The 455,133-nt window shown below is 55.8% G+C and carries 440 protein-coding genes, 6 tRNA genes, 1 other RNA gene, 2 pseudogenes and 1 riboswitch (1 of these 450 only partly in view); of the genes and pseudogenes, 229 read left to right on the plus strand and 220 right to left on the minus strand.

The annotated features are described in order from the left end of the window. Positions 1-43: 43 nt before the first annotated feature. Positions 44-117: transfer RNA gene (locus tag ACR0JR_RS00005), tRNA-Cys, on the minus strand. A gap of 225 nt (positions 118-342) precedes the next feature. Here ACR0JR_RS00005 and ACR0JR_RS00010 point away from each other — a divergent pair. The 3 genes from ACR0JR_RS00010 to ACR0JR_RS00020 all read left to right on the plus strand — a co-directional run bounded on the left by ACR0JR_RS00010 (position 343) and on the right by ACR0JR_RS00020 (position 3,333). After that, positions 343-996 carry a protein-L-isoaspartate O-methyltransferase family protein gene (locus ACR0JR_RS00010; RefSeq protein ID WP_170779206.1) on the plus strand — a complete coding sequence of 218 codons (654 nt, stop codon included), beginning with the start codon at positions 343-345 and terminating at the stop codon, positions 994-996. 95 nt (positions 997-1,091) lie between these two features. Next, complete coding sequence (locus ACR0JR_RS00015; protein WP_010439027.1) at positions 1,092-2,510, plus strand: TolC family outer membrane protein; 1,419 nt, start codon at positions 1,092-1,094, stop codon at positions 2,508-2,510. 73 nt (positions 2,511-2,583) lie between these two features. Then, positions 2,584-3,333: a hypothetical protein gene (locus tag ACR0JR_RS00020; RefSeq protein WP_480454565.1), complete on the plus strand. Its 750-nt coding sequence runs from the start codon at positions 2,584-2,586 to the stop codon at positions 3,331-3,333. 3 nt (positions 3,334-3,336) lie between these two features. On the opposite strand, the gene ACR0JR_RS00025 is transcribed toward ACR0JR_RS00020, so the two are convergent. Then, positions 3,337-4,794, minus strand: a complete 1,458-nt coding sequence (locus ACR0JR_RS00025) for a cobyric acid synthase (RefSeq protein WP_480454566.1) — start codon at positions 4,792-4,794, stop codon at positions 3,337-3,339. 81 nt (positions 4,795-4,875) lie between these two features. On the opposite strand from ACR0JR_RS00025, the gene ACR0JR_RS00030 reads away from it, so the two are divergent. Beyond that, positions 4,876-5,424 (plus strand): cobalamin biosynthesis protein CobQ, encoded by a 549-nt coding sequence (locus tag ACR0JR_RS00030; RefSeq protein WP_480454567.1) that lies wholly within the window; start codon positions 4,876-4,878, stop codon positions 5,422-5,424. Positions 5,425-5,488: 64 nt separating this feature from the next. On the opposite strand, the gene ACR0JR_RS00035 is transcribed toward ACR0JR_RS00030, so the two are convergent. Continuing rightward, a complete protein-coding gene (locus ACR0JR_RS00035) occupies positions 5,489-5,809 on the minus strand; it encodes a DUF6280 family protein (RefSeq protein ID WP_008757056.1) in 321 nt (106 codons plus the stop codon). Between the two features lie 219 nt (positions 5,810-6,028). On the opposite strand from ACR0JR_RS00035, the gene efp reads away from it, so the two are divergent. Next, complete coding sequence (efp, locus tag ACR0JR_RS00040; protein WP_010439041.1) at positions 6,029-6,592, plus strand: elongation factor P; 564 nt, start codon at positions 6,029-6,031, stop codon at positions 6,590-6,592. A 34-nt stretch (positions 6,593-6,626) separates the two neighbouring features. Here efp and ACR0JR_RS00045 read toward each other — a convergent pair whose 3' ends face one another. Both ACR0JR_RS00045 and ygfZ read right to left on the minus strand, forming a co-directional pair. Further along, complete coding sequence (locus tag ACR0JR_RS00045) at positions 6,627-7,580, minus strand: ABC transporter transmembrane domain-containing protein (RefSeq protein WP_480454569.1); 954 nt, start codon at positions 7,578-7,580, stop codon at positions 6,627-6,629. A 90-nt stretch (positions 7,581-7,670) separates the two neighbouring features. Beyond that, entirely contained in the window at positions 7,671-8,408 is a 738-nt protein-coding gene (gene ygfZ, locus ACR0JR_RS00050) for a CAF17-like 4Fe-4S cluster assembly/insertion protein YgfZ (RefSeq protein WP_480454570.1), read from the minus strand. A 73-nt stretch (positions 8,409-8,481) separates the two neighbouring features. Here ygfZ and ACR0JR_RS00055 point away from each other — a divergent pair, with 73 nt between their 5' ends. Beyond that, a complete protein-coding gene (locus ACR0JR_RS00055) occupies positions 8,482-9,156 on the plus strand; it encodes a TIGR04283 family arsenosugar biosynthesis glycosyltransferase (RefSeq protein WP_480454571.1) in 675 nt (224 codons plus the stop codon). A 7-nt stretch (positions 9,157-9,163) separates the two neighbouring features. On the opposite strand, the pseudogene ACR0JR_RS00060 reads toward ACR0JR_RS00055, so the two are convergent. Next, positions 9,164-9,919 (minus strand): annotated as a pseudogene (locus ACR0JR_RS00060) (hypothetical protein); the annotation flags it as partial. An 81-nt stretch (positions 9,920-10,000) separates the two neighbouring features. After that, complete coding sequence (locus ACR0JR_RS00065; RefSeq protein WP_480454572.1) at positions 10,001-10,870, minus strand: MurR/RpiR family transcriptional regulator; 870 nt, start codon at positions 10,868-10,870, stop codon at positions 10,001-10,003. 123 nt (positions 10,871-10,993) lie between these two features. On the opposite strand from ACR0JR_RS00065, the gene ACR0JR_RS00070 reads away from it, so the two are divergent. From ACR0JR_RS00070 to ACR0JR_RS00085, 4 genes are read left to right on the plus strand one after another with little or no spacing between them, the layout of a single operon-like run. After that, entirely contained in the window at positions 10,994-11,788 is a 795-nt protein-coding gene (locus ACR0JR_RS00070; protein WP_480454573.1) for an N-formylglutamate amidohydrolase, read from the plus strand. Continuing rightward, a complete protein-coding gene (locus ACR0JR_RS00075; RefSeq protein WP_480454574.1) occupies positions 11,785-12,366 on the plus strand; it encodes a TRAP transporter small permease subunit in 582 nt (193 codons plus the stop codon). Before ACR0JR_RS00070 ends, ACR0JR_RS00075 begins: the two co-directional genes overlap by 4 nt. Next, complete coding sequence (locus ACR0JR_RS00080; protein ID WP_170779189.1) at positions 12,363-13,682, plus strand: TRAP transporter large permease subunit; 1,320 nt, start codon at positions 12,363-12,365, stop codon at positions 13,680-13,682. The genes ACR0JR_RS00075 and ACR0JR_RS00080 overlap by 4 nt, the downstream gene beginning before the upstream one ends. A gap of 51 nt (positions 13,683-13,733) precedes the next feature. Continuing rightward, positions 13,734-14,768, plus strand: a complete 1,035-nt coding sequence (locus ACR0JR_RS00085) for a TRAP transporter substrate-binding protein (protein ID WP_480454575.1) — start codon at positions 13,734-13,736, stop codon at positions 14,766-14,768. A gap of 122 nt (positions 14,769-14,890) precedes the next feature. Here the strand turns inward: ACR0JR_RS00085 and ACR0JR_RS00090 are convergent, their stop codons facing one another. Next, positions 14,891-15,070, minus strand: coding sequence for a hypothetical protein (locus ACR0JR_RS00090; protein WP_170779187.1), 180 nt, complete (start codon positions 15,068-15,070; stop codon positions 14,891-14,893). 33 nt (positions 15,071-15,103) lie between these two features. Between ACR0JR_RS00090 and ACR0JR_RS00095 the strand changes: the two genes are divergently transcribed. Further along, positions 15,104-15,874 carry an alpha/beta hydrolase gene (locus tag ACR0JR_RS00095; RefSeq protein ID WP_480454576.1) on the plus strand — a complete coding sequence of 257 codons (771 nt, stop codon included), beginning with the start codon at positions 15,104-15,106 and terminating at the stop codon, positions 15,872-15,874. 59 nt (positions 15,875-15,933) lie between these two features. Here ACR0JR_RS00095 and ACR0JR_RS00100 read toward each other — a convergent pair whose 3' ends face one another. The 3 genes from ACR0JR_RS00100 to parE all read right to left on the minus strand — a co-directional run bounded on the left by ACR0JR_RS00100 (position 15,934) and on the right by parE (position 19,224). Further along, entirely contained in the window at positions 15,934-16,215 is a 282-nt protein-coding gene (locus ACR0JR_RS00100) for a hypothetical protein (protein WP_170420982.1), read from the minus strand. Positions 16,216-16,475: 260 nt separating this feature from the next. Further along, entirely contained in the window at positions 16,476-17,273 is a 798-nt protein-coding gene (locus tag ACR0JR_RS00105; protein WP_480454577.1) for a hypothetical protein, read from the minus strand. Further along, a complete protein-coding gene (parE, locus tag ACR0JR_RS00110) occupies positions 17,266-19,224 on the minus strand; it encodes a DNA topoisomerase IV subunit B (protein ID WP_480454578.1) in 1,959 nt (652 codons plus the stop codon). The genes ACR0JR_RS00105 and parE overlap by 8 nt, the downstream gene beginning before the upstream one ends. Before the next feature lie 158 nt (positions 19,225-19,382). On the opposite strand from parE, the gene ACR0JR_RS00115 reads away from it, so the two are divergent. The 4 genes from ACR0JR_RS00115 to ACR0JR_RS00130 all read left to right on the plus strand — a co-directional run bounded on the left by ACR0JR_RS00115 (position 19,383) and on the right by ACR0JR_RS00130 (position 24,382). Then, positions 19,383-21,149, plus strand: coding sequence for an adenylate/guanylate cyclase domain-containing protein (locus ACR0JR_RS00115; RefSeq protein WP_480454579.1), 1,767 nt, complete (start codon positions 19,383-19,385; stop codon positions 21,147-21,149). Between the two features lie 30 nt (positions 21,150-21,179). Beyond that, on the plus strand, positions 21,180-21,788 hold the full coding sequence (locus tag ACR0JR_RS00120) for a carboxymuconolactone decarboxylase family protein (protein WP_480454580.1): 609 nt from the start codon (positions 21,180-21,182) through the stop codon (positions 21,786-21,788). Between the two features lie 179 nt (positions 21,789-21,967). Further along, complete coding sequence (ppk2, locus tag ACR0JR_RS00125) at positions 21,968-22,897, plus strand: polyphosphate kinase 2 (RefSeq protein WP_170770276.1); 930 nt, start codon at positions 21,968-21,970, stop codon at positions 22,895-22,897. 120 nt (positions 22,898-23,017) lie between these two features. Further along, a complete protein-coding gene (locus ACR0JR_RS00130) occupies positions 23,018-24,382 on the plus strand; it encodes an MATE family efflux transporter (RefSeq protein WP_480454581.1) in 1,365 nt (454 codons plus the stop codon). 4 nt (positions 24,383-24,386) lie between these two features. On the opposite strand, the gene ACR0JR_RS00135 is transcribed toward ACR0JR_RS00130, so the two are convergent. After that, the gene (locus tag ACR0JR_RS00135) at positions 24,387-24,788 is read right to left on the minus strand and encodes a hypothetical protein (RefSeq protein WP_170469092.1); all 402 of its coding nucleotides are present in this window, start codon (positions 24,786-24,788) and stop codon (positions 24,387-24,389) included. Positions 24,789-24,795: 7 nt separating this feature from the next. Next, a complete protein-coding gene (locus ACR0JR_RS00140) occupies positions 24,796-25,998 on the minus strand; it encodes a pyridoxal phosphate-dependent aminotransferase (RefSeq protein ID WP_480454582.1) in 1,203 nt (400 codons plus the stop codon). Between the two features lie 92 nt (positions 25,999-26,090). Between ACR0JR_RS00140 and ACR0JR_RS00145 the strand changes: the two genes are divergently transcribed. From ACR0JR_RS00145 to ACR0JR_RS00155, 3 genes are all read left to right on the plus strand, one after another. Continuing rightward, positions 26,091-26,483, plus strand: a complete 393-nt coding sequence (locus ACR0JR_RS00145; RefSeq protein WP_010439102.1) for a helix-turn-helix domain-containing protein — start codon at positions 26,091-26,093, stop codon at positions 26,481-26,483. Further along, positions 26,480-26,737 (plus strand): succinate dehydrogenase assembly factor 2, encoded by a 258-nt coding sequence (locus tag ACR0JR_RS00150; protein WP_480454583.1) that lies wholly within the window; start codon positions 26,480-26,482, stop codon positions 26,735-26,737. The genes ACR0JR_RS00145 and ACR0JR_RS00150 overlap by 4 nt, the downstream gene beginning before the upstream one ends. Before the next feature lie 77 nt (positions 26,738-26,814). Continuing rightward, positions 26,815-27,312, plus strand: a complete 498-nt coding sequence (locus ACR0JR_RS00155; protein ID WP_170538906.1) for a MarR family winged helix-turn-helix transcriptional regulator — start codon at positions 26,815-26,817, stop codon at positions 27,310-27,312. Between the two features lie 80 nt (positions 27,313-27,392). Here the strand turns inward: ACR0JR_RS00155 and ACR0JR_RS00160 are convergent, their stop codons facing one another. After that, the gene (locus ACR0JR_RS00160) at positions 27,393-28,088 is read right to left on the minus strand and encodes a DUF1194 domain-containing protein (protein WP_480455169.1); all 696 of its coding nucleotides are present in this window, start codon (positions 28,086-28,088) and stop codon (positions 27,393-27,395) included. Beyond that, the gene (locus ACR0JR_RS00165; protein ID WP_170469104.1) at positions 28,082-28,510 is read right to left on the minus strand and encodes a VOC family protein; all 429 of its coding nucleotides are present in this window, start codon (positions 28,508-28,510) and stop codon (positions 28,082-28,084) included. Before ACR0JR_RS00165 ends, ACR0JR_RS00160 begins: the two co-directional genes overlap by 7 nt. Positions 28,511-28,688: 178 nt before the next feature. On the opposite strand from ACR0JR_RS00165, the gene thyX reads away from it, so the two are divergent. Next, positions 28,689-29,600 carry an FAD-dependent thymidylate synthase gene (gene thyX, locus ACR0JR_RS00170; RefSeq protein ID WP_170538911.1) on the plus strand — a complete coding sequence of 304 codons (912 nt, stop codon included), beginning with the start codon at positions 28,689-28,691 and terminating at the stop codon, positions 29,598-29,600. A gap of 123 nt (positions 29,601-29,723) precedes the next feature. On the opposite strand, the gene ACR0JR_RS00175 is transcribed toward thyX, so the two are convergent. Next, positions 29,724-29,930: a cold-shock protein gene (locus ACR0JR_RS00175; protein WP_010439113.1), complete on the minus strand. Its 207-nt coding sequence runs from the start codon at positions 29,928-29,930 to the stop codon at positions 29,724-29,726. A gap of 214 nt (positions 29,931-30,144) precedes the next feature. On the opposite strand from ACR0JR_RS00175, the gene ACR0JR_RS00180 reads away from it, so the two are divergent. Together ACR0JR_RS00180 and ACR0JR_RS00185 are read left to right on the plus strand one after the other, a co-directional pair. After that, positions 30,145-30,462, plus strand: coding sequence for an ArsC/Spx/MgsR family protein (locus ACR0JR_RS00180; protein ID WP_170538913.1), 318 nt, complete (start codon positions 30,145-30,147; stop codon positions 30,460-30,462). 42 nt (positions 30,463-30,504) lie between these two features. Then, the gene (locus ACR0JR_RS00185) at positions 30,505-30,873 is read left to right on the plus strand and encodes a hypothetical protein (RefSeq protein WP_170469113.1); all 369 of its coding nucleotides are present in this window, start codon (positions 30,505-30,507) and stop codon (positions 30,871-30,873) included. 1 nt (position 30,874) lies between these two features. Here ACR0JR_RS00185 and ACR0JR_RS00190 read toward each other — a convergent pair whose 3' ends face one another. The 5 genes from ACR0JR_RS00190 to thrS form a co-directional block, all read right to left on the minus strand. Next, positions 30,875-31,393: a DoxX family membrane protein gene (locus ACR0JR_RS00190; protein ID WP_170469115.1), complete on the minus strand. Its 519-nt coding sequence runs from the start codon at positions 31,391-31,393 to the stop codon at positions 30,875-30,877. Continuing rightward, the gene (locus ACR0JR_RS00195; RefSeq protein ID WP_480454584.1) at positions 31,390-32,151 is read right to left on the minus strand and encodes an HvfC/BufC family peptide modification chaperone; all 762 of its coding nucleotides are present in this window, start codon (positions 32,149-32,151) and stop codon (positions 31,390-31,392) included. Before ACR0JR_RS00195 ends, ACR0JR_RS00190 begins: the two co-directional genes overlap by 4 nt. Beyond that, entirely contained in the window at positions 32,148-33,005 is an 858-nt protein-coding gene (gene bufB, locus ACR0JR_RS00200) for an MNIO family bufferin maturase (protein WP_480454585.1), read from the minus strand. The genes ACR0JR_RS00195 and bufB overlap by 4 nt, the downstream gene beginning before the upstream one ends. Before the next feature lie 71 nt (positions 33,006-33,076). Beyond that, complete coding sequence (locus ACR0JR_RS00205) at positions 33,077-33,379, minus strand: BufA1 family periplasmic bufferin-type metallophore (RefSeq protein ID WP_010439128.1); 303 nt, start codon at positions 33,377-33,379, stop codon at positions 33,077-33,079. A gap of 222 nt (positions 33,380-33,601) precedes the next feature. Then, on the minus strand, positions 33,602-35,560 hold the full coding sequence (gene thrS / locus ACR0JR_RS00210; RefSeq protein WP_480454586.1) for a threonine--tRNA ligase: 1,959 nt from the start codon (positions 35,558-35,560) through the stop codon (positions 33,602-33,604). Positions 35,561-35,777: 217 nt separating this feature from the next. Here thrS and ACR0JR_RS00215 point away from each other — a divergent pair, with 217 nt between their 5' ends. The 5 genes from ACR0JR_RS00215 to ACR0JR_RS00235 all read left to right on the plus strand — a co-directional run bounded on the left by ACR0JR_RS00215 (position 35,778) and on the right by ACR0JR_RS00235 (position 39,364). Further along, positions 35,778-36,527: an alpha/beta fold hydrolase gene (locus ACR0JR_RS00215; RefSeq protein ID WP_480454587.1), complete on the plus strand. Its 750-nt coding sequence runs from the start codon at positions 35,778-35,780 to the stop codon at positions 36,525-36,527. Next, entirely contained in the window at positions 36,527-37,519 is a 993-nt protein-coding gene (locus ACR0JR_RS00220) for an alpha/beta hydrolase (RefSeq protein WP_480454588.1), read from the plus strand. Before ACR0JR_RS00215 ends, ACR0JR_RS00220 begins: the two co-directional genes overlap by 1 nt. Further along, the gene (locus ACR0JR_RS00225; protein WP_170770302.1) at positions 37,519-37,944 is read left to right on the plus strand and encodes a VOC family protein; all 426 of its coding nucleotides are present in this window, start codon (positions 37,519-37,521) and stop codon (positions 37,942-37,944) included. The genes ACR0JR_RS00220 and ACR0JR_RS00225 overlap by 1 nt, the downstream gene beginning before the upstream one ends. Before the next feature lie 20 nt (positions 37,945-37,964). Further along, the gene (locus ACR0JR_RS00230; RefSeq protein WP_480454589.1) at positions 37,965-38,579 is read left to right on the plus strand and encodes a hypothetical protein; all 615 of its coding nucleotides are present in this window, start codon (positions 37,965-37,967) and stop codon (positions 38,577-38,579) included. Between the two features lie 74 nt (positions 38,580-38,653). Further along, on the plus strand, positions 38,654-39,364 hold the full coding sequence (locus ACR0JR_RS00235; protein ID WP_480454590.1) for an alpha/beta fold hydrolase: 711 nt from the start codon (positions 38,654-38,656) through the stop codon (positions 39,362-39,364). Here the strand turns inward: ACR0JR_RS00235 and ACR0JR_RS00240 are convergent. Beyond that, positions 39,361-39,945, minus strand: coding sequence for a DUF6151 family protein (locus ACR0JR_RS00240; RefSeq protein ID WP_480454591.1), 585 nt, complete (start codon positions 39,943-39,945; stop codon positions 39,361-39,363). The genes ACR0JR_RS00235 and ACR0JR_RS00240 overlap by 4 nt on opposite strands. Continuing rightward, the gene (gene phaZ, locus ACR0JR_RS00245; protein ID WP_480454592.1) at positions 39,942-41,213 is read right to left on the minus strand and encodes a polyhydroxyalkanoate depolymerase; all 1,272 of its coding nucleotides are present in this window, start codon (positions 41,211-41,213) and stop codon (positions 39,942-39,944) included. Before phaZ ends, ACR0JR_RS00240 begins: the two co-directional genes overlap by 4 nt. Positions 41,214-41,324: 111 nt before the next feature. On the opposite strand from phaZ, the gene ACR0JR_RS00250 reads away from it, so the two are divergent. The 4 genes from ACR0JR_RS00250 to ACR0JR_RS00265 all read left to right on the plus strand — a co-directional run bounded on the left by ACR0JR_RS00250 (position 41,325) and on the right by ACR0JR_RS00265 (position 45,167). Next, positions 41,325-43,127: a PHA/PHB synthase family protein gene (locus ACR0JR_RS00250; RefSeq protein WP_480454593.1), complete on the plus strand. Its 1,803-nt coding sequence runs from the start codon at positions 41,325-41,327 to the stop codon at positions 43,125-43,127. 132 nt (positions 43,128-43,259) lie between these two features. Beyond that, the gene (locus ACR0JR_RS00255) at positions 43,260-43,706 is read left to right on the plus strand and encodes a phasin family protein (protein ID WP_029621740.1); all 447 of its coding nucleotides are present in this window, start codon (positions 43,260-43,262) and stop codon (positions 43,704-43,706) included. A gap of 136 nt (positions 43,707-43,842) precedes the next feature. After that, the gene (gene phaR, locus ACR0JR_RS00260) at positions 43,843-44,397 is read left to right on the plus strand and encodes a polyhydroxyalkanoate synthesis repressor PhaR (RefSeq protein ID WP_170469152.1); all 555 of its coding nucleotides are present in this window, start codon (positions 43,843-43,845) and stop codon (positions 44,395-44,397) included. 8 nt (positions 44,398-44,405) lie between these two features. Further along, the gene (locus ACR0JR_RS00265; RefSeq protein WP_480454594.1) at positions 44,406-45,167 is read left to right on the plus strand and encodes a trypsin-like serine peptidase; all 762 of its coding nucleotides are present in this window, start codon (positions 44,406-44,408) and stop codon (positions 45,165-45,167) included. Positions 45,168-45,169: 2 nt separating this feature from the next. On the opposite strand, the gene ACR0JR_RS00270 is transcribed toward ACR0JR_RS00265, so the two are convergent. The 5 genes from ACR0JR_RS00270 to ACR0JR_RS00290 all read right to left on the minus strand — a co-directional run bounded on the left by ACR0JR_RS00270 (position 45,170) and on the right by ACR0JR_RS00290 (position 51,215). Beyond that, on the minus strand, positions 45,170-46,369 hold the full coding sequence (locus tag ACR0JR_RS00270) for a DegT/DnrJ/EryC1/StrS family aminotransferase (RefSeq protein ID WP_480454595.1): 1,200 nt from the start codon (positions 46,367-46,369) through the stop codon (positions 45,170-45,172). 112 nt (positions 46,370-46,481) lie between these two features. After that, complete coding sequence (locus tag ACR0JR_RS00275; RefSeq protein WP_480454596.1) at positions 46,482-47,786, minus strand: NAD(P)/FAD-dependent oxidoreductase; 1,305 nt, start codon at positions 47,784-47,786, stop codon at positions 46,482-46,484. Positions 47,787-47,798: 12 nt separating this feature from the next. Further along, positions 47,799-49,157: a glutamine synthetase family protein gene (locus ACR0JR_RS00280; RefSeq protein ID WP_480454597.1), complete on the minus strand. Its 1,359-nt coding sequence runs from the start codon at positions 49,155-49,157 to the stop codon at positions 47,799-47,801. After that, on the minus strand, positions 49,157-49,837 hold the full coding sequence (locus ACR0JR_RS00285; protein WP_170779133.1) for a type 1 glutamine amidotransferase: 681 nt from the start codon (positions 49,835-49,837) through the stop codon (positions 49,157-49,159). Before ACR0JR_RS00285 ends, ACR0JR_RS00280 begins: the two co-directional genes overlap by 1 nt. 58 nt (positions 49,838-49,895) lie before the next feature. Beyond that, the gene (locus ACR0JR_RS00290; protein WP_480454598.1) at positions 49,896-51,215 is read right to left on the minus strand and encodes a glutamine synthetase family protein; all 1,320 of its coding nucleotides are present in this window, start codon (positions 51,213-51,215) and stop codon (positions 49,896-49,898) included. Between the two features lie 193 nt (positions 51,216-51,408). On the opposite strand from ACR0JR_RS00290, the gene ACR0JR_RS00295 reads away from it, so the two are divergent. Further along, entirely contained in the window at positions 51,409-52,236 is an 828-nt protein-coding gene (locus tag ACR0JR_RS00295; RefSeq protein WP_480454599.1) for a M90 family metallopeptidase, read from the plus strand. Here ACR0JR_RS00295 and ACR0JR_RS00300 read toward each other — a convergent pair. From ACR0JR_RS00300 to secG, 11 genes are all read right to left on the minus strand, one after another. Next, positions 52,233-53,039, minus strand: a complete 807-nt coding sequence (locus ACR0JR_RS00300) for an ABC transporter permease (RefSeq protein WP_010439160.1) — start codon at positions 53,037-53,039, stop codon at positions 52,233-52,235. The two genes, ACR0JR_RS00295 and ACR0JR_RS00300, sit on opposite strands and share 4 nt — an antisense overlap. Further along, positions 53,036-53,923, minus strand: a complete 888-nt coding sequence (locus ACR0JR_RS00305; protein ID WP_480455170.1) for an ABC transporter permease — start codon at positions 53,921-53,923, stop codon at positions 53,036-53,038. Before ACR0JR_RS00305 ends, ACR0JR_RS00300 begins: the two co-directional genes overlap by 4 nt. A gap of 75 nt (positions 53,924-53,998) precedes the next feature. Continuing rightward, complete coding sequence (locus ACR0JR_RS00310) at positions 53,999-54,712, minus strand: transporter substrate-binding domain-containing protein (RefSeq protein WP_480454600.1); 714 nt, start codon at positions 54,710-54,712, stop codon at positions 53,999-54,001. A 31-nt stretch (positions 54,713-54,743) separates the two neighbouring features. Next, positions 54,744-55,520, minus strand: coding sequence for an ABC transporter ATP-binding protein (locus ACR0JR_RS00315; RefSeq protein WP_010439167.1), 777 nt, complete (start codon positions 55,518-55,520; stop codon positions 54,744-54,746). Between the two features lie 269 nt (positions 55,521-55,789). Continuing rightward, positions 55,790-56,965, minus strand: coding sequence for a S41 family peptidase (locus tag ACR0JR_RS00320; RefSeq protein ID WP_480454601.1), 1,176 nt, complete (start codon positions 56,963-56,965; stop codon positions 55,790-55,792). Between the two features lie 132 nt (positions 56,966-57,097). Further along, positions 57,098-57,535 carry a tellurite resistance TerB family protein gene (locus ACR0JR_RS00325; RefSeq protein ID WP_319547306.1) on the minus strand — a complete coding sequence of 146 codons (438 nt, stop codon included), beginning with the start codon at positions 57,533-57,535 and terminating at the stop codon, positions 57,098-57,100. A gap of 21 nt (positions 57,536-57,556) precedes the next feature. Next, complete coding sequence (locus ACR0JR_RS00330) at positions 57,557-58,006, minus strand: tellurite resistance TerB family protein (RefSeq protein ID WP_170469179.1); 450 nt, start codon at positions 58,004-58,006, stop codon at positions 57,557-57,559. Between the two features lie 41 nt (positions 58,007-58,047). Further along, positions 58,048-58,341: a DUF1330 domain-containing protein gene (locus ACR0JR_RS00335; protein ID WP_480454602.1), complete on the minus strand. Its 294-nt coding sequence runs from the start codon at positions 58,339-58,341 to the stop codon at positions 58,048-58,050. Positions 58,342-58,412: 71 nt separating this feature from the next. Beyond that, positions 58,413-59,189: an isocitrate lyase/PEP mutase family protein gene (locus ACR0JR_RS00340; protein WP_480454603.1), complete on the minus strand. Its 777-nt coding sequence runs from the start codon at positions 59,187-59,189 to the stop codon at positions 58,413-58,415. A 102-nt stretch (positions 59,190-59,291) separates the two neighbouring features. Continuing rightward, positions 59,292-60,935: a CTP synthase gene (locus ACR0JR_RS00345; RefSeq protein ID WP_480454604.1), complete on the minus strand. Its 1,644-nt coding sequence runs from the start codon at positions 60,933-60,935 to the stop codon at positions 59,292-59,294. A gap of 160 nt (positions 60,936-61,095) precedes the next feature. Next, positions 61,096-61,464, minus strand: a complete 369-nt coding sequence (gene secG / locus ACR0JR_RS00350) for a preprotein translocase subunit SecG (RefSeq protein WP_480454605.1) — start codon at positions 61,462-61,464, stop codon at positions 61,096-61,098. 151 nt (positions 61,465-61,615) lie between these two features. On the opposite strand from secG, the gene nthA reads away from it, so the two are divergent. From nthA to ACR0JR_RS00380, 6 genes are all read left to right on the plus strand, one after another. After that, on the plus strand, positions 61,616-62,230 hold the full coding sequence (nthA, locus tag ACR0JR_RS00355; RefSeq protein ID WP_319546885.1) for a nitrile hydratase subunit alpha: 615 nt from the start codon (positions 61,616-61,618) through the stop codon (positions 62,228-62,230). Then, positions 62,227-62,904: a nitrile hydratase subunit beta gene (gene nthB / locus ACR0JR_RS00360; protein ID WP_480454606.1), complete on the plus strand. Its 678-nt coding sequence runs from the start codon at positions 62,227-62,229 to the stop codon at positions 62,902-62,904. Before nthA ends, nthB begins: the two co-directional genes overlap by 4 nt. Next, positions 62,901-63,230, plus strand: coding sequence for a nitrile hydratase accessory protein (locus ACR0JR_RS00365; protein WP_480454607.1), 330 nt, complete (start codon positions 62,901-62,903; stop codon positions 63,228-63,230). The genes nthB and ACR0JR_RS00365 overlap by 4 nt, the downstream gene beginning before the upstream one ends. Positions 63,231-63,451: 221 nt before the next feature. Beyond that, on the plus strand, positions 63,452-64,744 hold the full coding sequence (locus ACR0JR_RS00370; RefSeq protein ID WP_010439192.1) for an adenylosuccinate synthase: 1,293 nt from the start codon (positions 63,452-63,454) through the stop codon (positions 64,742-64,744). After that, the gene (locus ACR0JR_RS00375) at positions 64,744-64,986 is read left to right on the plus strand and encodes a DUF2842 domain-containing protein (RefSeq protein ID WP_260025341.1); all 243 of its coding nucleotides are present in this window, start codon (positions 64,744-64,746) and stop codon (positions 64,984-64,986) included. Before ACR0JR_RS00370 ends, ACR0JR_RS00375 begins: the two co-directional genes overlap by 1 nt. Before the next feature lie 79 nt (positions 64,987-65,065). Beyond that, positions 65,066-65,542 (plus strand): hypothetical protein, encoded by a 477-nt coding sequence (locus ACR0JR_RS00380; RefSeq protein ID WP_480454608.1) that lies wholly within the window; start codon positions 65,066-65,068, stop codon positions 65,540-65,542. A gap of 317 nt (positions 65,543-65,859) precedes the next feature. Here the strand turns inward: ACR0JR_RS00380 and ACR0JR_RS00385 are convergent, their stop codons facing one another. Next, on the minus strand, positions 65,860-67,557 hold the full coding sequence (locus ACR0JR_RS00385) for a hypothetical protein (protein ID WP_480454609.1): 1,698 nt from the start codon (positions 67,555-67,557) through the stop codon (positions 65,860-65,862). A 120-nt stretch (positions 67,558-67,677) separates the two neighbouring features. Between ACR0JR_RS00385 and ACR0JR_RS00390 the strand changes: the two genes are divergently transcribed. After that, positions 67,678-68,385, plus strand: coding sequence for a thiamine diphosphokinase (locus tag ACR0JR_RS00390; RefSeq protein WP_480454610.1), 708 nt, complete (start codon positions 67,678-67,680; stop codon positions 68,383-68,385). On the opposite strand, the gene ACR0JR_RS00395 is transcribed toward ACR0JR_RS00390, so the two are convergent. Genes ACR0JR_RS00395 through ACR0JR_RS00410 form a run of 4 tightly spaced genes read right to left on the minus strand, consistent with a single transcriptional unit; the run spans position 68,330 to position 71,809 of the window. Beyond that, positions 68,330-69,244, minus strand: a complete 915-nt coding sequence (locus tag ACR0JR_RS00395) for a DMT family transporter (protein ID WP_319546890.1) — start codon at positions 69,242-69,244, stop codon at positions 68,330-68,332. The genes ACR0JR_RS00390 and ACR0JR_RS00395 overlap by 56 nt on opposite strands. A 45-nt stretch (positions 69,245-69,289) precedes the next feature. Beyond that, a complete protein-coding gene (locus ACR0JR_RS00400; protein WP_480454611.1) occupies positions 69,290-69,706 on the minus strand; it encodes a GFA family protein in 417 nt (138 codons plus the stop codon). Positions 69,707-69,732: 26 nt separating this feature from the next. Continuing rightward, positions 69,733-71,106, minus strand: a complete 1,374-nt coding sequence (locus tag ACR0JR_RS00405; protein WP_010439206.1) for an L-serine ammonia-lyase — start codon at positions 71,104-71,106, stop codon at positions 69,733-69,735. A 1-nt stretch (position 71,107) separates the two neighbouring features. Beyond that, positions 71,108-71,809: a glutathione S-transferase family protein gene (locus ACR0JR_RS00410; RefSeq protein WP_010439208.1), complete on the minus strand. Its 702-nt coding sequence runs from the start codon at positions 71,807-71,809 to the stop codon at positions 71,108-71,110. Between the two features lie 167 nt (positions 71,810-71,976). Here ACR0JR_RS00410 and rpiA point away from each other — a divergent pair, with 167 nt between their 5' ends. The 6 genes from rpiA (at position 71,977) to ACR0JR_RS00440 (ending at position 78,181) form a co-directional block, all read left to right on the plus strand. Then, positions 71,977-72,762 carry a ribose-5-phosphate isomerase RpiA gene (rpiA, locus tag ACR0JR_RS00415; protein WP_010439210.1) on the plus strand — a complete coding sequence of 262 codons (786 nt, stop codon included), beginning with the start codon at positions 71,977-71,979 and terminating at the stop codon, positions 72,760-72,762. A 130-nt stretch (positions 72,763-72,892) separates the two neighbouring features. Continuing rightward, on the plus strand, positions 72,893-74,251 hold the full coding sequence (gene gor / locus ACR0JR_RS00420) for a glutathione-disulfide reductase (protein WP_480454613.1): 1,359 nt from the start codon (positions 72,893-72,895) through the stop codon (positions 74,249-74,251). A 72-nt stretch (positions 74,252-74,323) separates the two neighbouring features. Continuing rightward, positions 74,324-75,466, plus strand: coding sequence for an FtsH protease activity modulator HflK (gene hflK / locus ACR0JR_RS00425; RefSeq protein WP_319546894.1), 1,143 nt, complete (start codon positions 74,324-74,326; stop codon positions 75,464-75,466). Further along, a complete protein-coding gene (gene hflC / locus ACR0JR_RS00430) occupies positions 75,466-76,362 on the plus strand; it encodes a protease modulator HflC (protein WP_010439217.1) in 897 nt (298 codons plus the stop codon). Before hflK ends, hflC begins: the two co-directional genes overlap by 1 nt. Continuing rightward, a complete protein-coding gene (locus ACR0JR_RS00435) occupies positions 76,362-76,556 on the plus strand; it encodes a DUF2065 domain-containing protein (protein WP_010439218.1) in 195 nt (64 codons plus the stop codon). Before hflC ends, ACR0JR_RS00435 begins: the two co-directional genes overlap by 1 nt. A gap of 176 nt (positions 76,557-76,732) precedes the next feature. Next, positions 76,733-78,181, plus strand: coding sequence for a Do family serine endopeptidase (locus tag ACR0JR_RS00440; RefSeq protein WP_480455171.1), 1,449 nt, complete (start codon positions 76,733-76,735; stop codon positions 78,179-78,181). 232 nt (positions 78,182-78,413) lie between these two features. On the opposite strand, the gene ACR0JR_RS00445 is transcribed toward ACR0JR_RS00440, so the two are convergent. From ACR0JR_RS00445 to ACR0JR_RS00465, 5 genes are all read right to left on the minus strand, one after another. After that, positions 78,414-79,082, minus strand: coding sequence for a Crp/Fnr family transcriptional regulator (locus tag ACR0JR_RS00445; protein WP_010439221.1), 669 nt, complete (start codon positions 79,080-79,082; stop codon positions 78,414-78,416). 111 nt (positions 79,083-79,193) lie between these two features. Continuing rightward, positions 79,194-79,796: an inner membrane-spanning protein YciB gene (locus ACR0JR_RS00450; protein WP_480454614.1), complete on the minus strand. Its 603-nt coding sequence runs from the start codon at positions 79,794-79,796 to the stop codon at positions 79,194-79,196. 16 nt (positions 79,797-79,812) lie between these two features. Next, positions 79,813-80,715 carry an EamA family transporter gene (locus ACR0JR_RS00455; RefSeq protein WP_480454615.1) on the minus strand — a complete coding sequence of 301 codons (903 nt, stop codon included), beginning with the start codon at positions 80,713-80,715 and terminating at the stop codon, positions 79,813-79,815. Positions 80,716-80,803: 88 nt separating this feature from the next. After that, a complete protein-coding gene (gene ftsY / locus ACR0JR_RS00460; RefSeq protein WP_480454616.1) occupies positions 80,804-81,943 on the minus strand; it encodes a signal recognition particle-docking protein FtsY in 1,140 nt (379 codons plus the stop codon). A gap of 58 nt (positions 81,944-82,001) precedes the next feature. Further along, positions 82,002-82,640, minus strand: a complete 639-nt coding sequence (locus ACR0JR_RS00465) for a lysoplasmalogenase (protein WP_480454617.1) — start codon at positions 82,638-82,640, stop codon at positions 82,002-82,004. Between the two features lie 141 nt (positions 82,641-82,781). On the opposite strand from ACR0JR_RS00465, the gene ACR0JR_RS00470 reads away from it, so the two are divergent. After that, entirely contained in the window at positions 82,782-83,177 is a 396-nt protein-coding gene (locus ACR0JR_RS00470; protein WP_029621749.1) for a hypothetical protein, read from the plus strand. 2 nt (positions 83,178-83,179) lie between these two features. Here ACR0JR_RS00470 and ACR0JR_RS00475 read toward each other — a convergent pair whose 3' ends face one another. Together ACR0JR_RS00475 and xseA are read right to left on the minus strand one after the other, a co-directional pair. Next, positions 83,180-83,827: a glutathione S-transferase family protein gene (locus tag ACR0JR_RS00475; protein ID WP_170469247.1), complete on the minus strand. Its 648-nt coding sequence runs from the start codon at positions 83,825-83,827 to the stop codon at positions 83,180-83,182. A 3-nt stretch (positions 83,828-83,830) separates the two neighbouring features. Further along, entirely contained in the window at positions 83,831-85,315 is a 1,485-nt protein-coding gene (gene xseA / locus ACR0JR_RS00480) for an exodeoxyribonuclease VII large subunit (protein WP_480454618.1), read from the minus strand. A 74-nt stretch (positions 85,316-85,389) separates the two neighbouring features. On the opposite strand from xseA, the gene purD reads away from it, so the two are divergent. Next, positions 85,390-86,652 carry a phosphoribosylamine--glycine ligase gene (gene purD, locus ACR0JR_RS00485; protein WP_480454619.1) on the plus strand — a complete coding sequence of 421 codons (1,263 nt, stop codon included), beginning with the start codon at positions 85,390-85,392 and terminating at the stop codon, positions 86,650-86,652. 105 nt (positions 86,653-86,757) lie between these two features. On the opposite strand, the gene ACR0JR_RS00490 is transcribed toward purD, so the two are convergent. The 4 genes from ACR0JR_RS00490 to ACR0JR_RS00505 form a co-directional block, all read right to left on the minus strand. After that, on the minus strand, positions 86,758-87,462 hold the full coding sequence (locus ACR0JR_RS00490) for an FG-GAP repeat domain-containing protein (protein ID WP_480454620.1): 705 nt from the start codon (positions 87,460-87,462) through the stop codon (positions 86,758-86,760). 17 nt (positions 87,463-87,479) lie between these two features. Further along, positions 87,480-87,803: a 2Fe-2S iron-sulfur cluster-binding protein gene (locus tag ACR0JR_RS00495; RefSeq protein WP_480454621.1), complete on the minus strand. Its 324-nt coding sequence runs from the start codon at positions 87,801-87,803 to the stop codon at positions 87,480-87,482. A 158-nt stretch (positions 87,804-87,961) separates the two neighbouring features. Further along, positions 87,962-88,666 (minus strand): creatininase family protein, encoded by a 705-nt coding sequence (locus ACR0JR_RS00500; protein ID WP_480454622.1) that lies wholly within the window; start codon positions 88,664-88,666, stop codon positions 87,962-87,964. A gap of 188 nt (positions 88,667-88,854) precedes the next feature. After that, positions 88,855-89,544, minus strand: a complete 690-nt coding sequence (locus ACR0JR_RS00505; protein ID WP_480454623.1) for a glutathione S-transferase N-terminal domain-containing protein — start codon at positions 89,542-89,544, stop codon at positions 88,855-88,857. A 129-nt stretch (positions 89,545-89,673) separates the two neighbouring features. Further along, a riboswitch (SAM riboswitch) is annotated at positions 89,674-89,751 on the plus strand. 62 nt (positions 89,752-89,813) lie between these two features. Between ACR0JR_RS00505 and metZ the strand changes: the two genes are divergently transcribed. The 5 genes from metZ (at position 89,814) to ACR0JR_RS00530 (ending at position 96,412) form a co-directional block, all read left to right on the plus strand. Beyond that, positions 89,814-91,004, plus strand: coding sequence for an O-succinylhomoserine sulfhydrylase (metZ, locus tag ACR0JR_RS00510; RefSeq protein WP_480454624.1), 1,191 nt, complete (start codon positions 89,814-89,816; stop codon positions 91,002-91,004). A 181-nt stretch (positions 91,005-91,185) separates the two neighbouring features. Beyond that, on the plus strand, positions 91,186-92,289 hold the full coding sequence (gene folE2, locus ACR0JR_RS00515) for a GTP cyclohydrolase FolE2 (protein ID WP_480454626.1): 1,104 nt from the start codon (positions 91,186-91,188) through the stop codon (positions 92,287-92,289). A 281-nt stretch (positions 92,290-92,570) separates the two neighbouring features. Next, a complete protein-coding gene (locus tag ACR0JR_RS00520; protein ID WP_480454627.1) occupies positions 92,571-93,338 on the plus strand; it encodes a hypothetical protein in 768 nt (255 codons plus the stop codon). A 51-nt stretch (positions 93,339-93,389) separates the two neighbouring features. Then, positions 93,390-94,838 (plus strand): TrkH family potassium uptake protein, encoded by a 1,449-nt coding sequence (locus tag ACR0JR_RS00525; protein WP_319546907.1) that lies wholly within the window; start codon positions 93,390-93,392, stop codon positions 94,836-94,838. Further along, entirely contained in the window at positions 94,838-96,412 is a 1,575-nt protein-coding gene (locus tag ACR0JR_RS00530; protein ID WP_480454628.1) for a thiamine pyrophosphate-binding protein, read from the plus strand. Before ACR0JR_RS00525 ends, ACR0JR_RS00530 begins: the two co-directional genes overlap by 1 nt. Before the next feature lie 56 nt (positions 96,413-96,468). On the opposite strand, the gene ACR0JR_RS00535 is transcribed toward ACR0JR_RS00530, so the two are convergent. Further along, positions 96,469-98,208, minus strand: a complete 1,740-nt coding sequence (locus ACR0JR_RS00535; RefSeq protein ID WP_480454629.1) for a serine protease — start codon at positions 98,206-98,208, stop codon at positions 96,469-96,471. Between the two features lie 207 nt (positions 98,209-98,415). On the opposite strand from ACR0JR_RS00535, the gene ACR0JR_RS00540 reads away from it, so the two are divergent. Further along, positions 98,416-99,345 (plus strand): glycine--tRNA ligase subunit alpha, encoded by a 930-nt coding sequence (locus ACR0JR_RS00540; RefSeq protein WP_480454630.1) that lies wholly within the window; start codon positions 98,416-98,418, stop codon positions 99,343-99,345. Positions 99,346-99,353: 8 nt separating this feature from the next. Here the strand turns inward: ACR0JR_RS00540 and ACR0JR_RS00545 are convergent, their stop codons facing one another. Then, positions 99,354-99,986, minus strand: a complete 633-nt coding sequence (locus tag ACR0JR_RS00545) for a MarC family protein (protein WP_170583726.1) — start codon at positions 99,984-99,986, stop codon at positions 99,354-99,356. Positions 99,987-100,064: 78 nt separating this feature from the next. Between ACR0JR_RS00545 and ACR0JR_RS00550 the strand changes: the two genes are divergently transcribed. From ACR0JR_RS00550 to glmM, 9 genes are all read left to right on the plus strand, one after another. Next, entirely contained in the window at positions 100,065-100,586 is a 522-nt protein-coding gene (locus ACR0JR_RS00550) for a DUF6446 family protein (protein WP_480454631.1), read from the plus strand. Further along, a complete protein-coding gene (gene gltS / locus ACR0JR_RS00555) occupies positions 100,562-101,800 on the plus strand; it encodes a sodium/glutamate symporter (protein ID WP_480454632.1) in 1,239 nt (412 codons plus the stop codon). Before ACR0JR_RS00550 ends, gltS begins: the two co-directional genes overlap by 25 nt. A 9-nt stretch (positions 101,801-101,809) precedes the next feature. Continuing rightward, positions 101,810-104,029, plus strand: a complete 2,220-nt coding sequence (gene glyS / locus ACR0JR_RS00560) for a glycine--tRNA ligase subunit beta (RefSeq protein ID WP_480454633.1) — start codon at positions 101,810-101,812, stop codon at positions 104,027-104,029. A gap of 12 nt (positions 104,030-104,041) precedes the next feature. After that, positions 104,042-106,627, plus strand: coding sequence for a putative PEP-binding protein (locus tag ACR0JR_RS00565; protein WP_480454634.1), 2,586 nt, complete (start codon positions 104,042-104,044; stop codon positions 106,625-106,627). Positions 106,628-106,813: 186 nt separating this feature from the next. After that, complete coding sequence (locus ACR0JR_RS00570) at positions 106,814-107,452, plus strand: cell wall hydrolase (protein WP_480454635.1); 639 nt, start codon at positions 106,814-106,816, stop codon at positions 107,450-107,452. Between the two features lie 73 nt (positions 107,453-107,525). After that, complete coding sequence (locus ACR0JR_RS00575) at positions 107,526-108,899, plus strand: multicopper oxidase family protein (RefSeq protein WP_480454636.1); 1,374 nt, start codon at positions 107,526-107,528, stop codon at positions 108,897-108,899. A 102-nt stretch (positions 108,900-109,001) separates the two neighbouring features. Then, a complete protein-coding gene (locus ACR0JR_RS00580; protein WP_480455172.1) occupies positions 109,002-109,922 on the plus strand; it encodes a dihydroneopterin aldolase in 921 nt (306 codons plus the stop codon). Then, positions 109,919-110,917: a dihydropteroate synthase gene (gene folP, locus ACR0JR_RS00585; protein ID WP_480454637.1), complete on the plus strand. Its 999-nt coding sequence runs from the start codon at positions 109,919-109,921 to the stop codon at positions 110,915-110,917. Before ACR0JR_RS00580 ends, folP begins: the two co-directional genes overlap by 4 nt. Positions 110,918-110,949: 32 nt before the next feature. After that, positions 110,950-112,293, plus strand: a complete 1,344-nt coding sequence (gene glmM / locus ACR0JR_RS00590; RefSeq protein ID WP_480454638.1) for a phosphoglucosamine mutase — start codon at positions 110,950-110,952, stop codon at positions 112,291-112,293. Here glmM and ACR0JR_RS00595 read toward each other — a convergent pair. After that, on the minus strand, positions 112,290-113,192 hold the full coding sequence (locus ACR0JR_RS00595) for a DMT family transporter (RefSeq protein WP_480454639.1): 903 nt from the start codon (positions 113,190-113,192) through the stop codon (positions 112,290-112,292). The genes glmM and ACR0JR_RS00595 overlap by 4 nt on opposite strands. Positions 113,193-113,270: 78 nt before the next feature. On the opposite strand from ACR0JR_RS00595, the gene ACR0JR_RS00600 reads away from it, so the two are divergent. Next, on the plus strand, positions 113,271-113,582 hold the full coding sequence (locus ACR0JR_RS00600; RefSeq protein WP_170469305.1) for a metalloregulator ArsR/SmtB family transcription factor: 312 nt from the start codon (positions 113,271-113,273) through the stop codon (positions 113,580-113,582). Next, complete coding sequence (locus ACR0JR_RS00605; RefSeq protein ID WP_480454640.1) at positions 113,579-114,034, plus strand: SRPBCC domain-containing protein; 456 nt, start codon at positions 113,579-113,581, stop codon at positions 114,032-114,034. Before ACR0JR_RS00600 ends, ACR0JR_RS00605 begins: the two co-directional genes overlap by 4 nt. Before the next feature lie 45 nt (positions 114,035-114,079). Here the strand turns inward: ACR0JR_RS00605 and ilvC are convergent, their stop codons facing one another. Beyond that, on the minus strand, positions 114,080-115,102 hold the full coding sequence (gene ilvC, locus ACR0JR_RS00610; protein ID WP_170779055.1) for a ketol-acid reductoisomerase: 1,023 nt from the start codon (positions 115,100-115,102) through the stop codon (positions 114,080-114,082). Positions 115,103-115,234: 132 nt separating this feature from the next. Here ilvC and ACR0JR_RS00615 point away from each other — a divergent pair, with 132 nt between their 5' ends. Both ACR0JR_RS00615 and ACR0JR_RS00620 read left to right on the plus strand, forming a co-directional pair. Then, complete coding sequence (locus ACR0JR_RS00615; protein ID WP_170539044.1) at positions 115,235-115,690, plus strand: Lrp/AsnC family transcriptional regulator; 456 nt, start codon at positions 115,235-115,237, stop codon at positions 115,688-115,690. Further along, positions 115,687-116,145, plus strand: coding sequence for an Lrp/AsnC family transcriptional regulator (locus tag ACR0JR_RS00620; protein WP_010439313.1), 459 nt, complete (start codon positions 115,687-115,689; stop codon positions 116,143-116,145). Before ACR0JR_RS00615 ends, ACR0JR_RS00620 begins: the two co-directional genes overlap by 4 nt. On the opposite strand, the gene ACR0JR_RS00625 is transcribed toward ACR0JR_RS00620, so the two are convergent. Next, positions 116,142-116,843 carry a GntR family transcriptional regulator gene (locus ACR0JR_RS00625; protein ID WP_170469317.1) on the minus strand — a complete coding sequence of 234 codons (702 nt, stop codon included), beginning with the start codon at positions 116,841-116,843 and terminating at the stop codon, positions 116,142-116,144. The genes ACR0JR_RS00620 and ACR0JR_RS00625 overlap by 4 nt on opposite strands. A gap of 231 nt (positions 116,844-117,074) precedes the next feature. Here ACR0JR_RS00625 and ACR0JR_RS00630 point away from each other — a divergent pair, with 231 nt between their 5' ends. Then, on the plus strand, positions 117,075-118,202 hold the full coding sequence (locus tag ACR0JR_RS00630; protein WP_319547309.1) for an aminotransferase class V-fold PLP-dependent enzyme: 1,128 nt from the start codon (positions 117,075-117,077) through the stop codon (positions 118,200-118,202). A 32-nt stretch (positions 118,203-118,234) separates the two neighbouring features. Here ACR0JR_RS00630 and ACR0JR_RS00635 read toward each other — a convergent pair whose 3' ends face one another. The 3 genes from ACR0JR_RS00635 to ACR0JR_RS00645 all read right to left on the minus strand — a co-directional run bounded on the left by ACR0JR_RS00635 (position 118,235) and on the right by ACR0JR_RS00645 (position 120,484). Next, positions 118,235-119,431, minus strand: a complete 1,197-nt coding sequence (locus tag ACR0JR_RS00635; RefSeq protein ID WP_170779051.1) for a UbiH/UbiF family hydroxylase — start codon at positions 119,429-119,431, stop codon at positions 118,235-118,237. 72 nt (positions 119,432-119,503) lie between these two features. Continuing rightward, on the minus strand, positions 119,504-119,752 hold the full coding sequence (locus ACR0JR_RS00640) for a hypothetical protein (RefSeq protein ID WP_010439320.1): 249 nt from the start codon (positions 119,750-119,752) through the stop codon (positions 119,504-119,506). An 87-nt stretch (positions 119,753-119,839) separates the two neighbouring features. Beyond that, the gene (locus ACR0JR_RS00645; RefSeq protein ID WP_010439322.1) at positions 119,840-120,484 is read right to left on the minus strand and encodes a pyrimidine 5'-nucleotidase; all 645 of its coding nucleotides are present in this window, start codon (positions 120,482-120,484) and stop codon (positions 119,840-119,842) included. Between the two features lie 100 nt (positions 120,485-120,584). On the opposite strand from ACR0JR_RS00645, the gene ACR0JR_RS00650 reads away from it, so the two are divergent. Beyond that, entirely contained in the window at positions 120,585-121,232 is a 648-nt protein-coding gene (locus ACR0JR_RS00650; protein ID WP_480454642.1) for a GntR family transcriptional regulator, read from the plus strand. On the opposite strand, the gene ACR0JR_RS00655 is transcribed toward ACR0JR_RS00650, so the two are convergent. After that, entirely contained in the window at positions 121,189-123,093 is a 1,905-nt protein-coding gene (locus ACR0JR_RS00655) for a glycosyltransferase family 2 protein (protein ID WP_480454643.1), read from the minus strand. The two genes, ACR0JR_RS00650 and ACR0JR_RS00655, sit on opposite strands and share 44 nt — an antisense overlap. Before the next feature lie 79 nt (positions 123,094-123,172). After that, positions 123,173-124,339: a glutamine-hydrolyzing carbamoyl-phosphate synthase small subunit gene (gene carA, locus ACR0JR_RS00660; protein WP_480454644.1), complete on the minus strand. Its 1,167-nt coding sequence runs from the start codon at positions 124,337-124,339 to the stop codon at positions 123,173-123,175. A gap of 183 nt (positions 124,340-124,522) precedes the next feature. Between carA and ACR0JR_RS00665 the strand changes: the two genes are divergently transcribed. Continuing rightward, positions 124,523-125,005, plus strand: coding sequence for a GatB/YqeY domain-containing protein (locus tag ACR0JR_RS00665; RefSeq protein ID WP_170539063.1), 483 nt, complete (start codon positions 124,523-124,525; stop codon positions 125,003-125,005). Here ACR0JR_RS00665 and ACR0JR_RS00670 read toward each other — a convergent pair whose 3' ends face one another. The 3 genes from ACR0JR_RS00670 to ctaD form a co-directional block, all read right to left on the minus strand. Further along, complete coding sequence (locus ACR0JR_RS00670; RefSeq protein WP_480454645.1) at positions 125,006-125,491, minus strand: DUF2244 domain-containing protein; 486 nt, start codon at positions 125,489-125,491, stop codon at positions 125,006-125,008. Between the two features lie 45 nt (positions 125,492-125,536). Further along, positions 125,537-126,136 (minus strand): DsbA family protein, encoded by a 600-nt coding sequence (locus tag ACR0JR_RS00675; protein ID WP_480454646.1) that lies wholly within the window; start codon positions 126,134-126,136, stop codon positions 125,537-125,539. Between the two features lie 147 nt (positions 126,137-126,283). Beyond that, positions 126,284-127,942, minus strand: coding sequence for a cytochrome c oxidase subunit I (gene ctaD / locus ACR0JR_RS00680; RefSeq protein ID WP_010439338.1), 1,659 nt, complete (start codon positions 127,940-127,942; stop codon positions 126,284-126,286). 279 nt (positions 127,943-128,221) lie between these two features. On the opposite strand from ctaD, the gene ACR0JR_RS00685 reads away from it, so the two are divergent. Beyond that, entirely contained in the window at positions 128,222-128,641 is a 420-nt protein-coding gene (locus tag ACR0JR_RS00685) for an HIT family protein (protein WP_480454647.1), read from the plus strand. 395 nt (positions 128,642-129,036) lie between these two features. Here ACR0JR_RS00685 and lipB read toward each other — a convergent pair whose 3' ends face one another. Together lipB and ACR0JR_RS00695 are read right to left on the minus strand one after the other, a co-directional pair. Next, positions 129,037-129,693, minus strand: coding sequence for a lipoyl(octanoyl) transferase LipB (lipB, locus tag ACR0JR_RS00690; protein ID WP_480454648.1), 657 nt, complete (start codon positions 129,691-129,693; stop codon positions 129,037-129,039). Between the two features lie 39 nt (positions 129,694-129,732). Beyond that, positions 129,733-130,392 (minus strand): DsbA family oxidoreductase, encoded by a 660-nt coding sequence (locus ACR0JR_RS00695; protein WP_480454649.1) that lies wholly within the window; start codon positions 130,390-130,392, stop codon positions 129,733-129,735. A 130-nt stretch (positions 130,393-130,522) separates the two neighbouring features. On the opposite strand from ACR0JR_RS00695, the gene ACR0JR_RS00700 reads away from it, so the two are divergent. Together ACR0JR_RS00700 and ACR0JR_RS00705 are read left to right on the plus strand one after the other, a co-directional pair. Next, positions 130,523-130,609 (plus strand) — tRNA-Leu (locus tag ACR0JR_RS00700). Between the two features lie 617 nt (positions 130,610-131,226). Then, positions 131,227-136,371, plus strand: coding sequence for a RecQ family ATP-dependent DNA helicase (locus tag ACR0JR_RS00705; RefSeq protein ID WP_480454650.1), 5,145 nt, complete (start codon positions 131,227-131,229; stop codon positions 136,369-136,371). A gap of 327 nt (positions 136,372-136,698) precedes the next feature. On the opposite strand, the gene ACR0JR_RS00710 is transcribed toward ACR0JR_RS00705, so the two are convergent. Continuing rightward, positions 136,699-138,216: a S8/S53 family peptidase gene (locus ACR0JR_RS00710; RefSeq protein ID WP_480454651.1), complete on the minus strand. Its 1,518-nt coding sequence runs from the start codon at positions 138,214-138,216 to the stop codon at positions 136,699-136,701. A 131-nt stretch (positions 138,217-138,347) separates the two neighbouring features. Between ACR0JR_RS00710 and ACR0JR_RS00715 the strand changes: the two genes are divergently transcribed. From ACR0JR_RS00715 to ACR0JR_RS00725, 3 genes and pseudogenes are all read left to right on the plus strand, one after another. Further along, the gene (locus tag ACR0JR_RS00715) at positions 138,348-140,147 is read left to right on the plus strand and encodes an adenylate/guanylate cyclase domain-containing protein (protein ID WP_480454652.1); all 1,800 of its coding nucleotides are present in this window, start codon (positions 138,348-138,350) and stop codon (positions 140,145-140,147) included. 16 nt (positions 140,148-140,163) lie between these two features. Further along, complete coding sequence (locus ACR0JR_RS00720) at positions 140,164-141,300, plus strand: phosphatase PAP2 family protein (protein ID WP_480454653.1); 1,137 nt, start codon at positions 140,164-140,166, stop codon at positions 141,298-141,300. 265 nt (positions 141,301-141,565) lie between these two features. Continuing rightward, positions 141,566-141,730 (plus strand): annotated as a pseudogene (locus ACR0JR_RS00725) (IS5/IS1182 family transposase); the annotation flags it as partial. A 445-nt stretch (positions 141,731-142,175) separates the two neighbouring features. Here ACR0JR_RS00725 and ACR0JR_RS00730 read toward each other — a convergent pair. From ACR0JR_RS00730 to ACR0JR_RS00745, 4 genes are all read right to left on the minus strand, one after another. Then, entirely contained in the window at positions 142,176-142,409 is a 234-nt protein-coding gene (locus ACR0JR_RS00730) for a hypothetical protein (RefSeq protein ID WP_480454654.1), read from the minus strand. Positions 142,410-142,413: 4 nt separating this feature from the next. After that, positions 142,414-142,788, minus strand: a complete 375-nt coding sequence (locus ACR0JR_RS00735; protein WP_480454655.1) for a hypothetical protein — start codon at positions 142,786-142,788, stop codon at positions 142,414-142,416. Between the two features lie 88 nt (positions 142,789-142,876). Then, the gene (locus ACR0JR_RS00740) at positions 142,877-143,083 is read right to left on the minus strand and encodes a hypothetical protein (RefSeq protein ID WP_480454656.1); all 207 of its coding nucleotides are present in this window, start codon (positions 143,081-143,083) and stop codon (positions 142,877-142,879) included. 811 nt (positions 143,084-143,894) lie between these two features. Then, a complete protein-coding gene (locus ACR0JR_RS00745; RefSeq protein WP_480454657.1) occupies positions 143,895-145,328 on the minus strand; it encodes a sensor histidine kinase in 1,434 nt (477 codons plus the stop codon). 385 nt (positions 145,329-145,713) lie between these two features. Between ACR0JR_RS00745 and ACR0JR_RS00750 the strand changes: the two genes are divergently transcribed. Further along, positions 145,714-146,964 (plus strand): cytochrome P450, encoded by a 1,251-nt coding sequence (locus tag ACR0JR_RS00750; RefSeq protein WP_480454659.1) that lies wholly within the window; start codon positions 145,714-145,716, stop codon positions 146,962-146,964. 63 nt (positions 146,965-147,027) lie between these two features. On the opposite strand, the gene ACR0JR_RS00755 is transcribed toward ACR0JR_RS00750, so the two are convergent. Both ACR0JR_RS00755 and ACR0JR_RS00760 read right to left on the minus strand, forming a co-directional pair. Continuing rightward, positions 147,028-148,164, minus strand: a complete 1,137-nt coding sequence (locus ACR0JR_RS00755) for a response regulator (RefSeq protein WP_480454660.1) — start codon at positions 148,162-148,164, stop codon at positions 147,028-147,030. A gap of 404 nt (positions 148,165-148,568) precedes the next feature. Further along, complete coding sequence (locus ACR0JR_RS00760; RefSeq protein ID WP_170469386.1) at positions 148,569-149,171, minus strand: acyl-homoserine-lactone synthase; 603 nt, start codon at positions 149,169-149,171, stop codon at positions 148,569-148,571. Positions 149,172-149,874: 703 nt separating this feature from the next. On the opposite strand from ACR0JR_RS00760, the gene ACR0JR_RS00765 reads away from it, so the two are divergent. After that, on the plus strand, positions 149,875-150,816 hold the full coding sequence (locus ACR0JR_RS00765; RefSeq protein WP_480454661.1) for a response regulator: 942 nt from the start codon (positions 149,875-149,877) through the stop codon (positions 150,814-150,816). A 761-nt stretch (positions 150,817-151,577) separates the two neighbouring features. On the opposite strand, the gene ACR0JR_RS00770 is transcribed toward ACR0JR_RS00765, so the two are convergent. The 6 genes from ACR0JR_RS00770 to ACR0JR_RS00795 all read right to left on the minus strand — a co-directional run bounded on the left by ACR0JR_RS00770 (position 151,578) and on the right by ACR0JR_RS00795 (position 157,603). Continuing rightward, positions 151,578-152,573 carry an ABC transporter ATP-binding protein gene (locus ACR0JR_RS00770; protein ID WP_170539088.1) on the minus strand — a complete coding sequence of 332 codons (996 nt, stop codon included), beginning with the start codon at positions 152,571-152,573 and terminating at the stop codon, positions 151,578-151,580. Further along, positions 152,570-153,604 (minus strand): Gfo/Idh/MocA family protein, encoded by a 1,035-nt coding sequence (locus ACR0JR_RS00775; RefSeq protein WP_480454662.1) that lies wholly within the window; start codon positions 153,602-153,604, stop codon positions 152,570-152,572. The genes ACR0JR_RS00770 and ACR0JR_RS00775 overlap by 4 nt, the downstream gene beginning before the upstream one ends. Beyond that, positions 153,601-154,440, minus strand: coding sequence for a carbohydrate ABC transporter permease (locus ACR0JR_RS00780; RefSeq protein WP_170393445.1), 840 nt, complete (start codon positions 154,438-154,440; stop codon positions 153,601-153,603). The genes ACR0JR_RS00775 and ACR0JR_RS00780 overlap by 4 nt, the downstream gene beginning before the upstream one ends. Before the next feature lie 10 nt (positions 154,441-154,450). Beyond that, positions 154,451-155,365, minus strand: a complete 915-nt coding sequence (locus tag ACR0JR_RS00785) for a carbohydrate ABC transporter permease (RefSeq protein ID WP_039534942.1) — start codon at positions 155,363-155,365, stop codon at positions 154,451-154,453. Between the two features lie 67 nt (positions 155,366-155,432). Then, positions 155,433-156,683 carry an ABC transporter substrate-binding protein gene (locus ACR0JR_RS00790; RefSeq protein WP_480454663.1) on the minus strand — a complete coding sequence of 417 codons (1,251 nt, stop codon included), beginning with the start codon at positions 156,681-156,683 and terminating at the stop codon, positions 155,433-155,435. After that, a complete protein-coding gene (locus ACR0JR_RS00795; RefSeq protein WP_480454664.1) occupies positions 156,680-157,603 on the minus strand; it encodes an N-acetylmuramic acid 6-phosphate etherase in 924 nt (307 codons plus the stop codon). Before ACR0JR_RS00795 ends, ACR0JR_RS00790 begins: the two co-directional genes overlap by 4 nt. A gap of 158 nt (positions 157,604-157,761) precedes the next feature. Between ACR0JR_RS00795 and ACR0JR_RS00800 the strand changes: the two genes are divergently transcribed. From ACR0JR_RS00800 to ACR0JR_RS00820, 5 genes are all read left to right on the plus strand, one after another. Beyond that, the gene (locus tag ACR0JR_RS00800; RefSeq protein ID WP_170779025.1) at positions 157,762-158,649 is read left to right on the plus strand and encodes a BadF/BadG/BcrA/BcrD ATPase family protein; all 888 of its coding nucleotides are present in this window, start codon (positions 157,762-157,764) and stop codon (positions 158,647-158,649) included. Beyond that, a complete protein-coding gene (locus ACR0JR_RS00805; protein ID WP_170469405.1) occupies positions 158,636-159,391 on the plus strand; it encodes a GntR family transcriptional regulator in 756 nt (251 codons plus the stop codon). The genes ACR0JR_RS00800 and ACR0JR_RS00805 overlap by 14 nt, the downstream gene beginning before the upstream one ends. A 12-nt stretch (positions 159,392-159,403) precedes the next feature. After that, on the plus strand, positions 159,404-160,432 hold the full coding sequence (locus ACR0JR_RS00810) for an SIS domain-containing protein (RefSeq protein ID WP_480454665.1): 1,029 nt from the start codon (positions 159,404-159,406) through the stop codon (positions 160,430-160,432). Beyond that, complete coding sequence (gene nagA / locus ACR0JR_RS00815; RefSeq protein ID WP_480454666.1) at positions 160,429-161,565, plus strand: N-acetylglucosamine-6-phosphate deacetylase; 1,137 nt, start codon at positions 160,429-160,431, stop codon at positions 161,563-161,565. Before ACR0JR_RS00810 ends, nagA begins: the two co-directional genes overlap by 4 nt. A 155-nt stretch (positions 161,566-161,720) precedes the next feature. After that, the gene (locus tag ACR0JR_RS00820) at positions 161,721-163,715 is read left to right on the plus strand and encodes a hypothetical protein (protein ID WP_480454667.1); all 1,995 of its coding nucleotides are present in this window, start codon (positions 161,721-161,723) and stop codon (positions 163,713-163,715) included. 8 nt (positions 163,716-163,723) lie between these two features. On the opposite strand, the gene ACR0JR_RS00825 is transcribed toward ACR0JR_RS00820, so the two are convergent. After that, entirely contained in the window at positions 163,724-164,026 is a 303-nt protein-coding gene (locus ACR0JR_RS00825) for a DUF6476 family protein (RefSeq protein WP_480454669.1), read from the minus strand. On the opposite strand from ACR0JR_RS00825, the gene ACR0JR_RS00830 reads away from it, so the two are divergent. From ACR0JR_RS00830 to ACR0JR_RS00850, 5 genes are all read left to right on the plus strand, one after another. After that, positions 164,025-165,059: an RluA family pseudouridine synthase gene (locus ACR0JR_RS00830; RefSeq protein WP_480454670.1), complete on the plus strand. Its 1,035-nt coding sequence runs from the start codon at positions 164,025-164,027 to the stop codon at positions 165,057-165,059. The two genes, ACR0JR_RS00825 and ACR0JR_RS00830, sit on opposite strands and share 2 nt — an antisense overlap. Positions 165,060-165,206: 147 nt before the next feature. Next, positions 165,207-166,103 (plus strand): RNA polymerase sigma factor RpoH, encoded by an 897-nt coding sequence (gene rpoH / locus ACR0JR_RS00835; RefSeq protein ID WP_010439375.1) that lies wholly within the window; start codon positions 165,207-165,209, stop codon positions 166,101-166,103. 130 nt (positions 166,104-166,233) lie between these two features. Beyond that, the gene (locus tag ACR0JR_RS00840) at positions 166,234-167,208 is read left to right on the plus strand and encodes a Gfo/Idh/MocA family protein (RefSeq protein ID WP_480454671.1); all 975 of its coding nucleotides are present in this window, start codon (positions 166,234-166,236) and stop codon (positions 167,206-167,208) included. 56 nt (positions 167,209-167,264) lie between these two features. Further along, entirely contained in the window at positions 167,265-167,534 is a 270-nt protein-coding gene (locus ACR0JR_RS00845) for a DksA/TraR family C4-type zinc finger protein (RefSeq protein WP_480454672.1), read from the plus strand. A 15-nt stretch (positions 167,535-167,549) separates the two neighbouring features. Continuing rightward, positions 167,550-168,443 (plus strand): DMT family transporter, encoded by an 894-nt coding sequence (locus ACR0JR_RS00850; protein WP_170539112.1) that lies wholly within the window; start codon positions 167,550-167,552, stop codon positions 168,441-168,443. A gap of 28 nt (positions 168,444-168,471) precedes the next feature. Here the strand turns inward: ACR0JR_RS00850 and ACR0JR_RS00855 are convergent, their stop codons facing one another. The 3 genes from ACR0JR_RS00855 to ACR0JR_RS00865 all read right to left on the minus strand — a co-directional run bounded on the left by ACR0JR_RS00855 (position 168,472) and on the right by ACR0JR_RS00865 (position 171,633). Further along, complete coding sequence (locus ACR0JR_RS00855) at positions 168,472-170,292, minus strand: M3 family oligoendopeptidase (protein WP_480454673.1); 1,821 nt, start codon at positions 170,290-170,292, stop codon at positions 168,472-168,474. Positions 170,293-170,371: 79 nt separating this feature from the next. Beyond that, positions 170,372-171,343: an alpha/beta fold hydrolase gene (locus tag ACR0JR_RS00860; RefSeq protein ID WP_480454674.1), complete on the minus strand. Its 972-nt coding sequence runs from the start codon at positions 171,341-171,343 to the stop codon at positions 170,372-170,374. Continuing rightward, on the minus strand, positions 171,343-171,633 hold the full coding sequence (locus ACR0JR_RS00865; protein WP_010439389.1) for an SCP2 sterol-binding domain-containing protein: 291 nt from the start codon (positions 171,631-171,633) through the stop codon (positions 171,343-171,345). The genes ACR0JR_RS00860 and ACR0JR_RS00865 overlap by 1 nt, the downstream gene beginning before the upstream one ends. A gap of 30 nt (positions 171,634-171,663) precedes the next feature. Between ACR0JR_RS00865 and ACR0JR_RS00870 the strand changes: the two genes are divergently transcribed. The 6 genes from ACR0JR_RS00870 to ACR0JR_RS00895 all read left to right on the plus strand — a co-directional run bounded on the left by ACR0JR_RS00870 (position 171,664) and on the right by ACR0JR_RS00895 (position 177,559). Beyond that, a complete protein-coding gene (locus tag ACR0JR_RS00870; protein ID WP_480454675.1) occupies positions 171,664-172,272 on the plus strand; it encodes a tetratricopeptide repeat protein in 609 nt (202 codons plus the stop codon). 23 nt (positions 172,273-172,295) lie between these two features. Next, entirely contained in the window at positions 172,296-175,103 is a 2,808-nt protein-coding gene (locus ACR0JR_RS00875) for a helicase-related protein (RefSeq protein WP_480454676.1), read from the plus strand. 6 nt (positions 175,104-175,109) lie between these two features. Then, a complete protein-coding gene (locus tag ACR0JR_RS00880) occupies positions 175,110-175,475 on the plus strand; it encodes an RNA-binding S4 domain-containing protein (protein ID WP_480454677.1) in 366 nt (121 codons plus the stop codon). Positions 175,476-175,540: 65 nt separating this feature from the next. After that, positions 175,541-175,879, plus strand: a complete 339-nt coding sequence (gene fdxA / locus ACR0JR_RS00885) for a ferredoxin FdxA (protein WP_010439399.1) — start codon at positions 175,541-175,543, stop codon at positions 175,877-175,879. 284 nt (positions 175,880-176,163) lie between these two features. Beyond that, on the plus strand, positions 176,164-176,673 hold the full coding sequence (locus ACR0JR_RS00890) for a CarD family transcriptional regulator (protein WP_010439402.1): 510 nt from the start codon (positions 176,164-176,166) through the stop codon (positions 176,671-176,673). A gap of 124 nt (positions 176,674-176,797) precedes the next feature. Further along, entirely contained in the window at positions 176,798-177,559 is a 762-nt protein-coding gene (locus ACR0JR_RS00895) for an ion channel (protein ID WP_170469450.1), read from the plus strand. On the opposite strand, the gene cobS is transcribed toward ACR0JR_RS00895, so the two are convergent. Next, entirely contained in the window at positions 177,556-178,320 is a 765-nt protein-coding gene (cobS, locus tag ACR0JR_RS00900; RefSeq protein WP_480454678.1) for an adenosylcobinamide-GDP ribazoletransferase, read from the minus strand. The two genes, ACR0JR_RS00895 and cobS, sit on opposite strands and share 4 nt — an antisense overlap. A 79-nt stretch (positions 178,321-178,399) precedes the next feature. Here cobS and cobT point away from each other — a divergent pair, with 79 nt between their 5' ends. Beyond that, the gene (cobT, locus tag ACR0JR_RS00905; protein ID WP_480454679.1) at positions 178,400-179,410 is read left to right on the plus strand and encodes a nicotinate-nucleotide--dimethylbenzimidazole phosphoribosyltransferase; all 1,011 of its coding nucleotides are present in this window, start codon (positions 178,400-178,402) and stop codon (positions 179,408-179,410) included. Here the strand turns inward: cobT and ACR0JR_RS00910 are convergent. Together ACR0JR_RS00910 and ACR0JR_RS00915 are read right to left on the minus strand one after the other, a co-directional pair. Beyond that, positions 179,407-181,290, minus strand: coding sequence for a monovalent cation:proton antiporter-2 (CPA2) family protein (locus tag ACR0JR_RS00910; protein ID WP_480454680.1), 1,884 nt, complete (start codon positions 181,288-181,290; stop codon positions 179,407-179,409). The two genes, cobT and ACR0JR_RS00910, sit on opposite strands and share 4 nt — an antisense overlap. Before the next feature lie 20 nt (positions 181,291-181,310). Next, on the minus strand, positions 181,311-181,766 hold the full coding sequence (locus ACR0JR_RS00915; RefSeq protein WP_010439413.1) for an Lrp/AsnC family transcriptional regulator: 456 nt from the start codon (positions 181,764-181,766) through the stop codon (positions 181,311-181,313). Between the two features lie 147 nt (positions 181,767-181,913). On the opposite strand from ACR0JR_RS00915, the gene hppD reads away from it, so the two are divergent. Continuing rightward, a complete protein-coding gene (gene hppD, locus ACR0JR_RS00920; protein ID WP_480454681.1) occupies positions 181,914-183,011 on the plus strand; it encodes a 4-hydroxyphenylpyruvate dioxygenase in 1,098 nt (365 codons plus the stop codon). A gap of 56 nt (positions 183,012-183,067) precedes the next feature. On the opposite strand, the gene ACR0JR_RS00925 is transcribed toward hppD, so the two are convergent. Next, the gene (locus ACR0JR_RS00925; protein WP_480454683.1) at positions 183,068-184,993 is read right to left on the minus strand and encodes a hypothetical protein; all 1,926 of its coding nucleotides are present in this window, start codon (positions 184,991-184,993) and stop codon (positions 183,068-183,070) included. 164 nt (positions 184,994-185,157) lie between these two features. Here ACR0JR_RS00925 and ACR0JR_RS00930 point away from each other — a divergent pair, with 164 nt between their 5' ends. Beyond that, positions 185,158-185,853, plus strand: coding sequence for an SIMPL domain-containing protein (locus ACR0JR_RS00930; protein ID WP_480454684.1), 696 nt, complete (start codon positions 185,158-185,160; stop codon positions 185,851-185,853). 1 nt (position 185,854) lies between these two features. Here the strand turns inward: ACR0JR_RS00930 and ACR0JR_RS00935 are convergent, their stop codons facing one another. From ACR0JR_RS00935 to ACR0JR_RS00945, 3 genes are all read right to left on the minus strand, one after another. Then, entirely contained in the window at positions 185,855-186,565 is a 711-nt protein-coding gene (locus ACR0JR_RS00935) for a GNAT family N-acetyltransferase (protein ID WP_170539136.1), read from the minus strand. A 4-nt stretch (positions 186,566-186,569) separates the two neighbouring features. Next, the gene (locus tag ACR0JR_RS00940; protein ID WP_010439425.1) at positions 186,570-187,862 is read right to left on the minus strand and encodes an O-acetylhomoserine aminocarboxypropyltransferase/cysteine synthase family protein; all 1,293 of its coding nucleotides are present in this window, start codon (positions 187,860-187,862) and stop codon (positions 186,570-186,572) included. A gap of 72 nt (positions 187,863-187,934) precedes the next feature. Continuing rightward, a complete protein-coding gene (locus ACR0JR_RS00945) occupies positions 187,935-188,930 on the minus strand; it encodes a hypothetical protein (RefSeq protein ID WP_480454685.1) in 996 nt (331 codons plus the stop codon). A gap of 152 nt (positions 188,931-189,082) precedes the next feature. Between ACR0JR_RS00945 and ACR0JR_RS00950 the strand changes: the two genes are divergently transcribed. From ACR0JR_RS00950 to ACR0JR_RS00965, 4 genes are all read left to right on the plus strand, one after another. Then, positions 189,083-189,715 (plus strand): cupin domain-containing protein, encoded by a 633-nt coding sequence (locus tag ACR0JR_RS00950; RefSeq protein WP_170770482.1) that lies wholly within the window; start codon positions 189,083-189,085, stop codon positions 189,713-189,715. A gap of 159 nt (positions 189,716-189,874) precedes the next feature. Next, positions 189,875-191,209, plus strand: coding sequence for an NAD(P)-dependent oxidoreductase (locus ACR0JR_RS00955; RefSeq protein ID WP_480454686.1), 1,335 nt, complete (start codon positions 189,875-189,877; stop codon positions 191,207-191,209). Between the two features lie 45 nt (positions 191,210-191,254). Beyond that, positions 191,255-192,559: an NAD-dependent dihydropyrimidine dehydrogenase subunit PreA gene (gene preA, locus ACR0JR_RS00960; protein WP_480454687.1), complete on the plus strand. Its 1,305-nt coding sequence runs from the start codon at positions 191,255-191,257 to the stop codon at positions 192,557-192,559. Between the two features lie 73 nt (positions 192,560-192,632). Continuing rightward, entirely contained in the window at positions 192,633-193,112 is a 480-nt protein-coding gene (locus ACR0JR_RS00965; protein ID WP_480454688.1) for a hypothetical protein, read from the plus strand. A 3-nt stretch (positions 193,113-193,115) separates the two neighbouring features. Here ACR0JR_RS00965 and ACR0JR_RS00970 read toward each other — a convergent pair whose 3' ends face one another. Next, complete coding sequence (locus ACR0JR_RS00970) at positions 193,116-193,724, minus strand: TetR family transcriptional regulator C-terminal domain-containing protein (protein ID WP_480454689.1); 609 nt, start codon at positions 193,722-193,724, stop codon at positions 193,116-193,118. A gap of 169 nt (positions 193,725-193,893) precedes the next feature. Between ACR0JR_RS00970 and ACR0JR_RS00975 the strand changes: the two genes are divergently transcribed. From ACR0JR_RS00975 to ACR0JR_RS01020, 10 genes are all read left to right on the plus strand, one after another. After that, on the plus strand, positions 193,894-195,144 hold the full coding sequence (locus tag ACR0JR_RS00975; RefSeq protein WP_480454690.1) for a Zn-dependent hydrolase: 1,251 nt from the start codon (positions 193,894-193,896) through the stop codon (positions 195,142-195,144). Between the two features lie 92 nt (positions 195,145-195,236). Further along, complete coding sequence (hydA, locus tag ACR0JR_RS00980) at positions 195,237-196,691, plus strand: dihydropyrimidinase (RefSeq protein ID WP_010439443.1); 1,455 nt, start codon at positions 195,237-195,239, stop codon at positions 196,689-196,691. 55 nt (positions 196,692-196,746) lie between these two features. After that, a complete protein-coding gene (locus tag ACR0JR_RS00985) occupies positions 196,747-197,544 on the plus strand; it encodes an ABC transporter ATP-binding protein (protein ID WP_480454691.1) in 798 nt (265 codons plus the stop codon). Beyond that, positions 197,544-197,975, plus strand: a complete 432-nt coding sequence (locus ACR0JR_RS00990) for a GNAT family N-acetyltransferase (protein WP_480454692.1) — start codon at positions 197,544-197,546, stop codon at positions 197,973-197,975. Before ACR0JR_RS00985 ends, ACR0JR_RS00990 begins: the two co-directional genes overlap by 1 nt. Continuing rightward, positions 197,972-198,889 carry an ABC transporter permease gene (locus ACR0JR_RS00995; protein ID WP_170469504.1) on the plus strand — a complete coding sequence of 306 codons (918 nt, stop codon included), beginning with the start codon at positions 197,972-197,974 and terminating at the stop codon, positions 198,887-198,889. Before ACR0JR_RS00990 ends, ACR0JR_RS00995 begins: the two co-directional genes overlap by 4 nt. Continuing rightward, positions 198,886-199,731 (plus strand): ABC transporter permease, encoded by an 846-nt coding sequence (locus tag ACR0JR_RS01000; RefSeq protein WP_480454693.1) that lies wholly within the window; start codon positions 198,886-198,888, stop codon positions 199,729-199,731. The genes ACR0JR_RS00995 and ACR0JR_RS01000 overlap by 4 nt, the downstream gene beginning before the upstream one ends. 60 nt (positions 199,732-199,791) lie before the next feature. Further along, positions 199,792-200,781, plus strand: a complete 990-nt coding sequence (locus tag ACR0JR_RS01005) for an ABC transporter substrate-binding protein (protein WP_010439453.1) — start codon at positions 199,792-199,794, stop codon at positions 200,779-200,781. Between the two features lie 155 nt (positions 200,782-200,936). Then, positions 200,937-201,650 carry an ABC transporter permease gene (locus tag ACR0JR_RS01010; protein ID WP_480454694.1) on the plus strand — a complete coding sequence of 238 codons (714 nt, stop codon included), beginning with the start codon at positions 200,937-200,939 and terminating at the stop codon, positions 201,648-201,650. Then, entirely contained in the window at positions 201,643-202,377 is a 735-nt protein-coding gene (locus ACR0JR_RS01015; protein ID WP_480454695.1) for an ATP-binding cassette domain-containing protein, read from the plus strand. Before ACR0JR_RS01010 ends, ACR0JR_RS01015 begins: the two co-directional genes overlap by 8 nt. Positions 202,378-202,399: 22 nt before the next feature. Further along, on the plus strand, positions 202,400-203,215 hold the full coding sequence (locus ACR0JR_RS01020) for an ABC transporter substrate-binding protein (protein WP_480454696.1): 816 nt from the start codon (positions 202,400-202,402) through the stop codon (positions 203,213-203,215). Positions 203,216-203,254: 39 nt separating this feature from the next. Here ACR0JR_RS01020 and ACR0JR_RS01025 read toward each other — a convergent pair whose 3' ends face one another. The 10 genes from ACR0JR_RS01025 to ACR0JR_RS01070 all read right to left on the minus strand — a co-directional run bounded on the left by ACR0JR_RS01025 (position 203,255) and on the right by ACR0JR_RS01070 (position 212,410). Further along, on the minus strand, positions 203,255-204,127 hold the full coding sequence (locus ACR0JR_RS01025; RefSeq protein ID WP_480454697.1) for a substrate-binding domain-containing protein: 873 nt from the start codon (positions 204,125-204,127) through the stop codon (positions 203,255-203,257). Next, positions 204,128-204,253: a hypothetical protein gene (locus ACR0JR_RS01030; RefSeq protein ID WP_480454698.1), complete on the minus strand. Its 126-nt coding sequence runs from the start codon at positions 204,251-204,253 to the stop codon at positions 204,128-204,130. A 13-nt stretch (positions 204,254-204,266) separates the two neighbouring features. Beyond that, positions 204,267-205,529: a c-type cytochrome gene (locus tag ACR0JR_RS01035; protein ID WP_480454699.1), complete on the minus strand. Its 1,263-nt coding sequence runs from the start codon at positions 205,527-205,529 to the stop codon at positions 204,267-204,269. Then, a complete protein-coding gene (locus tag ACR0JR_RS01040; RefSeq protein ID WP_480454700.1) occupies positions 205,530-206,738 on the minus strand; it encodes a formate dehydrogenase subunit gamma in 1,209 nt (402 codons plus the stop codon). A gap of 73 nt (positions 206,739-206,811) precedes the next feature. Further along, positions 206,812-207,405, minus strand: coding sequence for a formate dehydrogenase FDH3 subunit beta (gene fdh3B / locus ACR0JR_RS01045; protein WP_010439472.1), 594 nt, complete (start codon positions 207,403-207,405; stop codon positions 206,812-206,814). 11 nt (positions 207,406-207,416) lie between these two features. After that, positions 207,417-210,311: a formate dehydrogenase subunit alpha gene (locus ACR0JR_RS01050; RefSeq protein ID WP_480454701.1), complete on the minus strand. Its 2,895-nt coding sequence runs from the start codon at positions 210,309-210,311 to the stop codon at positions 207,417-207,419. A 105-nt stretch (positions 210,312-210,416) separates the two neighbouring features. Continuing rightward, complete coding sequence (locus ACR0JR_RS01055; protein WP_170469532.1) at positions 210,417-210,605, minus strand: ubiquinol-cytochrome c reductase iron-sulfur subunit N-terminal domain-containing protein; 189 nt, start codon at positions 210,603-210,605, stop codon at positions 210,417-210,419. A gap of 56 nt (positions 210,606-210,661) precedes the next feature. Continuing rightward, positions 210,662-211,273: a TorD/DmsD family molecular chaperone gene (locus tag ACR0JR_RS01060; protein WP_170469535.1), complete on the minus strand. Its 612-nt coding sequence runs from the start codon at positions 211,271-211,273 to the stop codon at positions 210,662-210,664. A gap of 4 nt (positions 211,274-211,277) precedes the next feature. Continuing rightward, on the minus strand, positions 211,278-211,859 hold the full coding sequence (locus tag ACR0JR_RS01065) for a DUF3306 domain-containing protein (RefSeq protein WP_480454703.1): 582 nt from the start codon (positions 211,857-211,859) through the stop codon (positions 211,278-211,280). Then, positions 211,856-212,410, minus strand: coding sequence for a DUF3305 domain-containing protein (locus ACR0JR_RS01070; protein ID WP_480454705.1), 555 nt, complete (start codon positions 212,408-212,410; stop codon positions 211,856-211,858). Before ACR0JR_RS01070 ends, ACR0JR_RS01065 begins: the two co-directional genes overlap by 4 nt. Before the next feature lie 258 nt (positions 212,411-212,668). On the opposite strand from ACR0JR_RS01070, the gene ACR0JR_RS01075 reads away from it, so the two are divergent. Then, positions 212,669-214,624, plus strand: coding sequence for a 4Fe-4S binding protein (locus ACR0JR_RS01075; protein ID WP_480454706.1), 1,956 nt, complete (start codon positions 212,669-212,671; stop codon positions 214,622-214,624). On the opposite strand, the gene ACR0JR_RS01080 is transcribed toward ACR0JR_RS01075, so the two are convergent. After that, positions 214,618-215,346 carry a hypothetical protein gene (locus ACR0JR_RS01080; RefSeq protein WP_480454707.1) on the minus strand — a complete coding sequence of 243 codons (729 nt, stop codon included), beginning with the start codon at positions 215,344-215,346 and terminating at the stop codon, positions 214,618-214,620. The two genes, ACR0JR_RS01075 and ACR0JR_RS01080, sit on opposite strands and share 7 nt — an antisense overlap. A 132-nt stretch (positions 215,347-215,478) precedes the next feature. Here ACR0JR_RS01080 and ACR0JR_RS01085 point away from each other — a divergent pair, with 132 nt between their 5' ends. The 3 genes from ACR0JR_RS01085 to ACR0JR_RS01095 are packed head-to-tail and all read left to right on the plus strand — an operon-like array spanning position 215,479 to position 217,711. Next, positions 215,479-216,540, plus strand: coding sequence for an Mrp/NBP35 family ATP-binding protein (locus tag ACR0JR_RS01085; protein ID WP_480454708.1), 1,062 nt, complete (start codon positions 215,479-215,481; stop codon positions 216,538-216,540). Further along, on the plus strand, positions 216,537-217,232 hold the full coding sequence (locus ACR0JR_RS01090) for a DUF4444 domain-containing protein (protein WP_170469554.1): 696 nt from the start codon (positions 216,537-216,539) through the stop codon (positions 217,230-217,232). The genes ACR0JR_RS01085 and ACR0JR_RS01090 overlap by 4 nt, the downstream gene beginning before the upstream one ends. Next, a complete protein-coding gene (locus ACR0JR_RS01095) occupies positions 217,232-217,711 on the plus strand; it encodes a DUF6505 family protein (RefSeq protein WP_480454709.1) in 480 nt (159 codons plus the stop codon). The genes ACR0JR_RS01090 and ACR0JR_RS01095 overlap by 1 nt, the downstream gene beginning before the upstream one ends. Here the strand turns inward: ACR0JR_RS01095 and ACR0JR_RS01100 are convergent. The 8 genes from ACR0JR_RS01100 to acs all read right to left on the minus strand — a co-directional run bounded on the left by ACR0JR_RS01100 (position 217,708) and on the right by acs (position 227,100). Further along, complete coding sequence (locus ACR0JR_RS01100; protein ID WP_170469560.1) at positions 217,708-218,208, minus strand: flavin reductase family protein; 501 nt, start codon at positions 218,206-218,208, stop codon at positions 217,708-217,710. The two genes, ACR0JR_RS01095 and ACR0JR_RS01100, sit on opposite strands and share 4 nt — an antisense overlap. Positions 218,209-218,295: 87 nt before the next feature. After that, positions 218,296-219,708 (minus strand): 3'-5' exonuclease, encoded by a 1,413-nt coding sequence (locus ACR0JR_RS01105; protein ID WP_480454710.1) that lies wholly within the window; start codon positions 219,706-219,708, stop codon positions 218,296-218,298. A gap of 2 nt (positions 219,709-219,710) precedes the next feature. Further along, positions 219,711-220,229: a hypothetical protein gene (locus ACR0JR_RS01110; protein ID WP_170469566.1), complete on the minus strand. Its 519-nt coding sequence runs from the start codon at positions 220,227-220,229 to the stop codon at positions 219,711-219,713. A gap of 27 nt (positions 220,230-220,256) precedes the next feature. Next, positions 220,257-222,080 (minus strand): DUF294 nucleotidyltransferase-like domain-containing protein, encoded by a 1,824-nt coding sequence (locus tag ACR0JR_RS01115; protein WP_480454711.1) that lies wholly within the window; start codon positions 222,078-222,080, stop codon positions 220,257-220,259. Between the two features lie 107 nt (positions 222,081-222,187). Beyond that, entirely contained in the window at positions 222,188-223,972 is a 1,785-nt protein-coding gene (locus ACR0JR_RS01120; RefSeq protein WP_010439509.1) for a sodium:solute symporter family protein, read from the minus strand. A gap of 5 nt (positions 223,973-223,977) precedes the next feature. Beyond that, the gene (locus ACR0JR_RS01125; RefSeq protein ID WP_010439512.1) at positions 223,978-224,262 is read right to left on the minus strand and encodes a DUF4212 domain-containing protein; all 285 of its coding nucleotides are present in this window, start codon (positions 224,260-224,262) and stop codon (positions 223,978-223,980) included. A gap of 182 nt (positions 224,263-224,444) precedes the next feature. Then, the gene (locus tag ACR0JR_RS01130) at positions 224,445-225,128 is read right to left on the minus strand and encodes an adenylate kinase (protein WP_480454713.1); all 684 of its coding nucleotides are present in this window, start codon (positions 225,126-225,128) and stop codon (positions 224,445-224,447) included. A gap of 7 nt (positions 225,129-225,135) precedes the next feature. Then, positions 225,136-227,100: an acetate--CoA ligase gene (gene acs / locus ACR0JR_RS01135; RefSeq protein ID WP_170539201.1), complete on the minus strand. Its 1,965-nt coding sequence runs from the start codon at positions 227,098-227,100 to the stop codon at positions 225,136-225,138. Between the two features lie 408 nt (positions 227,101-227,508). Here acs and ACR0JR_RS01140 point away from each other — a divergent pair, with 408 nt between their 5' ends. From ACR0JR_RS01140 to ACR0JR_RS01150, 3 genes are read left to right on the plus strand one after another with little or no spacing between them, the layout of a single operon-like run. Next, complete coding sequence (locus tag ACR0JR_RS01140) at positions 227,509-228,525, plus strand: C4-dicarboxylate TRAP transporter substrate-binding protein (protein ID WP_480454714.1); 1,017 nt, start codon at positions 227,509-227,511, stop codon at positions 228,523-228,525. A gap of 60 nt (positions 228,526-228,585) precedes the next feature. Next, on the plus strand, positions 228,586-229,215 hold the full coding sequence (locus ACR0JR_RS01145) for a TRAP transporter small permease subunit (protein WP_170469577.1): 630 nt from the start codon (positions 228,586-228,588) through the stop codon (positions 229,213-229,215). Between the two features lie 3 nt (positions 229,216-229,218). Then, positions 229,219-230,622: a TRAP transporter large permease gene (locus ACR0JR_RS01150; RefSeq protein WP_480454715.1), complete on the plus strand. Its 1,404-nt coding sequence runs from the start codon at positions 229,219-229,221 to the stop codon at positions 230,620-230,622. 50 nt (positions 230,623-230,672) lie between these two features. Here ACR0JR_RS01150 and ACR0JR_RS01155 read toward each other — a convergent pair whose 3' ends face one another. From ACR0JR_RS01155 to rocF, 3 genes are read right to left on the minus strand one after another with little or no spacing between them, the layout of a single operon-like run. Further along, positions 230,673-231,716, minus strand: coding sequence for an ornithine cyclodeaminase (locus tag ACR0JR_RS01155; protein WP_480454716.1), 1,044 nt, complete (start codon positions 231,714-231,716; stop codon positions 230,673-230,675). Positions 231,717-231,722: 6 nt separating this feature from the next. Beyond that, complete coding sequence (ctlX, locus tag ACR0JR_RS01160; RefSeq protein WP_480454718.1) at positions 231,723-232,643, minus strand: citrulline utilization hydrolase CtlX; 921 nt, start codon at positions 232,641-232,643, stop codon at positions 231,723-231,725. Next, the gene (rocF, locus tag ACR0JR_RS01165; protein WP_480454719.1) at positions 232,643-233,563 is read right to left on the minus strand and encodes an arginase; all 921 of its coding nucleotides are present in this window, start codon (positions 233,561-233,563) and stop codon (positions 232,643-232,645) included. Before rocF ends, ctlX begins: the two co-directional genes overlap by 1 nt. A gap of 86 nt (positions 233,564-233,649) precedes the next feature. On the opposite strand from rocF, the gene ACR0JR_RS01170 reads away from it, so the two are divergent. Together ACR0JR_RS01170 and mprF are read left to right on the plus strand one after the other, a co-directional pair. Continuing rightward, positions 233,650-234,078 carry an Lrp/AsnC family transcriptional regulator gene (locus ACR0JR_RS01170; RefSeq protein WP_170778927.1) on the plus strand — a complete coding sequence of 143 codons (429 nt, stop codon included), beginning with the start codon at positions 233,650-233,652 and terminating at the stop codon, positions 234,076-234,078. Positions 234,079-234,169: 91 nt separating this feature from the next. Further along, positions 234,170-236,776, plus strand: a complete 2,607-nt coding sequence (gene mprF / locus ACR0JR_RS01175) for a bifunctional lysylphosphatidylglycerol flippase/synthetase MprF (RefSeq protein WP_480454720.1) — start codon at positions 234,170-234,172, stop codon at positions 236,774-236,776. 3 nt (positions 236,777-236,779) lie between these two features. On the opposite strand, the gene ACR0JR_RS01180 is transcribed toward mprF, so the two are convergent. The 6 genes from ACR0JR_RS01180 to ACR0JR_RS01205 all read right to left on the minus strand — a co-directional run bounded on the left by ACR0JR_RS01180 (position 236,780) and on the right by ACR0JR_RS01205 (position 241,505). Continuing rightward, positions 236,780-238,330: an efflux transporter outer membrane subunit gene (locus ACR0JR_RS01180; RefSeq protein ID WP_480454721.1), complete on the minus strand. Its 1,551-nt coding sequence runs from the start codon at positions 238,328-238,330 to the stop codon at positions 236,780-236,782. 11 nt (positions 238,331-238,341) lie between these two features. Continuing rightward, positions 238,342-239,487: an HlyD family secretion protein gene (locus tag ACR0JR_RS01185; RefSeq protein WP_480454722.1), complete on the minus strand. Its 1,146-nt coding sequence runs from the start codon at positions 239,485-239,487 to the stop codon at positions 238,342-238,344. Positions 239,488-239,508: 21 nt separating this feature from the next. Beyond that, complete coding sequence (locus ACR0JR_RS01190) at positions 239,509-239,871, minus strand: DUF3302 domain-containing protein (protein ID WP_170421206.1); 363 nt, start codon at positions 239,869-239,871, stop codon at positions 239,509-239,511. Between the two features lie 34 nt (positions 239,872-239,905). Continuing rightward, on the minus strand, positions 239,906-240,475 hold the full coding sequence (locus ACR0JR_RS01195) for a disulfide bond formation protein B (protein ID WP_480454724.1): 570 nt from the start codon (positions 240,473-240,475) through the stop codon (positions 239,906-239,908). Between the two features lie 11 nt (positions 240,476-240,486). Continuing rightward, positions 240,487-240,642, minus strand: a complete 156-nt coding sequence (locus tag ACR0JR_RS01200; protein ID WP_010439542.1) for a DUF5993 family protein — start codon at positions 240,640-240,642, stop codon at positions 240,487-240,489. 101 nt (positions 240,643-240,743) lie between these two features. Continuing rightward, a complete protein-coding gene (locus ACR0JR_RS01205; RefSeq protein WP_170778919.1) occupies positions 240,744-241,505 on the minus strand; it encodes a DeoR/GlpR family DNA-binding transcription regulator in 762 nt (253 codons plus the stop codon). Between the two features lie 192 nt (positions 241,506-241,697). Here ACR0JR_RS01205 and glpD point away from each other — a divergent pair, with 192 nt between their 5' ends. Continuing rightward, positions 241,698-243,266, plus strand: a complete 1,569-nt coding sequence (gene glpD / locus ACR0JR_RS01210; RefSeq protein WP_170778917.1) for a glycerol-3-phosphate dehydrogenase — start codon at positions 241,698-241,700, stop codon at positions 243,264-243,266. Between the two features lie 73 nt (positions 243,267-243,339). Here the strand turns inward: glpD and ACR0JR_RS01215 are convergent, their stop codons facing one another. From ACR0JR_RS01215 to ACR0JR_RS01260, 10 genes are all read right to left on the minus strand, one after another. Then, positions 243,340-246,477, minus strand: coding sequence for an efflux RND transporter permease subunit (locus ACR0JR_RS01215; protein WP_170778915.1), 3,138 nt, complete (start codon positions 246,475-246,477; stop codon positions 243,340-243,342). A gap of 3 nt (positions 246,478-246,480) precedes the next feature. Further along, positions 246,481-247,659, minus strand: coding sequence for an efflux RND transporter periplasmic adaptor subunit (locus tag ACR0JR_RS01220; RefSeq protein WP_170778913.1), 1,179 nt, complete (start codon positions 247,657-247,659; stop codon positions 246,481-246,483). Positions 247,660-247,952: 293 nt separating this feature from the next. Beyond that, positions 247,953-249,671, minus strand: a complete 1,719-nt coding sequence (gene metG / locus ACR0JR_RS01225) for a methionine--tRNA ligase (RefSeq protein ID WP_480454725.1) — start codon at positions 249,669-249,671, stop codon at positions 247,953-247,955. 102 nt (positions 249,672-249,773) lie between these two features. After that, positions 249,774-250,997, minus strand: coding sequence for an MFS transporter (locus tag ACR0JR_RS01230; RefSeq protein WP_480454726.1), 1,224 nt, complete (start codon positions 250,995-250,997; stop codon positions 249,774-249,776). An 80-nt stretch (positions 250,998-251,077) separates the two neighbouring features. Continuing rightward, entirely contained in the window at positions 251,078-251,674 is a 597-nt protein-coding gene (locus ACR0JR_RS01235) for a YceI family protein (protein WP_480454727.1), read from the minus strand. Then, complete coding sequence (locus ACR0JR_RS01240) at positions 251,671-252,885, minus strand: MFS transporter (RefSeq protein WP_480454728.1); 1,215 nt, start codon at positions 252,883-252,885, stop codon at positions 251,671-251,673. Before ACR0JR_RS01240 ends, ACR0JR_RS01235 begins: the two co-directional genes overlap by 4 nt. Positions 252,886-252,928: 43 nt before the next feature. Further along, positions 252,929-253,555, minus strand: a complete 627-nt coding sequence (locus ACR0JR_RS01245; protein WP_480454729.1) for an ImuA family protein — start codon at positions 253,553-253,555, stop codon at positions 252,929-252,931. A 49-nt stretch (positions 253,556-253,604) separates the two neighbouring features. Next, positions 253,605-254,186, minus strand: coding sequence for a retropepsin-like aspartic protease family protein (locus ACR0JR_RS01250; protein ID WP_480454730.1), 582 nt, complete (start codon positions 254,184-254,186; stop codon positions 253,605-253,607). 41 nt (positions 254,187-254,227) lie between these two features. Then, positions 254,228-254,848, minus strand: a complete 621-nt coding sequence (locus tag ACR0JR_RS01255; protein WP_170539242.1) for a MarC family protein — start codon at positions 254,846-254,848, stop codon at positions 254,228-254,230. Next, positions 254,845-256,698, minus strand: coding sequence for an ABC-F family ATP-binding cassette domain-containing protein (locus ACR0JR_RS01260; protein WP_480454731.1), 1,854 nt, complete (start codon positions 256,696-256,698; stop codon positions 254,845-254,847). Before ACR0JR_RS01260 ends, ACR0JR_RS01255 begins: the two co-directional genes overlap by 4 nt. A gap of 105 nt (positions 256,699-256,803) precedes the next feature. Here ACR0JR_RS01260 and ACR0JR_RS01265 point away from each other — a divergent pair, with 105 nt between their 5' ends. Both ACR0JR_RS01265 and ndk read left to right on the plus strand, forming a co-directional pair. Further along, complete coding sequence (locus tag ACR0JR_RS01265) at positions 256,804-258,006, plus strand: multidrug effflux MFS transporter (RefSeq protein WP_480454732.1); 1,203 nt, start codon at positions 256,804-256,806, stop codon at positions 258,004-258,006. Positions 258,007-258,110: 104 nt separating this feature from the next. Further along, positions 258,111-258,533 (plus strand): nucleoside-diphosphate kinase, encoded by a 423-nt coding sequence (gene ndk, locus ACR0JR_RS01270; RefSeq protein ID WP_010439579.1) that lies wholly within the window; start codon positions 258,111-258,113, stop codon positions 258,531-258,533. 62 nt (positions 258,534-258,595) lie between these two features. On the opposite strand, the gene ACR0JR_RS01275 is transcribed toward ndk, so the two are convergent. Next, entirely contained in the window at positions 258,596-258,943 is a 348-nt protein-coding gene (locus tag ACR0JR_RS01275) for a TfoX/Sxy family protein (protein ID WP_170469648.1), read from the minus strand. Between the two features lie 91 nt (positions 258,944-259,034). On the opposite strand from ACR0JR_RS01275, the gene ACR0JR_RS01280 reads away from it, so the two are divergent. Beyond that, on the plus strand, positions 259,035-260,258 hold the full coding sequence (locus ACR0JR_RS01280) for a cytochrome P450 (RefSeq protein WP_480454734.1): 1,224 nt from the start codon (positions 259,035-259,037) through the stop codon (positions 260,256-260,258). A 36-nt stretch (positions 260,259-260,294) separates the two neighbouring features. On the opposite strand, the gene ACR0JR_RS01285 is transcribed toward ACR0JR_RS01280, so the two are convergent. The 9 genes from ACR0JR_RS01285 to ACR0JR_RS01325 form a co-directional block, all read right to left on the minus strand. Further along, positions 260,295-261,665, minus strand: a complete 1,371-nt coding sequence (locus ACR0JR_RS01285; RefSeq protein ID WP_480454736.1) for a sensor histidine kinase — start codon at positions 261,663-261,665, stop codon at positions 260,295-260,297. Further along, entirely contained in the window at positions 261,658-262,338 is a 681-nt protein-coding gene (locus tag ACR0JR_RS01290) for a response regulator transcription factor (protein ID WP_010439589.1), read from the minus strand. Before ACR0JR_RS01290 ends, ACR0JR_RS01285 begins: the two co-directional genes overlap by 8 nt. A gap of 164 nt (positions 262,339-262,502) precedes the next feature. Beyond that, positions 262,503-263,939, minus strand: a complete 1,437-nt coding sequence (locus tag ACR0JR_RS01295) for a Do family serine endopeptidase (RefSeq protein ID WP_480454739.1) — start codon at positions 263,937-263,939, stop codon at positions 262,503-262,505. A 747-nt stretch (positions 263,940-264,686) separates the two neighbouring features. Then, positions 264,687-265,301, minus strand: a complete 615-nt coding sequence (locus ACR0JR_RS01300; protein WP_480454740.1) for a nucleotidyltransferase family protein — start codon at positions 265,299-265,301, stop codon at positions 264,687-264,689. Positions 265,302-265,332: 31 nt separating this feature from the next. Further along, entirely contained in the window at positions 265,333-267,750 is a 2,418-nt protein-coding gene (locus tag ACR0JR_RS01305) for a GcvT family protein (protein WP_480454741.1), read from the minus strand. A gap of 105 nt (positions 267,751-267,855) precedes the next feature. Then, complete coding sequence (locus ACR0JR_RS01310; protein WP_170778892.1) at positions 267,856-269,163, minus strand: HlyC/CorC family transporter; 1,308 nt, start codon at positions 269,161-269,163, stop codon at positions 267,856-267,858. Between the two features lie 63 nt (positions 269,164-269,226). Further along, positions 269,227-270,183 (minus strand): tyrosine recombinase, encoded by a 957-nt coding sequence (locus ACR0JR_RS01315; protein WP_480454742.1) that lies wholly within the window; start codon positions 270,181-270,183, stop codon positions 269,227-269,229. A gap of 2 nt (positions 270,184-270,185) precedes the next feature. Then, the gene (locus ACR0JR_RS01320; RefSeq protein ID WP_480454743.1) at positions 270,186-271,712 is read right to left on the minus strand and encodes a hypothetical protein; all 1,527 of its coding nucleotides are present in this window, start codon (positions 271,710-271,712) and stop codon (positions 270,186-270,188) included. Then, positions 271,702-271,851, minus strand: a complete 150-nt coding sequence (locus ACR0JR_RS01325; RefSeq protein WP_010439599.1) for a hypothetical protein — start codon at positions 271,849-271,851, stop codon at positions 271,702-271,704. The genes ACR0JR_RS01320 and ACR0JR_RS01325 overlap by 11 nt, the downstream gene beginning before the upstream one ends. Before the next feature lie 79 nt (positions 271,852-271,930). On the opposite strand from ACR0JR_RS01325, the gene ACR0JR_RS01330 reads away from it, so the two are divergent. Next, positions 271,931-272,518 (plus strand): shikimate kinase, encoded by a 588-nt coding sequence (locus ACR0JR_RS01330; RefSeq protein ID WP_010439601.1) that lies wholly within the window; start codon positions 271,931-271,933, stop codon positions 272,516-272,518. Further along, on the plus strand, positions 272,518-273,627 hold the full coding sequence (gene aroB / locus ACR0JR_RS01335; protein ID WP_480454744.1) for a 3-dehydroquinate synthase: 1,110 nt from the start codon (positions 272,518-272,520) through the stop codon (positions 273,625-273,627). The genes ACR0JR_RS01330 and aroB overlap by 1 nt, the downstream gene beginning before the upstream one ends. 7 nt (positions 273,628-273,634) lie before the next feature. On the opposite strand, the gene ACR0JR_RS01340 is transcribed toward aroB, so the two are convergent. Next, on the minus strand, positions 273,635-274,705 hold the full coding sequence (locus ACR0JR_RS01340; protein WP_480454745.1) for a site-2 protease family protein: 1,071 nt from the start codon (positions 274,703-274,705) through the stop codon (positions 273,635-273,637). Positions 274,706-274,723: 18 nt separating this feature from the next. Continuing rightward, the gene (ssb, locus tag ACR0JR_RS01345; RefSeq protein WP_480454746.1) at positions 274,724-275,209 is read right to left on the minus strand and encodes a single-stranded DNA-binding protein; all 486 of its coding nucleotides are present in this window, start codon (positions 275,207-275,209) and stop codon (positions 274,724-274,726) included. A 207-nt stretch (positions 275,210-275,416) separates the two neighbouring features. Here ssb and ACR0JR_RS01350 point away from each other — a divergent pair, with 207 nt between their 5' ends. From ACR0JR_RS01350 to ACR0JR_RS01360, 3 genes are all read left to right on the plus strand, one after another. Beyond that, entirely contained in the window at positions 275,417-275,995 is a 579-nt protein-coding gene (locus ACR0JR_RS01350; RefSeq protein WP_010439608.1) for a lytic transglycosylase domain-containing protein, read from the plus strand. 131 nt (positions 275,996-276,126) lie between these two features. Further along, positions 276,127-277,053, plus strand: coding sequence for a LuxR C-terminal-related transcriptional regulator (locus ACR0JR_RS01355; protein ID WP_480455173.1), 927 nt, complete (start codon positions 276,127-276,129; stop codon positions 277,051-277,053). A 128-nt stretch (positions 277,054-277,181) separates the two neighbouring features. After that, entirely contained in the window at positions 277,182-278,168 is a 987-nt protein-coding gene (locus ACR0JR_RS01360) for an MBL fold metallo-hydrolase (RefSeq protein WP_480454747.1), read from the plus strand. Between the two features lie 116 nt (positions 278,169-278,284). Here ACR0JR_RS01360 and ACR0JR_RS01365 read toward each other — a convergent pair whose 3' ends face one another. From ACR0JR_RS01365 to miaA, 5 genes are all read right to left on the minus strand, one after another. Continuing rightward, positions 278,285-280,372: a dipeptide ABC transporter ATP-binding protein gene (locus ACR0JR_RS01365; RefSeq protein ID WP_010439616.1), complete on the minus strand. Its 2,088-nt coding sequence runs from the start codon at positions 280,370-280,372 to the stop codon at positions 278,285-278,287. Between the two features lie 93 nt (positions 280,373-280,465). Next, positions 280,466-281,929, minus strand: coding sequence for an ABC transporter permease (locus ACR0JR_RS01370; protein WP_170539278.1), 1,464 nt, complete (start codon positions 281,927-281,929; stop codon positions 280,466-280,468). 13 nt (positions 281,930-281,942) lie between these two features. Further along, positions 281,943-282,989 carry an ABC transporter permease gene (locus ACR0JR_RS01375; RefSeq protein ID WP_010439620.1) on the minus strand — a complete coding sequence of 349 codons (1,047 nt, stop codon included), beginning with the start codon at positions 282,987-282,989 and terminating at the stop codon, positions 281,943-281,945. 119 nt (positions 282,990-283,108) lie between these two features. Next, positions 283,109-284,779, minus strand: coding sequence for an ABC transporter substrate-binding protein (locus ACR0JR_RS01380; protein WP_170703268.1), 1,671 nt, complete (start codon positions 284,777-284,779; stop codon positions 283,109-283,111). A gap of 366 nt (positions 284,780-285,145) precedes the next feature. Beyond that, positions 285,146-286,045: a tRNA (adenosine(37)-N6)-dimethylallyltransferase MiaA gene (gene miaA / locus ACR0JR_RS01385; RefSeq protein WP_480454750.1), complete on the minus strand. Its 900-nt coding sequence runs from the start codon at positions 286,043-286,045 to the stop codon at positions 285,146-285,148. Positions 286,046-286,142: 97 nt separating this feature from the next. Here miaA and pyrH point away from each other — a divergent pair, with 97 nt between their 5' ends. The 10 genes from pyrH to ACR0JR_RS01435 all read left to right on the plus strand — a co-directional run bounded on the left by pyrH (position 286,143) and on the right by ACR0JR_RS01435 (position 297,371). Then, the gene (gene pyrH / locus ACR0JR_RS01390) at positions 286,143-286,895 is read left to right on the plus strand and encodes a UMP kinase (protein ID WP_010439624.1); all 753 of its coding nucleotides are present in this window, start codon (positions 286,143-286,145) and stop codon (positions 286,893-286,895) included. Between the two features lie 277 nt (positions 286,896-287,172). Continuing rightward, complete coding sequence (locus ACR0JR_RS01395; protein WP_480454752.1) at positions 287,173-288,399, plus strand: aminotransferase class V-fold PLP-dependent enzyme; 1,227 nt, start codon at positions 287,173-287,175, stop codon at positions 288,397-288,399. 47 nt (positions 288,400-288,446) lie between these two features. After that, on the plus strand, positions 288,447-289,880 hold the full coding sequence (locus ACR0JR_RS01400; protein ID WP_480454754.1) for a cryptochrome/photolyase family protein: 1,434 nt from the start codon (positions 288,447-288,449) through the stop codon (positions 289,878-289,880). 61 nt (positions 289,881-289,941) lie between these two features. Then, positions 289,942-291,150 carry a class I SAM-dependent methyltransferase gene (locus tag ACR0JR_RS01405; protein ID WP_480454756.1) on the plus strand — a complete coding sequence of 403 codons (1,209 nt, stop codon included), beginning with the start codon at positions 289,942-289,944 and terminating at the stop codon, positions 291,148-291,150. A 15-nt stretch (positions 291,151-291,165) separates the two neighbouring features. Continuing rightward, positions 291,166-291,606, plus strand: a complete 441-nt coding sequence (locus tag ACR0JR_RS01410) for a TrgA family protein (protein ID WP_170539292.1) — start codon at positions 291,166-291,168, stop codon at positions 291,604-291,606. Positions 291,607-291,635: 29 nt separating this feature from the next. Then, entirely contained in the window at positions 291,636-292,751 is a 1,116-nt protein-coding gene (locus ACR0JR_RS01415; protein WP_480454758.1) for an NUDIX domain-containing protein, read from the plus strand. A gap of 69 nt (positions 292,752-292,820) precedes the next feature. Then, positions 292,821-293,855: a cysteine synthase A gene (locus ACR0JR_RS01420; protein WP_010439636.1), complete on the plus strand. Its 1,035-nt coding sequence runs from the start codon at positions 292,821-292,823 to the stop codon at positions 293,853-293,855. Continuing rightward, positions 293,855-296,302: a DUF3772 domain-containing protein gene (locus ACR0JR_RS01425; protein ID WP_480454760.1), complete on the plus strand. Its 2,448-nt coding sequence runs from the start codon at positions 293,855-293,857 to the stop codon at positions 296,300-296,302. Before ACR0JR_RS01420 ends, ACR0JR_RS01425 begins: the two co-directional genes overlap by 1 nt. A gap of 87 nt (positions 296,303-296,389) precedes the next feature. After that, positions 296,390-297,217 (plus strand): GMP synthase, encoded by an 828-nt coding sequence (locus ACR0JR_RS01430; protein WP_480454761.1) that lies wholly within the window; start codon positions 296,390-296,392, stop codon positions 297,215-297,217. Between the two features lie 64 nt (positions 297,218-297,281). Beyond that, positions 297,282-297,371, plus strand: a tRNA-Ser gene (locus ACR0JR_RS01435). Positions 297,372-297,421: 50 nt separating this feature from the next. On the opposite strand, the gene ACR0JR_RS01440 is transcribed toward ACR0JR_RS01435, so the two are convergent. Beyond that, a complete protein-coding gene (locus tag ACR0JR_RS01440) occupies positions 297,422-298,300 on the minus strand; it encodes a LysR family transcriptional regulator (protein WP_480454762.1) in 879 nt (292 codons plus the stop codon). Between the two features lie 97 nt (positions 298,301-298,397). Here ACR0JR_RS01440 and ACR0JR_RS01445 point away from each other — a divergent pair, with 97 nt between their 5' ends. After that, positions 298,398-299,705, plus strand: coding sequence for an aminotransferase class I/II-fold pyridoxal phosphate-dependent enzyme (locus ACR0JR_RS01445; protein ID WP_480454763.1), 1,308 nt, complete (start codon positions 298,398-298,400; stop codon positions 299,703-299,705). A gap of 85 nt (positions 299,706-299,790) precedes the next feature. On the opposite strand, the gene ACR0JR_RS01450 is transcribed toward ACR0JR_RS01445, so the two are convergent. From ACR0JR_RS01450 to ACR0JR_RS01470, 5 genes are all read right to left on the minus strand, one after another. Continuing rightward, on the minus strand, positions 299,791-300,477 hold the full coding sequence (locus ACR0JR_RS01450; protein ID WP_480434897.1) for an outer membrane protein: 687 nt from the start codon (positions 300,475-300,477) through the stop codon (positions 299,791-299,793). A gap of 143 nt (positions 300,478-300,620) precedes the next feature. Then, positions 300,621-301,865: a DUF3179 domain-containing (seleno)protein gene (locus ACR0JR_RS01455; protein WP_170703264.1), complete on the minus strand. Its 1,245-nt coding sequence runs from the start codon at positions 301,863-301,865 to the stop codon at positions 300,621-300,623. Positions 301,866-301,910: 45 nt separating this feature from the next. Further along, positions 301,911-303,596 carry a sulfatase-like hydrolase/transferase gene (locus ACR0JR_RS01460; RefSeq protein WP_480454764.1) on the minus strand — a complete coding sequence of 562 codons (1,686 nt, stop codon included), beginning with the start codon at positions 303,594-303,596 and terminating at the stop codon, positions 301,911-301,913. A gap of 81 nt (positions 303,597-303,677) precedes the next feature. Further along, complete coding sequence (locus ACR0JR_RS01465) at positions 303,678-305,318, minus strand: sulfatase-like hydrolase/transferase (RefSeq protein ID WP_480454766.1); 1,641 nt, start codon at positions 305,316-305,318, stop codon at positions 303,678-303,680. 1 nt (position 305,319) lies between these two features. After that, positions 305,320-305,667 (minus strand): hypothetical protein, encoded by a 348-nt coding sequence (locus ACR0JR_RS01470; RefSeq protein WP_480454767.1) that lies wholly within the window; start codon positions 305,665-305,667, stop codon positions 305,320-305,322. Positions 305,668-305,724: 57 nt separating this feature from the next. On the opposite strand from ACR0JR_RS01470, the gene ACR0JR_RS01475 reads away from it, so the two are divergent. Next, positions 305,725-307,050: a tetratricopeptide repeat protein gene (locus tag ACR0JR_RS01475; protein ID WP_170779304.1), complete on the plus strand. Its 1,326-nt coding sequence runs from the start codon at positions 305,725-305,727 to the stop codon at positions 307,048-307,050. Between the two features lie 24 nt (positions 307,051-307,074). Here the strand turns inward: ACR0JR_RS01475 and ACR0JR_RS01480 are convergent, their stop codons facing one another. From ACR0JR_RS01480 to guaA, 8 genes are all read right to left on the minus strand, one after another. After that, positions 307,075-307,689, minus strand: a complete 615-nt coding sequence (locus ACR0JR_RS01480) for a TetR/AcrR family transcriptional regulator (RefSeq protein WP_010439657.1) — start codon at positions 307,687-307,689, stop codon at positions 307,075-307,077. An 83-nt stretch (positions 307,690-307,772) separates the two neighbouring features. Beyond that, positions 307,773-308,642 carry a polyphosphate kinase 2 gene (gene ppk2 / locus ACR0JR_RS01485; protein WP_480454768.1) on the minus strand — a complete coding sequence of 290 codons (870 nt, stop codon included), beginning with the start codon at positions 308,640-308,642 and terminating at the stop codon, positions 307,773-307,775. A 49-nt stretch (positions 308,643-308,691) separates the two neighbouring features. After that, positions 308,692-309,645, minus strand: a complete 954-nt coding sequence (locus ACR0JR_RS01490; protein WP_010439663.1) for an alpha/beta fold hydrolase — start codon at positions 309,643-309,645, stop codon at positions 308,692-308,694. Further along, positions 309,635-310,552 carry a homoserine O-acetyltransferase MetA gene (gene metA, locus ACR0JR_RS01495; RefSeq protein WP_480454769.1) on the minus strand — a complete coding sequence of 306 codons (918 nt, stop codon included), beginning with the start codon at positions 310,550-310,552 and terminating at the stop codon, positions 309,635-309,637. The genes ACR0JR_RS01490 and metA overlap by 11 nt, the downstream gene beginning before the upstream one ends. A gap of 38 nt (positions 310,553-310,590) precedes the next feature. Then, on the minus strand, positions 310,591-311,463 hold the full coding sequence (locus tag ACR0JR_RS01500) for an ATPase (protein WP_480455174.1): 873 nt from the start codon (positions 311,461-311,463) through the stop codon (positions 310,591-310,593). Positions 311,464-311,613: 150 nt separating this feature from the next. Beyond that, on the minus strand, positions 311,614-312,840 hold the full coding sequence (locus ACR0JR_RS01505) for an outer membrane protein transport protein (protein WP_170539326.1): 1,227 nt from the start codon (positions 312,838-312,840) through the stop codon (positions 311,614-311,616). Positions 312,841-312,957: 117 nt separating this feature from the next. Continuing rightward, entirely contained in the window at positions 312,958-313,863 is a 906-nt protein-coding gene (locus ACR0JR_RS01510) for a DMT family transporter (RefSeq protein WP_480454770.1), read from the minus strand. Between the two features lie 109 nt (positions 313,864-313,972). After that, positions 313,973-315,532, minus strand: a complete 1,560-nt coding sequence (guaA, locus tag ACR0JR_RS01515) for a glutamine-hydrolyzing GMP synthase (protein WP_480454771.1) — start codon at positions 315,530-315,532, stop codon at positions 313,973-313,975. A gap of 70 nt (positions 315,533-315,602) precedes the next feature. On the opposite strand from guaA, the gene ACR0JR_RS01520 reads away from it, so the two are divergent. Both ACR0JR_RS01520 and ACR0JR_RS01525 read left to right on the plus strand, forming a co-directional pair. Continuing rightward, positions 315,603-316,043: a GNAT family N-acetyltransferase gene (locus ACR0JR_RS01520; RefSeq protein ID WP_480454772.1), complete on the plus strand. Its 441-nt coding sequence runs from the start codon at positions 315,603-315,605 to the stop codon at positions 316,041-316,043. A 135-nt stretch (positions 316,044-316,178) separates the two neighbouring features. After that, positions 316,179-317,723, plus strand: a complete 1,545-nt coding sequence (locus ACR0JR_RS01525) for a trimethylamine methyltransferase family protein (protein WP_480454773.1) — start codon at positions 316,179-316,181, stop codon at positions 317,721-317,723. Here the strand turns inward: ACR0JR_RS01525 and ACR0JR_RS01530 are convergent, their stop codons facing one another. Next, on the minus strand, positions 317,724-318,011 hold the full coding sequence (locus ACR0JR_RS01530) for a DUF6477 family protein (RefSeq protein WP_480454774.1): 288 nt from the start codon (positions 318,009-318,011) through the stop codon (positions 317,724-317,726). A 252-nt stretch (positions 318,012-318,263) separates the two neighbouring features. Here ACR0JR_RS01530 and ACR0JR_RS01535 point away from each other — a divergent pair, with 252 nt between their 5' ends. Next, entirely contained in the window at positions 318,264-319,361 is a 1,098-nt protein-coding gene (locus ACR0JR_RS01535) for a DUF6456 domain-containing protein (RefSeq protein ID WP_480454775.1), read from the plus strand. Between the two features lie 52 nt (positions 319,362-319,413). Continuing rightward, entirely contained in the window at positions 319,414-320,337 is a 924-nt protein-coding gene (locus ACR0JR_RS01540) for a hydrogen peroxide-inducible genes activator (protein ID WP_480454776.1), read from the plus strand. A 51-nt stretch (positions 320,338-320,388) separates the two neighbouring features. Here the strand turns inward: ACR0JR_RS01540 and ACR0JR_RS01545 are convergent, their stop codons facing one another. After that, positions 320,389-320,937 carry a redoxin family protein gene (locus ACR0JR_RS01545; RefSeq protein ID WP_480454777.1) on the minus strand — a complete coding sequence of 183 codons (549 nt, stop codon included), beginning with the start codon at positions 320,935-320,937 and terminating at the stop codon, positions 320,389-320,391. A gap of 264 nt (positions 320,938-321,201) precedes the next feature. Between ACR0JR_RS01545 and lipA the strand changes: the two genes are divergently transcribed. Together lipA and ACR0JR_RS01555 are read left to right on the plus strand one after the other, a co-directional pair. Next, complete coding sequence (gene lipA / locus ACR0JR_RS01550; RefSeq protein WP_170778830.1) at positions 321,202-322,152, plus strand: lipoyl synthase; 951 nt, start codon at positions 321,202-321,204, stop codon at positions 322,150-322,152. Further along, a complete protein-coding gene (locus ACR0JR_RS01555) occupies positions 322,149-323,294 on the plus strand; it encodes an amidohydrolase (protein WP_480454778.1) in 1,146 nt (381 codons plus the stop codon). The genes lipA and ACR0JR_RS01555 overlap by 4 nt, the downstream gene beginning before the upstream one ends. Here the strand turns inward: ACR0JR_RS01555 and ACR0JR_RS01560 are convergent. Both ACR0JR_RS01560 and hpt read right to left on the minus strand, forming a co-directional pair. Continuing rightward, a complete protein-coding gene (locus ACR0JR_RS01560) occupies positions 323,284-323,457 on the minus strand; it encodes a hypothetical protein (protein ID WP_480454779.1) in 174 nt (57 codons plus the stop codon). The two genes, ACR0JR_RS01555 and ACR0JR_RS01560, sit on opposite strands and share 11 nt — an antisense overlap. Continuing rightward, positions 323,457-324,005 carry a hypoxanthine phosphoribosyltransferase gene (gene hpt, locus ACR0JR_RS01565; protein WP_010439696.1) on the minus strand — a complete coding sequence of 183 codons (549 nt, stop codon included), beginning with the start codon at positions 324,003-324,005 and terminating at the stop codon, positions 323,457-323,459. Before hpt ends, ACR0JR_RS01560 begins: the two co-directional genes overlap by 1 nt. Positions 324,006-324,077: 72 nt before the next feature. On the opposite strand from hpt, the gene ACR0JR_RS01570 reads away from it, so the two are divergent. Next, positions 324,078-324,521: a type II toxin-antitoxin system RatA family toxin gene (locus ACR0JR_RS01570; RefSeq protein ID WP_170539340.1), complete on the plus strand. Its 444-nt coding sequence runs from the start codon at positions 324,078-324,080 to the stop codon at positions 324,519-324,521. A 38-nt stretch (positions 324,522-324,559) separates the two neighbouring features. Then, positions 324,560-325,855, plus strand: a complete 1,296-nt coding sequence (locus tag ACR0JR_RS01575; RefSeq protein WP_480454780.1) for an MmgE/PrpD family protein — start codon at positions 324,560-324,562, stop codon at positions 325,853-325,855. On the opposite strand, the gene pyrC is transcribed toward ACR0JR_RS01575, so the two are convergent. After that, positions 325,852-326,889 (minus strand): dihydroorotase, encoded by a 1,038-nt coding sequence (gene pyrC, locus ACR0JR_RS01580; RefSeq protein WP_480454781.1) that lies wholly within the window; start codon positions 326,887-326,889, stop codon positions 325,852-325,854. The genes ACR0JR_RS01575 and pyrC overlap by 4 nt on opposite strands. A 146-nt stretch (positions 326,890-327,035) precedes the next feature. Here pyrC and ACR0JR_RS01585 point away from each other — a divergent pair, with 146 nt between their 5' ends. Continuing rightward, positions 327,036-327,944 (plus strand): AAA family ATPase, encoded by a 909-nt coding sequence (locus ACR0JR_RS01585; RefSeq protein ID WP_480454782.1) that lies wholly within the window; start codon positions 327,036-327,038, stop codon positions 327,942-327,944. Between the two features lie 34 nt (positions 327,945-327,978). Then, complete coding sequence (locus tag ACR0JR_RS01590; RefSeq protein ID WP_480454783.1) at positions 327,979-329,235, plus strand: vWA domain-containing protein; 1,257 nt, start codon at positions 327,979-327,981, stop codon at positions 329,233-329,235. A gap of 3 nt (positions 329,236-329,238) precedes the next feature. On the opposite strand, the gene ACR0JR_RS01595 is transcribed toward ACR0JR_RS01590, so the two are convergent. Further along, positions 329,239-329,739, minus strand: a complete 501-nt coding sequence (locus tag ACR0JR_RS01595) for a hypothetical protein (protein WP_010439711.1) — start codon at positions 329,737-329,739, stop codon at positions 329,239-329,241. A gap of 206 nt (positions 329,740-329,945) precedes the next feature. Between ACR0JR_RS01595 and ACR0JR_RS01600 the strand changes: the two genes are divergently transcribed. The 5 genes from ACR0JR_RS01600 (at position 329,946) to ACR0JR_RS01620 (ending at position 335,851) form a co-directional block, all read left to right on the plus strand. Further along, complete coding sequence (locus tag ACR0JR_RS01600) at positions 329,946-330,914, plus strand: XdhC family protein (protein ID WP_480454784.1); 969 nt, start codon at positions 329,946-329,948, stop codon at positions 330,912-330,914. After that, positions 330,911-331,912 carry a molybdopterin-binding protein gene (locus ACR0JR_RS01605; RefSeq protein WP_480454785.1) on the plus strand — a complete coding sequence of 334 codons (1,002 nt, stop codon included), beginning with the start codon at positions 330,911-330,913 and terminating at the stop codon, positions 331,910-331,912. The genes ACR0JR_RS01600 and ACR0JR_RS01605 overlap by 4 nt, the downstream gene beginning before the upstream one ends. A 154-nt stretch (positions 331,913-332,066) precedes the next feature. After that, positions 332,067-332,552, plus strand: a complete 486-nt coding sequence (locus tag ACR0JR_RS01610; RefSeq protein ID WP_010439719.1) for a (2Fe-2S)-binding protein — start codon at positions 332,067-332,069, stop codon at positions 332,550-332,552. 51 nt (positions 332,553-332,603) lie between these two features. Then, complete coding sequence (locus tag ACR0JR_RS01615) at positions 332,604-334,964, plus strand: xanthine dehydrogenase family protein molybdopterin-binding subunit (protein ID WP_480454786.1); 2,361 nt, start codon at positions 332,604-332,606, stop codon at positions 334,962-334,964. A gap of 95 nt (positions 334,965-335,059) precedes the next feature. Beyond that, positions 335,060-335,851, plus strand: a complete 792-nt coding sequence (locus tag ACR0JR_RS01620; protein WP_260025900.1) for an FAD binding domain-containing protein — start codon at positions 335,060-335,062, stop codon at positions 335,849-335,851. Between the two features lie 45 nt (positions 335,852-335,896). On the opposite strand, the gene ACR0JR_RS01625 is transcribed toward ACR0JR_RS01620, so the two are convergent. After that, positions 335,897-336,796 (minus strand): MurR/RpiR family transcriptional regulator, encoded by a 900-nt coding sequence (locus ACR0JR_RS01625; RefSeq protein WP_480454787.1) that lies wholly within the window; start codon positions 336,794-336,796, stop codon positions 335,897-335,899. An 87-nt stretch (positions 336,797-336,883) separates the two neighbouring features. Between ACR0JR_RS01625 and ACR0JR_RS01630 the strand changes: the two genes are divergently transcribed. Continuing rightward, a complete protein-coding gene (locus tag ACR0JR_RS01630) occupies positions 336,884-337,666 on the plus strand; it encodes a beta-keto acid cleavage family enzyme (RefSeq protein WP_480454788.1) in 783 nt (260 codons plus the stop codon). Next, on the plus strand, positions 337,663-338,979 hold the full coding sequence (locus tag ACR0JR_RS01635; RefSeq protein WP_480454790.1) for an aspartate aminotransferase family protein: 1,317 nt from the start codon (positions 337,663-337,665) through the stop codon (positions 338,977-338,979). The genes ACR0JR_RS01630 and ACR0JR_RS01635 overlap by 4 nt, the downstream gene beginning before the upstream one ends. A 132-nt stretch (positions 338,980-339,111) precedes the next feature. On the opposite strand, the gene infC is transcribed toward ACR0JR_RS01635, so the two are convergent. The 7 genes from infC to ACR0JR_RS01670 all read right to left on the minus strand — a co-directional run bounded on the left by infC (position 339,112) and on the right by ACR0JR_RS01670 (position 344,159). Continuing rightward, positions 339,112-339,702, minus strand: coding sequence for a translation initiation factor IF-3 (infC, locus tag ACR0JR_RS01640; protein ID WP_311201789.1), 591 nt, complete (start codon positions 339,700-339,702; stop codon positions 339,112-339,114). Positions 339,703-339,818: 116 nt separating this feature from the next. Next, positions 339,819-340,652, minus strand: a complete 834-nt coding sequence (locus ACR0JR_RS01645) for a ferredoxin--NADP reductase (RefSeq protein ID WP_260025904.1) — start codon at positions 340,650-340,652, stop codon at positions 339,819-339,821. Positions 340,653-340,759: 107 nt separating this feature from the next. Beyond that, complete coding sequence (locus tag ACR0JR_RS01650) at positions 340,760-341,167, minus strand: DUF934 domain-containing protein (RefSeq protein ID WP_480454791.1); 408 nt, start codon at positions 341,165-341,167, stop codon at positions 340,760-340,762. Next, a complete protein-coding gene (locus ACR0JR_RS01655) occupies positions 341,164-341,925 on the minus strand; it encodes a phosphoadenylyl-sulfate reductase (RefSeq protein ID WP_170469812.1) in 762 nt (253 codons plus the stop codon). Before ACR0JR_RS01655 ends, ACR0JR_RS01650 begins: the two co-directional genes overlap by 4 nt. Further along, complete coding sequence (locus ACR0JR_RS01660; protein ID WP_480454792.1) at positions 341,915-343,579, minus strand: nitrite/sulfite reductase; 1,665 nt, start codon at positions 343,577-343,579, stop codon at positions 341,915-341,917. Before ACR0JR_RS01660 ends, ACR0JR_RS01655 begins: the two co-directional genes overlap by 11 nt. A gap of 65 nt (positions 343,580-343,644) precedes the next feature. After that, complete coding sequence (locus tag ACR0JR_RS01665; RefSeq protein ID WP_170469818.1) at positions 343,645-343,959, minus strand: DUF2849 domain-containing protein; 315 nt, start codon at positions 343,957-343,959, stop codon at positions 343,645-343,647. Then, a complete protein-coding gene (locus tag ACR0JR_RS01670) occupies positions 343,959-344,159 on the minus strand; it encodes a hypothetical protein (protein ID WP_480454793.1) in 201 nt (66 codons plus the stop codon). Before ACR0JR_RS01670 ends, ACR0JR_RS01665 begins: the two co-directional genes overlap by 1 nt. A gap of 45 nt (positions 344,160-344,204) precedes the next feature. On the opposite strand from ACR0JR_RS01670, the gene ACR0JR_RS01675 reads away from it, so the two are divergent. After that, complete coding sequence (locus tag ACR0JR_RS01675; RefSeq protein ID WP_319547065.1) at positions 344,205-344,678, plus strand: Lrp/AsnC family transcriptional regulator; 474 nt, start codon at positions 344,205-344,207, stop codon at positions 344,676-344,678. A 126-nt stretch (positions 344,679-344,804) separates the two neighbouring features. On the opposite strand, the gene ACR0JR_RS01680 is transcribed toward ACR0JR_RS01675, so the two are convergent. Continuing rightward, positions 344,805-345,986: a cytochrome P450 gene (locus tag ACR0JR_RS01680; protein WP_480454794.1), complete on the minus strand. Its 1,182-nt coding sequence runs from the start codon at positions 345,984-345,986 to the stop codon at positions 344,805-344,807. 46 nt (positions 345,987-346,032) lie between these two features. Between ACR0JR_RS01680 and ACR0JR_RS01685 the strand changes: the two genes are divergently transcribed. The 6 genes from ACR0JR_RS01685 (at position 346,033) to ACR0JR_RS01710 (ending at position 353,001) form a co-directional block, all read left to right on the plus strand. Then, positions 346,033-347,766: a sensor histidine kinase gene (locus ACR0JR_RS01685; protein WP_480454795.1), complete on the plus strand. Its 1,734-nt coding sequence runs from the start codon at positions 346,033-346,035 to the stop codon at positions 347,764-347,766. Next, complete coding sequence (locus ACR0JR_RS01690; protein ID WP_480454796.1) at positions 347,763-348,992, plus strand: sigma-54-dependent transcriptional regulator; 1,230 nt, start codon at positions 347,763-347,765, stop codon at positions 348,990-348,992. Before ACR0JR_RS01685 ends, ACR0JR_RS01690 begins: the two co-directional genes overlap by 4 nt. A gap of 368 nt (positions 348,993-349,360) precedes the next feature. Then, positions 349,361-350,362 carry a DctP family TRAP transporter solute-binding subunit gene (locus ACR0JR_RS01695; RefSeq protein WP_010439772.1) on the plus strand — a complete coding sequence of 334 codons (1,002 nt, stop codon included), beginning with the start codon at positions 349,361-349,363 and terminating at the stop codon, positions 350,360-350,362. A 116-nt stretch (positions 350,363-350,478) separates the two neighbouring features. Beyond that, positions 350,479-351,156 (plus strand): TRAP transporter small permease, encoded by a 678-nt coding sequence (locus ACR0JR_RS01700; protein WP_480454797.1) that lies wholly within the window; start codon positions 350,479-350,481, stop codon positions 351,154-351,156. Next, a complete protein-coding gene (locus ACR0JR_RS01705) occupies positions 351,156-352,532 on the plus strand; it encodes a TRAP transporter large permease (RefSeq protein WP_170469835.1) in 1,377 nt (458 codons plus the stop codon). The genes ACR0JR_RS01700 and ACR0JR_RS01705 overlap by 1 nt, the downstream gene beginning before the upstream one ends. Positions 352,533-352,689: 157 nt before the next feature. Then, positions 352,690-353,001, plus strand: coding sequence for a DMT family transporter (locus tag ACR0JR_RS01710; protein WP_480454799.1), 312 nt, complete (start codon positions 352,690-352,692; stop codon positions 352,999-353,001). Between the two features lie 6 nt (positions 353,002-353,007). On the opposite strand, the gene tpiA is transcribed toward ACR0JR_RS01710, so the two are convergent. Beyond that, the gene (tpiA, locus tag ACR0JR_RS01715) at positions 353,008-353,757 is read right to left on the minus strand and encodes a triose-phosphate isomerase (protein WP_010439784.1); all 750 of its coding nucleotides are present in this window, start codon (positions 353,755-353,757) and stop codon (positions 353,008-353,010) included. Positions 353,758-353,878: 121 nt separating this feature from the next. On the opposite strand from tpiA, the gene ACR0JR_RS01720 reads away from it, so the two are divergent. After that, on the plus strand, positions 353,879-354,793 hold the full coding sequence (locus tag ACR0JR_RS01720) for an isopenicillin N synthase family dioxygenase (protein WP_480454800.1): 915 nt from the start codon (positions 353,879-353,881) through the stop codon (positions 354,791-354,793). Here the strand turns inward: ACR0JR_RS01720 and ACR0JR_RS01725 are convergent. After that, positions 354,790-355,155: a HesB/IscA family protein gene (locus ACR0JR_RS01725; RefSeq protein WP_480454801.1), complete on the minus strand. Its 366-nt coding sequence runs from the start codon at positions 355,153-355,155 to the stop codon at positions 354,790-354,792. The two genes, ACR0JR_RS01720 and ACR0JR_RS01725, sit on opposite strands and share 4 nt — an antisense overlap. A gap of 176 nt (positions 355,156-355,331) precedes the next feature. Here ACR0JR_RS01725 and ACR0JR_RS01730 point away from each other — a divergent pair, with 176 nt between their 5' ends. Further along, positions 355,332-355,664, plus strand: a complete 333-nt coding sequence (locus ACR0JR_RS01730) for a hypothetical protein (RefSeq protein WP_480454802.1) — start codon at positions 355,332-355,334, stop codon at positions 355,662-355,664. Between the two features lie 219 nt (positions 355,665-355,883). Here ACR0JR_RS01730 and ACR0JR_RS01735 read toward each other — a convergent pair whose 3' ends face one another. The 3 genes from ACR0JR_RS01735 to ACR0JR_RS01745 all read right to left on the minus strand — a co-directional run bounded on the left by ACR0JR_RS01735 (position 355,884) and on the right by ACR0JR_RS01745 (position 357,511). Then, positions 355,884-356,246, minus strand: a complete 363-nt coding sequence (locus ACR0JR_RS01735; protein ID WP_010439793.1) for an SUF system Fe-S cluster assembly protein — start codon at positions 356,244-356,246, stop codon at positions 355,884-355,886. 96 nt (positions 356,247-356,342) lie between these two features. Further along, a complete protein-coding gene (locus ACR0JR_RS01740) occupies positions 356,343-356,621 on the minus strand; it encodes an NfeD family protein (protein WP_170469854.1) in 279 nt (92 codons plus the stop codon). Beyond that, positions 356,621-357,511, minus strand: coding sequence for an SPFH domain-containing protein (locus ACR0JR_RS01745; protein WP_010439798.1), 891 nt, complete (start codon positions 357,509-357,511; stop codon positions 356,621-356,623). Before ACR0JR_RS01745 ends, ACR0JR_RS01740 begins: the two co-directional genes overlap by 1 nt. A gap of 175 nt (positions 357,512-357,686) precedes the next feature. Here ACR0JR_RS01745 and ACR0JR_RS01750 point away from each other — a divergent pair, with 175 nt between their 5' ends. From ACR0JR_RS01750 to lon, 4 genes are all read left to right on the plus strand, one after another. Next, entirely contained in the window at positions 357,687-358,598 is a 912-nt protein-coding gene (locus tag ACR0JR_RS01750; protein ID WP_480454803.1) for a nucleoside hydrolase, read from the plus strand. 63 nt (positions 358,599-358,661) lie between these two features. Further along, the gene (gene tgt / locus ACR0JR_RS01755) at positions 358,662-359,792 is read left to right on the plus strand and encodes a tRNA guanosine(34) transglycosylase Tgt (RefSeq protein WP_480454804.1); all 1,131 of its coding nucleotides are present in this window, start codon (positions 358,662-358,664) and stop codon (positions 359,790-359,792) included. A gap of 92 nt (positions 359,793-359,884) precedes the next feature. Beyond that, entirely contained in the window at positions 359,885-360,295 is a 411-nt protein-coding gene (locus ACR0JR_RS01760; RefSeq protein ID WP_480454805.1) for a DUF6636 domain-containing protein, read from the plus strand. Between the two features lie 234 nt (positions 360,296-360,529). Beyond that, positions 360,530-362,938 carry an endopeptidase La gene (gene lon / locus ACR0JR_RS01765; RefSeq protein WP_010439805.1) on the plus strand — a complete coding sequence of 803 codons (2,409 nt, stop codon included), beginning with the start codon at positions 360,530-360,532 and terminating at the stop codon, positions 362,936-362,938. Positions 362,939-362,985: 47 nt separating this feature from the next. Here lon and ACR0JR_RS01770 read toward each other — a convergent pair whose 3' ends face one another. Further along, positions 362,986-364,572, minus strand: a complete 1,587-nt coding sequence (locus ACR0JR_RS01770; protein WP_480454806.1) for an APC family permease — start codon at positions 364,570-364,572, stop codon at positions 362,986-362,988. A 249-nt stretch (positions 364,573-364,821) separates the two neighbouring features. Here ACR0JR_RS01770 and ACR0JR_RS01775 point away from each other — a divergent pair, with 249 nt between their 5' ends. Next, a complete protein-coding gene (locus tag ACR0JR_RS01775) occupies positions 364,822-365,049 on the plus strand; it encodes a hypothetical protein (RefSeq protein ID WP_480454808.1) in 228 nt (75 codons plus the stop codon). Positions 365,050-365,122: 73 nt separating this feature from the next. On the opposite strand, the gene ACR0JR_RS01780 is transcribed toward ACR0JR_RS01775, so the two are convergent. Further along, a tRNA-Val gene (locus tag ACR0JR_RS01780) sits at positions 365,123-365,197 on the minus strand. Between the two features lie 213 nt (positions 365,198-365,410). Between ACR0JR_RS01780 and ACR0JR_RS01785 the strand changes: the two genes are divergently transcribed. The 4 genes from ACR0JR_RS01785 to uvrA all read left to right on the plus strand — a co-directional run bounded on the left by ACR0JR_RS01785 (position 365,411) and on the right by uvrA (position 369,254). After that, a tRNA-Asp gene (locus ACR0JR_RS01785) sits at positions 365,411-365,487 on the plus strand. Positions 365,488-365,539: 52 nt separating this feature from the next. After that, positions 365,540-365,616 (plus strand) — tRNA-Asp (locus tag ACR0JR_RS01790). A gap of 106 nt (positions 365,617-365,722) precedes the next feature. Next, positions 365,723-366,295 carry a class I SAM-dependent methyltransferase gene (locus ACR0JR_RS01795; protein ID WP_480454809.1) on the plus strand — a complete coding sequence of 191 codons (573 nt, stop codon included), beginning with the start codon at positions 365,723-365,725 and terminating at the stop codon, positions 366,293-366,295. Positions 366,296-366,395: 100 nt separating this feature from the next. Further along, positions 366,396-369,254: an excinuclease ABC subunit UvrA gene (gene uvrA / locus ACR0JR_RS01800; RefSeq protein WP_480454810.1), complete on the plus strand. Its 2,859-nt coding sequence runs from the start codon at positions 366,396-366,398 to the stop codon at positions 369,252-369,254. A 6-nt stretch (positions 369,255-369,260) separates the two neighbouring features. Here uvrA and ACR0JR_RS01805 read toward each other — a convergent pair whose 3' ends face one another. The 4 genes from ACR0JR_RS01805 to ACR0JR_RS01820 all read right to left on the minus strand — a co-directional run bounded on the left by ACR0JR_RS01805 (position 369,261) and on the right by ACR0JR_RS01820 (position 372,828). After that, positions 369,261-369,653 (minus strand): hypothetical protein, encoded by a 393-nt coding sequence (locus ACR0JR_RS01805; protein ID WP_480454811.1) that lies wholly within the window; start codon positions 369,651-369,653, stop codon positions 369,261-369,263. A 108-nt stretch (positions 369,654-369,761) separates the two neighbouring features. Then, a complete protein-coding gene (gene mmsB / locus ACR0JR_RS01810) occupies positions 369,762-370,634 on the minus strand; it encodes a 3-hydroxyisobutyrate dehydrogenase (protein ID WP_480454812.1) in 873 nt (290 codons plus the stop codon). 3 nt (positions 370,635-370,637) lie between these two features. Then, positions 370,638-371,678 carry an enoyl-CoA hydratase/isomerase family protein gene (locus ACR0JR_RS01815; RefSeq protein WP_480454813.1) on the minus strand — a complete coding sequence of 347 codons (1,041 nt, stop codon included), beginning with the start codon at positions 371,676-371,678 and terminating at the stop codon, positions 370,638-370,640. Positions 371,679-371,685: 7 nt separating this feature from the next. Beyond that, a complete protein-coding gene (locus tag ACR0JR_RS01820) occupies positions 371,686-372,828 on the minus strand; it encodes an acyl-CoA dehydrogenase family protein (protein WP_480454814.1) in 1,143 nt (380 codons plus the stop codon). Positions 372,829-372,988: 160 nt separating this feature from the next. Between ACR0JR_RS01820 and ACR0JR_RS01825 the strand changes: the two genes are divergently transcribed. Further along, positions 372,989-373,849: a hypothetical protein gene (locus tag ACR0JR_RS01825; protein WP_480454815.1), complete on the plus strand. Its 861-nt coding sequence runs from the start codon at positions 372,989-372,991 to the stop codon at positions 373,847-373,849. A 2-nt stretch (positions 373,850-373,851) separates the two neighbouring features. Here ACR0JR_RS01825 and ACR0JR_RS01830 read toward each other — a convergent pair whose 3' ends face one another. Continuing rightward, the gene (locus ACR0JR_RS01830) at positions 373,852-374,967 is read right to left on the minus strand and encodes a carboxylate-amine ligase (RefSeq protein ID WP_170778763.1); all 1,116 of its coding nucleotides are present in this window, start codon (positions 374,965-374,967) and stop codon (positions 373,852-373,854) included. A gap of 134 nt (positions 374,968-375,101) precedes the next feature. Here ACR0JR_RS01830 and ACR0JR_RS01835 point away from each other — a divergent pair, with 134 nt between their 5' ends. Further along, positions 375,102-375,953 (plus strand): class I SAM-dependent methyltransferase, encoded by an 852-nt coding sequence (locus tag ACR0JR_RS01835; RefSeq protein ID WP_480454816.1) that lies wholly within the window; start codon positions 375,102-375,104, stop codon positions 375,951-375,953. Between the two features lie 71 nt (positions 375,954-376,024). Further along, on the plus strand, positions 376,025-376,501 hold the full coding sequence (locus tag ACR0JR_RS01840) for a fasciclin domain-containing protein (RefSeq protein ID WP_010439833.1): 477 nt from the start codon (positions 376,025-376,027) through the stop codon (positions 376,499-376,501). A 77-nt stretch (positions 376,502-376,578) separates the two neighbouring features. Here the strand turns inward: ACR0JR_RS01840 and ACR0JR_RS01845 are convergent, their stop codons facing one another. Then, positions 376,579-377,178 carry a L,D-transpeptidase gene (locus ACR0JR_RS01845; RefSeq protein WP_170778759.1) on the minus strand — a complete coding sequence of 200 codons (600 nt, stop codon included), beginning with the start codon at positions 377,176-377,178 and terminating at the stop codon, positions 376,579-376,581. Positions 377,179-377,366: 188 nt separating this feature from the next. Next, positions 377,367-378,866 (minus strand): CoA-acylating methylmalonate-semialdehyde dehydrogenase, encoded by a 1,500-nt coding sequence (locus tag ACR0JR_RS01850; protein ID WP_039535334.1) that lies wholly within the window; start codon positions 378,864-378,866, stop codon positions 377,367-377,369. 104 nt (positions 378,867-378,970) lie between these two features. Between ACR0JR_RS01850 and ACR0JR_RS01855 the strand changes: the two genes are divergently transcribed. The 3 genes from ACR0JR_RS01855 to coaD all read left to right on the plus strand — a co-directional run bounded on the left by ACR0JR_RS01855 (position 378,971) and on the right by coaD (position 380,945). Further along, positions 378,971-379,873 (plus strand): LysR family transcriptional regulator, encoded by a 903-nt coding sequence (locus tag ACR0JR_RS01855; protein ID WP_480454817.1) that lies wholly within the window; start codon positions 378,971-378,973, stop codon positions 379,871-379,873. A gap of 60 nt (positions 379,874-379,933) precedes the next feature. Continuing rightward, complete coding sequence (locus ACR0JR_RS01860) at positions 379,934-380,371, plus strand: CBS domain-containing protein (RefSeq protein WP_010439840.1); 438 nt, start codon at positions 379,934-379,936, stop codon at positions 380,369-380,371. A gap of 82 nt (positions 380,372-380,453) precedes the next feature. Continuing rightward, positions 380,454-380,945, plus strand: a complete 492-nt coding sequence (gene coaD / locus ACR0JR_RS01865) for a pantetheine-phosphate adenylyltransferase (RefSeq protein ID WP_170778753.1) — start codon at positions 380,454-380,456, stop codon at positions 380,943-380,945. Here the strand turns inward: coaD and gap (ACR0JR_RS01870) are convergent. From gap (ACR0JR_RS01870) to gap (ACR0JR_RS01880), 3 genes are all read right to left on the minus strand, one after another. After that, positions 380,937-381,941 (minus strand): type I glyceraldehyde-3-phosphate dehydrogenase, encoded by a 1,005-nt coding sequence (gap, locus tag ACR0JR_RS01870; RefSeq protein WP_480454818.1) that lies wholly within the window; start codon positions 381,939-381,941, stop codon positions 380,937-380,939. The genes coaD and gap (ACR0JR_RS01870) overlap by 9 nt on opposite strands. 81 nt (positions 381,942-382,022) lie before the next feature. Further along, entirely contained in the window at positions 382,023-382,166 is a 144-nt protein-coding gene (locus ACR0JR_RS01875) for a hypothetical protein (protein WP_010439846.1), read from the minus strand. 73 nt (positions 382,167-382,239) lie between these two features. Continuing rightward, positions 382,240-383,241: a type I glyceraldehyde-3-phosphate dehydrogenase gene (gene gap, locus ACR0JR_RS01880; protein WP_170770706.1), complete on the minus strand. Its 1,002-nt coding sequence runs from the start codon at positions 383,239-383,241 to the stop codon at positions 382,240-382,242. 180 nt (positions 383,242-383,421) lie between these two features. Here gap (ACR0JR_RS01880) and ACR0JR_RS01885 point away from each other — a divergent pair, with 180 nt between their 5' ends. Beyond that, positions 383,422-384,393, plus strand: a complete 972-nt coding sequence (locus tag ACR0JR_RS01885) for a DUF808 domain-containing protein (RefSeq protein ID WP_170770707.1) — start codon at positions 383,422-383,424, stop codon at positions 384,391-384,393. Positions 384,394-384,512: 119 nt separating this feature from the next. Further along, positions 384,513-384,821 (plus strand): hypothetical protein, encoded by a 309-nt coding sequence (locus ACR0JR_RS01890; RefSeq protein WP_480454819.1) that lies wholly within the window; start codon positions 384,513-384,515, stop codon positions 384,819-384,821. Between the two features lie 54 nt (positions 384,822-384,875). Here the strand turns inward: ACR0JR_RS01890 and tkt are convergent, their stop codons facing one another. Continuing rightward, complete coding sequence (gene tkt / locus ACR0JR_RS01895; protein WP_480454820.1) at positions 384,876-386,900, minus strand: transketolase; 2,025 nt, start codon at positions 386,898-386,900, stop codon at positions 384,876-384,878. Between the two features lie 235 nt (positions 386,901-387,135). On the opposite strand from tkt, the gene ACR0JR_RS01900 reads away from it, so the two are divergent. The 3 genes from ACR0JR_RS01900 to ACR0JR_RS01910 are packed head-to-tail and all read left to right on the plus strand — an operon-like array spanning position 387,136 to position 388,711. Beyond that, positions 387,136-387,969, plus strand: a complete 834-nt coding sequence (locus ACR0JR_RS01900; protein ID WP_480454821.1) for a hypothetical protein — start codon at positions 387,136-387,138, stop codon at positions 387,967-387,969. Then, positions 387,969-388,361: a cell division protein ZapA gene (locus tag ACR0JR_RS01905; protein WP_170469928.1), complete on the plus strand. Its 393-nt coding sequence runs from the start codon at positions 387,969-387,971 to the stop codon at positions 388,359-388,361. Before ACR0JR_RS01900 ends, ACR0JR_RS01905 begins: the two co-directional genes overlap by 1 nt. Further along, entirely contained in the window at positions 388,361-388,711 is a 351-nt protein-coding gene (locus ACR0JR_RS01910; protein WP_010439860.1) for an MliC family protein, read from the plus strand. Before ACR0JR_RS01905 ends, ACR0JR_RS01910 begins: the two co-directional genes overlap by 1 nt. A gap of 1 nt (position 388,712) precedes the next feature. Here ACR0JR_RS01910 and grxD read toward each other — a convergent pair whose 3' ends face one another. From grxD to ACR0JR_RS01935, 5 genes are all read right to left on the minus strand, one after another. Further along, complete coding sequence (gene grxD / locus ACR0JR_RS01915; RefSeq protein ID WP_170539459.1) at positions 388,713-389,075, minus strand: Grx4 family monothiol glutaredoxin; 363 nt, start codon at positions 389,073-389,075, stop codon at positions 388,713-388,715. A 249-nt stretch (positions 389,076-389,324) separates the two neighbouring features. Then, positions 389,325-389,561: a BolA/IbaG family iron-sulfur metabolism protein gene (locus tag ACR0JR_RS01920; protein WP_039530494.1), complete on the minus strand. Its 237-nt coding sequence runs from the start codon at positions 389,559-389,561 to the stop codon at positions 389,325-389,327. Between the two features lie 142 nt (positions 389,562-389,703). Continuing rightward, positions 389,704-391,863, minus strand: a complete 2,160-nt coding sequence (gene purL / locus ACR0JR_RS01925; protein WP_480454822.1) for a phosphoribosylformylglycinamidine synthase subunit PurL — start codon at positions 391,861-391,863, stop codon at positions 389,704-389,706. A gap of 190 nt (positions 391,864-392,053) precedes the next feature. Further along, positions 392,054-394,291 (minus strand): mechanosensitive ion channel family protein, encoded by a 2,238-nt coding sequence (locus ACR0JR_RS01930; protein ID WP_480454824.1) that lies wholly within the window; start codon positions 394,289-394,291, stop codon positions 392,054-392,056. 268 nt (positions 394,292-394,559) lie between these two features. Beyond that, positions 394,560-395,468, minus strand: a complete 909-nt coding sequence (locus ACR0JR_RS01935; protein ID WP_170469946.1) for a LysR family transcriptional regulator — start codon at positions 395,466-395,468, stop codon at positions 394,560-394,562. Positions 395,469-395,637: 169 nt separating this feature from the next. On the opposite strand from ACR0JR_RS01935, the gene ACR0JR_RS01940 reads away from it, so the two are divergent. From ACR0JR_RS01940 to ACR0JR_RS01985, 10 genes are all read left to right on the plus strand, one after another. Then, positions 395,638-399,057 carry an indolepyruvate ferredoxin oxidoreductase family protein gene (locus tag ACR0JR_RS01940; protein ID WP_480454825.1) on the plus strand — a complete coding sequence of 1,140 codons (3,420 nt, stop codon included), beginning with the start codon at positions 395,638-395,640 and terminating at the stop codon, positions 399,055-399,057. A gap of 78 nt (positions 399,058-399,135) precedes the next feature. Beyond that, the gene (locus ACR0JR_RS01945; RefSeq protein ID WP_480454826.1) at positions 399,136-400,014 is read left to right on the plus strand and encodes a lysophospholipid acyltransferase family protein; all 879 of its coding nucleotides are present in this window, start codon (positions 399,136-399,138) and stop codon (positions 400,012-400,014) included. Positions 400,015-400,022: 8 nt separating this feature from the next. After that, a complete protein-coding gene (locus ACR0JR_RS01950; protein WP_480454827.1) occupies positions 400,023-400,832 on the plus strand; it encodes a glutamate racemase in 810 nt (269 codons plus the stop codon). A gap of 94 nt (positions 400,833-400,926) precedes the next feature. Further along, positions 400,927-401,955, plus strand: a complete 1,029-nt coding sequence (gene argC / locus ACR0JR_RS01955; protein WP_480454828.1) for an N-acetyl-gamma-glutamyl-phosphate reductase — start codon at positions 400,927-400,929, stop codon at positions 401,953-401,955. Between the two features lie 7 nt (positions 401,956-401,962). After that, entirely contained in the window at positions 401,963-402,409 is a 447-nt protein-coding gene (gene ccmE, locus ACR0JR_RS01960; protein ID WP_010439882.1) for a cytochrome c maturation protein CcmE, read from the plus strand. A gap of 123 nt (positions 402,410-402,532) precedes the next feature. Next, a complete protein-coding gene (locus ACR0JR_RS01965; RefSeq protein WP_480454829.1) occupies positions 402,533-403,144 on the plus strand; it encodes a holin-associated N-acetylmuramidase in 612 nt (203 codons plus the stop codon). Continuing rightward, positions 403,135-403,713 carry a holin family protein gene (locus tag ACR0JR_RS01970; RefSeq protein ID WP_480454830.1) on the plus strand — a complete coding sequence of 193 codons (579 nt, stop codon included), beginning with the start codon at positions 403,135-403,137 and terminating at the stop codon, positions 403,711-403,713. Before ACR0JR_RS01965 ends, ACR0JR_RS01970 begins: the two co-directional genes overlap by 10 nt. 74 nt (positions 403,714-403,787) lie before the next feature. Further along, entirely contained in the window at positions 403,788-405,752 is a 1,965-nt protein-coding gene (locus tag ACR0JR_RS01975) for a heme lyase CcmF/NrfE family subunit (RefSeq protein ID WP_480455175.1), read from the plus strand. Further along, positions 405,749-406,204: a cytochrome c-type biogenesis protein gene (locus tag ACR0JR_RS01980; protein ID WP_010439901.1), complete on the plus strand. Its 456-nt coding sequence runs from the start codon at positions 405,749-405,751 to the stop codon at positions 406,202-406,204. The genes ACR0JR_RS01975 and ACR0JR_RS01980 overlap by 4 nt, the downstream gene beginning before the upstream one ends. 73 nt (positions 406,205-406,277) lie before the next feature. Beyond that, entirely contained in the window at positions 406,278-407,054 is a 777-nt protein-coding gene (locus tag ACR0JR_RS01985; protein WP_170469967.1) for an enoyl-CoA hydratase-related protein, read from the plus strand. An 8-nt stretch (positions 407,055-407,062) separates the two neighbouring features. Here the strand turns inward: ACR0JR_RS01985 and bmt are convergent, their stop codons facing one another. Beyond that, a complete protein-coding gene (gene bmt, locus ACR0JR_RS01990) occupies positions 407,063-408,076 on the minus strand; it encodes a betaine--homocysteine S-methyltransferase (protein WP_480454831.1) in 1,014 nt (337 codons plus the stop codon). Between the two features lie 122 nt (positions 408,077-408,198). Further along, on the minus strand, positions 408,199-408,519 hold the full coding sequence (locus ACR0JR_RS01995; protein ID WP_010439909.1) for a DUF1476 domain-containing protein: 321 nt from the start codon (positions 408,517-408,519) through the stop codon (positions 408,199-408,201). 187 nt (positions 408,520-408,706) lie between these two features. Between ACR0JR_RS01995 and purC the strand changes: the two genes are divergently transcribed. The 6 genes from purC (at position 408,707) to ACR0JR_RS02025 (ending at position 416,952) form a co-directional block, all read left to right on the plus strand. After that, the gene (gene purC, locus ACR0JR_RS02000) at positions 408,707-409,462 is read left to right on the plus strand and encodes a phosphoribosylaminoimidazolesuccinocarboxamide synthase (RefSeq protein WP_010439911.1); all 756 of its coding nucleotides are present in this window, start codon (positions 408,707-408,709) and stop codon (positions 409,460-409,462) included. 101 nt (positions 409,463-409,563) lie between these two features. Beyond that, positions 409,564-409,794, plus strand: a complete 231-nt coding sequence (purS, locus tag ACR0JR_RS02005) for a phosphoribosylformylglycinamidine synthase subunit PurS (RefSeq protein ID WP_010439914.1) — start codon at positions 409,564-409,566, stop codon at positions 409,792-409,794. A gap of 26 nt (positions 409,795-409,820) precedes the next feature. Beyond that, the gene (purQ, locus tag ACR0JR_RS02010; protein ID WP_010439918.1) at positions 409,821-410,489 is read left to right on the plus strand and encodes a phosphoribosylformylglycinamidine synthase subunit PurQ; all 669 of its coding nucleotides are present in this window, start codon (positions 409,821-409,823) and stop codon (positions 410,487-410,489) included. Between the two features lie 36 nt (positions 410,490-410,525). Then, complete coding sequence (locus tag ACR0JR_RS02015) at positions 410,526-412,304, plus strand: sensor histidine kinase (protein ID WP_411353645.1); 1,779 nt, start codon at positions 410,526-410,528, stop codon at positions 412,302-412,304. Between the two features lie 11 nt (positions 412,305-412,315). Then, complete coding sequence (locus ACR0JR_RS02020) at positions 412,316-413,650, plus strand: sigma-54-dependent transcriptional regulator (RefSeq protein WP_010439922.1); 1,335 nt, start codon at positions 412,316-412,318, stop codon at positions 413,648-413,650. A 509-nt stretch (positions 413,651-414,159) separates the two neighbouring features. Further along, positions 414,160-416,952, plus strand: a complete 2,793-nt coding sequence (locus tag ACR0JR_RS02025) for an Rne/Rng family ribonuclease (RefSeq protein WP_480454832.1) — start codon at positions 414,160-414,162, stop codon at positions 416,950-416,952. Between the two features lie 55 nt (positions 416,953-417,007). Here ACR0JR_RS02025 and ACR0JR_RS02030 read toward each other — a convergent pair whose 3' ends face one another. Beyond that, on the minus strand, positions 417,008-417,241 hold the full coding sequence (locus ACR0JR_RS02030) for a sulfurtransferase TusA family protein (RefSeq protein ID WP_319547106.1): 234 nt from the start codon (positions 417,239-417,241) through the stop codon (positions 417,008-417,010). A gap of 105 nt (positions 417,242-417,346) precedes the next feature. On the opposite strand from ACR0JR_RS02030, the gene ACR0JR_RS02035 reads away from it, so the two are divergent. The 4 genes from ACR0JR_RS02035 (at position 417,347) to ACR0JR_RS02050 (ending at position 421,698) form a co-directional block, all read left to right on the plus strand. After that, positions 417,347-418,099, plus strand: coding sequence for a cytochrome c biogenesis CcdA family protein (locus ACR0JR_RS02035; RefSeq protein WP_010439928.1), 753 nt, complete (start codon positions 417,347-417,349; stop codon positions 418,097-418,099). A gap of 87 nt (positions 418,100-418,186) precedes the next feature. Then, on the plus strand, positions 418,187-419,398 hold the full coding sequence (locus tag ACR0JR_RS02040) for a hypothetical protein (RefSeq protein WP_480454833.1): 1,212 nt from the start codon (positions 418,187-418,189) through the stop codon (positions 419,396-419,398). Beyond that, positions 419,395-420,744 (plus strand): cytochrome P450, encoded by a 1,350-nt coding sequence (locus ACR0JR_RS02045; protein ID WP_480454834.1) that lies wholly within the window; start codon positions 419,395-419,397, stop codon positions 420,742-420,744. Before ACR0JR_RS02040 ends, ACR0JR_RS02045 begins: the two co-directional genes overlap by 4 nt. A 72-nt stretch (positions 420,745-420,816) precedes the next feature. Continuing rightward, positions 420,817-421,698: a fructose bisphosphate aldolase gene (locus tag ACR0JR_RS02050; protein WP_170469992.1), complete on the plus strand. Its 882-nt coding sequence runs from the start codon at positions 420,817-420,819 to the stop codon at positions 421,696-421,698. Between the two features lie 12 nt (positions 421,699-421,710). Here ACR0JR_RS02050 and ACR0JR_RS02055 read toward each other — a convergent pair whose 3' ends face one another. The 4 genes from ACR0JR_RS02055 to fumC are packed head-to-tail and all read right to left on the minus strand — an operon-like array spanning position 421,711 to position 424,161. After that, on the minus strand, positions 421,711-422,313 hold the full coding sequence (locus tag ACR0JR_RS02055; protein ID WP_480454835.1) for a DNA-3-methyladenine glycosylase I: 603 nt from the start codon (positions 422,311-422,313) through the stop codon (positions 421,711-421,713). Between the two features lie 59 nt (positions 422,314-422,372). Further along, positions 422,373-422,594: a ribbon-helix-helix domain-containing protein gene (locus tag ACR0JR_RS02060; RefSeq protein WP_010439936.1), complete on the minus strand. Its 222-nt coding sequence runs from the start codon at positions 422,592-422,594 to the stop codon at positions 422,373-422,375. Next, on the minus strand, positions 422,591-422,767 hold the full coding sequence (locus ACR0JR_RS02065; RefSeq protein ID WP_480454836.1) for a DUF4169 family protein: 177 nt from the start codon (positions 422,765-422,767) through the stop codon (positions 422,591-422,593). Before ACR0JR_RS02065 ends, ACR0JR_RS02060 begins: the two co-directional genes overlap by 4 nt. Next, the gene (gene fumC, locus ACR0JR_RS02070; RefSeq protein WP_480454837.1) at positions 422,767-424,161 is read right to left on the minus strand and encodes a class II fumarate hydratase; all 1,395 of its coding nucleotides are present in this window, start codon (positions 424,159-424,161) and stop codon (positions 422,767-422,769) included. The genes ACR0JR_RS02065 and fumC overlap by 1 nt, the downstream gene beginning before the upstream one ends. 222 nt (positions 424,162-424,383) lie before the next feature. On the opposite strand from fumC, the gene ACR0JR_RS02075 reads away from it, so the two are divergent. Then, on the plus strand, positions 424,384-424,932 hold the full coding sequence (locus ACR0JR_RS02075; RefSeq protein ID WP_170770962.1) for a hypothetical protein: 549 nt from the start codon (positions 424,384-424,386) through the stop codon (positions 424,930-424,932). Between the two features lie 28 nt (positions 424,933-424,960). Here the strand turns inward: ACR0JR_RS02075 and ACR0JR_RS02080 are convergent, their stop codons facing one another. The 7 genes from ACR0JR_RS02080 to ACR0JR_RS02110 form a co-directional block, all read right to left on the minus strand. Further along, positions 424,961-425,431, minus strand: coding sequence for an SspB family protein (locus tag ACR0JR_RS02080; protein ID WP_480454838.1), 471 nt, complete (start codon positions 425,429-425,431; stop codon positions 424,961-424,963). A 76-nt stretch (positions 425,432-425,507) separates the two neighbouring features. Then, on the minus strand, positions 425,508-426,758 hold the full coding sequence (chrA, locus tag ACR0JR_RS02085) for a chromate efflux transporter (RefSeq protein WP_480454839.1): 1,251 nt from the start codon (positions 426,756-426,758) through the stop codon (positions 425,508-425,510). Continuing rightward, positions 426,755-427,570, minus strand: a complete 816-nt coding sequence (locus ACR0JR_RS02090; protein WP_480454840.1) for a chromate resistance protein ChrB domain-containing protein — start codon at positions 427,568-427,570, stop codon at positions 426,755-426,757. Before ACR0JR_RS02090 ends, chrA begins: the two co-directional genes overlap by 4 nt. 127 nt (positions 427,571-427,697) lie before the next feature. After that, positions 427,698-428,132, minus strand: a complete 435-nt coding sequence (locus tag ACR0JR_RS02095) for an ester cyclase (RefSeq protein WP_010439948.1) — start codon at positions 428,130-428,132, stop codon at positions 427,698-427,700. Positions 428,133-428,231: 99 nt separating this feature from the next. Continuing rightward, positions 428,232-428,579, minus strand: a transfer-messenger RNA (tmRNA) gene (gene ssrA / locus ACR0JR_RS02100). Positions 428,580-428,615: 36 nt separating this feature from the next. Further along, the gene (locus ACR0JR_RS02105; RefSeq protein ID WP_010439950.1) at positions 428,616-428,978 is read right to left on the minus strand and encodes a DUF4345 family protein; all 363 of its coding nucleotides are present in this window, start codon (positions 428,976-428,978) and stop codon (positions 428,616-428,618) included. A 48-nt stretch (positions 428,979-429,026) separates the two neighbouring features. Continuing rightward, on the minus strand, positions 429,027-429,758 hold the full coding sequence (locus ACR0JR_RS02110) for a FadR/GntR family transcriptional regulator (RefSeq protein WP_480454841.1): 732 nt from the start codon (positions 429,756-429,758) through the stop codon (positions 429,027-429,029). A gap of 89 nt (positions 429,759-429,847) precedes the next feature. On the opposite strand from ACR0JR_RS02110, the gene ACR0JR_RS02115 reads away from it, so the two are divergent. The 17 genes from ACR0JR_RS02115 (at position 429,848) to ACR0JR_RS02195 (ending at position 445,958) form a co-directional block, all read left to right on the plus strand. Beyond that, positions 429,848-430,639: a DUF2182 domain-containing protein gene (locus ACR0JR_RS02115; protein WP_480454842.1), complete on the plus strand. Its 792-nt coding sequence runs from the start codon at positions 429,848-429,850 to the stop codon at positions 430,637-430,639. A 4-nt stretch (positions 430,640-430,643) separates the two neighbouring features. Beyond that, positions 430,644-431,348, plus strand: a complete 705-nt coding sequence (locus tag ACR0JR_RS02120) for a DUF1326 domain-containing protein (protein WP_010439955.1) — start codon at positions 430,644-430,646, stop codon at positions 431,346-431,348. Beyond that, positions 431,348-431,854 (plus strand): DinB family protein, encoded by a 507-nt coding sequence (locus ACR0JR_RS02125; RefSeq protein ID WP_170779293.1) that lies wholly within the window; start codon positions 431,348-431,350, stop codon positions 431,852-431,854. Before ACR0JR_RS02120 ends, ACR0JR_RS02125 begins: the two co-directional genes overlap by 1 nt. Before the next feature lies 1 nt (position 431,855). After that, a complete protein-coding gene (locus ACR0JR_RS02130; RefSeq protein WP_480454843.1) occupies positions 431,856-432,950 on the plus strand; it encodes a dimethylsulfoniopropionate demethylase in 1,095 nt (364 codons plus the stop codon). Positions 432,951-432,999: 49 nt separating this feature from the next. After that, the gene (gene acuI, locus ACR0JR_RS02135; RefSeq protein WP_170470038.1) at positions 433,000-433,995 is read left to right on the plus strand and encodes an acryloyl-CoA reductase; all 996 of its coding nucleotides are present in this window, start codon (positions 433,000-433,002) and stop codon (positions 433,993-433,995) included. A 186-nt stretch (positions 433,996-434,181) separates the two neighbouring features. Beyond that, positions 434,182-434,745, plus strand: a complete 564-nt coding sequence (frr, locus tag ACR0JR_RS02140; protein WP_170470041.1) for a ribosome recycling factor — start codon at positions 434,182-434,184, stop codon at positions 434,743-434,745. Between the two features lie 9 nt (positions 434,746-434,754). After that, complete coding sequence (locus ACR0JR_RS02145; RefSeq protein ID WP_170470044.1) at positions 434,755-435,486, plus strand: isoprenyl transferase; 732 nt, start codon at positions 434,755-434,757, stop codon at positions 435,484-435,486. Next, entirely contained in the window at positions 435,483-436,265 is a 783-nt protein-coding gene (locus ACR0JR_RS02150; protein WP_480454844.1) for a phosphatidate cytidylyltransferase, read from the plus strand. The genes ACR0JR_RS02145 and ACR0JR_RS02150 overlap by 4 nt, the downstream gene beginning before the upstream one ends. Next, a complete protein-coding gene (gene dxr, locus ACR0JR_RS02155) occupies positions 436,265-437,437 on the plus strand; it encodes a 1-deoxy-D-xylulose-5-phosphate reductoisomerase (RefSeq protein ID WP_480454845.1) in 1,173 nt (390 codons plus the stop codon). Before ACR0JR_RS02150 ends, dxr begins: the two co-directional genes overlap by 1 nt. 5 nt (positions 437,438-437,442) lie before the next feature. After that, the gene (gene rseP, locus ACR0JR_RS02160; protein WP_480454846.1) at positions 437,443-438,795 is read left to right on the plus strand and encodes an RIP metalloprotease RseP; all 1,353 of its coding nucleotides are present in this window, start codon (positions 437,443-437,445) and stop codon (positions 438,793-438,795) included. A gap of 347 nt (positions 438,796-439,142) precedes the next feature. Next, positions 439,143-441,503: an outer membrane protein assembly factor BamA gene (bamA, locus tag ACR0JR_RS02165; RefSeq protein WP_260026011.1), complete on the plus strand. Its 2,361-nt coding sequence runs from the start codon at positions 439,143-439,145 to the stop codon at positions 441,501-441,503. Between the two features lie 6 nt (positions 441,504-441,509). Next, positions 441,510-442,094 carry an OmpH/Skp family outer membrane protein gene (locus ACR0JR_RS02170; RefSeq protein WP_480454847.1) on the plus strand — a complete coding sequence of 195 codons (585 nt, stop codon included), beginning with the start codon at positions 441,510-441,512 and terminating at the stop codon, positions 442,092-442,094. Positions 442,095-442,166: 72 nt separating this feature from the next. Next, positions 442,167-442,640 carry a 3-hydroxyacyl-ACP dehydratase FabZ gene (gene fabZ, locus ACR0JR_RS02175; protein ID WP_010439978.1) on the plus strand — a complete coding sequence of 158 codons (474 nt, stop codon included), beginning with the start codon at positions 442,167-442,169 and terminating at the stop codon, positions 442,638-442,640. Further along, the gene (gene lpxA / locus ACR0JR_RS02180; RefSeq protein ID WP_170470062.1) at positions 442,637-443,422 is read left to right on the plus strand and encodes an acyl-ACP--UDP-N-acetylglucosamine O-acyltransferase; all 786 of its coding nucleotides are present in this window, start codon (positions 442,637-442,639) and stop codon (positions 443,420-443,422) included. Before fabZ ends, lpxA begins: the two co-directional genes overlap by 4 nt. 3 nt (positions 443,423-443,425) lie before the next feature. Next, a complete protein-coding gene (locus ACR0JR_RS02185) occupies positions 443,426-444,220 on the plus strand; it encodes a UDP-2,3-diacylglucosamine diphosphatase LpxI domain-containing protein (protein ID WP_170539552.1) in 795 nt (264 codons plus the stop codon). After that, positions 444,220-445,377, plus strand: a complete 1,158-nt coding sequence (gene lpxB, locus ACR0JR_RS02190) for a lipid-A-disaccharide synthase (RefSeq protein WP_480454848.1) — start codon at positions 444,220-444,222, stop codon at positions 445,375-445,377. The genes ACR0JR_RS02185 and lpxB overlap by 1 nt, the downstream gene beginning before the upstream one ends. Continuing rightward, on the plus strand, positions 445,377-445,958 hold the full coding sequence (locus tag ACR0JR_RS02195; protein WP_480454849.1) for a cadmium resistance transporter: 582 nt from the start codon (positions 445,377-445,379) through the stop codon (positions 445,956-445,958). The genes lpxB and ACR0JR_RS02195 overlap by 1 nt, the downstream gene beginning before the upstream one ends. On the opposite strand, the gene mnmA is transcribed toward ACR0JR_RS02195, so the two are convergent. Further along, positions 445,955-447,100, minus strand: coding sequence for a tRNA 2-thiouridine(34) synthase MnmA (mnmA, locus tag ACR0JR_RS02200; RefSeq protein WP_170539558.1), 1,146 nt, complete (start codon positions 447,098-447,100; stop codon positions 445,955-445,957). The two genes, ACR0JR_RS02195 and mnmA, sit on opposite strands and share 4 nt — an antisense overlap. 130 nt (positions 447,101-447,230) lie before the next feature. Here mnmA and sciP point away from each other — a divergent pair, with 130 nt between their 5' ends. The 5 genes from sciP (at position 447,231) to ACR0JR_RS02225 (ending at position 453,023) form a co-directional block, all read left to right on the plus strand. After that, on the plus strand, positions 447,231-447,524 hold the full coding sequence (gene sciP / locus ACR0JR_RS02205) for a CtrA inhibitor SciP (protein WP_480455176.1): 294 nt from the start codon (positions 447,231-447,233) through the stop codon (positions 447,522-447,524). An 84-nt stretch (positions 447,525-447,608) separates the two neighbouring features. Then, on the plus strand, positions 447,609-448,325 hold the full coding sequence (gene ctrA, locus ACR0JR_RS02210) for a response regulator transcription factor CtrA (protein WP_170470075.1): 717 nt from the start codon (positions 447,609-447,611) through the stop codon (positions 448,323-448,325). A gap of 125 nt (positions 448,326-448,450) precedes the next feature. Then, positions 448,451-450,703, plus strand: coding sequence for an NAD-dependent DNA ligase LigA (gene ligA / locus ACR0JR_RS02215; RefSeq protein ID WP_480454851.1), 2,253 nt, complete (start codon positions 448,451-448,453; stop codon positions 450,701-450,703). Beyond that, on the plus strand, positions 450,700-452,790 hold the full coding sequence (gene recG, locus ACR0JR_RS02220) for an ATP-dependent DNA helicase RecG (RefSeq protein ID WP_480454852.1): 2,091 nt from the start codon (positions 450,700-450,702) through the stop codon (positions 452,788-452,790). The genes ligA and recG overlap by 4 nt, the downstream gene beginning before the upstream one ends. Before the next feature lie 110 nt (positions 452,791-452,900). Further along, complete coding sequence (locus tag ACR0JR_RS02225; protein WP_010440002.1) at positions 452,901-453,023, plus strand: hypothetical protein; 123 nt, start codon at positions 452,901-452,903, stop codon at positions 453,021-453,023. Between the two features lie 186 nt (positions 453,024-453,209). On the opposite strand, the gene ACR0JR_RS02230 is transcribed toward ACR0JR_RS02225, so the two are convergent. Both ACR0JR_RS02230 and ACR0JR_RS02235 read right to left on the minus strand, forming a co-directional pair. After that, a complete protein-coding gene (locus tag ACR0JR_RS02230; protein ID WP_480455177.1) occupies positions 453,210-453,848 on the minus strand; it encodes a MarC family protein in 639 nt (212 codons plus the stop codon). A 57-nt stretch (positions 453,849-453,905) separates the two neighbouring features. Next, on the minus strand, positions 453,906-454,358 hold the full coding sequence (locus tag ACR0JR_RS02235) for an iron-sulfur cluster assembly scaffold protein (protein ID WP_170778670.1): 453 nt from the start codon (positions 454,356-454,358) through the stop codon (positions 453,906-453,908). A 48-nt stretch (positions 454,359-454,406) separates the two neighbouring features. Between ACR0JR_RS02235 and hisI the strand changes: the two genes are divergently transcribed. Then, positions 454,407-454,796 (plus strand): phosphoribosyl-AMP cyclohydrolase, encoded by a 390-nt coding sequence (hisI, locus tag ACR0JR_RS02240; protein ID WP_480454853.1) that lies wholly within the window; start codon positions 454,407-454,409, stop codon positions 454,794-454,796. A gap of 29 nt (positions 454,797-454,825) precedes the next feature. Here the strand turns inward: hisI and gluQRS are convergent, their stop codons facing one another. Continuing rightward, positions 454,826-455,133, minus strand: the final stretch of a protein-coding gene (gluQRS, locus tag ACR0JR_RS02245; protein WP_480454854.1) for a tRNA glutamyl-Q(34) synthetase GluQRS. The gene runs 538 nt beyond the window's last position; 308 of the gene's 846 nt are visible here — the last part of the coding sequence; its start codon lies off the right edge, out of view — the gene reads right to left on this strand; it ends in the stop codon at positions 454,826-454,828.

The following is a 455,133-nucleotide window of genomic DNA, read 5'->3' on the forward strand; positions in this document are numbered from 1 at the left end:
GCCTCAAACACGGCAAGGAGTGATGTAAGTGATTGTTTTTAAATGGAGGCGAGTACCGGAATCGAACCGGTGTACACGGATTTGCAATCCGCTGCGTCACCACTCCGCCAACTCGCCTTTTCAAGCAATATCAGATACTTGCTGTGGTGTGGTCGGCGTTCTAACAGCTTTCTGAGTGAACGTCCAGAGCTTTGAGTGCGATTGTTTCTGCTCTTGTACTAAATTGCGAAGCGCTCTGATAAGATCATTTTGCCGCGCCCGAATTTGCCGTCTGAGCCGTTGCTGCTGGCAGGCGGATGTGGCACAAGCCAATAAGCAGAATGACAAGGATTGAGCGATCAAATGACAGATTTCGCAGCCCGGCGTCTTACGATGGTTGATACTCAAGTCAGGCCCTCGGATGTGACAAAATTCCCGATCATTGATGCGATGCTGTCAGTGGCACGTGAAAATTTCGTGCCGGATTCGCAGCGCGAGGCAGCCTATGTCGGCGATCTGATTGAATTGGGAGGCGGGCGTTGCCTGCTGGAGCCCAGAACTTTGGCCAAGATGTTGGATGCAGTGAATATTTCCAACGATGAAGTGGTTTTGGATATTGCACCTGGATTGGGCTATTCGACTGCGATTGTGGCGCGAATGGCTGAGTTAGTCGTGGCTGTGGAATCCGAAGACGATTTGGCGGCAGAAGCGCAGACACTTCTGATGGAAGCCGATGCAGATAATGCAATTGTTCACACAGGCCCTCTCGAAATGGGTGCCGTTGAGCATGGCCCTTATGATGTAATCTTGGTTCAGGGCGGTGTTGAGCAGTTGCCCGCCACGCTGCTGGATCAGCTCAAGGATGGTGGACGGATCGTTTGCCTGTTCATGGAGGGCAGTCTTGGGACTGTGCGGGTAGGTATTAAGGCTGCAGGCCGGATTTCGTGGCGCTATGCGTTTAATGCCAGCGCTCCGGTTTTGCCCGCGTTTTGCGCTGAGTGTGCATTTTCGCTATAGTTGGCAATAGAAGTATTTTGATGCCTTGATTACTTGAAAACACCGGCGCAAACTGCTCCGGTGGTTGCGTAATTTCGATTTGAGAGGATTTGGTAATGCGCGGGACGACGACAGGAAAGCTGCTCAAAGGTCTCACTTTGGCTGCTGGTATTGCGTTTAGTGCAATACCCGGACGGTCAGTTTGGGCTGACAATCTGACAGATGCGTTTATCGGTGCGTATAATACCAGCGGTCTGCTCGAACAGAACCGTGCATTGCTGCGGGCAGCGGATGAAGACGTCGCAATTGCGCTGTCTGCATTACGTCCCATCATCAACTGGACGGTGCGTGTTAGCCGCGACTACACGCGGACCAATACAAGCAGCCTAATCAACACGACAGAACCCTCCAGTTTTTTCTCGGGCCTTACGCTTAGCCAGTTGATCTATGACGGTGGCGCTTCGGTTCTGGGCAAGCAATCGGCGCAGGAAACCGTTCTTTCCACACGTCAGTCTTTGATCGATATCGAACAGCAAATCCTAATTCGTGCAGCGAATGCTTATTTAGGTGTTTTACTGCAGGAAGAAACTGTCGCGATCCGCCAAAACAACGTGGAAGTGTCAGCCGAGGAACTCCGTGCCTCGCAAGACCGTTTCGAGGTTGGTGAAGTGACACGTACAGACGTTGCGCTGTCCGAGGCACAGTTGGCCAGTTCGCAAGCGGATTTGGCCGTTGCCCGTGGTAACCTGAGCATTGCGCAGGCTGAATACGTGAATGCAGTTGGCAAAACGCCCGGAAGGACGGCTGGCCAGCCGAGGTTGCCAAATCTGCCGCGTTCGGAATCCGATGCTGTCAATCTGGCGCAACGTAACCACCCGGCTATCCTTTCGGCGCAGCATCAGGTTCGCGCGCTGGATCTGATCGTACAGCAACAGCGAGCCAATCTTGGACCGAATGTCAGCTTGAATGCTGATGCAGGTATCACCGAGAGCTATGACAACGACGACTACATCAACGATGCAACAATCTCGTTGAATTTCAATCAGCCGATCTATGCTGGCGGTGGTCTGGCGGCTGCAGTGCGTCGGGCGATGGCGACACGTGACGCGTCTCGCGCGAATTTGCTGAATGTACAGAAAAACATCACTCAAGGAGTTGCGGATCGCTATGCGGCATTTCAGGCCGCTACGGCCAGCTTGCGGGCTTCGACCGAGCGTGTTCGCGCCTCGCAAGTTGCCTTTGACGGTATCCGCGAAGAAGCGACGCTAGGTGCGCGTACAACTTTGGATGTTCTGAACGCGCAGCAGGATTTGTTGGACGCTCAATTGGCTGAAGTTGCGTCTCGGACTGAGCGGTCTCGTGCTGCGTATGAGTTGCTACAGGCACAGGGTTTGTTGACGGCAGAGCGCTTAGGCTTGGCGGTGCAGATTTATGACCCGACCTTGTATTACAACCTCGTCAAAAAGGCGCCATCGCAGGTTAGCAAGCAAAGCCGCGATTTGGATCGGGTGCTCAAGGCATTGCGCCGGGATTAAACAGTATCGCTACCTGTTGTGGCGATGGTTTTGATTGGCTACAATCGAACCAAGGTTAGAGCGGTAGAAAAATATGTCGGATCGTGTTGTAAACGCCAATATTCAGGACGTTCTCTCGTCGGTTAAACGAATGGTCGACGAAGACGCCAGTGGCGAATCGGAATTTATCTTTGTCCCTTCGCCCCCGGCGTCCAAGCCTGGGCGGTTGGTTTTGACCGACGCCCTGCGCGTCAGCGAGGAACCGCTGATTGCCAAGAAGCGGGCACCTCTGAAGTTGATGCCTCATAGCAACGCGGGCGATGAGGCAGAAAGACAGGCCGCGAATACGCCTGACAACCCAGATGAACCGATGCGTTTGCAGTCCAACGAATTTGTGGCTGCGAAAGATGCGGAGGTCAGCACCGAAGAACCAAAGCGTGATCTTGCGGGGAGTTTGAGCGCAAAAATCGAAGCCTTGGAAGCCGCGATCGCCCGGACTGAAGATCAGTGGGAACCGGATGGTGAAAGCGACGATGATTACTCTGGTACCAAGACAAAGGCTGTCGAGTGGCCAGTGGACAAGGGATTTGCGCAGTCTAAGGTCGCACAGCCCGACACAGAGTCCAAAACAGAGGCCGTGTTCATACGCGATCCTTCGGTAAAAGCGGATCCGACACCAAAGCCCACTGGTGCAGTGTTTGAGGAGCAGCAGTTGCGCGAGCTTGTTGCGCAGATCGTCCGAGAAGAGCTGCAAGGCGCATTGGGCGAGCGGATTACCAAGAACCTGCGCAAGATGGTTCGGCGCGAAATTGTGCGCGCATTGGCCGCTGGGGATCGAGACTAATCCTCAGCCCCGATTTGGTGTCTGCGCCATCGAGAGAAACAGGTCCAAATCCATGTGCCGCTCAAGATGGTCGGCAAGGTCGTCCAGAACCTGTTCGACGCCGTCTTCATAGGCGTTTTCTGATACAACGCCCAATCCGGACAGATAGCTGGCGCGAAACGCGTCTGATGTGAAAATCCCGTGCAAATAACTGCCGCGTACGCGTCCATTGGCGCTGGCGGCACCTTCTGGCCTCCCCCCCACCTGCAGCCACGCGCGGGCGCAATCCGGACCTTCGGTCCTACCCATATGGATTTCATAACCGCTGACAGGTTCCTTACCGGGTAGGGCGGCCGCTGATCGCAATGTAACCTGCTTTTCACCGGCCATAGTGGTGGTGACATCCAGCAGCCCCAAACCTTCGACGTGACCTGGGCGACCGTCTACGCCATCCGGATCCGCGATGGTTTTTCCCAGCATCTGATATCCGCCGCAAAGGCCCAGAACGTGTCCTCCCCGACGGACATGGGCATAGAGGTCTATGTCCCAGCCTTGCGCCCGAAAATAGGCCAGATCGCCAATCGTGGATTTGCTGCCGGGCAGCAACACCAGATCGGCATCGCCGGGCAGGGGGCGGCCGGCAGGAATGATCTCGACCGTCACACCGGGTTCTGCCGACAGCGGGTCAAGATCATCGAAATTGGCCATCCGCTCTAGCTGAGGCACAACGATCTTGCACGCGCCTCCGGCATGAGAACGAATATCCATCATATCCTCGGCGGGCAGCTTCCATGCATCGTGAAACCAGGGCACTACGCCAACACAGGGCCAACCGGTCCGGGCCGCGATGTCATCGCGACCTTCATCAAATAGGGACACGTCGCCTTTGAACCGATTTATGGCAAAGCCTCGGATCATCTCGAGATCCCTTGCGTCCAGGACTGCCTGTGTTCCAACGATTTGGGCGATCACTCCGCCACGATGGATATCGCCGACCAGAACAACCGGAACGTCAGCGACACACGCAAATCCCATATTGGCAATATCACCCTTGCGCAAATTGGTCTCAGCCGGGCTGCCCGCGCCCTCGATCAGCACCAAATCGGCGTCGCTGCACAACCGGCCGAAGCTTTCCAAAGCTGCACCCAGAAGCTTGGATTTATCTTTGCGGTAGTCGCCCGCTTTCAATGTGCCTGCGCGCCGGCCCTGAAGGATGATTTGCGCGCCTGTGTCGGTTTCTGGCTTCAACAGGATCGGGTTCATGTCGGTATGCGTCGGCCGTTTCGCCGCCCGCGCCTGCAGGGCTTGCGCGCGCCCGATTTCTCCGCCGTTTTCGGTGACAGCGGCGTTGTTCGACATGTTCTGTGGTTTGAACGGCGCAACCCTCAGCCCGCGTCGGGAATATGCGCGTGCCAGTCCGGCCACCAAAACCGATTTTCCGACATTGCTGCCGGTGCCTTGAATCATGATGGACCGCGCCATGGCCTGTCTCCTATGTTGACGCGCAGATGACCTGATTTAAGGGCAAAGGAAAAGCCCCCTATGAACACACCTGCGCATCTTTTGATCGGCGCCGCCGCTTTTGCACGCCCAGCCCAAGGAGCCGCATTATGTGCAGCGTTACTTGGATCGGTGTTGCCGGACCTGTCGTTGTATGTGATGGCAAGTGCCTCGCTGTATATTCTGAACATCCCGGCACAGGTTGTATTCGACCAGCTTTACTTTTCGCCAGCCTGGCAAACGGTGTTCGCCGTCGACAACTCGTTCTTTGTGTGGGGAACCGCGCTTGGCCTAGGGCTGTGGCGAGGTTGGCACCTATTGACCATAGGTGCGTCCGCAGGGCTGCTGCACTTGGTGATGGATTTCTTTTTGCACGCAGGAGATGGTCGGCCACAATTCTGGCCGCTCAATTCTTGGGTCTTCGACAGCCCCATCAGCTATTGGGACAGTACGCATCACGCCATTTGGATCGCGCCCATATCCATGGCGGTGTGTTTGGCGGCCTATGCGGTGCTGTGGCAACGCGGCCTTTCGATAGGGGCTAAGCTCTTTTTTGCTGTTTTTCTTGCAGCCGAGCTCTGGGTTGCAAGGCAATGGATAATGTACTTTTAGCCTGGTCAATGAAAAACGCGCCCCGTCGTCAGGGCGCGTTTTTTCAATCGGATGCGGGGTTCAATCAGGCCGCTTCGGCCTGCTGAGCCGCATTCCTGCGTTCGCTTTCTTCGCGTGACAGAGCCACCGAAGTCCGGACGCCGCGACCGACGAATTCCATCAATCCACCAACAACCCGCTCATTGGGGTCGATACCGGCGCAGGACAGTACTTCGCGACCATCGCGCGAACGGGCCCAGCGGGCAATTTGTTCTGGCCCATTGCCGTATTTCTTGTCGTCAGCGATGGCATCATCCAGAGCAGCCAGTACAACGGCTGCGAAAAGTTTGCGTGCACGATTGCCTTGTTCGTTATTGAAGGCAGTGCCGTCAACGAAATCTCTCATCTCGTTTTTCCTGTTTTTCTTGCTCTTGCAATTTTCGGCGTGACGGTCCTTATGACCTATTACATGCGATTCGGATACACCTAAATTGCATAACTACGTTGCGTCATTTGCATGGCTCGCTGCATGTGCAGCACTAGGTTTCGTTGTCTTGTCAGGTGTGGTCACGCCAGATATAGGGACAACAACTGACGCATCAACCGTTTGTGAAGGATTTAAGTCATGCCCAAGATAAATGGGAACGAAATTCGCCCCGGCAATGTGCTTGAGCATAACGATGGGCTGTGGGCGGCTGTTAAGGTGGATCACGTAAAGCCCGGTAAAGGCGGTGCTTTTGCACAGGTCGAACTACGCAACCTGCGCAATGGCTCAAAACTGAACGAACGCTTTCGTTCTGCGGACAAGGTTGAGCGCGTACGTCTTGAGCAAAAAGATCAGCAATTCCTGTACGAATCCGATGGCATGTTGGTGTTCATGGATTCTGAGACATACGAACAGATCGAGCTGCCGTCGGAATTGCTGGGCGAGCGCCGCCCGTTTCTGCAGGACGGCATGACCATTGTTGTCGAATTCTACGAGAGCGAGGCATTGAATGCGACGCTGCCGCAAAAGGTGACCTGCAAGATTGTCGAGACCGAACCGGTCGTCAAAGGGCAAACCGCTGCAAACTCGTTCAAACCTGCAATCTTGGATAATGGCGTCAAGGTCATGGTTCCACCGTTTATTGGTCAGGATGAAATGATCATCGTGAATACAGAAACGATGGAATATTCCGAGCGCGCCTAAGCTTGTTCCAACCACATTCGAAAGACCGCATCCTTCAGGTGCGGTCTTTTTTGTTGCGCGGTCGCCGGTATCGTTCGGGGTCTGGACCGAACAGTTCAAGCATCAATTCGAACTTGATGCGATTGGCACTGACTTGGCGATAGAATGCGATTAGGAATGCGGTTGGACCTTGTATGCGTGTTAGCCCGCTGGTGGCAGCAACCACGGTGCCGACGTCCGTACGCCCCTGCAAAACCAGCCATCCGCCAAGCATCAAGATGCCAACCGTCCCGGCACCGTTGATAACGCTCAGCAAGAATTTGGCAGATAATTTCCAGATGAACATGCGACGGCGTGTTTCGTAAATGTCATCAAACAGTGCCTCGATATCTGGAGATACAGCCTCGATATCTTCGGTCGTCAAACGGTCGGTCGAATTGCGCAGGATACGGACCCGTTCGGCGACAAAGACGTTCACGCGCCGTTGCGAGACCAGAACAATGATGATTTGTGGAAGGATCATCGAAAACGCGATCAGACCCAGGCCGGGTTGTGTGGATGAGATATAGCCAATCACACTGATCAACGTTCCGATCTGAACAACGGGGTCGGAAAAGGCGCCGCCTGCAAATTTACCAAGCTCTTCAGCCTCGGCAGAGACGGCAGTGCTCATGGTTCCCTTGCGAAAGGATCCTCCGGTTTGGTTGAGGTCAGCTGCGCGCACCAACAGGCGTTGACGGATCAGGCGGATCAGGTCCTCACCCAAAGTGCCCGCCCGGTAGCCCAGCACCCATTTCAGGGCAAGGCTCAACAAAATGACAGCCATCATGCCAGCACCCAATGTCAACAATCGCTCGACCCCGACATCTGCAGATGTCAGGTGATTGATGATGTCGCGCTGAAATTCCAGCGGAACTGCAGCTAGCGCTGCGACTGCCAATGACAGCAGGATAAGTATAACTTGCCGGCCCGCACTGGCCCGCCAGATTGCCCGATACAGCCGGAACATCTTTTACATCCCTCTTGCAGTTCCGGCGCCAGTGTTACCGCGCAGCGCGATGGGTTCCAGCGAAAACGTGGCGCGAGGTTACCCGTGGGGTTAGTCGGTCAAACGCACGATCGCATCACCCGCCAGCATGTCCCCTTGGGCGCGATCAAGGCGCAGATAGGCAATCGCTTTGCCATTGGATTGCGTAAACAAAGTTCCGGCGGGCTTTCCACCAGACTGTATCTCGGTTCCAACCGGAGCAGCGCCTGTAATTTCTACAACACGCAAACCTTTGCGCAGTTCGGTTTTGTGCTTCATGCGCGCAGTGACTTCCTGGCCAACATAGCAACCTTTTTTGAAGTCGAGGCCATTCAGGGCTTCGAAACCGGCTTCAAGTATGTAGCTGTCTGGCGTTAGTTCGATGTTTGTCTCTGGAATGCAATGACGGACGCGGATCGCATCCCAGTCTGTACCATCTTCGTCTTCCGGTGCCGAAGAATAGCCGCGCCAGCCAAGATCGGGATGCCTTGGATCGGGCAGGGCGCCTTCTGGCGCGGGGCCTGTGCCGCGCTGCAGATTGAGGTCGGTTGCTTCGATCGCAACATCAGCTCGCAGCTTGAACATCGTCAGGCGCTTATTCAGCGCGTCGGCCAGATCCTCTGCCACGTCCAGCAGAACCGATGATCCGTCCCGTTTCAAAAAGAAATCAGCCAGATACTTGCCCTGCGGGGTCAGCAGGGCAGCGTAGACCAACCCCTCATTCAACCGCTGTACGTCATTTGTGATCAGCCCTTGCAGAAAGCTGTCTGTATCCTTGCCGGTCAGGCGCAGAATGCGGCGATTGGGCATGGGTTGATCCTCGTCATTTGGTCTGGCCTCGTGATATAGGAGAACGCGCCGCCATGACCAGAGGGTATCAGACGTGTCCGCCCCAATCAGCATCGTAATCCCGACATTGAATGCAGGGCAGGAGCTGCCAAGTACACTGCAATCGCTGATGGAAGGTCTGCAACAGGGACTGATCCGCGAGTTGATCGTCAGCGATGCTGGTTCGGATGATCACACGCTAGAGATCGCTGATGAGGCAGGGGCCCGGATCGTGTCAGGCGCCCCATCACGCGGCGGGCAATTGCGGAGGGGATGCGCTAAGGCCAAAGCTGACTGGTTACTGATCTTGCACGCGGATACCGAGTTGCAACCGGGCTGGACCGCAGCGGTGGCAGAACATCTGAACACAGGCCAACCTGCGGCCTTTCGTTTGCGGTTCCGCGCCAAGGGCGTGGCCCCACTCTGGGTTGCTGGCTGGGCGAATTTGCGCAGCCGCCTATTCGGTTTGCCTTACGGCGATCAGGGACTGTTGGTCCAGCGCCAGACCTATCTGTCGGCGGGTGGGTATCCGGATCAGCCATTGATGGAAGATGTCGCTCTGGTTCGCGCCCTGCCGCGCTCGGTGCTGTTAAAAGCGAATGCGGTTACGAATGCGGAACGCTATATCCGTCAGGGCTGGTTTCGGCGGGGTGCGCGGAATCTCTGGACATTGGCGCGCTATTTTCTTGGTGCCGATCCGGCGAAGTTGGCGAAGGCATATCGGGGATAAAGGCGGTGCGCAGTTCAACAATGGACTTGCCGAGGCGAAACGGGGCCGCAAAACTGACCAGACATAGGGCGATGATCTGTAAGACCAGAATATGCGCATTGGCCTGCAGATATTCCCATTCTTCCTTCAACTTGCCCACCTGATCAATCAGATCGTCATAGCTCTGGGCTAGGATCAGGTAGTCGCCTGCGATGGCAGGTACTTTGCGGCGCATGTTGTTAACGGCGGCTTGCGTGGTTTCATCCAGAGAAGTGAACACCAGAAACTGCTGGATATCAAAAGCATCGGCCTTAGCGGCCATATCACGAGCCTCTTCCATCTCGTCCTTTGATGTCCGGCCAAACAGGAAATGCAGCCCTTGCAGCGGTGCAACTTCGTTTGTGACCGCAATAAAGAGCGGTAAATCGGCATTGCTGGCGGTCGAGGCAGACAAGAATTCCACCTTTTCACACAAAACGGCGGTATCGGGATCATATGCCGGGTCGCAAAACCGCAGTCGAAAGCGTGCTGCATCGCGGTCGAAGGCCAAAGTTGCAGCATAAGCGACGTCAATTTGCCGATCCAATCGTGAACTGTCTGATGTGTAGAGCCCCGCCAGTACGGCGACCAATGCGCCGATCCCGCCCAAAACCACCCAGACAAGATCTGCCAGTTTCCAGGCTCGATGTCCCGCTGGCTTCCGGAATAAGAAGCCCGTTCCCAATAGGCCGATCAGAAACGAAAGAATAAGCAACGGTAGTTGATTGTCGGCAATAAATGTCATGTGTACAGAATGTACGGTCTGAGGTTGTTCAGACAATAGTGTTCACGCGCAGTTGTATCTCATGACACCACGAAAAAGGCGTCAGGATCCCGAGCTTTGGCCGAATTTGCGGAACAGTTTGGTCCTGTCGAATGCCTGCTCAAGCTCTTCCGTACGTTCTTTCACGCTGTCCCACAGACGTTCTTGCATTTCGGCGATCACACATTCCAACAGTACCAGGATCGAGGCCATGGAATCCCACGCAGACGGAACCGCGATACGCGCTGCAAATGTGTGCTTTGCCAGCCGATGGATCGGCGAACGCCATTGATCCGTCAGCAGCACGACCTCGGCGCCTCGTTCATGGCAAAGCTGTCCGATCAGCAGCGTGGTGTTTTCGTACCGCCGCACATCCAAGGCCACCAACACGTCCCCTTCACGCACCTCAAGCAGATCATGGGTCCAGGAGGCCGCATCTGATAGCAGTTTCACGTCGGGCCGTATCATTTGCAGGTGCAGATATAGATACTGCGCCAGCGTCCCGGTAATGCGTCCTCCGGTTATGAAAATGCGTCGATCCGGATCGCACAATAGGCGGCAAAAGCTGTCGAACTCTTCCGGAGCCACCTCATCGATAGAACGCCGTTGGTTGTCCAGCGCCTGCCGGGAATAGCGGTTTAGGATATGTTCATCTGGCAGATCATTTTGCCAGACATCCCGCTTGGCAACGGGACCCGAGATCATCTCTTTCACTTCGCTGCGGATAGCGGCTTGAAACTGAGGATAGCCGCCAAATCCGGTTTTCTGCAGCATACGCGCGACTGTCGTGGTTGAAACCGAGGCGATGCTTGCAAATTCCGTAATGCTGCCAAGACCTGCCATTGGATAATCATCCAGCAGCACATTCACCAATTGCCGCTCCGATGGGGTCATCGTTTCGCGATGGGCAAGGAGTCTTTCAGTTACGCGCACGGATTACATCCTCTTTGGTTGTCCACCATCCAATGTGCAATATTTGACATCTGAAACGGTTGTGTGAGATATTTTACAGGAAAATTATTGACAGGTTAAGGCTGGGTGTAGAAATTTTTTCCCATGGAATCGCACAACAACCTTTCGCCGGTCGGGCATCTGGATTTTGGACCAGTAGTTCACGCACGCGAACCGGCGGACCGCCCATCGGTCATCGTGGTCTGTGAACATGCATCGTGCCGGATACCCAAAGAATTGAGGGACTTGGGTCTAAACGCCGATGCTTTGCGCAGCCATATCGCATGGGATCCGGGTGCTTTGCCTGTCGCGCAGGCTATGGCACGACAAATGTCTGCTTCATTGATCTACGGAGGCGTTTCGCGGCTTGTTTATGACTGTAATCGGCCACCTGAAGCCGACGATGCGATGCCTGCTAACAGCGAGGATTTCGCCATTCCGGGCAACGCCTCCCTGTCCGACGCTGATCGCAAGGCCCGAGTCGATGAGGTCTATAAGCCATTTTGTTTGGAACTTGCAGGAATGTTGGATCGTCATCGCGAAACGCTTGAGTTGATGGTGACAATTCATAGCTTTACGCCCGTGTATCGGGGACAGAAACGGACTGTCGAATTGGGCTTATTGCATGGCGAAGACGAGCGCTTTGCGTTGAAAATGCTGGAAAAAGCCCCTGCGGACCTACCGCTGAAGACGCGCCTGAATGAGCCATACTCAGCCCGCGATGGCGTGGCACATACGCTGGACGTTCATGCGAAACCAAGAGGTTTGCTGAACGTCATGATCGAAATTCGCAATGATTTGATCGAGACGCCCGAGCAACAACAAGCGATTGCTGATGATCTGGTGCACTGGATCGAAAACACGATGAGCGCGATCCAAAGCGAGGGCGCGCGGCAATGAAAATGATGGCCGCATATGTGCGCATCATTGATGCGGTGAACTATCGGATCGGACGGGTCATGATGTGGGGCCTGTTTGTGATGATGGGGATTTTGCTGTGGTCCTCGATCTCGAAAACGTTCTTTTTGCCATCGCTCTGGACGTTGGAAATGGCGCAGTTTGCAATGGTGACCTATTACATCATAGGAGGTCCGTACTCGATCCAATTGGGTTCGAACGTCCGGATGGATCTGTTTTATCACAATTGGAGCCCGCGCCGAAAAGCTTGGTTCGACGCCTGCACGGTGTTGTTACTGATCCTATATCTTGGCGTGCTGTTCTATGGTGGACTTGGTTCGACCGCCTACAGCCTCGGCTATTGGGGCGATGAACCGGTTTCCTATTTCACAGGCCTTCTGACCGGCAGTGAAGGGATCGGGAGACTGGAACGCTCATCGACTGCATGGAGGCCCTATATCTGGCCGGTCAAGGCAATTATGGTGTTCGGCTTCTTTCTTATGCTGCTGCAAGCAATTTCTGAACTCTTCAAAGACATCGCGCGGATCAACGGGCAGGAAATCGGGGTCAGCCGGGCATGAGTCAGGAATATATCGCCATTTTCATGTTTGCCTCAATGATGCTGATGCTGTTTACAGGTCAGCGCGTTTTCGGGGCCATCGGCGCGGTTTCGGCGATTGCGGCGCTGGCACTGTGGGGAACAGGCGGGCAGGATATTCCCTTTTCGGCCGCGATGAAACTGATGAAGTGGTATCCGCTGCTCACGCTGCCGATGTTTATCTTCATGGGTTATGTTCTGAGTGAAAGCCGCCTGGCTGACGACCTCTATCGCATGTTTCACGTTTGGATGGGGCCGGTGAACGGAGGTCTTGCGATCGGTACAATCGGGCTGATGGTTCTGGTTTCCGCTATGAACGGCCTCAGTGTCGCCGGAATGGCCATTGGGGCGACAATTGCTTTGCCCGAGCTTTTGCGGCGCGGATACGACAAGACCATGGTGACCGGGGTCATTCAAGCCGGATCGAGCCTGGGGATTCTCGTGCCGCCCTCCGTGGTTCTAGTGCTCTATGCCATGATCGCGCGGCAACCTGTGGGTCAGCTGTGGTTGGCCGGTATTGTGCCCGGGCTGCTGATGGCGTCAATGTTCATCCTCTACATATGGATACGCTGTCGCATTCAACCTCAGCTCGGCCCAGCGATGAAGGACGCGCACGAAGTGCCTCGGGCCGAAAAAATCCGGTTGTTGGGGGCAGGCGCTCTGCCGCTGATAATCTTCGCGTCCATGATGATCCCCTTCGTCAATGGCTGGACCTCGCTTGTTGAAAGTTCAGCGATCGGGGCGCTGGCGGCTTTAGCGGCCTCGGTTCTCAAACGCCGGATGACGTGGAAAATCTTTGAAGACTGCACCAAGCAAACGCTGGCCATATCCTGCATGTTCATGTGGATCATTCTGGCCGCGCTGGGATTTGGAGCCGTATTTGATGGATTGGGTGCGGTTAAGGCCATCGACAATCTGTTCACCGAACAACTCAATCTTTCACCATGGATGATCCTGATCCTGATGCAGCTCAGCTTTATCGTAATGGGCACGTTCCTCGATGATACCGCGATGCTCGTCATCGTTGCTCCGCTATATGTACCGCTGGTGGGGGCATTGGGTTTTGATCTGATCTGGTATGGCGTGCTTTATACGATCACGACCCAGATCGCCTATATGACGCCGCCGTTCGGCTACAATCTGTTCCTGATGCGAGCGATGGCCCCGCCCGAGATTACGCTGCGCGATATCTATCGCTCGATCTTTCCTTTTGTGGGCGTAATGGTTCTAGCGCTCGCGATAATCATGATCTTCCCGGAAATAGCGCTTTGGCTGCCCGGATATGTTTACGGAAATTAACCAGAAGGCCCGGCAAACGGGCACTTGAACTTTAACGGAGAGGAAATTGACATGACGACAAGACGTAAGTTTCTCAAAACTGCCGGGGTGGGGGTTGCAGCTGCACCATTGGCCGCACCGGCGCTGGCGCAAAGTACGATTACATGGCGGATGCAGACCTATGCGGGGCCAGCGCTTGCGGCCCATGTGATCGATCCAGCCATCGAGATGTTCAACAAGATCGCAGGTGACCGGATGCAGATCGAGCTGTTCTATGCCGATCAGCTTGTGCCCACCGGAGAGCTGTTCCGTGCCATGCAGAAGGGCACCATCGATGCGGTGCAGTCGGATGATGACTCGATGGCTTCACCCACCGAGGTCACTGTTTTCGGCGGCTATTTCCCATTTGCCTCGCGCTATTCGCTGGACGTGCCGGTTCTGTTCAACCAGTGGGGCCTGAACGAGATCTGGGATGAAGAGTATTCCAAGGTCGGCGTCAAACACATCAGCGCCGGCGCCTGGGATCCCTGCCATTTTGCCACCAAGGATCCGATCAATTCTCTGGAGGATATGAAGGGCAAGCGCATCTTCACTTTCCCGACGGCGGGCCGGTTCCTGTCGCAGTTCGGCGTGGTTCCTGTGACCCTGCCGTGGGAAGACATCGAAGTCGCGGTGCAAACCGGAGAGCTGGACGGCATCGCGTGGTCAGGCATTACCGAAGACTACACCGTCGGTTGGGCCGATGTGACCAACTACTTCCTGACCAACAACGTATCGGGCGCCTGGGCGGGTCACTTCTTTGCCAATATGGACCGTTGGAACGAACTGCCCGAAGACTTGCAGACGTTGTTCCGCGCTTGCTGTGATCAGTCGCACTATTATCGCCAGTGGTGGTATTGGGGTGGTGAAGCCAACCTTCGCGTCAATGGCACCAAGATGCAACTGACCACAATTCCAGATGCCGAATGGGCGCAGGTCGAAGAAGCGGCTGTCAAATTCTGGGATGAGATTGCAGCTGAATCCGAGACCAAGGCCAAGGTTGTTGAAATCTTCAAGAATTATAACGCCGAAATGCAAAAGGCCGGTCGGCCCTATCGCTACGGCTGACCCAACTCGACCGGTCCGCGAGCGAGCGGGCCGGTCGCAACTGCGCAAAAAATTTTCGTTGATAATTATCAATCAAACTGGACGAGTTTATTTGATCCTGCGACATCGGGCGCGGCGCTCTGTCAGGCACACAATTTACCAACATGGGCCTGCGAGACGCATTCATCCGAACGTTTCCAATACCCCAGCCAAACTTCGTCGAATGTGCCTTCATCGACCCAAATGCCATCCAACGGACCGGGGACAATACCCCAGTCCTTTGAGCGCAGTGCAGTAACGGGCTTGCAGACCTCGTCCTTCACCTCACATATTGGTCACAGGTGAGGGAGTTTTTCATGACAAAAGAGATTGTTCTGATCCATGGAGCTTTTGCCGGGCCGTGGTGCATGCAGGATTACGCGGAGTTCTTTCGCGCACGTGGCTGGTCGGTACACACACCTGCGTTGCGGTATCATGGCGGCGACCCTAACGCCGAACCCGAACCGGGCCTGACCGAAACCAGCGTCTTGGATTACGCCAATGACATTGCCGACTTCGTACAAGGGTTGGATAGCAAACCGGTGCTGCTAGGCCATGCCATCGCGGGCGTAGTGGCACAACAGGTGGCCTCTCGCGGTTTGGCCAGCGCCATTGTCCTGATCAACCCGAATGCGGCCTGGGGTACCTTGCCGGAAACCGACGACGAACGCGCTGTGCCGCGGGCGCTGATGGAGGGCGGGGCGTTCTGGAAACAGCCCATGCGCGTCGATTTCGATCTGATGGCCCCCTTTGCGCTGAACAAGATGCCCGAGGCGCAGCAGCATGAGGTGTTCGATCAACTCGGCCCGGAAAGCGGGCGGGTGATGTTCGAGATGTTCTTCTGGATGTTCGACGATCACCACGCAATGAAGGTGGATATCGACAAGGTCGACTGTCCGGTGCTGATCGTTTCAGGCACCGAGGACCGGGCCGTGAACCCCAACACCTGCCGTGCACTGGCGAAGCTTTACGGAGACCGCGCGACGTTTCTGCCAGTCGAAAACCACGCGCATTTTCTGTTCATGGAACCGGGCTGGGAAGGCCCAGCCGGACAGATCGCCAATTGGCTGGATCAGAATGTTGGGTAGGATGGGGTTTCACCCCATCGCTCCCATTCCGCTTTGATGGGTTGAAAACCCATCCTACGTCAGTTGTTGGTTTGAAACGTGCTCTGCGGTTTCCAGACCAGAGAGCCATCGTCATTGCGATGACACCGCAACAGTCGTTCCTCGCGCGTGCTGATGGTTGAGGTGACGGTATTGTCTCCGGTCAGCAGGATGAAGGCGTCTGGCGAATAGGCCATGCCGTCATAGTAGCAAAACCGCGTCTCGGCGCCGTCTGGAATGGGCGATGCGGTGCTGAGCATCTGCTGCGCTGGGGCTGCCGAGGCCAGCAGGGTCAGGGCCAGCCCGAGGGTAAGTGTTTTCATGTCGTCCTCCCGTTTGGAAAATTGTTCGTGGTTAAATTGGGTCTTGGACGCTCGGAACCTCAAATGTCGTTCTTGGATGACGGATTGAAGGTAAGTGTGAACGGGATCAACGGGTTAGGCAAGGGGATTGCGGTGTGCCGGACTGAAGCCCGACCTGCGGGGTGTGGGATCGTCCCGCACTATCCATCCAATGCTTGATGCTAAGCATTAAGCACGCGCCCGACCCGCCCCCATGGTCGGGCGCGGGTGTTTCGGTCATGTCATGTGCCGGATTGCCAGACTGAGTAAGCTTGTGCAGCAGTGGCTAACGCTATTGCAACGGTGATCCAAAACAGCATTTGATTTTGTCGTACATTGTCTTTGTGACGGCGTTCCTCTTGGGCGTAGTTTGCAATAGTAACTAGTGCCTGAGCAGATAGTTTAAAATCATGGCGTCCGACTTTCTCAAGGTCACCGGAACTTACAAGAGATTCAATAAGTAAGCGAAACCGTGCTGAAATCTGATCATGTTTAGGATGGCCGTAAATTCGTTGACCAAAGTGGTCGGTTTCCAATTGAATTATGGACCTTTTCTTGGCTTCGTAGAGTATAGGCACTCCATTCAGAGCCCGAGTGTAGTGCAATTCTACAATTTTTTTGAGTACCGCAATTCGATCATCGCGGTACCTGAGCGTCGCATTGTACAAAGACTGAAAGAGTTTTTCATGTATCCAAGCGCGTTCGGTAGCAAACGTGAGTTCTCCAGAAATAAATTGTGATGTTGTTTCAAAATCTTTGCGTACAAACCCAAAAAAGCGCGTTATCTTTATTTCCCATTCGGGTAACTCTTCGATTGGAATTCTGATGAATTCCGAAAACTCATCACCTACCCAAAGTCGACCGACTATCGAACACCCAGTTATCTCGTCCACCAAAACAGATTGTTCGGTATCTTCTCGCCAAAGCGTGGGAACGTAGTAGTTATTAGTGGAACTATAAGAAAACTGGGAAGGTGCTCGTCTATTAAGGCTACGCCTTAAGGCCAAAAGACGCGTTTCGCGCCTAATGAACTCAAACATCCAACTCCTCCACAAACCGCGCGTTCTCCTGAATGTATTGGAACCGCAGTTCGGGTTTTTTGCCCATCAGGCGCTCGACGAGGTCGCCGGTTTCGCCGGGTTCGTCCTCGTCTATGGTGACGCGGATAAGTTTGCGCGAGGCAGGGTCCATCGTGGTCTCTTTCAGGTCCTTGGCGTCCATCTCGCCCAGACCCTTGAAGCGGGAAACGTCGATTTTGCCTTTGCCGCCCAGACCTTTTTCCAGCCATTCATCGCGCTCGGCTTCGTCCAGACAATAGATGCGTTTGGCGCCTTGGGTCAGGCGATAAAGGGGCGGGCAGGCGAGGTAGAGGTGGCCCGCGTCAATCATAGGCCGCATCTGCGTGAAGAAGAACGTCATCAGCAGCGAGGCGATATGTGCCCCGTCCACATCCGCGTCGGTCATGATGATGATCTTGTCATAGCGCAGGTCGTCGACGTTGAACTTGGTGCCAAGGCCCACACCCAACGCTTGGGTCAGGTCGTTGATCTCGGCATTGGTGCCCAGTTTCGAACTGGCCGCGCCCAGCACGTTCAGGATTTTGCCGCGCAGGGGCAGCAGGGCTTGAGTTTTGCGGTCACGGCCCATTTTGGCGGACCCACCGGCAGAGTCGCCCTCGACGATGAATAATTCCGTGCCGTCCCGTGTTGAATTAGAACAGTCCACCAGCTTGCCGGGGAGACGAAGTTTCTTAGTGGCGGACTTGCGTTGTGTTTCCTTCTCGGCCCGTCGGCGCAGGCGTTCTTCGGCCCTCAGAATGAGGAAGTCGAGGATCGCCCCGGCGGATTTCGTATCAGCCGCCAGCCAGTTGTCGAAATGGTCGCGGACCGAGTTTTCGACCAGCCGTTGCGCCTCGACCGTGGCCAGACGGTCTTTGGTTTGGCCGACGAATTCCGGTTCCGAGATAAAGCAGGACACCAGCGCACAGCCACCGGTGATCAGGTCATCGCGGGTGATCTGACCGGCCTTTTTATTGTTGATCAGCTCGCCATAGGCCTTGATCCCCTTGAGGACCGCAGCCCAGAACCCGGCCACGTGGGTGCCGCCTTCGGGGGTGGGCACTGTGTTACAATAAGACTGGATGAAGCCATCGCGCGAGGGTGTCCAGTTGATCGCCCATTCGACCTTGCCGGGGGTGCCGAACTTCTCCTGAAAATCCACGGTGCCAGCAAAGGGTTGCTCGGCATAGGTGGACGAGCCATTCATGGTTTCTTTAAGATAGTCAGAGAGCCCGCCGGGGAAGTGGAATGTGGCCTCGGTTGGCGTTTCACCGTCATCGATGGCAGATTTCCAGCGGATTTCGACGCCCGAGAACAGGTAGGCCTTGGAGCGGATGGATTTGAACAGCCGCGCCGGTTTGAACTTGTGATGGCCGAAAATCTCGGCGTCCGCATGGAAGGTAACGGTGGTGCCGCGCCGGTTGGGGGCCGCGCCGACCTTTTCCACGGGACCCAGCGGGATACCACGTGAAAAGCGTTGCTCGTACAGCTGTTTGTCGCGCGCCACTTGAACGACCATAGAATCGGACAAGGCATTGACCACCGACGCGCCCACACCGTGCAGACCGCCCGAGGTCTGATAGGCCTTGCCCGAGAACTTTCCGCCCGCGTGCAGGGTGCACAGGATGACTTCAAGCGCCGATTTGTCGGGGAACTTGGGGTGCGGGTCGATCGGAATGCCACGCCCGTTGTCGCGTACGGTCAGAGCGTAATCGGAATGCAGTTCGACCTCGATCCGGTTGGCGTGGCCCGCTACGGCTTCGTCCATCGAGTTGTCTAGGATTTCAGCCACCATATGGTGCAAGGCACGCTCATCGGTACCACCGATATACATGCCGGGCCGTTTTCGAACCGGTTCCAGCCCTTCGAGCACCTCGATGGACGAGGCGTCATAAGTTGTGGTCGCTTCTGGCGTCAACAGATCGTCGGGCATGGGTGCTGCTCTTGTTTTATTTGTTTAAGGCATTATGGCATCGAGAGCAGAATTGGGAAAGAGCCGATACAAACTTGCCGTAAGCAAACAGCTCGAAATTCGTCCTTGTGTGACCTTTTACTTGGATTGGAATCGACGTCGCCGTTACTGTGAACGGGATGAAGAATGCAAGATCAGATCGCAAACTGGCTGCAATATTGGCGGCCGATGTTGTTGGTTATTCAAATCTGATGAACAAAGACGAGGCCGGAACGTTCAAGGCGTTGTCCGTATTGTTGCGTGATTCAATAAGACCGATGATCGGAAGGCATGGCGGAAAGATTGTAAAATTGATGGGCGATGGCCTGCTGGCCGAGTTCGTCAGCGCTACCGATGCGGTGAACTGTGCTGCAGAGTGGCAATCCACCGCGGAAGCGCAGGGTAAATTTCAGTTTCGAATAGGTATTAACCTTGGTGATATCATTCATCGCCATGGAGATATCTTTGGGAATGGCGTCAATATTGCTGCACGGCTAGAGGCCCTGGCTAATCCTGGGGGCATCTGCGTCTCAGCCTCGGTTCGCGATCAGATAGCTAGTAACAGCGGCCTGCGTTTTGCCGATTTGGGTTTGCAAAATATCAAGAACATACCTGACCCCGTCCATGCGTTTTCTATCCGGCCAGAAAGTGACGAGGGCACAGATGGATCGGTAGCTGACTTCACTGAACCAACGCTCGCCCCATTGGATAAACCATCCATCGCGGTCCTGCCCTTTGACAACATGTCCGGTGATGGTGAACAGGACTATCTGGCGGACGGAATAACCGAAGATCTGATCACCGCGTTATCCCGAATCCGGTGGTTCTATGTAATCGCACGCAACAGCACGTTTACCTATAAGGGGAAGCCTGTCGACGTTAAGGTCGTCTCGCGCGAGTTGGGTGTGCGCTATGTTCTTGAGGGCAGTATCCGCTGCGCCGGAGGCCGGGTGCGCGTCACTGCCCAATTGATCGACGCAACTGATGGGCATCATGTTTGGGCAGAACGGTATGATCGGCAAATCGAAGATATCTTCGATTTGCAGGACGAGATGACCCAGACCATCATCGGTGCGGTTGAGCCTGAGATATCCGCGGTCGAGCGCGCCCGGGTCGCTGGAAAATCTCCTGACAGTCTGGATGCATGGGAAAGCTTCCAACGTGGTGTTTTTCATATGTGGTCGTATTCGCAGGACGATCATGACGCGGCGTTGTCATTCCTGACCAGAGCAAGTGAACTTGATCCAAGCTTTGCGCCAGCACATGCATACAGGGCATATGTGCACTATCAGAGTGTTGTCATGCACTGGGTCAACACTGATGAAATTCCGGCCGAGTTGGATGCGGGGTTGGAAGCCGGACAGAAGGCGCTTGCAGCTGATCCCAGGGATGCGGTTGCATATTTCGGTATCGGGCGGATCTATATGATGAAAGGGCGGACTGAGGACTCGATTGCGGCGCTGGAATCTGCGATCAAGCTCAATCCGAGTTTCGCACAAGCCTATCACGGGCTGGGTATGGCGTTGTGTCTTGCAGGGCGGTTTGACGAGGCGCACAACGCCAACGCAATGTGCGAACGCTTGAGCCCGCGTGATCCAATTATTTGGGCATCGTTGGTAGTGCAGTCGTTAACCTATTTGCTGGCGCGAGACTACGATAATGCGTTGATTTGGGCGCAAAAAACCCGTCGGCACCCCAACGCTGTCGGCTATTGGCCACACTCCATGCTGGCTGCGTCTCTGGCGCAACTTGGTCGGATTGACGAAGCACAAAAAGAAATAACAATGGCTTTGCAAGAGGTCCCGACGTTGTCGATCAGAGAGCTGCGGACGGCCTATCCGACAACAAAACCCGGCGGATTGGATCCTTATCTTGAGGGATTGCGCCTTGCCGGATTACCTGAATAGGTAATCACTACATTTGTTAAGGAAGACGAGATGACCTGGATCACGACCGTGCCGTTCAGCGAAGCTACGGGCAAGTTGAGAAAACTATACGAACGGGTGACCGGACCGGACAATAATGTGGACAACATCATGATGGCGCACTCTCTGCGGCCTCATTCGATGGAAGCCCATATGGCGGTCTATAAGAACGTTTTGCATCATTCGGCGAACAAGGTTCCCAAGTGGTTTCTTGAAACGTTGGGCGTATGGGTAAGTGCCTTGAACCGATGCGGGTATTGCGTTGAACATCACTTTGCGGGTCTGCAACGGCTGCTAAAGGATGAAGGTCGGGGTAACGCAATCCGGGCCTCGATCGAGGCACGAGATCCATCGTCAGCCCCGCTGGATGCCGCGCAGGTGGCGGCAATGGGTTATGCGCAAAAACTGACTGAGGCCCCCGGAGATCTGGTTGAGGCGGATGTTATCGCCCTGCGTAACGCAGGTTGGGATGATGGCGAGATTCTTGAGATCAATCAGGTATGTTCGTATTTTTCCTATGCGAACCGAACCGTACTTGGGTTAGGGTGCTCGACGGATGGGGACGTTCTGGGACTGTCGCCGAACAACTCCGAAAACCCGGATGATTGGGGCCATCGGTGAGGGCAGGAGCGAGGGGCCAGCCCCTCGCGCTCCCCGAGATATTTTTGGCCAGATGAAGGGCAGATCGGCGCGCCTGCCCGGAGGCTCAGTTAAAACACAAGTCTGTTTGACACCAATCAAAGCGCTGAACATGCCGAACTGCTAGATTTCTCTTCGACAGGAAACCGAGGAGAGAATGTATGGATGCAACGCCCCAGATCAGTCAGAAATCACCTCATATTAATTCGGCAACTGCCCCAAATGCGGAGGCCTCGGCGCCGACGCTTGAAAAAATTCGGCAAGCTTTTGAAAGCGGTAACTATCCCTATGGCCGAAAGATGGCGCGCAAGGATTATGAGGCGCAGAAGGCCGAGTTGCAGGCCGAGTTGCTGAAAGTTCAGTTGTGGGCCCAAGAGACAGGCCAGCGGTTTGTGCTGTTGTTCGAGGGGCGCGATGCGGCCGGGAAGGGCGGCACAATCAAGCGGTTCATGGAACACTTGAACCCGCGTCAGGCGCGCGTCGTTGCGTTGAACAAGCCAACGGACGAAGAGAAAGGGCAGTGGTATTACCAGCGGTACGTGCAGCAGCTGCCGACCTTGGGTGAGATGGTGTTTTATGACCGGTCCTGGTACAATCGCGCGGGTGTCGAACGGGTTATGGGGTTCTGCTCTCCCAACGAGTACTTGGAATTCATGCGCCAAACTCCTGAGTTGGAGCGGATGTTGGTACGCTCGGGCATTCAGCTTTACAAATACTGGTTCTCGGTCACGCAGGAAGAACAGCAACGGCGCTTTCGGAGCCGTGAAACCGACCCATTGAAACAATGGAAATTGTCGCCGATCGACAAAGCCAGCCTGAGCAAATGGGATGACTATACCGAGGCGAAAGAGGCGATGTTCTTCTACACCGACACGGCCGACGCGCCCTGGACCATTGTAAAATCTAATGACAAAAAACGCGCGCGTCTGAATTGCATGCGTCACTTTTTGTCGACGTTGGACTATCCTGACAAGGATCACGAGATCGTTGTTGAACCTGACCCTCTGATCGTGGGGCAGGCGCATCATGTGATCCATCGCTCGGACCATATTCTTGGAACGGCACTGCATCCAGATGCAAAAATTGGCTAACGGGCCGGGTCATCACCAGACAGGGTGATGGCCCGCTTGGTACAAGTCATGTAAGTCTCACATTGAAATAAACCTGTTCTGCTCTTGTCTTGCGCTGCGGGCAAGCCTAAGGCTGGCGGGATGAACAAGGTGATGACATATCCCGGCCATTTGCGGGCAATTACAGTGCTGGGCCTGCCATTGATTGGTGGGCATTTGGCACAATATGCGATCGGTCTGACCGACACCATCATGCTGGGATGGTACGGGGTCGAGGCACTGGCCGCAGTGACATTGGCCAGCAGCTATTTCTTTGTTCTTTTTCTGTTTGGCGCAGGATTTGGCTTGGCCGTTATGCCGATGGTGGCGACTGCTGCGGCTGAAGAGAATGAGACCAGCATACGCCGGTCGACCCGCATGGGCCTGTGGCTGTCTTTGATCTATGCGACGGTGATGATGCCCCTTCTGTGGTGGTCACAACCCATTCTGATTGCATTGAAGCAAGAACCGCAAGTTGCTGAAACCGCAGCGATTTACCTGCGTGTGGCAGGGTGGGGACTGTTCCCGGCATTGTTGGTTATGACCCTCAAGTCCTATTTGGCCGCACTTGAACGAACGCAGATTGTGCTCTGGATCACGGTTGTTGCCGCTGTTGTGAATGGATTGACGAACTATGCGTTGATTTTCGGCAATTGGGGTGCGCCTGAGTTGGGAGTGATGGGCGCGGCCATCGCTTCGGTCGTGACGCAGATCGTGTCACTGGTGGCGGTGGTGATCTATGCGGTGAAGGCGTTGCCGGAACACAGTCTGTTCCAACGTTTTTGGCGTCCGGATTGGGAAATGTTCATGAGCGTTCTACGCCTGGGCGTTCCGATCGGCCTGACGACACTGGCAGAGGTGTCTTTGTTCGCTATTTCAGCGGTGATGATGGGCTGGCTGGGTCCGGTGCCACTGGCGGCGCATGGTATTGCTCTGAATCTCGCGTCTGCGACATTCATGGTGCATCTGGGACTGTCAAATGTAGCAACAATCCGCGCGGGAAATGCATTGGGTCGTCGAGATCGTGCACATCTTGAAAAAGGCGCCATTACAGTGACCGGAATGTCGCTGGTGGTTTCAGTCTTGACCATTATTCTGTTCTTGACCTGTGCAGAGCCTCTCATTTCCCTGTTTATGGAATTTGATGATCCGAAACGGCCAGAAATTCTGTTGATTGGCACCGGGCTGCTGGCAATGGCTGCTTTGTTCCAACTGGTCGATGGCGCACAGGTGATCGCACTGGGTCTTTTGCGCGGATTGCAGGATGCCAAAGTGCCGATGGTGATGGCCGCGCTCAGCTATTGGGCGATCGGGATACCTGCATCGTATTATTTCGGCTTCGTTCAGGGCATGGAAGGGATCGGAGTGTGGCTTGGCCTGGTGCTGGGCCTTGCCTGTGCCTCTGTCCTTTTGATGTCGCGATTCTGGCTGCGGTCTGTGCGCGAGGTTGGCGAAGTTCCGGCCTGAGGGATCAACCTTTGCTGATCCGATCTGATTTTTTGCGCACAAGCACCGAGCGCAGATCGTGCATAGCCATCAATAGCCGATCCGTGACATCCTCCAACTGCTCATCCGTGGCCTTGGACTGCGCCCATTGCGTCGTCAGATTCAGATGGTCGACGGCGCGATGAATATCATCCAAGTCGCGGCGGGATAGCAGGGCTTTCCGCTCCTCCATCCAGCGCGTGATTTCGGCTTTGTCCGCATCGGACAGACTACGTTGACCCTGCGGTTTGACCTCACCATTGCGGATGTTGACCACTGCGATCTGATCCATCTCGATCCGACGTTGGCGGTTTTCCGTATCGATTTTGAACACTGCTGCGCCATTCTCGCGTACGCGGAAGTAATATTCGGGCAGGGTTGTGGACATGGAAACCTCAGGTCAGGGACGCGCAGAAGCGTTGGATACGGGTGCAAGCCTCGGTCAGCGCTTCATCAGATGTCGCGTAGCTAACTCGGAAATTGGGAGATAGACCAAAGGCCGCGCCAAACACCACCGCAACGTCGGCTTCCTCCAGCAGAGCAGTCGCGAATGCTTCGTCCGAGTCAATCACCGTCCCTGCCGGGGTGGTCTTTCCGATCAGGCCAGCGATGGACGGGTAGACATAGAATGCGCCTTCGGGTGTTGGGCAAGAGATGCCATCGATCTGGCTAAGCATATCGACCACCAGATCGCGACGGCGTTTGAATATCTCGTTATTTGGCGCAAGAAACGCCTGAGTCCCATTCAACGCTTCGACCGCAGCCCATTGGCTGACCGAGCAGGGATTCGACGTGGACTGCGACTGCACTTTACGCATTGCCGCGATTAGCTCGACCGGGCCCGCAGCATATCCGATGCGCCAGCCGGTCATGGCATAGGCTTTGGAGACGCCATTGCAGGTTAGAGTCCGGTCATAAAGCCCCGGTTCCACTTGTGCAGGCGTGCAGAATTCGAACCCGTCATAGGCCAGATGCTCATACATATCGTCAGTCATCACCCAGACATGCGGATGCCGCATCAGCACGTCAGTCAGCTCTTTCAGCTCTGCTCGGCTGTAGCCCGCACCGGTTGGATTGGACGGAGAATTGAAGATGAACCATTTGGTCTTGGGCGTAATCGCTGCTTCTAACTGATCGGCCGTCAGTTTAAAGCTGGTCTGAAGCGAGGTTTCAGTAATCACCGGTGTCCCGCCTGCCAGCAAGACCATATCCGGATAGCTGACCCAATAGGGTGCGGGGATGACGACCTCATCCCCCTCATTGAGCGTGGCCATAAGGGCGTTGTAAAGCGTCTGCTTGCCCCCGGTCCCGACCGAGACCTGAGCGGGCGTATAGTCCAACCCGTGGTCACGCTTCATCTTGGCGCAGACCGCCTGTTTCAGCTCGGGGATACCATCTGGCGCTGTGTATTTCGTCTTGCCTGCGGCGATAGCAGCAACAGCGGCGTCCTTGATGTTCTGCGGTGTGTCAAAATCCGGCTCACCAGCACTCAGCCCAATGACATCGCGTCCGGCAGCTTTCAACTCGGCCGCTTTGGCTGTCATGGCGATGGTGGGCGAGGGTTTTACGCGTGACAATGTCGCAGACAGGAAACTCATGGGTGGCCTCAGTTTGTATGTTCAGCCTGACTGTCATAGGGTGCGCCGAAATATCGATCAAGCCAATTGAACCTCACCTATTGGAGACCCCAATGAACGACGAAACGGACTGGTTCGGACCGGACACTGCAACCTTTGGAGATCGCGTCGCGGGCGCGCGCGAGGTTGCGGGTATGACCCAGACACAATTGGCCCGTCGTCTAGGGGTTAAAAAGGCGACGATAATTTCGTGGGAAGATGATCTGTCCGAACCCCGTGCCAACAAGCTGTCGATGATGGCCGGGCTGTTGAATGTCTCGATCATGTGGCTTTTGACCGGTGAAGGCGACGGAATGGATGAGACCAGCCTGAATGGCGATGTGGACTCGGAGCTGCGCGATCTGGTGGCAGAACTGCGTACAATCAGGGGTGAGATGCGCGCGAGTTCAGAGCGCTTGGCCAGAGTGGAAAAGTCGCTGCGCCTGAAGCTGGAACGCAGTCAATGACCGAATCCCGCGAAACCCGGATCAAGCGCATGAAAATGCGCTCGATGCGACGTGGTATCAAAGAGATGGATTTGATCCTGACAGCCTATGCTGATCGCAACCTGTCATTGATGGATGACGATGGGCTGAATACCTATGACGCGCTGCTGCACGAAAATGATCAGGATTTGTACCAGTGGGTCACCGGTCAAGCCAGCCCTCCGACAGCGCTGTCAGATTTGATCGCAGACATTGCGCAAACATTTCAGAAATAAGCGATAATTCAACTTAACCGATTTTTCGGAAATTCGCGTCATGTTTTCAGAAACAGCGCGATGAATCGGAGGATCGGATGAGTATGGAGTTACAGGTCGCCGCGCCAGGGACCAAAGGGTTCATGACGGGCTATCTTGAGGCACTGGCGCTGGTTGAGCGTCTGCACCGTTTGCTTCTTGATGTCATCAAGGATGAATTTGAACGTGTCGGTGTGTTGGAAATCAACGCCGTGCAGGCCTTGTTGTTGTTTAACATTGGCGATCATGAAGTGACTGCCGGCGAATTGAAGAGCCGAGGCTACTATCAAGGCAGCAATGTCAGCTACAACCTCAAGAAGCTGGTCGAGATGGGGTATATGCACCATCAGAGATGCGAAATTGACCGGCGTTCTGTCAGGGTGCGATTGACCCAACGCGGGCGAGAGATTCGCGACATAGTATCTGATCTATTTGCCCGTCATGCAGAAGGGCTGCAAAATCGTGGCGTGATTGGTGCGGATGGAATTGAAGAGATATCGGGTTCATTGCGACGGGTCGAGCGGTACTGGACAGATCAAATCCGCTATATTTACTAGCTGTTTAAGCGGTCAGAGACCAAATTTCATTGGACTGTCCTATGAAGCGGCACCTTATGCCTGCAGATGTGAAACATTCATCAGGGGTGCAGCTCGGTAAGTTCAAAACCCTTCAATTCTCGTTCCAGCTTGCGCCGCATTGCGTTTTCAAAGTCTTCAAATCCATTTGCGATTTCAAGGAAAGCTCCGGGACCGTGCAAGACGTTGGACTGAAAAAACGGGATCAGGTCGGTTTCACCCTCAAAGTCGCCAGCGTTGATGACCAGACCATTCACGGTTGTGTTCTGGAACGGAAAATGCTTGTAGGCGATTTGAGGCCCGTAACCATCGTTGTTTTTCCCGTCACCTGAAATGTCGATGGTTTGGAACAGGCAGCGGGGAGCGCGTTGCATGAGCGTTGCACCGTACGCCAAAGCGTGCCCCATCGCTGTTGGATATTCATTGGCAGACCTATCGGAATCGCCGATGCTGTGTGCGGCAGCAAGCAGGTCCGCAGGCGTCTCGATCAAGAGCCAATCCAAAAGAAGTTTCTGGTTGAAACCGCCGGACCACTCGTAGACCGCCAGTGCAACCGGCTGCGGAGACCTGAAAAATGCCTCTTGCACTTCTGGCGCGATCAGGGCGGTGGCCAACCCTTTGCGCTGCAATGCATCTTCGACAGCATCGACCGAAGTTGAGATGTCCATGGCAAGGGCAAGTGCAAGGCGACATTGCTCGGCCCAAACGGGGCCGCCTGAAACGAGCAACCCCAGAGATGTTATCCGGCGGATCACCAGTGACCGGTGCTTTCCATGCTTGCCCACGGTTCCGCCGGTTCCAGTGCCTCTCCGTTTTGTAGTAATTCGACAGAGATGTTGTCGGGCGAGCGCACAAACGCCATTCGCCCGTCGCGGGGTGGGCGGTTGATTACGATCCCGTTGTCTTGAAGGTGCTGGCAGGTCTCATAAATATTGTCGACACCATAGGCGAGGTGACCAAAATGGCGGCTGTCGCTGGGCAGTTTATCGTCGCCATCCCAGTTATAGGTCAGTTCGATCGGGGCGTCTTCCTGCCCAGGAGGGGCGAGGAAAACCAGCGTGAATCGACCTGCTTCACTGTCGTAGCGGCGGGTCTCTTTCAGTCCAAGAAGCTCATAAAATGTCATAGATTTCTCAAGATCCTTCACGCGGACCATAGTGTGGAGGTATGTCAGCCCCATCGCGACTTTCCTTGCATTGATTGTGATGCCCAGCACCTTAGCGCGCCGCGATGCGGTGTCGAGAGGGCAGGACTGACACAATTCGTAAATTGCGCGCTACGCCGCACATATCGCGGTTCCGGTGGTTAAAAAGCCGATATATAGTGGTGGGCGACTCATTGCTGGAAAGGATAATTTCATGCCTCTGTCTTCCGACCAACTGGCCGAGATTGAAGCGCAACGCGCACAATCGAGCCCGACCCGCCGCGTCGTTGCCGAAGGTATGGAAGATCACCTGTACACGGCGCATCAGGTTCTGGATCACGGATTTGTTCGGGTCATCGACTATATGGGCGATGACGCCGCGATCTGTCAGGCCGCGCGGGTATCCTACGGCAAAGGCACCAAATCGGTGCAGAATGACGAAGGCCTGATCCGCTATCTGATGCGGCATTGGCATTCGACCCCATTTGAAATGTGCGAGATCAAACTGCACGTCAAACTGCCGGTTTTTGTCGCCCGCCAGTGGATTCGCCACCGGACTGCTAATGTGAACGAATACTCGGCCCGTTACTCGATTCTGGATCGGGAATTCTACATCCCCGCGCCCGAACATGTGGCCGCACAGTCTGAGGTGAACAATCAGGGCCGTGGCGACACGTTGCAGGGCGAAGAGGCCGCACGAGTGTTGGAGATTTTGAAGGCCGACAGCGCGCGATGCTATGACAACTACGAAGCTATGATTGGTCAGGATGGCCAGCAAGGGTTGGCACGAGAACTGGCGCGGATGAACCTGCCAGCCAATATCTATACGCAATGGTATTGGAAGGTGGATCTGCACAACCTGTTCCACTTCTTGCGTCTACGCGCTGACCCTCATGCGCAGTACGAAATCCGCGTTTATGCTGATACCATGTGCAAGATCGTCGCTGACTGGGTGCCGTTTGCCTATCGCGCGTTCGAGGATTATCGCTTAGGTGCTGTCAACCTCTCGGCTCAGATGGTGACCTGCCTGCGTCGGATGTTGAGCGGTGAGAATATTACTCAGGAAAATTCGGGCATGACAGCGCGGGAGTGGCGCGAGTTCGAAGGCGTTATCCGCGAAAGCTGAATAGTCAGGAAAAAAGAAAATAGCGCGTCCCGAGGTGGGCGCGTTTTTTGGGGTAGCTAACGGTTAACGGCCGGAAATTGGCCGCCAACCTTATTTGTCTTTCCCGCCGGGGCGGGCCTTGCCTTACAGCGGCTTCAAATCAGACGCCATCTGTCGGCCATCACGTCCGTCTTCCAGCTCGTACGAGACCTTCTGATTGTCAGCGAGTCCGGTCAGGCCGGATCGTTCTACGGCCGAGATATGTACAAACACATCTTTGCCACCCTCATCGGGCGCAATAAAACCATAGCCTTTGGTTGTATTAAACCATTTCACGGTGCCAGTTGGCATTTCCCGTGTCTCCTTCTACTTACACGTTATCCCACAAATTGGTGGGGGTAGTGGTTGGCAATACCGCAACACATCACTGTTCGCCCACACGATACAGCCCGGGTTGCGTGTTTCGCCTTTTTCAACATTGCACGGTGAAGTAAAAAATCAAGAATAACTGGGCCATGCCAATGGAATTGCCCGATTTTGCAGCGAAGACAGGATCAATCAAACTATGCGCCTCTATGGGTTGAAGAATTGCGACACATGTCGCAAGGCATTGAAATCGCTTCCGAATGCGGAGTTTGTCGACGTGCGGGGGCAAGGTGTTCCCGAAAATATCCTGTCGGAGGCGTATGAGACTTTCGGCAAAGCCTTGCTCAATACGCGATCAACAACCTGGCGCGGATTGGATGAGGATACACGAAATCGGCCGGTGCTTGAGCTGTTGGCTGATCACCCGACCTTGATGAAGCGCCCATTGATCGAAACTGATGGCCGGATGTATTTGGGCTGGACGCCTGAAACGCGTCAGGCCCTTGGTGTTGCCTAATCAATTGCCTATGTGACATGGGCAACAAGCGGAGACCTGTGAATGCGGAACGCTGCCATGATACTGGGTGTGATTGCCGGGCTAATCGGAATGGTCGTCGGATTTTTCGGCTATGGATTTGTGGAACTGATCGACCAATTTGGTGAGATCGAAGGGATTGCCGAGCAGGTCGATAACCCGGAACTGATCCAGACCGCTTCGATTGTGGCACCGCTATTGGCGATAGTGGGTGGAGCGATGGCCCATTCACGTGCTCTGGTCGCGGGCATATTACTGCTTATTTCTGCGGCGGGCATGTACTACGCCTTTGGCTTTGGCGTTTTTACGATGTTCCCAATAGCCTTTGCCGGCGTAGCAGGAGTGCTTGGGCTCGCGGCTGGAAAACCGGACGAGCCCAAGGCGCATTTCTAAGTCATTTCAGGCGCAGCAGCCGATCCAGCGAAAGCGGGCCTGCACCATTGATGACAATCACTAGCAGCAGGAATGTCCACATCACGCGCTGATCCATCAGCGTGATTGCGTTGTCAAACAAGCCACCCAATTTGACACCATGTCCGGTAACATCGGTGAGGGTCTGCACCCAGACAAATCCAATCATGCCAAGTGCGGCAAGACGGGTTAGCAGGCCGATCAGCAGCAGTACGGGCAATACAAACTCAGCCACGGTTCCAAAGAAGATGACAATTCGCTGGAAGAAAGTCATCTGGCTGACGTCATACAGGACGGCTTCGGCCGCCTTGGGGAAGATTTGCCCAAATGCCCCGGCGGACGGCGAAAATATTGAGCCGTCAATCTTCAGTGTTGCCGAGTTCCAATAATACACGAACAGGACAGCGATAAAGACGGCTCGAGCGAGGGTAGGCGTCAGCCAGCCGGACGTGTTCGCCACTTTGTCCATCGTGTCATTGTAGGTAGAGATCAGGGCAGTCATGTGTCCAGCCTTTCGATAGTCACAGAAGTTATTGCACCGCCCTGCAAAAGCAGTGCCAGAGTGGTTCCAAGGTCAAATTCGGGCGTTTCCGCCACGGTGGCTTCAAATGCTTCACCGATGTTTTGCCCGTTTTGAACGCGTGCGATCCATGCCGCGCCGCCTTGTGGCAGCGGGTGCGGGGCAGGATCGAATTCGGGACGTGTAATCAGAACATCCTGAGCACCAGCTTCAGGTTTCGGGGCACCGTCTTCGGTGTTGAACAACCAGATCGCGTGCACAGGCCATTCAGATATTAAAACAGTTGCCGCAGGTGCGAGGGTCAGCTTGGCGCGCATCAAGTCTTCTGGTGGAACGTTCAGAGCCTCAGGGTCGATAGGCTGGCAATCGGCAGCGTGATAGGCCCGCCGCAACGCCAGCTCCAGCCGCGCTACATCTGGCAGGTATCCCAGATGCGACAATTGCTCCATACCTTCCAAAAAGGCAGGGAATTCATCACCGTAAAACATCATAAGTGGTGAGGTAGGCGGGTGCTGGCGCAGGAAAATCCCGGCAAGCCCATCCATGTTCTGTGATCCCAGCAACTTAGAAATGACTGGAAACGCCTGATGCATTGCCTCGGTCAATGAAACGGCGACATTGTTGCGATACACGCTGAAACGACGTCCCGCCGCGTTTGCTTGCGCGTCCAGCAATCCATCCGGAACCGACTTGTTGGCGTCCAGCAAAGCGTCATGGAATGTGGTCTGAGACACGTTCATGCCGGAATCTTGTCCAACGCAGATTGGGCACGTTCGGCCTCGGCCCTCAGGATTGGCCAGTCAGGTACGTCGGTATCCCATTCAATCAGCACCGGCTTCGGTCCCGATTTGTCCAAAACGTAGTCCAGCAATGCCCAGACCGGATCAACCACCTCGCGCCCGTGGCTATCGATCAGCAAGGGGTGGCCATGATCGTCTTCGTCTTCGTCGTGACCGCCCAAGTGAATCTCACCCACCTGATCCAGCGGGTAGGCGTCGATATAGCCCTGAGGCGAGAAATCCAGATTAGTGGCAGAAACAAAGACGTTGTTCACATCCAACAGCAAACCACATCCGGTACGGCGCGTTATTTCGCGCAGGAAATCAGGCTCGGACCAGGTGCTTTCTTCGAAAGCCAAATAGCTGGAAGGATTTTCCAACAGCATTTGCCGTCCAACGACCCCTTGCACCTGATCAATATGATCGCACACGCGGGTCAGAGTGGCATCGGTATAGGGAAGCGGCAGCAGATCATTCAGGAAGTGACTTTCATGAGTTGACCATGCCAGATGTTCAGAGAAGCTTGCTGGGTTCAGCCAACCAACCAAGTGTTTCAGGCGTGCGAGGTGATCTAGGTCCAGCGGTGTTTCACCACCAATGGAGAGGCCTACGCCGTGAACGGATATGGGGAATTGTTCGGATAGATGGCGCAATTGTGCCAAAGGACGTCCGCCATCGCCCATATAGTTTTCAGCATGAATCTCAAGCCATTCTACTGGCTTCGCATGCTCAAGGATTTGCGAGAAATGCTGCGGTTTATATCCGACGCCTGGGGCGGCGGGCAATCGATTTGATCTGAGAGCATTGTCTAACATGTGCAAATCCCTTGATCATCACAGAAAGGGCGGGCGATGGTGCCCGCCCTTTCCGGTTCATTCGGGCAGACTTATGCAGGCAGATCGCGTTCCAGCGGCTCGAGCGAGCCTTTGCGGTCCGCACCATCTGCTGTTTTTGGCAGCTCAATGTCGGCGCAGGTGCCTGCGTCAACCAGAGTCCATGCATTACCCTGATAATCTACAGTCGACGTGCCCGCGCAGGTCGTGCCGGGGCCAGCCGCGCAGTCGTTTTGACCGGCCAGCGAAACGCCATAGCATTTCTCTTTGGCCTGAGCGGTCGCCGTTGTTGCAGCGCCGGAAACGGCGGCGGCAACTGCGCTTGCGATAACCAGTGTTTTTGCGGTGTTCGACATCTCGGATTTTCCTTTTGCTGACTTTACGTGTCTGCTTGTGACTATGACAAAGGTAGTAGCTTGATGCTCAGAGTTGAATTCACGAGCCCGTGTCTCACAACCCCGTCAAAGACCGTCATGGCCCCTTGAAGGTTAACAAACTGTTTTTGAATTGAAAAATGGTATTTGTTTCAATCCGGCCCTAAAATCAGGGCCGGATTTTCGGCAATTTGGCACCGAATGTTACAGCAGATCTGGCGGCGTTGCGGCCTGACCCAGCTCTTTTGTTACAGATTCAAGCGACTGAACTTGTGTCTGTTTTTCACCGAGACGGCGGACACTGACCGTGCGCTCATCAACTTCGCGGTGACCGACGGCCAGAATGATCGGGACTTTGCCAACCGAATGCTCGCGGACCTTGTAGTTGATTTTCTCGTTACGAATATCAGCTTCGGCACGAACACCAGCGGCGCGCAAGGCTTCGACCACTTCGGCCACATACGCATCTGCCTCGGACGTGATCGAGGCGACCACGACCTGACGCGGCGCAAGCCAGAAGGGCAGTTTGCCTGCGTGTTCTTCAATCAAGATGCCGATAAACCGCTCGAACGAACCCAGTGTCGCGCGGTGCAGCATGACCGGACGGTGTTTGCCGCCATCGGCGCCGATATATGTGGCGTCCAGACGCTCTGGCAGAACAAAATCTACCTGATGGGTGCCGCACTGCCAGTCCCGACCAATCGCATCGGTCAGAACGAACTCCAGTTTCGGGCCATAGAACGCCCCTTCACCCGGGTTGAGTTCCGGTTCGATCCCCGCAGCACGAGTCGCACTGAGCAGGGCGGCCTCAGCCTTGTCCCATACCTCGTCGGAGCCAGACCGCTTTTCGGGGCGATCCGAGAACTTGACCGAGAAGTTTTCGAACCCGAGGTCTTTGTAGATCTCGGACAGGAACCGAATGAACTCGGCGGTTTCAGATTCGATCTGGTCTTCGGTGCAGAAGATATGGCCATCATCCTGGGTAAAGCCGCGTACGCGCATGATACCGTGCAGAGCACCCGAGGGTTCGTACCGATTGCACGATCCGAATTCGGCCATACGCAAAGGTAAATCGCGATAGGATTTCAGGCCTTGGTTGAATATCTGCACGTGACAGGGGCAGTTCATCGGTTTCAAGGCGTTAATAGCCTTTTCCCGCGCATGTTCCTCGTCGACTTCGACGATGAACATGTTTTCCTGATATTTGTCCCAGTGACCCGAGGCTTCCCACAGCTTGCGGTCGACAACCTGAGGCGTGTTGACCTCGACATAACCGCCCTTGCGCTGCTGTCGGCGCATATAGTCCTGAAGTTGGGTGTAGACGGTCCAGCCGTTGGGATGCCAGAAAATCTGCCCCGGAGCTTCTTCCTGCATGTGGAACAGGTCCATCTCGCGGCCCAGTTTGCGGTGGTCGCGCTTGGCGGCTTCTTCCAGCATATGCAGATATGCCTTTAGCTTTTCCTTGCCGGTGAAGGCCACGCCATAGATGCGTTGAAGCATGGCGCGGTCGCTGTCGCCGCGCCAGTAGGCACCGGCGATGGACATCAGTTTGAACGCGTCGCCCGGCAGTTGACCAGTGTGCTGCAAGTGTGGGCCACGGCAGAGATCTTGCCAGTGGCCGTGCCAATACATGCGTAGCGGCTCATCACCCGGGATGGATTCGATCAGCTCAACTTTATAGGGCTCATTGTTGGCCTTGTAGAACTCGATCGCGCGGTCACGGTCCCAAACCTCGGTGGTCACCGGATCACGCTTGTTGATGATCTCTTTCATCTTTTTCTCGATTAGGCCGAGATCTTCGGGCGTAAACGGCTCCTCGCGGTCAAAGTCATAGTACCAGCCGTTTTCGATGACGGGGCCGATGGTGACTTTGGTAGCGGGCCAAATCTCCTGCACGGCGCGCGCCATGACATGCGCCAGATCGTGGCGGATCAGCTCATTGGCTTGCGCCTCGTCCTTAATGGTGTGAATGGCGATTTGCGCGTCGGCTTCGATGGGCCATTGCAAGTCCCAATGCTGGCCGTTCACCGTGGCAGAGATGGCTTTTTTGGCCAGCGAGGTCGAGATGCGGGCAGCGACCTGAGCGGGCGTGACGCCTGCATCGAAGGTGCGGGAATTGCCATCGGGAAAAGTAAGGGAGACTGACTGTGAGTCCAAGGCCATATCGGCTCTCCTCGTCGGTTTGGCGCCCACTGAACGCCCGGTTGCGGGTTATGTGTGTTCGGCTCATGTGGCAGGTGGGAATGCGCGTGTCAAGGGTGGGAACGAGGGGCGCTGCCCCTCGCGCACCCCGGGATATTTTTGGCCGGATGAAAAAGGGGTCGGGGAATTGCGAAGCGCGTGATGACGTGCATGATGCGGGAAAAGAAAAGAGGATTTCATGGCAGAGACGAAATTTCTTGAGACAGCGCAGGGGCGACGGCTGGCTTATCACAAGTCTGAAGGAACGGGGCCAACCATCGTTTTTCTGGGCGGATTGAAATCGGACATGGAAGGCACCAAGGCTGTGCATCTTGAGGTCTGGGCCAAGGCGCGAGGGCAGTCTTTCTTACGCTTCGATTATTCGGGGCATGGTGAAAGTTCCGGTGAGTTTACCGACGGGTGCATTGGGGACTGGCACGAGGATACGTTGGCTGCAGTCTCACGGTTGACCGCGGGCCCGTTGATTATTGTGGGATCATCCATGGGCGGATGGCAGGCGTTGTTGCTTGCGCGGGTCATGCCCGAGCGGATTGCGGGTATGGTGACGATCGCTGCAGCACCGGATTTTACCGAGGACGGGTATTGGGCTTCGTTTTCAGATCAGCAGAAATCTGATCTGGAGACCGTTGGGCATGTGGAGCTGCCTTCGGACTATATGGAGCCCTACGTCATTACAAAGCGGATGATTGAAGATGGGCGGCAGCGTCTGGTTTTGCGTTCGCCGCTTGAATTGCCTTTCCCGGTGCGTTTCCTGCAGGGAACGGCAGATACGGCGGTATCCACTGAAACCGCAGTAGGCTTGCTTAACCACGCGTCGGGTCAAGACATGCAGCTTCTGCTAGTCAAAGACGCGGATCACCGATTCTCGGACGGACCGTGCCTTGGTTTGATCGAGCAGGCCGTTCGGGATGTAATAGGAGGCACCTGATGCAGCGCTTTGGCTGGATTTTGGGGCGTCTGCTGCTGGGATTGGCCCTGATTGGTGGTTTGGTCTTCGTATTTGGTCCCCGTGAGCCGGTAGACCTGCATCCCCGTTTCGATCCCCGCAAATTTGGTGAAGGCGTTCAGGTCTATTTTGAAAGCACCGAAACTGCCTATGACGACATCGTGCCGGGCGTCGAAAAGCGTGTGATCTGGCAAGATGGGTTTTACGAGCAGCGAACACCATACGCGGTGCTTTATATCCATGGGTTCTCTGCCTCATCGGAAGAAATCCGGCCGGTTCCTGACCGGGTCGCAGAGGTGCTGGGTGCAAACCTTGTTTATACGCGACTTCAAGGGCATGGGCGCGATGGTGACGCGATGGTCGAAGGCACGGCCTCGGGCTGGATGCGGGATGCGGCCGAAGGGTTGGCTGCGGCCCGGGCGGTTGGAGAGCAGGTCGTTGTAATTTCGACATCTACTGGCGGAACTCTGGCGGCAGCTGCTGCGCTGGATACCGAGCTGAGTGCGGATGTGGCAGCAATGATTTTTGTCTCACCAAACTTTGGAGTGAACATGGCTGCGGCGTGGGCACCAACATTGCCATGGGCGCGCGATTGGTTGCCTCTTTTGATGGGGGACGAGCGGGATGTTTCCAGTTCTGATCCTGAAAAGAACAAGTATTGGACAACAATCTACCCATGGGAGGCGGTTGTACCGATGTCTGCACTTGTAGACGCGGTTTATGCGCTGGACTTTTCAGGCGCACAGATCCCCGCGCTGTTCTGGTTCTCGGATGACGATCAGGTGGTGCGGCCGGACAGAACGCATGAGGTGGCAAAGGCATGGCGAGGCCCGGCCTCGGTTGCATTGGTGACTATGGGTCCCGGGGATGATCCAGCCTCGCACGTTGTGGCGGGGCGGTTGATGTCGCCCGGTCAGACGGATGCAACGGTCTCAGGTATGTTGGAGTGGTTGGCGGAGCAGGGGATTGAGTGATGGAGCAGCGTGTAAGTCTGATCACGATCGGCGTGGAAGACTTGGAAACAGCCGCAGTTTTCTATGAGAAACTGGGTTGGCAACGAGTTGAAAGTCCCGATGGGGTGATTGCGTTTGATCTGATCGGGCAAACGCTGGGCCTCTATCCACTTGCCGCTCTGGCTGACGAAATGGGAGTGGACGTCGCAACTCTGGGACGTGGTGCGATGACGTTAAGCCATAATTGCCGTGCAAAAGATGACGTGGCGGCGCTGATTGACCAGGCGGAACGTGCCGGAGCGGAGGTGCTCAAGCCCGCATCGGACGTCTTCTGGGGCGGACATCACGGGTATTTCCGCGCTCCGGACCAGACGATCTGGGAAATTGCGTTCAACCCCTTCTCGACCTTGGCCGCGGACGGTTCCTTTCGCTGGAACGGGTACTGATCGTGCGTCGGCCGGGCAGCATGTGGAGCCTCGAGAACCTGGGTCGTGTGCGCCTTTCCCGGCATTTCTTCATGCGGGATTTCCTTTATTCCGAAATTGGAAACTTTCACGAGTTACAGAACGTACCTGACAACCCCGATCTTGCGATCGAAACGGGGCGTGCGTTTTGTGAAATACTAATGGATCCACTGGAAGAGACCTTTGGGCGGGTCGCTGTACGCTCGGGCTATCGTTCGCGGTCCTTGAACCGGTTCGGGAACGAGAACAGGTTGAACTGCGCCCGCAATGACAACCCATTAGAGTGCCACATCTGGGACTGGGGCGAAGGCGACGCGCGTGTCGCGGGTGCTTCGGTCGTTATACCATGGTTTGCCGACCGGTATGAACAAGGGCGCGATTGGCAGGATCTTGCGTGGTGGATGCATGACCATCTGGATTACTCTGAAATCTGGTTCTTTCCGAAACTCTGCGCGTTCAATCTGGTGTGGCGGCCCAAGCCTGTAAGGCGGATCGACAGTTATATTGCGCCGCGTGGCTGCTTGTTGCGGGCCGGGGCCGATCCGGAAGAAACGCTGGCACAAAGGCAAGCGCGGTACGCGGATTTTCCGCCATTCAGAGCGATCAATTATCCCTGAAGTTTTGCTTGCCCGCCACTGGCAAACTTCTCATCTTGTAACAAAACAATAAACAACGAGCGGAGGGCGCCAGGGTGATCGAGCCATTGGTTTTTCTGCCCGGATTGATGTGTGACGCGCGGTTGTTTCAGGTGCAGATCACAGCGATGTCGCATGATCGTGCGGTCACGGTTGCACCGATCACCGGTGGCGAGCGGATAGAAGAGATCGCGTCGGGTCTGCTGGATCAGCTACCGCATCGGTTCGCATTGTGCGGGTTTGGCCTGGGTGGAGGCATCGCGCTTGAAATTGTGCGATGCGCGCCCGAGCGGGTGACACGATTATGTCTGATCACGGCAGAGGTGCAGGCGGACACGCCTCAGATCGCTGCAGACCGCGAAGAATTGATCATAGGGGCGCAGGCGGGACGGTTGGACGACGTCATGCGCAGAGTGATCGGCTCAGACATGCTGGCCCCAGGACCGCAACGAATTCCGATTCTCGACAGTGTATTGCAGATGGCCAGGGCGTTGGGGCCGGAAGTATTTGTGCGACAGATGCGATTGTTGCAGCGGCGTCCGGATCAGCAAGGCACGTTGCGACGGATCAAGATGCCGACCGTGATCATGTGCGGTGCTCATGATGCCGAAAACACGGTGCGGAAACACACTTTCGTGGCAGATCTCATTCCGGATGCGGTGCTGCATGTAGTTGATGGAGCTGGACATTTCCCAACACTTGAAGCTCCTAACACAGTAACTGAAACGCTGCTGGACTGGATTCAAACTCCGCTACGTCTGACCTAGTCGTAGAAAGCTGCGCGTTCTTCTTTTGTTAAAATGGTCGGTGGAGCAACGGGGGTGCCCGTCTCGGAATCGAAAAACGGTGTTTTCTTCCAGCTTCCCGACAGGCGCGATTTTAGAACCCGCTTCAGCAATCCCATGGCCGCATAGCGAATTTTTTCATGAGATTGTTTGCCATCAGGCCCGGGCACAAATCCGCGTGTGGTAACGGGACCAAGACTGTTGCTGTCGAGGATGCGTTTCACAATAACCCCCGCGAATGGAAATTTGGGGGTCAATGGCGTTGTTGCCAATGGCGCGTTGCAGCATTTGGCATACCACCGCAACATGCCCTTGGGACTAAGCTGCATCACAGCCAAGTGCTCGGCTCCTCGGTTAATCTCGATTTCTTCCGGGGCCATCTGAAAAATATCGACAGGGCCGGGGGCCGGGTCTGGCTGTTTGAAATACAGTTGGGCTGCGCGACAATCATGGCAGAAGCAGACGACATGGGTGCCTGATTTGACGCCGCGCTCTGTGATGCGGCCAGAAAGCGCGCCGCAGTCGCAGCTGAAGGAGAGTTCCTTAGCCGCGGTGCCGCTCATGCCACTTTGTTGCTATTGGCGGCGCGACGGCGTGGCTTACGGCTATTTTCATTCATGAAATCAATCACAAGCGGGCGGATATTGTCACGCCAGCTGCGGCCCGCGAAAATACCATAGTGGCCAGCGCCAGGTTCGACATGGCTTGCTTTTTTGTTGTCCGGCAGGCCGGTGCACAAATCAAGCGCTGCAATGCACTGACCGGGTGCCGAGATATCGTCGTTCGCGCCTTCAACCGATTTCACTGCGACATCGGTAATCTTGCCGATATCCACCTTGTGTCCGGCGACAACAAATTCGTTCCGCGCAATCTCGCGGTTCTTAAAGACCCGTTCGACGGTTGAAAGGTAGAACTCGGCCGTCATGTCCATCACGGCAAGATATTCATCATAGAACCGGTTGTGGGCATCGTGATCCGAAGCTTCATCCCGGATCACCCGCTGGATTTGGTCCGAAAACGCCTTGCTGTGACGTTCGGCATTCATCGACATGAACGAGGCAAGTTGCAGCAGGCCGGGGTAGACCATGCGACCGACCCCTTTGTATTTGAAACCAACGCGCTGGATCATGGTCTCTTCCAGTTGGCCCATTGTGACGCGGCGACCAAAATCCGTGACCTCGGTTGGTGTCGCATCGGGATCAACCGGCCCTCCGATCAGGGTCAGTGTACTGGGCTGCGCCTTTGGTTCGACTTCGGCCAGATAGGCCGTTGCCGCCAACGTCAGAGGGGCGGGCTGGCAAACAGCGACAACATGTGTGTCGGGCCCGAGCTCTTTCATAAAATCGACAAGGTAGAGGGTGTAATCCTCAACATCGAATTTGCCTTCGGACACGGGGATATCGCGCGCATTATGCCAATCAGTGATGTAAACTTCACAATTGACCAACAAGCTTTTGACGGTCGAGCGCAGCAGCGTTGCATAATGGCCCGACATGGGCGCCACCAGCAGAACTTTGCGAGGCTGCTCTTCGCGCCCGTTGACGCGGAAGTGGATCAGATCGCCGAACGGGCGCTCAAGCACTGTTGTGACATCGACCAAATGGTCCTTGCCATCTTCGCAGGTGAAGGTGCGAATACCCCAATCGGGTTTGACGATCATACGTTGGAACGTTCGCTCGGTTACTTCACCCCAGGCTGCCATCCAGTTGAAGGCTGGATTGGGTGTCATCGAAAACAGGGGATAGGACGCCATCGCGCTTGCGGTTGCACCAAGCCATTGGTTGGTGTTACGCATGGTTTCCATCAGGTCGTAAGTCATCATGTAGCGCATCGAATGTGCCTCCTGAGTATCAGCCTGAGAATTCGGACCATTCGCCGCTTTGCCCCCCGACGCCTACGACGTTATTCTGCACAGCAGCGAGACTAGGGGGGAATTGTTAAAATGACAACTACCGACGACCAGACGCCAGAATTGCCTGAAGAACATATTGAACGACTTAAAGAAAATATGGGCAAAGTCGAAGAATTGTCCAAACGCCTCGTCGAAGTCATGGCGGGAAAAACGCCGCATACCCCTGCGTTAGACGGCCCGAATCAAGAGCTTTTTGCAAAAGCAGCAACAGCCTATTGGGCTGATGTTATGCAAAACCCTTCAAAGCTGCTGGAACAACAGATCGAGTATTGGGGAAAGTCAGTACTCAACTTTGCCGAAGCGCAGAAAGCGATGACTTCTGGCGAAAGCGAAGAGCCGGACGCCCCAGTCAAAGATAAGCGGTTTTCCAACCCGATGTGGGACACCAACCCCTATTTCCGCTTGATCCGCCAGCAATACCAGACCAATGCTGATGCGATCGCTCAGGCTGTCGCATCTGTTGATGATCTAGACACCAAAGACAAACAGCGCCTGCGTTATTTCTCGCAACAGATCATCGATATGATGGCACCGACCAATTTTCTGGCCACCAACCCCGATGCCCTGGAGAAAGCCGTCGAGACTGAAGGTCAATCATTAATACAAGGGCTTGAAAACCTCGTATCCGATCTTGAGGCCAATGACGGCGAGATGGTTGTTCGGCTCGCCGACGAAAGCGCCTTTGAGATCGGTGGCAATATCGCGACAACGCCCGGAGACGTCGTTTACCGCAACCGGATGATGGAACTGATCCAATATAAACCGGTGACCGAGACGGTGCATGAAACCCCCATCGTTCTGTTCCCGCCCTGGATCAACAAGTTCTATATCCTCGACCTGAAGGCCCAGAACAGCCTGATCAAATGGGTGACCGAGCAGGGCTATACCCTGTTAGTGGTCAGCTGGGTCAATGCCGATAGCTCTCATGCTGATATCGGGATGGAAGACTATATTCAGGAAGGGTTTCTGACTGCCATCGAAGAGGCCAAGAAAATCTGCAAGGTCAAGCAGGTCAACGCGGTAGGCTACTGCATTGCTGGAACGACACTCAGCCTAACCCTTTCGCTAATGAAGCAACGCGGCGACAAATCGGTCAAATCGGCTACATTCTTCACAACCTTGACGGACTTTGGAGAGCAGGGTGAATTTACGCCGTTCCTGCAAAACGATTTCGTAGATGGGATCGAAGATCAGGTTTCAAAAGACGGGGTGCTGAAGGCCTGGATCATTGGCCGGACGATGTCCTTCCTGCGATCACGGGATCTGATCTACACACCGGCGATCCGCAGCTACATGATGGGAGAGACGCCGCCCGCGTTTGATCTGCTTTACTGGAACGGGGATGGGGCCAATCTGCCCGGTAAGATGGCGATCCAGTATCTGCGCGGTTTATGTCAGAGCAATGGTTTCGTGACGGACGGGTTCGAATTGCTGGGGCAGAAGCTGCATATCAAAGATGTGGATGTACCGCTGATGGCGATTACCTGTGAAACAGACCATATCGCCGCGTGGAAGGATTGCTATCGCGGGGTGCAGCAGATGGGTTCGAAGTCAAAGACCTTTGTAGTGTCCGAGTCCGGCCACATCGCTGGCATCGTGAACCCGCCGAGCAAGAAGAAATATGGTCACTACACCAATCCTGATCTTAAGTCTGATGCCGATACCTGGCTGAAAGAGGCTGACTTCCACGCAGGTTCGTGGTGGCCGATGTGGGAAGCTTGGTTGAAAAAACGGTCGGGCAAGCAGGTTCCGGCTCGGGATACCGGCGATTCGGATCATCCGCGCTTATGTCCGGCTCCGGGGGCCTATGTTTTGGTCAAGGCAAGCCGCTGATATCATTCTGAAACTAAAAATATTCTGCATCGCAGCAAGAAAAAACTTGCAATGCTGCGATGCAGCAATCATATTGCCTTCAAGCTGATGAACACCGGGGTGGGCCCGGAACGGCTAGAAGGATTTAGGACAATGGCAAAGACCCAAGACTTTACCGCGACCCTGAAAGACATGATGGGCGCGTTCCCGGTTGACACAACCGCTCTGGAAGACGCATTCAAATCGACTGCTTCGCTGAACGAAAAGCTGTCGGGCGTTGCTCTGGACGCAGCTGAAAAATCGGCTGAAATCTCGAACAAATGGACCAAAGAAACTCTGGCCAAACTGACCGAGATGTCGAAAGCAAAAACCGAGCCTGCAGATTACGCAAAAGCCGCAACCGACTTCGCAAGCGCGTCGGCTGAAGTTGCTGCTGAAAACCTGGCTGCTTTCGCTGAGATTGCGAAAAAAGTTCAGACCGAAACCGTTGAGCTGCTGATGGCGGCTGGCAAAGACGCTGCAGAAGATGCAACCGCAGCTGTCAAAAAAGCCACCAACGAGGTGACTGCTGCCGCAAAGAAAGCAGCAACTGCAAAGTAAGATAAGACTGCGACTTAGCACCCATTCCTCCCAAATGGTGCAATCGCTGCGGGCAGGTCGCTTGACCTGCCCTTTCTTTTTGTTCTGCAGTCGCATAACCTCTGCTGCAACGCATCATCCTTGGGGAGGGTACAGGGTGTCGGAACAAGAAAAACCTCTGCTGATCAAGCGTTATGCCAGCCGTCGGCTGTATAACACTGAGACTAGCGATTACGTGACGCTTGAAGATATCGCGGGCTTTATTCGCGACGGGCGTGAGGTGCAGATCATCGACCTGAAAACCGGCGATGACCTGACCCGCCAATATTTGCTTCAAATCATTGCCGAACACGAAAGCCGTGGCGAGAATGTGCTGCCGGTCAACGTGCTAAATGATCTTGTCCGTAGCTACATGGTGCCGGGCGGGGGTATGATGCCGCAATTCCTGCAGAGCTCGTTCGAGATGCTGCGTGAAAGCCAGTCCAAGATGATGGAAAACATGAATGCGATGAACCCGATGTCGCAGATGCCGGGTTTCGACGCGATGCAGGCGCAGCAAAAGGCTTTCCTGAAGGCCATGACCGGGGGTTTGGCTGGCAACTGGTCCAGCCCCGAGCAAGAGGCTGATGCACCGTCCGAGCCGAAAGAAGATCTGGACGACATTAAGAAGCAGCTTGCCGATTTGCAGCAGAAGCTTTCAAAGCTGAGCTGATTTTACCGATGCGCTGGCTGTTTGTGCTGTGCACGGTGCTTTGGGCATTCCAGACTGCAGCACAAGGGCAGTTCACGTCGATCTGGGAACCTGTCTGCACATTAGGACAGGATTCCGCTGCGGGCTGCGATGATATCCGCGCGCGCGAAATTCTGGACGCTTCGACTGAACCTTGGCGCGCGATAGGGCGCGTCAATTTTGCCAGTCGTAGCCAACGGTCGCACTGCACGGGCGTTCTTGTCGCTGAACATTTGGTTCTGACCGCAGCGCATTGTCTGTTCAACACTGCCCGTCAACGCTGGATCCCTCCTGGCAGCATTCGCTTTGCATCGGGTTATCAACGCGGTGAGGCCATTGCTGTTTCATCCGTCGCTGCCTACCGACTTAATGCAGAGCAGGGTGTTGGAGGTCGTTTCAACAATCGCGCTGATCTGGATTGGGCCGTATTGGAACTGGACCAACCAATTGGAGCCCAGTTGGGCTTTTTCCCAATTTCTCAGACCGCTGAGAGGGGCGGTTCGGTCGTAGGGTATCCCGGATTGCGCCCGCATGTGCTGAGTCAAACGGGCTCATGTGCCCCAAACCCGTCAGGTGATGGGCTATTCCATGGGATTTGCCCGGTCATGATGGGAGATTCTGGTGCACCGTTCCTCGTACAAACCGATGCGGGCCTCGCCGTTGCAGGAATACTATCGCGTATTGCACCAACCCCCGATGGGATTGATGCATTGTTTCTGTCTATACAGGAGTTCGATCTGGGCAGGCGTTAGAGTTAGGTTCCATAAACCGGCATCGGACCAACAACTTCACCAATCGAGGCCAGTAGGATGTCGGCAATGACGTCCAGCTCTTCGCGTGTCAGGCGCACAGGCAGGCGCACATCACAGGCCTTCATCAACATCGCGCGGGTCTGCGGCAGATCAAACTGCTCGGGCAGGAACTGCCAGTTCCAGAAGGCGCGGGCATTGTCCTGGCTCAAGCCAAACACCTGCACTTTGACACCACGCGCTTCGGCAGCAGCGGCGAAGGCGCGAATTTCTTCGTCGTTAAGGTCAACCAGATTAAACTGGATTGAATCCGGTGCGCGCTGCTCGGGCGCCAGAGGGGCAGGGACATCGAGATAGGGCGACGTGTTCAGTCGATCAGCCACATAGTCATGGTTTGCCAGCCCGTCGCGCACTCGGCGGGCCAGTTCGGGGATTTGCGGGCGAATGACTGCGGCGCTGAGGTTGCTCATGCGCAAGTTATACAGTGGCAATCGGTTCTGCCATTTGGCAAAGGCCTGTTCCAGCTCTGACGAGCCCGAGTGTTTTTTCCAGTTATGCTCGTACGCACCCGACATGATGACCGCCTGAGCAACCAGATCAGCATCATCGCTAACCAGAATGCCACCTTCACCGGCGTTGATCATCTTGTAAGACTGGAACGAGAAGCAGCCTACCTTGCCGATAGTGCCAATATTACGCCCATGCCAGGTTGTGCCCAGTGAATGGGCCGCGTCTTCGATCACAGGGATATCGAGTGCGTCACACAACTCCATGATGGCGTCCATATCCGAAGTATGGCCGCGCATGTGGCTAATGATCACCGCCTGCACGCTGTCGAGCTTGGCGGCGAAGTCGGCCATATCGACGCGATAATTGTCGCCGACTTCGCACAGAACCGGAATGCAATCCGCGTGCACGATTGAAGACGGCACGGCCGCAAAGGTAAATCCGGGAATCAGAACCCGCGCATCGCGGGGTAAGCCCAACGCTTTGAGCGACAGAAATAGTGCTGCGGAACAGGACGAAACAGCGAGCGCGTATTTCGTGCCAAGTAGTTCTGCGAATTCTGTTTCCAGCAGGGCGACAGGCGCATCCTGCGGGGCGGTATAGCGGAACAGATCGCCTGACTTCATCAGGGCGTCGATGGCGTCTCTTGCGGCTGCGGGGATAGGTTCGGCTTCATGAACGTTGGGTACAAGCGTCATATTTGGATTTCCCGAATTTTATCTTTGGGAAATATAAATTCGATGCTCTGACAAGCCAAGTCCCAATTCGCATCGTCAGCGAGATTTCACCAATTCGTCGTATGGAATGTGTTCAGATGCCCAGCCTGTCGCGCGTCGCGTACCAAGTCATCGCCAAGATCAACAGGGGCGTTCGCAATGCGGGTCCACCAGGGAATGGCAGCGCAGGAACGCGGGCCATGGTCTCAAACCCCTCAGCCTGTCCCTGAATCGCCAGTGCCATTAGTTGCCCCGCATGGGTCGCAGTGCCAACGCCGTGACCGGAATAACCCGAGGCGGACAGGATATTCGGTGCGATCCGGGCGAGGTAGGGCATACGCCGCATGGTGATACCGAGGGTTCCACCCCAAGCATAGTCAATCTTGACGTCTCGCAGATGCGGGTAAATCTCGGTCATCGGTTTGCGCACCTTGGCGGCGATGTCCTCGGGGAAACGATAACCATAGCTTTCGCCACCCCCAAACAGCAGCCTTCCATCTGCACTTAACCGGAAGTAGTTCACCACGAATTTCGTGTCAGCAACGGCGATATCCTTGGCCAATACCTTTTGCGCCTCGGCGCCCAATGGCTCGGTTGCCGCGATGAAATTGTTGATGGGCATCACACGCGATGCAACTTGCCGGTTCAGATCGCCGAGATATCCGTTGCAGGCCAGAATAACGTTATCTGCGGTGATCTTGCCTTTTTCCGTGCGCACAGTCACGCGAGCGCCCTGATCGATGCCAAGAACCTCGGTGTCTTCATGCAGTCGTAACCCCGCTCCGACCGCGGCGCGCGCGAGGCCAAGCGCATAGTTCAACGGATGCAAATGCGCCGCACCATTGTCCAGATACCCACCCGCATAGGCAGGTGAGGGACAAAGCCCGCGCGCAGCATCGGCATCCAGGGCTTCGATTTGGTCGTATTTGTATCTGCCCGACAGATGCGCCGCGTGATCATGTAGCTCAGCGCGCTCCGAGTCGTTGAAGCCCAGAACAGCAATTCCTGGCTTCAGATCGCAGTCGATCTGATGCTTTGAGATCAGTGATTTGACCAGATCCTTTGCATCTTCGGCCAGATCCCAAAGCTTTAAGGCGTCGTCATCGCCAACGAGCCGCTCAAGATCCTCCTGGTCCATCCGCTGTGCGCTGCCCAGTTGGCCTCCGTTGCGACCCGAAGCGCCAAAGCCCGCGCGGTGAGCTTCGAGCAGGACAACATCGAACCCGGCCTCAGCTAAATGCAAAGCGGCCGAAAGGCCCGTATATCCGCCCCCGACAATGCAGACGTCCGCGGTGTGGTCGCCTACAAGTGCCGGATAGCGGTCGAATGGATGCGCAGTCGCGGCGTACCAGCTCGGCGGGTACTCCGCCTTGCGATCATTGGAATACAGCAGGTTCATCGCGTCGTTGCCTTAGACGTTCATCAGCAGATGCTCGCGTTCCCACGGGGAAATGACCTGCAAGAACTCTTCGTACTCAGCACGCTTGACGATGCCGTAGACGCGGGCGAATTCAGGACCCAGAACTTCGTGCAGGGCTGTTGCTTCATCAAACAAGTCCAGGGCTTCACCCATGATCTGAGGGATATCGCCGTCGCCTTCATAGGCGTCACCGTAGAATTGGCGGCGTGGGCGTTCTTGCTGAATCAGCCCCAAATAGCCGCAGGCCAGTGACAATGCGATGCCCAGATAAGGGTTGCAGTCCATGCCTGCGATGCGATTCTCGACCCGTCGCGCCTCGGGGCCGGACAGAGGTACGCGAATGCCGGTTGTGCGGTTGTCGCGCGCCCACTCCAGATTGATCGGAGCCGCGTGGTCTTTGACGTAGCGGCGATAAGAATTCACATACGGCGCCATCACCGCAAGCCCTGCGGGCAGGTGGTTTTGCAAGCCGGCGATGAAGTTGTAGAAGGCGTCCGTTTCTCCGCCCTGAGGGCCCGAGAAAATATTTTGACCCGATTCCATATCGATAATCGAGTGATGGATGTGCATGGCCGAGCCCGGCTCATCTTCGATCGGTTTCGCCATGAACGTCGCAAAGCAGTTGTGACGCAGCGCGGCTTCGCGGATCAGACGTTTGAAGTAGAATACCTCATCGGCCAGTTTTACAGGATCGCCATGACGCAGATTGATCTCTAATTGACCGGCCCCGCCTTCTTGCGTGATCCCGTCGATTTCAAACCCCTGAAACTCGGCAAAGTCGTAGATGTCGTCGATCACCGGCCCGAATTCATCGACCGCCGTCATCGAATAGGCCTGCCGCGCCGCCGCCGGACGGCCCGAGCGGCCCATCATCGGCTTGATCCCTTGCGCCGGGTCTACATTCGGCGCGACAAGGAAAAATTCCATCTCAGGGGCGACAACCGGCTTCCAACCCTTGTCATGGTACATCTTCACAACGCGTTTAAGCACATTGCGCGGGCTGAAGGGGATCGGTTCCCCATCCCGGTCGAACGCGTCGTGAATCACCTGCAACGTCCAGTCACCCGTCCAGGGTGCGGCCGACGCAGTTGAGAAATCAGGCTTCAGGATCATGTCGCGTTCAATGAAACCATCTTCACCTGCGGCTTCGCCCCAATCCCCAGTAATAGTTTGGTAGAAAATACTGTCGGGTAGGTGAAAATAAGATTGCTTTGCGAATTTCGACGCCGGGACCGCCTTGCCGCGGGCGATGCCGGGCAGGTCAGAGATGATGCATTCAACTTCATCCAGCCGTTTGCCTTCGAAATAGGTGCGCGCCGCTTCAGGCAGCTGATCTGTCCAGTCGGCCATCAGGCCCTCGCTTTCTTTAGGAATTCTGCCATGTGGCGACCGATTTTGGCATTGTCATCCGGGGCATCATGCCGGTTCGCGGCCGCCTGCATCAACGCATCAGGAACCACACCTTTGCCTCGGGTCTCCATCAAGCCCTGAATGAAGTCATTTCCATATTCAGGATGGGCCTGCACGGTCCAGATCGTATCGCCATAAGTGACCATGGCGTTTTGGCAAAAGTCATTCGTGCCAGTGACCACAGCACCTTCGGGCAGTTGGGTCACCTGATCCTGATGCCATGCGTTCAGGGAGACGGTTTGATCGCCAAAACGATAATCGGTGCGTCCAATGGCCCAACCATCTTTGAACTTTTCCACTTTTCCACCAAGGGCTTGCGCGATGATCTGGTGACCAAAGCAGACACCGATCAGCGGGTTTCCGGTTTTCTGAATGTCCCGGATCAATTGCTCGAGTGGTGGTATCCACGGGTGATCTTCGTAAGCACCATGGCGTGAGCCCGTGATGACCCATCCATCCGCCTGATGTGCGTCCTCAGGAAACTCGCCATCGACGACTGCATATGTCTGGAATTCGAAGCCGTTCCCGCCCAGCAATGCACGAAACATTCCATCATATTCCCCGAATTGATCATACAATTCGTCGGGTGGGTGGCCGGTTACAAGGATGCCGATTTTCATAGTTCACCAAATTTGATCAAATTTATTCTAGCGGAGCAAAACGAGGCGGGCAAGAGGCTCATACGCTCTCAAGATAGCTAAGCCAGTGGCTTTCTGGGGGCCGCTCTGCGAAGCGCGCGATTTCCTGACGTTTTGTCATCGCCATGTTGCGGATCAGGTCAGCAGGGAAGATGCGCGCAACCAACGGGTCTGTCTCAAATGCGGAAATTGCCGAGGACCAGTCGGGAGCAAGCTGCGGAAGGTCTGCAACCTCATAAGCATTTCCGGATATCGGAGCAGGGGGCTCTAAGCCGTCTTCGATACCAAGCAGCGCGGCACCTAACACGGCGGCCAGCATGAGATAGGGGTTGATGTCTCCCCCAGCGACGCGATGTTCGATCCGTCGGGCGGCAGGGGCACCGCCCGGAATGCGCAGGGCGGCTGTGCGGTTCTCATAGGCCCAGCTTGCCCCGGTGGGGGCGTGCGCGCCGGGTACAAGCCGTGTGTAAGAGTTTCCGTGCGGCGCGAAGATCAGGGTTGAGCCGGGCATTGCGGCCAGACATCCCGCAACCGCTGAGCGCAGCAATTCGGTGCCTTCGGGCCCCCCGTCGTCAAAGATATTTTGGCCATCAGCGTCTATAACCGAGAAGTGCACATGCATCCCGTTGCCAGCATCCTCGGCGTAAGGCTTGGCCATGAAGGTCGCAGTGAATCCGTGTTTCCGTGCAAGACCCCGCGTCAAGCCTTTGAAAAGCCACGTATCATCGGCGCAGCGCAAGGCGTCCTGATGATTCAGGTTGATCTCAAATTGGCCAATCCCGCTCTCAGAAATGGCGGTTTGGGCCGGGATGCCCATTGCGGTGCAGCCATCATAGAGATCGGTGAAAAACGCATCAAAGGCATCCATCTCGGCCATCGACAGAACGGCCTCGTCCTGCAGCCTGCGACCGGTGACCGGGTTGATAGGAGCTTGCGGTTGGTCGCCTGAAGCGTCGAGCAGAGTGAATTCCAGCTCAGTGGCGGCAACAACCGACCAGCCTCGTTCTGCATAGCGGTCCAGTACCGAAGATAGCGCGTGCCGGGGATCGCCCGCAAAGGGTGTGCCATCATCGTGATAGAGACACATGGGCACCAGAGCCGTGGTTGTGTCGAGCCAGGGCACCGGCACTGGGCCACGCCCCGTCGGACGCAGGACGCCATCGGCATCTCCGCTTTCGAAGACCAACGGGCTGCCATCAATATCGGCTCCCCAAAGATCGACATTGAGCGCTGAGAACGGCATTCGAACGGCCCCCCTATCCAGCTTGGTGGCATAGGAGGGTGGCACGCGTTTGCCGCGCATCTGTCCGTTCAGGTCACAGGCGGCGACGCGAAATGTGTGCAGGGCGCTCAGGTCCATTGTAGGCTCCGTGGTCTTGTCACGAGAGGTTTAAATCAGGATTAGCGCCTTGTCACTAAATTTGATCAAATTATGAGTCAACGCTTTTTGCGATGAGGGCCGAAACTGGAAATCTTCCAACTTGTACAGGGATCAAAACCGCTTTCTTCCGAGTTGTACAACAGTCAGGCACCTGATTGTACCCGGAGCGGTGATGCCTATAGTCTCGGGTATGTTCATCTTTCTTACTATTGCGTTACTGATTGCTGGCGTGATCGGCTATTATCTCTGGTCCAAAAAGCAGGCCCGCGCGGCGCTGCTGGCGACCCATCTGACCTCGCATCAGGGTGACATTATCAAACAACAGGTGCCCATCATCCGGCGGCTACCCGCCTCATTGCGCAGCCACCTGGATGGCAAAGTGAATCTGTTTCTGGATCAGGTCAGCTTTTATGGCTGCGACGGGCTGGAAGTGACCGAAGAGATGGAGCTGTCGATTGCGGCGCAGGCCTGTCTGCTCGTGATCAACAGCGATCTTTGGTATGACAATCTGACGACCATTCTGATCTATCCCAATGCGTTCAAGTCAAAGCAGCAGCGACGCTCGGGTTATGTCGTGTCTGAAAAAGAGATCGTGCGAACCGGCGAAAGCTGGGATCGCGGGCCGGTCATCCTATCATGGGCGCACAGCCAGCAGGGCGCGCAGGATGATCGCGATGGCCAGAATGTGGTGCTACATGAATTTGCGCATCAGATTGATGATCTGTCTGGAGGTACGAATGGTGTGCCGATCCTGAGCGAAGGGCAGAGTTTTGCCGAATGGGAAAAGGTTTTCCTGACCGCCTATGACGCGCATGTCCACGCTGTTGAGAGCGGGCGGCGTACGGTAATCGACCCCTATGGTGCGACGGGGCATGAAGAGTTCTTTGCGGTCTCGGTCGAAGTATTCTTCGAGCGCCCCCGTGCGTTGAAGCACGAGGTGCCAGAAGTCTACGAGCAGCTTTCGAAACTGTTCCGACTCAATCCAGTGGACTGGGCTTAGCGGGCAAGGTTCAGGCGGAACCGCATCTTTGCTTTTCGCTCGGCTGGCAGGTGGCGGTTCAGGCGTTTGTTGATCATGCCAAACCCCCAAACGATCACCAGCGTCAACAGGATGAAATAGAATGCCAGAATCGGGTAGGGGATAAACGGGTTGAACGTCTTGTCCGCGAAATAGCTGGCGTAGTACAGCGCATCGCCCCTTTGCTGCCAGGCCGGGAAGGCCGAGAAGAAGACCAGCGTAGTTGCGTGGAACAGAAAGATCGCCTCGTTCGTATAGGCGGGCCATGCCAGCCGCAGCATGGTGGGCCAGACGATGCGGCGGAACCGGGACCAGCCCGACATGCCGTAGGCATCTGCCGCTTCAATATCTCCCTTGGGGATCGAGCGTAGGGCGCCATAAAAGATCTCGCCCGAATAGGCGGCTGTGTTCAGGAACAGCACAATCAGGGCGCCCAGCCAAGCCGAGGTCAGAGCGTCGAACATCGGGTAAGTTTTCTTCAGTGACAAGAAGAAGAAATATGCAAAGAAGAACTGAATGAAGAGCGGCGACCCCCGGAACAGGAAGATGAACCACTCGGACGGTTTGCGCAGCCATTTGTTGGTGGATGCTTTTCCAACGGCTAGCGCAGTGGCCAAAAAGAACCCGGTCGCCAGCGCCATCGCGCCGAAATAGACGTTCCAGATCATACCCGAGCCGATCAGGGTAAACTGCTCACACAATGTGAAATCGGTCTTGGGCAGAAGGCGTTCACCGAAGCCAAGCGAACGGAGGCCATAATCCTGTATGGTCTGGATGCAGCTCATTCGGTGGTCTCCTTACGCAGAAGCTCGCCGCCTGATGTGGCCTGACCGTGGGACAGGCGACGCATCAGTTTTTCAAGCCCGAGTTCCGAGAAACGCGTCATGCCAAGGTAGAAGATCAGCAATCCAAGGAAGTACCACATGCGCCAATCGCCATGGGGGTACTGCGTGAATTTCGAAGTTTTTGTGCCGCCCAATTCGCGGGCCCAATAAACGATATCTTCGACCCCCAGCAGGAACAGCAGGGGGGGCGCCTTGATCAACACCATCCACAGGTTGGACAGACCGGGCAGGGCATAAACCCACATTTGAGGAACAAGGATTTTCCAGAATGTCTGGCGTCGGGTCATGCCGTAGGCTTCTGCCGTTTCCAGCTGCGCATGCGGCACGGCGCGCATGCCGCCGAACAAGACGTTGGCAGCGAAAGCGCCGAACACAATGGAAAATGTGATGACCGCGAGGAAAAAGCCGTAGGTTTCGTGCACCCATTCAGGGGCGCTGCCCAGTGGCAGTTTGGCGGCCTGGCAGACGAGGAAATCGTTGCCCTGACGGATCGGATCGGTCCAGTCGGGGCAGAGAATCTTGTGTCTTACCCACTCAAAACCCTGATCCAGAGCGATCACGAAGAACATGAAAAAAGCAATATCGGGCACGCCGCGTACGATCGCGATATACCCTTTGCCCAACCAGCTAACCGGCGGGATATGCGAGCGCGCTGCCATGGCTCCGACAAAGCCAAAACCCAATGCAACCGGGGCGGTGACCGCCAGCAAGGCCAGCACCTTGAGGAATGAGGCGTAGAACGACCAGTGGACGCCGTTGGTCAGGTAGCATGAGAACCAACGGAATGTACCCAGCGTATCGGGATCGGAGCAGTACGAGAAAATGGCGGGCCTCTTAGGCTGGCAAGGGCGCTGCAGCGACGCGCCCAGCGTTCAGGGCGCGCCACTTGGATCATTAGATTAGAAGGTCGAGGACACTTCCCACTTGGTGATCAGCTCGTTCAGGCTGCCATCATCCTTCATGGATTGGATCGCTGCGTTGAACTTTTCTTTCAGTTCACCGTCCGATTCACGGATGCCCATGCCGACGCCACCGCCCAGCGGTACGTCATCGGCAACAAATTTCAGCTCACCGTCTTCTTCGACGATCGGTGCGAGGAAGGATTTGTCAGCCAGCACAGCATCGGCTTCGCCGTTGCGGACGGCTGCGATGGTTTCTTCAGGGCTGGCGAATTCGACCAGAGTTGCACCGGATTCAGCAATGTAACCTGCCTGAATGGTTCCGGTCTGAGCTGCGACAACGCCACCAGCGACGTCAACGTCATCGGACAGCGCAACATAGGCAGACGGATCCGGTGGCGTATAGTTCTGGGTGAAGTCGATGACTTCGTCGCGCTCGTCGGTGATCGACATACCTGCGATGATCACGTCATAGTTGCCCGACACCAGGTTCGGAATGATCGAATCCCAGTCGTTCTTGACCCATTCGCATTCCAGATTCGCGCGCTTGCACAGCTCATCGCCCAGTTCACGTTCGAAACCGTCGATCTCACCCGCGTCGTTGATGAAGTTCCAAGGCGCATAGGCGCCCTCGGTGCCCATGCGCACGGTATCGGCCATGGCCATACCGGCGGTCAGCGCCAGTGCTGCAGTGGTCAGAATCAGGTTTTTCATTGTTACTCCCCTTATTGGTTCTGTCCGTTGATTAAGCCGCCTGAGTGGCGGAGAGAAAGCCCTGAAGCCGTTCGGATTCAGGGGTGGTGAATAGATCTTCTGGTAGGCCCTCTTCTTCAATCAGGCCCTGATGCAGGAAGACGACGTGGCTCGAGATATCCGCAGCCATCTTCATGTCGTGGGTCACGATGATCATGGTGCGGCCTTCCGCAGCCAGATCCTTGATCACCTTGATCACTTCCTGTTCCAGTTCGGGATCGAGCGCCGAGGTCGGTTCATCGAACAGCAGCGCCTGCGGTTCCATGCACAGCCCCCGCGCTATGGCGGCGCGCTGTTGCTGTCCGCCCGACAGCTGCGCCGGATAAACATCGCATTTGTCGCCGATGCCGACCTTTTCCAGATACCTGCGAGCGCTGTCCTCAACCTCGGATCGATCTCGGCCCAGAACGGTGACGGGGGCCTCCATCACGTTTTGCAGGATGGTCATATGCGCCCACAGATTAAACTGCTGAAACACCATCGACAGATTGGTGCGGATGCGTAGCACCTGTTTGGGGTCGGCTGGACGACGGTGATTGTGGCTGCCGGTCCAGCGGACTGGTTCGCCTTTGAACAGAATCTCGCCTTCTTGGCTGTCTTCCAACAGGTTGCAGCAGCGTAATAGGGTGGATTTCCCCGAGCCTGAAGACCCGATCAGCGAGACAACGTCGCCGCGATGCGCGGTGATATCCACGCCCTTGAGCACCTCAAGTTGGCCAAAGCTTTTGTGAAGGTTCTTGATCTCGATGACGGGAGCGGCGTCTGTCACGGGCTGTCCAGATATGATTGGTGTTGGTGCGGTAATAGGGCTGAAAAATCGGGCTAATGCAATGCGCAAATAACAAGTTCACGCTGAGAAATAGCCAATTTGGCCAATGACGCTGTCAGAATTGTCAGTTGGTTGGGCGATTTGCGTGCCGTTAGGGCGAACAGACAGGTAAGCTTATGAGATTTGCAGTGACGGTTCTCAGGCTATCGACACCACCATCATATGAACGATATCCAATGCCAACATTGCGGGACTTACCGGCCGTTCGTCTAATCGATCACGCTTTTGAGAATTTGTTGATAGAACGCAACGTTTCCATCCTCACCAATAGGCCGTGCGACCCATTCCAAATCCAAACTCAGTGCTCCTGCGGGTACGATTTGCCGCGCGATATCGGGCGGTGTGGTTTCGTCAGACGTTCCATTCTTCCAGTCGTGAAAGGCTGATGAGTATCGAACGACCGCTCCGCTAACCGGCAAATCGAGCAACCCGCCCTCGGCAAAGAACGTCAATCCGTCACCCATTTCTTCTCCAATGAGTTTGAACCTGTTTCCCAATCGATGTCTAAGGATGGCTACAAACACTATCGCTGCGGAAAACGTGAATTTATCGACAAGCACAACAACCTGCTTGTTTGCGCTTTCCGAGATCGCGTCGATCAAGGGCATCGTTAGAAGAAAGTCGCCACCAGTATTCCCGCGAACGTCAATCAGAAGTGTTTTAGTCGAGCCGACGCGCACATGTTCCACTGCGGCTGAGATGGCTTTGGGTAGCGCACTTTCGTTCGGATCAAAGAAGCTTGGTAACACTATTGATAGCCCAAGCTCTTGCCAGTCCTGTATTTCCACAAAAATCTCGGGCTCCCAAGCTGGATCAGCCTTGCCGTGCTCGTTTCTCGGGTAGAGCATCGATCCGGGAACCGTATGTTCATTTGCCAATTTCAGATTCGCTATCTGTCCATTTTCGTCCTGCACACGATATTCGGTCGCTTTGCCGTTTGACGAATAACCCAAATGTGCCAAAGCGTACGGCCACGCAAAAAGGATCGGACCGATGACCCTTTTCCTTTGGCATGTTCCCGCCAGAAAACTCTCTGCCGTGGCTTCGATTTGGCTCAAAGCCACACCGTTGATCGCGATCAATTTTCCTCGCGGTGCAATTACCCCTGGTGCCGCCCCCATGACTTGCACTGAACGCCCCACGCTCACGAACCTCAGCGGCAGCACCGAGATCGCATCATTCGGGATCAGCCTTGTGTGCCCATTTTGGGGGAGCGCCAATAGGCGCATTGCGGACATCAAGAAGGCTTCGATACAGCCCTCCGAGGCGTATCGCCGGGTTTCACTAAGGCAGCTGTCTATCAAGGCCTTATCAATCCGACGAAAGCTGGGATCGGTTGGCAGAGCAGTTTCTAGAATTTGCTTCAGGTCTTCCGTCAGCGCCATGATTCACAGTGCGCATAGCCAATCGTCAATGTCTAGATTGGACACGAAGCCGACATCAAGCTTTCTCAGCTCAGGTAAAATTATCCAGCAGCTTCGTAGTTGGGCTTTTCGCTTGGCTGTGCTGCAATTGGCTCAGGCCTTGGCTGCTTTTTGCCGTGCCAGTGCCGAATCCACGTCGCTGACACCCAACAGGCTTACGACGAGACGCAGCAGCGAATCCTCTTCTCCGCTGCGGTGTCCATCTGCCAATGCAACCGACCACATTGCCTGCACCACGGCTAGGCGATCATCATAGGCAATGGCCTCTTTGATGGCGCGGGTAAAGCGGACGGTGTCGGGGGCTTCTGCCTCAAGATCTTCAGCACGGGCGCGCAGGGAGGCGGCTTCGAACGGGGACAGGCCAAAACGTTCAGCCGAGATGCGGTCGATCCGGGCCATTTCGGTATCGGCATAGTCATTGTCGGATCGTGCAATTCGCACCAACAAGGCGGTGAGGGCCAGACGGGCGTCATCTTCTACAAGCGGGTCGGGCTGCGGCTGTGTAAGCCGGGACAGGAAATCACTGAACATGGTCAAACATATAGAGGCTGCTCAAGTCGCTTCCAAGCGGCTTTGTATCCGTTCGCGTGCGGCCTTACTGTCGTTGAAGCTGAGACCCATGGCAATGCGGGCCTCTTCGACGATCTTGACCTCGCCTTCATCCGTATTGCCGTCGGCCAGAACCACCTCCCAAAGCGCGTCCAGAGCCGCCAGACGTTCGTTCAGGTTGGTGGTTTCGCGGATCAGTTTGCCGAACGTGTCGGTTTCGGGGGCGGCTGCGTGCAGCTTCTCGCAAGTGGCGCGGACCTTGGCGGCCTCGATCGCGTTGTGCTGGTAGAGACGCGCAAGGATGCGGTCGATCAGGCTGATCTCTTCCAGCTTATAGTCGCGATCGGCCTGTGCTACGCGCACTAGCAGCGCCCCCAAAGCCAGTTCGGCATCAGGATCGGGCAACTTGTCATGTTGCGGAGGCCGGAAGGCCTGGAAGAATTTTTTCAACATGAGGTCAAGATATTCCGTAATTCGAGGCGCGCCAAGCGGTGCTAGCCTTCATAGCCTTGAATAATCACAAGATCAGCGGTTGAAACCGGATCGCGAAGGGCTTTGGCGGCCTGATATCCTGCGCTTTCATAACAGGCCAGGGCTTGTTCATAGCTGGGAAACTCGATCACGACTGTACGGGCGCGGGCTTTACCCTCGACATCGGTTCTTTCACCGCCACGCACAAGAAATTTGCCGCCATATTCGGCAAAAGGGGCCGCGTTGGCAGCGACATATGATTTGTAGGTTTCGATGTCGTCTACGTCGACATGGGCGACCCAATAACCTTTGGCCAAAGCAATTCCTCCGCTGATGTCTGATGCAAGGTGCGGAGGAACTGCATAAAATGCAATCCCTTAAAAGTGGATCAACCGCCTGTTTGCAGCGCCTCGCGGGCTTTGTCCTGCAGCCAAGCGATCATTTGCCGATAAGGCACCGGGCCATAGCTGATCCGCGCCACGCCGAGTTTTGCAAGCGTTGGCGTATCCGGCGTGCCGGGCAGGGCGATGATGTTGACGGGCAGGTCGGTGGCTTCGCAAAGCTGGCCAATCATCGCTTCGTCTTTCAGTCCCGGTGCAAAGAAGCCGCTGGCCCCAGCATCGGCATAGGCTTTGGCGCGGGCCATGGCATCATCCAGCATCGCTTGGTCATGCGTTTCCGGAGCCGCCTTGAGGAAAATATCGGTGCGGGCGTTGATGAAAGCAGGCACACCCGCAACATCGCAAGATTCGCGCATGGCGGCGACACGCGCGGCTTGGGTTTCAATGCCGTAAAGCTCTTTGGTACCAACAATTTGGTCTTCGAAGTTGAAGCCGACTACGCCGGTTTCCAGCGCGCGTTTGACATTGGCCGATATGCCGAAAGTATCTTCGGCATAGGCGCCTTCAAGGTCCATCGTAACCGGGATATCGACCGCCTCAACAATGCGGCGGGCGTTGTCCAGCGCCGCATCAAAGGGAATGTTCTGCCCATCCGAAAACCCCTGTGCCATCGCGACCGGAGCGCTGCCGGTCGCTAGTGCCTTGGCCCCCGCATCGCGCACAGCGGCGGCGCTGCCGGGGTCCCAGATATTGTAAAGGATGACCGGATCGCCCTTCTTATGCAGGGCGGCAAAGGTTTCTGCTTGGGTAATCTGGTTGGTCATGGCCGGTCTCCTGTCACTGCTATGGCGGCAGTTAACCGTGTAACTGGTCGGCGCGTAAAGATATTTCGCGCCGAGGGGTACAATACTGTTATCGGTCCGTGATCAGACCAGGCGCGAGGTGTCTTTCGCGGCGCGCACGAAATCGCGGAACAGAGGGTGCGGGTCGAAGGGTTTGGATTTCAGTTCCGGGTGGTACTGAACACCGATGAACCACGGGTGATCTGACCATTCGACAATTTCTGGCAGGCGGCCATCCGGCGACATGCCCGAGAAGTGCAAGCCCGCTTTTTCCAGCTTGTCGCGGTACTTGATGTCAACTTCATAGCGGTGACGGTGGCGCTCCTCGATCTGGGTGCCGCCGTAGACGTCCGCCACTTTCGAGCCTTCAGCCAGAACTGCGTTATACGCGCCCAGACGCATGGTGCCGCCCTTGTCGTCGCCGACTTTGCGTTCGACCTTGTGGTTGCCCTGTACCCATTCCTTCAGGTGGTAAACCACGGGCTCGAAACGCTTTTTCCCGGCCTCGTGGTCGAATTCTTCGGACCCTGCTTCGGTGATTCCCGCCGCATTACGCGCTGCTTCTATCACGGCCATCTGCATGCCCAGACAGATGCCCAGATAGGGCACTTTATGCTCGCGCGCGTATTGAGCGGCCTTGATCTTACCCTCGGTCCCACGCTCGCCAAAGCCGCCGGGGACGAGGATGGCGTGGAAACCTTCCAAATGGGGGGCGACATCCTCATTGTCAAACACCTCGGCATCGACCCATTCGACCTTGACCTTGACCCGATTGGCCATGCCGCCATGGGTCAGGGCCTCGGCGATCGACTTATAAGCATCTTCCAACTGGGTGTATTTGCCGACGATGGCCACTTTCACCTCGCCTTCGGCGTTGTGGATGCGGTCGCTGACATCCTCCCACTTGGCCAGATCGGGCTTGGGCGCGGGGCTGATCTGGAACGCGTCCAGGACCGCCTGATCCAGACCTTCGCGGTGATAGGCCAACGGGGCGTCATAGATGGTGGACAGATCCTGCGCTGCTATGACGCTATCGGGGCGGACGTTGCAGAACAGGGCCAGCTTTTCGCGTTCTTTCGTCGGAATCGGTCCTTCCGAGCGACACACCAGAATGTCAGGCGCAAGACCGATCGAGCGCAGCTCTTTCACCGAATGCTGGGTCGGTTTGGTTTTTAACTCGCCCGACGCCTTGATGTAGGGCAGCAGCGTCAGATGCATGAAAAGGCACTGACCGCGCTGCTTGTCTTGGCTGAACTGTCGGATGGCTTCAAAGAAGGGGAGGCCTTCGATATCGCCCACGGTTCCGCCAATTTCGCAGAGCATGAAATCAACCTCATCCTCGCCAATGGCGATGAAATCCTTGATCTCATTGGTGACATGCGGGATCACCTGAATGGTTTTGCCGAGGTAATCTCCGCGCCGCTCTTTCTCCAGTACGTTGGAATAAATCCGGCCCGAGCTGACCGAGTCGGTTTTGCGTGCGGCCACGCCGGTGAATCGCTCATAGTGGCCAAGGTCCAGATCGGTCTCGGCCCCGTCATCAGTGACGAACACCTCGCCATGTTCGAAGGGCGACATGGTGCCCGGATCAACGTTCAGGTAGGGGTCCAGCTTACGCAGACGCACCGAATACCCTCGTGCCTGTAACAGCGCGCCCAGAGCCGCCGAAGCCAGTCCTTTGCCCAAGGATGAAACCACACCACCAGTGATGAATATAAAACGCGCCATGTTGTTCGGCTGCTCCCGTGAGACGTCATTATCAGCTGCCCGGCGGCTTACAAAAAACCGCTGCATCACGGGACTTTACATATAAAGGATTCGCGCACATAGCGCAAGAGAACCGCAAGATGCTGTTGCAGTTCCCTTATGAATTTCTAGGTTTTGTGGCTTAGTCGGCAGCCTGCGGGATCAGCGGAGCGTTGTCGCCTTGTGCTGGCGGCAGCAGTTCATCCGCAGATGGAACCGCCGGAGCGCTTTCCTCAGCCGGTGCCGGAGCAGATACGCCCAAACGATCAATCACCGAGCTGCCCGAAGATTTCTGAGCGGCCAGAATCGTCAGCGTGATCGAGGTTACGATGAAACACGCAGCCAGGATCCAGGTCAGCTTGCCCAGAGCGGTCGCTGCCGCGCGGCCGGTCATGGCCCCGCCACCACCGCCACCCATGCCAAGGCCGCCGCCTTCGGAACGTTGCATCAGCACAACGACAATCAGGCCCAAAGCCAGAAGAAGGTGGATGATGAGAACGACGTTTTCCATGGTGGTCCTGTACAGCGTGGCGTGTATCGCGTGGTACTTATGCAAGTTTGCCAGCGGGGGCAAGTCACGAGTTGGCATCACGAGCAGTGATGTTTCATATCACACCAAAGAGACTGGACAGGGTGCGGTTCTGTCGCGCAGGCTGCGCCCCATGCCACATGATGATCACGACCACCCGCACGCCCTGTTGCCCCCTGAACCCGCGCTTCGCGTCAAAGCGCTTGAAACGATTCTGACTCGCAAGGGGCTGATCGATCCGGCCGCTTTGGATGAAATCATTGATACTTATCAAAACAAGATCGGTCCTCAGAACGGCGCGCGTGTTGTTGCCAAAGCCTGGAGCGATCCTGCTTTCAAAGCCGCGCTGCTGGAAGACGCCACTTCGGTCGTGGCCGATCTGGGGTATTACGGGCGGCAGGGTGAGCATATGGTTGTGGTGGAAAACACGCCCGAGCAGCACAACATGGTCGTGTGCACTCTGTGCAGCTGTTACCCGTGGCCGCTGCTGGGTATCCCCCCCGGCTGGTACAAATCCGATGCCTACCGCGCCCGCGCCGTACGCGAACCACGCAAGGTTCTGGCCGAATTTGGCGTGACGCTGCCCGAAGATACATCCGTACGGGTGTGGGACTCGACCGCTGAGATTCGCTATCTTGTCCTGCCGATGCGACCGGAGGGGAGCGAGGGGCTGAGCGAGGAAGAACTCGCCGCGCTGGTAACCCGCGACAGTATGATCGGCACCGGGCTGCCCAAGGTGCCTTCATGACGCGGGTTCATGACATGGGAGGGCGTTTTGGCGATGGCGCGGTTGTGCCGGAGGCTGAGGACGCTCCGATTTTTGCGGAAGACTGGCACGGTCGGGCGCTGGCGGTAACACTCGCTGCGGGATTTCTGGGGCAATGGAATATCGACGTCTCACGCCACGCGCGTGAAAAACTGTCTCCGAAAGACTACGCGCGGTTTTCTTACTATGAGAAGTGGATATCCGGTCTAGCCGATCTTTTGGTCGATAAGGGTGTCCTGACGCTTGAAGATTTGCGCGGTGTGGACCGGGATGGTGACCATCCTTTGGCAGAGCGCACCCTGAAGGCTGAGGCAGTCGCGGACGCTTTGGCCAAAGGTGGACCCGCGGATCGCCCGTCGAACGTCGAAGTTCGGTTTGAAACCGGGCAAGCCGTCCGAACTCTGGGCCAGAGCGCAAATCGTCTGGTTGAGGGCGGCCACACCCGACTTCCGGCCTATGCCTCAGGCGCAAAGGGTCGCATTCTCAGGCTGCATGGCACCCATGTGCTGCCGGATTCCAACGCCCATGGATTAGGTGAGGCCCCTGAGCCGCTTTACGCCGTCGCGATTCCCGCCTCGGAGCTTTGGGCAAATCCTGAGCATACGGCGGATGAGGTCGTATTGGACCTGTGGCAATCTTATCTGGAGCCCGCATGAGCGATTGTATCATCCATTCGGCCCCGGAGCCGATTTTCACCGAGCCCTGGCACGCGCAGGTTTTTGCAGTCACCGTAGCTTTGAACGAAGCGGGCCGGCTTGATTGGTCGGACTGGGCAGAGCGGTTTTCCATTACTTTGAAACGGAACGGCCTCAAAAAAGAACTGGATGGTGGTGACGATTACTTTCACGCTTGGTTGGAGACCTTGGAGGCGCTGCTGGCTGAGCAGGGAGAAGCACCCACTGATGATGTCCAAGATATTCGCAATGCATGGGAAGAGGCCTATCTGACAACACCCCACGGTCACCCCGTACACTTACGCTAAAAGCAGAAGGGGCTCTGCCCCCGCCGCCCGTCCGGGCGACTCCCCCCGGGATATTTAAAGCCAGATGAAGCAGGGTTCCCGTTCTTCATCTGGCCATATCTACCTCCGCCGAAAGCATCGCGCGCAGCGTGATTTGCATCTGCGGCGAAATATCGGTTTCCCTGCCGTCTGTGCCCCGCTATATGAGCCGGGTTTGAATATTCAGCGCAAAAGGACCGGATATGGCCAATGTGGTTGTTGTCGGCGCCCAGTGGGGTGACGAAGGAAAAGGCAAGATCGTCGACTGGCTCAGCGAGCGTGCAGACGTGATCGCGCGTTTTCAGGGTGGACATAATGCCGGGCACACACTGGTCATTGAGGGCGAGGTATACAAACTGCACGCGCTGCCTTCGGGCGTGGTGCGCGGCGGCAAGCTGAGTGTGATCGGCAATGGTGTTGTTCTTGATCCGTGGCACCTGATCAAAGAGATCGGAACAATCCGTGCACAAGGCGTCGATATCACGCCTGAGACGCTGATGATTGCTGAAAACACCCCACTGATCCTGCCGTTCCATGGCGAGTTGGATCGTGCGCGCGAGAGCCAGAATTCGGTCGCCAAGATCGGGACGACCGGTCGCGGGATCGGTCCGTGTTATGAGGACAAGGTCGGGCGTCGCGTGATCCGCGTGGCTGACTTGGCCGATGACGCAACGCTGGCGCTGCGGGTGGATCGGGCTCTGGTCCATCACAACGCGCTGCGCAATGGTTTGGGGCTTGATCCGATTGATCGGGACGCGTTGATCGCGCAGCTGAAAGAGATCGCGCCGCAGATTTTACCTTTCGCAGCTCCGGTGTGGAAGGTGCTGAATGAGAAGCGCAAGGCGGGCAAGCGTATCCTGTTCGAAGGCGCGCAGGGCGCGTTGCTGGATATTGATTTCGGGACCTATCCGTTTGTGACATCGTCAAATGTGATTGCAGGCCAGGCCTCAACGGGCGTCGGAATCGGACCGGGCTCGATCGACTTCGTTCTGGGCATTGTCAAGGCTTACACGACCCGCGTGGGTGAGGGGCCATTCCCCACCGAGTTGGATGATGCAGATGGCCAGCGTCTGGGCGAACGGGGACATGAGTTCGGCACGACGACGGGTCGCAAGCGACGCTGCGGGTGGTTCGACGCCTGTCTGGTACGCCAAACCTGTGCGACCAGCGGTGTGAACGGCATTTCGCTGACCAAATTGGATGTTCTGGATGGGTTCGAGACGTTGAAAATCTGCGTTGGATACGAGCTGGATGGCAAACGTCTGGACTATCTGCCGACAGCCGCCGATCAACAGGCGCGCTGCACGCCGATCTACGAAGAGATGCCGGGGTGGAGCGAATCGACAGAAGGTGCACGCAGCTGGGCTGATCTGCCGGCCAACGCGATCAAATATGTGCGCCGGGTCGAGGAACTGATCGATTGCCCGGTTGCCCTATTGTCCACCAGCCCGGAGCGGGAGGATACCATTTTGGTGACCGACCCGTTTGCAGACTGATGAGCGGCGGCGAAAAACCCGGCCTCAGCTACAAAGCACGGCGGCGCTGGTCTCTGGTACTGCTGCTGGTCGGGTTGCCAGCCTATATCGTTGCGGTTGTGACTATCGTGAACTGGCTTGACCGCCCGCCAATCTGGCTGGAGCTTTTGGTCTATGTCGCGTTGGGCATTCTATGGGCATTACCCTTCAAGTTTGTCTTTCGTGGTGTGGGTAAAGAAGACCCAGATCAGGATCAAAATTAGACTTTCCGACTGCCGTTGCGTCATTCGCGAGGCACGCTGACTGCAGCTTAAATGCGTTGCAGGTAAGGGCGGTTAGGGTATGAATAAAGGGCTTTTCGCGGCGTTCGCCGTGTCTTGTGCCGCATATGGCGCTCAGGCTGGAGACTGGAACTACACGGTTGCACCCGATGTTTGGGGACCAGAATTCAGGACCTCCCTTGATATGGGGCCGAACCCGCCGGTGAACGGGGACACCTCGATCTTCAATATTCTAAAGGGGGCCTTTCTGATTGCAGGCGAGGCCCGAAATGGCCGATGGTCCATTGGAGGCGAGTTCAATTACCTGAACCTTGGAGACGATGTTTCCATCGGACCATTTGACAACGCCGCTAGTTGGGAGCTTGAGGGCACCATGACCTCGCTGGGAGCCGGTTTCGCGGTTTATGAAGATGAACAGTTGCGGCTGGAAGCGATTGCCGGGCTGCGCCATTGGGATCTTGATGTCTTAACCACGGTGCTGGATCGCACATTCAGCACGCTGACCCATTGGTTGGAGCGCGCTACAGTTGTGCTCTGAACGATCGATGGAGTGTCACCGCGATGGGAAACATTGGCGGCTTTGGTTATTGTTCAGAGTTACGGTGAGATGCGCTGGTACAAGCCAGCTAGAAATGGCGACCTGGCATCAGCGTCGCCGGTGGGTACCGCCATCTGGATGTTGAGTTTCAAGATGGACGTGAAGTGATCGATCTGATCCTGACCGGCCCCTACGTGGCGTTGGCCTTATTATTCTAATCTGGTTGGTCGCACCGAAGCCGCGCTATTAAAAGAATTAGGGCCAGAGTATCCTCTGGCCCTACTACGACTCGAGGGGGGTAATGGATTCGCTGGGACCTAGCCCGCAGCGCGTTCGTTGTCATTGGGGCGGAAGCCGATGTCGGTTGAGGCAGCGAATCGACCACCTCCAGCTTTCTCGATCTTGCCATCGCGAAGCAACTGACCGAAGGAGCGCAGGCTTTCTTCGCGATTAAACGCATCTTGCTTAAGCGAGCGGACCTTGTTCATAAGTTGCGGGCGCGAGAACTGCTCTTGACCTTCGATAAAGGACAGATAGGCAGCTGCAGCTTCAAGCAGATCAGGCAGCGACTGGGCGCCCTGCTCCTGTGCGAAAGTGGCAAATCCGCCTTCTTCTTCGCCCGTGTCTTCGTCAGCCGAAGTGATCCGGCGCGGCGTAACGGGGCCCGTATCGGCATTCTCGGTATCGATGCGCTGTTCGGCAACCAGCTTCAAAGGGGCGGCCGATTCTGGGGTCGGGCGCTGGCTGGTGACTTCAACCGCGGGACGACGTGGATTGACGACTGAGGCCAGATCGCCGCGAAAATCATCTTCGGGTGTCTTTGTCTTGTCGCCTACGGCTTCGCGTTCGGCCTCGGTCGCGGCGACCGCAGCGCGCAAGTGCGAGTAGGTTTCACGCTGATCGCTAGTAGCGGGATCGTCCAGCTGAACATCTGCTTCGTCCATTAGGCGCGAGACGTCCTCATCTGGTCCGGAAATACTGGGCACATCGGCTTCAGAAATTGCTTCGAGTTCGGATTCAACAAGCGCGATCTCATCCAACAAAAGCGCTTCTTCCTCGACCGAGATGATGCCGTGCTCGATTCCGGTCAATGCCTCAACGGCAACGCTGCTGGATTCATCGCCTAGAATGTTTGATGGGTTTTCTTCCTCGACTTCGGGGGCCTCATCATCCAGATCAGAAAACAGAACATCGTTTTCCGTTACATCAGCTGTGGCAGGTTCCGACGCTTCGATTTCTTCAGCTTCATTCGCCGATTCCGCGGTAGCGACCAATGCACTTAGATCGTCGGAGGTCTCCTCAACCGTTTCATTTGAGGTCTCTTCAACCAATTCATCTGAGCTTTCTGGTTCCGTAACATGAGCCGCCTCGTCGGCCTGTGCTTCGGCTAACTCTTCGACGTGTTCCGGTTCGGCAGTCAGCTCGGGCTCGGGCGCAGGGAAGGTATCTTCTTCTGTTTCCTGCAAGTCGGCGGGATCCAATGCGCCTGCTTCAAAGGCGGCAGAGATGGCATCAACCTTTGGCTTCACAGGCTGAAGATAGCTGGAGTCTTCGTCCTCTGAATAGCCGGGGGAGACTTCTTCGGAATGCGAAACCACAGCCCGGATGCGCTGGAGTTTGGCCGCAATACTATCCGCCGCAGGAGCGGAATGTGCCGCGACGGGCGCAGGGGCGGGGGGAACGACATCGGTGGTCTGAACAGGTGCAGGCTCAGGCGTGCTCGCGACTGCAGCGGGGGTCGGTACTGCAGGGGCGTCGGTCTCGGTCGCGCGTAGCAGCAGACCGGTGTCGTTCTGACTGGCTTCTACCTTTCGTGCGACATCGCGCTGGGCGATGCGGGTCAGCATCTCGGCATCGGGCTGAGGGGGCTCAGAACCAAAATAGCGGTCGTCCGCCGCGAGATCCCGGAAATACTCGGCTATGGCTTTCATCGTTTCAAATGAATCGTCGAAGCCTTCGAGCGTGCATGAAAAGGTTCCGTAGGAAACGGTAAGTACCTTGTTGTTCTGTACCATCAGACGCATGTCCTTTACAAACTACCAGGCCGATCGCCAGACACAGCAGCAGCAATCGACTCGAAACTCTAGTCATGAAGCTACCATTTTGTGGTTTCATTATGTCCAAAACCGGGAATTATGGTCAATCTTGTGGAATCTGTGGTGATTGTTCAGGCTGAAATGCCAATCGGTCTGTTTGGCGGGGGGGAAATCACATCTGAAGATGTGAGTCTGGTCCTGAATCGCGTCAAAAGCGCTGTTGCAGCGGATGGGGGCGCTGCCGCGTTGATTGATTCGGGGCGAATTCCGGATGCGGTGATCGGCGATTTCGATTCGCTTTCATCCAGCCATCGCGCGCAGATACCGGCTGATCGGTTGCATCCAATATCCGAACAGAACAGCACCGATTTCGACAAAGCCCTTCGAAATGTCAGTGCCCCGGTCGTCCTGGCAGCGGGATTTCTGGGCGCTCGGGTTGATCATCAGTTGGTCGCGTTCAATACGCTCGTTCGTTTGCAGGACCGGCCCTGTATCCTGTTAGGGGCACGCGAGATAGTGTTTCACACGCCTCCCCAGATCCGGCTGGAATTGACTGCCGGAGATACCGTTTCTCTGTTCCCTTTGCGACGGGTGACCGGGCGCAGCGATGGGCTTGAATGGCCGATCAACGATTTGGTGCTTGAACCGGACGGGCGGGTCGGAACCTCGAACCGGGCGCTGGGTGCAATTGCACTTGAGGTGGACGCGCCTGGTTTGCTGGCGATCCTGCCGCGCACCGCGTTGGATCAGGTCATGCAGGCGTTTCTGTCGGGCCAGACCGGGCATTGGCCCGCTCGTGCAGGATGACATAAAGCCCCGCGGAGATGGTGATGCCGATGCCGATCGCCGCCAGCCCGTTGGGCAGGTCGTGGAAAATCAACCAGCCGATCAGGGTGGCAACAGGAATTTCAAGATATTGCATCGGGGCGAGGGTCGCGGACGGTGCATAGCGCAGCGACCACGTCATCAGAAGATGTGCTACAGTGCCCAGCACGCCGATGCCCAGCAGCAGCCAAAGCGTTTCACCCTTCGGCATCGTCAATGACATGGCGGGCAGGCCAGCCTGAGAGCCCACATAGACTATCGGCAACAAGAGTGATGTCGCCATAGCCCCCGATACCGCTTGCAGCGCAACCGGGTCTGTTTCTTTGGCGATCTGGCGTGTGACCAGCATGAACAGGGCAAAGACCACGGCGACGATCAAAGGCAGTAACGCAGGAGCACCAACCTGCGCAAAGCTAGGTTGGATGACGAGCAAAGTGCCGATGAAACCCACGACACAGGCAATCAGGCGGCGCGGGCCGACTTGTTCGCCAAGAACGTACTTGCCCAGCAGCAGCATGATAAACGGCATCACAAAAGCAATGGCGACAGTATCGGCCAGCGGCATATATTGCAGCGCTGTAAACATCGCCGCGATTCCAACAATGTGCAGTAGCGTACGGACCATCGTCAGACGCAGGACCCTTGGTGTCATCCGCCATGGCTTGCCGGTCACAGCGATGAGCGGGATCAGGATCATCGCTTGCACGCCGAACCGCACCAGAACCAACAAACCCAGAGCAATGGTTTCGCCCAACAGCTTCGCCATCCCGTCACCAAGCGGAGCGAGCACGCAAAAGCCGAGCATCAATACGATGCCAAAAACGGGACGATCCTGAGTCATGTGCGCGACGCTAGCGTTTTCGCATCAAAGGGGGAAGCTCTGATCTCAGGTATCGGATAGGGGTTGGACTTTCGTATAATCCGGGCCAATGCAGGTGGGCAGGCCGTCATTGAGTTGAAGCCAGCTTAGCTTTTCCTCGTGCGCGACATGCAGAGTCGGGATTAGCGCCTCAGGATTTTCTAGCGTCGCCACATAGAGGTGCATCACATTCGACATCACGGTAGACCGAAAGGATATAGGCGTACCGCAACTCGGGCAAAAACTGCGCTCGACCCCGGGAGAAGAGTTAAACCTTTTCGGCTGTTCACCAGTCCAGCGCCAATTGCCGTCGCGCACCCCGAAATAGGTGGTCATCGGGGCCGCGCATTGGCGACGGCAGCTATCGCAATGGCAGGTGACACAGGACAGAACCGGAGGGTCAACCTCGTATCCGATCTTGCCGCATAGGCAATGTCCGCGCATGTCACCCGCTCTTTCTTGCTGTCAGATCAGCAGTTCGGCACGTTGACGGCCAGCCCGCCCAATGAGGTTTCCTTGTACTTCGCGTGCATATCCTCGCCGGTCTGGCGCATAGTTTCAATGGCCGCGTCCAGGGGCATGAAGTGCTTACCGTCACCGCGCAGCGCGAGTGACGCTGCAGAAACGGCCTTGATCGCGCCAAGGCCATTGCGTTCGATACAAGGCACCTGCACCAAGCCCGCGACTGGGTCGCATGTCATGCCGAGGTGATGTTCGAGCGCGATCTCGGCGGCGTTTTCCACCTGCTCGGGCGTACCACCCATCACAGCGCACATGCCGGCGGCAGCCATGGCCGAGGCACTTCCGACCTCTGCCTGACAGCCCGCCTCGGCGCCCGAGATCGATGCGTTGAACTTGACCAGACCGCCGATGGCGGCCGCTGTGAGCAGGAAATCCTCGACATGGCTTTCGGACGCGCCGGGGACATGATCGAGGTAATAACGCAAGACTGAAGGCAGCACGCCTGCCGCGCCGTTGGTAGGTGCGGTGACGACTTGCCCACCGGCGGCGTTTTCTTCGTTAACGGCCATCGCATAGACGCTCATCCAGTCGTTGATCGTATGCGGCGCGTTCAGGTTCATGCCGCGTTCCGCCAGTAGGGCATCGTGGATCCCCTTGGCGCGGCGGCGCACGCTAAGGCCACCGGGCAGGATGCCATCGGTTTTCAAGCCGCGCTCGATACAGTCATTCATGACCTGCCAAAGACGTGCCGTGCCTTTGGCAAAGCTATCCGCGCAACCGCGCGCGATTTCATTTTCGCGCTTCATCTGAGCGATGCTTTTGCCGTTGTCCTTGGCCATCTGCAGCATTTCCGCCGCGGATTTGAACGGGAAGGGCACAGGCGCACCTTCGTCGGTTGCCTTGCCTTCGGCCAGTTCTTCTTCGGTCAGGACAAAGCCGCCACCAATGGAATAGTAGACCTGACGCAATATGACATCGCCTTGTGCGTCGGTGGCCATCAGGATCATGCCGTTGGCGTGGCCGGGCAGATTGTTGTCGTAGTCAAATATCAGATCGGCCTTAGGATCGAAGCTTAGCGTAGGCAATCCTTCTGGGGTCACCGTATGCGTATCGGAAATCTGCGTCAGCGCGGCCTCGGCCTTATCGTTGTCATACGTGTCGGGCACGAACCCGGCGAGACCAAGGATCGTAGCGCGGTCAGTCGCGTGGCCGACGCCGGTGAAAGCAAGTGACCCATGCAGGGAACCGCGCAACCCCGCAAATTCAAACGGTGATGCACGCATCAGATCAAGAAACCGTGCGGCGGCGACCATAGGGCCCATGGTGTGTGACGACGATGGGCCAATGCCCACTTTGAACATATCGAAAACTGAGAGAAACATGTCAGGTAGCTGAGCCTTCTGGAGGGGTGGCGTAGGTTGGAGATGTGAACGGCGTCGCCCCCAAACCCTCGGCAGCGATGACCGATCGGGTTGCCGGGCGAAATTCGAGTTGATGCAGTATCTTTTGCAAATAGGGTGTGTCGGCCAGTTGATACCAACTGCGGTCAGCCTTGGCGGGATAAAGCGCCATCCAGCGCATCATGCAGGCGACATAGACGGTCAGGGCCGAGGGCACCTGCGTGTTGAACCAATCGGGCGCGTCTTGGGCCAAATCATCCAGCCGCTTCAGATGCTGGCGCAATCTGGGGCGAATACCGGCACGCAACGCTTCAGCCTGTGCTGCGTCGATGTATTTCTCAGCGTAGAACAGGATGCGCAGGTCGGCATGCAATGTGTTTGAAGCAAAGAACAGCCATTTCAGAAACGCCGCCCGATCGGCGCTTTCGGGAGCGGGGGCCATCTGTCGGTGCGTGTCGGCCAGCCACAACAGGATTGCGGCAGTCTCGAAAATTGGCCCTTGTGGTGTTTCCAATACGGGAATCAGCCCATTGGGATTCAGTGCCCGATAAGCGGCACTGTCTTGTGCGTTACGTGTGCGATCGACCAGCGCCGTCTCATACGTTAAGCCCATCTCTTCCAATGCCAATCGGATTATCAGCGAGGCATTGTCGGGGGCATAGTGAAGGCGATAAGTCGATTCCATGACGTCTTTCTAGAGTGTCTGGCGACCAGTATAGTGATCGATTACGACGTTTCCTATAGGAAACTCGTCGTTAAGTGTTAAGTTAGCGCTGCGATCGAGTGAATTGCCTCTCGCAGTTGCGCGGGGCATTCCCTATAAGTCCGTCAATATTCTGAGGGGAAGCTGCCATGATCAAGGATTTGTCGCCCATCGACAAAGCGAAATATGTTGCGGCCTGCCGTGCCGCCGATCTTGTCCAAAGTGGAATGCGCGTGGGCCTGGGGACCGGGTCGACCGCCGCGTGGCTGGTCCGCCGTCTAGGCGAGAGGGTGCGCGACGAAGGTCTGTCCATCAAAGGCGTTCCGACCTCGACCGCAACCGCGCAATTGGCGCGGGAAGAGGGGATCGAGGTTATCTCGCTGGATCAGGCTGGATGGTTGGACCTGACCATAGACGGCGCGGATGAATTTGATGGTGAATTCAATCTGATCAAGGGCGGCGGTGCTGCGCTGCTGCAGGAAAAGATCGTGGCCACGGCCAGTGACCAGATGGTGGTGATCGCCGATGCCGGCAAAGAGGTCGAGACGCTAGGCGCGTTCCCCTTGCCGGTTGAGGTGATCCCATTCGGCTGGCAGACCACCCGCACGCTGATCGAAGAGGCGCTGGACACGATGGATGTGCTGGGCACGTCGGTTACTTTGCGGATGAATGGCGAGGCCCCCAAGGTCACGGATGAGGGCAATCACATCTTGGACCTGCACCTCAAACGGATCGGAAATGCGCGGCAGTTGGCGCTGGTGATGAACCAGATCCCCGGCGTAGTCGAGAACGGACTCTTCATCGATATTTGCGACAAAGTAATCGTCGGCCATGGTGACGGGCGCGTTGAACTGCGCGACCTCAATGAAGGCACTGTGCTGACCAACATGCTGGGCGAGGGTGGGGACAACCTGTTCTCCGATCTGGCGGATTAAGGTCGGGTCAGATAGCGCGGCAGGTATCTGATGAAATCTTGATATTTCAGCGCTCAGGGGTTGGCAGTTTGAATTTTGCGCCCAGATATCCACTGAATTTTAGCCACGCGGCAAGCAAAGGAACGCATGTATGAGCTTTGACTATGATCTGTTCGTCATCGGAGGTGGCTCGGGTGGTGTACGCGCGGCGCGTGTAGCTGCGGGTGAGACCGGTGCCAAAGTGGCGCTGGCAGAAGAGGATCGTTACGGCGGAACCTGCGTGATCCGCGGCTGTGTGCCCAAAAAGTTGATGGTTTTTGCCAGCGAATTTTCTGGGATGGTCGGAGATGCTCAGGCATTCGGTTGGGATATTCGGCCCGGTGAGTTCGACTGGAACTTATTCCATGGCAAGTTGGTGACTGAGTTGGACCGTTTGGAGGGCGTCTATCGCAACATCCTTAAAAACAACGGTGTCGAAAGCTTTGATCAGAGGGCCAGTGTGGTCGATCCGCATACGGTTGAACTGGCTGACGGGACGCGCAAGACCGCCAAGCACATCCTGATCGCCACGGGTGGGCGTCCGGTTGTGCCCGAGTTTCCCGGCTCGGATCTGGCGATCACCTCAAACGAGATATTCCATCTGGAAAAATTACCCGAAAACATCCTGATTGTGGGTGGCGGCTATATCGCAAGTGAGTTTGCCGGCATCATGAACGGATTAGGGGTGAAGACTACCCAGTTCTATCGTGGACCTCAGATTTTGCGCGGCTTCGACGAAGAAGCGCGCGGCCTGATCTGCGACGAGATGCGCCAGAACGGCATTGATGTGCGTCTGGAAACCAACGTGGTCGAAATGACCAAAGCTGGCGACAAGATCCGTGTCAAAGCCACCGATGGCAGTGAAGATCAGTTCGATGTGGTGATGTATGCCACCGGCCGCGCACCCAATGCAGATGATCTTGGGCTCGAGGCGCTGGGTGTCGAACGCGGCCGCAAGGGCGAGATCATCGTAGATGAATACAGCCAGACCGGCGTGCCATCAATCTACGCCATTGGCGACGTGACGGATCGGGTGAACCTGACTCCGGTTGCGATCCGCGAGGGCATGGCCTTTGTTGAGACGGTTTTCAAGGGCAACCCGACCCCGGTGGACCACGAACTGATCCCAACCGCGATCTTCACGCAGCCAGAAATGGGCACTGTAGGCCTCAGCGAAGAAGAGGCGGCTGCGCAGGAATCAATCGAGGTTTACACGACTTCGTTCAAACCAATGCAGAAGTCATTTGCAGGTGGCTCGCAGAAGGTTCTGATGAAGCTGATCGTGTCTCAGGCGACGCGTAAGGTGCTAGGCTGTCACATTGTGGCTCCGGGCGCGGGCGAGATGATCCAACTGGCTGGAATTGCCGTGAAGATGGGGGCTACCAAAGAAGATTTCGACCGCACTGTTGCAGTTCACCCAGTCATGGCCGAAGAACTGGTGACAATGCGGCAACCTGTGCGCACGGCTTGATTTGCAAGCGCGCGCACACACGTTACAAGGGAACCTGTGATCACACGGTCCAATATAAGGGAAAAGATACATATGGCGGGCAACAGCGGCGGCCCCTGGGGGGGCGGAGGCTCATCCGGAGGCGGAGGAAATCGGGGTAACAACGGGGACGGGCGCAAGCCCCCCGAAGGCGACGGCCCGCAGATCCCCGAGATCGACGAGCTGATGAAAAAAGGCCAGGAGCAGCTGCGCGTCCTCATGGGCGGTCGCGGCGGCGGTGGCCGTGGTACAAATGGTTCGGGCGGCGGTGGTGGTCCGGCGTTTACCAAGGGTACAATTGCAATTGGTGTGCTGGTGGCAGCAGGCCTCTGGGCTGCGGCAAGCTTCTACACCGTTAAACCCGAAGAACAGTCTGTTGAGCTGTTTCTGGGCGAATTCTCGGCTGTTGGAAATCCAGGTCTGAATTTCGCGCCTTGGCCTCTTGTCACCGCAGAAGTGATTCCGGTCACCCGCGAACAAAACGAAGACATGGGTGGTGCCCGCGGCAGCGACGATGGTCTGATGCTGACCGGGGACGAGAATGTGGTCGATATCGACTATCAGGTCGTCTGGAACATTAACGATCCGGCCAAATATCTGTTCAACCTCCGCGATCCGCGCCAAACGATCCGTGCTGTTTCGGAATCGGCCATGCGTGAGATCATCGCGCAAAGCGAGCTTGCACCAATCCTGAACCGGGATCGTGGCATTATTGCCGACCGTTTGCAGGAACTGATTCAGGCGACAATGGACAGCTACGATTCAGGTGTGAACATCGTGCGTGTGAACTTCGACAAGGCCGACCCACCGCAGGACGTGATTGCCGCGTTCCGTGATGTTCAGGCCGCCGCGCAGGAACGTGACCGGTTGCAGAACGTGGCGGATGCTTATGCCAATCGTGTTCTTGCCGAAGCGCGGGGTGAAGCCGCTCAGGTTCTGGAAGAGGCTGAAGCCTATCGTGCCCAGCAGATCAACAGCGCAATGGGTGAGGCCAGTCGTTTCAGTGCGGTTTTGGAAGAGTACTCCAAAGCGCCGGATGTAACCCGCAAACGTCTGTACCTGGAGCGGATGGAGCAGGTTCTGGGCGATGTTGACAAGATAATTCTGGATGAAAACTCGACAGGATCAGGGCAGGGCGTCGTCCCGTATCTGCCACTGAATGAACTGCGCCGTAGCCCTGCAGGGGAGAGCAACTGATGCGTAAATCGACAATTATTCTGCCGATCGTATTCGTCGCGATCGTCGGCATCCTATCCTCGATCTTCATCGTGGATGAACGCGAGCGCGCGTTGGTTCTGCAATTTGGCCGAGTTGTTGCAGTGAAGGAAGAACCGGGCTTGGCATTCAAAATCCCGCTGATTCAGGAAGTGGTGCGCTATGATGACCGCATCCTGTCGATCGATGTGCAGCCTCTAGAGGTAACGCCTTTGGACGATCGTCGTCTGGTGGTTGACGCCTTCGCGCGCTACCGGATTTCGGACCTGAACCAGTTCCGTCAGGCTGTCGGTGTCGGTGGCATCCCGGTTGCCGAGGATCGCCTTGACCGTATCCTGCGCGCTGAAACGCGTGAGGTTCTGGGTTCGGTATCGTCCCGTGATATTCTCAGCTCGGACCGTGCTGCGCTGATGCTGCGAATCCGCAACAGTGCGATTGCCGAAGCGCAGGCGCTGGGCGTTAACGTGATCGACGTGCGTCTGAAAGCCACCGATCTGCCGCAGGCGAACCTCGAAGCGACGTTTGACCGGATGAAGGCCGAACGTGAACGCGAAGCAACCGACGAGCGCGCCCGTGGTAACGAGGCAGCGCAGCGCGTGCGCGCGCAGGCAGATCGTACCGTGGTCGAGCTGGTCTCCGACGCTAATCGCGAGGCCGAAATCATTCGCGGTGAAGCGGATGCCGAACGGAACTCGATCTTTGCCGAAGCTTATGGCGCAGACCCGGAATTCTTTGAATTCTATCGCTCTCTGACAGCTTACGAGAACGCCCTACAAGGCGGCAACAGTTCGTTGATCCTGAGCCCGGATTCAGAGTTTTTCAACTACCTTGCTTCGCCGACTGGACGTCGGGCGCCCGCCGCTGCGGCTTCCGAGTAATGGGTATGATCCTTCTGGCCTTTGGGCTGGTGTTGATCGTTGAGGGGCTGGCATATGCGCTGGCCCCTTCGCTTATTGAGCGCATGCTTGAGGCGCTGAGAACTCTGCCTGAACAGGCGCGGCGTTTGGCTGGATTGCTATGTGTCGTCAGCGGTTTGATCCTGTTGTGGGGCGCATATCAGGTCGGTTTTTGATGCGATGGTTTCACGCACCGGTGATTTCCCCGCGATCCCGAGTTGCGGGCTTGGCCAAACTGACTACATTGGTTGCTAAGAAGGGTGATCTTTGGTTGCCCGCAAAAGAAGTGTCGACAAGGAGACCCCAAGTGCAGGCGAAAGCGCGCAGTGTGTCCGTCCGGCGGGACGATGTTATGGTAATGATGCGGCTTATGTGGCTGGCCTTTTTGGGGATGCTGCTGGTTCTTGCACAGTCAGTGGCCGCGCAGTCGCGCGGTGACAGTCTGGCACCGCTTGCTGAAAAGATCAGCCCCGCGGTGGTCAATATTACCACCTCGACCCTGATCGAAGGTCAGACCGGTCCGCAGGGGATCGTGCCCGAAGGTTCTCCGTTCGAGGATTTTTTCCGCGAGTTTCAGGACCGCAATGGCGGGGATGACGAAAACCGCCCGCGCCGCAGCAACGCGCTGGGATCGGGCTTCGTGATTTCGGAAGACGGGTATATCGTCACCAACAACCACGTCATCGCCGAAGCCGATGAAATTCTGGTCGAGTTCTTTCCTGGTGATGGTCAGCCTGCAGAAGAGCTGGTTGCTAAGGTGATCGGCAGGGACGAAAAAACCGATATCGCGCTGCTGAAAGTCGAAGCCGAAGGGCCGTTGAAATATGTCCAATTCGGTGACAGCGATACAGCGCGCGTCGGGGATTGGGTGATTGCGATGGGCAATCCGCTTGGGCAGGGATTTTCGGTCTCGGCCGGGATCGTGTCGGCGCGAAACAGGGCGCTGAGCGGGTCGTATGACGACTATATCCAGACAGACGCGGCGATCAACCGAGGGAATTCGGGCGGTCCGTTGTTCAACATGAATGGCGAAGTGATCGGTGTGAACACAGCGATCCTGTCGCCCAATGGCGGCTCGATCGGGATCGGGTTCTCGATGGCCTCGAACGTGGTGATCAAGGTTGTCGATCAGTTGCGCGAGTTTGGTGAAACCCGCCGCGGCTGGCTGGGCGTGCGCATTCAGGACGTGACCGAGGATATGGCCGAGGCAATGGGTCTGGACAAACCCGGCGGCGCGCTGATCAGCGATGTCCCGGACGGCCCGGCCAAAGAAGCCGGTCTGTTGGCCGGAGATGTGATCATCAGTTTCGATGGTGTCGAGGTCGAAGACACGCGCGGCCTTGTACGGCAGGTGGGTGAGACCACGGTAGGTAAATCCGTGCGCGTCGTTGTGCATCGTGACGGCGGCACGCAAACCGTGCTGGTGACGCTGGGGCGCCGTGAAGATGCCGAGCGCGCCGAAGAAGGTGATGAGCCAGAAATCGAAGCACCGGCGGAAGAGGATAAAGACATTCTGGGTCTGACCATCGCTCCGTTGGGCGACAGCCAGCGCGAGGAATTGGGGCTGGATGCCGATGCCGAGGGCCTGTTGGTCACCAATGTGGATGAAGCTTCGGAAGCCTTTGAGAAAGGCCTGCGCACCGGCGATCTGATCACCGAGGCGGGGCAGCAAAAGGTGACTTCAATTGCTGATCTTGAGGCCCGTATGGAAGAGGCGCGAGAGGCTGGGCGCAAATCGCTGTTGCTGTTGGTACGGCGTGGGGGAGAGCCTCGCTTTGTGGCGCTGAGCCTGGAACCGTAAACAGCATTCCAATCAAAATTTGTGAAGGCCGGGTGAATATCCCGGCCTTTCTTCATTTATTCATACTTTCTTAAGAAAGAAGCCATATGCCGGGGAAGGCATATGGCTCTTGTACAGGGAGAGGTCGGTGGACAGATATCGGGGATGATAAAACCGACCTCCTACGGTAACAGGATTGACCTTAGGGCAATCTTGATGCCGCGTATGTGAAGCGGATCACATCCGTGCAACTTTAGATCAGATCAGATTCGGCAAGTTGCCGTAGTGCGTCGAAATCGTGGATTTGCAGACCTCCACGCGAGGCTTCGACCACATTGTCGCGCTTCCAAGTCGATATGGTTTTTGACACCGCTTCACGCGTTGCACCGACGAATTCAGCCAGTTCGCTTTGTGACAGCGTAATCCGAGCCGTCGGTGTGTCTTGTTGACCTGCCAAATGCAACAGCTTGCGCGCCAGTCTTATCGGCATTGGCAGGAACACCTGCTCGTTCAACTGATCGCCCATCCAACGCATGCGCACCCCTGCGAGGCGGATCAAGTCGACCGCGAGATCGGGGTTCTTTCGGATCTGTTCCATGACATCCTTGTGTCGAACGCGAAGGACTTTGGCAGGCTCTGCTGCGGTGACAGTGGCGGTCCGGGGACCGCTGTCGAACAGAGCAATCTCGCCGAACACTTCGCCAGCGCGCATCAGCCTTAGCGACAGTTTACGCCCGCTCATGGCCAAAAAGGATACCTCGAGCTTGCCGGACAAGATAGCATAAAGCGCCTCTCCTGGGTCGCCTTGTTCGAACAGTACATCGCCCCGGTCGAGCGTCAATTCTGTGGCCTGGGCCGCCAGCATTGTGCGCAGCTCTTCAGAGGCTTCGGATAGGAATCCGCTATTGGGGAAAGCCATCATGCGGGCGATTGTCTCCAGAGTTGAGTGGTGCGGGTGGTGCCCCAGCTTTCCACAGCTTGCGTTCTAAGCCAAGAAAATTCATCAGATATTAACGCTGAGTGATCCGACCGGTTACTGATCCGGGTCATCCATATAGCGTTGCAGCATGCTGAACTGCATCATCAGGAACGCCATCAGCGCGATGGGAAAGCCGAAGGTTTCGATCTTGACCCAAAGGTCGGTCGACATTGTTCTCCAGACAAGTTCATTGGCGACCGCAAGCACCGCAAAACAGGCACACAGTCGGCGCGTCAGGATCATCCAGCCTTCGTCACGCATGGGCAGCATTTCGTCCAGAACGTAAGCCAGGTAGGACTTTCTCTGCAAAAGACCGATCCCAAGGATGGCGGAAAAGAAGCCATAGACCAGCGTTGTTTTCATTTTGAAAAACCGCTCGTCATTGAACCAGGCGGTAAGGCCACCGAAGAAAATCACCATGAACGCAGTGAAAATCTGCATGCGGCTGAGCTTGCCGGTCAGGTACCAGAGGATGCCCATGGCTGCCAGCATCAGAGGCACAAACAGGATGGTGGCGACGATAAAGCCCGAATACTCGGTGCCGCCGATCACGAAATTGTCATCACGCAGGCGCAGGTAGATGAAAAAGAAGGCAAGCGGAGGCCCAAGTTCCAGTACCTGTTTGAGGAAAGGGTTGATGTCTTTTTTCTCTGCCATGATTCCAACCTGCTGCTTACCCGCCCATTTCAACTATTACGGCGCCGAGTGCAATCAATGCCATTAACGCGATGCGTCTGGGGCCGACGGTTTCTTTAAGCACCAGCCACCCGATGAGCGCGGCGAAGACGGTTGAGGTTTCGCGCAGGACGGCGGCTTCTCCGACCTTGTCGAGCCGCGTGGCCAACATGACCGCACCAAAAGACAGCGGTGCGACGAAACCGCCGACAATGCCGCGCAGCATCAGGGGGCCGAGTGCCGGGCGGTGAAGCATGGCACGGTATCGAAGCGCGGCATAAATCGGCATGGCGGCTCCGTCGATCATGAAGAACCACGCGAGGAAGGTGAACGGGTCGGCTGTGGCGCGTATGCCGTAGGCGTCATAGGTCGTATAGAGCGCGACAAAGAGGCCAGTGGCAAGCGCCAGTACCAGCGCGATATGTAGCGTGTCTCGATTGGTCTCAAGATAGCGCAGGTTATAGGCGGCGAGTCCGAAGATACCTGCCAGCAAAGTGGCCACACCCAGCCATTGAACACCTGTGAACGTCTCGCCAAACAGAATATAGGCCCCGATTACGGCAAAGAGCGGACCAGTGCCACGCACGACCGGATAGACAACCGTATAGGAGCCTTTGGAATAGGCCATCGCCTGCAGGACCTTGTAGCCGATATGGATCACCCAAACGACGCCAAAGATGGGCCACATATATGGTTCGGGCCACGGGACGACGAAAAAAGCGAAGGGCATCGCCATAAGGCAATAGCAGGCATCGATCGCCCCACGCGACATCCACGGATCGTGGCGGCCCTTTTGCAATGCACCGAAGACCGCATGCAGGAAGGCCGCCATCAGCGCGAGGGCGAGGGCGAGGTGGTGGCCTGCTTCGGTGCCTTCGAGGGAGATTAGCCAGTCGCTCAAATCGGGGCTTTCGCTTGGGCGGAGAGATTGGGGGGCTGTCTGCCCCCCACGCCCCCCGAAGGTATATTTGGCCAGATGAAGGGGCGGATCAGGTTTGCAGGCCGGTGAGGGCGGCGGCGAATTCTTCGGGGTCGAAGGGGGCGAGGTCGTCAATCTGCTCACCGACGCCAATCGCGTGGATCGGCAGACCGAACTTGTCGGCGAGGGCGACCAATACGCCGCCTTTGGCTGTGCCATCGAGCTTGGTCATCACGAGGCCCGAGACATCGGCGAGGTTGCGGAAGGTTTCGACCTGGCTAAGGGCGTTCTGGCCGGTGGTGGCGTCCAGTACCAGCAGCGTGTTGTGCGGCGCGGTGTCGTCGACCTTGCGGATGACGCGGACGATCTTGGCCAGTTCCTCCATCAGGTCAGCGCGGTTTTGCAGGCGACCTGCAGTGTCGATCATCAGCAAGTCGGCACCTTCGTTTTGCGCTTTGGTCAGGGCATCGAAGGCCAACGAAGCGGGGTCTGAGCCTTCGGGCGCGGTCAGCACCGGGACGCCTGCGCGGTCTCCCCAGACCTGCAACTGCTCGACGGCGGCGGCGCGGAAGGTGTCTCCGGCGGCGATGACGACCTTTTTGCCTGCGGCTTTGAACTGGCTGGCAAGCTTGCCGATGGTTGTGGTTTTGCCCGAGCCGTTCACGCCTACGACCAACACCACTTGTGGGCGCTTGGGATAGATTGGCATTGGTTTGGCCACAGGGTCCATCACACGCGCGACTTCCTGCGCCAGCAGCTCTTTGATTTCCTGGGTCGAGAGTTTGCGGCCAAAGCGCCCCTCGGCCATGTTGGACGTAACACGCAGCGCAGTGTCGACGCCCATGTCCGAGGCGATCAGAAGCTCTTCGAGCTGTTCCAGCATGTCGTCGTCCAGCGTGCGGCGGACGACGGTCTTGGATTCATTTCGGCCGAAAAGGCGACCCATCAAACCCCTGGATTCTGGAACCTCTGGGGGTGGAGGTGCCGGTGTAGGATCAGTTGGGATCGGAGCGGGGGGCTCGACCGGTTGCGGCGTGGGCGTGGGTTCCGGAACTTCGGGAACCGGTTGCGGTTCGGGCTCTGGTTCAGGGATTACCGGATCAGGATTTGGGGTTTCCTCGCCGCCATCCTCGACAATCGCATCCAGCCCTTCTTCGAGGCGCGATGAGGATTTGAACAGCTTGTCCTTGAGCTTTGAGAAAAACGCCATTTTTGGTCTCCGCAGGTGTTCCCCTCACCTAATGCGGATTGAAGGCAGTTGCAAAGGGTCAGGTGAAGGCGATCAGAAACCCGGCCTGCGCCCCCCAATAGAGCGGCCAGACCAGATAGGGCGTAAGCTTCAGGGCCGGGTGCTTGGCGGGCAGCAGAAACTTTTCAGTCGCAAGGGTCAGGTCCGAGGCGATGAAGGCCATCGCGGCGGGCAAGGCCCAGCGTAATACACCAGTATCAGGAAGGGACAGAACGGTTATGCCCATGCCCAGGATGATCGGGATATAGGCGAGGACGGGGATCTTGAGGTCTCCGGCGCGGGGAGCGATCAGCGTGGCCATAACGATGCCAAGAATGATCAGGGACCAGAAGGTCGCGGGGTGGTCGAAGATCAGTTCCAGGTTGCTATCGGGATGGGTCAGGAACAGAACAATATAAGCCAGATGGCCAACCGCAAATGTGCCGATGCCTGCCATGAATGTGCTGTCGGTTTCGCGTGACAGAAGGGCATCCCCGATGGCGCAGAGGGTGAGCGCAAGGATCAGAAGCCATGGTGCATTTGCCAGTAGGGCGATTCCGGCCAGCAGGGCGACCGACGCTGTTTTCAGCGTGCTGCGCAGGGCGCTGGCAGGGCGCGGGGTTAGTGGCAGGTAGGCCAGCGCGCAGGCCCCCGCGATCCAAAACAGAAGTGTCGTCATGGTGCATCCCCGATGTTTTTGAGGCAATCATCGCCGTGATCACCGCGGTGCATCAAGGCGTGACGTTGAGTTATCTTGCCGATTTGGCAGAGCCGGAAAGGTTGAATGGTACTCGGTAGCAGCATCTGACAGACTGAAGACATGTTCAGAGCTATTATGATTCTGCTGACCTTCGTGGCGCATTCCGTTGCGGCGCAGTCGCCTCTGACTGCGACTGAGTTCGATGCGTATACCCGTGGGAAGACCTTGTTTTACGGGTTCGGTGGGCAAGCCTATGGGGTCGAGCGGTATCTTCCTAATCGTCGTGTGATCTGGTCATTTCTGGATGGCAAATGCATGGAAGGGGTCTGGTACGAGCAGGAAGATCAAATCTGCTTTATCTATGAGGATCAGCTGGCGCCGCAATGCTGGGTGTTCACGGAGTTTGGCGGCGGGCTGATCGCGCAATTCGAAGGTGATCCGACTGCGACGGAGCTTTACGAGGCTGAGGATATTGGCGAAGAGATGCTGTGCTACGGGCCAGATGTCGGGGTCTGATGTCAAGCGTCGGGTGGCCTTAGCTCTTCGTAGCCAATCATGACATGTCTTTTATATGCAGGTCTTTCGGTTAACGTGTCGTAGTATCTGCTAAGATGCGGGAGCGTCGCGCGGTTTATTTCGATATCGTAGTAGCGGTAGAGCACGTGGCCGAATTGGATATCGGCCAATGTGAACGTATCGCCCGCCAGATATGGTGAGTCGGCAAGCAGAGTATCCGCTATGGTGAGCTTGAACTCCAGATCGATGACAGCCTGTCGGATTGTCTGATCGTCCCGCTGTTTTGCAGGGGTGCGAACCACTTGCCAGAATACCGGGACGGTAAACGCCATTGCGACGTTTAGTTTTGCCCATTCCGCCCATTTGTCGATCTGTGCGCGCTGTATGGGATCTGATGGCCAGAAAGTTTCGTTCCCATATCTGGTAGCAAGATACCGCAGGATGGCACCGGTCTCCCAGAGCGGTGCGCCGTCACCATCTCTTAGAACCGGAATCGTTCGGTTTGGGTTCAGGGCCTGAAACGCCGCGCTGTCCAATCCGCCAAAGCGATGACCCAGATCGTGGCGCTGGTATTCCAGATCGAGTTCGCCGACACACCACATGAGCGCCTGAACATTGGATGATGTTTTACGGCCCCAGATCGTCAGCATGGATCAGAACAACGATCCCTGATCAGGCGGTGCCTGTTTGGGTTTTTTGGTCGATGCTTTGCCCTGTGTTCCGGTTTGGAGGCGACCATCGGTGAACTCGATCTCAAGTGCCGTGTGACCGGCGGCCTGTGCTTTGGTTGTGATGACTTCCCCGTCGGCGCGCACGACGGCGTAGCCACGCCCGAGCGTCGCCTTGTAGCTCAGCGTTTCGCGCAGGCGGTCGGTGGCCTCCATTTGCTGGCGTAGGCGGTCCAGCCGCGTGGATTGCGCGGCGTTCAGGCGATCGCTCAGTCGGTTGAGGGTATCGCGCCGTGTTTCCAGCTCGCGCTGGATCGGGCGCAGAGACAAGCGCGAAGACAGATTGCGCCAGCGGTCTCGGCGGGTTTCGACGAAACTGCGCAGGGTCGAGGGGCGCAGACGGGCCGCGCTATCGAGCAGTTTGACGCGACGGTTCTGAACACCCCGGATCAGCGCGTTGGGCAGGCGTTCCGAGATTTGGTCGAGCCTTTGGCGCGGGCTTTCCAGCAGCGTATCGGGGCGGGGCAGGGCTCGAGACAGGTCGCGCAGACGCTGGCTGCGGCGTTGCACAGCATCTGTGGAGGCGCGCGAAAGGCGGGCGCCTTGTTCTCCGGTCCACGCCAGCAGTTCCATGCGGACCGGTACGGCAAGTTCGGCAGCGGCGGTTGGCGTGGGCGCGCGGCGGTCCGAGACATAGTCGATCAGGGTGGTGTCGGTCTCGTGCCCCACGGCCGAGATCAACGGGATTTCTGACGCTGCAGTCGCGCGCGCGACGCTTTCTTCGTTGAAGCCCCAGAGGTCCTCGATTGATCCGCCCCCGCGCGCGACGATAATCAGGTCGGGTCGCGGGAGGGCCCCGCCCGGTGTGAGTTGATTGAAGCCTTCGATGGCGCGGGTCACTTCAGGGGCGCAGTTTGCCCCCTGAACCGCGACGGGCCAGATCAGTACTTTGCGCGGGAAACGATCGCGCAGCCGATGCAAGATGTCTCGGATCACCGCACCGGAGGGCGAAGTGACAACGCCGATGATTTGGGGCAGGTAGGGCAGCGGTTTCTTGCGTTCGGGCGCAAACAGGCCTTCGGCTTCGAGCTGTTTCTTGCGCTTTTCCAGCAATGCCATTAGTGCGCCTTGGCCGGCGACGGCGACCTCATCGACGTTCAGATTGTATTTCGACTGGGCTCCGAAAGCTGTGAGACGTCCGGTGACGACAACTTCAAGACCTTCCTCGGGAACAACCGACAAACCTGATATCTGCCCTTTCCACGTGGTGCATGCCAGAACATTCCGGTCGTCCTTAATGTCGTAATAGAGATGCCCTGAGCGCGCCTTGAACACCCGCCCGACCTCGCCGCGTACACGGATTCGGCCAAACGTGCCTTCGAGCGTGCGCTTCACCTCACCCGAGATGTCCGAGACGGTGTATTCGGGGGTGTTTTGGCCCGGAAACGGGTCATCAAGCAGGTCGGACATTTCAGCGCCTTGTGTCAAATCTCTGCGCAGCTTAGAACGCCGCGCAGGCAAGGCCAAGCAGATCGGAGCGTTTCATGAATATCCTCATTCTCGGCAGCGGCGGGCGCGAACACAGCCTTGCCTGGGCGGTGATGCAGAATCCTAAATGTGATCGCCTGATTGTGGCGCCGGGTAACGCCGGGATCGCGCAGATCGCAGATTGTGCTGCGCTGGATATCGAGAATGGTGGGGCAGTCGTCAGTTTTGCCGAAGAAAACGCGATTGATTTCGTAATTGTCGGCCCTGAGGCTCCTTTGGCGGCGGGGGTTGCTGATCGGTTGCGTGAAGCAGGCGTTCTGGTCTTTGGTCCGTCAGCCGAAGCGGCGCGGTTAGAGGCCTCAAAAAGTTTCACCAAGGAAATCTGTGACGCATCCGGCGCGCCTACAGCGGGTTATGCCCGGTTCACGGAAGCAGAACCAGCCAAGGCTTATATCCGCGCACAGGGTGCCCCGATCGTGGTCAAGGCCGATGGTCTGGCTGCCGGGAAGGGCGTGATCGTTGCAATGGATGAGCAAACCGCGCTGGACGCCATTGATGACATGTTCGGCGGTGCATTCGGTGGCGCGGGGGCTGAAGTTGTGATCGAAGAATTCATGGAGGGCGAGGAGGCTTCGCTTTTCGTTCTCTGTGATGGTGAGGATATCCTGTCGATTGGCACGGCTCAGGACCACAAGCGTGTGGGAGAGGGGGATACCGGACTGAACACCGGCGGCATGGGTGCGTATTCTCCGGCCCCTGTTTTGAGTGCCGAGATTGAGGCCCGTGCAATGGATCAGATCGTGCGCCCGACCGTGGCTGAAATGACGCGGCGGGGGACGCCATTTCAGGGTGTGCTTTATGCAGGGCTGATGATCAAGGATGGTCAGCCCAAGCTGGTGGAATACAACGTGCGTTTTGGCGATCCGGAATGCCAAGTTTTGATGATGCGGCTGGGCGCGCAGGCGATGGATCTGATGCACGCTGCGGCCGAAGGGCGGCTGGGTGAGACGCGCGTGAACTGGGCTGAGGACCACGCGATCACCGTCGTGATGGCCGCAAAAGGATATCCCGGCACCTACGAGAAAGGCACTGCAATCAAGGGATTGGAGGACCTGCCCGAGGACAGTCGGAACATGGTCTTCCATGCGGGTACTAAGGCGGCTGAGGGGCAGGTTCAGGCAACAGGCGGTCGGGTTCTTAACGTGACCGCACGCGGGGACACACTGCAAGAGGCGCGAGACCGGGCCTATGCGATGGTAAAAGGTGTGGATTGGCCTGAAGGGTTCTATCGCCGTGATATCGGTTGGCGTGCGCTGTGATCTGATTGCTGGGCTATGCCCGACTTGATTGTTTGCGAGTATGGGGCATTGCCCCTCGACCTTTGGCCTCACCCCCAGGATATTTATGGCCAGATGAAGACGGGATCAGCACTTTAGCGCTGCGGTCAAGTCATCGCGTTTTCTGAGCGGACCGAGATCAGCGGTTTGCCAGCCGTTTTGGTATGAGACGCTGATGATGCGCGTCCAGTTCGCGTTTGCAACGATTAACTCTGGGGCACCGTCGCATTGACGTAGGCCGCCCGAGATGAAGTCCTCACCGATTTTGTGGTTGGTGAGGCTGGGGATGGACTGGATTTCGGTCAGGGTGCCGTTTTCAAATCGCCAGATGCGCAGGGTTTTAGCGAGGTGTGGGCGGTCGACATAGGCGATCTCGATATGGCCGTCACCATCGAGGTCGGCGGCGCCGATGGGGGCAAGCCAACGATTCCGTGTTCCGATATACCGGGTGGCGGCGATTAGACCGCCGCCATTGTAAATTGCGAGCCGGGCACCTTTGTCACGATGGCTTTCAACCACAAGCGCTTCGCGACGGCCGTCATTGTCTATGTCGACAAGACGCGGCTTAATATCTTCAAAGACCCGTTCCATGGGCAGGCGGATTGTGTATCGCGCCGAATTGGGTGCGTATTGCAATACAAGCGCGCCGTATTCGATCTGATCACCGAGCACGCCGTGCGGGTATCGAGCCGTGGGTTCGGCGTATTCCGCCGATTCCAATGGCTCATACTGCCATGGTTGCTGTGACTGAGCTTTGATCGGACAAATCCCCAGCGCGATTGCTAGGGCCATGACCGACCAGGAAGGCATCAGATTTGTTTTTCGGGCATCTGGACAACCAGCCCGTCCAGCGCATCGGTGACCTTGATCTGGCAGGTCAGGCGCGAGCGCTCAGGGTCGGGCTCATAGGCAAAGTCCAGCATGTCTTCTTCCATGTCGTCCTTGGTCGGGATTTTTTCGACCCAGTCGGGGTGAACATAGACATGGCAGGTCGAGCAGGCGCAGGCGCCACCGCAATCGGCCTCAATGCCGGGAATATTGTTGTCACGGGCCCCTTCCATGACTGTCAGTCCGTTGGCGACCTCGACTGTATGTTCGGTACCGCCATGCTCGACATAGGTGATCTTTGCCATTGCGTGCGTCTTCCTTTTTCGGTTGTCGAACTCTTCCTTAGTGAAGGGAGCCTGATGTTTCCAGTCTCATTTGCGTCTCATCGTATTGAGCTTGGATTCTCCTGGTGAGAATTCCATTTTTGTTCTCATCGCTGCTTTGATTATGAAAGGGTGCATTATTAATTTGCGTCCCTTCGGCGCTGTATCTGTTTCAACGCGGCGTCCACCTTAAGCTGAACCATTTGTTTGCCGATTTCGCGCGTCGCGAGGTCAGGTTGACCGTCGAATCCTGCGCTCCAACCAGGAGGAACCGGTGCTCGTGAGCGACCGACTTCATCTGCATTGACATACATGAGCTCGGAGGTGTCCCGCAACGCAGCATGATTGCCGATTTGCTCTGCACTGAAACCTTGATCTTCCAGAAATGCGATCTGGCCATTTTTCTCATAATAGTCAGAGACATGCTGAACGATTACCCCGGTTGTCGCTAATTCAAGGCTGGTTGAAGTGGCGGCACGGGACTGCGCTGCCTGATTTCCCCCGCTGTCGCCGATCAGGAGGATCTCCTTGAACCCGTGAGAGGCGAGGCTGCGGATTGTTGCTTCTAGCACCTGCTGAAAGACCGGTTCGGGCAATGAAATTGTACCCGGCCATTGCATGTGTCCTGTGGGGTTGGGGGCAACGTCACCTTCAGGTACATAGCGGATCACCGGTGCGATCAGAGTATTGCCCATTTGTTCGGCAATTTCCCGACTGGCATATTCGACAACGAAATTGTGTTTTCCCAAAGTGACGTCGGGACCATTCTGTTCGGTTCCTCCTGTGGGGATGATGACTGTTCTGTAGCCTTCCTCAAGCGCGGCATACACTTCTGGCCAGGTCATATGTTCAAGAAAAAGATCGTTGGTCGGGTCTGACTTTTGCTGTATCCACATCAAGCTGGCGGTTATGAGCACTGCCCCGACAATGCACACCGCCCAAATGGTTCTGCGCAAACGTGCCTGGCACATATTCATTCCTTTTATAAATGATGATGGAACCCACTAATCGGGTCAGGACAAAGACAACGAATTCACCGATTGAACAAGATCCCCTGGGATTTTTTGTCCCCGTGATCCCCCCTTAGCTCGGCATGCAGCGCGCGACCTGCCTGAACGCCGGGGCGGGTGCCCATCATATCCAACCAACGAGCGAAATGCGGTTTGTCCTTCAGTACCTGCTGCTGACCCTCCCACAAGCTCGCCCAGCCCCAGATCGACATGTCGGCGATCGAGTAGAAATCACCCGCAACAAATTCATTTTCGGCCAGACGCCTGTCCAGAACGCCGTATAGACGCCCGACCTCGGTGCGATAGCGGTCTTTTGGATAGGGAAGGTCTTGCGGCGGCTCCAGTTTCGGGGCGTATTTCAGGAAGTGGTGCGCTTGCCCTGCCATCGGACCGACACCGCCCATTTGCCACATGAGCCATTCCTCGACTGCAATCCGGTCGCGCTCGGTTTTGCCATAAAAGCGCCCAGTCTTGCGGGCGAGATACATCAGGATCGCGCCGCTTTCGAAAACGGAAACGGGCTCGCCGCCGGGGCCATCCGGATCGACGATAGCGGGCATGCGGTTGTTAGGAGAGATTTTCAGGAATTCGGGGTCGAACTGGTCGCCTTTGCCGATGTTGATCAGGTGGGTTTTGTAGGGCAGTTCCATCTCTTCCAGCGCGATGGACACCTTCCAGCCGTTGGGCGTGGGCCAGAAATACAGATCGATCATGGGGCCTCCTCAGGTTGAAGCGATGATGAAGCTTTTTGAGCAAACGGCAAGAGCCTGCTCGGGCCATTTACGAAAGCGTGACCCGAAGCGGGACGGGCTTGACGAGGCCTGGGACGGGGCGTAAACGCATGCCTACCACGTGGCGATTTGTTACCGGATTGCGGGCCACGCTAAACAACACCGCTAAAAGGTCAGGATGAAAGACCCCTTTCGCTTGGCCGCGTCTGGGGTTTTTTGTTTACCTCCCAAGCGGGGCTGAAAGGAATGAGATGAGCGAGAGCTGGAACAAACGCACCCAAGCCGTCCATGGCGGCATCCGTCGCAGTCAGTACAATGAGGTTTCCGAGGCGATCTTTCTGACTCAAGGGTTTGTCTACGAAAACGCTGAGCAGGCCGAGGCCCGGTTTATCGAAAGCGGCCCGGATGAGTTCATCTATGCCCGCTACGGCAACCCCACCGTTTCGATGTTCGAGCAACGTATAGCGGCTTTGGAAGGTGGCGAGGATGCTTTTGCCACCGCCTCGGGCATGGCGGCCGTCAATGGTGCGCTGACTTCGATGTTGAAAGCTGGCGACCATGTGGTTTCAGCCAAAGCTCTGTTTGGGTCCTGCCTGTATATCCTTGAAAACATCCTGACACGGTTCGGTGTTGAGGTGACGTTTGTGGACGGTACCGATCTGGCCGCATGGGAGGCCGCGCTCCGACCTGACACCAAGGCGGTATTCTTCGAATCCATGTCGAACCCGACGCTTGAGGTGATCGATATCGCCGGTGTGTCGAAACTAGCCCACGCCGTTGGTGCCGTTGTAATCGTAGACAACGTATTTTCGACGCCGGTGTTCTCGCGCGCGATTGAGCAGGGCGCGGATGTGGTTGTCTATTCGGCAACCAAGCATATTGACGGGCAGGGCCGCGCGCTGGGCGGTGTGATCATCGGCACCAAAGATTTCATCCGTGGCACGGTCGAACCCTACATGAAACACACCGGCGGTGCACTGAGCCCGTTTAACGCCTGGATCATGGTCAAAGGTCTTGAAACCATGGCCCTGCGCGTGAATGCGCAGGCAGACAGCGCCCAGAAGATTGCTGAGGCGCTTGAAGGGCACCCCGCACTAGAGAGGACACTGTTCCCTGGCCTTAAGACGCACCCGCAGAACGCATTGGTGCAGGATCAGTTGGGCGGCAAAGGCGGCACGGTTCTGTCGCTGGATATCAAAGGCGGCAAAGCCGCAGCGTTTGCGTTCCTGAATGCGCTCACGATCCCGGTGATCTCGAACAATTTGGGTGACGCCAAGTCGATCGCGACGCACCCGGCCACCACCACGCATCAGCGCCTGAGCGAAGAACAACGCGATGAGTTGGGAATTACGCCGGGCCTGATCCGCCTGTCGGTCGGGCTTGAGGATGCCGGGGATCTGCTGGCGGATATCCAGCGCGCGCTGGAGGTATCTCAGGGCTAGCGCCGCGCCAGGAATTCATGGTCAGGCGGGTGTGAACCGCCTGATCCGGCGCTTTTGGTTGTAATGTGACGATTTCTCGCCTCGAATTTCGATCCGGGCTGCTATCCCGCGCGTATCGTTCAGGACTGGTAATTAAACCTCGGTGGTATATAACCGTCGGCCTAGCAAGGGATCCGTGCCTATGAACATTCATCCGCGCGACATTAACGAGACACCCGATCACGATCAGGCCGCCGCAGCGCTAAAGGTACTGCGGGAATGGGCGAAATCGGCCTCGACGGCCGAAATCAGCCAGCTTGATCCGGCGGTGGCGCAGCTTGTTCCGGGGCTGTCTCAGGCGGAATATCCTGCTTTGTCGCGCGACTATCCCGAAAGCTTTGAGGCAGATGTAGCCTACAGGGCCACCTTGCCCGATTTGCAGAACGGGCCGTCCAGCCTGATCCGGGGGTCGAAGCAGCAGATCCAGCATGTCGGCATCTCGAATTTTCGCCTGCCGATCCGGTTCCACCGCAAAAGCGGTGCCGAGCTGACACTAGAGACCTCGGTCACCGGATCTGTCAGCCTTGAGGCCGAAAAGAAGGGCATCAACATGTCCCGGATCATGCGGTCTTTCTACAAGCACGCCGAGCGCACCTTTAGTTTTGAGGTGATGGAGGCAGCGCTGAACGACTATCTGTCCGATCTGGACAGTTTGGATGCGCGGATTCAGATGCGGTTTTCCTATCCCGACCGGATCGAGAGCCTGCGTTCGGGATTGTCCGGTTACCAGTATTACGACATCGCGCTGGAACTGGTTGATCGGGGCGGAGAGCGTCTAAAGATCATGCATCTCGACTATGTCTATTCGTCCACATGCCCCTGTTCACTGGAACTTAGCGAACACGCACGCGCCACACGTGGGCAGTTGGCAACGCCGCACTCGCAGCGTTCAGTCGCGCGCATTTCGGTCGTGGTAGATTGCAACGCGGATTGCCTGTGGTTCGAAGATCTGATCGCGCTCTGTCGCCGTGCGGTGCCGACCGAAACGCAGGTGATGGTCAAGCGCGAGGATGAACAGGCATTTGCTGAGCTGAATGCGGCCAATCCCATTTTCGTTGAAGATGCCGCGCGTCTGTTCTGCGCCGAGTTGCAGGCCGATCATCATGTCGGCGATTTCCGCGTGATTGCCAGCCATCAGGAAAGCCTGCACAGCCATGATGCGGTCTCGATTTTGACCGAAGGTCCAACGTTCGAAACGGCTAGTCTGGACCCGCGTTTGTTCACGACGCTGTTTCATGTGGGCTGACTGACCCCACGGAAGCTGCTGGAAAAACGATCATAAATCCCGCATGGGCGCTTTTTTGCCGCAATGCAGCAAATAATGCTGCATCTGCACCTCAATTTGCGATAGGTTGCCCCTGAGTGCAGCTGCTGCGCCTCCGCAAAATCCGGATGGTGCAGCCCGAAAGGAAGCCGGGACGTGCAACGCCTTGGACCGCCAACCTGCAAATCCGCCCGGACGATTGGGGCGGGTGGGGTCTTTTACTCATTTTCCCGCTGCCTCGGTTTTATCAGGAGAGACATGCAATGAATCCGATTACTCAACCGCTTGAGTTTCAGGCAGCGGCCATCCGGATGGCCGGTTACGCAATGGCCAGTCAGATTGAGATCATGCAGATCATGACCCGCGCGGCTTTTGATCTGCCGATGACACCTCTGCACGGACTGAAGACATCAGAGGCACCCGCACCGGTTGCCCGCAAAGCGGCGACACCAGCAACGCGAAAGCCAGCAAGACTTGCTGCAAAAGCCAAGGTTGCAGCAAAGCCTAAAGCCGCGCCGAAACCCACAGCGGCACCAAAGCCAAAGGCGGCGGCTAAGCCTGCGGTGGTACCAGTGCAGAAAGCGGCGGCTCCTAAGGTTGCGGCCCCTGCACCCAAGGCAACTCCGGCGGCCAAACCGGCTGTGAAAGCAGCACCGGCCAAGTCCAAGGTGCCTGCGAAACCCGCCTCGAAAGCGGCCAAGCCAGTATCAACGGCGGCCAAGCCGGTCGCGGAGTTCAAATCCTCCGCACAGGCCAAGGCAAAACCGGCAGTTGCAGCGCCGAAAGCATCGGCAAACACGGCAAAAGCTGCGCCCAAGGCACCTGCGGCAGCTAAGCCTGCCCCCGCAAAGCCCGCGCCGGCCAAAGCTGCGCCTCAGGTCACAGTGGCCCCGAAACCTGCCGCAGCAAAGCCTGCGCCGCAGAAACCGGCAGCTGCGTCGGCTGAGCAGGCCAAACCAGCGCAGCGTCGTGCACGCGCCCCGTCGAAGCGACCCGCGATGCCGGGCTCTGAGGCAAAATCCGACAGTTAACGCCGATCATCTGCTTGACACCGTCGGGTTGGCGCGCCAACGCTGCCCGTCATGATGGATCTTCGCCCGGTCGGATATGTGATTGGCCTGCTGGTCGCCATTCTAGGGGCGACCATGCTGCTGCCCATGCTTGTCGACATGATCGAGGGGCGGGGCGAGTGGCATGTTTTCTTTGAAAGCGCGATCATCACGCTGCTGACCGGCAGCGTTCTTGCGATGAGTTGTTCGAACGGGGTGGGCGAAGGTCTGACCATCCGTCAGACCTTTTTGCTGACTTCGGGCGTCTGGGTGGCGTTGCCGGTTTTTGGCGCCATACCCTTTGTGTTCGGCGAGACCGAGCTCCGCTTTGTTGATGCTTATTTCGAGGCGATGTCGGGGCTGACCACTACCGGGTCGACTGTGATCTCGGGGCTGGATGATCTGCCACGTGGCCTGTTGTTGTGGCGGGGGGTCCTGCAATGGCTGGGTGGCATTGGCATCATCGTTGTCGCAATGGTGTTCCTGCCCGAACTGCGCGTAGGCGGAATGCAGATCTTCCGCTCGGAAGGATTTGAAACCATGGGGAAGATCCTTCCTCGTGCGCAAGAAATTGCAGGTCAGATTTCCCTGATCTATGTCGTTCTCACAGTCGTCTGCATCCTCGTATATGCCGGTCTTGGGATGAACTTCTTTGACGCTCTGGTCCATGCGCTGACCACGATTTCCACCGGCGGGTTCTCTAACTATGATGCATCATTCGGGACTTTTTCGGGACCTGCCGAATACGCCGCCGCCGTTTTTATGATCCTCGCGGCCTTGCCATTCGTACGCTATGTCCAATTTGCCAATGGCAATACGAGTTCGCTTTGGCAAGACAGTCAGATCAGGGCATTTCTGGCAACGATTGCGGTTCTTGTGGTTCTCATGTCGATATTCCTGACATCGGTCTTTCCACACCATTGGGAACAAGCGTTCCGCGAGTCGCTGTTCAATATCACTTCGATCATCTCGGGTACCGGCTATGCCAGCGTTGATTATATGGGCTGGGGCAGCTTCCCGATCATGCTGTTCTTCCTGATCGGCCTAATTGGCGGTTGTGCGGGCTCTACCGCATGTTCGATCAAGGTGTTCCGCTATCAGCTGCTGTTTGCCTCGATCAAAACGCAGATCAGCCGCATCCGGTCTCCGCATGGTGTGTTCGTGCCGCGATATGACGGGCGACCCATCGGGCGCGATGTTCTGACCTCGGTCATGAGCTATTTTATGTTCTTCGCACTTTCGATGGGGGTGCTGTCATGGGCTCTGGCATTGACTGGACTGGACTTTATAACCTCGGTTTCGGGTGCCGCAACTGCACTGGCCAATGTGGGTCCTGGGCTGGGTGATCAGATCGGCCCTGCAGGAAACTTTGCCGGGCTCAACGACAGCGCGAAATGGATGCTTATTGTAGGTATGTTGGTTGGGCGGCTAGAGCTGCTTGCCGTTTACGCAATATTTACTGTTCAATTCTGGAGAGACTAATGAAGCGACCGCTTGGTGCGCAGATATCGCACATGTTGAAAGATCGCGGCGTTGATGTGATTTTTGGAATTCCCGGCGTTCATAATCAAGAAATGTACCGTGGTATCGAAGAAGCTGGCATAACGCATGTACTGGCGCGCCATGAACAAGGCGCTGGGTTCATGGCTGATGGATACGCGCGCGCCTCTGGCAAGCCTGGTGTGGCTTATGTGATCACCGGTCCTGGCCTGTGCAACATCATGACGCCAATGGGCCAGGCCTATTCGGATTCAGTTCCAATGCTGGTGTTGTCCTCTTGCCTTGACGATGTTCAGTCACGGCGTGGACAGTTGCACCAGATGAAAGATCAACGCGGCGCAGCGGACACCGTGGCAGACTGGTCCTGCCAGGCAGACGATGCGCAGTCCGCATATCGGTTGGTTGAACGAGCGTTCGAAGACTTTGAGTTGTCGCGACCACGGCCCAAGCATATCCAGATCCCGATTGCTCAGCTGGAAGCTGAAGCTGAGCCGGCACCATTCCCGAACCAACCAGCCTTGCGTACCAAGGCGTTGCCGCCCGATGTCGCTCCTGTTTTGTCTTTGCTCAATATTGCGCAGCGGCCATTGTTCATTCTAGGCGGTGGTAGTCGCTCCAACCTGTGGCGGCAGATCCTGACGGAGCTAGGTGCTGCCTGTTTCACCACATTTGCCGGACGAGGGCTTGTTGGGGCCAACTATCCGCTGGATTTCGGATCGATGTTGCCTCGTCCGGGCAGCGCAGAAGTCATCGCTTCGGCCGATCTTGTTGTTGTTGTCGGGGCAGAGCTGGGAGAGGTTGATTTGTGGCGTGATCGATTGGGCCATTCCGCCCAGCTGGTACGCGTTGATCTCGACCCCGAAGTGTTGTCCGACCACCATAGGGCGACAGCCAAGATTCAGGCTGATGGCGAAAGCTTCGCATATGCGTTGTGGCAATCCGTCGAAAAGGTTCAACCGGCAGGCGGATGGTCTCAGGATGAAGTAAGTGAGGCACGCGCGCGCTGGCTTGCGGAAATCAACGCCGAACTACCGGGCATCGTTCAGGTGTCCGACGCGCTGCGCGAGGCGATGCCGGTCGAGACGATGATCTATTCGGATATGACGCAGTTCGCTTATGTCTCGAAAGAGATCTGGGACATGCATTATCCTTATCACTGGCATCACCCAACTGGGTTCGGCACACTGGGATATGCTCTGCCCGCAGGCATCGGTGGTGCCATGGCGCGACGTGGAAAACCCACAGCGGTGATCGCGGGCGACTATGGTTTCCACTACACGATGCAAGAGCTTGGCGTCGCAGTGGAGTTGGGCCTGCCTCTGCCCATTATTCTGTGGGACAATGGCAAGCTGAAAGCGATCGAAGATAGCATGGTGCGCAGTCAGATCGCGCCCAACGCGGTGATCGCGCGCAATCCGGATTTCTGCAAACTGGCCGAGGCCTTCGGGGCCCGATCGGCAGAACCGAGTAATCTGGATGAGATGCAGGCGGCAGTTCGCAAGGCGTTTACTGCTGACGGTCCAACTCTGATCAGAATTACGCCGGAAATTCTGTGAGGCATGAAAAAAGGCGCTGCACCTCGGTCCAGCGCCTTTTAAGTGATGTCAGATATTCAGTCCCAGCAATGAACTAATACAGTCATTCCACTGGCCCGGCGGCTTAGCTCGTTTGGTGAGATCTGGGTCGAGTTTTGTGCGGTTTGGCCGGAAACACCCGCCTTGTTCAGGACTTCGGTCAGACGATCGACGTTTGCTGCAAAGCTAACCGAGTCGGGCAGGGTGCGTCCCTCAGATGGGGGGGGTAACAGCATGCCGACCACGTTGCCGCTGTCATCAAAGACCGGCCCGCCCGCATCCCCGGGCTGCGAGGTCAGCGCCAAACGTTTGACACCATCTTCGCCGTTCAAGCCGCGAATATCGGCGATCTCGCCAAAGGTCAGGGTGGGGGCGCCCAAAGCGCCTTCGTAAGAAAAGCCCGAAACCGCAACCTGAGACTGAATGCGGGGTTGGTCTGATTGGAATTCGGCGACGCTGATTGGGGCCAATGTCTGGCTGGGGCGCAGAACGGAAACGCCAAGATCAGCGTCTTGCCATGCGACCTGAACTTCCTGACCACCGTCCAGAGTGATGCGGCTACAGCTGTCGGAAGCCTCCGAAACAGTCAGGACTGTCCCGTTGCTATCGGCGTAGAATCCGGATCGCGACAGTCGCGGTTTGCGGACTTGAAGACCCGAAACCAGATCAATGCGTTGTTCGGCCTCCGCCCCGGCACTGGCATCGAGCACCGCATCCGTGGGGGTGAAGCTAGCGCGCATTGCGGCCAGAACGCGGGCGCGTCGCGCTTCATCGCCTTCAGGCCAAACCAGAGTGAATCCCTTGATCTTCCCGTCCTTCAAGGCCGCCTGAGTGTACGAGGTTATTCCCTGGCTGCGCCCCTCTATCGTAAAACTGTTACCGCGTAAGGCGCGTTCGCCATCAAGCGGAACAATCTCAAGCGATTGCATCACTTGATACAGCGCCCGAAGGGTGGCGGGTGAACCTTCCTGGCTGATCAACAGCGCTTGGGCGTTCAAATCCGAGGCGGGTTTAAAATGCGCAAAGGGGGCTTCATAGCGGTCAAATGCTAACACGCCCAGAGGCATGTCCAACTCGATCCCGGCTTGAACGTCGGAATATCGCGCCATGCCGGCGCTGATCAGCGGTGCGTTGTAGTCGTCCATCAGCGTCTTGCGCTGCAATGTTGTCAGAACGCCAGTTGCCTCAAACCCGTTGAAGCTTTGCCAATCGCTCATCGAGCGACGAGTACCCTGACCAAACGCACCGTCGATGGTCGAGTTGTAGAACCCGGCCGCCTGCAGCGCAGTCTGCAGGTCCTTGCGTTCCTGAGCCGTCAGCAGGCGTTCACCCTGCAGGGCTTCCGAACGCGTTTCGTCTGCGCCCTGCAAGCTCAAACCAATCGCTGGCTGTTCTGGTTGCTGTTCCGGCTGTACGGGTGCGTTGATCACACCCCGTTCAAGAATGTTGGCTCCAACAGGCCAGAACTGCTGAGCCAGCGCATCGGAAAAAGCGATGAAACTGTCTGACGGTATCTGGCGTTCAGCCCGGTAGACCCGCAATACTTGCTCGGCGTCATCGCGAATATATGGCCCGATTACAATGGCATACCAGCCCGAGTTCAGGCGAAACCCGTTCACATCTGGCAGGGCGTTTGCGTAAGCCTGAGCACGCTCCTGCGCTTCGCGAAGCGAGGGCTGTGCCTCAATCTGGATCCAAACGCCGGCGTCTTGTTGGGCGAAAGCGGCGCGAAGACCGAAGAAGAGAAAGAATGTAATTACCGTAAATACGCGTGTCATTGTCTGCCCGTTTTATGCAGTGTTTTCACTTTGCCGCAGAGTACGCGGAATCGCGACCCGATGGCCATGCCCGGAATACGGGGAATTCTGGGTGTGGCTGCTCAGCGACAGCCAGTGCCGTTTGGCCCGTTGACGCCCCTTGGTGGCTTGCATAGGAAGGGCCAAACCCACTGAAACAGGGCGCAAATGGCGTCCAAGGGAAATGTCATGACCGAACCCACGAGCGCTCCTCGTTCATTTCAGGAGATTATCCTGCGGCTTCAGACCTATTGGGCGTCGAAAGGCTGTGCGATCCTGCAGCCCTATGACATGGAGGTTGGCGCGGGTACGTTCCATCCGGCAACCACCCTGCGTGCTTTGGGGTCCCAGGCTTGGGCCGCGGCCTACGTTCAGCCCTCACGCCGCCCGACGGACGGGCGCTATGGCGAGAACCCGAACCGGTTGCAGCATTACTATCAGTATCAGGTGCTGATCAAACCCAGCCCGCCGGATCTGCAAGAGCTGTATCTGGGCAGCCTTGAGGCGATCGGCATCGACATGGACCTGCATGATATCAGGTTCGTCGAGGATGACTGGGAAAGCCCTACTCTAGGTGCGTGGGGACTGGGTTGGGAAGTTTGGTGTGATGGCATGGAAGTCAGCCAGTTCACCTATTTCCAGCAGGTCGGGGGCCACGACTGCACGCCGGTTTCGGGCGAGTTGACCTATGGGCTGGAGCGTCTGGCGATGTATGTACTGGGCATCGATCATGTGATGGATATGCCGTTCAACGATCCGCAATCACCTAGTCCGCTATCTTATGGCGACATCTTCAAGCAAACCGAAGAGGAATACGCCCGCTGGAACTTTGATGTGGCCAATACCGAGGTCCTGCTGCGCCACTTCGAAGAGGCCGAGGCCGAATGCGCGTCCATTCTGGCGCAGGAACATGATGACCCGAAGACGGGCAAGCGCATCATCATGGCGCATCCTGCATACGATCAGTGCATCAAGGCCAGCCACATCTTCAATCTGCTTGACGCGCGAGGCGTGATCTCGGTGACCGAACGGCAGGCCTATATCGGTCGCGTTCGCGCTTTGGCCAAGCAATGCGCCGATGCGTTCGTGCAGACCGAGGCCGCCGGGTTCAAGGTTTGATGCAGCACCTAGGCCAGACCGGGCAGCAACGCCTTCAGGCCGTCTGCGATCATGCTGATTGCGATAGCCGCAAGGATCATTCCCATGAAGCGGCTCATGATCACGCGCGCATTGTCCGACAACCGTTTGGCCAGCGCCGAGGCATTCCAGAACGTCCCCAGCAGCAAAGCAACGACAAACAGAAATACGCCTGCATAGACAATGGCTTCAACCGGTGTCTTGATGTGATGCGCGTAGAGGATCAAGGTCGTGATCGTCCCGGGCCCGACCAGTATCGGAAAGGCCAAGGGATAGAAGGCAACCGTCTCGGGAGCCGGGTAGGATTTCTTTTCTCCGTCGGTCCCATGGTGCGAGCTGCTTTCGTTTCCGTTCAGCATGTTCAGCCCGATCATCAGGACGACAAGGCCACCGGCGACACGCAGGTCATCGACACTGATGCCAAACAGCCCAAGAGCTTGACTACCAATTGCGGCGAAGGCTCCACCAAGGATCAAGCAATAGAGCGCGGTTTTCACAGCCACTTTGCGTTGGTCCGAAACGGGCAGGTCTTGCGTAACACTCAGGAACACGGGCAGGTTGGTGATCGGATTCATGATCGCGAACAACGCGCCGAAAAATCCGACGGCAAGGGTGGTTTCCATGCGTGTAGCCTCGATTCTGCCCGTACTAGTTTGAAACCTGTCCTATTTTCTGTGAACTTGAAAGAGGCGGCGTAAACGATGACTGGAAAACTGCTTGCGCTGATCCTTGTGATTTCTGCCGTTCTGGCAGGGGCCGGGATGTATTATCTGCAGGTCTATGGGTTCTATTATGAGGTCGAGCCACGCCCGGGCCAGGATGTGGTAGTGCTGGCGCGAGGGGCCGAGGCGCCCGAACCCATCGCTTATACTGCGTTCAAGGCCATTGACGCCGACAGCTCTCCGATCCGGTATAGGGCCTGTTTCGAAACTGAGATGATGCTGGATCAGATGGTGGATTTCATCCCTGTCGAGAACCCCGAGCCATTGACTGCGCCGGGATGGTTTGACTGCTACGACGCGGTCGCGCTTGCCGATGCGTTGAAAACAGGGCAGGCGCAGGCCTTCATGGGTGCCAAGAACATCCATTATGGTGTCGATCAGATCGTCGCCATTACACAGGATGGTAAAGGCTACATCTGGCACGCACTGAACAATTGCGGTGAAAAGGCCTATGACGGCACGGTTGTGGGCGAGGAATGCCCACCCAGACCCGAGGGTTGACACAGATGGGTACGGTTGTTGAAATTCCGGAGTTCCTGACCGCAACGCTGGGCTTTGCGGTTTACCTGTTGGGGGCCGAGATTAACGCCCGCGTTGCGCCCTTGCGCAGCTTCAACATCCCCGAGCCTGTGACCGGGGGCCTTTTGGCCTCGCTGGTGGTGTTGGCTCTGTATCTTGGATTTGGCATTGAGCTGTCATTTGGCTTGACCGCGCGAGATTTCCTATTGGTTCTGTTCTTTGCCGGGATTGGTCTGAACGCCCGTCTGTCCGATTTGATCGCGGGCGGCAAGCCATTGCTATTGCTTCTGATTTTGACGCTTCTAACCATCGTCGCGCAGAATGTGATCGGCGCTGCGGGGGCCGTGATGTTCGGATATCCGGCGCAAGCCGGGGTGCTATTCGGTTCTGCTGCGTTGCTCGGGGGGCACGGGACCGCGATCGCCTGGGCTCCCGAAGTTGCAGACGCCACCGGTCTGAGTGGCGCAACCGAATTGGGAGTGGCCGTGGCCACATTGGGCCTGGTGCTGGCCGCCTTGGTCGGTGGGCCGATTGCGCGGCTGCTGATCGAGGGGCGCGAGCTCAGCCCCGAACGGCCGGGGGAAGAGCATACGGTGGGCCTGCCCAATGAGGTCGACCCGAAGTCCGAGATTGATCATCTGACAATCATGCGCGTGCTTCTGCACCTAAACCTTGCGATCATCTCGGGTTACATCCTGAGTGAGGCGATCACCGCCGCCGGGCTAAAGTTGCCCTTGTTCGTGCCCTGCCTGATCATGGGCATTGTCATTGCAAACCTGCGCTCCGCGCTTGCTCCGAATGCACCGCCGGTGTCGCGTACGCCCTCGCTGGCGCTGATCTCGGAATTTGCGCTGGGGGCGTTTCTGGCGATGTCACTGATGAGCCTGCAACTGTGGACCATCGCTGAGCTGGGCCTTGCGATCGCGGTGATCATGACCGCTCAGACGCTGTTTGCAGTCGTGTTCGTGATCTGGGCACTGTTCCCTCTGATGGGATCAAATTACCGCGCCGCCGTTCTGGCCGCTGGGTTCGGAGGCTTCGCATTGGGTGCGACCCCGACCGCTATCGCGAATATGACCGCCGTAACCAAGCGATATGGCCCTTCACCTATTGCCTTTATCGTGCTGCCCCTTGTATCCGCATTCTTTGTGGATATCGCCAATGCCATCGTCATCCAGACGATTGTCAATTTCTAAGGACTGACTATGCCCGACCTGCTGATCGAACTGTTCTCCGAAGAGATCCCCGCGCGGATGCAAGCCCGCGCCGGTGAGGATCTGAAAAAGCGGATCACGGACGGTTTGGTCGAGGCTGGTTTGACCTATGCCTCTGCCGCTGCACTGACGACGCCGCGTCGCCTGACGCTGGCTATCGAGGGCCTGCTTGCGGAAAGCCCTACGATCCGCGAAGAGCGCAAAGGCCCCAAGGTCGGCGCGCCTGACAAAGCCATTGAAGGTTTTCTGCGCGGCGCTGGTCTGACCCGAGATCAGTTGGAAGAGCGCGACACGCCCAAAGGCGCAGTCTATTTCGCCACCATCGAAAAGGCGGGCCGCCCGGCCGCTGAAATCATCGCCGAGGTTTTGGAAGCTACCATTCGAAACTTTCCCTGGCCCAAATCGATGCGCTGGGGGGCTGGATCGATGCGGTGGGTACGGCCTTTGCACTCGATCCTGTGTATCCTGACAGATGAGGCAGGCGCGCAGGCCGTGCCGCTTGAGGTCGAGGGGATCACATCCGGTGATACGACTGAGGGCCACCGTTTCATGGCTCCGAACCGGTTTTCTGTCACATCTTTCGAGGATTACGCCGCCAAGCTGAAACGCACCTTTGTGGTGTTGTCGCCCGAGGAACGTGCCGAGCATATCTGGAACGACGCTCAGAACATGGCCTTTGCCGCAGGTCTGGAAGTGGTTGATGACAAGGGTCTGCTCGCCGAGGTGGCCGGTCTGGTCGAATGGCCCGTTGTACTGATGGGGCAGATTGATGAGGAGTTTCTTGAGCTGCCGCCCGAGGTGCTGCAGACCTCGATGAAAGAGCATCAGAAGTTCTTTTCCGTGAAAAACCCCAAGACGGGCCGGATCGAACGCTTCATTACCGTCGCCAACCGTGAAACCGCCGACAATGGTGCGACCATTCTGGCAGGGAACCAGAAAGTGCTTTCAGCCCGTCTGGCCGATGCGAAATTCTTTTGGGAGAACGATCTGCGCGTTGCCAAGTCGGACATCGCCCAATGGACCCGCGCGCTGGAGAATGTGACCTTCCAAAACAAGCTGGGTACACAGGCCGAGCGGATCGACCGCATCGCCGCACTGGCCCGCGAACTCGCCCCGGTGATCGGGGCGGATGCCGATCAGGCTGAGAAAGCCGCGCGTTTGGCCAAGGCTGATCTGAACTCCGAAATGGTCTATGAATTCCCTGAACTTCAGGGGCTTATGGGGCGGTATTACATCGAAGCGGCTGGCGAGGACGCTGCTGTCGCGGCCGTGGCGCAAGAGCATTACTCGCCGCTGGGGCCGTCGGATGACGTGCCAACCGCTCCGCTTTCGGTGACCGTGGCGCTGGCCGACAAGTTGGACACGCTGACCGGATTCTGGGCGATTGATGAGAAGCCGACTGGCTCGAAAGATCCGTTTGCGTTGCGTCGTTCGGCGTTAGGGGTAATTCGACTAATTGTGAATAACAATCTACGCCTTCGGTTGGACCGTTTCTTCGATAGCCAACTTGTTCGAGCAGAAAGCGCTATCAATGACGCCTTGCCCGAAACGAATGTCCGCGATCTCTTGGAAGAAATCGCAGAACATGGTGTCTTTGGTGCTTCATTCCAGACAGTCAAAGAAAAGCTTGAAGGACTGCCCGCAACAGCATTTCTTGAGCTTGAGAAAAAGGTTCCTGACGCGTCTGACGATCTCCTTTCTTTCTTCCACGACCGCCTCAAAGTCTTCCTCCGGGACGAAGGCATCCGCCATGATGTCATCGACGCCTGTATCGCGATGGAGGGGAATGACGACCTCAACCTGTTGGTCAAACGTGCGCGTGCTCTGAACGCGGTGATCGCGACCGAGGACGGAGAGAACCTCGTGCAGGGGTTCAAGCGGGCCAACAACATCCTGTCTCAGGCGGAAGAGAAGGATGGGGTGGAATACTCTTACGGCGCGGATGTGAAATTTGCCGAGACCGACAGCGAAAAGGCGCTGTTTGCGGCGCTTGACGCGGCAGAGGTCAAGATCGATCCTGCGCTGAAGGCCGAGGATTTCCCAACGGCGATGGCGGCAATGGCCGAACTGCGCGGGCCGGTGGATGCGTTCTTTGAGGACGTGCAGGTCAATACCGATAATGACATTCTGCGCCGCAACCGTCTGAACCTGCTGAGCCAGATCCGCAAGGTCTGCTCCAGCGTGGCTGATCTGACTCGGATCGAGGGATAACGCCCTTGCGCCATGGGCGCAGGGCCTTATGCTGCGGGCAAACCAAAAGGTGCCGCAGTGCAGAATAATCCGCATACCACGCTTATCACTCCGAAAGCGCCCGTTGCCGCCAATACCCATGGCGGCCGGGCGAAGTGCCTGCAAAGACTGGTCCGACTGGACATGCCGGTGCCACGCACGGTGGCGCTGTCTTTTGACGCGGTGCAGCGCATCGCGGAGGGTCAGGTGCCTGACATCGCCGCCATTCTGGAACAATTCGATGCCGAGGCGCTGCTGTGTGTACGGCCTAGTTCAGAAGACCCAGATTGGGGTGGCCCGGGCGCAGTGCTGAACATCGGTATGAATGATGCGCGTTATCTCGATCGATCGGCGGATATGGGCGCAGAAGCGGCGGCGGCGCTCTATCTTCGGTTCGTGCAGAGCTACGCGCTGCATGTGGCCCGTCTGGACCCGGATGTATTCGATGATATCGAGACGGATGGTCGCGAAGGGCTGAGCTTGTCTCTGCGCGCGTATGAAGATGAAACCGACGAGGTCTTCCCTCAGGATCGGGGTGAGCAGTTGATCGGTGTCTTGCGGTCGATGGCGCGGGCGTGGGATGGAACCTCGGCCCGGTTGCTGCGACAGGCCAAAGGGGCACCCGCAGATGCCGGGCTTGGACTGGTGATTCAGGAAATGATCCCGGGCGTGGGGCAAGGCGAATGTGGATCGGGCGTGCTGCAACTGATTGATCCGGCAACGGGCATGCCTCAGATCACTGGGCGGTATCTGAGCCAGAGCCAGGGGCGCGATGCGCTCGGCGAAGGCGTTGCTGCGCTGTATCTTGAGAAGGATGAGCGCGGACCATCACTGGAAGATGTGGCTCCCGAAGCTTTCGCAGATCTCAAGGCCAATGCTGCCTTGATGCGAGAGAAGCTGCGCGAAGAGATGCAGGTCGAGTTTGTCGTTCAGAACGGGCAGGTACATATTCTGGATGGTGTCCGGGTGCCACGCGGATCGCGAGCAGGCATGCGGATTGCGGTGCGTTTGGCCGAGGACGGGATCATCCCGCCGCAAGAGGCTGTGATGCGCATCGACCCGCACTCGCTTAATGAACTGCTGCACCGTCAGGTTCACCCAGACGCTGAACGTGATGTTCTGGCCACGGCCATCGCCGCAAGCCCGGGCGCTGCGACAGGTCGGATTGTATTTACCGCAGCCGAAGCGCAGGCCAGCGCTGCGCGGGGTGAACCTTGTATTCTTGTGCGCCGTGAAACTTCGCCCGAGGATGTGCGGGGAATGCATGCCTCGGTTGCGGTGTTGACCGAAAAGGGTGGGATTACCAGCCATGCGGCGGTGATCGGCCGAGGTTTGGGGCTGCCTTGTATTGTCGGCGCATCCGAGATGCGGTTTCAAACCAAGAAAAAGCTGCTGAACGCTCCGGATGGGCGGGTGTTCAAAACAGGTGACATTCTGACCATCGACGGCACATCCGGGCAGGTTCTGGCAGGCCAGCCCGAGATGCTTGAGGCAGCGCTGGATGATTGTTTTCAAACCTTAATGGGGTGGGCCGACGCCGAGCGGGACATCGCGATCCGCGCAAACGCCGATACGCCTGCCGATGCACAGACTGCGCGGAATTTTCAAGCAGAAGGGATCGGGCTTTGCCGGACTGAGCACATGTTCTTTGATCCGGGTCGTCTGACCGTGATGCGCGAGATGATTTTTGCGCAAACGCCCTCGGGGCGCGCTGCGGTGCTGGAACGCCTGCTGCCGATGCAGCGACAGGATTTTGTACAGCTGTTTCGGATCATGGAAGGGCAGCCAGTCTGTATCCGCTTGTTCGATCCGCCATTGCATGAATTTCTGCCCACAACCCGAAGCGGACAGAGAGAGCTGGCCGAGGCGCTGGACCTGCCCGTTTCTGATGTCGAGCGTCGGGTCGAGGCGATGAGCGAATACAACCCCATGCTGGGGCTGCGTGGCGTACGTTTGGGCGTGACTGTACCCGAAATCTACGACATGCAGGCGCGCGCGATCTTCGAAGCAACGTTGGAGGCCAGCAAGGAAGGCGCACCCGTGGTGCCCGAGGTGATGATCCCGCTGGTTTCGGCCAAGCGCGAGGTTGAGCTGGTTAAAACCCGGATCGATACGGTCGCGGCCGAGGTTGCCTCGGAGCAAGGGCAGGAATTCGACTATCGGCTGGGCGTGATGGTGGAAACGCCCCGGGCCTGTCTGCGCGCGAATGAGATTGCCCCGCATTCCGCCTTTCTTAGCTTTGGAACCAACGATTTGACTCAGATGACCTATGGATTGTCGCGCGACGATGCGGGGCGGTTCATGTCGGCTTACGTGAATTTGGGGGTCTTCAATGAAGATCCATTTCACGTTCTTGATGGGGACGGGGTTGGCGAACTGCTGAAGCTTGGGGCCGAACGTGGTCGGGAAGCTCAGCCGGACGTTACGCTTTCAGTATGTGGTGAACATGGTGGTAACCCCGAATCAATCGCCATCTGCCGAGCTCTGGGGTTTGACTACGTGTCCTGCTCCCCCTTCCGAGTTCCGGTCGCTAGGCTGTCTGCCGCTCAACTGGCGATTTCGTCCAAACTTGGGGGTTGACTAACTGTCCACTACCTAGAAATAGTGGCGAAGTAATTGCCCCGCTGTCGATGAAAATCGGTGGCGTAGGCGATTTTTTACTTGCATTTATTTGAAAACTGGACGTCTGCCTCGAAGTGGGGTATGTGCCTCGTCGCGCCCGCCGGGGGAGGGTATGGCGCGTTTGTGCCTGTGCGAGGTTATCTGATGAGACGCTACATAATGGCTGTCGCCGTGGGGGCCGCAGCCGTGCTGCCAAGTTTGTTGTTCGCCGAACGGCAGAACGACGAAAAACCTGTTGAACTGGTTGCCCGTAACGAGCTGCCAGCGCAGAACTTTCGCGACTATCTTACGCTGTTCAAGCCGCGTAAGGCACCGGAAAAGGTTGAAATCTCTTACACCAAAGGTTGGTTGGATCAGCAGCCCAACGCAAACGGAGATGAACAATTCCGTTGTCTTGCAGAGGCGCTGTATTTCGAAGCCCGTGGTGAAAGCGTACGCGGGCAATTTGCCGTAGCCGAAGTGATCATGAACCGCGTCGAAAGCGGACGCTTTCCGAATTCGCTTTGTGGTGTGATCAAGCAGGGAACCGGTAAGAAGTATCAGTGCCAGTTTACTTACACCTGCGATGGCCACAAAGAGGTCATCCACGAAAAGCGTGCTTACGAGCGTGTCGCCAAGGTTGCCCGTGCGGCGATTGATGGCGTTGCTGAAGAGATGACAGCGGGTGCCACACACTATCACACGAAGGCAGTTCGCCCGTCCTGGTCACGGGTTTACAAGGAAACTGCGCGGATTGGTGTGCATATTTTCTACAAGCACAACTATCGCACTGCCAGCAACTGATTGACGCACCAGCGCTGGAAAGGTGCTGGCTACAGGCGTTTTACCGACTATGTTGCGAGCCAGGAGGCTCGTAATGACCATATCACGCCGACAGTTTCTGCAATCGACCTTGGCCTTGTCGATGATGCCACGCGTGGCGATGGCATCGGCCTCCGAGTTGGTGGCACAGACTTCCATGCAGCAGATCGCGCCCCAAGGGTATCCGGAAACACCGATCTGGAGTTATGGCGGTGGTGTTCCGGGTAGCGAAATCCGTGTTCCACAGGGCGCCCGAGTGCGTCGCAAGCTTGTTAACATGCTGCCCCAACCAACGACTGTTCACTGGCATGGCGTCCGGATTGACAATGCGATGGATGGAGTGCCCGGTCTGACGCAGGAGGTCGTGCAGCCCAAGGCTAGTTTTGACTATGATTTCGAGGTGCCGGATGCGGGGACCTATTGGTACCACGCGCATAATCAATCTATGGAACAGGTCGCGCGAGGGCTTTATGGCCCTTTGATCGTCGAAGAGGCCATCGGACCCGATGTCGATCAAGACCTGAGCCTGATGCTGGACGATTGGCGCCTTGACCCCGAAAGCGCAGAGATTTCAGGCGAGTTCGACAATGGGCATGATCTGAGCCATGCGGGTCGGCTGGGCAACCTTATAACGGTGAACGGAAGGTTTGACCCTTCTTATCCGGTAAAGACGTCTGAACGATTGCGCTTACGGCTGATCAATGCGGCGAATGCCCGGGTATTCGACGTCACGCTCGACGGGCTCGCCGGCTGGATCGTGGCGCTTGACGGTATGCCGCTTAAGGTTCCGTTGCGGGTTAAAAACAGTTTCCCATTGGCACCCGCGCAGCGGGCCGACCTGATCGTTGATGTTTTGGCGAACTCGGGACAGGCGGCGAGCATTGTCAGCGTGGAGCGGGACGGCGCATACGGATTGCTCAAGTTTGACGTGTCAGGAGTTTCATCACGTGTTGCGCGCACTGAAATTGATCCGCTACCGGTAAATCGGATGCCCGAAATTACACTGCAGAACACTCCGCTGCATCGTATGACGATGCAAGGTGGGGCAATGCGCTGGCTGGAGAGCGCCAACTTGGGCGATGCGGAGCTTTCAGGTCGTGAGTTGGCACAGCTAGGGAGATTCTGGGCATTGAACGGATATGCAGAGCGGCCAGATGATCCGTTTCTGGATGTGCGATTGGGATCGGTTCATCGGATTGAATTTGCAAATGAAACGGCATTTCCACATGCCATGCATCTGCATGGCCACCATTTCCGCATAATCTTGCAGGATGGTACGCTGGGGCCGTGGCGTGACACTGTTCTCGTTGAGCGTGGGCAGGTGCGGCGGGTGGCGCTTGTCGCCGACAATCCAGGTAACTGGCTGTTGCATTGTCACATGCTAGGCCATGCGGCATCGGGAATGATGAGCTGGTTTCGGGTCACGTAACGCCGCAATCGATAGCTGGAAAGGCGCATGTTACGGTGCTATACGCCCGCGAAACGCCTAAAGTGGGCTGATCAGTCCACCGAGCCCGAAAAGGTCCGACGTATGAGCTCTGAAATCCGCCTTGCCTTCGCGCATCCCTCTGAGCGGTCCGAGGCAACCGCACCTCGCGGTCCTTTGGATCGTATTTCTTTGCGGGATCACATTGTCGAAGTTGAGATCGGTGCCTTCCAGGCTGAACGCGGCACAACCCAACGTATCTGTTTCAACATCGTCGTTGAAGTGCGTCCGTTGAGCGATCCTATTGATGATGATGTGGATCGCATTCTGTCTTATGACAGAGTAACCGAAGCGATCGCGTTCGAATTGGCGGCTGAGCGGTTGAATCTTCTAGAAACACTGGCTGACCGCGTGGCTGAGCGAATTTTGCATGAGCCTCAGGCCGTAAGAGCTTTTGTTCGAATTGAAAAATTGGATCGCGGCCCCGGTGCGCTGGGGGTCGAGATCGTCCGCGGAAAGGATGCGGTGCATCACGACGTGACCGAAGAAGAGCGGCCTCATCCGCGGCTTGTTTTCCTGTCAAATGCCGCGATTGAATCCGAAAATCTGACTGGCTGGATCGATCAGCTCGAGAACCGTCAGCGCCCGCTGATCTTGTGTGTTGGCGCCTCTGATCTGGCGGTGTCGCAGACTGGCCATGCCATGACGCAACGCAGGATTGATCTGCTGGCGATCGAGCAGAACGCCTGGGTGTTGGCCGCAAGGGATTTCCGTTGCGTAGTCGTCTCGACACGGACCGAGTTGGATTGGGCGATGAAAAACGGTCAGATATGCGTTTGGGCGCCGTCGAAAGTAGTGTTGGATGCGGTAGATGGCCCGTCTGCGGCACCGTCGGATGCAGTGGCACTGGCTGCGTGGTTCGCGGCAACATTTGAAGCCAGCGAAATGCTGGTGATCGGCGGAGACCTTCCCGAGGCCCCTAAAACGCCGTTGCGTGCAATTCCGGTCGAACAGGCGCAACTGTGACCGTCTACTACCGTCCTTTGGTTCAGCACGGAGACCTTCGTCCTGACGGAGCGATGTCATTGGCAGATCAGAAGCTTTGGTTTACACAAGCCGAAAAGATCGAACGCGGGAAAATCAAGAAGGTCGTGGATGTCTCTGATATTCCAGAGGAACATCTGGTTCGATTTGTCCGCCCGCGCACCGCGATAGCCGGGCTTGATATGGCGCAGCCTCAGATCATGGGCATTCTGAACGCGACGCCCGATAGCTTCTCGGATGGAGGGGTGCATAACTCGATTGACACAGCGCGCACCGCTGCGGTCGAGATGGTGGCGCATGGTGCAAGCATTCTGGATATCGGCGGCGAATCCACACGCCCCGGAGCTGATTTCGTGCCGGAGGACGAAGAAATTGCGCGTACGCGCCCCCTGATCGAGGCGATCCGCTCCGAAACCGATGCGTTAATCTCGATCGATACTCGTAAAGCCAGCGTTGCCAAAGTTGCGCATCAGGCTGGCGCGGGGTTGATCAATGACGTGTCTGGGTTCACTTTCGACCCGCAACTTGCGCCATTTTGCGCACAGATCGAGGCTCCGGTCTGCGTAATGCATATGCAGGGTGATCCGGCCACGATGCAGGATGACCCGCAATATGACGACGTTTTATTGGACGTTTACGATTTCCTAGATGGGCAAATCACTGAATTGGTAGGGCAGGGCCTGAACCGCGATCTGATTATCGTCGATCCCGGCATCGGGTTTGGCAAAAACACAGATCACAACCTAACCCTTTTGCGTAATCTCAGCCTGTTCCACGGGTTGGGCTGCCCAATCCTGTTAGGCGTTTCGCGCAAAGGGTTCATTGGCGAGATCGGCAAAGAGTCGCGCAAGGATGCCCGCGCGCCGGGATCAATCGCGGTTGCTCTGGCGGGAATATCACAGGGCGTGCAGATTGTGCGGGTACATGACGTGGCCGAGACGGCTCAGGCCTTGCGTCTATGGGCCGCCGTCCGGTAATTCGGACACAAGGAATTTCAGGAGAACGACTTATGCGCAAGCTGTTTGGAACCGACGGAGTGCGGGGCACCGCCAACACGCACCCGATGACGGCGGAAATGGCATTGCGTATCGGTGCTGCTGTGGGTCGGTATTTTCGCCGGGATGCGTCAGGCGTGCATCGGGTGGTCATTGGTAAGGACACAAGGCTGTCTGGCTATATGCTGGAAAACGCGTTGACGGCGGGCCTGACCTCTACGGGCATGAATGTGCTGTTGCTGGGGCCGGTACCGACGCCCGCAGTCGGGTTGATGACTCGTTCGATGCGTGCAGATTTGGGCGTGATGATCTCGGCCAGCCACAATCCGGCGATCGACAATGGTATCAAGTTTTTTGGGCCAGATGGCTTCAAATTGTCTGATCAGGCAGAGATTGAGATCGAACGGCTGATCGAAGAAGGCGTAAGCCCCGCGCAGGCACAGAATATCGGCCGTGCGCGTCGGGTCGATGATGCGCGCTTTCGTTACGGAGAGCGGGTGAAATCCTCGTTGCCGCGCGATCTGCGTCTGGACGGGCTGAAGGTCGTGATCGACTGCGCAAATGGGGCGGCGCATCGGACAGCGCCCGAGGTTCTGTGGGAGCTGGGTGCGGATGTGATCCCGGTTGGGACTGCACCTGACGGCAAGAATATCAACCTCGATTGCGGCTCGACACAGCCCCGCGTTGCGGCCGAGACCGTAGTATCGCATGGCGCAGATGTCGGCATCTGTCTAGATGGTGACGCCGACCGGGTGGTTGTGATCGACGAAACCGGCACCGTAGCTGATGGGGATCAACTGATGGCCCTTTTGGCTTCCTCGTGGTCTCGCGCTGATCAGCTCAAAGGCGGTGCGCTGGTGGCAACGGTGATGTCAAACCTCGGGCTGGAACGGTTTCTGGCGGGCCAAGGGCTGCGGTTGGAACGCACTGCCGTTGGTGACCGGTATGTAGTCGAACGGATGCGCGAAGGTGGCTTCAATCTGGGTGGTGAACAATCGGGCCATATTGTTATGAGCGATTATGCCACAACCGGCGACGGGCTTATGGCAGGGCTCCATTTTCTGGCCGAGATGGTACAGACCGGAAAGAAGGCCTCGGAACTGTCGCGCCAGTTTGAGACGGTGCCGCAACTGCTGAAAAATGTGCGTTTTAGTGCCGGTCAGGCGCCGCTTGAGGCCGCCAGCGTCCAAAGTGCTATTTCCGACGCCGAAGCACGCCTGAATGGTCAGGGACGCCTGTTGATCCGCAAATCGGGAACCGAACCTTTGATCCGGGTTATGGCTGAATGCGAAGATTCCACCCTGCTGAACCAGGTTGTTGATGGGATTGTGGCCGAGGTCGAGGCCGCCACTGGCTAACGCCCGATCAGCATTTTGCGCAGGCTGAACCATTGGCTGATCGCCAAACCAGTCAGAATCATGAGTAGAGCGATGTAGAAGCGCAGAGGCAAAGCCTCGGACAGAATCCACGCTCCGAAGACCATTGACCAGATGGGCACCTGATAATTCACCAAGGTCATAAAAACCGATCCGGCGCTACGGATGATCGACACGCGAAGCAATGTGGCGAAGGCTGTTGGTATCAGCCCCAGAATTATGATGGCAAGTCCTGAGCGCGTACCTTGCCATGTGGGTGTTCCTTCAGTCATCAGCATGATCGGTAACAAGATCACTGCGCCAACGACCAGTGTCAGTGCAGACAACGTTATCGGGTCAATTGGCGGACAGCGGCGGGTGATAACGGATGAACTGGCATAGCAGAATGCGGCGCCTATACAGGCAAGCTGGGCCAGTGGCTCGGCCCCTTGGCCCAGCTGTGCCAGGCCGGGACCGATCAGAACAAGCGCACCGGAAAATCCCAGCGATACCCCAACCAAGCGGCGCAGGTTCATAGGCTCATCCGAAAAGAAATGTGCCAATGGCAGCACCATGAGCGGAACTGCGGCCATCGACAGGCCCGCAAAGGCCGATGGCACATATTGCTGGCCCCAACTCAGCAACACAAAGGGCAGGGCGGTAGAAAGCACTCCGATAACAGTGACGAACCACCAAAGTTGAGCACTCATCGCGGGCATTTTGCGCCGTGTGATCCGCATCAACAGCAGCAGTGTGACCGCGCCCAGAGTTGTGCGCGCGGTGGCCACAGTAATGGGGCCATAGCCTTCAAGAGCTATGGCCACGACCATGAAAGTGGCCCCCCAGATGAGGCCGAGTGCTGCGATGCCGCTCCAGTCGCGGTGGTCGGGTTGTTGAACCATTCCATCCCCTTATCCTGCGATCAGGTCGGTGTCACGATGCGATCTTGACTTTATGTAAGTATATGTTTACCGTTAGTCATGACTTACCAAGATACGTTCTATGCATTAGGTGATCCGACCCGTCGGCAGGTGTTCGAAGCGGTAGCTGACAAGCCCCGTGCAGTAGGTGAACTGGCAGGTGAATTGCCCGTTAGTCGCCCTGCGGTATCCCAGCATCTGAAAGTGCTTTCCGACGCTGGTTTGGTCGAATGCCGCGCTGAAGGCACCCGACGGATTTATGCGGCGCGGCCCGGCGGGCTGAATGAAATGCGGGCGTGGTTAGAGCGCTACTGGTCTGATGTTCTGGAAAGCTTCGCAATTGAGGTAAATGAAGGGGGGCAGGACATATGACGGATCCAATCATCAAAACTGTAGTTGTAAATGCAGCGCCACAACAGGCTTTCGGCATATTCGTCAAGCGCACAGCATCATGGTGGCCACTGAACCGGCACGCGGTATCAGCAGGGGCGGGCAAGGCGGCTTTGGGTGTCGTGATTGAAACTGAAGTTGGCGGCGCAGTCTATGAAGTGATGCATGATGGCGCACGGGCCAAATGGGGGGAGGTTCTGGATTATGAGGTCGGTCGCCACTTTGCTATGAGCTGGCATCCGGGCACTGATCCAGACAAACAGACCCGCGTCGAGGTGAAGTTCGAGGAACATGGGCAGGGACAAACCAAAGTTACGTTGACCCATTCGGGTTGGGAGGTCTGGGCTGCTGAGGCGCAAACCAAGCGAGATGGCTATAACAGTGGATGGGATTATGTACTTGCGACCTGTTTTGCCGATGCGGTGGGCAAATGAAAAGGGCGGCCACATGGGCCGCCCTTTCACTAACAGACGTCAGGCCTAGTTCTTTTCTTTGTCGACCATTTTACCGGCCGAGATCCAAGGCATCATACCACGCAGTTTGGCACCGGTTTCTTCGATCATGTGCTCGTCATTGGCGCGGCGGGCCGCTTTGATGGTCGGCTGACCAACGGCGTTTTCCAGCATGAAGTCACGAACGAATTTGCCCTGCTGGATGTCGTTCAGAACCTCTTTCATTCGTGCTTTGGTCTCGTCGTATTTCAGGATACGCGGGCCGGTGACGTACTGGCCGTATTCGGCCGTGTTCGAGATCGAGTAATCCATGTTGGCGATGCCGCCTTCATAGATCAGGTCAACGATCAGCTTCACCTCGTGCAGACACTCGAAATAGGCCATCTCGGGCGCGTAACCGGCTTCGACCAAGGTTTCAAAGCCGCAGCGGATCAGTTCGACCAGACCACCGCACAGAACGGCCTGCTCGCCGAACAGGTCGGTTTCGCATTCTTCGCGGAAGTTGGTTTCGATGATGCCGGAACGACCGCCGCCGATGGCCGAGCAGTAGGACAGGCCGATTTCCAGCGCTTTACCGGTCGCGTCGCTGTGAACCGCCACCAGGCAGGGCACGCCGCCGCCTTTGGTGTATTCGCCGCGCACGGTGTGGCCGGGGCCTTTGGGGGCCATCATGATGACGTCGACGCCCTCTTTTGGCTCGATCAGGCCGAAATGCACGTTCAGGCCGTGGGCAAATGCGATGGCGGCACCGGGCTTGATGTTGTCATGCACGTATTTCTTGTACGTCTCGGCCTGCAGTTCGTCGGGCATGGTGAACATGATGACGTCGCACCAAGCGGCGGCTTCAGCGATGCCCATCACTTCCAAACCTTCCGCTTCGGCTTTCTTCGCTGAAGGCGAACCTTCGCGCAGCGCTACGACAAGGTTCTTGGCGCCCGAGTCACGTAGGTTCAGAGCGTGGGCGTGACCTTGCGAGCCGTAGCCCAGAATGGCCACTTTCTTGTCTTTGATCAGGTTGATGTCGCAATCGCGATCGTAATAGACGCGCATTTTGCCGGTCCTTTCTGTTTCGATTGCGGTGGTTTTTACTTTGTATTTCCAAGGATAGCGATGGCTCTATCCTTGGAAAATCAAGAATAAATGCCTTGTCTATTCTTGAAAAATGCTATTCTTGTGAAATTCATGTTAGATGATCTGGATCGCCGAATATTACGCCATCTGCAGGCCGAGCCGAGCTTGTCCGGTGCGGAACTGGCCGAACGTTGCCGCAGCACGCAGGGAGTTTGCGGGCGACGGATCGAAAAGATGCAGGCGGCGGGTATCATCGAAGGACAGGAGGCGGTAATCGATTGGACCGCTCTGGGATATGCGGTAGAAGTGTCGCTGCGCGTGACCTTGGACAAGACGCAGGCACGGGCCTTTGATGAGTTTACCGAGGCTGCCCGTGAAGTGGCCGAGGTGATCGAACTTCAGACATTTCTGGGGCGGGTCGATGTGCGCCTTTCAGTGCTGGCGCAGGACATGAGCCACTACCAACAGGTCTATCGGGATCGAATCCTGACACTGCCGCATATCGCAGATATTGAGGCCTTGATGCACATTGCCCGAGTCAAACAGGATGAGGCATTGCCGATATGATCGAATTGGACGAAATCGATCGAAGGATTTTGCGCGCTTTGAGGCAGGATGCCACCCAAAGCGCCGGTGCATTGGGGCGCAAATTCGGGTTGTCTCAGCCCGCCACCTGGCGCCGAATTAAGCGGCTGGAAGATGCGGGTGTGATCAAAGGTCGACGATTGCGGCTGAACGCCGAAGCGCTCGGGTTCGGGGTAACGGTGTTTTTGGGCGTGAAACTAGCGCGAAAAGGTCAGGTTAGCCTTGAGGATTTTGAACGCGCCGTCAGTGCCATTCCAGAAGTGCAGACAGTCGAGCATGTGCTAGGGCTCTACGATTATCGCTTGCGGGTTGTGGCGCGGGACCTGGCTGATTTCGAAAGAGTCTTGCGGAGACGCGTTATGACTCTGCCCGGTGCCGGGGAAGTCGAGGCCAACGTATTGCTAAGCGAAGAGCGCCTTCCAGGACCGATTGGTTAGTACTTTGAGCGGATTCGAAATCCCGGATGATGGGTCATGCGGGCAAAAGTCATGGGGCGGCCGTTTTTCCATGTGGTCCGCTCGAGCTGGATCATCGATGTCCCAGTCGTGGTGCCCATGAAATCAGCTAAGCGCCCATCTGCAGAGATGGCGCAAAAGGCGATCTCAGCTTCGGTAAAAGGTGCTGCGTTCAGCAACCATTCATGAGGGCCGCTTTTGTTCAGATCGGCGTGTTCAACCTCGGGAACGGCTTCAATATTGATCCAGCGCTCTTCAAGCTGGAAGGGACGATTGTCAGCATAGTGCATACAAATCACATGCAAGACACGCGCATCCGGCTCGACATTCAATTGAGAGGTCAGCCAGCCGGGGCTGTAGACCACCTTACGTTCCACCAGTGCGTAGCGATAGGCCGAGTTCTGATTCTCAACTGCCTGACGTGCCAGCGAAATCTCAAGTTTGGCTTGTTTGCGCGGCTCTTTTTTAACCCGTGTCCCGCTTTTGCGCTTACGCTCGACAAAGCCCTGTTCTGCAAGTTCCCGCAACGCCCGGTTGACTGTAGCGCGGGCGCAATTGAATTCTTCCGCAAGTTGGGTTTCGGTGGGCAGAAGTGAGCCCTGTGGCCAAATACGTGATTCAATCCGCCGTTTAACTTCGTCCCGGACGACCTGAAAATTGATCCGCTTTTGCGCAGTCACGAGCTAAAAAATCCATTCTTGTTCAAAGTGAGTGTATCTGGTCAGAAACACGTCAGGGTGTAAAGAGATGGTGACACTAGTTGGCGTCATTTCTGCTAATTGTTGCATGTTAAATCTCAAAGTAAAACTTAAGGTTGCGGGTTACTTAGGGTCAACCAATCTCGGTGCTTTGAAGCTTTACCCCGAGGCAAGGAAAAGGCAGAAACAAGTGGCGATAGGAAAGGACGCATGATGCCTGCATTACTTGGAACCGTTGATCCCAATGGCCTTGAAGAGTTCTCGGTCGTATTTACTGATCGCTCGCTCAACCATATGTCCGCAAACTTTCAACAGGTTATGCGCGATATCTCTGATATGTTGCGCGAGGTATACAATGCTGAAGGTGTCGCCATTGTTCCTGGAGGCGGGACGTACGGGATGGAAGCGGTTGCGCGACAATTTGCACGCGGAGCAAATGTTCTCGTGGTTCGCAACGGCTGGTTTTCCTATCGCTGGAGCCAGATCATAGAATCAGGTGAGTTGACCGGTTCGACGACGGTTTTGAAAGCCCGAGAGACCGGGAATGCCAGCCCTTCGCCCTTTGCACCTGCTCCGATAGAAGAAGTTGTCTCGACAATCCATGAGAAACGTCCGGATGTCGTTTTTGCCCCGCATGTCGAAACCTCTGCTGGGGTGATTTTGCCTGATGACTATGTAAACGCAATGGCAACCGCCGCGCATGAGGTGGGTGCGCTTATGGTACTGGATTGCATCGCGTCGGGCTGTGCTTGGGTCGATATGAAGGCAACCGGTGTGGATGTGCTGATTTCGGCTCCGCAAAAGGGGTGGAGTGCGACGCCCTGTGCCGGTCTTGTCATGCTGTCCGAGCGGGCCGAAGCACGGTTGACCGAAACCACATCTGACAGTTTTGCGATTGATCTGAAGAAATGGCGACAGATCATGCAGGCCTATGAAAATGGCGGCCATGCCTATCACGCCACGATGCCCACGGATTCTCTGCGTGCCTTTCGCGATACCATGCTTGAAACACGTGAGTATGGATTCGAAAAGTTGCGTGCGGCGCAGTGGGCTTTGGGGGATGGCGTACGGGCTTATCTGAAGGATAAAGGCGTGATGTCGGTGGCAGCCGAAGGATTTGGCGCGCCCGGAGTGGTCGTCAGTTACACTGCCGACCCCGAGATTCAAAACGGTAAGAAGTTCGCGGCTTTGGGCATGCAGATCGCGGCAGGTGTTCCGCTTCAATGTGATGAACCGGCTGGGTTCAGCACATTCCGTCTGGGGCTGTTTGGCTTGGACAAACTTTATGATGTCGACGGCACGATTTCGCGCCTGACACGCGTTTTGGATCAGGTATTGTAACCGGCAAGGCGGGCAGAAGCCCGCCTGACGGATCAGCGGACGCCGAGGCCCATTTGCATCAGCGTCTTCCGCACTGTTGGTAAGGAATAGAGCGCATTTAGCCCCATCGCCCTTGCGTCACGCAGCGGTCGCGCCTCGATCATCGAGGCGCGGTTCAGCAGATCGATACCTTTGACGCGCAGTCCGATCTCAGTATGGCGGGCCTTATGATAGGCATCCAGCATTTGTGCGTCGCCCAAGCCTTCGGGCCGGGCCTGCGCTAGTTCCATCAAACTACGAAGATCGCCGAGCGACATGTTCAGCCCCTGCGCGCCGATAGGGGGGACCACGTGTGCGGCTTCGGCCATCAGGGCAATGCGTTCACCAGCCAGACGTTCCGCCGACTGGCTGATGATTGGCCAGATTGTCCTGCGCGAAGCGAGTTTCAGCGGTCCGAACAGCCCGCAGGAGCGTTCAGTCATCGCAGCCTCGAATGTCTCGGCTCCGAGGTTCAGCAATTCGACCGCGCGTGGGCCGCGTTCCATCCAGACAATCGCAGACGACGGCTGACCCTGCCAATCGGGCAGGGGGACCAAGGTGAAGGGTCCACCGGACCGATGGATTTCGGTCGAAACATTGTCGTGCGGGATTGGGTGAGTAACGGCGAAGGCCAGAGCTTTCTGGCCGTAGCGGGTGGTATGCACGCTAATTCCGGCGGCTTCCCGCATCGGCGAGTTTCGTCCGTCTGCGGCGATGACAAGTTTGCAGCGGACGCGGCTGCCATCGCTCAGACCAACACGTGCTTCATTGGTGCGGGTGAACAGGCTGATCGTGGCAGTACCGGGTCGGAAATCGACGTTTGGCAATTCCCCCAGCCGTGCCACCATCTCACGCCGCAGCAGCCAGTTGGGCAGGTTCCAGCCGAACGGTTGATCCGAGATATCAGCGGCGTTGAAATCGCGTACCACGCGGGGTTCGGGTACATCACCGCCTGCGTCCACAATGCGCATGATCTGCAGAGGGGCAGCATGTGCATCCAAACGCGCCCAAAGTCCACATTGCTCTAGCAACCCATGGGCGGGCTGCAAAAAGGCAGTAGTGCGCAGATCCGAGCCATCCACGTCGCGTTCTGTGATCGGTGGTGAAGGGTCGACGCAAATCACGTCAAACCCGGCAGCACCAAAGGCGGCGGCGGCGGTCAATCCGGCGATTCCACCGCCAGAAATCAGGATGTCACAGCTGTCGGTCATGAATATGTCTCCGTTGCCGCAGACACTAGTGCTGTTGCGAGGTGGGTGCCAAGTGACATCCTGTCTCGTGCCTTATCCGCGAGAGATCAAAATCAGGACAAGGAACATCGTCGGCACCATCATCAGTGCAGGGATGTAAAGGCCAGGCAGGCCGAACAGAAGGATGGAACACCCCCACATACTGACGAGTGCTGCGGCCGAGTAGTACAGGTCTTCGGCCTCGGCATTGGCCACATCCCGGGCCATCCAGCCAAAAAGCGGGATTGCAAACAACAGGCGCTGCCACAAAGGCGGGCGCGCTGGGATATCGAGCGCAGTCATTGGGATCTCCGATTCTGTTCGTCGCTGAGCTGCATATGGGGCTGATGCTGCGACTGCGAAACGCACAGATCGTCGCAGTGTGACAGCCTATCGCAGGCGGCCCAGAAATCCGGTCAGATCGTCCGTGTGATGGTGAATGTGATCTGCATGGTGTGGATCAGGGGCGACGTGAACGGTACGCATTCCCATCTCATGCGGCGCTGCCAGGTTGCGTGGATCATCCTCGAACATGGCTGCTTGTGTGGCTTCGATTCCGTCCTGAGCAAAGATGGCTTGGAATGCAGCCTTTTGCGGTTTTGGGCGATAGCCCGCATGCTCAATTCCGTAGATCGCATCGAATAGCCCATCCAGCCCACGAGCAGCCAAAACACGCTGTGCGTAAGGCGCTGACCCATTGGTATAGACGATGCGGCGGCCCGGCAGCGCACGAATGTGATCGGCCAATGTCGCGTCGGGCTCCATATGGCTCATATCCACTTGATGCACTGCATGCAGATAGGGATCGGGGTCCAGATCGTGTTCGGCCATCAGGCCGGCAAGCGTGGTGCCGTATTCACGCCAGTAGTGCGAACGGAGCCGATCGGCCTCGGGTCGGTCGACGCCGATCGCTTGCACCACGTAATCCGTCATCAGCACCTCAATCTGATCGAACAGGCGCATATGCGGTGGGTAAAGTGTGTTGTCGAGGTCGAACACCCATTGGGTGACGTGAGTAAAGGCAGGTTTGACCATGGTTTGGGTTTAGGGCGATGAACGATGGTTTTCAATGCCGCACTTGATTGCCAGGGTGTGAGGCGGCTAGACATGTCCGAACCAGGAGACATAATAGCCGATGCCCCAATCCAAACAGTCCAATACGGATGCCTATAGCCTGATACTCGAAGCAATCGATGTGGGCGTCTACAAGCCGGGCGACCGGTTGGTGGAAAGCGAGCTGGCCGAGCGTTTTGGCGTTTCGCGTACACCGATCCGCGAAGCGTTGCAGCGGTTAGAGACGCAATCGCTGCTGGAACGGGACGGGCGGTCTCTGATTGTGGCGTCGCTGGACCACAACCAGATGGCAGAACTATATGTCGTGCGACGCGAATTGGAGGGGCTCGCCGCAAGGCTGGCGGCCAAGCATGCGACCGAAGAAGAAATCCGGGTCCTTCAAGATATGGTAGATGCCGATGATGCGCTGGTGAATGACCCGTCTGCGCTTTCGCGTGCCAACCGCAGGTTTCACGAGCAGATCCATCTGGCCTCGCACAATCGCTATCTGGTGCAACAGCTTGATCTGGTGCACAGGACCATGGCGTTGATGGCGACTACATCCCTTGCGGCCGAGGGGCGCGGTGAAATCGCGCAGAATGAGCACAAAAACATCGTCGACGCGATTGCTGACCGCGATGAGGCAGGGGCCCAACAAGCCCTGCAGGACCATATCTCGGTCGCGTTCATGACCCGGCTGAAACAGGATGCGATCCTGCGCGAGAAATAGCAACCTCGCTTTCCTCGACCGCATGACCGTGCTGGGTTTTGTCCCAGAAGAATGGCCGTACCGCTAGTTCCCATAAGCCCTTATAGGCCGCCAGAACACCCAGTGGAAAATAGAGGACCATCATCGGAACCCAGGGCAGCAGAAAGCGCCTGTTGCCCGCGATGACGCCCAGCATGCCAGCCAAAAGATTTGCAGCCTCTGCAGCGAGCAATAAGTAAATGCAGTTTCGCAGAAAATCAGGTGTTGTGATGTGCTGATAGGGGTGCGGCAGATCGAGAAAGGTCAGCCAGAATACCCATAACACCGGGGCAAGTAGAAACTGCCCGAGCGTTCCAAGAAAAAAGGCCTGAAAGCCCAGAAAACGGAGCGGTCCCAGATCGCGCAGCAACCTTAACGGCGCGCGCATATGGACCAGATATGTAACCATGAATCCCTTCAGCCAACGCGAGCGCTGTTTGACCCAGGGCCAGGCCCGAAAATTAGCCTCTTCAAAGGTGGCGGTGCTGACGATTTCAGTCTTGTAGCCAGCCCGACAGAGACGAACGCCCAAATCTGCGTCTTCAGTAACATTATGGGCATCCCATCCGCCCAGCTCGACCAGCTTGTCTCGACGAAAAAAGAATGTGGTGCCACCCAGCGGAACCACAAGGCCCAATCGGGCGATGCCGCTGAGAATCACCCGAAACCATCCGCTGTATTCGATGGTAAAGCACCGTGACCGCCAGTTGGTGCGCGGGTTATAATAGTCCAGAACGCCTTGCAGGCAGACAACATCTTCGGGCGCGGCCGCAAAATGCCGGACAACGGATTCGATCTGATCTGGCATCGGGGCGTCTTCGGCATCCCAGACACCCAATATATCCCCGCGGCAGAAATCCAACGCATAGTTCATCGCACGAGGCTTGGTCGTTAGTTTACCCCGGTTCGGCACCTCAAGTACCCGTACCCAGCTGGGAAGCTCGACGTTATTCAGTGCGGCTTTGGTGACGCTATCCTGCTCTTCAAGCACCAATATGATATCGAGCAGCGCCTTTGGGTAAGTCAACCGTCGCAGACGGGCGATCAGGATTTCTGCGATTTCTTTTTCTTCAAAAAGCGGCACCAGTATCGACACACAGGGCAGGCGGATCGGATCTGCTGTGACAAGACGAGGGTTTCGAAGTGTCAAATGGGCAATCAGCCCCGAGACACGAAGGAGGAGGAACAACGCCAAAGTCGCAAGCGTTGTCCAAAGTAGAGCGGTGAGACCCAGCATTGGGAATGAGCTGCATAAAGTGATTAGCAGAACGACCAACGTGATAGGTCTGGCCCGAGCCGTTGCCGACCAGTTGCGACAGCTTTGTTGCGAATCGACGCGCGTTTCAGCGGCCTCCGTCAGATCGGCGGTAAAATGGCGCGCAATTGCGATATCAATCTGTTCGGCCCCGGCTAGAACCGGGACGATCGTATAGCCTGTATCACCTAACGCAGTTGAAACCGTATCGAACCGGTCAGGCCGCGCCGTTGCAATCAGCAGGATTGGCCCAACTCGCATCCAAGGCAGAACGTTGTGGGTTAGCCAAAACTCCAATGGTTTCAGCGCGCAAAGCTCTTCGGGCGGCGGAGTTTGATCCAGATCGGCAATTTGCAAGCCTGTTTGTTCGGACAGGGCAGAGAGAACTTCGGCCCGACTGGCCCAATCTTCACCAACAAGGATTTCCCCCAACGGGGCATTCTGGCGCGTTTGTAAATGCAACGCCTGTTGGAGCTGAGCCTCTGATATCACCCCTTGATCCCGCAGGCAGGCCCCAAGAGGTTTGCGTGAATGGGGGCCGGGAACCGGTTCCGCCGGTATCTGGCGTTTCAGATTCAGTTCAACCATAAGAATACCCTGCCGCGCTTCACAGACGGCAGGGTTGCTCAAACAGGGTTAATGCCGAGTTAACTCGACTAAATCGCACTTAGGCCTGTGTTTTTTGATCGGCCATTGCAGCGGCGAAACGTTCGAACAGGTAGAAACTGTCTTGTGGTCCGGGTGAGGCTTCGGGGTGATGTTGCACCGAATAGACTGGACGACCCGTCATGCGGATGCCGCAGTTTGAGCCGTCAAACAGTGAACGATGCGTCTCGATAACGCCATCGGGTAGGGATTGAGCATCTACGGCAAAGCCGTGGTTCATCGAGGTGATTTCGACCTTGCCGGTTTCCATATCCTTGACGGGATGGTTCGCGCCGTGGTGGCCGTGGTTCATCTTGACGGTCTGCCCGCCCAAAGCCAGCGCGAGCATCTGATGGCCAAGGCAGATGCCAAAGACCGGCAGGTTAGTGGTTTCCAACACTTCTTTGATCATCGGCACGGCGTATTTACCAGTGGCCGCCGGGTCGCCCGGGCCGTTGGACAGAAAGACACCGTCGGGCTTATGGGCAAGAACATCCGCTGCTGTCGCGGTCGCAGGCAATACGGTCACGTCACAGCCTGCCGATGCCAGGCAGCGTAGGATGTTTCGCTTGGCACCATAGTCGATTGCGACCACCTTATGTGACGGAGCTTCCTGTCGCTGGTAGCCGTCAGGCCAGGCCCAACGCATCTCATCCCAACGATAGCTTTGTGCGCAGGTAACGTCCTTAGCCAGATCCATGCCCTCAAGTCCGGCAAACCCGCGCGCAGCCGCGATCAAAGCTTCGATGTCGAAGTTACCTTCGGGGTCATGCGCCAGCGCTACATGCGGTGCACCTTGCTGACGGATAGCGCGGGTCAGGCGGCGGGTGTCGACGCCCCCAATCGCAATGCGGCCGCGACGGGCCAGCCACGCTTTTAGCTCTTCGGCAGAGCGCCAGTTTGAAGGCTCGGTCGGGTCCCATTTGACCACCATACCCGCGGCGACTGGATCGCCAGTTTCATCATCCTCCGGGTTCACGCCAACATTACCGATATGCGGGAAGGTAAATGTCACGATCTGGCCCGCGTAGGAGGGGTCTGTCATGATTTCCTGATAGCCGGTCATGGCGGTGTTGAAGCACAGCTCGGCCACCGTTTGGCCGGTGGCGCCAAAGCCAATACCGTAGAACAGCGTTCCATCGGCCAATGCCAGACATGCGGTGGGCTTGGACGGGGCGTTCTGGGCCATGGCGCGACTCTCCTGCAAGGTAAACGGACGCATACCTAAGGGGGTTAGCGCGTCGGGTCAAGCCTGTTCAAATTTTAGGCTATTGTTTAAAATCAATAACTTATGAAAGTATCGCCCCTGTTGTGCCCGCCTTTTTGTTTCGATATGGTCGAGGTTCCTTTGCCATGGGGATGGACAGACCATATGGATATGCGATCACGGGTGAATGCCGCCCTGAAGCAAGCAATGAAAGACAAAGAAGCCGAGCGCCTATCGACGCTGCGCCTGATCAATGCCGCGATCAAGGATCGTGACATTGCTTCGCGCGCATCCGTAAATGAAGAGGCCAAAGGCTGTGGCGATGCCGAGGTGCTTGAGATCCTTGGAAAAATGACCAAGCAGCGCAAGGAAAGCGCGCGCGCCTATGAAGAGGGTGGGCGCCTGGATTTGGCCGAGCGTGAGCTGCGCGAAGTCGAAGTGATCGAGGAATTCCTGCCCAAGCAGCTGGATGATGACGAGGTCAGCAAAGCTATTCAGACGGCCATCACGGCCACCGGCGCGGGGTCAATCCGCGATATGGGCAAGGTGATGGGCGAATTGAAAACGCGCTATACCGGTCAGATGGATTTCGGCAAGGTCGGGCCAATGGTCAAAGATCACCTTTGCGCCGCATCAAACGGCGGTTAATCAAGCAGAATCGCGCAGTCTCCGGGTTAAGTCATCGAACAGCGCGATCCGTTCCTCTTCAGTGAGGAATGCACCAATTTCGACCTCCCGGCCGTCTCCGACCAGTGTCACGTAATGGGGCACCGGACCACCGCTCGCGTGCATTTCGGGGCGCGCCCAATATCGATTGCAGGACCATTCCAGATCGTCTTTGCGTGGATTGCGGTGCACGAGGCGCGCCTGCGTTTTATCCAACGTGAGAACCTCGAACACGCTGCGTGCGCGATAGTTCATCTCAAATGCCAGCCAGAGACCTAGTACGGTCAGCAACAAGAAGGGCAGCAAGCCCCACAGCAGAACAGATCCCAGCACCGCAAACAGCGGAATCAGGCCGAACAGAAAGACAGCGAGAACAACCCCCATCGCGCCACGCGGTGGTAAGGAGTTATGCGGCCAGAGGCGCAACTCCTGCTCTGTATCTGAATTCTTGGTCCATCGATAAGGCATGGTTGAAACCTAGCGCAGCAACTGCCTGAGGCGAAGTGCAATCTGTCACACAACGTGTCCAACACGCACCCACGACAACGCGTCGTCCAGCCGGTCATCACCCCAAAACACCTCGCCGCGCACGACAAAGCTGGGTGCGCCAAACACACCCAGTTGGATGGCAGTGTTGGTCTCGTTTTCGAGAGATTGCACAATGTCCGGACTGCGCGCACGTGCGAGGGCTAGGCGGGGGTCCTGCTGACAACGATGCAGGGCTTCGGTGATGGCTGTCTCGGACCCGGCTTCTATGCCGTCTTCAAACCAGAGACTATAGAGCGATTGTGTATACGTCTTTCCCCAGCCTTCGGTCATTCCCAGTAGGGCAACCTGATTGGCCAATGCGAGGTCCGAAATTGGGTAGGGCGCTGGCAAGTTGGCGTGAATATGATACTTGGCCGCCCGGCGCTCTATATCCCGCCACATGTAAGCGGATTTGACCGGTTTGCCAGCGAAGGGGATGTTCTGCTGTTCTGACATTACGGTCCGCACATTGAACGGCCGCCAGTTCAACTTGGCATCGTGTTCGGCACTCCAATCGTCCAGGCGTTTGATCGTCAGAAAGCTGTAGGTGCTACCTATTGAGAACCAAAAGTCGATCTCGGGCATCGTAAACCCCTTCGGTTGACCGGATATTTTGCCCGGACCAGAATACTCTATTTTTGCTGTTCTGGCGACTGCCCCGCTTACACAGGTCAGGCAGGAACAAAAAACCCCGCCTAAATGGGCGGGGTTTTCTTGTCATTCAGGTCGGGATCAGTGCGCGTGGCCTTTATCCCAATCCTCCTGCTTCGGCAGCTGCTCGAACGTGTGTTCAGGCGGCGGCGTTGGCAAGGTCCATTCCAGCGTATCCGCGTATTCGTTCCACGGGTTCGGCCGCGTCTCTTTCGCGCCGCGCAGCAGGGCGTAGATCACGATGCCAAAGAACAGCAGGAACGAAGCGAACGAGATGAATGCACCAATCGACGAAACAAAGTTCCACTGCGCGAACGCTTCGGGATAGTCGATGTAGCGACGTGGCATGCCCTGACGACCCAGGAAGTGCTGCGGGAAGAAGGTCAGGTTGGCGCCGATGAAGAACAGCCAGAAATGAACTTTGCCCCAGAACTCGGAATACTGACGGCCTGTCATCTTCGAGAAGTAGAAGTATACGCCAGCGAAGATCGCGAAGACTGCACCCAAGCTCATCACGTAGTGGAAGTGCGCAACGACGTAGTAGGTGTCGTGATAAGCACGGTCTACACCTGCTTGCGACAGCACCACGCCGGTTACACCACCAACTGTGAACAGGAACAGGAAGCCGAAGGCGAACAGCATTGGGGTTTTGAACTCGATCGAGCCGCCCCACATGGTCGCAATCCACGAGAAGACCTTGACGCCGGTCGGAACCGCGATGACCATAGTGGCCAGCATGAAGTAGGCTTGCTGACGCAGCGACATGCCAACGGTGTACATGTGGTGCGCCCACACGACAAAGCCCAGAACACCGATCGCAATAATCGCCCAGACCATCGGCAGGTAACCGAAGATCGGCTTGCGTGCGAAGGTCGCGATCACGTGGCTGATAAGGCCAAAGCCCGGCAGGATCACGATATACACTTCGGGGTGGCCAAAGAACCACAGGATGTGCTGATACAGGATCGGATCGCCGCCACCGGCCGGATCAAAGAAGGTGAAGCCGAAGTTGCGGTCCATCAGCAGCATGGTGATCGCGCCCGCCAGAACCGGCAGCGACAGCAGAATCAGCCACGCGGTGACAAAGATCGACCAGCTGAACAGCGGCACCTTGAACAGGGTCATGCCCGGGGCACGCATGTTCAGGAAGGTGGTGATCATGTTGATCGCGCCGAGGATCGAGGAGGCGCCCGATACGTGCACAGCAAAGATCGCAAGGTCCATGGACATGCCGCCCTCGGTCGTGGACAGCGGTGGATACAGAACCCAGCCGACGCCCGAACCGAGCTGATCGTTACCACCGGGGCTCAGCAGCGAGGCGACGCCCAGCGAGGTCCCGGCGACGTACAGCCAGAAGGACAGGTTGTTCATCCGCGGGAACGCCATATCCGGCGCTCCGATCTGCAACGGCATGAAATAGTTGCCAAATCCGCCGAAGAGGGCCGGGATAACCACGAAGAACATCATCAGGACACCGTGATAGGTGATCATGACGTTCCACAGGTGTCCGTTGGGGGTACATGGATCGGCCATGAAACCTTCGAGGCACATGTACTGAACACCGGGGTGCATCAGTTCGAGCCGCATGTAGACAGTCATCAGAACCGAAATCAAACCGGCCAGCGCCGATACGATCAGGTACAGAATCCCGATATCCTTGTGGTTGGTCGACATGAACCAACGGGTAAAGAACCCACGCTGGTCTTCATGCTCGTGACCATGAATGGCTGCGTCTGCCATTAGGTGCCTCCTGTTGCAACTACACCGCGCAGTCGGACCTCTCCAACGCGCGGGATTCCTGCTGGTTTTAGATTGCAAGGGGGCGACCTTCAATGGCCGAGTTTGATCTGGATCAAGATTAATTGTCGCGGGCAGCCCATGCAGCCCGGCATTTCAACCTCTGATACTAGCGATTTGGGGGGGCAGTCCACGAATTCAAGTGGTGATGGGGGAATCCCGCTTGACCCGCATCGGGGGGCGGCACAGAACAGCAAAGAAGCGCAATACCGGAGGCCCGTGATGACTGAATATGATCCCGAAAACGTCTTTGCCAAGATCTTACGTGGGGAAATCCCGTCGAACCGAGTTTATGAAGATGATGAAACAGTCGCCTTGATGGACATCATGCCGCGCACTGATGGGCATGTGTTGGTCATCCCAAAATCACCGTGCCGCAACATGCTGGACGCGTCGTCCGTAAAACTTGCGGCAGTGATAGCGACGGTTCAGAAAATAGCACAGGCCGTGAAGGAAGCGTTTGAAGCTGATGGTGTAACTGTTCAGCAGTTCAACGAAGCTGCGGGCGGGCAGGAGGTGTTTCATCTACATTTCCATGTCCTGCCCCGTTACGAAGGCGTATCGATGCGTCCACCGGGCAAGATGGGTGATTTTGATCTGATTGCCGAACACGCTGACAAAATCCGCGCAGCATTGGGTTGAATTCCAAGAAAGTTCCGCTGGCACGTGGGGTCGATAAGCTGCACGAAGGGCCGCAAAGGCAAGGGATTTACAAAATACCGAGGCCCTAAAACGAGAATTGCCGTTCCGATTATGGGGTCGGAACGGCAGACTCGTAACCAAACACTTCTCGGATTTCGCTGGGCAGCCCTGCGATCACCGGTTAACACACCACTCACTCATGAACGGTCATTACATACTACGTGGTCAAATGGCGTTTGTAAGGAGTGGATGTGAAGAATCCCTGAATTTGAGGCGAATTGGGGCGATTTGAAGGACAAGCCACTATAATTTTCGAAACAGAACGCATCGAAATTCAGCATTGTTGTTTGGGTAATGTTTCCGGATCGTTCCGAGTACGTGGAATCACCTAGTTGTCAAACGCCTTCGGACGCGAACACATCATCAAGGGTCTTTTTTAGTGCCACGTCGACGTCATCCATCGTTACGGGAAGCCCGAGGTCGACCAATGATGTCACACCGTGTTCCTGTATGCCGCAAGGTACAATCCCACCGAAATGAGACAGATCTGGTTCAACATTGATTGATATTCCGTGGAAACTAACCCACTTCCTCAGACGTATTCCGATGGCTGCAATTTTATCCTCGGCGGTCTGTCCCGCTATCGAAAGCGGCTTGTCCTGCCGCTGAACCCAGACGCCCACGCGGCCCTCCCGTATCTCACCGGTGACGTTGAATTCGGCCAGGGCTGCAATCACCCAGGCCTCAAGTTGCTGAACAAAGCGGCGAACATCACGGCCGCGTTTACCCACGTCCAGCATGACGTAAACGACGCGCTGACCGGGGCCGTGATAGGTGTACTGACCGCCGCGCTTGCTCTCATAGACCGGAAAGCGATCCGGATCGGTCAGATCTTCACGCTTGGCGGAAGTCCCCGCGGTATAGAGCGGTGGATGTTCCAACAGCCAGATGCATTCATCGGCTTCACCTGCCGCAATCGCGGCAACGCGCGCCTCCATAAAGGCAGTGGCTTCGTCGTAGTCGATCAGCCCATCGGTGGTTTTCCATTCCATGCTCGTTCCTTAGACCGTCTGCGGGGCAGGGGGAAGGGGTCAGGCGGCCTCGGCCAGACAACGCTGCAACACCTGCGCATAGGTGTCGGCGCCTTGCGCGCCAGTCAGCAGATATTTCCCGCCAAATACCATCGAAGGCACGCCCGAAATGCCTCGACTGGTCCAGAATTGTTGTTTCTCACGCACCGGCTGGGCGTGTGCACCCGACTCAAGCGCCGCGCGTGCCGCATTCGGGTCAAGCCCCGCCGTTTCGACCGCACCCAATAACACGTCGGCGTCAGAGACATCCTGCTGCATGGTGAAATAGGCGTCGAACAAGGCCAGTTTAAGCGGATGCTGACGTCCCTGCGTTTCCGCCCAATCAAGCAGTTGATGCGCGGCAAAGGTGTTCACAATTCTACTGTCATCGGTGAAATTGAAGGTAAATCCAAGTTCAGCCCCTAACGCGGTCAACCGCTCGCGCGCCTGCTGGCTTTGTTCGGGTGTCGAGCCATATTTTTCGGCAATATGCTCTCGCAGGTTCTGCCCCTCGGGCCCCATGTTGGGGTTCAGTTCAAACGGATGCCAGCGTAATCTGGCCAGCACATTCTCTTGCTTCAGCGCGGCATCGAGTTGACGAAAACCTACGATACACCACGGACAGACCACATCCGAGACGACATCAATCTGCACGGTAGGGCGGGAATCGGGCGAGGACATGGGCTGCTCCAGATTGCATTGTGTCGCGTTTAGATATTGCTAAAGCGCGCAAATTCAATCGGCTCTGTTTTTGCCTCTTCACATCGCGTGGCACAGCGTCTATACGCCCCTCTACCAAGTCATTGGCAGTGCGGTCGTGGCGGAATTGGTAGACGCGCAGCGTTGAGGTCGCTGTGGGGTAACACCCGTGGAAGTTCGAGTCTTCTCGACCGCACCAGTTAATTATTGAAATATTATGTAAAACAAAAACTTAACGATAATTTATATTAGCTGGACCACCCTCTAGACCACCTTATTTCTGACGCTCAGGTGCTGAATGGGTGCAAGCAGTATCTACTTTCGACAAATGTCCGCATGTTCCGCGTAGCAGCGGTTCAGTAAAATTTGTCGAGCTTCCGCTACGAGCCCTAAATACGAATAAGATGACGAGCGCCGCGGTCGTCGCTCAGGGCGGGTACCGGAAGTTCGTTGCTTTCGCAAAGGAACGACGAGCTGAGGAACAAGCAGACTTTGATCAACAGGCCTGTTTGGATCCTGCCAGCTCAGGTCTCGCAATAAGGTGCCGAGTATGTCGTCGACTGGCTGTTGGTTGCGGATAGGAAGATTTTGAAACCCGAAGAAAATGACACTAGCCGCACCTCGCAAACCTGGCATGGCATCGGGACAACATTTTTTGTCAAATGGCCGCCGAAGGTTCCGCTCCTTTGGATTAAATATTAACCTGCGAATATGAAAAACTTAATTTCCCGCGGCATATCGAAGGCTCTTGGCCGTGGCAAACAACAGCCACTTGAAAAGCTTGAGGCTATTAGGCCGGGAATTAAGAATATTCAAATGCCGCGGGAACAATCCGAAATCCTGTCGCGCTGTCTGTCGATTGATCTGGAGATCGATCCCAAGGAAGCCAAGTTATTTGCCTTTGCAGCCGTGCCGGAAGGCGATGGAGTGGGGATTATTCATCGGAAAGGTGACCCGAAGACCGCGCTTGAAAAGCTCGACTTGTTTTGCGCCGGTTTCGCACATGTCATTGGGCACAATATTCTGCGCCACGACCTGCCGCATCTCTTGGCGGTCTCACCGCGCTTCGCAAAGCTCGCGGACGGACCGATTGATACGCTTTGGCTCAACCCCTTGGCGTTCCCGCGCAATCCCTATCATCATTTGGTCAAACACTACCGCGATGGGCGGCTTCAAAGTGGTCACGTCAACGATCCCGAGCTCGACGCGCGTCTTGTATTCGAGGTTCTTCGTAACCAGATCGAAGCCTTCGTAACGCTGAACACGTTGTCGCCAGAAACGGTGATCGCCTATCACTGGCTGTGCTGCCGAGGTCCCAGTAGCGTCGGATTTGATCGGTTGTTCAGCGACGTGCGCGGGGCGTCCATCCCGACGGAAGAGGAGGCGCACGAGGCTATTCAGGCGCTGCTAAAATACGTGGCCTGCGGCAAGCAAGTGGACGCTCTGCTCGAGCGGCTCTCGGACACTGGGCTCGGTTGGCCTATGGCATATGCCCTTGCCTGGATTTCGGTCGCTGGTGGGGATTCTGTTATGCCGCCTTGGGTGCGGGCGCAATTCCGTGACGCAGCACGGCTCGTCAAAGACCTGAGAGATACGAATTGTCGTGATCCGCACTGTGCCTATTGCGCAGAGCACAATGATCCCACCCGAGCACTCGAACGTTGGTTCGGCTTCCCGAGTTTCCGCCCAGAACCAGCCGACGAGGACGGACGCCCGCTTCAAGAAAAGATCGTGGCGACAGCCATGGAAGGCGGCAACCTCTTGGGTATCCTTCCAACGGGCACGGGTAAGTCCATCTGCTATCAGATTCCCGCGCTGTCTCGGTTCGACAAGACCGGGGCCTTGACCGTCGTAATATCGCCGCTTGTGGCGCTGATGGCGGACCAAGTTCAGGGCCTGGTTCGGGCCGGAATCTCCTCGGCGGTGACTATTAACGGGCTATTGTCATTGCCCGAGCGTCAGGATGCGCTTGACAAGGTGCGGCTCGGGGATGCTGCGATCCTTTTGATTTCGCCCGAACAACTGCGCAGCACAACAGTTCGGTCCGCTCTGGCACAGCGCGAGGTGGGGCTGTGGGTGCTGGACGAGGCGCACTGCGTGTCTAAATGGGGACACGATTTCCGACCCGACTATCGCTACGTTTCGCGGTTTATCAAGGAAAGCTCAGGCGAAGAACCGGCTCCGGTGCTTTGTTTGACCGCGACAGCGAAGCCAGACGTCGTGCAGGACATCCGCAGTCATTTCAAAGAGCGGTTGGGGTCCGAGCTGGTGTTGATCGACGGAGGCGCATCACGGTCGAACCTGAGCTTCCAGGTGCTGCCGACGCAGCGGGCAACCAAGATGACCGACATCCTCGACACGATCGAGGCTAAGCTTCCGCGTGAGGGCGTGTCGGGAGCGGTCGTCTATTGTGCGACCCAAAACGCTACCGAGCGCGTGGCGGAGTTCTTAAAACAACAGGGCATCGCCGCTGAAAGGTATCACGCAGGCCTCAGCCCCGATGAAAAGCGTGAGATCCAGGAGGACTTCCGCGTCGGCAATCTCCGCGTGATCGCAGCCACCAACGCCTTTGGGATGGGGGTCGACAAGCCGGACATCCGTCTGGTGGTTCACGGGGACGTGCCTGGGTCGTTGGAAAACTACCTGCAAGAGGCGGGTCGCGCCGGGCGGGACCGCGAGCCTGCAAACTGCATCCTATTGTTCAATACCGAAGACGTTGATCGTCAGTTCAGCCTCAGCGCGCGTTCTCGACTCGCGCGGCACGAAATCGGCGCGATCCTGAAGGCGCTTCGACGACTTGACGCTCGGACTGGAAAAGGCGGCGAAATTGTCGCCACACCCGGTGAGATCGTTCATGAGGAGAAAGAGCGAGACTTCCAGCGGGACAGCAACACCGACGATACGCGGGTGAAGACGGCCGTCGCCTGGTTGGAAGAAGCACACCTTCTGAACCGCGAAGAAAACCGGGTGCAGGTGTTTCCTGCCTCGCTCCGAATAAGGAGCATGCGGGAGGTCCGTGAAATCCTGGCATCCGCCGAGATTACCGAGCGGCGGCGCAAGGATCTGGCCGTAATCGTGCAGCATATCATCAACGCGCCGCAGGAAGAGGGCATCACCACGGACGAGCTCTGCGGCGTCAGCGGGCTTACGATGTCGAGCCTGCGTAAAGCCTTGGCGGATCTCGAGGCCCTGGGGATCGCAAAGGACGACACAAACATCACCATCTTCGTGCATGTAGGCGTCGAGAATGCCTCGTCGAAGCGCTTCGAAGCGGCATCCCGGTTGGAAGCTGACCTGATTGCAGTCCTTAGGGAGCAAGCGCCTGACGCGGAGATCAATGAGGCTGTGCCCTGCCATCTGGCCTCAGTGGCGCAGGCCTTGCGGGAGCGGGGATACGCCTCCGTACGGCCCGATATTGTCGAGGGTTTGCTCCGTGGGATGGCGCAGGATGGCCGCGACATGGACGGCGGAAAAGGCAACATTGGCCTGCGCAAGGTGTCCAAAGGCAGTGTCATGGTGCGAATCCAAAGATCATGGGGGGTAATCGAACAGACCGCTCAACTTCGCAGGCAGGCCGCAGAGCGTTTGGTTTCACACTTGATAAACAAGGTTCAGGCAGGTCTGCGTCGGAAAGACGTTCCTGTCGAGACCACGCTTGGCGACCTTCTTGCAGCGATCAACAGCGATGCGCTGTTGCGAGCATCTGTCAATGATCCAGCAAAACTTATGGACCGGGCGCTTCTTTGGCTGCACGAACAGCAGGTGGTGACTCTGGGCAAGGGATTGTCCGTGTTCCGATCCGCCATGACGTTGCACATCAATCCGAAAGGCGGCGCTTTTACCACCCAACATTTCGCGCCGCTCGAAGACCATTACACCGAACAGACAGTCCAGACCCACGTGATGGCGGCTTACGCGAGCAAGGGCATCGACGATATCGATCAGGCCCAGCAGCTCGCGCATGACTATTTCGAAATGGAGCAGTCCGACTTCATGAAAGCTTGGATGCCGGGGAAGATTTCAGAGTTCCGACGGCAGGCAACGCCTCAGTCTTACGCCGAGATCGTCGACAATCTGGGGAATGCGACACAAGAGCAGATCGTGCGTGACGACCGCGAACAGACCAATGTCCTTGTGCTCGCAGGGCCGGGATCGGGCAAGACACGCGTGTTGGTCCATCGCATCGCCTATCTGGTTAGGATCAAGCGCGAAGATCCAAACGGTATACTGGTGCTTGCCTACAATCGTCACGCGGCCGCCGAGATTCGGGAACGCTTGCGTATGCTGATTGGCGAAGATGCTCGCTTCGTCACGGTCTTAACCATCCATGCCTTAGCCATGCGGTTGGTTGGCGCGAGTTTCGCCGGACGGGTAGCGGCCGACGAACCTGATTTCGAGACGCTTCTGATTGATGCGGCACGTCTCTTGCGTGGCAACGGGTTGGACAAAATCGAGGCCGAAGCCTTGCGAGAGACTTTGATCCAGGGGTTCCGCTGGATTCTCGTAGACGAATATCAGGACGTGGGGCCAGAGGAATACGCCTTGATCGCAGCGGTGGCCGGTCGCAGTATCGACGACCCCGATCAACGGATTAGCCTGTTCGCGGTCGGCGATGACGACCAAAATATCTACGCGTTTGCCGGCGCATCGGTGCGCCACATCCGGCAATTCGAACAGGATTATTCAGCCAAGCCGGTCTTTCTGACTGACAATTACCGCTCGTCGAAAAACGTCATCAGCGCAGCGAACGCCGTGATCGAAGGATCTCGGGAACGTATGAAAACAGGGCATGGGATTACCGTCGACAAATCGCGGCAAAAGGACCCCGCAGGGGGTATTATGGAAAGCCTCGATCCGGTTGCACAGGGACGGGTCCAAATCCTCGGCTGCCCGGCCGGAAATGACGCTCAGGCCCTTGCGGCTGTCAACGAGATGATCCGCCTGTCAAAACTGATCCCGGATTGGAGCTGGAAGGGCGCGGCAATCATTTCTCGTGATTGGCGCAAGCTTCTGCCGGTCCGTGATTTTGCCGAGGCGCATGGAATTCCAGTCGAAATGGCGAACGAAAACTTACCAAGTGTTTGGCGCACCCGTGAGATGCGGAGGTTCATCGACGGCCTACGCGAGAGGCACGCAGCCTTGGTCAGCTTGAGCGACCTTACCGAAACCCTGAACACAATACCCTCAAGCCGTTGGACTGACCGGATCGGCGAGGGACTTGGCCAACTTGCGCGTGAAGTTGATGGCAAAGCGCTCCCGAGCCCTGACGTGATGGAATGGTTTGCTGAATGGTCGAAAGACTCATGGGGCGAGCAGCGTGGCCTCAAGTTGTTGACGGCGCATCGCGCGAAAGGCCTCGAATTCGACGATGTCGTGATCCTGGATGGTGGTTGGGAACGGCCCTCGCGAAACGAAGATCAGGACGCGCCGAGGCGTTTGTTCTATGTCGCCATGACACGTGCGCGGCGCAATTTGATCGTCATGAGTAACGACAATCACGAATATCTTCCCACCGAGTCACCCTCCGTTGTCACTCGGCACGTGGTGCCCAACTTGGCGACAGCCCCCGGCCCACGACGGTTCTTTCAGTCGCCCGAAATGAAGATGGTCGACTTGTCATTTGCAGGCCGCCAAGGTGATCGGCACATCGTTCACCAGGCGATCGCTGAAGCGCAGGTCGGCGCGCCAGTCAGGCTCTCCTGTGTCGGAGATCGCTGGCAGATCGAGGATCTTCAAGGGCGGGCCCTCGGGCGAATGGCAAAAGCATTCGCTCCCCCGATGGGCACGAAATTTGTCACAGGCGAGATCGCGGCCATCATAAATTGGCGTAAGGAGGATGCTGATGAGCGTTTTCATCACCTGATGAAACGCGCCAATTGGGAAGTCGTGGTGCCTGAACTGATATTCGAAGAGGTCAAAGGGGCTGAATCGGTCTTCGGAGAGCATCAGGACGGCAAGTAAAGTCGGTCAAGCCGTCGATCGCTGCGCTTGCATTGAAGGACTGCTCGGAGCCGTTATCACACATCCCAACAAACTGACTTATCGGCAGCTTTGTCCGCAGAGCGGTCTTTCGAACAAAGCGCAGCAAATGGCCGCTCAGAGCCCAAAGTGACTGATTCTGCGTTCGGCACAAATGTCAGTACTGCGAAGGAAACGGACACTTGCGGCGATTTCAATGCCAACCTTAGCGTCAGTCGGGAGCAGACACTGAAAATTTTGAGCAACGACCTTTCACTCACACCCAAAGGTAATTGGAGTCAGCTAACAAGTATGGGTTGTGCCGGCTGATCAGAATGTCCCGGCCTGCACCACTCCGTGCCCCAAACGACCGCTGTGAGACAAGTGGCCTGATTTTCGTGCGGCGGCTTTGGCGTTATTGATATCAAGCGGCTGCGGACTCGCGCGCCAATGTGCAGCAATCAACCCGCCCAGCAAACCGCAACTTGCGGAACTACCGGTGTTAAGCACATGCGCGTCTTGATTTTCGCGGAAGTAGCTTGGTGCAGTGAAGTCCGGCACTGGATTGGTTCCAGGGGCATCGGAAGGACCCTGTGAAGAGCTGCCAATCCATTGGCCCGTTGCATCTACAGCCCCAACGGTCATCACATTAGGCAGCGCATTTGGAAACCAAATGCTCTTGCTCGGACCCCGATCATAAGGTCCGGCTTCGGGGTCAAAATGGAACAAGCCTGTATTCCCTGCAGCAAAGACGGTGGCGACTTGGTTAGAAGACGCCATGAAGTTAACGAGCAGGTTGAGCCAGTTGTTGGGCTGACGGCTAACAGGTTGCTCGCTCGTCTCGCGAAGACGGTTCTTGATTCCCCACGCATTGGCCACAACAACCCGATCCCCAAAATTTTTTGTCAAGATTTGAACGATCTGGTCCAAGACCGCGCGCAGCTGAAAGTACAGAGCGACCGATGTCCAACCCACATCCCCCACCCGATTTGGCACCACTGGAACGTCATAGAAGATGATGGGCTTCTCAGCCGGCCCTAGATTAATATTCGTCCCTGAAACGGACAGAATATTCTTTAGGATCATGTGCGCATGCCATTGAGGTCGCGACTGATGGCGATCCCTCTGCTCCGTCGGCAAACTGCCTTCTGGCGGCAGCGGAAAAAGTTCGAACTCTGGCAAATTGGGCCACTTTACTTCCACCGAGTCCCAAATAACGCCGCCATAGCTGCCCGATCCGGCTAGTGTTTCAACATAGTTTGGATCCATGCCTTGATCGATGACAAAAACATGAACTCGGTTTAATCGGTCCGGTAGGCTTGATACACCTATGGCCTGCAGGGCTTCGGCACGCCGCAAGAAGTTGCTGCCGCCATGAACACCCGGTAGGCGGTGCTGCTGAGCCCGTGCACCATCCGAAAAGAAGGAAATTGGAATATTCGTGCACTCGGCAATCGGTAACTCATCTGTTTCGCCACCGGCAACCGAAGGTTTGAGTTTCAGTTCTTTCCTTAATGCAAGGATCGCACCTTTAAGCGGGAAATCAGATGAAGTGAACCCTTTTCCATTAGCCCATGAATGCAGCCGGTTCGGTTGAACAAGGGTGATCTTCTCGATCTCCCCCTTCTCAACTAGGGCCTCAGTCGTTTGGTATTTATCGAAAAAGTCGTTTCTCTTAATCGAAGCCTCTCTGTTATCCATTCCAGGTTCGATACCGATGAGATGATTGGCTGAACCAACCCAAAGCGCATCGACAAATTCTTCGGCTCTTTCTAAGTCCTGCCGGCGCACAAACTCCTCGATATCCTTAACGCTGTCGGCAAATAAGAAGTGATTCGGCTTGTCCATCAATTCACTACCTCAGGGTTGGGCTCGCGCTGGGCAATAGATTTTGAAATCAACTGTAATCTATCCTACACTACCAAATAGTTTTGTGTATTTTTTTTGTCCAAAGCGCGAGCCGGGGTTTAGTGTTTCAGATGGGTGTCAAAGATCCGCTGCCACTGATTGATGACACCCTTTCGGGAGTGACACAGCACCGCTGTGCAGTTGCTTTTCTGGATGTGGTCGGTTTTTCCAGCCAGATGGGCGTGGACGAGCAGGCGACCTATGCGCGCTGGAAACGTGTGTCGCATCGCGTGCTGCGCCCACTTCTGCAGACCCATGCAGGCCGGTTCGTGAAATCGACGGGCGACGGGTTACTAGCCACCTTTGAATCTCCGTCTGATGCCGTCGCTTGGGCCCGCGCGGTTCAACGTGAAGCCCGTATTCGTGGCGAAGGGCTGCGCCTCAGAATCGGTCTGCATCTGGGCGAGGTGATTGAAGATACTGATCACGACGTTTTCGGCGAAACTGTTAACATCGCGGCTCGGCTAGAGACCCGTGCTCTGCCCGGCAGCATCCTGCTCAGCCGTGCAATTTTGGATGCACTACCGTCGGCGCAGGACCTATTCCTAACACCAACAGGCCCGCTTCGGCTGAAGAACATCCGTGCAGATATCGAGGCGTTCCATCTGGCCACGGACGCGCGAGATCTACGGTCTCTTAAGCCGTTCAACGCCGCCTCTCGCCTGCCATCGATTGCCGTTCTGCCGTTCGTTGCCGACCCCGACAGCCAAATCTTTGCCGCGGGGCTGCTGGACGATCTCATTTCCTCGCTCAGCGGCGTGCAGGAGCTGAATGTTATCGCTCGCTCTTCGGTCAAGGCCTTGGGCGCTGCCAGCGCACTTGATCCGCGGACAGTGGGCGAGACGCTGGGGGTCGACTACCTGGTGACTGGTGCCCTGCAACACTGCAACAATCGCCTGCGCGCGCGGATCGAGATCATCGATGCCCAGACATCGGACATAATCGCAAGCCATCGGCTGGATTTTGCAGAGGATGACATCTTCGACATGCAGGATCGGTTCCTGCAAGAAATCGTTGCGCTGGTCGCACCGGAAGTGAAAAGGGCGACTCTGGCACGTGCGCGTCGCAAACCGCCGGGCAACCATTCCGCCTATGAAGCCACCCTGCGTGCGCTCGACAAGGTGGCTAGCCTCGATCGGAAGGATTTCGAAGCAGCCCGCGTTTATCTCGAGGCCGCAATTGAGGCTGATCCTGAGTTTCCGACGCCGCTGGCTTGGTTGGCGCGCTGGTTTACGTTGCGGGTGGGTCAGGGCTGGTCGGAAGATCCGGGCGCCGATAGCGCCGCGGCGCTGCATTCCGCCAAGCAGGCGATCCGGCTTGACCGACGCAACGCGCTGGCGCTGGCCACATTTGGGCATGTCACCGCCTACACAACGCGCGATTATGATACCGCGATCAACTATCTGGACCGCGCAGTCGCAGCGGGACCAAACAATGCAATCGCACGCACCCTGCGCAGTGTCACCCTCAGCTTCATGGGCCGTGCCGACGAAGCACGCTTCGAGGCTGAGGCCGCATTACAGCTTTCACCCTTCGACGATCAGTTGTTCCAGTTCTTCGCGTTCCTGTCGCTAGCCTGCTATTGTGGCGATGCCTTTGAAGACGCAGCCCGATGGGCTGAGCGCAGTCTGGCTGAGAACCCCAATTACACAAACGCTCAGAAGCTGCTGATTGTCTCGCGCGCCGCGCTAGGTGAAATCGCTGCTGCCCGTTCTGCAGCGAAAGTTCTGCTGGCGGCCGAACCGCGGTTTACAACCGCTGCCTATTCCTACGGCCGCCCGCCCTTTGCAGAACCACAGCGGACACAGAAACTGATTAGGCATTTCACCCTGGCTGGCATTCCTGAAGGACCAGCTGAAAGCAACGCATAGCTCAAAGGATAATCTTATGGCCACAGCAGATGGATTTGACGCGCTGGATGCATTGGATGCACTCGATGCTCTAGATGCGCTTGACGCGCTGGGATCACATCGGGGCGGAGCCACGGGCGGTGGTGGCCGCCCCTTTGGTGTGTCGCCCTATACTGAACCAAGCCCCGAGTCGTCGGGCTTGGACAAACATCAGCAGTGGTGGCATGGTGATCTCTGGCCTGCGGCCAACCCCGAAGCGTGGCGCGATCCTGGCTCTGCTAACGAACGCTATGCCCAACTGCATGAGGTCTACGAATTCGCATACGGTCGCGGCTTTCCCGACAGTCACTGGTCGATCGAGCCATTCGCGGATGCGATGCTGGCGAAGTTTGTGGCTGAAAGGACCGGAACAGGCGCCGCTGATCCAACCAAGCCAAATGACAGTTGGCGGAACTGGCCAAGACCCACCGTGGCAATAAACGCTGGCACCGACGAAACAACCTTTTTAGAGCAAGTTCACGACTTTACGAGTGTTGGCGAACTTGAAATTGTTACTCATCCAGCGATACCCGCCACAACACGCGCAACTAAAAATCCCTTTGGATTGAAGTATGAGCTGATCGAGTTGGTCTCGCTCATGGAGTATCGGGGCGCTGCGATGCGTGAGGCGCTGGCGCAACGCAAAGGTATTGGCAGCTATTTCCGGGCGATTGTGCCGTTCAATCGGGTAACCCACCCCAACACTACTTTGGCACTGGCCTGCGCAATGCGTGTGGGTCAATTCCTTGCCATGCACTACAAATACGAACTCAAACGCCCCCGTCCTTCGCAACTTGCTCCGCATCTGGTGCCGCCGGTCCCCAACCCTGGGCACGCGGCTTTCCCCAGTGCGCACGCGACCGAGGCGTACATGGTGGCCCGCACGCTCGAGGCAATCCCTTTCGTCAAAGGGATGATCGCGGATCACAAAACGAAGGACAATTCCGCCCTGAAACGGAATCCCTTGCAGGACATGGCCCGCCGAATTGCGCGCAACCGCGAGGTACTTGGTCTGCACTACCCTTCAGACAGCGAAGCAGGTCGGCGTCTAGCCGACTTTGGCCTCTGGCACCTTTTGAACGTACAGGATTTCAAAGATTTGATGGACGCAGCGATTGACGAGTGGCCTAAGTAGCTTGGTCTTAGCTTTACAAGAGGTCCTAAAGGGTCATGTCCGAAGAACTTGGGTCGAGGCGGGCATGGGGCCTTCGAAGCTTCTTTTCATGAAAATACAATGTCCCTTCACGTGTTTCAAAATCAGCACTGGAGACATCTGTCTAGCGATGATGCTGTATACTCGGTTTCTGCTCTCGCTTCGGAATGTCGAAGAGCTTCTAAACCTGCGAGGTATCGACGTCAGCCACGAAACTGTCCGGTATTGGCGGAATAGCTTCAGGAAACACTTTGATCTGCGTCCTGAACGGCTGATCGCCCACATGGTGTATCGGTCGGGACCATTGCTCGGCTGGCTGGTCGACGAAAAGATCGCCCCATACATCCTGGTGATCGACAAGGCCAGCCGAACGGATGGTACCTGGTCCCGCGTTGATTTCAAATGGGACGCCGCGGTAGCTTTAACTGGCCGGGCTGCTGTTTAGCTCAACGGCATCGGATGGCAGCTTTCGGGCTGGTCGCGACAGGTGAGTTCATGTTGCGACTGCGAGGCCTCCAACAATAGACGTGGTCCGCTTTGGGCTCACAGCGGTGATACGCAAGGATATTCCAGATGACGGATTCGTCCGCGACTCGGACATTGCCCGGGTCTTATTCAACTTCCACTATTTGGTGCAAGCTGTCGCTGAGGTCGGAGATAATTATTAGGTCCAGATGCTGGGTTGAGGCAAGCCAGAGTAGTGAATTTGTTGTCCAGTGTTCGTAATCTGTCCACAGGGACAGCAACGGCGCAAGAAAATCAAAAGTTTCAAGTTGGAAAACTATCGAATTGTCATCAAATCCTTATTTACCAATTCTTCGTCAACGTGGGGTCGAAAAAATTGCAACAGTTGCAACTCAATCCTGCAACTTCGCCGACACGAACCCAAACAACATGAAGGCTGGCCAGAACAGAACAACGGTCGCCTTAGCGAATAGCAGAGCCGGGTCACCGGAGCGTTCTTGCTCCGATGCCTCATTATGCCATTCCAGTGCCGCTTGATCTTCCGGGATGCGGCTGGGTAGTACGACCCGCCGCCAAATTCGAGCACCAAACAACAAGTACGCTAGCGCGACGATCACCTCAGTCATGTCCTTAGCCTTTCTGTTCGCGCTGGGCGATGAACTCAGCTTTCTGGCGTTGGCGCACTAGTTTCTCGCGCTGAGACCACTCATCCATTTCGGTCCTTGATACCCGAATTCGGCCTTTGACTTCGACACGCTTGGCCGAGAGCCGGATTTTTTCATCAACGTTCTGGCTGTCGGCGATCAGGGCGTTAAGACCCATTTGACGGAGTTCCAGTTCCCCGATGCCGTCGCTCAACTCAACTTTTTTCCGCCTGATTTTCATGCCCTCAGCAGACTGTTCAAAAAGTATGCCCGCCAATAGCGCGTATTGGCCTTCTGGGGTGTCAGTGGGCGATTGTGCCAGCGTTTGCATTTGATCGTCGTTGGAAGTTTCTTCGGTCATGGTGTTTTCCATTTTGTCAGAGGTGGAACCGTCAGCCAAAGGCTTCCGGGGTAGTTCGCGTTTGCTCCTGCCGGTGGTCTTTTGAGGATTAGGTTTGGTTTTCCCGGCCTCTGACAGCGTACCGCTCCTTACCGGGGTATATGGCTAATATAAGGGTGCCAGAGTTTGCAGCGGGAAAAGCCAATAAAAGCCGGTTTTCTGCGTCAGACTTTGCTGCATAGAATTGAGAATTTGATTGTGCCTGCATCAGATTTTGCAGCAGGGTTGCGTCAAAGTCTGCTGCGGGGTTTTTCATTTCAACGCCTCCCGAAAAGATACGATGTTACCTAGCTTCGAAGAACCAAATCTGCTCGCATCGCCTCGCGCGTGACCCGGCCTGCAGCTTTTTGCGTATATCTTCACCTCATAATCGTGACCTGCGTTCCAATGCAGAGGTTCGCTTGTGGCCGAACGGTTTGTGGTTGGGCGCATGGTAAGCCGCCATTCCGGGGCTAGTGCTTTGCCCTTATGAGTGCGTCAACGAAATTAGCTGCCGCTCTTGTGAAGGCTGATTAGCCGCGAATTTTGAGATAAACGTGCAATAGGGGCTTAAGAACTGTGACGACCATACAAACAGAGTTGGGCGTCAAAACTTGAGTGAATTAATTCAAATAGAGTGCGCCCAATCGATGAAGCAACTGAATATGTTGACAGTCCGGCGGTCATTGGCTTTTTTGTTTCCGGTTTACATCAATTAGAACAACTAAAACGAACAAAACACGAGAATTTCTCGGTGCTTGGACAGCTCATCCCTTATGATGTTCATAGGAATATCGCGGCCTGCAAGTAGTAGGCCTATTTGCCGAAAGTTGTAAATCTACTGCATCTTCGGAAGTGTATTTGGTAACGAGTGTGCTGTTTCGATCGTATGATCGGGACAGCATTTTCTTTTTGGAGTTGCTTTGGCAATACACAGACTCCTTCATTTTACCACTGACGATCTCGAGTTTGCCACGAGGTCTTGTGATCATAGAGATAACTTCACCACCGAAAATCCGCTACTGAATCACGGGATTGCTTCAAAAATCCAAAGTGATGTGCCATCGAAATTGCTCGGCAGGAATCCGTTATCGTTGCTCCGGTTGCGTGGCGCAGGGTAGTGAGGTGTGCTCTTCTCCGGTGGAACCTACTTCGTGTCCGCTTATCGCAGGCAATTTAATGAAAAACTCTGTGCCTTCACCAAGTTTGCTTCTGTAGTCTATTGTTCCGCCAAAATGCTCAACAATTTCCTTTGAAATGTGCATCCCGAGCCCTGTACCGCCTGCGTGACGTTCATCGGAGGAGTCTATCTGGGAAAATCGATCGAAAACTTTGTCATGGCACCCCTCAGGTATCCCGATGCCATGGTCTTTGACGAAGAGGCGAATATTCCCGCCCACTTTCTCGCATCCGACGGTTATCTCGCCTCCATCAAGGGAGAATTTAGCTGCGTTGGAGATAATGTTGGCCAACACCTGAAGCAGGCGGGAGGGATCACCTTTAACGTACAGATCATTGTTTCCCCTTAAGTCTTCTACAATTTCTACGTTGTGAGCACTGGTGTATCCCATGTTACAGGCAATCGCTTCCTGAATCAGCGCATGTACATCAACAGTTCCTTCACGGTAATTCATCTCGCCCGCTTCCATTTTTTGAATGTCCAACACATCATTGATTAGGGATGCGAGCCGTTCGCAATTTTTACCTGCTAAATGAATGAGGCTTTGCATTGATTCTGGAGCTTCACCCAATGTGCCTGTGTTGATTAGGTCAAGTGATCCCTTGATCGAAGTGAGAGGCGTACGCAGTTCATGGCTAACTGTCGATATGAACTGAGTTTTCGCAATGTAGGCCGCTTTTGTTCTTTCGTGCTCTGCTTTGAGCTTTTCGAGTTGTTCCAAATTCCTGCGGTAGAGCTTCAGAAACACCATCGAACAGTCAATCAGAAAGTACATTACAAAGATAACGGTGAAGAAGTGCAGCCAGAGTTCAGATGAAAGCTCGGGGCGTTCGATCCAGATATCCTTGACGACAATCAACATGAACGATACGCCGTACATGGTCAGACGGATAATCATTGCCCACAGAAACTGATGGTTGTTCATTGCTGCAAACAACGCCGCAGCAAACAAGAAGAACATTGGAGTAAAGTGGCCACCGGCGGGCTGTGCGAAAGCAACTGAAACAGCATACAGGCAGATTGCGGCCGCGCTGAGGATCGTGTTCAACAGAATCCAAACAACCATCATACTAATTGCTTTGTGCTGATCTGGCTTCAAGCGTGGTACGCGTTTGGCCAGCAATAAATCTTGCGCTTCGCAAATGAGGATTGTCCCATAGAACAGCATGGCGTTAATGGGATCGAAGAAGAACCCAGTCAAAATGGTCGTGGCCAGATAAATAGCCTGCCGCTGCCACAGAAGCGCAAAGCTCATGGCAGTATAATCTATGATGTTTTGCAGAAGCCGGTTTTCCGTTTCACCGGCGTCCCGGTCCGGCAGATTGGCGTCGATGGCTGTCATCCAGATGTCTTCGTTTTTCGCGCTTGGAAAATACCATTACCGGCACAATGAGGACTTAGTTGGTCTGAATTGGGTTCACAGTTTGGCGCTAATCCCTTGAAGGCCACTGGGATTGTTGGCTTTTCACGCAAGATTCTGGTGTGAGAGGTTAGAAAATTTTTGTTGCGCAAATGCAGTGTGGGGCGCCCAAATTTGACGATCTCGTTGCTAAGTACATTTTTTTTTATCTTAATGTGCCAGAAAGATGGAGAAAATCTAAAAGGGTTGGGGTTTGACTGCAGTTGAATTTACGAAGTTGGGGCAGGGCGCAGTCGCTCCTGTTTCGGCTAGGCTTGCGAAAAAGCCGGTGACACTGCTTCAGTTTGCAAGGTCCGCTGGTCGAAACATGTTTGAAGTCATCCCGGCCGAAACTCTGCGTGAAACTTATGTTCGTGGACCTTTGAACATACACTATATATGCGATCCTGAAATAATAACCGAGTTACTTGTCGGGCAGGGCCGTTCGTTTCCCAAAGCCAAGTTCACTAAAGACATTATTGGATCGGCTGTAGGCAACGGTTTGATACTCTCTGAAGGGGAAAAATGGCGTCAACAGAGACGTAGATATTCTCCACTATTCGCCGCCAGGAACCTCCCGGTTCTGGCTCGGCATTTTGCAGAGACTGGTGTTGAGATTGCAGATTCATTGGCGGAACACGAAGGCCCCGTAGATGTTGCACAAATTGCGCCTGCATCAACGTTGACGAATATTTCTAGGGTGATTTTTTCGGGTAACAAGAAAGTCAGTTCAGAGCAAATACGCGTGGGGCTGATCAAGTATTTTGAGTACATTTCTGATTTGTCTCTTTTCGATTTAATGGGTTTGCCAAAGTGGGTGCCGCGCAAGAATTGGCTACGCAGCCTAGCCCCGGTCACCAATATGCGGAACCTTGCCAGACAGGTTATTGATCAGCGTCGCTCCGAATGCCGCAGCGAGCCACAGGATTTCCTCGATTTCATGATTGAGGCGTTAAAAACAGATTTCGAGGATGAAGCGACTACCGTTGACAACCTTTTAACCTTTGTCGTCGCTGGTCATGAAACTTCCGCCAACGCTCTGGCCTGGGGGTATTATCTGCTGGCGTTGCACCAAGATATGCAAGCTAGGGTTAGACAGGAAATTCGGTCCGTTCGCCCAAAAGGCCTAGTGGAATTTTCGGACCTGGAGGCAATGCCACTCCTGCGCGCCCATGTAAAAGAAACGCTGCGGCTTTACCCTTCAGCCGCGTTCTTTGCTAGAGACGCATCTGCCGACCTTGAAATCAAAGGGGTAAAGATTGCAAATGGTGACGCGCTGTTCTTCCCAGTCTACTCTTTGCACAGAAACGAAAAACTATGGGATGCTCCTGACCACTATCGACCGGAACGGTTCTTGGGGTCTACACAGCCTCGAGGCCAGTACATTCCATTTGGAGATGGTCCCAGAATCTGCATAGGTGCTCAGTACGCTGAAACTGAAATCATGGTACTTATGGCTTCGGTGCTCCGTCGAATAAATTTTTCGATTACAGAGTCTGAATTACCGGAACCAGTTTTGACATTCACCATGCGTACCAGTGGCCCACTCATCCTCAATGCCGAACGGGTTCGCGAATAAAGTTGATATCTAAACTCCAGTGCCTGACCTTTGATCGACGTCAGGCCTGGTGATGGAATTAGCTTACTGCCGGCGAGTGAGGTAAGTGTTATCGCCGTACAGCTCACGCAAGACTACATCAAACAATCTATCGTTGACCATTTCTTTGCGATGCGGTGTGGGCTCTGGAAATGTGGAAGAGGTTGTAACCAGGCCCTTTCTGAGATTGGCCTCACGATGATTCACTTTTTTGATAGCCATGTCCAAAGAGGCGAATGCTCCAACCTTCGTAAAAGAACGAAGCGATACCGGTGTACCTTTCACCACTTTAAGATGGACAGATGCGCAGCGGTTGCTGAGAACAGTCCCTAGTTCTTGGTTTAGGAAAGCTTCGGTCGGAATATTCTGGGTGCGTTCCCGCCCATGTGTAACAACGAGAAATGTGCCACTTCCGCGATAGGAATAGATTCCTCCAGCAGCCTGTGTTGTTCTTTCAATGCAGAATCCAATGTCGGAAACAGATCGCCGAAAATCACCAAAATTCCCCAGATCAAAGTGATACTCGGCGTCACGATATTTGATTGCGGTGACCCAGGTGTCAAATCGACGCCTCCGTGAAAGCTGCTCGACATAGTTGTCGAATTCGACATACCCCAAGCATTGTTCCTGCTCGTCGATAGACAAAGGATCCTTGAAATTGAATTTCTGGTTGAAATCCAATTCACTGCGAAGATTTTCTATCGACGCCGATGAGGATTGGGTTTTCTTTCTCTCCATCATCAGAAGGTGAGCAGCGTTCATTCGGCTGCGCAATTCAAAGAAGTCGAAGGGTTTAGTTACATAATCAAACGCGCCTTCCAAAAATGCCTTCTCGATGTTCTGCCTGTCATCAAGTGCAGTCAGCATTATGACAGGTGTTTCCAGATTTTCCGGCAGGTTTCGGATTTGTGAAAGCAACTCTATCCCTGAGGTTCCAGGCATCTGAATGTCAACAAGCAGACAGTCGAACGGGGATTCTGCTGCTTCTATCATCCCAAGCGCTTCATCAGCTGAACTGGCAGCAGCCACATTGCAGTTTTCGAGTTCAGGAAGCGCTGACTGGAGCAATTTCAAAATGTCAGGATCATCATCGACCGCCAGTACAGTAAGTGCGGTCTTTCTTTGTGCTCGATGCTCTAAATTTCTTTGGAACCGATCACTGCCAAATGTGGAATGTCTCATAACTGGTGAACCGCCGATATCCTCATAACGGGTTGAACCTATGAGGTGAGTGGGTCGAAACCGCGGCAAAAATTGAGAAATTCTTCGTAGAAAGGGGTTTTTTCTTGACCTTTGTTTGACGCAAACGGCCTCAGCGACGAGTTGCCTGTTTTTTGTTTTGAGCGGCCGTGGCGCTTTTTTGATGATATTTATTCGGCAATATGTTCGCGTCTAAGAACAATTCACGATCTCAAAACAACGGAATTGAAATGCGATTGGGAATTTTAGCATCAATTCTGGTAACGCTGCTAACATGCATAAAAGCCACAGTTTCCCAATAGCCTGAAAATAAACCCTAGTCGCAATGAAGTCAGCGTTGGGCGTTAAAAAGTATAATAGACGATCCAGCAGCGGGGTTGTTCAATTTACTTGTAGATGTTGAACAAAACTGACTGACTGACGGTGCCATCGATAGAGAACTTTGCGCCGACAGGTGAGGCATTGATACCCAGTCGCCGTGACCACCGTGCCCAGACTGAAGGAACGATGCCGAGTATGCTGGATGCACCACCTTCCATCGCGACAGTAGTCATCTGGTGAAACAACTCTTGTTGAACCTGTTGCCTGCGTGATGAAGCTACATCTTTTGTCACGAAGAAACGGGATGCTTCCCAGACAGATTGCTTTACCGGGGCTTCAACAAACAGAACGTCAGATGGGATATCTTTCAGGATACCTCTTTGTGCGTCGCGCAGCATATAACTGTATACCCCGCATTGTGCGGTCGTGGGCAGAAGTCGCACACCTGCCAAAATTTCACCAAACTCGTGCAACACAACCCATCGACAGGCTGGCGTGTCGTATTGGTCGAATTCCATCCCGTCAGCTTCGCCGACTTGCCACTTTAGCTGATCTATGAAAATTGACTTTCTGGTTTCGAGGTATTTTGCCAGCAGTGGGCCATACTCGTGAATATTGCGAAAGCTAAGCGTAGTCGCACGAATATTGCCAACGTCACTACGTGGCATTGGCTGGCTACTTCTAACCGCGAAAACTTCTATTCGCGCCGATTTACTCGGAGCGCTCGAAGTGGCGTTAGCGGGTGTCAGTTCCGGAAATCCCTCCGGGACCGAGTATGTCTGCTTAAACCTGAGTGGACGGTCCATATTTTGCTCATATTATTGACGCACTTATGACAAGATTCAGCTCGGCAAGTCCACCAACCTATGCGGTAGTTAACCGAATTGATGAATGGGTGTGTCCAAATCTCCTCTCTCCCAATGGTTGAGTTCGCTGACAGATCAATTACGCAAGATTTTTTTAACTTTTCTTTTCACCCGCAGGCTTCATTCATTTCCGCGTGTGCAGCAACATTTTGAAAAAAAAGCTTTTTTGCTTTATCAATTAGAGCTTACACTGGATCAAGTGCCGTTTCGCTGTCTGATGAAATTTCAAGGCAGCCCTGACTGCTGATAAAAGCAGTCATCAAAATGACATCCAAATTTCGAGGGAGTTACTTTTCTAATTGCGTCCTCGGGCTGAGAAATTTGTACAGATTAAAAAAAATGTGCAGACATAAGGAAGTCTGCCTAATGTCACCGTTTTGCCACCTTCGTAAAAGAAAATAAGAGAGGATGAGTAATCCCTGAGTGTTTTATGCGCCAGCCAGCCGTTGCCTTAAAGTCTGCAATGCCCAACGGTTGGAGAGGTGTAAGAGGTTGATGAATAGTTATGCGTATACTTGCTGTAGACGACGATCCTAGCATCCTGGAGTTGCTAGATAAAGTTCTTGAAGCGTTCGGGTACAAAGATGTCGTTACCGCCAGAAGTGGTCGGGAGGCCCTTGAAATACTGTCGAGACCAAATGAAGCGTTCGACTGCTTATTGCTTGATGTGCAGATGCCGCAAATGAACGGCATAACTCTTTGCGAAGAAGTGCGAAAATTACCAGAATACACGTACACGCCCATTATCATGGTGACCGCCATGGTGCAAAAAGAGTACATCGACGAAGCATTCGGAGTTGGGGCAACGGACTACGTTACAAAGCCTTTTGAGTTCTCGGATCTGAAGCAGAGGTTGTCTGACGCCTATAGAATGGCAGCGGAACGCAGAGCCGCAATCGAAGTGCTGGAAGCTGAAGCGGATTCTGAGTTGTGTTTTGGCAATAGTCCGGACGTTCGCTTAAGTGATCCGCAATGTTTCGGAGATTTGCCCGGTTGCATTGGGTTAGCTGAATTTGAGAACTACGTAATTCAGCTTTCAACGATGCACTCCATGGCTGCAAAGCTTGTGGCGGTGAAATGCATAGGCGCCGATCAAATCTATGAGACGAGCACGGTCAGTGAATTCCGTAGTGCCATGACTTTAGCTGGTACCGCGCTTCTAACAGCCAATCAGCAAGGGCGCAAAGTAGCGACCTATTGGGGAAATGGCGTATTCTTGATGATCTATGACAATCAAATTGATTTGAGTGTGGACCAGTTGGGTGCTCCGCTTCCGGAGGCATTGAAAGAAATTTCCGGTGACACCACTTCAGGTCGGCCAATTGGCTTCCAAGTTAGCGAAGAAGTTATGCTTAAAGCCAAAACCAAGATGGAGGCGTTGTTCTTGATAGACAAGGCCGTCGAAATGGCTGAAATGTCGGAGCGTCAAGCGGCGAATATCGGTTGAAAAACTGCATATATGGATGGTGATTAAGACCAGGCTGTTGGTGTAAAAAATACATTTGAACGCCCTGAGTTTTTCATTTTTCTGGTTTGAGTAGATCCGCGCGCTCGTTCATCAGACGTTCAACCTTTGTGCTTTTGGTCTACTTTGTCCGATCTCAGTGCCTACCCGGCAGCAACAACTCGGAGAAAGATCGCGTAAGCTTCTTCTCGAGATCTGATCTGATGCGAGATCTGGCGTATTCGCCTCTCTCTAATTTCCTGAAGGTTTCTTTCGCGACCACGGTCAAAGCGTGATCGGTCTAAGCAGCTTCCCGGCGTATCCGTTCTTGTTCTTTGATCGGGTCTTTGCCTTGACGGGTTATGGGTCGCCATTACTCTGCTTCTTGGCGTGAATCTTCAGAGTTATGGCTGACAGAGCGCCCAAACCCATCTCTCTGCGACGCCTGTAGACATGGACCCGAAGCAACTACTTGCCAGCATCACCGTCCTTTTTGGCAGCCAGAGGTTCTCGCCATCCAAGTACTAGCCGGTTTGAGTGTTCTTCACTTGCAAAGATAACAGCTTGTTGACTGCTATAATTGGTCCACCCCAAGGTCCAACTTTTACTGTAAGACACAGTGATCCATCTAGAGACTACTGGAAGCCTCATTATGTTGTTTTAAAATTATTCTTCTGGTTTTTCGAGGAGTCCGGAAACAGGCGTGTTTAAGTTTTCAATGCATCTCGACCGCACCAAAATCCTAAAATCGTTACCCGATATTGTCAGGTGAGACGGGCGCCCTGTGGGTTGAAGCGATAGGTTCGATCCTGAGCATAGCCGAAATGTACGGATTCACCTGCATTAACCTGATGTTGGCCGAATAAGCGCGCGGTGATCTGATGGTCTTGCATCATCGCGATCACGTTGGTGTCTCCGCCCAGATGCTCGACATGAGTCACGTTCGCGGTCAGGGGGCCCTCGTCGGTCAGGTATAGGTCTTCGGGGCGTATTCCCAGTGTCGTGTCCGCGCTGTCGCCGATCACGCTGGCGGGGAAGAAATTCATCGAGGGCGCGCCGAGGAAACCTGCGACGAACTGGTTGGCGGGATTGTTGTACAGCTCCATTGGGCTGCCGACTTGCTCAACGCGCCCGTCGCGTAGGACGACGATCTTATCCGCTAGGGTCATCGCCTCCGTCTGGTCGTGGGTGACGTAGATCATTGAAGCATCAAGCTGCTGATGCAGATTGGCGATCTCAAGCCGCGTATTCATGCGCAGGGCGGCGTCCAAATTGGACAAAGGCTCGTCGAACAGGAACAGTTTGGGTTCGCGCACAATGGCGCGGCCGATAGCGACGCGTTGGCGTTGTCCGCCGGATAGCTCAGAGGGGTAACGGTCGATATAGGGCTCAAGGTTCAGCATCTTGCTGGCCTTGGTGACCCGTTCTTCGATGACCTGCTTGCTCTGACCTTCCTGTTTCAGCGCCAAAGACATATTTTTGCGCACGTTTAGATGGGGGTAGAGCGCATAGCTTTGGAACACCATCGCGATGCCGCGTTTGGAGGGCGGGGTTAGGTTCATAAGTTCTCCGCCGATGCGAACCTCGCCCGAGGTCACATCTTCGAGCCCCGCAATCACGCGCAGAAGAGTGGATTTGCCACAGCCCGAAGGTCCAACGAAGACGACGAATTCTCCGTCTTCGACTTCGATGTTGATATCCTTAAGGACTTCGACGGAGCCGAAGGACTTGTTCACGTTCGTTAGCGTCAGGGCGGTCATGTGTTTGCCTCTTTCAGCGAAATTGGTTGGCCGGTGCGGATACTTGTATCGGCAGCCAGACAGATGGCCAGCGATTGCACGGCGTCGTTCATGTGGCGGGTCAGGTCGATGTCTTCAGCAATCGCGCGCAGCATATATGCTTGTTCGGCATCGCAGAGCTCCTGATGGCCGGGTTCATCCGGCATGTCGATTGTCTGGTCGCCTTCGGGGCGATGGACCAGAAGGCCGCCGACTTTGGTGTGGCCGTCGATATCGGCTGACGCACCCTTGTTGCCATCGGTGATCGAGACGGAACCGTTCGGTGAGACAATGTCTTTCACGAAGAATGCGGTTTCAGACATCATCGGGCCCCAACCGGCTTCGTACCAACCGACGGAGCCATCCTCGAAGATCACCTGAAACTGGCCGTAATTATACATGCCTTCGGCTATCTCATCGCTTAGGCGCAGGCCCATGCCGTGGACGCGCACGGGGTCTGAGTCCGTGATCTGGCACATCACGTCGACATAATGCACACCGCAATCGACGATGGGCGAGGTGGTCTGCATCAAGGCCTTATGCGTCTCCCACTCGGCCCCGCTGCTTTGCTGGTTGAGGTTCAGGCGGAAGACGTACGGCCCGCCCAAGTCGCGCGCCTCGGAGATCAGGCGCATCCATGAGGGGTGATGGCGCAGGATGTAGCCGATGACCAGTTTGCGTTTGGTTTCAATGGCTTTCGCTACAACGCGTTTGGCATCAGCCACAGTCGTCGCGAGTGGTTTTTCAACGAAGACATGCGCTCCGGCGTCCATCGCAGTGCAGGCGTAATCAGCATGGCTGTCAGAATAGGTGGCGACGACCACCAGATCCGGGTTGGTCTCAGTCAGAGCTGCCTGAAAATCTGAATAAGCCGGATAGCCTGACAGGTCAGGATGGTCGACGCGACCGGATCGGTTCACCAACCCAACAATCTGCGCGTCCGGATGGGTGTGGTGGGCCAAAGCGTGGCTCAGCCCCATATTGCCGACGCCAGCGATCAGAACTTTGGTCATTTGACAGCTCCTGAAGTGATGCCGCGGATTAACTGGCGTGAGAAGATGACATAGAGCACCAGCACCGGCAGGATCGCCATGCTGAGTGCCGACAGAACCGCGTTCCAGTCGGTGACGAACTGGCCGATGAAGACTTGGCTGCCCAGTGTTAGTGTTTTTGTTTCCTCAGCTGGGGCGAGGATCAGTGGGAACCAGAGGTCGTTCCAGATCGGGATCATGTTGAACACGGCCACGGTCGCCATAGCAGGGCGTACCAGAGGCAGGACCAATCGGAAGAAGATCGTGTATTCTGACAACCCGTCGACGCGACCTGCGTTTTTCAGGTCGTCCGAAACCTGCCGCATGAACTCGGACAGGATGAACACAGCCAGCGGCAGACCTTGAGCGGTATAGACAAGGATCAGCGCCCAGAGGGTGTTCACCAAACCGGTTGCGACCATCATCTCAAGTATTGCAACGGTGCCGATGCGGATCGGGATCATGATCCCAAGCGCCAGATAGAGGCCCATCAGGGTATTGCCCTTGAACTTGTACTCGCTCAGCGCAAAAGCAGCCATTGCGCCGAACAACAGAACAAAAGCCAGCGATACCACGGTCACGATCAGCGAGTTCTGGAAGTAGAGGAAGAAATCCCCTTGTTTCATCACCGTCTGGTAGCCGATCAGCGAGAAGCTTTCGGCATCGGGCAGGGCGAGTGGTTCGCGGAAAATCGAGCGGCGCGTTTTGAAGCTGTTGATGATGATCACGAAGACCGGGAAGAGGGCGATCAATGTGTAGAGGATCAGCGCCCCATGCATGGCGGCCGTGTTCAGCGGGTTATGGCGTGCTTTGTTCATCCGGCGATCCTCACAGCTGATACCGGCGCATCCGGGTCTGGATGCCGAAGAGGTAGATACAGACACCCACAAGGATGATGGCAAACATGGCGCCAGCGATGGCGGAGCCCATATGCGGGTCGCCCAGTTGCAGCTGGAAGCCAAAGAAGGTGCGGTACATGAAGGTGCCCAAGATATCGGTTGAGAAATCCGGGCCCGCCAGCGCGCCCTGCGAGACGTAGATCAGGTCGAATGCGTTGAAATTGCCTACAAAAGTCAGGATTGAGATGATTCCGATTGAAGGAATGATCAACGGCAGTTTGATCTTCCAGAATGCCGAGGCTCCGGTGATGCCGTCTATTTCTCCGGCCTCAAGGATCTCTTCGGGGATCGACAGCAGGGCGGCATAGATCAACATCATCGGGATGCCGACGAATTGCCAGACCGAGACAAGTGCCAGTGTCGTCAGCGCGTATTCTTCCTTGCCCAGCCATGGTGCAAACAGAGACTTAAGACCAACGGCGTCCAGCATCGAAGGTGCAATGCCCCAAAGCGGGGACAAGATTAATTTCCACGCGAATCCGACAATGACAAAGCTCAGAATGGTCGGAATGAAAATCGCGGACCGGTAGAGCGCCGCAAACCGCAGGCGGGGATGCGAAAGTAGTGCCGCCAGAGCGATCCCGATTGGGTTCTGCACCAGCATGTGGATCAGGAAGAACCAGAAGTTGTTGCCCAAAGCGTTCCAGAACTGCTCGGACCAGATTGGATCGAAGAACAGGGTGCGGAAATTCTGCAGGCCCACGTAGATACGTGTCTGATCAACCTCGGTGAACAGTGCGAGGCGCAGAGTGTTGAACAAGGGGAAGATCATCACCGCCGTATAGACCAGCACCGCAGGGGCGAGGAAAACGGCAATGTGCCAGCGTATGCGGCGGGTCTGCATGGGAATCTCCGGGGAAAAAGGTCCGGACGCGACGCGGTGGCCGCGTCCGGTGTGAGTGGCCTAGGTGTTACTGATGCGGTTCGTACCAGCTGGCCAGACCGTCCTGCAGTTGCTGACCCAGCGCTTCGGGTGTCTCTGCACCCTTGATGGCTGCAACGGATGCACCCCAAGTCTCGTTTTCGAGGTTCGGCGTGCCGCGCGACAGGATTTGGTAGGTCGAACGGATCGTGCTTTCGCACTCTTCGCGCCAGCCAACGATTTCTTTGGCCAGTGGATCTTCCAACTCGACCGGAGTGCTGGATAACGGGAAGAAACCGGGTAGGGCGTTGCCGAATATGCTGGCAAACTCGGGGCTTGCGACCCAAGCCAGGAAGGTGCGCGCAGCTTCTTGGTTTTCGCTCGCCGCGTTCATGCCGATGCCGATATCGGTGTGGTCCGAAATATAGCAAGTGTCGCCTGCGTTCTGGACCGGCGGCTTAAAGGCGCCCATTTCAAAATCGGCCTGCGTGTTGAAGCCCGAGATTTCCCAGCTGCCTGCTGGATAGACCGCTGCACGACCCAGCGTGAACAGGTTCTGGCTGTCGGGATAGGTTTGCGCTTCGTACCCGTCGCCGAGATAGTCGGCCCACTTGGCCAGCGTCGCATATGGGGCAACCCACTGTGGATCGGTTAGCTTCTGCTCGCCCTTGATCAGCGCTTGACGGCCTTCTTCTCCTTTCCAGTAGTTCGGGCCAATGTTGTTATAGCCCATTGTGGCGGCTTCCCACTGGTCATTTGTGCCCATCGCCATCGGGATATAGGTGCCGTCTTCTTTGATCTTGTCGAGCGCGGCAAAGAATTCAGCTTCGGTGGTTGGAACTTCGATGCCCAGTTCGTTGAACGCATCCTTGTTGTAGATGAAGCCGTGAATCACTGACGCCATCGGGACGCAGAAGCTGGCCGAACCGTCATCGGTTTGCCATGCAGATTTAGCCACGTCCGAGAAATTGCCCATAGCGTCGAGATCGGACAAATCCGTCAGGTGCCCGTCTTCATAAAGCGCGAGCGACGCATCAAACGGACGGCAGGTGATCAGATCACCAGCCGATCCGGCCTCAAGCTTTGAATTCAGAACGGCGTTGTATTCCGCAGGGGCAGAAGGCGAGAAAATCACTTTGATGTCGGGGTGCTCGGCTTCAAAAGCCGGAATGATTTTTTCCTGCCACAGAGCCAGATCGTCATTGCGCCAGCTTTCGATTGTCAGGGTGGCCTCCTGCGCATAGGCACTTGTGACCAACGCCGTACTCATCAGAGCAAGGCTCAGAACTTTGCGTGTCATTTGGTTTCTCCCAGGTTGATGGTTTCTTGGTTTTGCTTAATCCGCTCCAGGGCGGGGCGGAGGTGATCATTCGCGTCGTGCAACATGGCCTGTGCCTCGCCCAGTGTCGGGACCCCTGCTGCAAGCAAGGCGGCGCATTTCAGATTGCCGCTGGCCGTCATCAATGCTGTTTCGGCTTGTTCGGGGTCAACTCCGGCCAGTTGACAAACAATTCCTTTGGCGCGGGCGCGGAGCTTGTCATTATCAGCACGCAGATTGATCATCATGCCATCTTGAATATGCCCCAACTCCATTGCCATCAGGGTCGACAGCATGTTCAGCGCGATTTTTTGTGCCGTGCCTGCCCCCATGCGGGTCGAACCCGATACCAGCTCGGGCGGTGTGGAAAGCAGAATGGGGTGATCAGACAGCCGCAACAGTTCGGTATCGCCGTTATTCGCGATCCCGACGATAGGGGCACCCTTGTCGCGCGCGATCTGGGCTGCGGCAACGGTATACGGCGTCGTACCGCTGGCAGAAACAGAGATCAAAGTGTCTTTGGGGGACAGATCCACAAGATCACGAGCAAGAGTGCTGGTCGCATCTTCAGTATCTCCGGGCATTTCGACACCCGTTGGCATACCACCTGCCATATGAATGCGTATTTGGCTTGGAGGTATTGAATAAGTTCCGCCGAGTTCCAGCGCATCCGAAGCGGCCATCAGGCCAGATGACCCCGCCGCGAGATAATGCAAGACCCCGCCCGTGCGGATCGTTTGCGCCATTGCTTTTGCTCCGGTGCAAATGGGGGTGAGCGAGGTGAGCGGAGTGGTCGCGGCCTCAGACTGAGATAGGGCTAGCAACTCGGCAACTTCGGCCAAGGGGCGCGCGTCTAGCCCGATCGCATCCTTGTGCAGTTGTTCCGTTACTGGCGTTGCCACGTGATTCTCCCCTCAGTTCTGGACATCATACCTTTTAGATACCATTAGTCTACCATTTTCTTTTTGTGTCGATATGTTTCAGAATTTCAGCCATAATTCTGTAATTTGGTCGCAATTGGGTCTTCAAAAACTTCAATAGGTATTATAAAGGTATTTCTATGAGTCGTCTTGCTGATACCATAGTGCTCGCTGTAGATGGCGGTGGTACGCGTTGTCGTATCGCTGTTTCTGATGGTTCCGTTGCTCGCCAAGTTGAGGTGGGGGCCGCGAACGTCTCGACTGATTTCGAAGCAGCTTGTGCCGAGCTGAATCGCGGCATTGCGGATCTGGCCAAGCAAGCCGGATTGAATGGCGCAGAGATTGCAGGGACGTCGGCCTATTTGGGGTTGGCTGGGATCACGGGCAAAACGCTGGCAGGGCGTCTTGCGGCGAGGCTGCCGTTCGAACGCGCCCGAATTGAAGATGACAGGCCCTCCGCATTGAGGGGTGCGCTTGGGTCGAAAGATGGTTTCGTGGCGCATTGTGGTACTGGGTCGTTTCTCGCGTCACAGAGAGATGGTCAGAGTCGCTTGGCCGGTGGCTGGGGGCCGGTATTAGGGGATCAAGCTTCGGCGCAATGGGTTGGCCGACAGGCTTTGGCGCGCACTCTCGATTGTGTCGATGGCATCGCGCCGACCTCCGAGATGGCGAATGGTCTTTTGGCACGCTTTGATGGTGCTGCCGGGATTGTAGGGGCTGCATCCATGATGACGCCCACCGAGTTTGGTGCGCTGGCCCCTGTAGTCACGCTTAGCGCTGAGCAGGGGGATGCGCTTGCACGCGCTATCATGGAAGCCGGTGCACGATATCTGGCGGATCAGATCGAGGCGATGGGCTGGAAGCCCGGTCTATCGATTTGTCTGACCGGAGGGATCGGTCCGCAATACGCGCCTTACCTCTCAGAGATCATGCAGCAGGACCTGACTGAACCACTGGGCGATCCATTGGCCGGTGCAATCGCGCTGGCCCGTGCGTTTCATGAGGAGATCGAACATGAGCGTTGCTGACTTCCTGAAACCCGAAGGATGGCTGGGTCAGACCGCTGGTCCGCGTTATGTGCAATTGCGCCATCGGTTGGAGCAGGGGATAGAAGAGGGCATTCTAGCCCCGAACAGTTCACTTCCACCCGAACGCGAGATCGCTGAGCTCACGGATCTGTCGCGCGTCACGGTGCGAAAGGCGATTCAGGAACTGGTGCGCAAAGGCGCGATCGAACAGAGGCAGGGTTCAGGCTCATTCGTGCGTCAGCCTGTTGCACGGGTTGAGCAATCATTGTCTCACTTGACCTCATTTACCGAGGATATGGAGCGACGTGGTTTTGAAACAACCTCGACCTGGTTGGAGCGCGGGGTGTTTCTGCCTTCTCCGGACGAGATGTTGGCACTAGGGCTATCGACCAATGATCAGGTCGCCCGAATTCATCGTTTGCGCGCTGCCGGAGGACGGCCAATGGCGTTAGAGCGCGCAGCTTTGCCGCTGGATATCCTGCCCAACCCGACCGAAGTCACCGGGTCCTTGTATGCCTTCCTGGAAAGATCCGGGAACCGTCCGGTGCGCGCTATCCAAAAGATCTCGGCCATCAACCTTGAAGCCACCGAGGCACGCTTGCTTGATGTTGCAGAGGGCACAGCGGGGCTGCGCATTCAGCGTACCTCATACCTCGAAAGCGGGCGTGTCGCCGAACTCACCCGATCCATCTATCACGGCGATGCCTACGATTTTGTGGCAGAGCTGCGTTTATCAACCTGAAAGGCGGGACATATGTCCACCGAAACAACTCAAATGCGACGGGAAATCAACGAGATACCCTTCGCCGTTGATCGACTTTTAACCGAAGGTGCCAGGGCGATCTCCGCGACTGCTGGCGCGATCCGCGAGCATGATCCTAATTTCCTGATCTCAGTCGCACGCGGATCGTCGGATCATGCCTGCAGCTATCTGAAATACGCGTCTGAACTGCTGCTGGGCCTGCCCATGGCGTCGGTCGGGCCGAGCGTCAAATCGATTTACGGGGTAGACATGCGCTGCCCCGGCGCTTTGTGTATCTCGGTGTCACAATCGGGCCAAAGCCCAGACATCGTTCAATTGACACAATCTCTGACTGAAGGTGGATCATACTCGGTTGCAATTACCAATGATACGGGATCGGCTTTGGCCAAGGTCGCCTCTTCGGCTCTTTCGATCCACGCAGGCGCTGAACTGAGCGTGGCTGCCACCAAGACTTTCGTCACCTCTCTGGTTGCCGGGCTTTGGTTGTTGGCCGAGGTCAAGGGCGATGAGGAATTGCTGTCTTCGATCCACAAACTGCCGGACGTTTTGTCGCGCGCGATCACATGCGATTGGGGCGCTGTCGTAGACGCCGTTGATGGCCAATCACTGTTCACGCTTGGGCGTGGCATGTCCTGGGCAATTTCGAATGAGGCGGCTCTGAAATTCAAGGAAACCTGCCAGATCCACGCGGAAAGCTATTCCTCGGCCGAGGTATTGCATGGTCCGGTTTCGATTGTCGATAAGGGGTTTCCAGTAATTGCCTTCGCCTCAGGTGATGCGGCCGAGGCCAATATTGCCGAGGTTGCGGATGCGCTTGCGGGCAAAGGGGCAAAGGTCTTTGCGACAACCAACAAGGTGGCTGATGCTGTGTCGCTGCCGCATGTGCGCACATCGCACTGGATGACGGATCCGGTTGCCTCGATTGCGTCTTTCTACGGTATGGTCGAGGCAGTAGCCACGCGGCGCGGTATCAACCCTGATGCACCACGCCACCTGCGGAAAGTGACGGAAACGGTATGACGGCTGCGACGATCACCTTCGCCGGAGGGCCGATTTTCGACGGCAAAATGCTGGTAGAAGGGCACGCGGCCCGCTTCGTCGACGGGAGGTTGGATTGCATCTTGCCCGAATCTCAGCTGTCTGCGGGTGAAGTGATCGAGAACCTGTCGGGTGACATTCTCAGCCCCGGTTACGTAGACTTGCAGGTCAATGGCGGCGGAGGTGTCATGTTCAATGATGATCCGTCAGTCGAAACACTGCGGCGTATCGCAGGGGCACATCGCCAACTCGGGGCGACATCGATCTTGCCGACGTTGATTACGGATACACCTGAAAAGACCAGAGCCGCGATTGCGGCCGCAACGCAGGCCACCAAACAGGGGGTGCACGGGATTGCAGGACTGCACCTTGAGGGCCCGCACCTGTCCGTGCGTCGCAAAGGCGCGCATGACGCTGCACTGATCAGGCCCATGGAAGGTGCCGATCTTCAGCAACTGTTAGATGCGGCAAAGGTGCTGCCTGCGCTCATGGTCACGATTGCACCCGAAAGTGTCACGACGGCTCAGGTCGAGACGCTTACCAAAGCGGGAGTCATCGTCTCAATGGGGCACAGTGATGCTGCGTTTGAAACCTGTGTGGCGTACGTTAAGGCAGGCGCGCATTGTGCGACGCATCTGTTCAACGCCATGAGCCAATTGGGCAACCGCGAGCCCGGCCTCGTTGGCGCTGTCCTTTCCCAAGGCGCAATATCCGCAGGTCTGATCGCAGACGCGATTCATGTTCACCCAGAGACAATGCGCGCGGCTTTCGCCGCCAAGCAGGGGCCGGGCCGCCTGTTTCTGGTCAGTGATGCGATGGCCGTCGCTGGGACAGAATTGACAGAGTTCAAGTTGGAAGGGCGTATCATCCAACGAAAAAACGGTAGGCTAACCTTGCAGGACGGAACACTGGCTGGGGCTGATCTTGATCTGACCACTGCCTTGCGTGTGTTGACGACAAAAGTTGGAATATCACTGCCCGATGCCTTGGCAGCGGCAACGCGCATTCCCGGAGATATCATCTCGCAAAGAGCCATCTCTGATCTGAGCACGCTCACGCAGGCCATTCGAATTTCCCCGGATATGTCACAGGCTCGACCGGTTGTTGCAGGTTGAACGCCATTTTTGGCGAAACTCATGACACCACAGATTTCGCATCTCGCCGCAGCCGCTGCGGTTGTGTAAGACGTTAGGCAAACACAGTTTGGGAATGTTCTAATGTTTCAAGATATTGGCAAAATCGACATGAGGGCGGCTGCCCAGATTTTGCCATGACCCAGAAGCGAGGCGTTTTCATTGGGCAGCGCAAGGATCGTATGGGTGCGCGCCTGTTGATGATCCTGACCTGCATCCGTCTGGCTGAAGATTTTGAGACCGACTACCGCGTGAACTGGTTCCCACAGGGCGCGGACGCACCGGAACTGGATCAGCCCGAGGAGCTGTTCACTACTGATTGGATGGATGCGCATTTTCTTAATCAGCCAGAGTTCGACGCACTGAATGAGACCGCTCTGCCGATTTGGGCTTTCCAGAACGACCCATCGCCAGAGCGATTGATGGACCATTTAGCCTCGGGCCGTTCGGTACTGGTCGAAGAAGGGTTCGAGGTGCTGGCGTTCCCTTGGGAGGATATCGAAGCCATCCGCCCCCGCTATCGCGATTTCATCCGCGGTCTTGGATTCGTCGATAAGGTTCGTCAGATCATGGATCGGGCCGATGAGAAACTTTCAGGGCAGGGGGTTTCGGCTTATCACATCCGTCGTGGCGATATCTTGAATGGTTTGCCGTGGAAACACTCAACCTGGCCCGCCAAGATCGAGCCCGAAGAGTTTTATGAGGTCCATCTGGAAAAATCCAGGGGCCAGACGGCGATCATGTTCTCAGATCAGCCCGAGTTGATCGTACGGTTTAAGCAGCGGTTTCCGCAGCTTATGCAAATGTCGGACATTGCCGATCTGTCGGGTCTGACTCGGGCGCAACGAGACTTTCTGGAACTCTACGCAATGTCGCAGGCGGATCAGGTGATTGCACCTTATATTTCGGCCTTTTCGATGGCAGCGGCGCGGATATCGGGGCAGCAGCGCAAGGTGTTTCGCGATGTATTGACTGAGGAGGAATTGCAAGGGGCGAATGAGCGCGTCATTGAGCGGGTCGCGCAAGGACCAGCAGAGTTTCTGAACCCTTCGGAGGCTGCGCATATCTATGCAAAAGCGGCGCAATATCTATCGGCTCAGGATCGCTGTGAAGAGGCGTATGAAAGTGCGAAACCCATCCTGGACACCGGGGCTGACAATGCCTTTATGCCGTTGCTGCAATCACTGAATTGTTTTTACCTGTCCAAGTGGCAGGAAAGCGAGATGCTTGCCCGTGAGGGGTTGGAGAATCCGCATCTCTGGCCCGAAGATTATGCCGTCATGTGCGCTTTGCGTGGCGCGATTCTGGGTGTGCAGGGCAAACGCTGGGCGGCGACACGGCATTTCGCAAAAGCGTTCTGGGCCAAGCCATTACGGCCGGATGTTGTAGTGCTGGGTTCCAGAATGTTGTACCGGTCACATCTGGCACATCGACTGCTGCCGCCGGTTGACTGGTCGTTGCAGCGCATGGTGCGTCAGCGCCGTTTTCCACCGTTCAACAATCTTTATCTGGTTCAGCACAAGGTGGTATCATGGCGGCCGTGCAACTTTGATTTCGTTCTGCTGGATTGGGCGGATCTGGCGCTGGATCAACGCGCAAGACGTCTGTTTGATCAGCGTAAGAGGCTGGAAGCATTGAGCTCAGCCTTGGACGATTTGCCTGACGTACCCGCAGACGACCCGCGATTGCAGAGCGCGCAGGTGGTACTGCAAAAGCATCTGGGCAAGGTCTCCGGCGCCCAGGCCATCGACAGAATACGTCGGATAGTAGCCGAAGTGCCGGAAAATACACTGTATCAGAAACGACTAGCCGAGCTTTATGAAGCGGAGGGCGATGCCGACGCCGCCCAAAAAACAATGGCCGAGGCGTTGGCCTGCGACCCCGAAAGCCCATTTCTTCTGTACGCAATGGGCCGTTTGCTGAAGCGGACGGGTCAGATCGGACAGGGCGAGAAGCTGATCTTGCAAGCCGCTGATCAGGATGAAGTCAGTGTCGCCATTCAGGGTATGGCGGGTCAGATCCACATGCGACGTGGAAACAAGAAAAAGGCGCGACCGTATCTTGAGAAAGCGCGCGATCTTTATCCGCCCTACAAGCGGTTTACCAATCAGTTGAACAGGCTTTCGGAGTAGACGCGGCCCTAGTCCAGCGCAATCTCTTGCCGCAGTTTTCCGGTTGTCTTGTCAAAGATCAAAATACGGTTGTCTTCGGTCACGACCGCATACCAGTTGCTGCCGATGGTCAATGCTTGGGCCTTTGCTCCGCCAGGTAACTCGATCTGATCGGGCAGCTTGGGTGTGCGGTCGGATAGGCGGATGACAATCAGGGCGAATGTCACTAGAACCCCGCCAATCATAACCGCGGTCAACAGCATGACCATGCGCCGTAGCAGTCTAAGCTGCGGTGTTTCCTGCGGCTCCTGAGGTTCGGAAGGGACAGTCATGGGCACCCGCCTGATAGAGTTTCAAATCGCGGCCGCTCCGCCGCCCCGCCTTGATAAGGCGCTTGCGCGGGATGTGCCAGCGGAAGAGAACCTGTCGCGCACCCGACTGACACGATTGATCAGCGAGGGGGCAGTGACCGTCGATGGGGCGGTTATCAAAGACCCCAAGGCCAAAATCTCCGAAGATTCACAGATCGGGATTACAGTGGCTGAGGCCGAAGACAGCCATATCGGCCCAGAGGATATCCCTCTGGAAGTTGTCTATGAGGATGACGATCTGATCGTGATCAACAAGGCCGCTGGTATGGTGGTGCATCCGGCACCGGGCTCTCCGAACGGTACGCTGGTCAATGCGCTGCTTCATCATTGCGGCGAAGATCTATCAGGAGTCGGCGGTGTCAAACGCCCAGGAATCGTACATCGGATCGACAAGGAAACCAGTGGCTTGTTGGTCGTGGCCAAATCGGATGTGGCGCATCATGGGCTGGCGACCCAGTTCGAGGCGCATAGTGTCGAGCGCTACTACCGCGCCATTTGTTATGGCGTGCCCGACGCCAACGATCCCCGATTGCGTGGGATAAAGGGCGTCAGCTTTGAGCCCGGCAACATTGTGCGTCTGACGACTCAGCTGGCGCGACACAAAACGGATCGGCAAAAGCAGGCCGTGCTGTTTCACGGTGGACGGCATGCGGTGACACGAGCGCGGATTGTCGAGGTATTCGGGTCGCCCGGTGGCCTATCGTTAGTCGAATGCTGGCTCGAGACGGGCAGGACACATCAAATCCGTGTCCATATGGCACACGCTGGCCATGGCCTTGTCGGAGACCCGGTTTATGGTGGCAAACGCAAATTGGCAGCGCGTGCGTTCGCGCCCGAGGCGATTGAAGCTGTGCGAGCATTCCCACGTCAAGCGCTGCACGCAGCGGTGCTTGGGTTCGAACACCCAGTTTCCAGCGAAATGCTGCGATTTGAGGCGCCGATGCCGCAGGATATGTCAATGCTGTTGGAAAACCTGAGAAAGCCGCTGAAATAATCTGCAAAGGCTTGTGAAAATCGCAATTTCAGCTTTCCTTTACATAGGGTTAATTCCAGACTTGTATCAGAACCTCTTGAATGTACCGGGTCTGGTACCCATATCCCATGTTAAGGGCTTAAACATTTGTCCAAGGGGCAGAAATAAATGGCAAATTATTCAAATCTTCCAGCACCGACACCTGAAGGTGGACTGAACCGCTATATGCAGGAGATTCGTAAGTTTCCTCTGCTGGAGCCAGAGGAAGAGTACATGCTGGCCAAGCGGTGGGTCGAGGAACAGGATACCGAGGCCGCACATAAGATGGTCACGTCACACCTGCGTTTGGCGGCCAAGATTGCGATGGGATATCGCGGCTATGGTTTGCCGCAGGCCGAGGTGATTTCCGAGGCCAATGTGGGCCTGATGCAGGCGGTCAAGAAATTCGACCCTGAAAAGGGATTCCGTTTGGCGACCTATGCCATGTGGTGGATCCGCGCTTCGATTCAGGAATATGTCCTGCGGTCGTGGTCGATGGTGAAGCTGGGCACAACTTCGGCGCAGAAAAAGCTGTTCTTTAACCTGCGTAAGGCGAAGGCCCGCATAGGCGCGTTGGAAGAAGGCGATCTGCGTCCTGAAAACGTGGCCAAGATCGCCGAAGACCTCGGCGTAACCGAAGAAGAAGTCATCAGCATGAACCGCCGGATGTCCGGTGGTGATGCCTCGCTGAACGCGACCGTCGGGTCCGAAGGCGAAGGCACAATGCAATGGCAGGATTGGCTAGAGGACGAAGATGCTGATCAGGCTGGCGACTATGAGGCGCGCGATGAACTGGAAGCCCGGCGCGAGCTGCTTGCCGCTGCGTTGGACGTCTTGAATGATCGTGAAAAAGATATTCTGACCCAGCGCCGTCTGATGGATCAGGCTGTCACGCTTGAGGAATTGAGCACGCAATACAATGTAAGCCGTGAACGCATTCGTCAGATCGAAGTGCGCGCGTTTGAGAAGTTGCAGAAGAAGATGCGTGAGCTTGCGCGCGAGAAGGGCATGTTGAGTTCAAGTTGATCCGCTCGCATTCGAAGCGCCAACCGGTCTGATCCACGTCAGGCCGGTTTTTTCTTGCCCAAGGGGTATGACAGTCCTGTCCTTCGCTGCTAATGGTTGGTGGCGCTAACATCGCGAGGAGATGGTGATCATGCAAAAGCCGGTTCAATGGGGCATATTAGGGGCTTCGAAATTTGCGCTTCAACACATGGGGCCAGCTATCCACGCCGCTGCTGGTGCTCGCCTTGCTGGGCTGGCCACGTCCGATCCGACCAAAGCGGCGCCATTTCAACAGTTTTGCCCCGATATCAGCGTTTTCCATAGCTATGACGCGCTGCTGGCTGATCCGGGGATCGAAGCTGTCTACATCCCATTACCTAATCATCTGCATGTCGAATGGAGCCTGAGGGCGCTGGATGCGGGCAAGCATGTTTTATGCGAAAAGCCGATGACCATGCGGGCTGATGAATTTGAAACTCTGATTGCCAAGCGGGATCAAACCGGATTGCTGGCCGCCGAAGCTTACATGATCGTGCACCATCCGCAGTGGCAATTAACCCGCAATATGGTCGCCGACGGAGCAATCGGGAAGCTGGTCCATGTCACCGGCGCGTTCAGCTATGACAACCGGGCGGATACTGCCAACATTCGCAACCGCGCAGAAACCGGCGGGGGTGGGCTGCGCGATATCGGGGTGTATGTGATCGGCAGCGCTTGCTATGCGACGGGGCAAGAGCCGATCTCGGTCAGCGGTGCGATCAGATGGGAGAATGACGTGGACGTATTCACCGAAATTCGCGCGCAGTTTCCCGACTTTACCTACTCCGCCTACGTCTCGACCCGAATGCATCCGCATCAGGAGATGGTGTTTCACGGCGAAGGTGGTTTGATCCGTCTGACCGCGCCTTTCAATGCGCGTGTATTTGGCGAAGCAAGGGTCGAGTTGCACCGCCCTGGGCTTGAGGTACAGGTGACGCGCTTTCCAGGGGACGATCACTATAAGCTGCAGGTCGAGGCATTCTGCCGCTCAGTCCGCGATCGGGCTGACTACGCCTGTCCGTTGGAATTCGTGCGGGGCACGCAAGAGGTTATCGATCAGGTCTTTGATACAGCTGTATCGCTCTAGCTTGCCACGCCCTTGGTGTCTCGCGTATCCTGTCCCGACCGGATCAGGAGGGTCAAATGGCGGGCGGTTGGGCGCGCGATGGCGCGGTGAGTGAACAGATCGAAGCGTCGATTTCGGATGAGCTGGCGCGGATGCAGGCGCAAAAGCGACCTGTGGGCGAAAGCCTGACCCATTGCGCCGAATGCGAGGAACCGATCCCCGAAAAACGCCGCCTTGCTTTGCCCGGCGTAAAGCTGTGCCTGGACTGCCAGCAAGAGCGTGACAGCAGCTTCAAGAACCGCGGCGGGATCAATCGGCGGGGTTCGAAAGACAGTCAGCTGAAATAACGCGAGGAGCACCCGGTGAAGGATCAGCCGCAGAGATCATTGCTGCAAAACGGGTTGGTTCTTGGGTTCCTCGCCGCGTTTCTATGGGGCACGCACAGCGTTATCGTGCGGTACCTGACCAGTGATCTCGGCGGGTTACAGATTGCCGTATCGCGCTTGTTCATAGCCGCATTTGCGATCTTCTGCATGTTGCGGTTTATGGGCGCACGGGTCTCGGTCCAGTACAGGGATTGGAACTTCCGGCTGGCGGTGTTGTCGACGTTGGTGAACTATATTCTGTTCCACATAGGCTTGGAACATACAGGTGCTGCTAATGCGATGGTGCTTGAGAATACCGCGCCGTTCTTCGTGTTGATTTTCCTATATTTCTTCGCGGATACCGCCGTTGGCCGCGCTGATGTATTGGCGACGCTGCTGGCGATCCTCGGTGTGTTTCTGACCGTCTACCGGGATTTTCAGGGCGGGGGAGAGCCCCTGTTGGGCGATCTGATGGAAATCGGGGCGGGGTTCAGCTGGGCGGTGTTCCTGATTTCCAGCAGCCGCGCGATGCAGACCTCGGAAACTACCGCCGAAAGGTTGAACTTCCTGTTTGGCATCTTTTTGTGTTCGGGCGTCTTGTTGATGCCACTGGCGGCTTTCTCGTTCCAGATGCCAACCGCAAATGATGTGATCTTCTTGATCCTTCTGGGCGTTTTGCCCACCGCGCTTGCCTATTATCTTTGGTACGAAGCCGCCGCGCGCGTGTCGACATTGACGGCGACGCTGCTATTCGCTGCGTCGGTTGTATTTACCTTTGTCAATTCGGCGCTGTTTCTGGGCGCAACGATCACACCGCTTGCGATTGTCGGCGCGGTTTTGATCGTGACGGCCATTTTCGTGACGACGATGAAATCAACCAAAGAGAAATGAGGCAGCCCTTGCAGGCTGCCCCTTAGATTTAGCTTTCCATCGCTTCCAGTTCGTCAATAAAGCTTGAGATCATCGACAGGCCTTTGTCCCAGAACTCGGGATCGCTGGCGTCCAGTCCGAACGGGGCAAGAAGCTCTTTATGGTGCTTCGAGCCACCGGCACGCAGCATTTCGAAATATTTGTCTTCGAACCCGTCCGCACCGCTTTCGTAGACCGAATAGAGCGCGTTCACGAGGCCGTCGCCGAAGGCATAGGCGTAGACATAGAATGGCGAGTGGACGAAGTGCGGGATATAGGCCCAGAAGGTCTCGTACCCGTCCATGAATTCGAATGCGGGGCCAAGGCTTTCGGCCTGAACGCTCATCCAAAGAGCGTTGATGTCGTCCGGGGTCAGTTCACCTTCGCGGCGGGCGGCGTGCAGCTTGCATTCGAAGTCGTAGAAGGCGATCTGACGGACGACCGTGTTGATCATATCTTCGACCTTTCCTGCCAGCAGCACTTTGCGCTGTTCTGGGGTCTCGGCTTGATCCAGCATCTTGCGGAAAGTGAGCATTTCACCAAAGACCGAGGCGGTTTCGGCCAAGGTCAGTGGAGTCGAAGACAGCATCTCACCCTGATCGGCGGCCAATACCTGATGTACGCCGTGGCCCAATTCATGCGCCAAGGTCATCACATCGCGTGGTTTGCCCAGATAGTTGAGCATCACGTAGGGATGAACCTCGGTCACGGTGGGATGCGCAAAGGCGCCGGGCGCTTTGCCGGGCTTCACCGCCGCGTCGATCCAACCCTTCGAGAAGAAGGGGGCTGCGATCTCACCCATCCGAGGATCAAAGGCGTTATAGGCGTCCATCACCGTCTTCTCGGCCTCGGCCCAGTCAACGATCCGGGTGTCTTCCATCGGCAGCGGCGCGTTACGATCCCACACTTGCATCACGTCCAGACCCAGCCACTTGCGTTTCAGTTCGTAGTAGCGATGGCTCAGCTTGGGGTAGGCGGCCACAACGGCCTCGCGCAGGGCTTCGACCACTTCGGGTTCTACATCGTTCGACAGGTGGCGACCTGTCTGCGCCGTTGGCATATTGCGCCAACGATCAACGATCTCTTTTTCCTTGGCTTGCGTGTTATGAACGCGGGAGAAGGTTTTGATATTGCTTTGGAAAACGGTGGCCAACTCACGCGCGGCAGCCTCGCGTTTGGCACGATCCTGTTCGGTGAGCAGGTTCAGCGTGCCTTCGATATTCAGTTCTTCTCCATCGACGGTGAAGGTCAGACCCGCGATTGTTTCGTCGAACAGACGTTCCCAGGCGTCACCAACAACGCCAAGGTCGTGCAGAAATTTCTCAAGTTCGTCAGACAGTTGATAGGGCTTCATCGCACGGATGCGACGGAACACGGGCTCGTATCGTGCCAGATCGGCATTGGCGGCGAAATGCGCGGCCAGCACGTCGTCGTCGATGCGGTTCAGTTCCAACGTGAAAAATACCAGAGGAGTGGTGAATACGGTGATCTTCTCCTGCATGTCCGACAGGAACTTGGCGCGATCCGCGTCGGTGGTCAGTTGGTAATAGCGCAATCCGGCAAAGGACATGATCCGCCCGGCGATGGCGTTGATCTTTTCGTTGCGCAGCACGCAAGTCAGCAGGCCAGCAGCGTCCAGATCGGCCAGCTTGTCCTCATAATCCGTGGCAAAGGACGCACATTCGCCTTCCAGCCAGTCCAGATCGCGGGCCAATTCAGGTGCATCTTCTGAGGCGTAGAGATCCGTCAGGTCCCATTCCGGCAAATTGCCCAGATCATCGGCACCGCCGCCTGCATTTGCGTCACGAATGGGATAGGGAAGGTCGCGCATGGAACACCTCGAATAAACTGCGTTGGCAAACATTTAGGCGCGGCGTGTCCGGATCACAAGCAACCTGTCGGCTTAGGCCTTAATGACAGGGCTCGGGTTTTGGTTTCGCCGCGGCGGCAGCGAAATGTGCCGCCAGCTGATCAAAGACCGGACTGCGCACCTCGGGTGCCTCCATCAGAACCTCGTGTTCGCCGTTGGGAATCTCGACCAGAGTACCGCTAGGCCAGTCGGCCATCCGGGCTCGGATCGCTTTGCGATCCACAATCTGTTCGTGACTGCCCAAGAAGGTCAGGGCAGGGATGTCGGGCGCAGTCTGCTCCATCAGCCAGGTGCATTCATCCAGCGCCTCGCGCAGCCAGATGGTGGATGGTGCCCCCAAAGCCAGCTCGGGATGCGCGGCCAACTGGTCCTGCATCATTCGGTACATCGCTGGATCGCGCGTCAGCACGTTTCCTTCGAAAGGTTGCGACACCACATAGCTTTCAAGCGAAGTTGTGGGCGGCTTTTTCTCTCCCAACCCCAGCCGCGGCCCCCAATAGGCGGTCAACTGGCTGAGAGGCTTCATAATTGGTGTAAAGAAGATACCCCACATCGGTCCCGTGAAGGCGCAGGTCGTAAAATCAGCTCCTTCCAGTACGGCGCGCAGCCCGATAGCTCCGCCCATGGAATGGCCGACCACGTGCCAGGGTTTGGGCAGTTCCAACTGTTCGGCCAGCTCTAGTGTCGAGCGTACGTCATGCTGGTAATCGGTGAATTGTTCAACATGACCGATTCTCGGATCATCCAGCAAACGATCCGCCAGACCTTGCCCGCGCCAGTCAACGGAAAAACAGGCAAAGCCCCGGCTCACGAATTCAAGGGCCGCGTCGCCGTATTTCTCAATATATTCCGTTCGACCGGGGAACAGCATCACCGTGCCGCGCGCATCACCTTCGGGCAGCCAATGTGCCACGCGGATGCGTATTCCGTCTTCGGTAGTCAACCAATTGGCCACTCCACCAGCAGGGCTGCCGGCCACGTCTTCGAATAAGGGGGCCGGCGAAAACTCCATCAGGCCAGCACCGAGGCGAGTTTCATGGCGATTCCCATGTCTCCGTCAACGCTCAGCTTGCCGGACATGAATGCACCAGTTGGGTTCAGGTCACCGCTGAGGATTTGTTCAAAGGTGTCCGCATCGGCGCTTAGGGTCACATCAGCCTCGTCGTCGCTGACGCGCGCACCGCTTGCATCAAGGATGATAGATCCCAGATCGGCGATGGCAAACTTGGCCGACGCGTCGAAATCGCCGCCCGACAGCTTCTCATTCAACGCCGCCGCGGCTTTTTCCAGAATATCGCTCATGGTCTTCCTCATATTGTTCATGCGCCGTGAATGGACATCCCCGGTCGCAACGCTACACTGACCATTGTTATGGGTATTGCAATCACCAATCTCAAACGTACCGTCGCGGCACTTGCCGTCATAGTCACGTTTTCCACCACTTGTACTGCGCAAGAGGCGGATTCGCGCGACGAGGCGGAGCTGTTGCAGCAACTGGCGCAATCGACGCCCGAGCAGGCCATTGGTTTGGATCGGCAATTGCAGGCGCTGTGGTCACAATCCGGTTCGGCCTCGGCTGATTTGCTGCTTGAGCGCGGGCGAGAGGCGTTGGATGATGGCGATGTCGAGGCTGCTCTGGACCATCTGACAGCGCTCACTGATCATGCACCTGAATTCGCCGAAGGCTGGCACGTGCGTGCATCGGCTTTTTTCGGCATAGAGCGGTTTGGTATGGCAGCCGCGGATCTTGAACACGCTTTGACCCTTAACCCAAACAATTATGGGGCTATCTATGGCCTTGGGCTGATCTTCGAGATTGTTGGCAAGCCCGAGCAGGCGTTCGAGGCCTATTCGCGCGCATTGGCTATACATCCCCATCATGAAGAAGTAACCAATGCCGTGAATCGGCTGAAGCCTCAGGTTGAAGGCAAGGCGCTGTAAGTCTCAGGGCGCAGGGGGCGAAGGTGAGCGGGTCATCCCGAATCGTGGCCGTACTTGGCCCAACGAACACAGGTAAAACCCATTACGCGATTGAACGTATGCTGGGGTACCGGACAGGTGTGATCGGCTTGCCCCTGCGTCTGTTGGCACGCGAGGTTTATGACAAGATCGTCGCCATTCGCGGACCCTCCGTCGTTGCGCTGGTCACGGGCGAGGAACGTATCGTGCCGCCGCGGGCGCAATATTGGGTCTGCACGGTCGAGGCGATGCCCGAAGGGATGGGCGCCGATTTCGTTGCTATCGACGAAATCCAGCTCTGTGCCGACCCTGAACGCGGTCATGTTTTTACCGACCGTCTGCTGCGCTCGCGTGGCACGAATGAGACGTTGTTCCTCGGCTCTGACACTATGCGGGGTGCGATTGCCGCGCTTGTTCCCGAGGCGCAGTTTGTCCGGCGCGAGCGGATGTCTCAACTGGTCTATTCTGGAAGCAAAAAGATCAGCCGAATGCCCTCGCGCAGCGCGATTGTCGGGTTCTCGGTCGACAATGTCTACGCCATCGCGGAATTGCTGCGTCGTCAGAAGGGCGGGGCGGCGGTGGTCATGGGCGCGCTCAGCCCTCGCACGCGGAATGCGCAGGTTGACCTCTATCAGAACGGCGAGGTTGATTATCTGGTGGCTACCGATGCCATCGGCATGGGTTTGAACCTGGACGTAAACCATGTGGCGTTCTCATCCCTGACCAAGTTCGATGGCCGCCGAATGCGGCCTTTGGCGCCCAATGAACTGGCCCAGATCGCAGGACGGGCCGGGCGTGGCATGTCGGATGGTACTTTTGGCGTTACTGGTGAGGCTCCGCCGCTGGATGAGGGCGTGGCCCAAGCCATTATGGACAGCCGGTTCACGCCGATGAAGAAGCTGAACTGGCGGAATGCCGCTTTGCGGTTTGGCTCGATCGAGGCATTGATCGACTCGCTCGAGGTCAGCCCCGACAAGGAGCACCTGATCAAGGCGCGGCCCGCCGACGACCTGAACGTTCTGAAATCTTTGTCCCAAGTCACCGAAGTTATCGCCCGCGCCAGCGATGGACCATCGGTACGATTGCTGTGGGATGTATGCCGAATCCCCGATTTTCGCGGTATAAGCCACGCCGAACATGCCAGCCTGCTCGAAGTGATCTATGGCCACCTGCATGAGCGCGGATCCATCCCTGACGATTTCATGGCGCGGCAAATCCGCCGCATAGACCGTACGGACGGAGATATTGATGCGCTGTCCAAAAGGTTGGCATATATTCGCACTTGGACATATGTTGCGCAACGAAACGGATGGGTGCGTGACGAATCCCATTGGCGTGATGAGACGCGCATTGTAGAAGACAGGCTGTCGGACGCTCTGCATGACCGTCTGACCCAACGATTTGTGGACCGGCGCACGTCAGTGTTGCTGCGCCGGCTCAAACAGAAGGAGGCCCTTTTGGCCGAAGTAAATGACAAGGGTGAAGTGACCGTCGAAGGCGAATTCGTCGGTCGTCTGGAAGGGTTCCGGTTTTCGCCGGACAAAAGCGCGCAAGGAACCGAGGCGAAAGCTTTGAAATCGGCCTCTTTGCAAGCACTCGCGCCGCAATTCCATCTGCGTGCCGATCGCTTCTACAACGCGCCCGATACCGAAATAGATTTCACCGATCAGGGCGGACTGATGTGGGGCGAATATGCTGTCGGCAAGCTGGTTGCCGGAGCCGAGCCTCTCAAGCCAGTGGTCGAGGTTTTTGTCGATGAGGCCGCAGGACCGGACGTCGAACAGAAAGTGCAGCGCCGTTTGCAGCATTTCATCGACCGCAAAGTGGCGGCGCTGTTTGAACCGCTGCTGAATCTGTCGCGCGACGAGGAACTGACCGGTCTTGCCAAAGGCTTTGCATTCCGCATGGTTGAGGCGCTTGGCGTGCTGCCCCGTGCGCAGGTCGCGCAAGAGGTCAAGGATCTGGATCAGGACGCGCGCGGCGCGCTGCGCAAGCACGGCATCCGTTTTGGTCAATTCACCATCTTCATGCCACTGCTGTTGAAACCTGCGCCGACGCGTTTGCGTCTGGTTCTTTGGGCTCTGTCCAGTGGCTTGCAGGAATTCCCCGAAGCTCCACCCCCGGGTCTGGTTACCGTTCCGGTCGCCAAGGACGCACCGCAGGGTTATGACACCATGTGCGGCTACCGTGATGCAGGCGAACGCTCGATCCGGATCGACATGCTGGAACGTTTGGCCGACATGCTGCGGTCCGAGGACAGCCGAGGTGGATTCGAAGCCAAGCCTGATATGCTGTCGATCACTGGTATGACGTTGGATCAGTTCGCCGACCTGATGCAGGGGCTGGGCTACAAGGCTGAACGTGGCGAGCGTGAAAAGGTCAAACCGGCCCCCGCAGACCAGCCCAAAGTCGAAATGGCGGAACAGCCCGCAGGCGAAGAATCCCCGGCGCCCAAGGCCGAAGCGGACGATGTAAGCACAACCGCAGAGGCGCCAGCCGAGGCCACCGAAAGCACCGAAGCGGTAGCCGAAGCTCCCGCAATCGCAGAACCGGCATCGGACGAGCCCGAGGTTGAAGTGTTCTACACCTTCACATGGGGCCGCCAACGTCAGCAAAACCGGGGCCCACGTCGCGAGCAGGGGCAGGGCAAAGGCAAACCGCGCGGTAAACCTCAGGGCAAGCCGCATGGTAAGAAAGGTGGCAAACCTCAGGGTGCCAAGTCCTTCTCGTCTCGGCCGCCCAAGAAGGAAAAGGCCATCGATCCCGACAACCCGTTCGCAGCAGCGCTGATGGGTCTGAAGGACGGTAACTGATCCGCGATGGCCGAGGCCAAGCTGCGGATCGACAAATGGTTGTGGCAGGCGCGGTTCTTCAAGACCCGTAGCCTGGCCGCCAAACAGGTCAGCTGCGGCCATGTTAGACTAAACGGAAACCGGGTGCTGAAACCGGCGCAGGCCGTGGCACCCGGGGACGTCCTAACCTTTCCCCAGGGGCGGATCGTCCGCGTTGTGCGTATCGAAGCGCTCGGAGAGCGCCGCGGCCCGGCCCCCGAGGCGCAAGGTTTGTACTTCGATATGACCGAAAAGCAGGATGTACCGCCCAAGAATCCCGGATTTGAAGGAAAAGGTCGTCCAACCAAGAAGGAAAGACGCGCGCTTGATCTTTCTCGCCCCCCAAAGGGGTGATCTGACCTTGAAGAGGCGGTCAGACTGGATTAGCTAGTCGCCAAAGCGCAAACGGGAATTCCAAAATGACCTACGTTGTCACCGAAAACTGCATTGGCTGCAAATACACCGACTGTGTCGAGGTATGTCCGGTGGATTGTTTCTACGAAGGTGAGAATACACTGGTCATTCACCCCGACGAATGCATCGACTGCGGTGTTTGCGAACCCGAATGCCCCGCCGACGCAATTCGCCCCGATACCGAGCCGGGGATGGAGCAGTGGGTCGAGTTCAACCGGAAATACTCGGAAATGTGGCCGGTGATTGTGACTAAGAAAGACCCCTTGCCCGAGGCCGAGGAACGCGACGGCGAAGAAGGCAAGATGGAGAAATATTTCTCGGAAGCACCCGGCGAAGGTGGTTAACCGATTCGGCGGCCCCTAACCGTACGTTAGACAACAATCTGCGCCATAATACATTGAGGTAAAAAGGGAATCTCCCATTTGCCTCAGGTCGGTCTTTTGAGTGTCGCAATTTTGTGATATACTCGGGGTCGAATGATGACTGTGATTGGGATGTGCTCCGTAAGTATGCTCGCTTTGGAGTTCTGATTTTATGACAAATAAGCCGCCTGACGGGGCCGTTTTGGGTCTCGGCTGTGGTCTTTTTGTCGTCTCATATCCCGATCAGTAATGAAGGATGAATCTGAATGTCGAAATCGAAAAAGCTTGAGTTCCGCCCGAACGATTATGTCGTCTACCCGGCTCACGGTGTAGGTCAGATCGTATCGATCGAAGAGCAGGAGGTTGCAGGCTTCTCGCTTGAGCTGTTCGTAATCTCCTTTGAAAAAGACAAGATGACGCTGCGCGTACCGACCAACAAGGTCACCGAATCTGGTCTGCGCTCACTCAGTTCACCTGATGTGATCAGTCAGGCCATGAAAACGCTTAAAGGCAAGGCCAAGGTCAAGCGCGCTATGTGGTCGCGTCGGGCGCAGGAGTATGAGCAAAAGATCAACTCGGGTGATCTGATCTCGATCGCTGAAGTGGTTCGTGACCTGCACCGCACCGACGACCAGCGCGAGCAGAGCTATTCCGAACGTCAGCTATATGAGGCCGCGCTTGAGCGTCTGACCCGCGAAGTTGCTGCAGTGTCTGGTGCAGATGAAATCTCGGCCGCCAAGCAGGTGGATGAGGTGCTGACCTCGCGCGCTGCCTGATCAAAGGTACCACCCATTTCAAAGCCGCTCCGGTATCGGGGCGGCTTTTTTTATGAACCGTCGCTTGGTGCTGTAGTCGTTTCGGGGTATTTTTCTCTGAATATTAGGCGGATACGGGGTCAAGATGAAGCAGGCTGTGAAGTTTCTATACATCAGCCACGACCCGATTTCGGTCTGGTTTCGATATGGTCTGATCCTGTTCGACATCGCAACGATCGTGTTTTTTGTTGCGACCGCGCATATTCCGCACGGCCCGGGAATCACCGCAGCCAGTATTGGGGTCGGTGTGCTCATTCTCATGGATTTTTCTGCCCGACTTTGGATATCGAAAGATCGTTGGAAGCTACTGCGTCAGATCTACACGTTGGCGGACATTGTTGTTATCGTTTCGCTTTTCCTTGATCCGTTTCTGACCGGCAACCTGGCGTTTCTGCGCATTCTGCGCGCCTTGCGTTTGATTCATTCATACCATTTGCTCAGGGATTTGCGGCGTGACAGCAGGTTTTTCCGGACCCATGAAGACGCGGTGATCGCTGCAATCAATTTGCTGGTCTTTGTCTTTGCGACTTCGACCGCTGTATTGGTCTTTTTTGTGCCGGAAGACACCCAGACGCCCTATATCGACGCGTTGTATTTCACGATGGCCACACTGACGACAACTGGGTTTGGTGACATCACGTTGTCGACGCCGGGCGGTAAGCTGTTTTCGGTTTTCATCATGGTTGTTGGTGTGGCCCTGTTCGTGCGTCTGGCGCAGGCGATCTTCATGCCGCAGAAAGTGCGTTACAAATGCCCCAGCTGTGGTCTGTTTCGCCACGACCCGGACGCTGTGCATTGCAAGCACTGCGGCGCGACGCTGCGGATCGCGACGGGGGGTGCCAGTTAGATCAAAGCGATCAGCGTCAGCAGGAATGTGATCTCGGTTATCTGCTGCGTCGCCCCCAGAATGTCACCGGTCTGACCTCCTATCTTGGCCTTGGCGATCTTCGCCACAATCAGGCTGGCGATCATCGCAAAAAGCATTGGGATCAACGCCAGAGCGCCTAATAAACCCAATGCCAACAATGCTGCCACTGCCAACCCCGCCAAAACCGCCGATACCGGTGGCGCGCCGACTGAATGGCTTAGCCCTGAGTGCCGTGCATTTTTTAGAAAAGCCATCAAGGCGGGCATGAGAGACCGGGAAAACACACATGCAACCAGCACGCCTGTCATCATCTCGGCGCCAACAAGGGCTGCAATGGCTGTGATACGTAGAATCTGAAATAGCAGCAGTGCCAGCACGCCGTAGGTGCCGATATGGCTGTCCTTCATGATCTCGAGCCGCCGCTCGGGCGTGAACCCTCCCCAAAGGCCATCGAACGTATCGGCCAGCCCGTCTTCGTGCATCGCGCCCGTGGTTGCAATCAGCGTGGCAACAATCAGGCCTGCGACAGCAAAAACGGGCAACTGCGCCAAGATTGCGATCCACCCGATACCACACGCAAGGGCACCAACGATCAGCCCTGCAAGCGGAAATGCCCAGACGGCGCGTGACTGTCGGGCGAACGCATCTTTGGGTGGGCTGGGCCATGGCAGCCGTGTCAACAGGATCAAAGCCACGTTGATATCCAGAATGGAAAATAGGGCGGTGTCGTTTTTGGTCACTCCCAGGCCTTTCAGGGTCTTGTTGCTTTGTCAGGTTTGGTTAAACACACAGGACCACTCTGATGCAACGAGGCTTTCAATGCTGCCTGAACTCGACGATTTGAACAGTTTCCGCGACGCGCTAACCGGTGCGGCCGGTCCGGATACTTCTGCCGTGCAGGGCGCGCAAGAGCGCAACGGCCAACTAACCAAACCACCCGGAGCCTTGGGACGGCTTGAGGATTTGGCGATATGGTATGCGGGCTGGCGTGGGGATGCGCAGCCACAGATCAACGCGCCTCAGGTCATCGTGTTTGCTGGCAACCACGGCGTGACGGCGCAGGGCGTTTCAGCATTTCCATCTGAGGTCACTGTTCAGATGGTCATGAATTTCGAACACGGCGGTGCTGCGATTAATCAACTGGCCAAGGCTGCGGGCGCCAAGATGGATGTGCATGCGTTGGATCTGGACTGTCCGACCGCAGATTTTACCCAAGCCCCTGCGATGAGCGAAGATGAATTTCTGCGCGCACTGCGTACAGGCTGGCAGGCGGTTGATCCGCAGGCGGATTTACTCGTCGTTGGAGAGATGGGTATCGGCAACACCACCCCTGCAGCCGCCATCGCCTGCGCGCTGTTTGGCGGAGATGCATCTGACTGGACCGGGCGCGGCACAGGCGTAGATGATGCGGGGTTGGCGAACAAATCACGCGTTGTTGCCGAAGGCGTTGCCCTGCACAGTCAGGGCGATGGTCTGCGTATCCTTCAATGCCTAGGCGGGCGTGAGATTGCGGCCATGGCAGGGGCGATTGCCGCTGCACGAGTATTGCGCATTCCAGTCATTCTGGACGGATTCATCTGCACGGCAGCAGCGGCCTGTTTGGCGCAACTTTCGGAAACTGCGCTGGATCACACTGTTGCGGGCCATCAAAGTGCCGAAGGTGCACATGCCGCAATGTTGAACAAGCTGGGTAAGGAACCGTTGCTGAACCTTGGATTGCGCTTGGGCGAAGGTTCAGGCGGGGCGCTGGCGATCAACATTCTCAAAAGCGCCGTGGCCTGTCATTCCGGCATGGCAACGTTTGCCGAGGCCGGAGTTACAGACGGTTAAGCCGACTTCTTGGCGTGTTCCTCCGCCAGTTCCAGCAGCGCGGTTTCCAGATCTTTTTCAAGTTGCCGCGCACGCTCGATATATTTTTTGTTTTCTGCCGTGGGCATGCCGGGTATCCACAGCTCTGCCAACTCGCGCACCGATCCTCGGTCGTGGTGATAAAAAGTTTGTTCTGCTTGCGCGGCTTCATATTCACTAAGGCCGATATTCTCGAGAACATAGCGACCCGCACGTAGTGACCCATCGAACATTTCGCGCACGATATCATTGGCCCCGGCCTGATAGAGTTCGTAAACATGAGTGCGATCGCGCGCCCGAGCGATGATGTGCAGGTCAGGCCGCTGGCGGCGCGCATATCCGACCAGACGAGTGACCTGTTTGTAATCATCCATGGCCGCGACCAAAACCGAGGCTTTTTCAATCCCGGCGGCGCGCAGCAGTTCGGGACGCGTCGGATCGCCCAAGAATCCTTTGACGCCAAACCGGCGCATAAGCTGGATGGTTTCAATGTCGTGATCCAGAACCACGGTCTTGAATCCGCTTGCCTGTACCAGGCGATTCACGATCTGACCAAAGCGACCAATCCCGGCAATTATGACAGGCCCTCTCTCATCAATCTCATCTGGTTCGACTTTTGGCTTGCTCTCGCCGATATAGCGAGAAAGCAGATCGTAGAGGATAAACAGCAGAGGGGTGATCAGCATGGTCAGGGCGATGATCATGAGCAGTTTCTGCGATAAACCCGAAGGGATCACGTTTTGCTGTGTCGAAAATGCCAACAGTACAAACCCAAACTCGCCAGCCTGGGCCAATCCCAAAGTAAACAGCCAGTGATCGCGTCCGCGTAGCTGGAAGGCACGACCGACGATGAACAAGATGATACCTTTGGCCAGTATCACCAATAGGGCAAGACCGATCAGATCAAAGGGATCGGCAAAGAAATAGCCCACATCGATCCCGGCGCCGACGGTGATGAAGAACAGACCCAGCAGCAAACCTTTGAAGGGCTCAAGGTCGCTTTCCATCTCATGCCGGAATTCCGAACTGGCCAGAACAACGCCCGCAAGAAACGCGCCAAGGGCGGGGGAAAGGCCCACCAGAGTCATCAAGAACGAGATGCCAACCACGATCATCAACGCCAGTGCCGTGTACATCTCGCGCAGGCGGGTGGCGTGGATGAAACGGAAAAGGGGGCGGGTCAGGTAGATTCCCGCCAACACGACAAAGGCGACCACTCCGATTGTAACCAGCGTGACGGCCCAACCGGGCAAACCCTCGACCAGCGATAGTGTGGCGTGATGATCGGCTCCGTGGGCGGAATCCACACCTCGATTGATCGAGCCATCGTCTTCTATGTGGACGCTGGCAGGCAGTGCAAGAAGGGGCAGAAAGGCCAGAATAGGTATGACGGCGATATCTTGCGTCAACAGAACCGAAAATGTGGCTCGCCCGCCATTGGTCTGCATCAACCCCTTTTCGGACAAGGTTTGCAGAACGATAGCGGTGGAAGACAGTGACAACGTAAGGCCTACAGCCAGCGCCACCGACCATTGATGGCCTGCGTAGAACGCCACAGCTGCGATCGCGGCGGTGGACAGGCCAACCTGCAGCCCGCCCAGCCCCAACAACTTGTCGCGCATGTCCCAAAGGGCGCGGGGCTCAAGCTCTAGCCCGATCAGGAACAGCATCATGACAACGCCAAACTCGGCGACGTGCTGAAGGCTCTCTGTTTCTGCGCCTACAAGGCCCAGAATCGGTCCGATTGCAATGCCGGCGGCCAGATATCCCAGTACCGAACCCAGGCCCAGACGCGCGGATAACGGAACGGCGATCACCGCTGCCGCCAAATAGATCGATGCCTGATAAAGGAACTCGTTCATTATAGTCCTCTTAAATCCGCTCAGGTCGGGAGCGGCGCGTCGCGTTTCAATTGGTCCATCACGATCTGGCTTTGCACCCGTGCAACTGCAGGATGCGGCAGGATGACTTCGTGAAGCAAGCTGTTGAGTGCGGATAAGTCGTCACAATAGACATGAAGCAGGTAATCTGCCTCACCCGTCATCGTCCAGGCACTCGTGATCTCGGGGCGCGTGTTGACCATGCGGGAGAAGCTGGCGGATTGTTCGGGGCCATGTGTGCCCAGATGCACCTGAATGAACCCTTGAACCTGCAACCCCAGCATCAGCGGGTCCAGCCGGGCCGTATATCCGGTGATATAGCCCTCAGCCTCAAGGCGCTGTCGGCGGCGGCCCGCCTGACTGGCCGACAGGTTTAACATCTCACCCAATTGATGTGCCGTCAGGTGCGCATCTTTCTGCAAAGCTGACAACAGTCGTGTGTCTGTTGCATCCAGCATGTGCGGTGAATCTCCGGTTTTTGTGTGTTTCGTGCGGATGTTCCGCGCTCAAATTCAGTCTACATGAAAACAATGCGCAGAAACAGCACCGAATAAGGCGTATTTTTGAATCAGCAAAGAAATTCCTGTTTTCCGAGGAGACGCGCCATGGGTCCTTTCCCGCATAACGCCCCGAAATCTGTCATCAGCGAAGAAAACCCAGCCGGCACCGACGGGTTCGAGTTCGTTGAATTTGCCCACCCCGAACCGCAGGAACTGCGCGATCTGTTTGCGCGGATGGGGTTCGAATATGTCGGCTACCACCGCGACACCCCCAAGGTCGAGCTGTGGCAGCAGGGCGATGTCACCTACATCCTGAACGCGGACCCCGACAGCTTTGCCGCGAAATTCGTCGCCGAGCATGGTCCTTGCGCCCCTGCGATGGGCTGGCGTGTTGTGGATGCGCAGAAGGCTTATGAGCACGCGATTGCCAAAGGGGCCGAGCCCTATGACGGTGCCGACAAGACCATGAATGTCCCGGCGATCAAGGGTATCGGTGGCTCGCTGATCTATTTCATCGATCAGTATTATGACATCTCGCCCTATAACGAGGAGTTTGAGTGGCTGGAGCAATCGAAACCGCGCGGTGATGGGTTCTATTACCTCGATCACCTGACCCACAACGTGTTCAAGGGTAACATGGACAAGTGGTTCAAATTCTACGGCGACCTGTTCAACTTCCGCGAAATTCGCTTCTTTGATATTCAGGGCAAGCATACAGGTCTTTTCAGCCGAGCGCTGACTTCTCCTTGCGGTCGCATCCGCATTCCGATCAATGAGGACCGGGGTGAAACCGGGCAGATCGTGTCTTACCTGAAGAAATACAATGGCGAGGGTATCCAGCATATCGCGGTGGGTAGCGATGATATCTATGGCTCGACCGATGCGATTGCCGAGAAGGGTCTGAAGTTCATGCCCGGCCCGAACGAGACATATTATGACATGTCTTACGACCGTGTGTCTGGCCATGATGAGCCCAAGCATCGAATGATGAAGCATGGTATTCTGATCGACGGCGAAGGCGTTGTTGATGGGGGTGAGACCAAGATCCTGCTTCAGATCTTCTCGAAAACCGTAATCGGCCCGATCTTCTTTGAATTCATTCAGCGCAAGGGCGATGACGGGTTCGGCGAGGGCAATTTCAAAGCCCTGTTTGAGTCGATTGAACGCGAGCAGATTGAATCAGGTGAGATTTCGGCCGCCTGATCTGAGGTCTATTAAAATAACTGAGCGCTCCGTTTACCTAACAGGGCGCTCTTCTTTTATCCGCGTGGCATCTTGAGGGTGATGTTCTTACCGCGTTTCTGATAGCGCAATTCGCTATCTCCGATGGCAACGACATTCCCACCATCGATACGATCACCCACTTTCAGCTTCTTGTAGCGCCCGCTGGGCAGGCGTACCAAGGCACGCCGATTGGCCGGGGTGCCATATACACCGATCAGGTTGAGCTTGCGTAGGTTGATGGCATTATCGATGGTCGCCTGTCGCGCAACCGAGGCGGTTGTCGGTATCTTGGGTTTTACAGCCCTGGGCTGGAATGAACCGGCCTCATCACTGCTGGTTGCCACATTCGCGGTCGATCCCAGCGAAGCACTTTGGGTGCTGGGTTTCTTGGCAACCAATGCGGCGATATTCGCAGGGCGTGGCTTGGGGCGTGGAACACGAACCACCGCCAGAGCGGTTGGTGTTTCGTCAACCTCGGGCTTGGATTGCAGGCTTTCCGGGCGCAGTTTTGGTCGCACCGAGGCCAATTCCTGGCGAGACCGGCCACCCAATTGTTGTCTTTCGAATTGATCAACAAGGTTGTTGGGCCTTGGGCGGGGTCGGATTGCTGCGAGCCTTTCGTCAACCTCTTCAACAACAACGGGCTCTGTCTCAAACCGTGTAGGGGATTCCGGAGGCACAGATGAAGGGCGGCCCAGGTAGACCATCACACCGGCTGGATTCAGAGTGCCCTCTGCGGTCGGCGTTACAAGACCACGTTCGTCCAACTCAAACCTCTGACCAGCGGCGCCGGGCAGGGCGGTGAACTCAAAGGCTTCGTCAGTTTCGAGGCTTTCATGCGGTGGCAGGGCAACGGTGTCGGTCGACAGATCTGCGCGATCAACCGAAGTTAGATAGACATCAGCAAGCTGTTCCAGCGGCGGTTCGGCCAACGGGTTCGGTTCAACAGGCACGGTCCCGGTGAAGTCATGAAACTCTGCCCCGAAATCTGGCAGGCCAGCAATTTCTTCAACCGGTTCAGGAGCAACCTTCAAAGCTTCGAGAATGGCCTCATCAGTTGCAGACAGATCAATTTCGTCACCAGTGTTCGGCTCAACGGGTTCAGGTTCAATTGCGAGTTCCGCAACATCTGGTGCGCTGGGTTCAACGGTTGTCGGGACATCTTGCTGTGGCTCTGGAACTAAAACGGGCGCCTCTGCCACGACTGGTTCTGGGGCATCGACCGTAGGTTCATCGCTGTTCAGTGACCAGAGGCCAAGTACCATGCCCAATAGAACGGATGCAGCAACCGCCGGAATGACATATTTTTTCACCTCTACCGACGAAGAGATCGTGGGCGATTCAGCGCTTTGAGCGGAACGGAAAGCGGTCGGATCAGCGGTATCCGCGATGGGATGAATGGGAATACTCGATGCCTCTTCAGGCGCGGCTTCCGGCGATTTGGCCACGGGCGCAGTGCTGATTTCATTTGACTGGGAGTCCACCTCAGACGCAGGCACTTCGTAAACGGACCCTGATATAGCGTCTTCACCATTGGCACTAAGCCAGAACCCTTCTGGGATAAATCCATGGTCCACCGCAAATGAGTGCGCTTCTTTCAAAGTTTGCTGCGCGACTGCTGCGACGTGAATGTCCGAACCGTTCGGAGTTGCGACAAAGGTCAGCTCGGACAACTGGTATGGTGTTGCTGAGGCTAATGTTTCTTCAACTTTCTGCGTTGCCGCTTCGGTATCCATTCCATCGGTATCGACCGTCAAAAGACGTACCTGATCCGAAGGAATCACGAGCTTGCAGCTTAGGTTGTTTTCTAGTGCGAATCCCTGATCGCGAAGGGTCCGGATCTGATCAGTGAAATCCGGTGCATCCAACGGGATAGTGCCAATGCAGTACCAGTCTCCATCCGACTGGTGATGCAAGGAAATACCGTTTTCAGAAAATGACAGCACAAAGGCGGGTTTCATGATCGCGATGAACCATAATTGTCAGCTTCAATGCAAACGCTTGGATGTCTGCCCGACGAGATTAGAGCAGGAACTCGCCGAGGGAAAGAAAAAGGCGCGTTTCCCCCTTGCCGTGTACGGAGTATGACACCCATCTTAGCGACAAGTCATAAGGAGAGATCACCTTGAAGACACTTGCTTTTCTGGCTGCCATGACCGCAGCCGTCGCGGCGTTGCCTGCCCATGCGGAAGAACGTCGCATCACCGTCAGTGGAACCGGAACGGCCGTGGCTGCGCCAGATATGGCAACCATAACGCTTGGCGTGACAAACCAGGACGCCCAGGCATCGGTTGCGATGCAGGCGACCTCTGACGCTGTGACACAGATTCTAAAACGGTTGGATGAGATGGGCTTGGAATCACGTGATGTGCAGACCCGCGATCTGTCGTTGTCACCAGTCTGGTCTGGGCACAGGAACTCAAGCGACGAAGCACCCAGGATCACCGGATTTACAGCCTCAAACCGCGTTTCTGTTCGGGTTCGGGATTTGGATAAACTGGGTCAGATTATGGACGCCGTCATCAAGGACGGGGCCAATGATTTTGGCGGCTTGAGCTTCAGTGTACAGGAGCCTAAGCCGCTTGAGGCCGAAGCGCGCGCGAAAGCGGTCGCAGACGCAACCGATAAGGCGCAACAATTGGCCGAGGCCTCAGGCGTGACTTTGGGTCCGGTGATTTCGATAAACGATCACGGTCGGGGCGTTCGCCCGATGGCCCAGATGCGCGAAATGGCGATGTCTGACGCTGGCGGCGTTCCGGTAGCGGGCGGAGAGATTTCTGTATCAGTCAATATCGCTATGGAGTTCGAAATCGCGGACTAAGCTACGCTCCAACGCGGGCTTGCAGCGGTTGTCGCTGCTGGCCCGCCGCGTCGAAATTCCCCGGCGCAAGCCAATTCTCGAATGCTGCGCGAATGCGCGGCCATTCGCTGTCGATAATCGAGAACCAAGCGGTATCCCGGTTACGCCCTTTGTAATGGGTCGCTTGTCGGAAAATACCTTCGAACGTAAATCCCAAGCGTTCGGCCGCGCGCTTTGAGGGTGCGTTCAAAGCGTCGCATTTCCATTCGTAACGGCGATAGCCAAGCTCATCGAACACCCGTCGCATCATCAGATACATCACTTCGGTTGATTGCGGTTTGCGTTGGAGCAGGGGTGAGAAATGGATATGGCCCACCTCGATGGCACCCGCTGCTGGTTCGACACGCAAATACGAGGCCATACCCACCGGCGTTTCGTCGGCATCCAACACCGTATGGAACATGGGATCGGCGTCCATGCAGTTGTTCTGCGCCCAGTTGGTGAAATCAGCCTCAGAGGCGAAGGGGCCATAAGGCAGATAGGTCCAGTTATGGCCATCCGTGTCACTGGCAAACGCCCGGTACAATCCGGGCGCATGCCGGTTCACATCTAGCGGCACAACAGAACAGAACCGGCCCTGCATCGGCGTGTAAGGCGGGGTGGGGCGAGGAAACTCGCCTGTGACCGGCAAGCCAATAGGCTGGCCCAGTTCATTTGTGTTGTGCCCTGCCATCTGTTCAGGCACTTGCTTTGGACAGCGCTTGATCCAGATCGGCGATCAGATCGTCTGCGTCTTCGATGCCGATGGAGACGCGCACGACTCCCGGGCCCGCGCCTGCAGCTTCCTGCTGCTCAGGCGTCAACTGACGATGGGTCGTCGAGGCAGAGTGGATGATCAGCGAGCGCGCATCGCCCAAGTTGGCCACATGACTGAAGATTTCCAACGCGTTGACCAGCTTGATGCAGGCGTCATATCCGCCTTTGACCGCAAATGTGAATAGCGCACCGGCCCCGCGCGGGTAATGCGCTTTGACCCGATCATGATAAGGCGACGAGGGAAGGCCTGCATAGGTCACGTAGTCCACGCGATCATCCGCTTCCAGCCAGGCGGCGATCTTCTGGGCGTTTTCGACATGGCGCTCCATCCGCAGTGAGAGTGTCTCGATCCCCATAAGGGTATAATGTGCTGCCTGTGGGTTCATGGTCATTCCCAAATCGCGCAGACCGATGGCAATGCCGTGGAAAGTGAAGGCCAGCGGGCCGAAAGTCTCGTGGAATTTCAGGCCGTGATACGCAGTCTCGGGCTCGCTGAGCGAGGGGAATTTGTCATTCGCAGACCAGTCAAACTTACCCGAATCCACGATGCAGCCGCCGGTGACCGTGCCGTTGCCGGTCAGGTACTTGGTGGTTGAATGCACGACCAGGGTCGCGCCATGCTCGATCGGACGGCACAGGTAGGGCGTGGCCGAGGTGTTGTCGACGATCAGCGGGATGCCAGCCGCGTCTGCGACATCCGCAAGCGCGCGGATGTCAGTGACATAACCGCCAGGGTTGGCGATGGATTCGCAGAACACCGCGCGGGTGTTTTCGTCGATGGCGGCTTTTACGGCGTCCAGATCGTCGGTGTCGACAAATTTGGCCGACCATCCGAAACGTTTGATAGTCTGGCTAAACTGCGTGACCGTACCCCCGTACAGGCGGGTTGAGGCGACCACGTTGCAGCCCGGACCCATCAGTGGGAATAGCGCCATGATCTGCGCCGCGTGACCCGAGGAACAGCAGACAGCGCCGACGCCGCCCTCAAGCGTTGCCACGCGTTCCTGCAAAACAGCGACGGTCGGGTTGGTCAGACGCGAATAGATGAACCCAACTTCCTGCAAGTTGAACAACGCAGCAGCATGGTCGGCATCGCGAAACACATAGGCCGTAGTCTGGTAGATCGGTGTCTGACGCGCGCCGGTAGCGGGGTCGGGGCGGGCCCCGGCGTGAATCTGCAGCGTGTCGAAACCATAGGTGGGGCCATCAGACATCTTCGAAATCTCCTGTTGGAATGTGCGTTAGTAAATCTCTAGGACATTGCTTTGCACCACACAACGTCCACGTCACCGCAGCCAAAGTCCCTTGGCCTTGATGGTCTTGCGTATGACCTGTTCGCGTGCTGGTAGGTTGTTTCTGTCGAACATTGCCCGGATCTTTGCGCCTTTGCGCTGGATCACCAGTTTCTTCATCGGGTCATAGCCTTTGAGCACCTTCTTGATCTTGTTGGGGGCCACAACGGTCTCTAGCACCTCGACCACATGATCGCTTTCTCGCGCATAGAGCATCGGAAACAGGTGATAATGGCAGCTGACTGACCCATCCAACAGACCTTCTGGCAGCGCATCCCGACCACCGCCGAACGAGTGGATGACCAGCGGCAATGCCACCTGATCCAGCCAGGGGTCTAGGACTTGCCCGGTGAGTTCGGGGATACCTTCGTCCCGAATGGTACGGGCGTAATCAAGATACCGCCGACCAAACTGGTGAGGGCATTTGTAGAAGAAGTATCCCGCATTGAAATACAGGTAGTGTCGCCAATATCCCGGTGGCTGTCTGGAATCGAGCGAGCTTTCGAAATCCAGCCCGAATCGGTCATAAAGCGCGCGCCAGATGCCGTCATAACCGGGGCCATAAAGTGTGGGCTTCGGCCATGTGCCCTCGACACGGAGCGAGGCGCCGGGCCGGTTGAAATCAAATGGTACATCGGCAATTTCACCGGTGATCAATGTATCGGTGTCGAAGAAGACAAATGGCTCGCCTTCCGGCATCGCCAGCAGCGCTTCGATCTTGTTGCCGTGGGGATAGCTTGCTCCAAAGATTTGCGATTCGAAGGGCAGGATCTCAGCACCCAATTGCCGCAAGGCTTGCAACACGTCCTCATCCTGAATGCTCGGGTCTTGGGACCACAAGGGGCCTTTCTGAGGAACGCCAACAAAGAAACGTCCGGTAAATCCGGGTGAGCTATGGCGCAGCGATGCCGCGAACAATATTGCCTCGTATTGCAGACGGTTGTTTTGCCCGATGATGAGGATGTTGAACGTCGTTGGGCTTGCCTGCATCTTTTCGCGCTTTCTAAACGGGCCGGAATTGGGCACCGGTCTCGACCGGAAGTACAACAAGCTGTGAAGGGCGTCAAAACCCCAGACGTGCCCGGTTTGAAATTCCGCGTCATGCTCCCATCTAATGTGACAGCAACGCAGGAGGATTGCAGATGCGCGTCAATGCAGATTTCACCCAGCGGGTCGCCGTTCACTTTGATCAGACCGCATGGGTCGCGTCACCGGCTGCCGGCGTTGAACGTAAGATGCTGGACCGCATTGGCGAGGAAGTGGCGCGGGCCACAACCATCGTGCGTTTTGCCCCTGGCAGCGCATTTTCAGCGCACACCCATGACGGAGGCGAGGAATATCTGGTGCTGGATGGTGTGTTTCAGGATGAAACCGGAGATTTTCCGGTCGGCAGCTATGTGCGTAATCCTCCGACCTCATCCCACACTCCTTCGGCCAGCGAAGGCGCGACCATCCTCGTCAAGCTTCACCAGTTCGACCCCAAAGACCGCACCGAAGTGCGTCGTTCCATCAACGGGGGCGGAGATATCGATTTGTTCAAGGATGCGCATGAGGATGTTCAGGTGCAATGCTGGGCTGCTGGTGAGCAAATTGAACTGGACTCTGGCAAGGGGCTTGAGGTCTTCGTTCTCGAAGGCAGCTTTATCGAGACAGGCGAAGAATTTGGTGTTTGGGATTGGCTGCGACTACCACCTGGATCACGCTCGACAGCCATCGCAGGAGAGGGTGGAGCCCGTGTTTGGATCAAATCCGGCCACCTAAGTGGGATGATCTGACGCCAAACGTGCTAACAATGTGAGCAATTATTAAGGAAATCCGGGCCATTTTTCCCGGATTTCTATTTTTTTGACCATTTGGTAAATTTACCAATTGATAAAAAATCAGAATGTGGCAAGCTGAAGCTCATAACAAACATATCTACAGGGAGTAGAGTGATGGCACAGGGCCAGATGGCACCCGGGATCGTCTCCGGGCGGCTTTCCAGCGATGAGCTGACCTCGAATTTCACCGATCTGCATCCGCCACTGGCCCCGCATGAGGCAGCCGTGGCCGCGGATCGTTGCTATTTCTGCTACGACGCACCATGTGTAACGGCCTGTCCGACGGATATCGATATTCCGTTGTTCATTCGTCAGATTCAGGCCGGGCAACCGCAGGCAGCAGGGCAGACTATTCTGGAACAAAATATCCTAGGCGGCATGTGCGCCCGGGTCTGTCCGACGGAGACGCTTTGTGAAGAGGCTTGCGTGCGTGAGACGGCCGAAGGCAAGCCGGTCGAGATTGGACGCCTGCAGCGATATGCAACCGATGACGTGATGGCCTCGGGCGCGCATCCGTTCGAGCGCGCCGCGCTAACGGGTAAGACGGTCGCAGTGGTCGGGGCAGGGCCCGCTGGTCTGGCCTGTGCCCACCGTCTGGCGATGCTGGGGCATGATGTGGTGATCCACGAAGGCAAGCCCAAGCCGGGCGGTCTGAACGAATATGGCATTGCGGCGTATAAATCGACCAATGATTTTGCGCAGGCCGAGGTCGATTGGCTGCTAAAAATCGGTGGAATTGCGATTGAGACCGACTCGGTTCTGGGTGAGACGATTTTACTGGAAGGGCTGCAACATAACTATGACGCTGTGTTCCTGTCGATCGGACTGGCAGGGGTGAATGCGCTACGTGCAGATGGGGTCGATAAAGACGGGGTGCGCCCGGCGGTCGACTTTATCTCGGATGTGCGACAGGCCAGCGACCTGGCTGATCTCCCGGTCGGTCGGAATGTCGTTGTGATTGGCGGCGGCATGACAGCAGTAGACGCGGCAGTGAAATCGAAGCTGCTGGGGGCAGAGCATGTCACCATCGCCTATCGCCGAGGTCGCGACGCAATGGGGGCCAGCCGGTACGAACAGGATTTGGCGGCGTCGCACGGTGTTCGTATTCTGTGCAACGTTCAACCTGTGGCCATTCACGGAAATGGAGCCGCGGCAGAGATCGAATTGGAGTATACTGCTAGTCATGATGGTCGACTGACCGGTACAGGAGAAACCGTTCGTGTGCCTGCCGATCAGGTTTTTAAGGCCATCGGTCAGACGCTTGACGGTGCGCCGGAAGGGCTGACGCTGGATGGCAATAAGATTGCTGTGACCGGGGCAGGACGCACCTCGATGACCGGTGTATGGGCCGGCGGAGACTGTGCGGCAGGTGGTGAAGACCTGACCGTGACCGCCGTGGCCGAAGGCCGCGATGCCGCGATGGACATCCACGCAAGTCTAAGCGCGTGAAACTCAAAGACAAAGATGCAGAACTGCATCAGGGAGGCCGGATAAATGGCTGATTTAACAACAAACTTTCTGGGAATTTCAAGTCCAAACCCTTATTGGCTGGCCTCCGCGCCACCGACGGATAAGGAATACAATGTTCGCCGCGCCTTCGAGGCCGGTTGGGGCGGTGTGGTATGGAAGACTTTGGGGTCCGAAGGCCCTCCGGTCGTAAACGTAAACGGGCCACGCTATGGCGCGATCTACGGCGCGGACCGCCGGTTGTTGGGTCTTAACAACATCGAACTGATCACCGACCGCCCGCTAGAGGTGAACCTTGAGGAAATGGCCCGCGTGAAGGCGGATTATCCGGATCGCGCCCTGATCGCCTCGATCATGGTGCCTTGTGAAGAGGCTGCGTGGAAGGCCATTCTGCCGCGTGTGGCTGAAACGGGCGCAGATGGGATCGAGCTGAATTTCGGTTGCCCACATGGGATGAGCGAGCGCGGCATGGGCTCGGCTGTGGGGCAGGTGCCGGAGTATATCGAAATGGTGACCCGGTGGTGCAAACAGTATTACGATCGCCCGGTTATCGTGAAACTGACGCCGAACATAACCGATATCCGCAAACCCGCCGCGGCCGCTAAGAGCGGGGGTGCGGATGCGGTGTCGCTGATCAACACGATCAACTCGATTACCAGTGTAGATCTGGATACGTTCAGCCCCGAACCATCGATTGACGGCAAAGGCAGCCATGGTGGCTATTGTGGTCCGGCGGTGAAGCCGATTGCTTTGTCCATGGTGTCAGAGATTGCGCGGGCTGAAGCCACGCGTGGCCTGCCGATCTCGGGCATCGGCGGCGTGACCACTTGGCGCGACGCTGCCGAGTTTATCTCGCTTGGTTGTGGTAATGTTCAGGTCTGCACCGCAGCAATGACCTATGGCTTTAAGATCATCGACGAACTGACTGCAGGCTTGTCAGAATGGATGGACGAGAAAGGCTATACCAGCATCGATCAGGTGATCGGCCGCGCGGTGCCCAATGTCACTGACTGGCAATATTTGAATCTCAACTACATCGCAAAAGCGAAAATTGATCAGGACCAGTGTATCAAGTGTGGCCGCTGCTATGCCGCCTGCGAGGACACCAGCCATCAGGCGATTTCGATGTCGGCAGATCGGGTATTCGAAGTCATCGATGAAGAATGCGTTGCCTGCAACTTGTGTGTAGATGTCTGCCCGGTCGAAGGCTGTATCTCGATGGAGCCAATGGCAGCCGGAGAGGTTGATCCGCGCACGGGCAAAGTGGTTAATCCCGAATATGCCAACTGGACAACGCATCCGAACAATCCGATGGCCAAAGCCGCCGAGTAAGAGATACCGGAATCCCGCTACAACTGGTTCGGTGATACACTGCCGCTGACGGACAGGATCAAAGGAGCATGTCATGTCAGCGGCACCAATGGGTCGGAACAAGGGTGGCAACCGGGTCACAAAGCTTGATCGGGATACATCCAAGAAGAATGTCGCCCTTTCCAAAGCGAAACAACGCGACGCGCTTGCTGCAAAAAATTTTGTGAAACATCAAAAGCAGGTCAAAAAGGATCTGGAACAATTGATCAAACTTCGACGCTCGATCGAAGAGATGCTTAAGAAGCTGAAAGAGGACCGGCAACTGGATCAGAGATTTCTGAACCAAGTTACAAAAAAGGTTAAATCTCTCAAGGACTTTAGCGCTTTCATCAAAGCATCCGAACGTGAGCATTCGGTAGGTGTTCAGCAGCCCAAGATGTACACCGCAATTGTACAGGATGCCAGAAAAGTACCCAAAATCAATACAGTCAATACAATGGGCGACTTGACCATAATTCTGGCCATGACCATCGTAATTTTGAAGCGTATTCTTGCCTTGAAACCGGCGAAGTAACGTCTATGGCGTTAGAAGTTTGCGATAGAGTGTATCAACGAAAGTCTCGGCGCCTTCAAAAGGATCTTCGTCGCCCAAGATTGCGCGAACCTGCACGTCAAAATCTGCATAATGCTGGGTCAGAGCCCAGATTGAGAAAATCAAATGATAGGGATGCAGGCGCGCAATCTTTCCCTGATCCATCCAACGGGTAAGGATGGCTATTTTTTGATCGACCAGATTCTTGAGATCGCTGGATAAAGCATCGCGAATGCGGGGCGCTCCCTGAACCAGTTCATTTGCAAACAGGCGGCTTTCGCGGGGGAGGTCGCGACTCATCTCAAGCTTTCGGCGGACGTAAGATAAGATCTCTTCCAGCGGCTCTCCGTTTTCGTCAAGCTCGTGCAAAGGTGCCAACCATACCTCAAGTAAGCCAGTTAGAAGGGCAGTGTGAATCGCCTCTTTTGACGGGAAGTAATAGAGCAGATTGGGTTTACTCAATCCCGCCTCGGCGGCGATTTGGTCAACGGTGGCCCCGCGATATCCATGTGCAGAGAACACATTCAGGGCAGCGTCCAGAATCGCTGCTCGGTTTTTTTGCTGAATCCGTGTTGGCGCGCGGTCCTTGGGCATGTTTCCCTGTGCCTATTTTTGGTTTTCTGCGTGGCGGATATGTCGAAAATTTCGGCAATACCATGCATTTTCTTGACTGATGTCGAACCCGTGATAGCGTGAGTTTGACCAGATGGTCAAATCAAGACACCAAAAGCGAGCTAAATCGCAAGCAACAGGGAAGAACAAGATGGCAGCTCCGGCGCAGAATCTCAGGATCAATGGCGACAGGCTATGGGACAGCCTGATGGAGATGGCCAAGATCGGACCCGGTGTGGCGGGTGGCAATAATCGCCAGACGTTGACTGATGAGGATGCCGAAGGGCGCGCATTGTTTCAAAAATGGTGCGAGGACGCGGGTTGCACCATGGGATTGGATCAGATGGGCAACATGTTTGCCCATCGCGAGGGAACGGACCCAGAGGCTCTGCCTGTCTACGTGGGTTCGCATCTGGATACACAGCCCACGGGCGGCAAGTATGATGGTGTTTTGGGCGTGCTTGGCGGGTTGGAGATCATTCGCACGTTGAATGATCTTGGGATCAAAACCAAGCACCCGATCGTTGCAACAAACTGGACCAATGAAGAGGGGACGCGATATGCCCCCGCGATGTTGTCTTCGGGCGTATTCGCCGGAATGCACACGCAGGATTGGGCCTATGATCGTGAGGATGCCGAGGGCAAAAAATTCGGGGATGAGTTGAACCGCATCGGCTGGCGCGGTGATGAAGAGGTGGGTGCGCGCAAGATGCGTGCGTTCTTCGAGCTGCACATCGAACAGGGTCCCATACTGGAAGCCGAGGGCAAGGATATCGGCGTTGTCACGCATGGCCAGGGGCTAAGCTGGACCCAAGTCACAGTGACTGGCAAGGATGCGCATACCGGGTCTACTCCGATGCCGATGCGTAAGAATGCCGGGCTGGCAATGGCACGTATTCTTGAGAAAGTGGATGAGATTGCGTGGTCACATGCGCCTCATGCCGTTGGTGCGGCGGGTCATATCGACGTGTACCCGAACTCGCGCAATGTGATCCCGGGAAAGGCGGTGTTTACGGTCGATTTCAGATCACCCGAATTGGATGTAATCACCGATATGGAGAACCGGCTGCGTGTCGCGGCAGAGGATATCGTCAATGAGATGGGACTGCAGATCGAATTCGAGAAGGTTGGCGGCTTTGATCCAGTAAAATTCGATGAAGGTTGCGTGGCAGCGGTGCGCGACGCGGCTGAACGGTTGGGTTATTCACATACAGATATCATTTCAGGCGCGGGACATGATGCCTGCTGGATCAATCGAGTTGCCCCGACAGCGATGGTGATGTGTCCCTGCGTGGATGGGCTCAGCCACAATGAGGCTGAAGAAATCAGCAAGGATTGGGCTGCAGCCGGGGCCGATGTTTTGCTGCACGCCGTCGTTGAAACGGCCGAGATCGTGGAATAGGGGGCTTTGCCCCGTCGCCCGATGGGCGAGTCCCCCGGAGATATTTTTAGCCAGATGAAGCAAGCGGCGCAGACCGCATCAGGGAGTTTAACATGAGCACTGTGATCAAGAACGGAACCGTTGTGACCGCTGATCTGACCTATAAGGCGGACGTGAAGGTTGAAGGTGGCGTGATTACTGAGATTGGGCCGGACCTGCGAGGTGATAAGGAACTGGATGCGTCGGGCTGTTATGTGATGCCGGGTGGAATCGATCCTCATACGCATCTTGAGATGCCGTTCATGGGGACCTATTCCAGCGATGATTTCGAAAGCGGGACGCGCGCAGCTCTGGCGGGCGGGACCACGATGGTGGTGGATTTTGCGCTGCCCAATCCGGGCGAAAGCCTGTTGGACGCGCTGAAACGCTGGGACAACAAGTCAACGCGTGCAAACTGTGATTATTCGTTCCACATGGCGGTGACCTGGTGGGGTGAGCAGGTGTTTGATGACATCAAAACCGTCATCGAGACCCGCGGCATCAACACCTTCAAGCACTTTATGGCCTATAAAGGCGCGCTGATGGTGAACGATGATGAACTTTTTGCCTCGTTCAAACGTCTTGCGGAGCTAGGTGGCACCGCGATGGTCCATGCCGAGAATGGCGATGTGGTTGCTGAGCTGAGTGCGAAGTTGTTGGCCGAAGGAAATACAGGGCCAGAAGCGCATGCCTATTCCCGTCCACCGCAGGTGGAAGGCGAGGCAACCAACCGGGCGATCATGATCGCAGATATGGCAGGTGTGCCGCTCTATGTGGTGCATACCTCCTGCGAAGAGGCGCATGAGGCCATTCGGCGCGCCAAGATGCAGGGCAAGCGTGTATGGGGCGAGCCATTGATCCAACACCTGACCTTGGATGAAAGCGAGTACTTCCACCACGATTGGGAACACGCGGCACGTCGGGTTATGAGCCCTCCGTTCCGGAACAAGCAGCATCAGGACAGCCTTTGGAATGGTCTACAGTCTGGAACGTTGAGCGTTGTGGCCACAGACCATTGTGCGTTTACGACGGAGCAGAAACGGTATGGCGTGGGTGATTTCACCAAGATTCCGAACGGGACCGGAGGGTTGGAAGATCGGATGCCGATGCTATGGACCCATGGGGTGAATACCGGGCGTCTGACGCCGAATGAGTTCGTGGCTGTTACTTCAACTAACATCGCCAAGATATTGAATTGCTATCCGAAAAAGGGCGCAATTCTTGTGGGCGCGGATGCTGATTTGGTTGTTTGGGACCCGGACAAGGCCAAGGTAATCTCGGCCGAGACACAGCAATCCTCCATCGACTACAACGTCTTTGAGGGCAAAGAGGTGCGCGGGTTGCCGCGGTTCACGCTGACCCGCGGTGCGGTGGCCGTACATGATGGTGAGATTCAGACTCAGGAAGGGCACGGGAAGTTCGTGGCGCGTGAGGCCAATACCCATGTGAACAAGGCGCTAAGCACCTGGAAAGAGTTGACAGCGCCCCGGCCTGTTGAGCGGACAGGTATACCGGCAACGGGTGTGTAAACCTCTTGGGTCGCCTTTCCGGCGACCCGGGTCTGAGCTTCTTCAAGGCAATGGAATGAATACAGAAAATACTACTAAGCCCGTTATTGAGGCAAGGCAGCTGGATCTCACATTTCAGACGAATGATGGGCCTATTCATGCGCTGAAAGATGTGAACTTGTCGATTGGCAAGGGGGAGTTTGTCAGTTTCATCGGCCCATCTGGCTGTGGTAAAACCACTTTCCTACGCTGCATCGCGGCGCTTGAGACACCGACGGGTGGGTCTTTGAACGTGAATGGTATGACGCCGGATGAGGCGCGGAGAAACCGGGCTTACGGGTATGTGTTTCAGGCAGCGGGGCTGTATCCATGGCGAACGATTGCGAAAAATATCAAGCTGCCGCTCGAGATTATGGGCTATTTGTCTGCTGAGCAGGATGAGCGGGTTAAAAAGGTCTTGGAACTTGTTGATCTTGAAGGGTTTGGGGGCAAATTCCCCTGGCAGCTATCAGGCGGCATGCAGCAGCGAGCCAGCATTGCGCGAGCCCTGGCCTTTGATGCAGACATCTTGCTGATGGATGAACCGTTCGGTGCTTTGGATGAGATTGTACGCGACCATCTGAACGAACAGCTCTTGGCGTTGTGGGCGAGGACCGAGAAGACCATCGGCTTCGTGACCCATTCGATCCCCGAGGCGGTGTATCTCAGCACCAAGATCGTGGTCATGAGTCCGCGGCCTGGTCGGATCACGGATGTGATCGATAGTCCTCTGCCGAAAGAGCGGCCTTTGGATATCCGCGATACGCCCGAGTTTATCGAAGTCGCTCATCGCGTGCGCGAGGGGCTGAGGGCCGGTCATGGGGATGATGTTTGATGGCGGGTGACGGCATCAGACGGGCATCTTTGGATGATGTGACAGATTGCGCGCGGATCATTTGGACCTGGGCGAAGCAGACGGGCTGGATGCCCGATGAACTGCCGCAAGAGGAACTTGCAAGCCTGATCCGTGAGGCGTTGCCCAACCGGGACATCTGGGTCGCCGGAGATCCGCCTGATTGTTACATGTCGGTTGATCCGGTCGAGAACAAAGTGGGCGCGCTTTATTGTCTGCGGACGGGACGGGGTGTCGGAAAACGGTTGTTGGATAAAGCGAAGGAGGGGCGCGACCATCTTTGGCTAACGACGCATGTGCCGAATGTGGACGCTCAGCGGTTCTATCGTCGTGAAGGGTTTATCGAGACGGGACGGGAGCCTCCGGTGCCGCCTGACACGGTACCTGTCATTCGGATGGAGTGGCAGGCATGAAGCAAATTATTGCAGTCCTCACTGTCCTCGCCGCCATTGTTATCGTGTGGTACGCGGCTTGTATCCCGATGAATATCAAAGGGGTTCTGACTGAACAGGAGCGTGCGGGGGCCGAAGTCCAGCCGCCCTCAGCCAAAGATCGCCGAGACATGGGTGAGATCGGATTGGCCCTGAATAACTCTTTCGCCATACCTGCGACATGGGAGCAAGAGCGTCCGCGCCTTCCAGCGCCCCATCAGGTTGCGATTGAAATGTGGGAGACCACGGTTCAGAAGAAAATCACCTCTAAACGCTCGCTGATCTATCATGGTTGGGTCACGTTAAGTGCCACAATGTTGGGTTTCGTTATCGGGACCGGGCTGGGCATTCTTCTGGCCGTTGGAATCGTGCATAGCCGGGTGATGGACTTGTCGGTGATGCCTTGGGCGATTGTTAGCCAGACCATCCCGATCATCGCGTTGGCGCCGATGATCATTGTTGTCCTGTATTCGGTCGGCGTGCAGGGGATCATTCCTAAGGCGATCATTTCGGCCTATCTCAGCTTTTTCCCTGTCGTCGTCGGCATGGTTAAAGGGCTGCGCAGTCCGGATGCCATGCAGCTTGATCTGTTGCGGACGTATAATGCCAGCCGCTCGCAGGGGTTCTGGAAACTGCGTCTGCCGGCCTCGATGCCCTATCTGTTTACATCGCTGAAGATTGGTGTCGCTGCGTCTTTGGTAGGGGCCATCGTTGGGGAACTGCCTACAGGTGCTGTGGCGGGGTTGGGCGCGCGATTGCTCGCAGGCAGCTATTACGGCCAGACCGTGCAAATCTGGTCAGCGCTGTTTGCAGCGGCCATTCTTGCCGCTTGTCTTGTAGGGTTGTTGGGGCTGATTGAGCGGACGGTTCTAAAACGGATGGGGATGGCACAATGATACCTATTCTTGGTGCAATAGCTGTCTGGTTATTGGGCTGGTGGTTGAACAGCCGTCTGGCCAGCGGACCCTATTCCGACACACGGATGGTGGGGTTTCTTGCGCCTTTGATCTTCGGTCTAACCGTCATTGGCATCTGGGAGCTGGTCGTGCGCGGCCTCGAGGTGCCATTGGTCATCCTGCCGGCACCATCTGTCATCTGGGTTCGTTTCTGGGACAGCTTGCCAACTCTTTGGGCGGACTTTGTACAAACAATCATCAAAGGTGCGCTGAGCGGCTACATCATCGGCTGTGGCTCGGCATTCCTGATGGCGATTGCGGTGGATCGCTGGGATTTCCTGCGTCTCGGGTTGCTGCCCGTCGGCAATTTCGTCGCAGCACTGCCGATCGTGGGCACCGCGCCTATTCTGGTTATGTGGTTCGGCTTCGACTGGCATTCGAAGGCGGCTGTTGTCGTGGTGATGGTATTCTTCCCGATGCTGGTGAACACGGTGGCGGGGCTGCGCGAAGCCACGGCGATGCAGAGGGATTTGATGGAGACCTATGCCGCCACTTATTGGCAAAGCTTCCTTAAACTGCGCCTGCCTGCTGCGATGCCATTCATTTTCAACGGGTTAAAGATTTCTACCACACTCGCCCTGATCGGGGCTATCGTGGCTGAGTTCTTTGGCTCACCCACCCTGGGCATGGGCTTTCGGATATCCACCAGCGTCGGGCAATTGTCGCTGGATATGGTGTGGGCCGAGATCGTGGTCGCAGCGCTGGCTGGGACGGCCTTTTACGGCCTTGTGGCGATGATCGAAAAGGCGGTGACCTTCTGGCATCCGTCTCAGCGAGGATAAATGGAATAATTCAACAGACCCCACAAACGGGGCAAACATAAGCAACTAGGAGATATGATGATGAAGAAGCTACTCAGCGGGGCGGTTGCCGCCTTTAGCCTGGCAGCCAGCGCGGCACTTGCTGCGGATGAGGTGACGCTGCAATTGAAGTGGGTCACGCAGGCCCAGTTTGCAGGCTACTATGTGGCGAAGGACAAGGGGTTCTATGAAGAAGAGGGGCTGGACGTTACAATTCTACCCGGTGGTCCCGACATAGCACCCACTCAGGTGATTGCAGGCGGTGGTGCAGACGTGACGGTCGAATGGATGCCAGCCGCGCTGGCCGCGCGTGAAAAGGGTCTGCCTCTGGTAAACATCGCACAGCCCTTCAAAAGCTCAGGCATGATGCTCACTTGTTGGAAGGATGCTGGAATTGCTGCACCCGAGGACCTGAAGAACCGTACTTTGGGTGTTTGGTTCTTTGGCAACGAATTCCCGTTCATGAGCTGGATGAGCCAGCTGGGTATCAGCACCGATGGCAAAAGCGACAGCGGTGTCGAGGTTCTTAAGCAAGGCTTTAACGTCGATCCGTTGCTGCAGCGCCAGGCCGATTGCATTAGCACTATGACCTACAATGAGTACTGGCAGGTCATCGATGCCGGTGTCACGCCCGAGGAACTGGTGACCTTCAAATACGAAGATCAAGGCGTCGCTACGCTTGAGGATGGCCTCTATGTGCTTGAGGAAAATCTGAGCGATGCGGCCTTTGCCGACAAGATGGAGCGTTTTGTCCGTGCCTCGATGAAAGGCTGGAAATACGCCGAAGAGAATCCGGATGAGGCCGCTGAGATCGTGCTTGAAAATGATGCAACCGGTGCCCAGACCGAAGAGCATCAGAAACGCATGATGGGTGAGATTGCCAAGCTGACCGCAGGGTCGAATGGTGCTCTGGACCCGGCTGATTTCAATCGTACGGTTGAGACTCTGCTGGCCGGTGGTTCCGATCCAGTTATCACCAAGCAGCCTGATGGTGCTTGGACACACCAAATCACGGATGCTGCGCTGAACTAAGTTCAGCAAAACGCGCAATTCTAAACGCGGTCCCATTGGGGCCGCGTTTTCTGTTGTGGATGCCGGATTCGTGCCTGTACTTGCTGGTTGAAAGGTATAGTATTTCACTGAAATTAGCGGCATTTAATAACGTCATGGCAACTATTGGGTAGAGAATGCAGAGTTTTGCATCAGAATTCAATCAAGCGATCTCGTTGATCCTGAATGGGGATGCCGAGTTGTGGGCGATTGTTCTGTTGTCGCTGCGTGTTTCGGTGTTTGCGGTGCTGATTTCGGCAGTCGTTGGAATGCCTGTCGGGGCAGCATTGGCGGTCGCCCGATTTCCAGGGCGGCGCGCGCTTATCATATTGATGAACGCTCTGATGGGATTGCCACCGGTTGTGGTCGGATTGCTGGTTTACCTGATGTTATCCCGATCTGGCCCATTGGGTGTGCTGGAGCTGCTCTACACACCTGCTGCCATGATCATAGCGCAGGTGGTTCTGGTGACACCGATCATGGCCGCGCTTACCCGCCAGGTGGTTGAAATGCTGGCCGAGGAATATTCCGAACAGCTCCGCTCGCTTGGGGTATCGCGGTTGGCGTCGGTACCGGTGCTGTTGTGGGACGCGCGGTTGGCGCTGGTTACCGCCTTGTTGGCTGGGTTTGGCCGGGCGATTGCCGAGGTTGGTGCGGTGATCATTGTGGGTGGAAACATCAATCACGTCACACGCGTGATGACGACCACGATCGCTCTTGAAACCTCCAAAGGTAACCTTGCGATGGCGCTGGCCTTGGGGGTGATCCTGATCGGCTTGGCCGTGGCGGTAAACGCGATGGTCAGTGCGCTGACACTTCGTGCCGAGCGGGAAGGGCTGCGCCATGCGTGATGTCGTGACCGGGGCGCCGGGTATTCTGGACGTGAGCGGCCTGAGTATTGCACGTAATGGCAAGGCATTGCTGGACGTCCCGCACCTTTGTCTGGATGGTCCGGGCCCGACCCTTATTCTTGGACCGAATGGGGCGGGTAAAAGTCTGCTGCTGCGTTGCCTGCACGGACTGATACAACCAGATCGGGGACGTGTTTGTCAGAACGGTGCTGTGTTGAATGCCCGCCACAAGGCACGACAGGCGATGGTATTTCAAAGCCCTGTTTTGTTGCGCCGTTCTGTTGCTGCCAATCTGGACTTTGTTCTGAAACGGCGATCCATGCCGCGCGCGGAAAGGAAGCATCGTATCGAATCCTTGCTGGATGAGGGCGGGCTAGATGGCAAGGCGCGTCAACCCGCGCGTTCGCTTTCTGGTGGCGAGGCGCAAAGGCTCGCAATATTGCGCGCATTGGCCTTGGACCCCGAGACGTTGTTTTTGGATGAACCCACCAGCGCACTGGATCCCAGCGCAACGCAGATGATCGAACGGATGATCCTGCGCGCGTCTGAGCGGGGCGTACGCATCGTTATGGTGACGCATGACATTGGACAAGCACGCCGGTTGGCATCTGACATAGTGATGATGCAAGCAGGGCGAGTTGTTGAACACGGTAAAGCAATGCAGGTTCTGGAAGCACCAGAAAGCGACGAGTCGCGCCGGTATCTGGCCGGTGGCCTCGTTACCTGATTTATACAGATGGAGAAATGGGATGATCCCTGATTTCATTCGGGCATCAATTGTTGCGCTTGGGCTAACCGCTGGCGCAAGTTTGGCGGAAGAACCCTTTATTATCGTGCAGTCTACGACCTCTACTCAAAACTCGGGTTTGCTGGATTATATCTTGCCCGGGTTTGAGGCCGAAACCGGTATTGACGTGCGGGTTGTGGCTGTTGGAACTGGTCAGGCGATCCGAAATGCAATCAACGGGGATGGTGATGTCCTGTTGGTTCATTCCAAAACAGCCGAAGAGCAGTTCGTTGCTGATGGTTGGGGGGTTGAGAGGTTTGATGTCATGTATAATGACTTTGTTCTCGTCGGCCCGAAATCTGACCCGGCCGAGGTCAAGGGCGATACCGATATCATCGCAGCCCTTGCGGCAGTGGCCAGCTCCAAAGCGCCCTTCGTTTCGCGCGGCGACGACAGCGGAACCCACAAGGCCGAGATGCGTTATTGGCAGGTGACAGATGTCGACCCGACAGTTGCGTCGGGAACATGGTATCGCGAGGCCGGAGCGGGCATGGGCGCATCGCTTAATATCGCGAGCGGGATGGGCGCTTATATCCTGACGGATCGCGCAACATGGCTTTCATTTGGAAATCGAGGTGATCTGGAAATCCTGGTTGAAGGCGACCCTCGAATGTTCAACCAATATGGCGTGATACTGGTGAACCCAGAGAAGCACTCAAGAGTTCGTGCAACTTCGGGGCAGAGGTTCATTGATTGGTTGATTGGCCCTGATGGTCAGGCGGCGATTGAATCCTATGAGTTGGATGGGCAGCAGATGTTCTTTCCGAACGCAAAATGAATTTCATCTTTGGCAATTATCATTGGAAAAATGGAAAGATCAGCCACTTGCGCCGTTGTGGTGAATCTGGCCCAGATTCCTGAGGTCATATCCGCCCAGGTCGGTAGCGCGTTCAGAGAAACGCTCGGATTGCAGAAACTGGATTAAAGTCTGCATCGGCGGCTCAAAGAAAGCACGTCGCCAGATGGCAAGATCTAACCGTTCAGAGTGAGTGGGCACAAAGCTCAGTCCATAAGGACCCGCAAGTGCACCGAGGCCGAACCCTGCTTCGGCTTTGCCATCCCGTACGGCAATCGCCAGTTCTTCTTCGGTGCGGGCGCAGATTGGGAGGGCATTCAAATCTTCTCGGCCGAGCCCATGCTTGCCAAGCTCTGCATCGAACAGATGCTGACTGGCGGCACTGTCCTGTCGTAGGATGACGCGACGGCCTTTCAAGTCCTGAATACCAGAGATCTCAGGTGTGCCAGTCGCAAGCAGCAGACCGCGCTGCCTATGCGCGATTTGGTAGAGGATCACTGGAGCGTTGCCCATTCTGTCGCGCAGAGACTGGGTGTTAAAGCCTTCGGGTTCATGGATATGCAACGCAGCCGCTTGTGCTGTGCGGTCAGATAGGCGGTTCAGCCCGTCGAATGAACCGTCATAATAGGTGGCCAGCCCCGAGCCACTTTCCCTCAGCGCCCAATCCAGCAGCGGATCATGGCTGCCGGCGACAATGGGGGGCAGGGGCGGTTCAGCCACCTGCGGACCAGAGCGCGAGGCATTGAGCCATGCGATGATCTCTGCCTTCGGGAACAGCAGTTTTCCCATTGCCCGCACGCAAGGGATTTCACCAGAGGACGCCAGATCATAGGCTTTCCGCTCACCAATGCGCAGCAGATCCGCCAATTCGCGTGTTGTCAGGTATTGCGACATTCAGTCTAGACGCACCGAAGAGCCGGAACCCGACGCTGCAGCGCTGAATCCGATCTTGTCCAGAACGATCGGCGCGGCAGCGGCAATGACGACCATCGCAACGACGGCGGAAAGGAAGGCTTTCATTATTTCCTCCGGCTCAGTTTTCGGGTGCCGTGGCGTGTCGTAAAAAGGTGACCAGATCAATGCGGTCTTGCGATCCGCTAATCCGCTGCATTGGCATCTTTGATCCCGGAATGTAATGATCCGGGCCCTTGTCGAAAAGAGCGTTTATTGTCTCTTCATCCCAAATGATATCAGAAGTTTGCAGTGTATCTGAATAAAGATAGTCCGGTACTGTCCCTGCTTTGCGTCCAAACACCCCATACAGGGTTGGACCCGCGCGCCGCTGGTCATCCGGTGAAAGGCTATGACAGATTGAGCATTTGCGGGCAAATTGGCGTTCCCCATTTCCCATCTCGTTCGGGTTCTTCAGGAAACTGGGTTCGGCCGCCGCCATCTGCTCGCGGTCTTCCGAGGCCGCGATCGGCCAGCTATACATCGCTTCGTCAATTCCGCCAGCATGAATATTTTGCCCATCGTTCGAAAAAGCCAGAGCCCAGACAGGCCCGCGTAGCGTAGCCCTGAAATCTTGCGAGATACGCCAGTTCAGGGTGTCGATGACCATGATAAAACCTTCACCATCACCGACAGCGAGAAGGCTTCGATCAGGGCTGAGGGCAAGCGCCAGTATCGGCCTTCGGTCCAGGGTGAAATCGCGTTCCTCGCCGGTTGCTAGGTCAAGGATGCGGGTGACGCCATCAACGGCACCGTAGGCGATCCAGTTGTCGATAGAATTCAAGACCAACCTGTTCACGCCGAACCCGTGCTCGATAAGGCGATCCACCTCCTGACCGCTCGCGACATCCCAGAGGCGGATCGAACCATCCACACCCGCCGAATAAAGCTGTGACCCATCAGCAGTGAACTCCACGGCATTTACCCCGCTGCCCGTTGGCCCGAGCAACATAGGTTCTGACCCATCGACCGGCCAAAGCCCGATCATTCCGTCCCAGCTTGCCGTCGCGACATGAGTTTTTGATGCAGTGAGCCCGACGATCTTTCCTTTGTGTCGTCCAACGATTTCGCCTCCGGGCCAACGCCGTAGCGTGAAATCATCACCAGCTGAATAGATTGCGGTACCGTTAAACACGACAGTGTTGACGGCAGCTTCATGGCCTTCCAGCCATTCCGGGGTCTGTCTGGTCCATAGGCCAACCGAATTGTCGAAACTCGCCGTTGCAATGCGCCCGTCTTGTGCGATTGCGATCCCCATGATCGGCCCGCCATGGCCTTTGAGCGTGAAGAACTCGGACCAAGCGGGCAGGGGGATCAAGCCAAGCGTCAAAACCAGCCAGCGCATTTATTCAGCGGGTGAGGCCGCCGCTTTGCTGGCCTCTTTTTCCTGCACCTCTTCCAGCCACAGTGAGTGATGCTCGCGCGCCCATTGTTCTTCGACTTCACCAGTGCCCATGGCGTCAAAAGCACCTTCCATGCCGACTGAGCCGAGGTAGATATGCGCTATGATGATCGCAATGAACACATAGGCCACCATGACGTGCCAAACCTGGGCATATTGCATCTCTTCTTGAGGCGACATCTGCACGGGTAGGTTCAGGCCCAGCATCTGTGGAATGCCGGTTGCGGTGGCGATTTGGAATGTCTTTGCGAACATCGGCAGCTCAAACGGGAACAGTAGCGAAAGGCCCGATAGGCTGATCGAGGCGCCGAGTAGTATACAGGCCCAGAAAATCACCTTTTGACCTGCGTTGAACTTCTTTGCGGGCGGGTGGCTGTTCTTGGTGAACAAACCACCACCGGCTGCGAGCCACTTCAGGTCGGTCTTGTTGGGTATGTTATGTGAAATCCAGTTCACGGTGACGATAATCAGACCAAGCATGAAGGCCCAGGCGAGGTTGTTATGTAGCCATTTACCCCCCTGAGCGATGGTTGCGAACCCTTCCTTGCCGAAGATCGGGATCAGGAAGTCACGGCCATAAAGCGCCAGCAGGCCGGTGATGCCAAGGATCAGGAATGAACCGGCAAATAACCAATGTCCGAACCGTTCGAAACTGTTGAACCGCAGGACCTTGCGCCCGGTCTTTTCGCCATCTATGCGGATTTTTCCGCGGATCAGGAAGAACAGAACGATGACCGCAAGCATTCCCGCGATGATGTATGTACCGTATTCGCGCAGTGGCCCGGTACGGAAACTCAGCCACCACATACCGCCATCTTGAATCAAAACGCTGTCTGCTGGTCCATGGGATGAAACGGTGACATCTGCCGATCCATAGCGCAGCGCGCGATAGACATCGCTGTCTGAGGCGACGCCGCGCGTGCCGATTTGCCCAAGCAGACCTTCCACATTGCCCTGTCCGGTATTTTCCGACCGATAGCTGTTGTCGACCTTCTCGCCGCGCTGACGGGCCAGAATGTCCTCAAGCGTTGTCGCTCCGCCAGTCGAAGCGCGTTCATTAGTGGTTGCGGGTGCCTCAGCATCGTTGGTTTGGGCAACGGAAGCGTGGACCAGCCCGATGGTGAACAGCAATGCGAAGAATAAGCGGAACATCTGAACCTCGGTCAAAATCCCTGATCAGGCGACCCACGGATGCGGGTCGCCTGTTTGGTTCATGAAAGCGGAGTTATCCGTCTTTCTGGTCGTAGGCTGTACCCCAACCCCAAGCGCCCGAGCCGAAGCCGCGCGCCACTACGCGTTCGCGGTAAACGGCAGACACTACGTCGCCGTCACCGGCAAGCAGGGCTTTGGTGGAACACATCTCGGCGCAGATCGGCAGTTTGCCTTCGGCGATCCGGTTGCGACCGTATTTGGCGAACTCCGCGGTCGAGTGCGTTTCCTCGGGGCCGCCAGCGCAGAAGGTACATTTGTCCATCTTGCCGCGCGATCCGAAGTTGCCCGCCTGCGGATATTGCGGCGCGCCGAAGGGGCACGCGTAGAAGCAATAGCCGCAGCCAATGCACAGGTCCTTGGAGTGCAGGACGACCCCTTCTTCGTTCTGATAGAAGCAGTCGACCGGGCACACCGCCATGCAAGGCGCATCCGAACAATGCATACAGGCCACCGAGATCGAACGTTCGCCCGGGTTACCATCATTGATCGTTACCACCCTGCGGCGGTTGATACCCCATGGCACTTCGTGCTCGTTCTTACACGCGGTTACGCAGGCGTTGCACTCGATGCAGCGTTCAGCGTCGCAGAGAAACTTTGCTCTAGCCATTATCGTCCTCCTTACGCTGCCCAGATTTTGCAGAGAGTACACTTGGTCTCTTGCATCTGGGTCACTGAATCATAGCCATAGGTCTGGGCGGTGTTGGTACTTTCACCCAGCACATAGGGGTCTGCACCGGCGGGATATTTGTGCCGCTGATCTTCGCCCTGGAAATGGCCGCCAAAGTGGAATGGCATGAAGGCGACACCGGCACCAACCCTGTTGGTCAGCATCGCCATCACCTTGACCTTGCCACCCTCAGGACCTTCGACCCAGACCTGTGATCCGTCCCGAATACCAAGGTTGTTAGCATCGCGCGGATTGATCTCGACGAACATGTCCTGCTGTAGCTCGGCCAGCCACGGGTTCGACCGCGTCTCATCACCGCCGCCTTCATATTCGACCAGACGGCCTGACGTTAGAATTATCGGGTAATCCTTTGAAAAGTCGTTCTTTTGGATCGAAGCGTAAAGGGTGGGCAGGCGATAGGCTTGACGGTCCTCGTAGGTTGGATAATCCGCTACCAGATCGCGACGCGGCGTGTAAAGCGGCTCGCGATGCAGTGGGATCGGATCCGGGAAGGTCCAGACAACCGCGCGGGCTTTGGCGTTCCCGAAGGGCGCACAGCCATGGGCGATTGCAACCCGCTGGATACCGCCGCTAAGGTCGGTCTTCCAGTTGGTTTTCTCGCCCGCAACAGCGTCAATGGCCGCGCGTTCTTCTGCGGTTAGATCGCCGTCCCAGCCAAGATCCATCAGCATCTGCATCGTAAATTCGGGATAGCCATCCTGAATTTCCGATCCAACGCTATAGACCCCTTCGGCCAGCAGGTTGTCGCCGTCACGTTCCACGCCGAATCTGGCGCGGAAGGTCAGGCCGCCTTCGGCCACCGGTTTGGACATGTCATAGAGGTTTGGTGTCCCAGTATGACCCATCTCAGCGGTACCCCAGCAGGGCCACGGTAGACCGTAATACTCGCCGTCGTTTGGTCCACCAATGGCTTGCAGCGTGGTTCTGTCGAAGGTGTGCTGGTTGGCCATATGGCTTTTCAGACGTTCCGGCGACTGACCGGTATAGCCGATGGTCCAGAGACCCGAGTTGAACTCACGCGTGATGCTTTCAACATTCGGGGTTTCGGGATCTTCCATCTCGATATTGCGGAAGAACCGGTCTGCCCAGCCAAACTTGTTGGCGAACTTGGCCATGATGACCTCGTCCGGCAGGCTTTCGAACAACGGATCAACCACCTTGTCGCGCCACTGCAACGACCGGTTCGATGCCGTGACCGAGCCACGGGTTTCGAACTGCGTACAAGCAGGCAACAGATAGACGCCGTCAGTACGGTCGTGCAGAACGGCCGAAACTGTTGGATACGGGTCGATCACGACCAGCATGTCCAGCTTCTCCATCGCCGTCTTCATTTCCGTCATCCGGGTCTGTGAATTGGGCGCGTGTCCCCACAGAACCATGGCGCGGACATTGTTGTCCTGGTCCATGTTGGCCGGGTCTTCCAGAACGCCGTCGATCCAACGAGAGACCGGGATGCCGCGCTCATTCTGAAGCGGTTTATCCTTGCCTTCCTTGTCCTTGATCGTGGCGAATTGGCCTGCGAGCCATTCGGGCTCTTCACCCCAAACGCGCGCCCAGTGACCCCATGCGCCTTTCGACAGACCATAGTAGCCGGGCAGGGTGTGGGACAGAACACCAAGGTCCGTCGCGCCTTGCACGTTGTCATGGCCACGGAAGATGTTGGTGCCACCACCCGTGGTGCCCATGTTTCCAAGTGCCAGCTGAAGCACACAGTAGGCGCGGGTGTTGTTGTTGCCGTTGGTATGCTGAGTACCACCCATGCACCAGACGACTGTACCTGGACGGTTGTTCGCCATTGTGCGGGCAACACGCTTCAATTGCGATCCTGGAGTTCCAGTAACGCGTTCCACCTCATCCGGGTTCCAATTAGCAACCTCTTCACGAATTTGGTCCATGCCCCAGACACGGGTACGGATGAACTCTTTGTCTTCCCAACCGTTGTCGAAGATGTGCCAAAGGATACCCCAGATCAGCGCCACGTCTGTACCGGGGCGGAAGCGGACATACTCATCCGCATGCGCTGCCGTGCGTGTAAAGCGCGGATCGCAAACGATCAGAGGGGCGTTATTCTGCTCTTTCGCGCGCAGAATATGCAGCAGTGAGACAGGGTGTGCCTCGGCCGGGTTGCCGCCGATGATGAAGATCGCCTTGCTATTGTGCATGTCATTGTACGAATTGGTCATGGCGCCATAGCCCCATGTATTCGCAACACCCGCAACAGTGGTTGAGTGGCAGATACGGGCCTGGTGATCCACGTTGTTCGTGCCCCAGTAGGCAGCGAACTTGCGGAACAGATAGGCCTGTTCGTTGTTATGCTTTGCAGAACCCAGCCAATACACGCTGTCTGGCCCGGATTCCTCGCGGATGCTCATCATGCCGTCGCCGATCTCGTTGATCGCCTCTTCCCAGCTGATGCGCTTCCACTCGCCGCCTTCCTTTTTCATCGGATACTTGAGGCGGCGCTCGCCATGGGCGTGCTCGCGGACCGAGGCCCCCTTGGCGCAGTGTGCGCCCAGATTGAACGGGCTGTCCCAGCCGGGTTCCTGCCCGATCCAGACGCCGTTCTGTACCTCGGCTACGACCGTGCAGCCCACCGAGCAGTGAGTGCATACGGATTTGATATTCTCAACGGCGGTGTTTGCCGCTGTCTGGGCGCTGGCAGGCGTCACGGTTCCACCCGTGGCGCTGATCGCGGCAAGGCCGCCGATCGTCAGGCCCGAGCCACGCAGGAATGCGCGGCGATCGACGGTTTTCTCGCCGACTTGGGACAGGATACTTGTCCGCTGGGGGCGTCTCGCAACCCCGTTGGTCTTTTTCCTAAGCATTTCTTTCCTCCCTTGCGCGCCGTGTAAGCCACGGCTGGCTTGGTACTGCTGATCCTGACGTCAGGGCCAATCGCAACCGTCTGTCAGGTATGAAAACGTCCAGTCCTAGAACCGGGTGCTTTCGATGTATGCGCGCGTATGCGCGGTATCCTGCATCCGGGTTTCGTCCGTCGGCAGCTCGGCTGCTTCGGCCTGTCCGGTCAGGCTGGCTGCGGCAACAGCAGCAGGGGCTGCGGTTCCGGCCAGTTTCAGGAAGTCGCGGCGGGTTGCGCCTTCTTCCTTTGTCTTGCTCATGGGCTCCTCCTGTCCCAATTGCGGTTTGGCGCTGCAAAGCACCGGCGAGTGGCGGACTAATCCGCCGTCATTCGGAAGGCTTCGCGCTCGATCTCCATAAACACCCGACCGGCGGTGCCGACCGAGGCATAGAGAACCGAGTTCTCAGCGCCTTCCAAATCCGAATAGAAATGTGCAGCCCATGGGCCGATGTGTTTACTCCAGAACGCCTTCTGGTCTTCCAGCGAGGCAGGCGCGCCGAAACGCCCGACGATCATGCCCGCCATCATCTCCATCAGAGAGGCAATGTTGTCTTCGGGTTCATAAACATTCTGCGCCCGAGTGATTCCGCGCGCGGCCATGTCATTTCGCAGCTGGGCCAGCGGTTTTTCGTTCAGAAAACCGGTCAGATAGAAGCTGGCATAAGGCAACAATTCACCACGCCCCAATCCGATGAAAAGCGCATTGAACTCACGCTCGGCAGCGGCGGGCTTAGTGACCTTTGCCACGCGCGCCATCGCCTCTATGGCCTGACCCAGATCAGAGGCGTCACCGCTTAGCCCTGCCATCTGGTCCAGTAGCAACTGATCGGGCGGACCGGCCAGAAGCAAACCCAGAAAATTGTAAAAATCCGCGCGCAGACGATCCTCGGCCGAGATATCAATGGTTTGCGCGTTGTCTGCGGTCATAGAGTTATCCTTCGAATTCAAATTTCATGCGGCGCGGAGCAGGGGGGACTTCAAGCTCATCTGGTTCTTCCACATCAGCCACGATCATGGGTTCCGGCACAGGTTCTTCGGCCTTGGCCGGTTCTTCACGCGCCTCGATCACATCAAGCGTATCTGTCTCTGGATCGCATTCTTGCTCTTCAGCCTCGGCAGCGAGCGCTTCGACATGAGCCAACATGCCCTTGCCTACCTGATACGCGGTCTGAAGGTTCTCAATCACGCAGGCTACGTCAGTGTAGTCCTCGCCGTAGTCGACCAGCCCATCGACATTGGCCAGAACAGGGTTCAGCCGCCATAGGCGCCGCAAAGCGCGGCGGCGCAGGCGGTCAGGCACGGCTTTGGCCATGAAGCCCGAGACATCATCGCCTGCTTGCAGCGTATCGGGATCGGGCAGATCAAACTCGGACAGAATTTCGGCGTCGCTTTTTTCTTCCAGCTCAGCTTGCCGCGTCGTGATGATCTGTTCCTCTGCGGCCAAAGCTTCTGCTTCGGTCTCGGCCTGAACGGCGGCCTTGCGGCGGGACCAGAAATCGCGCGCTTGGGTCATTGCAGCACCCGACGCGGTGCGCGGTAGACATCTGTGTCCTGACGGATGCGAGCGTCGCCTTTTCCGTCCTCAACCAAATCTATGCGCTTCTTATCCCGACGGCGCTTTACGAACACTTCGTCCCGATGATGCTGCAGCGTGAAATCGCGCACCCAAGCGATTAGACCTTCTGTCATCGGGATCTTCTCGACAATCTCCTCGCCGGTATCAGCGTAGTCCTGACCTTCAAACGGAGAGGCCGTGATCAGCATTGCATTCAAGGGAGTTTCACCTTTCAACTCATCCCGAAGCACCAGGTAAAGCGAGGGCTGTCCGTCCGACAGGTTCACCATATAGGCCTCTGTCTCGTCAGCCCAGAGTGATAGAGGCAGTGTGGCAGCGTGATATTCGACGGTTTCACCTTCGCGGCGCAGCTCTTGCCAATCCGCAGGTCCGGCGCCAGGCAACAAAGCGACTGCGCGCCAGCTCCAGCGGGCCCAACGAGTGACCCCGGGTGTTTTGCGCACGATGACGCCAACTGGCATTTCAATCTGGCTTGCGGCCTTGGCCACTGGCTCCTCCCCGGAAGGCTCTCCCCTGCCTTCCCTATGATGTACTATGGTACATAAATTGGCGCTGTGCCAAGTCCACTTGCATTGATCAGGTCGTTTTCTTCGATAATTTATTCGTTATTGACCTCAATGGCTCGTGGATGGCTTGGGGGTCGATGAGAAATAGTGCACAAATCTGCCATTCTGCCCGGTACCGCATTGCCACGGTGCGGATTAGGTCTAGTGTGAATTGGGGCAGCAAACAGTCCGGGAGAAGATATGACCAGCAAGCTTTTGTTGTGTGATTGCGAGGGGACGCAATCAATTGACGCAGATCGCATATCTTCGGCCTGTGAACTGAGCTGTTCAAAGGTACATACTGCGCTTTGTACCCGAGAACTTGGCGTGGTGGCTGAAATGCTTCAGACCGACGATCAGGTGGTGATTGCCTGCGGGCAAGAGACTGTCGTGTTTTCTGACCTTGCAGATGATCTGGGTGTGGATCAGCCGGGATGCGTTGACCTCAGAGACCGTGCTGGCTGGTCGGAACAGGGCCAAAATGCAGCGCCTAAAATGGCAGCGTTGGCAGCTGAAGCGATGTTGCCGCAGCCGATCACTTCTGCAGTTGATGTGATCAGCGAAGGCACTTGTTGTATCATCGGGTCGGGCGAGATCGCTTATGATCTGGCTGAACAATTATCGGACAGCTTGGCCGTAACGGTTTTGGTCACAGATGAGGTTCAACCGCTGAGCCGTACTTTTGATGTTATTCGTGCCAAGGTGCGGAACTTGTCGGGCGCACTGGGTGGGTTCACGTGGCATCTGGATCAAGTGCAACAGTTAGAACCCGGCGGGCGTGGTGATTTCGCGTGGAGCGCGCCGAGGGATCGGGCCACATCGCGCAGTGATATTGTTGTTGATTTGACCGGAGGTACGGCTTTGGTTGCAGCCCCGGATAAGCGCGAAGGCTACCTGCGCGCCGATCCTCGTGATGCGGTTGCGGTTGCGCGTCTAGCCTTCGATGCGGTGCAACTGGTCGGTACCTTTGAAAAACCGCTTTACGTGCGACTGGATGAAGCGCTTTGTGCCCATTCACGCGCAGGACAGACCGGGTGTTCGAACTGTTTGGACATATGTCCGACCGGTGCCATCACATCAGCGACAGATCATGTGGCAATCGACCCAATGATTTGCGCCGGGTGTGGTGAGTGTTCTGCCCTATGCCCGTCTACAGCCATTACTTACGAGGATCCGCCGGTATCTGCCATTCTCTCTAGGATGCACATACTAGCGCGAACTTTTCGTCGGGCAGGGGGTACAGCGCCGCGTTTGCTGGTGCACGATGTCCACGGGGCGCAGATGATCCGAATGGTTGCCCGGTTTGGCCGAGGTGTTCCAGCGGATGTCATTCCATTTGAGGTGAACGTGGTTTCAGGCTTTGGTCATGCCGAGATGCTGGCCGGGTTGGCACATGGGTTCGCCCGCGTCGACGTCCTATTGGGGCCCAAAGTCGAACGGGACGCGCTGGATCGGGAACTGGTCTTGGCGCAGGCCATCGCGGGGCAGGGTGCCCTGAGCCTGATTGACGAGGTTGACCCGGATGCGTTTGCTGATCTGCTTTATGCGCAAGAGGTGCCGTTACCATTGACCGATCCGGTTCTTCCATTGGGGAACCGGCGACAAATCACCCGTCTGGCGGCGCAAGCGCTGAATGCCAAGACCGAAGCACCGTTGGCCTTGCCAGATGGCGCTCCATATGGCGCTGTTGTAGTAAACACTGACACCTGCACCTTGTGCCTCAGTTGTGTATCATTGTGCCCCTCAGGTGCGCTGATCGACAATCCAGACAAGCCGCAGTTGAACTTTCAGCAGGATGCCTGCCTGCAATGCGGTATCTGTCGCACGATCTGTCCTGAGCACGCCATTGATCTGGTGCCGCAGCTTGACCTAAGCGACAAGGCCCTGTCGCAGCAGGTTCTTAATGAGGAAGAGCCGTTCGAATGCATCGAATGTGGTGCGGCCTTTGGCGTCAGGTCGACGGTCGAACGCATAATGGACAAACTGTCGGGAACACATCCGATGTTTGCAACTTCGGATCAGGCAAGGCTGATCCAGATGTGTGATGATTGCAGGGTAAATGCTCAGTTCCACAGCACCGACAATCCGTTCCAGTCATCGCCCAGACCCCGTGTCGTGACGACGGATGATTATTTTTCAAAGCGCAAGGATCACTGAAGTTGCAGCGGTGCGCCCAGATCGGCGGCGCTGATGGCGGCGACAAAGGCCAAAATGGCTTCGAGATCATCCAGACTTATTTCCACCGGATGGATCGGCGATGGACGCTCGGGCGGGAAGGGCTCGGTTACGCCCTCAATCTGGGTGAAGGCGGGATGCGGGTTCAGGGCAAAAAAAGCCTGAAACCGCTCGGACCAATCAGGCATCGCGCGCAAGACGGCGAAAGACGGCGTGGAACCCAATCCGTTCATGCGGTTTTGCGGCCCGATCACATGGCACCGGCCGCAGTGAGTAAACGACAAATCCTGACCCAAAGCAGCATCTCCGTCGATTTTAGCGTCTTCGACAACATCTGCGATTTCGAAGTTCGCGTTAAAGGGCCCACCTTCAGCGGGAACAAAGCTTTCGATCGTACGTTTCCCAATGTCGGACAACAGCCAGTCTCGGAACTTGATTTCCTTTGCGCTGGCATTAATGCGCAGGTGATAGACTGTTTCGTCACGGGCAAAAACCGGATCGCCAGGAGGTGCCGGAGCAAGAGCCATTACACCATCATTGTCTGCGACAACGCGAACCCCGGACTTGAGAGAGAAGCGCGGAAGGATATGTTGCAGAAGACCCGAGTTTGAAATCTCATCTGGCGCTGCGAGTCCAATTGCCTCTTGTGACCAAGAGGGGGTGGCGGTGAGCGTCAGGCTCAGGCACAACAGGACAAAGCGCATGGCCAAACTTAGCGGTGTCAGGCCAATTGCGTCAAATGAACGAAAAGAGACGGAGTATCATGCAATGAGCGGCGACCGCAATCAGTCGACACGCAAGGCCCTAATCGAAGGGTGGATAACGGAGGTGATCGCATGAGCATCCGTGACGCCGTACTGGCGAACCTAAAGAAGATCACTGATCCTGTTTCCGGACAGGATATCGTTAGCGCAGGTATTGTGCGCGCGCTGAATGTCGAGGGGGATACGGTGCGCTTTGTGCTTGAGATCGATCCCAAACAGGCCGAGAAAATGGAACCCGTGCGGGCTACAGCCGAGAAAGCGGCGCAGAAGGTGGACGGCGTGTCCAACGTCTCGGCCATGATGACCGCGCATTCAGACAAGACCCCACCCGATTTGAAGCCCAAGCCTAAGCCTTCGCAAACCGGTCCGCAGGCGGTTCCGGGTGTGGACCGGATCATCGCGGTGGCGTCTGGTAAAGGGGGTGTCGGCAAGTCCACTGTGTCGGCCAACCTTGCCTGCGCGCTAGCCGCAGAAGGACGTCGCGTGGGTCTGTTGGACGCGGATGTCTACGGTCCGTCGCAGCCCCGGATGTTGGGGGTTTCGGGTCGTCCGGCCAGCCCTGATGGCAAGACGATTCTGCCTTTGCGCAATCACGGTGTTACCATGATGTCGATGGGGCTGATGACCAACGAAGGACAAGCGGTTGTCTGGCGTGGCCCGATGCTGATGGGCGCATTGCAGCAGATGATGGGGCAGGTGCAATGGGGCGCGCTGGATGTGCTGATCGTTGACCTGCCTCCTGGCACGGGTGATGTGCAACTTACGTTGAGCCAAAAGTTTCAGGTGGATGGCGCCATCGTTGTTTCAACCCCACAAGACGTGGCTTTGATCGATGCTCGTAAGGGGATCGACATGTTTAATCAGCTCAAAACACCCATCGTTGGGATGATTGAAAATATGTCGACTCATATCTGTTCGAATTGTGGACACGAAGAGCACGTATTCGGTCATGGCGGTGTGGCGTCAGAAGCCGAGGCATTGGGAGTGCCACTGCTGGGTGAGATACCACTGCATCTGGATATCCGCGTGGCAGCAGACGGGGGGGCGCCGATCGTAGTCAGCAAACCCGACAGCCCACAAGCAGAAGCCTTCCGCAAGATCGCTCGCGACATGATTGCCAAGGGGAATGCATGAGCCACCCGGTCTTTCCCCCATTGCTCAGCGGGCATCCTGCCAAGGCCGGAGAGGATCCGTTCGAAAAGGCTCAGGCCATGGCGGCGCTAGGCTGTGATGGGGGAACCGTGGTCTATAGTATTCAGGCGGATCGTCTGCGCGTTGCCATCGTCTTTGCCCCCGAGGTGCCGCTGCAGGATGCAATAGCAATGTTGCCGCTATGTGCCGTCGGTTTCCAGAACGCCCTGGGCGCACTGGCTCCTCCAGAAGTTGCTGTGCATCTAGGCTGGGACGGCGTAATCTGCGTGAATGGCGCAACATGCGGGACGATGAAGGTTGCAGCCTCGTCTGCCGAGGCAGGCGAGATTCCTAATTGGCTTGTCGTCGGTTGGGAGCTTGCATTGCTGTCGACCAGCGACGCCCCCGGGGAAACGCCGGATGTAACTGCGCTTTATGATGAAGGTTGTGCTGACGTGTCGGCGACGCAACTGGTCGAAAGCTGGTCGCGCCACATGCTGACATGGCTCAACCGCTGGCAAGAAGAGGGCAACGCGCCGCTCCATGCCGAATGGATGGGGCTACTGCGAGGGGTTGGAGAACCCATCGCGGATTCCGGTGTATTTCTCGGCACCGACGAACGGTTTGGCATGCTGATCCGCGAGGGCGCAGACACCCAAATACGCCCGCTGACAGAACTGTTGGAGACCGTCTGATGAATCTCGCCCGCGCAATCCATTTTGATGAAAGCGACATGAACGTGTTCCATTCACCTGCACGAACCGGTGAGTGGTGCATCCCGGGTGGATTCGAGTTTTCGAATTGGGGAGAGGCCGACTTGGAAGGCAAGGCACGTCAAGCCTTTGCCAATGGTTGGCTGGGGCTTGAGACGTTTGGGCGCGTGACATTCGTTGCGGTTACGCAAATTGAGCAGGCCGAAATTGACCAACTGACACAGAATCTGGCTGAGCATTTTGTGCAGTTATACGGTGCACCATCGGTCGAGGTGGCGATGGATGTCGCGCAGACCGAAATCGCACACATGACCGAGATGTGCGAGGATCATGCCCCGAACACGTTGCTGACTGTGGCCCGGGAATTGACAGCGGCAGGGGTGCACGAGGCGTTTCGCGTGATCACGCCGCAAGAAACGCAGCTTGAAGCATTGGCCGTCCACGGATCGCTGGACGACTAGATCAAATCTGCGAAACCACCAAACTGGCCGCGTTTAAAGATCAATCCTTGACCGGGGCGGTGCATGACTTTCTCGACATGGCCAACAAGAATCAGGTGATCACCTGCCGCGTGACGCGCCGACAAGCGACAGTCGAAGCGGGCTAGACATTCAGCAAGACGGGGACGCCCTGCATCATCTTCCTGCCAGTCGGCATGAGAAAAATCGAACCCGTTACGCGCAAATTGCAGCGCCTGATCGTGCTGGTCCTGCGCCATCACATGGATCGCGTAATGTTCGCAGGTGCTGAAGGCGTCATACCGGTTTGAGTTCCGGTCGAGACACCATAAAACCAAAGGTGGGTCCAGAGATACGGATGCGAACGAGTTCACCGTGATCGCGGCGGGTCCTTCGGCGGTGCTGGTAGTGACTACGGTGACTCCGGTGCCGAAACAGCCCAACGCCTCGCGAAAGGCAAGATTGTCCTCAGGGCCAGGAATGAATGTTTTTTCCGTCATCACGCGCTCGTTCAAGGGGCCTGTCTCAGGTGCCATGTGGCGCAGGGATTGTCCACGAAAAGCTGCGGTGAATTGAGGATTTTCCGGCTAGTTCAGATCCTCCAGCAACCGCCCGTGTTTACGGGTTTCCGCGATGACGTCGCCAAAGGTTGTCATGCCGCGTGCCTTAAGCATTGGCAACATTCGGACCAGAGCCTCGGCAGTGGCAACCGCATCGCCCAGAGCAGTATGGCGTAGGGTTTCAGGTATGGTTACACCCAGCCGATCACAAACCGCATCCAGTGTGTGGGTTTCGCTTGCTCCGAACAAAACAGCCGACAGCAGAACCGTGTCAAGAATGGGGTGGGACCAATCTACCTCCATACGGCCAGCATGACGGCGTAGGAAAGCCATGTCGAATGGTGCGTTATGGGCAACAATCACAGCGTCACGGGCGAATTGGTGAAAGCTTTGCCCGGCCCAGGCGATGTCGGGCGCACCCTGCACCATCCTGTCGTTAACCTTATGGACTTTGGTCGAGGCTGGCGGGATCGGTATACCCGGATCGACAAGTGTGTCGAACTTTTCACCCTCGACAATCTTGCCCTTTACCACCCGCACGGCTCCAATCTGAACGATCTCGTCTTTATGGGGCAACAAGCCGGTCGTTTCAGTGTCAAAGACCACGAAACACAGGTCCGACAGGCTGCGTTCCTCAAAGACGTCATCCCCGGGCGTGTCGAGCAGCTCGAAATCATAGACCAGAGGGCGGGCATCCTCGGGCGGAATGCGGGCAACGCTGCCTTCGAAGACCAGCATATAACCCGGAGCGTCACCCAGCGGTTTCATCCGCGCGGTATAGGTTTGCCGCCCATCAACGCTGGACAAAGTGCAATAGACATCCATGCCAGTCTTGCACATCTCTTTGTAGGCATCGGTGAGGCCAGTGCTTTCGAGATAGTCAAACAAAGATGCGTTCAGGCGGGGGTGGGCGATCTGGGCCAGTACCCCGGCGGCCTGCGCGTCATACAGAACGATCTGATGCTTGGGGCTTGCCAGAAGCATGGCGACGGGTATCTCGGTCAGCAGAGCGGTGAGGCGTTTTTTCTCAGCCGCCAGATGGGCGGTTTCCGCAGCGACGGCCTGGGCAGTGGTCATGGCGTTTTCGGCCAGCTGTTCTGCCAGCCCCGCGGCCGCTGGGGCAAGATCACCTAGATACCGCGCAGCTTGCAAATCGAGATCTGTGCTGACCCCTGCATGGGCGCGGGCCCGAAGTTGCGCGGAAAGACGTTCGATTGGTTTAGCCACGTTATCATCGAATAACAGCCAGACACCTGCGACCAGGCCGAGCAAACCGAAGGCGATCAACGCATCCGCGAAAATAAATGCATTGATCAGTGCCGGGTCGGCCGCACGTTCATAGCTAATCCACAAGACCACCGTGCTAACAAGTATCCCGCCCAAGGCCAGCAGACAAAAAAACAGGAAGATGCGAAGGCGTAGGCTTAGCTTGTGCAACATGGTCAGACTCCGCAAGTCGCCTCGATGATCGGATCTCCGGTCTCGGCCTTGAACCATGTTGCGTTCGTCAGGCTGCCATCGGTTGCAAATTCTGCACCGTCAACCAAATTGGCGCGACTATTCTCTGCACAATTAACTGCAATCGGCAGTTTTGAAACCGGTGCCCAGCGGCCGAAGAAGTAGAGATCCACAAGACGTTGATCAGGGACACTTTCGTTCGTGCGGACAGATACGGTATCGATAGCGGCGAAGCGATCGACGAAGGGCACCGCATATGTCCAAGGTCTATAAATCGCGCGGCTTTCGATCTCTTCGACAATTGCCAGCCCATCGGGCAGTTGACCACGCGTGCGATCATACCAGGAATATTCGCTTGAGATCGTCATGGCGATCATCCCAACACCTGCCGCGACCGGTGCGGCCCATTTTGGCAACCGGCCACCGGTTAGTTTGTTCAACACCATGACAACGCCGGCAAAGGCAAAACCTGCAAAGACCGTGCCAATCAATTCCAGAAACATATTGTCACTCCGTTATTCAGGCCTGAATTAGCCCAGCATCCCTTTGCCATGACCAACCGCCGATTGCATCGTTTTTACCACGACGAAGGCATCGCGAAGATGACTTCGCTCAAAGTCCGAAAGGGCAGTTGGGGGCAGATAATTGTCCGGCGCGTCACCGGATTTCACTAATCTGACCTGATGTTCCAGCCGTGTCTCGGCAATCAGATCATAGGCGTCCAAAAGATCGCGCGCACCGGATGCACTCAGGACATCTGCTGCCTGGGCAGCACTCAGACGGGCGCGTGTGTTGGCCTCGGTTAACTGACCCTGAAGGCTGTAGATGCGTGCCAGATCAACCACAGGCACGACGCCATTGTGCTTGAGGTCCAGCGTATTGCGGTGTTCACCCGACCGGATCGTTGCAAAACCGCGCAGCAGCCCCAATGGTGGCGTGTGTTTCAGCGAATTCGAGATCATGTGCGCCACGAAGATCGAGTTTGCGCTGGCATTGGCCAAAGTCTCGGACTGCAGATCAGTGAATAGGTCGAAATTGCCCCCGATTGGGCGCAGATCGAACATGACTGAGGCCAGCATCTGTGCCTCAGGGTTCGGCCTGTCAATCCATCCTTTGAAGTAATCGCGCCAGACCCTGACTGGTTGGCACCAACGTGGATTTGTCGCCATCATGTCGCCGGGGCAATAGAAATACCCGCAGGTGTCCAGCCCGTCCGATACGAACTTGGCCAGATCTGCGAAGTACGCCATGTCGTCTTCGGTTACGCTGTCATCCAGCATCAGGCAATTGTCCTGATCCGAAACACCGGTCTGCTCCTGCCGTCCTTGCGAGCCGCAGGCCAGCCACAGGTATGGCACCGGAGGTGCCCCAAGCTCGGCCTCGGCCAGTGCCAGCAAGCGCCGTGTTGCGGTGTCAGCAATGTCGGTGATCAGTCGTGTCACGATCTCGTGCCGGTTGCCGCCTGCAACGAGTTGAACTAGCAGTTGGAGTATCTCGGCAGTGACTGTAGCCATCTCATCGGCAGTATTGGCGCGAGCGATCCGGCCCACCAACTCGGCAGAATTGACCGCCTGATAACGGGTGAGGTCGGTTTGAGTGACGATGCCAACCAACTGCCCGGCCTCGGAAATCGGGATATGCCCGATGCCACGCTCCATCATCACATGCAGTACGTCCGAGCCGATATCGGTGGGGGACAGCGTGATCGGGTTGGTGGTCATGATGGCTGAAACCGCAGTGTCTGCTGGCATCGACTCGGCGACGAATTTGCCCGAGATATCGCGCAGGGTCGCTATGCCCAGCAACTTTTCACCCTCGGTCACGCAGAGTGATGAGATATGTCGGTCGCGCATGATCTGCGCGGCGTTTTGAACCGGAGTATCGGGCGGGCAGGTGGCAGGGTCGCGCGCCATCAAAATGTCAATTGCACTGGTGGCCAGGCTTTGCGGCCCGCTGCGTCCACCGCGTGTGCGGTTGAAGAATTTGGACACCACGTCGTGCCCGTCGATCAGGTTTTTCACCAAATCTGGTGGCAGCACGATCAGCACCGTCGGCGTGTGGGCCCGCGCATGGGTTGCGGCCTTGCCATCCTTCAGCAATCCGCGCTCACCAAAAGAATTGCGCAGTCCCAGATGCGAGACGACAGCGCCATTCTCATCCGTAATCTCCACCTGTCCTTCGTAGATCACAAAAACGCCGGGCAGAGCATTGCCCAACTGGTAAATACTGCCATCGGCATCGACCTCGCGCACTTCGATCTGCTGGGCCAACTCGTCCAGCGCATCGTGGGGCAGGGCGTCATAGGGGTGCACAGATTTCAGAAACCGGGTGATTTCGTCAAGGGACAGGGGCATTTACGCTCTCCGGAGTTCCGAATAAAAATCCCGCCCGGTGGTGTGCCGGGCGGGAACAGTAAGTCGAAAGACGCGATCGAAGACAAGAGCCACCGACCGCATCACACTCAGTGATCCTGAGCTGCGCCCGCACCACGGGGAATGCGAATGCTTTCGACCATATCTTTGATCTCCTGCGGAGTCTCTTTGGTTGCGCCTGCTACAAAGTAGGCGACCGCAAAGTTGATCATCGCACCGATGGCGCCGAACGAGGTCGACTTGATCGGACCCAGAAGCGGGTCAGCATCGGTGAACGAGTTGGTGCCCGGAATGAACAGCCAGCCCTTATGCAGGAAGATGTAGACCAGAGTTACGGTAAGACCAGCCAGCATACCCGCAACCGCGCCGGTGTTGTTGATGCGGGTCGAGAAGATCCCCATCATCAGCGCCGGGAAGATCGAGGCAGCCGCCAGACCGAAAGCCAATGCAACCGTCTGCGCCGCAAAGCCCGGAGGGTTGAGACCCAGATAGGTTGCAACAACGATGGCTACAGCCATGGCAATCCGCGCCGCCAGAAGTTCACCCTTTTCAGAGATCGACGGGTTGATTGCGCCTTTGACGAGGTCGTGGGACACGGCCGACGAGATCGCCAGCAGCAGACCCGCAGCGGTAGACAGAGCAGCCGCAAGACCACCGGCAGCGACCAGACCGATCACCCAACCTGGAAGGTTGGCGATTTCGGGGTTGGCCAGAACCAGGATGTCGCGGTTGAACTTGGTCAGCTCGTTTCCGACCCAGCCTTTTTCTTCGGCAAGCGCCTGCATGTCGGCATTCTTGTCGTTGTAGTACTGAATCTTGCCGTCGCCGTTCTTGTCTTCCCAATCCAACAGACCGGTTTTCTGCCAAGTAGCCATCCAATCATAGCGCGGATCGTTGTCGATATCTTCGACCGAGACAGCGCCACCTTCGATGCCGCCATTGGGCCACATCATGTCACTGATGTTCAGACGCGCCATGGCACCAACCGCAGGGGCGGTCAGGTACAGCAGAGCGATGAAGACCAATGCCCAGCCAGCCGACCAACGTGCGTCAGATACCTTAGGAACGGTGAAGAAGCGCATGATGACGTGCGGCAGACCCGCTGTACCGATCATCAGCGATAGGGTGAACAGCACCATGTTCAGCGTGTTCGAGTGGTGGGCCGTGTACTCATTGAAGCCCAGCTCGGTCACGATAGCGTCCAGCTTGGTCAGCAAGGGTTCACCGCTTGCGGTGTCACCAAACAGACCCAGCGCCGGAACCGGCGTACCGGTCAGCTGCAACGAGATGAAGATGGCCGGGATAGTATAGGCGGTGATCAGCACGCAGTACTGAGCGACCTGAGTGTAGGTCACGCCCTTCATCCCGCCAAACACTGCGTAGGCAAACACAACAGCGGCACCGATTAGCAGACCCGATGTGTTGGACACTTCGAGGAAGCGGCCGAAGGCCACGCCCACGCCAGTCATCTGACCAATCACATAGGTCACCGAGGCAACGATCAGGCAAATCACGGCAACGATGCGAGCTGTCTGGCTGTAGAAGCGGTCGCCGATGAATTCCGACACGGTGTATTTGCCGAACTTACGCAGATAAGGCGCAAGCAGCAGAGCCAGCAGCACGTAGCCACCGGTCCAACCCATCAGAAAGGTTGAGTTGTCATAGCCGGTAAAGGCAATCAGACCCGCCATCGAGATGAACGAGGCCGCAGACATCCAGTCTGCCGCTGTCGCCATACCGTTGGTGACCGGGTGAATGCCGCGACCGGCGGCATAGAATTCGGATGTGGAACCCGCACGGGCCCAGATTGCGATGCCGATGTAAAGCGCAAAGGACGCGCCCACAAACAGCAGGTTGATGGTAAACTGATCCATGGCTCTTACTCCTCGTCCACGCCGTGTTCAGCGTCGAGCTTGTTCATGCGCCAGGCGTAGTTGAAGATCAGCACCAGAAAGACCAGGATCGATCCTTGCTGAGCGAACCAAAAGCCCAGATCTGTACCGCCAACAGCGATGCCAGACAGCAGCGGACGCAGCAGAATGCCGAATCCAAACGACACCAGCGCCCAAATCGCGAGGCTGATGTAGATGAGGCGCAGGTTGGCCTGCCAATAGCCCTTGTCGGCTTCGGCAGTCTGCGCGGAGTTTGTTGAATGATCCGCCATCGCGGGTTCCTCCTTCGCTTCCCTCATTGGCGGCCCGTTGCCCAACTCCTCCAGTGCCGTGGGCCGCTTCTCGAAATTGCCAGATGCCGGATGGCGTCAGGCATAGCTTCTCCGGTCTGCCGAGGCAGTTCCATTGAAGTATTCTGTTTTTGGATCAAGGCCCTAGGGCTTATCTGCTCCCCTTAGTCCATGACTTCGCCGACAATCCCGTGAAGGTTTCGCGCGATGTCGTCGATCTGACCCATGGCATCGATGCCTTTCAGCACGCCCTGGGCTTGATAGTAGTCAATCAATGGTGCGGTTTGCGCGTGATAGGCGGTGAGCCGCGAGGCGACCGTCTCGGCATTGTCATCAGCGCGGCGCTTGAATTCGGTGTGGCCGCACTTGTCACATTTGCCGTCTTCGACGGGTTGTTTGTACGTGTCGTGATAGCCTTCACCGCATCCGGCGCACGTGTATCGACCCGAAATCCGGGTAACCATTTCGGCGTCTTCAACCTCAAGGCTGATGGCCGCGTTGATCTTCTGATCTGACGACGCGAGTAAACCATCAAGCGCTTCGGCCTGAACCGTAGTGCGCGGGAACCCATCAAGAATGACGCCCTTGGAGCAGTCCGGTTCCGCCATGCGGTCGCGCAGGATCGCGATGACGATCCCGTCGCTGACAAGATCACCGGCCTCCATTACCGCTTTGGCCGCATTACCGGCATCCGTGCCTGCGGCAACCGCGTCGCGCAGCAGATCACCGGTGCTGAGTTGTACAAGCCCGAACTTCTCTTCCAACATACGGGCCTGCGTGCCCTTCCCGGCGCCCGGAGGGCCGAGAAGGATCAGAACGGCGGGGGATATGGTCGTGGCAGCGTCCATCACATCCTCACTTGTTCGCGCGGTTTTCGATCAGGTCTTCGACCACCGAAGGATCGGCCAGTGTGGAAGTATCCCCAAGCGAGCCAAAGTCGTTCTCGGCAATCTTGCGCAGGATGCGGCGCATGATCTTGCCCGAGCGGGTCTTAGGCAGGCCAGGAGCCCACTGGATCACATCCGGGCTGGCGATCGGGCCGATCTCGGTCCGGACCCAAGTGCGCAACTCCTTCAGTAGATCATCCGAAGGCTCGCGATCATTCATCAATGTGACATAGCAATAGATGCCTTGCCCTTTGATTTCATGTGGATACCCGACAACGGCGGCCTCGGCCACGGCGGCATGTGCCACCAGCGCGCTTTCCACTTCGGCAGTACCCATCCGGTGACCCGAGACGTTGATCACATCATCGACGCGGCCGGTGATCCAGTAATCGCCATCCTCATCCCGGCGGCAGCCGTCGCCTGTGAAGTAGTAGCCTTTGTAATCCGAGAAATAGGTCTTTTCGAACCGCTCATGATCGCCCCAAACGGTGCGCATCTGACCGGGCCAGCTGTCCTTGATGCACAGAACGCCTTCGACACCATTGCCTTCGATCTCAACACCGGACTGAGGGTCCAGAACAACAGGTTGAATGCCAAAGAAGGGCTTCATCGCCGAACCGGGCTTCATCGCATGAGCACCGGGTAGGGGGGTCATCAGATGGCCACCGGTTTCGGTCTGCCACCAGGTGTCAACGATCGGGCAACGTCCACCGCCAACCACTTCGTTATACCAGTTCCAGGCCTCCGGATTGATCGGCTCGCCGACCGTGCCCAACGTGCGTAGGTCGCTCAAGTCGCACTTCTCGACCCACTCGTTGCCTTGCCCCATCAGAGCGCGCAGCGCAGTTGGGGCGGTATAGAACTGGTTCACCTTGTGCTTTTCACACACCTGCCAGAAGCGTGAGGCATCCGGATAGGTAGGCACACCTTCGAACATCAGCGTGGTCGCACCGTTGGCCAGCGGGCCATAGACGATATAGCTGTGGCCGGTGACCCAGCCTACATCCGCCGTGCACCAGTAAATGTCGCCTTCGTGATAATCGAACGTGATCTCATGCGTCATGGCCGCATAGACCAAATAGCCGCCTGTCGTATGAACAACGCCCTTGGGCTGACCTGTCGAACCGGAGGTATAGAGGATGAACAGCGGGTCTTCAGCGTTCATCTCAGCGGGTGCACAATAGTCGTCCGCCTCAAGCGCCATTTCGTTGTAATCGTAGTCACGACCGTCAATCCACGTGGTTTGCCCGCCAGTGCGTTTAACGACCAAGCATTTTACGGTGTCCTTACAGTGCAGCAATGCAGCGTCTGCGTTCGACTTAAGCGGGGTCTTGCGGCCACCACGGGGCGCCTCATCGGCAGTGATGACGACTTTGGCGTCGCAGCCGTTGATACGTGCCGCCAACGCGTCGGGTGAAAATCCGGCAAATACAATCGAATGAATCGCTCCGATCCGTGCACAAGCCAGCATCGCGTAAGCTGCTTCGGGGATCATTGGCAGATAGATGACAACGCGGTCGCCTTTGCGTACACCCATCGACTCAAGGATGTTGGCCATCCGGCAGGTGCGACGGTGCAATTCGGCATAAGTAATATACTGAGCCGTGTCGTTTGGATCATCTGGCTCCCAGATAATGGCCGTCTGATCGCCACGTGTCTTCAAATGACGGTCCAAGCAGTTGGCTGAGACGTTCAGCGTACCGTCCGCATACCAATTTATGCCAACCGAACCAAATTCATAGCTGACGTCTTTGACCTGAGTATAGGGCTTGATCCAGTCAACGCGCTTGCCTTGCTCATCCCAAAATGCCTCAGGGTTGTTGATCGACGCAGCATACATATCTGCGTATTTGTCGGCGTCGACATGCGCGCGGGCGACGGTTTCTGCGGATGGCGGATATGTCTTGGCATCTGCCTGGGCAGCGGTGGTCATTTTTGAGGCTCCTCCCTCTAGACTGGATTGCATGTGACCGATATTGCCAGCCGATCAGACAATGTCGATCCATTTCCTCCCCGAGTCGAATAATACGGAGATCAGAAAATAAATAAATAAATTGCGATAATCCTTGAACTTCTTTGTAAATAAGTTTCAGAATAATCGCGTTACTTGTAAACAAATATGAAATTACCAGTAATTATTTAATAATAACAATAATATGACTGTAACGTACAAAAAACTCACCGGATCGGTTCTAGAATATTAGTATATAGCCCCATTTTGTTGAGCTGAATTGATGGCGGTAACACCGCTTATCCAAGCAGGGGTTGGCAGATTCCAGACTAGGCGCTAGCTTCTCTTTCAAGCGCCTCGATAGGGGGCGCATCTATGGGAGAGATCACAATGAATAAGATACTGAGTGGCGCGGCCTTTGCCGCCCTGAGCGTGGCGTTTGTCACCGAGGCAGCCGCGACCGAATGGAATGCCTCGGTCTGGGGTAAACGTCGTGCCTTTACCGAACATGTTGAAAAACTGGCTGAACTGGTGAACGAGAAAACCGGCGGCGATTTCACCATCAATGTCAGCTATGGTGGCCTGTCGAAGCCCAAGGAAAATCTGGATGGGATCGAGATTGGTGCGTTTGAGATGGCGCAGTTTTGCGCGGGCTACCACCGCGACAAGAACCGCGCGATCACTGTTCTGGAACTGCCCTTCCTGGGTGTGAACACACTGGATGAAGAAGTGGCCGTCAGCCACGCGGTTTATGATCACCCGGCGGTCAAGGATGAGATGGCGCAATGGAACGCGCGTATCATCATGACTTCGCCCATGCCTCAGTATAATCTTGTCGGCACGGGTGATCCGCGCGATGAGCTTGCCGATTTCGACGGAATGCGCGTCCGCGCCACCGGCGGGTTAGGGCAGGCATTCGAAGCGGTTGGTGGCGTTCCGACTTCGGTGCCCGCGACCGAGGCTTACAATGCGATGGAATCTGGCGTTGTCGACACTGTTGCTTTCGCTCAGCATGCACATCTGTCGTTTGGAACCATCAACGAAGCCGACTGGTGGACGGCGAACCTCAATCCGGGAACCGTGAATTGCCCAGTTGTGGTGAATATAGACGCCTATGAAGCCCTGCCAGCGGAACACCGTGAGGCGCTTGATAGCTCGATTGATGAGGCGATCGCACATTATTTGGCCAACTACGGTGGACTGCTTGAAAAGTGGGACGGCGTTCTGGAAGAAAAGGGTGTTGAAAAGGTCGAGATTGACGCCGCAGTTCTCGAAGAGTTCCGCGCCAAGGCCGCCGATCCAATCCGCGCAAAATGGATTGAAGACATGACGGCTCAGGGTCTGCCAGCGCAGGATCTCTACGATCTGGTGCAGGCAACACTTCAACAGCAACGCGGCGGTAACTAATCGCCCTTCGCCGGGTGTCATTGGGCACCCGGCCTTTCCTTCAATCAAAGGATTGCTGAGATGGCAGGACATGCCACGGTGCTTGAGGATGGCAGTCTTCTAAGTCGGCTGGATCACCGATTGTTGCGACTGGAGCGCTTTATGGCGCTGATCAGTGGATTTGCGGTCTTCGGACTGATGGTGCTGGCTGTTGTGTCAGTCAGCGGCCGAAACGCCTTGAACGCGCCGTTGCCCGGCTATGTTGACTGGATCGAACAGGCGATGCCCCTGATCGCATTTCTGGGCATTTCGTTTGTGCAACGCGATGGCGGGCACATCCGAATGGATATCGTGATCTCGCGCCTGAAAGGGCGGGCGCTGTGGTTGTTCGAACTGATCTCGGTCCTGTTGATCCTACTTCTGATGCTGGCGCTGGTTTGGGGCAGTTGGTCCCATTTCGACCGCTCCTTTGATTTTGGCGCCCCGATGTGGAGCCGCGATAGCTCGATTGACATCGGGATTCCTATTTGGCCAGCCAAGCTGTTGGCGCCCGTTGCTTTTTCGGTTCTTTGTGCCCGGCTGATCTTGCAGGTCTGGGGCTATGGACGCGCGTTCATGCTGGGGCTCGAAACTCCGGTGGCCGTACCGCTGATACAGGATGCCGCTGCACAGGCTGCAGCCGAGGCCGAACAATTCGAAGGACGTAACTGACCCATGGATACGATTGATATCGGCCTTTGGGTCACTGCCGGTCTGCTGATCCTGGTCGTCACTGGTATGCGCGTGGCTTTTGCTGCTGGGCTGGCAGGGTTGGTTGGCCTTATTTGGATATTCTGGGCCAAGTTTGGGTATGATCCCGAACGGTTTGGTAAGGCACTGACGGTGGCCGTCAAAACGGCAGGGCAGGTGCCGCATTCCAAGGTGGCGTCTCATACACTCAGCCTGATCCCAACATTCATTCTGATTGGCTATCTTGCCTATTACGCCGGGCTGACGCGCGCCCTGTTCGAGGCGGCAAAACGCTGGGTGGCATGGGTGCCTGGCGGATTGGCTGTTTCAACAATCTTTGCGACCGCCGGTTTTGCAGCGGTCTCAGGTGCCTCGGTCGCCACATCAGCCGTTTTTGCAAGGATCGCCATCCCCGAGATGTTGGCCGTCGGCTACAACAAGCGCTTCGCCGCCGGCGTCGTTGCCGCTGGCGGGACCTTGGCTTCGCTCATCCCTCCATCCGCGATCCTTGTGATCTACGCCATCATTGTTGAGCAAGATGTGGGAAAACTGTTGCTTGCGGGCTTTATTCCCGGTGCGTTCTCGGCGGTGATTTATGGCTTGTTGATCGTTGCCATCGCCGTGATTTTCAAATCCGTCGGGCCGCCTGTGACAGGATTTACCTGGAACCAACGATTTGCGGCGCTTCCTGGCGCGTTGCCCATCGTGGCAGTGATCCTCATCATCATCTGCTTCGTCTATAACCCGTTTGGCGACAAGGCCTGGGGCACCCCAACCGAGGGAGGAGCCATCGGGGCCTTCATCGTGTTCTGCTTTGCCCTGATCCATGGGATGCGCTGGCCAGAGTTCAAGTCGGCCTTGCTTGAAACCGCCAAACTGACCGCCATGATCTTTGCGATCATCTGGGGCGTTCTGATTTATGTCCGCTTTTTGGGATTCGCTGATCTGCCCGGAGCGTTTTCCGACTGGATCACCTCGCTCGAGATGTCGCCGATGCTGATCCTGATCTGCATCTTGCTGGCCTATGCAGTGCTGGGCATGTTCATGGATGCGATCGGCATGCTGCTTTTGACACTGCCTGTCGTGTATCCCGCCGTTATGGCCCTGAATGGGGGCGAGGCCGTTAGCGCCGAAGACAGCGCCTTTGGCATGTCCGGGCCGATGTGTGCGATCTGGTTTGGTATTCTTGTGGTGAAAATGGCCGAGTTCTGCCTGATCACACCACCCATTGGCCTGAATTGCTTTGTCGTTGCCGGGGTGCGCCCTGACCTTAGTGTTCAGGATGTGTTCAAGGGGGTGACGCCTTTCTTCATTGCAGATGCTCTGACCATAGCGCTGCTGGTGGCTTTTCCGGGGATCGTTCTCTACTTGCCATCGCTGGCCGGATAAGAAAAAGCCCTGGCCAAAGGCCGGGGCACAGTTATTGATGTGCGGGTTCTTTATCCTGCCCGCATCAACATCCCAAACAGGTCCCTTGGGTCGTCAGGGTCTGCGAGCATATCCAATGCTTCATAGAAATCAGTGCCTTCAATTGCACTTTTGATATATCGTAATGCCGAAAAATCTTCGATTGCGAAGCCCACACTGTCAAACAACGTGATCTGTCGATCGTCGGTGCGGCCTTTGGCCTGTCCGGTCATCACTTCCCACATCTCGGTGACCGGGTGATCATCCTCCAGAGCCTGTATTTCACCTTCGATCCGCGTTTGCTCGGGGTATTCTACAAAGATATCCGAGCGCAGAAGGATATCGCGGTGCAGTTCGGTTTTGCCGGGGCAATCGCCGCCAATCGCGTTGATGTGGACGCCGGGGCCGACCATATTGTCTGTCAGGATGGTAGCGTATTTCTTGTCAGCGGTGCAGGTCGTTATGATCTGAGCGCCTTCGATTGCGTCCTCCGGCGTTTTACAGGGCACGACCGTCAGCCCTTTGCCCTGCAGATTGGCAGCACATTTCGCCGTCGCGTTCGTATCGGTGTCGTAGAGCCGGACAGTATCGATCCCGCACATGGCTTTGAATGCGAGACACTGGAACTCGGATTGCGCTCCGTTTCCGATCATCGCCATCGTCGTCGCCGATTTGGGTGCGAGGTATTTGCCAACCAGCGCCGAAGTTGCTGCCGTCCGCAGAGCGGTCAGTATAGTCATTTCGGTCAATAATGTCGGGTAGCCGGTATAAACATCAGCCAGCAGGCCAAACGCTGTCACGGTTTGCAGGCCCTCAGACGTGTTCTTGGGGTGACCGTTTACGTATTTGAACCCGTAAGCCTCACCATCCGAGGTTGGCATCAGTTCGATTACGCCGTGTGGTGAGTGAGCCGGGATGCGGGGCGTTTTATCAAAACTCTCCCAGCGTTTGAAATCAGCTTCGATCTGCGCAGCAATCTGTGTGATCATCTGTTCGACCCCGACGTGGTGAACCAGACGCATCATGTTGTCGACGGATACAAACGGCACGAGGGCCTTATCAGAGGGTTGCATCAAAGACTCCTATCGGCGGGAAAGATGGATACCAGCGATCATACAACGTACGGATCCACCGGCTGTTTCAATTGTGGGAACCGAGAGCGGCAGCGGAGTTGCGCCGGCTTCGATAACTGCGACTTGAGCGGGCGTAAGAGCCATTAGCGCACGGCTGGACAGCGCCAAAACAAGACCATCGTTGCCGCTAAGCTCAATCGCGTTTCCTGCAAAATCTGCGATCTGTTCTTGAGACAGATCGATGACAGTACGACCAGACTCCTCAAGCCGTGCCCGAATTGTTGCCCGACGTTCTGGGTCGGAAATCATGTCCAAACAGATCAGCGCGTAGTGCGTCCCGATCCCCATCAGGACATTGGTGTGATAGACATCCCGGCCTTCGGCATCCTTGGCATCGAATGCGATCGGCTCATAGTTGAAATGCGTACAGAAGCGCTCCAACAACACCGGATCGGCGCGGTTGGACCGAACGGTGTAAGCAATACGTCCAACGTGATCCAGAACCATTGCGCCCGTTCCCTCGAGCGCGAGGTCGTCTTGTTCGAGGCCGGAATAGTCGATGACGTCCTGCACTCGATATTCACGCTTCAGCAACTCGATCACATCTGCGCGTCTCTCGCGCCGGCGCGATGGTACGAACATCGGATATACGGCGACATGACCGCCCGGATGGGTCGAAAACCAGTTGTTTGGGAACACGCTGTCGGGTGTATCGCGCTCACCTTCATCGTCAAACACATGAACGGTCACACCAGCAGCGCGAAGCTGTTCTACTGCTTTGTCGTGCTCATCCCGCGCAGCCGCTGAAGTCGCTGCGGTAGATCGATTTGCCAGCGTTTGAAACGCATTGTCGTCTCGGGTTTCTGGATTCGACGCGAATGCATGGGGGCGCACCATCACGACAGCCGAAGGCGATTGAAGAGATATCATCAGAAACTCCGGGTCGGGCGATCGAAGATGCGCCGCCCCATAAGCGAGGCCGCAAGATCGACCATCAGTTTTGCGGTTCGGCCGCGCTCATCAAGGAACGGGTTCAACTCGACGAGGTCCAGCGAACAAACGAGGCCGCTTTCGTGCAGGAGTTCCATGACCAGATGCGCCTCACGCTCGGTCGCGCCTCCGGGGACTGTGGTGCCAACTGCTGGTGCGATCGAGGGGTCAAGGAAATCCACATCCAACGAGACATGCAGGATGCCGTTGGCCTCGCGTACTTTGTCGAGAAAGGCCAGAAGTGGGGTCTTGATGCCGTGTTCATCGATGCTGCGCATATCGGCCAGCATCGCGTCATCCTTTTCCAGCGCCGCGCGTTCGGCTGGATCAACCGAGCGCAATCCTATCATCCCAACGCGATTGGTTGGGATTGGAGTGGTTACAGGAGGAAAGGGCTCAAACCCCGGTTGACCGGTGAAATAGGCGACGGGTGTTCCATGTAAATTGCCGCTATCTGTGCTGCGCGGTGTATGAAAATCACTGTGTGCATCCAACCAAAGAACAAAGAGCGGGCGCCCGATTTTATCCGCATGTGCCGCCATCCCTGTCACCGTCCCCATCGACAGCGCGTGATCGCCGCCCATGAAGATCGGCAAACCTTGCTCCGCGACTTCATTCGCAGTCCGGCTCAACGCCTGTGTCCAGCCCACGCATTCCGGAAGCGAGAACAGATGGGCGTCTTCTGGCACATCTACCTGATCCGGGTGAGTATCGCCGATGTCGGTCACGGTATGTCCCAGGTCAGACAGCGCTTGTTCAAGCCCGGCAACACGGTAGGCGTCGGGCCCCATTCGGCAGCCCTGACGATGTTTGCCAGCATCCATCGGAACCCCGGCGAGAATGATGTTCTGTTTGCTCATAAGTCTATCTATCGATACGATATGAGTTGAGAGAAGAGGGCAAATTGATCAAACTGGATCAACAAAATTCTATTTGGTAAATACGTATGGACGAACTGGATAATAGGTTGCTGAATGCGCTGCATAGGGACGCACGCGCATCGCTGTCAGAGTTGGCCGAAATGCTTGGCGTAACCCGAACGACTGTGCGCAGCCGGCTGCAGCGTCTCAAGCAATCTGGCGAAATCGTGGGGTTCACTGTGGTGACCCGGCAGGGTGTGTCGGAAAGCCCCGTACGTGGATTGATGATGCTTGGAATCGAAGGTCGCGGGACCGAGCGGATCCGGTCCCGGCTGGCTGCGATGCGGCAAGTTCGGGCAGTACACTCGACCAATGGCAGTTGGGATCTGATAGCCGAGATCGGCACAGATACTCTGGACGAGCTTGATGAAGTGTTGTTCCAGATCAGGCGGATGGAAGGCATCACGCGGTCCGAGACAAACCTGTTGCTTTCTACGCGCAAGGGCCGTTCGTGACAGGCTGTTCAAGCCACTTTGACGGATTCGAGAATCGTGCAAAGCTTTGAATTAACACTGATCTGAAGATCATAGGGCAGGGACGTACGGTATGACCACAGAGGCGAGCACCAATGAGACGCGCGTGGAAAATTTGGCCGAGCGCGTAGCAGGGTTGCTGGAAAAGCCATTGGTCAAGATTGCGGTTCCGCTGCTGATCACCGGAATAGCACTCGCGGTTCTGCACGACCTGTCTGCACATGTGAAATGGTCAGATATCCAAAGTGATATCGCGGCGAAGCCTGGGAAATTCATGTTCTTCGCGCTGTGTTGGACGGCGTTCAGTTTTCTGTCTCTATCATTCTATGATGTCCTTGCCGTGCAGAGCGTGGCTGGTGGAAAGGTGCCTTTGCCCGTTGCCGGAATGGCTGGGGCGAGCGGTTACGCAGTATCGAATTGCCTTGGATTCTCTTACATCACCGGCACAGCGATCCGATATCGGATCTATGCCTCGCTCGGGCTGGATTTGGGGCGCGTTGCGGGAGTGATCGCGACCTCGTGGGTGGCGTTCTGGATGGGGCTGGTTCTGCTTCTGGGCCTGCTGCTTACCATCCATCCTGACGGTATTTCCAAGGTCCTGCCCATCAGTGAGACAATGGAAACTGTGATAGGCCTCTGCATGCTTGCGGGGCTGATTGTTCTGTTTGTCTGGCTTTCAAGCGGTGGGCGGCGATTGGCGTATGGCGGCTTCGGGTTCAACCTGCCGGGTGGTAAGCTGGCCAGCTTGCTGACAGTCGCGGCAGTTGGCGATCTGTTCGGCGCGTCCATGGCGCTATGGGTATTGATGCCTGACGATCTGGGTGTTGGCTATCCATATTTCTTCGCGGTCTATATCGGTGCGATCGCGGTGGGTATCCTCAGCCATGCACCGGGCGGAATAGGCGTGTTCGAAGCGACCCTGATTGCAGGCCTCGGGGCATCGGGCCGGTCTGATGTCATTGCTGCACTTCTGCTGTACCGGCTGATCTATACTTTTTTACCATTTGCCATTGCCAGCCTGTCGATTGCGGTCGCATCGGCAATGACTCAGCGCCAACGCATCGGGGGCGCGATGAGCTGGGTTTATCGCGCAATCCGCCCCATTGTCCCGATGGTGGCTGCAGGCGTTGCGGCAGTGGCTGGGGTGATCTTGCTGGTCTCTGGTGCCTTACCCTCCAGTTCCCAAAACCTTGGCGTACTGCGTGCGGTGCTGCCTTTGTCGTTTGTCGAGGCCTCACACCTCGCAGGCAGTGTAGTGGGCGTTTTGTTGCTATTGGTATCGCGCGGGCTATTCCGCAAACTCTATCGCGCATGGGTGGTGGCCATGTTGTTGATGGCGGCTGGTTTCTTTGCCTCGCTCGCCAAGGGGCTGGATACACACGAAGCCCTGTCCTTGCTGTTTACGATTGGCCTTCTGGCGATGTTTCGGGGGGCTTTCTACCGGGTTAGTGGTGCGTCGATCTTTCGGCTGAATATCCCATGGCTGGTCAGCGTAGTCGCATTGCTGGCAGTCATTTTCTGGATCGGGTTGTTCGCTTATTCCCATGTTGAATACGAGAACGCCTTGTGGTGGGATTTTGCCTGGAGCGGCGATGCCTCACGTTTCCTACGCTCAAGCCTTGTTGTCGCTGTGATCCTTGGCATTGTGGCGGTGAACTCTCTGTTTGGGAGAGAAATTCGGGCTCCGGTTCGCACTGAAATTCCCGAAGTCGTTGAACGGCTTGTGATGGAAAGCGAAGACACCGAGTCTCAGATTTCGCTTACGGGCGACAAGCAATTCCTGATTTCACCCGACGAAACCGCATTCCTCGCTTATGCCGATACTGGCAACGCGCTCATCACCAAGGGTGAGCCGGTGGGAGATGAAAAGGCAGGGCAACAACTGATCTGGCAATTGCGAGAAATGGCCGATCGCGAAGGCAAGCTTTGTGCCTTCTACAGTGTATCGACCAAGTATCTGCCAACTTTCCTCGACCTCGGCCTATCTATCTTGAAGATCGGAGAAGTGGCCCGCGTGCCGCTGCAGGATTTCTCTCTGGATGGAAAATCGCGCAAACGGTTTCGTCAGGCCAAGAACCGGGCCGAGCGTGAAGGGTACAAGTTCGAAATCATCCCCAAGGAACAGCTTGCTCCGATGTTGCCCGAGCTTCGTCAGATCTCGGACGACTGGTTGGCGCAAAAGGCGGGTGAGGAAAAAGGTTTTGCACTGGGCGGCTTTGATGATGCCTACCTGTCCTATTTCGACCACGCCGTTCTGCGGGATGAGACAGGCAAGATCATGGCTTTCGCCAACCTGTTTCAAGGCGGAAACAAATCCGAATTGTCTCTGGACCTGATGCGTTACGAACCCGACAGCCCCAGTTTTGTCATGGACGCGCTGTTCGCCGAGATGATGGTCTGGGGTTCCGAGCAGGGATTCCACTGGTTCTCGCTGGGCGCTGCTCCGTTCTCTGGGATTGAGAACCGGCAGTTGGCCTCGCTTTGGAATCGGATCGGTGGGTTCGTTTATGAACATGGCGAGCAGTTCTACCACTTCGAAGGCCTGCGCGCCTTCAAGCAGAAATTCGATCCGGAATGGAGCCCCAACTATCTGGCCAGCCCTGGCGGATTGGCGGCGCCACGTATCCTCTACGAAGTTAACATCCTGATCTCGGGTGGCCTGCGCGGGTTGACGAAATAGCGTTTAGTTCAGGCTGGCGCGTGTTGGCGTTTTCTCAAGCAGATCACCCCAATCGGTGCGATAGGCCATTTCGGCCAGAACAGTCTCGGGTAGGAATTCCTGATTCTGACGGATCTGCCAGCCGCCACCCAAACCTTTGTAGATCGCGACCAGATTGGACGAGACTTCTTGCCGCGCCTCGATCAAGTTTGCTTGTGAACGGAGCAGGGCAGTCTGTGTATTCAAGATACGGGAATAACTGGCGATGCCATCGCGGTATTGATCAACGGCTATGTCAGCAGCTTTGCGCGATGCTTCAACGCTACGCTGATAAAAGGTGACCTGTTTGCGCGCCTGTGCATAGGCGACCATCGCACTTTCAACCTCTGAATAGGCGGTCAGCACAGTGTTCTGGTAATTTGCGATCAACGCCTGATAAGCCGCATCCTGAGCGCGGACGTTGTTCTTGATGCGGCCATAGTTCAGGACATTCCAGACAACGCCTGCACTGGCCAATCCCGTGGCACTATTGGTACTGAACAGATCGCGCCCGCCCGACGCTTGTAAGCCGATCGAACCAGACAGGATGAATTGCGGATAGAGATCAGCCAAAGCGATCCCCACCTGCGCCGACTGCGTGGCTGCCGCAAGTTCGGCGGCGCGGACGTCGGGCCGCCGCCGTAGCAATTCGGCGGGGACTCCCACAGCTACGTTGCTGCGCCCTGTTGGAATGCGACCCGAGTTTCCGATCAAGCCCGCCATCTGAGACGGCGTTTTTCCCAACAGAACCGCAAGCGCGTTCTTGGCCTGTTGGATATCGCTTTCCAACTCGGGCACCAGCGCTTTGGTGTTGTTGAGCAGTGCGGTTGATTCCTGCACATCCAGCTCGGTCGTCACGCCGTTGTTAAAGCGTAACTGGGTGAGGTCTGCCGATTCCTGCTGGATCGTGATGTTCTCCCGCGCGATGCGCAGAGCCTCCTGCAAGGAGCGGATGTTGATATAGAGCGCTGCAACGTCCCCGGTAAGCGTGACTAGAGCGTCGTCATAATTGGCGACCTGTAGTGCAAGGTTAGACCGTGCGGCCTGTACGCCGCGACGTTGTTGGCCCCAAACGTCTAGCTCCCATTGCGCATCAAAACCCACTTGCGAGGTTGAGAATTCGGTGTCCAAAGGGATGATACGCCGGATATCCGAAATCGGCCCAAGGTTGTCGCTGATCTGTCGGCGTTGCAGCGAGCCGCCCACAGCTTGTGATTGCGGGTAAAGCTCACCAAATGCGATGCCAAGCTGCGCGCGGGCCTGCAGTACGCGGGCACCGGCGACCTGCAAGGTCAGGTTTTGCGCATAGGCTTCGGCGATTAGTTTGTTCAGCGTCGGATCGTTGAATGTCTCCCACCAGCGCACAACGGGGGCGCTGCGCGAGGTCAGGCCGCTTTGACCCGCGCTGGGATTGTTAACCTCCATCCATTGCTTCACCACTGGAGAGTTGGGACGCACGAAATCAGGCCCCACCGGCGTACAGGCGGCGAGAGTGGCAGCGCAAAGGGCGGTGCCCAACAACCGGCGGAGAGTCATCTTACGCATCCTCAGATATCCAGCGGCCGGATGAAGTTGGCAAAGGAATAGAGACGGATATTGATGCGCCTCAGAAACTCAAAACTTTGGCCCATGCCCGTGTAGATTGCCACGGCCGCATGGCCACCAGCGGGGAAGGTGTGCCCCTCAGGCACATCGACTGAGATTTGAACAGCGATCCGACCGGGAAGCTTCGGCAGCTCAAAGCCGGGCAGGCGGCCTGAGGGCAGGTATTGGCCTTGCCGTGTGGCCCACCAGACGGCTTCGACCTTCCCGGTTAGAATTTCGCCGGGGTACAAGTCCAGCGCAACTTCAACCGGTTGGCCGACTTCTACGAATTTGAGATTTTGCTGTCGGAAGGTTGCCAGAATATAGGGGCTTTCTTCAGTGACGAAGCTGGCAATGGCGCCCAGACGAATTTCCCCCACAACCATCCCCGGGCGGGCCTGTTGCGAAACGATCATGCCATTTTCAGGGGCGTAGATCGTTGTGTTTTCAAGAAAGTACTCTGCTTCGGCCAGTTGGGCCTCAGCTTCCAGTATGCCGGTATTCACCCCGTCGATCTGTGAATCCAGCGCGAGGTTAGCCTTTTCCAGATTGGCCTGAGCCTCTTTGATTTTCGCCTGATCTTCCGCGACCTGTTCGTTCCAGCGATCTAGTTCGTCCTGACGTGCCCCACCAGCCGGAACAAGGTTCTCGTATCGCGCCTGTTCCGTTTGGGCATACGCCAATTGCGCATTTGCACGCTCAACCGCTTCGCTTGCAGCTATGACGTCCTGTTCGAGAATTTTCGCGTTTTGCTGCGCCGCCACCAGTTGCGCATTTGCCTTGTCCACGGCCAGCGAAAACACCGTGTCGTCGAACTTATACAGCGGATCGCCCTTCGTGACCCATGTGTTGGGCTCTACCAGAACCTCGGACAGGATTGTGGGCTGTGTCAGGCGCGGTACGATCTGGATCGTGGACCGCACGACGTGGCTGTCGACTGAGAAGGGCTGAAAGAACCGCAGCGCGACCAAAAAGATCAGCAGCAGATGAGCGCCGACCCAGAACGAGACGATCCCCCACATGATGTTGAATTTCAGCCATTCCATCTTGAAGAAGATGAACCAGACAAAAATGATGTAGAACAGCGTGATGCCAAGGGCGACAAACATGAGTGCTGAATTCCTTTGGCGTTAGGCTTGCTTGGTTTCGTCGGTGTCCAGCGGGTCTTGGTATTCCGGTTTAACGGTGCCGCCCAGACGCTTGATCTCATCCCGGATCGCTTTGCGTTCTTCATCAGGGCCACGGCGCATGTCGACGGTCACCCCGTCATGGAACGCCCAGATAAAGGCATGCACCCACGGGACAATAGCCAAAAAACCCATCCATCCCATGATCTTGACGGCTTCGGCGTGCGGGTGGTTGCGTTTGATCGCAATCCGTCCGGGCAGGCCCATGAGGAACAGAAACAACGCCATCACCGCTGCCAACAGCAGAATAAGCGCCACGAATGTCAAATAGTCATAGTAGCCTAGCGGCTGCCCCAAAAGTCCCATGCTCGCGCCTCCTGTTGGGAAGGTTGTGCCATCCTCAGTTGTTGTTGCCCAGTTCGTCAATCAATTTGTAACTGGTCGGCGGGTCCGCACAAATGGTTGGGCCGCATTCGATCAGGGTCGAGATCGCGTTTAGCCCCGCCAGAGCCAACAACGTAAAAAATGCAGCTTTTGCCAACCCGCTTCCTCCGAAACGCGGGCCTTGTTGAGCGTCACTGACATATTGCCTGTCAAACATCAGCATGATCGTCGTTCCCAGAAGGACCAGAAAAAAGCAGATGGCGGCCCAGGTGTAGTAGTGCAGCCCTAATACGGGAGAGCCGTAGTGGCCCGTGCCTGGTACGATATGCAGCAGGATTTGACGGATCGAAACGCTGCCTCCGTAAAGTGCGGCAAGCAGCATCAGCGCATAGTGACGCGCACGCGCTCCGTAAAGCAGGTTCAGCCCAAGTCCAACGCCGACGGCGACAAAACCGACCCTCTGCAACAAACAAAGCGGACAGGGCAACTCGTTCAGCGAAAACTGATAGGCGTAGGCCAATACAAGTACGAGGCTGACAGCAAATGCGCCAACGGCATTCAGGGTGCGAGACAGTTCAGGTGTCATTGAAGCCCCCCCTACAGCTGAATGGTCAGCGTGCTGGTGGCGTGAAATTTCAGCCAATAGACGCTCAACGCCAGAGTGATCAGAAACAGGGCCATTCCGGCGTTTGTCCGGCCAAAGTAATTTAATCCCATTGTGACTGTAAGTAACGAAAATAAAAGCGCGATCATGGTCCGCTGCCGCCCCCCTTGCGCCAATTGCAATTGATCACGACTTTGTCATCTGGATTGTGGTCTGGCAAGCAAAGACAACCGAAAGGCGCAGTAGAGGGCTATTTGCATTCCATAATTTGCGTTTGCCAGTCATTGCATTTCCGGGCCAGCGTTTCAGGGAAGTCAGAATCTGTATAAACCGTATCAATATCCGCCAATGACGCTATGCGCGCAGGTGCGGTTCTGCGGAATTTGGAGTTGTCAGCGACGAGGCTGATCTGCCGTGCCTGTTCAATGATTGTTTGGCTGACCAGTACTTCCTGTAGGTCAAAATCCATCAAATCTCCGTCCAAATCTAAGGCCGAGCATCCAATTATGGCGTGATCAAATTTGAATTGCCGGATGGTTGAAACTGCCAGATTGCCTACCAGCCCGCTATCCGATCGGCGCAGAACACCACCTGCAACGACAATCTGACAATCCGGGTTCTCTACAAGGATATTGGCCACGTTCATGTTGTTGGTTACGACCATCAGATTCTTGTGGTCGAGCAACTGTCGTGCGACGGCCTCGGTCGAGGTGCCGATATTCATAAAGATCGAGCTGCCTTCCGGAATATCTGCTGCGCAGCGTTCGGCGATGCGAATCTTGGCCTCATGGTTCAGGGCACGCCGGTCTTCGTAACCAATATTGGACACGCCCGAACGCAGAACGGCCCCTCCGTGCACCCTGTCCAGTTTTCCTGCATCTGATAACTCGGACAGGTCGCGGCGGATGGTCTGAACCGTCACCTGAAAGCGTTCGGCCAGTCCGTCGACGGTAACGCGACCTTCTACATTGGCGATTTCAAGAATGTCTGATTGACGGAAGGATAGTGACATAGATCAGCTCTGCGCTTGGGATAGTTCGTTTTTGTTCTATTTTTTGAAACTGACAAGACTTATTGTGCAGTTATTGCAAAAATTTCGAGAATTTTGATTGCAACCGAACATTTACGAAAAGTTATGTTGACGATACGAAGTGTTGTGATGCTAATGCCATCGAAACTGCCACTTTTAGGGAATCGTTTGGATATGTCATCAGACAGCAGTCAGGTAACCGATCTTTTCATAATCGGTGGCGGCATCAACGGGTGCGGAATTGCAAGGGACGCTGCGGGGCGGGGATTGTCTGTCACTTTGGCAGAGATGAACGATCTGGCGTCTGCCACCTCCTCGGCGTCGACCAAACTGTTCCATGGTGGGCTAAGGTATTTGGAATTTTTTGAGTTCCGTTTGGTCCGCGAAGCTCTGATAGAGCGGGAAACGCTGCTGCGCGCGATGCCGCATATCAGTTGGCCGATGCGTTTCGTGTTACCGTATCACGCCGATATGCGTTTTGATTCTGAGACGCCAACCTCGCGATTGCTGAGTACGGTGATGCCATGGATGCGTGGGCGACGCCCGGCCTGGCTGATCCGGTTGGGTTTGTTTTTGTACGATAATCTTGGCGGCCGCAAAATCCTGCCGGGAACGCGCGCGTTGAACCTGCGCTCTGTGCCTGAGGGCGCGCCTTTGCAAGACAAGTTCGAAACAGCCTACGAATACTCGGATTGCTGGGTCGAAGATTCTCGGCTGGTGGTTCTGAACGCCCGTGACGCTGAGGCAAGGGGCGCGAAGATCAGGGTTCGGACCGAAGTTCTTGCGGCCAGGCGTGTTGATGACATGTGGCATATCACGATCCGTGATCAGCAGAGCGGTGAGACTGAGACAATTCTGGCAAAGATGTTGATCAATGCAGGTGGCCCGTGGGTGGGCGATATCATTCAGACCAAGATCCACATAAATTCACGCGAAGGGGTCCGGTTGGTGCGGGGCAGTCATATCGTGACGCCCAAACTGTTTGATCACGACAAATGCTACTTCTTTCAGGGTGAGGATGGGCGCATCATCTTTGCCATTCCTTACGAGCAGGATTTTACCCTGATTGGCACCACAGATCAGGATCATTCTGATCCATCGGAGCGGCCAGTTTGCACCGAGGCCGAGCAGGAGTACTTATGCGCATTTGCCACGAAGTATTTTAAGAAACCGGTGACACGTGCTGATATCGTCTGGACCTATTCCGGCGTGCGTCCACTTTATGATGACGGCGCAAGCAGTGCCACCGCAGCGACCCGAGACTATACGCTGAAGGTTGATGCCACAGGCGGCGCTCCGGTTCTGAATGTCTTTGGCGGCAAAATCACCACATACCGGCGCCTCGCGGAAAGCGCGTTGGAGAAGATCGGAGAGTACTTCCCAGATCTTGCAGGGCCTTGGACGGCCGGGGTAGCGCTGCCCGGAGGAGATTTCCCCGTTGATGGTGCGCCAGATTTAGTCCGGCAGGTGCAGACGGATTATCCTTTCCTCACCGAAGCTTGGGCGCATCGGCTGGTCCGAGCGTACGGCACCGAAGCTTGGGACATTCTGGGGGCGGCCAAAGATCAGACCGATTTGGGCGAGGATTTTGGGGCGACCCTGACCGAGACCGAACTTGTCTGGTTGATGGACAAGGAATACGCGCGCACCGCCGAGGACGTTATATGGCGTCGCAACAAGTTGGGACTACGACTAAGCCCCGAGCAGATTGATCGGCTCGATGACTGGATGACAAATCGGTAACGCAACAACCAGTCGCTTCACACGAAAAAAACGCCCCGCTGTTCTGCGGGGCGTATTCGTTTTATTGCCGTTTTTACGCGGTTTCCTCTGACGGTCCTGGATCATTCTTGCTCCCTTTGATCCACTCTCGCATGCTTTGCATAACGGCATAGAGGACGGGAACCAGAATGACGCCGAACAGTGTCGCAGCAAGCATACCGCCAAATACGGCCACACCAATGGCCTTCTGACTTGCCGCCCCGGCACCATTTGCCGCCAGCAATGGAACCACGCCCAGCAGGAAGGACAACGCGGTCATCATCACGGCGCGGAAACGCTGGAAGGCAGCTTCGACCGCGGCGTCTTTAACGGACAGCCCCTTGGCCCTTTGTTCCATCGCAAATTCGACGATGAGAATCCCGTTCTTTGACGCAAGCCCGACCAGCATGATCATCCCGATCTGCGTGTAGAGGTTGATGTCGCTGCCCACGATTGCCACCGCTGCGACGGCACCGAACAAGGCCACGGTCACCGACATCAGGATCGAAACGGGCATCGTCCAGCTTTCATATTGGCCGACAAGGAAGAGGTACCCGAACAGGATTGCTAATCCTAGGATCACGACAACCAGGTTGCCTGATGCCAGCTGTTGTTGCGCGGTCCCGGTCCATTCAAAAGCATAACCGGGGGGCAGAGCGGTCGCCGATTCTTCGGTCATAGCGGTGATGGCGTCACCGGTTGACAATCCGGCCGCTGGAACTGCGGTCACAGTCGCAGAACGGAACAGATTGTGCCGTTTCAGCAGAACCGGGCCCAGTACGTTCTCGACGTCGATCAATGTGCCCAACGGCACCATCTCGCCTTTGGTGGAGCGTACATAGAGGTCCGAGATATCCTCGACCTTGTTCCGGTACGAGCCTTCGGCCTGGATCATGACGCGGTAAACACGACCAAACAGGTTAAAGTCGTTTACGTAATATGAACCAAGCTGCGCCTGCATGGTCTGGAAGATCTCGGCCACCGAGACCTGCAGCGTCTTGGCTTTTTCCCGGTCCAGATCAACGAAAAGCTGCGGGACGTTTGCGCGGAAAGTGGTGTAGGCCTGTGCGATTTCAGGCCTCTGGTTCGCGGCATAGACATATGAGCCCACTGCTGACGCCAGATCCTGCGGTGATCCGCCTCCGGTTTGCTGTACCTCCATTTCAACGCCGGCGGACATGCCCAAGCCCTGAATGGGCGGCGGGTTGAACGCCACAATCGACGCTGCGGATTCCTGGTTTGCAATCGCCAGAACTTTGCCCAGAATGGCATCGGCGCTCAGATCAGGTTCTTGCCGCTCCTCCCAGTTGGTGAGGTTGACGAAAATGGCCGCTCCGTTTGTCGTCGTGCCGTTAAGCAGCGAGAACCCGTTCACCAGAACGGTGCTCGCGACACCGGGGATATCTTGAATCTGCGCATCCAGACGTGCCGAGACAGTTTCGGTGCGTTCCAGCGTTGCGGCGTCGGGCAGTTGGATGTCGACAAACAGATAGCCATTATCCTCAAGCGGAATAAACCCTTTCGAGGTGACACCCATGATGGACCCTGTACCGGCAGCGAAGGCCGCGATGATGCCCAGTGAAATCACCGGCAGGATCAGCAATTTTCGTACGATTGCGGTATATCCGTTGCGCATCGAACCGATGAACCCTTCGAACATAGCCAGCAACCCAGTTGGGGGACCAGAGCGTGCCTTCAGAACCAATCCACACAAGGCCGGAGACAATGTCAGGGCGTTGATCGATGAGATCACGACAGCGGTCGAGATCGTGACCGCGAACTGAGAATAAAGCCGCCCTGAAATACCAGGCATAAAGGTGACGGGTACGAACACTGCCAGCAAAACCAGGGTTGTCGCAATCACCGGACCGGTGATTTGACCCATCGCTTTGCGTGTCGCTTCGGCAGGAGGCAGCCCCTCATCCGCGATGATACGCTCGACATTTTCAACTACGACAATGGCGTCATCCACCACGATGCCGATGGCTAGCACCAGCGCAAATAGTGAGATCGTGTTGAGCGACATGCCGAATGCCAGAAGGAATGCGAATGTTCCAATCAGTGAGACGGGAATTGCCACCGCGGGAATAATAGTCGCGCGCCAACTGCCAAGGAATATGAACACGACCGTAATCACGAGTATGAATGTCAGGATCAGTGTTGACACCACGTCATTGAGCGATTGTTCCACAAAGTCTGTCGTGTTGAACGGAACGGCATATTCTACATCCGACGGAAAGGCTCGGGACAGACGGTCTAGCTCGGCTTCAACACGTTCGGAAACCGCAAGCGCGTTCGCGCCAGGGGCCTGATAGATACCGATAACCGTTGCCGGAACGCTTTGAAAATAACCCGAAGCTGAATAAAACTGCGCACCAAGCTCTGTGCGAGCGATGTCTTTGACACGTACAATCGCGCCTGCATCCCCGGTGCGGATAACGATATCTCCGAACTCATCAGCAGAGGTCAGGCGGCCTTTGGTCTTGATCGTGTATTGAAAGGTTTGCCCTTCTGGAACAGGCGGTGATCCAATCGATCCAGCCGATACTTCGATATTCTGCTCGCGGATTGCGTTTATGACATCACCCGGAGTGATCGACAGCGCGGCCATCTTATCCGGATCCATCCATATCCGCATCGCGTATTCCAGATTGGTCAGAACATCAGCCTTACCTACGCCCTGAACGCGTGCCAGCGCGTCTTTCAGGTTGATCGAGGCATAGTTCGAAAGAAACACGCTGTCATACGTGCCATTGGGCGAGGTCAGCGTGACCAGCAGCAGCATGTTTGTTGACGCTTTTTGGGTTACCACGCCCGATGAGGTCACTTCGCTCGGCAACGAGGCCATGGCCTGCGCGACGCGGTTCTGCACGTTGACCGATGCAATATCAGGATCGGTGCCAACTTCAAACGTTACATTCAGAGAATAAGAACCGTTATCTGACGAAGTTGACGTCATATAGATCATGTCGTCCACGCCGTTGACCTGCGCCTCGATTGGCGCGGCTACGGTGTTCTCGACAGTTTCGGCATTCGCGCCGGTATAGGTGGCGGTTACACTGACAACCGGAGGCGTGATATCAGGGAATTGCGCAACCGGCAGAACCATATAACCGATCCCGCCCAAGATGGTCAGGACCAGCGAAATTACAAGCGCCAGCTTGGGCCGGCTGATGAACAGGGCAGAGAACATCTGTTATTCTCCTGGCTGCTCAGAGGCGACAACGGCATCGACGGCGACGCCGGGACGAACGCGCTGCAGACCTTCGACGATCACACTTTCGCCCTCACGCAGACCATCCGTTACGATAATGGCCGAGTCGACGGGGTCTCCGGTTGTGATGTAGCGCTGCTCGACCATCTGTTTGTCATTGACGACCAATACGAATTCCCCGCGTTGGTCACGTTGCAGGGCCGCTTGAGGGATCAATACCTGCAGCGTTGGCTCCAACGCTTCGATCTGGACGTTTACGAACGCGCCATCGACAAGCAGACGTTTGGCATTTTCGAACTGAGCTGTGAGGGTGATCGCACCAGTCAACGGGTCAATGCGGTTATCTACAAAAATGATTTCGCCTGTCTCATCCAGTGCGGTTCCATTCGGCAAGGTCACATGGACGTTTGGACTTTTGTTGCTTTCTGCCAGGGTCGCTGGATCTTCACCAATTTGTTCAAGAACCGAGGTGAACTGTTTCTCGTTCAATGAAAAATTCACGTAGATGGGGGCCTCGCTAACCAGCGTGACGAGGGGTGGATTATTGGGGCCGACGACGTCGCCAACACTAATTTCGACCCGACCGATCCGACCAGAAAATGGCGCGTGAATCTGGGTATAGCTGAGATCAAGCTCGGCCTGCTGGATGGCCGCATTCGCAGCTTTTACCTCGGCTTCCGCAACCAATTCGTTGGCACGTGCGATATCACGTTCGGATTCGGGTGTGGCGTCTCGCTTGTACAGTTCTTCCTTACGTGCCAGATCGACTTTGGCCAGTTCAAGGTTGGCCTCGGCGCGGTCAAGATCAGCTTTGCGCGCTTCCAGAGTTGCTTGGTAAAGGTCTGGTTCGATCGTGAACAGCAAGTCATCTTTAGACACTGGGGCGCCGTCATCTACGTTCTGACTGTCCAGAAACCCGCTGACGCGCGCGACGATGTCGACCTTGTCGATGGCCTCGGCCCGCCCAATGAACGTCGCCTGATCAGTAATCTCTTCTGTATAGGCCGCCGCGATCGAGACCTTTGGCGCGGGGGCGTCTGACTGATCCTGTGCCGTAACTGAGTGCGGAAGGATGGACCATGCGATTACAGCGAGAGATGCGCCTATTGTCCTGAAGTATCCGCGACGGCGGTATGTGGGCTTTTTAAATACAAAGGACATGATGACGCCTCGTTCAAACTAAAGATAATGCGCCCGGGCATCAGATATGCGCGGACGAGTCGAGTGATGTTTCAGGCAGGATGGCGGGTTTGGCGCAGTTTCTCAAGCATGTTGAGACTTCCTGCGAAGTTCAGATGATAAAGAATTTCTTTCCAATTGGCAGACTTAGCTTGCGCCAACAGCAGAATTGCAGAGGAAAGGGCACCTTTTTAGGGCCAGTGGGTCTGCTGAATAAAACACGACAGAGGATTGGTCAGCCCTCTGCCGCTGCATTCACAGATGAAGATTTGTTGTTATTTACGCGTCCCCGCGAAGCGATTCTGCCAGTCTTCACGTTGCTCATCGGTGACCTTGGCGAACAGCACATCGGGAACCGTGAAGTCGTGGCCTGCGGGTAGGGCACGCAGTGCGGCGTCGACGTCATCAGGCCAGCTAGTGTCCAGCGTGTTCATCGCGCTGAGCATTTTTGCCGAGGTTTCAGGAATAAACGGCGCGCTCAGAACCGCATAGAGACGGATCAAGTTCAGTCCCAGCCTAACTTGAACCGCAGCCAGCGCCGGGTCTTCCTTGAAAGTTGACCAGGGGGCCGCGGCCTGCAGGTATTCGTTGCCCGCGACCCAGATCGCCCGCAACTCCTGCGCAGATTTGCGCACTTCCATTGCTTCCATGTGGCCCTCATAGGCGCGGATGCGTCGGGTCAGTTCTGCGATAAGCGTTTGCTCATGCTCACCATATTCACCATCACCCGGAACGGCCTCACCGAACTTGGAGCGGCAGAACTTGGTGATCCGGCTGACAAAGTTGCCCAGAACGTCAGCGAGGTCCTTGTTGACCGATTGCTGGAAGTTTTCCCAGGTGAATTCGCTGTCGCTGCTTTCCGGCGCATGGCTCAAAAGCCACCAGCGCCAGTAGTCGGCAGGCAGAAGCTCCAGCGCCTGATCCATGAACACGCCGCGCCCTTGTGAGGTTGAGAACTGGCCGCCGTCATAGTTCAGATAGTTGAATGATTTCAGGTGATCGACCATCTTCCACGGCTCGCCCGATCCCAGAATGGTAGCCGGGAAGCTGAGCGTGTGGAACGGCACGTTGTCTTTGCCCATGAACTGGACGTAACGCACGTCATCTGCGCCTTTGTCGGTGCGCCACCAGCATTCCCACTCGGCATCGGACTTACCGTTGGCATCCGCCCATTCCTTTGCGCAGGCGATGTATTCGATGGGCGCGTCGAACCAGACGTAGAAGACCTTGCCTTCCATTCCAGGCCAGTCCTGATCGCCTTTCTTAACCGGAACACCCCAATCCAGATCGCGGGTGATCCCGCGGTCCTGCAGACCGTCGCCATCATGCAACCATTTCTTTGCAATCGAGGTGGTCAGGATCGGCCAGTCAGTCTTGCTGTCAATCCACGCATCCAACTGATCCTTCATAGCGGATTGGCGCAGATACAGGTGCTTGGTCTCGCGCACCTCTAAATCAGTCGAACCGGAAATCGCTGAGCGGGGCTCGATCAGGTCGGTCGGGTCCAACTGTTTGGTGCAATTCTCGCACTGATCACCACGCGCGCGATCATAGCCGCAATTGGGGCATGTACCCTCGATGTAACGGTCAGGTAGAAACCTGCCGTCGGCGTTTGAATAAACCTGCTTCTCGCTGACCTCGCGGATCAGCCCGGCCTCATCCAGTTTGCCTGCGAAGTGCTGGGTCAGGTTACGGTTCTGATCGCTGGATGAACGGCCAAAGTGGTCAAAACTCAGACCAAAGCGTTTTGCGATGTCTGCCTGCACCGCATACATATCGGCGCAGTATTCCGCGACGGGTTTGCCCGCTTTCGCCGCAGCCAGTTCCGCAGGGGTGCCGTGTTCGTCGGTTGCGCACAGGAACATGACCTCATTCCCCCGACCACGCAGATAGCGCGCGTATAGATCGGCGGGCAACTGCGAGCCGATCAGATTGCCGAGGTGTTTGATCCCGTTGATATAAGGGATCGCCGAGGTGATGAGAATCCGAGCCATTTTGCGTTTCCAGATAACTGTCTGCGCGCCCGTCTACAGTATGTCGGCGGTTAGCAAAAGGCCGGGTTTTGCGACTCTGTGTAATTCACACTGAAATCGCGCTTAGTGCTTTTCACGCGAACCTTTCAGCAATCTGCCAATCGTAAACGAAGTACGCGGCGCATAGACGTAATTTGTCCGTTCGTCGGGCGTTGGGCGCGAGCGCATGCGGGCAAGGCCAAACACGATCAGGAATGCATGACCCAGAGCCACGAAGGCAAATAGGGCGCCAGGGCCGAACTGCTGGATCAACGTGGATGAGATGTATGGTGAGGCAATCGCCCCCAGCGCGTACCAAAACATCAGCGCCGCGGCCAGTTCCACGCGTTGTTCGGTGGTGGCAAAGTCATTTGCATGGGCTGATGAAACCGAGAAGATCGGGAATGTGGTCAGGCCGAAAAAGCCCGCTGTCAGCATGACGCCGACTGTGCCGGTTCCGCTGGCCAACATTGTGATGCCGCAACTTAAGACCGCTGCTGCCGATAGCCAGATCAACACCCAGCGTCGGTCATATTTGTCGGCCAGCCAGCCCAGCGGGTACTGTGCTAGTGCGCCGCCCAGAACGAATGAGGCCAGAAAGAACGCAATCTGATCGACAGCCAGCCCCACCTCCTGACCGTAAACCGGGCCGACCATTCGAAATGAGGCCGAGCTTAGGGCTGCGACGATGACCCCGGCCACTGCAAGCGGTGAGTTTTGCCACGCCAGCCGGGGCCGTAAGCGTGGTGCGTCCGGGGTTTTGGGTTGGCTCGCGCGTGTTAAGGTTAAAGGCAGTAGCGATGCGCAGCATAAAATGGCCAGAAGATTATATGAAACATAGGATGCCGGAGGCAGAACCGCGATGATCAACTGTGCGCAGAGCGAGGCGCCCAGATCCGCGATGCGATAGCTTCCCATCACACGTCCACGTGATTCATTTGTGACCTTTGCATTTAGCCACGCCTCAATCACCGTGTAGCACCCGGCAACGCAAGTGCCCGACGCGATCCGTAGGATGGCCCAGACATAGGGGTTCTCTGTCAGCGTGTGTCCCAACAGCCCCATCGCACCCAAGGCGGTGCAAACGGCAAATGCGCGCGAGTGTCCGACGCTTCCCATCAGGCGCGGTGCCCACCAGCAGCCAATGAAAAAGCCGAGGAAATGCGAAGACCCCAACAGACCGATCTGTTCTTTCGAAAAGTTCAGTGTCAGGCCCGAGATCGCATCCAATGGCCCGACACCGCCGGTCGACAATTGCAATAGTATGACCGAAAGAAAAAGTGCGGCAAATGAAATGATCGTACGCATGATGGGGGCAGCTTGTCTTTGTTGTCACGAATTGCGCGTGTCTATTCGACACCTTAGCGTCGTTTTTTGGCGTTCCTTGGCTAATCCTGTCGAATGATTTCGGCTCGGATGTTTAAACCAATCATTGGCTGTACCAGATCAGGATAGCCTGAGGCACCAAATTCGTGCCGATTAAGCGCGCCCACCAACCTTATGAACAGGATGTCCAGATCATCCACTGCGCTGCCTGGTCTTCGATAAAGATCGGCTTTCAGCGTTACGGGACGGGTTACATCACGCACTGTCAGATCACCCGTTACTGTCGCGCCTTCCGAGATGCGACCAGTGGGTCCAAGTTGAATTTTGGTCGTGACGAACCGAATGGTTGGATATCGGGCAGCGTTCAACACGCTGCTGCCTAGCATTGGACCGCGCGCAAAGGGCAATTTCGTACGAGCTCGGGCCACGTCCATCACAACATCGACCCTACTGTTTTGAAGGCGTCTCGTGTCGATTAGAATCTGCGCCGTCTGAGCTGGCATCGTACCTGTTTGTGCTGTGCCAGACAGAGTGTAGGTAAATTCAACCGAGCTGCGCGCCGTTGCCAGAACGTACGGGGTGAGTGCTGCATGAGCGTCGCGCGCGAACGGTAGAGCCGCAAGGCCAGCGATGAGTGTGCGGCGCGTGAGGTCGGTCATGCCAATGCTGTGTCGCCGCGTGGCCTTGAGCGTTTCAAGAGCATCAGCAGGATGGCGATGTTCATGCCATTCCAAACGATGCCGTTGATAAAGGCGAGTTGATAGTTGCCGGTTACATCGTAGATCCAGCCGGACATCCAGCCGCCCAGAGCCATGCCCAGAATGGTCATCATCAAGACTAAGCCGACGCGCGCGCCGGCCTCTTGTGGCGGCATGTATTCGCGCACAACCAGCGCGTAGCTTGGCACGATACCACCCTGCGCCAATCCAAACAGCATGCTGACAACGTATAGCGAAACCATTCCGTCGTAGGGCAGAAACAGGAACAATGCGATACATTGCAGGGTCGAGCCGATCAGCAGCGTGGAAAGTCCACCCAATTGGTCCGCAACCAGCCCCGAGATTATTCGGCTGACCACACCTCCCAGTAGCATTAGTGACAGCATTTCAGCCCCGACCGCTGGGCCGTAGCCGAGGCCGATGCAATAGGACACGATATGGACCTGTGGCATCGACATTGCCACGCAGCAGCCGATACCCGCCAACCCGAGGATGTATTGCAGGGCGCGGGGTGAAAAGCCGACGCTCTGAGCCTTGATCTGTGCTGCTGCTGCTGCGGTGCTGTGCGCTTCGACCGGAACTTGGCGACGTAGGAGCAGGGACAGGGGTATGACAACGACCAATGTGATGAGGGCGAGGCTCAGATAAACCTGTTGCCATCCTTCGCGCTGCAGAATGCCCGATAACAGCGTAGGCCAGATTGCACCTGAAAGGTAGTTGCCACTGGCCACCAGCGCCACAGCAACCCCGCGCCTGCGCATGAACCAATGCGAGATATCGGCGATCAGTGGCCCAAACCCGATCGATGTTCCAAGACCCAGCAACAGATGCGCGACTGAAAGGAGGGCAATGTTCGGTGCAAGCGTGGCCAGCAAATAGCTTAATGCGCTTAATAGGGCGGCCCCGATCAGAGCCTTTGTCACGCCCAGATTATCCACCAGCTTTCCAAGCCACATGTTGCCAAAGGCAAAACCGATCATGGTGAGCGTATAGGGCATCGATGCGGCGGCTCTGCCTGCTCCAAAATCGGCCTCGATGGCGGGCATCACGACAACCACAGCCCACATGCCCACATTGACCACCGTTGCGATCGCCAGAGTGATCAGCAGGCGAAGCCAGGAGTATCGGCTGTCATGGATCGGATGTGTCATGCGGGCACGCTAGGGTGCATGTTCTGCTTTGACCAGTCACAAGTTATGTGAACGTGGGTGCGTCTTCGGTTTTGATCTGTTGTAACTGCAGGCCGAAATGGGGGGCCGTCCGCGTCACGTGCCAACTGGCCGGGGGCAGGGCGCGGGCGCGGCGGCGGGTCAGGTGCCAACTGCAGGCCTCGTCCCGATAAGTCGGCTCCATATGCCAGCGCGTCTCGATCCCCTGCGCGCCGCCATCGTCAGGTGTCAGCAACAGCCCCAGAGGGGCCTGACCCGATGTGCCACCCTGTTCGGCGGCCAGATGCAACCGACGAACAGGGGTCAGACCCGGCGGGCCGGGCAGGTCGCCGATGACCAGAGGCGCGGCACCACTGCGCAAGGCTTCTTCCATGCACCACAACAGGTCTTCGGGTTTATCAGGGCGGATCAGCAGAAACCGGGACGGGTCAGCAAAAGGTAACATGCCTTCGGGATGCAGCTGGGCGACCTCCCACGCTGGGGCAATCCACATTACCGGACCCTGAGTTTGCCCCGCCACCCACAGGGCAAAACTGCGCCGGGCAGGGCCGCAGGCCTCGTGCACACGGGCCAGTTGTAGGCTGATCTGTGGGTGCAGGGCCACGCCGAGTGGGGTGCGCGCGGGCTTGCGGCCAAGAAGATGGGTGGACATGCCAATCAAACTAGCATGTTCTTATTTTGTTCTCAATTGAGGATTGCCGTCAGCGCGACAAAATCAGGCGTCCGTCAGCAAACTGGATGTTCGAAAAACGATGCAGATATTCCATCCCCAGCAGGGATTGATCCAGATCGCCCTCATTGATCGAGGCCGGGATATTGCGATCAGTGATCGGGCCCAGGGACAGGCTGTCCAGCCGAATCGGAGCCGTACGCACGATGCCATTGGCCGTCGAAGCGCGGCCCAGATAGTTCAATTGATCCGTATCGATTCCAATTCGTTCGGCATCTTTCGGACTAATGACGATATTGCTGGCCCCGGTATCGACCAGAAAGGTCACGGCTTTGCCATTTACAAGCATCGGCAAATAGTAGTGTCCATCATACGAACGGGGCACTTCGATCCTCTGATCGGTTACGGTCAGCTGTGGGGTAGGGCTGACGGTCGAGCGGATGTCATCCCACAGCCCGACTACGGCGATGACGCCGATAAAGATGAACACCCAAGCCGCGACCTGCTGCATGGTTTTGCCCAATGACTGGCGGTTCTGAGTTAAAAACCACATCAACAGGGCGGCTCCCAGCAGAACCAGATAGGTCAATCGCCCAAAATCTTCGCCGTCCATTCAATCACCCGAATACAGTTGTCTGATGCCAATATGGTGCCTCAGGAGGCGAAACCAAAGGCTTTTAGGCCATCTAGAATGAACTGAACCGATAGTGCGGCCAGCAGCATACCCAGCAGCCGTGTCAGTACGTTCAACCCGGTTTTGCCCAAGATGCGAGCAATCAGACCTCCGGCCAGAAAGAACACAAAAACAACCAGCATGACGCCCAGCATGACGGCACAGGCGGCTGCGATCCCCTGAATGCCGGGGTTTTGTCCCGCCAACAGAATGATAGTTGCGATCGAGCCTGGTCCGGCGATCAGAGGAATGGCCAACGGGAACACCGACGGGTCAGGATGCTCTTCCTCTTCCGCACGGTTCTCGCGCCGCTTGTTGCGCCGCTCGAATAGCATGTCGAGCGCGGTCAGGAACAACAATGCGCCGCCGGCCACTTTGAACGCAGGCATCGAGATACCAATAAAGCCCAGAACCGCCTCACCAAACGCGGCGAAGGCGATCAGGATGAAAACGGCGGTCAAGCAACTGCGAATGGCAATCTTACGGCGCGTTGCGGCATCCATGTCCTGTGTCAAAGCAACAAAGACCGGCGTAGTGCCGAACGGGTCGATCACCACGAACATCGTGGTGAAAGCAGTTATGAAAAAGGCCATGTCGATCATGCTGCGCTCTCTGCCTGTTCCAAGCGTTCTGCGGCGGCGACCCAAAGGGCCTCAGCCTTTTGCATGGCCTCGACCACCTCGGCGAACTTGCGGTTCCAGGTTTCCAGATCGTTGATCCGGTCGTCTTCATAGAGCGCCGGATCCGCCAGCTTGGCCGATAGCTTGTCGTGCATATTCGTGAGTTTCTCGACCCGATCTTCACATTTGCGCAGATCCGCGCGCAGCGCCAATACCGTCTCGCGTGATGCACGTTTGGGTTTGGCGGTCTGCGGTTTCTCTTTGACCGGTTTTTCGCGGGCCAAAAGAAGGGCGCGATAGGCCTCAAGATCGCCGTCGAACGGCTTCACAGTGCCATCCGAAACCAACCAAAGCCGGTCGGCGACCAGCGACAGTAGATGCATGTCGTGGCTGACCAAGATAACCGCGCCGGAATAGGCAGTCAGCGCCTCAACCAACGCTTCGCGGCTTTCGATGTCCAGGTGGTTCGTCGGCTCGTCGAGGATCAGCATGTGCGGTGCGTCGATTGTAGCAATCAGCAGCGACAAACGCGCCTTTTGCCCACCTGACAGACGACCGACTAGCGTTTCCGCCTGATCCGAATTCAACCCGAACCCCGCCAGGCGCGAGCGCCACTTGCCGGGTGCCTCATTCGGGCGCAGGCGGCGCAGGTGATCCAAAGGCGTTTCGTCCACATGCAGCTCATCCACCTGATGCTGTGCGAAATAGCCGATGCGCAGCTTGGAACTGCGGGTCATTTTTCCCGCCATCAGGGGCAGTCGGTCGGACAGCAGTTTCGAAAGGGTCGACTTGCCTTGACCGTTCTTGCCCAGCAAAGCGATGCGATCGTCCTGATCAATGCGTAGGTTCAGTCGTCGCAGAACCTCGGTCTCGCCATAGCCAGTCACACCGCCCTCAAGCTGGATGATCGGGGGCGACAGCTCTTCCGGCTCGGGGAAGGAAAAGGCGCGCAAAGCTGCCTCTTGTGGGGTTGAGACCAGCTGGATGCGCTCAATCATTTTGAGGCGGGATTGGGCCTGAACCGCCTTTGACGCTTTGTAACGGAAGCGATCCACGAAACTTTGCAAATGTGCGATGCGCGCCTTGGCTTTGGCATTCTCGGATTCTGCCTGCGCCAGACGTTCGGCGCGGCGCTCAGCAAACTTGTCGTAGGGAACCGCATAATATGTCAGCTTGCGGTCTTCGAGATGCAGAATTGAGCCCACCGCACGATTTAGAAGCCCACGGTCGTGGCTGATGATGATGACAGTATGCGGGTATTTCGCCAGATAGCTTTCCAGCCACAGCGCACCTTCGAGGTCCAGATAGTTGGTCGGTTCATCCAGCAGCAGCAGATCGGGCTGTGAAAACAGCACTGCCGCCAGCGCCACGCGCATCCGCCAGCCGCCCGAGAAATCAGAACAGGGCTTCAGCTGATCTTCATCGTCAAAGCCCAGTCCTTTGAGGATCGAGGCCGCGCGCGCTTCAGCCGACCAAGCGTCGATATCAGTCAGACGTGTTTGAATCTCGGCAATCCGATCCGGGTCGGTCGCGCTGTCAGCTTCGGCCATCAATGAACATCGTTCGACATCCGCTGCCAGAACGGTGTTGATCAGCGAGACATCCGACGACGGCACCTCCTGCGCCACGCCGCCGATCCGCGCGCGTTTCGGTAACGAGATATTGCCTGATTCCAGCGACAGCTCACCACGGATCAACCGGAAGAGCGTCGTCTTTCCGGTACCATTGCGCCCGACAAGGCCGACCTTGTGGCCGTCGGGAATGGTCGCGCTGGCCCCGTCGAACAGGGGACGGCCTTCAACGGCATAATTTATATTCTCAATCCGTAGCATGAGGCGCTCTTATCAGAGCATCAAAGACGCCGCCAGAGGTCACCATGTTCAAGCCAGAAGCAATGTGTTAGCGCTGTTCCGGTTTGTCTTCCAAACGGTTTCGATATGCGTCCGGCTCAATCACCTCCGACCCTGATAACGCTGATCTTTGCAACGGCACTCTCGGTTCTGACACTGAACATGTTCCTGCCGTCGCTGGCGCATATGAGCGAAGATTTTGGTGTGGATTATGGCCTGATGAACGTATCTGTGGCCGGGTATCTATGTGTCTCGGCGGTCTTGCAGTTGATCGTCGGGCCGCTGTCGGATCGTTACGGGCGTCGGCCCGTCCTGCTGATCGCGATGACAATATTTGTTGTCGCATCAATCGGGTGCGTGCTGGCAGACTCGATCTGGGCATTCCTTACATTTCGGATGGTTCAGGCGGCGGTGGTGGCCGGGCCAGTTCTGTCGAGCGCTTCGATCCGCGACCGATATCCCCCAAATGAAGCAGCCAGCAAACTGGGCTACGTCGCGATGGCGATGGCGCTGGCACCGATGCTTGGACCGATGCTGGGCGGTGCGCTGGACATGCTGTTCGGTTGGCGCGCCGGGTTCGTAATGTATTCGTTGCTTGGGGCGGGGGTACTAATGCTGTTGTGGGTCGACATGGGTGAAACCAACACCAATCGCTCGTCGACTTTCGCGGCGCAGATGCGCGAATACCCGCATCTGTTTCGCGCACGCAGGTTCTGGGGCTATGCCTTATGCGCTGCGTTCTCCATCGGTGGTTTTTTCAGTTTCATCACCGGCGCGCCGTTGGTCGCTGCAGCCTGGTTTGATCTCAACCCCGCCATGCTAGGCCTTGGGATCGGGATCATCACGGGCGGTTTTATGGTCGGCAACTTTGTTACCGGGCGCATCGCAAAGCGCACTCAACTCACCACAATGATCCTATTCGGTCGGATCGTAGCGTCGGTCGGACCGTTCTGCGGGCTGTTGCTGTTCATCGGCAACATGGGCTCGGTCTGGGTATTTTTCGGTTCCGCCATCTGCGTTGGTTTTGGAAATGGTCTGACCAATGCAAATGCCTCGGCCGGGGTGATGTCGGTGCGCCCGAAACTGGCGGGCAGCGCGGCTGGCTTGTCGGGTGCCTTGATCGTTGCGTTGGGTGCCGTCTTGACCATGATGACCGGGACGTTCGTAAGCCCTGAAAACGGGCCTTATCTGGTGCTAAGCATGATGTGCGGCAGCAGCTTTGTTGGATTGCTGGCTGTGCTCTATGTCCGACGGTTGGATCGTACCGACCCACTGCCTGAGGCGATCTGAGCGATAAACGATCATAACGCTTTTCATGAGGCAAATACCATGTTAGGCGGCGCGCGATGGATTTCGGCGCAGGTTTTGCGCCCTTAAGTCAAGGAGAGGCCAATATGGCACTGGAACGCACATTCTCGATCATCAAGCCCGATGCAACCCGCCGCAATCTGACTGGCAAGATCAATGCCAAGTTTGAAGAAGCTGGCCTGCGCATCGTTGCGCAAAAGCGCATCCACATGACCAAATCCCAAGCAGGCAAGTTCTACGACGTCCATGCTGAGCGTCCGTTCTATGACGAACTGTGCGAATTCATGTCGTCGGCACCGGTTGTTGTCCAGGTTCTGGAAGGCGAAGGCGCAATTGCGAAGAACCGTGAAGTTATGGGTGCGACCAACCCCGCTGATGCTGCCCCCGGCACCATCCGCGCCGAATTCGCCGAGTCGGTTGGCGAAAACTCGGTCCACGGTTCGGACGCTCCGGAAACTGCTGCGGTTGAGATCGCCTACTTCTTCTCGGGCATCGAGCTGGTCGGCTAATCTTTCGTCAGATCAAAGTTTTTGGCCGTGCCCTTGTTGGGCGCGGCATTTTTTTTTGTTGCTTAGACAGGTTTGAGGTCACTTGCCGATACACGCACGCCAACGGCATCCAGATCTGAAATCAACTGGCTTTCAGGCGCCCGACTGGTGCTGGCCTTGATCGCATCGAACCGTTCACGCAATGCCTTCTTTTCCTCGCCTTTACAGTCATTCCATGGGCGCCCTTGCAAGCCCATGACTAAGACATAATAGCCGATGAAATGCGGGCGGGTTCCAGCCTGCAACAGGCGAGCATATGCCTCATCAGCACCAAGATCGCGCAACTCCTGAGCTGTCATAATTCCCGCCCGTGCGCAGGCCTGTTCGAACGCTGGGCCAAGATTGCGGATTGATGAAATCGGGTCAGACATGCCTTGTCTTATCCGGTCCGACGTGGCCTGTCATCTGACAAGGTTGTTTGCTGTAGTCTATTCCGCTACCCAAACGTCAGGGGAGCGAAGCATGAACGACATAAGCCTAAAGAATCTTGCGCAAAATCTAGACCTGACAAACCCGCCCGAGGGGTTTGTCGATGACCCATTTTCCTTTTACGATGCTTTGCTCGAATACGCACCGATACTGCGTCAACCAGATGGTTCCGTACTGTTGTCTCGTCATGCAGATCTGGATGCGATTTATCGCAACACGACGCTCTATTCTTCGGACAAAGAGGCAGCGTTTGGTCCGAAATTTGGAGTTGGCTCGCCGTTGTTCGAGCATCACACAACGTCGCTGGTGTTCTCTGACCCGCCGCTCCACACACGGGTGCGTAAAATCATGACCTCGGCCCTGACGCCGCGCGCAATTGCGCGGATGGAGCCGGGTTTGATCGAAACTGTTGATGTATTGCTCGACGACATGGAAGGCAAAGCACAGGTGGATCTGATTGAGGATTTTGCATCGACGATTCCGATCCAGATCATTGGTAATCTGCTGGACGTCCCTATGGATGAACGTGCACCGCTAAGGGATTGGTCTTTAGCCATTCTTGGTGCTTTGGAACCCGCTTTGACGGAGACACAACTGGAAATAGGCCACAGCGCGGTACGTGAATTTAAAGCCTACCTTCAGGACCTCGTTGCCCGTCGCCGTGCAAAACCGGGTGATCCTGAGATTGATGTTTTGACCCGCCTGATCCGAGGTGAGGGTGCAGATGAAAAATTAAGCGAAATTGAGCTGTTACAGAATTGCATCTTCATCCTGAACGCCGGCCATGAGACCACCACCAATCTGATCGGCAATGGGTTGGCATTGCTGAACGACCATCCGGAACAACGCAAACGCCTGCTGGATAATCCTGACCTGATCGCTTCGACAGTCGAGGAGGTCTTGCGCTTTCGGTCCCCCAATCAGTTTGGCAACAGGGAAACCACGGCTGAGGTTGAGATCAGGGGACATCTGATCGTCAAAGGAACGAACCTGCACCTCAGTATCGGTGCGGCGAACCGCGATCCTGAGGTCTTTCCCGACCCGACGCGTTTTGACATCACGCGCAAACCGAACCGGCATCTGGCGTTCGCAGGCGGTCCGCATGTCTGCGTTGGCCTGACTCTTGCGCGGCTTGAAGGTCGCGTGGCGCTAGGGCGATTACTGAACCGGTTTCCGGATTACCAACTTCAGGAACCTAGGGTGCGAGGTGGCCGCATTCGCTTTCATGGGTATGCCTCTCTCCCTGCGATTCTTTAGTTATTTCACAATGCCTTGCGGCTTGAATTTCAATTATCAAAACTTGCGTGAAAGCCTCAGAGTCGTCTCCAGACCGGGCTTGCGGTTCCGGGCCTGAAAGCTGCCCCCGTGCATATGCGAGATGGCCGCTACAAGTGCGAGACCTAGCCCCGCGTTGCGTTCAGTCCGTGCGGGATCAAGGGTGACGAAGGGCATCTGCAACCGTGACAGATCGTTTTCCGGAACACCGGGGCCACGATCACGGACGCTGAGCAATGCATAATCCTCATCTTCCCGGATTCCGATGGTGATCGCAGTACCGGGAGGCGCATAGCGCATCGCGTTTTCGAGCAGGTTTGACAATGCCTGAGAGAGAAGAGGGCGGTGACCCTGGATCGGTTCGGCGTTACCAACAACTTCAAGTCGGATGTTCTGATCAGAAGCGACAGGTTCATACAGTTCAACCACATCACCGACCAGTTGCGGCAAATTCACCGGCTCGAACTGCTCGCGCCCCAAACCGGCTTCTGCCCGCGAGATCTCGGTCAATTGGCTGAGGACGCGCAACAGATGATCAATTTCCCCAGTCGCACGGGCCAAGTCGATATCACGGTCCTGTTCGCTTTTCCCGGGTTCGGCAAGAGACTCGACGCGCTGACGAAGTCGCGACAGGGGTGAGCGCAGGTCATGGGCGATTGAGTTGGAAGTTGTGCGCAGGTTGCTGATCAGCTCTTCGATGCGATCAAGCATGTTGTTCAAAGTGCCTGCAACTTGGTCGAATTCGTCACCTGTTCCGCGCAAGGGCATGCGCAGGGCCAGATCGCCTGAAACGATATTGTCGGCGGTGTCGGCAATATCCTTTAGCCGCGAGAACACAAGCCGAGTTAGCAACCAACCGGTCAACAGGCTAAGCGCAAGCGCGGTCGCCAGTGCCAGAGCTACCGAGCGAAGAAGAACACGATCAAATTGCTGTCTTGCCAGCGCATCTCGCCCAACCAGCAATCTTTCACCACCCGGCAATCTGATGGAAGCAGCAGAAATCGGAACGTGTTGATCGGTGTCCCCTTTGCGCAACTGCAGGTCGACCCACCCACTGCCCGCTGTGATTCCTTCGGGCCAATGAGATAAATTTCCCGCCAGCTTTGTACCCTGCCGACCGGTTAACAGATACAACGCATCGCGCTCGGCCGCTGTTGGCAATCGCCTCTCGATCGCAGTGATCAAACCGATCATGCCGTGCCGTTCATATTCATCCGCCAATCCGGTGAGCTCAGCCGACACGACCGAGCGCGTTTCGCCCGTAATCGTGCGGTTGGCAGTCACATAGACCATCGCAAGCACCGCCGCTGTTAGCAACGTGCTGAGAACCATACTGGCCAGAACCAGCCGCGTACGTGAATTTTTGAGCGACAGGCGCAGGTTATCCATCCGAAACCATGTAACCGGCCCCTCGGACCGTTTCAATAATCGGGTCGGCCCCGTCTTCATCGAGTTGGCGGCGAAGCTTCGAGATATGCACGTCGACTACATTGGTGTTCGGATCAAAGTGATAATCCCACACGCCTTCTAGCAACATGGTGCGCGAGACGACTCGGTTCTTGCGCCGCAGAAAGAACTCCAGAATCTGAAATTCGCGCGGGGTTAGAGTGATTTCCCGGCCACTGCGCGTGACCTTGCGGGTCAACAAATCCATCTCAAGATCGCGGCAGGCGAGGGAAGGGGTTTCTTCTGACTCTTGTGGACGGCGCAGCAGCGCCTCGATCCGAGCGTGGAGCTCCTGGAACGAAAATGGTTTGACCAAATAGTCGTCAGCCCCAGCACGCAGGCCTTTGACGCGTTCGTCGACCGCGCTCATGGCGGTTAGCATCAGCACAGGTGTTTTTACCCCGGCCGCACGCATTGATTTGATCAGCGACAACCCGTCCAAGCCTGGCAGCATTCGATCCAGCACGACTGCGTCAAATCCGCCATCGGTGGCGTGGTACAACCCTTCGCGGCCGTCTGATGCAACTTCGACAACGTACCCTTCTTCGCCAAACCCTTTGGCAATGAAGTCCCGTGTGTCTTGGTCATCTTCAACGATTAACAGGCGTCTACTCATAATCAGGGCTCCTTCACATCGGGATTTAAACACACATACTGTTTGAAAAAAACATGCCGGGTGCGATGCCGCACCCGGCTGTTCCGGCGGCGCGTGGACAATCCGCGTCGGCCAGAAATAAGCGCACCAGATTTCCCCATCATGTGGCGCGCTTAGGTGTGGGGTCAGACGATTTCGACCGCGACAAATATTTGGTTGCCGCCACGGTTGATAAGAACCAGCGCTGGATCGGTCTTTTCGCTTTCCAGTGCTTCCTTCAGCGCATCCGGCGAAACCGTATCCAGATTGCCTAGCCGGACGATAACATCGCCGCGTTGCAAACCAGCTTTGGCCGCAGGGCTTTCAGGCTGGAGATCGGTGACAACAACGCCATCGACAGATTCCGCGACGCCAACTTCTGCACGGGCGCTTTCAGTCAGAGGAGCCACGATAACGCCAAGTTTGGTGCCTTCGAGCTTGTCTTCCGCTACGCTGTCGGTAGCCGCCGATGCTGCCTGATGTTGGCCGATCGTCAGCTTGATCTGTTCTTCCTTGCCGTTGCGCAGAACTGTCAATGTACTGTCGGTGCCAACCTTGGTGGTTCCAACCAGAACGGGGAGTTCATTACTGGATTCAACGGCTTCGTCGTTGAAGGACAGGATAACATCGCCTTGCTGCAGCACACCATCGGCGGGGCTGCCCGGGACAACATCGGATACCAGGGCGCCGGTAGCGACATCAATTCCCATTGCTGCCGCCAATTCGGGGCTCACATTCTGAATCGAAACACCCAACCAACCGCGGCTGACTTCACCGTCATCCAGCAGATCAGCTGTAATGTGATCGACAATATTGGATGTGACCGCAAAACCCAATCCTACCGAGCCTCCGCTAGGCGAATAGATTGCCGAGTTCACCCCGATTACTTCGCCTTCCATATTAAACAGCGGACCACCCGAGTTACCTTTGTTGATGGCGGCATCAGTCTGGATGAACTCGGCGTACGGACCTTCCGAAATATTGCGGCCCTTCGCAGATACGATGCCAGTCGTAACAGTCGCGTTCAGACCGAACGGGTTGCCGATGGCCACCACATCTTCGCCGACGCGAATTACATCGCTGTCACCCATTTCGACGGCCTGCAAGTCTTCACCGGCATCGATCTTGAGTACGGCAATATCCGTTAGCGGATCAGTGCCTATGACTTCAGCTTGGAACGTACGGTCATCGCTCAGGCGGACAGTCACTTCGGTTGCGTTGTCGACAACGTGGTGATTGGTCACGATGTAACCCGCCTCGTCCAGTACGAATCCAGAGCCCAAACCCTGGCTTGGACCGCGCTGTGGCATGTTGAACTCTTCCGGGCCTCCAAAGCGTTCAAAGAATTCACCAAAGGGGTGACCTTCGAAATTGAAGTCCTGCCCCTGCGCCTGTTTTGGCGTTGCGTCTTGTTTGGCGATGATTGTCACCACCGAGGGTGAAACCGTTTCGACCAGATCAGCCAGCGCCTCGTCTGCCATTGCGGGCAGAACGGTTGTGGCCAGCATTGCCGCGCCCAGTGCGCCAGCCCCCATCCAGCTGGATGTGCTTGGAAGAAGCAGTGAGGATTTCCGGATGCTCATTTTGACTCCTGTCTGTGTTTGGCGGTTGATCCCGCGCATTCAGACAGGAGATGCCCCAGCAACCTTGGGATATCCTGAGAGAAAAATTAAGAAACCTTAATTTCGCCACGTTTCGCCGCTTTAATGACTCTGTTCGAAAGGGCTTAACAGCGAGAATCAGCTTGGGAGAATCGGGGCGAATCGGTGGATTGTTGCCGACGAAGTCAATAATTTCGGAAAAGTATTGAATTGAATCATTTTTGTTAACAAAGAAACGGCGCGTGGGCGGCCCGTCGAATTTCTCCCCTTAAAGTTGTGTCGCGCAATCAATCTAATCTTTGAGTGCGTGTGTAGGTGTCTATGAAATAGGCGCAATGGGAGTATCGATGAACTATTAACGCTGTATTTGTCTCGAGTAGAGCTAAGGAGCTGCAACCACTGGTAGAGTCTTGAGTGTTGTATTGTTGCGCAAAAGCCAAACCGTCTTCGCTCAAATTTACCATTTCTTCCAATTTTACATTGTTTGAACGCATCTGATCGGCGACATTGGTTATGCCCAAGTGAGGGGGGCCTGAGACACTAGGGGGTGTCAAAGGCACATCTCAGTCTCCACAGCGCTGAGCGGCATGTTAACGAGGGGGTCTTGTTTAGGTTCTGCAGCTCAAAGTCGGACAGCCTGATTGGCGATCTGATAGTGCTTTAGAGATTGGTGAAAGTGGTAGTCCTGTTTTTGGGCATGCGGCCCGGTCGAAAACGACCGGGCCGTGTTTATTTCGGGTGAAGCCCAGAAGGTTGGCGGGCTACCCACTCTGACCAATCCTCTGGCGTATCTAGATCCAACAGCGCATTTTGGCTGGGCAGGCGATGAAGGTGAACTGCATCCTTGTGACGCCGTACGACAGATTGCGCGCCACTGTCACCGGTCAGGTCTGTCAGTTCTGCGAAGAGAGAGCGATCAAAGATCACCGGGTGCCCAGGGACGCCCTGGTTGGTCGCACCGCGCCAAATTCGATTGGCAGGATGGGTTTTGACCGATTGCAGGACATTGCGTAGATCTGCAGTCGTAAGATCCGGCAAGTCGGACAAGAGGATCATGACTGCCTTCGCATCGGCTGGGATTGCAGCCATCGCCCCCTTTAGACTGGCATTGATACCTTCCCGTGCGTTCGGGATTTCGACCGGCAGCACATCGAGATCTTTCAACACCGTATAGCGTGGATGAGGCATCGGGGGCAGGGCAACGAAAACAGGACCAACGGCAATCGCTCTTTGCGCGACACGGCGCAGCAGCGGCACGCCACCCACTGGCTGCATCAGCTTATCGGTCCCACCCATACGGCTGGATTGGCCAGCGGCGAGCAGTATGATGGGAATCTCTTTCATCTCGCCACCATGCCGCTAAGGTCAGATTGTGTCATCCCCGCATTCTTGCACCGTCGGCATCAAACAGAGGCGTGGTGATCACACGGGCCGCGCGCATCCTGCCCAGTATCTCAATCGCGACCTCGCAACCTTCGGTTGCTTGTTCGGTTGGCAGGAATCCCATTGCTATCGATTTGCGTGCATAGTGGGAATACCCGCCTGACGTGCAGAAGCCGACAACTGAACCATCAATCCATATCGGTTCATACGCGTTAACATCGGCATCGGCTGCATCGACCTCGAACGCAACCAAACGGCGATTGGTGCCAGCAGCGCGTTCGGCCTCGACAGCTGCGCGGCCAATGAAGTTGCTGTTCTTTGCGAATGAGATGAACCGATCCAGACCGGTTTCCGCGGCGGTATAGTCCGGCGAAAACTCGCGCATCCACGACCCAAAGAACTTGTCCAAACGCAGGCTCATCATCGCACGCATGCCAAATGGTGCGATGCCATGAGGTTGGCCTGCCTGCCATAAGGTCCACCAAAGCTGCCGCTGTGCCATCGGATCACAATAGATCTCATATCCCAGGTCACCGGTATAGCTGACGCGTTGAACGATGCAGTCTGTCATGCCGATGGTCATCTCGCGCACGTCAAGGAACCTAAGTGAACTAACATCATCCCGGGTACAGGCCGACAGGACCTCGGTGGCCTTGGGGCCAGCAATCTGAAAGCCGTTCAGCCGGTCACTGATGTTTTCGATGTTTATGCCTTCGTCCTGATTTTGCAGGAACCAGCGCATGTGAAACGCCTGGCTGCCATATGAGGCCGTGACGCGAAACTCATTTTCGCTCAGACAGGACACGGTGAAATCCCCGATCAATTTGCCATTGGGCGACAACATGGGCGTTAAAGAAACACGACCCGGTTTCGGAATTCGACCTGCCATGATGCGATCCAGCCATGCCCGGGCACCGGCACCTGTGATGCGGTATTTGCCAAAATTGTGAACCTCGTTGATCCCCACTCCTTCGCGTACGGCGCGGACTTCTCGGCCAGTGGCCTCAAAAGCGTTGGAGCGGCGGAAAGAGGGTGTTTCGAAATCTGGTTCATCCCCTTTGGCAAAGTAGTTCGGAACCTCCAACCCGTACTGCTGCCCCCATACGGCACCGAGATCGCTGAAGATGTCATACATCGGCGTGGTTCGGTTTGGGCGTGCGGCAGGCAGCTCTTCGTTCGGATATGCGACGCTGAACCGTTTCTGATAGTTCTCAATCACTTTGGGGCGCGTGTAACCGGGGCTGATCCAGTCGCCGAACCGGGCCACATCCATCGCAAACACATCGCGTTCAGGTTCGCCTTCGATCATCCATTGTGCGAGAGTCAGGCCAACCCCTCCGCCCTGGCTAAAACCGGCCATGACACCGCAGGCCGACCAGTAGTTCCGCACGCCAGGCACAGGCCCGACCAGGGGATTGCCATCGGGGGCAAAAGTAAATGGCCCGTGGATGACCGATTTGACCCCCGCCTCAGCCAGCACAGGGAAGCGCTGGTAGGCAAATTCGATACTGTCGGCGATCTTGTCGAAATCATCAGGCAACAACTCGTGTCCAAATTCCCAAGGGGTTCCGTCAACGGCCCAGGGCTTACAGGGTTGTTCATAAAAACCGATGCACAGCCCGCGCCCTTCCTGCCGCAGATAGCTTTCTCCAGCGGGATCCATCACATGCGGGTGCTCGCCACCCGCGTCAATGATGGCCTCGATCTCAGGAATGGAATCGGTGACCAGATATTGGTGCTCCATCGGATGAAGCGGGAAATAGATACCGGCCATTGCGCCGACCTCGCGCGCCCACAAACCGCCTGCGTTGACGATATGCTCAGCGTTAATGGTGCCCTTGTCGGTCACCACATCCCATGTTCCGTCCGGGCGCTGGTTGGTCTCGCGCACCATGCAATGGGTTTTGATCGTGGCGCCGCCCATACGCGCGGCCTTGGCATAGGCATGGGTGGTGCCCGAAGGGTCTAAATGCCCGTCCAGGGGGTCATAAAGCGCGCCAAGTATACCATCGGTGTTGGTGATCGGAGCGATCCTCCTGATCTCTTCTGGCCCCACAATCTCGGTCTCAAGGCCCATGAACCGGTGTTTGGCACGCTCGGCCAGTAGCATGTCGAAGCGATCCTGATTGTCGGCCAGAGTGACGCCACCCACATGGTGCAGGCCGCAAGACATGCCCGTGATCTCTTCCAGCTCTTTATACAACCGTATGGTATAGCCCTGCAGGGCGGCCATGTTAGTGTCGCCGTTCAGCGTGTGGAATCCACCTGCCGCGTGCCAGGTCGAGCCGCTGGTGAGCTCGGACCGTTCCAGGAGCATCACATCCGACCAGCCAAGTTTGGTCAGATGATAGAGGACCGAACATCCGACGACGCCCCCGCCAATCACTACAACACGGGTGGTGGTTTTCACGATGCATCTCCCTCGGCTTTTGACCGAGCCTGCCGAGGGCTCTGGCGCAATACTATTCCGTTCGCGACACTGCGCGTCGCTTGTCAATTGCGAACGCTGCCGATCTTAAAGAGGTCGCACTTTGAGGGCCGTGATCCGGTTGCCCTCGCGTGCGGTGACTTCGAACCGAAAGCCGTGGAATGAAAACACCTGACCGACGATCGGGATCATCTGTGCTTCGTGAATGACAAGACCAGCCAAAGTATTGGCTTCTTCGTCCGGTAGGGCCCAGTCGAGGGCGCGATTGACGTCGCGGATGGTCATTGCACCTTCGACGAGGAATTGGCCATCATCGGTGCGGGTGACGGGTACTTCTTCGTCGATGTCGAACTCGTCGGCGATCTCACCCACAATTTCTTCCAGAATATCCTCGAGCGTGATCAACCCGCGCAGCGATCCGTACTCATCCACAACAAGCGCGAAATGGCTGTGCATCCTAAGAAACTCGCGCATCTGGTCGTCCAGAGTGGTGGTTTCAGGAACGAAATATGGATCGTTAGCCACCTTTGCGATGTCGAAATTCTTAAGCCGCTCCGGATCGCCATCGGCACCGCCGACTTGGGCGTACATCGCGCGAAACAAGTCCTTGGCATGGACCACACCCACGATGTTTTCCTGTTCCTCCCGGAAAACCGGCAGGCGGGTATGGGGGCTTTCCAGACATTGTTTGAGGATCGCCTCGGGCTCATCATCGGCATCGATCATCTCAATATTCGAGCGATGGAGCATGATCTCTTCCACCGCGCGATCACCAAGATCCAGCGCACCCAGAATACGGTCGCGATCTTCCTTTTCGACGACTCCTTCGGAATGGCCCAGCTGCAGCGCGCCCGCGATTTCTTCCCGCACTGCGAGGATGTTGCTGTCAGGGTCGATCTTTACGCCAAACAAGCGCAGCACTCCGCGCACGAGAAGCCGGACGGCGGCTACGACGGGCGAAAACACCGTCACGACAACACCGATAACAGGCGCGACCCATGCGGCGGCCTTTTCAGCGTTTGTAATAGCGTAGGTCTTGGGCAGCACTTCGGCAAAGATCAACACCAGCAAGGTCATCACCAGCGTCGCCAATGCCACTCCGCTTTCGCCGAATAGCCGCGTAAACAGTGCTGTGGCCAGCGAAGCCGCAAGGATGTTGACAAGGTTATTGCCCAACAGGACCGAGCCGATCAGGCGTTCGTTGTCGTCGGTAATATCCAGCGCCTTCTGCGCCCCGCGTGAACCTTTGTCAGCCTGCGCCCTTAGCTTTCCGCGTGATGACGCAGTCAGGGCGGTTTCCGAGCCAGAGAAAAAGCCCGATAGCACAAGGAGAAGAAGAATGGATCCTGTCGTGATCCAGAATGCACTGTCGAGCAAAGAAGAGGTGGGTTCCATCGGTCCTAGGTTATTCTTGTTGCTGCATCCGTTATGGGGCTGCGACCACGTCGGATCAAGGGGTTAGCCTTGATCTGTGGTGTCATCCTTGGCAAGCGGGTGGTGTTCCAGCACCAGTTCCGACAAGCGTTCATCCAGAACATGAGTATAAATCTCGGTTGTGGCGACATCCGCATGGCCCAGAAGTGTCTGGATCGAGCGTAAATCCGCACCATTGGCCAGCAGATGCGTCGCAAACGCATGGCGCAGTGTGTGCGGGGTGACCTTCTGGGGTGAAACGCCGCCCTCGACGGCCAGTTCTTTGACCAGAAGGAAGAAGCGATGCCGCGTCAAATGCCCTGATTTCCCGCGCGAAGGAAACAGAAAACGCGATGCCTGTGCACCTTTTTTTATCGTTTGCTCTTCAGCCGCATCGCGGACCATGAGCCATCCGCTTAGCGCTTCGCGGGCGGGAGGGGACAGTGGAACCATCCGCTCTTTGCCGCCTTTGCCAAGAACTAACAGCATCCGGGGATCGCCTCTGGCAGAGCTTACCGGCAATGACACAAGTTCAGTAACCCGCATCCCTGTTGCGTAAAGAAGCTCCATCAAACAGGTGTTGCGTATTCTGTCGGCTTCGGACCGACCCGTTCGGCGTGCTGCGGCAAGTAGGCGGTCAACCTCAGGCACATCCAGCGTTTTGGGCAGTCGTTTCGCACGTCCGGGGCCTTTGATCTGGATCGCGGGGTTGCTGTCACGCCATCCCTCCTCGAACGCAAATCGATACAACTGCTTGATCGCAGACAACCGCCGTGCGCGGGTGGCGCGGGACAGGCCCTGCGCATCGCAGTCGATCAAGTAGCCTTCGATCCTGTCTCGGTCAGCCTCGGCAAAGCCAGACTTTCGTCGTACCAGCCAGTCTGAGAAATCCTTAAGGTCGCGTCCGTATGCAAGCAAGGTATTGGTTGCAGCCCCAAGTTCGGCGGCTTGCGCTTCGAGGAAGGTGGAAACCCACAGATCCTGAGACGAGGGTGCGGTCATCCTCAAGCCCCGTTCAGGATCATGAGCTGTAATGCAGCTCGGCGCGCGGTATCTTCGAGCCCGACACGTCGGAACGTGGCAATCGCGGCCGTCAGATCCACCAGATTGCCGCGCGCGCCATGGGCGAACAACTGCATCGTTTCCAGAATGGCCTCGCCCAACTGATCATTGAGCAGCATGGTGTTTATGTCCGAAGGGACAGGCGCAGACCAGGCAAAACCTTGTGAAATGGCATCAGCGAGTGGGGTAGGAGAGGGCGCGCGCTGCGGATCGCCTTGTGCAAGGGCAGACAAAAACTTGTTGGCGTCCGACTCGTCAGGCATCGTGCGTGCCGCGTCTTCATATAGTTCGGACAAAAGCAGAATACGCCAACGGAGGTTTTCTGCAGTCTGATCGGGCAACTTCATCGATGCCAGACGTGGCGCAAACAATTCGGCAAAGGGCACTTCCAGGCCGACCGATTTCATCTGTGCCCAAACAGCTGTTAACGCATTTGAAACTGGCCCCGGCTTGCCAGTTTCGAGCGCGGCTTCGAACTTTTGTATGGCTGAAACACGATCCCATACCGCACCTGAGGCTGCGGGGGAGCGCTCGGTATATAGGCCAAGCAACTGGTTTGGCGTCAGAGCACCAATCCGCGTCAACCGTTCGGCCGCTTCGATCTGAGCTTTCCACCCCGCCACGTCCCGCAAATCAGCGTTTGCAAATGCCCGAGGCAGAGATGCCGTGGGCAGACGTTCGCCAATGGCTTCGAACATTCGGAAGGTGAGAGGATCAGGATCTTCGGGTTGCGGAAGATACTCGGCCCCTTCGAACAATTCCGGGCTGAGAAAGCGATCGAGCAGGGCAAGCTGATCGTCGGGTAAGACCTGCAACGCATGTGCTGCTTCAAGTGTAAGCGCTGCCGAGGCCCAATCCCCTCGGCGCGCCTTACAGAATATCTGAGCGGCGTAGTTCCTTGATAAATTCGGCTGCGCGATAAGGGCTGTGCAGCTTCGATCTTCGTCACCGGTCAGCAACGTGGCATCGAACCAACGTCTAAAGCGGTCTTGCGTATCGGTCGGACCGGCCAGTTGAACCAAGGATTGCACCGGATCGGATGCGCCCAATTGCATAAGACGTTCGAGCCGCGCCATCAGCAATGTGTCTTCCGCCTGCCCACCCGCTGGGGCGCGGGCTTCGGACAAGAGCAACGTAAACAACAATCGTTGCATCGCTGGGTTGGACTTGACCTGTACCTTCGAGATCAAATCCGCGAGCCGATCAGCATCGCTGCTGCGCCACAGGTCCACCGGCAGACCAGTGACTGAAGACGCAACCAACCCCACAGGAGGGGACAGCGCCTCCAACGGGGTGACCTGCACCTCGGGTTGCAGTCCCGTCTGCGTCACAGGGGGTTCCATCAGCACCGTGCCCGGCAGGTTTTCTGGCGGGTCAGTTAGCCAGTCGATGACTGACAATGGCTCTTGCGTTTGCGCCTGTGCGGTTCCGGCCAGAAAAAGCGCCAGTAAGGTGCCTTTAGTCTGCATTCAGGATGACCGGCTCGCGAATTTCATTTTTCGGGGCGGAGAAGTCCGCGCCGAAATACGGCCCGATATAGGCATACCCAACCAGCCCGATGAAACACAGGCAAATGATGTATATCAGGAACTTGATCAAACGGCCCATGGGTGAACGCTGCCTCAATTTTTGCTTTTGGCCAAGTTATAACTAGCATTTTCCCTAAGATCACGTCATTCACGACGAAATGAGCGAAATTAAGCATAACACGGTGCCTTCTGACACAGCGACGCAGTTTCGACTGCACAAAACCGTCGTTTTGGTTGGAATGATGGGGGCAGGCAAAACAGCCGTGGGTCGTGCGCTGGCTGCCCGGCTGGGTGTTCCTTTTCTTGACAGCGATACCGAAATCGAATCGGCAGCCAACATGACCATCCCTGAAATCTTCGCACGGGATGGAGAAGCGTTCTTTCGCAGCAAGGAAAGTCAGATTATCGGGCGGCTTTTAGACGAAGAAAGAGGTATCCTGTCGACAGGTGGTGGTGCGTTTCTTGCCGAAGGTAATCGCAAAATGATCTCGGATCGTGGTGCCTCGGTTTGGTTAAAGGCTGATTTGGATGTGCTGTGGAATCGTGTCAAACACAAGGATACGCGGCCTCTGCTGCGTACAGCGGACCCCTATGCGACGCTGCGCGACTTGTATGAAGCGCGCGTGCCGATCTATGAACAATCTGATCTGGTGGCGGACTCGGATGGTGAGACCGCAATCGAAGATATGGTGGATCGGGTCATCGCCGCCTTGGTGACACGCCCAGATATTTTGGAACGAAATTAATGCATCAAACCGTACATGTAGACTTGGCCGAGCGTTCTTATGATGTTGAAATCGGCCCCGGACTTTTGGCGCAATCCGGGGAACGGATTGCCCCGCTGTTAAAGCGCCCGCGTGTCGCGGTTCTGACCGATGAAACGGTCGCGGGAATGCATCTGGATGCCCTGCGTGATGGATTGGCCTCAGCCGGGATCGAGATGACCGCGCTGGCGCTTCCAGCAGGTGAGGCGACCAAAAGCTGGCCGCATTTTGAGCGCGCGGTGGAATGGTTGCTGGCGGAAAAGGTTGAACGGAACGACATTGTCGTTGCGCTTGGTGGTGGGGTGATCGGCGATCTGGCGGGTTTTGCTGCTGCAGTGATGCGGCGCGGAGTGCGCTTTGTTCAGATACCGACCTCGCTACTGGCGCAGGTCGACAGCTCGGTTGGCGGCAAGACCGGGATCAATGCGCCACAGGGTAAGAACCTGATCGGAGCGTTTCACCAGCCGTCACTGGTGTTGGCCGACACGGACGTGCTGGGCACATTGCAGCCGCGGGACTTTCTGGCCGGATATGGCGAGGTCGTCAAATATGGTCTGTTGGGTGATGCCCAGTTCTTTGAGTGGCTTGAAGATAACGGGCCTCTGTTGGCATCCGGCGACATGGCAGCGCGAGTGCAGGCTGTCACGCGATCGGTTCAGATGAAGGCCGATATCGTGGCACGCGACGAGACCGAGCAGGCCGACCGGGCGTTGCTCAATCTAGGTCATACCTTCTGCCACGCGCTTGAGGCTGCAACGGGATACTCTGATCGATTGCTGCATGGCGAAGGCGTTGCGATCGGGTGCGCGCTGGCGTTTGAAACCTCCTCGCGGTTGGGGCTTTGCCCGCAAGAAGACCCAAGCCGCGTCAGGGCGCATTTGCGCGCCATGGGGATGAAGACCGATCTGGCCGATATCCCGAGTGAATTGCCGGATGCAGAAACGCTGGTTGATCTTATGGCACAGGACAAAAAGGTCATGGACGGTCAGTTACGGTTCATTATGGCACGAGGGATCGGGCAAGCTTTCGTCACACCGGATGTGCCCCGCGAGACGGTGGTTTCTGTACTAAAGGACGCGTTGGAGGTGTGATTGAGGCTTAGCGCCCCTGGATCACCATCAACTCGCCGATATTTTCACGCGTGATATAGCCGACCATGTGCCCCGATTTGGTGCATACGGCAATCGCGGGGGCACCTTTGTGTAAGCCATTCAGGACTTTGTCTAATCCGCTGGTCAGCTCAACCTGCGGAATATTAGGATCCATAATCGAGACCGCCGATTCCGAGCGGGGATGGTCACCCGCCAATGCGGTAAACAGGCGGTCGCGGGTGACAAACCCCATTAGGCCACCATTCTGATCTATAACCGGAAACTCATGCTGGGTTGTGTGAATGACTGCCTGCGCTGCCGTTGCCAGCGTGTCGTCCGGTGACAGAGCTTTGAATTCGGTAATCATGGCATCCCGGGCCATGACACGCCGCGCAACCGAGCGCAGCGCGACGTCCTGATTTTCTGCATTGGCGGCGATGAAAACAAAGACGGCGATCAGAACCAGTATCGGGTTGCCCGAGGTTAGCCCCAGAAATCCAAGCCCAACAGCAACGATCTGACCTCCGAGTGCTGCAATGCGGGTTGCCTTGGCGCGTTCCATTTTCATGCACAGCAAGGCGCGGAAGACGCGTCCTCCATCCATCGGGAAAGCAGGGATCATGTTAAAGGCCGCCAACAGCAGGTTCACATAGGCCAAACGGCTGAGCAGGCCGGTTGCGGCCGAGTCAATCTGGTCGAGTGAACCAAGCTGTATGCTTGCCCCCAAGACAACAAGAATCGCCCAAATCGCGATGTTTACGGCGGGTCCAGCGAGGGCGACCCAGACCTCTTGCATCGGTTTTTCTGGCATTCGCTCAAGGCGCGCCAGCCCGCCAATCGGTAACAGAGTGATGTCAGGGGTACGGATGCCATATCTCCGCGCCATCAGCGCGTGGCCGAACTCATGTGCCACAACACAAGCAAACAAAGCGAGTACGAATACGACATTGTCAATCGCCGCAGGCAAGCCGCCGCTGGAATAGGCCGCAAAACCAACCCAGGCGAGCAGCAAAAAGAAGGTGACATGGACCCTCAGTTCCGAGCCGAGTAATCGGCCAAGTGAGAAGGACCATGCCATATTTAGTCTCCGCTTGGTTTAGAACGGAATCTCGTCATCGTCGATTCCGCCCGACGCAGGGGCTGGTGCGCTAGAGGGGCCGCCATATGGGTCGCCATATCCGCCGCTGGCTTGTCCGCCGCCATAGCCGCCTCCACCGCCGCCGCCTTCACCGCGGGCGTCGAGCATTACCAGCGTCGAGCCGAAGCCCTGCAGCACCACCTCGGTCGAATAACGATCCTGACCGGACTGATCCTGCCACTTACGCGTCTGCAATTGCCCCTCGATGTAAATTTTTGAACCCTTGCGCAGATACTGTTCAGCTACGCGTACAAGTCCTTCGTTGAATATGGCGACCGAGTGCCATTCTGTCCGTTCACGGCGCTCTCCGGTATTGCGGTCCTTCCAGGTTTCCGAAGTGGCAATACGCAGGTTGCATACTTTACCACCGTTTTGAAACGTCCGCACTTCAGGATCGCGGCCCAGATTGCCGACCAGAATGACCTTGTTGACTGAACCCGCCATTTATTCCCTCGTTTTACTCTGACTGGATGGCGCCCGAATCTGGCGCTGTGTTCTGCTGCTGACCCTATACGGGCTGGGACTTGGTTAAAACATGATTGATGCTGCAACGGTGAATGGGAAAATATTAGGCCAACTTTAACCAAGCTTTCATTTCCGGCTGATTTAACTATAATTCGGCTGGTTATTGAGGGTGCAGGATTGGCTTTAATGCGGTTTCTGATCGGTGGTATTTCGGTTTTAGGTGTTTGCCTTGTGTCCTTTTCGGCGCAGGCGGAAACCCTTTCAACAAAGAATCGAAAGGCGCTTTTCCTCAAGCAATCCAAGGTATTGGACGGTCGTGCTGCAAGCCAGTATCGCGATTCAGATCGGCTTAGACCTAAAACTGAGAACGGGAAGTTTGCCAAGCGATACACCGGAAATTATCGGGGCCAATATCTGAATCACGCCCGGAATGCGGCCCGAAAGCATAATGTACCTGAAGAGCTGTTCTTGCGACTTGTCCAACAGGAAAGCGGATGGAACCCACATGCTGAATCGCACAAGGGTGCTTTGGGTCTTGCGCAATTGATGCCACAGACAGCTAGGTTGCTGGGTGTCAATCCGTATGACCCCATCCAAAACCTGGAAGGGGGCGCGCGTTATCTGTCGTGGCAGTATCGCAAGTTCAAATCTTGGCGGCTTGCTTTGGCGGCGTACAATGCTGGCCCCAAAGCGGTCGAAAAGCATGGCGGCATACCACCTTACAAAGAGACCCAAAACTATGTGAAAGTGATCTGGGGCGGCTAAAAACCGGTGCTGCGGCGCAGAGAGGCTGTTTCTTGATCAAGTACAGAGCGCTGCCTTAGTCTGGGTAGATAGCTCTCAGACTTGTGCGGTTTGTAATGATCAAGGATCGACCGGATATACCAGCCGAAACGATGACCAACTGGCAACGCCTGGTTGATCTAGTTTCACAACTCGCGGACGTGCCGGCGACATTGATCATGAAGACTGAAGCACCCGATCATGCGGTCCTGATCACCTCGGATCATCCGGAAAATCCGTACCCTGTCGGCATGAATTTTCGCCTGAATCCCAAGCTTTATTGCCAGGGTGTCCTTGAACGAGACGGCGAATTTGTTGTCGAAGATGCTACTTGCGATCCAGTCTGGAGTGACAATGAGGACATGGAGCACGGCATGTCCTTTTACATCGGTTTTCCGCTGAAATGGCCGGATGGTTCAGTTTTCGGAACCATCTGCGTTCTGGATCGCCATCGCAATCGCCGCGCTTTGCTATTCCGTGAGGGTCTGGCGCAGTTTGCACGTATGGTTGAGTCGGATTTGGCTTTGATTCAAGAGGTTTATCTGCGGCGCGCGCTAGAGGAAAAGCTGAATGAAACACTGGCCCAGTTGGAAAATCGCGTCGAGTTGAGGACACGTGAGTTACAAGAAACCAACACTGCACTTCGGGTATTGCTGACAAGTCTGGACGACGACCGGAAAGAACGCGATCAGGACATTGTTGAACGGGTTCGTTCGATGGTCTTGCCGTATCTGGACAAGTTGCATAGCCAAATGACCGAAGGCGACGCCTCGCAAGTTTATCTGGAACTGGCATTGAGAAATCTGCAAGACATCACCACGATGATTTCTGACAAACTCTCGGATGCGTTTTCGGTTATGACGCCGACGGAAATCGAAATCGCTCAGTTGGTCATGTCCGGTAAAACCACCAAAGATATAGCCCGGGCCATGTCGCGCGAGACATCAACGATTGATTTCCATCGCAATAATATTCGCCGGAAACTGGGACTCGAAGGGCGGGATCAGAACCTCCGCAGCCATCTTTTGTCGATTTCGTGATCTGGGAATATGGGGATTCCCCCCATATTTCCCCCAGATTTTTCTGATCTGAGCCTGCCACGATGACCTTGTTAACCTGATCAGAAGGGTGCGGATACAGCCGCACCCGCTCAATCGGGAGGATCAAGATGGATCGCAAAGATCTAAAGCCGACAATACTGAACGGGGAACGTGACACTCTGGCAACTGGCCTTTCACGCCGGTCTTTTTTTATGGCGGCTGGCGCTGCGGGCGTTGGGGCAGGGACTTCGTTTCTGGGTAGCAAACCAGCCGCAGCACAATCTCAGGCTTGGCTGCAGCCGGGCAACAACAACCATGTGATTGATTTGCAAGGCTCGACTGGGCAAGCCAGCACGGGAACTGTTGGTATCGACTACTACGGTCACTGTGCCATTAAGATCACCTCGCCAAACGGAGCCACCGTGTTATTCGACCCTTGGCGGGATGATCCCTCGGGCGCATGGGGGTTATGGTTCCGCAACGATTTTCCGCAGATCCCCGTTGATATAACCATGTCCACTCATGCTCATTTTGACCATGACGCTATCGAACGGCCCAGCTCCACAATGGTTTTGGACAGGATGGCGGGGAATTTTGAGTTTGCCGACCTAAAGATCACGGGCTTTGCTGACAAACATGCCTGCGTTGCGCCGGGATGGTACGAATGGACCAACGCATTGGCCGAATTTGGTGCCGAAGCTTGCCCGCCCAACAACGTGGGCCACATGGATATGGTGGTCTACCTAGTCGAAACCGGCGGCATTCGCACTTTGATCTGGGGTGACAACCGTCACAATCCGCCTCAGGAGTTCTGGGATGCGATCGGGCAGGTCGATGTACTGACTTTGCCTGTCGATGGGTCGGAACATATCCTAAGCTTCGATCAGGGAAATGATATTGTCGCCAAGCTCAAGCCCAAAATCATCATCCCGACACACTACCTCAATGAGGTTACGTCATACACGCTGACGACGCTGCAGGCGGCAGACGATTGGGTCAAAAGCCAGCAGAGTTACAAGATGCTCGACAGCGCCAGCTTAAAGCTGGAAGCCGGGGATGTAGCGGGCATGAATCAGGAGTTCATGCACTTCGGCAACAACGTGATGACGGGTTGATTGCAAACTGAAACTGCCACTCACCCACGACCTGCGTCTCCTGTCCCCCCACCAATCGTGACGCAAATCGAAAGGGCCGGTCGAGGACCGGCCCTTCTTCATTCTTTTACGAGGAATTATTCGGCCGCAATTTTGATGACAGGCTCCATCTTAGCCAGAATATCTTCGGCAAGGTGACATTTGACCTGATGTCCATCCGCAAGCGTCTGAACCGGGGGTACATGGGACTCACACCGCCCATCTGGCACTTCGGACTTCCAGCGGCAGCGTGTCTGGAACGGACAGCCCGGCGGCGGGTTCATGGCAGAAGGGATGTCGCCTTCAAGAACGATATGCTGTTTCTCTACTGACGTGTCCGCGATCGGAACCGCGCTCAACAACGCCTCGGTATAAGGGTGGTATGGTGGAGCAAAGACTTGGTCGGTCGTGCCCAGTTCCACCACATGACCCAGATACATCACCATTACACGGTCACTGAGGTAACGCACGATTGACAGGTCATGGCTGATGAACAGCAGAGTGGTTTTGTGTTCTCGCTGAATTTCCATCAACAGATCGGTCACCGCTGCTTGTACCGAAACATCCAGCGCCGAAACCGGTTCGTCCGCGACAACGATCCTCGCGTCTCCGGCGAAGGCGCGCGCGATTCCCACGCGTTGCTTCTGACCACCTGACAGCTGGCGCGGCATGCGATCGGCAAATGCCCTCGGCAGTTTGACAAGGTCCAACAGCTCAAGCATCCGCTTTTTCCGCTCAGCCTCTGAATTACCGACGCCAAATATCTCTAGGGCCCGAATGATCTGACGCCCGACAGTCATCGACGGGTTCAGCGTATCGAAGGGGTTCTGAAAAACCATTTGAACCTCGCCCACGGTCTTCGCGTCCCGCTCTTCGATAGGCACCTGTTCGATGTTGCGATTGTCCAGCAAAATTTGCCCGTCGGTTGCAGTTTCCAGGCCCATCAAAACCTTTGCAAAAGTGGACTTGCCACAACCGGATTCACCAACAATGGCCAGCGTTTCAGATTCATGCGCCTCAAAACTCAGGGTTTCGTTGGCCTTGACCACTTTAGTCTCACCACCACCGAACAAGGCATTCGCAGCCACCTCATAATATTTCTTGAGGTTGTCCATTTTCAGGACAGTCCGGCCGATTTCACCTTTCTCTTTTTGCTCACCCACTGTGATTGGCGCATTCCAATCAATCTCCTGGAATTTCAGACAACGCGTATGGTGTCTGTCATTTCCCGGCACTGCTTCCATCAGGATGTCTTTGGCATCACAGCGACCTTCTTCGAAATAGTCGCAGCGCGGGCCAAAGTTACAGCCTGGGGGCCGCTCGTGGGGCAGGGGGAAGTTCCCCGGAATCGCCACCAGCGGGCGCGAGTTCTTGTCAGCTCCGGGCAACGGGATCGACCGGAACAGCGCTTGCGTATATGGGTGTTGCATCTCGTCGAAGACATCCTTGATCGAACCACGCTCGACCGCTTCACCGGAATACATCACGCACAGCCGATCGCAGGTTTCCAGCACGAGCCCGAGGTTGTGCGAGATAAACAGCATCGAGGTGCCGTATTTCTTGCCCAGATCCTTGACCAGTTCGACCACTGCGGCCTCTACGGTCACGTCCAAAGCGGTCGTTGGTTCATCCAGGATCAACAACGCCGGTTTCGACATAAGCGCCATCGCAATCACGATCCGCTGCTGCTGGCCACCGGAAAGCTGGTGTGGAAACGAATTCAGCATCCTTTCGGGGTCAGGAAGACGCACGTCTGTTACCACCTCAAGCGCGCGTGAATAAGCTTCTTCCGCACCGACGCCTTCGTGGATCATCGGAACTTCCATTAGTTGCTTGCCGATCTTCATCGCCGGATTCAAAGAGGCCATCGGTTCCTGATAGATCATTGCGATTTCATTGCCGCGAATGTCTCGCAGCTCTTCTGTGGACATTTCGCTTAGATCGCGACCTTTGAACTTGATCGAACCCCCGACTATGCGGCCGTTCTTGCCCAGGTCTTGCATTACGCCCAAGGCAACGGTCGATTTACCGCACCCGGATTCACCAACCAGTCCGACGGCCTCACCAGGTTGCACGCTAACCGAAAAATCCATCACAGCCGGAATTTCCCGCAGACGGGTAAAGAACGAGATCGACAGCTTGTCGATCTCCAGGATGGGCCCGTCGTAATCCGCCAGTTTGTTCATCTTGTATCTCCTCGCGAGAGTCCGGGGAATCCCCTTCATCTGGCTAAAATATCTCGGGGGGTCCGGGGGGCTGGCCCCCCGGCCTCGATCACATCAGTCCTTCAGACTTTCTTCGCGCAGACCATCCGCCAGCAGGTTCAAACCAAGAACCAGCGACAACAGAGCCAGCGCAGGCGGAAGGGCTGGGTGCAGATAGATCGACAAGAGTTTACGCCCTTCGTTGATCGTGGACCCCCAATCCGGGCTTTCCGGCGGAAGACCCAGCCCGAAGAAACCCAAGGTCCCCAGAAGGATGGTGGTGTAGCCGATGCGCAGACAGAAATCGACGATCAGCGGGCCGCGCGCGTTGGGCAGGATCTCCCACAGCATGATGTACCACGGGCCTTCACCTCGGGTCTGGGCCGCAGCCACGTAGTCTCGGGTTTTGATGTCCAGCGCTAAGCCACGTACGATGCGGAACACCGTAGGTGAGTTCACGAAGACCACCGAGACAAACACCACCAGAATACCACCCGGAATATCGAAGAGATCCAGATAGGTCGGCAGTCCCCAGATACGGTAGCTGTCAGTGTTGATGATGTAGCCGCTGGTTGAAATCAGCGAGAGATACAACCAGAGCGCAACGCCCAGTACTCCGATCAATAGCGGAGTCCGAAAGTTTGGCCGTGTGTAGTACCGCGAATTCAGCAGAACACCCAGGAAGATGATTGGGAATACGAACAATACGGCGGCCATATAATTAGGAACGCCGGTCGCAACGATCTCGGGTGTGACCAGCAGGTAGAATAGCAGGATCACTGGGAAGGCCAGGATCAGGTTCGCAAGAAACGACAGAAGCGTATCCAGCCGCCCGCCATAGTAACCCGCAGGTAGACCAAGAGTGATACCAACCATGAAGGCAAACATGGTCGCCAGAGGTGCGATTTGAACAACAATCCAGGCACCCTTGACCATGCGACTGAAGACGTCGCGTGCAAGGTTATCGCCACCCAGTAGGTACCAGGCGTATTGACCCTCTTCCACACTGGCCAGAGGCGTACCCGGCACCTTGTTTTTCATGCCTGAGAGCTGAGCCAACGGGTCATGAGTGACGATCAGATCGAGCGCGCCGAAAATCCCGGTGAAAACCCAGAACATAACAAGGCCAAAGCCGATCATGCCAATGGGGCTGTCGAAAAGTTTGCCGTAAAGTCCAAGCTTGCGTTTGAACGCAATCGACATCGCATAAAGGATGATCAGCGACAGCCAAACCGGCAGGAACTGCTGGGATATGGCGCCAATGATCCCGGCGCTGGTGCCCATCAGAATGCCCAACACGATATAAGCAACTGCGAGGCCCACAATAGCTAGAAAACTATAGCGCAGCGCGGCTTGTATCAGATTGCGAAGACCCGAGCTCGAACTCAGCGTTCCGTCTGGATTCACTGTCATTTGGTCTTCGGGCAGAACGATACTTGCCAGCATCCAGACAACGATGGACAAGGCCAGAAGCCCAAGTGCCAGCAACAGCAGCGGGTTGAGGAAGGCGATAGAGCCGGTCCAGGTAAGTGGTTCCATGATCTAACCCTCCTTAAGAAATGCGAATGCGCGGGTTGAGGTAGACATAGCCGATATCCGAAATCAGCTGCGTCACCAGCACCACAAACACCGACACGACCGAAATCGCCAGCAGCAACTGGATGTCGTTATTGCCTGCCGCCTGCACCAGCGCCCAACCAAACCCTTTGTAGTTGAACAGGGTCTCGACGATCACCACGCCGTTCAGCAGCCATGGGAACTGCAACATGATGACTGTAAAGGGCGCGATCAGCGCATTGCGCAGCGCATGTTTCATGACGATGTTCGAGAACGATACACCTTTCAGGCGCGCCGTCCGGATATATTGTGCCGTCATTACCTCGGTCATCGAGGCGCGGGTCATCCGGGCGATATAGCCCATTCCGTAAAGCGCAATCGTCAAAACCGGGAGGAAGAAGTTCTCGAATGTCGGGTTCTCCATCGCTTGCGTGGCAGTACCCTTGAACCACTTCAAACCGACAGCGGACGAAGTGAAAATCGCTATGAAGATAACACCAGAAACATATTCTGGGGTTGCGGTTGTGGTGATGGCAAAGGTCGACAGCGTCCTGTCGGTTGCTGAACCTTCTTTCATTCCGGCCAAAACACCCAGGATCAGTGCCGAAGGGACCATCAGCAGCATAACCCAGAACATCAACCGCCCGGTTAATGCCAGCCTGTTTCCAACTACGGTTGAAACCTCTTCCTTGAAGACCGTTGAATAACCCCAATACCCCTGCAGGATACCACAGAAACTGGGAGACTCTTCAGCAGTTTTCCCGGGCAGAATGCATCGGCCCTGAACGGTTCCATCTTCGTTCGTATGCCTATACGAAGGCAAGACCCCTAACCATTCACCGTATTTGATCGGAGTGGATTGCAGGTAACCGTTTTTCTGCAGATAGCTTTCAACTTGCTCATCCGACATACGGAAGTTGCCCTGCGTTTTCGCAAGCTTTTCGAGGTTCGGGTAGAGGTTGGTCAAAAAGAAGACCAGGAATGTCAGGCACAGTGCAGTCACCAGCATGATGCCGACGCGCCTTAGAATGAAAAGTCCCATATTAGCCCCTGTTGGTCGGCCAGCATGAATGCCAAACGGCTTCATGCATCGCTGTTATTATGGTCGCCGTGTTCAGGACGAAAAGGCCGCACCAGAGCGGCGCGGCCTTTGTTGTTTGGTTAGGAGATGATGCCGAACTTGTACAACTGCGGCAGGTCGGCGATGTGTTTTTCAACACCCACCATGTTGTCACGATGGTGGCGCATGGCGGTCCGCCAGTAGGGCTGGATGGTCACACCCTCGTCAATCATGATCGCCTGCAGTTTGGCCATCACTTCGCGACGCCTGTCGACATCCGCGATCGAGTTTGCCTCGGCCAGCAGAGTATCGAATTCTTCATTGGCAAAACCGGATTCATTCCACGCGACGCCTGACTTATAGGCCAGCGCCAGAACCTGAGTGCCCAACGGGCGGTGGTTCCAGTTGGTCGACGAGAAGGCGTATTTCGTCCAGTCGTTCCAGAAGGTCGAGCCCGGCAGAACCGTATGCTTGGCCTTGATGCCCGCGTCGTTCAACTGCGCGACCACCGCAGCGGTGGTGTTACGACGCCAGTCATCGTCAATCGACTGAACTTCGTGTTCGAAATCACCCATTCCGGCTTCGTCCATCAGGGCCTTCGCCCCCGCTGGATCATACGGAATGCGTGTCACAGCTGAATCATACTCCGGATGCATCGGGCCGACATGACAGTTATCGGCGGGGATGCCGTAGCCTGACATGCCCAGTTCCAAGCACACTTCGTTATCAACAGCCATAGCCAGAGCCTGACGCACACGCTTGTCGCCATAGATCTTGTTGCCATTCGCATCTTCAGCCAACTGGTTCGGGCGGATAACGATGGTAAAGCCTGATGGAATTTCCGAGCGGACGAGGCCGATGCCGTCGAAGATGTCGACAAACTCGCCGACCGATTCCCAGTTCATGTCGATCTCTTCGGCCTCATAGGCTGCCAGGAAGGCCGCCGGGTCGGTGCCGTAGTCGATGAACTCGATCCGGTCGATATAGCCGCCCTTGCCGGCCTCATAGCCCCACCAGTCAAAGCCTTCGTTGCGAACCAATACACCCTTAACACCCACTTCGTGGCTTTCCGGGATCATGAAGCCCGTACCAACGGGGTTGGAGAGCATGTCGTTCGCGTCAAAACTGCTGTGAACGATGGCGCCCGGATAGTCGGCCATGCCGGGGATGATTGTGATGTCGGGCGCGTTGCATTTCAGTTTTACGGTGTGCGAGTCAACAACGGTGATGGCGCCGTCGGCTGCCTTCTGCGTTGACTCGTCGACCAGTGACGCCATGCGCGATGCCATCGAGTTACCCTCGAGCGATGAGTCACACCAGCCAGCGATGTTGCGCGCCACGTCTTCGGCAGTGAAATCGTCTCCGTTGTTCCACTTCACACCTTTGCGGACGTTCAGCGTGTATTCTGTGGCGTCATCATTGGCTTCCCAGCTTTCCAGCAACATCGGCTTGAATGAACCGTCGTTGTTGTACTCGACGAGATATTCCAGCCAGCCCGCAGTGAAGGTCGCAATTTGCGTCCAGTCATAGGTGCGAGGATCTTTCAATGCGCGCACTTCCATCTGGTAGCGAATGGTGCCGCCCTTCTGGGGCTCCTGCGCTGCAGCAGGTGATTGCAGACCGATCATGCCATATGCCGCCGGAACGGCGACGCCGAGTGCGGTTACCCGCGCCATGAACTCGCGCCGACTCAGATTGCCGTCGCGATACTCTTGAGCATGCATTTCTGCCGCCCAGTGCATCGGCTTTCCATTGATTGTCTGGTTTTTCATAGATGTCTCCCTGTGACACTAGTTATTAGGTAAAGTTCGCGTTGTGATTGATTGAAACGGGCGCTACGGCCAACGAATTGGATCGATTGACCGGGCCGCTGGCTTGTTTTCTTGACTATTGAACATCCCCATGACCTCCATTCGGCACCAGTTTCATTGCGGCGTCAATGTCGGAAATCGTCATTGATGGTACAAAAACGACATCAGGCGGAAAAGTAAGCCATTCAGGATTATTTCGTGGTGCGTTCGCACAACTAGCCGAAAGCACCGCGGATCGAATTGACAGTCACGCTGCAAGACATTCGGTCGTTTTTTTGGGGAGAAAACTAAGAAATCCAACTGCTTCCAATGCCCGAGGAATGCCCCTTATTGATGAGACGCGGCATCAATGTGGTACCAGGATTTCATGCGGGCGCGAAACCAAGTTCGTTGTCGTTTGGCAAATTGACGTGTAGCTATTGTTGCCCGATCCCTGGCTTCTTCCTGGGACATGCGGCCTTCTAGGCATGCCATCAATTCAGGCACGCCAATGGCCTTGAAGGCTGGCAGAGAAGGGTCAAATCGGTTCTGCATCGCGGCCACTTCGGCCATGGCACCTTGATCCAACATCTGATCGAAACGGCGATTAATACGATCCAGTAACCAGCTTTTTTCGACATTGAATACAATCGGAACTGTATTCCCCAGATCCAGAATCGGGGCAGGTGTGTCAGCCTGCCAATCAGCAAGCGGGCGGCCGGTTGCGGTCTGAACCTCCCACGCGCGTTGAACACGGGCTCGATTCTGGGTGTCGATCTTCTGCAGCGTTTGAAGATCAAGACCTTCGATCAGCTTTCTTAGTGATAATGCGTCCGCCTCGGCCCGAATTTCAGGAGGGGTTGCAGGTATCTCGGCCATCCCTTCGGTCAGCGCAGTGAAATACAGACCTGTACCCCCCACAATGATAGGGCGCTGTTTTTGTCTAAGCAAAGGCGTGACGTCGCGAAGCCAATGTCCGGTGGAATAGGTCTGATCATATGCGACATGCCCGTACAGCAGATGTGGGGCACGTTTTTCTTCTTCGATCGAGGGACGTGCAGATATGATGCGCCAGCAATCATAGACCTGACTTGCATCGGCATTGACGATCACACCACCGCAGCGCTGCGCGATCAAAAGCGCCAGCGCTGACTTTCCTGAAGCCGTAGGCCCAGCGATCAGCACCGGTTTGTCATCAGGAATCGGAGGCAACTGCGCCCAAAGCCGGTTCTCATTTGTATCGGCCATCGCTGATTGCCTTATCCCTGACTATCCGCATTGAACCTGCGGAGGTTTTGCTTCATTTTGCGCCGGAAAATAAACCCGTGCCAGCCCGGAGCGCAACATGAGCCTTTCCCCTTCTGACGAGACCACTGAGACCCCGAAAACAACGTATGACCGCGTCATGTTGAAGATTTCGGGCGAGGCCCTGATGGGGGATCAGGGATTCGGACTTCATCCGCCAACCGTCCAGCGCATCGCACAAGAGGTGAAATCGGTACACGATCTGGGTGTCGAAATCTGTATGGTCATCGGTGGTGGCAACATCTTCCGGGGGCTTTCCGGCTCGGCACAGGGGATGGAGCGTACGACCGCCGATTACATGGGCATGCTGGCAACGGTCATGAACGCGCTCGCGATGCAATCCGCGCTTGAGGCGGCCGGGGTCTTCACCCGTGTCATTTCGGCCATTCGGATGGACGAAGTGTGTGAGCCATATATTCGCCGCCGCGCTGTACGCCACCTTGAGAAAAAACGGGTCTGCATCTTTGCGGCGGGAACCGGGAATCCCTATTTCACCACTGACACCGCTGCCACTTTGCGCGCGAACGAGATGGCCTGCCAAGCGATCTTCATGGGTAAGAATGGTGTCGATGGCGTTTATGACAAGGACCCAAAAGAACACTCGGACGCGGTACGTTATGACAACGTTTCGTATGACGATGTGCTGGCTAAACGCCTGCGAGTGATGGATGCATCGGCCATCGCCTTGGCACGTGACAACAATCTGCCGCTGATCGTTTTTGGTCTGGATGAGCCCGGCGGGTTCCGCGGTATTTTGGCGGGTGAGGGCACCTATACCAAAGTCCAGGGATAGCGCATCAATTAGCACATAGACCGGGTCTAGCAGCCCGGTTCTTTTTTGGCGCTAGATATGAAAAATGTTATCATCACAGTGACTTGACCTAATCTTTTCCGTCTGACTATCTGTTCCTGTTTGTTTGCAGCAAGCTGCCATCAGAAGGACTGCTGCCATAGCATGTCCTCTGATGGGGATGGCGGCCGGACAGTAATGCCTTGGTTGTTTTGGAAGTGCCCAGACCTTGCGCGGGCGGATTTCCGAAATGAGGCATGCGATCAGGGAGAGACGTGTGATGGGCACACTTGATATCGATTTCGTTAGGGCGCAATTCCCGGCCTTTTCTGAATCCAGCCTGAACGGGCAGGCCTTCTTTGAAAACGCTGGTGGATCTTATACCTGTAAGCCGGTGATTGATCGCCTGAACCGGTTTTATACACAGCGCAAGGTCCAACCTTATGCGCCATACGAAGCCAGCCGTCTGGGCGGCGAAGAAATGGATGAAGCGCGGATGCGGTTGGCCGCGATCATGGGCGTGGATACGGATGAACTGAGCTTTGGCCCCTCGACGACTCAGAATACCTATGTTCTGGCGCAGGCCTTTCGTCAGTGGATGCGGCAGGGTGATGCCATCGTTGTGACCAATCAGGACCACGAGGCAAATACCGGCCCGTGGCGTCGATTGGAAGAAGACGGTATCGAAATCCGCGAATGGCAGATTGATCCGGACAGTGGATCGCTAAACCCACAGGATCTGGAAAACCTGTTGGACGAGAAAGTCCGCCTCGTTTGCTTCCCACATTGCTCAAATGTCGTCGGCGAGATTAATCCAGTGACCGAAATCACGGCGATAGCGCATGCCGCGGGTGCGTTTGTCTGTGTCGACGGAGTTTCTTATGCGCCACATGGCCTGCCGAACGTCGGTGATCTCGGACCCGACATCTATTTGTTCTCAGCCTACAAAACCTATGGCCCGCACCAGGGCTGCATGGTTATTCGACGCCCTTTGGGTGAGATGCTTCCGAACCAGGCCCACTATTTCAACGGTGGCACGCTCTATAAGCGGTTTACACCTGCCGGCCCTGATCATGCACAGATCGCCGCGAGTGCTGGCATGGCCGATTACATAGATTTGCTTTGTGATCATCACGGCGGGCCGGAAACCGGGGCGTCTGCGCGCGGTGGATTTGTTCATGACCTTATGCGCCAACACGAAATTGCGTTGCTGCAGCCACTGCTCGATGCAGTCAAAGATAGAAACACTTTGCGTTTGATTGGGCCGTCCAAGGCCGAACAGCGCGCACCGACGGTGGCGTTAAGCCTAAACAAAAAGGCCGAGGCTGTTGCAGCCGAGCTTTCCCAACACGGGATCATGGCAGGTGGTGGCGATTTCTATGCACATCGCCCTCTACAGGCCATGGGGATTGATCCAGATCAGGGGGTCCTGCGGCTCAGCTTCACGCACTATACAAGTCATCAGGAAATTGATCAGCTTTTGCAGGCGCTTGACCGCGTTTTGTGATCCAATATTCGTACCGGTTCGTATTCTTTTAAAAACAAGAGGCGGATATGGATTCCGGGAGTTCTCCGATCATTTTATGGTTCAGGCGCGATCTGCGGTTAAGTGATCATCCGGCGTTGACGGCGGCGGTGCGGTCGGGTCGCCCGATTGTACCCGTATTTATTCTGGACGATCAGGTTCAAGCATTGGGCGCAGCGCCCAAATGGCGTCTGGGTTTGGGTCTTGAGGCTTTTGCAATGACCCTTGATCAGATCGGCAGCAATCTGATCCTGCGCCGGGGGACTGCGCTGAAAGTCCTGCAAGGTCTGATACACGAAACCGGAGCAGGAGCTGTATTTTGGTCGCGAGAGTACGACCCGAAGGCGATCAACAGGGACATGCATATCAAGGCGAGCTTGAACGAACAGGGGATCGAGGTGCGATTCTTTGCAGGGCATCTTTTGTTCGAACCTTGGACGATTGCGACCAAAGCGGGGCAACCGTTTCGTGTATTTACTCCGATGTGGAGGTCGGTGAGCGGACGAGATGTTGCGATGCCAGAACCGACTGCTGCACGAATTGCCAAGCCAGATCTTTGGCCTGCTTCTGATCGGCTGTCCGATTGGAATCTGGATCAGGAGATGCAGCGTGGCGCGACGATCGTACGACCGCTTGTCCGTCCTGGAGAGGCTGCGGCTTTGGATCAGTTGGATAGGTTTCTGGAAAATATTGATCAATATCAGGAAGCGCGAGATCGATTGGATCAGGTTGGTACGTCTGATCTTTCAGAATACCTCTCGTTAGGCGAAATCGGGCCGCGCACAATATGGCACCGGGTGCAAAACGCGGATCGCACCGGTTCGCGCGGGGGCGAGGCCTTTCTACGGCAGCTTGTGTGGCGTGAGTTCGCCTATCACCTGATGTACCATTGGCCGCATCTCCTGACCGATAATTGGAAACCTGAATGGGATGCGTTTCCGTGGAATACTGATCCCGACACGCCTGAAGTCCGCGCGTGGAAGTTGGCCAGAACTGGGGTGCCACTTGTCGATGCGGGGCTAAGGCAGATGTACGTGACCGGGCGGATGCATAATCGTGCACGGATGATTGTGGCGAGTTATCTAACCAAGCATCTGATGACGCACTGGAAAATTGGTGCTGATTGGTTTGCCGATTGCCTGATTGATTGGGACCCAGCCGCAAACGCGATGGGATGGCAGTGGGTGGCGGGTTCCGGGCCAGACGCAGCCCCGTATTTCCGTATCTTCAACCCAGAAACACAGCGCGAGCGATTTGATCCACATTCGGATTATCTGAATCGTTGGATTGCTGAGGGTCGGTCTGACCCGTCCCCAACCGCACGCGCCTATTTTAGTGCCATTCCGCGGTCTTGGGGGCTTTGTCAGGAAGACAGCTACAGCGCTCCAGTGGTAGGGCTGAAAGAAGGTCGCATCCGAGCATTGGACGCGTATGAAACCAGAAAAGTTCCGGTAAGGAACTGAAAACTTGCCATAAACCGAATCCCGTCCTAGCTTTATTCTGCAACCGCAGAGGGGAGAGCGGATGTTCCTGACGAGCACCGAAGGGCAGGAGGACCTGCCAAGATATTTTGCACAAGTCTTCAAGATGCTGAGCCGCATGGAAAGCGGCCGCCTTGATATCGCTCTGCCGGATGGTCGGGTTTTTCGGGCGGATGCACCTAAAGCCGGTCCGGTTGCCCATGTGGATATCCATGATCCCGACGTATTTGCCAGGCTGCTACGAGAAGGAGAACTGGGGTTTTCGGACGGCTATCTGGAAGGCGACTGGAGCACACCTGATCTGCGCAGCTTTATGGACTTGGTACATTTGGGAACTGAAACCGTTTATGACGATTTCACGGGCAAGTTCCTGGTTCGCGCCTATGAGCGTCTGAGGTTCTGGTTGCACCGCAATAACCGGTCGCAGGCGAAGAAGAACATCTCGTATCACTATGATCTTGGAAATGATTTCTATGGTATGTGGCTGGATGACACGATGACTTATTCCAGCGCCATTTTTGAGACCGGGCAGGAAAGCCTCGAGAATGCGCAGACCGCGAAATATGCCAGTTTGGTGGATGAAATGGGGGCCAAACCTGGGGATCATATCCTTGAGATCGGGTGCGGTTGGGGCGGCTTCGCCGAATATGCCGCCAAAGAGCGCGGGCTCCGAGTCACTGGATTGACGATCAGCCAGGAACAGTTGAAGTTCGCGAAGGAACGCATTGAAAAGGCTGGGCTATCGGATCTTGTAGATTTTAAATTACAGGATTATCGCGATGAACAGGGACAATATGACGGTATTGCATCAATCGAGATGTTCGAAGCGGTTGGTCGGAAATATTGGCCAGCATATTTTAACACTGTTCGTGACCGGTTGAAGCCCGGTGCGCAAGCGACATTACAGATCATAACAGTCGCGGATCACCGCTGGGAAGTTTACAAGAATGGTGTTGATTTCATACAGAAATACATATTCCCGGGTGGCATGCTTCCCGCACCGTCGATCCTGAAAGAGCAGATCGATCAGGCCGGACTTCAAGTAGTACGCTCAAAGGAATTTGGCGAAAGCTATGATCTGACACTGCGCCGCTGGTACGACACCTTCAACGCCAAGTGGGACCAGATCTCAGAGCTAGGGTTTGATGAGCGTTTTCGCCGCATGTGGAATTATTATTTAACTGCATGCGGCGCAGCCTTTGACACCGGCAATTGTGATGTGACACAGATCACTATAGCTAAGCCAAGTTGAAGAACGGAACTACAAATGCCTACAGCTTCCCGCCTCGTCGCCGCGTTGTGTCTGCTGGTCATTGCCTTCCTTGTTTCAAGTATGATCATCAACAATGGTGAAGAGGGCAAAAGCTATGGCTGGTTCACATATGTGAACATGTTGTTAGCGGTGGCCTGTGGTTGGGTTATCATGGGCAAGCGGGCAGGCCGGGGTTGGACGGCTGCAGTTAACAATGGTCTGACTGGTGTTGCCGCGCTGGTTTTCTGGGGATTGTTCGTTCAAGGCACCTACGAGATGTTCAGCCAGGCGATGCGCCATCGGTATGGCGGCCCATTTGAAGCCTTGCTAGAAATCTTCAAGATCGGAGTGGCCTATGGTGAACAACTGCTGCCCAGTGAAATTTTGATTACGCTTGGTATTGGTGCGGTGGTCAGTGGGATACTTACCGAAATCGCCTTTCGACGCTGGCGTTAAAACGGATCTGCCAAGTCAGGGCTCCTACTTTGTCTAACCTGTTTTTCTACGGCACTTTGCGCCATGCGCCTTTGCTGGAACTCGTGATGGGTCAATCTGCGGACGAATTGTCGGCGAAACCGGCAATCTTAGCTGATCACGCGGTGTATTCAGTAAAGGGCCAGCCTTTTCCCATGATCGTTGCTGAAAAAGGCGCAACGGCAGATGGCGTATTGGTGCAAGGATTGGGCAGGGACGAGCTTGCCCGATTGGCCTTTTATGAAGGCGGCTTCGAATATGATCTGCGCCAACAAACGATCGAAACCAGCGAAGACGGGGATCATCAGGCATTGGTGTTCTTCCCCGACTCGGGTGCATGGAAGACCGGCACACTCTGGGATTTTGAGGCATGGAAAAACGATTGGGGCACTTTGTCGATGCTGGCGGCGCAAGAGGTTATGGCTCAGTATGGGTGTGTTGACGCCTCGACGATTGCAAATAGTTTCCCTGCGATCCGCACACGGGCATGGGCCAGACTCGCAGCGCGTAAGCGAAGCACCGGAGATGCCCGGGACACCAACCATGATGTCGTAATCCATCGACGCAATCACCCTTATGTCAACTATTTCGGTATCGATGAGATAGAGCTGCAGCACCGTCAGTATGATGGCAAGATGGGGCCTGTATTGCACCGCAGCGGCTTGATGCAAGGATCCGCAGTCATCGTCCTGCCTTACGATCCCAGGCGCGATACGGTTTTGCTGGTCGAGCAGTTTCGCGCACCTGTGTTCTTGATCGACGACCCCGAGCCATGGATGTGGGAACCGGTCGCCGGTATGATTGACCCTGGCGAAACACCCGAGCAGGCAGCGTATCGTGAGACACAGGAAGAGGCGCATGTTTCTCTGTCTCGGCTGGAATATGCAGGCGGTGCCTATACATCCAGTGGATCGTCAACCGAATACGTCTACCTCTATGTCGGGCTGGGTGATCTGACGACGACCGTTGAAAGTGGTGGTCTTGCCACGGAAGGGGAAGATATTCGGAGTAAAATTCTGCCGTTTGACGAATTCATGAACATGGTTGATACCCATGTTTTCAAGGACTTACCGCTTCTTTCGTTGGCACATTGGCTGGCGCGAAATCGCGAACGTCTGCGCGCATAACTATCCCGGCTTGTGATCAAGTCAGGGCGCCTGTAAATCTGCTGCAATACCATATGACAAGAGGACGCCATGCGCATTGCGAAAGACCTTGCCGACGCGGTCGGTAAAACACCCTTGATCCGGTTGCGTCGCGTCAGCGAAGAGACAGGCTGCGAGATCCTCGGCAAAGCCGAGTTCATGAATCCGGGTCAATCCGTTAAAGACCGTGCAGCGTTGTTCATTATCCGCGATGCAATTGCGCGCGGAGACCTCAAGCCCGGCGGCACAATTGTCGAGGGTACGGCGGGTAATACTGGCATTGGTCTGGCATTGGTCGGGGCCTCAATGGGTTTCAAGACGGTGATCGTCATTCCTGAGACTCAATCGGAAGAGAAGAAGGACATGCTCCGACTTGCCGGAGCTCAGCTTGTGCAAGTGCCTGCTGCGCCTTACCGAAATCCCAACAATTTTGTGCACTATTCCCGCCGCTTGGCTGAGGAACTTGCCCAGACCGAGCCCAATGGTGCCATCTGGGCGAACCAGTTCGACAATGTCGCCAACCGGCAGGCGCATGTGGAAACCACCGGCCCTGAAATCTGGGACCAAACCGGTGGCAAAGTTGATGGCTTCGTCAGTGCGGTCGGTTCGGGTGGAACCCTAGCGGGTGTCGCCGAGGTTTTGCAGCCCAAAGGCGTAAAAATCGGACTGGCTGATCCAATGGGGGCAGGCCTTTATTCTTATTACACTACGGGTGAGATCGCGATGGAGGGCGGCTCCATCGCCGAAGGCATCGGACAGGTTCGGATAACGAAGAACCTGGAGGGGTTCACCCCTGATCATTCCTGGCAGATCACCGACAATGAGGCGTTGCCCTATATCTTTGATCTGCTTCGCGAAGAAGGTCTGGTGATGGGCGGATCAACCGCGATCAATATCGCGGGCGCTGTACGTCTCGCGAAAGAGATGGGGCCGGGTCACACCATCGTGACCGTATTGTGTGACTTTGGAACGCGCTACCAATCCAAACTGTTCAATCCTGACTTCCTGCGGGAAAAGGAACTGCCTGTTCCGGATTGGATGACCGAAGCACCGCGCAGCATTCCCGGCGTATTCGAGGACGTGTGATGCTGCGACAGGTCCGCCTGTTTCTGTTTCTAAGTTTATTCTGCCTGATCGGGCTGGGTGGGATCGCATCTGCCCAGCTCACTGACCGGCAGAGTGAATATTACCAGGGCTGGGTCAGCACGGCGGATCGGGCGGAATCTGTGATCCGGGCGAACCGGGCATCGAATGCCGCGTTAGAGAATTTACGCTCAGAAATAAACGGTTACCGCGAAGACTTTAACAAGGCGCGCGGCGCAAACACGGATCGTATTCAGACGCTTGAGGGCCAGCTTAAGGCGCTTGGCGCGGAGCCGGCAGACGGCGAGACCGAGCCTGAAGATATTGCCAAGCTGCGCACACATCTTGAAGAGCAACTTAACAGTTTGCGGGTGCCGCGCATAATCTCGGAAGAGGCTTTCAGCCGAGCCAACGGGTTAATCAGCGAAATCGACCGGATCATTCGCGATCGTCAGAAAAAAGAGATGCTGGAACGCGGGCCATCGCCTTTCAATCCCGTTTACTGGGGCCCTGCCTGGATCGACGTCAAGGAAGCGACGCAGAGCCTGATCAATGAAACCGTCACGAACATGCGGTCTGACATCGTTCACGAGCGCATTCGTGAGCGTGGTCTCGGCATTTTCGTTCTGTTGGCCATATCTGCGGTATTGCTGCTATTTGGGCGCAAGTGGTCCGAAAAAGGGGGCGCTTTTCTGCGTTCTCTGGGGGGGCACGGAAGTGGAGTCTGGACCTTCGTCGTCTCTCTGCTGCGCATACTGCTGCCTTGGTTGGGCGTTCTGGCATTGGTCACGGCGATCGTGCAGACTGGTGTTCTGGGCTTGCGCGGTACGTTGCTGATACAGAATATCCCTTATTGGGCTGCCATCATCTTCTACTTTGACTGGATCGGTCGACAGGTCTACCTGATGGGGGCCTCTCAGAATTTCAAACGATTGTCGGCAGGCAGAATTCGAGAACTGCGGGTCTATATCGATCTACTGGCCGTCATGCTTATTTTGCATGATCTGGTTTTGCTATTTGAGCAAATTGAGAATATTTCGGACGCAACACGAGCGGTTGTTGGATTCCCGATCGTATTGGTTACGGCGCTGCTGCTGCTACGTGTGCGTCAGATCCGTCAATCAGAACCACAGGAAGAGCAGACAGATTCAGAAACGTCTCGCAGAGCGGCTGGTTTTAGTCAGTTGGTTGAATTGCTGCGGCGCGCTCTGTTCATACTTGGGATTGCAACACCAATACTGGCGGCATTAGGGTATATCAATGCCGCCGAAGCAATCGTCTTCCCAGCCGTGAAAACACTGGTTCTGATCGCGGCGCTTGTGATCATACGACGGTTTATCACCACGATTTACGGTTGGTTATCGGGGCAGGGCGAGGCCGCGCGCGATTCTCTGTTTTCGGTTCTTGTTGGGTTTGCGCTGGCGATATTGTCGCTGCCTATTCTGGCGCTGTATTGGGGCGCACGCAAGACAGACCTGCTCGAGGCCTGGTCGCGATTGCTGCTGGGATTCGATATCGGCGGCGTCACGATTTCACCCAGTAATTTCCTCACCTTCGTCGCAGTTTTTGCCATCGGATACACATTGACCCGCCTTCTGCAAAGCGGGTTGCGCAACTCATTGCTGCCAAAAACCAGTATCGATCCCGGCGGGCAGAATGCCATCGTATCGGGAACCGGCTATGTCGGAATATTCCTGGCGGCGTTGGTCGCCATTGTTGTAGCTGGATTTGATCTTTCCTCCTTGGCGATCGTGGCTGGTGCCTTGTCGGTTGGTATCGGTTTCGGTCTGCAAACCATCGTGTCGAACTTTGTTTCAGGGATCATCCTGCTGGTCGAACGCCCGATCTCAAAAGGCGACTGGATCGATGTCAACGGCATGATGGGATATGTTCGTGATATCTCGGTCAGGTCCACGCGGATCGAGACGTTTGATCGGACGGATGTGATCGTCCCCAACTCTGACCTGATCAGCGGAGTGGTCACCAACTATACCCGCGGCAACACCATTGGCCGGGTGATCGTTCCTGTCGGCGTGGCCTACGGTACTGACACCCGAAAAGTCGAAACCATTTTGGGTGAGATCGCCAATGGGCATCCGATGGTTCTGGCCAACCCAGCGCCGAGTGTCGTGTTTCAAGGATTTGGTGCGGATTCTCTGGATTTTGAAATCCGGGCAATACTGCGCGATGTGAACTGGGTGCTATCGGTCAAATCCGACATGAACCATGAGATCAACCGCAGATTTGTTAAAGAGGGTATCGAGATTCCGTTTGCTCAACGCGATCTGTGGCTGCGAAATCCTGAGGTGCTGACGGGCCATTCTGAGGAGGCTAAGCCCGACGAAGACCTATCTCCTACTGCCCCTTCCGCGAAGCCTGCCGATTTGACAGCTGATGATTTGGACTCTGCCGGAGACGCAGATGCAGACGCGGATGGCGACGGTCGCTAAACGCGACACATCAAGCATTTTTCCCAAGTGATTATCGGATTGTTACATTTCGATGTAGTCTGATTTTTATTTGAAGGAGGAATTTCGATGGTAACTTTCTCACACAGCCTCGTGCGTATTGCGGTTTGGAACCTTGCGGGTTTCAATCCGGTTAACACAAGTCTGGGCATACCCGCCAATAGTGAGCGGGTCATCCACCAGATTGAAGGCTTGGCCCTGCTTGATGCCGAGTTGATCACGCTGGTCGAGGTTAGCCCTATAGAACATATCAACCGGTTGGCAGCGGGTTTGGCGGGCAAGGGCTTGGATTATCAGGTCAAGATCCTGCAGCAACCCAACGGCAACATCCACATTGGATTTCTCCACAAACCAGGGGTTTCGGTGACGGAGCTAGAGTTGATTGACGGTTCGGAAGGTAATGATTCCGGAGGGCGTCAGGCCCTTATCACCGATGTGCAGGTCGGCAAGTTCAAAGCCAAACTGATCGCGGTGCACCTGAAATCCGGCCGTGACCGGCCTGAACAACAGATACGTGATAGCCAATGTAAGATCATCGGTGCCAAGATCGCCGAAATCCGAGAGACACCGGGCCTGACTCAGCGCACGATCCTGCTGATGGGCGATTTCAACATGATCCCCGGTCAGGACGTCAGCAATTTCCACCATCTTGGTGGGGATGACATGATGGACTTTGTTTCGTGCTGGGATTTGCAAGACCGGTTCTCGCATATTCTGGAAAAGGGTCGCGCCAACCTGCTGGACGGGTTCGCTGTTTCGCGAACCTATTCCACCGACTATGTTCGCGGCAGCCTGCGGTTATTTCCGATGCACTGGACGATGAATATGGGGCGCGAAGCCTTCAAGGACGAGGTTTCAGACCATCTGCCATTTGTCGCCAGCTTTCGTATATTTTGAGCCACCTGTTTTTACGAATGGGGCCTTGCGCTCGGTTCAGAAATTCGCATAAGTCACCTCTACCGGAGAGGTGGCCGAGTGGTCGAAGGCGCACGCCTGGAAAGTGTGTAGGCGGGAAACCGTCTCCAGGGTTCGAATCCCTGTCTCTCCGCCACTATTTCAAGCTAAAATTTAGCGGGTGCTTAGCTGCCCAGTTGGTCTTCATTAGTTTGATAACAACGCAACGACTTGACTTGTTTCAGATCTTTGTCGCGTCTTCGAAGGCAACGAAACAACAAGAGATCGACCTGTCGGACAAGAGCGCGAATGCGCAAACAGAAGCGTTTTGGATTCCAGTGCGTCTTCGATCAGACACAGATGCCCCATTAGCAAACCAGCCGATGCTTTGGCTTCTTCTACAGCAAGGCTATATAGCGAGAACTGTGGGCCGCTTGCGTCAATTTGCAAATCAAAGCCCACATTTCGGGACCACATGAACCAATCGTCGTTCCAGGTCTGGTCGTGCAAAATCGGTATCTCTCGGAAACTGTTTGAACAGTGCGCTCGGTCCAGAAGTGTAGGGGCGCAAACTGGCGCGATTACGTCTTGTGCCAAGGCAATTTGGTTTGACGAGCCGTCAGGAACTGCGAAAAATATCGACAGATCAAACATCTCTCGCGAGAGACTGGGCGGATTTTCCATAGCGGTGACAGAGAAATTGATTTCCGGCAATTCTTCTCGGATCCGTCGCAATCGTTTTGGAAGCCAGAGCTGGGCAACGGCGGGCAGGGCAGCGATATGAAAATCAGCGTTTGGTTTAAGGTCGCGCAGGGCACGGGCTGCATCAGCCATTTGATCAAAGGCAGCGGAGAAAACCGGGACAAGCGATTGCCCCTCAGGCGTGAGTTCAACGCCTTGCGCGTTGCGTCGAAACAGCGGTGTACCGGCCCAGCCTTCCAGCGCCTTGATATGCTGCGAGATCGCCCCGGGCGTGACGTTCAATTCTTCGGCTGCAGCAACAAAGCTGACGTTTCTAGCCGCCGCTTCAAAGGCCCGCATCGCATTCAATGGAGGGCCTTTGGGGCGCTTGGGGGCAACACTCATTGCACTAGCCTTAGTTTTTCTACACCAAGAAATATCATTTCTGCTTTGCGATGTCACGCGACAGCCGCCAAAGTGGCAAAAACTAGGAGGATGTCAGATGACACTTGCACAAAGAGACTGGGTGCCCACCGCAAGCGAAGCACTGGTTCAGGATATCGCAAAAAAGGCGGCATCGGCATCTTCAGATGACCTGATGGCGCGGATCGAGCATCTTGCAGATGAAAACCGCCGCATACACGAGCAAGAGTGCTTTAACCTGAACCCTGCCACAAATGTCATGAACCCAAAGGCCGAGGCGCTTTTGTCTTCGGGGATTGGGTCGCGGCCCTCGCTGGGCTATCCCGGTGACAAATATGAAATGGGTCTGGAAGCAATCGAACAGATCGAGGTTATCGCGGCGGAGCTTTGCGCCGAGGTTTTTGATACTCGGTTCGCTGAAGTCCGGGTGCCCTCTGGGGCGATTGCCAACCTCTATGGCTTTATGGCGACCTGCAAAGCTGGCGACACTATCATAGCCCCACCTGGATCAATTGGGGGGCATGTAACACATCATCTGGCGGGTTGCGCGGGTCTCTTCGGCCTGCATACCGTCGAAGCTCCTGTTAACGCTGATGGCTATACCGTCGATCTGGATCAGTTGAGAGCGTTGGCAAAAACCGAACGACCAAGGCTGATCACCATCGGCGGCAGTCTTAACCTGTTTGAACATCCCGTCGCCGAAGTGCGTGCGATAGCTGATGAAATCGGTGCCAAGGTTATGTTCGATGCGGCCCATCAATGCGGCATCATCGCGGGGCGCGCTTGGTCCAACCCGTTGAAAGAGGGTGCACATTTCATGACCATGAGCACTTACAAAAGCCTCGGAGGACCGGCTGGGGGTCTGATCGTAACGGATGACGAAGAAATCGCAAAAGCGCTGGATGCAATCGCTTTCCCTGGCATGACCGCCAATTTCGATGCGGCCAAAACTGCGGCGCTTGCTGTCACGATGTTGGACTGGAAAGCGTATGGTTCTGCCTATGCGAACGAGATGATTGCGATGGCCAAAGCTCTCTCCAACGCATTAGATATAAAGGGTGTTCCCGTCTTTTCTGGAACACAGGGTTTCACCAACTCTCACCAGTTCGCGGTATTGGCTGCCCCATATGGAGGAGGTCAGGCCGCATCTAAGCAGCTTCGCAAATGCGGGTTCCTCGCTTGCGGTATTGGATTGCCGGTGGAGTTAGTGGAAGGCGATATGAACGGTCTTCGTATCGGCACACCAGAACTGGTGCGGTGGGGCATGACCTCTGGGGATGCCGAGCGTTTGGCTAATTTGATAACGCGTGGCCTGGGTGGGGAACAAATCCTGTCAGAGGTATCCGCATGGCGTCGTGAATTTGACACGCTGCATTATGTGAACTGAGAACAGGATGGCCGACTATGTCGCTGAACATTGTCGGCCACGCCAATCTTTGTTGGTTGAGCCAATGCAAACTGCCTATCGCAGATCAAAAACGGTAGGTAGCACCCAACAGCGGACCGGATTGATCAAACTTAAAGTCGTTACCATCGATGTCGTGGTCAAATGAGATATAGCGATACCCACCCCGGATCAGCCAACGGTCATTGATTGCGTAGTCGGCAGTTAGAAGAACTTGCCATGTTTCGCTCCCGCTCCGGAAACCGCCATAATCAATAAACCCGGTACCAGACCATTTGTCAGAGAACCTGACACGTGCGCGGGCACCAATCACAGGATCAGTCCAGCTTGCATCGACCGTTGTTCGGCGCCCAGGGGCAGCACCGGGTTGCAGGTCGAATTCAGTTTCAGTGCTGAACCACCTAAAGCCGCCGACGATATCAACATATGCGTCTTGATCGTCATAGACCCGATATCCTGCATATCCGCTCAGAAACTGAGTGGTGAAAGAGGTGTCCAAGCCCGAGCTCGCCGGGCCAGGTGTGTCGCTGCTGAAAGACAGATTTGTATAATTGTAGTCTGCCAGGAATGACCAACGCCCATTGGTCGCTCCGAATGCAGCCATAAAGGCAAAGTCCAAATTCTCCAACGCGTCGGAAAAGCTTAGCGTGCCATCTAATGTGCCCAGCGGGGTATCCAGCGACGTTTCTGTTTCCGGCATGAACAGGTAGATTGAGGCCTCGTATGACCAGTCAGACTGTTGGGCCGAGGCCATTGACGCCATTGCGCCCGCCAATGAGATTCCAAGGAGTGGTCCTCTGCAATTTCGTGTCGCACCCATTATTGCTCTCCCGTTAAAGGTCTTGTTTCGAATTTTCGTTACTGTGCAGCGAGAATCTGCGCAGTTTTGACTTGCGGTCAGGCTACCGCGTCGTCGGTTTTGCCTGAACCAACGCCAACACGATTGACATCAGTGCTCGGAAAGAACTCGGACCAGACATGCCAGAATATGCCTGCACGCAGAGTTTCGACCCGCTGTAGTTGCCCTTGATCAGACATTCCCCAAAAGTCGCATTTGGTCACGGGTTGCCCACTGTCATTGTACCAGACGCCTAAACTCTCATATTTCGGATCAAGGCTGACGACGACATCCCGACCTCCGACTGTTGCGTTAACGATCCAATCGTTGTCGACGACGAAATCATCGGTCCAGCAGGTGGCATCCTGCCCAATGGTAATCCCCCAGACATAGGTTTTATTCGGCAACCGGTCGTCTGAACGATCCATGTTGTCCATCACCGGAGCGTCTTCCTGATGTTGACGGCCAATCCCCCACCCAAAGGTGATTTCGGTCATCATATCAAGCAGGCGCAGCAATGGGTTCGGGGAAGGTTCATTCAGGAAAACCTCTCCATCCGGGTAGGCTTTCTGAAAGCCGCGAAATGTCATCCGGTAGGTAGGCCACGGCTTCATCTGGGCCTCGGGCCGGAGAGGGCATGCGAGGCCATCTGTGTTTGGGTTCTGGTCCGCTTCACGAAAGCCATATATCTGCTGAATCGGCTCGCCGCTTTCGTTGTCGCGCAGGATCAGGTTATTGCCGTGCTGGGCGAGAACCTCGAGATTCAGGCGCTTACCCTCTATTCTTGGAGTGTACCCCTGACCGAGATTGGCCATGGCACAATACGTCATGACGACGTCCTCTCCACCAAGCCCTTTTTCATTACCGGCAAGATGCGGTCGCATGATCTGCGCGTCGGGGTGTGCACGAGCGTGGCCGTTGTTGTCGATCACCATCACGGGCGCGGTCGGCCCCACGTATTTACGGGCCTCGTCAATAGGGAAGTACTGCGCGGTATTTAGTTGGTTTCTCAGCCCCAGATGAACCCAGACGTAGGGGAATCCATAGAAGAAAAGGACCAGCACTGCCGACACCAGCCACAGCCAGAACGGACCTGCACCAAGTATGAAATGTACAAGAGTTGCGACAGCAAATGCACCCAACCCAATGGCGATCAGGCGATATTCATGACGGATGAAGCGCACCATATTCTCGCGCTTCACTTTCAGCAGCATCTGGGAAACATCGCCAAGGTCTCGGAAATAGATGAACCCGATCCCGAGTGATCCGATCAAACCCAGTGCAAAAAGAAGTAGTCCAATCATGTCATGATCCTAAAGTCTTGAGCGCGTGATTTCCGTTGCACGATGTTATTGCTGCGGGGATTGGCGTTTGATCAGGAAAGCCTCGACCGCTTGCTGGGTTTCGGGGCGTATGTTCTCGATCCCCTCATAGGGCACGCCATAGGCTGGCGTGGTGTCGGGGAATTTCTCTTTGCGGGCCATATGTCGGCCAAGGATGCGTGCGAATTCCTGCCCTCCCCAGGCGCCAACTTCGGTTGAGACTGAATATTCCTCGCGCGTGTCCCGGTAGAGATCAAAGAACTTTGCCAGAATAGCGCTTTCGCCAGGTCCCGGCAGTTTCAGCTTAAGCTGGTCTTTCACGATCGCCTCGGGTTTGTTTACCGAATAGACGATGACATGATCGCGGCGGGCCTTGGATTCGTCGGCAAACAACAGGGCAGCAGATTGGTCCACGCCATCTACCAGACGATCCCGCGGAATATACTGATCTGCCCCGGCAAAGCGCGACAACGTGGTATAGAGGTCCGAGACATGGATGATGCTGTTGAGCAACCCGTCAGCCTCGATCATGCCGGGCCAGCGGATAAAGGCGTCAACGCGAATACCGCCCTCGGTCGTGTCACCTTTGCCGCCTGCATAGATCAATGGCGTGAACCCGGATTGCGGCGCGTATTTTGTGAAGTGGCCGTTGTCTCCCATCACCACAACCACGGTGTTTTCCGTCAAGCCCAGTTCTTCGATGCGCGTAAACAAATCGCCCAGCCACTGATCCAGCAACTGCATCTTGTCCACATACAGACCGCCATTCACGCTCTCTGGTCCTGATCGCCCGGCCCGGGTGTTGTCCAGCGGGATCATCGGCCAGTATTGCAGGAAAAACGGGTCTTCCCCACCTGCGAGGCGATCCAGTTCTTCCATCGTCTTGTCTTGAAATGCCTGGTTCATCTCATCGTATTTAGCAGCGTTCCAGCGCTCTCCGGTTTCCATACGAATTTCGCGGATAGGCCCGCCGGTTTCCCCTTCGATGACCGTCATCATCGCGGCCGAGTCTGGCCGGAACCAGCCGTCCAGCGTGTATTTGTCGTCATAGTCCTGGATTGCGACCGAGACCTGTTCTTTGATCGCATCATCATTGAAGATCGTCAGCTGGCCCTGTTGGTGGATGGCGTGCTGGGCATAATCAAATCCCTGATTCATTGCCCAACTTTCGGCGATATCACCCATGTGCCATTTGCCGACATGGCTGGTCGCGTAACCCGCCTGTTTTAGAATCTCGGCCAGGGTGACCTCGTTTTCCGGCAAGCCGAACCCGGCAATGTCCACCGTGGTATCGCCCATACCCATGCGTACGGGCAACCGCCCGGTCATCTGCGCCACGCGGGTCGGCGTGCACGAAGGTTCAGTATACATGCGCACCATTCGCATGGCCTGATCCGAAAAGTCGTTGATATTCGGCGTCTCATAACCTCGCACCGCGTTGAGTTCGGGTATGCCCATGTCGCCGAAGCCCATATCGTCGATCAGAACGCTGATTATGTTCGGGGGCTGCCCATTGTTACGGCCACGAAAAGCGGTCAGAGCATCATCAACAGCGGTATCATCCTGCGCCCATTGTTCTGCGTGTTGTGCTTGCAGAATGTAAAACTCGGCATCGTGTTGGATTGGATTGTCTTGTGCCGACGCGGCCTGCGCTGCAAGGCTGACAAACAAAGCCAATACCCCTGAAATCTTCATCCCATATCCCCCGGTCATCTGCTTGGTGGAAGGCAAACGCTTCTGCAGTTGCCTTCACATTTAAACATTATCATATGTAAACAAGATTTTCTGTAGATTTCAATTCTGCCAGCCCATGAACACATCGCGCGTCAGTTCGGATTCAGGGCGCAGGTTGTCGATACCCTCATAAGGGATGCCTCGCCCGATCTCGGAATGCGGATGTTTGGCGATCATTTTTTGATGGCGTTTGATCATGTCCTGAAACGAAGCTCCGGCCCACAGCGAGTACCCAACCAACGGGTGCAGTTCACGTGGATCGCGATAGATGTTGAAGGTCGGGGCCGCCGCACCGGGTTGGCCGGGCGCGGGCAGGTGCATCTTGAACTCCTGTTTGACAACTGAGCGCAGAACAGGGCCTTCGTAGACATACACATAGTCGCGTCGACCATGACCTTCACCATTCAGCAACAGCGCCGTCTGATCGATCCCGTCGATGATGCGGTCACGTGGGATATGATCAGTCGCACCTGCAATCCGCGCCATGGTGGTGTAGATATCCGACACGTGAAAGATATCACCGGCTGCGCTGTCCGCTTCGATCACGCCGGGCCAGCGTATGAAAGCGTCCGTGCGTACGCCGCCTTCTAGATGTTGGGTCTTACCACCGCGATAGATCAGCTGATTAAGGCCCGAGGTCCCCTCGTAGTGGTACATCAGCCCATTGTCAGCCATCAGTACCACAATCGTATTGTCGGCTTCTCCGGTCTCTTCAAGCTTGGTCAGAAGATCACCGATCCACCCATCCAATAACTGCAGTTTATCAGCGTGGAAGCCACCATTGCGAGAGAGGGCCTTATCCGCATAGACGAAATTAAGGGGGTAGAGAGGCCAATATTGCAGAAAAAACGGTTCTTCTTCGGCTGCAGCACGTTCTAGCTGCTCAAGGGCCTGACGTTGATATCGCTCGTTCATCTCTTCGTACTTGGCCTGGGTCCAGATCTCCCCCGGTGACATGTCCACCTCACGGGCAGTGCCGCCTGCTTCGGCCTCGACACCGGTCACCAACCCGTATGGCTTGAAACGTTCGTCCAGAAGAAACTGATTGTTTTGCCCTTCGGGCACATATCCAAGCATGGCGTTCGCACGCATCGCCTCGGGGGTCATAAGGCTTAGTTGAACCTGTTGATGCAGGGGAAACGCTGCCCAGTCGAAGCCCTGATTGTGCGGGTAGGCCTGTTCGATATCGCCTTGATGCCATTTGCCGACATGTACGGTGTTGTAGCCAACTTCCTTCAATATCTCGGGCAGGGTTACTTCACTGGCAGGCAGGCCTTCGCCTACCAGCGCAACTTTGACTTCTGATACCCCGGCGCGGACAGGGTGGCGACCTGTAAGCATGGCAGTCCGCGTCGGTGTGCAGGATGGCTCGGTATACATGCGCATCAACGATAGGCCTTCGGTGGCGAACTGGTTGATACTAGGTGTCTCGATGCCCATAACGTAGTTCATCTTGCGGTCACCCATTTGACCAAAACTGATGTCATCGATCAGAATGTACAGAAAATTGGGTGGACTGCCGCCGTTGGCCTCGCGAATTTCGGCTAACTTTGCGTCGATCTCGGCATCCTGTGCGTCCCACGCATCGCCGAATTGAGCGCGCAGATAATTGAACTCGCCGTCGTGAATGATCGGAGACTGCTGGGCAAATGCCGCTCCGGTGGTCAGAATTAACGAAGACAGGATGGGTATTAGTTTCATTTTAATCTCCGGGTTTGCCAAAATTCTGAGGCATGTTTTGTGCTTCAACTATTCTGGTTTCGATACTGCAACGCAGATCGGCGAGGGTTTCGGCCAAATCGGCCAGGAACCGAGATTGCTGAGGCGTGTTTGAGTGCTGCAAAAGAGCGATTTCAGTAAAGATCTCTTGGTAATCCAGACATATCCGGTCAAATTCACTGTCCTCGATGCGTAAACTTTGCAGAAGGTTAGCGTGTTCAGGGAACTGATCCTCAATGAAATCACTATCGGCCATCGGCAGCACTTTCGAAGCTGGTTGCTCGGTCAGCATGCGCTCCGCAGGAATTTTCTTGAACGTAATAAGCCGCATGCTACGGTAGCAACATGGCCACAAGTCCTTATTGTGAAAGGATAGTTCTTGACCGGCATGGGGGATGGGAAGCAAGACGACAATAAGCGTAACTTCTCTGCTGATGATGTACGTGCTGCGCTTGAGCGTGTTTTAGACTCGGCAGGATTTAAGGGATCGGCCCGAATGCGATCTTTCCTGACCTATGTCGTCGACGAAGCTCTTGCCGGGCGCACCGATGAAATTCGCGCAAAAACGATTGCGATGGATGTTTATGGCTACGGCGCAGACGAGCTGACAAAACGAGAAGGTGTTGTGCGGGTAGATGCTGGCCGGATGCGACGAAAGTTGAAGGCCTATTACGGTGGAGCGGGAGCGTCTGATCCGATCATGATATCGCTGCCCGTTGGTCGTTATGCACCAGAGTTCAGACCGGGTACGCGCCAGTACCGAAAGTTAACAAATCTGTGGCGTATAAGTGTGATGTCGGCGATGGCTATCACCCTTGTTGCGCTGGGTGGCGTCGGAGGCACCGTCCTTACAAAGCAATGGCCATCGAGCGATGTAAAAGCCGAGCAGTCCGCGATCTATGACGTGTCTCCGGCGCGGGTCGAGGCGATGAATCTGTGTAGTGCCGGACAGGATGTGATGTTTCCGGTTGTTAACTTGCCGCGCCTGAAACCCGCGTTATTGATCTTTAAAACCGCGATTGAGCGTGATCCGCTATATTTCTGCGGGTACGCGGGGGCCGCTCAGGTCGAAACCATGCTTGCCATTCTTCAGTCTACCGATCCTGCAGCCACTGATATGCTTGCTGTGGCAGACGAAAACAGTGCTCATGCGCTGGAAATCGAGCCGGATGCGGCATGGGCACTTTCATCGCGCGCCTGGTTGGAATTCGGGTTGGGGAACTACGACAAGGCTACGGCGTTGTCCCGCAGGGCGGTCGATCTTGCACCAACAGATCCACATATAGCTGAATTTGATGCGCTAATCTCGCTCTACACAATGAACTTTACGTATATCATTTCGCAATCAGAGCGATATGAAAAACTGGCAGAAAGCAGCGGTGCGCTTGTGTTCGGGAATGTGCTCGGGTCAGCTCAATTTCATTCTGGTGATTTTACGGCCGCGATTCGAAGCTACGAAGATACTATCGCGCGTGGTGGCCCCTTCGGCCCGATTTCCGCGGCATATCTGATGGCGGCGCGCTGGAACAACGGAGAGCAGACTGAGGCGCGTCGGCTCGCAAGTGTTTACCAAAAGACCTGGCCCGATTTTCCACTGGAAACCTTAAAACGGCGGGTTTTCCAACAGCCACAACCGGTCGACGCACTTGTCGAAGCGATGAAAGCCGCTGGTGTAGTTATGGAGCGGGACAATGCGCCCCTGACAGCAGATTGACATGCTCTGGAATTGGCAATCCTGTTATTCGTCCTGCGCGACTAGCCCCAAACCGCGTAGGTAGATACCGATCCCGCTTTCCAAAAGGTCTTCAGGAGGGAAGGGAGAGCTTGCACCGGTATTGCGCGCATAAAGTTCAACGACACCGTGACTCATCGCCCAAATGTGAGCACTGAACATCGAAGCAGGGGGTCTTTTCTCTGGCGGTATGTGTTGAGACAAATCGCCAGCAGCTTTTTCCAGCACATTTTTTGCGCGATTGGCGGCGAGGGCCAACTCGGGCGTTCGGTTCAGAGATATGCCGCTTTCGAACATCGCGATGTAGTGGCCTGGGTGCTTGCGCGCAAAGGCTAGATAGGCGCGCCCAGTGGCTTCAAATGCTGCCAGTGCCGACGGTTGCCCCTTATCATAGGCAAATTGCATCAGGTCAGCGAACATCTCAAAGCCCTGTCGCGCGGCCTCAGCAATCAGATCTTCGCGCCCTTCATAATGTCGATAGACCGCTGCGGGCGTCACCCCAGCCGTCTTGGCGGCCTCGGACAGTGTAAATCCGGTCGGACCTTTTTGTTCAATCAGAGACAGGGCAGCCTCGATCAGGGCCTGCTTCAGATTTCCATGGTGATATCCGCGCTTTGTCATCCCGTCCTCAAGTGCTTATACGGGTATATATGCACAGGTCATGACCTAATCCAGCGCAGTTCGTGTATTGCCCCATAGCAAGTTCAGGCATCCCAGATTTCCGGTCCACCACTGATCGTTTTGTCTGGCTCGCCAACCACGTCGGCATCTTTGCCATCATAATCCAACCCGCTGAGCACTGTGCGAATGGCGGCCAGGCGAGCGCGTTTTTTGTCATCGGACCGTATGATCGTCCAGGGGCAATCTTCGGAATGGCTGCGGGTCAGCGTTTCGGAAATTGATTGGCTGTATTCGTCCCACTTGTGCAGGCCAGCTATGTCGATTGGGCTGAGTTTCCACTGCTTCAAAGGGTCGGTCTCGCGGGCTAGAAAGCGGTTCAGTTGTTCTGAGCGACCTACATTCAGCCAGAACTTGAACATGTGGATCCCGTCATTCTTGAACCCCATTTCCAGAGGCAGAACCTGTCTGAAGAACCGCTCACGCTCATCTGTTGTGCAAAAACCAAAGACGTTTTCAACGACGCCCCGGTTATACCAGCTGCGATCAAAGAACACGATTTCTCCGGCAGAGGGCAGATGTGAAATATAGCGTTGAAAATACCACTGGCTGCGTTCAGCATCTGATGGTTTGCTAAGTGCAACATTGCGCGCGCCCCGTGGATTAAGGTTTTCGCGGAACCTTTTGATTGTCCCACCTTTCCCGGCTGCGTCACGCCCTTCGAACAGTATTGCGACACGCTGATCGGTGTTCTTGACCCACCGCTGCATCTTGACCAGTTCGATCTGCAAACCCTGCATCTGCTCGTCATAATCCTTGCCCTTCATCTTTTTCGGGTAAGGGTAGGTCGGGTTCAGAATTTCTCCTTTTTTGGCCTGCTCAATGACCGATTGAACAGTCTTGGGCGCGTCATTGCGAAAATAGCTCTCGATAGCGCCATGTTCTGATTTGGTCATGTGCGGCCTCGCCATAAAATCCATAACTTACTATGGATTACGGATGGGGTTAACGCAAACCCGCACGTGCGGCGGCACGGTCGATTGCGGCTGCGACCTCTGGGGCGGCAACTACCTGAGGCATGTGACCGATACCGTTCAGTTCGACCAACTCCGCACTTGGTATTTGCTCTATCAGGCGCTCAGAATGCCAATCCAGCCCAACGGTCGTATCGGCGGTGCCGTGGACTATTTCAGTTGGAACCGTAATCTCGTTATAGCGAGGTTGAAGTTCGGTGATTTCGTCCAGCAGATTTGCTCGCTGTTTGGCATTAGCATGCATCGATGCGCGGCGCATGGTCAGACCGGGGCCGAAATGTTCCGCATAACCTTCGGGGGCTACTTGCGGCGCAAAAACCTGATCCAGTGCTTTCGAAACAAACCAGTCAGGAACGAAGGCGCTGACCAACGGCAGGCCAAGTGCGTTGCCGATGGTTGTTGCGCCCATTGTGTTGAATGCGTCCAATGGCGTCTCCCAGGGGATAGCTGCAGGAGCGATCAATACGAGGGCGGCGATATTGTCAGGCCGTGTAACCGCCCAGGCAAGTGCGACTGACCCGCCATAGCTTTGCCCAGCAACAACGGGTTTTTCAGCACCAAGTTCTGAGGCAGCTTTCTGTAGGATTTCTGCTTGTTCAACAATGGTTTCTCCGTCTGGGTTAAAGCTTTCAGAATAACCCAGTCCGGGGCGATCGAATACGATGACCCGATAGCTTTCTGCTAAGATCGGTGCCAACGCAAATGTCATGTCGCGCGTATTCCCGCTGGAACCGTGGATCAGCACGACATCTGGACCTTCGCCCATGACGACGGCATGTACAGAGATACCATCGACATCCAGGATCTGACCTTCAGCAGGAAACGAAGCTTCGGCACTGCTTTCGCGTTGCGTACCACGCCAGGCAGTGACTATGGCAACGGCTGCTAGCGCAATGCCAATTGTTATCAAGAGTTTACTGGCCAATTTTTTCCAAATCAAAGGGGGTTGTCTGATAGATGGAATTGATCCAGTTGCCATAAAGCAGATGTGCGTGACTGCGCCAGCGGTTCTGCGGATGCTGGCTTGGATCATCGTCTGGATAGTAATTTATTGGGACATTGATCGGTGTACCGTTGGCAACGTCCCGGTCATATTCCTGCTTAAGAGTGTCGCTGTCATACTCGAAATGATTGAAGATATAGAGCGCCCGATGTGCTGGATCTTCGATCAGGCAGGGGCCCACATCATCGCTGCCAAGCAGTGTGATCAGATCAGGTACCGCGTCAATTTCATACTGCCGCATCTCGGTCCAGCGGCTTACAGGGATCACGCAATCGTCAGAAAAACCACGTAAAAATGGCGATGCTGGCGCAAGATTTCGATGCCGGAAACACCCGAAGGCCTTTGCATTCAGCATATGTTTTTTGACATCGTGAAAATGGTTGATCATGGCCATGCCACCCCAACAGACGCCGAAGGTGGAATGCACATTGGTTTGCGTCCACTCGAACACTTCACGGATTTCGTCCCAATAGGTGACATCAGCGAAATCAAGGTGCTCGATTGGGGCACCCGTAATGATCAACCCATCAAATTTCTGGTCCTTTACCTCCTGAAAAGGATGGTAGAATTCGGCCATATGCTCGGCAGCGGTGTTTTTGGTCTGATGCTCGGTCATACGAATCAGCGAAAGTTCGATCTGCAAAGGTGTCGCCCCGATCAGACGCGCAAACTGGTTTTCGGTCTGAATTTTCTTGGGCATCAGATTCAACAGGCCGATCCGCAAGGGGCGAATATCCTGCCGTGCGGCCTGATCTTCGGCCATGACCATGACGCCCTCATTGGTCAGGACGTCAAAGGCGGGCAGGTCGGAAGGAATTTTGATCGGCATTTGGTCACGCTGTTGAAACTGCGAAAGAAGTCTGGAACTTAGGCGGGGTTGGCGCGGGTCTCAAGGGTGCGTTCGATCAACTCATCGAAATCACTGCTGTCGCGGACCTTGGCGATATCGTCGGCGGCGATTGTGACGCCCCAGTTTCGTGCCATCGCTTCATATCTCGGTTGTCGGTGCGCCAGGGCTTGCGCATAGGTCCAACGTATGAACGCGTCCGGATCGACCGCGGAACCTTGGCAGTCGTTAAGGGCAAGGTATTCATCCCAGACCCGCTGCAGGAACTCGGCTTGGTAAGACATGGGCTTCGGGGCCTTGTCGAAGCGTTTTACCAATTCCTCAGTATGGGCCTCGTCGCCCTTGATCCAGATCATCAGCGTCTGGCGCGACAGTTCGGACAGGACCTGGTCGTTCGGATCTTCGGGTTCGACCCACTCGCAGATAGAGCCACCGGTATCGCAGATAAAATGCGGATAGCTGTACAGGCGCTCGGCTCGGTCGATAAAATACTTGGTATCCAACAGGGCGTGAATCTCTGCCAGTCGGAACTGTTCCTGGCGAAGCCGGTATTCCGAGATTTCAAGTCCACCAAGCGCGGGATTGCCGGGTTTGCCCAGATAGGCGGAGACGGGGGTCAGGTTTTCGAACGTGATGTTCGATCCGATATAGATCGAATCCGATAGCAGAAGCTCGCGCAGAAAAGGCACTCTCATCGCTTCGGCCTTGGCGTTGTCGGCGATGTATTCGCCCATGTAGCGTGTCCCGATCCGGTAATCGATCGAGTAGTGGAACCAATCACCTGCATCCCGAAGAGTGTTCGAGACATAGGATTTCCCCAACCCGGACATACCGAAGAACAGTACTTTCTTTCGCGCAGCGTCGCGCCAGTCCTTTGCCGAGTTGTAGATCATGCGCCACCATCCCTTGTTTTGCATTAGCTAAATCGGGCTGATCGCGGCGTCAATTGTGCTGCTGTGTTCCGTATTAAAAAGAAGACGTGTAAATGGAAAAGCCCCACCATACCAAGGCGGGGCTTTCCGATGTGTTTGCTGCCGCTGGGATCAATCCAGGGCGTAAGTCACCTGAATACCAACGCTCCATGCACTGTTGCCGGTGAAAGTGGCGCGGTTGTCGGGACCGGTGCCGTTTGCCGTGGCATCACCGATGTCGGTATAGCGCACACCGCCGGAGATTTTAGCTTTCTCAAGCGAATAGGTGCCACCCAGACCGATGCTCCAGAAACCATCTGTCGGTCCGAGGTTGGAAACCGAATTCCCTTGCGAACTTTCGTAACCGAGAGTTACGGCACCCGAGAATTCGTCGGTGAACTGGTAGCCCAAACCAAGCGAGTAGGTCCAAGTTGCTTCTTCATAGTCGACGAGGTTTATACCTGTCAGGCCGGTATAAACGGGCGGTGCGTAAACGGTTTGTGGCCAGTCAACCCAGCGCACCGAGCCGAACAGCAATGTTTTAGGCGCGACACCTGTCTGGAAGTCCAGATTGACGGATTGAGGTGTTATGACTTCGGTCGATGAGTCAGCGCTTACACGACCTACAGTTGGGATGCCCGGTGGAAAGATGAATCCATTTATTACGTCGTTCGATTCAGTCTGTGAAAGATCGTGAGTAATCTTCGAGTTGTAAGTCAGAGCTACGCGCGCGGCGATATCCGGACGCTCCCAAGCGACGCCAACAACATATCCAAAGTCAATCTCTGCGTCTGTTTCAACACGGTATGCACCAGCTGTGGGCGTGGCACCTGCGCCAGCGATTGGTACTGAAACGCTTGCTTTCAGGCGCTGTGCCCTCACGCCACCAATTACGCTAAAACCATTGTCCAATTTGTAACGCAGCAGCGCTGTAATCGCGTCTGTATCAGCCTCGGCGCGAAGAACGTCGGTGGTGGTGCCGGGAAGACCCGCAAGCGCCAATACGTTCTGGGATAGCGGATAATCCGCCGAATAATCGATATCTGCACCGAAGGGCTGATCATAGACCAAGGCGAAGTCGAGTTTCTCTGTTAACGAAGTCTTGTAGGCCAGATGTGGCGTGAAGAAGCTGTTCGAGACATTGCCAGAGTCGACTTGTTGACCAAATGTAGGGCTGCCTGGAATCTGGTCTTCCATTGAGCCACTGACATCAGGCTTGGTATAGCCCAGTCGAAACTGAACGGCAGATCCTTCTTCAAACAGAATGTTAACGCCCTGACCGCTACGATCTAGGCCACCTGCCTGCACACTGGTTGCCCCGATGCACAACGCGCATGCGTGAAACAACGATCGTTTCATATACTTCTCCCTACACTGTCCTGCGGCCTGTAATGCTCATCCCATCAAACGCACCCGGCCTTGTTACCGGCTTTTACTGTCTTAAACTTTAAATTTTGGTCAATTGGTGACGGAACGTTACTCGGTTTGCGCACGCTGCACGGGTGTTGCGGATTTGTTACGATTTTCTGACCAGACGTTCAGGAAAATCCCCGCAAAGATGACTGCCGCACCCAGGAGCGTCCACTGGTCCAGCGGTTCATGATAAAGGATCATGCCCACTATCGCGATGGTCGGAAGGCGTGCAAAATCAAAGGGTACTACGATTGTTGCCGGAGCAATCGCGAGAGCATTGGTGATACAATAATGCGCAAATAGACCAGCCACGCCGACCAGCAGAAGAAACGGCGCTGTATTTACGCTAGGTAATGAGATCTGTCCGTCATAGGCCGATGCGATGAATCCAAGGCCCGCCTGAATCAGAGTCAGCCAAAACATGATGCAACCGATGCTCGCGAACCGAGTAAGGGTTTTCGTCGATATCGTCGTCAGAGCGAAGAACAAAGCGGACAATGCTGCGGCAATCACTCCTGGGCTGATCGAGGCCGCGCCAGGACGTGCCACAATGAGTATTCCGGCAAATCCGATTAGTGCTGAGGTCAACCGAAGCGCAGTCAACCTTTCTTTCAACAGCAATGGTGAGAGGAGTATCACCCAGATCGGTTGGGTAAACTCCAGCGCGAAGACCTGCGCAAGAGGAATGACCGTCACCGCATAGAACCAGAGGTTTTGCCCCGTAAAATGCAGTACATTTCGAACGCCATGCAAATCTAATCGCCGTGTCGAGACTTGATGCCATTTGCGCGATATAGTCAGAAAAAAAGCGACTATGCAGATCCCGACGAGGCTGCGATAGAACATGATCTCAAAAGTATCATGAGTTACGCTAAGTTCGCGTCCGGCAATTGCCATCGATGAAAACGAGGCGATTGCTCCGGTCATCCAGAGCGCGGCCTTGCCGATCTGCATTGAGTTGCTGCTCATGAAACTTGGTTTACGTCCCGACGTATGACAGGCCGACTTAATGGTGTTTCACGAGGCAACGCAACGAATAATAGCCGTGTCAGAATTTTTGTGCTTTGCGTGTGAGCGTTTATTCCCACTCGATGGTACCGGGCGGTTTCGAAGTGATGTCGTACGTGCATCGGTTGATGCCTTTGACTTCGTTGATGATGCGTGTTGCCGTTTCACCTAGGAACTCGTGACTGAACGGATAGTAATCAGCGGTCATGCCGTCGACCGATGTCACCGCGCGCAGTGCGCAGGCATAATCATATGTCCGTCCATCACCCATCACGCCGACTGTTCGCACCGGAAGAATGGCGACAAAGGCCTGCCAGATCTCGTCGTATAGCCCATGTTTGCGGATTTGATCGATATAGATAGCGTCGGCTTCGCGCAGAATGTCGAGCTTTTCGCGAGTGATTTCTCCAGGGCAACGGATTGCAAGGCCGGGGCCGGGGAAGGGGTGGCGACCGATGAAACTGTCGGGCAGACCCAACTCGCGACCCAAGGCGCGAACTTCATCCTTGAACAGTTCTCGCAGGGGTTCGACAAGCTTCAGGCCCATTTTCTCGGGCAACCCGCCCACATTGTGGTGCGATTTAATGGTGACCGAGGGACCACCAGAGAACGAAACGGATTCAATCACATCGGGATACAGGGTGCCTTGTGCCAGAAACTCGGCACCATCAATGGTGTCAGCGTGTTTCTGAAAAACATCGATGAACAGTTTGCCGATGATTTTCCGTTTGGTTTCAGGATCGCTTTGCCCGTCCAGCTCGCCCAGAAACAACTCGCTCTCGTCAGCATGAATCAGCTGGATATTGTAATTGTCGCGGAACATTCCGACGACCTCGGTCGCTTCGTTCTTGCGCAGCAGGCCATGGTCAACGAAGACACAAGTCAACTGATCACCGATTGCCTCGTGGATCAGGATTGCCGCGACCGAACTGTCGACGCCACCTGAGAGACCGCAAATGACTTTTTTGTCCCCGACCTGCTCGCGGATTTTCTCGATCATTTGCTCGCGATACGCGCCCATGGTCCAGTCGCCCGAGAATCCTGCCAGTTTGACGAAATTCTCATATAGTTTGGCCCCCTTGGGAGTGTGGTGCACTTCCGGGTGGAATTGCACGGCATAGAAATGACGCGACGGGTCTGCCGTTATGGCATAGGGCGCGTTGGGTGAGGTGCCAAAGACTTCAAAGCCCGGCGCGATTTCACTGACGTGGTCACCGTGGCTCATCCAGACCTGCTCATCACCCTCTGCGAACCAGCCATCAAGAATGTCCAACTGGTTCTGAGGCGTCACGAAAGCACGCCCGAATTCGGCGGTGCCGTGACCGCTTTCGACCTGGCCGCCCAGTTGCTGCATCATCACCTGCTGGCCATAGCAGATGCCTAGGATTGGCACGCCATAGTCAAAAATTTCCTGTGGCGCACGGGGCGATCCCTCTCGTGTAACGCTGTCCGGACCGCCCGAGAAAATGACAGCTTTGGGGGCCATCTGTCGGACAAAGTCCATCGTGACGTTCTGATAAGGATGAATTTCGCAATAGACATTCAGTTCGCGCAGGCGACGGGCGATTAGCTGCGTCACCTGGCTGCCGAAGTCGATGATCAGAAGGCGGTCGTGGGATGCTTGGGTCATGACTGGCTATTAGGTCGCAAGCCTTGCTTGTGCAAGCGCAATGACGTCAATTGGTGGCGGAGGCACTCAGATGACTGACCTAATTCTCAGAACTGCGGAACCAGGCGACGTAAATGCGATAGAAACTTGTATTACAAGCGCCTACGCCGATGCGATCAGAAAAATTGCCGATATCCCGGATGTGGCAAGCGGAATCGAGGGCGATATTGCGAACCGAAATGTCCTTGTCGCAGAAGAAGGTGGGCAACTTTTGGGTGTCATTATTTATGGTCTGAAGTCTGGCGTGATGATGGTCTTCAATCTTGCCGTTGTGCCGCAAGCTCAGGGGCGGGGACTCGCAAGAAAATTGCTTGCTGCTGCTGAAGCCGATGCGCTGACGGCGGGGTTGTCTATGCTTTGCCTAAGAACGCATCGACTTATGGGAGCAACCCGCGCCATGTATACACATCTTGGCTGGCAAGAAGTCGAGGTGACCGGGAACTCGGTCATGATGCGGAAGAGCGTGACGTGACGTGCAAATGTGTCTGAAATAGCGATGCTGCCAGTTCATGTCGCTTTTACCTCTATTGCGCCGTAAACTACCTCTGGCATCGTGGTTCGTTGATGTAACACACTTGTCGAACCAACCAATAAACGGGATTTTCTCATGACAGAGGCAAGCACCCGGCGCAGAGCACGAGGTGGCGGTGGCGCCGCCCGCCGGGCCGAGCGCACGGCGGTAAAGATCGAAACCGCAAAATATATCGAACGTAACATTCCCAATTTCGAAGTCCTCAATGAAGAAGCGCTTGAGATCATCGAAACCAACGCGGAAACTGTGTTGGCCGAGATCGGTGTCAATTTTGTTGACAATCCGGCGGCATTGGTACGTTGGCGCGAGGCTGGTGCCGATGTCGATGGTGAACGCGTGCGTCTGCCGCGCGGACTGGCGCGTGAATTGATCAAATCCGCACCCAGCGAATTTACTCAACATGCGCGCAACCCTGAGAAATCAGTCGTCATTGGCGGTCGGAATCTTGTTCTGGCCCCGGTATATGGCCCTCCGTTCGTGCGTGATGCGCAAGGCGGCCGTCGCTATGCGACCATGGACGATTTTAACAAGTTCGTGAAATTGGCCTATATGTCCAAATGGCTGCACCACTCGGGCGGCACCGTGTGTGAGCCGACGGATATTCCGGTGAACAAGCGTCACCTGGACATGTTGATGGCCCACATGACCTTGTCGGACAAACCGTTCATGGGCTCGGTCACCGATCCTTCGCGAGCGCAGGATTCGGTCGAAATGTGCGAAATTCTGTTCGGCAAAGAGTTCGTGCAGAACAACACGGTTATGACCTCGCTAACCAACATCAATTCGCCGATGACATTTGACGATGTGATGATGGGTTCGCTTGAGATTTACGCTGCTAACAACCAAGCCTGCATTATCTCGCCCTTCATCGTCGGTGGCGCAATGGCACCGGTATCGGTCGCTGGTACGCTGACGCAGGTACTTGCAGAAGTTATGGCCGGGGTCGCATATAGCCAAATCATCCGTCCGGGGGCTCCGGCGATTTTTGGGGCTTTTGTTTCATCGATCGACATGAACTCGGGCGCGCCGACTTTTGGTACTCCTGAAGCATCTCACGTGACCTATGGTGCGGGTCAGCTAGCGCGTCGCTTGGGGCTGCCGTTCCGGTCTGCAGGTTCTTTCTGCGGCTCGAAGCTGCCCGATGCGCAGGCGGCATACGAGACCGCAAATTCACTGAATATGGGTCTAATGTCAGGCGTGAACTTCATGTTGCACTCATGTGGCTGGCTTGAGGGCGGTCTGGTTGCCGACTTCGAGAAGTTCGTCATGGATGCCGATCAGTTGGGTGTTCTCCACGGTCTGGCCAAAGGCGTCGCATATGACGAAAATGCTCAGGCCATGGATGCGATCCGCGAAGTTGGTCCGGGCGGGCACTACCTTGGGTGCGCCCATACGCAGGCAAACTTCAAGGAAGCGTTTTGGAAAACCGATTTGCTGGACTACAAGCCGTTCGAAACCTGGGAAGAAGAAGGCGCGCGTGACACACGGACGCTGGCATCGGCACGGGTTGAACATCTTTTGGCCAATTATCAGCAGCCACAACTTGATCCTGAGATTAATGCGGCACTGGACGCATACGTTGCCGAAAAGAAAGCATCCATGCCGGATGCCTTCACCTAATCACTGAAATTGCGCGGCGCGACTGGTTTGATACAGTTGCGCCTCGCCATTCAATGCGATCAGCAAATCCAGATGACGCACCAAAGAATAGGCCGCGTCTTCTTCTATCCGCTGTGCATTCACTTCGCGTTCCAGCTCTAGCAGGCACATCAACGCAGCGCCTGTTCCCGGAATCGATCCGTAACCCAGAAGACGTTGCAGATGACGATCGCGATTATAGTCCTGCGCCCCGATTTTGGTAGCACGGGCCAGCAGTCGCGGGCGGCGGAGTGAAGTAATCAAGGTCATCAGGTCCTGCACGGCAGCATCCTTTTCGTTCAGTTTCGCTGTCTGAAATGTGACACAACCTGAGCGGGTGTTGCTTTGTTGTGGTTCGCCCCGAACTATGGTTTCACCACTGTTTATCTTTTTGAATCAATTCTGCTCTGAGCCGTCTGTGATTAACGAACGAGTAACGAAAGCACCTCTAGTTATATTTGGTTAACTAAGAATCCGACGGCTAAAACTGTCAGTTTGTTTTGTCGACAAGGGCGAAGAAATATGGAAAACAGCGCGGCTTTCACCGTTCCGGCATGGGTTCCCGAAGGAGCACAACGATATCTTGACCATACAGAATCTGGGCGGTCGATACGGGATATCGCGCGGTCGGCTGGATGCCATGCCTCGACCATATTGCGACAGATCCGCAGGGTCGAGATGCGTCGCGATGATCCTCTGGTGGACGCCGCGCTACAATCACTGGCCCAATCGCATTTTTCACCCACGGAATTCAAAAAACCTGCGTTTGCAGTCGTAATATCTGGAGAGAACCGACCAGAAACTCAAAACGCAGAGTTTGAACGAGAGGCGTTGCGTGTTCTGAGACGTTTGTGTGAATCCGGTGCTGTGCTTGCAGTGGCCGAAGACCTGGATAAGGCCGTAGTGGTTCGGGACAACGGTGAAGGTGGGACAACCAAAACAGCAGTTGTGGATTGCCGAACAGCGCAGGCGCTGGCGTTAAATGACTGGATATCGTGCGATAATCCCGGTCGGATTTCACGATATCGTATTTCAAGTGCAGGACGCTCGGCATTGAGTCACTTGATTGCCGAAGTGGAAAACCGGGCGCGCACTCAGAATGAATTTGGCATGGCCGAATCTCAGACTTCATTCACGCCCGCAAACTCGGGTACATGTACCTCAAATCAACCCAAGGTTCGTTATAACACGGTCGAAAGCCCCCTGATCGCATTGGCGCGGCGACGGGACAAGAGCGGTAAACCGTTCCTTGATGAGACATTGATCGGCGCGGGTGAGCGTTTGCGTGAGGATTTTGAACTTGCACAGATAGGCCCTCAGATCACGCAGAACTGGGATCGCTTTCTGACCTGTGGAGGGCGTGGAGATTTCGTTTCAGATGCCCATATTGGGCAAGGCCATTCCAGTGCCAAGGACCGTGTGACAAAGGCGCTTTCAGATTTAGGGCCGGGTTTGAGCGACGTTGCCTTGCGTTGTTGCTGCTACCTTGAAGGGTTGGAGTTGGCGGAAAAGCGCATGGGCTGGTCGGCGCGATCGGGCAAGATCGTTCTGCGTATCGCTTTGCAGCGGCTAAAGCGACACTATCAGGATCAGGCCGAGCAAGACCGCATGATCGGCTGATGACCTATTAGGCTGGTCTTGAGTAACGGGCTGCAAATGATAGTCAGTGACTATGAATTTTACCATTCGACAATTGCAGTATTTCCGGGCTGTCGCGGAACAACGAAACTTTGGTCGTGGTGCGCAGGTCTGCAATGTATCGCAGCCTGCGCTGTCAGTTCAGATCAAGGCGCTGGAAGACGCGATGGGCGGGCCACTGTTTGAACGGCAGGCGCGGGATATTTTGCTGACCCCACTTGGGCGAGATGTTCTGGAATACACACAGGATGTACTGAATGCGGCAACGCGTTTGGATCAATTCGCGCGTGATCATTCTGGTGGGCATCGTTCCCTATCGATTGGAATAATTCCGACCGTTGCCCCGTACCTTCTGCCGGGGGTGCTGGCTGGGTTGCGCGCGTCAGATGTCTCGTTAAAAGTGCAAATACGCGAGGCCCGGACTGAGCGACTTCTTTCAATGCTGCGCTCAGGTGAAATTGATGCGGCTATTCTGGCGCTTCCGCTGGGCAGCGAAGCCTTCCACGAAGAACCATTATTCGAAGACCGCTTTTTGCTTGCAGGAAGTCAAGCCCGGCTGGACCGGTTGACAATCAGCCCCGACGCGTTGCGGCCGGTGGACCTTAAGACGGCTCAGTTGATGCTGCTTGAAGACGGGCATTGCTTGACTGATCAGGCGCTTGAAGTTTGCGGGCAGGATCGCACCAGCGGTCAGATAAATATGGGTGCGTCATCGCTTGCGACATTGTCTCGGTTGGTCGCGGAAGGCTTCGGTATGACCTTGATGCCAGAACTCGCAGCACAGGCCGAGACAGATGCAGTGCCTGGCCTGCGGTTGCTTCGGTTTGGCGCCCCGCAACCAGCCAGAACCATCGGTTTGGTGCGTCGCGTGTCTACTGGTGCGGAGGAGTGGTTCAATCGGTTGGCACAGGTGATCCGTGAGGTTGGGGAAGACGTGGTCTCGGGAACCCGTACCTGACAAAAAAGGCTCGCCGATATGGCGAGCCTGTTAGCGGTTTAACTGATCGGATTATGCCAGCGCTGGTTCGCGTGCCTCGTCCAGATGTTTCATCAGATTCTCTGGCGACGACACGTCATAAGGGTCTTCGGGGCAGTTATCCATCAGGCCGGGCTCTTCAAACCATGCCTCAACCACACCGTCATTGACGATGGCCGCATAGCGCCACGAGCGCATACCAAAGCCCAGATTGTCCTTATCGACCAACATACCCATCTTGCGGGTGAATTCTCCGGATCCGTCAGGAATGACTTTGACATTTTCCAGACCCTGATCCGCAGCCCATTTGTTCATGACAAAGCTGTCGTTGACGGACATGCAGTAGATTGCGTCGACGCCTTTGGCTGCGAAATCAGCATGACCTTTTTCAAAACCGGGCAACTGATAGGTCGAGCAGGTCGGGGTGAACGCACCCGGCAGCGAGAACAGGATGACGCGCTTGCCTGCAAAATAATCTGCGGTTGTCTTGTCTTCCCAGCGGAAGGGATTGGGGCCTTCGATTGCCTCGTCGCGGACGCGGGTGTGGAAAGTTACGTCAGGCAGTTTTGCACCGGTTTTCATCATCAAACTCCTGTGATTCACATGTGATTAACGTGAGGGTTAGAACGATTCCAGAGCGGCTTCAACATTAGATATGCTGCACTTGCGATATATCTTATTCGCAGGCCATTTGACTGAAAACAGGTAATAATATGTAGCTGATTTGAGACTTTTGCTGCAGTCGCGAATGCGGTCTGCATAGCGGCTATGCGCCGCTGGTGTAACCAACAAAGTCAGTTTATGTTAAGCACCAAGCAAATTGACCCGAAGTCAGGAAATCCAGCCGTGCGTGATCTGAAAATACCCGAACAAAGACACCCCGAAAAAGCGCATCGGCCAGATAATGCAGCGCCGCGCAAACCTGCGTGGATTCGTGTCAAAGCGCCAGGTGGCAAAGGGTATGCTGAAACGCACAAGATCATGCGTGACAACAATCTGGTCACCGTCTGCGAAGAGGCCGGATGCCCGAACGTGGGCGAATGCTGGAGCCAGGGCCACGCCACCATGATGATCATGGGTGAGATTTGTACGCGTGGTTGTACCTTCTGCAATATTGCGACGGGTAAGCCGGATACGCTGGATGCGTTCGAGCCAGGGCGCGTGGCGCACGCGGTGCAAAAGCTGGGCTTGAATCATGTTGTTATCACGTCGGTTGACCGGGATGACCTGCTGGATGGCGGCGCAGATCACTTTGCTCAGACCATCCGCGCGGTGCGACACCGGTCACCCAAGACAACGATCGAGATTCTAACGCCGGATTTCCTGAAATGTGATCCTTCGGTTCTAGAGGTCGTCGTCGAAGCCAAGCCGGATGTGTTCAACCACAACCTCGAAACAGTACCAGGGCTATACCCTGAAGTTCGTCCCGGTGCGCGTTATTTCCATTCATTGCGCTTGCTGCAGCGGGTGAAAGAGATGGATCCGTCGATTTTCACCAAATCCGGCATCATGGTCGGGCTGGGTGAGGACGAGCAACAGGTCCGTCAGGTCATGGATGACATGCGCGCAGCAGATATCGATTTTCTGACAATTGGCCAGTATCTGCAGCCAACGCCCAAGCACCATGGCATTGATCGTTTTGTCACACCCGAAGAATTCGCGGCCTATGAAAAGGCTGCTTTTGGCAAGGGCTTCCTGATGGTTTCGGCAACCCCATTGACCCGGTCGTCATACCATGCGGGTGATGATTTTGCTCGCTTGCGTGAGGCCCGGCAAAAGAAGTTGAATCAGGTGTGAAACCCGAGCTTCAATCCTGGCTCACTGAAAAACGCCATGAGCTGCATCAGGTCCCGGAGATTTCGGGCGAGGAGCGCGGAACCGCCGCAAGTATTTCCAATCTTCTGCTGGCTTGCGGCCCCGATGCGGTTTTGACCGGAATCGGTGGTCATGGCGTTGCGGCAGTCTATGAAAGCGGCCAGCCGGGGCCAACGATAGGTATCCGATGCGAATTGGATGGTTTGCCGATCCAGGAAATATCTAGCGCGCGATACGCGTCGCAACATCCGGGCAAGGGGCATCTGTGTGGGCATGATGGTCACATGGCAATGGTTTTGGGTGTGGCCTTCGTTCTTGGTGATAAGCGCCCAGCAAAAGGGTGTGTCGTTCTGATTTTTCAACCTGCTGAGGAAACTGGGCAGGGTGCTATAGCCTTTCGCGCCGACCCCAAGTTCGCCAATATTGCACCGGATTACGTATATTCTCTGCACAATCTTCCGGGTTTGGAATTGGGGGCGGTCGAGCTGTGCTCCGGTCCAGCCAATTGCGCCTCCCGCGGGATGCGGATCGTGCTGACAGGCAAAACTTCGCATGCAGCCGCACCGCAAGACGGGCTTTCACCGGCTGGAGCCTTGGCTGAGCTTATACCTGCATTAGCCGCATTGGGACACGGAGGGGTGCTGGATGCAGATTACGCTCTGACCACTGTAACCCATGCGCGACTGGGTGAGACCACGTTCGGGGTCGCACCTGGCATGGCCGAGCTTTGGGTTACTCTGCGGACGGTATCAGATACGCGAATGACCGGTTTGATCCGCGAGGCGGAGCGGCTTGTGAGCACAAGCGCTCAAGCGCATGGGCTGGGTGTCGAAATCAGCTATGACGATGTGTTTGAGGCTTGTGTAAATACGGATGAAGCCGTGCAAATTCTGTCAGAGGCTTGCCAAACACGCGATATACCCTGCAAACTGGTGCCGACGCCACAGCGGTTCTCGGAAGATTTCGGGCAGTTCGGCAAAGGCGCGAAAACTGCGATGTTCTGGCTTGGAGCAGGCCGGGATCATCCGCAACTGCACAACCCCGACTATGATTTCCCGGATGCTCTGATCCCGATCGGGACCGACATATTTCTTGCAGCGATCGAACAAACGCTCAAGGCTTGAGCTTTCTGGGCTGGCTTTCTGCCCATTCGGGCCACCAGCCCATATATTCAACGCCGGCAACCAAAAGACAGACAAGGATTGCGCCGAACACCAGTTTCACCCGCCCTTCCGAGGGCGGATTTCGCCCCCATTGCGACATGCGAAGGAAGTGGCGCAAATTCATCAATCCTGATCTTCGACAAATCGAACCTTGCCAATAAACGGCAAATTGCGATTTCGTTGCGCATAGTCGATCCCATAGCCCACGACAAATTCATCAGGGATTTCGAACCCGATCCAATCCGAGCGGAAATCGACCTCGCGCCGGCTGGGTTTGTCCAGAAGGGCGATGGATTTCAACCGGTGTGGTTTACGGGTGCGGAGCAGCTTGGAGACGTGGTTCAGGGTATGGCCGGTGTCCACGATATCCTCGACCACCAGCACATCACGCCCTTCAATTGCGCCGCGTAAGTCTTTGAGAATGCGAACTTCCCGGCTGCTTTCCATCGAATCTCCGTAGGACGATGCCTCAAGAAAATCGACCTCGATGGGCAGGTCTAGCTCACGCACCAGGTCAGCGATAAAGACGAAACTACCCCGCAGCAGGCCGACAACGACCAGTTTATCGGTGCCGCCGAACTCAGCCGTGATTTCGCGGCAAAGCTCTTCGATCCGGGCGGCAATTGCCTTGGCCGAGATCATCTCATCTATCACATATGCGCGTTGGCTCATCGCTGCCCCCTTGATCTTTGGCGCGCAACATACGAAATCACGCGCCATTGTCACCAGTTAATCCCGGATATCATGCCAACCCACTCCGAGACCCGCCCGCTGCCTTACACCGCTCAGCAGATGTATGATCTGGTCGCGGATGTTGCAAAATACCCTGAGTTTTTGCCCTGGTGCGCCGCGGCCCGTATCCGTCGGACCTATACCGCGGGCGAAGGCAAGGTGATGGAAGCGGATCTTGTTATTTCATTCAAGGTGTTCCGCGAACGCTTTGGCAGCCGGGTTACGTTGTTTGATGCTCATAAACGGATCGATACTGAGTATCTGGACGGTCCGTTCAAATACATGCGTTCCGATTGGGAGTTCGAAGATACGGATGACGGCTGCAACGTCTCGTTTCACGTTGACTTCGAGTTCAAAAATGCGGTCCTGCAAGGGATCATTGGTGTCGTGTTCAACGAGGCCATGCACCGTATCGTGCGCGCATTCGAACAACGTGCTGCCGTCCTCTACGGCTAAGGCTTTACGCGCGTGACGCGCGCGCTAGACTGCGCGCCATGACCGATCTCACATCCGCCCTTGCCGAATTCGCCGCTGGTCCTGTGTCGACCACTTCACAGGCTCGAATCGTGACTTCGCTTTCCGCGTTGGATTGGCTCGCCGTGGGGCGGGCGGGTGCGGAAGAGCCTGTTTCCCGCATCGTCCGCCAGATGGTTTTTTCCGAAAGCGGTTCAGCACAAGCACGCCTATTCGGGGGTGGTGAAGCCCCTTTACGCGCTGCGGCGCTGGTGAATGGTACCGTTTCCCACGCGCTTGATTACGATGACACCCATTTTGCCCATATCGGTCATCCATCGGTTGCTGTATTTCCGGCAGCCCTTGCGCTTGCGGCGTGGGAGGATCGACCGCTCGTCGATTTGCTCGAAGCAGCGCTTGTTGGGATGGAATTGTCGATCCGCGTTGGACTGTGGTTGGGCCGCGGTCACTATCAGGCAGGCTTTCACCAGACCGCCACGGCGGGCGCGTTTGGGGCTGCCGTAGCTGCGGGGCGCATTATGTCCTTCGATGCCAAGCAGATGCGTGATCTGTTGGGGCTGACCGCAACAAGAGCATCCGGACAGAAGTCACAGTTCGGAACCATGGGCAAACCCTATAATGCCGGGCTTGCGGCCTCGAATGGCGTTGAGGCGGCTCAGTTGATCCGCAATGGATTTCAACCCGGTTCTGACGCGTTGGAAGGTCCGTTTGGGTTTGGGGCGACACATCTGGGGGCAGACGATATCAATGCAGCGCTCGATGGGTTGGGTGATGAATGGTTGTTCGAAAACGTAAGCCACAAGTTCCACGCCTGCTGCCATGGCCTGCACGCGGCGCTTGAGGCCGCGCGCGATCTTGACATTGCCGAACCAGAGGTGGCCGAGATTAGGGTTAAAGCGCACCCCCGCTGGATGAGCGTTTGCAATCAACTGCAGCCGACTAGCGGATTGGGTGCGAAGTTTTCTTATCGCACAGTGATCGCAATGCAATCGATGGGGTACGATACAGCACTACCGGGCAGCTATACTGCCAAGATTTGTGCGGATCCGAGGCTTCAATCCCTGCGGGATCGGATTACGGTAGAGGCAGATGAAAGCTTGTCCGAGACCCAAGCTCATCTGTCCCTCTTGCGCCGCGATGGCGCCCGCCGCGAGGCCAAACATGATCTGCTCGCCCCTATGTCACTTTCGGACCGCGAAGATCGGGTTAGGGACAAAGCATCAAAACTGATCGGTGGGGATGAAGCAGATGCGATCTGGTCGATGCTGCGCACCGGTGGGCGCGCAGCGGATTTGGCAGATAGACTAAATGATTAGGCGACTCGCCAGTGCAGTGGGAAGCCGGGATCGAAAACTGTGACAGGACCGTCCGCGCATTCGATTTTGGCGGGATAGACAACCTCATCGCCCTTTGTCAGCGTGATGGTCTCTTCGTTCACCGGCAGGCGATAAAAGGCCGGGCCGTTAAGGGAGGTAAACGCTTCCAGTTTGTACAACGCATCAGCGCGCTCGAACATTTCAGCCAGCAGTGACATCGTATTTGTCGCAGTGAAACAACCAGCACAGCCACAGGCCATTTCCTTGTTCGCATCCGTGTGCGGCGCGCTGTCAGTGCCAAGGAAGAAACGCGCATCACCCGAGGTTGCGGCGGTCAACAGCGCCAGCCGATGCTCTTCGCGTTTGGCGACTGGCAGGCAGTAATAGTGCGGCTTGATGCCACCAACCAAGATATGGTTGCGATTGATGATCAGGTGGTGCGTCGTAATCGTCGCACCCAGATCTTTCTCGTTCGCCTTGACGTAATCCACGCCGTTTGACGTCGTGATGTGCTCCATCACCACCCGCAGCCCGGGTGTTGTTTTGCGAATCGGATCAAGAACGCGGTCGATGAATACGGCCTCGCGATCGAAGATATCGATCTCTGCTTCCGTGACTTCGCCGTGAACACACAGCGGTAGACCGATCTCGGCCATCTTCTCCAGCACCGGGCGCACCTTGTCGAAATCGCGAACGCCAGAAGACGAGTTGGTTGTTGCCCCAGCCGGGTAAAGCTTGACCGCCTTGACCAATCCGCTGGTATGCGCGGCGGCCACATCTGCCGGGTCCGTGTCTTCGGTCAGGTAGAGCGTCATCAGCGGCTCAAACGCCATATCCTCAGGCAGCGCTGCCAGGATGCGATCCCGATAAGCTGCTGCATCGTCACCCTTCACAACGGGCGGAACCAGATTTGGCATGATGATGGCACGGGCAAAATGGCGCGCGGTTTCAGGCAGGACGGCTTGCAGCATTGCGCCATCGCGCAGATGCAGATGCCAGTCATCGGGGCGGCGGATCGTCAGGGAATGGGTCATGGCCCCCGGCTAGCACAGCCGCTTGGGTGGTGAAAGACCCTGTTGCCCTTGCCGGTGAGGCAGATCGTCGTAAGTCTCTGACGGATGGTGGTCTTGACCTCTGGTTGTGGTCGTGACCTGTTGGGGCCGAGAAAAAAGGGGATCTCATGACACAGCCGAATTCCATCGATGCCGTACAGGACCTTTTGGGCTCTGAGGGTTATGTCTGTGGCCGGGCTTTGGCGACGGTTGTGTTTCTTTCGCTGAAACTTGGCCGGCCTCTGTTTCTGGAAGGTGAGGCGGGCGTCGGCAAAACCGAAATTGCCAAAGCGTTGGCCGCGGGATTGGGGCGTCGCTTGATCCGGTTGCAGTGTTACGAGGGCCTTGATGCCTCCTCCGCTGTGTATGAATGGAATTTCCCTGCTCAGATGGTGGCGATCCGTACCGCCGAAGCGTCGGGCGCTGCGGATCGGGGCGCGCTACAGACCGAGTTGTTTTCGGACGACTATCTGATCGAACGCCCGTTGCTACAGGCCATGCGACCGGATGAAAACGGGGCGCCGGTGTTGCTGATTGACGAATTGGACCGGACCGACGAACCATTTGAGGCTTTCTTGCTGGAGGCGCTTAGTGACTTTCAGGTAACGATCCCTGAGTTAGGTACTGTCAAAGCGCCTGAACCGCCGATCGTGATCGTCACCTCGAACCGCACGCGAGAGGTGCACGACGCGCTGAAACGCCGTTGCCTCTATCACTGGGTGGATTATCCGGACTTTGATCGAGAGATCGAAATCCTGCACGCCCGAGCGCCTGAAGCGGCTGAGGCGCTGAGCCGCGAGGTTGTCGCCTTTGTTCAGCGCCTACGTACTGAAGATTTGTTCAAGAAACCGGGGGTGGCCGAGACCATCGATTGGGCTAAATGTCTGCTGGCGCTGGACGTCATCAACCTCAGCCCCGAGGTGATTGGCGATACGTTGGGTGCGATCCTGAAATACCAGGACGACATCCAAAAGCTGCAAGGGTCCGAGGCCAAGCGCATTCTCGATCAGGCCAAGGCCGACCTCGAACCGGCCTGATGCTTCATCCGCTTGCAAATATTTCGGGGGTGTGATGGCCGAACAACTCCCACTCGATATCCCGGACAACCCCAAGCTGGCCCAGAACATCACCCATTTTGCGCGCGCATTGCGTAAGGCCGGGCTGCCGATTGGAACCGGAAGAGTGGTTGATGCGATCCGTGCAGTGCAGGCTGCGGGTTTCACCGAGAAAAAAGATTTCTACTGGACGCTACATGCGTGTTTCGTGAGCCGGCCTGAACACCGCACGGTTTTTGCGCAGGTCTTTCGCCTGTATTGGCGCGATCCGCGCTATCTCGAACATATGATGTCCATGATGCTGCCCGCCATTCGCGGTGTGCAGGAGGAGCGCAAAGCGGATGCGGCTGAAAAGCGCGCGGCTGAGGCGTTATTGGATGGCGTCGAACGCGACTTGCCGGAAACGACGGAGCAGGAAGAAGGAAGTGAGATCGAGATCGACGCGACCCAAACCGCGTCCTCCGAAGAACGCTTGCGCAACCTCGATTTCGAACAGATGAGCACATCCGAGATCGCCCAGGCCAAACGCATGCTGTCGCGCCTGAACCTACCGGTCAAACCCATCGAGTCTCGGCGTGGTCAGGCCAGTCATCTCGGTCACCGCATCGATCGCGCACGCACCCTGAGGTCAGCCATGCGGCAGGGTGGCGAGCTACGCGATATCGCGCGCCTGCAACCAAAACCTCGCTGGCCGAATTTGGTAGCGCTCTGCGACATTTCCGGATCGATGAGCCAGTACAGTCGGATCATTCTGCACTTTCTTCACGCGGTTTCGAATGCCAAAGGCGCAGGTTGGGCCAAAGTGCACGCATTCACATTTGGCACACGCCTGACCAACATCACCCGCCATCTGCATCAACGTGATGTCGATGCAGCTCTGGCCGCTGCCGGGGCCGAGGCACAGGACTGGGAAGGCGGCACACGGATCGGAGAATGCCTGCATCAGTTCAACCGCGACTGGTCGCGGCGCGTCATGGGGCAGGGGGCGGTCGTGTTGTTGATCACCGACGGTTTGGAACGGGGCGATCCCGAGATGCTGGAAAAGGAAATCGAGCGTTTGCACCTGTCGTCGCGACGCTTGATCTGGCTGAACCCATTGCTGCGCTGGGATGGGTTCGCGCCAAAGGCTAAGGGCGTTGCGACAATGCTTCCACATGTCGACAGCTTCCGCGCCGGGCATTCGATTGCGTCGCTGGAAGATCTGGCCACCGTGATATCTCAGCCTGACGATCAGGGTCAGAAAGCGCGGCTGATGGCCGCGCTTTCTGACTAGATATTAAGACAGTTGTTCTTCATTGCACTTTCGCGCCATTTCCATGGCTTTGTAAGTGCCGGTCAGATCAACTGTGAAGGCGAACTCTTTTTCCGGGAACACGACCATCACCTTCTTTTTGGCAAGGTCATCTGCGAACTGAGGATCGTCTGACAGAACATACCCGCCTGAATAGCCCTTGGTGATATTCCCTTTCATGCCAGTGGCCTCACCAACATAAATGTTGTCTCCGATGAGGATGGCGACGGCTTCTTTCTCGCCCTTCTTGATATTGGTTTTGGCTTTGGTGAAAACGCCCACATAGCCGACACCGCGATCTTCGGTCAGCCCCATCTGCACGACATTTTCCGAGTCATCGACCGCTTCGATCAGGCAGGATTTCTTGTCTTGATCGATGAAGACTTTCCAGCCTTCGACCTCACCGTACTTCAAAAATGTATCAGCCCATCCGGCGCTGGCAGCCATCATGCCAAGCGCCGTTCCCAGTGTAAGAATACGTTTCAACTGTTCGTCTCCGCTTTGAAATATGCAGGGGTGATTTCGGGAAGTACCCGAAACTGCGTCCAAGCTAGAGTGCAGTCAGATGACAATCAATCTTTTATGAATATGAGTTCAAAACCGGCCTGTTAGCGCCGGAAACTTAAACCTCGGACCGCTTTTCATTGTTGTAAAGCTGACTATGTTGAAGCCGAGCACGGTCGGAGGTCTCAATGGAACGATTCGATAGCAGCCCGGAAACCGCATTGGAATGGTATCGCGCCGGTAAGGGTGCGGCTCTGGCGACTGTAGTCGAGACCTGGGGCAGCGCACCACGCCGTGTCGGTGCGCAGCTCGTTATTGCAGGCGACGGTCGGATCGAAGGTTCGGTTTCAGGCGGCTGCGTAGAGGGCGCAGTGATTGTCGAGGCGTTGGAGGCCATCGAAGAAGGTGAGGCCCGGCTGCTGGAATTTGGGGTCAGCGATGATGACGCATTTGCCGTCGGATTGGCCTGCGGTGGGACGATCAGGGTTCTCGTCGAACCGGTTGGAAAAGTCCTGCCCGAACCGATGTTGGCTGAACTGGTCGCCGCACGGGCGCGGCGTGAACCTTTGGCGTATGAGGTAAACACTGAAACCGGCCACCGAGCATTGCGTCGAAACGCCTATACCGAACGATTGCGCATGGATAGGTCTGGGTTCGAAGAAGACGGTCAAACCTTTGTTGCGGTTCACAATCCTCCTTTGCGATTGATCGTGGTAGGAGCTGTGCATATTGCCCAAGCACTTGTGCCGATGGCACGCCTCGCTGGCTACGATCCAGCGATTGTTGATCCACGCGAAGCTTTTGCCTCGGACGCCCGATTTCCCGGAGAGACCATCCTGACAGACTGGCCGGATGAGGCGGTGTCGAAACTGGGACTGGACACAAGAACGGCGCTTGTTCTGCTGACCCACGATCCCAAGCTAGACGACCCAGCGCTTCAGGCCGCATTGTCAGCCGATGTGTTTTACATCGGAGGACTTGGGTCCAAGCGCACCCACGCCAAGCGTATCGATCGGATGAAACGATCCGGGTTTACAGACGAGCAGATTTCACGGATTCACGGACCGATCGGGCTGGATATCGGTGCGGCCAGCCCTTCCGAGATCGCGGTGGCCATCCTTGCAGAAATGACAGCAGTTCTGCGGGGCAAGGCGTGAAGTTTGGTCCGGTAGCGGTTGCCGACGCCAGCGGCGCGATTCTGGCTCATTCCGTCAAGGCAGGTGACCGGAGGCTGCGCAAAGGTATCACGCTGACGCCCCAGCATATCGACGAATTAAAGCAGGCCGGTCTGACTGAGGTAACGGTCGCCAAGCTTGAGCTCGGCGATTGTCATGAGAATGAGGCGGCGGCAATGCTGTCTGCAGCCCTAGTGTCGGACCCTGCAAAGGCCAACCTGCGCGTGACCGACGCCTTCACAGGGCGGGTCAACTTGCTGGCCGATGGTCCGGGCGTGGCAATCTTGGACACTGATGCACTGCAAAACTTCAATCGGGTCAATCCGATGATCACGGTCGCAACCGTACCGCAGTACCAACAGATGACGGCAGGCAGCATGGTCGCGACGATCAAAGTCATCTCTTATGCGGTGCAGCAAACCGACGTTCGCCGTGCGGCCGAACAGGCGCAGAACTCCATTCGACTTTCGGTGCCGAAATACAAGAACGCCGGGCTCGTCATCACCGATATTGCAGGCGGGCCTTCGAACGAAAAAGGTATTGCCGCCATTCGTGGCCGGGTTGAGGCATTGGGGATGGACCTGTGCGACGTTAAAGTTGTTCCGCATCGACAGGGTGATTTAGCAGCCTCGCTAAAGTCCGTTCGCGGCGAGATCGTCATGATTCTGACCGGATCAGCCACGTCGGATGAAAATGATGTGGCACCGGCCTCTGTTCGAGAAGCCGGAGGCGCAGTCGACCGATTTGGCATGCCGGTTGATCCGGGAAACCTGTTGTTTCTGGGGTCTTTGGGTGATCGCCCAATCATCGGTCTGCCTGGATGCGCCCGTTCGCCTGCACTGAACGGGGCGGATTGGGTGCTGTCTCGAGTCGCTTGCGGGATCGAGACGACGGGTGCTGACATCGCAGCGATGGGTGTCGGAGGGCTACTGAAGGAAATCCCCACACGGCCGCAACCTCGCGCTGCCAAACAAAAGTGACGTAACGGCATTTTTGCCGTTTCGATCATACGCCTCATGATTAGTGAGATGAGCAAAGAAGTTGCGGAAAAATCGGGCAAATATTTTTGTTCTCAAACAAAATTTCCCGTGTTTAACTCGGGGCTAAGGAAAAACAATAAATTGGGAGGATCTCATGACACAGGTCTCAATGACCGTGAACGGGAAAGCCGTTAGTGGTGACGTTGAAGGCCGGACGCTGCTGTCCAGCTTTTTGCGTGATCATCTGTCGCTGACCGGAACACATGTCGGTTGTGACACAGCACAATGTGGTGCGTGCGTCGTGCATGTTAATGGTGAGGCGGTCAAATCCTGCAATATGCTGGCCCTGGAAGCGGATGGTGCCGATGTGGGTACGATCGAAGGGCAGGCTGCAGAAGATGGTTCGCTGAACGTCATTCAGCAGGCCTTTCAGGATCATCATGGGCTGCAATGCGGGTTTTGTACTCCTGGCATGGTGATGAGCGCTGCGGCACTGCTCAAGGATAATCCGCGCCCGACCGAAGGGGAAATCCGGAAGTACCTTGAGGGTAATCTGTGCCGGTGCACAGGCTATCACAACATCGTCAAGGCGATCATGGCCGCTTCGGGCCAGGACGTTTCCAGCATCGCCGCCGAGTAAGGCGGGTAAGAATTTTCGACGAAAATTCTTTTCCAGGGAGGAGAACAAGCAATGCCCAAAGACAGTGGCATCGGAGCCAGTTCCAAGCGGCGTGAAGACGTACGCTTTCTGACCGGAGCAGGCAATTACACCGACGACATCAACGTGCATGGCCAGGCCTATGTGCATTTTCTACGGTCCGACATCGCACATGGCCGGATCACCAATATCGACACATCTGCTGCCGAGGGCATGCCCGGTGTGGTGAAGGTTTTCACTGGCAAGGATTTTGAAGGCGTGGGCGGAATGCCCTGCGGCTGGGAAGTCACCGACCGGCACGGCGCCCCGATGCAGGAACCCCCGCACCCCATCCTGGCACAGGGTAAGGTCCGCCATGTAGGCGATCCGATTGCCGCCGTTGTGGCCGACAGCCTAGAGCAAGCCCGCGATGCAGCTGAGGCGATCGAGGTGGAGATCGAGGAACTGCCCGCGGTTCTGGATATGAAGGCTGCGGCGCAGGATGGCGCGACGCTTGTCCACGACGATCTGAAGAATAACATCTGCTATGACTGGCACTTGGGCGAAGAAGACAATGACAAGGTCAACGCGGTCTTTGCCGATGCGGCCCACGTCACCACGCTGGATCTGGTCAACAACCGACTGGTTGCCAACCCGATGGAGCCGCGCGTGGCCGTGGCCGAGTACAGCCGAGGCACGGATGAGTACACGCTCTACACCACGTCGCAGAACCCGCACGTGATCCGTTTGTTGATGTGCGCGTTTGTTCTGGGCCTGCCCGAGCACAAGGTGCGTGTGGTCGCCCCGGATGTGGGCGGCGGCTTTGGAACCAAGATTTTCCACTATGCGGAGGAGGCATTCTGCACCTTCGCTGCCAAGGTCTGCAATCGTCCCGTCAAGTGGACGTCCAGCCGGTCCGAGGCGTTCATGTCGGATGCCCATGGTCGCGACCATGTAACGACGATCGAGTTGGCGCTGGATGCGGAGAACAACTTCACCGGTTTGCGCACCAACACTCATGCCAATCTGGGTGCTTATCTATCGACCTTCTCCAGCTCGGTTCCGACCTGGTTGCACGGCACGCTGATGGCGGGGAACTACAAGACGCCAGTCATTCAGGTGAATGTGCGGGCGATGTTCACCAACACGGTGCCGGTGGATGCCTATCGCGGCGCGGGCCGGCCTGAGGCGACATTCCAGTTGGAGCGGGTCATCGACAAGGCCGCGCGAGAGTTGGGCGTTGATCCGATTGCGCTGCGTCGTCAGAACTTCATTACCCAATTCCCGTATGACACGCCGGTCGCGCTGACCTATGACACCGGGGATTATAACGGGACGATGGACAAGCTTGAGGCCGCGGCCGATCTATCTGGCTTTGCCGCTCGGCGGGCGCAGAGCGAGGCCAATGGCAAGCTTCGCGGTTTAGGTGTCAATTGTTATATCGAGGCCTGCGGTATCGCGCCATCAAACATCGTTGGCATGTTGGGGGCCCGGGCGGGTCTATATGATGCTGCCACGGTGCGCGTAAACGCCACCGGTTCGATCAGCGTCATGGTGGGCGCGCACAGCCACGGGCAGGGGCATGAGACGGCCTTCCCGCAGGTTGTGGCCGACATGATCGGTATCGATGAGGCGATGGTCGAGATTGTGCATGGCGATACCTCGAAGATCCCGTTCGGGATGGGCACATATGGCTCACGCTCGCTGGCGGTTTGTGGTTCGGCCATGGTCAAGGCGACTGAAAAGGTAATCGACAAGGCCAAGAAGATCGCGGCCCACCTTCTGGAAGCCTCCGAGGCCGATATCGAGCTGAAAGACGGACAGTTCAGCGTCGCGGGCACTGACAAGTCGGTGGCCTGGGGTGATGTGACACTGACGGCTTATGTGCCGCACAATTTCCCGCTGGAGGTTGAGCCGGGGCTGGAGGAGACCGCGTTTTATGACCCGGCCAACTTTACCTTCCCGGCCGGCGCCTATGCCTGCGAGGTCGAGGTGGACCCCGAGACCGGTCAGGTCAGCATCGAGAAGTTCACCGCAGCAGATGACTTTGGCAACATCGTGAACCCGATGATCGTGGATGGTCAGGTACATGGTGGTATTGGTCAGGGCATCGGTCAGGCGCTGCTGGAGAACTGCGCATATGACGAGAACGGCCAACTGCTGAGCGCGTCCTTCATGGACTACGCGATGCCTCGCGCGGATGATCTGCCATTCTATGAGGTCGACCATTCGAGCCAGACGCCGTGTACGCACAACCCGTTGGGTGTGAAGGGCTGTGGCGAGGCCGGAGCGATCGGTTCGCCACCTGCCGTTGTCAACGCGGTTTTGGATGCGCTGAATTCGGGTGGAAAGGCTGTTGATCACATTGACATGCCGATGAGCCCGTCGCGTGTTTGGACGGCAATGCATGGTTGAGAGGTTGGGGTGCGAGGGGCCAGCCCCTCGCGCTTCCCGAGATATTTATAGCCAGATGAAGGGCGGATCCGCGCCTTTCGGAAAGGAAAAACGAAATGTACAATTTCGAGTTTGAGAAGCCCTCGACCATTGCTGACGCGGTTGCCGCGTTGGCGGGTGAGGATGCGCAGGCGTTGGGGGGTGGTCAGACCCTGATCCCCACGTTGAAGCAACGATTGGCGGCGCCATCTACGCTGGTTTCGGTCAGCGGGATTGCCGAGATGAAGGGCGTCTGTGTCGAGGATGATGGTTCAGTTGCCATTGGTGGCGCCACGACCCATGCAAATGTAGCAGCGGACGCAGCGAGCAGCTATCCGGCGCTGGCGGCCTTGGCCGGTCAGATCGGAGATCCGGCGGTGCGTAATCGCGGCACCATTGGTGGTTCTGTCGCCAACAATGATCCGGCAGCCTGTTATCCGGCGGGAGTGCTGGGTTCAGGGGCGACCGTTGTCACTAATACGCGCCAGATTGCGGCGGATGACTTCTTTCAGGGCATGTTCACGACGGCTCTGGAGGAGGGTGAGATTATCACATCGGTGCGTTTCCCTGTGCCTCAGGCGGCGAGCTATCAGAAGTTTTTGCAACCCGCGTCTCGGTTTGCGTTGGTCGGGGTATATCTCGCCCGGTTTGCCGACGGCGTTCGGGTTGCGGTAACCGGTGCAAGCGAAGATGGAGTGTTCCGTTGGTCCGAGGCCGAGGAGGCCTTGAACAAAGAGTTCCGTACCGATGCTTTGATGGATCTGCACATCAATCCGATGAACATGATCGGAGATTTGCATGGCAGCAAAGAATACCGGGCGCATCTGGTCAGCGTAATGACAAAACGGGCCGTCGAAGCCTGCAGCTAAGCAGGTTCGCAGCCAAATCGATAAGCCCCGGTGAAAGCCGGGGCTTTACTTTTTTCTGACCCGAGGCGGCTTGGCCGGTAGCCAATATGCGCCAGTGTCCTCTCGGGCCGTCTGATACCGTTCGACGCGATCGCGTGCTGCCGACCCACCTGCAGCAAAAAGGTGACCGATCAGGCATTCAAGCACGGCCATGGCCCCGGAGAAGCTGGAAAAGTGATGTTGAGTGCGGGTGCTGACCGGCAGCACGACATCCGGGTCAACACCAGGTGCAATGACCTCGCTATCCGACAATAAGACGATCCGCATCCCGCGTTTACGCGCAAAACGCATGGATTGGATAGTGTCCGAGGAATAGGGATGAACGGTAATGGCGAACAAGCAGTCCGCTGCATCGGCCTCGAGCAGATCATCGACGGCTGACCCCATGTGCCGGGGGACCAATTGAAATCCGGGGTGTGCCATCCGACCGGCATAGTGAAAATAATAGGCCAAAGCATAGCTGGCTCGGGTTGCTGTGATATAGCAGCGTTTTGCTGACAACATGTGGTCCGTGACCTGCTTTACCAACGCGGGATCAGCCAGACGCAGGGAGCGGGTTACGACATTCAGCTCATTTTGTGCGAATCCTGCTTGAGCCGCGCTAAAGTCATCACCTGACCGCATGCGGCCCAACCAATCTTGGCCCAACCGATCCTCGCGATCGGTGACAAGGGTCTGCCGAAATGGTTTTCGAAAAGCCTCGAAACTGTCGAAGCCCAGACGGTACGCCAGACGCACGAGGACATTTGAGCTTACACCGATTTTCTCAGCCGTAACGCGAATCGGGTCGAGCCCAAAATCCCCGGGATGGTCGATGATGTATTTTGCTGCGGCCTGCATCTGTTGAGGCAGGGTTTCGATATCAGCGCGTAGCTGCTCGGTCAGTTGGGCTGGTTTGTTTTGCATTGTTATAGAAAAACAAATGTTATGGAGAAAGCAAATTGAAAACACTAGGGCTGCATATATTTCGGGATCAGATTAAACCGTTTGGAAATGTCAGAAGGTAGTTTGGGGATGTCGGCAAGCGAAGCCCTGCCTTACATATTGGTCGCGCCAAATGGAGCGCGCAGAGGGCACCGGGATCATCCTGCTTTGCCTGTCACAATGGAAGAAATCGTCGAAACGGCGAAAGCCTGCAGCCTGGCAGGTGCCAATGGATTGCATCTGCATGTCCGTGATCAGGCCGGTCAGCATTCTCTGGATGCAGGTTTGTATCGAGAGACGCTTGCGGAATTGCACCACGCTGTACCGCAGATGGACATCCAGATTACCACAGAGGCTGCCGGAATTTTTGACGTTCAGACCCAGTTCGATTGCTTGAAGAACGTCCAGCCGGATTGGGCTTCGATTTCGGTACGCGAGATTTCAAGGTCGCCGGAGCTTGCGCCAAGTGTTTATGCGCTGTGCGCTGAACAGGGGACGCGCGTTCAACACATTCTCTATGACGCTACCGACGTTGAGTTGTTGGTCCGCTGGCAGAAGGATGGAGTTGTCAAACCCCATCAGGTCGAACGTTTGCTTGTACTTGGCCGCTATTCGACAACGCAGGAATCGACATCGGAAGATCTGGATGCATTCCCGGCTACGACAGGCCCATGGATGGTCTGCGCCTTTGGCGGGCAAGAGCATGCGTGCCTGCAAAAAGCTGTACAGCTTGGTGGTGATGTGCGCGTGGGGTTTGAAAACAGTATTACGGGCTTTGATGGTCAGGCCTGGGCCGATAACGCCGCATCCGTTGCAGCTTTGATTGTTCTTTTGAAAAGGACTCCGAAATGAGTCACGTTTTTCCACGCCACACTAAGTCTGAATTGCCGGTTGCTGCAGGTGGTGAGGGTTGTTATCTGATTGATTCAACCGGTCGCCGCTATCTGGATTGTGGGGACGCAGCGGTTTCGTGTCTTGGTCATTCCAATGATACTGTGGTCAAAGCGGTGCAGCAGCAGGTAGAGCAGATCGCGTTTGCCCATACCGGCTTCATGACCTCGGAACCTGCTGAGGCGCTTGCTGATTTGTTGATTGAACATGCTCCGGGTGATTTGGACCGCGTGTATTTCGTGTCGGGCGGGTCCGAGGCGACCGAGGCTGCGATCAAGTTGGCCCGGCAGTACTATCTGGAATCAGGTCAGCCTCAGCGCCGTCATGTCATTGCACGTCGGCAAAGCTATCACGGTAATACACTGGGGGCACTGTCGGCGGGGGGCAACGAATGGCGACGGGCTCAGTTTGCGCCGATGCTGATCGAGATGACCCATATCGCACCCTGTTATGAATACGCTGAAAAGCCTGAGGGCGAGAGCAGCTACGACTACGGGCAGCGTGTGGCTAATGAATTGGAGGCCGAAATATTGCGTCTGGGGCCTGATACGGTGATGGCCTTCATGGCAGAACCCGTGGTCGGCGCGACTTTAGGGGCTGTTCCTGCGGTTGAAGGATATTTCAAACGTATTCGTGAGATTTGTGATCAATATGGTGTTCTGCTGATCCTTGATGAAGTGATGTGTGGCATGGGGCGTACCGGCCATCTGTTTGCTTGTGATCATGATGGCGTGGCACCGGATATATTGTGTATAGCCAAGGGGTTGGGGGCCGGATATCAGCCAATTGGGGCAATGCTGTGTTCGGGTCGGATTTATGACGCAATCCAAAACGGATCGGGATTCTTCCAGCACGGTCACACCTATATTGGTCATCCGGTTGCAACAGCTGCCGCATTGGCGGTCGTGACGGAACTTACGCAGAACGATCTGCCATTGAGGGCGGCGCTGATGGGCGAGAAACTGCAGTCAGCCCTGACCACTGCGTTTGGTCAGCACCCCCATGTCGGCGATATCCGCGGGCGCGGTTTGTTCCGGGGGATCGAACTTGTGGCAAATCGCGAGACCAAGACACCATTTGATCCAGCGTTTGGAGTTGCGGGCAAGATCAAGAAGGCGGCGTTTGCGGAAGGATTGATTTGTTATCCGATGTCTGGAACACGCGATGGACAACATGGGGATCACATCCTTCTGGCGCCTCCATTCATTATAGAAGGCAAGCAGATCGATGAGTTGGTCGCCAAGTTGGATCGCGCGATCTCAAACGTGATCTGACAAATCTGATAGCTGTCTTCGCAAATAGTTCGCGGCACGTTGAAAATCTGCAGAGCGGATTCGAGACGAGCCAGGCATGAAAAAAGGCTCCGACCAGACTGGCGGAGCCTTTGAGCACGTCCTGAAGCGCGGTTACTTCTGAGGCAGCGGGCCGATCATCATGATCATCTGACGGCCTTCCATCTTGGGCATGTTCTCGATTTTGCCCAGATCTTTGACGTCCTCGGCCACACGCTCCAGCAGCTCACGGCCCAGATTTTGGTGTGCCATCTCGCGACCACGGAAACGCAGGGTGACTTTGACCTTGTCGCCGTTCTCAAGAAACTTGAACACGTTGCGCATCTTGACGTCATAGTCATGCGTATCGGTGTTGGGCCGGAACTTGACCTCTTTCACCTCGATGATCTTTTGCTTCTTGCGGGCTTCGCTTTCGCGTTTCTGCTGTTCGTACTTGAACTTGCCGAAATCCATTATTTTGCAGACCGGCGGGTTCGCGTTGGGCGAAATCTCAACCAGATCGAGGCCAACATCGGAGGCCATCTGCATGGCTTTTGCGGGATGAACCACCCCGACATTTTCACCTTCGGCGCCAATCAGGCGAATTTCGGGAGCTCGGATCTTGTCATTGACGCGCGGGCCGGTATCTCGCTGTGGCGGCGCGTTGTGAGGTCTGCGGGCTATGGGTTCATTCCTTTGATGATTGCAGAATTTCGAGCCCGGAATTTAGACCGGGCTGAGAGGTGTTTCAAGCGGCATAAATTACAAGCCGCATGAATTTTCGATGAAATTCGGGTGTTTTTGCCGGTTTAGGCTGTCGACAACCCGACCGGCAAACCCGTTTAGCCCACAAAGGCCTTTTCGATCACGAATTCCTTGGGTTCGGAATTTGCGCCTTCGCGCAGGCCGAACTCTTCCAAAATTGCTTTGATGTCATGGTTGAACGCAAGGCTGCCACAGACCATGGCACGGTCGGTGTCCGGTTTGATACCACCTTCGATGCCCAGATCGGCAAATACCGAGCCGTCTTTCAGCAATTCCGTGATGCGGCCCATTTTTGGGCTCTCTTCTCGAGTGGTGGTCGGGTAGTAGCGGATCTTATCGGCGAAACCTTCACCGATCAGTTCAGCCAGCAACTCGTCCTGACGGATGTTCTCGATCAGCTCGCGACCATAATCCAGCTCGGCCACATCGCGGCAGGTATGAGTTATGATGACCTCGTCATAATCCTCATATGTCTGAGGTTCGCGCAGCAACGATGCGAAGGGGGCAAAGCCGGTTCCAGTTGCAAAGAACCAGATGCGCTTGCCGGGCAGCAGCGCGTCATGGACCAGCGTTCCAACCGGTTTGGGCCGCAGGATGATCTGATCGCCAGGCTGGATGTGCTGTAGTTTCGAGGTCAGCGGGCCATCCTGCACCTTGATCGAATAAAACTCCAACTCTTCGTCCCACGAGGGCGAAGCGATTGAATAAGCGCGTAGCAGAGGTTTGCCATTGTCACCCAGCAGACCAATCATCACGAACTCGCCCGATCGGAAACGCAGGGACGCCGGGCGCGACACCTTGAACGAGAACAGGCGGTCGGTCCAGTGCTTGACCTCGGTCACGGTCTGAGCGTCGGGCAGGACGGGGGCCTTTACGGCGGTTGCTTCACTCACGGGCTTCATCTCTGTCATAATTTCACCACCGGTCTGCTAAACCGGTATCTCCGTTTAATCTTTGATCCAAGTCAGGAAAAGGGGCAGATTGCCCCTTTCGCGTCACAAGCTGGCGATGGCGGGTTTCAGCCGCGCAGACGGGCCTGATAATTGTTCTCTTGCCAGTTGGAACGCGCCAACCACTGATCTTCGGGCTGACGTGCGGCTAGGCTGTGATCGATTTCGACCTCATCAAACCCGCTGCGACGTGCCATTGCGTATTGATCCGCCAATACATGGCCTTTTGCACGAAGGCGACCGGTATACCCTTTCAACCGCAGCACACGTGCGATCGTAAAGCCGCGCCCGTCTGCTGATGACGGAAAGTCAACGCGCACCATCTGAGCGCTGCCCAAACGGTCAATCAGTTCATCCGGATCCGTGTCCGAGCTGACGTCGAGTGCTACAACATCGTTGGCTGCATCGTCCAAAGTAACGAAGCCGTCGGTCCAGTCCTCGGGCGAAAAGCCTTGGTCATTCACGATTACGTTCATGTTTTCTCTCCAACACGCACCATCTTACCGTCGACAAAATGGATGCCGCATTCTTCTTTTTCTTTGTTACGCCAGCGTCCGGCGCGGGGGTCTTCGCCCTCTTTGACCGGCGATGTACAGGGTGCACAGCCGATCGATGGGTATCCTTTGGCCACCAGCGGGTGCCGGGGCAGGTTGTTCTCAGTCATATAGGCGCGCACATCTTCGGGCGCCCAATGGGCCAATGGGTTGACTTTGATCCGTCCGGTGCCGTCTTCGACTTCGAAGAATTCGAGCGCCGCGCGGGTTCCTGATTGAAACCGTTTGCGCCCGGATATCCAGCCGCAATATCCAGATAGCGCCCGTTGCAGCGGGAAAGTCTTTCGCAAATTGCAGCAAGCGTCAGTGTCACTTAGATGTAGTGCCCCATAAGGGTCGTCACGCTCAACATCGTCCTTATCCGCTTGGATGATTTTCACGTTGGTCAGCCCCAGACGTTCACTAACCTCGTGCTGATACTCGAGCGTTTCCGTAAACAGCATCTGCGTGTCGATGAACAATACCGGTGTGGCTTTGTCGACCACTGCCGCCATGTGCAACAGCACGACTGATTCCGCCCCAAAGCTGGAAACGAGCGCAAGTTCTTCGATCTCTTCAATCGCGCCGTGCATCACGTCATGAGCACTATGATGACGGAACCGGGTATTCAGCGCGTCGACCTTTTCGGTCAGTTCGCGTCTGTTGGAACCCAGTTCCGTCTGGATCAGGTCAAGCGGCATTAGCCCGCGCCTCAGGGTAAAGCACAGCTTTGAACGGAGCCATTCCAACGCGGCGATAGGTTTCGAGGAAAGTTTCCTCGGCGCTATCACGCAGGTCCAGATAGGCTTCGACGATGCGTTCAACGGCAGGAACGATCTCATCATAGGCAAAACCCGGACCCGTGCGATCACCGACGGCTGCCGTTTCAGTCGCGTCACCACCCAGCGTGATCTGATAGTTCTCGACGCCTGCGCGATCCAGGCCCAGAATGCCGATGTGACCGACGTGGTGGTGCCCACATGCGTTGATGCAGCCCGAGATCTTGATCTTCAGGTGGCCAATATCATGCTCCAGCTTCAGGTCTTCGAACCGGGTTGCGATCTCTTGCGCAACCGGAATCGAGCGGGCTGTTGCCAGTGCGCAGTAATCCATGCCGGGGCAGGCGATGATGTCGCTGATCAGGCCGATATTGGCGGTGGCCAGTTCGTGCTCCTTCAGCTTGGCGTGAATCGCGGGCAGATCTGATTTGTGGACATGCGGCAGGATCACGTTCTGCTCATGACTGATGCGCAGCTCGTCATAGGCGAACTCTTCGGCCAGGTCGGCCATAACGCGCATTTGCTCGGCAGTTGCGTCGCCCGGCGTCTGGCCGTGCTTTTTGATGGAGATCGTTACGATGGCGTGGTCCGCGTTTTTGTGCTGCGCGATGTTGGTGTCGACCCACGAACGGAAAACCGGATCGTTGGTATAGGCGCTTTCAAACGAGGCGACGGATGTTTCGCGGAAGGTCGGAGGCGCAAAGTGACCTTTGATTTCTTCCAGCAGGTTCATGTCAGCACCTTTGAACTGCGGGCGGACCTGCAAGAAGCGCTCGTTCACCTTGGCGCGGATGGCGTCGATGCCATGTTCATGCACCGTAATCTTGATACGGGCTTTGTACTTGTTGTCGCGGCGGCCAATCTGGTTCCACACCGAAACAGTCGCTTCGAGATATGCCAACAGGTCGTCAAAGGCGACAAATTCGGACAGTTCTTTGCCGATCATCGGCGTGCGACCCAGACCACCACCCACGATGACGCGGGCGCCAAGAACGCCGTCACGCTCGACCAGTTGTAGGCCGATGTCATGCGCCTTGATCACGGCGCGGTCGTTTTCACTGCCGGTGATGGCGATCTTGAACTTACGCGGCATGAACTGGAATTCCGGGTGATCGGTAGACCACTGGCGCAGCAGTTCAGCATAGGGGCGCGGGTCGGCAACCTCATCCGCGGCAGCACCGGCGAAGTGGTCGGCTGTCACGTTACGGATGGTGTTGCCTGAAGTCTGGATGGCGTGCATACCAACCTCGGCCAGCGCGTCTAGCATATCCGGCACGTCGTTCAGTTTGGGCCAGTTGTACTGGATGTTCTGACGGGTGGTGAAATGGCCATAGCCCTTGTCCCACTTCTCGGCTAGTAAGGCCAACTGACGCATCTGTGCACTGGACAGAGTTCCGTACGGTATCGCAACGCGCAGCATATAGGCGTGCAACTGCAGATACAGGCCATTCATCAGGCGCAGGGGCTTGAATTCGTCTTCGGTCAATGAGCCGTCAATGCGACGCTCAACCTGCGCCCGGAACTGCGCGTTGCGTTCTGCCAAAAATGCTGTGTCGAACTCGGAGTAGCGATACATGTTTAGCTGTCCTTAGTTGCAGCCCCGGACCTGGGGCCTTGAAGGGGAGAGAGAAGAGCCTGAAATCAGACCCGGGGCTGCGGGGAGGTTTCCTGTTTGCCGTGGGCATAGTTGGACGGACCAGTCCGGCGGAAATCCTCCCGGAAATGGGTAGGTTCAGGTCCTTTGTCACCTGCGATCGCATCGGCGAGATACGCGCCAACGATCTTGTTTGCCTGGCGCGCGGCATCCAGCAATCGAACCTGCGCATGGGCTTCATCGGTGATCAGCTCGGCCTCGGATAGATCGCGCGACCAGCGGTCATCTTCGGTCTGGTAAATCACATCGCCTTCCAACAGGTCGTTGGCGGTGACGACTTTAGGGGTAAAAGCGCGGGCCATCAGGCAAACTCCTTATGAAGAACCGAGATCAGGTGCAGGCCGAACACGGCTTGGGCAAAGCTGGGGTTATTCATGCGTTCATCTGACTGTTTGACCTGCATCGGATCATCTCGTGATTGAATTGACTTGAATGACAATATAGGAAATATTCCCGGTAAATCGCCATATGCGCCAGCAAATAAGGACAAATGTTCTTCCATTGGCTGCGAGCTGAACCATTGTCTTGATTTAGAGGGAAATTTGGAATGTCGGTGCGGATAGACGACACGGATCGGAAAATTCTAGCCGAGCTGCAGCGGGACGCGAGCCAGTCGTTGGACGAAATCGCGGCCCGTGTCGGCAGTTCGAAGACGCCAGTCTGGAATCGTATACGCAAGCTGAAGGGGGCAGGGGTCATTGGTCAACAGACGGTTCTGCTGGATGCTGAGGCGCTTGGGTTCGAGGCCACTTTCTTCGTGTTGATCCGTACGTCGGAACACGAGGCAGAATGGCAGCAGAAGTTCCTGAAAGCCTTGCGAGACCGTCCAGAGGTGCAGGAAGCACATCGGCTGGCCGGCGACATCGACTACATCCTGAAGGTAAGGGTCAGGAATGCGCGTGCCTATGATGCGTTTTACCAGGCGCTGATATCAGAGGTTCGAGTGCACAACGTTACGGCTTTGTTGTCGATGGAAGAGATCAAATCGACCACCATGCTGCCATTGAAATCTGCCGGTTGAATTAAGGCGAGTGATTGGGGGCGCTGCCCCCGTCGCCTAAGGGCGACTCCCCGGGGATAATTTTGGCCAGACGAAGAACGGATCCGGGATCGATAGACCGGCTGATGCTTTATGCGGGACTGGGCTTCACGTTTCCACCATCAGTTTGGTTAGCCCATGGAAATGATAGCTGTCTGAGTATTCGGGGTCATCTGCAAGCCGCAAGTTGGGATGTCTGTTGAACAGGATTGGAAGCGCGATACGCATTTCCAATCGTGCCAGAGGGGCGCCGACGCAGAAATGGAGACCTCCGCCAAAACTGGTGTTGGCGCTTATGTCTCGTGTTGGATCGAACGTATCGGGTTGGTGCCAGACCAATGGGTCACGATTGGCGGCCCCCAGAAGCAATGCGACCTGATCTCCACGGGAAAAGCGGTACCCAAATAGCTCTATCTCTTCATAGGCATAGCGTGTGAACATATGAAGGGGCGGATCATATCGCAGAATTTCCTCGACGACCCCATTAATGGAGTTGGGTGACAGGACAAGCTGCTGGGTGCGTGTTGTCAGTAGGGTTTTCACGCCATTGCCGATGGCATGCACCGTCGCTTCGTGACCGGCATTCAGCAAAAGGATACAGGTTGTTATCAATTCATCGCGTGAGAGTTTTTCGCCGTCTTCTTCCGCTGCGATCAACCGCGTGATCAGGTCATCGCGCGGGTCTCTACGTCGCAGTTTGATGTAATCTTCAAGATAGGCCGTAAACTCTTGCGTGGCCTGAACAGCATCATCCTCGATTACGCGGGTTCGGTTTGCCTGATACATGGACACCATTGCGTGGGACCAATGCAGGAATTTTGGTGCCATCTGTTCTGGAACGCCCAGTAGGCGGCAGATCGTAATGACAGGAACCTGTGTGCAATAGGCCTGCAATAGATCGAAGGGGCCATCGGGAAATCTCTCGATCAAATCGTTGCATAATTCTTCTATGGCGGGCTCCAACGCGGCAATGGCGCGGGATGTAAAGGCCCGTAGGACTAACGATCGCAGCCTTGTGTGCCTGGGTGGTTCGAGTTCCAACATTGAATGCGACTCGACCTCGAGCCACGGGGCAAGGTGGCTTGGGCCGGGTTTTGCAAATTCCGTTGGTATTTCGCGCCCAAAGCGCCGATCACGCAACAATGTATGCACCGCCTTGTACGAAGCGGCTGCAACCAAGCCATACTCCTCCCAGTAGAACAGATCGCCGAATTGGCGCGCAGTGTCATAGAACGGGTAGGGATTTTGCACGAATGCCGGGTCAGTCGGGGATTGGTAGAGCGTCTTCATGCGCTGCACACTTGCCATGGGCGTCGCTGAATGCAAGACCCTAGATATGCAACGGATTTGGATCATTGCAGGTTTTTTGTGCGCAGTTGGTTTGTTGTCGGCTGGGGTCTGGACATATGGCTATCGTCAGGCCTTGTCGCAGCTGAGCGAAAAGGCCGAGGCGGATCTGGAGCTGGCGGCGGACCGGTTAAGCACACAGATGCAAGTATATCAGGAAGTGGCTGCGTTGATGGCGGACCATCCTGCATTACAGGCGCTTGGTGCCGGGGCGCAGCAGCAAGCAGCACGAAAAGTGTTGTTGGATGTGGCTGACAAGACCGCTGCGGTTAATGTGATCTACCTGGACACAGATGGGCAGGCTCTGGCGGCGGCACAGCCCGTGGCGCAGCGCGATATGTCTGAGCATCCGGCTTTTGAACGCGCCATGCAGGGAGCGTTAGGGAGCGCGCATGGTGTCGAAGACGAGAGTGGGGATCGGATCTATTCGTATGCAGCGCCAGCGTTTGGAGATTCAGGGCAAATAAAGGGTGCTCTGATGGTTCTGGCCGACGTGCAGGATGTCGAGCAGACATGGCGTGGAAGCACAGATGCGGTGTTCTTTGTTGATGCGGATGGGGTCGTTTTTATTTCGAACCGCTCTGATCTGTTGCTTTGGCACCGTGAGCAAGGCCAGCAGGGTTTGATGTCACCAGCAGGTGAGAATGTTGAATTTGCGTCGTCACGAGTTGCCGGGCATGAAGTTTGGAAACTGAATTGGGGGCGTTATCTTCCTCGCCGTGCGTTGCACCTGACTCTCGACCTGCCGGTGATTGCGATGACTGCCGAGATGCTGGTTGATGTCGCGCCTGCTCGTCGTTTGGCAGGATTACAAGCAGCAGCGGTTGCAGCGATCTGTTTCGCGTTTGGAGCGTTGTTGTTTCTGGCCTCAGAACGTCGGCGAACATTAGCGGATGCCAATACTGTATTGGAAAGCAGGGTGGCCCAGCGCACGCGAGCGCTGACAGCGGCAAATTCGGCTTTGCGCCGTGAAGTCGCTGAGCGTGAAGAAGCCGAGGCGGCGCTCAAGCAAGCTCAGGCTGAACTGGTTCAAGCAGGTAAGCTGAGCGCATTGGGCAAGATGTCAGCGGGGATCAGCCACGAGTTGAACCAACCGTTGATGGCTATCCAGCAATTCGCTGATAACGGGTCAGCATTTCTGGAACGCGGTAAAGAAGAAAAAACCGGCGAAAACCTGAGCCGTATTTCCGACATGGCTGCGCGTATGGCCCGGATCATAAAAAACCTTCGTGCATTTGCCAGAAACGAAAGCGAGCCGATGGGGCGCGTCGACTTGGTTGAAGTTTTGAATACGGCTGCCGAATTGACTGAGTCTCGATTACGAGACGAAGGCGTCGAATTGAGTTGGGAGCCGCCAAATTCGGCGGTTTACGCCTGGGGAGGTGAAGTGCGTTTGGTGCAGGTTTTCGTCAACCTGATCAATAATGGCGCAGATGCGATGGCAGATCGGGCAGCCCGCAAAATCTCGATCACTTTGACGGGGGGGCAGCCCATTCGTGTTTCGGTCAGAGATACAGGGCCGGGTATCGAAGACCCAGATCGCGTGTTTGAACCATTCTACACCACGAAGACAGTGGGTTCATCTGAAGGGATGGGTCTGGGGCTATCCATCTCCTACGGGTTGGTTCAAAGTTTCGGAGGGGACATTCGCGGCGCAAATACCGACGACGGTGCTGAATTTACCGTCGAACTGGAACCCTTCAGCGAGGACAAGGCTGCATGATCCGTAAAGTGCTTTTGGTCGACGACGATGCCGCTGTTCGTGAAGCTTTGGCACAGACGCTTGAATTGGCAGAATATGAACCGGTTACAGCGGGATCATTTGTTGCGGCGAAAGATCATATTCATAGCGAATTTGACGGTGTGATAATCTCGGATATTCGGATGCCTGGGCGCGATGGGTTCCACCTACTGAACTTCGCGCGCGAGGTTGATCCTGAACTACCAGTTGTTTTGCTGACCGGTGAAGGAGATATTCCAATGGCTGTGCAGGCCATGGGACAAGGCGCTTTCGATTTTCTTGAAAAGCCCTGTGCGGCAGCAGATCTTCTGGCGGTTCTGGAGCGTGCGATTGCCGCGCGGTCAGAGGTGTTGCGTGATCGTGAGCTCAAGCGCGAGTTAGAGCGAGGCGATCCTGCAGCCCGAATGCTATTCGGTTTGTCAGAGCAGGCCGAAGCCTTGCGAGAGCGCGTGCGGAGCGTGGCACCGACACACGCCGAAGTCTTAGTTACCGGACCGGCGGGCAGCGGAATATCCAAAGTGGCCGAGGTTGTGCATCTGATGTCTCCGGTCGGGCAGGGACCGTTTGTCAAGCGCCCGGCCGCCAGCCTGACGCCTGAAGGTTTGTTAACGGTCTGTGGGGACGCGGCTGGCGGGTCGCTGTTTCTTGATGAGGTTTCTGCAATGCCGGATTCCACTCAATATGCTGCGCTGGAACTGATCGAGCAGGGGACAGATGCGCGAATAATAGCAGGCACAACTTCCGACTTGTCACAGCTTTCTGGACAGGGGCGGTTCAACGTCGATCTGTTCTATCGCCTTGATGTCATGCGGGTTCGCATTCCTGCTTTGTCCGAGCGCCCAGAGGATATCCCGATCATTTTTCGCCGTTATGTGGCACAGGCGGCGGAACAGGCTGGTATCGCCGAGCCTGAGATAACACCTGAACATCTGGCCTCTCTCATGGCGCAGGAATGGCCGGGAAATGCGCGCTCTTTGATGTCTGCCGCCATGCGATTTGTGTTGGGAATGCCAGAAGAGGTCGGACAGGCTGCGAACCTGGGGCTGAGCGAACAATTGGCGCTGGTCGAGAAATCACTGTTGGTCGCCGCACTAGGGCGCCACAATGGCAAGGCTTCTGACGCGGCCAAGGCTCTGAAACTGCCGCGCAAGACGTTCTATGACAAGTTGGCTCGCTACGAAATACGACCAGAAGATTATCGTCGGTAGGCAGATCCTCCCGCTTATTTTGCCAGTATTAACATACCAGCAAAACTGTTGGGCCGGGCAGCCCACATATGCGGGCTGCGATCGCACATTGCCCAGACGAATCGATTCGGTCGGGTTGATTTGATTTTGTGCGAAAACTCGCACTCGACGTGGTTGCTCTGTGCGAAATTTCGCACAGAGCATTGCGGTAGCTTTCTTGATTTGCGAAAAAGGCCATTAAACGCATTGATAATAAACAATAATTATTAATTTGGTTAGTAACGGAACAAACCGTTGAGAGGGAGAGATTGATTCGCTTCACTCCGCTTCATACGGCGCGGACTGAGCGCTTGATCGAAGTTTTAGGGGAATCTGGGAGGAAAAGACTGATGAAATTCCTAACAACGGCAGCAACTGCAATTGCACTTTCTGTCACTGCGACGGCCGGGATGGCGGCCTGTGATGACGGTGAGATCGTGGTCAAGTTTGCCCATGTGACCAATACTGACAAACATCCCAAGGGTATTGCCGCCTCGCTGTTGGAGCAGCGCGTCAACGACGAGATGAACGGCGTTATGTGCATGGAGGTCTATCCGAACTCGACCCTCTACAATGATGATAAAGTGCTTGAGGCGATGCTGCAGGGCGACGTGCAGCTGGCCGCGCCATCGCTGTCGAAGTTCGAGAAGTTCACCAAACAGTTCCGCCTGTTCGACCTTCCGTTCATGTTCAAGAACATCGATGCCGTGGATGCATTCCAGGCCTCGGCTGATGGTCAGGCGATGAAAGACAGCATGCAGCGTCGTGGCCTGCAAGGTCTGGCATTCTGGCACAACGGCATGAAACAGATGTCCGCGAACAAACCTCTGGTTGATCCGTCGGATGCTGACGGCCTCAAGTTCCGCGTACAGTCCTCGGATGTTCTGGTGGCACAGATGGAAGCCATCGGTGGTAGCCCTCAGAAAATGGCATTCTCGGAAGTCTATGGCGCACTGCAGCAGGGTGTTGTGGACGGGCAGGAGAACACCTGGTCGAACATCTACGGCAAGAAGTTCTTTGAAGTGCAGGATGGTATCACAGAGACCAATCACGGTATCATCGACTATCTTGTTGTCACTTCTGTGGACTGGCTGGACAGCTTGGACCCCGAAGTCCGTGATCAGTTCCTGACAATTCTAACCGAAGTGACGGAGACCCGGAACAAGGAAGCCTTTGCGGTGAACGAAGCGGCTAAGGCCTCGATCACAGACGCAGGCGGTATTATTCGTGATCTGAACCCTGAGCAGCGTCAGGCTTGGGTCGATGCGATGAAGCCCGTGTGGGACAAATTCGCTGACGACGTAGGTCAGGACAAGATCGACGCCGCGCAGGCGATCAATGCCGGGTTCTGATCCCGGATCAAGCCGCGTGTCCGGGGACTGGGGAGTTATGGACGCGTAGGTCAGGCGGGCCTTGATGGCCCGCCACACTCCCTCCACTCTCATCAAAAAAATGCGGGGACAGAGAGATGTCTGGTGCGAAATCCGGCCAAGGCGGGCTGGTCGACCATATCGAAGAAACCATGATTGCGTGCCTCTTGGGCCTGATGACGATTGTCACCTTCGCCAATGTGATCGCGCGGTTCGTGTTTAACTCTAACATTCTTTGGGCACTGGAGCTGACGGTATTCACCTTTGGTTGGTTGGTGCTGCTGGGTGCGTCGTATGCCGTGAAAAAGCACGCGCATCTGGGTGTCGATGCGATCCTGAACATGCTGGCCCCTGCGCCGCGCCGGGTTTTGGCGCTGATAGCGGTTGCGTGCTGTCTTGTGTTTTCGCTGCTCTTGCTCAAGGGGTCGTATGACTACTGGGCGGTGTTTGCCGATCTGCCGCCAACTTCGGGTCGCTGGTTTCCGACTGGCTTCGACATGAGTGCACGCAGCCAGAGCTTTTATGAGGTCGACGATATCCCCATGGTCGCACCGCTGCGGTTTCTCGAAGATTTGATCAACTACGGTGAGTACTACGAGAAACTGCCCAAGGTGGTTCCGTATTTCGTTTTGCCCTTGTCGATGCTGCTGCTGGTGATCCGCTTCGCACAGGTCGCGGTCCAAATCTGGCGCGGCGAAACAGACCGCCTTGTTGCTAGCCACGAGGTTGAGGACGAGATCGAAGAGGTTCGCGCGCAACAGGGGGAGCATGACTGATGGATGTTGTTCTTCTCTTTTCGATGGTCATTGGTCTGCTGCTGATCGGTGTTCCGATTGCGGTTTCGCTGGGCCTCAGCTCGACCCTCTTCCTGCTGATCTATTCCGACAGTTCGCTGGCCTCGGTCGCGGGCACGCTGTTTGAGGCGTTCGAAGGGCACTTTACGTTGCTCGCGATCCCTTTCTTTATCCTGGCGTCGTCCTTCATGACGACAGGCGGCGTTGCACGCCGGATCATTCGGTTTTCGATTGCCTGTGTGGGGCATCTGCCGGGCGGGTTGGCAATTGCGGGCGTGTTCGCCTGTATGTTGTTCGCCGCTCTTTCGGGCTCATCCCCGGCCACTGTTGTGGCAATCGGTTCCATCGTCATCGCGGGGATGCGTCAGGTTGGTTATTCCAAGGAATTCGCCGCTGGTGTGATCTGTAACGCTGGTACTTTGGGCATCCTGATCCCTCCGTCCATCGTGATGGTTGTCTATGCTGCCGCCGTCGAAGTTTCGGTCGGGCGGATGTTCCTTGCCGGCGTCATACCGGGGTTGATGGCGGGCCTGATGCTGATGATCACCATCTACGTTATGGCCAAGGTCAAGAACTTGCCCAAAGGAGACTGGAAAGGTTGGGGAGAAGTCTTCACCTCGGCGCGCGAGGCCGGTTGGGGCTTGTTCCTTATCGTCATCATCCTCGGCGGAATCTACGGCGGTATTTTCACCCCGACGGAGGCTGCTGCGGTTGCTGCTGTCTACGCCTTCCTGATCGCGAGCTTTGTCTACAAGGACATGGGGCCACTCAGCACCGAAGGCGATGCTCAGAACATCTCGTTGTTGAAGAAGCCCTATGCTCTCGTCACGGCCTTTGTGCACCCCGACACCAAGCATACGCTGTTCGAAGCTGGCAAACTGACCGTCACGCTGCTGTTTGTTATCGCCAACGCGCTGATATTGAAGCATGTTCTGACCGATGAACAGGTCCCGCAGCATATCGCAAGCGCTATGCTGTCCGCGGGACTGGGGCCGGTAACGTTCCTGATTGTGGTTAACGTGATCTTGCTGATCGGCGGTCAGTTCATGGAACCCTCAGGCCTCTTGGTCATCGTGGCGCCTCTGGTCTTTCCGATTGCGATTGAGCTGGGCATCGACCCGATCCATCTGGGCATCATCATGGTGGTGAATATGGAGATCGGGATGATCACGCCGCCGGTTGGTCTGAACCTGTTCGTAACCTCAGGCGTCGCGGGTATGCCAATGATGAGTGTTGTGCGCGCGGCGCTGCCGTTTTTGGCCGTGCTCTTCGTCTTCCTGATCATGGTGACGTATATCCCGTGGATTTCGACCTTCCTGCCCAACACCTTCATGGGGCCAGAGATCATAACCAACTAGATCAAAAACACCGATCATTTGAACCGGGCGGCGTAATCCGCCCGGTTTTTTGTGCCTTGAAACTGATGCTTAAGCGCATATCTGAGCGTCAGAGGACGACCTCACCATCATGGATGATCATTCGGGACGACCCGAACTCGGAAAGTGAGGTGTTCTTATGCCTTGGATATTACTGTTGTTCGCAGGCCTGCTTGAGATTGTCTGGGCCGTCGCAATGAAGCAGACCGCAGGTTTTACACGCTTGTGGCCGACAGCGATCATGGGTGTCGCAATGATCGGGTCATTTGGTCTGCTTGCGATGGCCATGCGGGAATTGCCGCTTGGAACGGCCTATGCCATCTGGACCGGAATCGGCGCTGTCGGTGCGTTCACCGTTGGCATCTTGTTTCTGGGCGAAGCGCTGACACCGATGCGGATCGGTGCGGCGATTCTGATTGTGACCGGTTTGGTCATAATGAAACTGGCCTAAGTCTACTTAGGCCTTTTCAAGCGCGCGAATGATGCCCGAGAAATCTTGGGCTTTCAGGCTTGCGCCACCCACAAGTGCCCCGTCGACATTTGATACTCCAAAAATCTCGGCGGCGTTGCTGGGTTTTACCGACCCACCATAGAGCAACCGTACCGAGCGGCCCACGCCTTCACCAAAGCGGCGTTCCAGCCGGGCGCGGATGAAATCGTGCACTTCGCCAATCTCTTCCAGGGTTGGCACTTTGCCGGTCCCAATCGCCCAAATGGGTTCATAGGCAACAATGAGATTTTCGCCGGTCGCCTGATCCGGGATTGATCCCGACATCTGACCTCCGATGATGTCCAGCGTGTTCGCCGCTTCACGCTGTTCAAGGCTTTCGCCAACGCAGACTATCGCCTTAAGGCCTGCGTCCATCGCTGTGCGGGCCTTGGCGCGAATGTCTTCGTTCTGTTCGCCATGGTCCTCTCGACGTTCGGAATGACCGAGTATTACTGCGTCTGCCCCTGCATCAAGCAGCATCTCGGCGCTTAGATCCCCGGTATGCGCGCCCGAAGTCGCGGCGTGGCAATCCTGTCCGCCGACAGTGATTCCCGAGCCTTCGACAGTGTTACCAGCGCGATGAAGCAATGTGGCAGGCGGGCAGATCAGTATTTCGACAGGGGAAGAGGGATGTGACGCGCTCAACTCTTTCAGTTCGTTCAGCGCAACGCCGGTTCCATTCATTTTCCAATTGCCTGCCGCCAACTTACGCCGCATTGCGATCCCTCCGGTTTTGTGCGTTCTGCATCCCGGATATCACCGGCAAGCAGCGCTGACAATTCCGGTTGCGGACCGCGAATTGTGTGGACAGATTGCACGCGTAAATGCAGAGGGCAGCATGATAGACAACCTAGACCTTGAAAAGCTGGACCAGCGTGAGCCAGCGGAGATGGATAAGCTGAGACATGCCATTGGCCGGGTCGGATTGCTAACGATTTTCAATACCGGACTCAGTGCTGAGCGCGTTCAGCAGGTGATAAGCGAATATCGCAACTTTTTTGGACAACCTGACCAGATCAAGCGGACTGTAGACATGGCCACCACCGGTGCCAACCGCGGCTGGGGCGCTCCTCGTTCTGAGCAAGTCGATCCTACGGCGAACCCGGATTTTAAAGAAGTCTTTGACTGCGGCTATGAACTGTCTGCGAATAATCCCTATGCAGGCCGCGAACTGAGCGTGTATGCCCCAAACCTCTGGCCGGAATTTTCCGGCGAGTTCCGGACAATAATCCAAAGCTACTATTCGGACGCTTGCGGCATTGCCATGCGCGTTTTGCGTGCTATTGCCGTTGCCATCGGTCGAGATGCGAACAATTTTGATACCGCCTTTGATACGCCCATGGCCTTGCTGCGCGGTAACTTCTATCCGCAACGACCTGATTGGGCAGGAGAAAACGATTTTGGAATCGCTGCTCACACTGACTATGGCTGCCTGACATTGTTGGCCACCGATGGTACTCCTGGGCTAGAGGTGCGTATGCCTGATGGCGATTGGCAGGCTATAAACGCCGCGCCGGGGCAGTTCATTATCAATTTTGGCGAAATGTTGGAGTTCTGGACAGACGGTGAAGTCACGGCAACCGAACATAGAGTCAAAGGGAGTTCAGACGAGCGAATCTCGGTCCCGCTGTTCTTCAATCCCTCTTATGACACCAATGTCGCCCCGCCGGATTCAGGCAAGATAATTCGGGCTGGAGAGCACTTGACGCAGCGATTTAATGAAACTTACGTGCACCTGCAGGCAGCGTCTTAACGCTGCGTCGCCAGAGTATCGTCGAACTTGATCGATTCCCCGCAGCCGCAGGCATCGACCACGTTCGGGTTGCGGAACTTAAAGCCGGATTCGAGCAGTGAAACCTCATAGTCGATCTCGGTCCCAAACAGGAACATCTGTGCCATTGGCGCGATCATCACGCGGGCACCATCCTGTTCGACCACTTCATCGTTTGGGTCGGCCTCATCGACATAGTCCATGGTATATTCCATACCAGCACAGCCGCCTTTCTTGACGCCAATGCGCAGACCGGCGTGACCGCCAGAATTCATCAGCCGAACAATCTGTTCGGCGGCTTTGGATGTCATGGTCACGGCTTGTTTGCCGGGAATGCCAAACATGATGGGCTCCGTATTCGCGCGTTATCTCCAATCTAAGGCCGACGCTCGTCGGGCTCAAGAGAGGGAGGGCACAATTCCCACACATGTGGCGGGTTGATCGGGAATTCGGGTTGGCAATATCGCGCGGGATATGGTCGGATGACGTGGATTTATTGTTCTGACAGAGGCGAAGTAAGATGGCATTGAGAGCAAAGCAGTTGTTTGGTCGAAGTATTTCCACTGGGTTGGTTTGCATTGCACTGGCTTATCCGACATTCGCCACCGGTGATGACAAACGGCACCCGGTCAATTGTGCCACAGCTCCGGGTGATCTTCGTGCGATCGCTGCGGAAAAGAAGCATGCGGAGGAACAACAAGCGGAAAGCGTTGTCTCGATCCTACCAGCCGGAGCTTTATTGGGATTGATAACCGGGACCGAGAACAAACATCTAAAGATGCTTTCAGGCGATTACGTCGAACAGTTGGATGCGAGAGCCGCGGAAATCAAATCGACCTGTGGGCTCAACTAGCAGCGACCGGAAAAGACCGCCCTCGGGCAAGGGCGGTCAATATCCGGGCTAGGTCAATTTGGGGACAACAGACAGGTTTACGACCCGGTGTGCCAGCACAGTATGTATCACTGCGCAAACAACCGAAAAGTACCGGCTTTTTGTGTCACAATGTCTACGCATTTGTAACAAGCGCGTAACCGTTTCACGACAAACGATAAAACCTGATGAGAAAAGGGGTTACATGAACCCCAGCTCAAGCCGCGCTTCATCCGACATCATCTCCATACCCCAAGGCGGCTCCCAAGTCAGTTCGACGTCAACTTCCTTGACGCCCGCAACGGGTTCAATGGCTTCCACGATCCAGCCGGGCATCTCGCCGGCGACCGGGCAGCCGGGGGCCGTTAGGGTCATAATGACTTTGACCGCGTTTTCATTGGTGATGTCGATGGTATAGATCAGACCCAGATCATAGATATTGACCGGAATTTCAGGGTCAAAAACTGTTCGGCACGCGTCCACTATCGCGTCGTACAAAGGATGTTCGATGGTCGAAGGCGCAATGAGCGGGCTGCCTTCAAACTGTTCGCTGGGGTGGGTCATTGATGCCTCGGGTCTGTTACCTGAGAAATTATATAGGGAAACCGCTGACCAGCGTCCAGAGGGGCAGTGGCGCCCGGAATGGGCGCCAGTACAAAATCACTCGTTGATATCGTGATTGAAGGTTTTGACCTGTCCGTGAGGCAGTGCGAACATGCGGCGTAGTGCGAGCCAGGATACCAGCGAAAGAACCGCAAAGATCAGCAATAGAACGGGCAGGGAAGGCACCAGCCCTGGTATCAGCAACAGCAATCCTGTGATGGCTGCTCCGATGGCAAAGCCAAGAAAGATGAAGCCTGGCAGGGCGACCTCAAGGATGGCCAAAGCGAGCGCTGCGGCCAGCCAGACCCACCAAGTAAGCCAGAAAGGTTCAGCCATTATTTTCCTCCTTTCAGCATGTTAAAGGCATTCCCAAACGCTTCAATAGCATTTGCCGGTACCACGATTGTCTGAGAGCCGCTGCCATTACCCAAAGCGTTCAGTGATTCCACTTGCTTCAAGGCGACCTGGTATTGCGCAGCTTCCAATCCATTATCTTGAATCGCCTTGGCCACAACCTGAGTCGCGTAGGCTTCGGCCTCGGCCTGGATACGGCGGGCTTTGGCGGTCTGTTCAGCGGCATAAAGCTCGGCATCGGCTTGCAGCTCAACGGCACGCTTCTGACCTTCGGCCTCTGTTACCTGTGCGCGACGCGCGCGTTCGGCGTTCAGCTGCTGCAGCATTGCGTCACGGGTGGCCTGGTCGAGGTTTACGTCCAGAATCTCGGCGCGGGTCACTTCGATTCCCCAGTCGTCAACGGCGGTTTCGACACTTTCCTGAATGCGTTCAATCAGTTGCGCGCGGTTCGACTGAACTTCATCCAGGTCCATCTTACCGATCTCTGCACGGACGATGCCGGCGACGGTTGTGGCAATCGCACCATCTACGTCACGGATACGGTATACAGTCTTTTCAGGTTCCAGAATACGGTAGAACACCGAGGTATCGATCTGCACCAGAACATTGTCCTTGGTGATAGCGTCTTGAGTTGCGTTGGGCAACTGACGCTCAAGGATGGATATCTTATGGCGTGCAACATCAAGAAAAGGAACGATAAAGTTGATTCCGGGCCCAAGGACCGAGCGCAAGCGGCCGAACCGTTCAACCACGTATTTCTCGGATTGAGGCACGATCTTGATGCCTTTGAAGATGACAAGTGCAATTAGCGCTGCCGCCAGCAGATAAATAATGTTCGAAGTAAGCAGTCCGATAATCTGGTCTTCTGTCATATCTGTCCTCATTTATTGTGTACTATAGTATACATTTGGGGATTGAGTCGCCCTATTTCAACTCTGGTATGGATTGAGTGCGCCCAAATGCAAATCTTTGAAACAGTTAATGCGGTGCGAATTCTTTGCCTGTGACCGCTTTGCATCCTACCTGTGTTTGCGGTATCGGGCGGGTATGAAACTGATAATTGATACTGATCCCGGCATCGATGATGCGATGGCCATCGCCTATGCCGCTGCTGCGCCGGAAATAGAGTTGGTCGGCCTGACGACCGTCTTTGGCAACACTCATGTGCATCAATCCAGCCGCAATGCGCGCTATCTGGTTGATAAGCTTGGATTGAATATTCCAGTAGCTGAAGGGGCGCCATTTGCACGTGGTGTAGACCGCCACGCGCCGTCCGAGCATGTACACGGGCCTGAAGGGTTCGGTGATTTTACCGATATCCCGCATATTGGCGAGAACCACGAGCTGACAGGCGCAGAGTTCCTGGTTGAAATGGCGCGCGCGCATCGCGGTGAATTGGTCGTTTGTGCTGTTGGCCCGCTTACCAATATTGCGGATGCAATCAAGCTTGACCCGGATTTTGCCGACAATGTGGCCAAGCTGGTGATCATGGGTGGCGCGGTTTACTGCCCGGGTAACATTACCGAGCATGCAGAAGCGAATATTTACCATGATGCCAAGGCTGCCGATGAAGTATTCGCTGCGTCTCTGCCGACCGTGCTGGTTGGCCTGGATGTGACCCTGAAAACGCTCTATGAAACTGCCGACTTCGAAGGGTTGGCTCAGAAATCCCCCGATATGGGTGGTTTTCTGCGCGACATCTCGCGGTTCTATCTGAAGTTCTACAAAGAGGTTGGCGGGCTTGAAGGTTGTGGCCTGCACGATTCGACGGCAGTAATCGCTTGCACGCATGAGCCAATGTTCGATGTGGTTGAAACTGGTTTGCAGGTGTCGCTCGAAGGACCTGACATCGGGGCCACACGTATTAACCCTTCGCGGCCTGCAGTACGCGTATGCCGGAATGTTGACGGGGCAGGGGTTGTACAACTGTTTACCGAACGCGTTGCATCTCTGCCCTGACGGGTTGCATTGAGCCAGCAGATCGGGCAAAGCCTGCCCGGTTCCGCGACCCGAGGCCCCAACATGACCGACCGTTTCTCGTTTGACCTGAAAGCCACAGACGGCAAGGCCCGCACCGGCGTGATCAACACGCCGCGCGGCGAGGTGCGGACGCCTGCATTCATGCCCGTCGGGACTGCGGCGACGGTCAAGGCAATGATGCCGGAAAGCGTCCGCGCAACCGGTGCGGATATCTTGCTGGGCAACACATACCACCTGATGCTGCGTCCTACGGCCGAGCGGATCGACCGACTGGGTGGTTTGCACAAGTTCATGAACTGGGAACGCCCGATCCTGACAGACTCGGGCGGGTTTCAGGTCATGTCGCTGGCTGGTTTACGCAAGCTGACTGAGAAGGGCGTGACTTTCAAATCCCATATCGATGGGTCAAAGCGCGAGCTGACACCTGAACGTTCGATGGAGATCCAGCGCCTTTTAGGATCGGACATCGTGATGTGTTTCGACGAATGCCCGGCATTGCCTTCGGATCGGGACCGCATCGCCGAGTCGATGCGATTGTCGATGCGATGGGCCGAACGGTCTCGGGATGCGTTCGGTGATCGCCCCGGACACGCCTTGTTCGGGATCATGCAGGGCGGGTTGGAACAAGACCTGCGTGAAGAAAGCGCAGAAGCGCTAAAACAGATCGGTTTTGAAGGCTATGCGGTTGGTGGGCTCGCGGTGGGCGAGGGGCAAGAGGCCATGTTCAGCTGCCTCGACTACGCACCAGAATTCCTGCCTGAGGATACGCCGCGCTACCTGATGGGTGTGGGCAAACCCGACGACATCGTGGGTGCCGTGGCACGCGGAATCGACATGATGGATTGCGTGCTGCCTTCGCGGTCCGGACGTACCGGGCAGGTGTTTGCGCGCTACGGTGTGGTCAACATCAAGAACGCCCGCCATGCTGACGACCCGCGTCCTCTGGATGAGCATTGTACGTGCCCTGCGTGCTCAAATTATTCCCGCGCCTATCTGCACCATGTATTCCGGTCAAATGAGATGATCTCGGGAATGCTGCTGACCTGGCATAACCTTCACTACTTTCAGGAAATCATGCAGGGCATGCGTGACGCGATTTCCAACGGAACATTTGCGCAGTGGCAGGCGCAGTTTCATGCACAACGAGAGCAGGGCGATATAGAACCACTCTAGATTGCGTCTCATGCGGTGACAAACATCGCCCTGTTTGCTATACTGTTCTCAGTTTGTTTCATCAATTTCATTGTTTTGTTAAGGAGGATTCCATGCCTCACTTACTTGTTTCTATAGCTATCGTTTTTTGTGCATCCTTGGCCCACGCAGATGTCTGGACCTTTGAGACCCCGTCTGAAAACATCCAATGTGTGGTCGGGCAGGATGACGGAACCTCGGATTTGTCTTGCACTATAATTGAGCGTAGCGGCGCCCCTGCTTTGCCACGACCTGCGGATTGTCAGTCTGATTGGGGACATGAATTTTTCATGACCGATAAAGGCGCTGTCCGCATGCTGTGCCAACCCGTCAATCAAAACCGCAACGGTTATGATCGCGCAGAATATGGCGTAACCGGGACGTTTGGTGGATTTATCTGCCATTCCTCGAAAAAGGGTTTGGAATGCAGGAATGAAGTCGGCCACGGGTTCTTTTTATCTCGCGCCAAGCAGCGGATATTTTGATCCCCAACTGACAATTTATTGGAGGTTTTGTCAGTGCGCCGGGCCAAAATCGGTGGATATGTCTGCGGGATGCCTTGAAGTCCCCAAATCATCAGGTCATGCTGCATCACGACAAACGGCGATGAGGTTGAAATGGGGGAACAGGTGCCCCACCTTTATCGTCCAAGACAGGAGATGGCCAAAGGTTGCCTGACACAGGGACTGGTGCCGTCTTGCCAATGATAAGGATAGAGCATGCAAGAGCCTCTGAATTCCTCATACCCCGTCCTGCCGCTGCGCGACATCGTGGTATTCCCACATATGATCGTGCCGCTGTTCGTGGGCCGGGACAAATCGGTCCGCGCACTCGAAGAGGTGATGCAGGATGACAAGCAAATTCTGTTGTCCAGCCAGATTGACCCCGGCGAGGATGATCCAGAGATCGACGGTATCTACCGTTCGGGCGTTCTGGCCAACGTACTGCAGCTGCTGAAGCTGCCCGACGGCACCGTTAAAGTGTTGGTCGAAGGGCAGGCACGTGTGCAGATCACGGAATTCCTTGAAAACGATCAGTTTTTTGAAGCGCGTGCAGAGTATCTGACCGAAATTCCCGGCGATGTCACCACGACTGAGGCGCTATTGCGCACTGTCGCGGATGAGTTTGAGCGCTATGCCAAAGTGCGCAAGAACATTCCCGAAGAAGCACTGGCTGCAGTCGGTGAAACCACTGAGCCTGCGAAACTTGCTGATCTTGTGTCGGGTCATCTAGGCATCGAGGTCGAACAGAAGCAGGAATTGCTTGAGACGCTTTCCGTCAGCGAGCGGCTTGAGAAGGTCTATGGCCTGATGCAGGGCGAAATGTCCGTTCTGCAGGTCGAGAAGAAAATCAAGACCCGCGTCAAATCTCAAATGGAGAAGACGCAGCGCGAGTACTATCTGAATGAGCAGATGAAAGCCATTCAGAAAGAGCTCGGCGATGGTGAGGACGGCAGCAACGAAGTCGCCGAACTGGAAGCCAAGATCAACGAGACCAAGCTTTCAAAAGAAGCGCGCGAGAAGGCCGAGGGTGAGCTGAAAAAGCTCAAGAACATGTCGCCGATGTCGGCCGAGGCCACTGTTGTGCGCAACTATCTGGACTGGATCCTTGCTCTGCCATGGGGCACCAAATCCCGTGTCAAAAAGGATCTGGGCCGTGCACAGGACATTCTGGACGCTGATCACTATGGTCTTGAAAAGGTCAAGGAACGGATTGTTGAATACCTCGCAGTTCAACAGCGTTCGAAGAAGCTGAAAGGCCCGATCTTGTGCCTTGTTGGCCCTCCGGGCGTGGGTAAGACCTCACTGGGTAAGTCCGTCGCCAAAGCCACGGGGCGCGAGTTTATTCGCATCTCGCTGGGTGGCGTGCGCGACGAATCCGAGATCAGGGGCCACCGTCGGACTTATATCGGTTCGATGCCCGGTAAAATCATTCAGGCGCTGAAAAAGGCGAAGACCACGAACCCGCTCATCCTGCTCGATGAGATCGACAAGATGGGACAGGACTTCCGTGGCGACCCGGCCTCAGCGATGCTGGAGGTGCTGGATCCAGAACAGAACAACACGTTCATGGATCACTACTTGGAGGTCGAATATGACCTGTCCAACGTGATGTTCCTGACCACGTCGAACAGCTACAATATGCCCGGGCCTCTGCTGGATCGGATGGAGATCATTCCGCTGGCTGGTTATACCGAAGACGAAAAGAGCGAGATTGCCAAGCAGCACCTTATCGGCAAGCAGGTCAAGAACCATGGTCTGAAAGACAAAGAGTTCGAACTTACCGATGAGGCGCTGCAATCGATCATCCGCACCTATACGCGTGAGGCGGGTGTACGGAACCTTGAACGTGAAATCGCCAAAGTGGCGCGAAAATCGCTGACGAAGATCATCAAGAAAGAAGCGGAAACCGTGACGGTGACGCCGGAAAATCTGGATGACTTTCTAGGCGTGCCTAAGTTCCGCTACGGCCTTGCAGAACAGGACGATCAGGTCGGCGTTGTCACCGGCTTGGCCTGGACCTCGGTCGGGGGCGACTTGCTGCATATCGAGGCGCTGAAACTGCCCGGTAAGGGTCGGATGAAGACCACAGGTAAGCTGGGCGATGTGATGAAAGAATCCATCGACGCAGCATCGTCGTACGTTCGGTCGATTTCGCCTCAGATCGGGGTGAAGCCACCGAAGTTCGACAAGATCGACATCCACGTCCACGTGCCCGATGGCGCGACGCCCAAGGATGGGCCGTCAGCGGGCTTGGCGATGGTGACCTCGATTGTTTCGGTTCTGACAGGTATTCCGGTACGCAAGGACATCGCCATGACAGGCGAGGTCTCGCTGCGCGGGAATGCTATGCCAATCGGTGGTTTGAAGGAAAAACTGCTGGCTGCTCTTCGTGGTGGGATCAAAACTGTTCTGATCCCTGAAGAGAACGAAAAGGATCTGGCAGACATTCCGGATAACGTGAAGGAGGGACTGGAAATCATCGCGGTCAAGCACGTCTCGGAAGTCCTTGAGCAGGCACTTATCCGTGCGCCTGAGTCGATTGATTGGGACGAGGCTGCGGAAGAGGCTGCCGCGGCGGCTGCAAAAGCGGCCGAAGGTGCCGGACCGTCTGCGACAGCTCATTAAGACTGCTGATAAAGTTAAGAGGCGGGGTCATCCCCGCCTTTTTTTGTTTAAAGGCCGATGACCGGTTTGGACGGATCGAGCACTTCTTCATCAGCGATGTAAGCCTGAAACTTTTTATCCGACAGGGCCGAACGTACAGCGAGTGCGAAGATCACCATCGAAAATACGACACAAAGCAAAATGTCCCAACCGAATGGGATTTGTTTCTGTGCACCGTCTCCAAATTGCCCCATGTAAGATATCAGCCCCAGGCCGCAGAAATATGGCATCAGCCAAAGGGCTTCTGTCGCGTCCATCTCATCAAGTCGGTTGTGAAAGCGGATCAGCAGCAGCGCCATGCCAATAAGCAAGGCGATACCAAGCCTCCAGACCGTGTCCCAACCGCTCCAATAAACGATCAACGTCGAAATGGCGAAGGCCGTGATCGCGACAAGTTTGACCGCGGGGATACGGATCGAGCGGGGTTGATCAGGTAGCAGATCGCGCAGGCACACCACGGCGATGGGGCCGACCGCAAATGAAAGGACGATTGCGGCCCCGTTCAAGGCGATGACTGTAGTGAACGGTACGGTGAGCAAGAACAGCGTGCCGATCAGAAAGTTCAGCGCCAGTGCCCACAGAGGGACGCCAAAGGATGAGAGCATCTGCAACCGCTTCGACAGGAATCCATTTTGCGACAGGGCCATTGCGATCCTTGCATTTGAGCCTGTCGCTACAAGCCCATTGCCAAAAGGGCCAATAATCGAACCAATGTTCAAAAGGCTGAGAAACCACAACAGCCCAACTGACATGATGACGCCATCCAACGGCCCTTGACCGCCAAAGCTCAGGTGCGCCCAGCCTTGGCTGATCATTGTGGGGTCCAGTGCTCCTATAAAGGCAACCTGTAGTCCGAGGTAGATCAGTGCACACAGCACAATGGAAAGAACCAATGCGGCCGGTATAGCAAATTTCGGATTGCGAACTTCCCCAGCCATATCAACCACATGTCGGAATCCAATGAAGGAAAAAATCACGCCGCCAGTAGATACGGCCGCCATGATACCCTTAAGACCATAGGGGGCGAATCCATCTGGCGTCGTAAAGTTTTGCGTTTCAAATCTTGATGCGATCAACAGAACTGACAAGACAACTGGGATCGCAATTTTAGCCCAGGTCAGTGTCGCATTTACCTGGGTGAAAAACTTAACCCCCAGCGCGTTTACCGCGACGAATAACAGCATGAATAGCAGTGCAACAGAGACACCAGCCCCAGTCAGCTCACCAGTTTCTGCCGAATGCAGCCAAGACGCGTATGGCGCGAGGTATTTAAGCATGGCTTCAACCTCGATTGGGGCGGTCGTGTTGTAGCCAATCCAAGCCGTCCAGCCCATTGCCATCGACACGATATTGCCGTGCGAAAACTGCGGAACGCGTGCGATGCCGCCGGGGATCGGTAGCATCGCCGAAATTTCGGCAAATGTGATCGCCAGAATGAACATCGCAACCGCGCCGATGATCCAAGAAAGAATAGCGGCAGGGCCGGCATGCTGCACGGCGAGCAGCGGTCCGAATAGCCAGCCCGATCCGATGATGCCGCCGACTGAAATGAACGTAAGACCAACGAGGCCGATTTCCCGCTTTAGTTTCGCCATTTCTTAACCCACCCAGGAAATCCGTTGGTTCTAAAGACCACTATTTCAGGATAAGCAGGCCGTAGGAAACATGGCAAGTCTCTATAATCATGCAAGAATCTCAGTGCCTAAAGCTACGAATTGGAAAGATTTTCCAGTCGTTTCGAGCACTTTCTGCCACGAGTGTTTATCTTCAGGGTATCATAACGCTGGACGCAGGTTGGAATATCAAGCACGCTGAGAGCCCGCGCCATTGTAGGAGACCCCAGGATGCCTCGGTACAACGATCTGTTCGAACTTTCGGTGGAAGATATGGAATTGATTGAAGAGGCAATGCGCCATGCGATTTCGGCCAGGTCCGTCGCACTTGTTGATGAATTCAATGAGGACAGAGAGGCCCGCGAGAACTTTGTGCGCAAGGCACACGAATTACTCGGCAGGTTACATGACCAGAAGATATTCTATCGCCCGAAGTCCGGCGTGTATGTCGGTGGGTAGTGCAGGGTGTGCTGAGCGCTTGATCTGAAGGAACCCCAGCACTTTACTTGCAGCTAATAAGCTATTGAAAACATGGTGGGTGATAAGAGATTTGAACTCCTGACATCTTCGATGTGAACGAAGCGCTCTACCACTGAGCTAATCACCCTTGGCGGGCTCAAATAAAGAAACCAAGAAATATTCGCAAGCTGAGATCGTTATCCGTTGGCCGTGGACCAGGGTTTTCACGATGCGTTCGCTTTGTTCAAAGTTACTCGCATTGGAAAAATCCGTGATTAAGCAAAAAACTTGAAAACGCCGCTTGACGCTGCACAGCGGTGGCCATAATACACCCCAACGTTCAGAGATGAACGGGCAGTGGGCGGTTGTAGCTCAGTTGGTTAGAGTACCGGCCTGTCACGCCGGGGGTCGCGGGTTCGAGCCCCGTCAACCGCGCCATCACTGTCAGCCTTTGATCCGGGCAAACGGATCACACATAGACCCAAAATGCGCGGTTGTAGCTCAGTTGGTTAGAGTACCGGCCTGTCACGCCGGGGGTCGCGGGTTCGAGCCCCGTCAACCGCGCCATTTTCCTTTGAAATCAGACACCCATACCCACGCTATCGCATTGCAGGGTGTCTTGAGGTCTGGCATGACGTTTCCGTCCGACTTAGTTCTGTCCGAGAGGGTGCTCATGACAAGCTTGAACCGGGTCGTGATGGCCCGCCGCAGCCGTCAGTGGATTCATGAGCTCAATCCGCAGAAGCTGGAGGCTTTCGAGATTTCAGGTTCCTGGGGCAAGCAATTCGCCTTTCTGAACTATACGCAAGCTTGGCAGCGTCAGCTTGATATCTGCTGCGGACCATTGCTGGATGAACACGGACAAGTCCGGCAATTTGACCTGATCCTGGCAAATCAGGTCTGGGAACATCTTGATCGACCTTATGAGGCGACTTTGAACGTGTTGGAGATGCTGCGACCTGGCGGTTACTTCTGGCTCGCAGTGCCTTTTTTCATTCCGTTTCACGCAGCTCCGCAGGATTGTTCTCGCTGGACTGCGCGAGGTTTGAAGAATTTGCTAAGTGAGTGGGTTTTGATCCGACTGGCATCAAGGCAGAGCAGTGGGGCAATCGCCATGCAGCCCAACGAAATCTGGAACTGGATTGGCCACCGACCTACGATCCCGAGACCGACGAATTGGAAAATGACCCGGATTTCCCAATTTGCGCATGGGCATTGGCCCGGAAATCGATTCAGTAGTTGGTAAGCCGGAGAAAATCCGCTAGTTCTTGCTTTGTTCTAACTTTTCGATTGGAGACTCGGCGCTGCTCGCTTATCTCTGAAAGACGTATCTGTTGGGGGCCAGAATGGCTGAGCTGAAGAATATCGAGGTGCGCGGCGCGCGCGAGCATAACCTCAAAAGCATTGATGTCGACATTCCGCGTGATCAGCTGGTGGTGATCACCGGTCTTTCTGGCTCGGGCAAGTCCTCGCTGGCGTTTGATACTATCTACGCCGAAGGTCAGCGCCGCTATGTCGAAAGCTTGTCGGCTTATGCACGGCAGTTTCTGGATATGATGGAAAAGCCCGATGTAGATCACATCAGCGGCCTGAGCCCTGCTATTTCGATCGAACAGAAGACGACGTCCAAGAATCCCCGCTCAACCGTGGGGACCGTGACCGAGATTTACGACTATTTGCGTCTGTTGTTTGCTCGTGCTGGAACGCCCTACAGTCCGGCCACAGGGCTGCCTATCGAGGCGCAGCAAGTGCAAGACATGGTCGACCGGATCATGACCATGGAGGAGGGCACCCGTGGCTATTTGCTGGCCCCAATCGTGCGGGACCGGAAGGGCGAGTACAAAAAGGAATTCCTTGAACTTCGCAAACAAGGGTTCCAGCGCGTCAAGGTCGATGGCGAGTTCTACGAGTTGGATGAACCGCCAACGCTGGATAAGAAGTTCCGACATGATATCGACGTCGTCGTTGATCGTTTGGTTGTACGTGAAGGGATGGAAACGCGCTTGGCTGACAGCCTGCGGACAGCGCTGGATCTTGCCGATGGGATTGCAATTCTCGAAACCGCACCGAAAGAGGGCGACCCCGAGCGGATCACGTTCAGTGAGAATTTTGCCTGCCCGGTCAGTGGGTTCACGATCCCCGAGATCGAACCCCGTCTGTTTTCATTCAACGCGCCTTTCGGAGCATGCCCCGATTGCGACGGTCTGGGGGTTGAACTGTTCTTTGATGAACGCCTCGTTGTGCCGGACCAGACGCTGAAGCTGTATGATGGGGCTTTGGCGCCGTGGCGGAAGGGGAAATCCCCGTATTTCCTGCAAACCATCGAAGCCATCGCGCGGCACTATGAGTTCGACAAAAACACGCCGTGGAAGGATTTGCCCGATAAAGTTCAGCAGGTGTTCCTGCGTGGTTCTGGCGATGAGGAAATCCAGTTCCGCTATGACGAAGGTGGTCGCGTTTATCAGGTCACGCGCAGCTTCGAGGGCGTCATACCCAATATGGAGCGCCGATATCGCGAGACTGACAGCGCCTGGATTCGCGAAGAATTCGAGCGTTATCAGAACAATCGTCCCTGTGGCACCTGCGAGGGATATCGTCTGCGCGCAGAAGCGCTGGCTGTAAAAATCGCAGGGCTGCATGTGGGGCAGGTGGTCCAGATGTCGATCCGAGAGGCATTGGCCTGGATTGAGGATGCGCCGAACCATCTGACTGCGCAAAAAAACGAAATCGCTCGGGCCATTCTGAAAGAAATTCGCGAGCGGCTCGGCTTTTTGAATAATGTGGGTTTGGAATATCTTACATTGTCACGTTCAAGTGGCACTTTGTCCGGTGGCGAGAGCCAGCGCATTCGTTTGGCCAGCCAAATCGGATCGGGCCTGACCGGGGTATTGTATGTTCTGGACGAGCCATCGATTGGTCTGCATCAACGCGACAATGACCGGCTGTTGGGGACACTCAAGAACCTGCGCGATCAGGGAAACACCGTTATCGTTGTCGAGCACGACGAGGAGGCCATTCGCGAGGCAGACTATGTCTTCGATATTGGACCCGGGGCTGGTGTTCACGGCGGGCAGGTCGTCAGCCATGGCACGCCTGAACACATCGCTGGTGATGCGGCTTCGATTACCGGTCAGTACCTGTCTGGGACGCGTGAAATAGCGGTACCTGCAGAGAGGCGAAAAGGTAAGAAGCAGAAGGTGAGCGTGGTCAAGGCCACCGGAAACAACCTGAAGAACGTCACGGCAGACTTTCCGCTGGGCAAGTTCGTCTGTGTTACTGGGGTCTCAGGAGGCGGTAAATCCACCCTGACGATTGAGACGTTATTCAAAACGGCCTCGATGCGGCTAAATGGTGCGCGTCAGACACCGGCGCCTTGCGAGACGATTAAAGGTCTAGAGCATCTGGATAAGGTGATTGATATCGATCAGCGTCCGATAGGCCGGACTCCGCGTTCAAATCCAGCGACTTACACCGGGGCCTTTACGCCGATCCGCGACTGGTTTGCGGGCCTGCCTGAGGCCAAGGCGCGTGGCTACAAACCCGGTCGCTTCAGCTTCAATGTAAAAGGTGGACGCTGCGAGGCCTGTCAGGGTGACGGTGTGATCAAGATCGAGATGCACTTCCTACCTGATGTCTATGTGACTTGTGAAACCTGTAAGGGCGCGCGCTATAATCGCGAGACGCTTGAGATCAAATTCAAGGGTAAGTCCATCGCGGATGTGCTTGATATGACTGTCGAAGATGCGCAAGAGTTCTTTAAGGCCGTGCCTTCGATCCGAGACAAGATGGATGCCCTTGCGCGCGTCGGGCTGGGATATATTAAGGTCGGTCAGCAAGCAACAACGCTGTCAGGTGGTGAAGCGCAGCGCGTGAAGCTGTCGAAAGAGCTCAGCAAACGTTCGACCGGGCGAACACTATATATCCTTGATGAGCCGACAACCGGTCTTCACTTCGAAGATGTTCGTAAGCTCCTAGAAGTGCTGCACGAACTGGTGGATCAGGGAAATACGGTTGTGGTGATCGAACACAATCTGGATGTGGTGAAAACCGCCGACTGGATTATCGACATCGGTCCCGAGGGAGGCGACGGAGGCGGCCAGATCGTGGCAGAGGGCACACCAGAAGATGTCGCGGAATGCGAGCGCAGTCATACCGGACATTACCTAAAGCCGATGCTGAATACTGAACGTGTGGCCGCTGAATAGCGAACTCTAGTAGAGGATGTCGGCAACCGCGCCGATGAGGTTCAACACTTTGCGCGTGTCCGGGTCGATTGAATAGACATAGTCACCGGCACGCACATAGTTGCCACCGCGCCGCAATCCATAGCGATAAGGGTCGTCAATCCAGATGTAGTCATCAAGCCGATCACCCTTTCGGTAGAGCTTTTTGGCCTGCCCGGGTGGCACGCAAGGCACAGCCTTTTTAGCAAGCCCCGGAGGGCAATGGCCAGCATTGCTACGCACCACACCAGATTGTGGAGCGATTCGTTCGACCTGCAACTTGGACTTGTTCTTACCTTTACCATTGCCATTCCCGGCCAACGCTAAGGCTGGGCTCAGCGTAATCAGGGAGATCATAGAAAGGCAGGTCAGAATTTTCATCGAGGCGCACTCCGGCGTGGGTGTTTGTATTTGCTTGTACAATACCCAATCACGTAGGAGCGCGCCTCCTTGTATTCCAGCCCTGTGCGGTTTTCCGCTGCCAGAGTGTTAGCTTCGGCCACGCTTCTCGAACCGTGGCAACATGGCGCTGAAATCGCGACCTAAGCCATTTTCGTGTTCGACAAACTGTTCATATAGCTTCGTTGCGATTTCTCCCATGGGAGTATCGGCATCAGCGCTTTCTGCAGCCTGTTGGCTGAGGCGAAGATCTTTCAGCATCAACTCGGCGGCAAAGCCAGGCGTATAATCATTGTCAGAAGGGCTTTCGGGACCAACACCCGGCGCAGGGCAATACGCATTCATCGTCCAACTGTAGCCTGAAGAAGTGCTAACCACATCAAACATTTTTTGGCGGTCCAACCCTAGCTTGTCTGCCAATGCAAATGCCTCGCAGGTGGCAATCATGGTGACGCCGAGGATCATGTTGTTGCAGATTTTGGCGGCTTGACCAGCGCCCGCCTCGCCGCAGTGAACCGCTTTCTGGCCCATGATTTCAAACAACGGGGCGGCTTTGGCAAAAGCGGTGTCAGAACCACCAGCCATAAAGGTCAGCGTGCCGGCCGCGGCACCGCCAATTCCACCAGAAACCGGAGCATCCACCGAGAGCAAACCGGCGTCTGTGGCTTGCTGGGCTACGACGCGGGCGCTGTCGACATCTACGGTCGAACAGTCGATTAGTACCGCACCGTTCTGCATCGCAGGAATAACCTCATTGGCCACGGTGCGCAGTATCTGGCCATTGGGAAGCATGGTGATGACCGCCTCTGCGCCAGAAACGGCTTGGGCCCCTGACACGGCCATCGTCACACCATCGATCGATATGTCTGCCATGTCATGGCCGACCACTTCATGACCGGCCGCTGCCAAATTGGCTGCCATTGGGGCGCCCATGTTGCCCAGTCCAATGAATGCGATTTTCATCCCTTACTCCTCAGAAAAGGTCAGCGCCTTCTCACCTAATGGTTGCAAAATATTCGAGACTGCTGCCGCAGGTACGTTCATATCTGCAAATTGCCAGTTTGGATTGCGATCCTTGTCTATAATCTGTGCACGAATGCCTTCCAGAAAATCTCCGTGTTCCATCGCGCGATAGGTAAAGCGATACTCCATCTCCAATGCCTTGCGCAGGGTCAAATTCGGTCCGCGCAACCGATGCAGCATTTCGATGCAACAGGCCATCGAAATCGGAGCATTTCGTTTGAGGCCATTGAGAACTTTCGACGAGAATTCCTGGCCGTCGCTACGCAGGATGTTCAGGATATCGGTCAGGCTTTCTCCGCCGAAAAACGCGTCGATCTGAGGTTGGAACTCGGCCAGTTTGCCTTTCGGGAGAGTTTCAGTGTGCTCTTCAACAATTTCTGCACGACCGGAAGCTACCAGCATATCTATAAGGCCCGCCCAGCGGTCTTGCGGAATGAAATGATCAGCAAAGCCAGCAAAGATTGCGTCATCGGGGCCCATTCGGTAGCCGGTTATTCCCAAATACTCGCCTAGACGCCCTGGCGCCAGCGCCAACATCAGTGTTCCGCCCACATCAGGGACCAGACCTATCGAACACTCCGGCATTGCAATTTGCGAGCTTTCACCAACAACGCGATGACTGCCATGGCAGCCGATGCCAACACCGCCGCCCATGGTGAAGCCTTGCAGAAAGCTGATCACAGGTTTGGGGTATTCAAAGATTATGGCATTCATCCGATATTCGTCGCGCCAGAAGGTACGGCCGTAATCGTAATCGCCATTGGTGCCAGTTGCGTATAGCTCCGCAATATCGCCACCGGCACAAAAAGCCTTTTCACCCTCGGCGTCAAAAATGATCAAATCGACCGCATCATCCTCACGCCAACTCCGGAGAGCGGTGTCGATGGCCATGCACATCTCATAGCTAAGTGCATTCAGGGCCTTTGGGCGAGTTAACGTGATGCGCCCGGCGCGCCCTACAGTACGTATGTCGATGTCAGCCATTGGACCCTCAGCGGTTCGCCAGCATTTGCCGTGCAACGATGACGCGCATAATCTCGTTGGTGCCTTCAAGTATCTGGTGCACGCGCAGATCGCGCACAAGCTTTTCGATGCCATAATCGGCCAGATAACCGTAGCCGCCATGCAATTGCAGGCACTGGTCAACTACCTTCGATCCGGTTTCGGTGACGAATTTCTTGGCCATGGCGCAGAATTTGGTGGCATCAGGCGCGCCCTGATCCAGTTTCCACGCTGCTTGCCGCAGGAAGGTGCGGGCGGCCTGCAATTCGATCTCCATATCGGCGAGGCGGAACTGCAGCGCTTGGAACTGATCGATGGATTGGCCGAATGCTTTGCGCTCGGACATGTATTGCAGCGTCAAATCCAATCCATTCTGCGCTGCACCTAATGAGCAAGAAGCAATGTTCAGGCGTCCGCCGTCCAGCCCCATCATGGCGTATTTGAATCCGTCGCCTTCTGCACCGACCAAGTTTCTTGCGGGGATCTTACAGTCATCAAACTGGACCTGCGCGGTGGGCTGGCTTTTCCAGCCCATTTTCTGCTCCAGAGCGCCAAAGCTAAGGCCGGGTGTCCCGTCTTCGACATAGACCGTCGAAATTCCCTTGGGACCATCCTCACCCGTGCGGACCATGCAGACATAGGCATCCGAATAACCGCCGCCCGAGATGAAAGCCTTAGAGCCGTTCAGGGTGTATCCCTCGTTCGTGCGTTCAGCCCGGGTTTTCAAAGCGGCAGCGTCTGAGCCGGAACCAGGTTCCGTTAGGCAATAGCTGAGCACCGTCTCAAGGCTGAGAATGTCAGGCATGATGCGCGATTTCAGATCATCACTGGCAAAGCTGTCCAGCATTTTGGCGCACATGTTGTGGATCGACAGGAAAGCCGCGACCGAGGGGCAGGCCATCGACAGGGCTTCGAACACCAGCGTAGCATCAAGGCGGCTCAGGCCTGATCCGCCACCTTCTTCCGAGACGTAGAGGGCGCCAAATCCAAGTTCGCCGATCTTGGGCCAAAGATCTTTCGGGATCGTGCCGTCAGCTTCCCATTGGCGCGCGAATGGGGCGATATGTTCCTGGCCAAAGGCATAGGCCATATCAAAAATGGCCGTCTGTTCTTCGGTCAACGCGAAATCCATGGCGGTGGTCCCTGTATACTGCAGAATTGAACAAGCGTTTTATTCTTCAATCCTTACAGAAATTTTTCAGCGGCAGCAAACGTTGCGGACTGGTTTGGGAGAATTACTTGCCTGCGCTATACTGAGGAAATTCAAAAGATCGATTTTATGGAGTATTCTGATGCCGTCACACAAAATGGCCGTGATCGCCATTCACGGAATGGGAAGCCAATACAGACCCCAAGGGCAACCTGCATCGACAACCCCAACATTTTCGAAAGGGCTGAAGCGTCGCGTCGCGAACCGGATCGGAGCCGATATGAGCCATGTGATCTGGCATGAGGTTGTTTGGGCGCAAATCCTGCAGCGGCGGCAGAAAGATTATCTGCGCAAGATCAACCGTAGTTTGGGCTATGACAAGCTGCGCGAGTTTGTTGTGTGTAACTTGTCCGATGCTGCCTCGTATCGCCCGACCCCGGATGACGGTGACAAAATCTATGATGCGATCCACAAGAAAATCGAGAATGTGATGGGTGTGGTCAAACATCAGGTAGGCCATGACGGCCCCGTCCTGATACTGGCCCATTCACTGGGCGGGCACATAATGTCCAACTATATCTACGATATGCAGAGGCATCTGCGGCAGGGTGGATCGCCGGTTCATCCGACACATGTAGAAAACATGAAAACAGTCGCGGGGATCGTGACCTTCGGATGCAATATTCCGATCTTCTTGTTCGCGTATCCCGAGAATGAGATATTCCCGATTATGGCTCCTAATCGCGAGCTTCCACCCGCGCTCCGGTTTACGACATGGTGGCATAACTACTATGATCGTCACGATGTTCTTGGGTTTCCGTTGGGCAAAAGCGCGCCGAGCTATGCGCAGCTGGCACAAAGCAGAGCCTTGAAAGACAAACCAATCAATGCGGGCAAAATTTTTACGTCTTGGAACCCGTTCTCGCACAACGGATATTGGACAGACCGGGACCTGTACGAACCGGTGGCAGAACGGATTAAGGATATTCTGGCCGCAGTCTGAAACTACAAATCAGCGTGAAATTCTTCGATCAGATGGCTAACCACGGCTTTCCCTGGATCATCTCCGCGCGCGACAGCCTCGGCATGAACACGACGTTGGCGGGTTGAAGAAGTGCCGGTCTCGGCAATGTGCCTTAGACGTGCAATCTCGGTCATGGTGCCGAGCGCTTCCGTATCTTCAGCCAACATACCCATGAGTTCACCCATCAGTTCGGCCATCGGCTTGATCGAGCGATCTCCGAAATCAATCAGCCCTTCGCCAACGCCATAGCGTTGCGCTCGCCAGCGATTTTCGCCGATCAGGAACTTGTCATATTGCCGCCAACGTAGATTGCGCGCTTTCAGACGGCATAACATCCTGGTCAGGGCTTGCGCCAAAGCCGCCAAAGACAATGTGTGTTCCAGCCGGGGCTGGACATCCATGATCCGGGTTTCGAGCGTTGGAAAGCGATGCGAAGGGCGCAGGTCCCACCAGATTTTTGAGGTATCTTCAATCACCCCGAGTTCGACCAATACTCCGGTTGTACGTTCATATTCGCCCCAGCTGCCGAATACCGGGGGCAAACCGGTTCTGGGCAGGTTATCGAATACAGTCAATCGATAGGAGGATAGGCCCGTATCCTCGCCATTCCAGTAAGGTGACGAAGTAGACAAAGCCAGGAGATGTGGCAGAAAGTAAGACAGCTGTGGCATCAGATCGGCGCGCAGGGCCTGGTTTTCGATCCCCACATGCACGTGCATCCCACAGATCAGCATTCGGCGTGCAACGCCGCCAAGAGCGTGCTGCAATGCGTCATAGCGCTCTCTTCTTGTATGATGCTGATCTTTCCAGTTTGCGAATGGATGGCAGGAAACCGCGATTGGTGCCATATTGTATTCGGCCGCGCGCTTTGAGACACAGGACCGCAACCGCTTTAGGTCTTCTCGGGCGGATTTGATGGTGGCGTGCGGGCGGGTTCCGACTTCAATCTGGCATTGCAGAAATTCGGGGCTGACCTGACCTTCGAAATCACTTTGACAAGCTTCGATCAACGCGGTCGGGGCATGCGCAAGCTGCATGCTGTCGCGATCAACCAGCAGATACTCTTCCTCGATGCCTAACGTGAATTCCTGCTGCATGGCGGTCCTCGTCGTTCAATTCCAATCAGTGAATACGGAATTTTCTCTTTTGCCAAGGGTTTGGCTCAAGGGTTCTTGCAGAGGTGCCGCGAGCAAAGGTAAGGAAAGACGCAACGCAGATTGGAGCCATCCTTGTGAAACCCAGAAAATTTCCACAGATCAACGCTGCTCTGGACGAGTTAGGAGTGAAGCTGATCGACAAGGTCACGGAACAGGATGAACGGGCGCGGCTTGAAGCGTTTGAGCGGGCAGGGGGGCTGACCCGTCCGGCATACGCTTTGTCACCAGGGATGGAAGAGTTCGATATCACACAGTTGGTGGACGAGTACACGCGATACGCCGATGATCTTGCGGCGCTGAAAGATCCTGCGCGTAATCAGACAGGTTATGAAACCAACAACGGGTATTATGATAGCCCGGACGCGGATGCGCTTTATCTTATGATCCGCTGCTTTCAGCCAAAACGCGTGATCGAAGTCGGCTGCGGAAACTCGACCCGCGTGACACGCCAAGCGATAATCGACGGGGCCCTTGATACGACCATCACCGCAATTGATCCGTATCCGCGCGCCGATATCGCTCATGTCGTTGATCGGTTCGAGCAAAAGCGACTGGAAGAGGTCGATCCCGCAATATTCGAACAGCTTGAAGCCGGAGACGTTCTTTTCATCGATTCAAGCCACGTGGTCCGGATGAGCAATGACGTGGCTCATCTATTCTGTCGGATCATTCCGGCGCTGAAACCGGGCGTTGTCATCCACGTCCACGATGTTTTTCTGCCTTACGAATATCCTAAGCGCTTCTTCTATGATTGTCCGGGTTGGGGCGAGCAATACTTGCTGCACGCCTTGCTGCAATCTGGCTTCTATTCAATGCTTTGGCCCGGATATTATTTGCAACAGGAACGCCCCGACGCGGTGGAGGCATTACCGTTTCTGAAAGACGGTCGCGCGCAGAGCATATGGGTGCAGCTCAAAGAAAAATGATCAACATGTGATCCGGTTTGCAAAAAGGCCCGTAATCCTCTGCATAACAAGCTGGAGAGGAGTTAACAGCCATGTTCCGTCGCACATTCATGGGCGCTGCCGCCGCATTTGCACTTGCACTACCCGTCAAAGCACAGGCCGCAGATATCGTCGATACGGCAGTCGCCGCCGGGTCGTTTAACACTCTGGTCGCCGCCGTTCAGGCCGCTGGTTTGGTTGATACGTTGAAAGGCGATGGGCCTTTCACTGTCTTCGCACCCACAGACGAGGCTTTTGCCGCTCTGCCTGAAGGCACCGTTGAAACTCTTCTTCTTCCAGAGAACAAGGATCAGTTGGTAGCGATCCTGACCTATCATGTTGTGCCAGCCAAAGTGATGTCTGGTGACATCGCTGGGAAACGAGCAAAGGTTCTGACCGTACAAGGTGATCGTCTGAGCGTGAATGCAAAGAATGGTGTGAAAGTTAACGGCGCCGAAGTTGTACAGGCTGATATCGAAGCCAGTAACGGCGTCATTCACGTTGTAGATGAAGTGATTATCCCTGAATAAATTTACCACTTCCAAATCTTAAATAGCCCCGTTCCTGATGGACGGGGCTTTTTGAATTCCTGGTAGAAATTTGCCGTTTAAACCAAACGTACCTGAGTACCGACTTTCACCAGCGGATACAGCTCTTCTACATGTTGGTTATAAAGACCGATACAGCCAGACGAGCTTTGGCGTCCGATCTTGCGGGTATCGTGGGTGCCGTGAACCAAGTAGGCAGGCCAGCCAAGATACATGGCGCGGGTCCCCAACGGGTTTCCAGGTTCGCCACCCTCCATGCGAACCGGCAACGATGGATCGCGCTCGCGCATTGATGCAGTTGGTGTCCAGCTTGGGTTCTCCGCTTTGCGCGTGACTTTGGTATAGCCGCGCTTGGTCAGCTCTTCGCTCATCGGGACAGAGCTGGGATAGAGCTTATAGGTTCCATCTGGCCCCCAGTAATGCACAGCTCGGCTGGTGATATCGGCCAACAATGCACCAACACCCAACTCGTCAAAGTGATCCTGCCAATTCTGCTGCGAGAATGACGATACATTGCGACGGACGGGTAATTGTGTGCTGATCGCTTCTTCATCCTGCGGGAAAGCATCGATGCTTTGCGCGCGTACGATGGCTGGTGTCGCAATCAGCGATGCGGCGCCCAACAGGGCGTGGCGGCGGGTCAAACGATTTTGGGACAATGTTGCCTCCGGAATGATACGAACTGCTCGATTAGATGATTTGGCGATAAAATATTGGTGATTGCCTGACTTTTCCAGAGGTAGGCCTCTGAATTTCTCGTGAGGTGTTTGAACCAGCGAGAACAGGCCCAAAACGAAAGAAGCCCGGCCTGAGTTAGGCCGGGCTTCCCGATTAATGAACTAACAGATCAGTCCATGGCTTTGAAGTTGAACTCGCCGCCTTCCTTGATACCCGACGGCCAGCGCGATGTGACGGTCTTGGTGCGCGAGTAGAACTTGAAGCTGTCCGGGCCGTGCTGGTTTAGGTCACCGAACATGGACTTCTTCCAGCCACCGAAAGTGTGATACGCAAGCGGAACCGGGATCGGCACGTTGATGCCGACCATGCCGATATTGATCCGGCTGGCGAAATCACGTGCGGTGTCGCCGTCGCGGGTGAAGATCGCGGTGCCGTTGCCGTATTCATGATCCATCGCCAGTTTCAGCGCTTCTTCATAAGAACCCGCGCGGACGGTCGACAGGACCGGGCCAAAGATCTCTTGCTTGTAGATGTCCATGTCGGGCGTGACGTTGTCGAACAGGTGCGGGCCGACAAAGAAACCGTCCTCATAGCCCTGCAGGCTGAAGTCACGGTTGTCGACAACCAGTTTCGCGCCTTGCTCAACGCCCGAGTTGATCAGGCCAAGGATACGTTCTTTTGCAGCGGCAGTGACCACCGGACCCATGTCAACGTCGTCGCCCGCTGTGTAGGGACCGACTTTCAGCTTTTCGACACGCGGGATCAGTTTTTCGATCAGTGCGTCTGCGGTTTCTTCACCCACGGGAACAGCGACCGAGATTGCCATGCAGCGTTCGCCAGCTGCGCCGAAGCCAGCGCCGACCAGCGCATCCGCGGCCTGATCCAGATCGGCGTCAGGCATAACGATCATGTGGTTCTTGGCGCCACCGAAGCACTGCGCGCGTTTGCCATTGGCGGTTGCACGAGCATAGATGTACTGGGCGATCGGGGTTGAACCCACGAACGACACGCCCTGAATGATCTCGCTGTCCAGCAGGGTATCCACGGCCTCTTTGTCGCCGTTCACAACCTGGAATACGCCTTTGGGCAGACCGGCCTCGACAAACAGTTCTGCCAGCATCAATGGAACAGATGGGTCGCGCTCGGACGGTTTCAGAACCACGGCGTTGCCGCAGGCCAGTGCCGGGCCAACGTGCCAAAGCGGCATCATGGCCGGGAAGTTGAACGGCATGATCGAGGCAACCACACCCAGCGGCTGACGCATCGAATACATATCGATGCCCGGGCCCGCGCTGTCGGTGAATTCACCTTTCAGCATCTGGGGCGCACCGATGCAATATTCGATCACTTCCAGTCCGCGCTGCAGATCGCCTTTGGCATCAGGAATGGTCTTGCCATGTTCACGGCTGAGCGCTTCAGCAAGTTTGTCCATATCGCGGTTCATCAAGCCAACCATCGCCATCATGACGCGCGCGCGTTTCTGCGGGTTGGTTGCACCCCAAGCGACCTGAGCCGCCGCAGCGTCTTCGATTGCTGCGGTGGTCTCGGCAACACTTGCCATCGGGCATTGGTACTGCACTTCGCCCGTTGCTGGGTTGAACACATCGTCAAAGCGGCCAGATGTCCCGGCGACATGTTCGCCGTTGATGAAATGGGTCAGGTTCTGCATGGCAAATTCCTCCGGATTAGGTTGCGCGCAGAATAGACTTGCGAAAATCACCTGAACAGAGGCAATATTTCAAATCAGTTTTGCAAAAATGCAAAGGGCAGGGCATGACACCGAATTGGGATGATTTGCGGGTTTTCCTGGCGGTTGCCCGAGACGAAAGCCTTTCTGGGGCTGGGCGGGTTCTTAAGATAGACCCGGCGACTGTCGGTCGCAGAATTGCGCGATTGGAAGCGGCTTTGGACGCTGTGTTGTTCACGAAATCACAACAGGGCTATGTGTTGACGACTGCGGGGCAGCGTCTCATGGAGCATGGTCTACAGGCAGAAGAGGCTATGCGCGCGGCGACTGGTGTCATGTCGGGCTCGGCCAAGTCGCTTAGCGGGCAGATCCGGATTGGCGCGCCGGACGGGAGCGCTAATTACCTTTTGCCTCAGGTCTGCGCCAAGATCAGCGATGCCAACCCTGACCTCGATATTCAGATTTTGGCATTGCCGCGCATTATCAACCTATCCCGACGAGAGGCCGACATGGCGGTCACTGTCAGCGCGCCCACTGCCGGGCAATTGCTGGTTCAAAAGATATCCGATTATCGGCTGCACATGGTCGCCACGAAAGACTACCTGAGTCGCCACGCGGAAATTCGATCCATTGAGGATCTGAAAGGGCACAGGATGATCGGCTATATCCCGGACATGATCTTTGATCGGGAACTTGACTACCTCAATGACATTGGTGTTGAACGTGTCGCGCTTGCATCAAACTCGGTCTCAGTTCAGTTGCGGCAGGTGTCGCTGGGCACCGGGGTTTGTGTTGCGCATGATTTTACATTGCCGTTCCACCGGGGATTGCGAAAAATACTGACGGATCAGGTAAGTCTGACTCGGGGGTTCTATCTGGTCCGCCATCAGGGTGACCAGCGCAATGAGCGGTTGAATCGGTTTGCCGAAGCACTAACACGTGGCCTGCGGGACGAAGTAGCGCGGCTGGAAGCCGAAGCTTCACCTTGACACCTTCAGACATTCCGGCAACGCTTAGAAAACAGTACGTTATTCCGGAGGTTTTTGCAGATGCTCGTTCAGGCCATACTCAAGTCCAAAGCTGGCAGCGGCGTAGTGACGGTCGAACCATCGGCGTCGGTCTCGCAGGCCGCCGCAATTCTGGCGGAGAATCGGATCGGTACTGTGATCGTTTCCGAAGATGGCGGGCAGACGGCTTCGGGCATCCTGTCCGAACGTGATATCGTACGCGAGCTGGCCGCCAGTGGTAGCGGGTGTCTGGACAAGCCGGTCAGTACCTACATGACCAAGAAGCTTGTAACAGCCAGCCAGCAGGACTCGGTCGAATCCATCCTATCACAAATGACGGAAGGTCGATTTCGCCATATGCCTGTTCTGGAAGAGGGCAAACTGGTCGGAATCGTAACGCTGGGCGATGCGGTCAAGGCGCAACTGGCTGAACTTGCTATGGAAAAAGACGCGCTTGAAGGCATGATCATGGGGCATTGAACACGGGGGCTGTTTCAGCCTCTTGCACCTGCGGCAAAGTTATGTTTGCTTGCGCAGAAATTTTGTTGCGCTGGAGAGCCCTATGCGGGTTGGATTATATCCCGGTACCTTTGACCCAATCACATTGGGCCATATCGACATCATTCGCCGTGCCGCTGCATTGGTGGATAAGCTTGTGATTGGCGTCGCTATCAACCGCGACAAGGGCCCTCTGTTTTCTTTGGAAGAACGAGTCGCGATGATCGAAGCCGAGTGTGCGCATCTCACCGAGCAGACCGGCACGGAAATCGTGGCGCATCCATTTGAAAACCTGCTGATCGATTGTGCACGAGATGTCGGGGCGCAAATCATTGTGCGCGGTCTGCGTGCGGTCGCGGATTTCGAGTATGAATTCCAGATGGTTGGCATGAACCGCGCGCTGGACGACTCGATTGAAACGGTCTTCCTAATGGCCGAGGCTCGGCATCAGGCGATTGCCTCGAAACTGGTCAAAGAAATCGCCAGGTTGAATGGGGACGTGTCGAAATTCGTCACGCCCCGCGTCAATGAAGCTCTGCGTGAGCGTTTAGGCTAAGGCACCCATCGCGGCGGCCGTGTCCAGCATCCGGTTCGAGAAGCCCCACTCATTGTCGTACCAAGCGAGGACGCGCACCAGCGTGCCGTCGGTTACTTTGGTTTCAGCCAGCGAAACGGTCGAGCTGTGTGAGTCGTGGTTGAAATCGATCGATACCAGCGGGCGATTCTCGGCTGCCAAAACGCCGGGGACTTTCGCGGCGGCTTCTACGAAGAGGGCATTGACCTCCTCTTCGGTTGTTGGGCGTGATACTTCGGCGACCAGGTCAACAACTGAGACATTGGGCGTAGGCACGCGAATGGCTTGCCCGGTCAACTTTCCGGCCAGTTGTGGCAAAACCAGACCCACTGCAGACGCCGCGCCGGTTGTCGTGGGAATCATCGACAGTGCTGCTGCGCGCGACAGGTAGGGGTCTTTCCCAGCTGTGTCATGAACCGGTTGGCTCGCCGTGTAGGCATGAACGGTTGTCATATTGCCGTGCTTGATGCCAAGCCCTGCGTCCAGTGCTGCGGCCACGGGCGACAGGCAGTTGGTGGTGCACGAGGCGTTCGAGACAACGATATCGTCAGCGGTCAGCTCATGATCGTTTACGCCAAAGACGACGGTCTTCACACCGCCATCGCCGCGGGCAGGGGCGGAGATCAGTATTTTCTTTGATCCGTTTTTCAGATGCCGCTCGGCTGCTTCGCGGGTACGAAAGACGCCGGTACATTCCAGAACCACATCCACATCAGACCAGTCCAGTGCTTCGGGGTCTCGCTCGCTGGTCAACCGGATCGGTCCGGCACCAACATCCAGACCGGCGTCAGTCAGTGTGACAGGTCTGGGATAGCGGCCATGCACACTGTCGAATTCGAACAGATGAGCGTTCATTTCCGGCTTTGCCAGATCGTTAATAGCGACGATTTCAACATCGGTGCGTCCGGATTCCATGACGGCTCGCAATACGCCTCGTCCGATCCGTCCAAATCCGTTGATTGCTAGCTTGAGTGTCATAATGCGCTCCGTCAGAATTTGGTCGATTGATGGTTAGCGCTAACAAAGCTAGATTGGCGCGAAAGTCAAGCAAAACCTCTGTCATCGCCAGAAGGCAAGCCAATCCAGAAAATCGTAAAGCTTCTTACCAAGGAACAGCAGGTGTTCGGTGCCGAATAGTGCAACGTCCAGCATCAGACCGCCCAGAATTAGGATTCCAAGCCAGATAGCGATTTGATTTGTCATTTCTGCGCCCTGAACGAAAATGCCCGCTCAGATAACCTGAGCGGGCATCAAGGTACAAGCGATGTGCGAAGGGTCAGTTAAGGCGGCCCATCGCTACGGCGACATCCGCCATACGCACCGAGAAGCCCCATTCGTTGTCATACCATGCCAGTACACGCACCATACGGTTGTCAACGACGCGGGTCTGGTCTGGTGCGAAGATCGAGCTCTCTTCGGTGTGGTTGAAATCGGTCGAGACCAGCGGCGCAGGCTCATAGCCAAGGACCCGCTGCATCGGGCCCTTGGCGGCTTCTTCAACAATCGCGTTAACCTCTTCTACTGTCACGTCGCGCGATGCGCGGAACGACAGGTCGACGGCCGAGACATTTGGGGTAGGTACACGGATCGCGGAACCGTCCAAGCGGCCCTTGAGGTTAGGCAGGACTTCACCCAGCGCTGCCGCAGCACCGGTTGTGGTCGGGATCATCGACATCGCCGCTGCGCGCGCGCGATACAGGTCGCTGTGACGACGGTCCAGAGTGGGCTGGTCGCCGGTATAAGCGTGGATCGTGGTCATGATGCCATGCTCGATACCGATGCCTTCATCCAGAACTTTGGCAAGCGGGGCCAGGCAGTTGGTCGTGCAGGAGCCGTTGGACACCATATTGTCGTTTGCAGTCAGGGTGTTGTGGTTTACGCCAAACACAATTGTCTTATTGACATTCTTACCTGGCGCCGAAAGCAGCACCTTACCAGCGCCGCGATCTAGGTGCGTCTTTGCCTTTAGCCCGTCATTGAACTTGCCAGTACATTCCAGGACGACATCGCAGCCTTCCCAGTCAAGCTCGGTCATGTCATAGGTCGAGAACATTTCCATCGGGCCACGGCCCAGATCCATGGTGTTGCCTTCGACAGACACTTCGCGCGGGAAACGGCCGTGAATGCTGTCATATTTCAGCAGATGTGCCGATGTTTCCAGCGGGCCAGTGGCGTTGACCTTGATCACTTCGATGTCGTTACGCGCCGATGCGGCGATGTGCGACAGTGTACAGCGGCCGATGCGGCCAAAACCATTGATACCGACCTTGATGGTCATCCGACGTCTCCAAACTGCGCTTGTGTTGCTGGCCATATAGCCGTGAAAACCGAATCTCAAAAGGGCAAAAATGGCATATTTTTAAGGTGTTAGCGCAAACCTGCGCCGGTTGCGCTAACGCTTGCGCTAAGGGTTGGATCAGGTAGTGTCGGCAACAGCGGATAAACAAGAGGATGCGCGATGAGTGGTCTGTTGGCCCTGTTGGATGATGTGGCAGGCATTGCAAAGGTTGCAGCGTCATCAGTGGACGATGTCGTAGCGGCGGCTGGCAAGGCCGGGGCCAAGACTGCCGGTGTAATAATCGACGACGCGGCGGTAACTCCGAAATACGTGCAGGGGTTCGCGCCGGCACGAGAATTACCCATCATCTGGCGCATCGCTCGCGGATCGGTTTTCAACAAGATTGTCTTGCTGTTGCCCGTGGCACTGCTGTTGGCGAACTTTGCGCCATGGCTGATTACGCCTTTGCTGATGATAGGTGGCTCGTATCTGTGCTTTGAGGGCGCCGAGAAGATTTTTCATGTCTTGTTCCCGCATGGCAGTCACGTCATCGAAGAAGACATGAAAAACCGCGACCCAGGGCATTTGGAAGAGCAGAAGGTCAAGGGGGCAATCAAGACCGATTTCATTCTTTCCGCCGAGATCATGACCATTGCATTGGCGGCTATCGAAGCGCCCAACATCTGGATGCAGGCTGCGACGCTTGCGGTGGTTGGGTTGGGTGTGACTCTGGCAGTTTACGGTTCGGTTGCGCTGATAGTGAAGATGGATGATGTCGGGTTGTATCTGGCTAAGAACGCACCGACGCCCGTAGGCCGAGGTCTTGGTCGGGGCTTGGTCAAAGCCATGCCCGGCGTGATGAAGACACTTTCAATCGTTGGAACTGCCGCGATGCTCTGGGTCGGAGGCTCGATTATCATCCACGGGATGGAGGTTCTTGGCTTTGGCTGGCTGGGCCATCATATTCATGACTGGGCTTATGCGGTAGGACATGCAGTGCCTGCCCAATGGGAAAAAGCCGCCGAATGGATCGCAAAAGCGACAATGGATGGGGTGTTTGGCTTGGCTTGGGGGTTTGTACTGATACCGTTGGCGACCAAAGTGATTGCGCCGATGATCGGGAGGTTTTCAAATAAGCCTGGAGTTCACTGAATCGAAGGCGTGAGGTGATGGATCTTAGTCATTTACCAGCCTTTAGAACGGTTCAAGTCCGCACCCGGTTTAAGTTGAGGGGGCTCGCTTCCAAACGTAAAGCAGCGGCATTGGCTGCCATGAACCTTGGTGCGGAACAAATGCCGTTTGAACCGAACGCACTGTATCGGGTTCTGCATTTTCGGATCGATACGGCGTACAAAGCTGCCGAACGTGCAAAGTGGGCAGGCGGGCGAATGTTCAACCTGCTTACGGGTCAATCTGCGCACTTCATTCCGCTTTATGGAACGCATGTGCGGCAAGTTTTGTCTTGGGCAGGGCAAAACGTACCCGGAGGGATCGTGCCAGCGGAACGGTACGAACTGCGATTGGACTTTGCGAAATTGGCATATGAGGCGTTAAGGGCGAAATTGGGCCAGCCAAAATAAGAAAGGGCGGCCTAGAAAGCCGCCCTTTGTATCTACAACTGTTGAGCCGAGTGCTTAAAGCCCCAGCAGTTCTTTTACCTTCGCGACGGTCGCTTCTGCGGTAATGCCAAAGTGTTTGTAAAGCTCACCTGCCGGGGCCGATGCACCAAAGCTCGACATGCCAATAAACCCAGCTTTGGCTTCGCGGCCACGTTCACCCAGCAACCAGCGGTCCCATCCGCCAGCGCGTACGGAGGCCTCGATGCCAACGCGGACAGCACCGGCAGGTAGGACGCGTTTGCGATAGGATTCATCCTGTTCGGCAAACAACTCCATGCAGGGCATTGATACGACGCGGGTGCCGATGCCCTCGGCCTCCAGCATCGCTTTGGCTTCCATGGCCAGCGAGACCTCGGATCCGGTAGCGATCAGGATTGCCTGACGTTTGGCTTCTGCGTCAGCGAGCACATATGCGCCTTGTGAGGTCAGGTTTTTACCTTTGTGCTCGGTCCGTACGGTTGGTACGCCCTGACGAGTCAGCGACAGTACCGAGGGGCTGTCCTTGGAGGTAAGTGCCAGTTCCCAAGCTTCGGCAGTCTCAACAGTGTCAGCGGGGCGGAAGACATAGGTGTTTGGCGTTGCGCGCGAAATCGCCAGATGTTCCACCGGCTGGTGGGTCGGGCCGTCTTCGCCCAGACCAATCGAGTCATGTGTCATCACAAAGACCGTAGGCACCTTCATCAAGGCAGCCAGACGCATGGAAGGGCGGGCATAGTCAGTGAAAGCCATGAAGGTGCCGCCATAGGGGCGGATGCCCCCGTGCAGAGCCATACCGTTCATCGCAGCGGCCATGCCGTGTTCACGGATACCATAGTGGATGTAGCGGCCTTTGCGGTTTTCCGGCAGGAAAACGCCCATATCCGCCGATTTGGTATTGTTTGAACCAGTCAGGTCAGCCGAACCACCAATGGTTTCTGGCATGATCGGGTTCACCACGTTCAGAACCTTTTCGGACGACGCTCGGGTGGCCAGCTTTGGCTGCTCTTCCGACATCTGTTTCTTGAATGACCGGATGGCACCAGCCAGTTTCTTCGGCGCTTCAAACGCATAGGCACGGTTGAATTCCGCCTGCTTACGGTCGGAGATTTGCGCGAAACGCTCCTCCCATGCCGTGCGCTCGGCAGCACCACGTGTACCAATAGCTTCCCATGCAGCTTTGACTTCTGTGGGGATGACAAACGCGTCATGCGGCCAGCCATAGCCGTCTTTGGCCGCCTTCAACTGATCCTGATCGGTCAGTGCGCCGTGGCCTTTCGAAGTGTCCTGAGCCGCGTGGCCAAGTGCGATGTGGCTCTCGCAGGCGATCATTGTCGGCTTGTTCGACTTTTTCGCCCGCACGATGGCATCGTCGATGGCCTTGGGGTCATGACCGTCAATCTCAAGCACATGCCAGCCCGAAGCCGCAAAACGGCGCACCTGATCGGTGCGGTCGGCGATATCAACGGTGCCGTCGATGGTGATGTTGTTGTTGTCCCAGAAGACGATCAGCTTGCTCAGTTCGTGTCGGCCAGCCAGGGTGATCGCCTCCTGGCTAACGCCTTCCATCAGGCAGCCGTCGCCCGCAATCACATAAGTGTAGTGATCAACGATCTTCTTGCCGTAATGCGCACGCTGGATTTCCTCGGCCATGGCAAAGCCCACAGCGTTCGAGATGCCCTGACCCAGAGGGCCAGTGGTGGTTTCGACACCGTCTATCAGGAAGTTCTCGGGGTGGCCGGCTGTTTTGGCGCCCAACTGGCGGAAGTTTTTGATTTCTTCCAGCGTAACGTCGCCATGACCAGTCAGGTAAAGCAGCGAATAGACCAGCATCGAACCGTGACCCGCCGACAGGATGAACCGGTCACGATCCGGCCAATTCGGGGCAGAGGCGTCAAATTTCAGGTGCTTTTCGAACAATACAGTCGCAACATCGGCCATGCCCATTGGCATACCGGAATGGCCGGAATTGGCGGCGGCGACGGCGTCGAGGGTCAGGGTGCGGATGGCCGCAGCCTTGTCCCAGTGTTCGGGGTTGGCATTGCGCAGCGCAGTCAGGTCCACGGGCGTTATTCCTTTGGGTTACGGGCAGATTTAGCGCTGAATACCATCCGTCTGACAAAGTGCAAGCAGAACCGGGTTCTGCGCCGATCTGGCGCTTCAAGAGCGGTGTGCAAGTGATTGAAACCAAACAGTGGGTATTTTCTGTTACATTCCGTTAGACTAGTGCAGAGAGCCGCCGCTTTTGATTCGGACAGGCGTATAGCAGAACGAACCTTGATAAAGAGGTGACAGGGGCATGAGTCAGATCGAAGAATTACAACGCCGTATCATTACTGCGATGGAGCGGATCGGCACCGGAGTCGAGGCACTGCAGGACGCTGGGCCCGCGGTCGATAATGGTGCTGCATTACGATCAGAACTTGAAGAAGAGCGCTTGGCCAATGCGCAGTTGGAAGAGCGGCTGAAATCGCTCATAGAAAGGCACGCTCTTGAGATTGATGCCCTCCGGGAGCAGGCGGGACCAGGAGAAGAAGTTGCTGCACTGCGTGATCAATTGGCCGAGGCGACCGCAAAGCTTGCAACGGTCGAGGCCGCGCGCGCAGAGTTAGCCGAGGCCAAGGCCGCTCTGGATAACAGCGACGAAGTAAATTCACTGAAAGCCGAAATCGAAACCCTGCGATCCATGGAAAATGCCGCAGAAGAAGCCGATTCGTTGCGGGCCGAGGTCGAGCAATTGACCCCCATCGCAGATCGCGCCGAAGAGATGGAGGCAGAGCTGTCCCGTCTGCGCGCTGAATTGGTCGATAGCGAGCGGCTGACCGAATTGAACGCCGAGCTTGAAATGCTGCGTGCCGAGCGTGCCAGCCATGGCGCGGCGATGTCGCGACTGGATGACGATTTGCAACGGTTGCGCAAGGCAAACGAACAGTTGCGTGGAACAGTGGATGAGTTGCGCGCCGCGGCAGAAGATGGTGTGACCGATGCAGACATGCTGAATCGCGCAACTGCTGCAGAGTTGGAGGCAACGCGTGCCGCAAGAGCCTCGGACGCGGCCGAAGCACACGCGGTTCTGGCCCGGCTCGAACCGTTGTTGACCCATGCCAATCTGGCTGAAGGAGAGGTTGAATAATGCCCGAGGTGACCATTCATATCGGTGGACGAGGATTTGATGTCTCTTGCCAGGACGGTGAAGAGCCCTTTCTGCAGGCCGCGGCCAAGCTTTTGGATGATGAAGCACAGGTATTGTCGGACCAGATCGGACGCATGCCTGAATCGCGCATGTTGTTGATGGCCGGACTAATGTTGGCCGACAAAGCTGCAGCGCACGAAGATCGCCTGAAGCTGGCAGAAGCAAAGCTTGTGGAAGCCGAAGCCGAATTGAATCGCCTGCGTAGTCAACCTCTGCCCGAGCCCGAGCGAATTGAAGTTGCAGTGGTGCCACCCTCGGTAACAGACACATTGGCGGAGATGGCCGCGCGTGCAGAAGCGCTGGCTGCGGTGATCGAGGAAAGGAACGCCTGATGGGCTTTGTTCGAACGGCCGCAGGGGCCGCGGTATTGTCTTTGTACGCTACGGCAGGTTTGGCCGAGATCGACATACTGTCTGTGACATTTAACTGCGAGAACAACACGCAGGTGCCAGTGTCCTATTTTAACGCCGCAGATGGATCAGGTGCTGCCGCGATGCTGATTGAGGACCAGTTAATTGCGCTGAAACAGGTTCAAAGCGGATCAGGTATTCGCTACGAATCTGTAGACGGGGCAGGGACATACACCCTTCGATCCAAAGGCTGGGAAGCTACGATCAGCCATCAGGCCCAAGGCAGCACAGCCCCCGAACGTGTCTTGTTCAAGGACTGCTCTAGCCGGTAAATTAGGCGTTTGCTTCACGGATTTTGTCGGCAGCATCTTTGTCGTAGCCGACATTGTTTTCTTCAAACAAAGTATCCAGCTCTCCCGAAAGGGTCATCTCGGTGATGATGTCGCAGCCGCCGACGAACTCGCCTTTGACGAAAAGCTGGGGCACAGTTGGCCAGTCCGAATAATCCTTGATACCCTGACGGACAGAGTCGTCCGCCAAAACATTCACGTCGGTATATTCGACACCCATGTAGTTCAATACACCAGCGACGCGCGACGAGAACCCGCACTGCGGCATCTCTTTGGTACCTTTCATATACAGCACCACGTCATTGGCTTTGACGGTTTCGTCGATCTGGGTTTTCACGTCGGTCATTTGGTGTTTCCTTTGCTCTTCGGCATTATTGCATTGGCGTAGTCTTGAGGATTCTTCGGAATATGGGTCTGCGCCGAGCTAATTGCACCGTCATGTGAATTGTAGGAGGAATGCAGGAGGTGTTCTCCCTGTCCAGGTGGCGATCCTCGTCTTGTATTACGTCCCGTCTTTGAATGGTTCCAAGCTATGAGCGCGATCAATACAACAAAGACGGTGAATGTAATTGAGATTACAATCGCGTGCTCCATTTTACTCCGGTACTTTCGTGGTCAGCGCCAGCGCGTGCAACTCTCCATCCGGGCCATCCATCTTGCCTTTCAACGCGGCATAAACAGCACGTTGTTGCTGAACGCGGTTCTTGCCGCGAAAGCTCTCATCCACGACCATGGCGGACATGTGCACGCCATCGCTGCCACCAACCTGGATTTCCGCATTTGGAAAGCTCTCGCGTAGCAGAGTTTCAATTTCGTGGGCGCTCATCGGCATGTAGGTTCACTCCTGAAGGTCTTTCCCAAGATGTAGAGCGATGAGACGGGGGGCGCAAGATGGGGCCAGTTCCGTTCAACAACAATTCCTGCGCGCCGACACGCGCAAGAAATCTGTTTGATCGCACCAGAACAAAGATTGATTAGGCGACGGCTTGGGCAAAGCTGCTGCGGAACGTATCCGCCAGCTCGGCAAGCGAGACTTCGGAGCTTCCGATTTTAACACTGTCTCCAGTGAAACGTCCGACCGACAGAAGGGGAACACCCGCCTGACCAGCTGCGATCATCAATGCTTCGGCCTGATCAAAGTTACAGGCGACCAGATAGCGCGCCTGATCTTCTCCGAACAGGAACTCGGTCGAGGCGTCGTCGAGGCAAACGCCGACACCAGCTGCCTCGGCTAGTTCAAAAGCGGCTAGTGCAAGGCCACCGTCACCCAGATCGGTGCAGGCTTTGATCATTTCACGATTGGCGCGAATGAACTCTCCGTTGCGCTGTTCAGCGTCCAGATCGACATGTGGGGCGTCCCCGTCTTCTCGGTTGAAGACTTCGGCCAGCAGGGCCGACTGGCCCAGATGGCCTTGGGTTTCGCCGATAACCAGAGCGACATGGCCTTCACGAACCTCGTTGCCGATGATTTCATCGGCAGTTTGCAGCAGGCCTACGGCCCCAATCGTGGGAGTTGGCAAGATCGCCTGCCCATCAGTCTCGTTATATAGCGACACGTTGCCGGAAACGATGGGCATGTCCAAGGCTCCGACTGCGGCTCCGATACCTTGGATTGCCCCTACAAACTGGCCCATGATTTCAGGCTTTTCGGGATTGCCGAAATTCAGATTGTCAGTGGTGGCCAGCGGCTTGGCGCCCACGGCAGTCAGGTTGCGGTAGGCTTCGGCTACGGCCTGTTTGCCGCCCTCAACAGGGTTTGCGCGGACATAGCGCGGGGTCACGTCGCTGGTGAACGCCAGCACCTTGTCAGTTCCGTGCACACGCACCATTCCAGCGCCCAGACCAGGCGTGCGGGAGCTGTCGGCCATGACCATGGTGTCATACTGTTCGTACACCCATTGCTTGCCTGCGTAGTTCGGCGAAGAGAGCAAGGCGCGAAGGCCATCAACTGGGTCGATCTGGGGCACATCTGTCAGCTCTTCCGCGTTGGGCGTTGGTTCCCATGGGCGGTCGTACTCGGGTGCCGTTGAAGACAGTTTGGAAAGGACGAGGTCTGCTTTGACTTCGCCGTTGTGCATGATCAGGAACCGGTCTTCGGCGATCGTTTCACCAACAATGGCGAAATCCAGATCCCATTTCTCGAAAACCGCACGGGCTTCGGCTTCAAGCTCAGGTTTGAGGACCATCAGCATCCGCTCCTGAGATTCAGACAACATCATTTCATACGCGGTCATGTTCTCTTCGCGTTGAGGGACATTCTCCAGATCAAGGCGAACGCCAAGGCCACCCTTGTCTCCCATCTCAACGGCCGAACAGGTCAACCCTGCCGCACCCATATCCTGAATCGAGATCACGGCGCCGGTCTGCATCAGTTCCAGCGTGGCTTCCATCAAGCGTTTCTCGGTGAAGGGGTCACCGACCTGAACAGTCGGACGCTTTTCTTCGATGGTGTCGTCGAATTCCGCCGAAGCCATGGTCGCACCGCCCACACCATCGCGTCCGGTTTTAGCGCCTAGATAAACAACCGGCATACCGACACCCGAGGCCGCCGAATAAAAAATCTTGTCACTGTCGGCCAGACCTGCGGCAAAGGCGTTAACAAGGCAGTTGCCGTTATAGGCTGGATGGAACCGAACTTCGCCACCAACGCAAGGCACACCGAAGCAGTTTCCGTAGCCGCCGATGCCTTCAACCACACCATTCACAAGCTGACGGGTTTTGTGGTGGCCGGGCTCACCAAATGACAGCGCGTTCATCGAGGCGATGGGGCGTGCGCCCATGGTGAAGACATCCCGCAAAATACCACCAACGCCGGTCGCGGCACCCTGATAGGGCTCAATGTAGGAGGGGTGGTTGTGGCTTTCCATTTTGAACACCACGGCCTGACCGTCTCCAATATCAACCACGCCAGCGTTCTCACCAGGGCCGCAGATAACTTGTGGGCCGGATGTGGGCAGCGTGCGCAGCCATTTCTTCGAGGACTTATATGAACAATGCTCGTTCCACATAGCCGAGAAAATGCCCAGTTCGGTGAATGTTGGCTCGCGCCCGATGATCTCGAGGATCATGTCGTATTCCTCGGGCTTGAGCCCGTGTGCAGCAATCAGATCCGGGGTGATGGCGGGCTCTTGCATCTTCTGTCCTATGTCCATAGTGGCCGAGATTGCGGGCCTTTTAGGGCAAGGGCGCTTCCGTGGGAAGGGTCAAGTCACCGCAGGGCCATTTAGAAAAGAAAATGCGGAACCGACAATGCCGCCGATTCCGCACATCTGGAGGTTGGCTTATAGATTGGCGCTGTAAAATCCCAGCGCCAAGCCTACCGATTTAGGCCGGGTTCTGACCTTTGTTGACGGCATCAGCTGCAGCTGCACCGGCGGCTGCTTTTTGTTCTCCAGTCATATTCTCGCTGCCAGGTATCGCAACGCGCACCTCTCGGCGGGCGAAGTCGATGCCATTGGCGTTGAACTCTGCTTTCACGCGATTGAAGATTTCCTTACGCAGCGTGAACTGCTTGCCCGGCTTGGCCATGAACTTGCCTCGGATGATCATACCGACATCATCAAAGTCGAACACACCCTGAGATTTGAACGGCTGCAGGAACCCATCTTTATGAGTTTCGTCCTGCATCATCTCGGCACCGATCTTCTTGAAGATCTTTTTGACCTTATTGGGATCGGTATCGAAAGGCACAGTGAACTTGAGCTTCATGATGACCCAGTCGCGGCTGAAATTGGTCAGCTTTTGAATCTCGCCATATGGGATCGTGTGAACGGGCCCGCGATGGTGGCGCAATTGCATGGATCGGATCGAGATCTTTTCGACCGTTCCCATCGTACCGCCGACATCGACATATTCGCCGACACGGAAGGCGTCATCGATCAAGAAGAAAATACCGCCTACGATATCGGCCACCAGTTTTTGCGCGCCAAATCCAATAGCCAGACCCAAAACACCAGCACCAGCAAGTAGCGGTGTAATGTTGATCCCGAGCGCACTCAACGCCAGCAGGCCGAAGATGACGCAGATTGTGACCTGTGCGGTGATCCGCAGCAAAGGCAGAACCGTTGCCAGACGCGAACCACCAGCACCGCCGCCTTCGCCGCCGGCTTCTTCATCCAGCTCTTCCGCAGCAGTTTGTTCTTTCGCCAGACGACGATTGATCCAGAGCGAGACAATCTCGTTCAAGATGTAGCCGACTGCGATTATCAGCAGGAACTGGATGACCGCGCCACCGACTTCTGCTCCGATGCCAGCTGATGCGACATGGCGAAGGTCAAGTTGCCAGGCACGCGAAATCATCAGGACCACGAACAGTCCCGCAATAACCCGCCCAATCCGGATATAACTGCGCTTGGCCGAGCGATAGGCGCGTTCCGCCAAAGGTCCTTCACCTGATAGCGGCGGCTGCAGATGGCGGACCAATCCACGTATCAAAGTATCGAGCGCTGGTGCGATCAGCAGCCAGAACATAGTGGTGAAATGCGCCCCGGTTCCAAGCACGCGCAAGATTGCCGGATTACGCTGTGCCACGAGGAATTCAACGAGCAACCAGATCACCACCGACACGCCAATGGCGAAGTAGGGGTAATAATGCGCGACTTCCTCATCAAACTTGGTGCGATCCGGGTCTGTGCCCAGCATCATCTGCGACAGTCCTTCACGAGCAGTCCAGGCGATTACACCGATATAGATGTGGATTGCCGCATTCAGCCAAAAGCCGATGCGCGTCTCGCTTGGAGTAATTCCGTTGAGTCCATTGAAGCGGACAACAAATAGCGTGAAACCGATCAGGATCAGAAGGCCAATCAGATTTCTGTGCAGGTATTTAGCCCAGTGGTCATCAATATTCACCAAGCGGTATTGAGGTTTTTGCGGCGCGAGTACAAATCGCGACACAGCTGCCCCAAGACGCGGGACCCAAATCAAGAAGAATACGAATGGTGCGGCAAACGTGATTTGTTCGGGGGTCAGTAATGCGCGACCAAGCGCCCGGATAACCACGTAGAACACGATGAGACCGGCAATTTCGCGGCAAAACCGGCGGAATAGGTACTGCACGGCTCCCCTAAGGTCAGCTTCATCTCCGACTTCGGATGCCTTTGACCAGCGACGGGTTAATATGCTGAACAGCTTTTCTGCTACATATCCGACCAGTAGGACCGATAGCACTAGCCCGATCAAGGTAAGGACCCCGGTTTCGTTGAATTTATCCGCAAAATTGCTGAACGCTTTTATTTGCGCACTGACGATATTGGGAACTGTCGTTAGTACTTGCGTCCAGGAGGTAACCATTTCCGCCCAGATCTCGTTCAGTTCAGTCAGCGGATCTTCGTGACCTTCCTTCTCTGCGGCATGTTTTTCCGCAACCGCGTCAAGGCGTTCAAGCAAGATCGCCCGCACCTGGTCATCAGACATACGCGCAACCAGATCATCGACTTGCTCAGGCGTTAGATCCTGGGGGATCGTAACCGTAGAAGTTGTGCTTGTGTCTTGTGCGTGCAGCGGCACCGCCAGAAACAAGACTGAAATCATCGCCAACAATAGGCGCAATGAATGGAACATGAATTAGCCCTCGAACACGATTTTAAGTGTTTTTTCGGGATCATAGGCTCGTGTATTCAATTTTCCCAGTGCTTTCCTGAGAATTGCCGAACGTAAGGCCAAAAAAAAGGCCGAGCACTAAGCTCGGCCGTAGTCCAACAGGGAGGTATGAAGATGATGAGCGTTACAGCATCATCGCCTTCAATTGCTCATTTAGGGATCAGTTTGTTAACGATCAAGGTTTAATAGGAGATAAGATCGTCATGCCCGCTATGTCCTGAGTGCATGGCTAGAGTTTCCCCATCTGCCTCAGATGTTTGCGGTGGGCTATGATTTCGTCCTGCACGAAATCCCGAAAGGCAGCGATCCGCTTGGAATGGCGAAGCTCTTCGGGATAAGCGAGGTAAACCGGTACATCAGCAGTTTCAATGTCCGAAAGGATCGGAACCAGATCGGGAAAGTCCTCGGTCACGTAGTCGGGTAGGACACCAATTCCAAGATCGTGGAGTACACCTTGCAGAACGCCAAAATAGTTGTTCACAGTTAATAGCGATCCAGGATTATAGGTCATTAGGTGCTTTACCATCGAAGCGCCGGCCCCGACCTGAGGCGCGGATGGTGTCTGGCAGATCAATCTGTGCTTGGTGATTTCTTCGAGAGACTCAGGTTTGCCGCCGTGGCTGTCCAGATAGGCTTTGGTGGCATAGAGCATCATTTGCACTGTCATCAGGCGCTTGCGCACCAAATCCGCCTGACTGGGCTCTTTCATGCGGATGGCGACGTCTGCTTCGCGCATCGGCAGGTCGAGAACGCGTTCTTCCAACATCAGATCAATATTGAGATCGGGATATCTTTCGTAAAGCTTGGGCAGTCGAGGTGCGAGCCAGAGCGTGCCGAAACCAAATGTGGTGGTAACACGCAAAACACCGAACACCTCGTCCTCGCTGTCCCGAATTCTTGCGGCCGCAGTGTCCAGACGTTTGGACATTGCCGAAGTCGCGTCGAACAGCAATTCGCCTTGTTCAGTTAGAATCAGGCCACGGGCATGGCGGTGGAATAAGGTCGCATCCAGTGATTCTTCGAGAGCGCGAATTTGACGGCTCACAGCAGATTGAGACAAATTGAGCTTGTCCCCTGCATGCGTGAGGCTGCCTGCATCCGCAACCGCGTGAAATATTCTGAGTTTGTCCCAATCCATCGCCGCAACTTTCGTTATCTTTCGGCAGCCCTATATGAAACACGTAACAAATTCCACATTCAAACCGGGAAATCGTTACGGCAAAGGAGAAAATTACTATACAGGTCAGCATTTGTGACCTAAAATACCTAAAGATACAGCACACTAATCCGACGAGGGGAGACGTCAGATGAGTCAGCCGAAGATCACGTTAAATGATCGGTTTGATCTATCCAAAAGCCCGGTTCTTTTGAACGGAACGCAGGCGTTGGTGCGTCTGATGTTAATGCAGAAAGAACGTGACCGCGCGACGGGGTTTAATACTGCGGGTCTGGTTACGGGATATCGAGGATCACCGCTAGGGGCTGTCGATTTGCAGATGTCGCGCGCTGAAAAGCAATTGGCCGAAAGCGATGTGACGTTTCAATACGGTCTGAATGAAGATCTTGCCGCCACCGCATTGTGGGGCAGTCAGCAAGCCGGGTTACGTGGCGACGGTAAGTTCGATGGTGTATTTGGCCTTTGGTATGGCAAAGGCCCTGGGGTCGACCGGTCCGGAGATGTGATGCGTCATGCAAACATGGCCGGTACCGCGCAACAAGGCGGCGTCTTGATGGCCATGGGCGACGATCATACGGGCGAAAGCTCGACCGTTCTGCATCAGTCTGAATGGTCTTTGGTCGATATGTATATGCCAGTCGTCAGTCCGGCCGGAGTTCAGGAAATTCTGGATTACGGCGTCTACGGATTTGCGCTAAGCCGATTTGCCGGGGTTTGGGTCGGGTTGAAAACGATGAAGGACACGATCGAGGTCACTTCGGTCGTGGATGGTAGCCCCGATCGGATGCAGATAACTATCCCACAGTTCGATATGCCCGAAGGAGGGCTGAACATTCGGCTGGGAGACACGCCGCATCTACAGGAAGCGCGGGTCATTGACTATAAACGTTTTGCGGCTGAGACGTTCTCGCATGCGAACAAACTGGACAAACGGGTCTGGGGAAAACCCGGTGCCAAGATCGGGTTTGTTGCTGCGGGCAAGAACTGGCTTGATCTGATGCACTCAATGTCACTGCTGAACATTGATGCGGACGAGGCAGAGCGACTTGGTATTACTACTTACAAGATCGGACAGACGTTCCCTCTGGATATGAGGGGTTTCCACGATTGGGCGGAAGGTCTCGACCTGATTGTGATCGTCGAGGAAAAGCGCAAGCTGATTGAGGTTCAGGTCAAGGAGGCGATCTTCGACGATCGGCGTGGTCGTCGCGTTTACGGCTGGTACAAAGGCGGGGCAGGGACGTTGCACCGCGAAGAGCTGTTCCCGACCAGAGGGGCGCTTGATCCAATCATGATTGCTGAAAAACTTGGGCAGATTCTGGTTGAGGAAGGCCATGATACCGATGGCGTTCGCGCAGGTCTTGCAAAACTGGACGAGGCGCGCCGCGCTGATAATGCTCAGGAAATCGCAGCAAGATTGCCCTATTTTTGTTCAGGATGCCCGCATAATAGCTCGACCAAGTTGCCGGAAGGCAGCCGTGCCTATGCCGGGATTGGCTGTCACTACATGGTGCAATGGATGGATCGCGAGACCACCGGATTCACCCAGATGGGCGGTGAAGGGGCGAACTGGATTGGCGAGGCTCCGTTCTCGACCACCAAGCACGTTTTTCAGAATCTTGGCGACGGAACCTATAATCACTCGGGCGTGCAAGCGATCCGCGCCGCGCTGGCGGCTGGCACCAATATAACCTTCAAAATTCTATACAACGATGCCGTCGCAATGACTGGTGGGCAAGAGAACGAAGGTGGTCTGAGTGCTGAGCGTATCGTTGCCGAGGTCAGCGCGATGGGTGTCAGCAACGTTGCCGTCGTATATGACGAAAAAGAAGATGTGAACTTCGGGGCGCTACCCTCGGGCGTCGAGACCTTTGAGCGTACCAAACTGATGAAGGTTCAGGAAAAGTTCCGCGAAATCGAGGGCGTATCAGTCATTGTTTATGTCCAGACCTGCGCTGCCGAAAAGCGCAGGCGGCGCAAGCGGGGCACGTTCCCGGACCCGGACAAGCGCGTGTTCATCAATACCGATATCTGTGAAGGTTGCGGAGACTGCGGTGTCCAGTCGAACTGTGTCTCAATTGTCCCGAAAGAAACCGAGCTCGGGCGCAAACGTGCTATTGATCAATCCAGCTGCAACAAGGACTTCTCATGCTTGAATGGGTTCTGCCCTTCCTTCGTGACGGTAGAAGGCGTGAAAATCCGCAAAGAAGCCACCACTGAGCTTGATTTACCTGACCTGCCGGAACCTGAGCTGCCGCACATCGATGGAACCCATAATGTCGTAATCACGGGTGTTGGCGGCACAGGCGTCGTCACGATAGGTGCGGTACTGGCACAGGCTGCACAGATCGACGGTAAAGGGGCAGGCATGATGGAGATGGCAGGCCTCGCACAAAAGGGCGGTGCCGTTCATATCCACTGCCGGCTTGCAGACCAGCCGGAAGACATCAGCGCGATCCGTGTCGCCACTGGTGAAGCGCACGCGCTGATCGGCGGTGATCTGGTGGTCTCGGCAGGGGCAAAAACGCTGGGTCTAACGCAGACTGGTCGTACCGGGGCAGTCGTGAACAGCCATGAGATCATTACCGGTGATTTCACTCGAGATACCGAGTTTACCATTCCCAGCGATCAGCTGCAGCTTGCCCTGCAAGCACGGCTACGGGATAGGGTAGCACTATTCGATGCAACCGATCTGGCCCGCGCGGTGATGGGGGATTCGATCTATTCCAACATGATGGTATTTGGCGCCACCTGGCAGCGTGGCCTGCTACCGATCAGCCATCAGGCGATCATGGAAGCGATTGAACTGAACGGTGCGGCGGTCGAACGCAACAAACGTGCCTTCGAAGTTGGCCGCTGGGCTGTGACCCATCCCGAAGAGGTCAACAAAATCCTAAGCCCGAACGTGGCCGAATTACCTAAATCGTTGGATCAGGTGATCGATTTCCGCGCGGCACATCTGATCGACTATCAGAGCAAGCGATTGGCCAAACGCTATCGTAATCTGGTCGAAAGCGTCGATGATCAGAAGGTCCGTGAAGCGATCGCCAAAGGCTACCATAAGCTATTGTCCTATAAGGATGAATATGAGGTCGCACGGTTGCTGCTCGACAGTCGCCAGAAGGCAGAGGCCGAGTTTGACGGCGACTTCAAAATGACCTTCCATCTTGCACCGCCAACTTTGGGCACAAAGGGCGATAATGGACGTCCGGCCAAGAAAGCCTTTGGCGAGTGGTTTCTTGGCCCTCTTAAAGTGCTTGCAAAACTGAAAGTTCTGCGTGGCACTCCTCTGGATTTGTTCGGTTACACGGCGGAGCGCAAAATGGAGCGTGCTTTGATCCGTCAGTATGAAAAGGATTTGAAAGAGGTTCTGCCCAAGCTGACACCCGAGACTAGCGATGCAATTACGGCGCTTGCCGCTCTGCCTTTGGAGATTCGTGGATTTGGTCCGGTTCTGGTCGCGAATGAGACCAAGGCCGCGAAACGGCGCGAAGAATTGCTGGCTGTTATCCGCGATGGCGGGCCTCAAATGCAAGCTGCGGCAGAGTGAGGCTTTACAATCCTGTCATAAAATCTAGGCAAATTGGTTACCTCGTCATATTTAGTCGGTAGCAAACCGGAGTAGCCAATGCCGCCGCATCATCACGTCGCTCGTGACATATCCTACGCTCATTCCGCAGAAACGCGGGGTGGGCGTATGGTGATCAAGTTGATGGAAAACACGACGGGCCGCTTGCGTCTTATCCGTCGCGCAGATGGCTACGATCAGGAAGTCGCACAGGGACGTGATTTCTGGTCGGTGATGGTGGAACGCTATGGGCTGACATTGGATGTGGTCGGTGGCGCGTTATCGAATATTCCTAAAGATGGCCCGCTGATTTTGATTGCGAACCATCCATACGGCATTCTGGACGGGCTGATGATGGGTCATATCCTGTCTCAGACGCGCGGAGATTTTCGTATTCTTGCCAACCATGTCTTCCGCAAAGCTGAAGATTTGGATCGGATCGTCCTGCCAATCTCTTTTGATGCTACCAAAGAGGCGATGCGGTTGAACCTTGAGACCCGCAAGACTGCTCTGAGCTATTTGGGCGACGGTGGCGCAATCGGGATATTCCCGGGTGGCACCGTCAGCACGGCTGCGAAGCCATTTGCGCATCCGATGGACCCGGGGTGGCGCGGATTTACCGCTCGGATGGTGGCCAAGTCTGATGCGACTGTTGTGCCGGTGTTTTTTGAAGGACACACCTCGCGATTGTTCCAGATTGCTAGCCATCTGCACAACACATTGCGCATGGGTCTTCTAATCAAAGAGTTCAAGAAACGTGTTGATACTCCAGTGCGCGTGGTTGTTGGAGACCCCATCGGGCGCGACATTCTGGATCCATTAGGCAAGGATACGCGCAAGATGATGGATTTCCTGCGCAAAGCGACGTATGAGCTGTCTCCAGAGCCATTAAAGTCTTATGACTACGGCTATGAATTTGAGGAACGGCATCGCGCCTAAAGGGGCAAATGGCAGTAGGTATCTTTGATTCCGGGTTGGGCGGTCTAACCGTCCTGAACGCCGCGCAGAAACATCTGCCGGACGTGGATTTCCTGTATTTTGCGGACAGCGCGCATGCGCCTTACGGCGTTCGCGATGCCGAAGACATCTACAACCTGACCCGCACTGCCGTTCATGATCTTTGGGATCGCGGCTGCAATCTGGTGATTCTGGCCTGCAACACAGCCAGTGCTGCCGCTTTGCGCCGGATGCAGGAGGCGGGCGTGCCCGATGGTAAGCGGGTACTGGGCGTGTTCGTTCCTTTGATCGAAGCGCTGACCGAGCGGCAATGGGGTGACAATTCACCTCCGCGCGAGGTCGAAGTGCAACATGTCGCGCTGTTTGCGACGCCCGCGACTGTGTCTAGCAGGGCGTTCCAGCGGGAATTGGCATTCCGGGCGATTGGCGTTGATGTTGAGGCGCAGGCCTGTGGCGGTGTGGTCGACGCCATTGAGGATGGCGATATGATCTTGGCCGAAGCCTTGGTGCGCAGCCATGTGGATGCGCTGAAACGCAAGATGCCGGAACCGCAAGCGGCTATTCTGGGTTGCACCCATTACCCCTTGATGGCGGAAACGTTTCAGAATGCATTAGGCCCTGATGTGAAGGTCTATAGCCAAGGAGACTTGGTGGCTGAAAGCCTTGCAGACTATTTGAAACGTCACCCAAACATGCTTGGCGAAGGTGCAGGTGGGTTTTTGACCACCGGCAAGCCCAACACCGTGTCGGATCGCGCAACGCAATTCCTCCGACGACAAATCACCTTTGAAGCCGCCTGATTTTGGTCAAGGACGGCGCTTTTCTGATTTTGTAATTCGTTGACCGTCGCATCGGCGGTCACCCCATGTGACACATGAATGAAAGAGGTCTGACATGACCCATAAAATCGCAATTCTAGGTGCTTCCGGCTATACCGGTGCGGAACTGGTACGGCTGATCGCCGGGCACCCGAATATGGAGATCAAGGCTTTGGCCGCCGAGCGCAAGGCCGGGCAGACAATGGCGCAAGTGTTCCCGCATCTGCGGCATATGGATTTACCAGTGCTTTGCAAGATTTCCGAGATCGACTTTTCCCAGATCGACCTGTGCTTTTGTGCCCTGCCGCATAAGACCAGCCAGGAAGTCATCCGTGATCTACCCAACACATTGAAAATCGTTGACCTTTCGGCTGATTTCCGGCTTCGGGACGGAGACGAATATCAGAAATGGTACGGCAACCCGCACGCCGCGTTGGGACATCAGGAAGAAGCCGTTTATGGCCTAACTGAATTCTATCGTGACGATATCAGTTCTGCGCGGCTCGTCTCTGGCACAGGTTGTAACGCTGCGACCGGGCAATATGTGCTGCGGCCATTGATATCAGCGGGCGTGATTGATCTGGATGACATCATTCTAGACTTGAAATGCGCAGTTTCAGGCGCAGGTAGGGCACTGAAAGAAAACCTTCTGCACGCAGAGCTCAGCGAAGGAGCAAATGCCTATGCAGTAGGTGGGACACATCGGCATCTGGGTGAGTTCGATCAGGAGTTTTCTGAGCTTGCCGGTCGGACCGTTCATATTCAATTCACTCCACATCTGATCCCGGCCAATCGGGGCATTCTGGCGACCTCTTACTTGAAGGGCGATCCGCAGAGCGTCTATGAGACTTTGCAATCGGCCTATGAGGATGAGCCGTTCGTCCAGGTGCTGCCCTTCGGAGAAACACCTTCAACCCACCATGTACGGGGGTCGAACTTTTGCCATATCGGTGTCGTTGGTGATCGGATCGAACGCCGCGCAATCGTTGTGGCAGCTTTGGATAACTTGACAAAAGGTAGCAGCGGGCAAGCCTTGCAGAACGCCAACCTGATGTTAGGTGAGGATGAAACCCAAGGGCTGATGATGGCCCCTCTGTTCCCGTGAGGACGGTATGAAAACGCTCAAGAAACGTCGTCGAATACAGATCATTGTGCTAGCCGCGGTGGCCCTTGCCTTATCGACGGCGTTGATTGGAGTGGCCATGAAAGATGGCATCAACTTCTTCCGTTCACCCAGTCAAGTGATCGCCGAGCCGCCTAAGCCGTCCGAAGTGTTCCGCATCGGTGGGCTTGTCGAAGAGGGCTCGATCATACGTGGGCAGGGTGAAACTGTGTATTTCGTCGTCACCGATGGCGGTGAAAGCGTCAAAGTCGCTTTCACGGGTGTCCTACCTGATCTGTTTTCAGAAAATCAAGGTATGGTCGGTACAGGTAGCTATGTGAACGGTGTCTTCGAAGCCACTGAAATCCTTGCAAAACACGATGAAACCTATATGCCGAAAGAGGTTGTGGACGCATTGAAAGAGCAAGGTGTTTACAAAGAAGCCGGCGACAGCTGATCAGTTCCAAAGCATTGAAATCTTGAGGGCGTTGCGTGCAAGAAACACGCAGCGCCCTTTGTTCTATCGTCGGATTAACTTATTTGCCGGACCGTTAGCCTGACCACAGCAAAGGGGGCGGGCATGAGGACGGTTCGACAGATCGCAGATGAAATCGTGGCGCGGGAAGGTGGCTTTGTCGACGATCCCGACGATCCCGGTGGGGCAACAAAATTTGGTGTGACGATCCACACCATGCAGCGTTTGGGTCTTGATCTGGATCGCGACGGTGCTGTGACACATCGGGATGTAAAAGTTCTGACCAGGGCGCAGGCCATAGACATCTTTGTCGACCACTATTTTGAAAGGCCTCGCCTTGGGTTGTTACCCCTGGCTGTACAGGCCTCGGTGTTTGACATGTACGTCAATGCGGGTTCGCAGGCAGTCAGAATATTGCAAAACCTGCTGTGCCAAATGGGGTTTGAGGTCACAGTTGATGGCGTGATCGGGGCCCAAACCGCGCGTGCAACAAATGCTGCTGCCAAACCAAAACCTCAGGCCCTAACAGATGCCTATGGCGTCGCACGGCGTAACTATTATTTCCGGTTAGCAGATCGGAGGGTTTCACTACGTAAATATGCCCGAACTCGGGCCGGGGGCAAAGGCGGTTGGATCAAGCGCGCTGAAGAGTTTTTGTCTCCTCAATATCACCTGACGAATGCAGACTTTCAGAGGAGGATTTCAGGATGGGTTTGATCTCTGGCCTTTTTGCGCTGTTGTTCGGTGGAGGCCGCAATGTGGTTCGTGAAACTACCGAGATATTTCGAGAAAATGCTGAAAGCGCGGCGCAGCGGAGCACAACGTTACGCAGTGCGGCGGTGGCACAGTTCGGGGCCGAGTTCCAAGTGCCCCGAAAAGGGGGGTTTGATCGAATCATGGACGGGCTAAATCGACTGCCGCGCCCTGCTTTGGCGTTGGGCACCTTGTGCCTGTTCCTTGCCGCAATGATCGACCCGCTCTGGTTCGCGGCGCGCATGCAGGGCATTGCACTAGTGCCGGAACCGCTGTGGTGGCTGTTGGGTGTGATCGTGTCATTCTACTTTGGCGCGAGGCATCAGATAAAAGCGCAGGATTTTCAGCGAGAGATCAATCAAACGGTGCTGCAAGCGCCAGACGTATTGGCCAACCTTGCGACAATCCGTGAACTTCGCGAGGACAGCCCCGGCATCGCGGATACCCGGTCGGACGCGGCCTTGACCGAAGTAGTAATACAGGCCGATTTCAACCCTGCACTAGAAGATTGGCGACGGCTGCGCGCAGCATGAGGCGCGACACTATGTGCGGCGATACTTGACGAATGTTAATGGCACATGCCGACCTGCCGCAGTATAAGCGCGTCATGATTACAGAGCTTGGCCATTTCGCACTGATCCTAGCCTTCCTGGTCGCCATTGTTCAGACTGTGGTGCCTCAGATAGGGGCTGCCAAACGATGGAACGGATGGATGGTTTTTGCAGAACCTGCGGCCATCGCTCAGTTTTTGCTGACCGCGTTTTCGTTTGGAGCACTGGTTTGGGCTTTCGTGGCGTCCGACTTTTCGTTGCGGATTGTGGTTGAGAACAGCCATTCCGCCAAGCCGATGCTGTACAAGATCAGTGGGACTTGGGGAAACCACGAGGGCTCGATGCTGCTATGGGTCCTTATCGTCACAATTTTCGGGGCAATGGCCGTGATCTTTGGCGGCGGATTGCCCCCGACGCTCAAAGCAAGAGTTCTGTCGGTGCAGTCAGCCATCGCTGTTGCGTTTTTTGCGTTCATTCTGTTCACATCTAACCCGTTTGATCGCTTGCCAATTCCACCTTTCGACGGTCGGGACCTGAACCCACTGTTGCAGGACCCGGGCCTGGCGTTTCACCCACCGTTTCTTTATTTGGGTTATGTCGGCCTGAGCATGGCCTTCAGCTTTGCTGTCGCGGCCCTGATCGAAGGCCGCGTGGATGCGGCATGGGGCCGTTGGGTGCGACCTTGGACGCTTGCAGCGTGGATTTTCCTGACCATTGGTATCGCACTGGGGTCTTGGTGGGCCTACTACGAACTGGGTTGGGGTGGTTTCTGGTTCTGGGATCCGGTCGAAAATGCCAGCTTTATGCCATGGCTGCTGGCCGCAGCGCTGCTGCATTCGGCCATCGTTGTCGAAAAGCGCGAGGCGCTAAAAAGCTGGACTATTTTGCTGGCGATCATCGCCTTCGGGTTCTCGCTGATCGGGACGTTTATCGTGCGCTCGGGGCTTTTGACCTCGGTCCATGCGTTTGCCAACGACCCCGAAAGGGGTGTGTTCATCCTGTTCATTCTGGTGATTTTCATCGGCGGCGCACTGACTCTGTTTGCAGCCCGTGCGCAGGCGATGGAAGCGAAGGGCGTGTTCGGGATGGTCAGCCGGGAAAGCGCGCTGATTCTGAACAATATCCTGCTGGCAGTCAGTTGTTTCGTCGTGTTCTTTGGTACGCTGTGGCCCATGGTGGCTGAGATGGCATTTGACCGGAAACTCTCGGTCGGAGCGCCATTCTTTAATGCGGCCTTCACACCATTCATGATTGCCCTAGGGATCGTGCTGCCTGTTGGCGCTATGCTGCCTTGGAAGCGGGGCAGATTGGGTCGCGCGGCCTGGTCTCTGCGCTATGCATTCATTCTTGCAGTAGCGTTGGCGATACTGGTCTGGGTGATGCAGACAGGGCGCAGCGCTTTAGGGCCTGTTGGTCTATTCCTTGGCGCTTGGATTACGTTCGGCGCTCTTGTCGATCTTTGGAGCCGAACAGGCCGCAAAGGCAGCCTTGCGCGTCTTATCCGTCTTCCGGGAGCCGATTGGGGTAAAGCCGTCGCCCATACCGGCTTGGGTGTCACAATGTTTGCCATCGCGGGGCTGACAGCGTGGGAAGTCGAAGATATTCGAGTCGCCCAACCCGGTCAGCCATACGAGGTTGGGCAGTTCACGTTGACATTGCAGGATGTGCGCCGGGTTCAGGGACCGAACTATTTCTCGACGATGGCGGATGTGATGGTGGAACAGGATGGGCGTTTTGTTACGACGCTTAACCCCGAAAAGCGTGACTACCCCGTGGCCCGCATGCCGACGACAGAAGCCGCAATCGACTATCGGTTCCTGCGTGATCTTTATGTTGTGATCGGTGATCAACAGGCGGATGGGGGCTGGGTAATGCGAACCTACATCAAACCTCTCGCCAACTGGATTTGGGGCGGATGTATCTTGATGGCTCTGGGTGGTGCGCTCAGCCTTTCGGACCGCCGTTTCCGGGTCGCGGCTGGCGCGCGTAAGACGCCTGCAGGTAGGGTGCCGGCCGAATGAAACGTTTACTTTTGATAGTGCTGCTGATCGCGTCACCGGTTTTGGCTGTTCAGCCGGACGAGGTTCTGGATGACCCGGCGCTTGAAGCGCGGGCGAGGGATATCAGCACGGGCTTGCGCTGTCTGGTCTGTCGGAACGAAAGCATTGATGAAAGTAATGCCGAGCTTGCGCGTGATTTGCGCATTCTGCTGCGAGAACGTCTTGTTGCGGGCGATACGGACCAAGAGGCAGTCGAATTTATCGTTGATCGCTATGGCGAATACGTTCTTCTGAAACCAACCACGACCGGAGCCAATCTGATGCTTTGGTTGGCAGGCCCGATCATGTTGCTGATCGCGGCGGGCATGGGCTGGAGCTTTTTGCGGAAGCGTTCGCGGCATCAACAAGCGGCGCATTCTGATGCGCTGACCGATGAAGAACAGGAACGCTTGCGCCAAATCTTGGAAGACTGACGCGCGGTTCTACTTTTCCTTTTTCCACATTTGCGTCAGGGTTTTGCGAAACACTGCGCAGGTGAGGTTGTACATGGAATACGAAGCGGTCCTTCTGGATATTACCGATGATTTGGCGGTTTTGACATTGAACCGACCAGACAAGATGAATGCGCTGACGACGCAGATGCGAGCCGAGATCACCTATGCGATGAAAGAAGCGGCTCGCCATGCCAGGGCAATTGTTTTGACAGGGGCTGGGCCTGCGTTCTGTTCTGGCCAGGATCTAGGGGACGCGTCGAGCACAGGAAAGATCGATCTCGAACGAGCATTAAGGGATGAATATGAGCCTATGCTTGAGGCGGTTTACGACTGCCCGGTGCCAACGATCGCGGCCGTTAACGGGGCGGCAGCAGGGGCAGGGGCGAATCTTGCACTCTGTGCCGATGTCGTAATCGCAACCGAGAGCGCCTATTTCCTGCAGGCCTTTGCTCGGATCGGATTGCTGCCCGATGCTGGCGGAACTTGGTTCATGCCGCGTCAGATGGGATTTGCCAAAGCGATGGGGGCTGCTTTGTTTGCAGACAAGATCAGCGCGCGTCAGGCGGACGACTGGGGGTTGATCTGGGAAGCAGTCTCTGACGATCAGTTCGACGCGCATTGGCGCGAACGGGCCGCCTATCTGGCTAATGGCCCAACTGCCGGGTTCCGGGCAATCAAACAGGCGATCCGGGGGACCTACGATAGAACATTGCCGAAACAGCTTGCCGCCGAGGCGCACCTGCAAGGCGAATGCGGTAGAACCCGTGACTTTGCCGAAGGTGTGGTGGCATTTCTGGAAAAGCGCCCCCCGAAATTCGAGGGGCGCTGAGAGATCATTCAGGCGCGGCGGCGACGTCGTGTGCGTCGTTCAGGCACCGCCTCGTCGCCGGTGCCATCTGAGGCTGAGGTAAACGGACCAAGCGCCGATGTAATCTGATCCAGGGTCGGGCGATCTCCGCGTTGGCCGCTATCCAGTGCTTCCCGCATCTTGCGCAGATGCGCAGGCATGGTACCGCAGCACCCGCCAATAATAGTCGCACCTGCATCTCGGGCCATGGCGGCGTATTGGCCCATCAGTTCGGGCGTTCCGTCGTAGTGGATGTGTCCGTCCACGTATTTCGGAATGCCCGCGTTTCCCTTGGAAATCAGCGGACGCTCGCTGCCTTGAGCGGCGAAACCAAGCACCGTACGCAAAATGTCGGACGCACCCGTACCGCAATTGGCCCCAAAGGCCACAGGGGGATTGGGTAGGGTTTCGACAATCATCGCCAGATCAGAGGATGTAACACCCATCATGGTCCGGCCCGCGGTGTCAAAGCTCATTGTGCCGCACCAGGGCATGTCGGCCAGTGCAAAGGCCTCGGCTGCGGCGCGGAACTCTTCTGGAGCGCTGATGGTCTCGAGCCACAGAACGTCTGCTCCTCCCGCTTTCAACGCCTCTGCCTGCTCATGAAACATGTCGACGGCTTCAGCATGCGAAAGGCTGCCAACGGGTTCCATGATTTCACCAGTCGGGCCAACGGAACCCGCCACAACAATTGGGCGGCCTGCTTTGTCTGCAACTTCACGACCCAGCTCTGCTCCGATACGGTTCAATTCGGTCACGCGGTTCTGGGCATCATGCAGTTTTAGACGTGCTGAGGTGCCGCCGAATGTGTTGGTGAGAAACAGATCGCTACCTGCATCGACCGAGCCCTGATACAGCGCGCGAATCTTGTCGGGAGCATCGACGTTCCACAACTCAGGTGCATCACCAGATTGCAGGCCCATGTTGAACAGGTTCGTGCCCGTCGCACCATCTGCAAGAATGACGTCGACGGTTTCAAGTAGAGTGCTGAGCGCGTTTGTCATTGAGGTATTCCAAGAATAAGGCCGTGGCCCGTCAAAATATGAGACGCCCCGTGTCTCATGACCGGGGCGTCAAATCAAATTCATAAAACTCATGAAGATCATGAGTTTTGCATTTTACGCAATCAATCTTCGGCTTCCGCCATAACCTGTTCCTTGGCTTCAACCAGCAGTTCGGCCATTTTCTCACGAATCTTGGCCTCGTCTGCAAGATCGCCAAGATAGCCTTTAACCGCCTCGACGACATCGTCCTCGCTGACATTCTGCAGATCGGTATGGACCAGTTCCTGGCCATATTTCCGCGCTTGCTCTACGGTTTCGCCCTTCAGTGTCGATGCCCAGACAGCCATAAACCGGTTACGGCGCATCCGCGCGATGAACTGCATCTTTTCGTCATGAGCGAATTTGCTTTCAAATGCGGCTTCGCGTTCGTCGAATGTGGTCATTGGTTGGGGACCCCTTGGCTTGAATTCTCTTTCCTGATGATATGACTATACGACGCCTCGGGCGCAAGGTATTTGCGCTGCGTCAAAGCCTCTCGGGGTCGCGAACTTGCGGGAAGGCGGGGCTTGCACTATGAGGGCGCCAACGTAAGGGGACTCATTCCCTTTCCCCAGCCTGGAAAGGTCGCTCATGGCGCGTCGCAAGAAGATTTACGAAGGTAAAGCCAAAATTCTGTATGAAGGCCCGGAACCGGGAACCATCGTGCAGTATTTTAAGGACGACGCCACTGCTTTCAACGCCGAGAAAAAAGATGTCATCGACGGCAAGGGTGTTCTGAACAATCGTCTGAGTGAATTCTTCATGACTGGTCTGGCCCAGATCGGGGTGCCAACGCACTTCATCCGCCGTCTTAACATGCGCGAACAACTGGTGCGGAATTGTGAGATCGTGCCGCTGGAAGTCATCGTGCGCAACTATGCCGCCGGAACGATGTCCAAGCGTCTCGGTATCGCCGAGGGGACTCAGCTGCCGCGCCCGATTGTTGAATACTGCTACAAGGACGATGCGCTGGGTGATCCGCTGGTGACTGAAGAGCACATCGCGGCATTCGGTTGGGCTAGCCAGCAGGACATGGACGATATCCTGAGCCTTGCACTGCGTGTGAATGATTTCATGAGCGGCGTGATGCTGGCGGTTGGCATTCGACTGGTCGATTTCAAGATTGAGATCGGGCGCGTGTTCGAAGGTGATTTCCAACGCCTGATCATTGCGGACGAGATCAGCCCCGACAGTTGCCGTCTTTGGGATATCGAAACCGGTCAGAAGCTGGACAAGGATGTGTTCCGCCGCGATCTGGGAAGCCTGACGGATGCGTATTCGGAAGTCGCCAGACGCCTTGGCGTCTTGCCCAAAAGTAATGTGACCAAGCCAACGTTGATCAACTAAACTTGCCCCAGACGGGCAGGGTTGTCCGACACGCCCAAGCGGGGTATCCCGCGCGCAACGAAACGGATCGGAGAGCGGTCCACCAGTGGAGTTTTCGAGAAATGAAGGCACGTGTGCATGTGATGCTCAAGAACGGGGTTCTGGACCCTCAGGGCGAGGCTGTGCGTCACGCATTGGGTGCGATGGGCTTTGATCAGGTCGAAGGTGTCCGTCAGGGCAAAGTGATCGATTTGGAACTGGCCGACGGCGCGACCGAAGCGGACGTAACTAAAATGTGCGAAAAGCTGTTGGCCAACACGGTCATCGAACGCTTCGAGATTGAACTGCTCTGAGTTTTTCCGACCTAGGAGGGTCCGCCATGCGCGCAGCCGTCATCGTTTTCCCCGGTTCCAACTGCGATCGCGATCTCGCTGTCGCCTTTGAACAGGCCGGTTTTTCCGTCGATATGGTCTGGCACAAGGATGCCGCGCTGCCCGAGGGTATCGATATCGTCGGTGTTCCGGGTGGATTTTCCTATGGCGACTATCTGCGCTGTGGCGCGATTGCGGCACAGTCACCGATTTGCAAAGCGCTGGCTTCGCATACCGAGCGTGGTGGTTACGCCGTCGGTATCTGCAACGGGTTTCAAGTTCTGACCGAAACTGGAATTCTGCCCGGCGCACTGCTGCGAAATGCCGGTCTGAAATACATTTGCAAAACTATCGGACTAAAAGTCGAAACCAGCGACAGTGCATTTACCGAAGGGTATAATGCCGGTGATGTGATCGATATCCCGATTGCCCATCATGATGGTAACTATTTCGCCGACGACGCGACCATTTCTGAACTTAAGGATCAGGATCGCATTGCCTTCACTTACGCCGAGAATCCCAACGGTTCGCGCGACGATATTGCGGGCATTTTATCACACAACCGCCGCGTGTTAGGCATGATGCCCCACCCCGAGCGGGCGGCGGATTCAGGCCACGGAGGCACTGATGGAACGGCGCTCTTCCGCGCATTGGCCGGGGTGTTGGCGCCAGCGTGACTTGAGGTCATCAGTCGGGACGCGTAGCGTCAAAACATGACTGCCCAAGATCAATCAGACCGCAACGGGTTCCTGAACCGACTGCGTGGCTCGCCAATGGGCTGGCGGCTGCGCCTTGCTGTGTTCGTGCTGCTGCTTGTAACGGTTGCCACGGTCTGGATTACCAACAGTCTTCTGACCAGCCGTTTCACAGAATCCACCCGCAACCGGGCTGAACTGCGTCTGGCGCTGTATTCCGGTAACTTGCTCAGTGAACTGCGCCGCAATTCCATCGTTCCGCAACTTCTTTCCAGAGACCCAACGCTGATCTCGGCCTTGCAGTCCAGTGACTACACGCTGTCGACTCAGCGGCTGATCTCTTTTGTAGAAGAAATCGGAGCGGCGTCGCTGGTTCTGTTGGACGGAGATGGGCTTACGGTGGCGGCAACCGATCGCAATCGATTGGGTGAGGGACATCGTAGTTCTCCCTACTTCATTGATGCGATGCGATCGAATGCTACGATATTCTCGGTCATCCCACGCGAGGCGGGGGGGTACAGCTTTGTTTATTCACGCAGAATTGAAGCCAATGCCGAGATACTCGGGGTAATTGTGGTCGAGGTCGATTTGCAGAAATTCGAGCGCGCCTGGGCCGGGATTTCTGATGCCGTGATGGTGACAGACAGCACCGGTGCGATCATTCTGTCGACTGAACCACAATGGCGTGGCCTGGAAGAAGGAAGCGCAATCCTGCGCCAGCCCCCTCAAAGTGCCATTCAACGTGCGATCCGCGCGACGACCGACTGGAATGCGCTGCCGCCTGATGCTTACTTGCAGGGTGAAGCTGTGATGCGAATGGAAACTCGCATACCGTTCCGGGGCTGGCAGATGACATCGTTCACCACCTATTCGTCAATCAGGGAACGTGTGAACAGCGTTCTCGCGCTTGAAATCATGGCATTTGCGATTCTTCTGGCGCTGACCTTCTATGCGCTCAGTCGCAGGGCCACCTCGCGCATGACTTTGTTCCAGCGAGAGTCGGCGGAGCTTCGCGCATTGAACGCCAGGCTGCAGCGGGAAATCGCTGAGCGGGAAAGGGTTGAAAAGACGCTGGAAGTTGCCGAGCAAACGCTTGCTCAAAGCTCGAAACTGGCGGCTCTGGGTGAGATGTCGGCAGCGGTGAGCCACGAGTTGAACCAGCCACTGGCCGCTATGAAAACCTATCTGGCAGGCGCGCGTTTGCTGTTGCGTCGGAACCGACCGGAAGAAGCGCTGGCCAGTTTTGGTCGCATTGATGGTTTGATTGAACGGATGGGTGCGATCACGCGCCAGCTAAAGTCGTATGCCCGCAAGGGCGCGGATGCGTTTTCGCCTGTAAATCTAGGCGAAGCGCTGGCATCGAGCCTGTCGATGATGGAGCCGCAGCTCCGTCAAAGGCACGTTAAGATAACCCAGATTTTACCCGAAGTCCCTGTTATAGTGATGGGGGATCGGATGCGGATTGAACAGGTTATGGTCAATCTCTTGCGCAATGCGCTGGATGCCACCAAATCTGTAGCTGAACCTGATGTCGAGATTATCCTGGCCGCAGGAGATACTGCTGTACTGACCGTACGTGATAATGGCCACGGGATCGAAGATATCGAAAACCTGTTTGAGCCGTTTTATACCACCAAACGCCCCGGCGACGGTGTTGGTCTGGGGCTTGCCATCTCGTCCGGGATCGTGAACGACCATGGCGGACGTTTGACCGCACGAAACGGCCAACAGGGCGGCGCGGTGTTTGAGATGCAATTGCCCATTCTGGGAAGCGACGGCCTTGAGGCCGCGGAATAAAGGAAGTGACTATGGCACAGGCCATGAAAATCGCCATCGTGGATGATGAACAGGACATGCGCCAGTCGATTAGCCAGTGGCTGGCTCTGTCGGGGTATGACACGGAAACATTCGCCAGCGCCGAAGATGCGCTCAAGGTGCTTGGTCCGGAGTACCCAGGGATCGTGATCTCTGACATCAAAATGCCGGGCATGGATGGCATTCAGCTTTTGAAGAAATTGATGGGCGCGGATAGCACATTACCGGTGATAATGATCACGGGCCACGGCGATGTTCCAATGGCCGTCGAAGCCATGCGTGTGGGTGCCTTTGATTTTCTTGAGAAACCGTTCAATCCTGACAAAATGTCTGAACTGGCCAAGAGGGCCAGCAACGCACGACGTTTGACACTGGACAACCGGGCGCTGCGCCGCGAATTGTCGGGTGGCACTCAGATCATGAATAAGTTGATTGGCGCCAGCCCCGTCATGGAACGCTTGCGCGAGGATATTCTTGATCTGGGGCAGGCCGATGGTCACGTTCTGATCGATGGTGAAACGGGGACCGGGAAGACTTTGGTGGCACATGCCTTGCACGCTGTCGGGAGCCGGGCGGGCAAAAAGTTTGTACTGGTTTCTTGTGCCGCGTTGGAGGAGGAAGCGCTGTCGAAGCGCTTGTTTGGTCCGATGCTGCCAGAGGATACTCAGTTGCCTGCTATCGAAGAAGCACGAGGCGGGACATTGGTTTTGGAAGATGTCGAAGCGCTGAGCGATACGCTGCAAGCGCGTTTGCTGAGTGTTATGAACGAACAGGGGACGCCTGCGGAAACGCGGATCGTTGCGATCTCGAATCTGCAGGAGGCCGGCAAGACATCCGAGGATGTTTTGCGGCCTGACCTGTTCTACCGGCTTGCGGCCTTGCGCATCACGATGCCGCCGCTGCGTCAGCGCGGCGAGGATATCCTGACTCTGTTTACGCGCTTGAGCGAACAGTTTGCCGAGGAATATGGTTGCGATGCACCCCAAGTCAGCGCACAAGAAGCGGCGCAGCTATTGCAAGCCCCTTGGCCAGGGAATGTTCGTCAGTTGATCAATATTGCCGAGCGTGCAGTGCTTCAATCGCGACGCGGGTCAGGGACGATTGCGTCGCTGCTGATGTCAGATCATGAAGAGATGCAGCCCGTAATGACCACCGAGGGCAAGCCGCTAAAGGAATATGTCGAAGCTTTCGAACGGATGCTGATCGACAATACGATGCGCCGCCATAAAGGTTCGATCGCATCCGTGATGGAAGAGTTGTGCCTGCCGCGCCGAACTTTGAATGAAAAGATGGCAAAGTATGGATTGCAACGCTCCGATTACCTGTAGGCCGGAGATGGGCCAGCCCCCTCTTGAGCCTTAGGCTCAATTCACCCACGAGATATTTTCAGCCAGATGAGGAGATCCTGTGCTGTGATCTGTGGGTGTTATTCAGTTTGCCCATTGTCTTTTCCACAGGACTGCTTTTATTGTGTTCAGACGGGCCGGGCGATTTGACGCCCAGAAGTCCCGAATCATTGAGTTTCGCTGCTGATCTGCTGCTGAGGATCATTTCCACGCAGTTCAGCAGGCCGATTGTGCCCCAGCCGGGGCAACTGAGTACCTGAACCCGTTCTGGCGGGTGAAAGGAATAATGGGCAGGCCGCGGCCCTATCCCGTGCCTGTCGGAGAAGAACCGCGATGACGCGCGCGCAACGATTGAGTATACGGGCAGGGGGCCACAGCGCCGCACCCTGCCGCGCGCCGTCTGAAATCGCCCGTACAAGACACCTCCCCAAAAGCGCCTGTCCGCCTGGACGGGTCAGGACAACGCGTTTGGCGCGGTGCACCAAGGACACATGGCTAAGAAAATGCTTATCGATGCCACTCACGCGGAGGAAACCCGCGTTGTGGTGGTCGATGGAAACAAGGTTGAGGAATTTGACTTTGAATCCGAAAACAAACGCCAGCTTGCTGGCAACATCTATCTTGCAAAAGTAACGCGGGTTGAGCCGTCGCTTCAGGCGGCTTTTGTGGATTACGGCGGGAACCGGCACGGGTTTCTGGCGTTTTCTGAGATTCATCCGGATTATTATCAGATCCCGGTCGCCGACCGCGAAGCGCTGATGGAAGAAGAGCGCGCTTATGCCGAAGCCATGAGGGCGCGGGATGAGGCGGAGGAATCCAAACCCAAAAAACGTCGCTCGCGCTCACGCAGCAAGGCGGCAGATGTAAAAACGGATGACCCGGTCGAAACCCTCGAAGTTTCGTCCGAACCCACCGGTATGGAAACCATCGATCTGGGAGATGAAACTGAGGAGACCGATCTATCGGTTCCCGAGGGGACTTCGCCCATGGAAACAGTTGCTGAGACCCCTGTAGAGGAACCGGCCGACGAAGCAGTTGACCAACCGGAAGAGACCGCGATTGAGCAGGTTGCCGAGCAAGAGGCACCCAGCGCGGAAGGTACCTCTGAGGAGCAATCCGAAGCTGTTGCAGAGGATGTCACAGAAGGAGCATCCGAAGAGACTGCCGAGGATGCGGCTCAAGAAGAAGCCGTTGAGGTCTCTGTTGACGCGGTGACCTCGGAGGAGGCTGATCAAGATGTGGACGAGAGCGAGGAGGCCAAGGCGCCGGACGCTGCCTCGAAAGACGACACGATCGAATCCGTAGCGGATGAGGATGATAGCGAGGACATCCGTCCTCCGCGTAAACCGCGCCCGCGCCGGTACAAGATTCAGGAAGTCATCAAAGTGCGCCAGGTTCTGCTGGTGCAGGTGGTCAAGGAAGAACGTGGCAACAAGGGTGCAGCGCTGACCACATATCTTTCGTTGGCTGGTCGTTATTGCGTACTGATGCCAAACACGGCGCGCGGTGGAGGGATCAGCCGCAAGATCACCAACGCGGCTGACCGGAAGAAATTGAAGGACATCGCCTCGGAGATCGACGTACCAACAGGTGCGGGTCTGATCGTGCGCACGGCAGGGGCCAAGCGCACCAAGTCAGAGATCAAGCGCGACTATGAATACTTGCAACGTATGTGGGAGCAGATCCGCGAACTGACACTGCAATCCATCGCGCCGGCAAAGATTTACGAAGAAGGCGACCTGATCAAAAGGTCGATCCGCGATCTGTATAATCGTGATATCGATGAAGTTCTGGTTGAAGGTGAGGGCGGGTATCGCATCGCCAAAGACTTCATGAAGATGATCATGCCGTCCCATGCCAAGAACGTGAAACGGTATGAGGATGCGCTGCCACTGTTCGCGCGTTATCAGGTGGAGAGCTATCTGGCGGGGATGTTCAACCCGACGGTTCAGTTGAAATCGGGTGGCTACATCGTTATCGGCGTGACCGAAGCCCTGGTCGCAATCGACGTGAACTCGGGTCGGGCGACCAAAGAAGGCTCGATCGAGGAAACTGCGCTGAAAACGAACCTAGAGGCCGCAGAAGAGGTGGCACGCCAATTGCGTCTGCGCGATCTTGCAGGCCTGATCGTCATCGATTTCATTGATATGGACGAGCGAAAGAACAACTCGGCTGTTGAAAAACGCTTGAAGGATAAGCTGAAAACAGATCGCGCCCGTATTCAGGTGGGCCGGATTTCGGGCTTTGGTCTGCTTGAGATGAGCCGCCAACGTCTGCGGCCCGGTATGCTTGAAGCGACGACACAGCCGTGCCCATCTTGCCATGGCACCGGTCTGATCCGATCGGATGACAATATGGCGCTGTCGATCTTGCGCCAGATCGAAGAAGAAGGCACTCGCCGCCGTTCGCGCGAGGTTCTGGTGAGGTGTCCGGTCAGCATCGCCAACTTCCTGATGAACCAGAAACGTGAACATATCGCTCAGATCGAGGCGCGGTATGGTTTGTCGGTGCGCATCGAAGGGGATGTGCATCTGGTTAGCCCTGATTTCTCGATGGAGAAGTTCAAAACCGCGAGCCGCGTTGTTCCCGAGGCTACTGCCCCGGTGGTATCGGTGGATGCGTCCCTGATGGATTTGGTCGACGCCACCGAAGAGGAAGAAAGCGAAGAAGAAGTCACAGTACAGAACGAGGAAGAGGCCAAGCCCAAGCGCAAGCGTCGTCGGCGTCGGCGCAAAAAGAGCGCGGGTGGTTCTGAGGTGTCTGATAGTGATACAGACGAATCTGAGGCCGAGAATAACACTGAGGCGGCTGAACAGGCTGAAACTGTTGAGACCGAGCAGGCCGAGGCTGAACCGGTTAATGAGGAAGTGGCTGAGAAACCAGCCAAGCCCAAGAAGCGTCGGGCGCCGCGTCGCCGTAAAAAGGATGCAGATACTGACGCCGATGCCAACGAAACTCAGTCTGCCACAGATGACACGGCGGCTGAACAGGCGAACGAACCAGTTGCTTCCACAGTTGAGGTTTCCGGCGCCGAACCAGAGCAAACCCCAGAAGCCCAGAACCCCGGGGAAGCACCCGAACCTGAGGTTGCCGAGGCTCAGCCAGAGGAAGCTTCTGAACAGGCCGAAACGGTGGCCGTAGAGGCCGAGGAACAGCCTATAAAGATTGAACCTGAAGTTGTTGAGACTGAGACCCCGGAGCCTGTCCTGGAGGTTGTGACGGAAGAACCTGAACCTGCGCCAGCCAAGCCAAAGCGGCGCGGGTGGTGGTCACTCGGGCAATAAAGAAAAGGCGGGCTGATTGGCCCGCCTTTTTCTTTAATACTATTGTGACGAGTCGTTAGTCGGATTTTTGGATCAAATAGATCTGATGACCATCTACACTGTCTTGTGAAATGAGCGTGTGACCCGCCTCAGCACAGAAATGCGGCACGTCGATTATCGCCGCCGGATCATCAGCAAGTAGGCGCAGGACGCCACCTGCAGGTAAGGATTTAAGCCTTTTTCGGGCCTTGAGGACGGGTAGAGGGCATAACAATCCCAGCGCATCCAACGTATCTGTCTCATCTGTCATTAGGTTGAGATATTTCCAACAAGGGGCACTGTCCAGCGTGCAACCACGAGGATGTGACCGAATGGCCCCGTGACGAAACCCACTTGATACCATATGTGCTGATCCATGTTCGGAATTGAAATCATCGATGCAGGTCTTTTACCCGCCATGTTTGTCGCCTTGCTCGGCGGGCTGATCAGCTTTTTGTCGCCCTGCGTGTTGCCGATTGTGCCCCCATATCTTGCGTATATGAGCGGCGTGACCATTCACGAGATGCAGGACGAGGCGCGCGCGCGGCGCAAGGCGACCCTGTCGGCGCTTTTCTTTGTTCTGGGTCTGTCGACGGTATTTCTTCTGCTGGGCTTCACAGCATCGGCCTTTGGAGCCTTCGTACTCCAGAATCAGGTGCTTTTTGCCAAATTGTCAGGCGCGGTGGTGATTGTTTTTGGCCTGCACTTTCTGAATGTGTTCCGTATCCCTCTGTTAGATCGCGAAGCGCGCGTTGATGCGGGAGAATCCGGTGGTTCCGTATTCGGGGCCTATATTCTGGGCCTGGCGTTTGCTTTTGGCTGGACGCCCTGCATCGGTCCTCAACTGGGGGCAATCTTATCGTTGGCCGCGTCAGAGGCGTCTGTCGCACGCGGCACGTTGTTACTAGGTGTTTATGCTGCAGGGCTGGGTATTCCGTTTCTTTTGGCCGCAATGTTCCTGAACCGCTCCATGGCCGTTATGAACCGTATCAAACCTCATATGGGTACGATCGAAAAGGTGATGGGTGGGTTGCTATTGTTCGTCGGTATCATGTTGATCACTGGGCTGTTCACGGAATTCAGCTGGTGGCTGCTTGAAACATTTCCAGCTTTGGCGAATTTTGGTTAACCCTCTGGCACTAAACGTGGATGGTTAAACGGTGGGTCTTACCTTGATCTTGCCGCTGCGCTAATCTGCGGATCAGAGGGCCGGGCCATGAGCAGTCAAAAAACCCAACCACAGGTGCGCAAGCGCCGGGTGTTTTATATACCCGGCTATGATCCGATTCCCCCACGCCGCTATCGCGAACTCTATCGAAGAGAGAGTCGTTCCCAGGCCGCGATATCTGGTTACGAGATCGAAGTGATCGGCAAAACCGATGGTGGAGCCTATGGTTGGCGCGTTCTTTCACATCAAGACGGTGTATCTGTTGAGACCGAGATCGAGGTTTTGGTTTGGGCTGATATCGTTAAGGACAGCATGGCGCGCTCGATACTGGCGACGTATTTTCAGATGGTACAGACCGCCTGGATCTACATATCAACTGGAACGCTTTGGCGCCTTATGCAATTGCGCAAGGGTCCGGTTATCGCCGCACTATATCCGGTAGGAATGTTATTGGCTCAACTTGCGCTGGCTCTGCTAGTTGGGTGGGGTGTTGCTGTTGGGTTAAGCACGTTAATGTGGTGGTGGTCTGTGTTGCCTGCTGCTGTGGCCGTTTACGCTCTGATGCGCAGGTTTCGAGCGATCGACAACCGATTGTTCGCCTATTACCTGATGCATGACTATGCGCATTCCGCACGTTTAAAAGGTGCATATTCACCTGAGCTGACAACGCGGCTTGACCAGTTTTCAGATCAGATTTTGCGGGCCCTCGGATCTGACGTTGACGAGGTTTTGGTCGTCGGCCATAGCTCTGGGGCTCATCTTGGCGTGACAGCCCTGGCTGAGGTTCTAAGGAGGCAGGGCAAGATCGGCGGGCCGGCCTTGTCATTCCTGTCATTGGGGCAGGTCGTGCCGATGGTTTCCTTTTTGCCAAAGGCCCGCGCATTGCGAACCGATCTGCAATATCTCTCGGGTAGCGAGGGACTGACCTGGGTCGATGTATCAGCACCCGGAGATGGCTGTGCGTTTGCCTTGTGTGATCCGGTAGCGGTTAGCGGAGTATCCCGACCCGGCAAACGCTGGCCGCTGGTACTGTCTGCAGCGTTCACTCAAACCCTTTCACCCAAGCGCTGGAAAAAGCTCAGGTGGCGGTTCTTTCGGCTGCATTTCCAGTATCTGTGCGCGTTCGATAGGCCCAATGATTACGACTACTTCAAAATAACCGCGGGCCCGCAAACGCTGGGAGAAAGGTTTGCTAACCGAACACCTTCGCGTTCACGCATTGAACGCACCATTTCGAAACACACAACGGTGGCGGCATGAGGCCACCTAAACCTGCTTCACGGCCCGATAAGGTTTCACTCTGGCGGTATATGCGTTTGTTTCGACAAGACCTTCTGTCGGCGCAACCTCAACGTTTGTATCGGGCCTGGATGGCTGAGTTTCGGACGCCTTTCTTTCGGTCGTTCCTGATCAACCAACCGGAACTGATCCGCACCGTGTTGAAAGATCGACCCGATGCGTTTCCCAAATCAAGCCGCATCAGCGAAGGTTTGCGCCCGCTGCTGGGGCGGTCGGTGTTTCTGACCAATGGGGCGGTCTGGAAGCAGCAGCGCAGGATCATCGATCCTGCGTTTGAAGGTGGCCGATTGAAAGACACATTTCCTGCGATGGTAGATGCGGCGCAAGCTTGCGTCGACAGGCTTGAGGTGCGCATTGGGCAGGACGTGGAATGTGAAGAGATCACCAGCCACGTGGCCGCAGATGTCATCTTTAGAACCTTGTTCTCGGTTCCGATTGAGCATGAGGTAGCTGCGCAGGTTTTTGAAAAGTTCAGGATCTATCAGCGCGAACAACCTTTGTTGAACCTAGCAGCCTTTGTACCGCTTCCCAGATGGGCCCCCCGGTTACATTCGCGCAAGACGCGTCAGACCGCCCGACAAATACGCGCTCTGATCAGCCAACTAACACTTTATCGGGCAGCAGCAATCAAGAACGGAACGGCACCTGATGATCTCGCCACAAAGATCATGACGACTAACGATCCAGAGACAGGCAAATGCTTTGACGCGCAAGACATGGTCGATCAGGTCGCTATTTTCTTTCTCGCGGGGCATGAAACCAGTGCATCAGCGTTGGCATGGGCCCTGTATCTACTGGCCTTGTATCCCGATTGGCAGGATAAACTGGCAGAAGAGGCGCAAGCGCTGGATACACCCGAGTTCTCGGCCATGTCCGACCTACGACTTAGCCGCGACGTATTTCGTGAGGCGCTGCGCCTGTACCCACCTGTTCCAATGATGGTGCGTGAAGCCTCCTGTCCGGAAAAATTCCGTGACAGAGATATCCCGCAAAAATCTCAGATCGTAGTCAGCCCCTGGCATTTACATCGCCATGAACGCTTATGGGACAGACCAGACGAATTTGACCCCGGGCGATGGGCAACAGAGAACGGAAAGGCTTGTCAGCGTGACGCCTACATCCCATTTTCTGCCGGCCCTCGAGTTTGCACAGGCGCGGGGTTTGCCATGGTTGAGGGTCCTCTCATACTGTCGATGCTGCTGCGTCGATATCGCTTCGAAACAATCGAAGGCAAAACGCCCGTACCGGTCGCACATCTGACCGTCAGATCAAAGGATGGGATTTGGTTGCGCCTAGTTGAGCGCTAACAAACTACCATCATTCGTCGGCTTGCTGTATGCGGTTGGAAAATGCGGAATCATATTGAACGGGAATGAGTTATGTCGAAAGCAGAACAGCGCGCGCAGATGTCCGAAGGCGCAGGATTTATTGCAGCCCTGGATCAAAGCGGCGGTTCAACCCCGAAAGCACTGGCTTTGTATGGCGTTGATGCCTCTGGGTATAACTCGGACGAAGAGATGTTCGGAGAGATCCAGAAGATGCGCGCCCGGATCATACTGGCAGAAGATTTCACCAAGGAAAAAGTCATCGGGGCGATCCTGTTCGAACGAACGCTGGGTGAAGAAATCGAAGGCAAGAAGGTCGCAGATTACCTGTGGTCGGTCAAAAACATCGTGCCATTTCTGAAGATCGACAAAGGGCTTGAGGATCAAGCCAATGGCGTTCAAATGATGAAGCCTATCCCGGGGCTAGCAGAAACCCTGTCCAAAGCGGATGGCGTTTTCGGAACCAAGGAACGCTCGGTCATCCACGAAGCCAATGCGCAGGGCATCGCGGATGTTGTTGCACAGCAATTTGAAGTGGCCCGGGTCGTTACAGACGCAGGCATGGTGCCGATTGTCGAGCCCGAAGTGAACATCCATTCGGAAACCAAAGCCGAGGCCGAAGACATCTTGAAATCAGAAATCCTGAAGAACCTCGATCAATTGGCCGAGGGGCAGGAGGTGATGCTGAAGTTGACCATTCCAAGTCAGGCCAACTTGTATGACGAGGTAGCCGACCACCCACGTGTTCTGCGCGTGGTTGCGCTGTCGGGTGGATATTCGACCGAGCAGGCTTGTGACCTGCTCGGCAAGAACGGCAAGATGATCGCGTCTTTCTCTCGCGCGCTGACTGAAGGCTTGTCCAAGCAACAATCCGATGCGGATTTCAATGCAGCGCTCGGAAGCAACATTGACAATATCTACCGCGCCTCGATCTGATTGCAGGAGATTTTATTCTGGCTTGATGAAATCGCGGCGCATTTGCGTCGCTTTTTCGCGCATGGCACATCCAACTGCGTGATCATTAATCAACCCCATGGCCTGCATAAAGGCAAACACGGTCGTAGGACCGACGAATTTCCAGCCGCGTTTTTTCAGATCTTTCGACATCGCAATGGATTCTGCCGAAGCGGATGCGCTTTGCGGGGCAGGTGGCGTCTCAGGCTCGTACCTCCAGACATACGCTGCCAATGATCCTTCAGCTGCGATTAGGTCCTGCACGCGACCGGCGTTATTGATCACGGCTTCGATCTTGCCGCGGTGACGTACAATGCCTTTGTCGTCCAGAAGACGATTGATATCTGCATCAGAAAACTCTGCTATCTTATTGAAATCAAAGTTTCTAAATGCTGCTCTGAAATTCTCGCGTTTTGACAGAATGGTGCGCCAGCTCAGGCCCGACTGAAAGCTTTCAAGGCATAGTTTTTCAAACAACCGTCTGTCGTCGGAAACGGGATATCCCCATTCGTTGTCATGATAGTCGAAGAATTCAGGGGCGGCATTGCACCACGCGCACCGAGGTTTTCCATCTGGGCCAGCTGCCAAATCGCTCATAAATGTACCCTTTTTGTTCCCCGCGAGAATAAGCGACGAGATTGGCTGAAATCAAGCAATCATTCAGTTTGACGATACCAATTTAGAATGAACACGCGAATGGCCGAAGCTAGCCCGGTTTCAGGATCACGTTCTGCATCAATATTTGCCGCCAGAACATTGATTGGAATATCTTTTTTCCGCGCTATATCACGGAATGCCTGCCAGAATTCATCCTCAAGCGAAACGGATGTTCGATGACCTTGCAAGGTCAGAGAGCGTTTGACAGGCCGCCCGCTCATTCGTCGACCTTGTGACCGTCGAGGTCGCGGCGCTGGCGCATTTTCTCCAGCCTTACCACAGCTTTCTCGGATTTGGTCTGTCCGTGTTTCGCAGCGTTTGCATCTGCACGGGCCTTCTTTTCGGCCCGCGCTTTCTCTTTTCGATACCGGTTCAGGTTGACCGGCTTGCCCATCAGTTCTTGGGCCCGATCATCTTCTCTGGGCGGACAACTGCGTCGAAGGTTTCTTCATCGACAAAGCCCAGTGCAATCGCTTCTTCCTTGAGCGTCGTCCCATTCTTGTGCGCCGTCTTTGCGACGGTTGTGGCGTTGTCATACCCAATGGTGGGGGCCAGAGCGGTCACCAGCATCAACGACTCTTTCATCAGTTTGTCGATGCGCGGTTCATTGGCTTTGATGCCTAGTAGCATCCGTTCGGTAAAGCTGTCGGTCGCATCACCCAACAGTTGGATGGATTGCAACAGGTTATACGACATCATCGGGTTATAGACATTCAGTTGGAAATGTCCTTGCGAGCCAGCAAACTTCATTGCTGCGTCATTGCCCATCACGTGCGCGGCCACCTGTGTCAACGCTTCGGCCTGGGTCGGATTGACCTTACCGGGCATGATGGACGAGCCGGGTTCATTCTCGGGCAGGATAAGTTCACCTAGCCCCGAGCGGGGACCCGAACCTAACAGACGAATATCATTTGCGATTTTATAGCAGGATCCGGCGATCGTGGCCAAAGCGCCGGACAGGAAGACCATGGCGTCATGAGCGGCCAACGCTTCGAATTTGTTTGGTGCAGTAACGAAGGGAAGGCCGGTGATTTCGGCCATATTCCTAGCGACAGCATCGTCCCAACCGTCATGCGTATTCAATCCAGTACCAACGGCGGTGCCACCTTGTGCCAGTTCATAAATGCCGGGCATCGAGGCTTCGACCCGCGCAATACCCTGACGAATTTGGTGCGCGTAACCGCCGAATTCCTGTTCCAGTGTCAGTGGGGTGGCGTCCTGTGTGTGGGTGCGACCGATCTTGATGATCCCGGCGAACTCTTTCGCCTTGGCTTCCAGCGCAGACGCAAATTTCTCGAGCCCAGGCATCAGCACATCTCGCACACTCATTGCGGTGGCGATGTGCATAGCAGTAGGAAAGGTGTCGTTCGAGGACTGACCCATGTTGCAATGATCGTTCGGATGCACTGGCTCTTTCGAGCCGATCACGCCACCCAAAATCTCGATCGCGCGGTTTGCAATGACCTCGTTCGAGTTCATGTTGGATTGAGTACCCGATCCGGTTTGCCAGACGACCAAGGGGAAGTTGTCATCAAACTTACCCTCGAATACTTCTCCTGCGGCCTGAATAATCGCGTCAGCGATCTTATCATCCAACTTGCCCATTGCCTTGTTTTCCATTGCGCAGGCCTGCTTGATCACGCCCAGCGCCCGTACGATTGCAACGGGTTGCTTTTCCCAGCCAATTGGGAAGTTCATGATCGAGCGTTGTGTTTGTGCGCCCCAGTATTTGTCGGCGGGCACCTCAAGAGGGCCAAAGCTGTCGGATTCGGTACGGGTTTTAGACATCGGTCGCTCCGGTCTGGTATGCAGTCGTATGCCGTTTAACCGCAGCGGGGCTGAGGCGCAATCGGCCAGTTGAGCGCACCATAAACCTAGGCCAGACAAAGGTATAGACGAAGCGCCGCACCAATTAATTTCTGTTAGCGAAAACAGTGCCATTGTGCGCAGATGGACTAAAGTTAGAATGAAGTTACATAGAGGACGGAGTCAGCCATGCGAGTATCATTTATGAACAGACCCCTGCATGCGGTTGCGTTGGCGTTTGCCGCATGTATCTGGCTGGCCGCATCTTTACAGCACGCCAACGCGACCAACATTGAGCCTTTTGTCGGCGATTATACTGGATCTGCCGAAGTTGTTGACGCCGATGGTACTTCGACGCCTCGGGATATGAGTGTTTCAATCCATGAGATTAAAGGTGGTTTCAATGTAAGTTGGACCACCACGACCTACAAAGCAGATGGGCGCATCAAGGATGAGAAATATTCGGTTGATTTTCAAAGCTCAGATCGTGCGGATGTTTATTCTGCCGCGATGAAACGCAACGTGTTCGGACACGAGGTGCCGCTTGACCCGATGAAAGGTGAACCTTTTGTCTGGGGCAGGATTGAAGGCGACACTTTGACTGTGTTTTCGTTGTTCATCGCGGAAAATGGGGGCTACGAGTTGCAACAGTTTGACCGGACCTTGGCAGATGGCGGTCTGGATCTGTCATTTTCGAGGTTCCGGGACGGAGTCAAATCACGCTCGGTTGAGACATTTTTAAAAAAGGAGTAAACCCCACATCAAGCAGGGAACTACCTAATTATTTTCGGAAGCTATCCAGCGAAACCACATCCGCATCATGATGCTGTGGTTCCGGTTCTTCCGCTTCCAGTTCGATTGGGGCTTCATCCGCCACAAAGACTTCGTCGTCCTCATCCTCGGGGCTTTCAAAGCGCAAGCCAAACTCGACCGAAGGGTCAACGAAGGTTTTTATTGCCATATACGGTATGTACAGCGGCTCAGGCGCATCGCCGAAATTCAACGTGATCGAAAATCCTTCATCGCCGACTTCGAGATTTTCGAACCAATGCTGCATGACGATCGTCATTTCACCGGGATACCGCTCTCGTAGCCAGTCAGCCAGTTCAACGCCTTCATGTCGTGTATCAAAGGTGATGAAGAAATGATGTGCTCCGGGCAGGCCAGTCTTGGACACATCCGTCAGGACGGTCTTGATCAGGCCCCGCATGGCCGTGTGCATCAGATTCCCGTAGTCGATGTCTTGCGACATGTTTGATCCTCGAAAGTGGTTAATACCAGCATAGTTCATTCGGACGGAAACGAAAGGCCGTGCTGGGCTGTATTGATCACAAAAACTGCAACCCGATTCCGGCCAGAACCATAATTCCTAATGTGGTCGCTAAACCGGATTTCATACGGAAAATCAACAGGCCAGCTAGCACCGTAAGAACAAGCGCCCTGATATCGAGCGTAGCAGGATCGGGCAGGGGGATTGACACAGGTCCCAATGACCAACCGGGGAGAGAGCCAAACAGAACGTTCAACCCAAACCACACGGAGAGGTTGAGAATCACTCCGACAACCGCAGCCGTGATGCCGTGCATAGCGGCCCCAAGCCGAGGGCGTGCTGCAATTCTGTCCAGTTGTGGCGCCGCGAGGAAGATCCAGAGGAAGCAGGGAACAAATGTCGCCCATAAAGCGACAACTCCGGCCGCTAGTGCAAGTGATGGCCCTCCGGCAACCTGTCCAGTCAGCATCGCCACAAATTGCGTCACAAGGATTAGAGGTCCCGGCGTGGTTTCGGCTAGGCCAAGCGCGTCGATCATCTGATCCGTACTGATCCATTGGTATGTGTCCACAACGGTCTGGGTCATATAGGCCAGCACCGCATAAGCTCCTCCAAAGGTGACAACGGCAAGACGGGCAAAAAACCAGCCTAAGTCGCTGAGCAGTTCCTGCCCTGACAATTGCAGTAAAAACAAAGGTCCCAGCCACAATATGAGCCAGAATACTGCCGTTTGAACGGGTTTGCCTAATGCCGGGCTTGCCTGGACGGCTGTAGGAGCTTGGCCTTTGGACGTGGCAAAGCCCCAAAGGGCCGCGCAGAAAATGATCAGAGGGAAGGGCAGGTTGAACAGAAATATTCCAAGAAACGCGAGCCCGGCGATCATCTGATGTTCGGTATCGGTCAACGCCTTTTTCGACAGATTACGCAAGGCTTGAAGAACGATGATAATGACAGTGGCCTTGATGCCCAAAAACCCCGCCTGAACCAGTGGCAATGTACCATACGCTGCATACAGCGCTACAAGTATTGCAATGACCAGCGCCCCGGGCAGGACAAACAAGCCACCTGCAATCAAGCCTCCGGTCACACCACGCAATCGCCAACCCGCGTATGTTGCCAGCTGCATGGCCTCGGGCCCCGGCAATAACATGCACAACGAAAGCGCACGCAGATAGGTTTGCTCGTCCAGCCAGGGGCGTTTCTCGACGAGTTCCTGATGCATCAGTGAAATCTGCGCCGCTGGCCCACCAAAGGACAAAAGCCCGATACGCCCGAAAACGCTGAACAACTCACGGTACGATGGTGTCATTTCCCGTGACCTGCTGGCCAGTCATGTGTTTCACCAGATCCATCCCGCGCCCATCGATAAAGCGCATCGTAGATATGCAGACCAGCCTCCAGTTGTTGCTGATCGTCCCGATATTGGCGCGACAGTCCGACCGATATTGCCAATAATCCAGCAGCTTCTGGCGCTAAATTATGCCTGTTGGTGTCAGCCGCGCGTATTATGGTGGCCAATCGGTCCATTGGTTCGGAATGCAGGTTGAACACGTCCAGCATGGTATCGAAGGTGCATTTCTCACCGCGATGGCTCCAGTCGACACCTTCAACGTCAAAGGGAGTGGCGCCGAAATGCTCCGCCACTCCCTGTATTTCGGCAGGCGCCACAAAAAGGAAGCGCGCTTGAGTGTCGACAAACCTTCGGATTAACCAAGGGCACGCAATGCGATCAATCTTGGGGCGATGTCGTGTCACCCAAATCGTACCGCCCTGGACAATCTCAGGCAGGGCAGAAACAGGCACGGAGGGTGCCCCAGGCAGATCGCGCCAGGCAAACATGCCGCCCTCAAGATATTCGGACATTACGCCTTCGGATTGCAGCCAAGAAACGACACCTTGGCTTAGTTTCCTGCCTTTTTGACAAATCACAACAGAATAGCGATCTCCGATCCTTTCTCTGATTTTGTCAACATCTTTGAAGGAACGACGAATAGCGCTCGGAACAAGCACAGGGTCGTCCGCAAAATCCGCCTCGGTTCGCACGTCGATAAGGACAGGCGCCTTGGGTGTACCGATTAAGCGAAGCAGTTGTCGGGGTGTTATTGCATTGGGGGCAGCCATTGCATGTTTCCTTGTGGCTTTGGATACATGCGAACTTGGGCTGCCGCCTCACGGGGTGTTCGCAAGCTTACCCCTTGAACCTCTGCTATCGCGTGGATGCGGTAGGGGTCAAGCTTGCGGTTGTGGTTTAACCGACCCAGTCCAACCTTTGCCCAGTCATGCAAACCGGAAGCGTATCCTGCGGGAACTGCCCAAGCTGCTCGAAGAGTGAAATGAAATCGAACTGATTATACGCCTCGACCATTTTCTCGCCTTTGAATCGGGCCATGACTTGCCCGGTAACCTCTAATGGTGCGCCGTTGTCAGCCCGAAATGTGCGGACGTGAAGAACTCCGGACACCCAATCACCGTTTTCAATGATTTTGGGGAGGTCGACCTTGATTTCGCCCAGCACATGTCGGAAGGCCATTACCAGATCGCGAAAGTCATCGGCCCCAACCTGCATTTCAGGGATCAACCCCTCGGCCATCGTGTCTGGTGCAAAAAACTGATCGATTGCGTCGGTATTTCCCTGTTCCCAAACCTCAGAATACCACGCCCTAAGCCTGTCAGAATTCGTCATCTTATCCCTCCTGTCGCCTGGACAGAAATTTGGGATAAACAAGTGAATAAATCCTGAATCTCTAATGAGCTATGAGCAATAAACAGACATAACAGGGAAAATGCAGGTTTCTGTTGCCAGGTACCTGCGAACCCCGCCTTACGCGGCTAGGCGCAAGGGCTTAAGTTTCGGTCTTGCTACTGCTTACGCAGCAACTGCAACCGGAGCACGATTGTCGTTTGCAATTGTACTATTTTCGCCGGTAACGGTGGCAGACAGCCGAGACAAAGCTAACCCCTTTAGACGTTCGTCGATCCTATTTCGGCCCCAAAATCCCCAAACGAAGGATGATTGGTGGAGCCGCCGGGTACCGCCCCCGGGTCCGATCCGCTTATTACGAGCGCGTTTATGTCCATAGTCCCGAGGGACCTCTCTTATATAGGTGAGGTAACGATGGGATGCAAACTCGGAATCTGGGCTATAGGGTGGTTTTGTTTCAATGTGTTACGACGCTCTGTTCATGTTTGCCAGAATAAGCCAGATGGCGAGAACAAGTTCAATTCCACCAAAAATCAATGCTTTCGCCAAAGGTGGATGATCGAGAGCAACAGAAACGAATCTGCCAAGTGCTGCACCAGAATAGACTATCCCCAGCATCACATAAGCCATCGGATTGTTAAGCCACAGCACTGCAGCGCCGGTGACTACAAACAGCCCACCAACCGAGGCGCGCATTTCACTGAGACCCATGGTGCTTTTGGTCGGGACCAAATCCAATGCGTTAGCAGTATGCGCAGGCGCCAGGAAGCCAAATAACCCGAAAGCAATTGTCAGCAAAGCGGCAGCTACATTGAGGGCATTGATCATTTCCACCTCATGTTTCTATTCCAAACCTCTGATATTAAGCCATTTAGATCAGGCCGGTTTGCGTTTTTTCTGGGCAACATCTTGCGCCAGTTGCCGAGTATAGCTCTCAAGATGAACCAGCGCCGCATCAACCTTTTCAGCGTCACGCGCCTCTAAGGCATTGGCGATGTTGGCGTGCAACGCGATGATTTCTTCCCGCGACCGTGCGGTGAAGGTGATCATGTTCATCAAAGGCTGCATCGCCTCGACAGCGCCAGCCAGCTGGTAGGACAAGACCGGATTGCCGGCGCCATCGACCAGCGCTCGATGGAAGGCAACATCTGAGGCGCAGAATGCTTCGTCAGTCAGACCGGGCTGTGCCTGCCGAAAGATCTCGGCCCGCATTGTCGCAAGCTGATCCGCCGTTCGACGTTGCGCAGACAGGGACGCACAGGCTCGTTCCAACGCGTACCGTGCCTCGCACGCAGTGTCGAAACTGACCGCGTTCATCGACAATAATAGCGTTGAGGTCGTAACCTGTTGAGAATAAGCGCCTTCAAAGCTTAGTCGATTTACAAACGCGCCCCCTGTGGCCCCACGTTGCGTACGGATCAGAGATTGTGCCGCCAAGCGTTTCAAAGCTTCGCGAACAGTCGGGCGCGAGACATTGAATTGCTCGGCAAGTTCAGATTCGGAGGGCAAGCGTTCATCGACGATGAGCTGCCCCGATATGATGGCATCCCGGATCGCTTGGGCAATTTGAGCCGATAGATCGGCAGAGCTTTGGGGGTCAATCTTCATGGTCGCTTGCGTCAAAAGTAAATTTTTATTTGTCTGACATTTAAAAGTCTGACATTTGAAAAGCAAGAGAGTTGAGTCGGGAGAGGCAAGTGAGTCGCTCAGTTTTCCGCAGCGCGCTTTGGTTGGGCTTCTACATCGCGATCCTTTGGGCGTGGTGGATGATGGTCTCGATGAGCCGCGATATGGATTTGGACTGGATCGGTCGGCCCGGCCCAATGGGACAGGCCATGGCGGCGATGGACCCGCGCATGGATATGTATATGCCCATGGCCGAGTTTGGCCCACTGTTCTGGATGTGGGCAATCATGATGGCGGCCATGATGCTGCCAACACTAGTACCCACATTGCGCAGTTACGATGATCTGATCCGCAGCGCGAATGGCACGCGGGCAGGGTGGCTGGGCGTTCTATCCGGATACTTCATAGTTTGGGTGGGTTTTGCTGCTTTGATCACCGGCCTGCAGCTGGCACTGCTGTTCGGAGGTGCAGTCGATATGCTGGGCATCGCCAAATCGCCCTACTTGGCTACAGGCCTGCTTTTGGTAGTGGGCGCTTTCCAATTCACCCGTGCAAAAGAGGTCTGCCATGGCGTTTGTCATGCGCCCATGATGTACTTTCTGGGACATTGGAAAACGGGTTTCTCAGGCGGCCTGCGCATGGGTTTAGGGTTGGGTGCATTTTGCGTAGGCTGTTGCTGGGGCTTCATGGCTCTGGGCTTTGTGGGCGGCGTCATGAGCCTATTGTGGATGGGCTTGGCGACGCTGTTCATGGTTTTGGAAAAACTACCTCAGATCGGGCACGCAATAACCCGGCCTATGGGGTGCATCTTAATAGCAGGCGGTCTGGCACTGCTCGTACATCACATTACTTACGGAGGATAGGTCTATGGCTAAAAACAGAAAACCGGATGCGGATAAGCTGCCGGTCAGTCAGAGAATTGACAGCCGGATGCCCAATCCCAAACGCCGCGAGATGAGCCCGACCGACTGGGCAGTCAAGGGTGAACTGATCCTGAACTGCTCCTGCGATGTGTTTTGTCCTTGCGTCGTTTCGCTAGGTGCGCACCCTCCGACCGAAGGACATTGCCATGCGTGGATGGGAATCGTGATCGACGAAGGCCATTACGAAGGCGAAGACCTGTCCGGGCTGAATGTTGGGCTGCTGGTCGACATTCCGGGCCGCATGGGTGAAGGCCAATGGAAGGTCGCGGCCTATGTCGACGAACGCGCCAGTGGGAAGGCCTATAACGGGTTGCTGCAAATCTTCAGCGGGCAGGCAGGCGGCACTACCGGTCTATTCACCATGTTGGTTAGTGAAATCATCGGGGCAGAGCGTGCACCGGTTCAAATCGAGCGAGATGGGACAAAACGCCGGATTATGATCGGGCGCAAAATTCAGGGCGAGATCGAGATGCTGGCTGGTAAAGATCCTGAACATCCGGTGATGGTTTCAAACTCGAAATATTGGATGGGCCCGGACATCATCGTGGCCAGAGGAACGAAATCCAAGGTACGTGATTACGGTCGCGTCTGGGACTTTGGCGGGAAATCAGCGGAGATTTGCCCCATCGACTGGCACGGGCCAAAGTAATGATCACCGGTGCCTATGCCCGTGAGATGGCGCGTTATAGTCGATGGGAGAACAGTCAGTTAAAGGGTTTTCTTAAGACTCTTTCCGACGAAGAACTGACGCGGGATCGGGGCGCCTTTTTTGGTTCAATCATGGGAACAGCCAATCATCTGCTATGGGGAGACTGGATCTGGATCTCACGGTTCGACAAAGGCCCCGGACCAGGCGGTGGCATCCCAGAGAGCGTGTCAATCTGCGCTGGTTTGTCCGACTGGTTACCACTGCGGGATACCATTGATGATCGGATTACCAGGTGGAGCGAAACGCTAGTAGACGACGAACTTACGGGCCCGTTCACATGGTGTTCCGCTGCAAAAGAAGACGATGTAACAAAGCCTTATGCGCAATGCATCATTCACATGTTCAATCACCAGACTCATCATCGCGGACAATTGCACCAAATGCTGACCGAGGCAGGCTCTGATGCGCCTGTGAGCGATCTTGTCTTTCTGCCAGAGGATTTCTGACATGGCAGTCATTACACCGAACCGACGCGTGCGCAAATCCCCGTTTACTCCGGGTGTCGAAGCCGAAGGGGTCAAGGGATACACTGTCTATAATCACATGCTTCTGCCTACAGTCTTCGAAAGTGTCGAGGCTGATGCTGCGCATCTGAAAAAGCATGTGCAGGTATGGGATGTCTCGTGCGAGCGGCAGGTACAGATCAAAGGCCCGGACGCGCTGCGACTGATGAAGATGCTCAGCCCGCGCGATATGGACAAGATGCAGGCGGATCAGTGTTATTATGTGCCGATCGTTGACCAAAATGGCGGTATGCTGAATGACCCGGTGGCGATCAAACTGGCAGATGACCATTACTGGCTTTCCGTCGCTGATGGAGATCTTTGGCAATTTGCCCTGGGCATCGTGCTTGCCCTGGGGCTGGATGTCGAAGTTTCCGAACCAGACGTGTCTCCGCTAGCCGTTCAAGGCCCCACGGCAGATGATCTGATGGCACGGGTATTTGGAGATGATGTCAGGGACATAAAATTCTTCCGATACAAGAGGTTGCCTTTCGAAGATACATCGTTTCTCATCGCCCGATCCGGCTGGTCGAAACAAGGTGGGTTCGAGATCTATGTCGAAGGGGCGGATTACGGAATGCCGCTTTGGGACACGTTGTTCGCAAATGGTCGCGACCTGAATGTACGTGCGGGTTGCCCCAACGGGATTGAACGGATCGAGAGCGGCCTATTGAGTTTTGGGTCGGATATGCGGCGCGAGAACACTCCTTATGAATGCGGGCTTGAGCGCTTTTGCAATTCTCCGCTGGATTACATCGGTAAGGCCGCTTTGGCAGATCAGGCAGAAAACGGGCCGCCCAGACAAATCCGTCCGCTGACTATCGAGGGCGAGATCGGCCCGTGCACCGAATCTTGGCCTTTGATGGCTGAGGGTCGTCAGGTGGGGCAAGTGGCCTCTGCTGCATATTCGCCCGAGTTCGAGGTGAACGTCGCCATAGGGATGGTGGACCGGTCGCATTGGGCACCCTGCACGCGGATCGAGTTGATGACTGAACACGGTATGCGATGGGCCGTGGTGCAGGAGAAATTTTGGCGCTGAGCCCTGTATCTGAGGACTTGCCCATACGGGCAACTAAAGGAGTAAGTTTATGTTTAATTCACTCGTCGTTGAAAAAGATGAAGAAAGTGGCCTCGCAAGCGCCTCGGTAAAACAGATATCTCTGGATGATTTGCCGGATGGAGAAGTGACTGTTGCTGTCGAATATTCAACGGTTAACTACAAAGACGGGCTGTGTATGTCGCCAAAGGGTGGCGGCTTGGTGCGGAGTTATCCGCATATCCCGGGTATCGATTATGCGGGCACCGTCGAGCAATCCTCTGATGATCGCTATAAACCCGGTGACAAAGTCGTTTTGACGGGCTGGCGCGTGGGTGAGGCGCATTGGGGCGGGTATTCTCAGAAAGCCAATGCCCGTGCAGATTGGCTGGTTCCTTTGCCGCAGGGTTTGGATACGCGACAGGCGATGGCGGTTGGCACCGCAGGATTTACGGCCATGTTAGCCGTCATGGCGCTGGAAGATCATGGAATGCAGCCGGGCCATGGCCCGGTGCTAGTCACGGGTGCCGCAGGCGGCGTAGGTTCGGTCGCCACTGCCATTCTGGCTCATCTGGGATATGAGGTCGCAGCAGTAACCGGTCGCCCGGATACTGCTGACTACCTGAAGTCTTTGGGTGCAACCACAATTGTTCCGCGCGACGAATTGAACGAAACCACCAAGCGTCCGCTGGAAAGTGAAACCTGGTCCGGGTGTGTTGACGCAGTGGGTGGCGCCATGCTCGCCCGCGTATTGGGTCAGATGAAATATGGGGCATCAGTTGCTGCCGTTGGACTTGCCGGAGGTGCGGGTTTGCCTGCGACTGTGATCCCATTCCTACTGCGTGGCGTGAATCTGTTGGGTATCGACAGCGTCATGCAGCCCTATGACAACCGTGTTCGCGCTTGGCAGCGTATTGCTACCGATCTGCCCATGGAAAAGCTTGAGGCCATGATTCACCCAGCAACACTGTCTGATCTGCCGCAATTGGGCGCGGATATTCTGCAGGGACAAGTCAAAGGTCGCGTCGTAGTCGATGTGAACACCTGATATTGATTGTACCAAGAAGAATCCGACCGAATTCAGTGTTCGGTCGGTCCCTTGGTCGCGATTGGGGCCGGAATGCCGGAAACAGTTCTGGTCATTGCCACAATTCATCCGCATGATTGCTATACATCCCAATTGTGATGGCTTAAGACCCATCCAAACATCACCTGAAGACGGGGAGTGAGCAGCATGTCTGATGATTTCGTACTCGACACCGATGATCTGAAACGCCGTATGGACGGCGCAATGGCCAACCTCAGAACCGAATTCGCTTCATTGCGGACCGGGCGCGCTTCGGCCTCGATGCTTGAGCCCGTGATGGTTGACGCGTATGGCTCGATGACCCCAATCAATCAGGTCGGCACCGTAAACGTCCCCGAACCACGTATGGTTACCGTAAATGTCTGGGATAAAGGTCTTGTGGGCAAAGTTGAAAAAGCAATTCGCGAAAGCGGGCTTGGTATCAATCCACAGCTGAATGGCACGATTATCATGCTGCCGATTCCTGAGTTGAACGAGGAACGCCGGCGTGAATTGGGCAAGGTTGCAGGCCAATACGCCGAAAGCGCGCGTGTTTCGATCCGGAACGTGCGCCGCGACGGTATGGACCAGATCAAGAAAGCCAAAGCCGATGGCATGTCCGAGGATGATCAGAAATTCTGGGAGGTAGAAGTGCAGGAGCTGACCGACACGATGATCAAATCCGTCGATGAGGCACTTGAGACCAAGCAAGCCGAGATTATGCAGGTCTGAGACTCGGTCATGCCAAAGGATCCCGATAACGCTTTGCAAGCCGGTCCGCGCCATGTGGCAATTATCATGGACGGTAATGGTCGATGGGCTCAGGCACGGGGACGGCCTCGGTTGTTTGGCCATCACGCAGGCGCGCGGCGTGTTCGTGAGGTGGTCGAGGCCTGCCCAGGGCTCGGGATCAAATATCTGACGATCTTTGCGTTTTCGACCGAAAACTGGAAGCGTACGCAGGTGGAGGTTGCAGGCCTCATGAGCCTGTTCCGACGCTATATTGTCAAAGAAACCAATACGCTAAAGAACAATGGTATCCGGGTGCGATTTATCGGTGACCGCGTACGTTTGGATGCCAAACTTACCGAGCTAATGGATACGCTTGAACGTGAAACGCAGGATAATGATCTGGTTCATCTGACAGTCGCCTTGAATTATGGCGGTCGAGATGAGGTTGCTCGCGCAACCAAACGTTTGGCGCGTGACGTGGCCGAAGGTGTTTTGCGTCCCGAAGATGTGGACGAGGAAACTCTGCCCAAATATCTGGACACGCGGGTTCTGCCGGACCCTGATCTGGTAATCCGCACCAGTGGTGAAGCCCGAATTTCGAATTTCTTGCTCTGGCAATCTGCCTACTCAGAGTATGAATTCATAGATACATTGTGGCCCGACTTTACTGCTGCCGAGTTGGAACGTTTATGCCTGAACTATGGATCGCGTGAACGGCGATTTGGGGCGGTTCCGGCATGAGTGATGGCCGATGGTCTGATCTGACCGCTCGGGTTTTGTCAGCGTCCGTGTTGGTTCTCATAGCGGCCATCATGGTGTGGCTGGGTGGACTTTGGTTCGAGGCATTTATTGCCACTGCGTGCGGGCTCATGACGTGGGAGCTGGTGCGGATTGTAGACCCTCAGCAACGAGGCGTCGCGATTCAGCTTGCGATATTGACCGGTGTCGCCGTTGTTCTGAGTTACCATTTGCCGCCGCTGTATAAAATTCCATTTTTGTTGGCACCCGCTTTGGTTGGCGCGGGTCAAATCAAGTGCGCGCGTGGTACCTACGCGCTTTTTGCGATCTGGATAGCAACTTCGGGGCTGGGGTTTATCTCGATACGCGAAAGCTTGGGGTTTGGATGGATGGTGTGGCTGATCCTTGTTGTCATAGCGACGGATGTTGCCGGGTATTTTGTGGGCAAAACGCTTGGTGGACCTAAGTTTTGGCCAAAGGTCAGCCCCAAGAAAACATGGTCCGGAACGATAGGGGGATGGGTCGCCGCAGGAATAGTTGGTACATTATTTGCGTTCTACGCGGGTTTTGGTTTGGCTTTCGTAGTTGTATCGGTTCTCGCCTCTATGGCGAGCCAGATCGGCGATATCGTCGAAAGCTCAACAAAACGCAGGTTTGGAGTTAAGGACAGTTCGAACTTGTTACCTGGTCATGGTGGCTTTCTGGACCGGTTCGACGGGATGATGGGGGCCTCGGTCTTTGTCCTGTTGGCAGGGTTGCTTTATGCACCCGGAGGCATGTGATGCGAAAGGTATCGATATTCGGCGCGACGGGATCGATCGGGCAGAACACGCTTGATCTGATTTCGAGGAATCCGAATGCCTATGATGTCGTCGCGCTGACCGGTGGCGGCAATATTTCGAAATTGGCGCAAGATGCGGTCCGTCTGGGCGCAGATGTTGCTGTCACCGCGTTTGATGACAGGTTGGATGACCTGCGTTCAGCCTTAGCCGGAAGCGTTGTTCAAGCGGCTGCTGGGCAGGCGGCTTTGATCGAGGCAGGTGCGCGCCCTGCAGATTGGGTTATGTCAGCGATTGTCGGCGCTGCGGGACTTGCTCCGGGGATCGAAGCCCTTAAGCAAGGCGCGACGCTTGCGCTGGCGAACAAGGAAACGCTGGTATGTGCAGGACCTTTGGTACTGGAGACTGCGCAGAACTACGGCGCAAGGCTACTTCCTGTCGATAGTGAACATTCGGCAGTCTTTCAGGCCCTTGTTGGCGAAGACATGACAAGCGTCGAGCGGATTATTATCACGGCAAGCGGTGGCGCATTTCGGGATTGGCCGCTGAGTGATCTGGCGAACGCAACTGTCGAACAAGCGTCAAGCCATCCGAATTGGAACATGGGGCAGCGAATTACAATCGACAGTGCTTCTATGTTCAATAAAGCACTGGAAGTCATAGAAACAAAAGAATACTTCGGCATTCAGCCCTCTGAAATCGAAGTTCTGGTGCACCCCGAATCTATTGTTCACGCGATGGTTGGGTATCGGGATGGTGCCGTGATGGCACACATGGGTGCACCCGATATGCGCCATGCCATCGGATACGCATTGCACTGGCCCGAGCGGCTTGATCTACCTGTCGCAAGGCTTGATCTGGCTCAATTGGGGCAATTGAGCTTCAGTGCTCCAGATGAGGCCCGGTATCCTGCGTTGCGTCTCGCACGCGAAGTGATGCAACGCGGCGGATTGTCGGGTGCGATCTTCAATGCCGCAAAAGAGCGCGCGCTGGACCACTTTATCGCCCGTAGAATTCGGTTTCTGGATATGGCTGACGCAGTTTCGTCGGTTTTGGAGCGATTTGAGGCGACAGATGGCCTTATTGATGCTCAGTTGACTCTTGATAATGTACAGCAAACGGACCATCTCGCACGTCAGTGGGTCGATGAAACCGTATTGGAACGAGCAGGATAACACCTTTGGACATACTCTCTTTGATCCCGCAATTCGGCAATCTTCTCTATACGATAGTTGCCTTTGTTATTGCGCTTTCAGTGATTGTCGCTGTGCATGAATACGGTCATTACATTGTCGGGCGCTGGTCGGGCATTCATGCCGAAGTGTTTTCGATCGGCTTCGGTCCGGTTCTGTGGAGCCGGGTAGATAAGCGCGGTACCCGGTGGCAGGTCGCGTTGCTTCCATTTGGCGGATACGTCAAGTTTTTGGGGGATGCCAACGCTGCGTCTGGCAAAGATACGGATGCGATGAACGAAATAGTCGAGCAGAGCCCGGAAGAATTGCGTCGAACGATGCATGGGGCACCGCTGTGGGCACGTACCGCCACTGTGGCGGCTGGGCCTATATTCAACTTCGCGATGTCGATCCTGGTTTTTGGATTTGTGTACTGGTCGCAAGGCGTATCACGAGAACCTTTGACAGTCGGTTCCTTGCAGCCGCTCCCCGGAGTCGAGCAGGGGTTGCTTGAAGGGGACGAAATTGTTGCGATTGCAGGCGTGCCGACACCGGATTTTGATAATGCAGGCAGTTGGTCGGATTTCGTTGATGCTCTGCCCGTACAGCCTGAACTGGACTATACTGTAATCCGGGACGGTGAGACCATCGAAGTTTCTGCCCCGTGGCTTTTTCCAGCGTTGATCCAGCAGGTTACACCACGCAGCGCTGCAATGGACATACAATTGCAGCAGGGCGACGTAATTACAGCGGTCGATGGCGACCCGATTTTCAATTTCGAACAATTGAAAGAACGTGTCGAAAGCTCGGACGGGCGCGTGTTGCTTCTGGACGTTTGGCGCAATGGAACCGAGCTTGAATTTGCGCTGGCCCCCAGACGTACTGACGAGCCGAAAGCAGATGGTGGTTTTGTGACCCATTGGCGGATCGGGATCGTTCGGGGAATGATGTTCGAACCTCAGACTGTTCCCGCCGGTATCTGGGATTCCGTAAAAACCGGTTTTACTCAGACCGGACGCATTATCGAAGGGTCATTGTCAGGTATGTGGCACATGATCACGGGGGCGATCAGCACGTGCAATATTTCCGGCCCGATCGGGATTGCGGAAACCTCTGGCGCGATGGCCAGTCAAGGCGCACAGAATTTCATCTTCTTTATCGCGGTACTTTCTACGGCGGTTGGGCTGCTGAACTTGTTCCCGATCCCAGCGCTTGATGGCGGACACTTGTTGTTTTACGCCTACGAAGCCGTCTCGGGCAAACCACCCAGTGACAATGCCCTGCGGATTTTGATGGGAATTGGGATAACGCTGATCCTTTCGTTGATGATCTTCTCTGTCAGCAATGACCTGTTCTGCTGAATAAGGCGTGACAGGCGCCATTTGGACGCAATATTGCCGCAATTGAAGCGTATCTTCATTGGTGTAAATCAATGAGCGGGCTTGAGAGCGATGACCGAAGCGTTGCAGAGATCTTACAAAAGCGTCAGCGTCCTTTTTCAGTTGAACTGGGATGTATTACTTAGCTTTGGCGTAACCGCCCTGGCATTGGCTGTAGGTGGATATATCGTCGGTTTGTGATTCTTCAGACCAAGGCTATGAAAATGCAACGGCCCACCGGGCCGTTTTTTTGTGTTTGCTCTTTTGACATGGCTTCTCAATCCGGCTACTCAGCAACTACAGGCTGAGATTTCTGGGTAGTGATAAAAATGACTGATTGCAGGGGCACGAGCACATTCTGCGGCGCTCGAGGGCAGAAGACCAATATTTTGTGGCAGGCACTAACGCTCTTTTTTCTATTTGCTACACCGGGTTTGCTGGTATTACCGGATCCTGCTCAGGCGCAATCTTACACGATTAACCGCTTCGAGGTTGAAGGCAATCGACGGATCGAAACCTCGACAATCATCGCACGAACGGGAATCGAACCGGGGCAAACTGTCAGTGCCGGACAGATAAATGATGCTTTTCAGCGTTTGCTTGACAGTGGTGTTTTTGAAACAGTCGAACTGACTCCTCGCGGAAACACACTGGTTATTGCGGTTGAAGAGTACCCGACGATTAATCAGATCAGCATTGAGGGAAACCGTCGCGTTAAGGATGACGTACTGCTCGAGGCGATCTCATCCCAGACCCGCCGTGTCTTCACCCCGCAATTGGCAGAAGCCGACGCAGATTTGATCGCCGAGATCTATTCTGCGCAGGGCCGGGTGTCGGCAACGGTGATTCCACGCATCATCCGCCGAAATGACAATCGTGTGGATTTGGTTTTTGAGGTGGCCGAAGGCACCACCATCGAAGTTGAGCGCGTCAGCTTTGTTGGCAACCGTGCTTACTCGGACCGCCGCCTGCGTCGTGTGCTCGAGACCAAACAAGCAAATATTCTGCGGACTTTCCTGCGGGGCGACACATTTATTGCTGATCGTATCGAATTCGATAAGCAGGTCATCCGCGATTTCTACCTTTCGCGCGGTTATATCGATTTCCGAGTAAACAGTGCCAATGTGGAATTCACGCGTGAACGGGATGCGTTTTTCCTGGTTATGAATATCACCGAAGGTCAGAGATTCGCCTTTGGTCAGATTTCAACTGTAAGCGAAATTCCTGGCGTCGATCCGGCACCCTATCAGGCAGCATTAAAGGTCAAGCCCGGTGTTATCTACTCGCCGACTTTGATTGAAAACTCGATTGCTCGACTTGAACGTCTGGGCCTGAAACAGGGCGTCGATTTCTTGAGGGTTGAACCTCGGGTGACGCGCAACCCGCGTGATCTAACGCTGGATGTTCAGTTTGTCCTAACCCGCGGCCCGCGTATTTTTGTCGAACGCATCGACATCGAAGGCAATACCACAACTCTTGACCGGGTGATCCGGCGGCAATTCGATACCGTGGAAGGTGACCCCTTCAATCCCCGAGAAATCCGTCAGAGCGCCGAACGTATTCGTGCGCTGGGCTTCTTCTCAGCCGCTGATGTTGAAACCCGCGAAGGTACATCTCCAAGTCAGGTCATCGTTGATGTCGATGTTGAAGAACAACCAACCGGATCGCTTAGCCTGGGTGGTAGCTACTCGGTCTCGGACGGTTTCGGGATCGCCATTGGCCTGAACGAATCCAATTTCCTGGGCCGTGGCCAGAATCTAGGGATCACGCTTTCGACGGCTCAAGATTCTGAGCAGTATACAATTAACTTTACCGAACCTTATCTGCTGGGGCGGAAATTACGCTTTGATCTTGGGGTGGGTCTCGCAAGCACCAACTCAAGCTTTGCGAGCTACGACACCAAAACCGTCTTTTTTAATCCTCAGGTCAGCTATGCCATCGGCGAACTTTCAGCGCTGCGTTTGCGTTACGGCTGGAACCAAAGCGAAATGACCCAGCAGAGCAACGAGACCAATGGGGCGGTCATCGCTTCTGAAATTGCTCAGGGCAAAAGAACCAGCAGTTCGATTGGTGTTTCCTATGTGTACGACAGTCGACTGGGTGGCTTGAATCCCAATGCAGGCGTCTTGTTTGAGCTTGGCGTAGATGCAGCTGGATTGGGCGGCGACAACGAGTATATCAAGACCACAGCCCGCGCGATCGCTCAGAAACGCGTACTCAACGAGGAGGTTGTGCTTAGGGCATCTCTGGAACTTGGCGCGCTCAACTGGACCGGGGATGATTTTAGCCGGACCATTGATCGATTTGTGCTTGGCCCGAACACGTTCCGTGGTTTCGAACCTGCCGGTCTTGGGCCGCGCGACCTTTCCAACGGTCAGGACGATGCCATCGGTGGTAACTATTATTGGGTTGCCCGGTTCGAGTCTGATTTCCCCTTGGGCTTGCCTGAAGAACTTGGACTTCGAGGTGGTTTATTCTACGACGTAGGTAACCTTTACAACATCAACAACGTGGATACGTCGGGTGCCGATATCGTCGGAGCCAGCGGATCCATCCGCCATGTGGTAGGTGTCTCGGTTCTGTGGACAACGCCATTTGGTCCTCTGCGCTTCAACTTTTCGCAAGCGCTGAAGAAAGAAGAGTTCGACAAGGAACAGAGCTTTGACCTGACCATTCAGGCACAGTTCTGAACTCAGATGTTGACCAAAGTCATGAACATTCTGCAGGGCCCGCTAAGGGCCCTGTGTGTTTGGGCGGCCCTGATGGCGCCAAGTCCATTGATGGCGCAACAATTGGGCGTTCCGCAATCAAACGTACTTACCATTTCAAGTGAACGGCTGTTTGCTGATTCTCGTTTCGGTCAGCGCATATTTCGCGAGATAGAAGCTGAGAGCGCTCTGCTGTCGGATGAAAATGAGTTGATCGTGGCACAGCTCAGCAAAGAAGAGAAAGACCTGACGGACAAGCGCTCTGAAATGTCCGCCAGTGAATTTCGACCTTTGGCCGAGGCTTTTGATGAGAAAGTCCAGTCGCATCGGGACGGCCAACGCGCCAAACTGGATGCTTTGGCGCGGCACGGAGAAGAGGCACGCAATCAATTCTTCGAGATGGCTCAACCTGTATTGATCGAACTTCTACGCGAATATGGGGCGTCGATTGTCATCGAGCGTTCAAATGTTGTTCTCAGCTCGGATGCGTCAGATATTACCGATACCGCAATTGCCCGGATTGACGCGGCAATTGGCGACGGGTCTGCACTTGAAGACGCTAATGACGAATAGGCTGGCTTGCCCTTAAGTACGCGTATTGCTAACCACGCTTGAAAGAGACATCCAAAACAGGACATCCGCACCATGACCACGGAAACCCAGAGCGCCGACATTCAGCTGATTCAGCGTATATTGCCGCATCGCTATCCGTTTTTGCTGGTCGACAAGGTCGTGGATATTGACGGCTATCAATCTGCAGTTGGCATCAAGAATGTCACTATGAACGAGCCGCATTTTCAGGGTCATTTTCCCGGCACGCCGATCATGCCCGGTGTGACCATTGTCGAAGCGATGGCGCAGACTGCAGGTGTCATGCTGGGTGTTGGCATGGACGTGATCGACAGTGAATTGCTGATCTATTTCATGAACATCGACAAATGCAAATTCCGCCGCAAAGTCGTGCCGGGTGACGTGCTTGAGATGCATGTTGAAACTGTGCGTGGCAAGAAAGGCGGCAAGATCTTCAAGTTCAGTGGTCGCGCGACTGTTGAAGGTGAGGTCGCCGCCGAAGCCGAATTTTCGGCCTATGTCGACTGGGACATGGAAAAGACAACATGAGCGGCATTCATCCCAGCGCCATTATCGAAGACGGTGCGCAGATCGGGCAGGGCTGTACGATTGGTCCGTTCTGCCATATCGGGCCGTCCGTCCGTCTAGGCGATCGGGTTGAGCTCAAGTCCCATGTGGTAGTCACCGGCGATACTTCAATTGGTGACGACACAGTGATCTTCAGCTTTGCCGTTGTCGGCGAAATCCCACAAGACAAAAAGTTTGGCGGCGAAAATACACGGCTTGAAATCGGTGAACGCAATCGCATTCGCGAGCACGTCACCATCAACACCGGCACGGATGGCGGCGGTGGCGTCACGCGGATTGGCGATGACTGCCTGCTGATGGCTGGCGTCCACGTTGCGCATGATGTGCAGATCGGTAACCGGGTCATTTTGGTGAACCACGCAGGCGCAGCAGGTCATTGTATAATCGAGGATGACGTCATCGTTGGCGGTATCTCGGGTCTGCATCAGTTCGTGCGCGTTGGTCGCGGGGCCATCATCGGTGCGCTGACTATGGTTCCGAACGACGTGATTCCGTATGGTCTGGTTCAGGCACCACGCGGTGAGCTTGATGGATTGAATCTGGTTGGGTTGAAACGGCGCGGTGTCACGCGCGAGGATATCTCAGCGCTGCGCGCGGCATTCAAAGAGTTGTCGGAAGGTGATGGCACCTTCATGGATCGCGCCAATCGTTTGGGCGAGGAGGCAGACAACGAATATGTGCGCCAGATTGTCGAGTTTGTGACGGGGCAAACGGACCGTTCCTTCCTGACGCCGAGGAAATGAGACATGTTGGCGCTGATCGCAGGAACTGGGGCATTACCGGACGAGGTGGTTGCATGTTTGCCGAACCGACCCTTGATTTGCGCGCTGGAAGGGTTTGAGCCTGAAAGGTTGAATGTTGACGTGGTCTTTCCGCTTGAGGAATTGGGCAGCTTTATCGCCGATCTGAAAGCGCGCGGCGTGACCGAGATTTGCATGGCTGGGGCTGTGCGCCGGCCCACCGTAAATCCTGCGCGCATTGATGCTGCGACGATGCCATTGGTCCCGATTTTACAAAAGGCCATAATGGCCGGTGATGACGGTGCCCTGCGCGCGGTTATCGGGATTTTTGAAGATTCTGATTTGACGGTCCGTGCCGCGCACGAGATCGCACCGGATTTGCTACCGCCGCTCGGCGCGCTGACTGAGGCACAACCCTCGGATACTGATCACGCAGATGCTGACCGTGCGGCAGGTATCCTGCGCAGCATGGGGACTGCAGATGTCGGTCAGGCATGCGTAGTGCTGAAAGGGCAAGCGCTAGCAATTGAGGGCATCTATGGTACTGCTTGGATGTTGCAGTCGCTGACCCAACGCCCTGACGCGGGTGGGGGTATTCTGTACAAAGGCCCCAAACCCGATCAGGACCGGCGCGCGGATATGCCTGCTATCGGACCCGACACCGTATCGGGCGCGGTTGCGGCGGGCTTGTCAGGTATTGTCATCGAAAAGGGCGGTGTCATTGTCCTGCAACGGGACCGAGTGATTGAAGAGTGCAATCGCCTCGGTCTATTTCTCTACGTTCGCGAGCGCACCGTCTGATGCGCGTATTCTTGGTCGCCGGTGAACCGTCGGGCGACCGATTGGGCGCCGCTTTGATGGAGGGTCTCAATACCCTTTCGCCAGAGGTGCGGTTTGATGGGGTCGGCGGTCCACTGATGCAGGCGCAAGGACTGAGCAGCCGCTTTCCCATGTCCGAACTCAGCGTCATGGGATTGGTCGAGGTTCTGCCCAAGTTCTTTCACTTGAAGCGCCGGATCGCCGAGACCGCTCAAGCGGTTCTGGACACGCAACCGGATGTGTTGATAACCATCGACAGTCCGGATTTCTCGCTGCGGGTCGCTAAACTGGTGAAGGCGTCCAGCAGTATTCGAACCGTCCACTACGTTGCACCCAGCGTTTGGGCCTGGAGGCCCGGGCGCGCCGATAAAATGGCGAAGGTGATCGACCATGTTCTGGCGCTGCTGCCGTTTGAGCCGCCATATATGGAGCGGGCAGGGATGGAGTGTGATTTTGTCGGTCACCCCGTCGTCAACGAGCCGATTGCGTCTGAACAAGATATCAAGAAATTCCGTGCGGATCATGACTTGGGCGACGCTCCAATTGTGCTCGCATTACCCGGCTCTCGGCGGGGAGAGGTCGAACGATTGGCCCCGATATTTGGCGCTGCTCTTCAAGAATTCCTCACCGATCGACCCGATAACCGTGTCGTTGTTCCAACTGTTGCGCATATGGTTAATGTGGTCGCCGAACAAGTTCGGGATTGGCCGGGCAATCCGATTGTTGTCGATCCACGAAAGTTGCCGTCGGACGAGGCGCAGGCTCAGAAGAGGGCGGCCTTCGCGTCAGCCGATCTGGCATTGGCGGCATCGGGCACCGTGTCACTGGAACTGGCTGCACAGTCAACGCCGATGGTGATCGCTTATAATCTGAATTGGCTGACCACATTGATCGCGAAGCGCATGGTCAAGCTCGATACGGTGACGCTTGTCAATCTGGTCTCGGACACACGTGCTGTACCTGAATGTCTGTTGGACGACTGCCAGCCGCTAAAGATCGCTGCTGCGCTGGAAGAGGTTGCAGCTACACCGGACGCCCAACATGAGGCTATGGCGATGACGATGGAGCGTCTTGGGCGGGATGGAGAGGCGCCGGGTCTGCGCGCGGCAAAAGCCGTTTTGGACAGAATGAATACGTGATGCTGGATCACGTGATTTTTGCCGCCTCTGCCTACATGGCGCAGGTTCTGACCAACCTCGACAACCTCGCAGCGCTTGTTGCGCTGATGATGGTTTCCGGTCCGCGACGGACCGTTGCGGGGTTCCTGCTTGCGCAGATATTGATCATCGCCACCGCCTTGTTGCTGGCTTTGGGTGTCGATGACGTGGTGCCACATTGGGCTGGCTATCTGGGTGTGATCCCGCTTGGCCTCGGCGTGATTGGGGTTATCCGGCAGTTTCGGGGATCAGAGACCGAGGAGGCTCCGCAAGTATCCTCAGGTGCCTCAACCGTTGTAACGATGTTGCTGTTCATAAGCCTGTCGATGGATACATTCGCTGTGCTCGCACCGCTTTTGGCAGACTCGGCCCCAAGCTACCGTATTGCAGGCGTTACAGGTGCGGTTGCTGCGGCCCTGACGCTAACCATGCTTGGTCTGCTAGGCGCGCGATCTCCGATCATGACCGGCGGGTTTGCACGGCGACTTGAGAAACTGGTTCCTTACGTAATGATCTGTGCCGGTATCTATATCCTCAGCAATTCCTGGACCGACGCGATTTAATAACCGCGCCAGATCCAGCCGCCGCCAAAGATGCGGCTTCCACCAGTTTCGTAAAACACACAAGCCTGACCCGGAGAGATACCTTCTTCGGGCGTAAACAGCTCAACCTCGGCCGTCGTGTCGGACAGAGGCCGAATGATCGCCTCGCGCGGCGGGCGGGTCGAACGGACCTTGACCGAAACATGCCATTCGTTTTTTGACGTGAAGGGTTCATCCCCAAGCCAATTGATTTCACGCACCGGAACGGTCCGTGTAGCCAACATCTCTTTGGGGCCGACGACAACCTGCTTTTTGTCGACGTCCAGCTTTACTACATACAACGGCTCACTCAGGCCACCGATGCCAAGCCCGCGGCGCTGACCGATTGTATAGTGAATCACTCCATCATGCTGTGCCAGAACACGGCCATCGGCATGTACGATTTCGCCCGGCTCTGCAGCACCTGGGCGCAACTTTTCGATTACGCTGGCGTAGTTGCCGTTCGGTACAAAGCAGATGTCCTGGCTGTCAGGTTTGTCCGCAACCGCCAACCCGTATTGCGCCGCCATCTCGCGCGTGGCGTCCTTGGAGGGCAGGTGCCCCAAAGGAAAGCGCAGGAAATCCAACTGCTCGGGCGTTGTCGAGAAAAGGAAATAAGACTGGTCGCGGTTGGCATCCTCAGCACTATGCAACTCGGCCCCATTGGTTCCCATCTTGCGCTGGATATAATGACCGGTGGCCATACAGTCGGCCTCTAGGTCCTTGGCGGTTTCCAACAGGTCCTTGAACTTCACCCGCTCATTGCAGCGGATACAAGGCACCGGAGTCGCTCCTGCCAGATAGCTGTCAGCGAATTCGTCGATTACAGCGTCTTTAAAGATGTTCTCATAATCCAGAACATAATGAGGGAAGCCGCGCTCTTCGGCCACGCGGCGCGCGTCGTGGATATCGATCCCAGCACAACACGCGCCTTTCTTGGCAAGCGCCGCGCCGTGGTCGTAAAGCTGCAGCGTAACACCTACAACGTCATAGCCCTGATCAGCCAGATAGGCCGCGACAACAGAGCTGTCCACGCCGCCAGACATAGCCACAACCACCCGCGTTTCCGAGGGCGGTTTGGCAAAGCCAAGCGAGTTTAGCGGGGTCTCGGTATCGAGGGCCATTGACGGTTCCAGTCCGGGTTAAGAAAGACCGGCAGAATATAGGAAAATTCTACACACTCTCAAGGGGCGGTTTCACACCGTTTTAAGTAGATTGGATGCAGCTTTGTCGCAGCAGAAGAAGGTGGAACAGATGTATTTGCACAAAGTGGAAGGTCCAAGATCGGTCGCCTTGCCGGATGGAAGCGTGCTAACACGCGCCGATCTACCCCCGGCAGACACGCGGCGATGGGTAGCTTCGCGCAAAGTAATTGTCGTGCGTGGAGTGCTTTACGGGCTAATTTCCCTGTCTGATGCAAAGAAACGCTACGGCATCAGCGATGAGGAATTCAATTCCTGGGTGTCAGCCGTCGCAGAGCACGGAATCGATGCGCTGAAGGTGACTGCATTAAAAAAATATCGACAACCTAAAGGAGAAGATGAATAAATGATTCAACGGTAACGTCAGATTAACCATTTTTATACAGGCTCAAATCAGTTGAAGAATTTGACCTAATTGGAGCAGTGAAAAATGCGCATACTTCTTGTCGAGGATGATCCAACCACGTCCAAGAGCATTGAATTGATGCTGACGCACGCAAATCTCAACGTATATGCGACGGACCTTGGCGAAGAAGGAATCGATCTGGCCAAGCTGTATGATTATGACCTAATTCTGCTTGACCTGAATTTGCCTGATATGAACGGCCACGAAGTGCTGCGCCAACTGCGGATCGCACGCGTGGAAACACCGATCCTGATCCTGTCGGGCGCGGACGACACCGAAAGCAAGATCAAAGGCTTCGGGTTTGGTGCAGACGATTACCTGACCAAACCCTTCCATCGCGAAGAGCTGGTGGCGCGTATTCACGCGATCATCCGGCGCTCCAAGGGGCATTCCCAGTCCGTGATCCACACAGGGCAGGTGGCCGTCAATCTGGATGCCAAGACCGTTGAGGTAGAAGGAAAGACCGTGCACCTGACGGGCAAAGAATATCAGATGCTTGAGCTTCTAAGCCTGCGTAAAGGTACAACTCTGACCAAAGAGATGTTCCTGAATCATCTCTACGGCGGCATGGATGAGCCAGAATTGAAAATTATCGATGTGTTCATCTGCAAGTTACGTAAGAAGCTCAGCAACGCCACTGGTGGTGAGAATTATATCGAAACAGTCTGGGGTCGCGGTTATGTTCTGCGCGATCCACAATCCAGCAATATGGGTGAAGCCCGCCTTGCCGTTGGTGCCTGATTTGATCTGACTGCTACCGTCGATGGTCCAGGACGGTAATTTCACTCGCGTCTCAGCACAACACTGGACCTGATCATGGCCTCGTCCTATCACTGGATTCTAATATGACGTGACAGGGCGGGGCCATGAGCGATACCACTGCAATCGCAGAATTGACGGAAGACGAAGCACGTGCAGAACTGGCTCGGCTTGCCAAGGAGTTGCAGAGGGCCAACCAGCTTTATCACACTGAAGATGCGCCGGAAATATCAGATGCCGATTATGATGCCCTCAAACGTCGCAACGCCGATATTGAGGCGCGCTTTCCAGAACTAAAACGTGCAGACAGCCCTTCGGATCAAGTAGGGGCTCAAGTTTCAGACGGGTTTTCCAAAGTCACGCATGCAGTGCGGATGATGTCACTTGGCAATGCCTTTGACGATGAGGATGTTGCCGATTTTGACCGCTCAATCCGCAAGTATCTCGGGTTAGGGGAAGACGCTCGGCTTGAATATACAGCCGAGCCAAAGATCGATGGCCTCTCGTTATCCTTGAGGTATGAACACGGCGAGCTGATTCAGGCGGCGACCCGAGGGGATGGTGAGACCGGGGAAAACGTGACCGCCAATGCGCGCACTGTGTCGGATATTCCGCCTCGAATTGAAGGTGCTCCAGATATATTCGAGGTTCGTGGCGAGGTTTACATGTCTCATCATGATTTCGAAGCGCTGAACGCACGGCAAATTGAAACAGGTGGAAAGACTTTCGCAAATCCGCGTAACGCAGCGGCTGGTTCGCTGCGTCAACTGGACTCGGAAATAACTCGATCACGTCCACTAAAGTTTTTTGCCTATGCCTGGGGCGAACTGTCGAAACCTCTGGCTGAAACGCAAATGGGGGCAATCGAACGACTCAAAGCATTGGGCTTCCAAGTCAACGCGCTTACGCGTCTCTGTTCCACGACAGGTCAGATGCTGGATCATTACCGCGCGATCGAAGAACAGCGTGCGATTTTGGGATATGACATCGACGGGGTGGTCTACAAAGTTGATGATCTGAGTCTGCAATCCCGGTTGGGATTCCGCTCGACAACGCCCCGCTGGGCGATCGCGCATAAATTTCCGGCCGAACTGGCCTGGACCCGGCTTGAAGCGATCGACATTCAGGTGGGTCGGACCGGAGCGCTTAGCCCGGTTGCACGTTTGCATCCTGTGACTGTCGGTGGGGTCGTTGTGTCGAACGCGACGCTGCACAATGAGGACTATATCGCGGGGCGGGACGCCAAAGGCGGGGTTATCCGCGATGGCAAAGACATACGCATCGGCGATTGGGTGCAGGTTTATCGGGCAGGGGATGTGATCCCAAAGATTTCGGATGTTGATCTGTCGAAACGACCGGATGATGCGAAACCTTATTCCTTTCCAACGACATGCCCGGAATGTGACAGTGAGGCAATCCGCGAAGAAGGTGATGCGGTACGCCGATGCACCGGGGGTATAATTTGCCCTGCGCAGGCGGTGGAGAAACTTAAACATTTCGTGTCGCGCAAAGCCTTCGATATCGAAGGGCTCGGTGCCAAACAGATCGAGATGTTCCACAACGACCCCGTTCTGCCTATCAACACACCCGCCGATATCTTCACCTTGAAAGAACGGGACGCTGAAAATCTTGCCCGTTTGAAAAACCGTGACGGTTGGGGAGAGACCTCGGCCAGCAATCTGTTCGCCGCGATTGATGACAAACGAACCATTCCCTTCGCTCGATTGTTGTTTGCGCTCGGAATTCGCCATGTGGGCGAAGTCGGCGCCCGGGATTTGGCCCTGTTCTATCGGGATTGGGATCAAATGACCGCGTCGATCGATACGGCGCGACCCGCAGCACTTGCGCAGCGTGCCGCTGACGAAGCGGAAGATGCAGAAAGGATCGCAGCTATAGAAGAAGGTCGGCGCGCCAGAGTCAAAGAGGCGCGGGATGCTACGGTTGCTAAGCTAAATGTACCAGCGGACGCTGCCAGCGCTTGGACGGATATGATTGGAATTGATGGCATTGGAACCACGCTGGGGCTGTCGCTGTCTGACGCCTTTGCCAACCCGGACGAACGCAAAGCGATTGATGGACTGCGCAGTCACTTAACCATAGTTCCGCCAAATGCGCCTGCATCGGACAGCCCGGTTGCAGGAAAAACAGTCGTCTTTACAGGAACGCTTGAAAAGATGACGCGCGCCGAGGCCAAGGCGCGTGCCGAGGCGTTGGGCGCCAAGGTGTCTGGTTCGGTCAGCCAAAAAACCGATTTGTTGGTGGCGGGTCCGGGTGCGGGATCGAAGGCAAAGAAAGCGGCCGATCTGGGTATCGAAACCCTGGATGAAGACGGCTGGCTTCAACTGATCGGCGATCTATGAGCGGCAGGCCAGAGCAACTCTTTCCGCTGTTCGCGGGGCTTGAAACGCTGGATGGTGTGGGACCGAAAACAGCGCAACTTTTCGGCCAATTAGACATCGAGTCGCCGCGAGATGTCTTGTTTTCATTGCCATATGCGGTGATCGACCGACGCCGACGCGATAGCATACAAGGGGCCGATCTTCCGACCACCTTGACGGTAGAGGTCACGATCGGAACCCATCGGCCCCCGCGTAACAAAGGTGGTGCATACCGCATTCATGTCGAGGACAGCCAAGCGGATTTTCAACTGGTTTTCTTTCACGCGCGCGGGGATTATCTGAAGAAACTGCTGCCGCAGGGTGCGCGCCGCGTGGTTTCGGGAAAGCTGGAACTGTTTGATGGAATGGCCCAGATGGTGCATCCCGATCACATGGTCGCGCCAGAAAACGCAGGTGAATTACCAGAGTTTGAACCAGTTTATCATCTGACCCAGGGCGTTACGCAGAAAACGGCGTACAAGGCGGCGCAAAGCGCACTCAAACGGGTGCCTGCTCTGGCTGAATGGGCAGACCCAGCTCAGGTGGCTCAGCAAAACTGGCCCGACTGGTCGGCTGCAATTCGTGCTGCTCATCATCCGCATGGGGCAGATGACGTAGCCCCTTTTGCACCTGCAAGGGAGCGTCTGGCATATGATGAATTGCTCGCCCATCAACTGACTTTGGCTCTGGCACGACAGCGTGAGCGGAAGGCGCGTGGCATCATCAGTCTCGGGACAGGGGCGCTACAATCGAAGGTGCTTGCAAGCTTGCCCTATCGACCAACCGATGCTCAATCTCGTGCGGTCAAAGAGATTTCGGCGGATATGGCTTCGAGTTCCCGCATGAATCGATTGCTGCAAGGTGATGTCGGCGCGGGAAAGACGCTTGTGGCGTTTATGGCGCTATTGATCGCGGTTGAAGCAGGCGGGCAGGGGGTGATGATGGCACCCACCGAAATCCTTGCCCGGCAACATCTTGAAGGACTGCGACCCTTGGCCGAAGAGGCCGGAGTTGTGCTGGAAATCCTGACCGGGCGCGATAAGGGGGCTGAACGTCGGGCAAAGCTGGCCGCACTGAGACAAGGCGACATTCAAACACTGGTCGGCACCCATGCGGTATTTCAGGACGATGTCGAGTTTAAGGCCTTAAGGCTGGCCATCGTTGATGAACAACATCGTTTTGGTGTCCGCCAGCGGATGGAATTGTCCGAAAAAGGTCAACGCGCGGATGTTCTGGTGATGACCGCAACGCCCATCCCGCGCAGTTTGGCGTTGGCGCAGTATGGTGACATGGATGTCTCGGTTCTTGATGAAAAGCCACCTGGCCGAAAGCCAATCAAGACCGCGATCGTCAGCACGCAGCGCATGGACGAGGTTGTGGCCCACCTGCGCGGCGCGATTGATGCGGGCAAACAATGCTATTGGGTATGTCCTCTGGTCGATGAATCCGAAGTCTCAGACCTGACCGCCGCCGAGGAGCGTTTCAAGCGGCTGCGCGCGCTTTTGGGGGATGATGTGGTGGGGCTGGTGCATGGCCAGATGCCACCCACCGAAAAAGATGCTGCAATGGCGGCGTTTCAGACCGGCCAAACCAAGGTTCTAGTCGCGACCACGGTGATTGAAGTTGGGGTCAATGTTCCCAATGCCACAATCATGGTGATTGAACGGGCAGAGATTTTCGGATTGGCGCAATTGCACCAGTTGCGGGGGCGGGTTGGACGCGGAGAGGATGATTCGACCTGTTTGCTGATGTATCAACCGCCACTTAGCGAAGGTGGCCGCAAGCGTCTCGAAGTTCTGCGTGAAACCGAGGACGGGTTCCGCATTGCTGAGACCGATTTGCAGATGCGCGGCGCGGGTGACTTGATCGGTACAGCGCAATCTGGCTTGCCTAAGTTCAGGATTGCCGATCTCGAACGCCAAGCAGGATTGATGGCAGTGGCGCAATCTGATGCGCGCGCGTTGCTCTCCTCAGACCCCAAATTGACATCGGACCGAGGCCAGGCGGCGCGTGTTCTTTTGTGGCTCATGAAACAGGACAAGGCGATCCGTTTGATATCAGTGGGTTAGACTGTAAATCCCATAAAGTTCACAAATGTTCTTAAAAAGTTCTTTACCGACTCGTTAAAATATGAGAACAAAAGGTCAACAAATGATTAAACCTGACCGGAGGTGAGACCATGCTGAGCCAGATCAAGACTGCCTTTACCCGTTCGCAATCCACGATCTTACAGGATGCGGCAGGCGCGGTTTCTCTGGTTGTGATGCTGGTGGTTGCCCTTCACCTGCCAAGCGGGTTCTAAGCTTTTCTGCCTGCGATCTCGTGCCGATCATACCGCGCTTGTTTCCCCGTCATGATCAAGGGTGACCTGCCTGTCCCATTTCCCTTGAAGGGGCCAGCCTCGGCCCCGTGCGGTAATCCGGACCCTACATGAGAAACGCATGACTTGCCGCCGCCCTTTCCGCCCGGAAGGTGCGGCGGTTCTTTTTTAAAGCTGACCGGTTTTGATGATCTCAATCGTCGCCGACAGGACAGAGTTGACCGCGACTGAGGCCAGGATCATTCCCATTACGCGGCTGATGATGGCTGCACCTGAATGACCGATTAATCGGATGATCGGTTCTGCCAATAGCATCAGCACAAACGCGATGGCGATCACAGCTAGCATAACCAATGCAGTGATACTTTGATCAGCGACGCTGTATCGGTTGTTGTCGGTCAAAACAACGATAGCGAGCATCGCGCCAGGGGAAGCGAGGGATGGAACGGCGAGCGGGAAAATGGCCGGGTTGGTCTTGTGCATTTTATCGTCCAGATCCTCTTCGGCCTGACGTTGTTCAAGCTCTTGCTTGCTTTCGCCAAAGATCATGGTCAACGCGAAGAGGAACAGGATTATCCCACCGGCAACCTGAAACGAGTTCAGGCCGATGTCCAATGCCTCGATTACAAGTTGTCCGAAGATGAGAAAGAACATTAGTATTCCCGCGCTCACCAATGCCGCCAATAGGGCAGTCTTGCGACGGGCCCCAGCGGCAATACCCGCAGTGACGGCGATAAAGACGGGGATCGTGCCGATCGGGTCGATTACAACCCAAAGCGTGACGAAATGTTCCAGCAAATTGTTCACGTTAACCCCCAAATCAATCAGGGGCACACTATACGGCTTTGATTGGAAAAGCCACGATCAGGCGCAGTTGGCTTGTTCTACCTGCTCCATCGCTTCCGCGGTTGCGTCCAGTGCCAACAGGATCGAAGCATGTCGGTTCTTATAGTCCCGTGCGGGCATTAAAACCTCAAGCCCGTCAAATGGAGCGTCGGGGGCCGGGCCGTCTTTCTTCAACATTGCCGAAAGCTGATCGCGCGCGGTTTCTACCTGAGCCCGTGTCGCACCGATCACCGCGCTGCCGACAACCGAAGCCGAAGCCTGGCCCAAAGCACAAGCCTTAACATCCTGCCCGAAGTTGGTAATCCGCCCATCCTCGACTTTGACGTCAACAGTTACTGTCGAGCCGCATAAAGGTGCACGTTTTTTCACTGTTGCATCGGGATTTTCCAAGCGGTCCAGATGCGGAATGTCCGCCGCCAGCGCCAGAATGCGTCCGGAATAGAGCTTGATAAGATCGGTTTCGCCGCTCATGGCTTTCCCTCGTTTTCTATTCCCCATACATAATGGCGAGATTCTGGGATGCAAAAGGTTTTTGCGATGGCTGACACAGTCTTGTTCGACCCGTCGACACTGAAATTCAACGAGGCTGGTTTGATCCCTGCGATTGCGCAGGATGAAGAAACCGGTGAGGTTCTTATGATGGCATGGATGAACGCTCAGTCCATCGAGCGTACGCTGGATACTGGGCGCGTCACCTATTGGTCTCGGTCGCGACGGGCGTTATGGTTCAAAGGCGAAAGTTCGGGCCATGTGCAGGAGTTGGTGGATTTTCGCGTCGATTGTGACCGGGATTGCCTTTTGGTCGTAGTGAAACAAACCGGTCCGGCCTGTCACACAAATCGGCGGAGTTGCTTCTATACAGCGGTTCGCGATGGCACCGAAGTCGAGCTTATGTCACCGATGGAATGAAGCGTTAGGCGATCTGGCTGGTTCTCAGATCAAAGCCCGACCATCGCTCTGATTTCGGCCGGTGTAGCGCCTTGATCGCGATAGAGAGAAATCGCGCGCGCATCATCTCGTTTTGCAAGCCGTTTGCCAGCCTCGTCCCGGATTAGACGGTGGTGGTGATATACCGGCGTTGGAAGCCCAAGCAAGCCCTGCAGCAAGACGTGTATCTGCGTAGCGTCGAACAGATCTTCACCTCGGACCACATGCGTTATGTCCTGATCTGCGTCGTCAACGACGACGGACAAATGATAAGAACTGCCCATATTGCGCCGAACGAGGATGATATCGCCGACTGCGT

This window comes from Ruegeria sp. AA3 (genome assembly GCF_056542905.1).

Bases quoted from the DNA above. Each gene is read 5' to 3' on its own strand.
- ACR0JR_RS00010 (WP_170779206.1), top strand. From the start codon at position 343: ATGACAGATTTCGCAGCCCGGCGTCTTACGATGGTTGATACTCAAGTC.
- ACR0JR_RS00015 (WP_010439027.1), top strand. From the start codon at position 1,092: ATGCGCGGGACGACGACAGGAAAGCTGCTCAAAGGTCTCACTTTGGCT.
- ACR0JR_RS00020 (WP_480454565.1), top strand. From the start codon at position 2,584: ATGTCGGATCGTGTTGTAAACGCCAATATTCAGGACGTTCTCTCGTCG.
- ACR0JR_RS00025 (WP_480454566.1), bottom strand. From the start codon at position 4,794: ATGGCGCGGTCCATCATGATTCAAGGCACCGGCAGCAATGTCGGAAAA.
- ACR0JR_RS00035 (WP_008757056.1), bottom strand. From the start codon at position 5,809: ATGAGAGATTTCGTTGACGGCACTGCCTTCAATAACGAACAAGGCAAT.
- efp (WP_010439041.1), top strand. From the start codon at position 6,029: ATGCCCAAGATAAATGGGAACGAAATTCGCCCCGGCAATGTGCTTGAG.
- ACR0JR_RS00045 (WP_480454569.1), bottom strand. From the start codon at position 7,580: ATGTTCCGGCTGTATCGGGCAATCTGGCGGGCCAGTGCGGGCCGGCAA.
- ygfZ (WP_480454570.1), bottom strand. From the start codon at position 8,408: ATGCCCAATCGCCGCATTCTGCGCCTGACCGGCAAGGATACAGACAGC.
- ACR0JR_RS00070 (WP_480454573.1), top strand. From the start codon at position 10,994: ATGGAATCGCACAACAACCTTTCGCCGGTCGGGCATCTGGATTTTGGA.
- ACR0JR_RS00075 (WP_480454574.1), top strand. From the start codon at position 11,785: ATGAAAATGATGGCCGCATATGTGCGCATCATTGATGCGGTGAACTAT.
- ACR0JR_RS00080 (WP_170779189.1), top strand. From the start codon at position 12,363: ATGAGTCAGGAATATATCGCCATTTTCATGTTTGCCTCAATGATGCTG.
- ACR0JR_RS00085 (WP_480454575.1), top strand. From the start codon at position 13,734: ATGACGACAAGACGTAAGTTTCTCAAAACTGCCGGGGTGGGGGTTGCA.
- ACR0JR_RS00095 (WP_480454576.1), top strand. From the start codon at position 15,104: ATGACAAAAGAGATTGTTCTGATCCATGGAGCTTTTGCCGGGCCGTGG.
- ACR0JR_RS00100 (WP_170420982.1), bottom strand. From the start codon at position 16,215: ATGAAAACACTTACCCTCGGGCTGGCCCTGACCCTGCTGGCCTCGGCA.
- ACR0JR_RS00105 (WP_480454577.1), bottom strand. From the start codon at position 17,273: ATGTTTGAGTTCATTAGGCGCGAAACGCGTCTTTTGGCCTTAAGGCGT.
- parE (WP_480454578.1), bottom strand. From the start codon at position 19,224: ATGCCCGACGATCTGTTGACGCCAGAAGCGACCACAACTTATGACGCC.
- ACR0JR_RS00115 (WP_480454579.1), top strand. From the start codon at position 19,383: ATGAAGAATGCAAGATCAGATCGCAAACTGGCTGCAATATTGGCGGCC.
- ACR0JR_RS00120 (WP_480454580.1), top strand. From the start codon at position 21,180: ATGACCTGGATCACGACCGTGCCGTTCAGCGAAGCTACGGGCAAGTTG.
- ppk2 (WP_170770276.1), top strand. From the start codon at position 21,968: ATGGATGCAACGCCCCAGATCAGTCAGAAATCACCTCATATTAATTCG.
- ACR0JR_RS00130 (WP_480454581.1), top strand. From the start codon at position 23,018: ATGAACAAGGTGATGACATATCCCGGCCATTTGCGGGCAATTACAGTG.
- ACR0JR_RS00135 (WP_170469092.1), bottom strand. From the start codon at position 24,788: ATGTCCACAACCCTGCCCGAATATTACTTCCGCGTACGCGAGAATGGC.
- ACR0JR_RS00140 (WP_480454582.1), bottom strand. From the start codon at position 25,998: ATGAGTTTCCTGTCTGCGACATTGTCACGCGTAAAACCCTCGCCCACC.
- ACR0JR_RS00145 (WP_010439102.1), top strand. From the start codon at position 26,091: ATGAACGACGAAACGGACTGGTTCGGACCGGACACTGCAACCTTTGGA.
- ACR0JR_RS00150 (WP_480454583.1), top strand. From the start codon at position 26,480: ATGACCGAATCCCGCGAAACCCGGATCAAGCGCATGAAAATGCGCTCG.
- ACR0JR_RS00155 (WP_170538906.1), top strand. From the start codon at position 26,815: ATGAGTATGGAGTTACAGGTCGCCGCGCCAGGGACCAAAGGGTTCATG.
- ACR0JR_RS00165 (WP_170469104.1), bottom strand. From the start codon at position 28,510: ATGGGGCTGACATACCTCCACACTATGGTCCGCGTGAAGGATCTTGAG.
- thyX (WP_170538911.1), top strand. From the start codon at position 28,689: ATGCCTCTGTCTTCCGACCAACTGGCCGAGATTGAAGCGCAACGCGCA.
- ACR0JR_RS00175 (WP_010439113.1), bottom strand. From the start codon at position 29,930: ATGCCAACTGGCACCGTGAAATGGTTTAATACAACCAAAGGCTATGGT.
- ACR0JR_RS00180 (WP_170538913.1), top strand. From the start codon at position 30,145: ATGCGCCTCTATGGGTTGAAGAATTGCGACACATGTCGCAAGGCATTG.
- ACR0JR_RS00185 (WP_170469113.1), top strand. From the start codon at position 30,505: ATGCGGAACGCTGCCATGATACTGGGTGTGATTGCCGGGCTAATCGGA.
- ACR0JR_RS00190 (WP_170469115.1), bottom strand. From the start codon at position 31,393: ATGACTGCCCTGATCTCTACCTACAATGACACGATGGACAAAGTGGCG.
- ACR0JR_RS00195 (WP_480454584.1), bottom strand. From the start codon at position 32,151: ATGAACGTGTCTCAGACCACATTCCATGACGCTTTGCTGGACGCCAAC.
- bufB (WP_480454585.1), bottom strand. From the start codon at position 33,005: ATGTTAGACAATGCTCTCAGATCAAATCGATTGCCCGCCGCCCCAGGC.
- ACR0JR_RS00205 (WP_010439128.1), bottom strand. From the start codon at position 33,379: ATGTCGAACACCGCAAAAACACTGGTTATCGCAAGCGCAGTTGCCGCC.
- thrS (WP_480454586.1), bottom strand. From the start codon at position 35,560: ATGGCCTTGGACTCACAGTCAGTCTCCCTTACTTTTCCCGATGGCAAT.
- ACR0JR_RS00215 (WP_480454587.1), top strand. From the start codon at position 35,778: ATGGCAGAGACGAAATTTCTTGAGACAGCGCAGGGGCGACGGCTGGCT.
- ACR0JR_RS00220 (WP_480454588.1), top strand. From the start codon at position 36,527: ATGCAGCGCTTTGGCTGGATTTTGGGGCGTCTGCTGCTGGGATTGGCC.
- ACR0JR_RS00225 (WP_170770302.1), top strand. From the start codon at position 37,519: ATGGAGCAGCGTGTAAGTCTGATCACGATCGGCGTGGAAGACTTGGAA.
- ACR0JR_RS00230 (WP_480454589.1), top strand. From the start codon at position 37,965: ATGTGGAGCCTCGAGAACCTGGGTCGTGTGCGCCTTTCCCGGCATTTC.
- ACR0JR_RS00240 (WP_480454591.1), bottom strand. From the start codon at position 39,945: ATGAGCGGCACCGCGGCTAAGGAACTCTCCTTCAGCTGCGACTGCGGC.
- phaZ (WP_480454592.1), bottom strand. From the start codon at position 41,213: ATGCGCTACATGATGACTTACGACCTGATGGAAACCATGCGTAACACC.
- ACR0JR_RS00250 (WP_480454593.1), top strand. From the start codon at position 41,325: ATGACAACTACCGACGACCAGACGCCAGAATTGCCTGAAGAACATATT.
- ACR0JR_RS00255 (WP_029621740.1), top strand. From the start codon at position 43,260: ATGGCAAAGACCCAAGACTTTACCGCGACCCTGAAAGACATGATGGGC.
- ACR0JR_RS00265 (WP_480454594.1), top strand. From the start codon at position 44,406: ATGCGCTGGCTGTTTGTGCTGTGCACGGTGCTTTGGGCATTCCAGACT.
- ACR0JR_RS00270 (WP_480454595.1), bottom strand. From the start codon at position 46,369: ATGACGCTTGTACCCAACGTTCATGAAGCCGAACCTATCCCCGCAGCC.
- ACR0JR_RS00275 (WP_480454596.1), bottom strand. From the start codon at position 47,786: ATGAACCTGCTGTATTCCAATGATCGCAAGGCGGAGTACCCGCCGAGC.
- ACR0JR_RS00280 (WP_480454597.1), bottom strand. From the start codon at position 49,157: ATGGCCGACTGGACAGATCAGCTGCCTGAAGCGGCGCGCACCTATTTC.
- ACR0JR_RS00285 (WP_170779133.1), bottom strand. From the start codon at position 49,837: ATGAAAATCGGCATCCTTGTAACCGGCCACCCACCCGACGAATTGTAT.
- ACR0JR_RS00290 (WP_480454598.1), bottom strand. From the start codon at position 51,215: ATGGACCTGAGCGCCCTGCACACATTTCGCGTCGCCGCCTGTGACCTG.
- ACR0JR_RS00295 (WP_480454599.1), top strand. From the start codon at position 51,409: ATGCCTATAGTCTCGGGTATGTTCATCTTTCTTACTATTGCGTTACTG.
- ACR0JR_RS00300 (WP_010439160.1), bottom strand. From the start codon at position 53,039: ATGAGCTGCATCCAGACCATACAGGATTATGGCCTCCGTTCGCTTGGC.
- ACR0JR_RS00310 (WP_480454600.1), bottom strand. From the start codon at position 54,712: ATGAAAAACCTGATTCTGACCACTGCAGCACTGGCGCTGACCGCCGGT.
- ACR0JR_RS00320 (WP_480454601.1), bottom strand. From the start codon at position 56,965: ATGGCGCTGACGGAAGACCTGAAGCAAATTCTAGAAACTGCTCTGCCA.
- ACR0JR_RS00325 (WP_319547306.1), bottom strand. From the start codon at position 57,535: ATGTTCAGTGATTTCCTGTCCCGGCTTACACAGCCGCAGCCCGACCCG.
- ACR0JR_RS00330 (WP_170469179.1), bottom strand. From the start codon at position 58,006: ATGTTGAAAAAATTCTTCCAGGCCTTCCGGCCTCCGCAACATGACAAG.
- ACR0JR_RS00340 (WP_480454603.1), bottom strand. From the start codon at position 59,189: ATGACCAACCAGATTACCCAAGCAGAAACCTTTGCCGCCCTGCATAAG.
- ACR0JR_RS00345 (WP_480454604.1), bottom strand. From the start codon at position 60,935: ATGGCGCGTTTTATATTCATCACTGGTGGTGTGGTTTCATCCTTGGGC.
- secG (WP_480454605.1), bottom strand. From the start codon at position 61,464: ATGGAAAACGTCGTTCTCATCATCCACCTTCTTCTGGCTTTGGGCCTG.
- nthA (WP_319546885.1), top strand. From the start codon at position 61,616: ATGCCACATGATGATCACGACCACCCGCACGCCCTGTTGCCCCCTGAA.
- nthB (WP_480454606.1), top strand. From the start codon at position 62,227: ATGACGCGGGTTCATGACATGGGAGGGCGTTTTGGCGATGGCGCGGTT.
- ACR0JR_RS00365 (WP_480454607.1), top strand. From the start codon at position 62,901: ATGAGCGATTGTATCATCCATTCGGCCCCGGAGCCGATTTTCACCGAG.
- ACR0JR_RS00370 (WP_010439192.1), top strand. From the start codon at position 63,452: ATGGCCAATGTGGTTGTTGTCGGCGCCCAGTGGGGTGACGAAGGAAAA.
- ACR0JR_RS00375 (WP_260025341.1), top strand. From the start codon at position 64,744: ATGAGCGGCGGCGAAAAACCCGGCCTCAGCTACAAAGCACGGCGGCGC.
- ACR0JR_RS00380 (WP_480454608.1), top strand. From the start codon at position 65,066: ATGAATAAAGGGCTTTTCGCGGCGTTCGCCGTGTCTTGTGCCGCATAT.
- ACR0JR_RS00385 (WP_480454609.1), bottom strand. From the start codon at position 67,557: ATGGTACAGAACAACAAGGTACTTACCGTTTCCTACGGAACCTTTTCA.
- ACR0JR_RS00390 (WP_480454610.1), top strand. From the start codon at position 67,678: ATGGTCAATCTTGTGGAATCTGTGGTGATTGTTCAGGCTGAAATGCCA.
- ACR0JR_RS00395 (WP_319546890.1), bottom strand. From the start codon at position 69,244: ATGACTCAGGATCGTCCCGTTTTTGGCATCGTATTGATGCTCGGCTTT.
- ACR0JR_RS00400 (WP_480454611.1), bottom strand. From the start codon at position 69,706: ATGCGCGGACATTGCCTATGCGGCAAGATCGGATACGAGGTTGACCCT.
- ACR0JR_RS00405 (WP_010439206.1), bottom strand. From the start codon at position 71,106: ATGTTTCTCTCAGTTTTCGATATGTTCAAAGTGGGCATTGGCCCATCG.
- ACR0JR_RS00410 (WP_010439208.1), bottom strand. From the start codon at position 71,809: ATGGAATCGACTTATCGCCTTCACTATGCCCCCGACAATGCCTCGCTG.
- rpiA (WP_010439210.1), top strand. From the start codon at position 71,977: ATGATCAAGGATTTGTCGCCCATCGACAAAGCGAAATATGTTGCGGCC.
- gor (WP_480454613.1), top strand. From the start codon at position 72,893: ATGAGCTTTGACTATGATCTGTTCGTCATCGGAGGTGGCTCGGGTGGT.
- hflK (WP_319546894.1), top strand. From the start codon at position 74,324: ATGGCGGGCAACAGCGGCGGCCCCTGGGGGGGCGGAGGCTCATCCGGA.
- hflC (WP_010439217.1), top strand. From the start codon at position 75,466: ATGCGTAAATCGACAATTATTCTGCCGATCGTATTCGTCGCGATCGTC.
- ACR0JR_RS00435 (WP_010439218.1), top strand. From the start codon at position 76,362: ATGGGTATGATCCTTCTGGCCTTTGGGCTGGTGTTGATCGTTGAGGGG.
- ACR0JR_RS00440 (WP_480455171.1), top strand. From the start codon at position 76,733: ATGGTAATGATGCGGCTTATGTGGCTGGCCTTTTTGGGGATGCTGCTG.
- ACR0JR_RS00445 (WP_010439221.1), bottom strand. From the start codon at position 79,082: ATGATGGCTTTCCCCAATAGCGGATTCCTATCCGAAGCCTCTGAAGAG.
- ACR0JR_RS00450 (WP_480454614.1), bottom strand. From the start codon at position 79,796: ATGGCAGAGAAAAAAGACATCAACCCTTTCCTCAAACAGGTACTGGAA.
- ftsY (WP_480454616.1), bottom strand. From the start codon at position 81,943: ATGGCGTTTTTCTCAAAGCTCAAGGACAAGCTGTTCAAATCCTCATCG.
- ACR0JR_RS00465 (WP_480454617.1), bottom strand. From the start codon at position 82,640: ATGACGACACTTCTGTTTTGGATCGCGGGGGCCTGCGCGCTGGCCTAC.
- ACR0JR_RS00470 (WP_029621749.1), top strand. From the start codon at position 82,782: ATGTTCAGAGCTATTATGATTCTGCTGACCTTCGTGGCGCATTCCGTT.
- ACR0JR_RS00475 (WP_170469247.1), bottom strand. From the start codon at position 83,827: ATGCTGACGATCTGGGGCCGTAAAACATCATCCAATGTTCAGGCGCTC.
- xseA (WP_480454618.1), bottom strand. From the start codon at position 85,315: ATGTCCGACCTGCTTGATGACCCGTTTCCGGGCCAAAACACCCCCGAA.
- purD (WP_480454619.1), top strand. From the start codon at position 85,390: ATGAATATCCTCATTCTCGGCAGCGGCGGGCGCGAACACAGCCTTGCC.
- ACR0JR_RS00490 (WP_480454620.1), bottom strand. From the start codon at position 87,462: ATGGCCCTAGCAATCGCGCTGGGGATTTGTCCGATCAAAGCTCAGTCA.
- ACR0JR_RS00495 (WP_480454621.1), bottom strand. From the start codon at position 87,803: ATGGCAAAGATCACCTATGTCGAGCATGGCGGTACCGAACATACAGTC.
- ACR0JR_RS00500 (WP_480454622.1), bottom strand. From the start codon at position 88,666: ATGACCTGGCCAGAAGTGTATGCCGCGCTTGAGGAAGGCTACAGAACA.
- ACR0JR_RS00505 (WP_480454623.1), bottom strand. From the start codon at position 89,544: ATGATCGATCTGTATTTCTGGCCCACGCCCAACGGCTGGAAGGTGTCC.
- metZ (WP_480454624.1), top strand. From the start codon at position 89,814: ATGAGCGAGAGCTGGAACAAACGCACCCAAGCCGTCCATGGCGGCATC.
- folE2 (WP_480454626.1), top strand. From the start codon at position 91,186: ATGAACATTCATCCGCGCGACATTAACGAGACACCCGATCACGATCAG.
- ACR0JR_RS00520 (WP_480454627.1), top strand. From the start codon at position 92,571: ATGAATCCGATTACTCAACCGCTTGAGTTTCAGGCAGCGGCCATCCGG.
- ACR0JR_RS00525 (WP_319546907.1), top strand. From the start codon at position 93,390: ATGATGGATCTTCGCCCGGTCGGATATGTGATTGGCCTGCTGGTCGCC.
- ACR0JR_RS00530 (WP_480454628.1), top strand. From the start codon at position 94,838: ATGAAGCGACCGCTTGGTGCGCAGATATCGCACATGTTGAAAGATCGC.
- ACR0JR_RS00535 (WP_480454629.1), bottom strand. From the start codon at position 98,208: ATGACACGCGTATTTACGGTAATTACATTCTTTCTCTTCTTCGGTCTT.
- ACR0JR_RS00540 (WP_480454630.1), top strand. From the start codon at position 98,416: ATGACCGAACCCACGAGCGCTCCTCGTTCATTTCAGGAGATTATCCTG.
- ACR0JR_RS00545 (WP_170583726.1), bottom strand. From the start codon at position 99,986: ATGGAAACCACCCTTGCCGTCGGATTTTTCGGCGCGTTGTTCGCGATC.
- ACR0JR_RS00550 (WP_480454631.1), top strand. From the start codon at position 100,065: ATGACTGGAAAACTGCTTGCGCTGATCCTTGTGATTTCTGCCGTTCTG.
- gltS (WP_480454632.1), top strand. From the start codon at position 100,562: ATGCCCACCCAGACCCGAGGGTTGACACAGATGGGTACGGTTGTTGAA.
- glyS (WP_480454633.1), top strand. From the start codon at position 101,810: ATGCCCGACCTGCTGATCGAACTGTTCTCCGAAGAGATCCCCGCGCGG.
- ACR0JR_RS00565 (WP_480454634.1), top strand. From the start codon at position 104,042: ATGGGCGCAGGGCCTTATGCTGCGGGCAAACCAAAAGGTGCCGCAGTG.
- ACR0JR_RS00570 (WP_480454635.1), top strand. From the start codon at position 106,814: ATGAGACGCTACATAATGGCTGTCGCCGTGGGGGCCGCAGCCGTGCTG.
- ACR0JR_RS00575 (WP_480454636.1), top strand. From the start codon at position 107,526: ATGACCATATCACGCCGACAGTTTCTGCAATCGACCTTGGCCTTGTCG.
- ACR0JR_RS00580 (WP_480455172.1), top strand. From the start codon at position 109,002: ATGAGCTCTGAAATCCGCCTTGCCTTCGCGCATCCCTCTGAGCGGTCC.
- glmM (WP_480454638.1), top strand. From the start codon at position 110,950: ATGCGCAAGCTGTTTGGAACCGACGGAGTGCGGGGCACCGCCAACACG.
- ACR0JR_RS00595 (WP_480454639.1), bottom strand. From the start codon at position 113,192: ATGGTTCAACAACCCGACCACCGCGACTGGAGCGGCATCGCAGCACTC.
- ACR0JR_RS00600 (WP_170469305.1), top strand. From the start codon at position 113,271: ATGACTTACCAAGATACGTTCTATGCATTAGGTGATCCGACCCGTCGG.
- ACR0JR_RS00605 (WP_480454640.1), top strand. From the start codon at position 113,579: ATGACGGATCCAATCATCAAAACTGTAGTTGTAAATGCAGCGCCACAA.
- ilvC (WP_170779055.1), bottom strand. From the start codon at position 115,102: ATGCGCGTCTATTACGATCGCGATTGCGACATCAACCTGATCAAAGAC.
- ACR0JR_RS00615 (WP_170539044.1), top strand. From the start codon at position 115,235: ATGTTAGATGATCTGGATCGCCGAATATTACGCCATCTGCAGGCCGAG.
- ACR0JR_RS00620 (WP_010439313.1), top strand. From the start codon at position 115,687: ATGATCGAATTGGACGAAATCGATCGAAGGATTTTGCGCGCTTTGAGG.
- ACR0JR_RS00630 (WP_319547309.1), top strand. From the start codon at position 117,075: ATGCCTGCATTACTTGGAACCGTTGATCCCAATGGCCTTGAAGAGTTC.
- ACR0JR_RS00635 (WP_170779051.1), bottom strand. From the start codon at position 119,431: ATGACCGACAGCTGTGACATCCTGATTTCTGGCGGTGGAATCGCCGGA.
- ACR0JR_RS00640 (WP_010439320.1), bottom strand. From the start codon at position 119,752: ATGACTGCGCTCGATATCCCAGCGCGCCCGCCTTTGTGGCAGCGCCTG.
- ACR0JR_RS00645 (WP_010439322.1), bottom strand. From the start codon at position 120,484: ATGGTCAAACCTGCCTTTACTCACGTCACCCAATGGGTGTTCGACCTC.
- ACR0JR_RS00650 (WP_480454642.1), top strand. From the start codon at position 120,585: ATGCCCCAATCCAAACAGTCCAATACGGATGCCTATAGCCTGATACTC.
- ACR0JR_RS00655 (WP_480454643.1), bottom strand. From the start codon at position 123,093: ATGGTTGAACTGAATCTGAAACGCCAGATACCGGCGGAACCGGTTCCC.
- carA (WP_480454644.1), bottom strand. From the start codon at position 124,339: ATGGCCCAGAACGCCCCGTCCAAGCCCACCGCATGTCTGGCATTGGCC.
- ACR0JR_RS00665 (WP_170539063.1), top strand. From the start codon at position 124,523: ATGGATATGCGATCACGGGTGAATGCCGCCCTGAAGCAAGCAATGAAA.
- ACR0JR_RS00670 (WP_480454645.1), bottom strand. From the start codon at position 125,491: ATGCCTTATCGATGGACCAAGAATTCAGATACAGAGCAGGAGTTGCGC.
- ACR0JR_RS00675 (WP_480454646.1), bottom strand. From the start codon at position 126,136: ATGCCCGAGATCGACTTTTGGTTCTCAATAGGTAGCACCTACAGCTTT.
- ctaD (WP_010439338.1), bottom strand. From the start codon at position 127,942: ATGGCAGACGCAGCCATTCATGGTCACGAGCATGAAGACCAGCGTGGG.
- ACR0JR_RS00685 (WP_480454647.1), top strand. From the start codon at position 128,222: ATGACTGAATATGATCCCGAAAACGTCTTTGCCAAGATCTTACGTGGG.
- lipB (WP_480454648.1), bottom strand. From the start codon at position 129,693: ATGGAATGGAAAACCACCGATGGGCTGATCGACTACGACGAAGCCACT.
- ACR0JR_RS00695 (WP_480454649.1), bottom strand. From the start codon at position 130,392: ATGTCCTCGCCCGATTCCCGCCCTACCGTGCAGATTGATGTCGTCTCG.
- ACR0JR_RS00705 (WP_480454650.1), top strand. From the start codon at position 131,227: ATGCCGCGGGAACAATCCGAAATCCTGTCGCGCTGTCTGTCGATTGAT.
- ACR0JR_RS00710 (WP_480454651.1), bottom strand. From the start codon at position 138,216: ATGGACAAGCCGAATCACTTCTTATTTGCCGACAGCGTTAAGGATATC.
- ACR0JR_RS00715 (WP_480454652.1), top strand. From the start codon at position 138,348: ATGGGTGTCAAAGATCCGCTGCCACTGATTGATGACACCCTTTCGGGA.
- ACR0JR_RS00720 (WP_480454653.1), top strand. From the start codon at position 140,164: ATGGCCACAGCAGATGGATTTGACGCGCTGGATGCATTGGATGCACTC.
- ACR0JR_RS00730 (WP_480454654.1), bottom strand. From the start codon at position 142,409: ATGACTGAGGTGATCGTCGCGCTAGCGTACTTGTTGTTTGGTGCTCGA.
- ACR0JR_RS00735 (WP_480454655.1), bottom strand. From the start codon at position 142,788: ATGACCGAAGAAACTTCCAACGACGATCAAATGCAAACGCTGGCACAA.
- ACR0JR_RS00740 (WP_480454656.1), bottom strand. From the start codon at position 143,083: ATGAAAAACCCCGCAGCAGACTTTGACGCAACCCTGCTGCAAAATCTG.
- ACR0JR_RS00745 (WP_480454657.1), bottom strand. From the start codon at position 145,328: ATGACAGCCATCGACGCCAATCTGCCGGACCGGGACGCCGGTGAAACG.
- ACR0JR_RS00750 (WP_480454659.1), top strand. From the start codon at position 145,714: ATGTTTGAAGTCATCCCGGCCGAAACTCTGCGTGAAACTTATGTTCGT.
- ACR0JR_RS00755 (WP_480454660.1), bottom strand. From the start codon at position 148,164: ATGAGACATTCCACATTTGGCAGTGATCGGTTCCAAAGAAATTTAGAG.
- ACR0JR_RS00760 (WP_170469386.1), bottom strand. From the start codon at position 149,171: ATGCCACGTAGTGACGTTGGCAATATTCGTGCGACTACGCTTAGCTTT.
- ACR0JR_RS00765 (WP_480454661.1), top strand. From the start codon at position 149,875: ATGCGTATACTTGCTGTAGACGACGATCCTAGCATCCTGGAGTTGCTA.
- ACR0JR_RS00770 (WP_170539088.1), bottom strand. From the start codon at position 152,573: ATGACCGCCCTGACGCTAACGAACGTGAACAAGTCCTTCGGCTCCGTC.
- ACR0JR_RS00775 (WP_480454662.1), bottom strand. From the start codon at position 153,604: ATGACCAAAGTTCTGATCGCTGGCGTCGGCAATATGGGGCTGAGCCAC.
- ACR0JR_RS00780 (WP_170393445.1), bottom strand. From the start codon at position 154,440: ATGAACAAAGCACGCCATAACCCGCTGAACACGGCCGCCATGCATGGG.
- ACR0JR_RS00785 (WP_039534942.1), bottom strand. From the start codon at position 155,365: ATGCAGACCCGCCGCATACGCTGGCACATTGCCGTTTTCCTCGCCCCT.
- ACR0JR_RS00790 (WP_480454663.1), bottom strand. From the start codon at position 156,683: ATGACACGCAAAGTTCTGAGCCTTGCTCTGATGAGTACGGCGTTGGTC.
- ACR0JR_RS00800 (WP_170779025.1), top strand. From the start codon at position 157,762: ATGAGTCGTCTTGCTGATACCATAGTGCTCGCTGTAGATGGCGGTGGT.
- ACR0JR_RS00805 (WP_170469405.1), top strand. From the start codon at position 158,636: ATGAGCGTTGCTGACTTCCTGAAACCCGAAGGATGGCTGGGTCAGACC.
- ACR0JR_RS00810 (WP_480454665.1), top strand. From the start codon at position 159,404: ATGTCCACCGAAACAACTCAAATGCGACGGGAAATCAACGAGATACCC.
- nagA (WP_480454666.1), top strand. From the start codon at position 160,429: ATGACGGCTGCGACGATCACCTTCGCCGGAGGGCCGATTTTCGACGGC.
- ACR0JR_RS00820 (WP_480454667.1), top strand. From the start codon at position 161,721: ATGACCCAGAAGCGAGGCGTTTTCATTGGGCAGCGCAAGGATCGTATG.
- ACR0JR_RS00830 (WP_480454670.1), top strand. From the start codon at position 164,025: ATGGGCACCCGCCTGATAGAGTTTCAAATCGCGGCCGCTCCGCCGCCC.
- ACR0JR_RS00825 (WP_480454669.1), bottom strand. From the start codon at position 164,026: ATGACTGTCCCTTCCGAACCTCAGGAGCCGCAGGAAACACCGCAGCTT.
- rpoH (WP_010439375.1), top strand. From the start codon at position 165,207: ATGGCAAATTATTCAAATCTTCCAGCACCGACACCTGAAGGTGGACTG.
- ACR0JR_RS00840 (WP_480454671.1), top strand. From the start codon at position 166,234: ATGCAAAAGCCGGTTCAATGGGGCATATTAGGGGCTTCGAAATTTGCG.
- ACR0JR_RS00845 (WP_480454672.1), top strand. From the start codon at position 167,265: ATGGCGGGCGGTTGGGCGCGCGATGGCGCGGTGAGTGAACAGATCGAA.
- ACR0JR_RS00855 (WP_480454673.1), bottom strand. From the start codon at position 170,292: ATGCGCGACCTTCCCTATCCCATTCGTGACGCAAATGCAGGCGGCGGT.
- ACR0JR_RS00860 (WP_480454674.1), bottom strand. From the start codon at position 171,343: ATGGAGTTTTCGCCGGCCCCCTTATTCGAAGACGTGGCCGGCAGCCCT.
- ACR0JR_RS00865 (WP_010439389.1), bottom strand. From the start codon at position 171,633: ATGAGCGATATTCTGGAAAAAGCCGCGGCGGCGTTGAATGAGAAGCTG.
- ACR0JR_RS00870 (WP_480454675.1), top strand. From the start codon at position 171,664: ATGGACATCCCCGGTCGCAACGCTACACTGACCATTGTTATGGGTATT.
- ACR0JR_RS00880 (WP_480454677.1), top strand. From the start codon at position 175,110: ATGGCCGAGGCCAAGCTGCGGATCGACAAATGGTTGTGGCAGGCGCGG.
- fdxA (WP_010439399.1), top strand. From the start codon at position 175,541: ATGACCTACGTTGTCACCGAAAACTGCATTGGCTGCAAATACACCGAC.
- ACR0JR_RS00890 (WP_010439402.1), top strand. From the start codon at position 176,164: ATGTCGAAATCGAAAAAGCTTGAGTTCCGCCCGAACGATTATGTCGTC.
- ACR0JR_RS00895 (WP_170469450.1), top strand. From the start codon at position 176,798: ATGAAGCAGGCTGTGAAGTTTCTATACATCAGCCACGACCCGATTTCG.
- cobT (WP_480454679.1), top strand. From the start codon at position 178,400: ATGCTGCCTGAACTCGACGATTTGAACAGTTTCCGCGACGCGCTAACC.
- ACR0JR_RS00910 (WP_480454680.1), bottom strand. From the start codon at position 181,290: ATGAACGAGTTCCTTTATCAGGCATCGATCTATTTGGCGGCAGCGGTG.
- ACR0JR_RS00915 (WP_010439413.1), bottom strand. From the start codon at position 181,766: ATGCTGGATGCAACAGACACACGACTGTTGTCAGCTTTGCAGAAAGAT.
- hppD (WP_480454681.1), top strand. From the start codon at position 181,914: ATGGGTCCTTTCCCGCATAACGCCCCGAAATCTGTCATCAGCGAAGAA.
- ACR0JR_RS00925 (WP_480454683.1), bottom strand. From the start codon at position 184,993: ATGAAACCCGCCTTTGTGCTGTCATTTTCTGAAAACGGTATTTCCTTG.
- ACR0JR_RS00935 (WP_170539136.1), bottom strand. From the start codon at position 186,565: ATGGCAGGGCACAACACAAATGAACTGGGCCAGCCTATTGGCTTGCCG.
- ACR0JR_RS00940 (WP_010439425.1), bottom strand. From the start codon at position 187,862: ATGTCTGATGGCCCCACCTATGGTTTCGACACGCTGCAGATTCACGCC.
- ACR0JR_RS00945 (WP_480454685.1), bottom strand. From the start codon at position 188,930: ATGCAGGCAAGCCCAACGACGTTCAACATCCTCATCATCGGGCAAAAC.
- ACR0JR_RS00950 (WP_170770482.1), top strand. From the start codon at position 189,083: ATGCGCGTCAATGCAGATTTCACCCAGCGGGTCGCCGTTCACTTTGAT.
- ACR0JR_RS00955 (WP_480454686.1), top strand. From the start codon at position 189,875: ATGGCACAGGGCCAGATGGCACCCGGGATCGTCTCCGGGCGGCTTTCC.
- preA (WP_480454687.1), top strand. From the start codon at position 191,255: ATGGCTGATTTAACAACAAACTTTCTGGGAATTTCAAGTCCAAACCCT.
- ACR0JR_RS00965 (WP_480454688.1), top strand. From the start codon at position 192,633: ATGTCAGCGGCACCAATGGGTCGGAACAAGGGTGGCAACCGGGTCACA.
- ACR0JR_RS00970 (WP_480454689.1), bottom strand. From the start codon at position 193,724: ATGCCCAAGGACCGCGCGCCAACACGGATTCAGCAAAAAAACCGAGCA.
- ACR0JR_RS00975 (WP_480454690.1), top strand. From the start codon at position 193,894: ATGGCAGCTCCGGCGCAGAATCTCAGGATCAATGGCGACAGGCTATGG.
- hydA (WP_010439443.1), top strand. From the start codon at position 195,237: ATGAGCACTGTGATCAAGAACGGAACCGTTGTGACCGCTGATCTGACC.
- ACR0JR_RS00985 (WP_480454691.1), top strand. From the start codon at position 196,747: ATGAATACAGAAAATACTACTAAGCCCGTTATTGAGGCAAGGCAGCTG.
- ACR0JR_RS00990 (WP_480454692.1), top strand. From the start codon at position 197,544: ATGGCGGGTGACGGCATCAGACGGGCATCTTTGGATGATGTGACAGAT.
- ACR0JR_RS00995 (WP_170469504.1), top strand. From the start codon at position 197,972: ATGAAGCAAATTATTGCAGTCCTCACTGTCCTCGCCGCCATTGTTATC.
- ACR0JR_RS01000 (WP_480454693.1), top strand. From the start codon at position 198,886: ATGATACCTATTCTTGGTGCAATAGCTGTCTGGTTATTGGGCTGGTGG.
- ACR0JR_RS01005 (WP_010439453.1), top strand. From the start codon at position 199,792: ATGAAGAAGCTACTCAGCGGGGCGGTTGCCGCCTTTAGCCTGGCAGCC.
- ACR0JR_RS01010 (WP_480454694.1), top strand. From the start codon at position 200,937: ATGCAGAGTTTTGCATCAGAATTCAATCAAGCGATCTCGTTGATCCTG.
- ACR0JR_RS01015 (WP_480454695.1), top strand. From the start codon at position 201,643: ATGCGTGATGTCGTGACCGGGGCGCCGGGTATTCTGGACGTGAGCGGC.
- ACR0JR_RS01020 (WP_480454696.1), top strand. From the start codon at position 202,400: ATGATCCCTGATTTCATTCGGGCATCAATTGTTGCGCTTGGGCTAACC.
- ACR0JR_RS01025 (WP_480454697.1), bottom strand. From the start codon at position 204,127: ATGTCGCAATACCTGACAACACGCGAATTGGCGGATCTGCTGCGCATT.
- ACR0JR_RS01030 (WP_480454698.1), bottom strand. From the start codon at position 204,253: ATGAAAGCCTTCCTTTCCGCCGTCGTTGCGATGGTCGTCATTGCCGCT.
- ACR0JR_RS01035 (WP_480454699.1), bottom strand. From the start codon at position 205,529: ATGCGCTGGCTGGTTTTGACGCTTGGCTTGATCCCCCTGCCCGCTTGG.
- ACR0JR_RS01040 (WP_480454700.1), bottom strand. From the start codon at position 206,738: ATGTTCCGCTTATTCTTCGCATTGCTGTTCACCATCGGGCTGGTCCAC.
- fdh3B (WP_010439472.1), bottom strand. From the start codon at position 207,405: ATGGCTAGAGCAAAGTTTCTCTGCGACGCTGAACGCTGCATCGAGTGC.
- ACR0JR_RS01050 (WP_480454701.1), bottom strand. From the start codon at position 210,311: ATGCTTAGGAAAAAGACCAACGGGGTTGCGAGACGCCCCCAGCGGACA.
- ACR0JR_RS01055 (WP_170469532.1), bottom strand. From the start codon at position 210,605: ATGAGCAAGACAAAGGAAGAAGGCGCAACCCGCCGCGACTTCCTGAAA.
- ACR0JR_RS01060 (WP_170469535.1), bottom strand. From the start codon at position 211,273: ATGACCGCAGACAACGCGCAAACCATTGATATCTCGGCCGAGGATCGT.
- ACR0JR_RS01065 (WP_480454703.1), bottom strand. From the start codon at position 211,859: ATGACCCAAGCGCGCGATTTCTGGTCCCGCCGCAAGGCCGCCGTTCAG.
- ACR0JR_RS01075 (WP_480454706.1), top strand. From the start codon at position 212,669: ATGACCAGCAAGCTTTTGTTGTGTGATTGCGAGGGGACGCAATCAATT.
- ACR0JR_RS01080 (WP_480454707.1), bottom strand. From the start codon at position 215,346: ATGCGCTTTGTCCTGTTGTGCCTGAGCCTGACGCTCACCGCCACCCCC.
- ACR0JR_RS01085 (WP_480454708.1), top strand. From the start codon at position 215,479: ATGAGCATCCGTGACGCCGTACTGGCGAACCTAAAGAAGATCACTGAT.
- ACR0JR_RS01090 (WP_170469554.1), top strand. From the start codon at position 216,537: ATGAGCCACCCGGTCTTTCCCCCATTGCTCAGCGGGCATCCTGCCAAG.
- ACR0JR_RS01095 (WP_480454709.1), top strand. From the start codon at position 217,232: ATGAATCTCGCCCGCGCAATCCATTTTGATGAAAGCGACATGAACGTG.
- ACR0JR_RS01100 (WP_170469560.1), bottom strand. From the start codon at position 218,208: ATGACGGAAAAAACATTCATTCCTGGCCCTGAGGACAATCTTGCCTTT.
- ACR0JR_RS01105 (WP_480454710.1), bottom strand. From the start codon at position 219,708: ATGTTGCACAAGCTAAGCCTACGCCTTCGCATCTTCCTGTTTTTTTGT.
- ACR0JR_RS01110 (WP_170469566.1), bottom strand. From the start codon at position 220,229: ATGTTTCTGGAATTGATTGGCACGGTCTTTGCAGGTTTTGCCTTTGCC.
- ACR0JR_RS01115 (WP_480454711.1), bottom strand. From the start codon at position 222,080: ATGCCCCTGTCCCTTGACGAAATCACCCGGTTTCTGAAATCTGTGCAC.
- ACR0JR_RS01120 (WP_010439509.1), bottom strand. From the start codon at position 223,972: ATGGATCAGTTTACCATCAACCTGCTGTTTGTGGGCGCGTCCTTTGCG.
- ACR0JR_RS01125 (WP_010439512.1), bottom strand. From the start codon at position 224,262: ATGGCGGATCATTCAACAAACTCCGCGCAGACTGCCGAAGCCGACAAG.
- ACR0JR_RS01130 (WP_480454713.1), bottom strand. From the start codon at position 225,128: ATGGACGCTGCCACGACCATATCCCCCGCCGTTCTGATCCTTCTCGGC.
- acs (WP_170539201.1), bottom strand. From the start codon at position 227,100: ATGACCACCGCTGCCCAGGCAGATGCCAAGACATATCCGCCATCCGCA.
- ACR0JR_RS01140 (WP_480454714.1), top strand. From the start codon at position 227,509: ATGAATAAGATACTGAGTGGCGCGGCCTTTGCCGCCCTGAGCGTGGCG.
- ACR0JR_RS01145 (WP_170469577.1), top strand. From the start codon at position 228,586: ATGGCAGGACATGCCACGGTGCTTGAGGATGGCAGTCTTCTAAGTCGG.
- ACR0JR_RS01150 (WP_480454715.1), top strand. From the start codon at position 229,219: ATGGATACGATTGATATCGGCCTTTGGGTCACTGCCGGTCTGCTGATC.
- ctlX (WP_480454718.1), bottom strand. From the start codon at position 232,643: ATGATATCTCTTCAATCGCCTTCGGCTGTCGTGATGGTGCGCCCCCAT.
- rocF (WP_480454719.1), bottom strand. From the start codon at position 233,563: ATGAGCAAACAGAACATCATTCTCGCCGGGGTTCCGATGGATGCTGGC.
- ACR0JR_RS01170 (WP_170778927.1), top strand. From the start codon at position 233,650: ATGGACGAACTGGATAATAGGTTGCTGAATGCGCTGCATAGGGACGCA.
- mprF (WP_480454720.1), top strand. From the start codon at position 234,170: ATGACCACAGAGGCGAGCACCAATGAGACGCGCGTGGAAAATTTGGCC.
- ACR0JR_RS01180 (WP_480454721.1), bottom strand. From the start codon at position 238,330: ATGACTCTCCGCCGGTTGTTGGGCACCGCCCTTTGCGCTGCCACTCTC.
- ACR0JR_RS01185 (WP_480454722.1), bottom strand. From the start codon at position 239,487: ATGTTTGTCGCCCTTGGCATCACGCTGTTCTACATCATTTTTGTCTGG.
- ACR0JR_RS01190 (WP_170421206.1), bottom strand. From the start codon at position 239,871: ATGGGACTTTTGGGGCAGCCGCTAGGCTACTATGACTATTTGACATTC.
- ACR0JR_RS01195 (WP_480454724.1), bottom strand. From the start codon at position 240,475: ATGACACCTGAACTGTCTCGCACCCTGAATGCCGTTGGCGCATTTGCT.
- ACR0JR_RS01200 (WP_010439542.1), bottom strand. From the start codon at position 240,642: ATGATCGCGCTTTTATTTTCGTTACTTACAGTCACAATGGGATTAAAT.
- ACR0JR_RS01205 (WP_170778919.1), bottom strand. From the start codon at position 241,505: ATGTCACTATCCTTCCGTCAATCAGACATTCTTGAAATCGCCAATGTA.
- glpD (WP_170778917.1), top strand. From the start codon at position 241,698: ATGTCATCAGACAGCAGTCAGGTAACCGATCTTTTCATAATCGGTGGC.
- ACR0JR_RS01215 (WP_170778915.1), bottom strand. From the start codon at position 246,477: ATGTTCTCTGCCCTGTTCATCAGCCGGCCCAAGCTGGCGCTTGTAATT.
- ACR0JR_RS01220 (WP_170778913.1), bottom strand. From the start codon at position 247,659: ATGTCCTTTGTATTTAAAAAGCCCACATACCGCCGTCGCGGATACTTC.
- metG (WP_480454725.1), bottom strand. From the start codon at position 249,671: ATGGCTCGGATTCTCATCACCTCGGCGATCCCTTATATCAACGGGATC.
- ACR0JR_RS01230 (WP_480454726.1), bottom strand. From the start codon at position 250,997: ATGCGTACGATCATTTCATTTGCCGCACTTTTTCTTTCGGTCATACTA.
- ACR0JR_RS01235 (WP_480454727.1), bottom strand. From the start codon at position 251,674: ATGACCGACCTCACGCGCCGCACACTCATCGCTGGCCTTGCGGCTCTA.
- ACR0JR_RS01240 (WP_480454728.1), bottom strand. From the start codon at position 252,885: ATGACACATCCGATCCATGACAGCCGATACTCCTGGCTTCGCCTGCTG.
- ACR0JR_RS01245 (WP_480454729.1), bottom strand. From the start codon at position 253,555: ATGTCCACCCATCTTCTTGGCCGCAAGCCCGCGCGCACCCCACTCGGC.
- ACR0JR_RS01250 (WP_480454730.1), bottom strand. From the start codon at position 254,186: ATGGACGGCGAAGATTTTGGGCGATTGACCTATCTGGTTCTGCTGGGA.
- ACR0JR_RS01255 (WP_170539242.1), bottom strand. From the start codon at position 254,848: ATGATCGACATGGCCTTTTTCATAACTGCTTTCACCACGATGTTCGTG.
- ACR0JR_RS01260 (WP_480454731.1), bottom strand. From the start codon at position 256,698: ATGCTACGGATTGAGAATATAAATTATGCCGTTGAAGGCCGTCCCCTG.
- ACR0JR_RS01265 (WP_480454732.1), top strand. From the start codon at position 256,804: ATGCGTCCGGCTCAATCACCTCCGACCCTGATAACGCTGATCTTTGCA.
- ndk (WP_010439579.1), top strand. From the start codon at position 258,111: ATGGCACTGGAACGCACATTCTCGATCATCAAGCCCGATGCAACCCGC.
- ACR0JR_RS01275 (WP_170469648.1), bottom strand. From the start codon at position 258,943: ATGTCTGACCCGATTTCATCAATCCGCAATCTTGGCCCAGCGTTCGAA.
- ACR0JR_RS01280 (WP_480454734.1), top strand. From the start codon at position 259,035: ATGAACGACATAAGCCTAAAGAATCTTGCGCAAAATCTAGACCTGACA.
- ACR0JR_RS01285 (WP_480454736.1), bottom strand. From the start codon at position 261,665: ATGGATAACCTGCGCCTGTCGCTCAAAAATTCACGTACGCGGCTGGTT.
- ACR0JR_RS01290 (WP_010439589.1), bottom strand. From the start codon at position 262,338: ATGAGTAGACGCCTGTTAATCGTTGAAGATGACCAAGACACACGGGAC.
- ACR0JR_RS01295 (WP_480454739.1), bottom strand. From the start codon at position 263,939: ATGAGCATCCGGAAATCCTCACTGCTTCTTCCAAGCACATCCAGCTGG.
- ACR0JR_RS01300 (WP_480454740.1), bottom strand. From the start codon at position 265,301: ATGAAAGAGATTCCCATCATACTGCTCGCCGCTGGCCAATCCAGCCGT.
- ACR0JR_RS01310 (WP_170778892.1), bottom strand. From the start codon at position 269,163: ATGGAACCCACCTCTTCTTTGCTCGACAGTGCATTCTGGATCACGACA.
- ACR0JR_RS01315 (WP_480454742.1), bottom strand. From the start codon at position 270,183: ATGACCGCACCCTCGTCTCAGGATCTGTGGGTTTCCACCTTCCTCGAA.
- ACR0JR_RS01320 (WP_480454743.1), bottom strand. From the start codon at position 271,712: ATGCAGACTAAAGGCACCTTACTGGCGCTTTTTCTGGCCGGAACCGCA.
- ACR0JR_RS01325 (WP_010439599.1), bottom strand. From the start codon at position 271,851: ATGGGCCGTTTGATCAAGTTCCTGATATACATCATTTGCCTGTGTTTC.
- ACR0JR_RS01330 (WP_010439601.1), top strand. From the start codon at position 271,931: ATGAGCGAAATTAAGCATAACACGGTGCCTTCTGACACAGCGACGCAG.
- aroB (WP_480454744.1), top strand. From the start codon at position 272,518: ATGCATCAAACCGTACATGTAGACTTGGCCGAGCGTTCTTATGATGTT.
- ACR0JR_RS01340 (WP_480454745.1), bottom strand. From the start codon at position 274,705: ATGGCATGGTCCTTCTCACTTGGCCGATTACTCGGCTCGGAACTGAGG.
- ssb (WP_480454746.1), bottom strand. From the start codon at position 275,209: ATGGCGGGTTCAGTCAACAAGGTCATTCTGGTCGGCAATCTGGGCCGC.
- ACR0JR_RS01350 (WP_010439608.1), top strand. From the start codon at position 275,417: ATGCGGTTTCTGATCGGTGGTATTTCGGTTTTAGGTGTTTGCCTTGTG.
- ACR0JR_RS01355 (WP_480455173.1), top strand. From the start codon at position 276,127: ATGACCAACTGGCAACGCCTGGTTGATCTAGTTTCACAACTCGCGGAC.
- ACR0JR_RS01360 (WP_480454747.1), top strand. From the start codon at position 277,182: ATGGATCGCAAAGATCTAAAGCCGACAATACTGAACGGGGAACGTGAC.
- ACR0JR_RS01365 (WP_010439616.1), bottom strand. From the start codon at position 280,372: ATGAACAAACTGGCGGATTACGACGGGCCCATCCTGGAGATCGACAAG.
- ACR0JR_RS01370 (WP_170539278.1), bottom strand. From the start codon at position 281,929: ATGGAACCACTTACCTGGACCGGCTCTATCGCCTTCCTCAACCCGCTG.
- ACR0JR_RS01375 (WP_010439620.1), bottom strand. From the start codon at position 282,989: ATGGGACTTTTCATTCTAAGGCGCGTCGGCATCATGCTGGTGACTGCA.
- ACR0JR_RS01380 (WP_170703268.1), bottom strand. From the start codon at position 284,779: ATGAAAAACCAGACAATCAATGGAAAGCCGATGCACTGGGCGGCAGAA.
- miaA (WP_480454750.1), bottom strand. From the start codon at position 286,045: ATGGCCGATACAAATGAGAACCGGCTTTGGGCGCAGTTGCCTCCGATT.
- pyrH (WP_010439624.1), top strand. From the start codon at position 286,143: ATGAGCCTTTCCCCTTCTGACGAGACCACTGAGACCCCGAAAACAACG.
- ACR0JR_RS01395 (WP_480454752.1), top strand. From the start codon at position 287,173: ATGGGCACACTTGATATCGATTTCGTTAGGGCGCAATTCCCGGCCTTT.
- ACR0JR_RS01400 (WP_480454754.1), top strand. From the start codon at position 288,447: ATGGATTCCGGGAGTTCTCCGATCATTTTATGGTTCAGGCGCGATCTG.
- ACR0JR_RS01405 (WP_480454756.1), top strand. From the start codon at position 289,942: ATGTTCCTGACGAGCACCGAAGGGCAGGAGGACCTGCCAAGATATTTT.
- ACR0JR_RS01410 (WP_170539292.1), top strand. From the start codon at position 291,166: ATGCCTACAGCTTCCCGCCTCGTCGCCGCGTTGTGTCTGCTGGTCATT.
- ACR0JR_RS01420 (WP_010439636.1), top strand. From the start codon at position 292,821: ATGCGCATTGCGAAAGACCTTGCCGACGCGGTCGGTAAAACACCCTTG.
- ACR0JR_RS01425 (WP_480454760.1), top strand. From the start codon at position 293,855: ATGCTGCGACAGGTCCGCCTGTTTCTGTTTCTAAGTTTATTCTGCCTG.
- ACR0JR_RS01430 (WP_480454761.1), top strand. From the start codon at position 296,390: ATGGTAACTTTCTCACACAGCCTCGTGCGTATTGCGGTTTGGAACCTT.
- ACR0JR_RS01440 (WP_480454762.1), bottom strand. From the start codon at position 298,300: ATGAGTGTTGCCCCCAAGCGCCCCAAAGGCCCTCCATTGAATGCGATG.
- ACR0JR_RS01445 (WP_480454763.1), top strand. From the start codon at position 298,398: ATGACACTTGCACAAAGAGACTGGGTGCCCACCGCAAGCGAAGCACTG.
- ACR0JR_RS01450 (WP_480434897.1), bottom strand. From the start codon at position 300,477: ATGGCCTCGGCCCAACAGTCTGACTGGTCATACGAGGCCTCAATCTAC.
- ACR0JR_RS01455 (WP_170703264.1), bottom strand. From the start codon at position 301,865: ATGATTGGACTACTTCTTTTTGCACTGGGTTTGATCGGATCACTCGGG.
- ACR0JR_RS01460 (WP_480454764.1), bottom strand. From the start codon at position 303,596: ATGACCGGGGGATATGGGATGAAGATTTCAGGGGTATTGGCTTTGTTT.
- ACR0JR_RS01465 (WP_480454766.1), bottom strand. From the start codon at position 305,318: ATGAAACTAATACCCATCCTGTCTTCGTTAATTCTGACCACCGGAGCG.
- ACR0JR_RS01470 (WP_480454767.1), bottom strand. From the start codon at position 305,667: ATGCGGCTTATTACGTTCAAGAAAATTCCTGCGGAGCGCATGCTGACC.
- ACR0JR_RS01475 (WP_170779304.1), top strand. From the start codon at position 305,725: ATGGGGGATGGGAAGCAAGACGACAATAAGCGTAACTTCTCTGCTGAT.
- ACR0JR_RS01480 (WP_010439657.1), bottom strand. From the start codon at position 307,689: ATGACAAAGCGCGGATATCACCATGGAAATCTGAAGCAGGCCCTGATC.
- ppk2 (WP_480454768.1), bottom strand. From the start codon at position 308,642: ATGACCAAATCAGAACATGGCGCTATCGAGAGCTATTTTCGCAATGAC.
- metA (WP_480454769.1), bottom strand. From the start codon at position 310,552: ATGCCGATCAAAATTCCTTCCGACCTGCCCGCCTTTGACGTCCTGACC.
- ACR0JR_RS01500 (WP_480455174.1), bottom strand. From the start codon at position 311,463: ATGATCTACAACTCGGCAAAGGACTGGCGCGACGCTGCGCGAAAGAAA.
- ACR0JR_RS01505 (WP_170539326.1), bottom strand. From the start codon at position 312,840: ATGAAACGATCGTTGTTTCACGCATGCGCGTTGTGCATCGGGGCAACC.
- ACR0JR_RS01510 (WP_480454770.1), bottom strand. From the start codon at position 313,863: ATGAGCAGCAACTCAATGCAGATCGGCAAGGCCGCGCTCTGGATGACC.
- guaA (WP_480454771.1), bottom strand. From the start codon at position 315,532: ATGACCCAAGCATCCCACGACCGCCTTCTGATCATCGACTTCGGCAGC.
- ACR0JR_RS01520 (WP_480454772.1), top strand. From the start codon at position 315,603: ATGACTGACCTAATTCTCAGAACTGCGGAACCAGGCGACGTAAATGCG.
- ACR0JR_RS01525 (WP_480454773.1), top strand. From the start codon at position 316,179: ATGACAGAGGCAAGCACCCGGCGCAGAGCACGAGGTGGCGGTGGCGCC.
- ACR0JR_RS01530 (WP_480454774.1), bottom strand. From the start codon at position 318,011: ATGACCTTGATTACTTCACTCCGCCGCCCGCGACTGCTGGCCCGTGCT.
- ACR0JR_RS01535 (WP_480454775.1), top strand. From the start codon at position 318,264: ATGGAAAACAGCGCGGCTTTCACCGTTCCGGCATGGGTTCCCGAAGGA.
- ACR0JR_RS01540 (WP_480454776.1), top strand. From the start codon at position 319,414: ATGAATTTTACCATTCGACAATTGCAGTATTTCCGGGCTGTCGCGGAA.
- ACR0JR_RS01545 (WP_480454777.1), bottom strand. From the start codon at position 320,937: ATGAAAACCGGTGCAAAACTGCCTGACGTAACTTTCCACACCCGCGTC.
- ACR0JR_RS01560 (WP_480454779.1), bottom strand. From the start codon at position 323,457: ATGAATTTGCGCCACTTCCTTCGCATGTCGCAATGGGGGCGAAATCCG.
- hpt (WP_010439696.1), bottom strand. From the start codon at position 324,005: ATGAGCCAACGCGCATATGTGATAGATGAGATGATCTCGGCCAAGGCA.
- ACR0JR_RS01570 (WP_170539340.1), top strand. From the start codon at position 324,078: ATGCCAACCCACTCCGAGACCCGCCCGCTGCCTTACACCGCTCAGCAG.
- ACR0JR_RS01575 (WP_480454780.1), top strand. From the start codon at position 324,560: ATGACCGATCTCACATCCGCCCTTGCCGAATTCGCCGCTGGTCCTGTG.
- pyrC (WP_480454781.1), bottom strand. From the start codon at position 326,889: ATGACCCATTCCCTGACGATCCGCCGCCCCGATGACTGGCATCTGCAT.
- ACR0JR_RS01585 (WP_480454782.1), top strand. From the start codon at position 327,036: ATGACACAGCCGAATTCCATCGATGCCGTACAGGACCTTTTGGGCTCT.
- ACR0JR_RS01590 (WP_480454783.1), top strand. From the start codon at position 327,979: ATGGCCGAACAACTCCCACTCGATATCCCGGACAACCCCAAGCTGGCC.
- ACR0JR_RS01600 (WP_480454784.1), top strand. From the start codon at position 329,946: ATGGAACGATTCGATAGCAGCCCGGAAACCGCATTGGAATGGTATCGC.
- ACR0JR_RS01610 (WP_010439719.1), top strand. From the start codon at position 332,067: ATGACACAGGTCTCAATGACCGTGAACGGGAAAGCCGTTAGTGGTGAC.
- ACR0JR_RS01615 (WP_480454786.1), top strand. From the start codon at position 332,604: ATGCCCAAAGACAGTGGCATCGGAGCCAGTTCCAAGCGGCGTGAAGAC.
- ACR0JR_RS01620 (WP_260025900.1), top strand. From the start codon at position 335,060: ATGTACAATTTCGAGTTTGAGAAGCCCTCGACCATTGCTGACGCGGTT.
- ACR0JR_RS01625 (WP_480454787.1), bottom strand. From the start codon at position 336,796: ATGCAAAACAAACCAGCCCAACTGACCGAGCAGCTACGCGCTGATATC.
- ACR0JR_RS01630 (WP_480454788.1), top strand. From the start codon at position 336,884: ATGTCAGAAGGTAGTTTGGGGATGTCGGCAAGCGAAGCCCTGCCTTAC.
- ACR0JR_RS01635 (WP_480454790.1), top strand. From the start codon at position 337,663: ATGAGTCACGTTTTTCCACGCCACACTAAGTCTGAATTGCCGGTTGCT.
- ACR0JR_RS01645 (WP_260025904.1), bottom strand. From the start codon at position 340,652: ATGACAGAGATGAAGCCCGTGAGTGAAGCAACCGCCGTAAAGGCCCCC.
- ACR0JR_RS01650 (WP_480454791.1), bottom strand. From the start codon at position 341,167: ATGAACGTAATCGTGAATGACCAAGGCTTTTCGCCCGAGGACTGGACC.
- ACR0JR_RS01655 (WP_170469812.1), bottom strand. From the start codon at position 341,925: ATGCCGCTTGACCTGATCCAGACGGAACTGGGTTCCAACAGACGCGAA.
- ACR0JR_RS01660 (WP_480454792.1), bottom strand. From the start codon at position 343,579: ATGTATCGCTACTCCGAGTTCGACACAGCATTTTTGGCAGAACGCAAC.
- ACR0JR_RS01665 (WP_170469818.1), bottom strand. From the start codon at position 343,959: ATGGCCCGCGCTTTTACCCCTAAAGTCGTCACCGCCAACGACCTGTTG.
- ACR0JR_RS01670 (WP_480454793.1), bottom strand. From the start codon at position 344,159: ATGGAAGAACATTTGTCCTTATTTGCTGGCGCATATGGCGATTTACCG.
- ACR0JR_RS01675 (WP_319547065.1), top strand. From the start codon at position 344,205: ATGTCGGTGCGGATAGACGACACGGATCGGAAAATTCTAGCCGAGCTG.
- ACR0JR_RS01680 (WP_480454794.1), bottom strand. From the start codon at position 345,986: ATGAAGACGCTCTACCAATCCCCGACTGACCCGGCATTCGTGCAAAAT.
- ACR0JR_RS01685 (WP_480454795.1), top strand. From the start codon at position 346,033: ATGCAACGGATTTGGATCATTGCAGGTTTTTTGTGCGCAGTTGGTTTG.
- ACR0JR_RS01690 (WP_480454796.1), top strand. From the start codon at position 347,763: ATGATCCGTAAAGTGCTTTTGGTCGACGACGATGCCGCTGTTCGTGAA.
- ACR0JR_RS01695 (WP_010439772.1), top strand. From the start codon at position 349,361: ATGAAATTCCTAACAACGGCAGCAACTGCAATTGCACTTTCTGTCACT.
- ACR0JR_RS01700 (WP_480454797.1), top strand. From the start codon at position 350,479: ATGTCTGGTGCGAAATCCGGCCAAGGCGGGCTGGTCGACCATATCGAA.
- ACR0JR_RS01705 (WP_170469835.1), top strand. From the start codon at position 351,156: ATGGATGTTGTTCTTCTCTTTTCGATGGTCATTGGTCTGCTGCTGATC.
- ACR0JR_RS01710 (WP_480454799.1), top strand. From the start codon at position 352,690: ATGCCTTGGATATTACTGTTGTTCGCAGGCCTGCTTGAGATTGTCTGG.
- tpiA (WP_010439784.1), bottom strand. From the start codon at position 353,757: ATGCGGCGTAAGTTGGCGGCAGGCAATTGGAAAATGAATGGAACCGGC.
- ACR0JR_RS01720 (WP_480454800.1), top strand. From the start codon at position 353,879: ATGATAGACAACCTAGACCTTGAAAAGCTGGACCAGCGTGAGCCAGCG.
- ACR0JR_RS01725 (WP_480454801.1), bottom strand. From the start codon at position 355,155: ATGTTTGGCATTCCCGGCAAACAAGCCGTGACCATGACATCCAAAGCC.
- ACR0JR_RS01730 (WP_480454802.1), top strand. From the start codon at position 355,332: ATGGCATTGAGAGCAAAGCAGTTGTTTGGTCGAAGTATTTCCACTGGG.
- ACR0JR_RS01735 (WP_010439793.1), bottom strand. From the start codon at position 356,246: ATGACCCACCCCAGCGAACAGTTTGAAGGCAGCCCGCTCATTGCGCCT.
- ACR0JR_RS01740 (WP_170469854.1), bottom strand. From the start codon at position 356,621: ATGGCTGAACCTTTCTGGCTTACTTGGTGGGTCTGGCTGGCCGCAGCG.
- ACR0JR_RS01745 (WP_010439798.1), bottom strand. From the start codon at position 357,511: ATGACAGAAGACCAGATTATCGGACTGCTTACTTCGAACATTATTTAT.
- ACR0JR_RS01750 (WP_480454803.1), top strand. From the start codon at position 357,687: ATGAAACTGATAATTGATACTGATCCCGGCATCGATGATGCGATGGCC.
- tgt (WP_480454804.1), top strand. From the start codon at position 358,662: ATGACCGACCGTTTCTCGTTTGACCTGAAAGCCACAGACGGCAAGGCC.
- ACR0JR_RS01760 (WP_480454805.1), top strand. From the start codon at position 359,885: ATGCCTCACTTACTTGTTTCTATAGCTATCGTTTTTTGTGCATCCTTG.
- lon (WP_010439805.1), top strand. From the start codon at position 360,530: ATGCAAGAGCCTCTGAATTCCTCATACCCCGTCCTGCCGCTGCGCGAC.
- ACR0JR_RS01770 (WP_480454806.1), bottom strand. From the start codon at position 364,572: ATGGCGAAACTAAAGCGGGAAATCGGCCTCGTTGGTCTTACGTTCATT.
- ACR0JR_RS01775 (WP_480454808.1), top strand. From the start codon at position 364,822: ATGCCTCGGTACAACGATCTGTTCGAACTTTCGGTGGAAGATATGGAA.
- ACR0JR_RS01795 (WP_480454809.1), top strand. From the start codon at position 365,723: ATGACAAGCTTGAACCGGGTCGTGATGGCCCGCCGCAGCCGTCAGTGG.
- uvrA (WP_480454810.1), top strand. From the start codon at position 366,396: ATGGCTGAGCTGAAGAATATCGAGGTGCGCGGCGCGCGCGAGCATAAC.
- ACR0JR_RS01805 (WP_480454811.1), bottom strand. From the start codon at position 369,653: ATGAAAATTCTGACCTGCCTTTCTATGATCTCCCTGATTACGCTGAGC.
- mmsB (WP_480454812.1), bottom strand. From the start codon at position 370,634: ATGAAAATCGCATTCATTGGACTGGGCAACATGGGCGCCCCAATGGCA.
- ACR0JR_RS01815 (WP_480454813.1), bottom strand. From the start codon at position 371,678: ATGGCTGACATCGACATACGTACTGTAGGGCGCGCCGGGCGCATCACG.
- ACR0JR_RS01820 (WP_480454814.1), bottom strand. From the start codon at position 372,828: ATGGATTTCGCGTTGACCGAAGAACAGACGGCCATTTTTGATATGGCC.
- ACR0JR_RS01825 (WP_480454815.1), top strand. From the start codon at position 372,989: ATGCCGTCACACAAAATGGCCGTGATCGCCATTCACGGAATGGGAAGC.
- ACR0JR_RS01830 (WP_170778763.1), bottom strand. From the start codon at position 374,967: ATGCAGCAGGAATTCACGTTAGGCATCGAGGAAGAGTATCTGCTGGTT.
- ACR0JR_RS01840 (WP_010439833.1), top strand. From the start codon at position 376,025: ATGTTCCGTCGCACATTCATGGGCGCTGCCGCCGCATTTGCACTTGCA.
- ACR0JR_RS01850 (WP_039535334.1), bottom strand. From the start codon at position 378,866: ATGCAGAACCTGACCCATTTCATCAACGGCGAACATGTCGCCGGGACA.
- ACR0JR_RS01855 (WP_480454817.1), top strand. From the start codon at position 378,971: ATGACACCGAATTGGGATGATTTGCGGGTTTTCCTGGCGGTTGCCCGA.
- ACR0JR_RS01860 (WP_010439840.1), top strand. From the start codon at position 379,934: ATGCTCGTTCAGGCCATACTCAAGTCCAAAGCTGGCAGCGGCGTAGTG.
- coaD (WP_170778753.1), top strand. From the start codon at position 380,454: ATGCGGGTTGGATTATATCCCGGTACCTTTGACCCAATCACATTGGGC.
- gap (WP_480454818.1), bottom strand. From the start codon at position 381,941: ATGACACTCAAGCTAGCAATCAACGGATTTGGACGGATCGGACGAGGC.
- ACR0JR_RS01875 (WP_010439846.1), bottom strand. From the start codon at position 382,166: ATGACAAATCAAATCGCTATCTGGCTTGGAATCCTAATTCTGGGCGGT.
- gap (WP_170770706.1), bottom strand. From the start codon at position 383,241: ATGACCATCAAGGTCGGTATCAATGGTTTTGGCCGCATCGGCCGCTGT.
- ACR0JR_RS01885 (WP_170770707.1), top strand. From the start codon at position 383,422: ATGAGTGGTCTGTTGGCCCTGTTGGATGATGTGGCAGGCATTGCAAAG.
- ACR0JR_RS01890 (WP_480454819.1), top strand. From the start codon at position 384,513: ATGAACCTTGGTGCGGAACAAATGCCGTTTGAACCGAACGCACTGTAT.
- ACR0JR_RS01900 (WP_480454821.1), top strand. From the start codon at position 387,136: ATGAGTCAGATCGAAGAATTACAACGCCGTATCATTACTGCGATGGAG.
- ACR0JR_RS01905 (WP_170469928.1), top strand. From the start codon at position 387,969: ATGCCCGAGGTGACCATTCATATCGGTGGACGAGGATTTGATGTCTCT.
- ACR0JR_RS01910 (WP_010439860.1), top strand. From the start codon at position 388,361: ATGGGCTTTGTTCGAACGGCCGCAGGGGCCGCGGTATTGTCTTTGTAC.
- grxD (WP_170539459.1), bottom strand. From the start codon at position 389,075: ATGACCGACGTGAAAACCCAGATCGACGAAACCGTCAAAGCCAATGAC.
- ACR0JR_RS01920 (WP_039530494.1), bottom strand. From the start codon at position 389,561: ATGCCGATGAGCGCCCACGAAATTGAAACTCTGCTACGCGAGAGCTTT.
- purL (WP_480454822.1), bottom strand. From the start codon at position 391,863: ATGCAAGAGCCCGCCATCACCCCGGATCTGATTGCTGCACACGGGCTC.
- ACR0JR_RS01930 (WP_480454824.1), bottom strand. From the start codon at position 394,291: ATGTTCCATTCATTGCGCCTATTGTTGGCGATGATTTCAGTCTTGTTT.
- ACR0JR_RS01935 (WP_170469946.1), bottom strand. From the start codon at position 395,468: ATGGATTGGGACAAACTCAGAATATTTCACGCGGTTGCGGATGCAGGC.
- ACR0JR_RS01940 (WP_480454825.1), top strand. From the start codon at position 395,638: ATGAGTCAGCCGAAGATCACGTTAAATGATCGGTTTGATCTATCCAAA.
- ACR0JR_RS01945 (WP_480454826.1), top strand. From the start codon at position 399,136: ATGCCGCCGCATCATCACGTCGCTCGTGACATATCCTACGCTCATTCC.
- ACR0JR_RS01950 (WP_480454827.1), top strand. From the start codon at position 400,023: ATGGCAGTAGGTATCTTTGATTCCGGGTTGGGCGGTCTAACCGTCCTG.
- argC (WP_480454828.1), top strand. From the start codon at position 400,927: ATGACCCATAAAATCGCAATTCTAGGTGCTTCCGGCTATACCGGTGCG.
- ccmE (WP_010439882.1), top strand. From the start codon at position 401,963: ATGAAAACGCTCAAGAAACGTCGTCGAATACAGATCATTGTGCTAGCC.
- ACR0JR_RS01965 (WP_480454829.1), top strand. From the start codon at position 402,533: ATGAGGACGGTTCGACAGATCGCAGATGAAATCGTGGCGCGGGAAGGT.
- ACR0JR_RS01970 (WP_480454830.1), top strand. From the start codon at position 403,135: ATGGGTTTGATCTCTGGCCTTTTTGCGCTGTTGTTCGGTGGAGGCCGC.
- ACR0JR_RS01975 (WP_480455175.1), top strand. From the start codon at position 403,788: ATGATTACAGAGCTTGGCCATTTCGCACTGATCCTAGCCTTCCTGGTC.
- ACR0JR_RS01980 (WP_010439901.1), top strand. From the start codon at position 405,749: ATGAAACGTTTACTTTTGATAGTGCTGCTGATCGCGTCACCGGTTTTG.
- ACR0JR_RS01985 (WP_170469967.1), top strand. From the start codon at position 406,278: ATGGAATACGAAGCGGTCCTTCTGGATATTACCGATGATTTGGCGGTT.
- bmt (WP_480454831.1), bottom strand. From the start codon at position 408,076: ATGACAAACGCGCTCAGCACTCTACTTGAAACCGTCGACGTCATTCTT.
- ACR0JR_RS01995 (WP_010439909.1), bottom strand. From the start codon at position 408,519: ATGACCACATTCGACGAACGCGAAGCCGCATTTGAAAGCAAATTCGCT.
- purC (WP_010439911.1), top strand. From the start codon at position 408,707: ATGGCGCGTCGCAAGAAGATTTACGAAGGTAAAGCCAAAATTCTGTAT.
- purS (WP_010439914.1), top strand. From the start codon at position 409,564: ATGAAGGCACGTGTGCATGTGATGCTCAAGAACGGGGTTCTGGACCCT.
- purQ (WP_010439918.1), top strand. From the start codon at position 409,821: ATGCGCGCAGCCGTCATCGTTTTCCCCGGTTCCAACTGCGATCGCGAT.
- ACR0JR_RS02015 (WP_411353645.1), top strand. From the start codon at position 410,526: ATGACTGCCCAAGATCAATCAGACCGCAACGGGTTCCTGAACCGACTG.
- ACR0JR_RS02020 (WP_010439922.1), top strand. From the start codon at position 412,316: ATGGCACAGGCCATGAAAATCGCCATCGTGGATGATGAACAGGACATG.
- ACR0JR_RS02025 (WP_480454832.1), top strand. From the start codon at position 414,160: ATGGCTAAGAAAATGCTTATCGATGCCACTCACGCGGAGGAAACCCGC.
- ACR0JR_RS02030 (WP_319547106.1), bottom strand. From the start codon at position 417,241: ATGACAGATGAGACAGATACGTTGGATGCGCTGGGATTGTTATGCCCT.
- ACR0JR_RS02035 (WP_010439928.1), top strand. From the start codon at position 417,347: ATGTTCGGAATTGAAATCATCGATGCAGGTCTTTTACCCGCCATGTTT.
- ACR0JR_RS02040 (WP_480454833.1), top strand. From the start codon at position 418,187: ATGAGCAGTCAAAAAACCCAACCACAGGTGCGCAAGCGCCGGGTGTTT.
- ACR0JR_RS02045 (WP_480454834.1), top strand. From the start codon at position 419,395: ATGAGGCCACCTAAACCTGCTTCACGGCCCGATAAGGTTTCACTCTGG.
- ACR0JR_RS02050 (WP_170469992.1), top strand. From the start codon at position 420,817: ATGTCGAAAGCAGAACAGCGCGCGCAGATGTCCGAAGGCGCAGGATTT.
- ACR0JR_RS02055 (WP_480454835.1), bottom strand. From the start codon at position 422,313: ATGAGCGATTTGGCAGCTGGCCCAGATGGAAAACCTCGGTGCGCGTGG.
- ACR0JR_RS02060 (WP_010439936.1), bottom strand. From the start codon at position 422,594: ATGAGCGGGCGGCCTGTCAAACGCTCTCTGACCTTGCAAGGTCATCGA.
- ACR0JR_RS02065 (WP_480454836.1), bottom strand. From the start codon at position 422,767: ATGGGCAAGCCGGTCAACCTGAACCGGTATCGAAAAGAGAAAGCGCGG.
- fumC (WP_480454837.1), bottom strand. From the start codon at position 424,161: ATGTCTAAAACCCGTACCGAATCCGACAGCTTTGGCCCTCTTGAGGTG.
- ACR0JR_RS02075 (WP_170770962.1), top strand. From the start codon at position 424,384: ATGAACAGACCCCTGCATGCGGTTGCGTTGGCGTTTGCCGCATGTATC.
- ACR0JR_RS02080 (WP_480454838.1), bottom strand. From the start codon at position 425,431: ATGTCGCAAGACATCGACTACGGGAATCTGATGCACACGGCCATGCGG.
- chrA (WP_480454839.1), bottom strand. From the start codon at position 426,758: ATGACACCATCGTACCGTGAGTTGTTCAGCGTTTTCGGGCGTATCGGG.
- ACR0JR_RS02090 (WP_480454840.1), bottom strand. From the start codon at position 427,570: ATGGCTGCCCCCAATGCAATAACACCCCGACAACTGCTTCGCTTAATC.
- ACR0JR_RS02095 (WP_010439948.1), bottom strand. From the start codon at position 428,132: ATGACGAATTCTGACAGGCTTAGGGCGTGGTATTCTGAGGTTTGGGAA.
- ACR0JR_RS02105 (WP_010439950.1), bottom strand. From the start codon at position 428,978: ATGATCAATGCCCTCAATGTAGCTGCCGCTTTGCTGACAATTGCTTTC.
- ACR0JR_RS02110 (WP_480454841.1), bottom strand. From the start codon at position 429,758: ATGAAGATTGACCCCCAAAGCTCTGCCGATCTATCGGCTCAAATTGCC.
- ACR0JR_RS02120 (WP_010439955.1), top strand. From the start codon at position 430,644: ATGGCTAAAAACAGAAAACCGGATGCGGATAAGCTGCCGGTCAGTCAG.
- ACR0JR_RS02125 (WP_170779293.1), top strand. From the start codon at position 431,348: ATGATCACCGGTGCCTATGCCCGTGAGATGGCGCGTTATAGTCGATGG.
- ACR0JR_RS02130 (WP_480454843.1), top strand. From the start codon at position 431,856: ATGGCAGTCATTACACCGAACCGACGCGTGCGCAAATCCCCGTTTACT.
- acuI (WP_170470038.1), top strand. From the start codon at position 433,000: ATGTTTAATTCACTCGTCGTTGAAAAAGATGAAGAAAGTGGCCTCGCA.
- frr (WP_170470041.1), top strand. From the start codon at position 434,182: ATGTCTGATGATTTCGTACTCGACACCGATGATCTGAAACGCCGTATG.
- ACR0JR_RS02145 (WP_170470044.1), top strand. From the start codon at position 434,755: ATGCCAAAGGATCCCGATAACGCTTTGCAAGCCGGTCCGCGCCATGTG.
- ACR0JR_RS02150 (WP_480454844.1), top strand. From the start codon at position 435,483: ATGAGTGATGGCCGATGGTCTGATCTGACCGCTCGGGTTTTGTCAGCG.
- dxr (WP_480454845.1), top strand. From the start codon at position 436,265: ATGCGAAAGGTATCGATATTCGGCGCGACGGGATCGATCGGGCAGAAC.
- bamA (WP_260026011.1), top strand. From the start codon at position 439,143: ATGACTGATTGCAGGGGCACGAGCACATTCTGCGGCGCTCGAGGGCAG.
- ACR0JR_RS02170 (WP_480454847.1), top strand. From the start codon at position 441,510: ATGTTGACCAAAGTCATGAACATTCTGCAGGGCCCGCTAAGGGCCCTG.
- fabZ (WP_010439978.1), top strand. From the start codon at position 442,167: ATGACCACGGAAACCCAGAGCGCCGACATTCAGCTGATTCAGCGTATA.
- lpxA (WP_170470062.1), top strand. From the start codon at position 442,637: ATGAGCGGCATTCATCCCAGCGCCATTATCGAAGACGGTGCGCAGATC.
- ACR0JR_RS02185 (WP_170539552.1), top strand. From the start codon at position 443,426: ATGTTGGCGCTGATCGCAGGAACTGGGGCATTACCGGACGAGGTGGTT.
- lpxB (WP_480454848.1), top strand. From the start codon at position 444,220: ATGCGCGTATTCTTGGTCGCCGGTGAACCGTCGGGCGACCGATTGGGC.
- ACR0JR_RS02195 (WP_480454849.1), top strand. From the start codon at position 445,377: ATGCTGGATCACGTGATTTTTGCCGCCTCTGCCTACATGGCGCAGGTT.
- mnmA (WP_170539558.1), bottom strand. From the start codon at position 447,100: ATGGCCCTCGATACCGAGACCCCGCTAAACTCGCTTGGCTTTGCCAAA.
- sciP (WP_480455176.1), top strand. From the start codon at position 447,231: ATGTATTTGCACAAAGTGGAAGGTCCAAGATCGGTCGCCTTGCCGGAT.
- ctrA (WP_170470075.1), top strand. From the start codon at position 447,609: ATGCGCATACTTCTTGTCGAGGATGATCCAACCACGTCCAAGAGCATT.
- ligA (WP_480454851.1), top strand. From the start codon at position 448,451: ATGAGCGATACCACTGCAATCGCAGAATTGACGGAAGACGAAGCACGT.
- recG (WP_480454852.1), top strand. From the start codon at position 450,700: ATGAGCGGCAGGCCAGAGCAACTCTTTCCGCTGTTCGCGGGGCTTGAA.
- ACR0JR_RS02225 (WP_010440002.1), top strand. From the start codon at position 452,901: ATGCTGAGCCAGATCAAGACTGCCTTTACCCGTTCGCAATCCACGATC.
- ACR0JR_RS02235 (WP_170778670.1), bottom strand. From the start codon at position 454,358: ATGAGCGGCGAAACCGATCTTATCAAGCTCTATTCCGGACGCATTCTG.
- hisI (WP_480454853.1), top strand. From the start codon at position 454,407: ATGCAAAAGGTTTTTGCGATGGCTGACACAGTCTTGTTCGACCCGTCG.